A 461373-nucleotide genomic window follows, 5' to 3' on the forward strand; every position below is an offset into this window, starting at 1 on the left:
GATGAGGTGAAATCGACCAAATATGTGCTGAATTTTAAATAAAAAAGATAAAATGGCAACAAAGAAAGAAGTAAATGGTCCCAGCATGTTTGAGACCTTCCAGGAGTTTAAGGAGACGAAGAATATCGACCGCACCACACTGGTGAGCGTGCTCGAAGAGAGTTTCCGCAACGTGCTGGCCAAACTGTTCGGCAGCGACGAGAACTTCGACGTGATTGTGAACCCTGACAAGGGTGACTTCGAAATCCATCGCAACCGTGTGGTTGTTGAAGATGGTGAGGTGAAAGACGAGAATAAGGAAATCGCCCTGACCGAAGCTCAGAAGATTGAGCCCGACTATGAGGTGGGCGAAGAGGTATCGGAAGAGGTTGACTTTTCTAAGTTCGGCCGCCGTGCCATCCTGAACCTGCGTCAGACACTGGCTTCAAAAATCCTCGAACTCGACCACGATGCCCTCTATCAGAAATACAAGGATAAGGTGGGCACTATCGTTGCCGGTGAGGTGTACCAGGTGTGGAAGCGTGAAGTACTGCTGATGGACGATGAAGGCAACGAGCTTCACTTGCCCAAGCCCGAGCAGATTCCTGCCGACAGCTATCGCAAGGGTGAGACGGTTCGTGCCATCGTGAAAGAGGTGCAGAACGAGAACAACAACCCCCGCATCATCCTCTCTCGTACCAGTCCCGACTTCCTGCGCAGACTGCTGGAGGCTGAGGTGCCCGAGATCAACGATGGCCTGATTGCCATTCGCCGTGTGGCCCGTATGCCGGGTGAGCGCGCCAAGGTGGCTGTAGAGAGCTTTGACGACCGTATCGATCCCGTAGGCGCATGCGTAGGTGTAAAAGGTTCGCGCGTGCATGGCATCGTTCGTGAATTGCAGAATGAGAATATCGATGTGATTAACTTCTCTAACAATACCCAGCTGTTCATTCAGCGTGCCCTGTCGCCTGCTAAGGTGACCAGCATCACGCTCGATGAAGAGAACCACAAGGCAGAGGTATATCTGCAGCCTGAGGAGGTGAGTCTGGCTATTGGTAAGGGCGGTATCAATATCAAACTGGCTTCAATGCTGACCGAGCACACCATCGACGTGTTCCGTGTAGTGAGCGATGCCGAAGCCGACGATGAAGATATCTACCTCGACGAGTTTAGCGATGAAATCGACCAGTGGGTTATCGATAGCATCAAGGCCATCGGTCTGGATACTGCAAAGGCAGTTATCAACGCTCCTCGCGATATGCTCATTGAAAAGGCCGACCTTGAAGAGGAAACCGTTGACCACTTGCTCGAAGTTCTGAAAGCTGAGTTCGAGTAATCTTAGCCCCCTAAGTTAGGGGGTTGGGGGTCTGAACGAGCCAACCAGCCTATCTGTAGGGCATTTGCAGACGAAATTTTAACTTTAAACGGGGGCGTTCAGACCCCCACCCCCCTAGCTTAGGGGGCTTTCAAGAGATGGGAATAAGACTAAATAAAGTATTAACAGAATTGAATATAGGACTTCAAACGGCAGTTGATTTCCTGAAAAATAAGAAGAGTCTTGGCGAAATTCGCGACGACGCTACCCCAAATACCAAAATCACGGACGAACAGTACGAGGCTCTGGTAGGGCAGTTCAGTGGCGATAAGGCTGTAAAGACCCAGGCTGCAAACCTTTTCCCCAAAAAGGAAAAGAAGCGACCCGTGAACACGGATTCACAGTCTGAGGTGACCAAGACCAAGACCGAGGAGCGTGTACAACAGCCACGTCAGCAGTTTACTCCCCTTGGTAAGATTGATCTTGACAGCATCGCTAAGCCCAAACCAGCACCTGCTGAAAAGAAAACTGAGTCTCAATCCTTGTCAAAGGCTGCTGCCGAGAGCCCCGTTGAGGTGAAAGCTCAGGCTGAGGTGAAGCCCGAACCAAAGGCTGCTCCCGCAGAGAAGGTGCAGCCGGTGGTGAAGGAGGAACCCAAAGCCGAGGTGAAGAAAGCTGAACCTGTTAAGGAAACTCCTGTTGCTAAGAAAACGGAGGAAAAACCTGTAGAAAAGCCTGCTGCTCAGCCCGTTCAGAAAGTTGAGAAAGTAGTTGAGGTTGCTCCTGCTGAAGAGGATGCAACCGGTGACGGCCCGGAAATCTACACACTGAAGAGCGAGTCAAAACTGGCTCCAAAGGTGAACGTGCTGGGCAAGATAGACCTCTCAACCCTCAACCAGAGCACCCGTCCGAAGAAAAAGTCGAAAGAGGAAAAGCGCAAGCAGCGTGAGGAAAAGGCTGCTCAGCTGCGTGGCGGTGTTCCCGGACAAGGCGGCGAGAAGCGCAAGCGTGAAAGAATCCGCAATGGCAAGGTTGATATAGAAGAGGCTGCAAAACAGACTCAGAACCAGCAGGGCCAGGGAAAGAAAAAGAATAAGGGCGGCAATCAGAACTTCAGCGACCAGGGTCAGAACCAGCAGGGTGGCAAGAACAAGAAGAAGCAGAAGCAGCCCGTGAAGCCCATCGAGGCCAACGAAGAGGATGTAGCACGCCAGGTAAAAGAAACACTGGCCCGTCTTACTTCGAAGACCAACCAGAACAAGAAGGGCGCCAAATACCGTAAGGAAAAGCGTGATGCCGTTCAGGAGCGCATGAGCGAGGAAATGGCAGCAGAGGCAGCACAGAGCAAAGTGCTGAAACTGACTGAGTTCGTGACTGTTTCCGAGTTGGCTACGATGATGGACGTGCCCGTGGTAAAGGTCATCGGAACCTGTATGTCGGTAGGCATCATGGTGTCTATCAACCAGCGTCTGAATGCTGAGACCATCAATCTGGTAGCCGATGAGTTCGGCTTTACTACTGAATATGTATCTGCAGAAGTTCAGGAGGCCATCACCGAAGAGGCTGATGATGAGAACGATCTGATGAATCGCGCACCTATTGTTACCGTGATGGGTCACGTTGACCACGGTAAGACATCGCTGCTCGACTTTATCCGCAATACCAACGTGATTGCCGGTGAGGCCGGTGGTATTACCCAGCACATCGGTGCCTACAACGTGAAGTTGAAGGACGGTCGTCAGATCACCTTCCTCGACACCCCTGGTCACGAGGCATTTACTGCTATGCGTGCCCGTGGTGCTCAGGTGACCGATATCGCCATCATTATCATTGCTGCCGATGACTCGGTGATGCCTACCACCAAGGAGGCTATCGCCCATGCACAGGCTGCCAATGTGCCGATGGTGTTTGCTATCAACAAGATTGATAAGCCCGGTGCCAATCCCGATAAGATTCGTGAAGACCTGGCCAATATGAACCTGCTTGTAGAAGAGTGGGGCGGTAAGTACCAGTGTCAGGAAATATCAGCCAAGAAAGGCCTGGGCGTTGACGAACTGCTGGAAAAAGTGCTCCTGGAGGCTGAGATGCTCGATTTGAAGGCAAATCCGAATCGTAAGGCTACCGGTTCAATCATTGAAAGCTCGCTCGACAAGGGCCGTGGCTATGTATCGACCGTACTGGTGTCGAACGGTACACTGAAGGTGGGCGATGTGGTGATTGCCGGAACAGCTTGGGGTAAGATCAAGGCCATGTTCAACGAGCGTAATCAGCGCATTGAGAGTGCCGGTCCTGCCGAACCAGCTATTATCTTGGGTCTGAACGGTGCTCCTACTGCCGGTGATTCCTTCCATGTGATGGAGAGCGAGCAGGAAGCACGTGAAATAGCCAATAAGCGTATCCAGTTGCAGCGTGAGCAGAGTCTGCGCACAACCACCAAACTGGGTCTTGACGAACTGTCGCACCGTATCGCACTGGGTGAGTTCCACGAACTGAATATCATCGTGAAGGGTGATACCGACGGTTCTATCGAGGCACTCTCCGACTCGTTCATCAAACTGAGCACCGAGAAGGTACAGGTAAATGTGATTTCAAAGGCAGTGGGTCAGATTTCAGAGAACGATGTGATGCTGGCCAGCGCTTCTCAGGCTATCATCGTAGGCTTCCAGGTACGTCCAAGTGCCGATGCCCGTAGATTGGCCGAGCGTGAAGGCGTTGAAATCAACACCTACTCTATCATCTACGATGCTATTGACGAGGTGAAGAGCACCATGCAGGGCATGCTCGACAAGGTGAAGAAGGAAGTAGTGTCGGGTATGATTGAAGTGAAGCAGGTGTTCAAGATTTCCAAGGTGGGTACTGTGGCCGGTGGTCTGGTGACCGAAGGCAAGGTACACAGCAAGGACAAGGCTCGCGTGATTCGCGACGGTATTGTAGTTCACACCGCCAATATCGATGCCCTGAAGCGCTACAAGGACGATGCCAAGGAAGTGGCAACTGGCTTGGAGTGTGGTATCTCGCTGGTTAACTTCAACGACATTCAGGTGGGCGATATGATTGAAACGTTCACTGAGATCGAAGTAGAACAGAAACTGTAATATCTTTGCCCAATCGGTCAACGTATTTGCATACATTGGCTGATTGGGCATTCTCTATTTTTGAGAGACGATAATCCTGACCGTAAAACTATACACTTCGGAAGCGAAATTCTTAATACCGGAAAACGAACTATGACTAAAGCAAAGAAGAAAACAAAGATACATTCTTTTGCCAACCGCCTGTCCTGGTGGATGGCTTTCACCCTGTTGTTCAGCATGGGCTTTGTTTCCTATTGTGTCTACAAATTGGGGGCTGTTATAGTCGAAGAAGAGTTGGTGAGTCATAGTATTACCCTACGAGATCTGGAGGTTGAGAAAATTCGGCGCACTCTCTCCGATTTCTATGTAGGCGTCAGCAATCATGTGCCTGAGATAGAAGAAAGTCTGGATCGTCCAGATCGTCTTTTCAAACTTATGGAGCGTGTGATCAACGAGAATAAGGGCGTACGTAGTTGCGGTATGTGCTTCAAGGCCGACTACTACCCCCAGAAAGGCCGTTCTTTCTGTCCTTATGCCATGCGCACCGATGAGGGGCAGGTGAAGAGTTTTAATCTGAGTGCTGAACAGTATGACTATCTGGAAATGGAATGGTTTACGGAAGCATTGAAGAGCGATACTGGCTATTGGTCGAAACCGTTCCTCGATGGCTATGAGGCCGATGTGCCGTTGATCTCTTACCTCATTCCTATTCGCGACCGTCAGGGACAGACTGTCGCCGTGCTGGGTGCCGACCTTTCGTTGGAAGGGTTGAACCGCCGTGTAGAGGAAGTCAGCACAAAGGTACTGTTAAATCTTTTCGTGGATGACAATGAGGATGACAATGAGGATGACGATGAAAGAGATAAGCAAGATAAGAAACATTCGGGTAGTAAGTATGCTTATAGTTTCATCATTACTGAAGACGGTACCTATTTGGCTCATCCCAAAAAGGAGCGCATCTATCATCATAACTATTTTGAAGATGTCAAGTCGTCACCCGATACAATGGCCACCTTCATAGGCAAGAAGATGGTAAATGGCCAAAAAGGAAATACCTACGAAGATTTGGATGAAACCATCTATCTTGACGACAGCGACCATTCTTATTATGTGTTCTATGCGCCTATCAAGCACACGGGCTGGTCGCTCGCTGTAGTTCAGTCGTCAGAATTGATACAATATTTACCCATTGTGATAGGTGTTTTGTTCCTTTTGTTGATTTTCTTCGGACTTTTCGTTTTGAACCTGGTGAGTCGCATTGTGATAAAGCAAAGTGTCAAACCATTGAAACTGCTGGCCTATTCAGCCGAGGAAGTGGCAAAAGGCAATTTCAATACCCCTCTGCCAAAAATTCGCCATAAGGACGAGATATGGCTGTTGCGTAACTCTTTTGAGACCATGCAGCATTCATTGGCTTCGTATATCCGCGAACTGACGGATACCACTACTGCGAAAGTATCGATAGAGCGCGATCTGCAGATTGCCCATACCATTCAGATGGCCTTGCTTCCAAAGACCTTCCCGCCTTTCCCGGAACGCTCTGATATTGATGTCTATGGATTGGTTCGACCCGCCAAGGAGGTGGGGGGCGACCTTTTCGACTTCTTTATACGCGATGAGAAACTTTTCTTCTGTATTGGTGACGTGTCGGGAAAAGGCATACCTGCATCACTGTTCATGGCTATCACGCGTACGCTATTCAGAAATGTAGCCTCGCACGAGACAGAGCCCAACAAGATTGTTGCAGCCATCAACCGTTCTGTATCGGATGGCAATGGCGAAAACATGTTTGTCACACTCTTTGTCGGCGTGTTGAACCTGACCGATGGACACCTGCTCTATTGTAATGCCGGACATGATGCTCCCATGCTGGTAGATAAGGATGATATCACCTTCCTCCAGTGCGATGCCAACCTTCCTGTCGGTGTCTTTGACTCATCAGCCTACTCCTTGCAAGAGACCGTGCTGCAGGCCGATTCCACCATCTTCCTCTATACCGACGGACTGAACGAGGCAGAGAACAGTGCTCACATGCAGTTTGGACAGCAGCGTATGGTGACACTGGTGGAAACCTTGCAAAGTGAAGGAGCCGTGCATCCTGAAAAACTGGTTGAGCGTATGAGAAAGGCAGTAAAATCCTTTGTGGAGAATGCCGAACAAAGTGATGACTTGACCATGCTGGCCATTCAACGAAAGAAATAATGGAATTTGATTTAAATAAGACTTATGAATAAAACTTCTTTTTTTGCAGTAATGCTAATGCTTACTGTAACTTTCCTCTCGGGAAATACCTCTTGTAGTTCCTCTTCCTCTTCATCATCTGAGGTGGCCATGGAAACGGAAACCCTGCAATGCGAGGACTCTGCGGCCCATGCTTATCTGAGCATGAACATCCAACTGCCTTTAGCCAGCGACGAGGCATCCTCGGCCATCCGTCAGAAACTGTTGGAGGATATGGGCAATTATCTCACCCGTGTCACTTCCTATGAGAGCGGAGAGAACTTCCCAATGTACAATGGCGATGAGGCTGACTCGAAAGCTATTCTCGAATATTATAAAACCCAGCTTATCGAATTGTTCGGGCGTGAATCTCAGCAGGATGCCGACGAACGCGCTTCCTATCTGAAAGAGGATAGCACGCTCAGTGACGATGAACGCAGTAGCATACTAGCCGAGATGCCCAAATGGGAGTATAACTACCGCCTGGAAATGATTGCCGACACGATGAACTATGTGGTGTTCCTTTCTCAGGATTATATCTATATGGGAGGAGCCCATGGCGGAGTGAGCGGCAACGGTGCCCTGACCTTCGACAAGCAGACGGGGCAGTTCATCGAGCATTTAATTGATTCTACGGCTGTCGAGGCTCTTCAGCCTTTGCTGATAGAAGGATTGCAGCAGTATTATGCCGATTCCGAGGTGACCATGACCAAGGAAGAGTTGCTCGAACATCTGCTCATAGAGGGCGACCAGATTCCCCTTCCTGCCTACGAGCCTTATCCGTCCAAGGATGGACTCGTGTTCACCTATCAGCAGTACGAGATAGCCAGTTATGCCGAGGGCATGCCTTCGTTCGTCATCCCCTACGAGAAAATAGCTCCTTTTATGACTCCGGAAGCTAAAAAAGTTTGCGGCGTTAATACAAAGTAAGAAAACAATAGAATACTAAACACAACTTAAAAAGGCATGAAATAGATAGCATTTTCATGCCTTTTTTGTAACTTTGCAGCCAAATAACAAAGAAATGGCAGAAGACAACGAATTAGTGCGGCGCATTGCCGAACAGAAGTATGAGTTCGGCTTCACCACCGATGTCCATACAGAAGTAATCCCTGTTGGACTTAATGAAGATGTGGTGCGCCTCATTTCCCAGAAGAAGGGCGAACCGGAATGGATGCTGGAGTTCCGTTTGAAGGCATTTAATTATTGGAAGGAACAGACTGAACCCAAATGGGGACATGTGCACGTTCCGCCTATCGACTATCAGGCCATCAGCTACTATGCTGACCCGACAGCCAAGAAATCGAAAGACAGCAACTCTGGTTCTAAGATTGATCCTGAACTCGAGAAAACATTCGACAAACTGGGTATTCCCTTGGAAGAGCGTCTGGCGCTGAGTGGCAATACCGCCGTTGATGCTATTATGGACTCTGTCTCTGTGAAGACAACCTTTAAGGAGACGCTTCGCGAGAAAGGTGTTATTTTCTGTTCCATCGGTGATGCTATCAAAGAGCATCCTGAACTGGTGAAACAGTATCTCGGTTCTGTTGTTCCCTATAAAGACAATTATTTTGCAGCACTCAACTCAGCCGTCTTTTCGGATGGCTCATTTGTTTATATCCCCAAAGGCGTACGCTGTCCGATGGAGTTGAGCAGCTATTTCCGCATCAATGCACGTAATACCGGCCAGTTTGAACGTACACTCATCATTGCCGATGACGATTCGTATGTTTCCTATCTGGAAGGCTGTACGGCTCCTATGCGCGATGAGAACCAGTTGCATGCTGCTATTGTCGAAATCATTGTGAAGGACCGTGCCGAAGTGAAGTATTCTACCGTGCAGAACTGGTATCCTGGCGATGAGAACGGAAAAGGCGGTGTGCTGAACCTTGTGACCAAGCGAGGCGATTTGCGCGGTGTGGATTCCAAACTCTCTTGGACACAGGTAGAGACAGGCTCTGCCATCACATGGAAATATCCTTCTTGTATTCTTCGTGGCGACAACTCCACCGCTGAGTTCTATTCCGTAGCCGTTACCAACAACTATCAGGAGGCTGACACCGGCACGAAGATGATTCATATAGGAAGGAACACCAAGTCAACCATCATCTCGAAAGGTATCTCTGCCGGACATTCACAGAACAGCTATCGCGGACTGGTGCGCGCCGCTGCTACTGCCGAGAATGCCCGTAACTACTCTTCGTGCGACTCGCTGCTCTTAGGCAGTGACTGTGGTGCTCACACCTTCCCCTATATGGATGTGAAGAATCCCACAGCCATTTTCGAACACGAAGCCACTACCTCGAAAATTTCTGAAGACCAGCTGTTCTACTGCAACCAGCGTGGCATTCCCACCGAACAGGCGGTAGGCCTTATCGTTAATGGCTATGCCAAGGATGTGCTCAACAAGCTTCCCATGGAGTTTGCCGTTGAGGCCCGCAAACTGCTTAGTGTCTCACTGGAGGGAACAGTAGGATAAAAAGTGAATAGTTAATTGTTTATATCGAATATTATTTTCTACCGCATATGTTAGAAGTTAGAAATCTGCATGCCCGCATTGGTGATAAAGAGATTCTGCGCGGCATTAATCTCACAATTAAAGACGGCGAGACACATGCCATCATGGGTCCTAACGGCTCTGGTAAGTCAACACTCTCGGCTGTGCTCGTAGGCAACCCCCTCTATGAGGTAACCGAAGGTGAGGCTTTCTTCAATGGCAAGAACCTGCTGGAGATGAAGCCTGAAGACCGTGCTCATGAGGGACTCTTCCTCTCGTTCCAGTATCCTGTTGAGATTCCTGGTGTTCCGATGAGTCAGTTCCTCAAGGCTGCCGTCAATGAGAAGCGCAAATATCAGGGACTGCCTGAACTGAAGGCTAATGAGTTCCTGAAACTGATGCGTGACAAACAGAAAATCGTGCAGTTGGACAACAAACTGGCCAACCGTTCGGTGAACGAAGGCTTCAGTGGAGGTGAGAAAAAGCGCAACGAGATTTTCCAGATGGCCATGCTCGAGCCCAAGCTCTCTATCCTCGATGAGACCGACTCTGGTCTGGATGTAGATGCCATGCGTATTGTGGCTGAAGGCGTGAACATGCTGAAGACACCAGAGACTTCTACCATCGTGATCACCCACTACGACCGTTTGCTCGAGATGATTCGTCCCGACGTGGTGCACGTTCTCTACAAGGGTCAGATAGTAAAGACTGCCGGTCCTGAACTGGCTCAGGAGATTCAGGAACGTGGCTATGACTGGATTAAAAGCCCCCTAAGTTAGGGGGTTGGGGGTCTGAACGACATGCAGTATTGGGAATATGAACTATTCTAATCATCCAGTCACCAAGGATTTCCGTCAATATCTCCGCAAGAATAAGACCTCTGCAGAGCGAGTCCTATGGCATCATCTGCGTAATAAGCAACTTGACGGATATCGATTTCGGCAGCAGCATGGTTTTGGCCCCTATATATTAGATTTCTATTGCCCAAAGCTACGCTTGTGTATAGAATTGGATGGTGGAATACATGATGATTCAGAGCAAAAGAAGAAAGATGCAGACCGAACGACTTTTCTTAATGAAAATAGGATAGAGGTTGTTCGGTTCAGAAATGAAGAAGTAGAAGAGAACGTTGAATTAGTTTTGAATAGAATTAGAGAGTATATAAAGATGAAATACGCTTGTTCAGACCCCCAGCCCCCTAACTTAGGGGGCGAATGCGAACGTCAGTATATTGAACTCTATAGGCAGACGCGACAGATGATCTGCGACCATTCATCGGCCGTGATGAATGCACAGCGCGACGCTGCCTTTGAGCGTTTCGAAAAGAACGGCTTCCCAACCAAGAAGGTGGAGCGATATAAATACACGGATATTCAAAAGCTCATGGAGCCCGACTACGGACTGAACCTGAACCGACTGGATATCCCCGTCAATCCCTACGATGTGTTCAAGTGCGATGTGCCCAATCTGTCCACTGCACTCTACTTCGTGGTGAACGATGCTTTCTATGATAAACTGTTGCCAAAAGTCAACTTCCCAGAAGGCGTGGTGATAGGTTCTTTGTCAAAAAACGCCGATTTCATCGCTAAATATTACAACGAACTGGCAGGAAAAGAAGGCGATGCCATCACCGACCTGAACACCATGCTGGCACAGGACGGCCTGTTGGTTTATGTGCCAAAGAATGTTGTTCTTGACAAAGCCATACAGGTAATCAATATTCTGCGTAGTGATGTCGATCTGATGGTGAACCGCCGTGTGCTGATTGTGGCTGAGGAAGGTGCCGAAGTGAAACTCCTTTTCTGTGACCATACGGCCGACGAGCGAGCTTTCCTTGCTACCCAGGTCATTGAGGTGTTTGCCAAGGAAAATGCAAAGGTGGACCTCTACTGTATGGAAGAGACGCACGCCAAGAATGTCCGTTTGAGCAATGTCTATGTGCGTCAGGAACGCAGCAGTCGTGTAAAGCACAACGTCATCACTCTTCACAATGGTATCACACGCAACAAGCTCGACCTTGTGCTTGCCGGAGAGGGCGCTGAATGTGTGTGCAACGGTTGCGTGATAGCCGACAAGCAGCAGCATGTGGACAACAATACGCTCATAGTTCATGAAGTACCTCATTGCACGTCCAATGAACTTTATAAGTATGTGCTTGACGAACATTCCACAGGTGCCTTTGCAGGACGCGTCTATGTGGCTCATGGCGCACAGAAAACCTCTTCGCAGATGACCAATCAGAATCTCTGTGCCACCACCGATGCTCACATGTACACCCAGCCTATGCTCGAGATCTATGCCGACGATGTGAAGTGTGCCCACGGCTCTACCGTTGGTCAGCTGAACGATGCAGCCTTGTTCTATATGCGCCAGCGTGGTATTTCCGAGAAAGAGGCCCGTACCCTCCTTCAGGTGGCATTCATTCGTGAGGTAATCGATCAGATAGATCTTTCGCCCCTGTGCGATCGCCTGCACCATCTTATTGACAAGCGATTCCGTGGCGAACTATCCAAATGCACCGGTTGCAAGCTCTGTAAATAGTTTTGACCTCCTACGTATTACTGACGGTCAAGTATTTATTTTTCTATCAAGAATTTGAGAATTAGAGAATTCTTCTCGGCAATCACGACTTTAATGTATGAATTGATAAGAGTTATTTGATTGTTTTTGCCTTGCAAAAATTAATTCTCAAATTCTCTAATTCTTGATAAAAAACTCCTTTTGCTACTTAGTAACTTAGACAAATTTGGGAATGTGAAATGAATTAGTCATTCCGACTGTCGAACAAAACGGGTTGTACGTTCCTCGATGACACGCTTGTACGCACGTTTCATCTTCTCGTCCAAAAAGGAGAACTCTATCAGTGAGTATGTCGTCTGTGGAATCTCCATAAACATATCAAGCACGGCGGCAGCACGTTTCTCCGATACCCCGATTCTTTCTGCAAATCGTTCGAAGTCCAGCCTACAAGGATGACCAGTCCTGTCATACACATCACTCTTCTCAATATCTGGCGAGAGACCATCCGTCAATCCAAGGTCGCTACCACTTTGAATATGAATACAGGTATTGATAAGATCGTATGCTGGAGCCAGAAAATACTCACCGTTTCTGTTTATCAATGAGAAGTTTTTCATGTGGGCATCCTCGTTTCCAAACAGATAGTCAAACACCACCATCCGAAAAAACTGCTCCATCTGTGGCATCCACGCTGGCACAAACTGCCGGATGGCATCGGCTATCTGCACATAGCTTCCGTGGTATTTGAAATTACTGTCGCTACCTTCCTCCGACATTTGAAGAATGGTAGCGAAGTCCTCCTGCGAGCCATCTTTTACACCGTTTATCACGTCAAATCTCTTAGTGATATACACTGGTTGTCCGGTATTACTGAAACACAGACCATTGTTGGCAGTACGAATGCCGTAAACCTGAGACGCTATCTGCATGGTCAGATGTTCATTGGCAGGTATCTGCTTGCGGGTGGAAAGACTTAAGGTGAACGGTGCTGATTTTAAGATATAAGTAGCCTGTTCGCTTTCATGAGTCAGACGGATTTTGCCATTATCGATGGTGGCAGAGAATTTCTCCTGAGCACCAGAGATTGACATATTGTTCATATTATCCATCGCCTGCCGTTGGTCGTGCTCGTTCTCAAAATCGATATCAATAAAGGGCGAAACCATCACGCCGTCAAACAATTCTTTGATGGCTTGAGGTGAATAAGTGGTAAAGCCTGATCGCAATGTAGATGGGCAGACTTGTATTGTTTTCATTCTTCTGGTCTTTTAAGAACAAACTTACCGATAGCATCCATGCCGCAGATCATCTCCAGCATACCAAAGAAATCTTTTTCATCAACTTTTCTCGCTCTGCATAATGCCCTGCGGTTGGCTCCCTCTGGCAACATGTTGGTGAACACTGGGAAGATGCGCTCCGAGTGATATACTTTCTGACTTTTGGGTAGATTGACTGATACTGGAGGCGTACTGCTGTCGGCACGAAAAGCATCATCGTAGGTGAACTCATAATTACCCCTCGACAACTCAACGAGCTGTCCGGCATATACGTCACCATAATATACATTTACTTTTCTCATACTCTAAACTATTTAACGGTCTGTTTCACCTGCAGTACTATTTCTATACCCACCACATCAAGTATTTTTTGTAGTGTATGAAGGGATGGATTACCCACGCCTCGCTCCAAATCTTTGACCGTAGAAATGCCTACTCCAGAATAATCTGAGAGATCTTGTTGAGAGATTCCTAACAGGGCTCTACGCTCCTTAATCACAGTTCCTACATCCATTATAGTATGATTTTTCGTACTTTTGGCTCAAAGATAAGAAGAAAAACTGATGCTACAAGCTAAAAGTATGATTTTTCGTACTTCCTTAATTTATTTTAACTATAGATAGGAAGTTCGCTATTCACTAAGTTGGGCGCCTTTACTCACACACCGTATATATATATCCTTGCTCTAAGCACTCCACGGTGGTATAGCTTTTTCTGTCGGCCTCGGTCAGTACCTGTTTCATATTGTCGTTGATGCCCTCGCCAGTCAGTTTCAGTCGCGCCTCTTTCATGGTCCACAGTCGGGTAAACATCACTTCAGGCTGTGGGGCATTTGTTATTAGTGCCATTTCCTCATCGTTCATAGTATATCGGGCTACCGACTCACGATAACGGCCCACCGACTCCACATCAATGCCTACAGGCCTACGGCTCACCACACAGGCCACGGCCTCACGGCAATGACTCAGGTTGAAAAATATTTCAGGATGGCCCACGATTGAAGGTTTCCCATGTTCACCATATTCAAACAGGGGGTTCTCTTCCATTCCGAACTCCTCTTTCAATGCCCGTTTCAACAGCAGATAGGCCAGTACACAGGTGCGCTGTCCATGCTCATATTGAAAGCGTAAGGCCTGTTGGCGTCGCTGTTCGGAAATCTGCCCCAGCGCCGTATTCAGGTCGAAGTCATTGATATGAATGTCAATATAACCCCTCATCGTTACAATTATGTATGCAAAATTACATAAAATATTTGGTTCACCAGTAAAATACTGTGTTAATTGAAAGAAAACCAAAACAACGGCTCACCAGTAAATTCCAGTGTCATTGAAAGAAAACCAAGATAACCCATTTTATTTCACAAAAGGAAAAACCCGGACCTGCGGTCCTAAAAACCACCGTCTCAGGAAAAAATCTTTGCTGCTTTTTGACAGAAACTAATTAGGGTGAATTGGGGAAAATGATTTATTTTACACTTCGTCATCTGGTGTTTGTACCCAACTTAGTTTCTTTGACCATCGCCATACGGTTGTACGGGCAAGACCTGTGACACCCTGTATTTCAGACTTACTAAGTCCAATGCGCAGCAAATAGCATATATTCATCTGTTGTTCAGTGAAATTGCCCAATTCCACTACGAGTCTGTTCTTGAATGAAGGATAAAGTTCATCTACAGCTTTATATAGCAATTTCCAGTCATCACGTGTCATTTCCTTCTTTCCAATGATTGACTGTCTGATGATATAGATTACATCTTCCGCTTTTTCTTCTAATTCTGCTTTGTGAAGCAAATTGATAAGATTCTTATTAACTTTCGTACTCTCTATTATATCTTTATCTTTTTGTTCAAGATTTTCTCTAAGCAGCATTTCATTATCTTTCATTAGCTTCATCTCTTTTGACATGGCCATCTTTTCAAGTAGAAGACGGTTCTTTCTTTTAGTATAAATGATGTATCCAATAGCAATCGTTGTTATAATTACTATCGTGAAGATGAAAAGCAAATTCTTATATTTTTCTTGTTTCTCTTTAAGGTCTAGTTCTTTATTTCTGTCTAAATGGTATTGATATTTATTGTTTACTGTTGCTGCCATTATCTGTCGTTTTCCAAAGTCTATAGAGTCACTTAACTCCATATATTTAGATGCATAATAGTTGGCCTTGTTTACATCTCCAATCTTAGTGTAGATATTGAAGAGAATTTTCGCAGCATCATAAATATTTATCAGCTCATTATCCTCGTCTTCGTAGTCATATTCAAGAATTTGATTACAGCAAACTATAGCTGAATCGTTCATGCCTTGCAGCTCATAGTATTTAGCTAGTGCGAAATATGAGAAGACGTCATTGCTTTCAAAAAGGTTTTGCTCAATCAGTGAAAAACTTTTTTTTGCCTTCTGTAAATCTTCTAATTGAGAGTAGTTATAAAGTAAATTTATAAGGTAACCTTGATACTGCATTATGTCATTTGATTGTATGATTGTGTTTAATGCTGCGTCAAAAGCTTTTTTTGCTTGTTTAATACTGTCCGATGCATGGAAAGCACATCCGAGATGCATATATGGCAACACGCAGTCTCTCTTTAAACATTGACAAATTTCAAGTTCTTTCTTTGCCATTTTAATAGCTTCCTGAAAGTTCTGTACACGATATTGCAGATAGGTGAGATTGGAGTATGTATTGCGTAACATAACAGAGTCACATTCCGCATTATTGCCTGCATAGTTTAAAGAGATTAGAAAATATTCCAAGGCTCGAGGGGTATCATTCAAATCACGGTATATACTACCTGCATAATAATACACTTCTTGCATTTCAAGATTCGAACCTTCTTTTCTAAAGTATTCTATTAACTTTAAAATAGGCATGTCTGAAGAAGGCAAGATGTCTGCTTTATCGTTAAGCCTGATTTTTAGTAGGTCATATTTATGTTGGATATATGGGCTTTCATTCCTGATGTCAATTTCTAAGGAATCAAGCATGATTAGAGCTTTGTGAGGATCTTCATCTCCAGCAGTCTTTATCTGAGCCAACTTGTTTGAGATGTTCTCATCCGAACATGCGAATAATAGGCATATACTAATAGCGCACAAAACTTGAATAATGTATTTTCTCATGCTTTCTCTTTTTATGCTTGCAAAGATACTAATAATTATTCAAAAAATGATAATTATATTTCTTATTAATTTGTCGTGTTCCAATTTGTTTCATTTAAGTGTTTCATTTGTTGGTTAAAAACCTTCTTTGTTGTTTTATATATGTTTGATTTATAGTGAGATATGCGATAATAAACATTTTTAACAAACTAGTGAAACAACATGAAACATGAATTATTTCCTACAAACAACTATTCATTCTAACTTTGCACCCACATTATCTAAAATTATATCAGTTATGAACTACAACAATCGATTATTTACAATTTTATTTGTCTTACTTTTTCAAAGTTTGTCAATTTGGTCAACAGTAACTGCGTTGTTACCGGTTCCTCTTTATTATAAAAGTAAACCTGTAGTATCCAACTCAAAGTAATCAAATGCATCGGAAATATTCAGCATTTCTTGCAATTATCATATTTTTTTCTTTATTTTGCACCGACTTTCCAAATTGCTTGGAGAATCATAAACCTAAACTATAGTAAGTAATACGTTGAAAAGCGAATTATGAGTGCATCATAGTTGTTTTCTTCAACTTGCAATTAATCAGATGAACAAGATCGTTTTTATTTATATTGGACTTGCGATTACAACTCTATTTGGTTGTGATAGCAGGAAAATGACATCCCATTTAGAGGCTATCAGCAAGATTGCTGAGGATAATCCTGATTCTGCTTTAGTTCTGTTGGATAAATACGAACCCGAAAAGATAAATTGGAGTAAGGGTGACAGAATGTATTACGAACTTGTTAAGCTCAAAGTCCAAAATAAGTTAGATGTGGTGTTTACTACTGACACCATAATCAATAATATAGTTGATTACTTCAATAGTCACGGCACAGACAATGAGCGTATGCTGGCCTATTATCTTCAAGGAAGAGTTTTTGCAGATATGGGCGAAGCTCCTCAAGCTCTTCAGGCCTATTATGATGCCATTGGGTGTGCTGATACTACAAGCAGTGATTGTGACTATGATGTTTTAATACCTATCTATGGGCAAATGTCACGAATATTCCATCAACAGAATCTTCCTAATGATGAAATTTGGGCTTTGAAGCACTATGTTGAATATATTCGTATACATGATTGCTATAAAGAATATATAATAGCAAAGGGGCAGATGATTAGGCCTTACTATCTTCTTAATGAAAAAGATAGTATGCTCAGTATTATCAATGAAACATGTTCAGCACTTAAACAGCTGGGGGAGTACAAAGAAGCTGCAGATGCATTGGTTGTCTCAATATCTATATATTTAGAGCGTAATGACCTGGTTAAGGCCAAACATGCCATGAGTATATTCGAAAACGAGTCTGGCCTCTTTGACAAAAATGGTGATATTGCTAAGGGACGCGAATCTTATTATATTACTAAAGGTTGCTATTACTTAGCAATCAATAATGCTGATTCGGCAGAAATATATTTCCGGAAGGCCTTGAACTATGGTTATACTTCAGATGCTTACAAAGGGTTGTTGACAGTCTATCACCAGAGGATGAATGTAGATTCTATTATGCACTATTCTGTTCTAAAAGAGAAATCTTTGGACTCATTGCACAATAAAATGCAGACTTATGCAATCCATCAGATGTCAAAACTTTATAATTATAGTCGAATCCAAAAAGAGGCAGAACAAGAAAGAGAAAAGGCTCAAGACAGATTATTTCTACTGGTTCTAATCTCGTTTATGTCAATATTCTTGTTGATCGTAATAGTTTTCGTTGTTTGGCTGTATAGAGTGAACCAAAAAGAAAAGAAGAATAAAATAGCTGAACTTGAGGAAACTCTTAATATTTCAAAATCTCAAAGAAATACCATTCAGGAGGAATTAAAAATTCTGAAAGAGAAAAACTATGAAAGTATTATTGCTCTTAAAGAGAAACAAGAAATTGAGTTAACAAAACAAATACAGTCATTACAAGCAGAGAGCGTCAATAAAAGGAATGCCATTGATTCCAAGCATACAGACAATCCTGAGGCGTTTCTCAAAAGTTCCATTGCTCAACAGTTTGTTAGGAAAGCCACTGGCAAATCTAATGGATTTAATCCAACAGAGTCTGAATGGAACTTGTTAGTATCTCAGTTCAGTAAAGACTTGTCAGTCACCTACAAATCGTTTGGTAGAGGTAAGTCTTTGTCGCAGTTAGAACAGCGTGTATGCATTCTTTTGATTCTCAATATATCCGAAAAGATTATAGCGTTGATGTTAGAAACTCATGCTACAACAATATCGAATGCAAAGTCACGGGCTAATGAAAAGCTGTTCGGAGAAAAGAATGCTCATTTGCTTAAAAATAACCTGATTAATGGTTTTAATGCTCTTGACGAATTTTGACGAATAATTTGTGTAACCTGTTGTGCCTTAATTCTTTCTATTATTTGTAAGTAATCCTTTGACGAATTTTGACGAACTAATTATTCTTCATTATTTTGGGAGAATATGAATATCGAAATATCTTTGTAACAAAAACCAAATACCATTCAAAATGAAAAAAATACTTTTTGCTCTCAATCTCCCTATTGCTCCAATAAAATGACCTGACCGTCTGAACTAATTATGTCACACATTAAAAATAGAATTGTATTGCTTGTTCTTGTGTTCGTTGCTCACGGATTGCAAGCTCAGAAATTGTCGAGTATGCAAAAGATGTGGGAACATTGGACGCCGCATCCAATTAATAGTTTCTTTCGAATGGTCCCTGATACCACATCTGTATTTCCTAATACCGCTCTGTTTTTAACGAGAGGAAGGCAGAAAGGGGCTATACATACATCCTATCCTTTGTTTAGCCTCGGAAAAGATTCCTTGAGTGTGAAAGTGCAGATGAAGTATAGAGTGAAGAACTTGAGAAATCTTTTGTTGACGTTCCATACCATTGGTTACAAAGCTGAGGTGATGAAGGCTGATACGATTATATTGCCGCTTACCGAGGATTGGACTGAAAGAGAAGTACTATTGCCTATAAAGAGACTCTTTTCTTTGGAAATAGCCATTGAAGCTGAAGGGGACTCTGATAACGAGGTTGGAGAAGTATTTGTTGCAGATATAAATGTGTCTTCAGATGGATGCCCTCTTAATGGAAATGCTGATGACTATTCTGTTAAGCCCTTACCTTCATCTTGTGCAGAAAAGTGGGAAGATTTATTAGCTTCGCCTGTGTTGGACAAAAAAATCTTGGCTATTGGCGAAACAGTGCATGGTACTCAGACTTTTAATGACATGGCCTTTGAACTCATGAAAGAGCGCATCCTTCATCATAATTGCAAATTAATAGTCTTGGAACTGCCTCTTAGTCTTTCTTTGTATCTGAATAGATATGTTCAGAACGATTCTCGTTACACGCTTGATAATTATGTGACATTTTATGAACCCTTGACATCGATGAAATTTAGCCCGTTCCTTGAATGGCTAAAAGAGTACAACGCAAATCACAACAATGAGGTTTCATTGTTAGGATTTGATGGCGAAGCTTTTACCGACATGATTTGGAAAATGGCTATGTACGATTACTTGGAACCAGCTAATGCCGATGGCTCGTTAAGTCAACTATGCTATGATATAATGTTCAATAAAGATAAGGTTCAAGTGGATGACAGTTTGGTTAGTAGTTTATTTTCCGATAATGAAGCAAAATTCATTCAATGTAGTCTCAATAATATCCGTCAATATCAACAATCCAGATTAAAACTTGCTCATCGTGATGAAAAAATGTCAGAATTGATACAAGTGTTGACTGAATTATATCTAAAGCCGAATACCACTGCTACTATCTATGGCCATTTTATGCATACAAATTATATTGTAACATCGGTCGTTTCATCTATTCACAATAGTCCTTCTATGGGAAATTTTCTTAAACAGAAGTATAATAATGACTATTCGTGTGTAGCATTGTCTGCTATACGAGGTAGTGCATGGTTCGCTGATTTAAAGGGGAATACGTCTGTGCATGAGTTGCAAGAAGCACCTACGGAGAGTCTTGAATATATGGTATGCCGCCAGTCATCTGATTCTCTAATATATCTTGCAATGGACAACCTTGACGAAGAAGTATTTAAACAAAGATTTGTAGGCATAAATTATGTTCCAAATCAATTCATTTGGAATACTCCAAAAGCGTGGATGGATGGAATGATAATTTTAGGAAATGCAATCCCCATAAATAAAGACTGTGTCCAATTAACAGAGTTTGATAATATTTTAACTGAACGTTATCGAGATATACTGAAAAGGACAAAAAGTATGATGGTAAAATGAGATTTTTCCTTTTTCAACTCTAATTATGTGTACAAACGGATACCCCTCTGTTTACAGAATAAAATAATAACGAATTAGATAGACTATTATGAAGTTACTTTTAGGCATTTTATTATTTCAGTGCTCATTGTCAGTCAGTGCGCAGAACGATGTAATAAGACAATGGTCGTATGATATTAACACAGAAGAGGGCGCTCCCTGTTCTTATGATGCTAGTAGTAATAGATTGCTGCTTTCGGGCTTTGACGTGACTGACGACGGCTTCATCTATCTTGCTGGAGGAACGCCTCTTCGGCTTGCTTGTTTCGATGGTCCAAAAGTCGTGTTCAATAAGAAGATTGATGAAATAAACTCATCTTCGGTATTTCTGAAAGTGAGAGGTGATAGTGTCTATCTGTGGAATAATGAACATGCGAGCCTTGTAAGAGTTCACAAATCAGGTGAAGGACCTGTAGATAGAGTGCCTCTTTTGATGAGTGAGAATCAATCGGCAACACGAACAGCATTTGTTCCTACTGACTGCTATTTGGGCGATAATGATATTGTGTTGCTGAAGAGGCGCAACACAATCATAGTAAATGATTCTTATATCTTTCCTGGATTCGATATTATTCACATCGGCTATGATGGTCGTTTTATCAAGTGGAAATGGTTTGGGGACAATGAAAGTATTGTAGGTAACAGCATTTTTAATAATGACATCCTATACCAGTATCTTTATCCAACCAAGAATTATGATAAGAATGATTTTTCGGGGCATTATAAGGGCGAATGGAATGGGTATAGCATCTACTGGGGAAGCACATATAGCCTCAATAAAGCAGCATGGACCATTGTTTTTGCAAGCAGAGATGGTGTAAAGTCGTATGATATCCCATATCAAGGTACAGACGCGTATGGTGTTATTCCCATGCCGGTATTAACCCATCAAATAGATGATGAGACGATTTATACGGCTCCTTCTTATTGTATCCTTCGCGGAAACTATCTGTATCTACTTGGATATCGTGGCGAGAAACGCCAGGTCGTTGTTAGCAGAATAGACTTGCAGAAATCGATTGAAAAAATATAAGCCTATAATCAGTAAAACTCTAATTATTTAATTTTTAATCTATTAACGTTTATAAATATGAAACAGAAACATTTCTTATCAGTTTTGCTACTGATGATATCTTCAGTAACCTATGCTCAGGATGTAACATCAGATTTTCTGAAATCTGCTTCTTGGACTTGGGAACGGCTCGATCGTAAGTATGTTTTTACTGATGACAGTATATATATGTGCTCAAGATTGAAGAGCTATGGCACTACGTCTGAGCCCTATTATCTGTCGTCAAAACCGCAACTTGAATTCCGTGACGAACTGGTAGGAAAGAATAAGAAAGGAAAATATATCATTGTGAAATCCAATGAGACCACTCCTGGCATCACGCTATGCTTTAAGGTCTTGTCTGTTTTAGAGAATGGTATTACTCTACAGGAACGGAAACTTGACAATGAATATGACAGAATGGTTCTCACCAAGAATAACAGTGAGAAATATGACACACTGCGCCTTTCTTGTTCCTACAAGGAATTGGCGTATAAGCACGACAAGCAGAGCCAACAAGCATTTTTTAATGCGTTCCCGTCAACATGGTATGATTTTGAACGTACTTTTAACGGAGCCTTTTTTACAAACGATATGAGTGCCGAATATAAACAGGACCTATCTCATGACTTTGAAAAATATCTTGATGCTTTCGATAATCTCTCGGTCATCAATACTAAAGACTACTACAGCAAGCTCATTGACGTCACTATTGGTATGCCGCAATGCAGTACACCTGCTTCTGACAAATGGCAGGGAATAGTAGCTGCTAAGATTGCAACTAATAAGAAACTGGTTTCTAAGTTGCTGGATAAAAAAAGCAAATTCCATCAGACTCGATTTTGGCAGTTTGTACAGAGAAAAGATAAATGCTGTCAGAAAGGCGTTACTGCCAGAGGGGGACAAAATCGTATCAAGGAAATATGGAGACGTGGAATAATAGGTTATGATACTGAACGACTTTATCTTACAGACTCTGTATGCTATTATGTAACAGATTGCTCACTTGGTAGCTCAAAACTTAGATCGGCTGCTCCTTATCGGGTAACTGAAGAAGGTGACCTTGGCAATGATAATGCGATAGTCATGACTCGAGTTCAGAATGAAAAGTACGGAACACTACTCCAGTTAGAACAAATTCCAGGAGAGAAACTGGAAGGAAATGGTGAGGAGCTACCCGTATTCCAAAAGCGACAGTCTTCACTTGTTACAGACACTGCGCTCATGGTGGCATCCTACAGAGCGATGGTTCTGGGAAATATAGATCAGCGCGAGGCGCAACGTCTGTTCTTTGAGTCGTTCCCGTCAACATGGAGTGACTTTTATGCAGTAATGATATCAGATGAGGACGGCAATAAGGGTATGTATCGTCATGCCCCTGAATACATTGCTGCTTTTGAAAAGCTGGACTGTATTCATGCTCAAGACCTATTGAAGAAGATGGTCACAATCTCCATTAATGCCATTCCCCAGGACCCTATTTCCAAACAATGGCGTACGGTAGTAAGCAATCTCTCTGCTCGGTATCAGGATGAGTTGAATCGTGTGCTTCAGGAATTTGAGCCTTGGCAGCAAACCTCTTTCCGACAGTTCATAGAGAATTAAAACAACATGCATCGCAAGTCGGTCAACGACTTGCGATGCATGGTTTAAGAGACTTCCACTCAAAAAATGAGTGATTCCATCGGCTAAATACTTTCGGCAATGCTCTTCAGAACATAGTCAAGAATCTCTGGCGTGTGACAGGCACTGATGAAGTTGCCCTCAAACTGTGAGGGGCTAACATAGATGCCACAGCTGAGCATGTTGCGGAAGTAACGGGCAAAACGCTCTTGGTCGCTGCGCTTGGTGTCCTGGAAATTCTTCACAGAACAGTCCTCCTCAGATGAGCGGAAGAACAGGGTGAACATGGAACCGCAGTGGTTCAATGTGATGTTCTTACCGGCAATAATCTTCTCTAATTTCTCGATGAAATCATTGCTTTTCTTCTCTAAGTCCTCGTAGAAACCAGGCTGAGACAGTTGCGTGAGTGTTTCGATACCAGCTGCCATGGCAACAGGATTTCCGCTGAGTGTTCCTGCCTGATAAACGGGACCGTCGGGAGCCAGACATTTCATGATGTCTGCTCTTCCGCCAAAGGCTGCTGCAGGGAAACCGCCACCGGCAATCTTTCCTACGGTAGTCATGTCGGGCTTGATACCGAAACGCTGTTGGGCACCGCCACGAGAAAGACGGAAACCTGTGATCACCTCGTCAAAGATAAGGATGGCTCCATTCTGCTCTGTCACCTCTCTGGTAGCCTTGATAAATTCTTCCGTAGGTACTACCACACCCATATTGCAGGCCACGGGCTCAACAATCAGTGCTGCTACTTTCTGGCCGTTTTCATCGAAATATTTGCGCAGTGCAGCGGTATCGTTATAAGGTAATACCACCGTGTGCTTCACAAAGTCCTGAGGTACGCCCGCACTTGATGCATTCGAGATGTTGGCCACTCCCGAACCGGCTGCCACCAGCAGATGGTCGGCATGACCGTGATAGTTGCCTTCAAACTTCACTAAGATGTCACGACCGGTGAAGCCGCGAGCCACACGGATAGCTGACATTGTGGCCTCGGTGCCACTGTTCACAAAGCGCAGACGCTCCATGGAAGGGATGGCCTCGCGCACTTTCTCTGCCAGTGTGGTCTCTGCCAGTGTGGGGATTCCGTAACTGCTGCCACGGCCCACAGCTTCGATAGCGGCCTGACTTACACGCTCGTTGTTGTGACCCAGTATGAACACACCCCATGACATGCAGAAGTCAATGAACTTGTTGTCATCAATATCTGTGAAATAGGCTCCTTTGGCTTCTTTTACAAAGAGTGGAGTAGTGCCTACGCTCTTCAAAGCTCTCACGGGACTGTTCACTCCACCGGGTATCACTTTCTGCGCTTGCTCAAAGGCCTTGGCAGACAAAACTCTTTCGTTGATCATAATTGTCAATTCTCAATTCCCAATTCTCAATTGTCAATTGTCAATTCTCAATTGTCAATTCTCAATTATTTCCCCATTTCTGCATGTACTCCTTGGCATAGTACGAGATGATGTACTGTGCACCGGCACGCTTGATGGCGATGAGGCTTTCAAATACAACACGCTGCTCGTCGAGATAGCCCAGTTTGGCTGCTGCTTTCAGCATTGAGTACTCACCGCTCACCTGATAGGCCACCATGGGGATGTTGGGGAATTTCTCCACGCCACGGGCAATCATATCCAGATAGGGCATAGCAGGCTTCACCATGGTCCAGTCGGCACCCTCTTCAATATCAGCGGCAATCTCTTCTAGTCCCTGGTCGTGTGTGCGATAGTCCATCTGGTAGGTCTTGCGGTCGCCAAACGAAGGAGCTGAGTCGGCTGCATCGCGGAAAGGACCGTAGAAGGCAGAAGCATATTTTGCACTGTAGGCCAGAATCTTACACTTGTCGCGCAGTCCAGCTTCACGCAGACGCTTGTCGAGTGCTTCAATCTGTCCGTCCATCATGGCTGAAGGAGCCACAAAGTCGGCACCGGCCTTGGCATGAACGTATGCCATTTCGGCCAGCAGGGGCAGGGTAGAGTCGTTCTCTACATCGTGGTCGTGCAGCAAACCGCAGTGGCCATGACTGGTATATTCGCACAGACATACATCGGTGATAACGCAAACCTCGGGCTGAGCAGCCTTGATGGCCTTCACGGCACGACAAACAAGTGCGTCCTCAGCGTAGGCCAGTGAGCCACGCTCGTCTTTCTGACTGTCCTCAATCACACCGAAGAGCAGTACCTTGTCGATGCCCAGTGCATAGCACTCTTTCACATCTTCTACCAGTGTGTCGATAGAGAAACGGTAGATGCCGGGCATGGTGCTGATCTCGTCTTTCACGCCCTCACCCTCTACTACGAAGTAAGGATAGATAAAGTCCTTTACATTGACCGATACGTCGGCATATTTGTCGCGTGTGGCCTGATCCTTGCGGAATTCTCTGAAACGTTTCATAGTTGTTGATATTTAAATTTGTTGTTGTAAATGCTGTTGGGTAATAGGTCCTCTGCAGGTAAGTTTCTTATTGGTAGGAATGGCCCCGTACAGACGAATGAAATTGTCGATGGTGGAAGGCGAAGTGAATATAATTTCGTCGATTTCATCGAGATTTACCTTCTTTGGCTGCTCGGGCATTCTGTTCTCGTATGCAGTTACGCAAGTCACTTCAAATCCCGATTTCTGTAGTCCTTCCGGTATGATGCCCAGGGCGAGGTTGGAACGGGGAATGAGCACTCTTCCTTTCTGTTGGCGGGCAAACCAGTCTATCACACCATAACTGTTGTCTTGCTCCACCTGTTGTATAGTCTCAACTCCGGCTTTCTTCAGTGCTGTTGTGGTGGTTGATCCAATGGACACAACCTTCAGATGTTCGATGTGCTTCAGCTCCGTTGTCAGATATGGAAGAAAGTATTTCACTGCAAAACGACTGGTGAACAGCAGGTAGTCGAACTGCTCTATACTGCCAGCAGCCTGTTTCAAAGAACTGTCATCCTGAACAGGCTGAATCTCAATCAGTGGCGTGTGAACGTATGCTGGATTGGGACAGATGAGGCCGGTGTAGAGAGAGGGTTTCAAGTGAATATCTTCTTTAGGTCTTCCCTTCCTTTCCTTGCGGTGATGGCCAGACGGCCCTGCATGGGATGTGTCTCGAAAGGCAGCACTTCGGCAATCTCGTTCTCCATCCCTAAGCGCTTCAGGGCACAGGTAGCTACAATGGCGGCGTCGATACTTCCGTTGCGAACCTGCTGAACACGCTCTTCAATGCAGCCGCGGATGCCAACGATTTCCAAGTCGGGGCGTAGAGCCAGCAGTTCCTTACGTCGGAGTGGCGAACTGGTACCTATCTTGCTGCCTGCCGGCAGTTCTGCGAGTTTCATATTGTTGCGGCTCACCAGTGAGTCCGTCTTGTCAAAAGCCTCAAACATGGCAATCACCTCCAGTCCGCCGTTTAAATGCTCGGGAAGGTCTTTTGCTGAATGAATGGCTATGTCGGCATCGCCTTTCAGCAGTGCCAGATCAAGTTCGCGGGTGAACATATCGTCGGGAGCCTCGCCCTGCAGGAGTGAGATATCCATGTTCTTGTCGCCATACGATTTCACCACTTTTAATTTATAGGGAACCTCCGGGAATTTGCTCATTACCTCGTTGACCTGAATCTGTGAAAGACGGCTTCCGCGTGCTATGATGCGCAAGGTGTTATGACTACGGCGGCGCTCCATGATTTCACGAAGCAGTCCTATTTCCTCCTCAATCATCAGCTCAGCTTTCTCTACTTCCTCCTGTCGTACGGCAATATTGTCCTGTACCTTCTGTTCTACATCGTGAAGATTGTAGAGCTTGACGTTTTTCAACTCGTTCACCTCGGGGTCGATGTCTCGTGGGAAGGCCAGGTCGATGGCCAACAGCGGACGGGTTGGGTTCAGATCTTCTTTGAATACGATGGCATGAGGAGCCGATGTAGCACTAATCAGGATATCAGCTTCACGCAGGAAATCGCGCTTTTCATCGAGACGGAACACTTCTATTCCGTAAGGATCGGCCAGTTTGTGGGCTTTCTCTTCCGTACGGTTGGCCAGGAACACCACTTCGGCACCCTTGTTTTTCAGGAATTTGATGATGTCCTCCGTTAGCTTGTTCACACCGATAATGGCGATGTGCGCATTCTTCAGGTCGATGTTCTCACGCTCAATCATCTCGATGGCTGCCAGACTGTGACTGACGGCTCCTTGCGAGATCTGTGTCTCGGTGCGAACTCGCTTACCTATCTGAAGTGCACACTCAAAAAGCTTGTGCAGTCCGGCCGACAGTTTCTCACCACTGTTACGGGCTGCCATATAGGCCTCTTTCACCTGTCCTTGTACGGCACGCTCGCCTACGATGGCACTCTCCAGTCCGCAGACCACACGGAACAGATGGCGTGCCACTGAGTCGGGAATATCACCATCGCCGTAGTACAGCTCCACACGGTTGCAGGTCTGAAGGAATACCGACGGACCAACCTCACTGCGGTTCAGCTGTTTGAAATAGTCCTCGCGTTCGGTGAGCGATGTGTTCAGATGATTGATGGATTTATACTGTATCATTTTGTCCAGTTCGTTTCTTTTATCCTGTTTACAAAGTACTTTACGTTTTCAAAGGGAGTGTCGGCCAGTACGCCGTGTCCCAGGTTCACTATCCAATGACTATGCTGTTGGAAGAAAGGTTTGTAGCTTTCAATGGCCTGTTCTATCTCTTCCTTAGAGGCAAAAAGCAGATGAGGGTCGAAATTGCCTTGCAGTCCTACCTCGGGGTGAACCATCTTTCTGGCTTCAACAAGTGGTGTCTGCCAGTCAATGCTCACAAAGTCGCATACATCGGGCGTGATCAGTTGCAGTCCGCTGCCCAGTCCCTTTGGAAAGAATATCAATGGAATACCTGCTGAACGCACAGCATCGGTGATGCGGCATACGGCAGGCAGGAACACCTCTTTATATAGTTCTGTGGGAATCAGTCCGGCATGACTCTCAAACAATTGGAACGCATCGATGCCATGCTCAATCTGTTGAGTGGCATATTCTATGGACAGTTCCGTCACGGCATCTATCAGCTTCTCTGTCTCGGCACGGTGCTCATAGAAAAACTTCTTTGCCTCGGGGAAGGTGGCCTTCGAGCTGATGCCTTGTAGCATGTAGCAGAGGGTGGTGAGCGGTGCGCCGCAGAATCCGATCAAAGGCACATGACTCTGTTCTACGATGCAGTCGATGGCTTTATACACATGGTCCAACTTGTCGGCCTGAATGTTTAGGCGGTTCAGCGGCTGACTCGATTTTGCCAGTGGGTGAGGGAAGCGAGGACCTCTTTCGGTCCACTCCAACTGCATACCCATTGATACGGGAATGGTCAGGATATCGCTGAACAGAATGGCAGCATCTACTCCTAAGTCTTCTACCGGCAGTAAGGTTACCTTAGCAGCCAGTTCGGGCGTTGCCATCAGTTCGCTGAACGAATATTGTGCGCGCAGCTCCTGATAGCGTGGCAGCACACGGCCGGCTTGTCTCATCAGCCATACAGGAGGCCGTTGACAGGTTTTTCCCAACAGGGTATTCAAGAAAATATTCTCCATAGACGTTTCTTTATAAGCTGTTGGCAATCACTGTGGCTTGTTTGATGCGGTGGGCCATACCGATACCATCGCGCAGGTTTCCTGCAATAATCAGTCCTGGATAGTCTTTCTGAAGGCGTTCCACTTCGGCAAAACGCTCGCCTGATGAGAGTTCGTATTGTGGAATAGCATGTTCGTGACGGAAGATCTTGACTATGTCAGGTTTCGATGAAATGGGGAATTTCAGCATTTCGTGGAACTCCTTCACTGCCAGTTCTGTCAGTTCCTCGTCGCTCTTCTGTACCAGTTCGGCATTCTTTACGCCACCGATGAAATAGGTGAATAGCGCACCGCCTTCAGGTGCACGACCTGTAAAACAGGCCGATGGATACAGAATACCAAGTACCTTGCGCCGCTCGACCGTAGGAACCAGTCCGCCGAAAGCCTTGTAGTCGCCACCGAGCGCATCTTTCACGCCCAAGGCTATTTCCACTACAGGTGCATAGACCAGTGATGACAGTTTCTGCATGCGTTCCTTGGCAATAAACGGTAGCATATTAGGTAATGCATAAGCACCGCAGGTGGTCACCACTTTCGATGCCTCTAACGAAACCTTATCTCCGTTCTTGTCGGTATATGATACCTGCCATCTGCTTGCTAATGGTGTTACTACCACGTCCTTGGCATTAAGGATGATGTTCTCCTGTCCGATGTATTCAGTTTCTGCCTCTGTGATGCGACTCAGTCCACCAATGGCCGAGAATACTTTCTTGGTGGCCAGTCGGTCACGGTCGCTCTTTGGTAGCTTTGCTTTTGCGATGGAACCGCGAATAAAGCTGCCGTAGTTCTGCTCCAGATTGTAGAGCTTGGGTAGTGCAAAACGAGTAACCAGCGTATGAGGATTACCGGCATAGACACCCGAGAGGAACGGATCTACCGCATAGTCAACGAACGACTTTCCCAAACGGCGGGTGGCCAGTGAGGCTATCGACTCATTGGGGTCGGTGCCTTTCTTGCGCCAGGGCTCTCCCAGTATGCGTAGCTTGTCGCTGAATTTGAAAAGGGGAGTGGTGATGGCACTGATAAGTCCTGAAGGCAGTTCATGAAAGCGGTTGCCCTTCCATATCAGCCGGCGCTTAGAAGCATCTGGAGCCGTTTCCAGTTTGCATTTCCCGTTGGAAGTCTTCTCCAGTTCGGCCATCAGTTCGGCCACTTCAGGTTCAGAGACAACGCCCGTGTTGGGTCCGCTTTCAAAAGTGAACCCCTTTTCAGTGAAAGTCTTTATTTGTCCGCCTGTCTCACCTCGTTCTTCCACTACAGTCACCTTCAGTCCTTTGTGTTTCAGCCAGAAAGCAGTAGTCAAACCAGTGAGTCCGGCGCCAATGATTATTACGTCTGTTTTCATATTGGTTTTGAGAATGATTTCGTTGTATGTTCCATTAGCGGGTCTATGGCCGCCGCCACGTTCCTGACAAAAGGCATGCCTTCTGTTGTCATGGCGACGGATTGACCGTTGAGGCTGATGATGCCGTCAGCCTCGATATGAAGAAGTTTTGTGCGGTAGCGTTCCAGTGTATCCTCATCGAGCGTGACGTGGTAGTTACACATCAGCTGTTCGATGAAATCGCGTGTTTTTTGTTCTTCTGCCGTCAGCGTATATCCTTTCTTTACCGGCAGAACGCCGTTGTTGACCATGCTGATATATTCGTCTATGTCTTTCGTGTTCTGGGCATAGGCAGTTTCCAACTGACTGATGCCTGTTACGCCGAAGGCATATACTTGAGCAGTGGTTCGGCGGGTGCAATAGCCCTGGAAGTTACGGTGCAACTGTTTAGTGGTGACGGCCTGGTACAGTTCGTCGTCAGGACGAACAAAGTGGTCCATGCCGATACGCACATAGCCAGCATCGGTCAGCATCTGCTCGGCAGTGGTGAAGATGCGCTCTTTCTCTTCAGGAGTGGGCAGTCCTGCTTTTTCCAGTATCAACTGCTGCTTCTTCAGCCAGGGCACGTGGGCATAGCTGAACAGTACCAGTCGCTCGGGCTGGAGTGCAATGGCCCTTTCTATGTTATAGGCAAATTTCTCAGCCGTTTGTCCTGGCAAACCGTAAAGGAAGTCAAGATTGATTTTTATGCCACCGTTGCGCAGCAATGCGAAAATATCTTCAATAGGCTCCTGTGTGGGGCGACGGTTCACCGTATGCAGAACCTGCTCGTCGAAGTCCTGTATGCCGATGCTCATACGAGTGAAGCCGGCATCTACCAGTGCCTGCCAGTCGGCCAACGACAAATAGCCGGGATGGCATTCAATAGCTATCTCCGGACGCTCTATAGTCTGAAAATTGGAAAGAATATGGTCGTTGAACTCCTTGATGACGGCTGGTCGCATGGCTGTGGGACTACCACCTCCGAAATGAATCTGCGACACTTTGCGGTCTTTCTCCAACAGCGGAAAGACCAAGTCAATCTCTTGGTGTACTGCCTTCAGGTAATTGTCAACAACCTCTGTCGAGCGCATGGCATAGCTGTTGCAAGCACAGTAATGACACAGATGGCGACAGAAAGGCAAGTGAAAATAGAACGATAGATTGCGGTCGTTGGCAGCATTCGACTGTCGAATGGCATTCACCAGTTCCTCTTCCCCCATCTCGCGGAAATAATTTGCCGGGGGATAGCTGGTATAACGTGGAACGGGCACGTTGTATTTCTCAATAACTGACTGTTTCAAAATACCGGAATGTTTTAATTAAGTCCAATGTTTGGTTTACGTGTGCAAAGGTACTGTGATTCTCCTGTTCATACAATCCTCATTTATGTGGATTTTGTTTTAAAAGCGAGCTTTTCTTTTGTATTTCACTCGACTTTTCGTAACTTTGGCTATCGCCGAAGGTACCGTGTCTCGGCAAAAAAAGAAACGAGTTTCTTGTTTTTGCGCTCGACTTTTCGTAACTTTGCCCCCGATTATCTATTTAGGTTATAATAGTAATGTACGACGTAAAGAAAATTCGTGAAGACTTCCCCATTCTTTCTCGGGAAGTATATGGAAAGCCCTTGGTTTATTTGGATAATGCTGCCACCACACAGAAACCGCTCTGTGTGCTCGATGCTATGCGCGATGAATACCTGAATGTGAATGCCAATGTGCACCGTGGTGTTCATTACCTCTCACAGCAGGCCACTGATCTGCATGAGGCTGCACGTGAAAAGGTACGTGCTTTTATCAATGCCGAAAAAACGAGTGAGGTGATTTTCACCCGTGGCACCACCGAGAGCATCAACCTTGTGGCACAGTCGTTTTGCGAAGCCTTTATGAAGGAGGGTGACGAGGTGGTGGTCACCGATATGGAACACCATTCGAATATTGTTCCCTGGCAACTGCAGGCACAGAAACGCGGTATCGTAGTGCGTCATATGGCCATTAACGACCGCGGCGAACTGGCCGACTCCGTCGCAAGCTATCTGACCGAGCGTACCCGACTGGTGAGCATTGCCCATGTGAGCAATGTGCTGGGAACCGTCAATCCCGTGAAGGACATCATTGCTTTAGCTCACGAACGTGGTATCCCCGTTCTTGTGGATGGTGCTCAGAGTGCGCCCCACATGAAAATCGATGTGCAGGATCTTGACTGCGATTTCTTTGCTTTCAGTGGTCATAAGATGTATGGCCCCACCGGCATCGGGGTGCTCTATGGTAAGGAAAAATGGCTGGAGAAGATGCCTCCCTATCAGGGTGGTGGTGAGATGATTGACCAAGTGTCGTGGGAGAAGACCACCTTCGAGCAACTTCCGTTGAAGTTTGAAGCCGGAACACCCGACTATGTGGCTACTCACGGACTGGCCACTGCCATCGACTATCTGCAGTCAATAGGCATGGACCAGATACAGACCCACGAGCAGGAACTTACCCGTTACTGTATGGAACAGCTTCGCACCATCGAGGGTATGCGCTTCTTTGGCGAGGCCGAACAGAAAGATGCCGTTGTGTCGTTCCAAGTAGGCGATATCCACCATCTGGATATGGGTACCTTGCTCGACCGTCTTGGCATTGCCGTCCGTACCGGTCATCACTGTGCCCATCCGCTGATGACCCGCCTGGGTGTCACCGGTACCGTCAGAGCTTCCTTCGCCCTATATAATAATAAGGAGGAGATAGACATCCTTACGGAAGGTATTCGCAGGGTGAGCCGTATGTTCTGAACGGATTTCCGATATTCTGTATAGAGTAATCATTCTGTAGCCACTATAAATAGTATAATAATGAAAGAGAAACTGACTATTGTGAAAGTGGGTGGTGCCGTTGTTGAAGACGAGGCACAGCTCAAACAGTTGTTGACCGATTTTGCTGCCATCCAGGGCCGTAAGGTGCTGGTACATGGCGGAGGCCGAAGAGCCACACAGGTGGCTGCCCGTCTGGGTATTGAGTCACAGATGGTGGGCGGACGCCGCATCACCGACGAGCAGATGCTTGAAGTGGTGACGATGGTCTATGGCGGACTGGTAAACAAACATGTGGTGGCTATGCTACAGGCAGCTGGCGTGAGTGCCATCGGACTGACTGGTGCCGATGGTGATGTGATCCGTTCGCACCGCCGTCCTATTAAGGATGGGATAGACTACGGTTTTGTGGGCGATGTTGATAAGGTAGAGAACAAAACCCTTCAGCGACTCGTTGAAGGTGGTATGGTGCCGGTGCTGGCTCCACTCACCCACGACGGACAGGGAAATATGCTGAACACCAATGCCGATACCATTGCCAGCGAGGCTGCCAAGGCACTGGCCGAACTCTACGATGTGACCCTTATCTATTCGTTCGAGAAGAAAGGCGTGCTCAGTAATCCCGACGATGACGAGTCGGTAATCCCTACTATCACCCGTACTGATTTCGAACGCTACAAGGCCGATGGCACCATTTCGGGCGGTATGCTTCCGAAGATAGAGAATGCCCTTGCTGCAATAGAATCGGGAGTGAGTCGCGTTATAATAACTCTTGCCACTCAGATTGATGGCAATCACGGAACAGTGATTCATTAACTAAAATAAATTATAGCTATAATTCTCGCAATTATAGCTATAATTTTGTGGATTATAGCTATAATTTTATCAAGGCATTGAGCGGTTGTGTGCAAAAAAAACGTTCAATGTCTTGTTGTTTAATAAAAATTGCTTACCTTTGCACGCGATTTGCCAAAGTGGCTTATTAAGGGGTGCTGGTTCCGTTGAACTGGCTGAGATCATACCCTTCTAACCTGTTCGGGTAATGCCGGCGTAGGGATGGATAGTAAGGTCAAATCACAATTCTTTCGAATTAGTAGCCCCCTTTTTATATAGTTTAATTCTTTTATTAAAAGGGATGAAAAGATTGTTTTTTCTCTGTGCGCTGTTGAGCGCAATGACAGCCGAGGCTGTTGAAAATCATGATGCGAAGCTGACCGCAGCTCAGCCCGTTGACTCATTGCAATTGGTAGAACTTCAGGATGTTCAGGTACGTTCCACACGTGCTTCAAAGAAGACGCCAATGGCATTCTCCAATATGAACCGTGATCAGATTAAGCAGGTGAACTACGGTCAGGATATACCTTTTATCCTGTCAATGACCCCCAGCGTCATCACTACCAGCGATGCCGGCAACGGTATTGGCTATACCACCATGCGTGTGCGTGGTACCGCTCCCGAGCGTATGAACATCACCGCCAATGGCATTCCTATGAACGATGCCGAAAGCAATCAGGTGTTCTGGGTGAACATGGGCGATTTCGCCTCCAGCTTGCAGTCCTTGCAGCTTCAGCGTGGTGTAGGCTCTTCAACCAATGGTGCCGGTGCCTTCGGTGCCACCCTGAACATGCAGACTGAGAGTATCGGTCAGCCCTATGCTGCCGTCGATTTCAGCGGTGGCTCCTATTATACGAATAAGGAGACTGTGCGATTCTCAACCGGACTGCCCGATGAGGGGCACTGGGGCTTGCAGGGCCGCTTGTCGCACATTGGCTCTAAAGGCTATATAGACCGTGCCGAGACCCAGCTCTACAGCTATTTCCTGCAGTATGGCTATTTCGATGATGACCGTGCCGTGAAATTCATTACCTGGAACGGCGAAGAGCAGACCTATCATGCCTGGGACTTTGCCTCTCACTATGCACAGGATACTTATGGCCGCACCTACAATCCCTGTGGCTATATGTATGATGATGCCAACGGCAATCCCGTTTACTATAAGGACCAGACCGATAATTACCACCAGCAGAACTACCAGATTCTTTGGAACGAGCGCCTCTCGAATGTGCTCTCGCTCAATGCTGCCCTCCACTATACCCGTGGCGACGGCTATTATGAGCAGTTCAAAGGCAACAAGAAACTGGGCGACTACATGCCCCTTACCGCTGCCGAAAAAGGAATGAAGAGCGACCTGGTGCGCCAGAAGAAGATGGCCAATGATTTCTATGGTGCTATTGCCTCACTGGTCTATGACAACCGTAAGGGCCTCGACCTCACAGTGGGTGGCGGCTGGAACAAGTACGACGGCGACCACTTTGGCCGTGTCACCTATCTCTCCAATGCACCGGCCAGCTATTACGACGGTTTCGAATACTACCGTAACAACGCTCAGAAAACCGATGCCAACGTATATGGAAAGGTGAACTACGAGTTCCTTCGTGGCTTGAGCGCTTATGTTGACCTTCAGTACCGTCATGTAGGTCTGAAGATGCAGGAGCCAGGCGACTGGTACGGACTGAATGTTGATGGCAAGTATATCATCGACGAGAAATATGATTTCCTCAATCCAAAGTTCGGACTGAACTATCAGCTGTCGCCCGCTCATCGTCTCTATGCTTCTTATGCCATTGCTCATAAGGAGCCCGTGCGCAACAATTTCGAAAACAACTACAATGCCGGTTTGGAGAATCCCCGTGCCGAACGTCTCAACGACCTCGAAGTGGGCTATCAGCTCACCCTTCCCCGTTTCAGCGCTGGCGTGAATGCCTATTGGATGGACTATAAAGACCAGTTTGTACTCACCGGTGAGATTGATGCCATCGGCGAAGCCATCACCCGTAACCTGCCCAAGAGCTATCGCATGGGCGTAGAGGTGGAAGCCGCCTGGCAGCCTGTCGATTGGTTCCGTTGGGATGCCAATGCCACCTTCTCAAAGAACCGTGTGAAAGAGATTGCCGTTCTGCTCGACGACTATACCACCACGGTGACCCTCGACAGTGAAAAGCCATTGGCCTTCTCGCCCGATCTGATCTTCAACAATATCTTCACCCTCTCTTACAACGGATTCCGTGCTGCCCTGCAGAGTCAGTATGTGAGCGATCAGTACCTCACCAACACTGGCTTCAAGGAAATGCTCTGTCAGGATGCCGACGGCAATGACTGCTATGAGACCCTTTTGCTGAAGAAACATTTCACCACCAACATCGACCTCAGCTATACCTTTGCCCTGAAGGCACTGGCCCTGAAAGAGGCAACGGTGGGTGTGACTCTCTACAACGTGACCAGCGCCAAGTTTGACAACAACGGCTGGGCTGCTCCACAGTATCAGCAGGCTGCCGACGGAAGCGTGAAGGCTGTCAACACCTGGGGCGTGCGTGACGATGAGGCCGTAGGCTTTGCACCTTCAGCACCCTTCCACTTCCTTGCACATCTCTCTCTTAATTTTTAAATAGTGTGGGAGCGCCCTGATGATAGGGTGCCGCCCGCACCTCAGACTGCTTAATGAATATAGATTGGCTTGATTTGACGACCACGATACTCGGCCTGATTTACATCTGGCTCGAGTATCGTGCTCACATTGCACTCTGGGTGGTAGGCATAGTGATGCCGGCACTCGATGTTATTCTCTACTGGCAACACGGTCTCTATGGCGATGCCGGTATGGCCGTTTACTACACTCTGGCAGCCGTCTATGGACTGCTGTTCTGGAAATTCAAGAAAACAAAAAAACTGAAGCGTGAGCTTCCTATTATCTATATGCCGAAGAAATACTACCTGCGAGTGGCTGTATTCTTCTTCGTGGCTTGGGCGGCCACCTATTATATATTAATAAAGTGGACCAACTCAACGGTGCCCGTGCTCGATTCTTTTACCAATGCCCTCTCGTTTGTGGGACTATGGGCTTTGGCGCGTAAGTTCATCGAGCAGTGGTTCTTCTGGATGATTGTCGATGCCGTGTGCACCGTACTCTATATCCAGAAGGGCATTCCCTTCAAAGCAGGCCTCTACGGCCTTTATGTAGTCATAGCCGTGATGGGCTATTTAAAATGGAAAAGTATAATGATTAATCAGCCAAGAAATGAAATTTCCTGACATTCGTGAACAGTTTCCCTTTGATGCAGTGGTGTTGGCCAATGGCGAGCAGCCTGCACATGATGTACCTCTGAACATATTGCGCGAAGCCCCTTATGTGGTCTGTTGCGATGGTGCCATTCAGCACTGCGACTGGGCCGATGCCGTGGTGGGCGACTGCGACAGCATACCCTCGTGGGCGCGCGAGGAGTACGATATTATCTACCATGAAGAAGACGATCAGGAAGAGAACGACCTGACCAAGGCCACCCGCTTCTGCCTCTCCGAGGGATTCACCCGTTTGGTGTTCCTTGGCGCCACCGGAATGCGCGAAGACCATGCCATGGGCAACATATCGTTGCTCATGCGCTATGCACGCGAGCTGCAGGTGCAGGGCCTGATGGCCACCAACTACGGTTGGTTTGTGCCCGTGATTCACAGCGGCAGTGCCGATGATTCTTCAAAGGATGCACGGCCTGTCCCTGTGACTCATGAGTTTGCTTCTTTCCCTGGTCAGCAAGTCAGCATTTTCAATTTCGGTTGCACTCAGCTAAACACTGATGGCCTGCGCTATGATGGCTATCCCTTCGTCTCGCTGTGGCAGGGCACGCTCAACGAAGCCACCGCCGACAGTTTCCGCATCACGGCCGACGGCGATTTCCTCGTTTTCCGTACCTACGAAGGGAAATAGGAAAGTTACTTCGTTCCTTACTTTTAAATCAATAATTACACTCTTGCCTGATTACTTCAAATAAAACTTACTTCAATTTTCAGATAGTTTTAAGCAAAAAAAAGAGGTTGTGCATTTTGGAAATATTGGGAATAGTCGTTATCTTTGCAGAATCAATGTACGGCAGCATTAGTTTTACTGCTCTACTTTCTGTAATTATCGAATTAAATGAAGCCAACCATTGTCCTACTCCTTACCATGCTTCTGCTATTCTCTTGCAGAAATAGCAGCGACGACCAGCGAATGGAGCAGATTATCAACCAAGCCGACTCATTAAACAAGAACGGCCACCCCATGACCAGCGACTCACTGCTTGTCATGGCTTGTGAGTATTACGACCGTTTTGGCACCCCCAACGAACAACTGCGTGCCCACTATCTTTTAGGCTGCGTCTATCGTGACCGAGGCGAGGCTCCTCATGCAATAGACTGCTTCAAGGAGGCCATCAACAAGGCCGACACCACAGCAAGCGACTGCGATTTCCATATCATGGGCTGCGTGTATGGCCAAATGGCATACGTCTATCATCAACAGTTATTACTTTCCTATGAAATTGAAGCATACAAGTGTGCAGCACATTGTTTCATTCTTGCTAACGACCCAATACAATATGCTATCAGAAGCAAAGTTTTGATGGGTGATGCATACATCTTGCTGAACAAAAATGATAGTGCTGAAATGATAATCACAGATGCTGTCCGCCAGTTAGATGAGTCTGACGACCCGCAAGAAGCACTTATCGCATCAATGTCGTTAATGCATCTCTATTCAGATATCCCCGACAAAACAAATAAACTTAATGACTTAATTCATCAGTTTGACACTAAGAGCTCTCTATTTGACATTCATCATGACCTTCCTTCCGGACGGCGTCAGTTTTTCTATTATAAAGGAAAGTTTTTTGAAGCCGTACATGAATTGGACTCAGCAGAGTATTATTATCGGAAAGTATATTATTCAGGCATGCCTGAGGTAGCTAAAGTACCTATGTATCGAGGCCTCTTAAGTATTTCCCAAAAGCGTCATAATGCAGATTCCATTGCCAAATATGCTAAACTATATTGTCTTGCCAACGATTCTACATTAAACATTAAAGATAGAGAGACAACGGCTCGTATGGCAGCTTCTTACAACTATAGAGAGTATCAACGTCAGGCGCTCATCAATGAAGAAAAGGCCAGTAGGGCACAGCTACAGCTATTTGTGATTGTTATCGCTATTATTGTAGTAGCTGTAGTTGCTATATCATTATTACGCCGACAGAAAAGAAAAATTGAAAACCTCAGATATGAATATGCCAGTGTATCGGACGAGTATAGCCGGAACGTGCATAGACTTAAAAATCTGGAAGTAGCTCACAAAGCTGTCATTAAACAGCTACAAGGGGAATTTAATGCAGCTACGTCTGAACTCAATAAGCAAATTGAGGTTGAAAAAAGAGAACTAACAGAAGAAAATAATTTACTGAAGATAAGAATAAAGGAGTTAGGACATCTTCTGTCCCTGTCTTCAATTGTTAAGAATCGCCAGCAACTGTCAGAGACTCCAATAGTCAAAAGACTTACTGAACTTTGCGATGCACCATTACAATCATTAACTGAAAACGAGAAGAGCACCCTTCTGGCAACGATGAGCGACTATTATCCATCTCTCATTCATGATCTCCAGCAACCCGCAAATTCTGTTACATCCTTAGGCGTTTTTGTTTGCATTCTCGTGGCTTTGAACTATCGTTCTGGCGAAATTTCAAATATGCTTGGGGTGTCACCTCAACAAGTTGCAAATACCAAACAAGACTTAAATAAGTCACTTTTTCAAGTATCCACAGCGAGATCTCTCTATAAAAACCTAATACAGCGCTATGGCATAAATACTGGCATAAATGATTGATTTACAAAACGGTAACGTGATTATTAACATTGTTTTGTACTCAAAAGTGAAATCCAGTGAATTATTATTCACCTAATAATTTGGAGCGTATCTGTCATCGTCATATATTTGCAGTCGATAATTAATCATAAAACAGTAATCATATCATTAGTGTCCCGTTAAAATTGAAAAGACTCTCTGAGGTGGGAAATGTTCTGACAAGCAATGAACTCAAGCACATTTATGGAGGTACGACAGGAAGCTCTGAAGGATCAAAAGAATGTCGCTGCGAATGGAATGATGAAAAGAAAAAATGCGAGCCAAACAAGTCTTGTCCGTCTGGAGTTGAATGTTGGCATACAATGGAAGGAAGTCACAATATTTGCGCTACAAAATTTCCTTATAAATAAAGAATTATCATATGAGAAAGTTTCTAATACTTTTTTGTTTTATCTGTAATTATTCCATTGCCCAGGATGTTCACATCTTAGGCAATGGAATGAATCTGAAGAATGGAGAAAAAATAGTCTTGAAGCAATGGACTAAGGATGGTTGGAGTATAAAGGATAGTACAATCGTATTAAACTCGACGTTTCAATTTACCATTGCCGAACAATCATCGTTTGCTCTTATATCAAGTGAGAAATATGAGAGTGAAGTGTTCTTGCACGGAGACACAATCCGTCTATCCCTGGATTCTATACCTACAGTGAATGGAGACGAATTAGTACTTAATTACGCTACTATTTATCGTAATCTGCTCAAAAAAGAGCGCATAAAGAATATCGTTATCGATCGGTGCCATGATGTACTGGACTGTGAAGATCTTGAAAATCAGGTTTTCTGGGATACACAGCAAATGATTTGCTCTGAAATAAAAGATGAAATAAAGAACGACCTTGGACTTTCTTTGTTAAAGAGACACATAGAATGGATAGAAGCGGAAGACTTGATTGCTATATTGGAACATGCAGATTCTACGCGAAGTAGTTTTCCTCCCATTCCGCTTGACTATGATTTAGATTTTCATCTTTCGCAAACAGTAGCATCTATCAGAACAGATTCGGCGATATGTAATACTATAAGAAAGAAAATCATCCCATATCAAGAATTCCTTCAGTTCTTCGAGCAGCGACCATGGAAGCAATTGGAAGGAGCTGAACCTGTAGATCTACAGTTAGTAGATATGAACGGTGGCAAGCTAACCCTTTTGGACGTTTTAAGAAGAAGTGGAAAATCAACCTTTCTTTTAGAATTTTGGGCCTCATGGTGTGGGCCATGCCACCTGCAATTCGATATAATAGAAAAAGTACGCCAACAACATCCAGAAATCGAAGTTATAGGCATTTCACTTGACGACTATCAGCAAGTATGGATTGATGATATCAAGGAAAACGACCTGAAATGGTCGCAGTATCGTCTTCAGAATAAGGCTGATGTAAATAGTTCGTACAAAGTCTTTGGAATCCCCCATATTGTAATGATAGAAAACAATACCATTACATTTTCCGGACATGGCGAAATTCATTCAGAGATTTTGAAGAAAAAATGAAAACCGTTTATGCGTAATCTTGTGTTGGTCATAGTCCTCGTCTGTAACATTCTAAGTGTCTTTGCTCAAGGAAAAGAACATCCTGTACAGGGCTACGTGATAGACAACTTCACAGGTGAGAATATTCCTGATGTTACAGTAACATTGCTGACGGCCGACAGTACGGTCGTCAGCAATACAACCATATATAATGTTCCTGAAATGCCCGAATTCACAGGACGCTACAGCCTGAACATACCAGCAGTTGGAAAGTATATTTTGAAGGCAAGCTGTATAGGATACAAAACGACCTATATGAACATTGCTTTGCGCTCCAATCGTGAACATGCTATTCTTCCTAAACCCATCCGCATGGTGAAAGTTGTGACTGATTTGCCGGAAGTCGTTGTCAGACCAACAAAAATTAAAATGATATATAGCGGTGATACTATCATTTATAATGCTGATGCCTTCAAGGTTGCGGAAGGATCGATGTTAGATGCACTGATTGGACAATTGCCAGGAACACGTATTACAAAAGATGGACAAATAACTGTCAATGGCCAGTTTGTGGAAAGTTTACTGCTAAATGGACGGGATTTCTTTAATGGCAATCCGCGAATAGCCTTAGACAATTTGCCAGCTTATACCATAGGCAAGATAAAGGTGTATCACCAACGCGACGAGAAATCGCTCAACAGCAACAATGGAAAATCTCCTATGGTAATGGACGTACATCTGAAAAAAGAATATGCTACAGGATATCTGGGCAATGCAGAGGTTGGCACTGGAACGGAAAAGCGATATCAAGTGCGGGGCATTGGCATGAAGTTCAGCGATCTTTCACGCACGGTAGCTTTCACCAACATGAATAACCTTAATGATAACCGCCGTGCTGGATATGGCGGCGAATGGAATCCGTCAGATATGCCTGCAGGACAACAGACAGAGAAATCGGCAGGTATTAACTACATGTATTATCTTGACCGTGAATCGTCATTCCTTACAGAGAATACTTTCTCCCATAGCAATCACGACCTGCAGACTGAAAAATACATACAGACATTTCTGCCACAGCAGGAATCCGAAAACCGGAACAAGGATTTCGCCCTCAGCAAATACAACAATTGGAAAACCCACAACCAACTACGGTTGCGGAAAGAGTACTATTGGAGTGACAGTTATATAGATGCCTCCTATCAAGAAAAGCATGTCAATAATAATAACCAGACAGAGACTTGGTTTGACTCGTCTTTATTGAATCATCTGTATAATCTGCATAAAGCAGACAGCAAGACATTCTCATTGAACGGTAGCACCGGACATTATTTCCGTATCATTGCTGATATGTTGCGTTTAAATGCCACCATCGACTATCAACGCTCCCAGGACACGGCTTTCTCACTTTATGACTTGAGATATACCGAAGGAAATGCCCGCAGTGATTTTCGCAACACGTATCTTTCTACTCCCAATCATCGTTTCAATATGAGCCTGAAAGCCGGTTATGACTATTGCTGGGGAAAACAATCGATAACTCCGTCGTATCAATATGATTTTCAGTACGAAAAGACGGATAACAAGCAATACCGATTAGACAGGCTGCCTGTAGCGGATAGTACTGCATGGGACTTTCTTCCTTCTAACCTTGACGATCTGCAATCAGTAATTGATGATCACAATAGCTATCTTTACCGTGAGAAAACGGATAATCATACATTCGAACTGGGATATACAAACGTTATTGGCGGCTCAGGCCATCTGGTAATAAGCATCCCATTCAGATATGCTACGAAGGAGTTAAATGCATATCGTGTAAATGACTATCATGTAAACAGGAGAGCATTATTCACAGAACCAATGTTATCATTAAATCTGTATCCTCAAAACTTTTCTGCATCATTATGTCTCAAATATAGGCAGGAGATGCCGCGATTGACCGACATGTTCGATTATAAGGACGACAGCAACCCTTTAAGAATCAGATTGGGCAATCCGGACTTGCGCAATATTGGGCATTTCGATGCTGATGTCAGCGCTAAATATAATTGGGCAGACACACGGTATCTTTATGCAAAAGCGAATTATCACATCATCCGAAATGCTATTGCATATGGTGTTGAGCTCGACCCAAAAACAGGCGTTACCACAACTACTCCTGAGAATATAAATGGAAACTGGCATGTCAGTGGCGAGATGGGCTATTTCACAGAAATGGGTAAACGAAAACAGTTTACATTAGAGGAAGTCTTTAGACCTTCATTCAGGCATTGTGCCGATTTTACGGGCATCAACGGGGTTACAGGAAAAACGGAAAGAAAAGTAAGAATCTTGGCACTTAACAATGAATTAAAGCTGACTTATCATCCCAGCAAATCCCTTTCTATAGGAGCGAATACGAGAATTGACTGGAACCTGATTAACGACGACCAGACTACTCCTCAAAATATTAGTATTTTCGACTATAATTGTGGGATGAAAGCCACACTTGATCTGCCTTGGAAGATGCAACTCACCACCGACGTTAATGAATACCTGCACCGCGGCTATCAAACTTCGAGTATGAACACGAGTGAACTGATCTGGAATGCGAGTCTGACTAAAAGTGTGGCTAAAGGCAAACTCCTCTTTGCTTTCAAGGCTTTCGATATTCTCAAACAGCAGAGCATCCGTTCCTACGTGTTAAACGCAAAAGGACGCACGGAAACCTGGACCAATACAATTCCAAGATATTTCATGCTCAGTGCCTCATGGCGGTTCAACAAAAATCCGAAGAAAACAAGATGAATGCAGTCTGAAAGCAAATTATAACGTCCATCCTGTTCTATTTTCTAATGAGGTATTTGTAAGTGGTGTTCAGCGTGAAATACATGATGAGGCCGATGAAAACGCCGGCTATGGCATCGATGGCATAGTGGGCCTGAATATAGAAAGTGGCGAAGAACATCAGCACGCCGAAGGGTACGAGCGACCAGAAGAACAGACGGTTCTTGGTGGCCCACGCCTGACAGAGCAATACTACCATGATGCCTACATGACTGCTGGGGAAAGCGGCTGTGGGACGCTCGCCGGCCTCATGGGCAACAACCAATAGTTTATAAAAGATACCATCGGTGTAGCCCGGACTTGGCATGGCCTCGCTATGGGTTTCGAAATAGTGACCAATGTTAGGAAATATGCCTTGCGATATCTGGTCAACTCCGGCTGCCAGATAGTAGTATTGCGGTCCGGCAACGGGTAGGAAGATGAATATCACATAGAACAGGAAGAATGATGTGAGCATGACAAACGATGCTCGGGTGAAATCTTTGTAGCGCCAGAAGAAATAAAACAGCGGCACTATGATCATCAGCGGATAATAGCTCACATAGCCCAGCGTGAGCAGTTCGCTCACCACGGGACTGCTGAACTTCTGACTGAATAGCAGGGCGGGCTGAAAACCGAAGAACTGCTGTTCCCAAGTGGCAAACACATGGTCCAGATTGGGCAGCATGCGGTTGAACTCGTAGGTGTCGGGGTACCATGAGCCTAACAAGGCTACCTGACCCAGTACACGGAAAAGGATGGTGAGCCGGCAGGGCAGCATGCGGTAAACGCCCCACAGACCCAAGGTGATGGCAATGGACTGCACGCGCATCCATATCATGGACTCGGGATTCTGCAGTCGGGTATAGGTGAACAGCATCAGCACACCCGTGAGCAAGGCATACCCGATCATGACCCATTCAAAGGGGTACAGTCCTTTTTTTGTAGTTAAAGCCATCCGTTTTCTTTGTACCATTTAATAGTGAGGGGAACGCCCCTTTTAAGATTATATTCGGGATTGTAGCCCAGTTCTTGGCGGGCCGGTTCAATGTCGCAACGCCAGTTGCGCTGTTTCAGGATGTGATATTTGTCGTTGTTCAGGGCTGAGATCTTACCCGTTATGTGCCCAATCTTGTCGCCCACCCATGTCACGATGCGCAGTACCCAGATAGGTGCCGTGATGCGAATCCACCAGGGATTGCCCAACTCCTTACGAATCAGATTGCTGAATGTGGCCGACTGATAGACCTCGCCGTCGCTGAGGAAATAGCAGCGCCCGGTCTTTCCGTGGTCGCAGGCCAGGAATACCGCCTGTACCACATCCTGTACATAGACAAAGGTGATGTCCTGTTGGCGGTAGCCCACGGCAAAGTCGCTGTGCTGCTTGATACTCTTGGCCATCAGGAAATAGTCGCGCTCGCGAGGGCCATAGACTCCCGTGGGGCGTAGTATGACGTAAGGAAACACGTTATCGTTCATTCTCAGTTCCAACGACTCGTTCATCCAGCGCTCGGTTTCCAACTTACTCTTTCCGTAGTCGGTGTTGGGGTGTGGAGTGTCGGTTTCGCGTATCTCTTCATAGGGCTGCTTTTCACGGATGGCACCGAAAATGCTTAGCGAACTGAGATATACAAAACGTTTCAAAGGCATGTTCAGGGCTATCAGTGCACGCACCAGGTTTTTGGTTCCTTCGGTATTGATACGGTAGAAGTCGGCGGAGTTAAGGCATTTCGTTACGCCGGCAGCATGAACCACATAGTCGAACGTGTGGCCTTGCAACTGTTGTTCCAACTGCTGCTGACTGTCAAGGTTCAGTTCAATGAAATGGATGCGCTCGTCTTGCAGAAACTGTTTTGAACTGCTTCCACGCACGGCAGCCCATGTGTCCATACCCTGTCGAAGAGCTTCTTCAACAATGAACGAACCAATAAAACCGCTAGCTCCGGTGATTAATATTCTCATTGTCCAATAATGATAATAAAATTGCACTGCAAAGGTACAAATAGTCAAATAAATTTTGGCCATTATTTTTCAAATTTTGGCCAAAATTCAATGAATAATGGCCAAAATTTATTTGAGTGATATGATTTTTTGCTATCTTTGCAGCAATAACAACTCTTTAAATGAATAAATACTATGGGACGAAAAGGTGGAAAACGATTGAATAAAGCAATGGTTGCTGATGCCCTTCAGGCATTTTTTCAGGCTCACCCCAACGAGACATTCGCACTGAAACAGATCTTCAAAGCCCTCAGACTGGACACCCATCCAGCCAAGATGCTGGCCGTCGATGTGCTGGAAGAGATGACCTGGGACGACTACCTTATACAACCTGAGAGCAATGCCTACCGTCTGAACCTGAAGACACAGGTGCAGGAGGGCACTTTCGTGCGCAAAGCCAACGGCAAAAACTCGTTCCTGCCCGATGATGGTGGCAAGCCTATCTTTGTCAGCGAGCGCAACTCGATGTTTGCCATGGGTGGCGACCGTGTGCGTGTGGCCATGATGGCCCGTAGGCAGAACCATATCAGGGAGGCCATGGTCACGGAGATTTTGGAGCGCAAGCACGACCAGGCCGTGGGCATCCTGCAGGTAGAGAAAGATTTCGCCTTCCTTGTTACCGAAGGCAATATCTTTAATCACGATATACTCATTCCGAAAAAGAAACTGAAGGGCGGAAAGACCGGTCAGAAGGCGGTGGTGAAAATCACCCAGTGGCCCTCGAAAGACTCGAAGAACCTCATGGGCGAAGTGATCGATGTGTTGGGCAATCAGGGTGATAATAATGTTGAGATGCATGCCATCCTGGCCCAGTACGGACTGCCCTACAAGTATCCGAAGCGTGTGGAGGAGGCCGCCAACAAGCTTTCTGCCGAGATAACTCCCGAGGAGATAGCCCGTCGTGAGGATTTCCGTGATGTGCTCACCTTCACCATCGACCCGAAGGATGCCAAGGATTTCGACGATGCATTGTCGATAAGGGTAGCCCCGGCCTCCCATACTGCCTCCGAGGGGGCTCGCTATTACGAAGTTGGCGTTCACATTGCCGATGTGTCTCATTATGTGACAGAGGGAAGCATCATTGACCGTGAGGCTGAGCAGCGCGCCACGAGCGTCTATCTCGTTGACCGCACCATCCCCATGTTGCCCGAGCGGCTTTGCAACTTCATCTGCTCGTTGCGCCCCGATGAAGAGAAACTCGCCTATAGCGTCATCTTCATCATGGACGAAGAAGCCAATATCAAAGACTGGCACTTGGCTCATACCGTGATCAAGAGCGACAGAAGATTCTGCTATGAAGAGGTGCAGGAGATATTGACGGCCCCCGAAGTGGCTGCTAAAGATAGTCCAACTAAAGAAGCCCCCTCGGGGGCAGTAGAGGGGGCTCTTAGAGTTCTCGACCACATGGCGAAAGCCTTGCGCGAACGCCGTTTCAAGGGAGGTGCCGTGAAGTTTGACCGCGAGGAACTGCATTTCGATGTCGATGAGAGCGGAAAGCCCATACGCTGCTATTTCAAGAAATCGAACGATGCCACCCAGCTGGTGGAGGAATTCATGCTGCTGGCCAACCGTACCGTGGCAGAATTTATCGGAAAAGCTCAGAAAACTCCGAAATCTCAGAATAATCAGAAGTCTTCGCCAAAGGCCAAGACCTTCGTGTATCGTATTCACGACCAGCCCGACCCACAGAAACTGGAGTCGCTGCGGGCCGCTGTTGCACCATTCGGCTATAAGGTGAAAACCAGTGGCACGAAAGGCGCTATCTCGAAAAACCTGAACAAACTGATGGACGATGTGCAGGGACAGCGTGAGCAGAAACTGGTGGAGACTCTCGCCCTGCGTGCTATGATGAAGGCAAAATATTCTACCCATAATATCGGTCACTACGGACTGGCCTTCGACTATTACACCCACTTCACCTCACCCATCCGCCGCTATCCCGACACGATGGTGCACCGACTGCTCACCCGCTATCAGGAAGGCGGTCGATCGGTGAATCAGGAACACTACGAGGAACTGTGCGAACACTCCAGTCAGATGGAACAGACGGCTGCCAATGCCGAGCGCGACTCTATAAAATATAAAATGGTGGAGTTCATGGCCGACAAGGTGGGAGAGGAGTTTGATGCTCATATCTCAGGCATCCAGTCGTACGGCATCTACTGTGAAATAGACGAGAACCACTGCGAGGGACTGGTGGGCATGCACGACCTTGACGGCGACTACTATGACTTTGACGAGCGCAACTATTGCCTGGTGGGTCGTCGCCATCATCAGAAATATCAGTTGGGCGATGCCGTGCGCATCAAAGTGGCTCGCGCCAATATCGAGAAGCGCCAGCTCGACTTCGTACTGGCTGACTGAGAGCTGCTGACGGACAGCAACAGTATTCATCAGTTAAATATTAATTGAATATAGACAATTGTCGGAAAAAAGTAGTAACTTTGCACGCTCATTTTAAAAATAGGTAATTAGGAAAAAATTGTTGGATGAAGAAACTCTATATTGAAACCTACGGGTGCCAGATGAATGTGGCCGACTCGGAAGTGGTGGCATCAGTGATGCAGATGGCAGGCTATGAGACTTGTGAAAAGGCAGAAGAGGCCGATGCTGTGTTTTTGAATACCTGTTCGGTGCGCGATAATGCCGAACAGAAAATCTATCATCGTCTGGAAGCACTCAACGCCATGAGAAAGTCTAAGAAGCAGTTGATTGTCGGAGTACTTGGCTGTATGGCTGAGCGCGTGAAGGACGACCTGTTGGAAAATCATGGTGTTGACCTTGTGGCAGGCCCAGATGCCTACCTGTCGTTGCCCGATCTGACCGCTCAGGCCGAAATGGGGCATAAAGCCATCAATATCGAGCTTTCTACCAGCGAGACCTATAAGGATGTGGTGCCCCAGCGTATTGGCTTGGGCCATAAGATAGGTGGTTTCGTGAGCATCATGCGTGGCTGTAACAACTTCTGCCACTATTGCATTGTTCCTTATACCCGTGGTCGTGAGCGCAGTCGTGATGTGGAAAGCATCCTGCGTGAAGTGCGCGACTTGCGCGACCGTGGTTTCAAGGAGGTGACACTGCTGGGACAGAATGTAAATTCATATAAAGCCTCCTCCGAGGAAGGGGATATCCTATTCCATGAATTGTTGAGGAAAGTGGCCCGTGAGGCTCCAGAGATGCGCATCCGTTTCACCACCTCGCATCCGAAGGATATGAGCGATGATACCCTGCGTGTGATTGCCGAAGAGCCTAATGTGTGCAAACATATCCACCTGCCTGTGCAGAGCGGTAGCGACAGGATTTTGAAACTGATGAACCGTAAATATACCCGTGAGTGGTATATGGATCGTGTGGCTGCTATTCGTAGGATAATCCCCGACTGCGGTCTTTCTACCGATATCTTCGTGGGCTATCATGACGAGACGGAAGAGGACCATCAGTTGTCACTCTCGCTGATGCGTGAGGTGGGCTACGATTCGGCCTTCATGTTCAAATACTCTGAGCGTCCGGGAACCTATGCTTCGAAACATCTGCCTGATAATGTGGCTGAGGAAGAAAAGATTCGCCGACTGAACGAGCTTATTGCCCTGCAGACAGAAATCTCTGCCCAGCAGAACAAAAAGGATGAGGGCAAGGAGTTTGACGTACTGGTGGAGGGTTTCTCAAAGCGCAGTCGCAGTCAGCTTTGCGGTCGCACTGAACAGAACAAGATGGTGGTGTTCGACAAGGGCAACCATCATATTGGAGAGACCGTGCGCGTGCGCATTACGGGGAGCACGAGCGCGACGCTGTTTGGTGAGGAGGCTTGATGGGTTTTGATGGGCTTAGTGGGCTTTGATGGGTTTTGATGGGTCTGATGGGCTTAATGGGTTTAATAGGCTTTGGGGTGAGGAGCCTATTAGACCCATTAAGCCCATCAGACCCATCAGACCCATCAAAACCCATCTTCTATTAACTCATCGTAATTGACATCATTGCGGATTATTCTTTTGCGGTTCAAATCGTATTTGGGCGAAAGAATATTCCGCTTTTCTATATATTCGGGAGTACTGATTCCTCCTAAGTAAATGAGCAGGTGGGGCAGGTCGCAACTGAAGAAACGGCGGTCGGCACTGGTCTTTACGGCTTCTGCCACATCGGGATGATTCACACGGAACGAGTCGGTCATGAAAAACATAAACGGAATCTCATACTGATAGTGGGCCACTTCAGGATAGAGAGTACCCTCGTTGGTGCGCTCATACTGGTTGCGCCAGTCGTAGGCCTCTTCGCCATGATCGGAGAGATAGATGGCAATGGCATCTTTCTCACGCACCATATTGAACACAGAATCAACGATATAGTCGTTATAGTATGTGGCATTATCGTAGTGGGCAGCCGTCTGCTTGCCCAGTTCTCCTCCGTAGGGCGTCTTCTCATCCTCTGGATTGAAACGGGCAAACTCTGCAGGATATTTTTTGTCGTACTTCACATGCTGGCCCTCAAGGTGGACAATGAGCAGGGTAGGCTTAGCCGCGAGTTCGTCGGCAGAAGGAATCTGATCGATGAGCATGCCGTCATAGGTGAACACCGATGAGTTGCGACGCGAGAACTGCAGGTCTGACAGTTGGGCATGATTGAAAATAGTGCCTCCGGTGTAGTCCCACACGTTGGTCTGTTCCATCGCAAACTGATTGGTGTAGAAGTCAACCTCGTAGCCGGCTTTCTTGAAGATAGCGGGAAACAGCGTGTGCTGGGTCCAGTCGTCATTGCCTTCGTCATCCCAGGTGGAGAACATGTATTTGAAGGCGTTTGAAGTGAAATTGTAAGGAGTCACTGCATTGTTGTAAACAATCAGACTTCCCTCGTTGCGTTTCTTCAATAAACGTGGGGTAGTAGGCAGTTCGTAGCCATAGAGCTGAGAGTGATGCTTGTTGTAGGACTCGCCGATGACCAGTACGATGAGCGGACAGCGATAGCTGCAACTATCTACCTGAGTTGCTTCAACCGATTCGGCAAGCACGTCGAGTTCGGCCGATGAGGCCATGTTGTATGCCACTCCGTAGGCCAGACGCACGAAAGGAGTGTTGAGGTGTGGACGGTAGTGAGGGTCGTTGCAAACAGTGGTGCTGGCACTACTGAAACATTTGGTCAGTTTGTAATAGGCCGAAATCTGACGTATTCCTGACCACAGAATGAGAGCTGTTCCCAAACAGATAATGGCTCGCCTGCCAGTAAACTGACGTCGTGAAAGTTTTGAAAAGAGAAAAGATAGGGCGGCCATACCCATTGTGAGCATCACGGCATACCAGGTGCTCCACTGTGTGAGAGCGGCGTTGATGAACTCTGAACTCTCCTTGTTGTTGGTTTCGAACAACAGCAGAATGACGTAGATCGTGAAATTGGAGTGATAAAAGAAAATGGTGAAGAGTTCACTGAACAGAATCGTCGTAGCAACGATGGGAATGACAAATCCAAGCCGGACTTTCTTCAATGCGTAAGAAATCAGACATAACAGATAGCAGTCGAAGATGGGCAATAGGGTTGAAAGAAAAGCATCAGTACCTGTTCCCGTCAGATTGTCGGCAATCTTGATGGTATAGACCATCAGCAACAGGAAAAAGAATAAGGTGCGGCAGTGTGAGATGGGCTGAAAAACTAAAGATACAAATCGGTTGGCTCCCTTTAGAATTGCCGACCATCTATTATTTGTCATTTTCATGTTCAATGGAAAAAATAATTGTCTGTATTTGACGACAAAGTTATTAAAAAAATGTAACATGGGCGCAATGATTATACAATTTTTCCTATCTTTGCGGCCAAAAGGTACATTTTTGAACGAGATGAAGAGACACCTGTTGTTTTTACTGGGTATATTCGTGATGACGATGCTCGTTTTTGCGCTAGCAAAAGTGATATTCATGCTTTGCAACTTAGGAAGTCAGGATTTTGTTTTTGGCGATATGGTAAATGTTCTGACTCATGGGTTCTCGCTCGATTTTTCCACTTCTTTATATGTACTCTCCTTTCCACTGTTGGCTGTCATGGCATCGGTTTGGGTGAAACTGCCTAAGTGGGTGTGGAACATTTATTTCCTACTGATAGCCATCGCCATGTCGTTGGCTTTCGTGGCCGATGTGAGTCTGTACGAGTTCTGGCATTTCAAACTCGATGCATTCTGTTTGCAATATTTAGAGACGCCCACCGAAGCAATGGCCAGCGTGACCTGGAGCTATCTTATGGTAAGAGTGTTGGCGTTTCTGGTGGTGACAGGACTGATATTTGTTGCCTATCGCAGCGTAGTAAAAACATTTTTGACGGCAGACTCTCATCCAGTTTCTTCTCGTCCCTCTCTTACCGCACGAAGCATCGAATTCCTCCTATACTTTGTTCTTATCCCCTTCATTGTGATTGGTATTCGTGGCGGTCTTGGAGAATCGACCACTAACATAGGACAGGTCTATTACTCGGGAAATCAGTTTCTGAACCATGCAGCTGTGAACCCCGTGTTCAGTTTTCTGTCGTCGATAGGAAAGTCGGGTGACTATATCGTCAGTTATGAATATTTTGAGGTAGGGGAATGTCAGAAATTTACAGAAGGACTATACAATACGGAAAGTGTTGACCCCGATACACTTCTGAATACGAACCGGCCAAACATCGTTCTGATCGTGATGGAAAGCTGTGGCAGTCAGTTTACGAAGGTTGGCGGTCATCCTGAGATTATGCCCCGTCTGGATCAGTTGGCCGACGAAAGCGTGAACTTCACCGAGTGTTATGCCAATTCATGGCGCACCGACAAGGGGGTGGTGAGCATACTCAGCGGCTATCCGGCATTCCCTGTTACATCGGTTATGAAGATTCCAGAGAAAAGTCGTAAGTTGGCATCGATTGCCGCCTCGCTGAAAGATGAGGGCTATTCAACCAGTTTCTTGTATGGTGGCGATATTAACTTCACCAATATGCGAAGCTATGTGATAGGAACGGGATTCGACCAACTGACGTGGAAAGCTGACTATACCCGTGAAGAGCAGCAAACAGCCCAGTGGGGCGTGCGCGACGATCTGGTGTTTGCTTCACTGCTCAGTGAGATTAAGCAGGAACAGTCTTCTCACTGGATGAAAACCATGCTCACACTGAGTAGTCATGAGCCTTGGGATGTGCCGACAAAGGTGTTGGATGATGAGGTGTATAATGCCTTCAACTACCTGGATCAATGTATCGGTAGCTTTATAGACAGTCTGAAGCAGTTGCCCGTGTGGGATAATCTGCTTGTTGTCATTATGCCCGACCACGGTTTCCGCTATAAAGGAATTGATGAGACGACTCGGCTCTATAATCATATCCCAATGATATGGACAGGTGGCGCAATCCGTGAGCCACGAAAGATAGAAGCCGTTTGTAATCAGAGCGATTTGGCGGCAACCCTTTTTGGACAGCTTCAGATAGACCACAGCGCTTTCACCTTCAGTCGCGATGTGATGGGTAAACAATATCAACAGCCGTTTGCCTATCATACCTATAACAATGGTGTGACTATTATCGATTCATTCGGCTTTATGGCCTATGACCTCGATGTGAATCAAATCATTGCACAGGAAGGAGATAGCGTGGAAAACAAGTTGAAAAGGGCACGTGCCTTACTGCAAATAACCTCTGCTGATTTGATTGAGAAGTAAGCCTATGTAGTCTTGATGATGGCTGCCTTCACTTTCGGTAGAATCGGAAGAACCTCACCTAAAGAACCTGTTCAGTTCCCTGATGGCTTTATCAAAGTCTTTGGGCTTGATGTGATAGTTCTCAACTGGATTCAGTTGGGCATCGGTAACCTCTATGTAGCCGGCACCTTCTTTGGTGAGAATTGTATCGCCCTCTACAAGGAAAGCATAGCGCAGCTCATTGCCCACGAAGTGCCACAGACGGTTTGTGGAGTCGTTGAGCAAAAGCCCCGCAGAATAATCATCCAAAGGATTGGTAACCCCCAGGTAGTCGTGCATCAGCGTAGGCACAAAATCGTAGTGTGTGGTGCGGTGGGTATAGCGGTGAGCTATCGAATCGCCGGGAATATGTGCGATGAGCGGAACACCAATCTGATAGGTAGAGAAGTTGGAGTTATGCCCCCAGTAGTTCTTGTGGTTCTCATTATATTCCTGTGCATGGTCGCCGGTGATATAGATAAGCGTATTCTCATACATACCCTGCTGTTTGAGTTGACCAATCAGTTCGCCCACCATCTTGTCGGTCTGATAGGCGGAGTTGCGATACAGATTCCAGAATGGGGTAGGGTCCATATCGTTGTTTAGCACATCGAACTTTCCGTACTCCCATGAAGGTTGGAAACGAGTCAGTAATTCCTTTGGCAGACTATAGGCATGAAGCAAATCAAAGAAAATGAAGGCGAAGAATGGTTTCTCACCAGCTTTCAGATTTGGCAGGTCGGCAATCAAATCGTCTTTGATGCGCTGGTCACGTTCGTAGGCTGTATTTCCCTCAGTATCGGTGCGTAGGTTGGGAACGTGGCTGAACAGAATACGACGGAAGTCGGGCGCTTTCAGCGTGGCACTGGGATATGCCCGGAAATCGTAGCCGGCATCCAGTAGCTGATCGATGAGCACAGGGCTGGTGCGGTTGGCCTCAAACACACTATAGTAATAAGGCTGCACGCCCGTAAAGAGTCCGAACACTCCGTAGCGCGTACCGTTGCTGCAACTCACGTGGTTGTCAAACCATTGTTCTTCGTGTGCCAGTTGGTAGAGGTTGGGCATGCACTCAGGGGTGAGAGCTTGCTTGCTCCAGGAGTCAATCAGAATGAAGACAATGTTGGGCCGCTTGGCTAAAGCACTGTCAACAGTCAACTCATGAATAGGATAGCACAGATCGCCATCGCCAGCCAGATCTCCATCCACTTCGAGAACCGTTCGTGTAAAACCGAGGTCTTTCAGAAATCCAGTGGCAGACAGTGGGAAGTAGTAAGGCACCAAGCGAGCACTCTTCACGATAGTGGGCTTCAGAACAAAGGAACCATAAATATGAATGCCGTTGGCGGTGAACAGCATGGCCAGCAGCAGACAGGTACTCTTGATGAGTTGGGAGTTGACAATTTTTGAAGATAACTTTAAAGAAACGAACCAAAGAGCAATACTGATGGCTACGATACCTAAGAGCATGATTCCTTCGGTGAAATACAGCTTTGCATCGAAATCAAAAATATCGCCTGCACCGGGACCGGTCAGCAGGTTCATAATAAAACCGTTGATATGAAAACGATAGATGCGATATACCTGCATGTTGATAAACGCTGCTACTGCCAGCAAACTGACCGAGCCTACAAACAATGAGGCGGCAGTGCGGTGCAGGCGTAATAGGTGGAACGGCAGGTAGAACACCAACATGAACGCCAGTATGAAGAGTGCTGCATGCGAAAAGCACGATGTGACGAAGAATACCCAACCGATGAAATCCATCGACTGCACAATAGAATCGCCCCAGGCATAGCAGAGGAGGATAATGCCCAAAAAGAGGGTTGAAAAGAAGTGATAAAGAATAGCTGTTTTAAAACTTTTCATATTGCAAAGGTACGAATAATTCATAATTCATAATTCATAATTCATAATTATTTTTTACCTTTGCGGCATGAAAACGAAGATTCTGAACTATCTTAGACCCATTGGTTCGGTACTTTTCAACCTATTGCTGGCCTACGTTGTTTATTTTATAGCCCGTGTGGCTTTTTTGTTGGAGAACTGGAACCTTTTTGCTGAGAGTATAACCGCCAGCCACTTGTTAGAATTGTTTTCGGGTGGTGTGATGTTCGATACTACTGCTATCCTTTATACAAATGCACTTTGGATAGTGATGATACTCTTCCCCTTGCATCTGAAAGAGCGTCGCGCTTATCATACTGTTTGCCGATGGGTTTTTGTGGTTGTCAATGTATTGACGTTTGCACTCAACCTAGGCGATTCCGTCTATTTCCGCTACTCAATGCGCCGCACCACAACGACTATTTTCCAAGAGTTTGAAAACGAGAATAACCTGGGTGGTATCTTCTTGACTGAAGCCCTCTCACATTGGTATTTCTTCCTGTTGGCAGGACTGATAGGATGGGGACTGTGGAAGTTGTATGCGATGCCTATCACCGGTGCATCTGAAAAGAAAGGTGCCAGAACCGTTTATTCAGCATCTGTCAAGTACTATCTGACGATGACCGTTTCGCTGCTGGGTTTCGTTCCATTCTGCGTGGCCGGTATGCGTGGCGGTTGGACGCGCGATATTCGTCCCATTACCGTGTCGAATGCCAATAACTATTGTGACCGTCCTACAGAGACAGGCATCGTGCTGAACACACCGTTTGCATTGATTCGTACTATAGGAAAGAATCTTTACGTGGTGCCCGACTATTTCCAGACGGAAGAAGAAATGGTCAGCGTGTTCAATCCTATTCACCAGCCAATAGTTTCCGATTCTGTCAAAACTTTCAAAAACAAAAATGTAGTGGTGATTATCATAGAAAGTTTTGGCCGAGAGTATATTGGAGCCTACAATAAGCATATTCCCGGATACAAGGGCTATACACCGTTTACCGATTCGCTGATAGCCAATGGGGCCCTGACCTATCGCTATAGCTATTGCAATGGCAGAAAGTCTATCGATGGTATGCCTTCTATCCTGTCGTCTATTCCAATGTTTGTCGAGCCTTTCTTCTTATCACCCTATTCTGTGAATCATGTGTCTGGAATAGCCGATTGTTTGAATGGAAAAGGCTATGAGACAGCTTTCTTCCATGGCGCTGAGCGTGGCTCGATGGGCTTCTTAGCCTTTGCCCGTGCTACGAAATTTAAGGACTATTATGGTCGTGAAGACTATGTGGCTGATGGTCGTACGGGAGGCGATAAGGACTTTGACGGATGGTGGGGCATCTCGGATGAACCCTTTATGCAATACTACTGCATGAAGATGTCGGAGATGAAACAGCCTTTCATGACAGCACTCTTCACCCTGTCGAGCCATCATCCGTTCCGTGTGCCCGAGCCCTATAAGGATGTGTTCAAGGAAGAGAATCCTGATATGCCTGTCTATAAGGTGATTCGCTATACCGATATGGCACTGCAGCACTTCTTTGAGAGTGCAAAGAAACAACCTTGGTTCAAGAATACCATTTTTGCCATAACCAGCGATCATACCAATCAGACGTATTTCGAGGAGTATCGTACCGATCTTGGAGGCTTCTGCTCACCTGTGATATTCTATGATCCCAGTGGTGAGATGGGAAGTGGAATGGTGGACGCCATTGCTCAGCAGACCGATATTATGCCCACTATTCTCGAATATCTGGGCTATGACCAGCCTTATCTGACCTTTGGCATCGACTTGCTTCATACGCCTGCCGATGAAACATGGGCAGTAAACTATCTGAATGGTATCTATCAATATGTAAAATACGGGCATGTAATGCAATTTGATGGTGAGAAAGTGACGGGTCTCTATTCATTGGACGACCGTTTGATGAAGCATAACCTGATAGAAAATAATTCTCAACTCTCAACTCTCAATTTTCAATTGCAAGAAATGGAACTCGAGTTGAAAGCCATTATCCAGCAATACATGGAAAGAATTACCGAAAACAGGCTGATTCCAGATACCTCTGCTGAGAAAAAATGAAGAAAAGAAATGCCTCTAAGTTTTTTTTTATATCTTTGCAGGCAAATCCACAGACCTGAATTTGAAATAATCTGCATGATGTTATGAAAAAAGATGTTTTGAGTAAAGTTATACAACTAGGCTTCTTTATGGTAAAAGTATTGTCTTTACTGCCATTGAGAGTGCATTATCTTATTTCAGACATGATGTATTTTATCATTTATTATGGAGCGCATTATAGGCGCAAAGTGGTCCGTAATAACCTTACCTCAGCTTTCCCGGAAAAAGATATCAAGGAAATCAAAAAAATAGAGCGTCAGTTCTACCGTTGGTTCTGTGACTATATTGTTGAGACCTTCAAGATGGCTTCTATCAGCCGAGAGGAAATGGCTCGAAGAATGGTTTTCAAAGGAACAGAAGAAATTGAGAAATGCTGGGCAGAAGGACAGTCGTGTGGAGTGATGCTTGGTCACTATTGTAATTGGGAGTGGGTGAGTACCTTGCCCCTTGCCTTGTCGGAAAAAGGAATATGTGCCGAACTTTATCATCCGATAGAAAATCCTGAGACCAACCAGTTCTTCATTGAACTTCGCCAGCGTTTTGGCAGTGTATGTATTCCTATGGAGCGAGCTTTGCGCGATATAGTGAAATACAGACGGGAAGGGCGCCCCTTAGTAATTGGTTATATTGCCGACCAAAAGCCCAACTGGCGCAATATTCACCTGTGGATGAACTTCTTGAATCATAATACCCCAATGTTTACAGGTTCTGAGCGCATCATTAAGCGTACAGGACAGGCCTTCTTCTATGGAGATGTGCGTAGAGTAAAACGTGGTTATTATGAGTGCGAATTCAAACTGATTGATCGCCATCCGGATAATGTCCCCGACTATCAGCTTACCGAACGCTATATGCATGAACTGGAACAGACCATTCGTCGCGATCCTGCCCTTTGGCTGTGGAGTCACGACCGCTGGTCGCGTACCAAAGAAGAGTTTGACTACCGCTTCCGCGTGGAAGGGGAAAAGGTGTTTGAGAAAGTCACGGAGGAAGAGTATGCCCAGCATATGGGGTGGAGAAGCTATTGGAAACATTAATATCTGTTGAGAGAAATGGAAGAGCCCCGTCGCGTATTGTTCACAATGAGCCGCTTTCTAGATGGTGGTATTGATACAATCCTGATAGAGTATCTGCGGTGGTTTGCCGCTAATGAACAATATGAAGTAACCTTAGGCATCGCTATCTGTTTGGATGAATTGGAGGTTTACCGTAGTCAGTTGCCCGCTAATCTTAAAGTGGAATACTATGTTAAGAACCAGTGGTTGACCTACCTGTATAAAAAGCGAGTCAAGAAAACCATTTCTCCACTTGCCAAGGCTGTTGATGAGGTGTTCTTGGTACCCATACGCAAAAGGATGCTGAGCAAAAGACTCAAACAGAGTGCTCAAGAGCATGATGTACTTATCGACTTCGATTGCTGCTGCTATTCGCTGCTGAAGTCGGTGAAAATCAAGAAACTCGCTTTTTTCCATTTCAGTTTTGAGCATTTCGCTAAGCAAGACCGTCGGCGAATGAAACGCATTGGTAAGTATCTGGAAAACTATGACCATGTGGTACTGATTGCTAAAGGCATGAAGAAAGAAGCCGACAGAATGTTTCCTGCACAGACCAATAGATTTAAGGTTATCTACAATCCGAAGGATGAAGATACCGTTCTGCGCCTTGCTGCCGATACCCCCTCTGACGAAGCAATCAAACAGCCTTTTATTCTTGCCATTGAGCGCTTGACCACTCCAAAGGATATACCGACACTCTTGAAAGCGTTTCAGATACTCCGTGATAAGTATAATCATCAGGAGAAACTGTATATTATAGGAAAGGGAGAAGAGGAAAAAGCTCTTCGTAAAATGGCCGAAGAACTATGCATTGCCGATGATGTGTTGTTTCTCGGTTTCCAAGCCAATCCGTTACCGTGGCTGAAGGCCAGCAAGATGCTGGTGCATAGTTCGCGATTTGAAGGACTGCCTACAGTACTGCTTGAAGGTCTGTTCTTGAAAAAGCTGATGGTTGCGACAAATTGCCCGATAGGAACTGCTGAGGTTTTAGCCGATGGAAAGGCCGGATTGTTAGCTCCGGTAGGCAATGCTCGGGAATTGGCTGTTGCCATGCATCGAACCCTTTCTGATGCTGCATTGCAGAAAGAATTACTTGACTATGGACAGAGACAGAGAAAGTCGTTCTCTATGGATACCGCAGGGCACCAGTTGGAACAGCTTATAAAGGATGAGCCCTGTCCACGAATACTCTTTGTCATCAGTCGTTTTCTTGATGGAGGCATTGATTCCGTGTTAATAGACTATCTTCAGGCGTTGTCGGCCAGTGGAAAGTATCAGATTACACTGGCTATCGAGCAGGATATGGACAAACTTGAGGTGTTTTATGCTAATATTCCTAAGGAGATAGTTGTGTACCACATTGTGGAGAATAATTTCCTAATGAAATGGAGACGGCGTAAGATAACTCAGACAATACCATTGTCGAGGAAAATCTATGATGAGAGCGTGCTGGCTCCTATCCGACGTTTTATTATAAAGAGAAACTTAAAACGTCTGGCTGCCAAGAATGATGTGGTTATCGACTTTGACTGCTGTTCCTATTCATTGCTGGCTGGAACACATACGCCAAAGTTGGCCTGGTTCCATTTCAGTTTTGAAGAGATGATGCATACCAACAAACGGCGCATGATGAGAATAAGTCGCTATCTTTGTAATTACGAGAAAGTGGTGACTATCAGTAAGGCCATGTATGATGAAGGCAGAAGGTTGCTTCCGCATCTGACCAGTAAGTTATGTCTTATCTATAATGCCAAGGACCGAGAAGAACTCCTTGCACGTGCTGACGAGATTGTTGACAACGATCTGCTCAACCATCCATATATTCTGGCTGTAGAACGACTGGAAGAGAGTCAGAAAGACCTCTCTACATTGCTGCGCGCTTATCAGATTCTAAGACAACAATATCACCATACGGAACTTCTTTATCTGCTCGGAAAAGGACAGTCCGAACAGGAACTGAAAGAACTCGCCGAATCACTGGGCATAGCCAATGATGTAGTGTTCCTGGGATTCCATGAAAATCCATATCCGTGGATGAAGAATGCCCGTTTGTTAGCCCATAGTGCCAAGATGGAAGGTCTGCCCACGGTATTGTTGGAAGGACTTATGCTCAACAAGCTGATAGTCTCTACTGATTGCCCTACGGGACCAAGTGAGATTCTCAATAAGGGCAGGGCAGGGCTTCTTGTGCCTGTTGGCGATGCACAGGCAATGGCAGATGCTATTCATAGACTGTTGACAGATGAGGCTTTGCAGGAAAAGATCTTAGCGCAACTGAAGCAACACAGACGCCATTTTATGTACGAAGAAACCGAACGGTTGTTTGATGAATTGATATTTGAAGTATTGAAGAAATGAACGAACCCTTAGTCAGTGTCATAGTACCCAACTACAGCCATGCTCCCTATTTGCGTGAGCGTATAGACAGCATTCTGAATCAGACGTTTCAGGACTTTGAGTTGATATTGCTTGATGACTGTTCGCCCGACAATAGTCGTGAGATTATCAACAGCTACAAGGATAATCCCCACGTGAGTCATATTGTACTGAACGAGGAGAACACTGGTAATACTTTTGTCCAATGGGAAAGAGGAATTAAGCTGGCGCAGGGTAAGTATATCTGGATCGCTGAGAGCGACGATGTGGCAAAGCCTAATTTGTTGGAGACTCTTATAAATGAATTGCGAGCTACTCCTGGAGCTGTAGTTGCTTTCACCCATTCTCAGATGATTGATAGTAATAGTCAGCCAATGACTCTTACCTGGCATCCTAAGGGAAGCTCAGGTAAAGTAGAGGTGTATGGCGGACAATGGTTCTTGAGACATAAAATGCTTGTAAAAAACCATATTTATAATGCCAGTATGGTTGTATTCAAGAAATCTGCTTATTCTAAGATGCCGAATAAGTATCAGCAATATCGGTACTGTGGGGATTGGATGTTTTGGAACTATTTGTGTGCTCAAGGACAAGTGATTGAAGTTTGCAGACAGTTGAATTTATATCGTCAGCATGAGCGTAAGGTAACAGTGGATTCTCAAAAAGATGGCCGTAAGTGGCGTGATATTGCTGGTGTCCTTTTAGACCTGTCGGAAATGATGAAATTGAATAAATTCCAACGTCGCTGTTTACGAGGTAGATGGACCAAGCGTCTGAATAAGGAGGACAATAATCATGAATTAGATTGTCTGAGAACGGAATTTCGATTCCTTTTTGGTGGCACTGCTGTTGACATGACGCTATATGAAATAGGAAAGCTATTGGGATTCCTTAAAGCTATGTAAAACTCTTTCAAATTGTGCGCAGATACTATTTTTACTAAACGATATCACCATTTCAGAGGCATTGAGTCAATACTCTACTGAAATGGTGATAATGTTATATAGAACGAGCTGATTATTCTTTATAATACTTTATAAGAAGATTTGTTAAGTTATGCATTGAATATTTTTCTGCTGCTATGGTTGCACAGTGACATGCATCTTTATATATAGTATTCTTTTCAGAGTATTCTTTGATAGCCGAATCCAATGATTCAGGATCAGCTTCATTATTATTAATTGGAATAATAATACCAGCATTTCCGTCAGTGGTCTCTACCATATTTGGTATTTCGCCAATATTTGTGGCAATTACTGGCTTTCCAACTTGAAAGGCCTCAAGGATGCATAATGGAAAACTTTCTCCTGAGTAGGTGGATGGTAATAGGACAAAGTCGGCTGCGTTAAAGAATGATGTAACATCATTAGAATAACCAGCGAAATAAGCCCATTCATTTTTGTCTTTTTTCATAGATTCATATAGAGGACCATCGCCGATGAAAATGACACATATATCTTTGCCTGTAGCTTTTCGTGTCCTTTGAATAGACTCATAAGCTGATTTCCATCCTTTTTCTGGTAACGCACGACTAGCAATCGCTGCTATAATAGAATCATCCCTGAAACCACATTCCTTGATGATTTCCTTGCGTGTCTTCTCTATAGGAGTGCTTGGAACGGCATTGAATACCTTTTTGAACATATCTCTGTTAGCACCATATTCAACCATAATGGATAGATTCTTTTCAGCAATGTAAAGCCATTGGTGCACTTTTTTCAATAGCATAGGAATTTGCACCTTAAGATAGCGTTCAGGTATAGTTTCATACATGCCGTGTAAGGTAACGATTTGTTTGACATGGTCGGGCTTGTTCTCAGCAATTCCGCAATCGACACTTGCATGGTGGGTGTGTGCATATTCAATACCAAGCTCCTTGAAAAGATGCTTTATAATACTGAAATCCCATCCGATAGAAATAACAGGAATATCATTTCTCAGTTTCTTTCGGATAGCTTCATTGCGGGTAGTTCCACTACAGTCAATAAAAGTGATTGCTAAACCAGCTTCTTTCAAAGCATTGGCTTGGTCGATGGGCACTTTTTCTCCACCACCTGTTGAGAATGCATAACAACAGATGGCAAGATTTGGTAAGCGATTACTTTTTTCTTCGATTATTTCTTCATTACAAAATATTTGATTAAATATTTCATCGGAATAATCATTACGATTCTGTTTCCAAAAATTCCGTAGATGAGATACCATCCAATTGAGTCCTTCAGAATCGATATTATATAATTTTGCAAGGTATTTCCTAACAATCTGGTGCTCTTGATAGTACAAGTCTTTAGAATGTAATCCGACAGAAGTGTTCGACTGATGCTGACGATAATAGTTGGTGGTTTTTGTCGTATAATAGATATAACCGCCACGGATAAGATATAAATAGAATATCCAGTCGCCACATACCTTCATGTGGTTCCATTGATTATCGTTGAAAAGGGGAAAGTCTAAAGGACGACGGAAAATACAACTGCTGACATTTGGAATGATGTTCTTCTTCGAAAAGTAATTCTTTACGCATTCATGCGCGGAAATCTTATGAGAATGATCATATTTCTTGCCTCCAATGTCGTGAAGGTATTCTTCTATTGTCCATGTTTTAGTGTCATTCGTCATAAAATCAGTTCGCGAGAAAGAAAGCATCACTGATTCATCACTGAATTTAGGAAGCAATTTTTCTGTAAAATCCAAATCGCACCAATCGTCACTTTCGGCTATCCAAATGAAATCTCCTTTTGCTTCGCTAATACCTTTTTTCCATTGAGCAAAGGGAGAACCAGAGTTGGTCTCGTTTAGTATGAGTTTTGTTCTATCTGAATATTTTTCTGCATATTCTCTTAAGATAGTTACGCTATCATCGGTCGAAAGGTCATCAAGTAGGATAACTTCATAGTTTTTATAATTCTGATTGTAAATAGTGTCTAGTCTCTTCTGAAGGAAAGCTTGGTGGTTATAATTGGGGACGATGATGCTTAAGAATGGTTTCTTTTCTTCAAGCCATTTACTGTCCTTTTCTTCTTCAGTAATATGCGCAAAGATTTGATATCCCATTTTCTTTCCTTTTTTCAAATAGTGCACCAATGGGTTTATCATCTCTTCTTTAACTTCCGGATAAGTTTCTAAATATCGAGATGTCGAAAATTTCTCCGAAGGATCGTATCCTAATCTGTATCCATGTTTCAGGTAGTGGTTAATGGGCGATTTTACCTTCATGTCGTAAAGATATTTATCGGAGTACCATTTTTTGTCAAAAAGATGTGATGACTTTATTAAGAAGATTGTATGAACCTTCTCAACGGCATGTGATATGAATTTGGGTATAATTGTCATTTTTTTCTCGTTATTATATTATCAGAAATGTTTCTTTAATTTCTTGATTTTTTTACAAATGCTTAAAATTGGCTTGATTATAGCAATATCCTTTATTTCTTTTAGCTGCTGTTCTTGGTTAGCGCAGACTCTTAGGAGATGTTCAATGTCTAATTGGTGTAGTTGTACACAGTCAAAAAAGATATCACCTCTTATAGAGTATTTTCTATTGGAAGGATCTGTTCGCAAGAGATGAACAAGAGTGTAAAGTTCTTGTTTGTATTGAAGATATAGAATGTCATGCAGTCCGCTATTGTCATGGAGACTTTCATTCATTAGTAACTGCAAATTATCAATAATGGATAATTGGAAAAAACTCTCATCGTTTCGGCAAATACTATTGTTGCGTATTCTGTAATATAGCAGATATTTTGGAATAATGAATTCGTTTAATTGTTTAGATTTCATGATTTTTGCAAGATCGTACATGAACAGCATATCCTCGTTCACTCTTCCAACACGAAATCGCACGCTTTGGAATAAATCAGCTCGGTATAGTTTATTCCAAACTGGGTGTGGCGTTTCTTGAAGAATTTTATTCCTTCCAAAATCATCACCTTTGACAATGACATTGTTCGTAAAATCCCATTTCTTGTCCATGATATCAATTTTTCCATCGGTATCAGTATAAAAGAGACAGGAAGCGATACCAAGAGTGTCATCTTGTTTGATGATATCGTATAAAGTATGATACATCTCAGGTTCAATGTAGTCATCACTGTCTAAAAAAGCAAAATACTCTCCAGTTGCAACCTCCAATCCTGCATTTCTCGCATCACTTAAGCCTCCATTCTTTTTATGGATTACTTTAATCCTTGAGTCTTTTGTAGCCCATTCGTCACACATTTTTGGACAATGATCAGGAGAGCCATCATCTACAAGAATGACTTCAAGATCAGTATAGGTCTGATTAATAACAGAGGAAACGCACTGATCTAAGTACTCTTCAACTTTGTAAATTGGTATAATGACAGAAATCATGCTATATTTAATCTTAATATGGTTTGAATGAAGCCAAACTGTAGCGTTCTTTTCCAATCATGGTATATCTTTTCTTTGATACAGGTTATATCGCAAGTGTCTTGCAGCCATGTGTCATAAAAATGAGAATTCTTACCATAGCTATTGTCGAGAATAGTTATTTTCTTTCCTAATAATAGAGCTAAAATGGCGGCATGAAGTCTTGTTGTTATTATTTCGTTGTAAGAACTGATTTGCTTGATTCCTGTCTCAATCATGTATGGCAACAAAGTGTCTAAGGCATACTCATTAATTGAACTGTGAGGTGAGTTTCCCAAAATCATCTCGCGCAATCGCTCGGTAGTATCGTTTGGGTGTTCTATGATTTCCCAGTCTGAGATATCAGTGGAGACGGGCGTTGATTGGTTAATAATTGTATCTAATGTCTGTGATTGTTTGTATTCATCGTCAATCCTCTTGAAGATGAGCCTCTCTTTTGCTATTCCTACGCTCAATGAGTGTATGAAATCAAGGTCGCAATAGAATGCCATATCGGGAACAAGCATAATATTTCCCGAAAAGCGAAAACGTCGAAGGAAATCGTAGCTATAATAATCTCTGGCGCAAATGATTAAATGCTTATGCTTGCGCATAGATAATACATCCTTTCGAAGTAATGATGTATCCTTATAGAAGACAGTTTGAGGAAGGATAATGATTTTGTTGTCAGGATATTTTTCTATCACAGCAAGACGGAAGTCTTGGTTTGATCTGTATAGATTTCCAAAATTGCCTCCACCTTGCATGACAATAATAGTATCCTTTGGTATATCAATGAAATCGAATGTGGAGAAAGCTGCTCTGTGAAGACATTTGTATGGAAGTTCACTTAAAAAAGTTTCTGTTCCTTTCCAAATGAGTGCATCGCCAGGATTGATGTAAAATGGAAGCTCAATGAAAATATAGTCATTGTCAATGAGCGGTGAGATGCTTTCCTTTATTTTGTCTCGTAGCTCCTTTATTCTCACAATTTGTTCTGTCATGAATCTATCTGTATTTTAATTCTTTACTTTTATTAGCTGGTCGTAGTCAACTCCTTTATGTATTAAACGCTTACGTGAGCAATTATAATGGGGAGATAACAAGTCCTTGTCTTCATGATAATCTTTTATTCGGATACCGCCTAAATGAAAGAGTAGATTTGGTAGGTCGGTAAGTGTGAATGGTTTTGTTGATGAGGATTTTATTTCTTCAGCTATATCCTTATGCTTATCCTTGAAAGTATCAGTCATATAAAACATGAATGGGACTTCATATTGATAACGTGCAATTTCTGGCAGTATCTTTTCCTCGTCTGTTCGCATATATTTGTTTCGCCAATCAAAAAGCTCTTCTCCATGGTCGGAGAAATAAAGTGCTACCATGTCCAGCTTATTGAACATAGAGAAAAGAGAATCTACGACAAAATCATTATAGTATGTTGCATTCATGTAGTCTGCAGCTATTTTTCGTTCTTTAGGCCCTCCATATTTTGTATGTACCTGTTCTGGTTTAAAATGTTCGAAATCTTTTGGGTATCGCTCTGAATAGGGAACATGTTGTCCAAGTAAATGGACTAGTAACAAAGTCGGTTTTGAAATCAGAAGATCCATAGAGGGAATGTCACCTAATAATTCCAGATCATACTGATGCTCATGTTCGTTTCTTGAAGTGAATTGCAATTCTGAGAGCCGAAAATGATTGAATAACGTTCCTGCAAGAATGTTGTATTTATCTGTTGATTTAGATGTAAACTGATTTGTAATGAAGAATACATTATATCCAGCTTTTTTAAATACAGCACTGAAAAGTGTGTGATTAAACCAATAATCATTACAGGTATCATCCCAAGTGGAAAACATATGTCTAAATACAATATGTGTATGATTGAAGGGAGAAATGACATTATTGTATAGAATCAAGTTCTTGCTGTCAACTCTTTCTTGCAACCGTGGCGTGTTCATTACTTCACTTTTATTATAGAGGTAACTGTGATGCTTGCTATAGGATTCTCCAATAACAACTACAATGAGAGGGCACTTAAAAGAACAACTATCGACAACAGAGTTTTCGACCGATATATTTAATGTCTTTAATTCAGCTCCTGAAAGAACGCTATTATAAGCAATGCCATACAATATTCGATTTAAAGGGGTTGTAAGTTCTGGCATGTTTTCTTCTTCTTCACATTCTATACTATATTTGGCCTGAAAACAATTACTTACTTTTTTGTATGAATCATATTGTCTGATTCCTGACCACACTAAAAAAGGAAGAAAAACAAAAGCCCATAAAGACTTGTAAGGAAAACTTTTTTGGGAAGCTCTTGTAATTAGTAAAGAAAGAAATATGATGAAGAAAAAAATGGAGAAAGTTATAACAGATTCTGACGATAATAAGACAGATTGGATGAATTGTGGTCCCTCTCTTGTGTCTGTTTCCAAAATCAGTTGGATTGTATATCGATTGAATAGTGAATGATTAAAAAAGACGACAAAAGACTCAGAATAAAGTAATAAGGAAATAATTAAAATGGAAAGCCATCTCAATTTGAGAAAGCTTAATAGAAAAGCGCACAAACAGAATAGATAACAGTCAAAAATGGAAAGTAAGCATGTTGAAAAAATGCTGTTATCTATCCCATTTAAGTTGGCGATAATAGATATCGTTATACTCATCAGCCAAGAAAAAACAAATAGGAATTTATTTCTCTTGATAGGATATAAAATAACATTGACACCTTTGCCAATATAAGCCGTCATAAAGTCTATTGAAGTGAAGGCTTGTTTCATACTTTCTCTATTAATACTGCATGTCTTACAGTCTTTTGTAATAGTTGTTTCTTATTATGAGCTATGCTTATAATAACTTCCATTCATCTATACACCTTTTTTCAAGGTTGAAGTTGGCGCCAATCTTGAAGAGTTTACGTGAGTCTGCTGCGAAGGGAAGGGCGTATTCTTTCTCTTCGATCTGTTGAAGGGCAATGTCTGCAGACTGGTTGAGTTTGAACTCAAGAATGTAAATGTAGTCTTGGGTCTTGGTGACCATGTGGAAAGCAAGAGTGACTTGCCGAAGTGTCGGGGACGACTCAGAAAATAGTAGCGGCCCGTTGACGCCAACTTGTAAACCAGCGCAGTCTTGTCCACGTAGGCATAGCCGTCCATCCGCAGACTTTCGAAGTTTTGGATTCCGATAGGATATTTTACCAACTTCTGTTCCATAGGCAAAGAAAGATGGATAATGTAGGGCCTTTTTATATAGCAGTCTTATAACTGCTGCATGTCGTAGAGGCGCTTGTAGTAGCCGTTCTTCTCAATGAGTTCCTCGTGCTGACCGCGCTCCACAATCTCGCCTTCATAGAGTACGCAAATCTCATCGGCATTCTTGATGGTGGACAGACGGTGGGCAATAGCGATGGTGGTGCGGCTCTTCATCAGTCGCTCCAGGGCTTCCTGCACCAAGCGCTCACTCTCGGTATCAAGGGCTGAGGTGGCCTCGTCAAGAATAAGGATTGGGGGATTCTTCAAGATGGCGCGGGCTATTGAAACGCGCTGGCGCTGTCCGCCTGAGAGACGTCCACCACGGTCGCCAATCATTGTATCGTAGCCGTGCTCGCTCTCCATGATGAAATCGTGGGCATTGGCTATCTTGGCAGCCTCTATCACCTGCTCCTTCGTGGCATTGTCAACGCCGAAAGTAATGTTGTTATAGAAAGTGTCATTGAACAGAATAGCCTCCTGGTTCACATTGCCGATGAGTGAGCGTAGTTCTGAGATGCGCAGTCCCTTGATGTTATGGCCGTCAATGAGCACCTCGCCTTCCTTCACATCGTGATAACGGGGAATAAGGTCAACCAATGTGGATTTACCTGAGCCCGATTGACCCACCAGAGCGATGGTCTTGCCTTTAGGAACGGTGAGATTGATATGCTTCAATACGGGGCGCTCGTCAATATAGCTGAATGAGACGTTGCGCAGTTCTATTTCTTTTTCAAAAGCGGGTAGGGGTTGTGGATTCTCTGGTTCCTTGATGGGGTTGTCTGCTTTCAGGATAAAGTCGATACGGTCCATAGAAGCCAGGCCAAGGGGTATCTGATAAGTTGCCTTTGAGAGTTCTTTCAATGGGTTGATGACACTATAGAGAATCACCATGTAGAAAATAAAGGTAGAGGCGTCAATGAGGTTTGATTCGCTCAAGATGAGTGAACCGCCGAACCACAATACAATCACGATGATGATAGTGCCCAGGAACTCCGACATGGGGTGAGCAGCGTTCTGGCGGATAATCATGGAGTTCATTCCCTTGCGGAATTCGTTGTTGACAAATTCAAATCGCTTCTCCATCTTCTTCTCGGCTATGAAAGCCTTGATGATGCGTAGTCCGCCTAAGGTCTCGTCGAGCTGTGCGATGATGTCGCCCCACTGGCCTTGAACGGCAGCCGACTGGCTCTTCAATTTACGACTAACGATGCCCATAATCCATCCGGCAATAGGAGCAACGACCAGTACGAAGAGTGTCATCTGCCAACTGACGGTGAACAGGGTGAAGAAACATACCAGGATGGCTATTGGCTGGCGGATCAGCATGTCAATACTGCTTGTGATAGAACCTTCCACCACCTGTACATCGGCCGACATACGGGCTATGATGTCGCCCTTGCGCTCTTCTGAGAAGAAGCTAAGGGGAAGTCTAAGCACTTTCTCGTAAACCTGAATACGGATGTCGCGAACCACACCTGTACGCAGTGGTACCATCACCGATGATGAGGCGAAATAGCCGGCTGTTTTCAGGGCTGTCATCACAATCAGTGCCACACCCATGAACACCAGCGTGAGGAAAGCTCCATGATTGGCAATCAGCTCTTGAACGTATGCATAGCCGTTGTTAACAAGTACATCCTTGTTGATGTGGTGCCAATCCACAGGCTGATAGGTATATACAGCCTGGTCTATTTTGAAAAGAATGTTCAGAATAGGTATCAGGACAACAAACGAGAATACGTTAAGCCATTGCGATACAAAGTTCAGCACTACCGACCATACGAGAAACTTTCTGTAAGGCTTCAGGTAGCGCGACATTATGGAGAAAAACTGTTTCAGCATTATTGATATGTATTGATAATAGGTGCAAAGTTACGAATAATAATTGAATATTCAGTATTCAATAGTCTTTTTTGTCCTTTCTTCTAACAATTTGGCAACGATGACAAACTGGTAAACGGCATCGAGCAGGGCATGGATGAGACCTGCCTTTCCATCAAGAAAACCTCGTTTGATGAAATAAGACTTAACGAAACGGAATATCGGTCTTGCAAAGAGTTTCCCCACACCATAGTTCTTGTGCCTGCGGCGGGGCAACTCGTAATTAGAGTATGTGTCAGACTTCCTGATGATGTCGCTTACGGAGTCGTTGGCTAAATGGATGAAGGCCAGTTCTTTCTGATTCTTGGGTATGCGTACCACCCGGCCGTCAACCACTGGCGAGCAATGTATAACGGGCGGCCAATGGGTCTTTTCCTTTCGGAAGAAACGAAGTATGTAGTCGGGGTAGGCCGAGTGCAGGAACTGTCCCATGAAATAGTTCTTGCGTGGAATGGCAATACCGTCTGGGCAATCAGGTTTTGCTATTTCGCTATACAGATAGTCTTTCAGCTGAGGAGTAACCACTTCGTCGGCATCTACCACGAGCACCCATTCGCAACCTGCTTCATGAATGGCAAACTCGCGTGCCGGTTCTACAATGCTGTGCTGACCTTTTGGGAATGTGACAATACGACAGCCGTATTGCTGGGCGATGGCCCGTGTGTTGTCGGTACTCTCCATGTCGCAAACAAGAATCTCATCGAATTCCTTGACTGAATCGAGTACCTCTTTCAGGTGTTGTTCTGCATTGTAGGTGTTGATAACAACGGCAATCTGTCTGTCTTTATTCATAGGCGCAAAGATAGTAACTTTTTTCGATGAATTGTTATTTTTTGATAAGTATTTGGAAAAAACATCGTATCTTTGCGGCATGAAAGATAAAATCCAGTCTTTTTTTGCACGTCCGTTTTTTCGGGACTATCGTACTTTGCTCGGCCTTTGGCTTCTTCTGGCTGTGATTGCAGCCGTGATGAAGATGCATAGTCACAACAACTTCCTTATTTTTCGTGGCGTTTTCTGGCATACATGGCAACAGGTGTCGCTGTTTGCCGAATATCCGGCTGAGTATTGGGATGTCAATCACTATGGGCCATTGTTCTCTTTGGTTATTGCTCCTTTTGCTGTAGTTCCTGAGTGGCTAGGGCTGTTGCTGTGGTGCTTGATGTTGAGCCTGTTTCTCTATGTTGCCATTCGGCGTTCTTTACTGACCGACCATCAACAATTGTTTGTGCTTTGGTTTTGTGCTCATGAGCTGCTGACGGCTCTTTATATGCAACAGTTTAACATAGCTATCGCTGCTATCATCCTGTTGGCTTTCTTCTTGATAGAGAAAGAACGTGATGCCTCGGCAGCCTTTTTCATTGTACTTGGTACGCTGGTCAAACTCTATGGCGTTGTGGGCCTGGCCTTTTTCTTCTTCTCCAAGCACAAATTGCGTTTTGTCTTGTCACTGATAGGGTGGTCTGTGGTGCTGTTTGCTTTGCCGATGATCATAAGTGGCCCTGAGTATATTGTAGGACAGTATGCTGAGTGGATAGACTGTCTGGCAGGTAAGAATACTGAGAATCTTTTTGCTGACCATCAGAATATCTCACTCTTGGGAATGGTGCGCAAGATTTCGGGTGTGGCCACCTATAGCGACCTTTGGCTGATTGTGCCTGGCCTGTTGTTGTTTGGCTTGCCCTACCTTCGCTTCTCTCAGTATAAGTATATGGCCTTCCGTCAAACACTATTGGCTTCGGTGCTGATGTTTGTGCTGTTGTTCTCTACCGGTAGCGAGTCGAGCGGATATATCATTGCTCTGATAGGCGTAGTGGTCTGGTACACTTGTGTGCCTTGGAAACGAACGGGGTGGGATGTTGCTTTGCTGGTGTTTGCCTTTGTGCTGACCAGTCTTTCGCCCAGCGATCTCTTTCCGGCTTACCTGCGAAAGACCTTCGTTCAGCCCTATGCATTAAAGGCACTGCCCGTGGCCATTATCTGGTTCAAGCTGTGCTATGAGATGCTGCTGAACGACTATGCTCCAGCATCTACTGCTTGCGCACAAAAACAAACCGAAGAATCAGGAAATTGATGGGTACCACTACGATGAGTACCAATATACCGGCCAGTCGCTTTTCCATGCCGTAATAAAGGAAAAGATTCAGAATGCCGATTTCCAACAGATAGTTTACAATGTGGCTGGCCACAAAGCCAGCCGCATTCTTTTTTGACGGATGTTCTTTGAAAGTAAAGAATGTGGTCATGACATAGTTGACGCATAGCCCAACGCCATAGCCAACGGTGTAGGCAATCGTGGGCACCATCCATATCAGCGCTATCAGATAGGCGCCGTAGTGAATGAGCGTCGATAGCGATCCTGTGATGCCAAAGCGCACAATACGTCCCAGTTCTTTACTCCAGTTCTCTCTCATCTCTCATCTCTCAATTGTCAATTCTCAATTGTCAATTGTCAATTCTCAATTCTCAAATCACCTCCTTGATATTGTATAGCGGACGTCCTTTTACCTCAGAGTAGATTCTGCCTATATACACACCAACGGTGCCGATGCTGATGAGTATAAAACCGCCTACCAGCCAGATACTTAGAATGAGAGATGCCCATCCTGGTACTGCCGTTCCGGCAACGAGAGCATGAATTACGTAGATGCCTATGCAGAAGCTGATGAAGAGAAAGAACATGCCCATGTACACAATGAAATACAAGGGCTTGGTGGAGAACGATGTGATGCCGTTCAGTGCCAGTGTCAGCATCTTGCTGAGGGTGTATTTGCTCACTCCGGCTGTTCGCTCGCTGATCACGTCATCTACCTGTGCCGTCTGAAGTCCCAATAGTGGAATCAGTCCGCGAAGATAGAGGTTGCGTTCTCCGTATTGCGACAACAGGTCGAGAGCCCGTCGGCTCATCAGTCGGAAGTCGGCATGGTTCATGATGCTTTCCACGCCCATTGATGCCTGAAGCTTGTAGAAAGCTTCTGCCGATACACGCTTCAGCAGTGGGTCGGCCTTTCGTTGTACCTTCACGCCATACACTATCTCGCTACCCTCATCGAAGGCGTCAATCATTTTCTCGATAGCGTTTAGATCGTCCTGAAGGTCGGCATCGATGGTGATGACGGCATCGGCCCATTGGCGTGCAGTCATCATACCGGCCATGATGGCATTCTGATGGCCCACGTTGCGAGTGAGGTTGATGCCTCTCACAAATTTGTTCTTTGTATGTTGCTCCTCAATAATTTGCCAGGTGCGGTCGCGACTGCCGTCGTTGACGAACACCATCATCGAGTCGGCGCTGATTTTTCCTTTGGCTATCAGCTCGTTGAAAAGACTTGTCAGTCGGCCTACTGAGCTTTCTAAAACCAGTTCCTCGTTGTAGCAGGGTGAAACAGTGGCTAAACGTATCATGTAGTTGAATGTTTATGAATTGAACCGATTAGTATAGTCTGTATAGGTGATAAACTCATGTCCGCCTCGTTTCAGCATTTTGATGAGGCTGTCCAGTCGCTCCATCATCTGCCGTCCGCTGTGGTTCTTGATGATGAATGGCATCTTGAACTCAGGATGCTCCTTCAGGTCGTAGAACTCCCATGGGTGGAAGTAGGTGACGAAGTGACCGTCGTGGTTCAGTGTACGCTTCACCAGCATGTGGTAGAGCCACTGTGGCAGGTTGTGCAGGGCCAGCCAGAACAATGGGAAACGCACCCAAGGGGTTACCGAGGCGGGAATCTGCAGCACGCCGTCTTTCATGAACGGGCGTCGCGGACTCGTCAGGTGCATGTATCGGCCGGGGATGAAGGCGGGGTTCAGGGACGAGTTGTAGCGATAGCCGGCTTTGCGTATTTCCTCTTCTATGACGGGAAACATGCGTGGCTGCCGGTATCCATAGACGGTGATGCCTGTCACCTCCTCAACAATTTTCTTTGATTCAACGAAGTCGGTGCCCTTTGGCTGCCAGTGGTCAACGCCGTGACAGGCCACCTCGTGTCCTTCACGCATAATGCGCTGCATCACGTCTGGCGCCAGTCGGGCAAAGTTGCCTGTGCAGAAAAATGTGGCTTTCACGTTGTTTGCCTTCAGAACATCGAGAATACGGTTGGTGCCTTCACGCGATACGGCCATTCCTTCCTCAAGTGAGAAATCAACGCCATGTTCACGGGGCACGTCAAACTCTTCTGTGTCAAAACTCAGTAGAATCATCTTTTTTATTGTATTAACTGTGCGCAAAATTACTAATTTTTTCACAATAAGGAATCAATTCATCATTGATTATTGAAGATGAATGATATTTTTTTGTAACTTTGTGCCATGAAACAACCGATTATTGTTGGTTTGGATGCTAAACGCATTGTGCGCAACGGCACTGGATTGGGCAGTTACGGACGAACGTTGGTTACCGATTTGTCTGCTTTTGAACAACTCGACCTTCGCCTCTATGCGCCCGACAAGGGGCGTGACGACCTCCGTCTTCAGGTGCCTGAAAGTAACCGCCTGCATTTTGTCTATCCCGACAATAGCTGCATGCCCCAGGCTTTGAGTCTGGTGCCCTTGGCTGCTGTACGCAAGGCTTATTGGCGTTCGCGGGGCATCGTCAATCAATTGAAAGCCGATGGTATTCAAGTGTTTCATGGCCTTTCGGGTGAATTGCCCGTTGGTATTCGAAAGGCTGGTGTCAAGACCGTTGTCACTATTCACGATCTCATCTTTATGCGACATCCTGAATATTACAACTGGATTGATGTGCAAATCTACAAGCAGAAGTTTTTTCAGGCCCTTCGCGAGGCCGACCGTATCGTAGCCATCAGTGAATGCACCCGTCGCGATATCAGCGAGTTGGGCGGAATACCTACTGAACGTATCGACCTGATCTATCAGAGTTGTGCCACTCGTTTCAGTCGGGTTGACGATGCTGCTGAACTGGAGCGTGTGCGCAACAAGTATGAGCTGCCCGAGCGCTATGTGCTCAGTGTGGGCTCTATTGAAGAGCGTAAGAATACGATGCTGGCTGCGAAAGCCCTTCACTGGTTGCCCAGCGATGTGAGTCTGATACTGGTGGGGCGTCCCACCGACTATGCCCGTCAGATAGTCCGTCTGGCCCAGCGCGAGCACCTCACCCATCGTGTGACATTCCTTCATGGTGTGCCCGATGCCGATCTTCCAGCCATTTATTCTCAGGCCGAGGCTTTTGTCTATCCTTCCCGTTACGAGGGTTTTGGCATACCCATTATCGAAGCCATCCGCATGGGATTGCCCGTTGTGGCCTGCACTGGCTCGTGTCTGGAAGAGGCCGGCGGTCCGCATAGCCAGTATGTAGATCCCGACGATGCGGAAGGACTGGCCAACAGTCTTCTTCGTGTTCTTCGAGGAGCTGAGGAGCGAGAGATGCGTATTCAGCAGAGTTTTGAATATATATTGCGCTTCAAAAACACTAATGCTGCCTCTCAGTTTGCTGACCTCTACGCAGAATTATAGCTATAATTTTCGCAATTATAGCTAAAATTTTGGAAATTATAGCTATAATTCATAATAATGTTATTGCAGTAATAAAGTAATTTAATTTTTCTTGCAATATAATAATTATTCAATTAATTATCAGTACTTTTGTATCCGAAAACTAATAATGGATAATAAGTTTAATGGATGTAATTGTTAAGCAACATTTCGAAGGGGAGCGCCCCCTCTTCGAAAGTCACAATTTGAGATTGGAAGAAGTTACTATTGGTGAGGGCGAAAGTGCTATTAAAGAGTGTTCTAATATCGAAGCCGAGAACTGTCATCTGTGGGGAAAATATCCTTTCTGGCATGTTCATGGCTTTAAAATCAATAACTGTCAGTTTGATGCTGGTGCCCGTTCGGCTTTGTGGTACAGCGACAATATGGTGATGACCAACACCCGTATTGACGGACCGAAGATGTTCCGCGAGATGCACGACATGAAACTGGAGAACGTGGTTATCAACGATGCCGATGAAACCTTCTGGCGCTGCAGCAATATCGAGGCTAAGAATCTTGAGCTGCACGATGGAACCTATCCCTTTATGTTCTGTGAGAACGTGAAGATTGACGGCTTGAAGGCCGATTCAAAGTATGTGTTCCAGTACTGTAAGAATGTTGAGATTCGCAATGCCCATATCGTGACAAAGGACTCTTTCTGGGAGTGCGAGAATATTACCATCTACGATTCCTATCTGGATGGCGAGTATCTGGCCTGGCACTCAAAGAACGTGCGTCTGGTGAACTGCCGTCTGGCTGGCGAACAGTTGCTCTGCTATGCCGACAAGCTGGTGTTGGAGAACTGTACTTTCGATGAGGCTTGCGACCGTGTGTTCGAATATAGCGATGTGCAGGCCGACATCACTGGTCATATTGAGAATATCAAGAATCCTACCAGTGGTCATATTGTGGCCGACTCTATCGGTTCTGTCACCATCGACGAGAACATCAAGCAGCCTGCCAACTGCGTGATTGAAACAAGAAATTAAGGATGAAGTACGATTTTGACAGCTTAATAAACCGACGCGGCACAGGCTGCGTGAAGTGGGATGAAACAGACAAAGAGGATGTTATTCCCCTTTGGGTGGCCGATATGGACTTTTCCGTGGCTCCTGCCATTCAGAAGGCCGTGCAGCAGCGTGCTGCCCATCCGGTGTTTGGCTATACCCATGTACAGGACGATTACTACGAAGCCGTCATCTCATGGTTCAAACGGCGCCATCAGTGGGCCATCGAGCGCTCGTGGATCCTCTATACCACAGGTGTGGTGCCGGCCATGTCGGTAGCCGTGAAGGCTTTCACTATGCCTGGCGAAAAAGTGCTCATCCTGTCGCCCGACTACAACTGTTTCTTCTCCTCTATCCGCAACAACGGTTGTCAGGTGGCAGAGACTACACTATTGTGGAACGAAGGCCATCGTCGTTTCGAGGTGAACTGGGACGAGTTCGAGACCATCTGTTCCGACGAGAAAACCACCATGTTCCTGCTCTGTAATCCTCACAACCCGACAGGACGTGTGTGGACTCGTGAAGAGTTGCAGCGCATGTCTGATATCTGCAAGAAGCATCAGGTGACGTTGGTGAGCGATGAGATTCACTGCGAACTGGTGATGCCTGGTTTCACCTTCGTGCCTATGGGAACAGTCGATACCGATGCCGTGGTGCTGAACTCACCTTCTAAGTCGTTTAACATTGCCGGACTGATGATGGCCAACATCATCTGCCCCGACCCTGTAAAGCGCCGCCGCTTGGATCGTGCCATCAATATCAACGAGGTGTGCGATGTCAACGTGTTCGGTCCGGTGGCCGTAAAGGCAGCCTACAACGAGGGCGAACAGTGGCTCGACGAGCTGAACCAGTATCTGTCAAGAAACTATCACGCTCTCTGCAATTTTGTTGCAGAGCATATGCCTGCCCTTCGGGTGATGCCCCTTGAGGGAACCTATCTGGTGTGGGTTGACTGTCGTGCGCTCAACGAAGATGTTGACGCGCTCTGCGAGCGGCTGTTGCAGGAGGGCCGCGTGTGGGTAAATCCCGGCACGATGTATGGGTCCCGGTCGGGTCAGGGATACATTCGCATCAACATTGCCTGTCCGCGCGCCCAGCTTATGGAGGGACTGCGACGGATGGCCGGAGTCGTTTCTAAGTAAAGCTTCCAGGAAAAAAAAGTGATGTTGCCCAAGCACTGAGCAACATCACTTTTTTTGTATGTACTTATCGTACCGTTATGTCATCGTCTCCTGTTCATCACCTTGCGTCCGCCGATGATGTAGAGACCCTCGGGCAGTGAGCGCAGCTCTTCGCTGATGTTGGTCACACCGCGGCGCAACAGCTGTCCGCTGAGACTGAAGATAGCCGTGGACGGGGCGTGTTCCATTCGCAAGTCGCTGATGGCTGTCTCCACCTTACGGAACATGGCGGTATAGGTGCAGTCGGCTGTCACCACGACATCTATCTGCTGTGAGGTCACCGAATCGGCGTTCCATTTCCACTGCACGAACTCATAGCCGTCGTTGGCAATGGCCGTCAGACGCAGCGGTTTGCGATATTCATAGAAACCGGCGGCAGCTCCGCTGACGATGCCCTGCTCTTCGTCGTACACGATGTTCACCTCGTAGAGGCGCTTTGTGAAGTAGGCCCTCAGCGTCACGGCACGCTGCACGTCGTAGGCCAGCTCTTCGCCGGCTTCCTCTATGCGCTGTCCGTCGGCCTCCCAGTGGTCGAACTGATAGCCCTCGGCAGCGGCAGCCTTCAGCGTGAGCACACCGTAGGCATAGTCGCCGCTCTTATGGCTGACAGAGCCGGTGGAGTCGCCGGTGGCTACTTCAATCACCACGGGCAGCTGGGCGGTGATGTCCTCAGTCCATTCTATGTTGAGCGTGCCTTCGCCATAGCGTTTGTTGTTGGGCTTGGGCTCTTTGAACGATGCCCCGTCGATGAAGATGCTGTGCAGGCCGGGAATAGGCTCGAGCCGCGACATGTTGATGGTCCACACATTGGCAGGACCGCTGGCCGGCTCGATGTCGATCAGTTCGGCACTCTGCTGCTGGCCGCCCGCAAAGACAGGCACGCGGTTCACGTAGAGATACTGTATGTTGCGTGTGAACTCCACGACAGCCTTCACCACACGCTCGGTGGTTGTCTCTCCGGCATGCACCTCAGCACCGCTGGCCGTGTAGAGACGGCAGTTCATGGGATGCACAGCCTCACCGGGACGCTCAGCATAGACGATCGTATAGGTGGTCTGTCCGGCAGGCACCGAGTCGGCCAGGTGCAGGGTGTACTCACTGACGGAGGTGTAGTCGTTGAGCACCGTGTGGTCGGTCACCCACACGTTGGCACGGCTCATTACGGTATTTCCGCGCTTTGCCTCATGCAAGTTCATAAAACCATTTGTGAGGTCGCCCACCCGCAGATAAATCCAGCCGGCCTCCTCGCTGTTGACGGTCAGGGTGAACGTGCCGCCGGCTCCGCCCACAGACACATTCTCGCTGCCTATGACATGTAACGAGGTCTCTTCGCCATTGCCGAACAGCACGTTGTCGGGCAGCCGGTCTTCGTCTTCCTCGTCGTCGAGCAGGAACACCTCGGCCTGGCTCAGGTCTGAGAGTAACACCTCTTGGTCGGTAGCTTCGTCGTCGGCCTGTGTGCCGTCGGTTTCATACATGTTCTTCACGGCGCGATACAGCTTGTGAATGCCGGTCACGGTGTATTTCAGTTCGCCATCGGCCTGGGCCACTACCGATTGCGCGAGACTGTCGCTCTGTGCAAGATGACTGTCGCTCTGGCTTTGCATCACCCACCGGCCAATGGCCAATGCACCGGCTTTCAGAGTGTCGCTGCGAAGGCTGAGCAACTGCTCGTTGGTGCGCTGGCGGTCGATAGAGGCATGCAACATCTTCAGGGTGGCTGCCTCGCCACTCTTGTTGGTCACGACGGTAGGCTCGTCGCTGCTGATTTGCAGACTGCTGATATCGGTCTGCCCCTCATTGCGCACCAGCATCACGTGCTGTGCCGGAACGGCTGTCATGTGCTGTTCGGCTGTGGTGTCGTTGCCCAGGAAGTCGGACTGCAGCAGGTAGACGATGCTGGCTTCGCCTTTCTGGCTGACGGTAAGCGCAATCTGCGGCAGCATCACCGACAGCCCGAAGTTCTGGGCTGCGTCGGTATAGTTGAGGCGTCCGCCTATGTAATAGAGGTGCTTTCCGTCGGCAGTGACATGGTTGGTGGGGGTGAACATCAGACGTAGGAAGCCTTCGCTGCGGCCGGCCAGCGTGAACTGTCCGCTCTGACTGCCGAAGCCCTCAGCCTCTGTCTGCTCACAGCCGAAGAGGACGGTCATGTCTGTCTCGTAGTCGTCGCTTTCGTCACTCACCGTGTGGCTGAAGACGATGTTGCGCAAGGCTGCATCCTGGCCGTTGATGATGTGCAGGGTAGCGTAGAAGGGCTCACCTATGTTCACGCGGCTGATGTCGTCGAACTGCAACGTGACGCTCGAGTTCATCGTGGGCAGGGCCGTGCTGGCCGACGGACCTTCAGGCTCGGCCTCGTTCCGGCTGCCGTCATCAGTATTGTCTGGTGTGTCGTCGTCAGGTAACGTTGGCTGTCCGGGCTCCACCACCGGCGGCTGCGGCTGCTCGCTCGTCAGACATCCCACCAGCGACTGATAGTAGTCGCTCTCGGAGTAGTAGCTGCCACCGATACTGAAGCCATAGTACATCAGGATGGTAGCAATGGCGCGGCGTCTGCCCTGTTCGGGACCTTCGTAGTGTACGGGGACAACTACTTCTCCACCAGGAGCTATTGAGCCGATTGTGCCGACGGTAAACTTGGCGTTGGCCATCGGGGGGAACACGAGCGACACGTTCTCGGCTGTGAACGAGCCGAGGTTGGTGAGCACGAGGTCGAAGTCCTGTGTGCCGCACTCGAAACCGTTTTCAGGCAGTGTGGGAACGACGATGGCCTGCGGTGCCGTGCGGTCAATGTCGATCGTCGAAGTCATGGTGTATGTACCGTCGTTGGCCTGATTGGTCACAAAGTCGGTAACAACGGCCTGATAGGGCAGGAAGAACGACATGTGCTGTTCGTCGCCCGGTCCGATAACGAGGGTCTGACGGATGGTCTTGTGGCGCAGGGCAGAGACGGTGACATTATAGGTACCCTGCGTTATGCGGTCTGTCATCCAATGTCCGGTGCCGTCGGTAAGCCCCGTCATCACTTGTCGCCCGGTGCGCGTTTCGGTCACCGTGACCTGTGCTGCACTGACATGCTTGTACTCGCGGCGGGCTTTCACGAAGATGTCCTCTACGTTGACATCGAGTTTGGAATACTCGGTTCCCACAATCTTCACTTCAAGTTGTCCGCCTATGGCCTGTCCTGTTGCAGGATTCAGCGAGACATTGGCTTTGAAGGTCTCTCCGCTATGCATGCCAGGCTTGTGCTTCAGCTTGAAGTAGATATAGGCATAACCGCCGCCAGGAGCTATCGAAGCCATCGGTGAGGCCGTCTGACACTCCAGCCAGTCAAGGTCGGAAGGTACGATGAGGCTGATGTCGCCAGAGGCTTTCAGACCGTGGTTGGTCACCTTCACGGCAATGGAGCGCTCAGAGTCGAGCAACAGGGTCTGCTTCAGGTCGGAAGCAGTGAATGAGAGCTTGCTGTCGGTGGCACGGCAATAGTAGCGAACAGGCAGTTCGGCCACGGCACCCTCGGCACTGGTCACGGTGATGGTGATGGGGGCATACTGTCCGCTGGTCATGCTCTTCGTGCCGTTCACATGGTAGGAGAGCGTGGTGAATGCTCCCGGCTCCAGCGTTGTCTTTGAGAGCTGCAGCGTGTTCAGTTCGCAACCGAAAGGCAGGGCACTGTTGCTGATGGCCAGTCCAGTGACCGTCTTGCCGGAATGGTTGCGCAGGGTGATGACACCATCTTGCGGATAATTCTCGTCAATCGTCCACGTGGTCTTGTCGGCGGTGAGAGCCATGCTCCATACGTTCAGCTGCGCTGTCTTGTCGGCTTCGGTCTGGCCCAAGGCACGGGCTTTGACATTCACTATTCCACTGGCCGAGGAGCTGAGCACGGGATACACCGTGAAGTCGCCCGTCTGCTCGTCAACGAGGGCTGTAGCCGACTTGCTGCTCTGTCCGTTACCGCTCAGCGTGACACTCACATACTGGTTCTTGAGTCCGTTGGCCTGCTTCGTCGTCACACGTCCGCTCACCTTCACAGCCTCGCCGGGCAGGTACGACTCGCGTTCCACCTTCAGTTCAGCAACACTGAAAGGTGCGGCTATCGTCATTTTCGCTGGCGAAGTGCTCACGTTGTTGGCCGTGCTGTACTCATTCACTTTGTTGTCGCTGTTCACCCGGGCATAGAGCCAATAGGTGCCTACGACAGCGGGCATCGTGCCGGTGAACTGGAACGTCTTGCTCTCAGCAATGCCGAGAGGAGCGTTGGTATGCACCGAGAATAGCGGTGTGGTGCGGGTGTAGCTGTACAGCTGGTCGCTGGGTGCCAGGAAGAAGTCTATCTGCACGCCAGCCGGCAGTTCGGCAGTACCCACGTTCAGAATTTCAGGAGAGAAGGTTGCTTCCATGCCCGAATAGAGCTGCGTGCCGTCGTAGCCGGGAGCAGAGCAGGCAACATCGGGCAGTGTGCGGTCGGTGATGCGCACGCCCAGCTGTCCGGAGGCCAGTCCGGAGGCACTGGCATTGATGAAGAGCATGCGCTCATCGTCTTGCTGCTCATTGCGGTTCACCTGGACAGTGAAGTTGACCGAACGGCTGCCGGCAGGAATGGTTACTGTAGACGGAATCACCACGTCGGCGGCATTATCGGCTCTGAGGTTCACCGTCACGGCATTATTTGCCGTAGCCACATAACGGGTGAGGGTAGCGGTGAACGAGCTTCCCTCGGCGACGAGACTGCTGCGTGAGGTCACGGTGAGGTATGGCGACTCGTCGTCGGTCACCGTTAGCTGTGTCGTGGCAAAGGCACGGTCGCTGCCGGCGGCATGGGTGTTGGCCGAAGGCAGGTATAGGGCAGCAGACAGGCTATACTGTCGCTGGCCGTCGACGGCGCTGTTGTCAGTGACACCCACCTTTACCTCTTTCTCTGTTTCACCCTTTCTGAACTCCACCACTTTGTCGGCAAAATAGACATTCGACTCGCTGGCTGAACTGAGACGTACGCTGAGCATGCCGTCTTTGTCGGCACCGCGGTCGCGGCGGACGATGGCTGTGGCAGCCTGAGAACCGGCATTCTCGCAAACAATAGCAGGCGAGAGTGTCAGTGTGAGTGCGGGACGGTCATCGTCGTTGATGGAAACAGATGTCGAGGCCGACTGATAGTCGGTGGCCCAGGTGCTGAAACGGGCCGTCATGTCAGGCTGTGGCGTGTCGTCGTCGATAAGCGTCAGTGTAGCTGTTGCAGAGGCTTTCCCCTTCTCTATCGTCATCTTGATGGGGGCGGGCGTGAAGCGGGCGGCCTGCGAGCAGTTGATGTTCAGTTCCAGCGCTTCTGCCATTTCGCCGCCACGGGTAGCAGTGAGCACTAGTTGACGGTCCTTGCCTTCTGTCATCTGCTGCAGCGATGTCTTCAGCGTCAGCGGGTCGGTGTCGTTATCGGTACGTGTGACATGGATGGTCTGTGCGTTATAGCCGTTACTCTCGCCGATGATGAGATCGGCTTCGCGTGCTCTGACTATCTGGTCGTCGACGGCATAGATGCGCACGGTGGTGCCGGCAGCCTTTGCCGGTATGACGATCCATTGTGGTGTGGCAGGAGAGAGGATGGCATTGTTCATGGAGAGCAGTCCGCTGACAGAGCAGGTCAGGGGAAACTGTTCTTCGGTAGACCAGTCGCCTGAGCGCGACACCGTGAGCGTGATATAGTCACGGCTGGAATAATAGTAGCTATAGTAAGTGTATCCTTCGGTCACGTTCTGCTTGTTGACCGATGCGAAGAGTTTCTTTCCCACACTGACGGTCTGTTCAGAACGACGGCTGTTGTTGCCTTGGTCTACAAGCAGTTCGCCAGCCAGCGGGTCTGGAGTGACTTCTACATATACATACTGCTGTCCGTCGGCATGGGGCAATGTGGGGAGATAAGTAGTGAACTTACGCGTCACTTCGGCTCCGGCCTTCAGCGAGTCGCTGTGATAGGCGTTGCCAACAAAAGTGCGCACGCCTGTCAGTGCCGATTCCAGATAGACTTTCTCACTCCATCCGGCACGGGTGTTGCCGGTTCCGTCGTTTTTCACCGTGTAGATGCAGTTGAATGTACCGCCGGGCTGTACCTCGGTGACAGTGGGTGTCACTGATGACACGATGAGGTCGGGCAGGTCGGCACGGCTCACCACGAAGTGTCCCGTGGCTTTACCGCCGCCGGTGACAATGTTGTTGCCCTGACGGTCGGAAAGTACGATGTTGCTGAGATTGACGGCGTATGGTGTGGCCGTATTACCGTCGTCGTAGGTCTGCATGGGTATGCGGAGCAACAGTCCCGAGTTGCCGCGCAGACCATTGTTCTGCATAGACATGATGACGACCGTGAACTTTCGTCCCCCCTTGGCATTGACGGTCACTGAATGCTGGTTAGCGCGGTTGGTGAGAGTGGCCACACCATCGGCCGGCACGTTGAAAGGCAGCTCGATGTCGAACTGTGCTGCCACCACTTCCTGTGTGTTGTTCAGGTAGATGGGTACGCTCACCGTCTTGTTGATGCGGCCCTCGAAGTCGGGAATCGAGAGTTCGTTCACAGGCTCCTGTGCCTGCATGCTGCTTGTGAATACGGCAGCCACGGCGAAGAGCAGCAGCCGAAGGGCGTGCTGTCTCGCGCGTGTATATATATTATAATGTGTATTCATAACTGTCTGAGATTATCTTTTCATCAGTTTTACAATCTTACGAGCACCGTCGGCAGTGGTCATCTCAAGGAGATAGACACCGGGTGCTATGTTCACCGTGAGGGCAGTCTCTCCGCGAAGGGGCTGAGTGAGGACTGTGCTGTAGACCACTGCTCCGCCTGTCGAGGTGAGGCGTAGTGTCAGCCCTTCTGTCTGTCGGTTCGCTTTCACTATGAGTCGGTTGCCCTGGAAGCGTGCTGCCAGCGTGCCGTCCATGAGTTGTGCTATGCCTGTGGGCTCCTGTCCCACGGTGATGCTCATCTCTTCGGCAAGGCTGTCGGCAGCCTGCACGGCAACTACCTCTGCCTGTGCCGACAGTTTCAGCAGAGCGGTCACCTCTCCGGCAGGAATCATCTCTCCCGTGGGCGAGAAGATGACGTAGCGCGAGCCCTCCGCCGTGTTGCGGCCTATCATCTGGAACCGGCTGTGGTTGAGCAGCAGGCTTACTTGCGAGGTGTTCACCCCGCGCAGCTCCACGTCGATGGCACCCACCTCCACTGTCGATGCCAGCCTGAGCTGTCCGTCGGCAGCATAGAGCCATGCCTGCGTATCAGTGGCCTGTGCACGGTTCAGACTTCTGGCCCGGGTGTTCTGCTGATTGAGCACGATGTTCACCGTACAGACGATGTCCTGCACATTGATAACCTCGTCTGCGTAGGTGTTGGCAGCCGAGCGGTTGAAGGGCGATGCTGTTCCGAGAATACGATTCAGCGTGTGCTGCACGTCGAGCACGTCGGTGGCACCCGTCATATTGGCATCGCCTTCTACGTAGCGCACGTACATAGGTATGACACTGCCGTTGATGTTGAGAGAGCCACCGCTGATTTCAGCCAGATAGCGGGCATCCTGCACGTCGGTGTATTCGCTGCCGGACTTCCATGCAAAGCCGTACTGACTGGTGTAGTAGGCAAATGAGTTGTGATTGCTGGTGCTGTCGAGCAGATAGACCATAGGCGTGGAGCTGTGGTCCTTGTACTTATGGTTGTAGGTGAACAGCGATGGCAGTGCCAGCGTCTGATGATTGCTGATATAGAAACGGCGCGGCTGTTGCTGGGCCAGATAGGAATCTTTCAGCTCGCTGTTCGAGAAGCTCTTCTTGAACTGATACTGCAGGTCAATGGTCTGCAGGCTGCCGGGCAGTGTGTCAGATATTTCTGTCAGGCAGTTGTTGCTCATGTAGAGCGATTTCAGGCTGCTGCAGTAGCGCAGGAATGGCGAGAGGTCACCCTCAATGTTGTTTTGTGACAGGTTGAGATAGGTGAGGTAGGGGAGGTTCAGTTCCCAATCAGTATCGAGCTCACCTTTCAGGTTGTTGTTGTAGAGGTCGATGCTGGTCACGCGTCCGGCATCGTTGAACTCTACGCCGGGCATTTCCGCCTTGTTGCGGCCGTTGCTGGCGAAGGTCCACTTCTTCTGCGTCCACTCGTCGCCGCCCAGTCGGTTGTACATCGTCTTCAGTGCCAGCAGGTCGTTGGGCTCCACCTGGAAACCGTTGTACTTGTAGGTCTGGCCGTTGATGAGAATGGTGATATTCTCCGTCACGATATGGCTGAACATGGCCTGCACGGCCGCCACGATCTGCGGTATCTCATTCATGTGTGCCGCAAGGAAATCCATCGGCACGATGAAGTTGAACGTTGCCGACTCGGGAGCCTTCATGCTGATGTAGAAGTCGGTATTGAGTAAATACTGATAGAGGGCTTGGATGACGGCTACTGCCTGCTCTGAAATCTGCAGGTTATAGGTGGCGTCGGCCACGTTGACGTTCAGCCCTATGTCGAAGCCGCGCGTGCTCAGTGCACTGAGCAGTGTGCTGAGCATGTTGAACACGCCGCCAGCGGCATCTTCCTCCACGTCCGGGTCGAGGGTGATGTCGCCCGAGAGGATGCCGGCCGGAAGGATGACGGCCTGCTGATAGAGTGTAGACCAAATGCCATGCGACTGTGCACGGATGCAGAGCACGTGAGGTCCGTAAAGTCCCGCATAGTTGATGTCACAGTTGACAATGGCCGAATCGTTCACAGTCTGGAATGTGATAGGCGTGGCATTTCCTTTGCCCGGGTCTTCATCCCAGAAATACTCTATCCGCTCAATGTCACGTTGCCCGTCGGCAGCAGGACGATAAATATACTGGTAATGGATGGCACCGCGTGTAGTGCCCGTCTCGCTGTTCTCGCTGACGGCGCGCAGGGCCAGCACATTGATGCCATCATGCAGTTGCCCACGGTCGATGTCGAAGCTCACCTCATCACTTTCGGCACTCACGAAGACCCACTTGCCCTTGTTCAGACGATATTCCACTCCCGTGGTGTGGGCATCCTCGGCATGATAGCGATATACACTTCTCTGAACGGTCGGCGAGAATGCCACAGTGCCGTCCTCGCGAGTACTGATGAGTCGGATACCGATATTGTTCAGGCCATAGCGCAACTCAGAGGCAGGAATGTCGAAGTCGGTGTTGCCGTCCTCGTCAACCTTCAGTTGCACTGCCCTGGCTTTGCCTAAGCCAGAATCTGTGTTGACGAAGTACTCGGCATAAGCAAGTGTACGATTGTCTACTGTCTCTATAGTAAAATAGCCACGTTCAATACTTCCATTTTCGTCGATAAGTGCCTGATATTGATCTTTATATTGTTCAGGAACCAATAGTTTTACAGGTGATTCCTTTGTGCCTACTCCAAAGAATGTACTTCCCGAGAAAATAGAAGTATCGCCTTTGCACTCAATGCTTCTAAGCGCGGTGCAGCCATAGAAAACAGAAGAACCTATTTTTTTCAGACTGCGTGGCAAGACGACCGTACTCAGGCTCGTACAATTCTGAAAGACGCTGCCCTGAATGTAGGCGACACCTTCAGGTATGGTCACACTCTTCATGTTGGAGCAGTTCTGGAATGTCAGATCAAGAATCCACCGCGTACCATTCTTGATGGTATAGTGTGAATAGCTCTTATCTGTCACCTCGCTCAGAACTGAGCCTGCATATCTTATACCGTTTTCCACTGGTAGTCCGGTACAATTCTGAAAAGCATAGTACCCGATGGAAGTCAAGGAATTAGGTATAGATACCGCACTCAAGCCCGAACAGTTGGCAAACGAATAGTTGCCAATGTTCGTCACCCCCTCTGGGATGGTTAGTGAAGTGAACCCTTTTCCTCCGTAGAATGTGAATTGATTAATGGAAGTCACGTTTTCTGGAATGACTAAATCCTTTATTTCCGTATCATAGTCTGTATACAGGTGGCCAACTTTTGATAAGGGGTTATTGCTGCTGAAAGGAATGGCGCACCATGTTGACACATCAGGGATGATAATTTTCTGAAGATTATTGCTTTTGGTAAAAGCCGACGAAGCGATTTTGCGCACCGTGGAGGGAATGCTGACTGCCGTCAGTTCAGGATATCCGCTATAGTTGACGGCAGTAACAGTGTAGCTTTCTCCATCGTGTGTAACAGTCTCTGGAATTTGCCAAAAATCCATCTTTTCAGCTTCCTCATCGTAACCTATCAACGTGGCTGTCTTCGTGCCTTTGTCATAATAGTAGATGAGATTTCCTTCGTCGGCTGCTTCTGGAGTAATGGCTACGATTCGTGCTCTTTGTTCTTCATCCCATACATTATTAAGATAGGTATCGATGACCGATGAGAGCACATGCAGCGTGGCATTTGTGTTTTCAAAAAAAGAATAAAGGTCATCGATAATAGGCATGCTTAAGTAAGAATCTATGATTGGGATTTGTTCTGCATAAAGGTATATGTCCTTCAGTTGTGGACTATTTGTAGGGAATCCGCAAAGTACTGTGATGCTTGGCGGCAAAACAAGCAACTTTAGCTTGGGACAGCCAGAGAAGGTAGAACCATACAAAGTGGAAACATTACCAGGGATGTAGACATCGGTGAGATTTGCACAGTTGGCAAAAGCATTGGCTCCAATGCTCATAACCTCAGCAGGAATAACAAGGGAAGTTATACTGTTGCAGCCTTGGAATGCGGCTTGTCCGATAGACTTGATATCGTCTGGCATCACAGTGTTGTTGCAGCCCGCAAGAAGCGTTTTAGTGGATTTCTCGATAATGGCGTTGCAGTTGTTGGGAGAGTGATAGTACTCGTTGCCTTCATCGACAGTGATGCTTTCCAGATTGTAGCATCCGCCGAAAGCTGATACACCTATGGTTTTGACATTAGCCGGAATTGTAAGCTTCGTAAATCCTGTGCAACGGGCAAAGGCAGAATGAGATATTGTCTCCAGACTGTTCGGGAAGTTAATAGAAGTCAATCCTGTCCCGGAAAATGCATTGGCACCAATAGATGTCAGGGTGTTTGGGAGAAAGATTGAGTTTAAGCTTGAACAACCTTCAAAAGTGTAGGAACCGATTGTTTGTAATCCACTGTGCATAATAACGCTTTTCAGAGATGTGCATCCTTGAAATGTGTAATGGCCCAGATGAATAACACTACCAGGAATCTCAATAGAAGAAAGCTTGTCTAAGCCTTTAAAGGCATAGTTGGCTATTGATGTAACCCCTTCGAGAATCTTCGTGTTGTTGCATCCTTGAATCAGTTCATTCGTATCGCTGTTGATAATGGCGTTGCAATTGTTACGGGAGTCGTATTTGGGGTTATTGGCATCAACAGTTATTTCGTTCAGGGCTGAACAATCGGCAAATAGGCTTGTAGGAATTTCTTCAATGCTACTGGGGATGTGAATCTTGGTTAGACTCTTCATTCCCTGGAAGACATAAGATGAGTAGAATCCCTTTATGCCATTCGGAATGACAGTGTTGTTGCAGCCTTGAATGATCTTGTCGGTCGCTTTATCCACGATAGCGTTGCAATTATTCCTTGAGTCGTAATTAGGATTACTTGAATCGACAACAATACTTTTTAGGTTAGAACAATACCTATAAGTGTCATAATAATAATAAGTAATACCTGTGGGTATATAAACAGATTCCAGACTTGAGCAACCCTCAAAAGCACTACTTCCAAGTTTTTCCAAACCAGAAGGTAAAGGAGCAATTTTTAATTTTTTACATCCTTTAAAAGCGTCATAACCAATTTCCTTCAAACTTGATGGAAACGATATGCTTTCAAGGCTTGTGCATCCTTCAAAAGCGTGATATTCAATCAAAGTGAGAGCATTGGAAAGAGTGACAGATTTAAGGCTTGTGCAGCCTTCAAAACAACTTGAGCCTAATTTTGTGATCGTGTTAGGCATTTTGATGCTTGTCAGTTCAGTACAATTTTGGAATGCCCAACTATCAATAGCCATAACTGTGTAGGTGTTACCGTTAAAAGTCACTGAAGACGGAATAACGATATCGCCTGTGTATTTATTGTTTCTATCGTAGGTTACATGGGCGTAATTGATATACTGACCATTTAAATAATTATACAAATTGTAGTATATACCATCTATCTGTACCGCCCTCGCCGCTATGCTACACAGCGCGGCCATCAAGAGCAGCAGGCATTTGTATTTCAGATGTTTCATATCCGAGTCTATTATTTTGGTGAATAAGTCTTGTCTAAATGTCTAATAGTCTTATCTGACTGATAGCCTAAATGTCTGATAGTCTGCAATCTATTAGTCGGCAGGGACTTACTTATTCTGGTTCTTGATCACGAGATTGATGTGCAGCTTGCCGTCCTGGCCGGGCTGAGAGGGAACGCTGATGCTCTCGAAACGGGGGACGTAGAGGGGATAGCCGTTCTTCACGTAGGGATAGGCACCGCCAAAAGCACCTACGGAACCACCATCGCTGGCATAGGTCATCCATTCAGTGGGAAGAGCCTCTATATAATTGGCATCGCGTTCTCCGTTCTCGTTGAAAATGGTGGCTTGTTTAATGTCTGCCAGTATGTTGTTAGGATTAACATCTGAATTATTAATTTCTTTATTTGAAATGTTATGGGAAATTCTGTTTCCATTCTCAACAGAAGTGTTTGCTATATTGCTAACAGTATAATGGTCGCACACGATTATATTATTCGTTATGGTAGAGTTGAATACGCTTGATATGATGCTGGTATAGGCATCTCTAAAATAATATAGGGTGTTATGATCAATAAGGACATTATCAAAATTACTTATGAGATTGTAGAATGAAGGATTCTGGGCATAGAATATATTGCCAAGAATCTTCCATTCGTCGGCTCCATTGGCACCCTGCCCTTCGACATATCCATTGATAAAGCACGAGAAAATCGATGCATTGTCATTTTCGTATCCCTGTGATGCAGCAATATAGCCAGTCACGCGGCAGCGTTCTATCACGGCATCGTTTTCCCTTACCTCGATACTGCTGGTGTGCAGTCCGGTGAGCTTCACGTCGCTGGCTTCGATGAAGATGGTGTTCGAGAAGTAGGCTTCGTCGGCATCGTTCTCGCCGATGAAGTAGCCCGGACCTATGACGGTGACGGTCTTTGAGATGGTCTGCTGCGAGGAGATGGTGCAGCCCTTGTCCATGTAGAGGGTGTCGCCGTTGACGACGCGGCCGTCAGTCATTGCGGCGTTCAGGTCCTGAAAGTCGGCATTTGCACGCTTGTCATAGTTCACACGCCACGAATTGGCACTTGTCTCAATAGAATAAACGAGACTTAAGCAGCACAGAATGGCTGCAGTAATAGATTGGGTAGATGTCATGATATTTTAATTTTTAAGTTTTTTGTTTATCTTGTCCCAGAGTTTTTTGTAGTGCTCAAAAATAGTAAAAAACAATAAAACTTAGATGAATGTGTCAGAAAATTGTTCGATAATTAACCTTTATTAATCATTTTGTTGAACACTGTCCAACACATGACTTTATAACATATGACTTTATAGGGAGAGAGTTTGTTTGTGGTGAAAAATTGTGAGAGATAGGTGTATAAAAGATAGACATCGTTAACGTTTTCGTGGATTTTTGTTTTTATATTCTTTTGATGTTTATAGCATTTTGTGTACTTTTGCAGCTAAATACTAACACTAAGCTTTAATTGTTAAACTAACTTCAACAGAACGATGCAAGAATTTGAAATAAAAAGTCAATTGCCTGAGAATGCTTTCCGTGAATTGAACGAAGGCGAACAGTATGAACCGCTGATGTCGCCAAAGGGGGTATATCCTGAGGCAAACGCATGGTCGGTGACCATGGGTGTGCTGATGGCTGTGCTCTTCTCGGCTGCTGCCGCCTACTTAGGATTGAAAGTAGGACAGGTGTTTGAAGCAGCCATCCCCATTGCCATCATTGCTGTGGGACTCTCTACCCTGACCAAACGCTCGAAGGCACTGGGCGAAAACGTGATTATTCAGAGCATAGGTGCCTGTTCGGGGGCTGTGGTGGCCGGTGCCATCTTCACCCTGCCTGCCATCTATATTCTTCAGGCCAAGTATCCAGAGATGTCTGCCTCGTTCCTGCAGGTGTTTATGGCCTCGGCTTTAGGTGGCGTGTTGGGTATCCTCTTTCTGATTCCCTTCCGTAAATATTTTGTGAGCGAAATGCACGGCAAGTATCCCTTCCCCGAGGCAACAGCTACTACACAGGTGCTGGTGAGCGGTTCGAAAGGGGGCGATCAGGCCAAGCCATTGCTGTTGGCAGGACTGGTAGGCGGTATATATGACTTTATTGTGGCTACCTTCGGTTGGTGGAACGAGACGGTGACAAGTCGTATGATTGGCTGGGGCGAGGTGCTGGCCGACAAGACGAAACTGGTGTTTAAGTGTAACACCTCGGCAGCCGTGTTGGGTCTTGGCTATATCATCGGTCTGAAATATGCCATGTATATCTGTCTGGGCTCGGTGGCTGTATGGTGGCTCATTGTGCCTGGCATGGCTTTGATCTTCGGCGATCAGACCCTGACGCTGGGCGGCGTGGAAACTACAACTGCCGTGAATGCCATGTCGGCCGAGGAAATCTTTAAGACCTATGCCCGTAGTATCGGTATCGGTGGTATAGCGATGGCTGGTATCATTGGTATTATCCGTTCGTGGAGTATCATCAAGAATGCCGTGGGACTGGCTGCAAAGGAGATGAAAGGTGGAAAAAGCGCTGCAATGACATCAAAACGAACAGAACTTGACCTGTCGTTTAAGTTTATTGGCATTGCATCAATCACCGCTCTGGCTATCACCTTTGTGTTCTTCTGGCTGGGTGTGATGCACAACCTGCTGTTTGCCGTGGTGGCCATTCTGTTGGTTACGGTGATTGCGTTCCTCTTTACCACTGTGGCTGCCAATGCTATTGCTATTGTGGGCTCAAATCCTGTGTCGGGAATGACGCTGATGACCCTGATCCTGGCTTCGGTGGTGATGGCTGCCGTGGGTCTGAATGGCTCTGGCGGTATGCTGGCGGCACTGATTATGGGTGGCGTGGTGTGTACGGCTCTGTCGATGGCTGGTTGTTTTATCACCGACCTGAAAATAGGTTATTGGCTGGGTTCTACCCCCAGAAAACAACAGCAGTGGAAATTTCTGGGTACACTGGTGAGTGCCGCTACCGTGGGTGGAGTGATGATGCTGTTGAATAAAACCTATGGCTTTGACCCCAATCAGGAAGGACACCTCGTGGCACCACAGGCCAATGCTATGGCCGCTGTCATAGAACCGATGATGAATGGTGCCGGTGCTCCTTGGCTGCTCTATGGCATTGGTGCTTTGCTTGCCATTGTGCTCACATGGATGAAGATTCCTGCGCTGGCCTTTGCTCTGGGCATGTTCATTCCTCTGGACCTGAATATTCCCTTGCTGGTGGGCGGCGCCATCAACTGGTATGTCACTACCCGCTCAAAGAACAAGGCAGAGAATGATGCCCGTGGCGAGAAAGGTACACTGATAGCCTCTGGCTTCATTGCCGGTGGTGCCCTGATGGGTGTGGTGAGTGCGCTGCTGCGCTTCGGTGGCTATAATCCCATCGACGAGGCCTGGCTGGCCAATCCGTTATCGGAGGTGTGTGCGCTGGTGGCTTATATCCTGCTGATGGTTTACTTCGTGAAGGCTACGAAGGTAAGTAAAGGATAATAACCATTATCTTCGCTAAGCACAGCGCTTTTTTTACTCAGAAAATTATTTTAAGACTACTACTGCTATAATGAAAAAACATCTCTTATGGATGGCAATGGCTGCTCTGTCAACGACAGCCATTGCCCAACTTCCAACCCAGAATTTTAAAGGCCGTGGCATGTGGGCATCCATCAATATTAAGACGGATGCCTCGTTGGGCGAGTACAAGAATCACAACGACAAACTGCTCATCAGTTGGCGCATGCTGCCCACCGACACGTGGGACACTTCGTTCCTGGTTTACAGTCGTGCCGCCGACAAGTTCACGGGAAATATGTCGCGCAACACGGCGAAGCCGGTGAAGGATGCCACCTGTATTCAGATTACTGCGCCCACCATGAGTCGGGTATATTATCTGTTGGACGGCAACTACTTTGGTGACTCCAGTCCAAAACTTATCATATCCGATGAAGAGGAGAAAGTGGCCATACGCGAGGCTGCGCTCGATTCCCTGCTTGTTGACGAGAATTGGAATAGTAAGAAGTTGCCTTACGTGTCAATCCCCCTTCAGTCTACCGACGATGTATGTGATGTTGACGTGATAAAATATCAGGCCAACGACTGCACTGTGGCTGATTTGGATGGCGATGGAGTGATGGAGGTCATTGTGAAGCGTCTGCTTTCGGTCTATGATGCCAACGGCAATTGTATCAGCGACGGAACTGGAGCCGGAAGCAGCGACAGGCGGGCTCGTCACTGTGTGATATGGGATGCCTATAAACTTGATGGCACATTCCTGTGGCGTGTGAAGTCGGGACCGAACATCATTCTGGGCAACAGCTCTAATTTCGCTGTGGCCGATTTGGATGGCGATGGCTGCGCTGAGTTTGTTACCAAGACTGGTGAAGGAACGGTGTTCGGAGATGGTAAAGAAATAGGCGATACGAACAATGACGGCGTCACCGACTACCGCAGTCGCTGGCCCGGTCACTATACTGGCGATAGCAGCAATGGCTATGGCGGTCCGGAATTTTTCTCGGTTGTAGATGGACAGACGGGTAAAGAGCTGGCACGGGCCAACTTCATAGCCCGTGGCCCTGAAGGACAGACCGAGCAGCAATGGGTCAGCAACTACAAGACCAATAGCGAGTCGTGGGGCGATGATTATTGGAAGCGTGCCAACTCCCTGCGCCTGGGCGTAGCTTCATTCAAGGGCGACAGTACCATGCAGGTGTTCCTGGGACGTGGCGTCTATGGCCGTACCGTGGCAGAAGGATGGGAATATTCGCGTACTCCTGATGAAGAGAAAGGATTGGAAGGTTCGCTGACCCGTATGTGGAAGTTTGATACCAAGACAGCCGGCGGCACCAAGACCAATAAGGACGGTAAGGCAAATAGCGCCTATGCAGGACAGGGAAATCACTCGTTCAATGTGGCCGACCTTGATGGTGACGGCAGAGATGAAATAATGTATGGCTCGGCTGCCTTTGACGACGATGGTACCGGATTGTGGACTACCGGCCTCGGTCATGGCGATGCCAACCATGTGGGCCGATTCCTGTCAGACCGTGAAGGCTTGCAGGTGTATCACTGTCTGGAAAGCGGTGTGACCATGGTGGCGCTGCACGATGCCAAGGACGGAAAGTTAATCTGGAAAAAAGACGCCTCCAGCGCTAATGATATGGGACGTTGCATGGTAGCCGACATCGATCCGAATCATGATGGATATGAATTCTGGTATTATCAGGGCGACCTTTTCGATCAGGGCGGCAACAATACAGGAGTGAACATGAAAGGCAACGATGTGAGCTGTGCGGCAGGCATCTGGTTTGACGGTACACTCCTGCGTCAGGGCATCAACGAGAAAGGCGTGATTCATAGTTTCACTAATGGTCGCACATTCACCATGTACAGATACGACATGAGCATGAACAACGGTACTAAAGGTAACGTGGGATGGTATGGTGATTTCCTTGGCGACTGGCGCGAAGAGATTATACTGCCCGACCAGACCAAATTGAAAGACCTGAAGGTGTTCTCAACCTGGTATCCCACAGCCTATAAACTGCCCTACCTGATGTCAGACCACACCTATTTTATGCAGACCATTCATCAGCAGGTGGGGTACAACCAGCCCAACAATATCGGTGGCTATTATTTAGGGCATGGCATGGACTTTTCAGAAGTTCTCGTTCCTGCTGCTATTCAGGAAGTTAAGACAAAAGAAAACCGCATGACCAAGTTGCACGACGGGAAAATGCGTGATCTCAGTGGAAGAGTTGTAACTAATCCTGTATCAGGTGTTTACATCTGTGATGGAAGGAAAATTTTAGTGCGTTAAGAGCCTTTTTTCAATAAAAAAACAAAGAGCCGGAAAACTTATTTTTAAGGTAAGTTTTCCGACTTTTTTGTAACCTGTTGGTTGTTAGTGTTTTGACATTTCTTAACGAGAAAAAGCCAATAGAAGTTACATTGCAATTTAATAATAATTGCTATCTTTGTAAACATTTTTCTGAGAAACAATATTCAAAAAATTTTTTCAATTATGATACAGACTGTAGTAAAACGCGACGGTCGAATTGTGGGCTTTAACGAGCAGAAAGTGATGGCTGCTATCCGTAAAGCCATGATGACCACCGAAAAAGGTGAGGATGAGCGCTTGCTCAACCAAATCACCGATCATATTACCCAGAAAGGTCAGACACAGATGACTGTTGAGGCCATTCAGGATATGGTAGAGATGGAACTGATGAAGAGTGCACGCAAGGATGTGGCTCAGAAGTATATTGCCTATCGCAATCAGCGCTCAATAGCCCGTAAGGCTAAGACTCGCGAAATCTTCCTTGATATTGTCAATGTGAAGAACAACGACATCACTCGCGAGAATGCCAATATGAATGCCGATACTCCTGCCGGTATGATGATGAAGTTTGCTTCAGAGAGCACCAAGCCATTTGTTGACGACTATCTGCTGTCGCCCGAGGTTCGCGATGCTGTTGAGCACAACTATATGCACATTCACGACAAGGACTACTATCCCACTAAGTCGCTCACCTGTGTGCAGCATCCCTTGGACAATATCCTGAATTGCGGATTCATTGCCGGTCACGGTGCTTCGCGTCCTGCCAAGCGCATCGAAACCGCATCTGTTTTGGCTTGTATCTCGCTGGAATGTGCTCAAAACGAGATGCACGGCGGACAGGCTATTCCTGCTTTCGATTTCTATTTGGCTCCTTTCGTACGCCTGTCATATATTGAAGAGGTAAAATATCTGGAAGACCTTTACGGTGAAGACTTCTCTGAACTATACGACGAGCCCCTGATGGACTACCTGAAACAGCCACTCGACGGGTTGGAGGGTAAGGACCGTGTGCGCCAGCATGCCATCAACAAGACGGTGAGCCGTGTGCATCAGGCTATGGAGGCCTTCATTCACAATATGAATACCATCCACTCGCGTGGTGGCAACCAGGTGGTGTTCTCTTCTATCAACTACGGTACCGACACTTCTGCCGAGGGCCGTTGCATCATGCGCGAGATTCTGCTTTCTACCTATGAGGGCGTAGGCGGTGGCGAAACAGCCATCTTCCCTATTCAGATTTGGAAGAAAAAACGTGGTGTGAACTATCTGCCCGAGGATCGTAACTTCGACCTCTATCAGCTGGCTTGTAAGGTTACGGCCCGTCGCTTCTTCCCCAACTTCCTGAATCTCGATGCAACGTTCAATCAGAATGAAGAATGGAAGGCCGACGATCCCAAGCGCTATGTTCACGAGGTGGCAACAATGGGATGCCGCACCCGTGTGTTTGAGAATCGCTTTGGCATGAAGACCAGCATTGGACGTGGCAACCTCTCGTTCACAACCATCAACATTGTGAAACTGGCCATCGAGTGCATGGGTATTGAGGATAAGGAGCAGCGCATCGCTCAGTTCTTTGCCAAACTCGACAGTCAGCTTGAACTTGTTGCCCGTCAGCTCGACGAGCGCTTCCAGTTCCAGAAGACAGCTTTGGCCAAGCAGTTCCCATTGCTCATGAAGAGCCTGTGGATTGGTGCTGATAAGTTAGGTCCTAACGATACCATTGAGAGCGTAATCAACCAGGGCACTCTGGGCATTGGCTTCATCGGACTGGCTGAATGTCTTGTTGCCCTTATCGGTAAGCACCATGGTGAAAGTGAGGAGGCTCAGGAACTTGGCTTGAAGATTGTAACCTACATGCGCGACCGTGCCAATGAGTTCTGTGACCGTTATCATCACAACTATTCTGTACTGGCTACACCCGCTGAAGGACTTTCCGGTAAGTTCACCAAGAAAGACCGTAAGGAGTTTGGCGTCATCAAAGGTGTTACCGATCGCGACTATTACACAAACTCCAATCATGTGCCTGTTTACTATAAGTGCTCGGCCCGTCATAAGGCAGAAGTAGAGGCTCCCTATCATGATCTGACACGTGGGGGACATATCTTCTACGTGGAGATTGATGGTGATGCTACTCACAATCCACAGGTTATCATGAGCGTTGTCGATATGATGGACCGTCTGAATATGGGCTATGGTTCAGTGAACCACAACCGCAACCGCTGTATGGACTGCGGCTACGAAAATGCTCAGTCCGATTTGAAAGTTTGTCCGAAGTGCGGAAGCACAAACATCGACAAGTTGCAGCGCATCACCGGCTATCTTGTTGGAACCACCGACCGTTGGAACAGTGGTAAGCTGGCTGAGCTGAACGATCGCGTCACCCACATTGACGATGGTGAGAAGAGCTTGTTTTAATTCTTGATAGCGATATGAATCCGAGGGCGTATCACAGCGAAGTGGTACGCCCTCTTTTTGTAATACTTTAAGCACATTCCGTAAAATTATTGATGCAAATAGAAAAAAAAAGAATGTTGTAATAGCATTGATTTGACAATTATTTCCTATATTTGCAAAGTAGATACTCCTAAAACTATATAGATTTAATATAATGAATACCCAACTGAAATATGTAGGCTCCTGGCAGCATGGTTCTACTGTTTTGCAGAAGCTGGATGGGCCTATTGGTGATGGTGCGGTGTACTATCCTAATGGAGATCGCTTTAAAGGCTATTTTCACTTGAGCTATGCCCGTATTAACGGACCGGCACATGCTGCTAAGGGACGCTATGACTTTGCTGATGGCTCATACATTGAGCAAGCATGGATCCACACCTCAAAGGAGATGAACCCTGATTTCTGGGGCCTTCATGGCGTGTTCCGCATTCATCACCCCGACGGGCCTGACAGTATTGCCTTGTTCTGTCATGGTGGTCAGCGCTATGGCTTTGAATTGTTCTTGGACGAGAAAAATCCCCGAATCAAGGAATGGTATGCCGGCAAGGAGGTGGTGCGTGGCGATAGTGGTGAATCGGGGAAAGACCAGTTGGCTCTGGTGGACTTTCAGATTGATGAGACTGGTGGCACCAACTGTATGACACTCAAGCTAACGGTAAAGTTAGGCAATGACCTATATCGTGTTGAACAGATTGGCGGGCGTTACACCTTAAATAAGTACGACAATAATATCTACGAGCCCTATACGCATGTTGTCCTATGCCTTCCCAATGGTGACAGTTTGGAATACTATGGCGATGATGTGCGCAACTTCCAGCCCTACGACGGATATGTGACTGTTCACAATGCGCAGACGGGGATGTACCGTACTGAACAGTGGGAGAAAGGAAAACTGGTCGATGATCAGCAGTGGCGGCGCGACTATAATGCCTCCGTCAGTGTGATGTTGCCTGATCCTACAGGTGCTGAAGGTCAGTTGCAAGCCAATGTGTGGAAAGACAATTACATAGAGTACAGTCAAGGCGAATGGGTGTACACCGGTGAGGTGAAAGATAACCGTCCGGAGGGTAACGGCTTGCTGGTAGGTGATTACAGTCATGGCAACCGTCGCTACGAGGGTGATTTCCGTGAGGGAGTCTTTGTGAACAAGGATGTTTGCACAGAGAAAATCACCTTGCATGTCAAAAGTAGCGAAAACGGGCGATACAAAGAATATGATATGGAGGCAAAACTCGGAAAACTGGGTATTCAGGGCTTCTGGAACTATGAGATAACGAGCGTCAAGTCCGACTGTATCATCATTGAGTTCTACGAAGAGAAATACGAAGTGCGTCCCGACAAGCCCCTGCATCTCTATAAGGAGATAGAAGGCCGCGAGTGGAGTGACGGTTGTGTATATGACAGTGACGACTACACACTGGATTTAACATGGATCAGATAAACATAGAATGAGTTATGGCTAACAGAAAGCGTATTACAAATTCAAATATGGACCCCGACGGGTGGAACACCTGTGTTCTTGGCAGAAAATATTATGGCAATATCGACCCCAAAACCGAAATGCCCGATGGACTGGGTATCATGAAATTGAATTCTGACCATCTCTACGTGGGCGAGTTCCAGCAGGGCCGTCGCCATGGCCGTGGTTTCTTGCTTGGGTTGGAAGACCATTCTCATACCGAGCAATACTTTCAACGATATTCTTACGAGCAGGTGATGTCAACGGCCGAGTTCGACTCCTGCGGTCGTGTGGTTCATACTGGGCCAAGTGGTGAGTGGAAAACGGAGCTTGTGGAGGATTTCCGTTACGTGAAGGAACAGGACGGATTGTGGGAAAATGATGCTCTGGTAAGTGAGATTGACGATAGCATACTAAAGCAGCAGCCGTGGACCGACTATGAGCTTATAAGTAGTGGAATCGGTTATCACGATAAGGCTAAGATGGAATATACCTATCAGACGCCGCTGTCTTCGCTGGAACCAGGAGGCGTACTGAACGTGAATCGCTCTCCCTACTTCGTAACTTCCTATGGCGACGATGGTCTGTTGGTACTCACCAATTCAGATAAGCAGATGCCTTTCATCCTGAAAATGGATGGTAAGCCCTATTTCAGTTCTTTCATAAAGGATAATCATTTGCCTTGCCATTTCTTTGCTTTGAACAAGTTGGGCAACGACTACGTGCTTCGTCCAGAGCTCTGCGTTCCTCAGAAGAATAATACGGTTCTTCCGTCGCTCAAACCCTTCTGGAAAGAAGCCGGATGGACAGACCAGTCAGACGAGGAGCGGATACTTACTGTCAAACTGAAAGATCTTGATGAGGCGTTGAAGCATTGCAATCTCTGTCGCGATACGCTCACCGTGCTTTATCCCGACAAGTCCGACTACTGGTTCAAAAGCTCAGCCGAACTGATGTGGAATTTCGGTATCAAAGAAAAGGTGGAGAGCAACATCGAACGGCATGGAGGCTACATGATTGATGAGTGGCAGTTTGTAGATGAACGGCAATCGCCCATGGACCTGCGTTCAAAAGTGAAATTTACTCCTGAGTAGAAAGAAAAAGTAAGAGCGGTGACCTCATGGCCACCGCTCTTACTTTTGTTTAGTTTCTTCTTATTTCACTTCCCAGATATCGTTTGTTTCCAGGAGTTCCTCAAAATTATGGTATTTCTTCTGGGCAGATACCTCTTCCAACTGTGCATATACGGCCTCGTTGTAAGTGGGTGCCTCCACATCACGAATCACACCGAGAGCGATGGGGAATCCGTCGCCATTGCCCATGAGGGCCAGCTTCAGCTGCAGGGTGTTGTCCTCGCAGTGGGCATCGTGCACCAGAATGTCATCGATGGTGTAGCCATCCTTACCAATCTCTACCACCTTCAGACCGAAGCCCTGCTGTACCAGTCCGAACTCGTTGTTCTCGCCGAACACCAGTTTCTCACCGTGCTTCACGTAGATAGCATTCTTCTTACGACCCTCGTTGTTATATACCGCATCGTGGCAGTGGTCGTTGAAGATCACGCAGTTCTGCAACACCTCAGTCACCGAAGCACCTTTGTGCTCATAGGCGGCCTTCAGCACCTCTACACTGCCTTTGGCATCGGTAGCCACACAACGGGCAAAGAAATGACCGCGTGCACCGAAACACAGCTCAGCAGGACGGAACGGATCCTCAACCGTGCCGTAAGGGCTTGACTTCGACACGAAACCACGGGGTGAGGTGGGTGAGTACTGTCCTTTGGTGAGGCCATAAATGCGGTTGTTCAACAGGATCATGTTCAGGTCGATATTACGACGGTTGGCATGAATGAAGTGGTTACCACCGATAGCCAGTCCGTCGCCGTCGCCGCTCACCTGCCATACGGTCAGATTAGGATTAGCCACCTTTGCACCGGTAGCAATGGCGGCAGCACGTCCATGGATGGTGTTCATGCCATAGGTTGCCATGTAGTGGGGCAGACGGCTGGAACAGCCGATACCGCTGATTACGGCAACGTTCTCGGGGGCTACGCCAATCTCGGCCATAGCCTTATGAAGTGAGGCCAGGAAGAAGTGGTCGCCACAACCTGGGCACCAACGAGGCTGACCTTTCTTAAAATCAACAGCACTGTAATTACTCATAATACTTTATTTTTTTAAACAACGGATTTAACGGATTTGACGGATTATCTATCTTATAGGAAAACGTTCTTTTTCAAGAGATGACTGTCCAAAGTTGATAAGGAGTGATAGTTGATATCCGGCAATCTTTGCATAGTTAATGGCCTGTGACCGGTGTACGTCATCCAACTCCTTTACGGCTTTTAACTCCACAATAATTTTATCATAGCAAATAAAATCGGGAATAAATGTTCCTTGTAACACAACACCCTTGTAAACAGCATGAATTTCCTTTTCTCGGCTAAATGGTATTCCACGTTCGGCAAACTCAATAGCCAAGGCCTCTTGATATACTTTTTCAGTAAAGCCGGGCCCAAGGATGCTATGTACTTTCATTGCCGCTCCAATAATCTGATATGTTTCCTCTTCAAATCTCAGCATTATAGAATAATCCGTTTAATCCGTTCAATCCGTTGTTGTTTTAAATTATTTCTTGTTAATGATCTCAGTAAACGCATTGACGAGTTCCTCGACTACGAAGGGTTGGCCCTTCACCTGGTTGAACTGGTAGGGTACGAAGTTGTCGATCTTCATGCGCAGGTAGGCAGCCAGCTGACCCATGTTCTGTTCGGCCACTACCACTTTCTTGTACTTCTTCAGCACCTCGGCAGTGTTTTTAGGCAGCGGGTTCAGGTACTTGAAGTGAGCCTGTGCCACTTTGTGTCCCTGAGCGCGAAGCTCGTCCATGGCAGAGTGCAGGTGTCCGTAGGTAGAACCGAAGCCCACGATGAGCAGGTCGGCATCGTCCTTGTCGCCTTCCACCTCAAGGTCGGGTACCTGGATGTTAGCCACTTTCTGCTGGCGCAGACGGGTCATCAGGTCGTGGTTCTCAGGGTTGGTAGAGATAGCACCCGTCTCAGAGTCCTTCTCCAGTCCGCCGAGAATGTGGGTGAAGCCTTCACGACCGGGAACAGCCCAATAGCGGGTGCCGTTCTCAGCACGCATATAAGGTGTCCACTTGCCTTTCAGTTCCTCGGGCACGTATGGAGGATTGATGCTGTCGAGCTTGGCCATCTCGGGCAGTTTGAAGGCACCAGAGCCGTTGGCCACGTAGGCATCGGTGAGCAGCACAACGGGAGTCATGTGCTCAAGGGCTATCTTGGCAGCCTGGAAGGCGGCGTCGAAACAGTCGGCAGGACTGGTAGCAGCCAGCACGGGCATGGGGCTTTCACCGTTACGGCCGAAAAGCACCTGCAGCAAGTCGGTCTGTTCACTCTTGGTGGGCAGACCGGTGGCAGGACCGCCACGCTGCACGTCGAGTACCACCAGAGGCAGCTCCATGATCACGGCCAGGTTCATCACCTCACTCTTCAGACAAATGCCGGGGCCAGAGGTAGATGTTACGCCCAGTGCACCGGCAAACGAAGCTCCCAGGGCAGAGGCTGCACCCGAAATCTCGTCCTCGCACTGTACGGTGATAACACCCATCGACTTGTGCTTGGACAGTTCATGGAGCACGTCGGTGGCGGGAGTGATAGGATAAGAACCCAGGTAAAGTTTCAGTCCGGCCTTCTCGGCAGCAGCCATAAAGCCATAGGCAGTGGCCTTGTTGCCGGTGATGTCCATATAGCGTCCGGGCACCTTGTCTTTTGTTTCAATACGATACACGTTGATGGCTGATGAATGGGTGTTGTGACCGTAGTCCCAACCAGCCTGAATCACCTTGATGTTGGCCTCGGCAATAGCGGGTTTCTTGGCAAACTTCTCGCGCAGGAAATTAGCCACGAGGTTCAGGTCGCGGTCAAACAGCCAGCACACCAGACCCAGGGCAAACATGTTGCGGCATTTCAGCATGGCTTTGTTGTCCATGCCGCTGTCGGCCAGCGCATCCTTTACCATGGTGGTGAGCGGACATTGGATCACACGGTCGGGATCAATGTTCATCTCGCCCAGATAGTCCTCTGTCTTGAACTGTGCTTTCTCCAAATCCTTCGGACCGAACGAGTCGGTGTCGATGATGATGGTGGCACCTGGCTTGGCATAGCGATACTGAGTTTTCAGTGCAGCAGCGTTCATAGCCACCAGCACGTCGCACTTGTCGCCAGGGGTGTAAACCTTTCCTTCGCCAATGTGCACCTGAAAACCACTCACACCCGTCAGCGAACCTTGCGGGGCGCGAATATCAGCAGGATAGTCTGGGAATGTTGAGATACCGTTACCTACCGTAGCCGAGACGGTAGAAAAGATGTTTCCGGCCAGCTGCATGCCGTCACCGGAGTCTCCTGAAAAACGTACAACCACTTGGTCGAGGCTTTTCACTTCTAATTTTTCAGCCATTACAGTTAGTTATATATTTAAAACAATCGAAATTTCTGATTACGAGGTGCAAAGTTCGTAAACTTTGTTGAGATTACAAAACATTTTACAATAAAAAGCACAAAATACTTTCAAAATGTAAGCAAAATCAAGAAAAATACAAACATTTTGATGTTTTATGCGTAAAAAAGAAAAGTTTTTGCTATGAAAAAAACTATTTTTCTATGCGCTCTCACACTTCACCATGGGTGATAAGTCAAACAATACCACTTTGCCTGCCTTGAGCGATGCAGGTACATCCACAAGGCGCTGATTGCGCGAACCGCGGAAACAGAGCGACTCGTCGCGTTCTGCCTTGAGGAAAGGACCATCCACCAGCACGTCGATATACTCCAGCAGCGCCCGCTGGCGGGGATTGGTGATCAGCACTTCAAACGTGAAGCCCGTATAGCACCAAATATTCTTTGTGGTACGTTCCTTGATGGTGCGTGCCAGTTCGGCGAATCCCTCTGGCTGATACATCGGGTCACCGCCCGAGAAGGTCACATCGGCATAGGGATCGGCCTCGATGATTCGCATGATGTCTTCGGTAGTCATTGCATGACCGCCCTCAAAATCCCACGATTGCGGGTTATGACAGCCAGGACAGTTGTGGCGACAGCCGGCACAATAGATGGACGTGCGAAACCCGGGTCCATCTACCATAGTATCTTCCACTATGTCAAGTATCTGCAACATGCCTTTCCTTTTGCTTTAGAATATTTTTTTTTGACATGCAAAGTTACATTCTTTTTCCTTTCGTTTGTCTCTTTTCGTTGTTAATTAACGAACTTTTAAAACTTATCTTTTAGTTTTGCATATCCTCCTCCTTGAAAAAGCTGCGCGAAACGATTTGCTGCTGAGCAGCTGGGTGGACAGAAATTAGAATAATTATTATAATTAATCCAAGAAGATATTTTCGAACACGGATTTCAAGGATGAAACGGATTTTTTGAAAAGATTTTCTCTTTAGATTTTTCGTTCGATTTTAAGCGAAGCGCCCCAAAAAAATTGGTCGTCGTATCACTTCTCAAAGTCTGGTGAAAAATCTAAAAAGAAGATCTTTTCCGCTGTTTTACTGACGATTTTTTGTTTCTGATGGTATTTTAAAAAGTAAATAAATATACTGCTTGGGAATGCATATTTATAGCGTTAACCCTCGTGAGAATCGCATGGAATTCACCAACTCCTACTTCGGACTTATATATGCAAAATATGAGCAAGGTGGTTTTGAGATAGGAATAGCTACGTAATCTATTGATTATTAAATAGTTGTTGTGTGTTGGCTTTTTCGGTTGCGATCACCGTTCTATTGCATTGCGATCACCATTCTATTGCATTGTAACCACCATTCTATTGCATTGCAACCACCATTCTATTACATTGCAACTGCCATTCTATTGCATTGCAACTACCATTCAGTTAGGATGAAACCTCTAAACGGTTAGGATGAAACTTCTAAACAGTTAGGATGAAATCTAAAAATCTAACGGTGATTGACGAATTGGATTCTAAAAAGGTAGAGTGTGCTGGCAAATCAACACGATTATTTCATTATAAATGTGCTGTATAGCAGTTTTTCTACAATGAACAATCTTTTTTGAAGCCTCTCTCCGTTCTAGATTGCGTTTTTTTGTTGCACAAATTTCCGGGAGTAAAAGTGAATGGATATGCAAGAAAAAGCCCCACAAAAACTCTTGGTCGTCGTTCCACTCCTCAAAATCTACCGAAAAATCTAATAAGAAAATCTTTTCCAAAAATTATTTTATTTCCCAATGTCCAGTCTTGTTACTGCCTACACGGACTATAAGTCCCAATTCCTTCAGCTTGGATATATAAGTCTTGGTCTGGCGTTCCGATAGACCAACTTGTTCACTTATCTCGGCAACATTAAAACCACGATTGGCCATGATGACTTCAAGTACTGCAATAGCTTTTTCAGACAATTCCGGGTATTTATCGTGCAGCTTATCGTGCAGTTTATCGTGCAGTTTATCGTGCAATGGTACACCCTGATGTGACTTTAATGTTTTGTATATCTCATTCAGCATAAAGTCTATAAAAGGGCCAGACTGGCCAGCATCGCTACTGGCGGTAATAGCATCGTAGTATTGCTGCTGATTACTATAAACCATGTTCTCTACAGGCAGGTGTTCAAACAGCGGATGCAGCTTTCCCAATATGAGCGACTGCCATAATCTTCCTGTTCTACCATTACCATCAATAAACGGATGAATAAACTCAAACTCGTAGTGGAACACACAACTGCGAATCAGCAGATGGTCCTTTGAATGTTTCAACCAGTCAAAGAGATCCTTCATCAGCATAGGTACTTGATGAGCTGGTGGCGCTAAATGTACCAATCCTTTTTCACCATACACTCCAACGCCTCCACGTCGGTATTGACCAGCATCTTCCACCAGTGCCTGCATCATTACACTGTGTGCTTTCAGAAGGTCTTTTTCCTTAAACGCATCAAGTGTGGGGTACATCTCATAGGTCTTGATGGCATTCTTCACCTCCTGTATTTGACGAATAGGAGCCACGACATTCTTTCCGTCAATGATATCACGCACTGAGTCCTCGCTCAGAGTATTACCTTCTATGGCGAGAGACGAATGGATGGTCTTAATACGGTTGGCTTTTCTCAACCGCAGTCCGTCTTCCTGTTCCATGCGGATAGCATAGCGCTCAATCTGAGCAGAAATCTCAGCTATCAGGTTGATGGCATCTGAGCTAATAGTGAATGGTGGTATATACATATTATTATTCAAAAACTAGGCAGTCCGTTTGTCAGCCTCCGTTTCATGCTTTATGTCATTGTTATTGCTGCAAAGTTAGTAATTTGTTTTCAATTACATAGATAGATTTGAGAAATAAATAATATTTTGGGTCACCTGCAGACTCCTGTGTACTATTAACCAAACCCAGACAAAAAGAAAAACAGGAAAAAGATTTTAAAAACAGATTTTTCGGCAGATTTTAAGCGTAGCGCCCAAAAATTCTTGGTCGTCGTTTCACTCCTCAAAATCTACCGAAAAATCTAATAAGAAAATCTTTGCTGCTAAGCAGCTGGTCGGAAAGAAATTGGAATAATTAGAATAATTGATCCAAGAAGATATTATCGAACACGGATTTCACAGAACTGACGGATAATTTGTGTTCGAAATAATCCGTTCAATCCCTGAAATCCGTTGTCGTAAAAAAAGTTCCGTTCCTGATAGACGACGAGACGGACACCTTCTGGTTCTCGTTTGCCGTAGGCTCCATCGGCGGACTACTGTTCTCATTGGTGGGCTTGGTGTTTGTAACGCCTATATTCCTTATGCTCAGACCTTCACTCCCCTACAGTCCTCGTGTTCAGACCCCCAGCCCCCTAACTTAGGGGGCGAAGAAGACTTAGGAAACGATTATAGCTTCTCGCCGTAGCACAGGTCGCCGCAGTCGCCAAAGCCGGGGACAATATATTTATTCTCGTTCATGCCCGGATCAATAGCGGCACACCATATATGACTGTCATCGGGCACTGCCTTCTTCACCACGTCAATGCCCTCGGGAGTGGCTATCACGCAGCAGATATGAATATGCTTGGGCTTACCGGTCTTCTCTAATGCCTCTATGCTGGCAGCCATCGAACCGCCTGTGGCCAGCATGGGGTCAACAATGATCAATGTCTTGCCCTTTACCGAAGGCGATGCCATATACTCCGTGTGCACGCCCACCTCGGTATGTTCGCGGTTGGTGTACATGCGATAGGCCGACACAAAGGCATTCTCGGCCTTGTCGAACACATGCAGGAATCCCTGATGGAAGGGCAGTCCGGCGCGCAGCACCGTGGCAATGATCATGTCTTCTTTAGGCAAGTTGATGTCGAGCGTACCCAATGGGGTGGTTACCGTCTTAGGCTTGTACTCCAAAGTTTTTGACAGTTCATAGGCCATCATCTCACCGATGCGCTCAATGTTGTTGCGAAACAGTAGGCGGTTGCGTTGATGGTTCTTGTCGCGCAGTTCCGACATGTACTGATTGATCACGGTATTCTGTTCCGAGAAATTAATGATTTCCATAGTCTTCGTTTTTATTATTGTTGTTAGGATGTTCCTGTCGTGCCAGTCGCTGATAGGTGGAGGGCGTCATGCCCACAATGCTCTTGAACGTCTGGATAAAGTTGGTTTGCGACTTATAACCCACCGACTCTGCAATGGCCTGAATGGTCAGGTTGCCATAGTTCTCTTTGTCGGCCAGGCGTTTCGAGGCCAGCTGGATTCTGTATTTGTTGAGCAGGGCCTTGAAATTAAGATGGTAATGGTCGTTGATGACCCACGATACGTATTTTGCATTTGAATCGACCAAGGTACAAAGAGTTGAGAGGTCGAAGTCGGCATTGCAGATAGTATCGTCGTTGTTCATCACCTGCGTGATGGCCATAAGCAGTTGCTGGTGTTGCTCTGTGGGCAGGTGCTCGCCTTCTGTACCTTTGCAGGTTTCTTTATTCTGTCGGATAGATTCCTTGTTCTTCTCCACAAGCACCTCATAGGCTGCCCTGAGCGAGCGGTTGCGCCTCACCAGTATGATGGCCATGATGATGACAGCCACCAAGAGAACCACAATGATACCTATCACAAGCAGTTGCTGGGTGATTCGACCGTTGAGCAGTGATATCTGTTCGGCCTTCATCTCTTCCTCGAAAGTAGAAAGTCCTTCTTTGGCGCGGTTGAAGTCCTGAGTGTTGAACACCGACTCGTCCAGTTTTCGCATCTGTTCTTGGTAGTAGGCTGCCTGCTGCATTTTGCCCAGTCGTCTATATACATTGGCCAAATGCTCGTAGGCTCTTGAAGCTCCTTTCATATCGCCCACCTCGATCACCATTTCCAGCATCTCCCTGTAGAGTGACACCGTCAGCGAATCGTTGTCCATATTCTCGGCCGAACCGGCCATCTGTCCTATTTCAGACGCTTCATAGACCAGTCCCATGTTTTGCCGTTTTGCATATTCACGGGCCTGTTTGGCGAAATTGAAGGCTTGTTTCCATTGATGTTCGGCAGCCGCTATTTTTCCTCGGTTAGAGAGCAGAAAGAAATGCTGCCTCACGGAGTCCTTCATGGGGTGGCGTTCCTGCAGGGCGAGATAGTGTTTGGCCGAGTCAACACGTCCCAGCATACAGCTGGTCATGGTCAGGTTTGAGTAGCAGCGTGCCGTCATGTCGGCATCGTGCAGCCTTAGCGCCTGTTTCAGACAGAGCCGGAAATAGTGGTGCGCCCTGTCGTAGTCCTTAAACACGCCATAGATGCCGGCTATGTTGGCCAGTCCCGTCATATAGGTTACGGGATTTCCCTCTTTCTTTGCCTGCCGTAGTGTGCGGGTGGCATAGTCCAAGGCTTCAACCAGTCGGTCGTCCTGATAGCATTCTCGTGATAGCGCCAGCAGACTGTCGGCCGGAATATCTCCTGCCTCGGCCATTATCGGACATGCCCATAGCCATATAATGGAAAAGTATCGGAAAACGTCATATTTATTCATAACAATGGCCAAAATTACGAAAAATTCTGTGAATTCTTATTATTTTCTTATTAAATTCATGAAAAGTGAAATATTTTGTGGGCAAAAAACGATTATTTTTAAGGAAAATAGAATTACTTTTGCGCCGATTATTTTCAGTAGTATCGTTTTAAACAATTATTTACATTTATGGTAAAAAGACTCTACCTACTTTCACTCATGTGTCTTTTTGTGGTTATTGCTTCTGCGCAATCCTCTTCCACAATCGTTGCTAATCCTGCAGATGGCTCGACCGTTGAGTCTCTTTCGTCAGTAGTTCTCACTTTTCCCGATGCAAGTATGGTTGATGTCGGTTCAGCCACCAATGTAACCATCACCTCCGACAAGGGATATTCGGCAGGATGCTCATTAGAGTATGGTGATGCCGACAATCAGATGGTGGTGACGTTTACCGAAGTAACTGCCGAGGCAGTCTATACCATTTCTTTCCCCGCCAACGCATTAACAGCCGATAATATACCCGTAGAAGCTTTCAGTCTTACCTATCAGATTGGTGCACAGGTAGTCGAAGGACTTGTGCTCACTCCTGCTGCCGGCACCGTGACCTGGCTCAGCGATATCACCGTGACAGCTGCTGCAGCTCCTACAAAGAGCCTTTATTCTAATTATAATGCAGTGGAAAAGCCTTCGCTCAAAGGTCCTGATGGCAAGGAAGTCATTGTTGACGGCAATTCCGTTTACGATTCGTCACTGGGCTATAGCGTCTATCATTTCTCTCCCCGCCTGCTGATTACCACTCCGGGCGAATACACCCTTACCATTCCCGATGACTATTTCTATTATCAGGATGATAACTGGAACAATGTTTATCAGCCTGGCGTTACTGCCGTGTTCAATGTGACCGTAGGCCAGCCGGAAGTGTTCACCTCTGTACCCTCAAAGGATACACCCGTGAGTCAGTTCCAGAAACTCACCATCACCTTCCCCAATGCAACAACCGTTGTGGGTAATTCGTCTGCCAGCATCGTTCTGTATCAGAATGCCGAGACATGGAAGGGTAGTGGATCACTGAGTTATAACTTCACTTATGAGGGTAACACCATGACCTACAGCGTGTATTCGCCTATTATCGATGCCGGTCACTACACAATGAACTTCCCCGAAGGCTGTCTGCTGCTTGACGATCAGCCCAACGCTCCCTTCATGGTTGAATTTGATATTGTAGAGCCCGATCCTCTCAATATGGTGGTTACGCCTTCACAGGATGCCAGCGTAGAAGGTATTCTGAACAGCGCCGTCATCACCTTCCCTGATGATGAGAATGTGAGCTATAATCCCGGAACCATCTCGCTCTACCGTCTCAATGGCAGCAGTGAGCTGACGGTTGGTTCAGCCTATGGAGAGACCACAACCATTCGTCAGGACGATGGCAAGACCTTTAAGGTGAATTTCAACGGTATTGCCGTGGAGAACGGTACTTACAAGATTTATATTCCTAAGAATACCTTTGCTGCCGGTGGCCGCTATAATGCCGAAACCTCGCTGACCTTCAGCTATACAGCTCCAGAGCCTGCCACCTTTACCGTATCGCCTGTGGCTGGAAGCGAGCTCGACCGCATTCAGAATTTCAGTCTTACCTTTGCCGGCGATGAGGAGGTAACGGTCAATTCTTCTCTGAATGCTAATATCCTGCTCTACAAAGGCATTCCTCATAAGAATGAGTATGGCTATCTGACGGGTGGCACCCAGTTGAGCAGCGTGGCCCTGTCTGCTGTTCAGAAGACAGAAGGCAAGAAAGGTGAGTTCACCTTCTCGTTCCCCGTTCCCGGCATCGAGAAAGACGACTACGCACTGATAGTCCCTCCTGGCATCTTCCTGGTAGGCAACAAGACCTTCAATGCCACCGATACCATTGTTTATCAGGCAACAGGTAATGGTCTCGACAAAGTGGTTGCTGAGCCCAGCCAGCCTGTTCACTCACTGAAGAATATTTCGCTGACCTTTGTGAACGAGACTTCTGTGGTGTTCCAGACCTCATGGGCAAGTGTGACGCTGTATATGGTAAATCCCGATGCCAGCTACGATACCTACAAGGAGAGTATCAATGCCAATGAGACCACCTATGCCGGACTGGCCACTATCGATGCCAATCAGCCCAACAAGATCAACATGGAGCTGCTGAACGAATATACCGAAGAGGGTGAATACTATATTTCGCTGACCTCCTATTATCTGTTCATGAGCGATGGCGTAACCCCCAACACGGTCAACAAGTTCACCTTCAAAGTTGATCCTTCAGTGCCCACAGGCGTAGAGGAAGTGAAGAGCGGCATTGAGACAAACCAACGTGTCTATACCATCAACGGCATGGAGGTGAAGGAGATGAATCGTCCCGGTCTCTATATCAAGGGCGGAAAGAAAGTTATTAAGAGGTAATTGATTGAAACAGAGATAACAACAGAGTAAAATGAGACGTATTCTTTTTACTGCATTACTATCCGGAATGCTGTCGGCAGTCTATGCCGACGGCATTCTGTCGTCTATACAAAAAGTTCAGTTGCTGAACAAGCCGCGTAAGGTGGCCTACGACCGTACGATGAACAACGGACAACATCTGCGTATCTATAATATCCAGGATGGCGGATTCGTTATGACACAGGGGCAGCAGATCTTAGGCTATAGTGATACCGGCACATTCCGTCAGGAGGATGCTCCCCCTGCCTTGCTCGATCTGTTGCAGGCATTGCAAGACAACTCGTCGATAGTCACCGATGAGGCTCTCCAGCAGGAGTCCGCAACTTCGTTCAAGCCCTTGCTGGGCGATATAGCCTGGAATCAGGATTCACCCTATAACGACCTTTGTCCGCAATATGATATGGCCACGAAGTGTCCCACTGGATGTGTGGCCACGGCGATGGCTCAGCTGATGTATTACCACAAGTGGCCGGAACAGGGCAAGGGCCAGCACAGTTACCAGCCAGCCATCATGAGCGGCAACACTCTTGAGGCCGATTTCGCCTCTACCACCTATCAGTGGGAGGCCATGCTGCCCAACTATGCTTCGGCAACCATTCCTGCTGCAGGCTATACCATGGAGCAGTGCCGCTTGGCAGTAGCCACGCTGATGCTGCACTGCGGAATTGCTGTCGATATGTTCTACTATTCACAGAGTGGAGCCGTTGATTATGATGTTCCACCTGCCTTGATTTCCTATTTCCAATACGATCACAGCATGGCCTATCGCAAACGTGAACACTATAGCACGGCCGACTGGCTGCAGATTATCCGCAACGAGATAGCCGAAGGCCGACCCGTATTGGCTTACGGTCGTTCGGCAACAGGTGGTCATGCCTATGTGTTTGACGGTATGGACAGTCAGGGCTTCATTCATGTCAACTGGGGATGGGGCGGTATGAGCAATGGCTTTTTCCGTACCTCTGCCCTTACTCCTGCTTCTCAGGGAATAGACGGTAGCGATGGCGGCTTTAACTATTCGCAGAGTATCATCACGGGTATCCGTCCTTGTGATGGTGTTGAGCGCGATGAGCATGTGGAACTGACTTCCACCGAAGGACTGGTGGCCGGTAAGACCAAGATAGCCCAGAACAGTGCAGTGAACATTCGCCTCTCTGGAAAGGTGACGAATCACGGATGGCATGAGAGCACTTTCGACTATGCTCTGTTGCTGCTTGGCGAAGAGGGCGATACGGTGAGCATTATCCCTGGTCCTGCCAGTCAGACACTGGCAAAGGACGATACCGGTTATGCCCCATCCTTCGGCGTTGTCAATTTAGGAACTCTTCCTATAGGTCAATATACCCTGTATCCTGTTTGTCGAGTGACAGGCGGAAAAGATTGTTGGATTCGAATCCGCGACAGCTATATAGGTTATGTCAACCGACTGGATATTACGGCAACAGAAACTGAATTAATCTTCCATCAACCTGACTATTTTCAACTGAAAGCCACTGACCTGTCCTTGCCGAAACATATCTATAGTGGTGTGCCGGCCCTTATCTCAACTGTAGTGACCAACGAAGGCGATGTGGAATATCATGGCGAGGTAAAGGCACAATTGCGACAGGGTAGCAATATCGTTGGCTCAACCTCCAATTATATTGTTGATCTGCTGCCCGGCGAGTCAACACAGCTGAACTTTGTAGATAAGTTTGCTGTGCCGGCAGGAAGCTACACCCTCTGTCTGGTGGATGACGATGGCGTAGTCATCAGCTCGCGTATGGAAACGACCGTAGCCCCCAAACCATCAATGGGGCAGGTGGTGGCAGCAGATGCTATCACCATCGACAAAGCTGGTTTTGAAGAGTTCCAGGCAACGGCTACCGTTACCGTTGAGGATGGCTTCTTTGCAGGCTTACTCTATACCTTTATCTATACGAAAGAAGGACATAAGGAAGTGGGCTGCCTGTTCCCGGAATATGTGTCACTTGATGGTTCCGAGCAGAAAATAACCATGAGCGGAGCATTCGAGAATGGTCAGCCCGGTAAGTACTATCAGGCAGAACTGGCTGTCTATGACGGTTCATCCTATATTTTCCTGACGGGTGAACACGCCAAGAAAGAGTTCTTCTTTGATCCGAATCATTCTTTTACCGGCATCCGAACAGCCTCGTTTGCAGGAAAAGACTCACCTTCAGTGGCCTACGACCTGCAAGGACGTCCGACGGATAGCAATGCCTCGCGCGCTATTATAATAATAGGTGGAAAGAAAATCGTCAATTCAAAATAAAAAACTACATAACAACACAACAATGAAAAATCGTCTATTCAATTTTGCAGTGGCATGCCTGTTGGCATTGGGAGTGAATGCCCAGCCATTTCCTGTTCAGCAACCGGGAAAACTGCTGGCACTTCCCCAACTGCATCAGAACAGTTTAAATCAACCCGCTAAACGACTTGTTGCTGCGAAGCCCCATCAGCCACAGGTGACGCTGACCACACCCCTCTCTGCACAGAAGGCCTTGCGCCGTATTGCCGATGCCGATGCTTCCCTGTTTGAGGGTCGCACCGTCTATGGCGCTATGGTGAACAGCGACCGCTGGGCCAATATGGGCATCACCGAGGTGCCTTACGGCATCCATTCATTTAAGATGGGCAGCAGTGAGGCGCCCGTAGCTCATCTGACAGACATGATCTATAATTTCATGTCGGGAGCATGGGGACGCGACCGCCACTATGGTATTGTGCCCCTGAATGTGCTGGGCACGGTGAATGGTGCCCGTTATATCACCCTGAACACTCGCGACTGGGTAGAGGAGAAGAATGTGATGTGGAGCACTGAATACGGTACTTACTCACTCATAGCCTCTACCATGGCCTACGACCCTACAAGCGATGAATTCTACGGTTTTCAGTATAAAGAAGACCTTTCAGGACTGAACTGGGTGAAACTGAACCAGCAGACCGACCGCATGGAACAGGTGGCACAGTATCGTGGAAAAACGGCTGTGCTCACACTGGCTGCCACACCCGATGGTCAGATGTATTATATTGATGCCGATGGCGACCTCTATACTGTCAACAAGCAGAACGGTCGCGGTTCGCTGGTAGGAAACACCGGTGTGACGCCTTCCGCCTACAATCAGGCCATGGTCTTTGACGGCAAGACGGGAACCTTCCTGTGGGCTGCTCAGGGCAATGAGGGAAGTGTGCTCTACAGCGTTGATCCTGCAACGGCCGAGGCCAAGCGCGTGATGCGCTTCCAGCACAACGAGCAGTTTGTATCGCTCTATATCACCGATACCGAAGCACCTTCAGCTGCTCCTGCTGCTGTGGGCCGTCCGCAACTGAAGGCAGAAAGCAATGGCTCGCTGAAGGGTAAGATAACTTTCACAGTTCCCTCACGCACTTTTGGCGGCGAGACACTCTCAGGCAATGTGAATCTGAACGTATGGCTGGATGGCGAAAACCTGAAAGGCGAGGAAGTGGCTGCTGGCACCAGCATGACCATACCTGTTGAAACCACCGAAGGTAATCACTATATTGCTATTACCACCGACAACGGGGCCGGTTTCTCTCCCCTTCGCTATATCTATCAGTACATGGGCTACGACACGCCCGTGGCTGTGAGCAGTGTGACCTTTGAACTGCAGGACGACCTCAACGTGATCAGTTGGAAAGCCCCGACAACTGGTGTGAACGCAGGCTATATTGATGCCGCCGGCATGACCTACGACATTGTACGCATGCCCGACAGCGTGACAGTGGCCACCGGACTCACCACACTTTCCTACAGTGAGCCCACTCCCAATGCCATGCACTCATACAGTTATAGGGTGATAGCCAACAACCATGAGCATCGCTCACAATACACCGAGTCAAACCGCATACTCTGTGGCAAATCGTTTACCGTACCCTACAACCAACTGTTTGAAGATCCTACCACCCTGAAGGAATATTTCACAATAGTCGATAACGATGGCGACGGCAATACCTGGCGTCAGGGCTATACCACTGAGGTGCGCATGGACTATATGAAGCAGAACGATGCCGACGACTGGCTCATCTCGCCTCCTATCCAGATGGAGAAAGGCATGAAGTATCGTTTTGCCATGAACATGAAGATTTTTACCAAGAACTATCCAGAGGATTTTGAGATTTTGATAGGTACCGATGCCACTGATCTCTCAACGTTCAAACTGCTGAAGCGTGAAGAAGGATTCACCGAGATAGCCAGCGAGTATGCCGACTATACCACCGACTTCCTGGTGGACGAGTCGGCCGACTACCGTATGGCTGTGCGCTACTGCTCAAAGAAGAATTCGGCCGCCTCGCTGATGATGATTCATAACTTTGCCGTGACGGCCATCGGCAATTCGGGTGCTCCTGCACAGCCAGCCGACTTCACCATTACTCCCGATGCCGACGGTGCCTTGAAAACAACCGTCAGCATGAAGGCCCCTGCGCTGAACCTGATGGACGAGACCATCACCACACTGACCGCCATCAACCTCTATCGTGACGGCGGAACAGAGCCTATCCACACCTTCAACGCTCCTCAGCCTGGCGAACAACTGTCGTTCACCGACGAACAGGTGCCTTCAGTGGGCCTCCACACCTATAGCGCTGTGGCCTACAGCGAGGCTGGTACAGGCGAACCCGTGAGTGCCGAACAGTTCATCGGTATCTATACCGCTCCCTATTCTGAAGACTTTGAAGACCGCCGCTATGCCAACCTGTGGACCACTGAGGCCGATTTCACCGACGATAATAATGGATGGTATGGATGGAAGTGGACCGACAACGACAATACCTATGGTCGTTTCATGAGCCTTTACTACTATCTGATGAGCGATACGCCCACCACCATCTGGCTCTATTCACCCAAGTTGAAGATGGAGGACGATGCCGTATATACCATCAACTTTGATGCTCAGATGAACTACAGTGCCTATCCCGACATGACGTTCGACCTGTATCAGGGTACAGAAGCATCGGCCGACGGCATGAACACACTGGTAGCCAATCTGCCTTCAACCGACTATACGCTCACTACCAAGGAATTGCTGCTGGTGAACAATAAGGCTGGTAAGTACTATCTGGGCATCAAGGCTTATGGCGAGAAGAAAGCTGACTATTTCAATGTGAGTCTGGACAACTTCAAACTGACTTACCGCACATCGGCTTTTGCTCCTTATCAGATGACCAACTATACGGCTGTGGCCGATCCTACGGCCGAACTGAAGGCAACGCTCGCATTCGATGTTCCCGCTGTCAACTACTATCAGCAGGCCCTCGATGCCAGCAAGAACCTGACAGTGAAGATATACCGTGGACAGAATGCTACCATGCCTGTTGAAACGCTGAGCGTGAAGCCTGGCGAGCATGTTTCATGGACAGACGGACAGGCACTGCATGGACTGAACTATTACACTGTGACTTGCGAAAACGAGTTCGGACGTGGCGAAACACTGCGCGACACCATCTTCGTGGGGCGTGACGTGCCTGCTCTTGTAGAAAACTTCGTTGTTCGTGGCTCTGCCGACAACAAGGATGCTGTCATCACTTGGAACATCCCCTCTGAAGGTGCCAACGGCGGAGTGGTACTGAAGGATGAGACCACCTATAGCGTTTACGACTACAACCCTCAGACGGGCGAACTGAAACTGATAGCTGAAAAGATAAACACCACCAGTTATACCGTGGAACGCCCACAACAGACCGAACAGCAGATGTGCTACTATGCCGTGACTGCCTCGAATACTGAAGGCGAGGGCGCAGCCATTGCTGCAAGCATCGTGCTGGGCCAACTCTACAGTCTGCCTTTCAAAGAGTCATTTGCCGGTGGTACTATCTCTACCCAGCTGTGGCAGGCCATTCCTATGGTACAGGGTGCCACTTCGTGCGGACTTGACAATCCTAACGGCAGTTATAACCAATGCACAGCAGCACAGGACAACGACGGCGGATGCGTGTATTTCTATAACGGATACCAGTATGAGACACCCGCTGGCGCTCTGCTGGTGACACCGAAGGTGAAACTGTCGGCCTCTACAGGCAATGAACTGCATTTCTGGGCATACCACTTCAAAGAGGTCTATTCATCGCCTGCTTTCATCCAGGTGGCCATTTCCGGAAACGATTCTCAATTTGCCAATATCAGCAACGCTCAGTTCGAAATAGGCGAATCCATCGAAGCAGGATGGAAGGAACATGTGGTGAACTTAGACCGTTACCGCAATGCCGACTTTGTGAGTGTGGCACTGATGGGTATCACCAATGGCTATCAGGACGTGATCTATGCCGACAATATTTCTATCATCAATACCAGTGATACAGGTGTCAACGATGTGCGCTCGACAGGCAGCACCGCTGCACAGGATTGCTTCGACCTGCAAGGCCGTAAGGTTAATCCTGCGAAATATCATGGCGTAGTAGTAAGGAATGGTAAGAAGATGGTGCTGAGATAAACCATCGCTGATTAGTTCGTGTTTTTTGAATACCACCGCTTGGTCGCAGAATGGCCAAGCGGTGGTATTGTTTGTAAATATATGCATTTTCTGAGTGCATATTTATTACGTTAATACGCGTGAGAATCGCGTGGAATTCACCAACTCCTCCTTCGGACTTCTCTGTGCGAAATATGAGCAATTTCCGAGTGTGTTGCGATTCAGACGCAACACTTTGAATACCAGTCGTTTGCGAAATTGATGCTCAAAAAAGCGCCTTTTCATCGAAAAAAGCTCACGGATATTGGCTGCAATTGAACGGTAGTTATACCGCAACTGAATAAATTCAATACTGCAACCACCATTCTGTTATGTTGCAATTACCATTCAGTTATGTTGCAATTACCATTCAGTTGCAGTATAATATTTAAAGAATTGCGGTATAATACTCGTTCAGTTGCGATAAAACAGCCATTTTTGTAGTAAAGAAGGTAATTTTTCGTTGCCTCTCCGTTCTAGTTTGCGATTTTTGTTTGTCTTGATTTTCGAAAATTAGAGTGAATGGATATGCAAGAAATGGCTGATTTTTTAAAATATTTTTAATATTGAAGTACTGTTGCTGCTGCGAATTTTTTTATGAAATAGTCGGAATTTTGAAAAAATCTGTTCACAAAAAGGATAAAATCTGTTCAAAGTGATATTTTGTGAAAAAATAATCCTTAATTATTATATTTAATTCGAAATGTTTAGATATATTTGCAGAACTAAACTACTTTTTGTAATCTGACAAAGAGAGTAACTAATAATGATAATTATCTTTTTACTAATAACCAAAAATAACTAACAATTTTTTACGCTTATGAAAAAACGTGTGAAACTATTACTCGCCCTATTAGTCGCATGTGTGACTGGGGCTTTCGCTCAGTTTGACGCAGGCAAGACCTACGTGATTGCTAACAATAACGATGCTAACATGTTCATGCAGGACAATGGTACAGGTGGTGTTGCCCTTGGAGCGAAAAATGCCAATTCTTACTGGAAATTCGTAGCTACGGGAAACACCGATTGCTACTACATCCAGAATGCCAAAACAGGAAAGTACATCCAGGGATACGATGCCAAAGAGCAGGAAGTAGCCACGGGTGATACTGGCGTAGAGTATTATGTAAAGGCTGATGCCGATGGTTCTCTTAGCGGAAAATACCGTATGTCGTGCACTGCTAACAGTCCTCACGATTTCAGTAATAACACACTGGGCCTGAACTGGAAGGGGGGTAACAACACTGTTCAGAGTTTCACTTCTGTAGCTGGTGATAATGCCCGCTCAGCATGGACGGTTACTGAAGAGGCTATGCCAGAGCTCAGTTCTCCTTATACAGGTTCAACACCTGCTGAAGGCGACTTTTTCCTTTATAATGTGGAAACAGGTCTTTGGATTCAGAACAATGACAAGAATACTGGTGACTGGAATACCCGTGGTGCAACGGGCGACTACGGCTTTGCTTTTGGCGTCAGCTCAGTTGATAACGGTTGGCGTCTTGACCCTAAGTTTGGCCACAACCATAGCATGAACTCCAGCAATTTCTATCTTGACACCTCCGCTGAGCTGACCATCTGGAGCATTGTTCCAGTTGAAGTTGCAGGCGTAAGCAATGCCTATGCCATCAAAGCTGGAGGCCAAACGCTTAGTCTTGATAATAACAAGAATTTGGCTTGGAACACTGGAAAGTGTGATGTGTGGCAATTAGTGACCCGCGAAGAGCGCCTGGCCTATTTGAAAGCCAACGCTACTTCTGAGAATCCCATTGATGCAACATTCCTCATCATGGACCCCCGCTTCGCTAATGAAAACGAACGTGCCTCGGCATGGACCTGGAATCAGAACGGCGGAAACAGAGATGATGTGCGCTGGTATAGGAACCGTCGCTCGTATGCCATCTGGAACAGCAACAGCTTCTCTATCAGCCAGACTATTAACGATATTCCTAACGGCTACTATAAACTGAACGTTAAGGGCTATTATCGTGACGGCAACAAAGACCAGTGTGCTGAGCGTCGTACTAATAAAACAGAGCAACATATTGGTAAGTACTTCCTCAACAACGACAAGGCCGACTTGATGTCTATCCTCGATGGTGCCAGTTCCACCTGGGTGGATGGTCTTTTCTTCTATCCCGCTGCCAATGCTGATGCTCCTTATGGTCACTATCCTGACAATGCTGACGGTTTCAACCGCATTTTCCAGGATTATCCTAACAACTATATGAATGCCGGTTTAGTCTCTACTGTTACTACGAAATCAGCAAAGATCGGTCTTGAAAAACTGCAACAGAACAATGCAGACTGGATTGCATGGGACGAATTCTACTTGACCTATCTGGGACCTATCGACGTAACCGAATATGTAGAAGCTCTTAATACTGCCATCACAGCTGCGGAGAATACGGATGTGTCAAATACCACTAATGCATTAAAAACTGAACTGGCTAATTCGTTGGCTCTAGCAAAGGCAACCCTCTCCTCTGATGACACAGACAAGTTGTCTGAGGTTACCGCAGCACTGAATGCGGCTATTGATAAAGTTAAAGCTGTCAATATTACATTTCTGCGTCAGACAATTGCTTTGGCAAAGGCCGACGGAATTGACACCAGTGCAGCAGAGGACTTTGTGGAAAATGGTACTTCTGCATCAGAGATGGGCAATCTCCTTTCTGCTCTCCGCATAGCCCGCCGTGTGGCCAATGCCGAGAAGGATAACAACACTTATGCCGGCAATGTACCTGCAGCAGGCGACTTCTACCTGCTGAATGTAGGACAGAAACGTTTCCTCTGCGGTGGCGACGACTGGGGCGCACATGCTGCTCTTGGATTCCCCGGCATCGTAATCACACTGGAAGCCGATGGTGAAAATTTCCACATTAATACTCATCTGCCAAACGGTGGCACTAACGAATATCTGACTTATAACGGCTACTGCGACACAGGTAAAGGAGATACCTGGAAGCTCATTGCACAGGGCGATGGCAAGTATGTCATTGCACGCAGCAATAATGCTGCTGCCCTCTTAGGCTATAGCAACAATACCTACAACCGTCTGGATACTGACAAGAACGGTGCCGACAATCCCGACAACCAGTGGATTCTGGTGACCAAGGCGCAGCGTGACGCACTTTATGAAGCTGCTGCTCAGGTAACTGACCAGCCTGCAAAGGCTGTTGACGTGAGCTACCTGATCAAGTCACCAAACTTCAGCCAGCGCGAGGATGTCAGCGCATGGGCACTGAACAACACCTCTATCTGGGGACGTGGAGACAACCATCCTGACTTTGCCATCGAGGCCTTTAATCAGACCTCTGCCAGCGTAGAACAGACTGTCACAGGACTGAAGCCCGGTACCTATCGTCTGAAAGTTCAGGCTTTCTATCGCGATGGTAACTTTGACAAGCAGGCTGAGATTTTGAAAGGCGGCGGTGAGGCACGCCAGTTGGCAACCCTCTATGCCGGAACAAAGAGCGCACTGATTCAGAATGTATCAGGTGGTGCCGACAAGGCTCCTGGCATGGGTAGAAGTTCAAGCGTTGGCTATATGCCCGACGGTATTGATGATGCCTGTCTGTTCTTCCAGAGTGGTCTGTACTGGGCACAGCTGGACAACATCGTAGTGACCTCAACCAATCCGTCGATTACCTTCGGTGCCCGCAAGACAGAGCAAATCAATGGTGGTGACTGGTTCGTACTTGACAATTTCCGCTTGGAATACTTAGGCGCTTATGTTGACCTCTCGGAAGTGAAAGGTGCTTTGTCTGCAAAGATTACAGAGGCTAAATCAACAATGACTATCCCTGTAACCTTCTTGAGCAATGCCATCACTAATGCAGAAACAGCAATGGGCGAGTTGCAGGATGCCGACGTTATTGTGAATGCCAATATCGCCCTGACGAATGCCCTCAACAAGTACATTACTGCGAAGAACGATCTTATCATTCTCCAGCAGACCGTTGAGAAAGCCAATGCTGAGGAACTGGATGAGAATGCCGCACTGGCTACTGCAAAAAGTGTTGCTGATGCCGACCAGTTGGTTTCTGTAATAGAGCAGCAGTTGTATAATGTTCGTGCCGATCGTAAGATCAACGCACTCCGTACAGCCGATGTATATACTGGCGCTGCTCCTGCTGAAGGAAAGGTTTACCTATATAATATTGGTACTGGCATGTTCCTTGGCATGGGTTCTGACTGGAACACTCATGCAGCTGTTGACCAGGTGGGTATCGAAATCACTCTGGAGGCTGATGGCGATAACTTCAAACTGATCACTGCTTACGGTTCGTTCAATGATGGCGAATATGGACCATATGTTGATACAGGCACTAAGACTCCATACACATTTGTAGCTGTAGAAGGAAAAGCAAATGTTTATAACATCAAACAGGGCGACCTGCTGATGGGATGGAATCCGAATGCCGCTACCGGAGGTAGAAAGTATTGGAACAGCATCTCGAATGTTGCTGGTGCTTCGGCAACAGACGCCAACTACCAGTGGAAACTGATTACTGCTGACGAGCGCGAGGCACTGGAAGCTGCTGCTTCTGATGTTAATGCTGTGGATGTGTCTTACAAGATTTCTAACCCAAGTCTTGTTCGCAAGCCGGAATACGACATGTGGCAGAAGACAGCTGGTGCAAGAGTCAGTACGACAAACGATAATGATGGCAATCGTGCTGCTGACTATGGTTTTGAGTTCTTCGATACCAATAATTTCAGCTTCACACAGACTGTAACCGGTCTGAAGCCTGGTAACTATAGAGTAAGCGTTCAGGGCTTCTATCGCGATGGCGATGGCGGTTATCAGGCAGGCGTAGTAAACAATGGTGGCGATTTGCTGCAGAAAGCTTACCTCGTAGGTGGTGATGCACAGGCATTCTTACCCAACATTGCTTCTAAAATGGATGTGGTGCCCGGACTTACTGACATCCAGGCTACCGACAAGGGCGCATTCCCTAACTGGCCTAACTCTGCTATTGAGTACTTCCAGCATGGTGCATATTGGACAACGGTTAACGCCAAGGTAGGTGCTAATGGCGAACTGACTATCGGTGTGAAGAAAGACGAAAAGGCTAATGGTGGTGACTGGGTAGTACTTGACAACTTCCGTCTGGCATATCTGGGCGCTCCTTATGGAATTAACACCATGTCTATCATGGGCGATTTCACTGGCGGTTGGGATTTTGCTGACAATCAGCACATGACTCAGGATGCTAATGATCCATACATCTGGACATTGACAGTTGATAACTTCAAGCCAACTGAAACCAAATCGTATATTTATAAAGCTACAGCCAATGAAAGATGGGATGTATATGAATATCCTCAAGGTGAAGGTAAAAATCAAGACTGGTATTTTGGCTCTAATGAATATCCTATCAATCATTACTACACCCTGGTGTTCACAATGAATACTGCTACTCATACATTGACTCTGAATGTGACGATGAAGACAAATGTTGTGACAATCAATGAAGATGAGACATTTGTGCCTGAAGATAATGCCGGCGCAACGATCGTCCTGAACCGCACATTCAATACAAATGCTGAGGCTTGGAATACCTTCGTGGTTCCATTCAACATCTCGAACAGCGAGCTGAAACGCGCCTTTGGTGAGAAGGTGGCAGTGGCAGAATACTCTGAGAACAGTGATGATCCAGAAAATGTGACTGTTCACTTCGATACAATGGATGAACCCGCTGTGACAGCAAATGTTCCTGTACTGCTGAAGACGAATACCACTGCAAAAGAATTTGTATTTGAGGCTGATGTGGTAGCAGGAGATTCTGTCAAGGCTGGAAAGAACTTCGACCTCGTAGGTAGTTACGCTGGCTCGCTGACAATTGCTGAAGGCGATTACTTCCTGAATGATCATACGCTCTACAAGTCGGCAGGCGCAACCAAATTGAAGGGTACACGCGCTTATCTGAAGGCTAAGACGGCACAAGCAGCACGTATTGCCAATATCGTGTTCGACGAGGAGGAAGGTGTTGTGACCGGAATCACTGAGATTGCTACCGAGAAAGCTTCAGAGCGCATCTATAATTTGTCTGGACAGAAGGTGAACGCCATGCAGCGTAAAGGCATCTATATCAAGGACGGTAAAAAGGTGATGAAGTGATGCGTAAGTAGGTTATTAACAGTAAAAAATGAATGTTATGAAAAAGAAATATGTTGAAGCTCCGGCTATAAGTTATATGGAGTCTGACCTCGACTCTTTCATGAGTAATTCTATTACTGGTGTGGAAGGCGACGTCCAAATAGACGTAAACAACAATGGCGAAATACCCGGAACTGCCGACTCTCGTCGTAATAACTTGTGGGATGATGACTTTTAATTATAGATAAAGTATTTCATACCTTTTATAAATAAATGAAAACCCTCTTCCAAACTCTGATGGCTGGCATGCTGATGTGCATGTCAGCCGTCACTGTGACTTATGCCGACCAGACCGACTGGATGAAAGCAATTGACGGAAATGTGTATGTACGCCAGTTGTCTATTCCTGGTGCACACGATGCTGCATCTAACTCGCATGTGTCGCTAGCCACATTCAGTCAGACACAGTCAAAGTCGATTGCCCAGATGCTAACGGCTGGCGTGCGTTTCTTTGACCTTCGTCCCAAACCAAACAATGGCGATATGCCCCTGTATCATGGTATATCGTCAACAAACTATACACTGCGTAGTGCATTGACCGAGATAGGCGATTTCTTGGCCGAGCATTCCGATGAACTGGTGATAGTGATGGTGCGTGACGAGAGTGATGGGGGAGGGGCAGGAAACTTCTTTCCATATCTGAAAACCATTCTTACTGAATCGGGAAAAAGCTATTCAGGGAGGTTTGTGCGTTTTAAGGCTGCACTGAAACTCAGTGAATGTCGTGGAAAGATTCTCATGATCAGTAGGGAGAATCCTGGCAGCGATGCCACCTGTCCGATAGACTTCCTCTCTGGGAGCGGAGGATGGAACACTTACGACTTTGCCAACATGCGAGGTGCACGCATCAATGGGGTGTGGGTCTATGGTCAGGACTATTGGGAAATAGATAATCATGCCAACAAGCAGAAAGGCATCATCCGTATGCTGCAGTTCTCGCAAAGCGGACTGACACGCAGAAACGGGCATCATACCTGGGTGTTCAACAGTACATCGGGCTATAAAGGCTCTATCAGTACGGCGTCGGCCTATGCCGAGAATGCTGCCTATCAGAACTCACGGGTGGTGGAATATCTGAAGACTCATCATGGGCCTGTGGGCATCATGATGATGGACTATGCCGCCGACGATAATGGGAAATCGAAAGCCACCAAGGGACTGGCACTGACCCAAGCTCTGATAGACAACAATGCCTACATACAGTTGGAACCTAAGAATGATGACGTGGTGAAAACGGGTACAAAGGAGTTTGTTTCAACCCCAACTCGTGAGACCACACTTCGTGCGCCATCGGTGCCCCTGTTTGTGAGCGACCCCTATTTTCAAGTGTGGTCGAACGGCGATAACCTCAGTTCACAGAATACCACCCATCGTGATGGCGCAGCCAAACGGATGTATGCCTATCTGAGAGTGGATGGTAAGTGCTACAGACTGATGGGATTGGGCGACCAGCGCACCGTGTGGATGGGGCGAGATGCCACTTGCCGATATAAGAGTGCTTCCTCGGAAGACAAGAACTGGACAGCGATGGATTTTGATGACAGTCAATGGACTGAAGGAATAGGACCGTTTAACGGAGGCGATACCCACAACGGATGGACAGAATGGAGCAATGCCGGTCAGAACGATCTGTTTGTGCGCTATCATGTGCAGTTGAACGACTGGGAACTGTCCCAGCTCGATCATCTGCGGTTGCGCATTGCCTACGATCAGGACCCGGTGGTCTATATCAATGGCGTTCAGGCTTGGAGCGCCTCGGGATGGAAAGAGAACGGCAGCGATGTGAGCGATATTGAACTGGACTACGACGCATCGAACATGCTGGTGGAAGGCGATAATGTGATAGCCGTGAAAGTAGGCCGCGGTGGGGGCGGACAGTTCCTTACCTGTCAGTTGGAAGCTACCTTGCTGAACGGTCAGCCGCTGACGGCCACTCAGAGCGTAAAGCCCAAGGTGATGGCCTCGCAGACTTACTATCAGCTGAAAGCCGGTACGGTCAATGTGGATCTTACATTCACCAATCCGCAAAGGCTTGATAAACTGGATCTTTTATCTACACCCATAGACTATCTGTCGTATAAGGTAACTCCTACAGACGGGAAGAATCACAATGTTCAGTTCTATCTGATGCTGTCGCCTGAGTTCGTGGCTTCTAACAACGATTATGGCCGATACACCACTCAGATGGAGGCCGGCGGACTGAAAATGGTGCGCTGTGGGCATGATGTTCAGGAGATTGGTGCTTCATCAAGGGCCGATTGGGGCTACCTGTATGTTGTTGCCGAACCGACAAAGAATCAGGATGTGTGCTTCGGCTATGACGCTACTCGCTTCTTGGCAGACGGACGCATTCCAGGAAGACCGCTTACAGGTGCAAGGCATGAGCTGTTCTCGAACGGGAAGGTACATCCTTTTATCGTGTTCAAAGACGATTTAGGACGTGTGGAAGCGGGGAAGAGTCAGTATGGATTTGCTACGATAGGATATGATTACGACGGCAAGGCTGTTCATGATGCCGATGGCGGACAAGGCACTCTTCCGAATTACTATACCCGTCAAGGACTGTTTACGGAATTGTTGCGGAAGTATGTTGCTAACTATAGCACCATGATGGCATCGGCTCTTGAATGGGACGAGCGGGTGTTTGATGACGCTCTGGAAACAGGTGGAGAGAAATATGCTCAGTTGGCCTCGTTGGCCTATAGACAGACTGCTGCTGCCCATACGGTGGCAAAAGATAAAAATGGGGCACCGCTCGTCTATAATATGTCGGCAGGCTTCTGGCAGAAAATGCAGTCGGCCGATGTGATCTATGCAGTGGCACCACTGCTGTTGAGCTATGAGCCGGCGCTGGTGCTCAAGAATCTGTTGCCCACCATTCAGTACTATAATATACCTGAATGGACCTCTACATGGGCTGGCGAAGAGTGCGCTCCTCATACACTTGGTAATTATCCGTGGATAGGCTCGTCGGAGAGTAACGGCCGTCTGGAATCGAATGCCAACCTGTTGCTGGTAGCGGCTGTGGCTGCCTGTCTGGATGCCGACACGAAGTTCTTCATAGACCATTACACCACGTTGAAGTCATGGGCTGACAATACGCTCCTCTACTTGAATGGAACAAAGAGCATGACAAACGAATGGTCGTTGGACAGCGATGCCTTCGGAACCACGGGCGGTTCACTGAAACAGAGCCGTCATCTCAGTGCAAAAGCAATTCTTGCTATTGCCGGCATGGGGAGAATTGCTAAACTGGTGGGGAATACTACCGATGCTACCCGATATGCAACATTGGCTGCCAGCTATGCCGCAACGTGGAAGCAGAATAATCAGAATGGCAACCACTATGTTCAAGCCGATGATGTGGACTGGGGACAGAAATACGCATTGGTATATGACCAGTTGTTGGGAACGAATCTCTTTGCTGATGTGATTGATAAGGAATTGACTTACTATCAGTCGAAAATAGCTACTTACGGACTGCCTATCGATGGGCGTAGTAATATTGGTGCCTTAGGCGAGACACTGGCTTCTGCTGCAATGGGCAGTGAGACAGACTGGACGACAATGCTTACACCGGTATATAAGTATGTGAATACCACCTCGTTGCGCGTACCGTTGCGCACATCGTACAATACTTCCAGTGGTAGCAGTTGGGGAAATAGCGGCATTGACGATGGAAATACCCAAAAAGGTTCCCCCCTTGTCGGTTTACTATGGACGAAACAACTTAAAGGACTTGTTCCTGAAGTAGACACTGGCGTTTTCGAAATAACGGAATCTTCTGTAAGACAGCATGATACGGCCGTCTATGATCTGCAAGGAAGACGTGTAGCTGAAAAGAACTTGAAGAGCGGTCTCTATATTGTACAAGGAAAGAAACGGTGGGTCAAGTAGTTTTTGTAAAGCAGAAGTGACAAAAGTGTCTGAACACCATTCAGATAATATAACTTGGAACTAAAAAATATTAAAATAATGTGGAAAAGCGACTAACCGCTTCTTCCTAAGTACCAACTTTTTCGTAACTTTGCGCCGTTAAAAAGAAAATATCAACATTTTAAATCAAATAAAGCATATAAAAATGGCAAAGTTAGATTTGACAAAGTATGGTATCACTGGTTCTACCGTGATTGCCCACAATCCTTCGTATGAGACTCTGTTCGCAGAAGAGACAAAGGCTGAGCTGACTGGCTACGACAAGGGTCAGAACACTGAGCTGAACGCTGTAAACGTAATGACCGGTATCTACACTGGCCGTTCTCCTAAGGACAAGTACATCGTTTGCGACGAGCAGAGCAAGGATAAGGTATGGTGGACTTCTGAAGAGTACAAGAACGATAACCACCCCATGAGCGAGGAGGTTTGGGCCAAGGTTAAGGAAATCGCTATCAAGGAGCTCTGCAACAAGAACCTCTATGTTGTTGACGCTTTCTGCGGTGCTAACGAAGCTACTCGTCTGGCTGTTCGCTTCATCGTTGAAGTTGCATGGCAGGCTCACTTTGTTACCAACATGTTCATCCAGCCTACCGCTGAGGAACTGGAGAAGTTCGAACCTAACTTCGTAATCTATAACGCTTCTAAGGCTAAGGTTGAAAACTACAAGGAGCTGGGTCTGAACTCAGAGACTTGTGTTGCTTTCAACACCACAAGCCGCGAGCAGGTAATCATCAACACATGGTATGGTGGTGAGATGAAGAAGGGTATGTTCTCAATGCAGAACTACTATCTGCCTCTGCAGGGTATCGCTTCTATGCACTGCTCTGCTAACACCGACATGGAAGGTAAGAACACCGCTATCTTCTTCGGTCTGTCTGGTACAGGTAAGACCACTCTGTCAACCGATCCTAAGCGTCTGCTGATTGGTGACGACGAGCACGGATGGGATGACGAGGGCGTATTCAACCTCGAGGGTGGCTGCTATGCTAAGGTTATCAACCTGAGCAAGGAGAACGAGCCCGACATCTATGGCGCTATCAAGCGTAACGCTCTTCTGGAGAACGTAACAGTAGATAAGGATGGCAAGATTGACTTCGCTGATAAGAGCGTAACTGAGAACACTCGTGTATCTTATCCTATCAACCACATTGAGAAGATCGCTCAGAAGGTAAATGGTAAGAGTGCAGGTCCTGACGCTAAGAACGTTATCTTCCTGTCAGCTGACGCATTCGGCGTACTGCCCCCAGTATCTATCCTGACTCCTGAGCAGACCAAGTACTACTTCCTGTCTGGTTTCACAGCTAAGCTGGCTGGTACAGAGCGTGGTATCACTGAGCCTACTCCTACTTTCTCTGCTTGCTTCGGTCAGGCATTCCTCGAGCTGCACCCCACAAAGTACGCTGAGGAGCTGGTTAAGAAGATGGAGAAGAGCGGTGCTAAGGCTTACCTCGTAAACACTGGTTGGAACGGTACCGGCAAGCGTATCTCTATCCCCGATACACGTGGTATCATCGACGCTATCCTGGACGGAAGCATCCTGAAGGCTCCTACAAAGAAGGTTCCTTTCTTCGACTTCGAAGTTCCCACAGAGCTGCCTAACGTAAATCCTGCTATCCTGGATCCTCGCGACACTTACGCTACTGCTGCTGAGTGGGAGGAGAAGGCTAAGGATCTGGCTGCCCGTTTCATCAAGAACTTCAAGAAGTACGAGGGTAACGAGGCCGGTAAGGCTCTGGTCGCTGCAGGTCCAAAGCTGTAAAGCGAAGGACCGAAAGCAACGAGCATATTTTACTGGTCGCTGCAGGTCCAAAGCTGTAAAGCGAAGAACCGGAAGCAACTTCGCCCTGCAGGGGCAGGTTGCAGGTCCAAAGCTGTAAAAAAATAAGAGCTAAAGTTAATAGACTATAACGCTAAGTTGGCTATTCCGAGAGGGGTAGCCAACTTTTTTTGATGTATATCAACAATCATCGATTTAGTCCAATACATAAAATGTTAAAACCGCATTTTTTTGAGCTAAAAGCAGTACCTTTGCACCGTCAATCGTGAGATTGGTTCACATGTTATTCATTAGGTTAGTAGTTTAAAAGATTAAGGTAAAGATTATGTTATTAGATTTTCAAACTACGGCAATGTTGGTATCGGTAGCAGTGGTGACCATTTTAAGTGTCATTACTCTTAAAAATACCAACGTCCGTTAGGAAGGAGTGCGGGGTGAGTGATTCATACCGCACTCTTTTTTTATAAATAAATTTGCATTTTCACTCGCTTAATCGTACCTTTGCATTCAAATTATAATAAATAGGTATTAATATAGAAAATGGAACAGAAAAATTTTAAGCGTACTACTGTTACGTCGGCGCTACCTTATGCAAATGGTGGCGTACATATCGGACACTTGGCCGGTGTGTATGTACCTGCTGATATCTATGTGCGTTATCTTCGACTGAAGAAGCGTGAGGTGCTGTTTATCGGTGGTAGCGACGAGCACGGCGTGCCCATCACAGTACGTGCCCGTAAGGAGGGTATCACACCCCAGGATGTTGTAGATCGATATCATAAAATGATTAAGGATTCGTTCGAGGAGTTTGGAATCTCGTTCGATATCTATAGCCGTACTACTTCAGAAACACATCATAAGTTTGCTGCCGAATGGTTCAAGAAACTTTATGATGAGGGTAAACTTACTGAAGAGACCACGGAACAGCTCTACGATGAGGAGGCAAAGCAATTCCTGGCTGACCGCTATGTAACTGGTGAGTGCCCCCACTGTCATGCTCAGGGAGCCTATGGCGACCAGTGCGAGAAGTGCGGACGCGACCTTTCGCCCACAGAACTCATCAATCCTAAATCGACTATCTCAGGTTCTACCCCCGTTCTGAAGAAGACCAAGAACTGGTATCTGCCTCTGAACGAGTATCAGGACTGGTTGAAAAAGTGGATTCTGGAGGAGCACAAGGAGTGGCGCCCCAACGTATATGGTCAGTGTAAGAGCTGGCTTGATATGGATCTGCAGCCTCGTGCAATGACGCGCGACTTGGATTGGGGTATTCCTGTTCCTGTAAAGGATGCGGAAGGCAAAGTGCTCTATGTATGGTTTGATGCACCTATTGGCTATGTATCGAACACTAAGGAACTGTGTGAAAAAGAGCCTGAGAAGTGGGGCAACTGGGAAAAATGGTGGCAGGACGAGGATACTCGTCTGATTCACTTCATTGGTAAGGACAACATCGTGTTCCACTGCATCATCTTCCCTGTGATGATGAAGGCTCACGGCAAGTATATCATGCCTGACAACGTGCCTGCCAACGAGTTCCTGAACTTGGAGAACGATAAGATTTCTACCTCTCGCAACTGGGCTGTATGGCTCCATGAGTATCTGGTAGATATGCCTGGCAAGCAGGATGTGTTGCGCTATGTGTTGACTGCCAATGCACCAGAGACCAAAGACAACAACTTTACTTGGAAAGACTTCCAAGATCGCAATAACAACGAGTTGGTAGCTGTTTACGGCAACTTCGTAAACCGTGCTCTTCAGCTCACCAAGAAATATTGGAACGGCGTTGTTCCTGCCTGTGGTGAACTGCTGGATGTAGATAAGCAGGCCCTTGAGGAATTCAAGGATGTAAAGGCTAAGGTAGAAGCTTTGCTGGAGCAGTTCAAGTTCCGTGATGCTCAGTTCGAGGCTATGAACCTGGCTCGTATTGGAAACCGTTACATCACCGAGTGTGAGCCTTGGAAGGTTTGGAAGACTGATCCTAAGCGTTGCGAGACTATCCTGAATATCTGTTTGCAGTTGACAGCCAACCTCGCTATCGCCTTCGAACCATTCCTGCCATTCAGCAGCAAGAAACTGCGTGAGATGCTGAATATCGAGAGCTTCGAATGGGAACAGTTGGGTAGCACCGATCTTCTAGAGGCTGGACACCAGTTGGGCGAGCCTGCACTGCTGTTCGAGAAAATTGAGGACGAAGTGATTCAGAAGCAGCTCGACAAGCTGGAGGCTACCAAGAAAGCTAATGAGGCTGCCAGTTATAAGGCTGCTCCTATTAAGGAGAATGTTAGCTTTGAAGAGTTTGAGAAGCTTGATATCCGTGTTGGTCTGGTTAAAGCCTGTCAGCGTGTGCCAAAGTCAAAGAAACTGTTGCAGTTCACCATCGATGATGGTAGTGGTACCGACCGCACTATCTGCTCTGGCATTGCCGCTTTCTATGATAATCCCGAAGAACTTGTTGGCAAGCGTATCCTCTTTGTGGCCAACTTTGCTCCTCGTAAGATGATGGGTATTGAGAGTCAGGGCATGATTCTGAGTGCCGTTGATTTTGACGAGAGTCTTAGCGTGGTAACTACCACAAAGGATGTGAAGCCCGGTTCTCAGGTAGGCTAAAACAAATATGATGAAGCCCTCCTTTGAAGAACGGAGGGCTTCATTGTTAATAAGGCTTTCTTATAAGTCACTTTCATATTTCTAAGATACTAAGACCTTCTTTATCGTAAGATTTTCTTTATTGTAAGACCTTCTTTATAATAAAACTTTCTTTATAATACCCCTTTATTATATTCCAATATGGCAGAATCGCTAAAGGAGAAAACAGCCAAAGGCCTCTTTTGGGGTGGACTGAGCAATATTATCCAGCAACTGCTCAGTTTAGTTATTGGCGTTGTATTGGCACGTAAACTCACACAGGACGACTATGGAATGGTGGGTATGCTTGCCATTTTTTCTGCTACTGCTGCTGCTTTACATGAAGGAGGTTTTATTTCGGCCCTGTGTAGGAAGAAAGAAGTGACACATGAAGATTATAATGCGGTGTTTTGGACTTCTTCTCTTGTGAGTCTGTCACTCTATGTTATTCTCTTTTTCTGTGCCCCACTGATTGCCGATTTTTATCAAGTTCCAGAACTGATACCGTTGGCGAGGTTCATCTTCGTTGGTTTCTTCCTTTCCAGTCTTGGCGTGGCGCCAAGGGCTATTACGTTCCGTAAGATGATGGTTCGTGAGAACACGATAGTGTATATCACCGCTCAGGTGCTCTCTGGCATCGTGGGAATTACGATGGCCATCAAGGGATATGCCTATTGGGGTATCGCCACTCAGACGCTTGTCTATGTCTCTGTTATTTCGCTGTTGAACTTCTATTTTGCCAAATGGCATCCTACGTTTACCTTTAATTTTGCTCCCATCAGGGAACTGATTGGCTTTAGCAGTAAGTTGGTGTTGACGAATATTGTGAATGTGGTGAACAATAATCTGTTTGCGGTTGTATTGGGAAAACTCTATACCACCCATGTGGTGGGCAATTATACTCAAGCCAACAAATGGAACACGATGGGCTATTCTTTGGGTAGCAACATGATTATAGGTATTGCACAGCCCATATTTGCAAAGACCAATGACAATCCTGCCCGACAGAAACAGATATTCAGGAAAGTGTTGCGTTTTACAGCCTTTATCAGTTTCCCCTTTATGTTCGGCTTGTCGATTGTTTCTGAGGAGTTTATTGTCATACTGCTTACTGAAAAATGGCTTGAGAGTGCTCATTTGTTGCGTATCCTCTGTATTGCAGGCGCATTCATTCCTTTTTCAACCTTGTTTTCCAATCTGCTTATCAGCAAAGGGCGTTCTACTACTTATTTCTTCAGTACCTTGGCGCTTTGTATTGTTCAGTTGGGAGCAGCATGGTTCTCATCGCCACTTGGTATTACAGTGATGGTGTGGATTTATACTGCCGTCACCATCAGTTGGCTGTTTGTCTGGTTCTTCTTGGCAAGAAAAAATTTGGGAATAACAATCCTTGAAGTTGGTAAGGATGTTATTCCCTATTTCCTATTGGCAGGAGGCATTGCCCTTATGGCCTATGAATGGCTGATGGGCATTCCTAATATGTATCTGCGTTTCATTCTCAAGCTCTTTGTTGCAGGGAGCACTTATTGTTTAGCCCTTTGGCTGTTGAAGTCAACCATCTTCAAAGAGTCGATAGCCTTTCTTCTGAAGCGAGAATTGAATGCCTAAAAGGCGATGTCAGTCTTTTCGTAACTGGCTGAAAGACGATTGCCGTCCTTTTCGTTTATTTCTCCAGCATATTCAAGAACTGCTCGGCACACCACAGTTGCCATTTCTGGTTGCCTGTCAGCTGTTCCATCGGAATATCTTTGCGGAACTCTGCTCGTTTTGGGCCTTCCCAGTCTTTGAATATGGCATCTACAGGGCGGGGCATCGGAATCTTGAAAGGAATCTCCAGTTCAGGATATTTCATGGCATAGAGTCCGCGCACCAGGTATTTCGGTTCGCCATTGCGTACACGATGCATGTCGAGTGGCTCACTCATCACCAGTGATGCGTATGGATCATAATAAGGCATCCATGCTGCACCGAATGCATTCAGATAGGAACCAGAGCTTTCTACGGCAAATACCTCATCCATGAAGCGCATGAAGTCGATGGTGGTCTCTCCGGTGCGATAACGTTCATAGAGTTCCGACTGGTCAACAGGATTCGTGAGCACCAGTTTGGGATCAAGGAACGTATAGCGCTTTGCAAATCCGTCGAAGGTCCATTCAGGAGAAATCAGCTTGTCCATTCCGCCGAAAATTAAGTCAGAACTTTCTCCCACAATCATCAGCTGAACACCATCAGCTTTCGCCTGTATGGCAGCCTTGTATATCTGTGCCTCAATGGAATGAACGGGAGCATACTTATAGCGCATGACGATCGGTGTGAACTGCTTGAAGTCGTCCATTGTCACTTCAATAAAATGATGCTGCAGCTTCCACTTGGCGCAATACTTCTTTGCTCGCTCTATATCGGCATCGAACTCGCCCGATGCTGAAGTGAAAGTATAGGCGTGACTGCCTGGCTTCAGATAGGCGGCAAGGTTGGCACTGTCCATTCCGCCAGAAAGCAGAATGCCGATATTGTCATATTTGGCATAGAGTGCGTCAAACTGTCGTTGAATCTCCCGGTCGATATCTTCTGAAGTTTTTACTGGGATTCTTTCTTCATCTGGAATAGGAGCGTAGTTCTTGTGTTGAAAACCTTCACAGAAGTCCATTCCGTCTTTCCATATATAGCGAAATGCAATATATGAACTTAAACAAAAATCTTTGTTTACCATAGGTTTATGAAATTATTTTACATCAGTTAAGTCTTGGCCTCTTACTGCATTCAGAGCCTCATTAATCTTTGTAGAAGAAATGCCTTTAGTATAGGGGAAATATACGATTTGGATGCCTGCTTCTGCAAACTCCTTCTCATATTGTTGCCATTTCTCGGTGCCATACCAGTCGTCGCCAACAAAGAGGAACTTAGCCCCCAGTTTCTTGCAAGCCTCCAGTTTGTTCATGTCGTACTGAGGAACAGCAGCATCAACATATTTTATGCTGCGAACAATCTCAATGCGATCCTCAAAAGGAATCATGGATTTCTTGCCCTTGTATGCCACCAGTTCATCGACGGTAACTCCGACAACCAATTTGTCACACATGCCCTTGGCGTTTTTCAGCAAATTAAGATGTCCAATATGAAAGAGGTCGTAAACCCCTGTAGTATATCCGATAACCATATCCTTATATATAATTATGATGTGCAAAGGTATATCATTTTTGTGTTTTTTCAAAAGGAAAATATAATAAAGTCGCATTTTTTGTTTCGAGTAGATTTTTTTTGCTATCTTTGCAACAATATCTATTAAATAATTTGCGGTGAAGAGTTTCAGCATCATATCATTTTTGCGGGATACGAAAATTTTCAAGAGGTGTTTGTCTCTATTTATGTTCCCTTTCAGACTATTGCCTACCGACAACAACAAGATTGTCTTTTATTGCTACAATGGCAAAGGTTATGGAGACAATCCTAAATATATAGCAGAAGAAATTGTCAGGCAGAATCTTCCTTACAAGTTGAGATGGATTGTCAAAGGCACCGGCTTCGTATTTCCGCATGATATTTTGCCCGTAAGAATATGGACTTTACGTTATATCTATGAATTGGCCACAGCCAAAATCATCATTAGCAATGTAAAGAACTATCTCCCTTTTGTTAAGCGCAAAAATCAATATTTCATACAGACGTGGCATGGACCGCTTCCCTTCAAGTATATTGAGAAAGATGCAGTTGATTTGCTGTCGCCCAAGTATGTCAAGGAGTCACAGCAGAACTCTGCTATTACCGATGTCATTACCTCCTGCAATTCCATGCAGTCGGCTTTTTTCAGGAACTCTTTCTGGTATGATGGTGAGGTATTGGAGTGTGGAGCTCCCCGTTCCGATATCTTTTTCAGTGCGCCATCGGTGAAGGAAGAACTGAAGCATAAGATGGGAGTAGATAAAGGGCAGAAAATCATGCTGTATTGTCCTACGTTCCGTGACAATGGAAGTATCGATGCCTATAGTATCGATGCTCCCATGATACTTGACTGTCTGGAGAAAAAGACGGGTTGCCAGTGGGTGCTCTTTGTGCGTATGCATCCCAATGATATGAGAGGCATGGCGCGGTTCAGCTATGATGAGCATGTCGTCAATATGACTACTTACCCCGATATGCAGGAACTGCTCCTTGTTGCCGATGCCCAGATAACAGACTACTCATCGACCATTGCCGAGTTCCTGGTCATGCAGAAACCCGTATTCATCTTCGCCTCCGATCTCGACGAATACAGTCATAACTGCCGAGGCCTGTCAAAGAATTATTTTGATCTCCCACTCAAAATCAACAAGACCAACGATGAGTTGGTGCAGGCCATTTCGCAGTATGATGAAGCTGAGTACAAGAAATCGATAGCCCCCTATATGAAGCGATACAACAGCTTTGATGACGGTCATGCATCCGAGCGTGTGGTAGAGCGTATCAAGAGCGTTGTCAACGGAACATTCCAAAAGCCCGATAATCAATAATCATAGGCATGTCTCATTTCCTTTTCAGAATAGCCAGTAGATTTCAGCCTGTTGCAGGATTGTTGCAAGTCCGCAAGGAAAGACTGCTCGTCAGGTTGCTCAAGCGTCATCTGGCTTGGGCTGAGGCCGACTGGTCAAACTTGTATAGGAATCCTGATGTCAGGAAGAACAAGACCATCTGGGTGATGTGGACACAGGGACTGGATGCAGCCCCGGCTTTGGTGAAGAAGTGCTGCCAGTCTGTTGCGCCCTATCAAGGCGATTATGACGTAGTGGTACTGACGGGTGAGAATCTGTCGCAGTATGTACGCCTGCCTGAGCATATGGAGCAACTTTACCGTCAGAAGGAAATGGGCGAAGCATTGCATTCCGACCTGATACGTGCCTATCTGCTAACCCAATATGGTGGTATATGGCGCGATGCCACCTGCTATCAGTCAGCAGACTATCCCGACTATGTACTGAACAGTCCTTTCTTCATGTTCAGTAGCAATCTGCTGGGCGGACATCTGTCACCCATCGTCGGTTCCAGTTGGTTTATAAAGGCTGAGGCAGGTAATATCCTGTTGCAAAAAACATTCAATTACTTGTGTGAATATTTTAAGCAGAACAGTAAGCCCCACAACTATTATATCTTCCATCTTGTAATGACGATGCTGGTTCAGAATGACGAGGCTTGTCGGCAGTTGTGGCAGAAAATGCCCTATGTGTGCAATATGAACCCGCATGTGTTCTATTTCCAGTGGCACAAGCCCTATACTGCTCAGGGCTATGCCCATTTGCTCAATGCCTGTTTCATTCATAAGTTGTCATACAAATACGAACCCTCTCTCTTGCAGGAACCAGAGAATATGCTAAAACACTTTCTTATATCATGAAAATATCAATCGTTATTCCTGTCTATAATGTTGAGGCCTATATAGCCGATTGTCTTCAAAGCGTGTTCGCACAGACCTTTCAGGACCCCATGGAGTGCCTGTTGGTAGATGATTGCGGAACCGACCGTTCCATGCAGATTGTGCAGACCATGTTGGCCGACTATCACGGACCGATAGAGTTCCACATCTTGCATCATGAACAGAATCGCGGTCTTTCGGCGGCCCGCAACACCGGTATGGCAGCTGCCACAGGCGATTATGTATATTTCCTGGATAGTGACGATTATATAACGTCCGACTGTATCGAGCAGCTGGTAAAACCTTTATCTCAGAGTCAGTTAAAGTATGATGTAGTGGTGGGCAACTACGATCAGTTGGGCGAGCATCAGCAGCCCAAGCGTCCTTTGGTCAGGGAGTTCATCTTCAGACCTTCTGTCTTTCATTCTTATTTGGTTTGGAAGTGGTACACCATGGCATGGAACAAACTCTATCGGCTTGGCTATATCCGTGAAAAGAAACTGCAGTTCAAAGAAGGAATGATTCATGAAGATGAGTTGTGGAGTTTCCAAGTGGCATGTACGGCAAGCACCATTTATGTTATCCCTGTTGTAACCTACTTTTATCGTCTGCGTGGCGATAGTATTATCACGGGTACTTCATTGCAAAAGAAGATGGATGCCATGACGGTGGTTCTTCAGGAAATCTGGAATTATTCCTGCGAGATCAGACTTGTCCACAGTCCTGAGCTGTATGAGAAGATTCAGAGTCTTAGCATCAACAATCTGAAAATGTTGAGAGGTGATGCCTCCTTGTTCCGCGAGCAGTATCATAGGCAGCGCAAAATCATCCGTTACGGTTGGAGGGAGGTATTCATGTACAAGGAACTGAGCGTTTACCGCTTGATGCGCGACATCCATTGCCTCATGCCGGAATGGCTGGGCTGCAGATGGTTGGCTTTTTGCTTGAAGAAAAGATAAGAAAAGTTGAACGGTTTAGTGGCAATCTTATTTATAATACCCTTCAGCCTGTTTCTCAATGGCTGTCGGTACTAAACCGCTGATGCTTTCGCCTTTCTTGATTCGTTCGCGTATCATGGTGCTGCTGATGTCGAGCAGTTCGGCTTTCGCCACCTTTACGCTTTCCGGCAGTTGAGTCCGGTCTATCTCACTTTCACGACGGGGATAGATCACTATCTGATAATTCTTTATAATATCCTCCGAATGGTACCAACGTGGGAACAGTTGCCAGTTGTCACCGCCTATCAGTAGGGTGAAAGTATGTTGGGGGAAGTTCTCTTTCAGTTTTTGTAATGTGTTCCAAGTATAAGATGGTTTTGGCAACTGCAGTTCGTAGTCGCAGGCTATCAGTCCTTCCTCGTTTGCCAATGCCTTCTTGGTCATATCGAAGCGCAGATGGTCGTCAAGGAGGTCTGTACCTTTTTTCAACGGGTTTTGGGGAGAAACCATAAACCATATCTCGTCAAGCCCAGCTAACCGGAGCAGCTGTCTTGCCAACGAGATATGGCCTATGTGAATGGGGTTGAATGAACCACCGAAGAGACCGATAGACCTCTTCTTGTTTCTTTCTGGGAGGATGGTTGACAAAGCCCCGTTATTATTCATTCAGGAAATGTGCTATGAGCTGAAGTGTTTCCTGTTTTGCCTTCTCCAAATCGTCGTTCACCACAATGTGGTCAAACTGTGAGGCAAAGGTCATTTCATATTCAGCCTTGGCCAGTCGCTGTTCGATGGCCTCTGCACTGTCTGTAGCGCGTCCCACCAGACGGCGACGGAGTTCTTCAACAGATGGCGGCTGTATGAAAAGGCTTAGCGCTTTTTCGCCATAGAACTTCTTGATGTTTACACCACCTTTCACATCGACGTCGAACACAACGTTCTGTCCTGCTTCCAACTGGCGTTCAACCTGAGCTTTCAGCGTACCGTAGAAACGGTCCTGATAAACTTCTTCGTACTCCAGAAACTCATCGTTCTTAATTCTTTGGCGGAACTCTTCAGGCGTGAGGAAGAAATATTCCACGCCATTCTGCTCTGTGCCGCGGGGTGCACGCGAAGTGGCACTGATTGAGAAATAAAGTTTCAGTTCAGGGTGCTCTTTCATCAGCCATTGTACAATGGTTGACTTGCCGCTGCCGCTTGGTGCCGAGAATATAAGTAACTTCCCTTTCATTACATCACGTTTAATACCTGTTCCTTTATCTGTTCCAGTTCGTCCTTCATCTGAACCACGATGTTCTGCATCTCGGCCTGATTAGATTTCGAACCGGTAGTATTGATCTCACGACCCATTTCCTGAGCGATGAAACCGAGCTTTTTGCCCTGTCCGTGACCTTCAGCCATCGTTTCGCGGAAATACTTCAGATGGTTGGCCAGACGCTGTTTCTCCTCGCTGATGTCCAGTTTCTCAATGTAGTAGATAAGCTCCTGTTCCAAACGGTTTTTGTCGTATTCTACACCAGGAATCTGCTGCAGACTGTCGGTGATACGCTGACGTATTTTCTCTACGCGACTCTTTTCGTATGGCTCGATCTCTGCCATGAGACGCTCAATATTGTCAATTTTCTCGTTGAATTTCTTTTCCAGTGCAGCACCTTCCTGCTTGCGGAAGCCTACCAGGGCTGCAATGGCCTGCTCAACGGCTTTGTGAGCCTCTGCCCATTCTTCTTCGCTCAGCACTTCCTGTTCAGTTTTCGTCAGCACGTCTGGCATGCGTGTCAGTGTCTGAATCCAGTCGTTTGGTTCGGGAATGCCTGTACGTGAAGCAATCTCCTTCAACTGCTGGTAATAATTTTCCATTAAGGCAGCATTGATGGGAGTGGCGTCAACGCCCTGCTCCTTCTCAATCCATAGCGCGAAATCCACCTTTCCGCGTTCTACAGCCTGAGCAATCATCTGTCTGATTTCCATCTCTTTCTCACGATAGAGTGGGGCGATACGTGTCTGCAAGTCCAACTGTTTAGAGTTCAGAGACTTGATTTCAACATTGATTTTCTTGTCTTTGTAGGCTACGACAGCTTTGCCATAGCCGGTCATTGATTGTATCATAATTGTTGTAAATTACTATTTTCGTTGCAAAGGTACTATTAAGTGATTAAAAAGCCAAAATTATTTCATTCAAATTAGGAGTTTAAGTTTAATCGCGAGTCACTCGAACTGTTTTTATTCCTGTTTGGTGATACCGTGAAAATAAATTATAGCTATAATTTCGAGAATTATAGCTTAAATTCAGAAAATTATAGCTATAATTTATTTCAGTAGAATCACCATTGTCTTGTAAATGTGATTCCGTTGGTAGTCAATAGATATTCATTTAAATGACAAAAAAAGAGTAATTAACTGCGTCGTTTCATCGAAAATGATTAACTTTGCACATTATTATAATGTATTAATTATACTCACACAGATTATGTCTTGTATTTTGCATATTGAAACGAGCACTTCAGTGTGTTCGGTGGCAGTAAGCGAAGACTCTCATGTTATTTTCCATGACGAGGCCGGACTGGCTGGGAACGAGGGTGAAAATCAGGCAGGCAAAGGAAATGCTGCTGAACGCCTCGGTTCTATGGTCGATGCCGCCTTGTCGTTTACCGATAGCCATGCTATTCCCTTTGATGCCGTTGCAGTAAGTTGCGGACCAGGCAGTTATACTGGTTTGCGTATTGGCGTGTCGATGGCTAAAGGCTTGTGCTATGGCCGCGATTTGAAACTCATTTCAGTTCCCACACTCGAACTTCTTTGTGTGCCTGTGTTGCTGGCCGAGAAAGTGTTGGAAGGAAACGCACTGCTCTGTCCGATGCTCGATGCGCGCCGTATGGAGGTCTATGCCGGTTTGTACGACCGTGCGTTGCGCCCTGTACGCGAGATACGTGCCGATGTGGTAGATACCAACACCTATAAAGAGTGGCTCGACGAGCGTCCGGTCTATTTCTTTGGTAACGGCGCAAAGAAGTGCATGGAAACCATCAATCATCCGAATGCCCACTATATCGATGGCGTAGAGCCATTAGCAAAATGGATGCAGCCTCTGGCAGAGAAACGACTGCTTCAGGGACAAACAGAAGACGTGGCCTATTTTGAGCCCTTCTATCTGAAAGATTATGTGGCTAAGATGCCTAAAAAGCTTTTATAGAAATACGTATGAACATAAAAGGATTAGACTACAACACACAGCGCGAGACTCTGGTGATGCCGGAATACGGTCGTGAGATTCATAAAATGGTTGCACATGCCATTCAATTGCCCACGAAGGAAGAGCGGATGCGTTGTGCCCAGACCATCATTAAGCAGATGGAGAATAAAGTGCCTCAGATACGTGAGAATGCTGACTACAAGCAGACACTTTGGGATCATCTGTACTTGATGAGCGATAAGAAACTTGACATTGACTGGCCTTACGATTTGAGTAATGCTGAGAACATGCATGCCAAGCCCCAGCCTATGCAACATCCCCATACAACCATCCGTTTGCGCCATTATGGCCGGCTGGTTGAGGAAATGCTGAACAAGTTGAAAGAAATGCCTGAAGGACCAGAGCGCGACGAACTGGTGCGACTGACGGCCAATCAGATGAAACTTGACCTTATTCAGTGGGGACATGGATCTATTGACGACGAGAAAGTGATTGACGATATCGCACGTCTTACCGATGGCGTTATTCAGATAGATCCTCGTACATTCCGTTTTGCTCAGTTGACACAAGTGGCTGAGCCTTCCCAGAAGAAAAGTAAAAAACGTAAGTAAATGGCTGCATTTGTCATAGAAGGCGGTCATCCGCTCACAGGTGCCATACAGCCACAGGGCGCCAAAAACGAGGCCCTGCAGGTGATTTGTGCCACATTGCTTACCAGCGAACCGGTTACTATTCACAATATTCCCAATATCCGTGATGTAAACAACCTGATACAGTTGCTGAAGGATATTGGCGTGAAGGTGAATAAACAGGAGCATGCCAATTCGTTCGTCTTTCAGGCAGATAACCTGAATCTGGACTATCTGCAGAGCGATGAGTTTGTGAAAAAATGCTCAGAGCTGCGTGGCTCGGTCATGATGATTGGTCCGTTATTGGCTCGTTTCGGCAGTGCTGTGGTGGCAAAGCCTGGTGGCGACAAGATAGGTCGTCGCCGTTTGGATACCCACTTTCTTGGCTTCCAGAAATTAGGAGCGAAATTTGAGCAGATGGAAGGCCGTGATGTGTATGAGATTATCGCGTCACGCCTGAAAGGAACCTATATGTTGCTCGACGAGGCCTCGGTGACGGGTACAGCCAATATTGTGATGGCTGCCGTGATGGCTCGTGGAACCACCACTATTTATAATGCGGCCTGCGAACCCTACTTGCAACAGTTGTGCAAGATGCTCAACCGCATGGGTGCCCGTATCTCAGGAATCGCATCAAATCTGCTCACTATCGAGGGCGTCAGGGAACTGCACGGCACCAATCATACCATTCTTCCCGACATGATTGAGGTGGGCTCGTTTATCGGAATGGCTGCCATGTGCGGTGATGGTGTGCGCATCAAGGACGTGTCGCTGGAGAATCTTGGCATTATCCCCGATGCTTTCCGCCGAATGGGCATAAAAATAAAGGTTGAGGATGACGACCTTGTGATTCCCCGTCAGCGCCATTACGAGATTCAGTCGTTCATGGACGGCACTATCATGACACTGGCCGATGCTCCTTGGCCCGGTCTTACCCCCGACCTCCTTTCGGTATTGATTACTGTGGCCACACAGGCACGCGGGTCGGTACTGTTCCATCAGAAAATGTTCGAAAGCCGACTCTTCTTTGTTGATAAGCTTATTGATATGGGCGCACAGATTATTCTGTGTGATCCCCATCGCGCTGTTGTCGTGGGACATGACCGTAAGATACAACTGCGTGGCGGACGTATGTCAAGTCCTGATATCCGTGCAGGTATCGCTCTGCTGATAGCCGCTATGAGTGCCAAGGGTACAAGTAGGATTGACAATATTGAGCAGATTGACCGCGGCTATGAAGATATCGAAGGTCGTCTGAATGCCCTCGGAGCAAAGATTAAGAGAATTAACTAGCAAAAACTAGTATGACTAGTAAAACTAGTAAAACTAGTAAAACTAGTATAACTAGTAAGGCTAGTAAAACTGGAAGCAATGATTAAGGAAGAAGAAGTTTACAAGATAGGCCGTATCGGCAAGGCGCATGGCGTGAAAGGAGAAGTGTCCTTTCAGTTCGACGATGATGTTTTTGACCGCGTCGATGCCGACTATCTTGTACTGGATGTCGATGGAATACTCGTTCCGTTCTTCATGGAAGAGTACCGTTTCCGTAGTGATTCGGTTGCTTTGGTAAAGTTCTGCGATATTGATACACAGGATCGGGCTCGCGAACTGACCAACTGTGATGTTTACTTTCCCCGTAAGTTGACCGACGAAGATGTTCCACTTACTTTGAACAGTCTGGTAGGCTTTACCATAGCCGATGCCGCTACGGGCAAAGAGGTGGGAACGATTGCAGCCGTTGACGACTCGACAGCCAATGTTCTTTTTGAATTGGAGGACGGTATGCTGGTTCCTGCCAGCAACGACCTCGTTACAGATATTGACACAAAGAAACAGATAATAAAGATGACCCTTCCCGAAGGGTTGCTGAGTTTATGAAACGACAAATAGCTATTTTAGGTTCTACAGGCAGTATTGGCACACAGGCTCTTCAAGTCATTGAGGAACATAGTGACCTGTACGAAGTGTACTGTCTGACTGCAAACAATAAGATTGAACTTCTGGCCGAGCAGGCCCATAAATTCCACCCTGCAGCCATCGTTGTGGCCAACGAGCAGCGTTATGACGAGCTGAAAGCGTTGATGCAGGACATGCCTGAGGTGAAAGTATATGCCGGCGCACGTGCTCTCGACGAGATAGTAGAGGCTGGTCCTATCGATATGGTGCTCACGGCAATGGTGGGCTTTGCCGGACTGAATCCCACTATCCATGCCATCAAGGCCCACAAGACCATCTGTCTGGCCAATAAGGAAACACTGGTTGTTGCAGGCGAACTGATTTGTAAGCTGGCCATTGAGAACAAGGCGGCTATCCTGCCTGTTGACAGTGAACATTCGGCAATCTTCCAGAGTCTGGTGGGGGAAGACCAGAATCCAATCGACAAGATTCTGCTCACGGCTTCAGGTGGTCCTTTCCGTACGAAGTCGATGGAAGAGATAGCACATGTAACCAAGGCCGATGCTCTTCGTCATCCCACATGGGATATGGGAGCTAAGATTACCATCGATTCTGCTTCGATGATGAACAAGGGCTTTGAGGTGATTGAGGCAAAATGGCTCTTTGGCGTTGAAGCCAGTCAGATTCAGGTGCTTGTTCACCCACAGAGCATTGTGCATTCGGCCGTGCAGTTCATGGATGGAAGTGTGAAGGCACAGCTGGGCGTACCCGATATGCGCCTTCCAATCCAGTATGCCTTCTCGTTCCCCAACAGACTGCCACTTAGCGGTGAACGTCTTGACCTGTTCAAGGCACAGAAACTGGAGTTCTTTGAACCCGATTTGAACAAATTCCGTTGTCTGGCAATGGCTTATGAGGCTATCGCTCGTGGTGGCAATATGCCCTGTATTGTCAATGCTGCCAACGAGATAGTGAATCGTGCTTTTCTGGAAGACCGCTGCGGATTCCTGCAGATGGGCGATATCATTGCCGAGACAATGGCCAAGGCTACCTTCATTAAGACTCCCACGCTTGACGACTATATGCAGACCGATGCCGAGGCTCGCCGCATAGCCAGTGAGATGTTAGGTTAAACTCACCAATAAAATAATAATTAATAAATATATAATAAAATGACTGTTTTGATTCAGATTCTTCAATTCGTGCTGGCTTTGGCCCTGCTGGTCTTGCTGCATGAATTCGGACATTTCTTCTTCTCTAAGCTCTTTGGCGTAAGAGTAGAGAAGTTCTTCCTGTTCTTTGACCTCGGTATTGGTAAGTGGACGGGCAAACTGTTCAGCCATAAGCCAAAGAACAGTGATACGGAATACGGTATCGGATGGCTGCCATTAGGCGGTTACTGTAAGATAGCCGGTATGATTGACGAGAGTTTTGATACCGAGCAGATGAAACAACCCGAACAGCCTTGGGAGTTCCGTTCCAAGCCTGCATGGCAGCGACTGCTCATCATGATAGGCGGCGTATTGGTGAACTTCCTGTTGGCATTGTTCATCTATTCTATGATCATGTTCACTTGGGGCGAGAAATATGTAGCACTCCAGGACATGAGCGAGGGTATGTACTTCAATGATGAGGCTATTGAACTGGGTTTCCAGAATGGTGATATCCTGTTGAGTCATGATGGCATCGACTTCAAGGAGTTTGGTGCTGATATGTATCGTGATATCTCTGAAGCCCATGAGGTGACTGTACTTCGTGACGGTAAGAAGGTGAGCATCAGTCTGCCTGGCGACTTGAACCTCCTCAACATGCTGAAGAATGAACCGCGTTTCGTTACACCCTATATCCCTGCTGTTATAGATAGTGTGCTGCCCGCAACTCCTGCCTCTTTGGCTGGTCTTCAGAAAGGCGACCGTATCGTGGCCATTAATGATCATGAGGTGACCAGTTATAATGGATTCCTTTTTGAGATAGGCCGACTGCAGGACATGCTTTCAGCAGCCGTTACACCTGACGACAGCATGAAAGTGCGTACAACAACAATTGTATATACACGCGCTGAGGTTACTGACACGGCTTCCGTGGTGCTTACCGCTGATTTAAAACTGGGCTTCTCTCCCACAAATGTGCTGAGTCTTTATGAGCCCACGACTGTCAACTATAATTTCTTTGAGAGTTTCCCCGCTGGTATTAAGTACGGATGGAACGTGTTGGCAGGCTATGTGAGCGATATGAAATATGTGTTCACAAGCGATGGTGCCAAGTCGCTCGGCGGTTTCGGTACTATTGGTAGTCTGTTCCCCCCAATGTGGGACTGGTACGTGTTCTGGAAAATGACTGCTTTCCTCAGCATCATTCTCGCTTTCATGAACATCCTGCCTATTCCCGCTCTCGACGGCGGTCATGTCCTGTTCCTCCTTTATGAGATGATTACCCGCCGCAAGCCGTCAGAACAGTTCATGATTCGTGCTGAATATTTCGGCTTTGGCCTGATCATTCTGCTCATGGTCGTTGCCAACCTGAACGATGTGCTCAGGTGGATAGGAGTCATGTAGCAGGCAACGAGGCTGAATCATCCCAGCGTATGGCAGCATACTGGGAGCGTCTCCCTTTCCATACGTTGATGATTCCAATGATGCAGGCAATCGTGAAATAACATGAAATAACCTGAAGAACCGATGGGTGCAGGCCTTCAATACTGGCCAGCGGCCATCGGTTCATTTTTGTCAGTATGTCGTTCAATATGCCTACAGTACCGATCACCGCACTACTTAATGGCTGCCAGGGTACTATGAGCATGAACAGACTTCCATAGAGAATGATATAGGCCACGGGGAGTACGATGAGATTGGTAAGCAGGAAATAAGTAGAGAACCGGCCGAAATAGAATGCTATCAAGGGTGCTACTCCTATTTGGGCGGCTATGGACACACGAAACAGAGCACCAATCGTTTCTTTTGACTTTCTGAAAACTCTTTCTTTGAATCCCCATTCCGTTCTTTCTACCATGATTTCTTTTTCCCCTTTTAATAGCGGTGCTATTATCAGGATGCTCAGCACTGCCATGTAGGAGAGCTGGAAACCGACGTCGTAGAGTACGTGCGGGTTTATGCCAAGGGTGATGATGGCTGAAAGACAAAGCAGATTCAAAGATGCCTGTGTGCGGAATCCTACTGAGAATATGGCGAAGAGACTGATCATTAATGCGGCACGGACAATACTGGTGGAAAAACCAGTGAGCATGGCAAAGGACCAGATGGCAGTAACCAACAGCGATTGTGACCAGATACAATGTCGCCTCCTTCGGCTTAGGGTAAGCATTGACAATAGCATATAGAGAATGCCAAGGTGCATACCGCTCAATGCCAGGATGTGTGAGGCTCCCGTCACCGAGTAGGTGTTTCGGAGGTCTTTCGATAGGGAAGACTTGTCGCCAAGTGTCATCGCTGCCAGCACAGCATATTGGTCGTTGACAGCTCCTAATAAACGGTAGCGCTCTAATAGCTTGTGGCGGATGCGAAGACTCACAATGCGTGCACGGCTGAAGGCAGACAGCCCGTCTGTAGATACATTGGCACGTTGCCAATGGTGGGCACCTACATAGAACAAACCGGAAAACTCCTCGATTTCCATTTGTATGCCATCGCCTGGTTGCAGCTTCTCGCTACGCTCGTCTTTCGCAATATAGCATTTTATTTCCTGACCGTTCTCAGTCAGGATGATGTCGAAAGCAAAAGTCTTGGGCTTCTCTGATTTCTCGGAGGCAATGATGCCCGAACTTACCGCAGTGTTTGGAAAAAGTGCATCGGAATGGTTCTTGTGCTGATAGTAAATAGCATTGAAACATCCTGTGGTGATAGTGATGGTATAGAGTAAGGCTGATTGAGTTCTTGGGTACTTGTCGGCAACGATTGTGAAGAAGAGCAGGATAAAAAACAGAATAGGCCAGAGGAATAGCGGAAGGTGCTGAAGGGGTAATGAAAAACCTGCCATAATGCCAAGTATCAGACAAATGGCAATAGGCAGGAGTGGAGTATTTCTGATAAGAGAGATTCCCATTTCTACTCGGAGACAATCTGGAGCAGTTCGCTGAAGTGGCTGATTTCTGTTAAACCTTCGTGTTGGATTTTTTCTGCATGTTCCAGTTGCCAGGTAACATGGAAGGGGATATAAACAGCCCTACAACCGATAGCCAGTGCTGGCGCTATATCGCTCTTCATGGAATTGCCGATCATGGTTATCTGCTCAGGCTCGGTGCGCAAATGATGGCAGAGAGCAGTAAACTCACGTTCGGTCTTGTCGCTGGTTATCTCGACATGTTCAAAATACCGGCTCAGCCCAGAACGCTGCAACTTGTGCTCTTGGTCAAGCAGTTCTCCCTTGGTGAATACTGCCATGTGCCAGCCTTGCTGATGAAGCGTCTTCAAGGTGTCTTCTACCTCAGGGAGTGGGGTAGCAGGCAGTTCTTGCAGGGTGTAGCATTCCTGTTGGAGCCATGCCAGTTTGTGACCAGACAGTTCGTGGTTTGAAACACGTAAAGCGGTCTCTATCATGGAAAGGGTGAAAGCCTTTGTGCCGTATCCCAATAAAGGCATGTTCTTTTGCTCTGTGGCAAAGAGTTGCTTAGCAGCCGTATCACGATCTACCCAAGGCTCCAGTAGCGTGTAGAGTTCCTGCATCACTCGCTCAAAGTGACCTTGGCAGTCCCAAAGGGTGTCATCGGCATCGAAGATTAACCATTCTTTTTCTTTCATTTCAGTCTTGAAGGGTTAATCGGTTGTCTTCTGAGTCTTTGTGGCAACTACCGAGAGAAGCATAGAGAGCACAAGGATACCGAAGATGATGAGCAGGCTGAGTGCAGTGGGTACCTCAATATGAGGAATGTTGAGATTGAGGCCAACCCATTCTCCAATGCCATTGATATATTCGTTCATGGCCAGCAGCATCTTGATACCTACGAAGATGAGAATGATGCCTAGTCCGTATTTCAGGTATTTGAAATACTTGGCTACGGCAGCCAAGGCAAAATATAGCGCACGAAGACCAAGAATAGCAAAGATGTTGGAGGTGAGTACGATGAACGGATCGCGAGAAACAGAGAATACAGCGGGAATACTATCTACGGCAAAGGCTACGTCGGTGGTCTCGATGACTAAAAGTGTGATGAACAGGGGGGTAGCCAACCGCTTGCCGTTCTCAGCAATAAAGAACTTGTCGCCATGCATCTTGTCGGTGACAGGAAATAGCTTTTTGAACCATCTCACGATAATGTTTTTCGATGGGTCGGCAGCCTGCTCGTCATTATGGTTGAACATCTTTCCGCCTGTGTAGAGCAGGAACAGACCGAAAAGCCCCAATACCCATTCAAAACGTTCTACCATTGCGGCACCGGCAAAGATGAATATACTACGAAGAACCAAAGCGCCGAAAATGCCCCAGAACAACACTTCGTGCTGATATTTGCGTTCAACGCCAAAGAAGGAGAATAGCATTAGGAAAACAAAGAGGTTGTCCATAGATAAGGATTTCTCTATCAGATAGCCTGCTAAAAACTCCATTGCCTTTTCGTGAGCATCACCAGGATAGAAAAGGTATATGCCAGCACAAAAGACCATTGACACACCTATCCATACGGCGGTCATCTTCAATGCTTCTTTCACGCTCACCTCATGTTCGCCTTTCTTGCCGAACATCTTCAGGTCGGCAATGAGCATGATGAATACTAAAACATAAAATACAATCCATGCCCAAAGGGGCAGTCCCATTAAATCCATAATAGTTTTTTCTTTTTTACCGTTGCAAAGGTAAGGAATTTATGTGTAACATGGATGAATTTGAACATAAATTACTCCCATTTGCGCATAAAATTGTATATTTGCAAACTAAAAGCGTTTACTGAATAAAATGAACGATTTGATCATAACAAGTGCAAAGAATCCAAAGATAAAATATTTGCTGGAATTACAGCAGAAATCTTCAGAACGCCGCAAATCAGGCTTGTTTGTTGTGGAAGGCCGGCGCGAACTGGAACATTGCGTTTCAGCTGGATATATGGTGGAAAGCCTCTTTGTCAGTGAAGAGTTGAAAGCTGACGGTAGTGATATTCTTGCCATACAGGCATCCAATGGCGGGGCGTTAAACCGTACTTCGGTCTATACGCTTAGTGCTTCGGTTTATGAAAAGGTGGCCTATCGTGGTTCCACTGAAGGCGTTATTGCTATTGTAAAGGCAAAGAGTCACCGGCTGGAAGACCTACACTTAAAGGAAAATCCATTGATAGTAGTACTGGAAAGTGTTGAAAAACCAGGTAATTTAGGAGCTGTGTTGCGGTCGGCCGATGCTGCACAGGCCGATGCCGTTATTGTGTGCGATCCCCTTACCGATTTGTATAATCCCAATCTGATACGTTCGTCGATAGGCGCTATCTTTACAGTACCTACAGTTGCTTGTACATCGGAGGACTGTATTGCTTTCTTTAAGAAACATGATGTCCAAATTCTTACAGCACAGTTGCAGGATTCCTGCTTGTATTACGATACCCCTATGACGCAGGGAACGGCTATTGTAATGGGTACTGAATCAACAGGACTTACCGACCAGTGGAGAAAGGCCGCTACCGCCCATATCCGCATACCAATGCTCGGCAGGCTCGACTCACTGAATGTGTCGGTATCTGCTGCAATTCTACTTTTTGAGGCCGTGCGTCAGCGGCAATCGTAATTTATTCTAAAAAAATGCTTATCTGATATCATTTTATATTATAAATAAGGTGTAAAAGTCGCTTTTTTTTTGTAACTTTGCACCTTGAAACATAGTCTTGCTTGCAGTTGCAAGAACGATAATTGTACTATTTTAAAGAAAAATGGCAGAAGAACTGAACCAAACAGAAAACTATTCCGCGAGTAATATTCAAGTACTCGAGGGTTTGGAGGCCGTGCGCAAGCGCCCAGCTATGTACATCGGCGATATTAGTGAAAAAGGACTACATCACTTGGTGAATGAAACAGTCGATAACTCTATCGACGAAGCAATGGCGGGCTACTGTACTCACATTGAAGTAACAATCAATGAAGATAATTCTATCACCGTGCAGGATAACGGTCGTGGTATTCCTGTTGACGAGCACGAGAAGATGCATAAGTCGGCCCTTGAGGTGGTAATGACTGTGCTGCATGCCGGTGGTAAGTTCGATAAAGGCTCCTATAAAGTGTCTGGCGGTCTGCACGGTGTGGGTGTGAGCTGTGTGAATGCTCTTTCTACTCACATGATGTCGCAGGTGTTCCGTAACGGCCATATCTATCAGCAGGAATATGAAAAGGGAAAGCCCCTTTACGATGTGAAAATTGTTGGTGATACCGACAAGACCGGTACCCGGCAGCAGTTCTGGCCTGATGGTAGTATCTTTACAACGACTGAGTATAAGTATGATATTATTGCCAAGCGTATGCGCGAACTGGCATATCTGAATGCTGGTATCACCATTACACTGACCGACCTTCGTCCTGATGAGGAAGGAAATTTGCGTCAGCCTGAGGTGTTCCACGCTAAAGAAGGCCTGAAAGAGTTCGTGCGCTACGTGGACCGTCACCGTACTTCAATCATTGGCGATCCTATCTGTCTGAAAACAGAAAAGGATGGTGTGCCCATTGAAGTGGCTCTGCTCTATAATAGCGACTATTCTGAAAATATTCACTCTTACGTCAATAATATCAATACTATTGAGGGTGGTACTCACTTGACGGGTTTCCGCATTGCCTTGGCTCGTGCTTTGAAAAAGTATGCCGATGAAGACGATCAGTTGCGCAAGCAGATTGATAAGGCTAAGATTGAGGTGGCACAGGACGACTTCCGTGAAGGTCTGACTGCTATTATCTCAGTGAAAGTGGCTGAGCCTCAGTTTGAAGGACAGACCAAGACAAAGCTGGGTAATAGTGAGGTGAACGGTGCTGTTCAGAAAGCTGTGGGTGAGGCAATGACCAACTTCCTTGAGGAACACCCGAAAGAAGCACGCACTATCTGTGAGAAGGTGATTCTGGCCGCTACTGCACGTATTGCAGCCCGAAAGGCTCGTGAGAGTGTGCAGCGTAAGAATCCCATGACGGGTGGCGGACTACCCGGTAAACTGGCTGACTGTTCAAACCGCGATCCAAAGAGTTGTGAGATTTTCCTCGTCGAGGGTGACTCGGCAGGTGGTTCAGCCAAGCAGGGCCGTGACCGTCATTTCCAGGCAATTCTTCCTTTGCGCGGTAAGATTCTGAATGTTGAGAAAGTTCAGTGGCATCGTGTGTTTGAGGCCGAGTCTGTGATGAATATCATCCAGTCTATCGGTGTGCGTTTCGGTGTTGATGGTGAGGATTCTAAGGATGCAAATATTGATAAGCTTCGCTACGATAAGATTATCATCATGACCGATGCCGACGTCGATGGTTCTCACATCGACACACTGATTATGACGCTCTTCTATCGCTTTATGCCTCAGGTTATTCAGGGTGGTCACCTCTATATTGCTACTCCTCCTCTTTATAAGTGTACTTACAAGAAAAATTCAGAGTACTGCTATACCGATCAGCAGCGTCAGGCATTTATTGATAATTATGCTGCTGGCGATGAGCGTAATGTACATACACAGCGATACAAAGGTCTGGGTGAGATGAACCCCGAGCAGTTGTGGGAAACAACCATGAATCCCGAGAACCGCTTGCTGAAGCAGGTAACTATCGAGAATGCTGCTGAGGCCGATGAAATCTTCTCTATGCTGATGGGCGATGATGTGGAACCGCGTCGTGAGTTCATTGAGAAGAACGCTACCTACGCTAATATTGACGCGTAAAGAAGTATTTTATTGCGTTCGTAAAAGCATGTTATGGCTTCAATAGAACAAGCTATCTTCAGACGGTCGGAATTGTTGTTGGGAGGCGATGCCATGAGTCAGATGGCCGCCAAGCGGGTGATAATCTTTGGCGTGGGGGGCGTAGGCTCCTGGTGCGCTGAAAGTCTGATTCGTTCAGGTATTCGCCAGCTAACCATCGTCGATTCCGACCGTGTTTGTATCACAAATATCAACCGACAGCTGATGGCCACTACGAAAACGGTGGGCAAGGTGAAGGTTGAAGTACTTCGTGAGCGATTGCTCACGATCAATCCCCAAGCAGAAATTACAGCACTTCAGAAAATTTTCAATGAGGAAACGGCTGAGAGTTTTGATATAGGCAGTTACGACTATATCATTGATGCTATCGATTCGTTGAAAGACAAAGCGTTGCTCATTCTGATGGCTACTCAGACGAATGCTTGTTTCATTTCGTCAATGGGTGCTGCTTTGAAATTGGATCCCACTCGTATTAAGGTGGCAGAGTTCTGGAAAGTGAAGGGTGATCCTCTGGCGCGTGCACTTCGTAAGCGTTTCAAGCGTGACGGACAATATCCGAAACGTAAGTTTCAGTGTGTTTATTCTGATGAATTGTTGCAGAATAAAGGCGTGAATGCTACTTGCGGTACTGAACAGTGTATGTGTCCGAAGGCTCAGAACGGACCTGGCGACCCTTCACTGCTGAACCATGAGTGGTGCTCGTCGAAAGCACAGATAAACGGTACGTTGGCCCATATTACCGCCATCTTCGGTTTTATGCTAGCCGGTATTGTGGTACAGCATGCCATTGCCAATCCTGACGCTTAGTTTTTCATATAGTTTTTTCTGGTTATGAACGAGACGAAGAAAGGCTTTATTCAGCTTCATCTGAGTGTGATACTGGCAGGCTTTACCGGTTTGTTCGGAAAACTGATTACGCTCAACGAAGTCGATATCGTATGGTATCGTATGCTTTTCACCAGTCTTATTCTTTTCGTATTCACGGGACTGCCAAAGGTTAGTGGAAGAAAATTTCTTGAGTTAAGTGGCTGCGGCGCTTTGTTAGGACTTCACTGGATGCTTTTCTATGGTTCTATCAAGGCATCGAATGTGTCAATAGGTGTAGTATGTTTCTCCTTGATAGGCTTTTTTACCGCCATTTTCGAACCACTCATCTTGAAAAAGAGATTCTCTTGGCTTGAGATGTTGTTTTCTTTGATAACAGTAGTAGGTGTGCTATGCATTTTCTCGTTCGATGCCCGTTATCGCTATGGTATCATGATAGGCGTGGTCTCGTCGGCTGTATGTGCACTCTATGTGATTTACAATAAACGTGCATCGGTGGGCGTAAGGAGCCGCGACGTGCTTATGTCGCAGATGTCGGGTGGACTGATAGCTGTTTCTGCAATAATTCCTTTGTATTTGTCTTTCTTCCCCAGCAGTCAGCCCGTTGTCGTTATTCCAGAGGGGAGTAATATATGGTATATGCTTTGTCACGCCTTGTTCTGTACCGTGGGCATGTATCTTCTGCAGATTCAGGCATTGAAACGCCTTTCTGCCTTTACAGTGAATCTGACCTATAATCTGGAACCTTGCTATACCATTGTGCTCGCTTTCTTGATTTTTGGCGAAGGACGTGAACTGAATTTCTCATTCTATCTGGGCATTTCACTCATCATCCTCAGCGTGATGTTGCAAACCCTTCGTGTGGGAAAGCAGAAGTAATACGCCTTTTGTAGATAGATAATTATTCTTTATGGGGATGCATTTTCTATGCAGAATAGAAAATGTATATAGTATTCTTTTAGTTAGTAGTGGATTTTTCTGAATAATACCAATTGTTTGGTAGAAAATCCCAAAAGCAGTACCTTTGCAGTGGTATTAGTATTTAAATAACAGGATTAAAAATGAAGAAACAATCAACCGCTATCCATACCCCTTATGTTCGTCCGGATGCTTATGGCTCACTGGCTGTTCCTATTTATAATAATGTGGCATTTGAATTTCAGGATGCCGCCGAAATGGCCGATGCATTTTGCAATCGAATCAAGGCTCCCGACTATGCTCGTGTTGAGAATCCCACTGTGACAAATTTAGAGCAACGTGTGAAAGCACTCACTGGCGCTGAGCATGTGACGGCTTTCAATTCTGGTATGGCCGCAATCAGTAATACGCTGTTGGCTGTGGCAGAACAAGGAAAAAATATCGTGTCGTCCCATCATCTTTTTGGAAACACCCTTTCCCTGCTCACCACCACATTAAAAAGGTATGGTGTTGAGGCACGACTGCGTGATTTGATCAATCTTGATGCAGTCAGTGAGGCAATAGATGAAAACACCTGTGCTGTATTCCTTGAGGTGATAACCAATCCCCAAATGGAAGTGGCCGACCTCAAAGCGATTGCCGACATAGCGCATGAAAAGAGAGTACCCGTGATAGCCGACTCTACTGTGATTCCCTTTACAGAGACTAACTTGAAATCTTTGGGAGTAGATATTGAGGTGGTGTCAAGCACTAAATACCTTTCTGGTGGCGGCACCTCGTTGGGGGGACTTGTAATCGATTATGGCACCTTCCCTGACATCAACAATCGAGTGAAATATGAATTGCTTTTCAATTTAGGCGCTTATATGACTCCACAGGCAGCCTATATGCAGACACTCGGTCTTGAGACGCTCGATGTGCGATATCAGCGTCAGGCTGCAAATGCACTATGGGTGGCTCAGAAACTTGATAGGGTTGTGAAAGTCAACTATGTTGGTCTTCCTGACAATCCCTATTATGCCCTTGCCCAAAAGCAGTTTGGAACTACAGCGGGAGCTATGCTCACCATTGATCTTGAGTCTAAGGAGGCTTGCTATCGTTTTCTTAACCGTCTGCAGATGGTGCATCGCGCCACCAACCTTTTTGATAGTCGCACACTGGCCATTCATCCTGCTTCTACTATCTTTGGCAATTTTTCGGAAGAGCAGTTGAACAATATGGATGTACGCCAAACTACCATCCGCCTTTCCATTGGCTTAGAGGCTAAAGAAGATATCCTCGCTGATATTCTGCAAGCGCTGGGGAGAATTGACAATTAATAATTGATAATTGAGATGAGTGAACAATATAATTTTGACCGTATTATTGACCGTAGTGGTAGTGGCGACCTAAAGCATGAGGTGTTGCAGGAACGCTATGGTCGTGCCGACCTTTTGCCACTTTGGGTGGCCGATATGGATTTTGAAACTCCGCAATTCATTACCGATGCACTGCGCCGCCGGCTGGACCACTCCCTCTTTGGATATACGGTGGTACCAGAAGAACTGTGGACAACTGTCATCCAGTGGATTCAGGACCATCATCAGTGGCATGTAGAACGCCTTTGGCTTACCTATATTCCAGGCATCGTGAAAGGCATAGGCATGGCAGTCAATGTTTTTGTCAAGGAAGATGAGAAAGTGATAATTCAACCACCTGTCTATCACCCTTTCCGCCTTACTCCTCAAGGAAATGGTCGCAAGGTGGTGTATAATCCGCTGAAGGAAGTCAACGGCACCTACGAGATGGACTTCGAACAATTAGCCGAGATCGTTGATGATAAATGCAGGCTACTCATTCTTAGCAATCCCCACAATCCGGCAGGTATATGTTGGTCGAGGGAAACGCTTCAACGGTTGGCTCATTTCTGCTATGAGCACCATATCATCGTGATTAGTGACGAGATACACAGTGATATGGCTATCTTTGGTCACCACCATGTACCTTTTGCCTCTGTGAGCGATGAGGCCGCCCAAATCAGCATCACTTTTGGAGCCCCCTCCAAGACATTCAATATTGCAGGAATCGTGAGCAGTTATGCCATTGTGCCCAACAGCACTCTGCGACGCCGCTTCTATACATGGCTCGAAGCCAATGAGTTGAACGATCCGCCTCTCTTTGCCCCCATTGCCACTATTGCAGCCTTTCAGCAGGGCGAGGAGTGGCGCAGTCAGATGCTCCGTTATTTAGAAGAGAACATCCGTTTTGTGGAGAACTACTGTCATGAGTATTTGCCGCAGATTCATCCCTGGCGTCCTCAGGCCTCGTTTTTAGTGTGGTTGGATTGCCGGGCATTAGAATTAAATCATGACCAACTGATTGACCTCTTTGTGAATCGTGCCCGATTGGCTTTGAACGATGGAGCGATGTTCGGTACTGGTGGTGAAGGGTTTATGCGCCTCAACGTGGGTACTCCACGTGCAGTACTGGAAAAAGCCCTTTGTCAATTAAAAAACAGCCGATTGAATAAATAACACTTGCATTGTGAGAATATTTCCGAAAAAGTGACTATCTTTGCATAACCAATACAAAAGGAATATGAGTACATTTATTCTTGCCGACAATCAGGAACTCACGCGTTTTGCTTTAGAACGTCTGCTGGTTCGTGAGGAAGATAGCGATATTCGCCGTGTCAGCGATCGTGCCGGTTTGCTTCAGACATTAAAGGAAACCGATGGCGATTGCATCGTGATTTTAGACTACACCCTTTTCGATTTTGCTGATGAAGAGCAATTGCTGATTGTCAGCGACCGCTATAGTGACAGCCAATGGGTGCTCATTAGTGAAGACCTTACTGTCAACCTTCTGCGAAAGGTGATATATAGTTCCCATCAGTTCAGTATTGTTTTCAAAGATGCAACACTCGATGAAGTTCGTCAGGCTATTCATTCTGCTGTGCAACACCGGCGCTATCTCTGTCAGCGTGCCACCGAAATGGTACTCGCTCAACAGGAAACATCCCTTTCAGATCCGCTTACGGCAAGCGAGATAGAGATACTTCGCTGCATCGCACAGGGGAAAACGAGCAAGGTGATAGCTCAGGAACGTTTCTCGAGTATTCATACTATAAATACCCACAAGAAGAACATTTTCCGAAAACTGAGCGTGAATACAGCCCATGAGGCTATCAAGTATGCCCTTCGTGCAGGTATTGTCGATCCCTCCGAATTCTATATATAATAGAGGTGAAAAATGCCTCTTTTGGCCATTCTACCCATCATTAGGTATATGAAATGGCTCAAAAATGGGATTGTAGCAATCTGTTCTTCGCCGTACCTTTGCATCCGGTAATAAATTAAAAACGGATAATAGAATGGAAACGATGAACAGAAACCAAAAACAGATTGTATTTACAGTAGTCCTGCTCGTAGGTCTGCTGTTTGGACAGACAATCAATGCACAGCAGACAAATACAGTTACTCTACGCGTGCCAAATTTTGCACGTCCGTTAGTTGAAAAATGGGTAACTGAATATCAGAAGACTAATAACGAAGTTGATTTTCAATTTGTTTCAGGAAAAGCTCAGGACAACGATAACAGTATTACATTGACAACAGATGCAGAGGCTGTTCATGTAGCTCGCTTTGCCGTTTTGCCCGTAACGGCAAAAGGCTCCAAAGCGGAAGAGTTGACGGCTTCGCGCCGGCTGAATGCCACTAAACTGAAGAACCTATTCTTTCTTGACGACGAGGAAGAGGACGAACAGCCTAAGTCGGTCAAGCAATTACATATCCTCACAGGTAATAGTCAGCAATCTGCCTCACGCCTTTATGCCGCCCATTTCAATGAGGAGACGGTTAATTATAAAGGCAAGAAGATTTCTGGTGATGATTCTTTCCTGAACGTAGCCGTTAGTCGCGACCCTTTTGGCGTGACCATCAATTCACTTTCAAACATTTTTGATCTTCAGACGCGTCATGTGCGCCAGTCGTTGGCTGTTCTTCCACTTGATATAGACAAGGAAGGCCGTCAGGTTTTTGCCAATGGTAGCTTAGACGATTTGATTCGCCTGTTGGAACAGAATCGTTATGAAGAGATTCCTGTAGGCTATGTCAGTCTGAGTTATGATCAGACCAATGCGGTGTTGAGTGATTTTGTGCATTGGGTACTGACCGAAGGTACGCAATATGTTCACCATTACGGTCTTCTTGGCTTGCCTGAGAAAGATATGGCCATGAAAAGCAGGGACTAATTTTAGCCATTAGTTGATATTATTTGTTTGTTTTAGGTAAGGTGCGGGCAGATGAAAAAAGCCCGCTCCTTTAAGAAAACTTGTGTTTTATGGAAAAAAGATTGTTTTTACTTTTCACGATATTTGCAGCAGTTCTTACATGTTTTGCGCAGACCACTATTACAGGACGCATCACCGATGCCCGTACAGGTGAAAGTCTCATTGGTGCCTCTATCGTTCCAAAGGGTAGTAAGGAACTGGGCGCTGTGACAGATATTGACGGTAATTTCAAACTTGTTACTAAAACTGAATTGCCACTTACGCTAGTGGCACAGTTCGTGGGCTATCGTCCGTTGGAAGTCGATGTGTATGATGCTTCCGAACCAGTAGAGATTCAACTCACCGACAATAGTAATAAGCTGAACGAAGTAGTAATCCTTGGCTATGGCTCACAGAAGAGAACGCAACTCACAGGCAGCGTGACCACTGTCGGGGCGGAAATATTTTCTGTGTCGCAGGCTCCCACACTCGACGGCGCTTTAGGCGGACAGGTGGCTGGCTTGAATGTAACCGCTTCCAGCGGACAACCAGGTGCTGACAGTCAGATTCGCATTCGTGGCGGCAATTCAGTTACCGCTTCCAATGAGCCACTTTATGTGATTGACGGTTTTATCTATTTCAAAGATGCAAGCCTCTCCTCAACGGGTATTGGCGCTATCGAAAGTTCGTTGAACCCTTTGTCAACAATCAATCCTAATGATATTGAATCGGTTGAGGTGTTGAAAGATGTCTCTGCTACTGCTATCTACGGATCACGTGGAGCCAATGGCGTGATTATTGTAACTACTAAGCAAGGAAAGTTCGGCGATACAGATACACATGTGAGTTATAATTATAATATTGGTGTCAGCCATATTGCCAAGAAGCTTGATTTGATGAATGCCTCACAGTGGGCTCGTTATCAGAAAGACTATTGGAGCAATAAAGGGGGCTATACCGACCAACAGATCGCTCAGTTAGGCAATGGAACCGACTGGCAGGATGCTGTACTGCACGATGCCACACAGCAAAGTCATGAACTGAGTATTACAGGCGGTACAGAGAAAAGCCGTTATGCCTTTTCCGCCAATTATACAGATCAGGATGGTATTGTATTGAATTCTGGTTTTCAGCGTTATAACTTCCATACTAATGTGGAGTGGCAGCTGCAGAAGAATCTACACTTTGGTGTTAATGTTACCTATGGTCGCTCCAAGCAGAGCGGTTTGACCACCACCGAGGAGAAACGCTTCAACTCCTCCCCATTCTCGGCAGGAATCACCAACAGTTTCGTTTATGCACTACTGATGCCCCCTGTCGTCAGTGTTTATAATGATAACGGATCATACAATTTTAACAATCCCTATGAGTATGCCTATTTCGCTATTGGCGACCATTCTGCCAATCCTGTTTATGACTTGCGTGAGAGTGTGGCCGACAATATCAACAACTATTTGCTTTCAAGCACTTGGGCTACCTATCGCATTGGTGATCTGTTGCTGAAGGCATCGTTAGGTTTGAATAGTGAGAGACTCACCCAGGAATATTTCTCTGGTGCATACACCTCACTGGGTCTGGCCACAGAGGGCATCGGTGGCGTTGGCAATCGTCAAACTGAGATATGGCAGCAGGAATACACAGCCACCTATAGCAAGGATTTGAACGAAAATCATTTCTTGGAGGCACTGGCCGGATTTACTCGTCAGACCACCCGTTCTACCTTTAGCTCTATCCGCACCAATCATTTCACTAATGAGGCTTTGAAGCAGTATAATCTTGGCGATGGAGCCAATGTGTACACCCCTCAAACAGGTTTGACGGAGTCTGAACTGAACTCTATCATTGCCCGTGTGAACTATACATTGCTGAACAGATATAATGCTACCGTTACCTTCCGTGCCGACAATTCGAGCCGTTTCTCTGCAAACAACCGATGGGGGTATTTCCCCTCGGTTGGACTGTCATGGAACATTGATCGTGAAAGCTTCTTTGCTGCTTTGTCTAAGAGTGTTGACTATCTGAAACTGCGTGTCACTGGTGGCGTGGTCGGCAATCAGGAAATTCCTGATTATGCTTTCTCCACCAGCTATGCTACTGGCTCATATGCCGGCAGCAGTAGCTATGCTAAGGAGAATACAGCCAATAAGTCGTTGAAGTGGGAAACCACGGCTTCATATAATGTCGGCTTAGACTTAGGACTGTTCAAGAATCGTCTGAATGTGGTGCTTGATGCCTACTATAAGAAAACCAGCGACCTGTTGCTGGAGGTTCCCGTAGGCTTCTCGAGTGGTGTGAACAAGCAACTGCAGAATGTGGGTAATGTGGTGAACAAAGGTGTGGAACTCAGTCTGAATGCATCCTTGATTAACCGCCGCCGCATCCAGTGGAATGTCAATGCCAATATTGCTTATAATAAGAATGAGATTACTGATATGGGAACTACCGACAATGTGATTCAAGGTTCAGACAGCCAGCAGATTCTGCGCAAGGGCGAGGCACTGGGCTCATTCTACGGATTGCAGTTCCTAGGTATCGTTCAGCAGGATGAAGATGTGACGAAACTCCCCACTGTCAACGGAAATATTCCCAAGCCCGGTGATTTGAAATTTGCCGATACAAATGGTGATGGCCGTATCAATAGCTACGACCGTACAGTTTTGGGAAGTGTTCAGCCAAAGTTTGTGTATGGTCTCTCAACACAGTTCACCTATCGTGGTTTTGATTTGTCGGCATCTTTTGCCGGAAGCTATGGCAACAAACTCTATAATGCTTTAGGACGCCGACTGGAAGAAACGGGCGATTCCTATAATGTACTCACTACCGTTGCCGGGTCCTGGACACCTGAAAATGGCAGTCAGACATTGCCTCTGGCCTCTAAGACCCGTCCTTTCTCTTATATCGACAGCCGTTATGTGCAGGATGCTTCCTACCTGAAGTTGAAGAACCTTACCATTGGCTATCGCTTACAGTTGCCCAAAACATTCCCGGTAGGAGTACGCCTTTATGCATCTGCCACCAACCTGTTCACCATTACGCCTTACAAAGGCTATGATCCAGAAGTGAGCAGTGGAACAGACAGTGGCGCTTATCCCTCGGCACGCACATTCGCTTTTGGCGTGAACCTAACGTTGTAATTATTAACCAACACATATAACCCAATTATTAACAATTTAAAGGTAAAAAGGAGATTTGAAGTATGAGAAAAAATCAATTCTTCATTGCAGCCTTCGCTGCTGCAACATTGTTGACAGGATTTACTTCCTGTGGTGATGACAGTGCCGATGATGGCCAGAACGGCAATCAGATAGGCAATGGAAATGTGGCCACCGACGATGCAGGTGCTCTGTCATTGGTTAATGGCGTTTATAGTCATTGGCAGCCGCTGAGCTCGTCGTTCTCGTTCATCATCGAGCTGAATTCTAACAAACTCATTTCTTTTGAAGGTGAGGAAGGTGAGGCCGGTCCTGTGAACAGTCGTTTTGAACAAGTTCCCGATACCTGGTATCAGGTAAAGATTTTCAATCACCTGCTTTTAGGTATTGTTCAGGATAATGAGGCCATCGCTACAGTGACAAAATCGCTGGCTGAAGGAAAGGTTACCCAGGCTGGATATAATGCTGCCGTTGGTAAGGCAAAGTTCCTGCGTGCGCTGGCTTATCTGAAGTTGGTACAGTTATGGGGTGAGGTACCCCTGCTTACTGAGAATGGCGGCAGCAGCACCGAGCGTAAGGATATTGATACCGTCCTTGGTCAGGTGGTGAAGGACCTGACAGATGCTGAAAAACTCTTGCTCGACTATAATGGCGATCCCCGTGTTCCTTCTAAACAGGCAGCGCAGGCCTTGTTAGCACGTACCTATCTTGTATGGGGTGACAATCCTCTGTCGGCTGCTGAAGTAGAGCGCATTGCCAATTCACAGACTGATCCTGAGTTTACGAAGACCGACAGCCGTCTGGAAAAAGCTGTAGCATACGCCGACAAGGTGATTAAGAGTGGAAAACTGAAGCTGGCTTCTGACTACTCTAAACTTTTCGGACGCGACTATGAGAGCAATAAACTGGGCGACAATGAACACCTCTTCACCATTGCTCACGATGGCGATAAGGTCGATGCTCAGGGTAATCACCAGACTCACTGTTCATGGACATTCCCCTTCAAGAACGGTCAGTTCAATGCTGGCTTTGAGGACAATCACACTGAGGTGGCTGATGATGATCTGTATGACGATTGGAAAACTGAGCAGCCCAACGACAAGCGTCTGTTGAAGACTTATTTCGTTGAGGTGAAGAATCCTGCCGATGGCAATGTCTATACCTATCGTTCTCCTTTCTATACTCCTATCAATGGAAAAGGTGTAGATCAGAGCTATGAGAATGCAGAAAATCTTGAGATTACTCAGAACTCTATCGACCGTATCGAAATCCGCTATGCCGAAGTACTCCTCATCAAGGCTGAGGCTTTGGTACAGTTGGGCCGTAATGCAGAAGCTGCCGAACCTTTCAATCAGTTGCGCACCCGTGCAGGTATTGCAACCGTTGAGGCTCCTACCTTTGACCAAATCAAGCGTGAGTGGGACTACGAGTTCACTTACGAGCAGTTCTCGTTGCTGAACAGTCTGCGCTGGAAAGACCTGATTGCCTCTATCAATAAGGTAAAGAATTATACACACTATCAGGACGACTGGGCCAGCAAAAAGAACTATAACGACCGCCAGAAGGCTTTCTTTGAGAAAGTTCATAAACATCTGCGTGCCAAGGTCGAGAATGTTCGTGGCAAGCATTATCGTCAGCCCATTCCCACAGGCTTGTCTGGTGAGGATCTTGGAATTGCTCAGAACCCAGGCTATTAAAAAACAAACTAATAGTTGCTTATGAATAAGAAGCATTTTTCCATTTACGTGATGGCAGCACTCTTTGGTGCTGCTGTCACTTCCTGCAACTCCAATGATGATGCAGGCGTTGCAGAGATTGAAATTCCTGGCATAACCTTTGATGGCGATAAGGATTGCTGCTCTGCCGAAGAGGCACTGCAAGTGTTTAAGTTTGTGCAGACTGTGAAGATACTTCCTGAACTCTCAACCGTTGTTGACGATCAGTATAATGTCTTTGCGTATGCCAAAGGTGAGTTTCATACTGGCTATAACGAGCTCTTTTTCGTAGCGACAAAGAAGAAAAACGGCAACTACGTTAAGGATTTTACTGTTGAGAATCTGAACCCGCTGATGCTGATGACCAAGATGAATATGCAGCACAGTACTCCCGTTTTGGGTTCGGTGAATAGTTTCAACAATGACTACGAAGCCGTGAAGCGCACTTGGGTGTCGTTCTTGATGCCTTCCAGCGATGCCGGTTCCTGGACACTGTCCTACCGCGTGAAGATACTGGGAGCTGAAGGGACTGTTGCTGAAAAGGATATCAACGTTAGCGAACTGCCCGGCGGACAATCATGGTTGAAATCATTCAAAGTGGATAGCGATACTTACTATCTGACGTTGGTTTCACCCACCGATTGGAAAACGGGGTCTAATACGCTGAAGGCCTATGTGTCGAAAAAAGGCAGCGATGCTAAGAAAGCCTATCCTTTGGCAAACGAGTTGTTTACTATTGATATTGATCCCCGTATGCCTGATATGGGCAATCATACCTCGCCCAACAACACACCTTTGACTCGTCAGGGCGATGGAAGCTATCAGGGTACTATCAATCTCACCATGTCGGGTCTATGGCGCATACACCTCACTGTGAAGAATGCGCAAGGTCAAGTAGTGGCTGGTGGCGATAATCTCAGCAATGGCTTTAGTTCACTCTACTGGGATGTTACGTTTTAAAGAATAGAAACAGAATTAGCTTTGCACAGATAGTATGCTGCTATTGTTGTTGATGATAATGGGTTTTCAGGGTGACACAATTAGTACCTCGATGCAGAATTTGGACGAGGTGGTGGTGTCGGCCCGTGGTCAAGGAGGTCACCGTTCTGAAAAAGGACAGGTAGCCAGCATTGACGAGCACTTGAGCCAGTTGCGCAACGTGAGTTTAGTGCGTCGTGGCTCCTATGCCTGGGAGCCTGTAGTCAACAATATGCAGATGGAACGCCTCTCCACCACTATCGATGGCATGAAGATATTCTATGCCTGCACCGATAAGATGGACCCCGTCACATCTTATGTAGAGAGCGGCAATCTGCAGAGTATCAGTATGAACAGTGGGCTGGATGGCAATCCCCAGGCCACTGGTAATATAGGCGGAAGCCTTGACTTGCGATTAAAGAAGGTGGGGTTCGACAATGTCCCCTTCCAGATAGATGCTTCAGCAGGCCACGAGTTGAACGGACATCTGGCGGTATATGGTGCCGATGCTGCTGTATCCCGTAGTCGTTACTATGCAAATGTTGGCGCTTTCTATCGTCATGCCGACAACTATAAGGCTGGTGGGGGTGAGGAAATCTCATTCTCACAATTCCGTAAGGTGAACGCCTTTGCCAATATGGGCTGGCGTCTGGCTGCCCGCAGTGTGGTGGAAGGAACCTTTATTTTCGACCGGGCCACCGATGTAGGCTATCCCGCCCTTAATATGGACGTAGCCCTGGCTCAGGCTTTTATCAGTTCTCTGTCATACAAACATCTTTTCCAACAGGCTAGTTGGGAAACTAAGTTCTACTATAATCGTATCATACATGAGATGGACGATACCCACCGTCCTGATGTGGAGATACATATGGATATGCCAGGGCGTAGTTGGACCTCGGGGTGTTATAGTCTTTTTACTGTCACTTGCCTTCAGCATTCCCTACAGTTCAACTACGACCTCTTTTACAATCGTCGCTTTGCCGATATGACGATGTATCCAGGTGGAGCGGCTCCTATGTACATGGTTACATGGCCCGATGTGGGCACCTTCAACACAGGATTGGCCTTCAGCGATAATGTTCAGCTCGGTGAGCATCATTCGCTTCGCCTCTCTGCCAAGATGGCCTGGCAGCAACAGCATCTGAACAATGAGGAAGGCTATCATGCACTCCGTGTGTTCTTCCCTGCAATGAAAGATCGCTATCATCAGACAACAGGTCGGGTAGCTGCAAGCTATCAATATTCAACTCCCCATTCTCAATTCACCATTGGAGCAGGGTGGGGGTCTCGTGCTCCAACCATTACCGAGGCTTACGGCTATTATCTGAACAACACCTACGACCAGTACGACTATATGGGAAATCCAACGTTGAAAAACGAGTCGGCCATCGAACTTAACAGCACTGTCCGACTCTCAACTCCCGATTCTCGATTCTCCATTGCTCTTGAGTCCAATGCCTTCTTCTTCTCTAACTATATTATTGGACAATTCGAGCAGCGCCTTTCCCCTATGACAGTAGGTGCTGAAGGCGTGAAGGTGTATGCCAATTTGAGTCATGCCACAATAGCCAATGTTTCCTTGTCTGCACGTTGGATGCTTACCCGTCATCTGCGTTTGCACAACAAGGTGGGCTATGGCTTGGGTTATGATGCCGAAGGCGGCTCTTTACCCATGATTGCCCCTCTCACCTGGCAAAGCAGTGCTCAGTATGCCTGGCAGAATATTCTGTTTCATGCCAGTGTAAAAGGACATGCCCGTCAGAGTCGTTATGGTGATAAATATGGTGAGCTTCCTTCTGATTCCTGGGCTATTCTCAACTTGTCGGCCCAATACGCTATTTCCCACTATACATTCCGTTTAGGTGTCGAGAATTTGTTCGATAAGTATTATACAACTTATTCGGATTGGAAAAAGCTTCCACAGAAGGGACGCAATATCTATGCAAATATTACGTTTGATTTTTAACTTATGAAACAGATATATTTGTGGACTGGTGCCCTCTTGACAGGCGCTATTCTTGGATGGTTTCAGATTGAAAGTATTAATGCAGTGGCCAATGTGGTGGCTACTATCTACACTCGTTTGTTCCAACTGTTGGCTGTGCCCACTATCGTATTGGCCATTATCACTACCATGGCAACGTTTGGCACGAAATCATCAGGAAAACTGTTTGGACGCACGCTTGTCTATACACTGCTCACCACCTTTGCTGCTGCCGTTGTAGGCGCTTTCCTTTATGTGGTAATAGCCCCTGAGAATCTGCCGGTAGAAGCATTCGTAACCGATAATAGCTTTGAGGAGCCCACACACCAGTCCTATGTTGATCACTTGCTCAGCGTTGTTCCAAACAATATTGTCAAGCCTTTCCTGGAAGGCAATGTCCTTTCCCTGCTGCTGTTGGCTTTTGCCGTGGGCATAGGTCTCTCGAAACTTTCTGAGTCTGAGAACAAAGCGGTGGTGGTCAAAGGATTCCTGGGGTTGCAGGAACTCCTCTTCCTCCTCATCCGCGGACTTATCTGGACCCTTCCACTCGGTATCGTAGCTTTTGCTGCCCAGTTGTCGGCTCAGCTCACAGCCGGTGTGGCAGCTCAGTCCATAGGCAAGTATGTGCTGGTAGTGTTAGGAGGCAATGTCATACAGTTCTTTGTAGTACTCCCTCTGTTCCTGTTGGCTCGTGGCTTGAATCCCATCCGGGTGATGGGCAGTATGATGCCTGCCGTGCTGATGGCCCTGTTTACCAAGAGTAGTGCCGCCACCCTTCCTGTTACTATGGAGAGTGCCGAAAAACGATTGGGAGTCCGTGGTGAAGTTGCCCGTTTTGTGCTTCCTATCTGTACTACTATCAACATGAACGGTTGTGCAGCCTTTATCCTTGTCACTTCCCTTTTCGTGATGCAGCATTCGCCTACTTTGGCCATCACCGGCAATAGCCTTGTTTTTCCTTCCATTCTGTTATGGCTGCTCATCTCTGTATTCTCAGCCGTAGGCAATGCAGGTGTACCGATGGGATGCTTCTTCCTCACTCTTTCACTCATGTCGGGCATTGGTGCTCCCATTGCAGTGTTGGGTATCATTCTTCCCATCTACACTATTATAGACATGATTGAAACGGCCGAGAACGTATGGAGCGACTCCTGCGTCTGTGCTATGGTGAATAAATAGCCTCCCCCCCAACCCCTCTCCTACCTATATGTTTATGCCGTAGTCTGTTTCACTTCGCTCATCACGAAGGTGCTTTCAATGGAACTAAGGTCTTCTATCTCGCCCAGTTTGTTGAGCACAAACTCCTGGTAATGTTACTGATATTGACGGCAACTTCAAACTGGTTACCAAAACCGAATTGCCGCTCACGCTTGTGGCACAGTTTGTGGGCTATCGCTCATTAGAGGTTGATGTGTATGATGCTTCCGAACCGGTAGATATCCAGCTTGTAAATAGGCAAGACTTACCGCAGCATTTGAAAAAAAACAACTACTAACTAAACTAAATAACTTTTAAACTTTGCTCATTCATCAAACTTCGTCATCGTCCCAGACGTTGTAGGTGCGCGCGGCGGCATTGCTGGCATCGCCGTTGGTTTCGGGCGTGTCGAAGGTGACGGTGCGTCCCCTTGACGAGAGGTCCATCAAGGGTTCTGACTCTTCTAGAGCCATCTCTGTCTGCGGTTTCTGATATTGTTTTTTCATAATATCCTCCTTCCATGATTACTTTCTGATATACTTCTTGCCCTTGCTGACGACGATGCCCTTGCTGTCGCCGACTTTCCGTCCGTCGAGGGTGTAGATGCTTTCCGCAGACCGATGAGCGGGAGCAGTGAGGTCGATGCCCGTTGTCGTACCGTCGTAGAAGACGATGCGGGCATCAGCACTGGCAGGCACCTCGAAGTAGGCGCGCATGCCCTTCATGGTCTTGGTGGCATCGGCAGGAACGGCCAGGTTGCCATTGGTCTGCAGGAAGAGGTTGGTGCCGTCGGTCTTCAGCTCAACGGGGCTGTAGGTACCCGTGAACTTGTAGTCGCCGTTGCCCATGCTCTGCGCCTCGGTGTCGGTCATGGTGATGCCGCTGAGGGTGATGTAAGGACCGGTGGTCGTGGCAGGCTTGATGAGACAGGGCATGCCAGCCTCGATGGTGGTTGCCTCCTCGAAATACATCACGTTGCCCTCAACACTCTTCATCTTTGTGATCTTGGTATCGCTGCCGAAGGCTTCGGTCACCTGTGTGGCCGTCATCGAGAAGGGCACGCAGAACGTGTTCCAGTAGTCGGCCGACAGTGTGCGGTTCAGTTTCACGGTGATATCGCTGGCAGGTGCCACGCTGCAGGTTGTGTTCTCGTCGATGGTCTGGTCGGTGCCCAGATAGGTGAGGTGGAAGTTGTCGACCACTGTCCATTCGTTTGCCACGGCATCGCCTTCCTTGATGATGCCGAGCTTCAGAGTGCCGTCGGTCACCACGACCTCGATTTCCTCGTTCACATAGCCACAGTAGCGGTTGACTACCACCGATGCCAGCACAGCATCGTTATGAGGGGGGAAGGTGTATTCTCCTATATCGTAGGTCTTCTGGACGGTCAGGGGGTAGGTGCCGTCTTTAGGATTAGCAGTATGTCCCTGGCACATGGGCTCGTCGAAGGGCGACATGAGGGCTTTCTTCTCGTTGTTGGCAAAATAGAACACCCGCTGCTCATTTGAACCATTGTTTATTAAATCAGCCACAGCATCGTAGAATCCACCGAGGTAGAAGCCCTGGAGGTTGAAGTGGTAGATGCCGTTGGGCAGACCGGTGAGTTGGATGGAGAGTTCTTTCCCATCGGGAATGCCTTGACCTGGGTTTGGGTTCTGCATGATGCTGTTGCCCATACGCCAGGATTGACCATTCTCACCTTCACCTTTGAGCGTGAATTCGTCATTGATCCACTGAGCTGCGCGCTCGTTGTTTTTGGCAAAATCGGCATTAGGCACCAGCCAGGAGGCATCCTGTGGTGTGGTTCTTGAAGCATCGGCCACCATCTTTGCCAGTCGTTCCTCCTTGCTGACTATCTGCCATGTGTTCAGCGGCGTCGGTGTGCTGATGTTTGAGTTAGCGGGAAGTTCCAGATAGAAGCGCTGCCCGTTGTCTAAAGGTTGTGTAAAAAGATTGTTGGCTGAAAAGCTATGCGCATATTTCACGGCCCTCAGATAAGTGTTGCCACAGTGGATGGTGTAGCCATTGGAAACGGAGGCATCGCCAGCTTCGAATATCCATACCCTGTTAGCTGCCTTTTCACTGTCGAAATAGGTTTGGGGCTCGGAGTTCAGGGAGTTCTTGCCGAAGCTGCCGCCCAGGAAGTAACCTTCGCCGCTGGCCACCATATTAATATCAAGGCCACGTGTGCCCAGGTTGCCTAAGGGCTGGAAGAAGTTGCACTTGCTGTCGTTGTTCTGCAGCCATAGTCCGCTCTGCACATTGTAGAGATAGAAGACACCTTCCTGTGGTGTCGTACCGGTGTATGGCGATGTCTGAGCCGTCATACCCAGGGAGACCATCATCACTCCCGCTAATAAAATCATTTTCTTCATAAGCTTTTTTGTTTGTTAGTATAGTAATAATTCCTGCTGCAAATTTAGGTGATTTCACAGGGCTGTCATGGTAAATTTGTTTTTATTTTCAAGAAAATTGTTTCATTCTTCAGACCGTATGGGCAAAAGTCATTTTATGCCCACTTTTTTCCCTCCTGTGATATACAGGCTCCTGACTCCTTGAGGGCATTCATCGCCATGCCCACCTCATTGTCGAAGAGACGTATCTCGGCCAGATAGTCGCAGTAGTCGTGGCGCGTCTTGGCATTGTCCACACAGTTGGGCGGCAACACCAGTTTCGAGGGGTCGAACTCTGAGGCATCGCCGGCATCCCAGGGCATGTGGCTGTTGATACTACAGACGAAGAGGCAGAAGGGCTGGCTGCTGTCGCGCTTCATGAACTCCAGGATGCCCTCGGGCGTGGATTTCGCAGGATGCGAGGCTATGCAGCTGACGACAAAGCCAGGAATTTTCTCGAAGGCATAGACCCTCGGCTGCTTCACCAGATGGTCCTTGCCTGCCCTGCCGGTCTATATTGGTGGTATTGACATAGTCGCCCCCAAAGCAGGAGGGGTCAGAGTAGCCCATGTCGTCGATATTCATGATGATGATGTTGGGCCTCTGTGTCTGTGCCGCTCCCATCATAGGCATGAGAGTGCCGCCCCCGAGGAGTGAGAAGAGAGTCCTGTTTGTCATTACTTTAGCGTTTCTTGTTCGCGGTCGGGGTTGTAGTAGCCACTGACCTGCTGGAGGAACTGGCGCTTGAGCCGTCTGAGCAGGGCAGGCTTCTGGCGGGCGAGATCGGTATGCTGCGTGGGGTCGGCCAGCAGGTCGTAGAGGGCCCAGTCGCTGACCACACCCAGCTCGTTGCCCGTCTCGTTGGTCTCAGGGCCACGATAGGGCGGCACCAGTGCATACTGACGCCAGCGGTAGGCCAGTCGTCCGCTGGCTTCCACCACGAGGTCGTCGCGGTGCTTCATGCGCTGTCCGAGGAAGGTGTCGAGCATGTCCTTCGAGTCGAGCGAGTCGGGGACGGGCTGGTTGATAAGCTGTCCGAACGATGCCAGCAGGTCCTGCTGTGAGACGAGCACCGGACTGTTGACATGACGTGTGTGCCCTTTCCAATAGACGAAGAAAGGAACGCGTGTGCCGGCATCGAAGAGGCTGTACTTGCCCCCTCGCAGCGAGCCGTTGGGGTCGTGCATGAAACGGGTATCGCGCGAACCGTCCTCATAGCCGTCGTCGAGCACTGGTCCGTTGTCGGAGGTGAAGACGATGAGCGTATTATCCAGCAAATGGCTCTCTTCCAGCTTCTTGATAATCTGTCCCACGCACCAGTCGGCCTCGACCACCACGTCGCCTCGGGGACCGAGTTGCGTGGAGCCTGCAAAGCGTGGATCAGCCGTGCGGGGCACATGAGGCTGGTGCAGGCCGTAGTAGAGGAAGAAGGGCTCGTTCAGCCTGCTTACTGAGTCGATGAACCAGCAGGAACGGTCAAGGAAATACTGGGCCATCTCATCGTCCTTCCACCGTGCCCGCTCGCCCCCTTTCATATAGCCGATACGGGGAATGCCGTTGACGACGGTGTTCTGGTGACCGTGGCTCCACTGCATCTTCACCAGCTCGGGGTTGGTCAGCGCTGTGGGTTCGCCAGGGAAGGGCGTGTCGTAGTTCACGTAGATAGGGTCGTTGGCATCGCGTCCCACCACGTCGCCGTTCTCCACATAGACCGTCGGCACACGATCGACGGTGGCAGCGATGATGCACGAGTAGTCAAAACCTATCTCGCGTGCCCCCGGGGCTATGTGGCTGTTCCAGTCAATCTTGCCGATGCCCATGCCGAGGTGCCATTTGCCCACGGCAGCCGTGGCATAGCCTGCCTGTTGGAACATGCGGGGCATGGTGAACTGCTGGGGCGAGATGAGCAGCGGCGCATCGCCAGGCAGAATCTTCGCCTGTTCGTTCTTCCACGGATACATGCCCGTAAACAGGGCGTAGCGCGATGGTGTGGAGGTGGCCGAGGCGGCATGGCCGTCACTCAGACAGACACCCTCAGTGGCCAGGCGGTCGATGTTGGGTGTGTGGATGGTAGTGTTGCCATAGGCACTCACGTCGCCCCATCCCAGGTCGTCGGCCACGATGACGATGACGTTAGGTTTCTCCTGCTGTGCCAGTGCGGGCACTGCTGCCGCGAGTGTCGCCAGCACCGTTGTGGTGTTCTTTCTCATAGGCTTATTCTGTAGATGACGAATGCGTTGCCGGGCAGGGTAATCTTATCACCCTTGCTGACAGTAGTTGTCGTAGTGACTGTGCTGACAGCATCGGGAGTCAGCGGCGTCACCCGCTGGTCGGGTGTGGCAGTGAGGGTCAGAACTTCCGTCTGGCGATTCTTGAAGTTCTTGTCGGTTTTCAGTTCAAACGCCTGAGGCTGTTCGCTCAGATTGATGATCTTCACCACCATCTGCTTGCGCTGCAGGTCGCGACCTGCGGTGACGAAGAGCGTCTGCTCGCCCTCACTGTTGGCCACGTCGAATACCTGGTCCACGGGGTTGTCACGCAGCATCTTGCACAGATAGTAATTGAACGTGCGGGCGCTCACCGTGCTGCTGTTGAGTATTAGCGGCTGCATGTCGTTGTGGTCTATGGATTCCCAGTTGCGCATCAGTGGGCGGTCGGCCATGATGGGGTTCATGTTGCCGTTGCGCTCCAGTCCCATCTTGAAAATGCCCTCGGCCAGGATGCTGCCCGGGTAGCGGCCCGACGGTCCGCCCACGCCATTGCTCTGTATGCCCAGCTCACCGACGAAGATGTCAATGCCGCGCCGCTTGTATACATCGTACTTATGGAAATTTTTTACGGCCCATGGAATGTCCTTGTAGTAGTGCTCGTCATAGATTTCCACCTCGCTCCTGTCTATGAACTCATCCATGAAGCGCTCTTTCTCGCCATCGGTGCCCAGCGGGCTGTTGGCGATGAAGCGCAGCTGTGGATAGCGCTGCTTCACTGCCGAGTAGATCTGGTGGTACTTCTCGTAATAGACAGGACCGAAGTCCTCGTTGCCTATCTCGACATACTTCAGCGGGAAGGGTTCGGGATGTCCGTTCTTGGCGCGCTCGGCTCCCCATCGGCTGTCGACAGGCCCTATGGCATATTCGATGGCGTCGAGCAGGTCGTTGATATAATAGTTCACGTCGGTCTCCTTGTGGAAGAAATGATGCTGGTCGTCGCGGTGCACCCATTCCGTGCAGGCCATGCCCGTCGGGGTAACATACATGGCATCGCAGCCCATGTATTCGCACAGCTCGTAGAACTCATGGTAGCCCAGTCCGTCGGTACGGTAGTGAGGCTCCCACTTGCACCACTGTCCAGGCCTCTGGGTTATGTCGCCGATGGTCTTCTTCCAGTGGTACATCGTCTCCTCGTTAACGCCATGGACGATGCAGCCGCCAGGGAAGCGCAGGAAGTGGGGACGGTAGTCGATGAGGTTCTGCAGCACGTCGGCACGGAACACTGAGCGTCCGCCGTCGTAGGTGTCCGACGGGAACATCGACACCATGTCTAACTGGAAGCGTCCGCGCTGCGAGGGAACGATGGTGAGCATGCCGGCAGCAATGTTCTTTGTCGGCACGAGTTCACACTCGTATTTCGTCCATTGGCCCTTCCCGATGGTGAACGACTTAGCTTCCGACACGGCCCGTCCCTCCTCGTCGGAGAGTCGGAAGGCGACGGTACCCTCGTAGCTCTCGGTACGGGCATAGAACGACAGGCGGCAGGCCACGCCCTGCTTGAAAGCCATGCCGTTGTAGCCCCGGTTGTGGATGGCGGCACGCCCCAGGTCGTTACTGATGACGTTGACAGCCATCGAGTGCGGGTTCTGGTCGTTCAGCGGGTGTCGGTCGGTGCAGGTGATGCGTATGGGACTGTTGGACAGCGGTGTGGTAACCCATCCCACCAGCGGGTCTATCTGATAGACGCGCTTGTTGGGGTGCCCAGGATTGGGCACGTCCTTATACTGTCCGTTCTCGATGACAAGTCCTCCGGGGAGGTTGGCTTCCTCGAAACCACGGTTGCGTACCATCTCGGCATAGAGTCCGCCCTCGCCGATATTTCCTATCTCTTCGTAGTGCCAGCCATAGATCATGCGCGACACCTTCTTTGCCTTTGCCGTGGTGATGGTCACACTATGGTTCTGGGCCTGGATGCTAGTGGCCATCAGTGCTGTCAGCACTACGGCGGTAAAACATTTGTTTGTCTTCATATCATTTTTTTTTCGTTACTCTCTTATAGTCGATGGCGAAGCGTCCCTTCCTGAACTTCATAGGCACCACGCCCGGTCGGCATGTCTGTTTGTACTCCTTGGCCTGAGCGCCCCGTGGATTGAAGAAGATGGTGGCCCACCACTGCCCCTGCTTGTCGCGGAACAGGTTGTTGTGCCCGCCGCCGGTGATGGCGTTATAGCGGGGCCCGTATGGACCATAGATATTGTCGGCCGATGCGATGATGCAGTCGTAGCTGTAGCGGGTGCGGTTGTCATCTACTGCGGGGCAGTAGGTGGCCGTCCCGTCGTCGAGACGGTGCGACCATATAGCCTGCACCAGGTGATAGCGTCCCCCTTCCTTGCAGATGAAGGCCCCTTCGATGTATGGTTCAGGATGATAGGCTATCTCCTGCATCCTGCGCAGCGGTTCGTCCAGCCCCGACATGTCGGCTTTCATCCTGGCTATATAGTGGTTGTGGCCTATGAAATAGACCGTTCCGTCTTCATCTTCAAACAGCGAGCCGTCGATATTGTCGAACAGCGGTTCCTCCTCGTTGGCCTCGATGTTCACGTAGGGACCCTCGGGGCCGCCCGTCGTGCTCCTGAGCACAAACGAGCCCTTGCCGCCCGTCTTCGAATTGTTCATGCAGGCCACGATGAACCAGCACTTCTGACTTTTCAGGTAGTGCAGCTCGGGTGCCCACACAGCTCGGAAGCGGTTGTCCATCACGTCGCCGTTGAGCGAGCGCTTAGGGTAGCGTTCGTCCTCCCCAAACACCTTGGCTTCACGCTGCCAGGTGCCGTCGTCGTCGAGCGACCACACGCGGCCCAACGGTGTCCACTCCTTCATGTCCTTAGAGCGGAACACGTAGATGCCGTCGTTCCAGTCCCAGCAGTGCGTCTGACCGGGAAATACCCTTGTGGGGTCGGCAGTCGTGCCCGTCATGTAGTAGTAGCCGTCGGGGCCCAGCGTCATCCATGTGTCGCGCATCCAGTAGTCCATCACGGGCTCCGTGGCTAGTGGCAGGCGCGTATGGCGGTCGGCGGTGCGTGCCTGTCCGTAGGGGGCGTCGCCGATGGTCGGTGCCGAGGCCGCAGGCCATGCCATGAGCATGGCGGCCAGCATGCCAGTCTTGAAGAATAGCGTTGTCTTTTTGCTTGTCATTTTGTAATGTTTTTTTTCCCGTCAACGATGAATACCCCTTTTCTTTTCGCCGTACGCTGCCCTGCCAGATTGTAGGTCAGTGCCCTCTTGTGCCAGGTGGGGACAGTCATCACGCTCTCCACCTTCGTGGCATCGCCGACGACCACGCTGCCCTTGGCCGAACCACCGTCGGCAGCATAGGCAGTGATGGTAACTGCCCCTTCGGCATGGCGGGTGATGATGCCGTTGTCATCGACTGACAGCACGTCGGGGTTGCTGCTCACCCAGCTTAGCATCGTATTAGTGGCATCGGCAGGCAGGATGGTGGCCTTCAGCTGCTGGCTTTTGCCTACAGTGCACCCCGTCTCGGCTATGCTGATGCTTTCCACCCTGATACCCCCTGTCTGGTAGCAGAGTATGTTGTTGAAGTGAGCGGCCAGGCCCTTCGTTGCCAGTGCGGGCACCGACGGCTGCCAGTTGCCCTGTACCGTGGCCATGAGCTGGCCGTCAACCATGATCCTCACGCCGTCGCGCTCACGCCGTGCCCTCAGGTGATAGCCCGCCGCCATGTCTTCATGAACATAGATGCAGAACGGACGTGCATGCGTTCCCGACTTGGGCGTCAGGTAAAGTCTTACTGCCGAGGTCTTCACCGGTGCAAACGTGTAGGTGTTCATCACGCCCAGCTTCGGCTCGCCCTGCAGCGTTGCCTCCACTTGCTTCCACGAACTGCCTTCCCTTGCCATCACAAGCACTTTCGTGGGCAAGTCGAATGTCTGGTTCAGATAGGGATAGGGTCCTTCCAGCCACAGCACGTCGATGCCCGACACCTCCGTCTCGTTGCGCAGCTCGTAGATGTACGAGTTGGTGGGATAAGTCGATGATGGCGTGAACGAATACTGCCGCATGGTCTTATGGTTCAATGGAACCGTCTGCTGGCTGGTCACGATGCCCTGTTCGCACGATGTGATGTCCAGTGCCTTCTTGCCGTAATTGATGGTGGCACGCACATAGTTCTGTCCATCGGCATAGACAGGATAGAAACCTGCCTCGCCTGCCGTAGCCAGGCCGTCGGTAGTCATATAGGCAGAGAACTCATAGTTCCATGCTGGGTCGCCCTTCAGTGCGAGGGCCTCGACAGCTTCCGTCGACTGCTGCGACAGTCCGCCATCATCCACTGTCCACGTGCCACCCTGGGGCGTCCACCCCAGCACATGACTGTTCCATTCGTCCCAGCCCACGGTATATTGTATGGCATCAAAACTCACCGTCGGCGACGAAGCCACCAGTCCCACTGTTCCTGCGCCGCTGTGTCCTATCACGGCATCGCCGCCAATGGTCAGGTTGAACTCGTCGAGCATCACGTGAAGCCGGTCCACGTTCTTATATATGGTCAGTGTGTGCCATGGCTCGGCATAGCCGGCCACCAACGGGTGGTCTTCCAGGAAGCGGAACTTGGCGGGCAGGGGCTTCTCAGCCGTGGTGACTGTTCCATCTATGCTGTTGGTCAGTCGCCACTTGCCTTCACGTCCTATCTCCACGCGCACCCAGTTCTGTTCATCCTTATAGTAGGCATAGGCACCGCCCCAGTCGTTGCTGCCCTGCAGTCGCAGAGGCACTTCGAAGCGGTAGTTGGCCTCGGCGGGTTTTCGCAGCAGCAGCTCGCCGCCCGTGGCAGCCGTTGGTGCCATCACCTTCTCGGCAACTTTCCATTCCGATCCGCCCAGGAAACGGAACGGATAGTACAGCGCATAGTCGAGATAGTTGATAATGGTGGGCTGTGCCGGTGCAGGATGGTAGCCTGCCGACCCTTTCACTGTTGCCTCCACCACGGGTTCCTGGCCGTAGAAGTGTATGCGGTCGATACTCTGTTTCTGCTGCCCTTCGATATAAGACTTGTAAACCATCCACCGCTCAAAGCCGTTGGGGCCGGCAGTGAAGTTGGGCTGTGCCGGACCGATCATCACGGGATACATATCCTCGTCGCCCGTGTCGTAGAAGCCGAAGTCGATGAGCTGCTGGCTGGTATTCGATGTGTTGGAGCTCACTCCTGCCACTGCCACGATATTCTCTCCTGGCTTCAGCCACGACGGGTCTATCATACGTACGGAATAGGTATTGTTGGATGATGTCACCTTGAAGTCGTGACCGTTGATATAGAAGGTCGCCGTACCGTTCACCCAAAGTTTCATGCCCATGTGCGAGGGCACCTCATCGAGTGTGAACGTGCGCCGTATGTAGATATTGGTGGTCTTCCAGAAAGTCTTGCGGGCACGCACCCTGGCATTGGTCATCGTCGTTCCGGAAAACAAATCAAACTCCTGATAGCCGAAACCGCCCTGACCTTGCTTCCATGACGAGTCGTCATAGTCGGCGGATGTCCAGCTGCCCGAAGGCTGGCTCATGGTGTACCGTGCATCCCAACCGCCATGCTCGGCCGTAGGGGCGATGGGCTTATAGTCAATGAGCTGCTGTTCGGTGTTGCGGGTGATCACCGGATGTGGCAGCTTCTTCGAGTTGTTGAAGTTCATGGGCTGGTCGCTGATGGCGCACCCCACCTGGTACATGCCCGAGCGTGGTCCCATGCGGTTCACAGCATAGAATATATAGTATTTGTCATGGTAGCGCGCTAACTCCGGACCCTCGAAGTTGATATGATTCAGGCTGGTGGGGTGTCCGCGCTGGTGAGTCATCTGCACTCTGCCCTCGGTGATGTCCCAGCGCGAGAAAGGCGAGTTCATGCGGAAAGCCCACACCTCAGGCCCGTCAATATTGCTGGCAGCACGTGTCATGGGATGCGGGTCGGTAGGGTTGCGCTTCTTCACCCAGTATATCTCACCGTCTTCGTCCTGGAATACCTGCACATCAATGCCGTAGTCGTCGAAGGGCTCCGTCAGCGTCTGCTCTTTATAGTTGCCCTGCGGTTCGTCGCAGTAGCAATGGCCAATGCCGTTGAAGTAGCTGTGCCATACACCATTACGGTAGATCAGGTCGCCCGCCTGCACCTGTTTATAAGTATTTGCCTGCGTCCACTGCGGGTCGTTCAGCCATGTGGCACCGTCGGTGGTTACCGCTTTCACAGGATTGGACCACGACACCATGTCCTTTGATCTGGAGATGGTGCCCTTCGTCTCTTCACCCATGATATAGAAATAGCCACGATGACGTTCTACGCAGCCGTCACGCATGTTATGCACGGGATTGACAAAGCCCTGCTGGGCCGTCGCGGTCAGTATTGTCATGCCAGCCGCGACCACTGGCCAGATAATTGTTCGCAAGTTCATGGTGCTGATCCTTTTTAAAATACATTTCGCTTGCAAAGTTAGGATAATGATACCCTATACACAGGGTAAAAATGTTCTTAATACAGGGAATAATGTTAGGGAGTGGACAGAAACGCTACTTTTCGCCTATATCTTCATTTTTTTTCGCCTGTTGCTGGGCCACGAACTCGCGTGGAAGCTGTCCCGTCGACTTCTTGAAACACTTGGCAAAGTAGTTGGGGTCTGAGAATCCCGTGGCATAGGCAGTGTCGGTGGGCGTATGTCCTGCAAGGAGCATTTCCTTCGCCTTCCTGACACGCGTCTCACGGATATATTCGCCAATAGACATATTGATCAGACTCTTCAGCTTCACATGCAGCTTCGTACGGCTCACGCCCACCCCCATGCACACATCGTTCACACAGAAGTCGCTGTTACCGATATTCTCCTCAACGATACTGCGTATATCGCGCAGCAGCTTCTCGTCATAGCGGTTGTTGGCCATCACGCTGATGTCGAGTGTCGACGACTCGTTGAACAGTCGGCGGTTGTTGTCGCGCGTCTTCAGGGTGTTCTTCACCTGCAGCAGTAGGACGGCGGGGTCGAAAGGCTTCTCTATGTAGGCATCGGCCCCCAGCTCATAGCCTTCGCGTGTGGCCAGGGTGCCGCCCTTGGCCGTCAGCAGTATGACGGGGATGTGGGCCGTCAGTATATCGCTTTTTACGGCACGGCACAACTCTGTACCGCTGAGACGAGGCATCATCACATCACTGACGATGATATCCGGCAGATGAGCGGCCCTGATCTGGTCGAGAGCCTGCTGCCCGTCGTTGGCTGTGAACAACTGAAATTCCCCTTCAAAGATGCTGGTCAGGAACCGCAGCATGTCAGCGTTGTCCTCGACCAGGAGCACTGTGCTGAGTCCCTCATCAGTGTGCTGAGGCTCTACCTCGTCACCAGCCGTCGCTACCACAGTTTTCTCGTCATCAGCATTCTTCAGGGCTGAGGCAGCAGGTTGCATCTGTAACGTAGCGGTGAATACGGACCCTCGTCCAGGTTTCGATTCCACGTTTATCATACCTCCATGGGCTTCAACCAGACCTTTGGTTACGGCCAGGCCGACGCCCCATCCCTGTGACTTGTTGCCGTCGGCATTGGCCTGGTAGAATTTCTCGAAAATATGTGTCACGGTTTCCTCGTCCATACCTATGCCAGTATCGCTGACAGTGATACATAATTCGCCATGAGGACTCAGTGTGGCAGACAGCTCTACAGTACCGCCCTGTGGTGTGAACTTGAAGGCATTGGACAGCAGGTTGGCTACGATTTTCTCTACTGCCTCTGGCGAATAGGAACCTTCTGCCTCCCAATCCTCTATCTCAATGTTGTAAACCATATTTTTTTCGTCGGCCAGGGGTTGGAAACGGCCCGACACATCGTTGACAAGGGCAAGAGGATTGCCATACACCATCTTCAGCTGCTGATGGATGTCGCGCATGCCTCCTGCCTCAACCAGCTCGTCGAGCAGCGACTGCATGGTGCCGGCGCCTTTCAGAATGGTTTCAATGTTTTCCTTTGACTTGCCGCTTTTCACTTCATGGAGCAGTTTGCGTGCAGGGGCAATAATGAGCGAGAGGGGCGTCTTGAATTCGTGCGAGATATCAGTGAAGAAAGCCTGCTTCATCTGATCCAGCTTTTCCAGTTTTTCCTTTTCGATACGCATCTCATAGGCCATGCGCTTTTCATGCTGTCGGCGGCGATAGTGTCGGAAGAGCCACCAGAGAAAGGCACCGAGGAGGAGGGCGTATGCCGTGTAAGCCCACCATGTGGCATAGAACGGCGGACGAATGATGATGGTAATAGAGCGTATGTTACTATCAGAGAAGACGCCGCGTGTAGAAGAGGCGCGAACAGAAAAGACATAACGCCCCGAGGAGAGGTGCGAATAGTATAGCTTACGTTGTGTGCCTACATATTGCCATCCGCTGCCCAGACCTTCCATTTTCACTTCATAGACAATCCCTTGTGTATGAGCAGGCTGTATGGCAGCGAAGGCAATGCCGATGGTGGCGGCCTCGTCGTGACTGAGCGTGATGCCATCGAGTGCATCTATGTCGCATTCCTTGTCTGCGGACAGTGTCAGTGGCAGCAACTGTACTGGTGGAAAGGTAGGCTCTGATATCACCTGCTCTGGCCGGAAGGACACAAGTCCGTCGACCGTTCCGAACCAGAGTGTGCCCTGCGAGTCACATCGTGCGGAAGTGTAGTTGAAATGGCCTGTAGGCAAATCGACGCCTCCACTGAGCATGGTTGCCGTCATACTTTCAGGGTCGAGCCGATAGATGCTTTTCCCAGCCGTTATCCACAGGCTCCCGTCAGCCGACTCGGCCAGGCCGTAGATGCAAAGCTCGGTCAGCACGCCGCTGCGTATCATGGACTCAAAGTCAGCGTTCTCCTTTTTGAGAAAGAGTCCGCCGTTGTTGGTACCTACCCAGAGCTGTCCGCTACGTGTGACGAGAAGTGTGGTGATGTAGTCGTCGGTGATCTGTCCTGGGGCAGATCCTGCCTTGTAGTGGTGGGTTGTGCCTGTCGCCTTGTCGTAGCTGATAAGTCCGTTGTATCGGGTACCAACCCATACGATGCCGTCCTTGTCGCTTTCAAGGTGGAAGACAAAGGCATGGTCAAGGGGCTGTTTGTGTATAGGTTCTATTTGTTGCGATGCGTTATCGTAATGATAGAGTCCGTTGGTGGTCCCTATCCACAGGTCGCTGTCGCAATCGGTGCAGAGGGCAAAGATGTTGTTATCTGCCAGTGGTGAGTTGTGCCTGTCGTAGGTATAGGCATCATGGGTGTCAAGATTGTAGCGTGTCAGTCCGCCCATGAACGTTCCTATCCATAGGTTGCGGTGGTTGTCGATAATCAGCGAGTGGATGTTGTCCGACGACATGCCACTGATGTTGACGCGGCTGATTTTGTCGCTGGTGCGGTCCAGCAGGTTGAGTCCGCCATCCTCGGTGGCTATCCACAGCCGTTGGGGTGGTTCTTCGGCCATTTGTCTGACGGCTTTTCCTCCCAGCTGTCCAGGTTGGTTACCCGGAGCATAGTACTTGATGCGTGCCGATGCACTGCTATAAAGGTTTACGCCTCCGAAGTAGGTGCCTATCCACACGTTGTCATCGTTGTCGCACAGAATGGAGTAGACGGCGTTGTCGCTCAGCGAGAAGGGGTTGGCATAGTCTTGTCTGAGGGCCTCGGTATGTCCGTCGGGACTGATGATGACAAGGCCGCGCTCGGTGCCTACCCAGATGCGTCCCTGACGGTCGGCATCTATGGCACGCACTACATTGTTGGTCATGGGCGTACCTGTCTCGTAGTGGCTGACGGCTCCAGTGGCCTGGTCGTAGCTTATCAGGTCGCGTCCGTTCTTTCCTGCCCATATATGATCGTGGTCATCGCAGTAGAGTGCGGTGATGAAGTCCTTTTCCAGTCGTTCCTCGGCATTCCTGAGCGACACCTCGGTCAGCCGGCTCTTGCCTTGCGGCCTGTAGGCATGCAGTCCCTGGCGCCCCCCTACCCATAACAGTGCGTTGCGGTCGGCAGCCAGCACATTAGTTCCTTTGATGACTGTCTGCCCGTCGGGCATGGTGACTGCTACGAGCTGCTGTCGGCTGGTGTCGATGACGTAGAGTATTCCCGACGAGCAGTAGATATTGCCGTCGGCATGCTGAACGATGGAATGTACCTGTCCTGTCATGCCGCCATAGCGCAGGAAGTCGTTGCTTTCGGTACGGTAGCGGCACACGCCCTTGTCGGTGCCTATCCAGATGCGGCCCTGACGGTCCTGACAGAGTGAGCGGATGAAGTTGTCGGGCAGCGACGTGCTATCGTTGATGCTGCGCAGGAAAGGCTGAAAGTCGTAGCCGTTATACCGGTATAGTCCGTTGCGTGTACCAAGCCAGATGAGTCCGCGGTGGTCTTGCAGGATGCAGGTGATATGGCTTTGCAGCAGTCCGTTGCCCGTGGTGAGGCGGGTAAACTGTATGGGCGGGTTGTAGGTGTGCTGCACTGTGGGCTGTGCACCTATGTTCAGTGTGACAAAGGTGAGTAGCAATAGGATTATTCGCATAGAGCAATCGGTTTAGGAAGGGTTATGTCATTTAGTTCTTGGACTACAAAAATAGTCATGCCGAGTGACATAATACTGCAGCATGACCATTTTTTGTTGTTATTTAACAGATACCTCCACCACTACGTGACTCTCGCATCGACACTTTGGATGATCGGCCAACTGGTTGGTAAGGGTATAGACAACAGGCTGCGAGAAGTCTACCTCCGTGACGCCCGACTGCTGGATGACGCCCCCGATGCTGATGCTCTGTGCATCCGTCGAGCTGAAGACAGGCTTCAGGCGCGTTAGGTCTGTACCCGCAGGCATCACGATGCTGACGACGGTCTTGTCATAGTTGTATGCGCTGTAGGTCGTCGACCCCTCGACACCATCAATGCTGAACGTGGAGAACACGGGGTAGGCAATGGTGTAGACGGGATAGCTTCTGAGGGTGCCCGAAGCCGACGTGACGTCGATGGTGAGCTGGGACGTGAGGTCGTACTTTGTCTTGTCGGAATACGGTTCGCCACCAATGCTGACGGTGGCATTGGGCGACATGGTCTCGATGGCCAGCCGTTGTGCATTGGCTTTGACAGCGATGTCGCGGTTGTTGACCCTTACTTTCGTTGGCATGGCCACGAGCACATAGTCATCAGTGATGTCAGCGGCCATCTCCTTGTTGTACAGGTCTTTCTGCAGTATGACCGACCTGAGTTTGTTGTTGTCGTCGGTGACGGTGATGGTGACCTGTGCCACAGCCTTCTTGCCGTCACTGCCTTCCTTGTTGTAGTTGGAGGCTACGACGGTGGCAGTGTAGACACCAGGTTTCGTATAGGCATAGGTGGCTACGCCCTTGCTCATGACGAGTCCTGTGCTGCCTTGGTTGACCATGTTCCAGTCGTGGCCTTCATCACCGGGGAATACCACGGCCTGGCGTGCGTCGGTGCCGGTGAAGGTGAAGGTGACGGTCTCGTTGATGCCTGTGGCCGTGGTCGACACCTTGAAGTCGGCAGTGGGCATGGCTACCTGTTCGTCGGAGCTACAGGCTGCGCAGAGGAGTGTAGCGAGCGCCAAATATATGATAATAGAATATTTATTCATAGGAAACGATGATGTGTTAGAGTTAGTAACCAGGATTCTGACTGACGATGCCGTTGGTGACGTCGACCTCGTTCTGGGGGATGGGAAACAGTTCGTGTACGCCCTCGATATAGTTCTTGCCGCGTCCCCATACCTGCTCAGAGGCCAGGTTGTGTAGGATGGTGGCGGCACGTCCCTGGCGGACGATGTCGAAGTAGCGGTCCCACAGGTGGCAGAGCTCAATGCGCCGCTCGGTCCATATCTGTGAGCGCATCTCGAGATAGGTGCCGGCAGTGTAGAGTGTGGAGACGTTGGTAATCTCGTTGGCCACAGCCTTCACACGGTTGAGCTGGGTGAGCGACTCCTCGCGTCGTCCCACCTCGTTGAGTGCCTCGGCATACATCAGCACCACGTCGCTGTAGATGATGACGCGGCGGTTCTTGGCATTGTCGTTGCTGTCCAGCGGCCGTTCGTTCTTGGGGGTGTACCACTTCATGCAGCCATAGCGGGTGGCGGGCACCTCCAGACGCTCGTTGTCGAAGGTGGCACTGGCATGGAGCAGGATGATGACATCGCGGCGCGGATCGTTGGCCACGGCATTGCGAAAGGAGGTGGAGGCCCACAGACGGTTCCAGAACAGGTCGTTCATGATGCCCATGCCCTCGTTGTCGTCGTCGCTCTTGCCCGTGGCACTCTCCTTGAACACGATCTCGAAGACGGAGCGCGAGCAGAACTCGCCCATCTGGTAGTAGAGGTCGCGGTAGTGGAGCGTGGAGCCGTCGTAGCTGGACTTCGACACCAGCGAATAGATGTTGGCCAGGGCAGGCAGGGCGGTGTCCTCGGTGGTATAGACCTCTCCTGAGAGCAGTTTCTCGCGTGGCTTGAACCACAGTCGGCGCATCAGCTGGTCCCACGTCTCGTCGTACTGGTCGAGGTGCAGGATGTCACGGTAGGTGAGCGTCTGTCCGGTGATGAAGTAGTCGCCGAGCAGGGCTATCTCTTTCCACTTGTCGGAAAGCTTGCCTGGCGTAGCCTCGTACATGAGCACCTTCATGAGCAGGGCCACACAGGCTCCGCAGCCCACCTTGCCGCTGGAGGCATCGGTATATTTGGCGTCGAGCATGCAGGCAGCCTCGCGCAGATCGCGCTCTATGTAGGCATAGACCTCTTCCTTGCTGGAGCGGGGGATGGTCAGGCGGTTGATGTCCTCAGTCTCAGGACGGATGGGCACACCGCCGAAAGTGCGGACGAGCTCGAAATAGAAGTAGGCACGCAGGAACTTTGCCTGACCGAGGATGGCCCGCACCGTGGTGTAGTTGCTGGCATCGTCGCTGGAGAACTTCACACTGTTGATATGTGAGATGAGCTGGTTGGCACGGTTGATGCCACGATACATGATCTGATAGCGACGCAACAGCCAATCGTTGGAGGTGTCGAAGCGGAAGTTCACCAGTTCGGCTATCTGCGACGTGCCGTTCTCGTCGGTACCTACGACGTCGTCGCCGCAGGCCTCGCCGAAGATCCATGCGCAGTTGGTAAACTGGTTGCTCTGCAGCACGTCATAGACGGCATTGAGGCCCTCCTGCAACTCGTACTTCGTCTTGTAGAAGCTGTCGGGGGTAGAGGCTCCCTGCACCTCCTTCTCGAGGAAGTCGCTACAGGCGGTGAACAGCAGTGCAGCCACTACAATGTAAAAATTACAAAATATAAATGGTTTTATCCTTTTCATAATTGTCGAGTCATTTACATTATTGATTTTTAAAATTTTTACATTTCTCAGAACGTCAGGTTCAGACCGAAGGTGAAGTTGCGTGCCTGAGGATAGTTACCGTGATCGACTCCCATGTAGAGGTTGTTGGACTCCGAACCGCTGTTGCGGCCTACCTCGGGATCCAGTCCGTTGTACTTGGTGAAGGTCAGCAGGTTGTAGGCCGATATGTAGGCCTGCAGCCCCTGCAGATGGAGTTTGCTGACCAGATGCTGTGGTACGTTGTAGCTGAGTCGCACATCCTTCAGACGCATGTAGGAGCCGTTCTTGACATAGAAGTCGCTGGCACGGTAGTTCTTGGAGTTGTCGGCCTGGCGCAGGTCGGGCACGGAGGCCGTGGGGTTGGCGGGCCAGAAGGAGCGGTTGGCCTCGTAGTCGCCAGCCCAGTGGTTCTGTCGCAACTCGGTATAGACGTTGCCTGTGCCGTGATTGGAGTTGAGGTAGTACTCCATGACATTGAAGATGTCGTTGCCTACCTGTCCCTGTAGGAACACGGTGAGTTCCAAGTTCTTGTAGCCGAAGGTCATGGGCACGCCGAAGGTGAAGTCGGGATGGGGCGACCCCAGATAGGTACGGTCTTCGGAGTCAATCTTTCCGTCGTTGTTCAGGTCCTTGAAACGGAAGTCGCCGGGCTTGGTGACACCGTCGTTCTGGGCAGAATTCTGTATCTCGTCCATGGTCTGGAAGATGCCGTCGGTGACATAGCCGAAGAAGCAGGCGATAGGCCGGCCCACCTCGGTCTTGGTGACATAGTTCAGGATGCTGTTTTCATTGAGGTAGGCACCATAGACGGGCTCGTTGCCAGTGCCCAGGGAGACCACTTCGTTCTTATTGAACGAGATGTTGAAGCCTACCTCGTAACGGAAGTCCTTGCCCACCCGGTCTTTCCAGGCCATCTGAATCTCGAGTCCCTTGTTGTCCACTGAACCGGCATTGACCATAGGTGCCGTCACCAGGCCTGCGGCATTGGTGACAGGAACATTGAGCAGCATGTCGTCGGTGCGCTTGGTATAGAGCTCGAAGCTGGCTGTCAACCGGTTGTCGAGGAAGCCGAGGTCGAGACCGATGTTGTACGACTTGGTCTTCTCCCACTTGATATGGTCGTTGCCCATCGAGGTGGCAGCGACACCCGACTGGGTGACGTGGGCACCGGTGCCGTAGGAATAGTTCAGGTCGTTGTTCAGTATGGTGTAGCGGGCATAGTCGCCAATGCGGTTGTTACCCAGAATACCCCATCCGAGGCGCAGCTTACCGTTGCTGAGCCACTTGAGCGACTCCATGAAGGGCTCGTTGAAGAAGCGCCATCCTATGGATGCCGAGGGGAAATAGCCCCAGCGCTCGTTCTTGTGGAACTTCGACGAGGCGTCGGCACGGAAGTTGACCTGTAGCAGATAGGTGTCATTGAAGCTGTAGTTCACACGTCCCAGGAATCCCAGTGCCGACCACTCGGTGAGTCCTCCCGACGTGCGGTCGCCGAAGAATGCTGCCGAGAGGTAGCGCAGGTTCTCCTCGTTCGACGAGGTGCCCTGTTTCGAGGCCGAGATATTCTCAATGCTCTGCTGTTCGGCTGTCTGACCGGCAGTGATGCCGATATTGTGTGCTCCTGTCTTCATCTGGAATGTCAGCAGGTTGTTGACTTCCCACTTGTTGGTCTTCTTCGACACGCGATTCACCGATGTCATATCGTCGGGAATGACAAATTCCTCCTCCAGCTTGCCCACCTCGCCAAAGGCATAGGTGTTGTAGAAGTCGGCATAGTCGGAGAACTTGAACTGGTAGGTGAGGTACTTGTTGATGTTGGCCGTCAGGTCGATGTTGGCATCGATGCGGTTGGACTTGGCCTGGTTGTGGTTCCTGGCCAACTGTGCCAGCGGATGGTCCTCAGTCCAGTAGCCCTTGGTATTGTACGTGCAGACGAGGGGACTCTGGTTGAGGGCCCGCTTCAGCACCGAGTTCTGACCTTCGCTGATGAGCGAGCGGTCGTCGGAGGTGTAGAGCAGCGAAGTGCGCAGTGACAGCCAGCGCGTCAGCTTGTTGGTGAGGTTCAGACGGAGCGAGACACGCTCGTAGTCGGAGGTACGCACCACACCGTTCTCGCCGTAGTAGTTGCCGCTGACCATGAACTTGGTCTTGTCGGTACCACCGCTCACCGAGAGGTTGTACTGGTGTTTGAAGCCAGTGCGGGTGACGGCCTTCCACCAGCTGTCGGGGCTGTTGGCCGAGATGGAGTCGAGACGGTGCTTCTTGCCTTCGTCAAAATAATAGTTGCCCTCGGCGTCCTTGCTGTAGTAGAGCTGGCCGTCGGAGGAGTAGTTGCTGAGTCCGGTGTTGTAGTCGCGCATTAGTGCGAAGTCTTCCACACCCATCACCTTGATTTCTTTCCAAGGGTTAGATATGCCCCAGTAGGTGTCGAGGGTGATCTTCATCTTGCCCGACTGACCGCCCTTGGTGGTGATGAGCACCACACCGTTGGCACTTCGTGCACCATAGATGGAGCTGGAGGCAGCATCCTTCAATACCTCTACGTTCTGGATGTCGTAGGGGTTCAGGTGGTCGATGTTGTTCACGATGAATCCGTCGACGACGTACAGCGGGTCAGAGTCGTTGACAGTGCCTGTACCACGGATCTTGATGGTGGTACTGCCGCCAGGGGCACCGGTGTTGGTCATTACCTGCACGCCGGCAGCACGTCCTGCCAGGGCCTGCACGGTATTGGCAACGGGGGCTGCGGTGAGGTCCTTGGCACTGACCGAGGAGATGGCACCGGTGATGTCGCTCTTGCGCTGCACACCATAGCCGATGACCACCACGTCGGACAGCTCCCGCGATGTTTCCTTGAGGACAATACGCATGTTGGCCGAGGCCTTCACGCTCTGCGTGGCATAGCCCATATAGCTCACCTTCAGGGGTGTGCCAACACTGACGGCGATGGTGAACTCACCGTCAATGTTGGTAATGGCGCCAGTGTGACCTTTCTCGGTCATCACGGTGACACCCATTAGTGGCTCCTGTGTCGCCTCGTCGACGACGACACCTTTCAGGCCCTGTCCCATTGCTATTATGGCAATGCATAGCAATGAGCATAAGCTGAGAAGTCTTTTCATAACGTTATCTTAACGGTGATTTCACGTCTTGTCTGTGTAGCAACCTTGACGACATAGACACCATGAGTCATGCCGATGGTAGGAACGACGACCTCTGTGCCTACGTGCTTTACACGGGCAAGGGTACGGCCGGAGACATCACACAACTGATAGCCGTTGACACCCTCGGTGGTCTGAAGTGTCAGCGCACCGCTGCCACGCTTGACGGTGACGAGGGCCTTGCCGTTGTCCTTGACGGCCTGGATAGCCGTGGCATGACCATTATAGACGTTCGACATACCGTCGAAGTCGAGCTCCATGGAGGGCATATCCTTATCGGCATTGAAGCCAGGCTTGCGATAGTGGTACTTAAACAGGCGCGGATAGGCCACGGAGGTGAACACGAGGTCGTTGTTGAAGTTGCGCAACGTGTGCACGTAGTCGATGCCCTCGGCCAGATCCATCACCAGCACAGGCATCTCATCGGCTTTGTTGTCCAGACGGAACAGCTCCCAGGTCTGTGTACCGGCAGGTACTTGGTTCTGTCCGCGGAAATACATCGAACCGCCGCATACGGTGCCCTCCCACTGGGCGCCGGCACCCGTTCCGGGGTTCAGGTCGCTGTGCATGGCCGAGCCTTCGGGAGTACCGTCGGTATAGAAAATCTCCAGGCCACGGCAGAAGTCATAGGAGGTGTTTACTCCCCACTGGCCCTTACCCCATACATAGCCGTCGAAGACGCAGTAGGGGAACACGTCGGGCACACCACTATTGGTGCCGGTTTCGTTGGGCACCTTGTTGATGTCGAGCACCAGCGAGGTGCCTTCCTTGGTGCCGTCGGTACGAATCAGCTCTATACCATACGAGTTGTCGGGCGACATACCGCGGTAATAGACATAGTCGCCCATCACACAGGTGGTAAACGCACCGTCACCGTTCTTGATGCCATTGGCATTCTCGCCCTCGGTGAAGTCGCCTATCATGCGGGTGCCCTCGGGCGTGCCGTCAGAGTACCAGGGCTCCGAACCGTATTCTTCCGACACGGCCTTGAAGAAGAGCCACTTGTTGTTCACGTTCGTCATCCAGTCGAGCTGGGCACTGTTGGTCTTGCCCGTGTTCTCATCGACGACGGTCGTATTGATATCGCCCAGCATGATGGTGCCTGCCTCGGTGCCGTCGGTCACCCACAGCGTCTCGGTGAACTCACCGTCCTTCGTGTCGCCCTTGAAGAACACCTTGCGGCCTACGCGGCAGAAGTGGTACTGGTCGTTAGCCGTGTGCGTGCCAGGATATTTCACCCAGCAGTCCTTCAGCAGCTTAGTGCCCTCGGCGGTACCGTCACTTACCCACAGCCAGCGCTGTTCCTCGTCACCGTAGGTCATACTCTCGAAGTCGATGGCACCGAAGATGAACTGTGTCTCGTTCACCTGCGTGAAACCGGCAGGGTTGGAGTCGCCTATCTCGTTGATGTCCATCAGCATATAGGTGCCGGCCTCTGTGCCGTCCGATATCCACAGCTCACAACCGTCCTCGTCGTTGCCCGTGGCCTGGAACACCACTTTGTCGTTGAAACGGGTGATGTACTGCACGTTCGAGCTGACGGCGCCAGGGTAGATGTCTTTCACCATCTTCGTGCCGGCAGGCGTTCCGTCCGACACCCATAGTTCTTCGCCGTGAGTATCTTCCTTGGCAGTGAAGAATACCTTCCATCCAGCTTGTGCACTGCCGGAAATGACAATATTCTTCGACTTGTCAAAGGAACGGTCGGTCATTGTGGTTACTGTCACACCCTCAGGTGTAAGCATCTCCATGCCTTCAGGAAGTGTCTGGGCTTTCATGCCGGTACTGGCGGCAAGACCCATTGCTAAAAGTAGAAATGTCTTTCTCATAATAAAAATGTTTTTAGTTAATACTATACAGTTAGTCTGGTAATATTTCCTTCGCAGCCCCTTAGCCTAGGGGTCATTGGCTTTTCCGGTTCAAAGATAGGCATATTCTCTAGATGTCCTCAGCAATATTGTTCTGAAAAAAAGGAAAAACAGACCGAACTGAAAAACATTACTAATCCTTATAGTTAACGGGCAAAAAAAGTTCCCCTTTCCAGAGGAACTAACTTATTTTACAATGCAACCCTACGCCCCAACAGGTCATAAGTCCACCCATGCCAGCCTCACCCCCAACCCCTCTCCGATTGGAGAGGGGAGTGGGTACCTATATATACTTTCTATATATACTACCTATATGTTTATGCCGTAGTTCTGCTTCACTTCGCTCATCACGAAGGTGCTTTCAATGGAACTAAGGTCTTCTATCTCGCCCAGTTTGTTGAGCACAAATTCCTGGTAATGTTTCATGTCGCGTGCCCTTACCTTTAATAGGTAGTCGTAGGCACCGGAGGTGTTGTAACACTCAGTTACCTCGGGAATGCGCATGATGCGGTGAACAAACGAGTCGGCAATCTTGTGGTTGATCTGCTTCAGTTTCACTTTGCAGAACACCTGTAGGCCAAGGTTCAGCTTTTCGGCATCCAGAACGGCTACATACTTCTTGATATAGCCTTTCTTTTCGAGTCGTTTCTGACGTTCAAATACAGGAGTTGGGGTCAGATGAACGGCATCTGCCAACTCTTTTGTGGTCAATTTAGCGTTTTTTTGCAGTGTTCTGAGAATCTGCAGGTCTGTTTCGTCGAGTGTTTCAGCCATTTTGAAGAATGATTTTCTGTTAGAGGGTATAAAAAATGCTCTGAAAAGAGAATTGTTCTTTGATGAGTGCAAAGTTAGTGATATTTTCTGAATACAACAAGAAATTTGGTAGATAATTCTAAAGTCCTTAACTTTGCACCGTCAAAAGTTCCTTAAGCATAGGAACGACAGAGGTCTGAACAGGCGCAGGCCTTTAGAAATTGAGTAATAATTGTCTGGTACGCTTGTTCAGACCCCCATCCCTCTAACGTAGGGAGCAAAAATAAAGAAAGGAATACAATTATGGCACAGAAAAATTATCGTTTTGAGACTCTTCAACTTCATGTAGGTCAGGAACAGGCCGACCCCGCAACCGACGCACGTGCAGTGCCCATTTATCAAACTACTTCCTACGTGTTCCGTAATTCTCAGCATGCTGCCGACCGTTTTGGTCTGCGCGATGCAGGTAATATCTACGGTCGTCTGACCAACTCTACCCAGGGCGTGTTCGAGGATCGTGTGGCTGCTCTCGAAGGTGGCGTAGCCGGTCTGGCAGTGGCCAGCGGTGCGGCTGCTATCACCTATGCATTGCAGAATATTGCCCAGAATGGCGACCATATCGTGGCAGCCGACAATCTCTACGGTGGCAGCTACAACCTGATAACACACACACTGGCTACCCAGGGCATCACCAACACCATTATTAATATTAACGACCTAGATGCTCTGGAAGCAGCGATCCAACCCAACACAAAAGTTATATATGCCGAGACTTTCGGCAATCCCAACAGTGATGTATTGAACATCGAAGGCGTAGCCGAGGTGGCCCATCGTCACAACATCCCCTTCATTGTTGACAACACCTTCGGCACTCCCTACCTGATTCGTCCGTTGGAGCACGGAGCCGACATCGTGGTTCACTCGGCTACGAAATTCCTTGGCGGTCACGGAACCTCTCTGGGCGGTGTGATCGTTGATGGCGGTAAGTTTGACTGGAAGGCCAATGCCGACAAGTTCCCCACACTGGGCAAGCCCGATCCCTCTTATCATGGTATTGTCTTTGCCGATGCTGTGGGCGCAGCTGCCTACGTGACTCGTATCCGTGCCGTGATTCTGCGTGACACCGGTGCTGCCATCTCACCCTTCAACGCCTTCATCCTGCTGCAGGGTGTCGAGACCTTGAGTCTGCGTGTGGAGCGTCATGTGGAGAATGCGCTGAAGGTGGTTGACTTCCTGGCTAAACATCCGAAGGTGGCTGCCGTTCATCATCCTTCACTGGAGAGTCATCCTGACCATGCTCTCTACAAGAAGTACTATCCCAATGGTGGCGGTTCAATCTTCACCTTCGAAGTGAAGGGCGGACAGGAAGAGGCCTGGAAGTTCATCGATGCACTTCAGATCTTCTCGCTGTTGGCCAACGTGGCCGATGTGAAGAGTCTGGTGATCCATCCCTATACCACCACTCACTCACAGCTCTCGCCCGAAGAACTGGCAGAACAGCACATCACTCCTGCAACTATTCGTCTGAGCATCGGTACCGAGCATATCGACGACATCATCGAAGACTTGCAGCAGGCACTCAACCAAATCTGACCCTTAATCTCTTTTGACCGTAGTAAATAACAGATTTGTGCGATTGTAGTATCACAGGAATATGGTATTTTTCTCAGAAAAAGCCTGTTCCTGTGTTTGCTTTCGAAAAATATATGTAATTTTGCTTCCAGAATAAAACAGTAAAAAACTTTATAGACTATGGCAAAAATTGCAAAACAGCTGACCGAGCTCGTCGGCAACACTCCACTCTTAGAGCTCAACAAGTATTCAAAGGCAAAGGGACTGAACACCCCCGTTATTGCTAAGGTAGAATTCTTCAATCCTGGTGGCAGCGTAAAGGATCGTATAGCACTTGCTATGATTGAGGATGCAGAGAAGAAAGGTATTCTAAAGCCCGGTGCTACCATCATCGAGCCCACCAGCGGAAACACAGGCGTAGGACTGGCATTGGTATCGGCCGTGAAGGGTTATCACCTGATTCTCACCATGCCCGAGACCATGAGTGTTGAGCGTCGCAACTTGGTGAAAGCCTATGGCGCTGAGGTTCGCCTCACTCCTGGAAAAGACGGAATGCCCGGTGCTATCCGTGCTGCAGAGGAATTGCGCGACAGTATCCCCGGTTCTGTAATCCTGCAGCAGTTTGAGAATGGTGCCAACCCCGCCAAGCATTATGCCACAACAGGCCCAGAGATTTGGCGCGACACCGATGGTCAGGTAGATATCTTCATTGGTGGTGTGGGTACTGGCGGAACCATCTCAGGCACAGGTAAGTATTTGAAGGAACAGAATCCTAATGTGAAGATTATCGCTGTAGAGCCGAAGTCAAGCCCCGTGCTGAATGGTGGTCAGAGCGGTCCTCACAAGATTCAGGGTATCGGTGCCGGTTTTGTGCCCAAGACCTACGATGCCAACGTTATCGACGAGGTGTTCGATGTAGAGAACGACGATGCCATCCGTACCGGTCGCGAACTGGCTCAGCAGGAAGGTCTGCTCGTTGGTATCTCAGCAGGTGCTGCCGCTTTTGCTGCTGCCGAGGTGGCCAAGCGTCCGGAGAACAAGGGCAAGAAGATTGTAGTGTTACTGCCCGATACCGGCGAACGCTATCTTTCTACCGTGCTGTATGCATTTGAAGAGTATCCTCTTTAATCCATTTTAGTTTATCATCCATTATAACCGTTTTCAAATTTTGGCCAGAATTCTCGTAATTTTGGCCATTATTTTTTGAATTTTGGCCAAAATTTATTTTAGTATGATGATGATGAGGCCGCAATAGTTGAAAGACGGGTTTGCATAAACTGCACTTTTCTTTATCAATAGAAGAACAAAACTTGGCATTTTGCTCGTTTTTTCTTTCCTTTGCAAAAAATTATGGACATCACAAATACTATACTGACAATTACCGGCTCGGATGGAACGGGTGGATCGGGCATTCAGGCCGATATCCGTTTCATTGTGGAATTAGGTGGAGTGGCGGCTTCAGTCGTCACTTCTATCACGGTTCAGAATACGCTGGGTATTCAGGAGTTCTACGATCTGCCTGCCAGTGTGGTGCGCCAGCAGATAGAGGCCATCGTCAACGACCTGCAGCCAAAAGTGGTGAAGATAGGACTGGTGAGAAGAATCGATGTGGCCCAGGCCATCGTAGATGTGCTGCGCCAGTATCATCCTGAACAGGTGGTCTATGCGCCTGTGCTGCATTCCAGCAAGGGTGACCTGCTGGTGTCGGCAGAGACCTACGAAGCCATTCGCAACCTGTTGATGCCCCTCTGTACCATCGTTCTTGATCCTACCGACCATCAGTGGCACGGTTATGCCAATCAGCTGTCGTCGGCCGTTGCTGTTTTCCTGAGCAGGGGCGACTCCGTCGATGATGCCTTGTTGCATGCCCGGGCCCGTTTGAAGCAGTTGCCCGTTGGCTATGCCGATATGACAGGTCGCAGCAGTGAGCTGTACAATCAGTTTCTTGATGCCGTGGGGCGTTTCTTCCATCGGTATAGTGATGTGGCTTTCTATGCCGAACAGCTCAATGTGAGTCCCCGTTATCTGGGACAGGTAACGCGCAGCATTGGTGGCCGTTCGCCAAAGGCTATTATAGACGAGCGAATCACCACGGAGATAGTGACGCTGCTCACCACCACCGACAAACCGCTGAAGGAAATTGCCCGTTTGTTAGGCTTCTCCTCACAGGCCCATCTGTCCCGTTATTTCAAGAATCAAAAAGGCTTTTCGCCTTCCAACTATAAACTAAAGCATATAGGATGACTAATGTAAAAGAAACTGTTGTCGCTTCTCATGAGAACAGACAACAACTGAATCGCCAGTTGGCTCAGATGCTGAAAGGTGGCGTAATCATGGATGTGACAACTCCCGAACAGGCCCGTATAGCCGAAGAGGCTGGTGCCTGTGCTGTGATGGCATTGGAACGTATTCCTGCTGATATTCGTGCAGCAGGTGGTGTAAGTCGTATGAGCGATCCGAAGATGATTCGCGGTATTCAGGAGGCTGTGACTATTCCCGTGATGGCGAAATGCCGTATCGGTCACATTGCTGAGGCTCAGATTCTGCAGGCTATCGAAATAGACTATATTGACGAGAGTGAGGTACTTTCACCAGCCGACAATATCTATCATATCGACAAAACCAAGTTTGACGTGCCTTTCGTGTGCGGTGCCAAGAACTTGGGTGAGGCTCTGCGCCGTATTGCCGAGGGTGCCACAATGATTCGTACCAAGGGTGAGCCAGGTACTGGCGACGTGGTACAGGCTGTGAGTCACATGCGCATGATGCAGAGCGAGATTCGCCGACTGGTTAGTATGAGCGAGGACGAGCTCTTTGAGGCTGCCAAGCAGTTGCAGGCCCCTTACGAACTGGTGAAATTCGTTCATGAAAACGGTAAACTTCCTGTGGTGAACTTTGCTGCCGGTGGTGTGGCTACGCCTGCCGATGCTGCCCTGATGATGCAACTGGGTGCAGAAGGGGTGTTTGTGGGTAGTGGTATCTTCAAGAGTGGCAATCCCGCCAAGCGTGCCGCTGCTATTGTTCAGGCTGTGACTAACTATAAGGATGCCAAACTCCTGGCTGAACTGTCAGAAGACTTAGGCGAGGCGATGGTAGGAATCAACGAGCATGAGATAGAACTCCTGATGGCCGAACGAGGAAAGTGAGAGGTGAGAACTGAGAGTTGAGAACTGAGAGTTGAGAACTGAGAGTTGAGAGGTGAGAGGTGAGAATTGAGAGGTGAGAATTGAGAGGTGTAAAATGAAAGTTGCTGTATTGGCCCTACAAGGGGCATTTATTGAGCATGAGCAGGCATTGCAGAAACTCGGAGTAGAGACAGTCGAAATCCGTCAGCTAAGTGATTGGCTGTCATACTACTCCCTCCCCTCACAGGGGAGGGCTGGGGAAGGGTCCGTTTCTTTGATTCTCCCTGGCGGTGAGAGTACGGTGCAGATGCGCTTGCTCCGTCAGTTGGGACTTTTGGAACCCATCCGGCAAGCAATTATCGACGGACTGCCTGTCTTCGGTACCTGTGCCGGCATGATTCTGCTGTCAGAGAGTCATCTGGCCACAATGGACATCCGGGTGCGCCGCAATGCCTACGGCCGTCAGTTGGGCAGTTTCCATACAGTAGATAGGGTAGAGGGATTGGGCGATGATATTCCAATGACGTTTATCCGTGCACCCTATATAGAAGAGGTGCTCTCTGCCGATTGTCAGCCTATCGCCACTGTTGATGGACATATCGTAGCCGCCCTACAAGGTAATCAGTTGGCTACGGCTTTCCATCCGGAACTTGATGATGATTTAAGGTTCCATCAAATGTTCTTGGAGAGGGTACTTAAAAAAGGAGTTTAAGAGTCTAGATTACTAGTTTCACTAGTCTTACTAGTTTTCCTAGTTTTCACTAGTTCTTCTAAACTCCTAAACTCCTAAATATTACAGGAGGTTCATTGTATCGGTGGCAATCATCAGCTCTTCGTCGGTGGGTATAACAACAACCTTCACCTTAGAGTCGTCAGCAGAGATGATGGCCTCTTCGCCACGAACATTGTTCTTTGCATCGTCGAACTTCACACCGAGGAACTCCAGACCCTTGCATACCTCTGAGCGCATGCCAATCTGGTTCTCGCCTACACCGGCAGTGAACACAATCACATCGACACCACCCATAGCGGCTGCATAGGCACCGATGTATTTCTTAATGCGATAGAAATACATCTCCTGAGCCAGTACGGCACGAGGCTCGCCGGCCTTGGCTGCATTCTCAACATCGCGCATATCGCTCGAACCGCCAGTGATACCAGCCACACCGCTCTTCTTGTTCAACAGGTTGCTCATACCATCGGCATCCAGACCCAGCTTCTTCTCCAGGAAAGTAACGGCACCACCGTCGATATCGCCAGAGCGAGTACCCATCACAAGGCCCTCCAGTGGAGTAAGACCCATAGAGGTGTCGATGCACTTACCGTCCAGTACAGCAGCTACAGAACCGCCGTTACCAATGTGACAGGTAATCATCTTGGTACCCTCAGCCTTAATGCCGAGGAATTCGCAGGCACGTGCTGAAACATAACGATGACTGGTTCCGTGGAAACCGTAGCGACGAACACCGTACTTCTCGTACAGCTCGTAGGGAATGGCATACATATAAGCCTTGGCAGGCATGGTCTGATGGAAAGCAGTATCGAACACACCTACCTGGGGCAGACCGGGCATCAGTTCCTTCACAGCGTTCACACCCTTCAGGTTAGCGGGGTTGTGCAGTGGAGCCAGGTCAGAGCACTCTTCGAATGCCTTCAGTACCTCGTCGGTCAGCACCACGCTCTTGTTGAACTTCTCGCCGCCATGCACCATGCGGTGACCTACAGCATCAATCTCCTTCAAGTCTTTGATAACGCCAATCTCGGGATCGGTGAGCAGTGAGAAAATGAACTTCACACCCTCGGTATGCTCAGGAATGTCGTGCATAATCTGTTTTTTCTCGCCGTTAGCCAGTTTCACCTTAACGAAAGCATTGTCAAGGCCTACACGTTCAGCACCACCACTGGTCATCACACTCTTGTCGTCCATGTTGTACAGTGCGTACTTGATAGACGAAGAACCGCAATTTAATACTAATATCTTCATAATTATCGACCCCCTCCCAACCTCCCCCTGTATGGGGAGAAGTATTTATCAATAGGAGTTATAGGGGCATTCTTTAAATGATTATTCTAATTGTATCCACTCCCCTCCATACAGGGAGGGGTTGGGGGTGGGTCCTACTTCTTAGCGTCCATTGCCTGACAGGCGGTGATGGCTACGAGGTAGTAGATGTCCTCTACCGAGCAACCGCGGCTCAGGTCGTTTACAGGACGGGCGATACCCTGAAGGATGGGGCCGATAGCAGTAGCACCAGCCAGACGCTGCACCAGCTTATAGGCGATGTTGCCCACTTCCAGACAAGGGAATACCAATACGTTGGCCTTACCGGCGATGTCGCTGCCAGGAGCCTTCTTTGAACCAACAGCAGGAACAAGGGCTGCGTCAGCCTGCAGTTCACCGTCAATCTTCAAGCTGGGATCGAGTTCCTTAGCCAGTTTGGTTGCTTCTACCACCTTGTCAACAACCTCATGAGAAGCAGAACCCTTTGTTGAGAAGCTCAGCATAGCCACGCGGGGATCCTCAAAACCGGCTACGCTCTTGGCGGTCTGGGCTGTGCAAACAGCAATCTGAGACAGCTGGTTGGCATCAGGCATAGGAGTAACGGCCACGTCGCCCACTACCAGTACACCGTTTTCGCCGTACTCGGGTTTGTCGGTAATCATCAGCATAGCACCGCTCACGCAGGTGATGCCAGGAGCACATTTGATAATCTGAAGGGCGGGGCGCAGGGTCTCGCCAGTAGTAGAGAGAGCACCGGAAATCTGACCGTCGGCACCCTCGGTCTTGATAATCATACAACCCAGATAGAGAGGGTCTTTCACCAGTTCGCGAGCTTTCTCGATAGTCATGCCCTTTTTCTCGCGCAGTTTCTGCAACAGCTGAGCCAGTTCCTCACTCTTTTCGTAGTTCAGCGGGTCGATGAGAGTAGCCTTGTCGATGTGGGTGAGTCCCTTCTCTTTGGCAAGTGCATGTACTTTCTCAGGATTGCCGATAAGAATCAGGTCGGCAATGTCGTCGGCCAGTACACGGTCGGCGGCGCAAAGGGTGCGCTCCTCTTCTGCTTCGGGGAGCACGATGCGCTGTTTGTTGCTCTTAGCACGCGCAATAATCTGATCAATTAATCCCATAGTTGCTTTGTGTAATTTATAATGTTAGATGTGTATATTTGCTATTTTGAGGTTGCAAAATTAATAAAAAATACCCGAATAGAATTGAAACTAATGGGAAAATAATGTTATATTGCCACTTTTTCCAGTAAGATTAATCAGATTTTCTGAATGCTCAGTATGAACCCTACAGAGCAGTTTTGGCGTGGTGTTTCGGCAAGTTCGAGCATGCCTCCTTGCTGAATCATCATGCGGCGGCTGAGTGAAAGACCGATGCCGCTTCCGGTACGCTTGGTGGTGAAAAATGGTACGAAAAGGGCTTGTCGATTTTCGGCAGGGATGGGAAGACCGTCGTTGCCGATATAGAGTGAAATGAGCTTGTCGCTGGCCGAAGATTCTTTATTGTCAATCATCTCAATCGTGATGGCTTTGGCATTCGCTTCCATGGCATTCTTTGTCAGATTGATCAGCACCTGTCGAAGCATGCCTTTGTCGGCAGATACGTTGGGGATGTCTGAAATATCAATACTCCAAGATAGTTCAGGATAGGTGTGGCTCACATTGTCGAGCAAATCACGAAGGTCAACGGTTGTCAGTTTGGGCTTTTCCAGTTCCGACATTTTCCGGTAGTTGGAAATGAATTCGCTTAAATGTTTTGAGGTGTCGTTGATGGCCTTGATACCCTCTTCAAGGGCAGTGCCTTTCACATCGTTGCGACCGAGCAGCGACTGACTGATACTGGTAATGGGAGCAGTAGCGTTCATGATTTCGTGGGTGAGCACACGGGTGAGCCGTTCCCATGATTCCACCTCGTTCTGGTTCACTTGCTGACGTATGATATTGCCCAGTTGGTTCAGTGTCTGTTGCATGGCCCTTTCACCGGGAAGGAGATTGTTGGTGGGCAGTCGGAACGTAAAGTCCCGGTTGCGTATGGCTTCCTGCATCAGATGGGCGCGCAACTTGAGCTTGCGTTGATGACGCACAATGGCTCCCACCAACACAACAATCACTACCCCAACTATAATATACAGACTAATCATACCTCTCACCTCTCAGTTCTCAGTTCTCACCTCTCAATTCCTACAGCCGCTTCATCTTGTTGTACAGCGTCTGTCGTGTGATGCCCAGTAGCTCGGCTGCTTGAGTAAGATTGCCGTGACAATGGTCGATGGTGCGACGGATATGCTCTTTCTCCACCTCGTCAAGACTCACAATGTCCTGCTGTTTGTCGAGCACATCCTTCAGTTTGCGCACCAGTTCGTCGTTGTCCCACGGTTTGGTGATGAAATCGGCAGCGCCGTTTTTCAGTCCTTTCACGGCCAATGAAACATCGGCATAGGCTGTGAGCAATACTACGGGCGTTTGCGGATGCTGTTTCTGGATGGTTCGCAGCCAGAGCAAACCGTCCTGTCCGCTGTTCACGCCAAGGGTAAAGTTCATGTCGAGTAATACGATGTCAATCTGTTCCTGCGCCATTGTTTTCAGAATGTCGTCAGGTTTGTCGAGGGTCAGCACACGCTCGAAAGTGTCAGACAAAAGATAACGCATTGCTGTCAGAATAGAGGCGTTATCATCGACAATAAGAATGGTTCCATATCGGTTCATGCGGCAAAATTACAAAAAAGCGTCAAAATATCATACAACGGGGTGTCTAAAAATTAGACAATCTGCCTCTCATGAGTGTTGAAAGCTTGTGTTGAACGAAAGAAAGCCCTACTTTTGCAGTACAAAACTTGAATCATTATGGACAGAATCATAGAAAAGAAACATGGCTTCCAACTGAAAAAGCATGGCCCCTATGTGGGTGCCGGCTTCTTCGTATTGCTCTTGGCGTGGTGGATGCTCTTTGCCGACCATTCCTCTACCTTGAAGGTGAACCGCGATGAACTGACCGTCAGCAAAGTGAGTCATGCAGAGTTCAAGGACTATGTGCGCACCAACGGTCAGGTGATACCTATCCAGGTGGTTCAGGTGTCGCCCGAGGAAGGTGGTATTGTGGTAGAAAAAGTTGTTGAAGAGGGCGCAACGGTGAAAAAGGGCGATGTCATTATCCGTTTGAAGAATGCCAGCCTCGACCTCCAGATATTGAATGCTGAAGCCGAACTGGCCGAGAAGCAGAACCTGTTGCGCAACACTCAGGTAGCCATGCAGCAGGACCGTTTGAACAACCAGACCGAACAGGCCAATCTGGATATGGACACGCAGCGCAAGAAGCGCCTGTTCGAGCAGGATCAGGCACTCTACAATCAGGGGCTTATCAGTCGAGAAATCTATCTGCAGTCGCAGGAGGACTATCAGCTTTCGGCCAAGAAACGCTCACTGGTGAGCAAACGCCTGCAGCAGGACTCTATCTACCGATCGGTGCAGATGGATCAGATGGAGGACAACCTTGACAATATGCGCAAGAACGTGGTACTCGTTCGCCAGCGTAAGGAGAAACTGGAGGTGCGTTCGGCCATCGACGGCGAACTGGGACTGCTCAATGTAGAGCTGGGACAGAGTATCACGCCCGGGCAGATGATAGGACAGCTGAACGACCTGTCAGACTATAAAGTAGAGGCACAGATCGACGAGCATTATATTGACCGCGTAAAACCAGGACTGACGGCCACCTTCCAACGAGGCGACAAGAAATATCAGTTAAGAGTGAGAAAGGTTTATCCCGAAGTGCGTCAGGGACGTTTCCGTTGCGATTTCGTGTTCAAGGAAGAACGTCCTCAGCAGATACGCAGCGGCCAGACCTACTATATCGACCTTGAACTGGGCCAGTCCGAACAGGCAATACTCGTTCCTCGTGGCACCTTCTTCCAGACCACCGGCGGACAATGGATTTTTGTGCTCGACAAGAACGGTAAGAAAGCCTATCGACGCAGTATCCGCATAGGACGCCAGAACCCACAGTACTATGAGGTGCTGGAAGGACTGGAGCCCGGTGAAAGCGTTATCACCAGCGGATATGAGGCTTTTAAAGATAATGAAGTATTATTATTAAATTAGGGCGATAAACAATGCAAATTAGAAGACAATAGAATAACTGCTATTTTAAATTATAGCTATAATTTCCAAAATTTTAGCTATAATTCCGATAATTATAGCTATAATTCTAATCAGCATGAAAAGAATAAGTTTGCAATAAATAGAGTATTACGAATCAATAGAATAAGAATAAAAATGGAGATGAAGACATTCTGGTACATGGCGCGACGCTTTAAGGCAGCCACAGCATTGAACATTTTCGGACTGACCATAGCCTTTACTGTGTTCTACCTGTTGATGACACAGATAGATTACAGCCGTTCCTATAATTCTACCATTCCCGATGCCGAACGTGTGTTCCGCGTAGAAACAAAAATGGGGGTTGATTATCCTTGGGGCGATAACTGCTGCCGTCCTTTCTATACCTCGGTGGCCAGTCTGCCGCAGGTAGAGAGTATCTCGGAACTGTTCGGTTGGGATCAGGAACTGGAGTTTATTGTAGGCGAAGATGCGGTAAAGCATTCTTGTAAACCTGTCAATCTTACGCCCTTTGGTGCTATTGGTGCCCATTGTCTGGATGGAAAACTCAGTTGGGATTCCTATGATGATCATAGCGCTATTATTCCAGCCTCGCTGGCCATGAAACTCTTCGGGCGCGTAGATGTGGCCGGTGAATCGCTGTTCATGAAAACCGACTCGACAACCATCCGTGGTGTCTATGCCGATTTTCCCGTCAACTGCTCCATGAAGAACTTTGTGTATTTCTGCAGTTCAGAAAGTCTGGAAGAATTTAGCGAGTGGAGCTATATTGCCTTTGTAAAATTATCCCCAGGTATAGATGCTGATACTTTTATGAAGGATTTTCCCCAACTGATAAAAGAAATGTTGTGGAAACAGCAATGGGGTGGAATTCTCGCTGCTGGTGAAGCGAGTGCCGATCAGGAAACAGAAATGCGCAAGCAGTTCGACAGTCAGTTTGAAAGATACAGCTTCCGATTGAATCCCATACGTGAAGTCTATTTCTCAGGCGTTGCGAGCGACGATAAAGGCAATCCTTCCATGCTTCTCATTTTGGAACTGAGTTGTGTGCTGGTGCTAATCATTGCCATTGTGAACTTCCTGAACTTTACACTGGCCGAGAGTCCGATGCGCATTAAGAGCATCAATACGCGCCGTGTGCTAGGTGAGAGTATTGCTATTCTGCGTCTGAAGATTATTGCCGAGAGTGTGGTGACGTCACTCCTGGCGTGTGTATTTGCATTTATCATTTGTTGTGCCATAAAAACACAGGCGGCTGAATTGCTGTTGGGCTCGCTGGCCCTAAGCGATCATCCGTACATTATTATCTCTCTCTTGTTGTTGGCCGTACTGGTGGGTGTGGCGGCAGGAGCCTATCCGGCTTTCTTCGCCACATCCTTCCAGCCGGCATTAGCCCTCAAAGCCTCGTTCGGACTGACGCCCAAAGGAAAGAAGTTGCGTTCGGCCCTTGTAACCCTTCAGTTGGGCATTGCACTGCTGATGGTGACCTATATCTGTATTCTGCTGATGCAAAGCCGTTATATCTACAATAGCGACTATGGATTCGATAAAGACGAGGTGCTCTATGCTGGGCTTACCCAAGAACTGTGGAACAAGAAAACATCCATCCGTTCAGAGTTGCTGCAGTTGGGCGGTGTGGTCGATGTGAGCTATTCACGTTTTGTGCTGGGTGCACAGGATAAATATATGGGATGGGGACGTGGTGACAACGACCATCACATCACTTTCACCTGTATGCCAGTAGATTACCACTATTTGCGCACTATGGGCATCAAAGTGGTAGAAGGCCGCGACTTCAACGAACATGACGGCGACTGCTACATCATCAACGAAGCAGCACGCCGCCAGTGGCCTTGGGTGGAAATCAACAAGAATCTGTTGGCAGATGATTTTCCGGTAATTGGCGTGTGTGAGGATATCCGTTTCTTCTCCACGCGTAAGGATCGTGCCCAGGAACCGCTTGCCTTTATCATTTTCGGCGAACAGTTTAAAAACTGGGGCGATCAGTTGGGTATTGTCAATATTCGTGTAGCAGCAGGAGTAGATAAGGTGTCTATGCGCAAGCAAATCATTAAACTGCTGACACAAATGGGAGATGGAAAGCAAGTCGAGGCAAAATTCCTTGACCAGCAACTCGAACAACTGTATCAGGAAGAGTTCCGTTTCATTAGTCAGGTGGAGTGGTTCGCATTTATCTGTCTTGTCATCACCCTGATAGGCGTGTTCTGTCTTACGATGTTTGAAACAGAGTATCGTCGCAAGGAAATCGGTATTCGCAAGGTGATGGGGGCATCAACACAAGAGATTATCCGGATGTTCTGCATCCATTATGCCCGACTTCTGCTCATCGGTTTTGTTGTTGCAGCCCCTCTGGCCTGGTATCTCGGAAATGAGTGGTTAAAGAATTTTGCTGAGCGTACCCCTGTCTATTGGTGGCTCTTCCCCATTGTATTGCTCATGATAGGGCTGATCATCATGACTACCGTCATCATCCAGAGCTGGCGCACAGCTTCGGAGAATCCCGTTAACAGCATTAAAACTGAATAACCTTTTTGCAGAAAAGCTAAAGCGAATACCTTATGAAAAGCTATTTCCGATTTCTGTCGCGCAACAAACTCTACACATTAATCAATGTGGTAGGGCTTGTAGTGTCGCTGATGTTTGTCATCCTGTTGGGCGATTACACCTGGCGCCAGTATAGTATTGACTCGTGGCATGAGAATGCTGACCGTATCTACATCACGGGCAGTGAAGAAGATTTCTTTATGTGGCCGCAGGCAGCAGAGGAAATGAAGGCGATGTGTCCTGAAGTGGAACAGACGTGCTGCGTGATGAGTCAGCAGGGATGTATTAAATATGGTGAGCGCGAAACGAAAGGCAAGGAGGGTGACAACGGCATTATCATGCTGGCTGATTCGACATTCTTCCAGTTCTTCAGTTTTCCATTGGTGCAGGGCGACCCTCAGACCGTGCTCGATGCACCCGAAAAGTGTGTGATTACCGAGCGACTGGCCCGTGAGTTGTTTGGCGATAAGAACCCCATCGGTGAACAACTGCAGATTGTGGGCGAACGCCATGTACGCATGAACAACGAGGATCCTTACGACTCGACGCTGGTCTATACCGTCAGCGGTATTGCCCGCGACTTTGACCACACGGTGTTCCCCAACGAGACACAACTCATTGCCAGTATGAAGCGTTTCGGAGCGGTGATGGGTTATACGCTCACCAACGATGCCTTTGCCTATGGGCCTACTGGCGCCTGTAAGGCTTTCCTGATGCTGCACCCCGGCACATCACTTGACAGTAAGATAGAAACGATAGAAAAATACCTGACGGACAACTATATGCTGTGGAGTCGCATGGGTGAGCATCGATTTGCAGTGACACCCCTCACCGACATCATGTTTGCACCGCAGAACAACGGTTGGGGTATGCAAAAAGGCGACAAGACAAGGCTTCGTATTCTGCTGGCTGCCGTGCTGGCTATCCTGTTCTTTGCTATCAGCAATTATGTCAGCCTGACTGTTGCCAATACAGGCTTCCGTGCCAAGGAAATGGCTACGCGGCGACTTTTCGGTAGCAGTCAGATGGAGATTTCGCTGAAACTCGTCGTGGAGTCAACACTCATGGTGTTAGTCTGTTTCGCCATCGGATTGTGTCTGGCCATCTGCTTTCAGCCTGATGCTGCCGAACTGTTCAGGGGAAAGATAGATATTGTGAATGATATTCGCTGGAGCACCATCTGCGTCAGTCTTGGCTTTATCCTGTTGGTGGGTATTATCTCGGGCATCATGCCTTCGTTGCAGATAGCCCGTTTCCAACCCATCGACATCGTAAAAGGTAACTTTCGCTATCATTCCAAGATGGTGTTCAGCCGACTGTTTATCATTGTGCAAAATGTGGTGACCATGTCGATGCTCACCTCGGCCCTTGTCATCTGGCTACAGTTGCACCACCTTATCAATGCGCCATTAGGGTTCAATGCAGAGAATCTTTACTATGTCAATGCGCCAGAGGGAAAGAGCCAGACGGTGAGAAACCAGTTGGAGAAAATGCCGTTTGTTGAGGCTATTGGCGAGTATAGCGGCACTACTTTCTCCACCTACAGTAGCAGTATGCGCACCATTAATAATAGTGAAAAGATGGTTTCCCTCTATCTGACCGATATGGACTCGACGGCGCTCAAACTCTATGGTCTGGAAATACTCAAAGACAATGGTCTGACAAATGATGGCTATTATCTGAATGAAGAGGCTATGCGCTGTTTTGAATTTGATGATGACAAGCGTGAGATGATTTGGGGCAAGGGAGAGACAAAACCCATCAACGGCATTATCAAAGACTTTCACCATATCAATGTGTTGGAACCTTATAAACCTTTTGCTATCCGAATACAGGAGCATATAGAACGGTGCAACTTCCTCGTCAAGACCCGATCGACCTCTGGTCGCTTGCAAGGCATAAATGGTGACAAGCATGCTCTGACAGCCTTCAGACAGATGCTGAAAGAAATGAATGTACCTGAGGAAGAATTGCAATGGTATGTCTCTTGTATCGAAGATAATATTGCCGAGACTTTCGAAGATCAGCAGAACACGCTGAAGATTGTCTCGCTCTTCACCGTTATAGCCATCATTATTTCTGTGTTGGGGTATATCGGCATGTCGCTCTTCTTTATCCGTCAGCGACAGAAGGAGATAGCCATCCGTAAGGTGATGGGCTCTACCTCGCGCGAGGTGCTGTTGCTGATGCTGCGCACGTTCTCAATACCTCTACTTATATCGTTTGTCATCGCTGTGCCCATCTCGTGGTACATCATGCGCGACTGGCTCTCGAACTTCAGTTATCGCATCGCGCTCAGTCCCTGGATCTTCGCTGTAGCTGGGTTTATCTGCTTCATCATTTCCATGCTCACCGTCATCATCCAGAGCTGGCGCGCTGCTTCTGAGAATCCGATAAATAGTTTAAAGACTGAATGACAAATGATGAAGTGTAAATAAATCATACGCAAAACTGTATAATATTTAGACATACCGCCTTAGGGAGGTGCAAAAAGCTTGGAGACACATCAGTAAAAGAGTAAATTTGCATTGTCAAAACAATAATTCTTTAAAATTGTTCGATTATGAAAAAGGTATTTATTTCAATTCTGATGTGTGTAGCCGCCATGAGCGTAAAGGCACAAGTTCTCACCTCTGAAACAGTGAACAACGTTTATGAGGATGTTACTAATAAGACTGATGGCGATTTTGCCTACAATGCAGAATGGGCAGGAAAGGAAATCACCACCATGTATATCTACAAAAAGAATAATAGAAAGGGCAATATGACACTGACACCGCATGCCAAATATGAGTATAGCTATACTGCCGACGGCATCATGAGCAGTAAGGTTATCTATCGCTGGATAGAGGGACAGAACAAATGGATCTGCACCGCTCGCTATGACTATCAGCTGGATAATGGCACTTACAGCACAGAATACAGTCGGTACAACCATGCCAACAATTGTTTTGACCAGCCAGTGGACAAGATGATATACACACTGATGTCAGACGATAGCGTCAACTATGTGAGTCACTATCATCGCAACCAGCCTATGGCACGCTTCGAACTGGTCAGTGAGACAATTGTAACAGACATGCCCATGCTGTTTGTTGTGAAATAGACCAAATTAATCATGATGAATATTACTAAGACATTAAACAACCGTGGCCAGCACAACTGGATCAAGATTCTTTGTCTGGCTGTTGGTCTGGCCACGGGTATTGTATTAATAGGCAAGGCTGGTTTCGAACAGTCGTGGGATAGCTTCTTCCCATCGAGCGACCGCATCTTTATCGTTTACGAAGACGTGATTCGCGATGGCGAATACCAGCATTACTCACAGACACCAGGTGCTGTGGCACCAGCCTTTAAACGCTATTGCCCGCAGGTGGAGGCGGCCACACGCTATACGTCTTTCGCCTGGGATATGCCCATCGTGACAGACGATGATAAGCGTGTGCGTACTAACTTCTTCCTCGTGGATAGCTGCTTCTTCGATGTGTTTCCTTTCCGTGTGCTGGCAGGCAATGCCAGGATAATACTCAGCAAGGAGAATAGCTGCATGATTCCCTTCTCACTGGCAGAAAAACTGGCAGGTAGCACCAATCCCCTCGAAATAGTGGGCAAACAAGTGTTCTATAATAAACGTGGCGGTTTGGCATTTACTGTTGGAGGGGTGTATGAGGATATTCCTTTAAACTCCCGTTTACATGGCATACAGGTGATGGTGTCTATGCCTACCATTACTCAGATAACATGGGACGGACGTGAGAACTGGTTGGGCAACGACCGCTATTTCGGGTACGTACGCTTGGCTGAAGATATTACTCCTGACGACCTGAAACCTCAGATAGAGAAGATGAAAAAGGAAAACCTGCCTCAGGAAGAGCTGAAGAAGGCTGGCGTAGATATTGGTTTCTCTGTTGGTCCTTTGAGCGAGCATCATACGAATGATGATGCCACTCGCCGCATGACGTGGATTCTCTCTATTCTGGCAGCTGTGCTTATAGGCTGTGCTGTGATGAACTACCTGCTGTTGGTGATTGGCGGTGTAAGCCGCCGGGCTCGCGAGATGGCTGTGCATAAGTGCTATGGTGCTGAGGACCGCCATATCTATCTGAAGGTGATTGCTGAAAGTCTTGGTCATCTGTTGCTGGCGCTGGCATTTGCTGTTTTGCTGCTGGTGGCGTTTAAAGACACCATCGAAGAGTTGGTTGGTGCTCCACTCCTGGTATTATTACAGCTGGATAACAATGTGCTCATGATTTCGTTCACTTGCCTGATGGTGCTGGTAGTTACAGGGTTGGTACCTGGTTGGATCTACACCCATATCCCTGTGACGGCTGCCTTCAAGAACTACAGCCACACGCATCGCTTGTGGAAACTCTTGCTGCTGGGCTTGCAGTTCGCATCGGCCACCTTCCTCATCGTACTTCTGATGGTGGTAGGCCGACAGTATAAACTGATGGTGAACGATAATCCTGGCTATGATTATACCAATTTAGGAATGGTCGATATAGACGGTGTTTCGAAAGAGCAGCGCCAGCTGGCTTATGATGAGTTGAGCAAGCTGTCGTCGGTGGAAAGTATCACGATGTCGTATGTTAATCTGACCCAATATCAGAGTGGTGACAATATTTACCTGCCAGGTGACGACCGTGAGTATATGAATATCTCTGATTGGTACTATGTGGGTGATCACTTCTTCGATGTGATGCGCATTCCAGTCATTGCTGGTCGCACCTTTACAGAGCAAACCGACACGCTGCGCGAGGTGATGGTGAGTCGAAAGTTCGAAGAGAAGATGAAGCAATTGGCAGGCTGGGATCAGGCCGTCGGCAAGCAGATTATCTGCACCTCGTTCGATGGTCCTCACACCATTGTGGGTGTGTTTGAGAATGTTCGTGTGGGTAGCATTTCTGATCAAGACACGCGCCCTAGTGTGTGCTTCTATAGTCGTCATCCTAATCAGATGCACCATTTCACTATACGTTTCCGCTCGATGAACGGACTTGAGGCTGCTAATAAGAAACTCAGGGAGATTGTGACTGATAATCCCGACATAGAAATCGTGCCTTATAACCAGATGATTACCTCCCTTTATACCGATGCCCATCGTTTCCGTAGTACTGTGATGATTGGCGGCTTTGTGGCACTGGTCATTGCGCTGATCGGACTGATTGGCTACTTGACAGGTGAGATGGTCCGCAGACAGAAAGAGATCGCTATCCGAAAAGTGAACGGCGCCACTATCATTGATGTGCTGCAGCTGTTTATCCGCGATGTACTGCGCCTTGCACTGCCTGCAGTGGTTGTCGGTGTTGTCGGAGGCTGGCATGTATCGCGCCTGTGGCTGGAGCAGTTCAGTGAGAAGACTGAGCTGTCGCCGGTACTCTTTAGCCTCTGTGCCTTGGCAGTAGTGGTGGTTATCCTCTCGGTGGTTAGCCTGGGCTGCTATCGCGTGGCCAGCAGCAATCCTGTTGATTATCTAAAGAATGAATAAAAGACCCTCCCCTTGCCCCTCCCTAGAGGGCGGGGGAATGGTCAGCTTGCTAAACAGAACAATAATATAAACAATAAAAGAATGACCCTATAAGCCTACCAGCATAACTATTCACTCCCCTCCATTCAGGGAGGGGCTGGGGGTGGGTCCCTTGCTTATGATTAAACTTGAAAACATTCAGAAGGTGTTCCGTACTGAAGAGGTGGAGACCGTTGCATTGGGCGGTGTATCGCTCGAAGTGAAGAAAGGTGAGTTCGTGGCCATCATGGGTCCCTCGGGCTGTGGTAAGTCAACGCTGCTCAATATCTTAGGATTGCTCGACAATCCTACCAGTGGCACCTACCAGTTGGATGGTCAGGAAGTGGGACAACTGAAGGAAAGCCAGCGCACCAAAGTGCGTAAGGGGCAGATAGGCTTTGTGTTCCAGAGTTTCAACCTGATTGATGAATTGAATGTGGAGGAGAATGTGGAGTTGCCTTTGACCTATCTGGGCGTGCCCAAGAAAGAGCGTAAGGCGAGGGTAGAGGAGGTGCTGCGCCGCATGGCGATTTCGCATCGTGCCCACCACTTCCCCCAGCAGCTTTCGGGAGGTCAGCAGCAGCGTGTGGCCATTGCCCGTGCGGTGGTGATGAACCCCAAGCTGATTCTAGCCGACGAGCCCACTGGAAACCTTGACTCTAAGAACGGACTGGAGGTGATGCAGCTGCTTACCCAACTGAACCAGGAAGGGACAACCATTGTGATGGTAACCCACTCGGAACGCGATGCCGGATATGCACAAAGAATCGTTAATTTGTTTGACGGACAAGTGGTTGTGTAGAAAAAAATAGTTGAATTTCGTTTAACAAATACTAAATGGCTGAACTTCGGTTTGGCCATTTAGTGTAAAAAATATACCTTTGTACCCACTAAACTTAATCAACAGACTTACGGGTACAATGATCTTAACCAGACGTGCAATCCTTTTTTTCTTGCTGATGATGGTGTTTGTGCAGTTAAATGCTCAGATGCCTGATGGAAAATATTATCATCAGTTAGAAGAGTTCCCGTTTGTTTTTGTTACTGAAGATTCTATCTCATCTTTTGAAATTTCCGATTCTCTTTTTGATGCTTCGGCAAAAGGAATACGCTTTAAAGTGAACCGTACGGAGTTACTGTCTGACGATCCTTTCATTCCTTTGTATAAAGAAAAATTCGTTCCTTGGCTGAAAAATCAGAATCTGAAACTCCGCCAGGTGTATGTGAAAGGTGCTGCTTCGCCAGAAGGCCCGTACGACAATAACGTTCGATTGAGTCGTGAACGAACAAAGCGGCTGATTGATTTCCTGATTACTGAATCAGGGCAGACAATGGATAGTCAACAGCCTGTTGAAGCCAAGAGTATCACTGAGGACTACGGTCTGTTGGTGAAGAGAATGAAAGAGGCTAATGATCCTGACTATGACAGAGTGAACGAGGTTTGGCTGTCGTGCAATGGTGATGAGGCCTGTTGCAAGAAAAGGTTGATGGCGTTGGATCAGGGACGGTTGTGGCAGCGACTCCTGCAGGAGTATTACCCGGCACTCCGTCAGGCAAGGGTGGTCCTATGGTACACATTCTCTGTTCCACAGGCAGTTACTCCAGAGCCTGTTGACTCAGTCGTAATTGTAGGGGTTCCCGACTCTGTGTCTGTTACACCAGTAGTTACACAATATGAACGCCGGCATCTGATTGCCGCACGAACAAATCTTGTTCACGACCTGCTTTATGTACCGCAGTTTGGTTTTGCTTATGGCGGAAATATTCAATTGGAGTATTATCCGTTGCGAGGCCATTACACCTTGAATGCAGGCTTTACCTTTACCAACCATCGTCATTGGAGCGATAATAAGTTCTTCCAGTTGCGTGATGCGCAATTGGAAGTTCGTCGTTATTTCAAGGGTGGCGGTTCGTTCATCGGACCATATCTGGGTCTGTATGCCGAAGGAACCAAATACGGTATCGGTTTCAGTAAGTCGAAGGGCTGGGAAGGCGAAGGCGGTGGAGGTGGCCTCAGTGTAGGATATACCTGTGCACTGAATAGTAAGGGTAGCCTTCGATTGGAGTTAAGTGCCAGTCTGGGCTTGTTCTACACCCGTTACGATCCTTATGTGTATGGTAATCCGCTTTCAGGGTCGGAAGACGGTCTTTACTATTATGATTATTACGGTAATACTAGTGATTTCAAGGAACGTAATCACCAGTTTACATGGCTTGGCCCTACCAATGCAGGTATTCATATCACCTACGATATCGTTTACAGAAAGAAAAAGCCTGTGAATGCTCAGCAGCAGAAAGGAGGTGAGCGATGAATCGTTTACACCATATTATATATATAGTCATCGTGGCCTGTCTTTCTATTCAGATGGAGTCGTGCATAGAACCTCCCTTGCATCTGGCCGGTCAGGAAATGGAAATTGAGATTCCTGCCGTTGAGACAGAACTGAGTGTGGTATGGGATGTTACCGCTGACTGGGCTACCGACTGGTATTATGGTTGGGACGAGAAAGACGACTCTATTTGGGGACGTATTGGCTACAGTCATCCGCGCAGTTATCAGGTAAGAAGATACTATACCGGTGATGATCCTTCGGCACCTCACACCATGGTAGATGCTTTCTCTATCCGCAGCACCAGTTTCCGCCGTTTCTTCTCCTTCGGTTACTATGATATTCAGATTTGGAGTGATGTAGATTCAAAGGACGGTACTCAGGTGCTGGTAATCAATGAGAAACTGGACTCAGTGACCGCAACTACAACAGGAACACGTGGCATGTCGCGTTCGGTAAGCCGACTCGTAGGTTCGAAGGAAACAGAAGATACTACCTCAATTATCGGTCTTAGAAACCAGCCGGAGATTTTCTACGCCGCTTATCCGGAGGATATTTATATCTCGCATGATTTGAGCGATTATCAGTACGACCCTGTGGAGCACCTTTATATCAAAAAGATAGAAACCGAGTTGCGCCCATTGGTGTATATCTATCTGGTACAGATTGTGTTGCTCAACAATGACGGCCGTATTAAGGGTATCAACGGAAATGCCGCCATATCAGCCATGGCCAGTGGAACGAACGTGAATACCGGACATACCAATAATCAGCCCACAGTGATTTATTTCAACACCCGACTGAAACGTGATATGGTGGCAAAAGGAATGCCCTGTGATATTATTGGTGGAAAACTAACCACTTTCGGTCTCTGCGATATGGAGGCATACACACGTCAGGGTAGTATCTATCAGGGATCACGATCAGCACTGCACAATTATCTGTTCTTCGACCTCATATTCAGTAATGATGGGGTGAAGACCTACTCTATAGACGTTACCGACCAGTGTCAGCGACAGGCTCACGGAGGTGTACTCACAGTTTTTTTGGACTGTTCGCAGCTGGAGCCGCCATCGGATTCCGAAAACGGGACAGGCAGTTTGTTTGTGCCTACTGTTGAAGACTACGAGGACGTGTTCTGGGATATAGAACTATAGTCGCGGAAAGGAGACCATAACCCAATAAGAAGAGAGAAAAATCAATCATTTTTTATATCAACCCATTATGAAAACAAATTATTTGTTAGCAGTAGCTGTTGCAACAGTGTTGGGCAGCTGTAGTAGTGATGAACTGGTCAATGAGTCGGCCGCAAGTAAGTCTGACAAGGCCCCCATTGGCTTTAGCGTAGAGAAACAGAATATTACGCGCGCTACGAATCTTGAGACTGTAAACCACTTTAACTTCGGTGCATGGGCATGGAAAGTCAACGGAAAGAACAGCCTTGCTGATGCCGAAGTGATGAACAACTATCTGGTAGGTTACTCAGATGAAACCAACAAGAAGGGTTATGATCACAACGGCGCCACCACATGGGCTGGCACCGCTGGAACACTTATCGACCACACCTCTCCTTGGTTCTATGAAGGATTGGGTACAGCAGAGTACACAAGTCCTGCTTATGGCTATGCTGCAACGGCAACTGACTACATGTCAAACAATGCCAATCAGTATCTTCGTTACTGGGACTTGGCTTATGCTAACACCAACTTCTATTGCTATGCTCCTTACGTGAAGAACGCTGGAGATGACAAGAAGGTTACCTTCAATCACACTACTGGTGAGATGACTTTCGCTGCCAACACCATCCGTGATGGCTATGACGAGACCCTAAATTCTGCTTATGCAGCATTCGACCGCTCACTCTCTGAGTTTATGTATGCTGGTGTACAGGCAACAAATGCTGATCGCGAGGACGTTGTGGTTCCTTTCAAGCACATGGGTGCTCAGCTCTTTATCCGCTTCTATGAGGATATTCCTGGCTATAGGGTTGAGTTGATTGACCTGGGCGAAGATAATGGCAAGATGGCTTCTTCTGCTACTGGTGATTTGACAAAGGGTATTCAGGTAACACCTGCTAAGATTAATGGTACCAGCTATGAATTGGCTGAGTATAACACTACACAGGGAGCTACCGTTACATTCGATGCAAATGCAAATGCCACTTACACTCCATCATGGACTGGTAGCACAACAGCTAAGACCAACTTGATGTTCCAGATTCCTACTGAAGGTAAGACTACTTCAGCTGACGCTCCTGCAAATCTGGCTAATTACAATGGTCATAAGGTGATTAAGGAGGTTGTAACTACTGGTACTCAGGAGTATAGCTATTCTCCCACCATCTACTATGCAGTAGCCCAGCCTACTACAAGTGAGACTGGTCTGACCTTCCACGTGTCTTACCGCATCATTGCTGAGGACAACCAGGAGGTAATCACCGTTCACAATGCTACCGTACACGTTCCCTACAAGGATGCCTCTGACAAGTTTATCACTGTATGGCAGCCCAACGTGAAATATACCTATTCGTTCAAGATTACCAAGAACTCAACTGGTGATACTAATCCCGATGAGGAGATTAATCCTGTAGATCCTGAAGTGAGCACTAAGAAAGCACTGTATCCCATCGTCTTTGATGGCGCTACTATCGAGGATTACACTGAAGTGGAAAGCAATCCCACTGTTACAGACGGTACACAATACTAATAAACCATAATTATTCTCCGGGGCCTCGTGCCCCGGAGATATATACCATTAGATTCTTAACACTATGCGTATATTCCGTTACATTCTCTTGACTGTAACAACTGTGTTTGCTGCTTCTTGCTCTTCCGACGGCGTGTTGGAAGACGTCAATGTTGTGAACGATCATCTGCCAATGGTCTTTGGCACATCATCGTCGGCACCGGAGTCAGTTGTCACCAAAGGTTCTACTCCTTTGGAGGCAGACTTTCGTGTGAGCACCTGGAAAAATTTTGACAAGCAGGAACAGCTTACGGTGATGAGCGGATTCAAGGTAGATTACACCGCTTCTGCCGCACCCTATAAGTGGAACTACGTGGGTGTGAACGACCAGCCACAGCGCTACTGGGATCTTTCGGCTTTCCCTTATGAGTTCCGCGCCGTGTCGCCCTATATGGATGCTGCGTCTCTTGATGCTACGGGTATAAGTATAGATGTTCAGCTTCAGCCATTCAGGGCACAAACCCTTGTGGATGACGTGTATAATGTGGAGAGTAAAGAAGCTGAGCCTTGTCTGGTATCACATGTAAACCGGGTAAAAGAAGGTGATGACTATGTAGATCGTGATTGTATAAAGAAAGTTGAGATTAATGCCGATGCAAAGGCAAATGCAGTGCGTGAAGTGCATCTGCCCTTCCATCATCTGATTTCAAAAGTGGGATTCCGTATCTTTATTGATGACCCACAGCCTTCATCGCCCGACTATCAGGTGACGTTGAAGGATGTTCAAATCTCAATTGTCAATGACGGGAACAATTTCATTACGTCCAGTCAAACCTATACCGCTACCAATGCGCAAGGACTGGGCAAAGGCACTTTCTCTAACAATGCTACCGCTACTGGTGAATTTGTATTGCTGAGTCATGGCGAATATGCGGGCCTGAACCTGCGTGATAATCTGAACAGGGAAACGGCTTTCGACCTTTGTCCGTCTTATCTTCAGCAAATCCCACAGAAGAATCTCAGAATCCGTGTACAGATAACCATGCAGACCGACCATGTGGTGAATGGAACAGTGGACGAGTCGCATACTTTTGCCTACAACAGTCTGTTGACTATGGACAAGGAGAATGCAGCAGGCGAATACTTCGCATGGGAGCCTGAAAAGCGATATGTCTATTATCTGCACATACCCAATCTGCTTGGACACGATATATTCCTCGATACCTGCGAGATACTGTCGTGGGACGAGGTACAGACATCAGAAATACCTGTTGAATTATAAAAACAAAAAATAATTGTATAATGAAACGATTTTTTTACCGTACCCTGCCAGTCCTCGCACTCTGTGCACTGGCATCTTGCTCAGAGGACGCTTCTGAGTCAATAGTTTCAAATGTTAATAACGAAGTGATTGACGGCCGCGAACTGATCGCCCTTTCAGGTGATGACAATGCCGTCACTCGTGCAGCAGCTGGATTTACCGCTGACACTCGAGTAGAGATGCGTATTAAGGCTGAGGCTGCTGGCAGAAATCCTCGTTATACTGAGGCTGTTGCAACAGCAAAGGCTATCGAGAATGCTTCTGACCTGTCAAGTTTAGAATATATCTCTGGTAAGGAGCGTTATTGGGATGATGCTTTTGGTCGTGAGTCTAAGTTGACTATCTATGCTTTTGCTATTCCTGGCCAGACAAGTGCAGCACTTCCCCAATTGAGCAAAGAAGGTTTTACTGTTGTAGATGCAAATACCAATCCTAATTGGTCTAGAGGTGATGATTATACTACTGTAACATGGAGTGTAAACACGGAACAGACCGATGAGACGATGAAGACTGATAACCTTACTTATAGTAATAATATCAGTGAAAATGGTAAGGGCGGTCGTTATAGCAATGTGTATAACACTACCGAAAACAAATGGGATTCTAAAGATTTCGAGGATGGCCAACTGGTATGGGTTGCCAAAGAGGCAGGCTCAACTACCGGTAAGTTCGATAAAGGTCATTTGGTATTCAATCACGCTTTGGCTTGGATTGAGATTAATCTGAAAGAGGGAACAGGTTTTAATAACACTTCTAATGCTGACTTTAAGTGGTCAAAGAATAAAACCTTTGCGGGCGTTTCTCAGAATATCACTCTGAAAGGTTTCTACACCAGCGGCACTTTCGATGTAGCAAAAGGTGAATGGGTTAATGATGAAAATACGCAGTTGATTTCAAATGATATCACTCAGATGAACGAGACTACAAAATCAACTCCTGATGCTCAGACCACTCGTCAGCTCAATGCTTATGTGTTGCCTGGTAATAACCTTTTCACTACAGAGTCTAATGTTGTTGAATTTGAAATTGACAACGCTAAATATTATGTGACTGGCAAACAGATTGCAGAAGCCGTCCGTAAGTTCTACGAGAACGATCAAGAAAGCGCTTATAAGAATTTTACCATCATTGAAGCTGGTAAGCATTATGTTATTAACCTCTCTGTAGGTAAGAAGAGCATCGACCGAATCACCGCTGCTATTGTGGATTGGGAGGAAGTTAACTCTTCTGATGCAAAGGCTCAAAACACCTATCCTACATTTACCTTTGATGATCGTACTGCCAGACTTAATGAGAGCGGTGCAGCTAAGTTCAATATCTATCGTGCTGCCAAGACTGCTAATAACTATATCGATGGATTGACTGCGGCCAACTATGATTGGGCTAGTGGTTATACTACTGATGGCGCCGCCACCAAGGAATGGGATTCTGAAAATAATTTATGGAAAACCAACTGGTTCTGGGAGGATAATTTGACCTACTACCATTTCCGTGCTGCTGGCTATGATGAGAATACTACCGGTACGCCAAGCGTTACAATTGAAGCTAACACTGCAACTGGTGACTATTTTGAAATTAAAGCAGGCGAAATCAGCAAGACTGGCTCTGAGTATAAGGATTGGCTATGGGGTGCACCTTTCAAGGCTTCTACAGGCCTCTTGACTTATTCTTCTGAGTATGGCTTTGATAACACTTCTGGCGACAATCATCAGATTGCTCAAGCCATCGGTTCCACCACCAGCGATATTAATATGAAGCTGTTCCACATCACAAGCCAAATCAAGGTTAATGTGATTACTAAGGATGAAAAAGATGCCAGCCGTGTTATTCTGAAAAAAGATGATAAACTAACTAAAGTTGAGATTCTGAACTTCCTGCCCACGGGAACTGTGCTGATGGGTACTGGTCTTGTTTCTGCTACTGGCAATACAAGAACAACTGAAGTTGAGATGACTGCCGGAACATATACTGCAGGCACAAATACTGCAGGCGCTAAAGTTGAAGGATATACTTATGGTATGGTTCCTCAGGTGCTGAGTTGGACAGGTGGTACCATTGGTATTCGTATCACCACACCTGATAATAACCAGTATTTGGTGAAAGATTTGAGCGCTTGTACGGCTACAGTGGCAACCAACAGTCTGGCTAATCCTTATACAGAGAAGGATGATAAAGGGCATGATATCATCACTGCCTGGTATCCAGGTTTCCAATACACCTACAATATTACTGTCAAGAAGACTGGTATTGAGCGCATTACTGCCGCTGTTGTTGGTTGGGAAATCGTTGAGGGCACCGATATCGAAATCGACCTTGAAAACTAATATTGAAACCAGAAAAAGGAATAAATGCTAATTAAGGCGGATAAATATATAGCACTTACTCTGGGTTGCATGCTGACACTCTCGGCATGCAGCTCAGACGAGGAGCTTTCTATTCCCGACAATCAGAGCAAAACCACTATTGATCTGGCGGCTGGCATATCTGACGATGCTCCCAGTATCACTCGTGGAGTTACCCGTAGCGTCGTAACCACTGACAATACCGGTTCCAAGCCCCTTGAATTGGGTACCAGTATCTATATGGTACTGAAGAGCGAGGACAAAGAAAATACAATGGCCGCCCCGATGTTTACGCGAACCATCGCTTATGCTGAAGGCTCCACTTCAGGCAATAATAAACTGAAATTTAATACACAATATGGTCGTTTCTGGGAGGATAGCTATTCACGCAACTCGCAGTTGTCTGCCTATGCCATTTGTGTGCCAAATTATTATCTGGAGGCTTCAGTTCACGAGCAAGCAGTTAAGTCGGGTTGGGTGGATAATACCAAATGGGAGATCAACAACTCGGACAACTACGACAATACGTGGAACGAGACTAATGGCGCCACCACCATCGAATGGCCTCTACGAACAACTCCCGTCGCACAGCAAACCACAGATTTCGTTAGCAGTCAAGATATCTGTTTCAGTAACAATGTGTCGGCAGTTGGCGATGGTCGTGTGGCATTTGATGAGACTCACAAGAAATTTGGTAGTGGTCTGATGACTTTCTATCATGCACTAACTCGTGTCACCTTTAAAATTAAGAAAGGAGAAGGCTTTGAGAAAGATGAGAAGTTCGAATTCTCTGAAGCCGGTCAGAATATCGTGCTGAAGAAGTTCCTGGCCAATGGCACCTTTGATATTGAACAGGGCGAGTTCATTACCAGCTCTGAAGCAGACATCAATGAGTTGGCTGTGGCAGCTACTAAAACCACGGATGGTTATGAATATGTGCTGGACGGACTGATGCTGCCTGGTACAAATCTGATGGATATAGAGATAGGTACCGTAAGTTTCATCATCAACAATAACTTGTACCAGCTGACAAAGCAGACGTTGTACAATGCTTTGGTGAAAAAGGCAGAAGAAGAAGGTAAACCGCTTCGCCTGAATGAAGGTAAAATGTTAGCTGGCGTGCACTATGTGTTCACCATGACCGTGGGCAAAAAGAAGATGGATAGCTTTACCGCTGCTGTGGTTGACTGGGAAACGGTGAACGCCGACGTGGTGGAACCAAGCAATGCCCGCATCACTATGACGCTGCTCGATAAGGGTGTGCAGAAGAAAGGCGCTGCCGACTTCGACCTCTTCAGAGCAGGCAACTATAACGATGGGGCCATTGATGATGACTTCACCCGTTATGACTGGCAGACTGGATATACTCCTGTGGAGAACAAGGCTCAGCTCGTAGAGGCTATAGTTAATTCGGGCATCTATGCTGCCGAAGAGGCTCAGGATCCCCATACTGCCTGGTACTGGCCAGACAACAAGACGTTCTATCATTTCCGTACGGTGATGCCGAAGACGGATGATACGTGGAAGGTAGAGAGTGCAGGGAACAGTGATGACTATATCTCGCTGACAGCTGACTTTGCCGACAGCTATCGTGATGTGTGCTGGGGTGCTCCTTTTGAGACAACTTCAAGTAAGTTGACTTACGATAGCGACAGCAGAGGTTTCGACGGTAAAGGTTCAGGCCATCAGCTCTCCAAGGCTATTGGTCCTACGAAGAGTACGGTCAATATGATTATGTTCCACATGATGAGTGATGTAACCATTAATCTGACAACTACCGAAGGTGCCGATAAGGTGGACCTGACCAACGCTAAGATGGACCTGAACAACATTCATACCACTGGAAAGGTGCTGATGGGTAACGGACTTGTTATTGCCGACAATGGTACTGCAACCGTAAGCAACGAAAAGATGGCAGGCAGCAACGAGATCCCCTGGCACTATGGATTTGTGCCGCAGTCGCTGGAGAATGTTGAACTGACCATTACTACAGCAGATAACAACCTGTATATCGTCAACATGGAAGCCGTGCTGGCTGCTACGGTAGGAGATAATATCATCCAGAATCCTTACCCCAAGTCGGGCTCGAAATATGTCATCAATCGCTGGTTGCCCAACTATCAGTACACCTATACCTTCAAACTGACCAAGGCAGGCATCACCAAGATTACGGCCAGTCTGGCTGCCTGGGAGACAGTTGAAGCCGGTGACGACAATGTTCAAATCAGATAATGACGATGAGGCTTACACATAATCAGATATTGAAGATGAGGCTTACACATTATATATATATTATTCCTCTGGCTCTTCTTACTGCTTGTAGTAGCGAAGATGATCCCAACAACGGCGCCAATCACTCTTTAGGTGGACAGATAGAACTGTCGGCAGGACTTGTTGAAGGAACTCTTCAGGCGGAGACACGAGCTGCCGGTGAAACTTATCAGACTCTTAAGCCCAATACTGCTATTGCTTTGCAAGTGAGTGGTACATGGACAGGACATACTCCTGAGAATATAGTGAAAACCAGTATTGCCGAAGTGGAAGTCTCTACATCTACTGCCAATGATCTGGAGCTGAGTCCTGCTCTCTATTGGGATGATTACGGAATGGCAGATCCGGCAAACGCATCTTCAGGACGTACTCAAGGCTTGACTATCTATGGCGTTGCTGTGGATGGAGAGAAAATAGCTCCTACGGTTACTGACTGGACAGCACTCAGTTGGGACGTGAAGGCCGATCAAACAGCAGGATGGACTCATAACGACTTGCTGATATCGAACAATATTAAGGAAGGTACTACCGATGGCACTTATCTGTTTGATGAACGCACAGCTGGCAAGCAGCTTGCTTTCCGCCATGCTATGAGTAAAATAACGGTGAACTTGAAGGCTGGTGATGGATTCACTGGTGGTGAATTTGTTGCTAATCCTGTCGTTGAACTGACCAGTAATGAGGCAGGGGCAACCATCAACGATGAGTGGGCCTATACCAAAGGAACTGTAAATGTGACCAATGGCGTTGTGACTTTGGTTGACAAGGCCGTCATCACTATGTATCAGGCATCTGCTGCTACATCAGGCTATAATGTTACAAAAGAGGCATTGGTGATGCCCGGAAGTGAATTTAAGGCAGACGATGCTATCATAGCCCGTGTTCAGGCAGATGGCAATATCTATTATGTGACAGGCGAGAAGATTCGTACGGCTATAAATGCTACCAGCCATGCAACGGATGGAGCTTATATATTAGAGGCCGGAAAAAATTATATTATTAATGTAACTGTCAATAAGACAAGTATCTCTGTTACGGCTACTATTGTGAACTGGACAGATATTACAGCAGAGGAAGTTTCACCTGTCATCAATGTCTGGGCTGATTTCGGTAATAGCTCAAGTTCCTATGGTGATGATGCGTTCAGCTTCTATCGCAGTAATTCATTGGATGATGGGTATAGTAATGACTCGTCATTGGTTGAGAATGGTTTCTATAAGGAAGAAAGTGTGGTCAGTAAATCAGGCACCGATTGGACGATGACTCCTCGGTTGTTCTGGGCTCATCATAATATTCACTATCAGTTCCGTGGGGTATTGCCTCGTACAACCACCGATCCCGACAACCTAACAGCTCCTCATGTAGAGACGGCTATCCACAATGCGAAGAACTATCAGGTGATAAAAGTGCAGAATGTCGCTTATGCTGCAGGCTCCTTCCCCTCTGATTTGCAGATTGCCCGCCCCGAGATTGATGAGGATGCAACGTGCACCAATGATGAACCCGGTCACACAAGGACAAACCTTTTCAATGGTGGCATCTGTGCAACCGAGGGAAATGTAAACCTGAACTTCCGTTATATGATGGCCCAGGTAGAGGTGCACTTGTCAACGACAAATACCAGTAGCCAGGTCAATTTGGAAAATGCTGTCGTCGAAATTGTAAACGTCTATAATACCGGCGATGTGAAACTGGGTGACAGAGAAGTTATTCCCACAGGTTCTCTTTCTTCTTACACACTGGCTACTGTTAGTGGAGCCGGCAATGAGAACATGCGTCTAAGTGCAATTGTACCACAACAATTGACCTATACAGCAGCACAGGCTTCTACAAATGTCCGTTTCCGTATCACATTGGCTAATGGCGATGTGTATTATGCTGATGTGGCACCCATCAAAAAAACAGGTACTGCCGTTCTTGTGGCTCCTAACGGGAAATGGGAATCGGGTGTCCATTATGTGTATCATCTGAAACTCTCAAAAACAGAGATTACAGTATCGGCGACCTTGGATGACTGGTCCACGGTCAAAGCTGAAGAGGATGTGTGGTTCTAAGAGTATTATTTAAAAGATGACAAAGAAGATTATTTTATATATCGGTATTGCCTTGCTACTTTCAGGCTGCACAGCTGACGAGGAACAGACTGCTTTGCTGTCGGCTGAAGGTAAGACACCTTTGCAGATAGCTGCCAATCTTAGTAATGAGAAAGTCGTTACAAGAGCATCCGGCAGCAGTTTCGATGATACGGATGAACTCATGGTGTACATCCGTCATACTGTAGGTACCCAGAAAGGTAGTTATACGCCTGTATCGGCCGATCAGGCTCCTAAGCTTGTAACCTTTAAGGCTTCAGAATCGCCTGTGCTATATTGGGATGATTTCAGTAATTCAGCCTCTGCCAATACTGATTTGCGAACGGATGGACATGCTCTTCAAACCTATTATGGCTATTGTTATAATGGCGGAGTTCCCTCAGCAGCCTTGTCTGAAGAAACTGGTTCTTTGGAATGGACTATTGGTAACCAGACCAAAGCCGAGGACGTACAGCATGCCGATCTGTTGTGGTCGGCTGAACAGAAGGCTGTTCCTTATTCGCATGCTAAAGATCAGCTCGGTACGCTGAATGTCCCCTTTTCTCACGCTATGAGCGAAGTGACGGTGACGCTGAAAACCGATGATACCTTTAGCGGTAATCCGCAGTCTGCTACCGTCTTGACGCTAAAGGATATCAATACAATTGCCCAGGTGAACGCACCTGAAGGTGTTGTCAGCAGCGGTACTCCTGCCGATATCAGGATGTTTGCTGCCGCCTATGTTTCGGGGGATACCCGTAACTATACTGCTGTTATTACGCCTGGTACATCATTCACCTTAGGTAATGAATTGTTGAAAATCACCGATGTGGATGGCAATGACTATTCATTGAAAGTGACAGCCGATATGCTGAAGACAACTGCTTGGGCAGATGGCTATACCGACGATCAGAGTTCCATCGTTGCAAAGTCTGGCGTAAACTATCATCTGGATATAACCGTAAGCAAAACAGCTGTGACTGTTCAAGCCAGTTTGACTGACTGGGTTACGGTGAATGCCAACGGTGAGGGTGATATCATTTTCAATAATGATATTAAGGTGTTTACTGTTGAGGGAAATGGCATCGATTTTGAAGACGGAGCCTCGTTCCGTTTGTATTGGAAAGAATCTGCTGCTACGGCCAACTACAGTCTTGCCACCACCTCAACCTATGATGCTACAGAAAAGGTATGGAGCAATACTCCTGCTATCTGTTGGCCCAATGGAACAGACAAGTTCTTCTTCCGTGCGCTAGCCAATAATACAGGTACCGATGTGAACCAAGGCGAGGATGTGTTGTGGGGTACTACGGCCAAACATGCCTCATTAGAAGCTGGCGTGGCGATAGCTCCACGAACAGGCAATGTCCCAATGGCGTTTGAGCATGCGATGAGCAAGATTAAATTTGTTTTGGAAACAGCCACAGGCGAAGCTGCGGTCGATCTTACAAATGCAACTGTTTCCGTCAGCAACCTTTATACATCAGGAACTATCAGTATTGAAGATGGCAGCATTACAACTGCTATAGCGAAAGAGCCACTGGCAATTTCGAGCCTTTCAGAAAATACCGATGTCGTGGTGGTACCGCAGACCATAGACAATAATGCCATCGTGACCATTACGCTCAACGATGGAACTACCTATCGTTTGCAACTCAACTTGTGCAAGGATAGCGATAATGCTGTGATAGGCGAATGGAAACGTGGTGAACATTATACCTATACCATACATATTGAGAAAGAACAGGTTAGCTTCCGTGCCATGATTCTGGATTGGGAAGAAAAGACAGGTAGTGGTGAGGCAAACCTTGAATGGGACTAGGTGTAGATGAGAGATGAGAGGTGAGAGATGAGAGGTGAGAGATGAGAGTTGAGAGATGAGAGGCTTGGGTGTCCCGTTGGTAGCAAGCAACCATAGGTCGAGCGGCAACCACTGAATGGGAACTAACGGAACGATAGAAACTATAGGCACTATAAGTACTATAGTCACTATAAAAACTATAATAATTGAGAGTTGAAGAATTTAATTATCATATTACTCGGAATAGTTATGCTTGCGGGTTGTGCCGCCAGCGATGAGATGGCGGAGCCTGCCGATAGCGTGGTGGGTACACCTGTGCTGTTCACTTCCGGCAATGAGAACCTTGCGGTGACCAGGGCTACAATACCCTATATGGCACAAGGCAGTCGCTTTATCTGTTCAATGTACTATCACGCAAAGAATAACGATACCGATGATACCGATTTTGATGTTGTCGATCCGATAGAAGGCGGAACGATGACAACTGCTTCCCTGCAGATTAGTAACACTCTGGGCAATGCAAACTATCTTACTGGACAGTTCTATTGGCAGAATCGTTTAAACCACGCCTTCCTGGCTTTAGCTGACTATAACCGTCTCAATGAAACACCTGTAGTGAATGGCAAGAACGTCACTTACGATCTGGCGAGAGGCACACGACAGTCTATTAGTGAACAGCCCGATCCTATTCTTGCCCTTACTATTGCAAAACCTTCAGGTTCTACACAGGAAGGCAACCGTGTGCGCCTTTATTTCAAACATCAGTTTGCTTTGGTGCAGGTGAATGTAAAATCCTCTGAGGATAATTCGGCAGAGATTACAGCTGAACAGATAGAAAAAGTTGAACTCTTGGGCGTTTCCACAGAGGGCATTGTCAGCACCCACCTTCATCCCGACGGTACTGTAGATGCAACCAAAGCCAAGGATGTTGACCTTGACCAATATACCGATGAACAATTGGCAAACAATAAGTGGGGCACCTCTTTCTCACTCTTCGATATGGCAACGGGAATCAAGGATGAAGAAGGACATGATGAAGGCTATGCCGTAGGATTCCTGAAGTCATACAATGCTATTACGTTCGGTCACCTTTGGGCCATTCGCGTTACCTGGCATGAGGGAACAGCCGATGACCCAGGCGTTGTGCACGTCTCTACCTATGAAGTTCCTGAGACCAATGAAACGGATGTCCCTTTAAGAACATTGGCCAGCGGTATGAAATACGTGTATGATTTGGAAGTTCGTCGAGGCATCCTCGCTGTCATTCGTACGCAGGTGCTTGACTGGAAGCAGAAAGAAGAATTGGTCTATGGAACCGATGGAACAATCATGAATTAAGACAGTACTTGAATGAAGTCCACCTTATATTATATATTACATATTTCAATCTTCAGTATGGCAATATTGCTGACTGGTTGCGGTGAAGACCTGTCACCTTTGGCAGACAATGGTATTGATGCAGACGAACCAATTGCCTTTACTACCTATCTGCCGGCGAGTGTCATCACTCGTTCTACGGTTGAAGAAGATGCTTTCCGTCAGCGTATGGGCGCTTACAAGGCAGTAGTTGATGACTATCGTTTCTCAATAGAGATGTTTGAAGATGGCATTCCTGATGCAATAGGTAGCGGTGTTTATCAGCCGGGAGAAGAAAACGATGGCAATCTGCTTGCTACTGCGCCCCTCTATTGGCCTGGCAATACCCAAAAAGTTGGCTTCAAGGCTACAGCAGGAACAGTCTCTTTGGAGTCCGATCAGACAACAAAGGCAAAGCTCCTCTTGCAGGACCAGTTGTTGGGCTATGGCTTTATGTCTCTTTGGAATGAAAGTGCCAATGCCCCTGTTGATGATGAAGATGCGCTGAACTATCGTACTTTCAAAGAGTGGTATTCAGCCAATAAAGAATTAGGTATGGCACCATCTGGACAAGATGAAGTGAGCTATTACAAGCGTATTCCTCTTTTCCTGCGCCATCAGCGTGCTCTGGTCACCATTCGACTGAAAGCTGGTGAAGGCGTGAATCCAGAAGACCTGACTTTCGACAAGGCCAAGACGAATATCTCCACTAAGATATTCAGTTATGCTGAAGGAAAATATCAGGCGATAAAGCCTCTCGCAAACAAGACCTCTATCAGTTATGACCCTTCAGCAGATGAAGTGGAGACGACGGAATATACCGCAGTTGTCAATCCATACGATTATCGGGCAAAAGCTACAGCAGACACTATTGCCGAGATAAAACTTTCTGAGCAGCGATTTACATTCTTTGCCGGAAATGATGAAAACTTTGCTGACGATGACCACATGAAGGCTTATGACCTCCATGCCGGTCAGCATCTGGTCATCACCGTTATACTTGGTCGCGGTAGTCGTAAGGTGGTGATTACCTCTTATGTAGAGGACTGGACCGAAACGGTGACCACCTCTGTTGTTGATGACTACGGACAGGCTGGCGACCTGATTCAGATTACGAACCGGAAGGAACTCTATGATTTCCTGACCAGTAAGGAAAACAAGCAAGGCAATGTGGCTATTATTGTGCCGAATGCTATTGACTTAGAGAAGGATGGCGATGCCGTGGCCGAATGGACACCACAGCCTTTGAACTGTACCCTGAACATGGCGGGTGCTACTTTCCATACCAATCATCCAGTGTTCTCTACTATCAGTTCCTCAGGCACTATTGTGAATGGAACCATTACTGTGGGCAATACCCATGTGGCTTCGGCCATTGCCGAGACCAACCTTGGAAAGATTGAGCGTATTGATGTGTTCCCCCGTGATGCCGAGGGAAAAGCATCTACCGGTTATGCCACTCAGGCAGGATTGGTCGTTGTCAATTCCGGCACCATCACAGCTTGCTCTTCTGTTCTTCCTGTCCATGGCTCAACAGGTTTTGTAGGCGGTATTGCCTCACGTTCTATTTATGCTGAAAACGGTTCCGGCCCAATGCCAGTGATTGATGGATGTACCGTGAATGCCCGTGTTGACGGTAGCGATGGCGTGAAAGGTGGCGGCATTGTGGGTGAGGCCGTAGGTCGTGTAACGGGCAATACCTTCATTTATGGTATCACCGTCTCGCAGTCGGCCGCTGATTTCAAGAATATTGTTCAGTCGAAGGCTGGCGACAAGGATTTACGTGCTTACAACAATGCCTGGCCTACCAATGTTCCCAATGCTTTCGGTGAGGTGGAGAATCCGAATATGACAGTTGCCGCTGAACAGTACGATGGCGTGCTCGATCGTCAAAACGAACTGGAACTCCTACTTACCTCAGCCTACAACAGAACTGACAAGCACTATCGCTTGTCCGACAGTTTCAGTATGTTAGACTGGACCTATGGCAAAAGAACCGACATCCTCAACAGTTCCGATGCCCATGCCGACGGAAACGTCCTTTTTCATCTGGATGGCAACGACATGACAATTACTACCGATGGTATGCTTTTCAGTAATGTGATGGGAACGGTCAGAGATTTGACTGTACGCCTGAGCAGCGACCTGATTACCGAGTTTACTGATGGTACCGATGCCATTGCAGCCCTTGCCTATGCCGTGACAGGTTCCAATGCCAAGATCAGTAATATTAAGGTGAAGGCAGGCGCTCATCGTATTCAGGCATCCAATGCTGGTGGCATAGTGGTGTGGGCTTATGATGGAGCAACGGTCGAGGACTGCCAGTGCAAGGCCAATATTCAGATTTGGGTAAACGGTATCGGCGATGGTGCCCGCATCTATGCCGGTGGCATCGTAGCCTGTGCCGCCAAGGCTACCATCACCCGCTGTGTGTATTACAATGCCGATGCCACCCTCTTCCGCAATACCGACCCTCAGATAGTCAAGGGCACGCTGACCACTCCTGTTGCAGGTATCGATAGCAAGGGCATTTACTATGGCGGCATCCTTGGAGGTACCGCCGAAAAGGAGAGTGTTCATGAGAATCCCAACGTACTGATTACCGACTGTACCAGTTGGTTCATTACCTCAAAGAACTCAAAGAAAGGTTCTGTCGTGGGATATGCCCTCGATAAAGATGGCATTGCTGAAGGATGTCAAGGCAACTGGTGGCCGGGTGAGAGCGATGGGGTAGGCTCGTTCCCTGACGGTAAGTCGGTAGAACAACTCATTGGCCGTCGCAATGCTGTTGCTCCTATAGAAAATACGAACTATGACGATTAAGATGATGAAACGTAAACATACATTATTGATTGGCATTTATGTGGCGCTGCTGTTGACGGCTTGTCAGCAGACGGATGAGTCAGCGATTGCCGACGATAATACCAATCCCGTTATTCAGGTTGGTGGTCTCGATACAGATGAGTTGACGGTTCAGTCTGTCACCACGAGAGCTACTGCTATCATTGAAGATACAGTTACCAAAATCGATGCTGAAAGAATCTCCTGGCTAGTGAAACCGTTGAAGACTGGTTTGGATATTCACTACGGAATTGGTTCAAACTCATGTGTGGCAACCCTGAAACTGCTGTCTGACGCCAACGATGATATCAAGTATTCATCGGGCAATTTAGCCGAGTATTCTTTTCTGAGAAAAGATAATGACCTGGTTGCCCGTTGGTTTGACAATGGAGCCCATTCCTTCAGCGGCGTGTATGTACCTGATCGTCTGGTTACAGGTGCTGTTCCAACCAGCCTGACCACCGACCAGCATTTTGATAAGGGAGGTACCGACGAAACCCAATGGGGCAACTACACCCTTCTTGACCACTATCTGGCCATGCCGCCCAATCACACTATTCATGCCACTGTGGGCCGCATCAAACTGCCTTTCCGTCATCGCCTTGCACGTGTGTTGGCCTATATCCTGATTGATCCGATTATCGGTCGTGACGTGAAAATCGAAGGCTATGCCTTGGAAACTGATGGCAAGGACGACCCCACCACTTCAAAGATTCGTTTCTGTAATGTGAATGTCTTGTCTGGCGTAACCGATGATACTCCTCATTGGACTAAGGTGCGCAAGGCTATTCCTCATTTCGTGGGCGAGCGTGGCAGTTATGATGATTCGCAAAAGAAATCATTGGCCGATGAGTTCATTGGCTATTACGATACGCAGAAGAAGAAATATATCTATCCTACCGACAAAGAATGGGCAGATATTCACGAACTGACGTTCGATCCCACGACCAATCAGACTGCCGATGGCGCTTATGAGCGTACGGTCTATGGAAAAGTTCCTGTGTATGATTTGATTGTCCGTCCTACCTATACCTCGCTGGATAATGTGATGTACGATGAGGAAGGCTTTGCTAATGCCCAAACCAAGCAGAACCTTTATGTGGCAACCAATCAGATTGATTTCGACATCACCTTAGACAACGGTCTGAACTATACGAAGAAATTCACCTTCGACCTCGATGCCAACCACGAGACGGTGGTCTATCTGCGTATCTCCCGCGAGCGTGTCGATTACAACAATTCCGGTAGCGAACTCTGGATAGAGACCGTTGGTTCTGATAACTATTATGGTGTGAACAATCAGAACGGGAATACCCTCTCCATTGCTGGAAGCAGTTGGCAGCGTGCCTATACCAATAGTACTACCAACCATACTGTGACCGATGGACATCAGTATTTGCAGGACGAAGAAGATGATGCTCAGTATGTGTCAGACTCGAAATGGATAGAACTACTGCTGCAGGCATATGAGGGAGGTGAGCATCATGGTGACTATTTCATTCTGGATCATGATATTACCATCCCGTCCTCAATATTGCCCGATAATTTCGAGTTTACAGGCCATTTGGATGCGATGGACCATACCATTACAATTACTTCAACTGAAGGCGAACGAACATGGCTGTTCGATGGTCTGAACGGGACTTACCTTACACCACAGGAAAAAGATGCGAATGCAATATGGCAAGCCAATGTCCATAGCGAGGGCGGTCAATGGGTTCCCACATTGGGATGGCGTGCCGAACTGCTTAATATCAAATTGTCTGGCGGCTCCTTCTTCAAGTCTGGTGCCATTGTTTCCGGTTATGTGAACAACTGTTGGGAAGGTGACACCCCTGTTTCAAACATGCCCTCATTACCTGAATATGAATAGCGTATGAAAATCAATCGTTATATATATATAGTCCTTTCCATTCTTCTTGCCGGCTGTACTGAGGAGATGGAAGAACAATCGTTTCTCCATGGTGAACTGTTAGGTCAGGGAGTTAGTTTCAGTGCCTCGATGGCCGAACCTTTTGCCACTCGTGCCACTTATCGCCATGACGGCAGTTTCAACGAGGGCGATATCATGACCATCTACCGTCAGTATTCTCCCGATGCGGGTATTTCGTTTGACAGTAAGACTGAGGCTTATCGTGTATATTATCTGTTTTCCAAGTATGTGACAGGTACCAGCGTGGCACTCGATATCGACTGGAAACCGCAGGTGGGCGCAAAAGGCTCCAATGCTCCGGGAACAACTTTCGTGCAGACAGCAGCCGACTCGCTGACATGGGAGAACGGACGTACCGTTCGCTTCCGCTCGTGGTCACGCAGCAATCTCGCCGGTTGCATCAGCAGTAAGAAAAAAGGGTCGTACTATCCCGACTATTGCGTGTCGGAATGGGTCACGGTGTCAGGTCCTACGCTGGAAGTTCCATTGACCCTTCGTCATCAAGGCTGTCGTATCGGGTTCACGGCTAAGTCGGGAAACCAATTGGCCGGTGCCGAATTGTGTACTGACTATCATGACTATATGCGTCAGGACAATGCCGGTTCTACCGAGCGTGACGAGTCAACAGCCGAGCATGGAAAGACCGAAGCCGATGCCCAGGCCGAGGCCGATGCAGTAAAAGCTGTTTACGAGAAGATGTGCATGCCTTCGGGGGTCGATATTTACACCTCGCTGCTCCGAACCATGACAAAGACGCTTTATGACAATACCAATGATTTCTCTGATATTCCCTATAAGTCAACAGCCGATGGCATCGTTTCCTTTGGCACCAAGACCTCTGCCGAGATTCGTGACGATGTGCAGCGCCCTTTGTTTGCTGGCGTTGACGGACGTATGTATATGGTGACCATTCCCTATGACATGAGTACTGACGGCAATCAGGGAGAGACGCTTCGTCTGCCTGCCTGTACTCGATTCAGGGTTAAACTCTTTGACGTGAACGATGGCGACAAAGCCAATACCGACAATGTGGAGGCAACCTATCACATCTTTGCCCTCAGCGATATAAAGGATGAAAACGGCGACGAGATGTTTCCTGACGGTCTGGAACTGATTCCCGGCTATAGCTATCTGTTCAGCGTGGGCTACCGTTATGAGAGTTTTACCATCACGCCCGTGAACAACTTCTCTTGGGCACAGCAGGACCAGGAAACGGGTAACGGTAAAGATGAGGCTCAGCCCAAGACAGATTCTAAAAGTTACCAGTGGTGGAAGGACGCTATCAACGCTGCCATCCCCAAGGAGTTGAGCGATACTTATGATCCGGAGTTCCATATTAAGTCGCGTGAAGAGTTTCTGGAGTTCATCAAACTGGTGAATGGAACGGCCGTTGCCGATAGTGTGGTCTATAATCACTATTTCCCAGCTATTGCCGACCAGCCGGCCTATACGATGCCTGACACCCTTCGCGGACCATACAGTTTCTATGAAGAAGGACTGGACCGCCATTTTAAAGTGTATCTGGATTGCGACCTTGATTTCTTTGACTGGAAACTGACTGCCATCGGCAATGAGAGTCCTTCCGTGCGCTTAGGAACTCCCGGGGCCCATCCTTTTCGCGGTGAGTTCAACGGACAGATGCATACCCTGAAGAATGTGTATATGGATGGCGGCTATCTGTTCGGCCACTGTTACGATGCCACTATCAGTAACCTGAAGATTGAGACCACTCATGATTTTATGTTGCTCAATACGGCCGAGGCGAAAGATGCCAAGACAGGCTTTGGCGCCTTTATCATTGGCGTCTCAATCAAGGCGCCTTCATCCGGCAATCCTATTGCCCATACGCTTTCTGGCAACAGTTATGTGGTTGGTTGTATCTATGAAGGAAAGGCTGGTGGCGCTATGGTGGGCAAGGCCGACAATCTTACTATGTATGGCAATATGATGGCAGCATCGGGACTTGCCAGTGGAACGGGTGCCTTGTTGGGCAGCTATGCCGATCCTTCAGATGCTTTTCTTGCCTCACAGGGTGTGGGAGAACCCTTGAAATGGGGACGTTTCATGGTGAACTATTATGATGTGACCCTCTCGCCCGGTACACATGCTGTGAGTACTATTGTCGATAACTATCAGCAACAGGAATATATCCGCGGTGCAAAGTCGTATGTGCTGAAAGCCAAGAACGACAACCTGTTGGCTGACGATATGCCTTTCTCCAAGCTCACCACCGAGACCATGCGCCAGGGATTTTATGGTCTGGCTCCTTGGAAGGCTATAAACTATGCTATCTGGAAATACAACAGTTCCGACTTCGGTAAGAAATATCCTTGTGCCGGTCATTATGTGAACAATAATGTGGGCTATGCCCATACCTATCCGCAGTTGGTGAGTGGTGCACCTGCCGATGACGGCAACGCCAACGTGTTGGAACAGAATAATTGACCTCCCTTTAGTTCCCACGAGGAAAAAGAGTACCCCCCTTAGTTCCCACGATGGGGAAATTTTAGAATTTAAGTGATGAAGAGATATATTTTATTTCGTTTTTTGATTTCCATGTGTGCCATTTTCTTGATGGCTGCTTGTTCCTCGAGCGATGATGACGAACTTGCACAGCCCCGACAGGGCGTGCTACAGCTCACCACCTCAGTCAGCGATTTCGAGGGCATGCCTCTCACCCGTACCAATATTGCCGGCAATGCCTTTGCCGTGGGCGACCGTATGAAATTGAAGATTATCTGCCCTTTCAGCGACCACACAGAGTTCGGTGAGACTACCTATGGTCATAGTGCCGATGCCCTGTGGCTGATGAAATGGAATGGCACTGCTTGGACTCCCATCGTGGCCAGTGATCAGGTCGATGTGGAGGGACAGTATGCCTATACCGATGCTCCCAACCTGTTCAGTCAGTACGAGGCCCAGCAGACTCCCTATGTATATACCGCTTCTACATGGAGTGAAAATATTCTCTTCATTTCCAACGGTTCGATGTATTCGCAATATTCCTATGTGTTCCATGCCGACCAGACCGAGGAGAATGACTACCTGAGTTCTGATCTCCTTTGGGCGCAGAGCTATATGCAGACGGGCTCCTACAATGTACACCTGTCGTTCCAGCATGTGATGGCCTGTCTGAAGATTGCCATTCCTGAGAGTTTTTCCGCTTCGGCTGTTGTCACCTTGGAAGGAATGCCTGCTATCGACCAGCGTGAAGTGGTGGTTGGCGACTACTATGCCGGTAAGAGCAAAGTCAACTCCGGTTTCGGCTATCAGCAAAAGTGCAGTTGTGCGAAGGAGTACAACGGTCAGGTGCTGGGTGTTGCCATCAACGATGATGCACAGCGCAAGGCAATCGTCTATCCAATGACGGGAAATCCCAATCCAAATAGTCTCCCTGCAATTCCTAACGATGGTGTTTATACCGCCCATCGTGATGCGGCTTCTGGCTGCTACTATCTCATTGTACCTCCCTGTAAACTTTCTGAGAAAGCCCGTTTCTGGATCAGGGATGGAGAGAGACGTTACAGCTACGAACTGCAGACCTTAGAGTTCAAGCAAGGAGAACAGTATCCTGTAACCATTACATTAGCTACCGAATAGTCATGATCATAAAACAGATATATAAGTGCGTGGCCCTTCTGCTGGCCGTTGTTTTCACGGGATGCTCAGCCGATGATGAAACGGCAGGTTCCTTGTTGGACACTGCCGTTGAGTTGCAGGGCATTCAGGCCACTATCGATGACGGCACTTCCGGAAACATCACCCGTGGAACCGTCACCAAACTGGAAGAGTATATAGGTCGCAGCGCTTTTAAGGGTGGCGACAAGGCTGTATATACCGATATTCGTCGTACATTCAATCCGCTGCCCAGTTTCACCTATCCCGGCCTCGGCGGTTACGAAGGAATCATTTTCGTTGCAGGAAATGGAGGTGGCTGGACGCGTCAGGCTGGCGAAAACGAACCCGAGCGAGTGTATTGGAGCGATGCCGTCAGTCCTCATACGTTCATTGCCTATAGCACTCCCAATGTGGCCGACTTCGACTGGACTCCTTTTACGCCGATTGAAGGTGAGAAAGTCTATTACGCCGGTACGTTGGGAAATCCCTCAGACAATGGCGCTATCGTCTATTCCTCGTCTGAAGACCTGGAAAATGAAGACCTGCTCCTTTCCTATAGCACACAGGTAACGGCCGAACCTGGCGGTAGTGTGGCCCAGGTTAAGTTTACCCATGCTTTGAGCAATGTGCGCGTGGTGGTCGATATTGATGGTTTCTCGGCAGGTTCTAATGCTGTTGACAACCGTTCTGTGGTTTCCAACATGCGCTTGCTCCATCAGCCAACGAAATATGTCTGGAAACAGGCCAGTGCGGGGGTTCAGCCCGTTAACTACGGTGAGGATAATCCTCGTAAGGACCTTCTGCTTTGGACTCCCAATGCCGAAGGAAGCGGAACGGCACAATATAAGAAGTTCACCTTCTATGGCATCACTATCCCTCAGACCGCCGAATATATCAGTACCATTCCTGAAAGCGATGTGGAAGGCCGCACGGTACAACTTCGTTTTGATGTAACCTATCCCAATCCTTTGAATCCCAAGGAGAATGTTACCAAGACTTATACGGCATCGTTGACGGGCGTCTATTTCGAGGCAGGCTATAATACAACGATTAATATCTCGCTGAACCACCGCAACGAAGAGATGACCGTTGGCGCCGACTATGAAAACTGGCTGTTCGTTGCTACCCCCGAGGTAGGCGAACTGAAAAAAAATTCCACCTTTCTGCACGACACCGAGCGAAAGAATGTAACCATCCTTGGCGATGCCAATGCCACAATGGACGATGCTACCTGGCTCTATCGGTTGAATAATGTGGTGTATGATATCTATGGTCATAATGGTGAGACACCGAACACGGCCTATCAGATTAGTACGGCCTATCAGTTGCTGTCGTTTGCCTATGAGGTGAAGAACGGTCACGACTTTGCCGGAAAGTATGTGCGTCTGGATGCCGATATCACCCTGCAGCCCGAACATGACAGTCAGGTGCTCAGTTGGATAGGTATTGGCGATGCCACTCATCCGTTCAATGGCACTTTCCTGGGCGGCGAACGCTTTATCTATCGTTTGAAAGGAACGCCGCTTTTCGTTTCTCTCGGAGCCAATGCCAAGATAGAGCAATTGCAGGTGAATGCCGTCGTTCCAGAAAATTCTGCTGCCGCTGTCAGTGGTTCAGGCCTCTTTGCCAATAGCAATGCCGGACTCATCTGCGGTTCGAAGGTGGTGGGCGATGTGACGTTCAACAGTACTGTTGCTGGTGCCTTCGTGGGTGAGAATACGGGTGTCATCTTTGCCAGCTATCATATTGGCACTACCAAGAGTACAGCCGCTTCGGCCTCTGTCGGCGGACTGGTGGGCAGCAATAGTGGTACCATTGTCGGATGCTATCAGGCCGGCAAGGTTGTTGGTACAACCACAGGTGGCATTGCAGCCGTGAATACAGGGGTGATGGAATGTTCCTATGCTAATGTTTCCGACATGACGAAGGCTTCCTTCGTTGAAACTATCAATGCCGGAATAGCTGCATGGCGTGCCAGTCATCCTGAATATGACGACCACTCTTATGTTTACCAGCCTGCCAACTATCCCAAGTTGGCAGATTGAGTAAATGAATCTATATATGGCAAAAAAGTTCTTCCGTTCGCTAACAATTACTATTGAAATGTTTGGGAGATATTACAATTTTGCATATCTTTGCAAAGATTTTTAAACAAAACTAAACCAATATTACTCAAGCTCATGGAACAGCAGAAAGTTGATATGTTCATCATGATGAACAACAAGTATCTACCCGAGTCTCAGATTATGTATGTACGTGATCGTTTGCTTGCAGCAGATGACAGTAAGGAGTCAATGCTTCATGCCATTCAATTCAAGGACCCCACAATAGCTCTGGTCCTGAGTCTTCTGACAGGCAATTTAGGCGTAGATCGTTTCTATATCGGTGATACCGGATTGGGTATCGGCAAACTGCTAACCTGTGGCGGTTTGGGTATTTGGGTTCTTATAGACTGGTTCCTGATTATGGGAACCACCCGCGAGAAGAATTTTGAACGCCTGATGGCTTACCTCTAATGCACTTGAGCAGAGGACGTCTGTACACATTGCTATTGTTCCTGACTGCAAGCGGCTATCTTTGGTTGTTGGTCGGGAATGATAGTGGTAAGACCATAGGCTGGACCGGTTGCCTTATACGTTATATTTTTCATATACCATGTCCGTCGTGTGGAACCACTCGTTCTGTGCGTGAGATGTTTCGTGGTGAATGGCTGTCTGCCCTGTATTACAATCCTATAGGAGTACTGTTGGCGGTGCTGATGGTGGTGATACCCATATGGATTGTAGCCGATCTGCTCATGAACTCGTCGTCCTTTCTCCGTGCCTACCGCCAGACTGAGAAGATATTCCAGCGCAGGCTGTATGCCTTCATCGGTATTGTGGCTATATTGATTAATTGGATATGGAATTTTCAAAAATACCTCTGAACGATTCTTCTCAGCCCATAGAGGATGTTGTTCCTCTTGAGGATGAGAAGGAGCGCGCTTCCAACTGCTATGTCATGTCGCTGGTGGCCGTGATGGTAGGCTTGCCAATGCCCATCATTAACCTTCTGGCTACGGGCTTTTTCTATTTTGTGTCCAGAAAGAGTACCTTCTTTGTTCGTTGGAACTCCATGCAGGCGCTGGTCTCACAGGTGCCGTTGTTCGTCATGAACAACATCCTGTTCTGGTGGACCGTCAGGATATTGTTCTGTTTCACTGATCTTTCATCCGTGTATATTGCCTATTTCATCACCGTCAACCTCTATAATATCTATGATTTCATAGAGACAGTCCGCTCTGCGGTTGGCACTCGAAAGGGAAAAATACATCGTTGGTATCTTTATAGTACGATAACCGATAAAATATGTATGCGATGAAAAAGATACTTACAGAACTCCTTTTCTCCGTATTGCTGTTTCTGGGCATCTTCTATGCCACCTTGCAGGTAGATTGGATGAAACTGTTCAATCTTTCCCCTACCATAGTCGGGGATAAGTTAGCGGAATGGGTATGGGATTTGACCTACAATGATCTTCATGAGGTAAAGTCAGACGATGTGTGCCTGCCTATAGACACACTGGTCCGTGAAATGTGTCTGGCCAATGATATAGACACTGCCAGCGTCAATGTTCTGGTAAGCAGGAATAGTGATGTGAATGCCTTTGTAACTGTTGGCAGACATCTTGTTGTATATACGGGACTTATCGAGAAGATGGACAATGAGTCGCAGCTGTGTGCTGTTATTGGTCACGAACTGGCTCATCTTGAGTTGGGCCATGTTCAATCGGGCATACGTAGGCAGGCCGTTTTTCAGGCAATACTGATTCTTCTTACAGGCAACTCCAATGTTGACGGCCTGATAAAACTCACCAGCAGAATGCTGAGCAATACCATCAGCCGTGCCAAGGAAAACGATGCCGACGCACAGGGCGCCCGCTATCTCCATGCCATGCATCTTGACCCGATGGAGATGGCCAATTCTCTGGAGAAGCTTGAGAGCTATGGTGTACTCTCATATCTTTCTGACCATGCAGACAGCAAGGACCGTGCCGCACGTATCCGCAAAATGCAGTTCAAGTCAAACGGCCCGTTCCGTCAGATCCTGATGCCTGAAACCTGGAATACTCTTAAGTCGCATTGCGAATGAGTTCTTTTGTTCTGATTTTCGATCATTTTTTTCGAAAATTAAGACAAATAAAAATCTCAAACTAGAACGGGAAGTGGCTCTCACAAACCATAAAAGTGGTCTTGGAGCCACTTCTCGTACTGTTTTTGTGATGAAATTTTGGGTGATTATTGCTATTTTGGCGCATTTTTCATCGTTTTATTCTGTAGTTCTTTAAAAACTGTAATGCAACTGAATGAATACTATGATGCAATTGAACTTCAGTTGTTGTATAACTGTTATTCAGTTGCAGTATAACTGCAATTCAGTTGCGGTATAACTGTTATTCAGTTGCGGTATAATAGAACGTCTATTGCAAGCAATGGTTTAGGTGGGGAAAAAGTGATTTTTACAACTTGTTGATAATCAGACGTTTCGCGAAGTATGCTCAAAACTCTCATATTTTCGACCAACTTTGCGTTTGGTGAATTCCGTGCGAGTTTTGAGGGGAGTTCTACTTGTCAACAATCACGGTTGGCGTGTCGTGATAACGCCCTACCACAAGAACGTCTATCCCGGTTTTATAGCGATAAAAACCAGAGAGGGTGCTCACAATGAGTTCATAGCTTTTTCCAATCTCCACCTGATCGAGTGTGAGCAGATGATTGTCATTTGTCGAGTCTTTGGGCTTGAACTCATAGAAAATACTATCGGGTATGAGGACAGTCTGCGGGTCGTCGATGTTGAGCGCGGTAGTGAAGGCGCCTAGAGGCGAGCCAATACCCGTGAAGATGAAATGCACCTTGTTGCCGCAGTAAGTGCGCAGAAACTCAAAACTGGTGCTGAGGCTGTCAACATCATAGACCATGATACAATGCATGCGCGGCCAAAGCTGGGTGACCAATTCAGTGCCTACGTGGTGGCTCTCCATAATTTCGCGGATGGCACAGGCACGTTTCGGACTGGAGGGCACATAGACGTTTCCTTTCTCAATATCATCTGTGAGCTTGGGCCAGTGCTTCTCAATATAGCTCAGCATATCCAGCATATTGATATACTGATCGCAGAGCGTCAGCGAGATGTCCTGCTGATAGAGGGCAAAGAGGGCCTGAAGATAGAGCTTTTCCGGCTGTTCGGCTGATTTGATGATATCGATGGGGATCACATAGATTTGGTCGTTGTCAAACTCCCGTTTGGTGAGTAGTCGGCCAAGTATATTGCCAACAGTAATTCCCGAAGCCAGACGGTCTATATTGTTGTCTATCAGATTGAGCGTCATGCCATCGGTGAGGAAGCCATGGTGAGCGGCAATATAGAATCCTGAAGAAAAGCTGTAGTCGTAGCAAGACTGCAAACTCCATCTCGACATGGGAATCTTGCAGTGGTTGTGGCTCTCTGAAATATGTTCAGTATGATAAGTGGTCAATACATTTCGCTCGCCATTGACTACCCGGTCTATGTATGCGGCATAGTCGTCGAAGGTGCTGAGTGGCACGAAACTTCTGAATTCATCCATATTCCGGATGTTTTCAAAGCCGTGGTCATGGCCGTAAGCCGTTTTGGCGTTCTCTCGTATCAGCCTCATGACAAACTCTTCCTGAGTGCGCATCGGCTCATACGTGATGTCGTCCAAACGGTTTCTGATTCGCAGACCGTCAGCCCAGCGAGCTTCGTTGACTGTTTTGAGCAACTTATCGAACATATTATTGTATTGCTACTTTTGTTCCTGCATAGGCGTTGACATTGATGTTGTTGGTGTGTGGACCAATAACAGGCAACAGTCCCCAACTTCTGATGGTTTCTGCTGCCTGTTCAATGGCCTCCTGTGGCACCCAATAGGCGGGAGATACTAAAGCAACTTTTGCCCCCCTCTACCAAATAAGGTGGCCTTACAATCTTATTTACCAACTCAACACCTTTTGAAAATACCATTATTTATTATTTTTTTGATTTTGCTTTAGTAGAATGTTTTCATGTAGTTTGTTTTGTTCTTTTTGCAAAAGTAAAAATATTTTTAAGATTACGCACTATTTTATCTGTTAAATTTTTAATTTTTGTAAATTCTGAGACTGTTTTTGTAAATTCTGAGAGTATTTTTAATTCATAATGCATAATGCATAATTCATAATTCATAATTAGGCTGCGCCAAAAATGATTTTTGTAAGATTATATTTGTAGATTTTTCGTCAGATTTTAAGGAGTGAAACGACGACCAAGATATTGGGGCGCTTCGCTTAAAATCTGACGAAAAATCTGGTTTCAAAATCTTAGCTGCTACGCAGCGGTTTTTAGGACCATAGGTTCGGGTTTTTCATGAACCGCTATTGTTGCGATTGTTTTTTGGCCCATTCGGTAAATGATTGCCCTTTTAGATGCTTGAAAACGGATGCGAAAGTGCTATAGCTCTTGAATCCACAATCACTGGCCAGTTCTTGGGCAAGGATGGTGCGCCCTGCAGTAATGGCTTCTTGGTATGTTTTTATGCCATGTTCAATGCGCAGACTGTTGATATAGGCATTGTAGGTGGTGCCATGGTCAGAGAAATACTTGCTCAGATAGGTGCGGTTGGTGCCTAATGTGGATGCAAGCTGCTGTAATGTAAGATCGTGTTGAAGGAAAAACTTGGTGTTTTCGCACAGGTCGGTAAGCATCTTACCAATGTCTGTGTGAAGGCTGGTGTTAATGCCTGTTTCTTTTATTTCTTCCTCTTGTTCGCTTTTCTTAATCTCCAATATCTGCAAGGTCTCAACGCGCCAAAGAAGAAAAGCGATGATGACGATGGTGTTGATTTGTGACAGATATTCTCTCACCATGTCTCCAGGATTGGTGGTGTAGGCCTGATAAATGATGCATACAATAATCACGAACAGCAAACTCTGCCATACCTCCTTGTGCTCAAGGTCGGCAAAATTTTCGCGCAGCCAGCGACTGTAGTGATAAAGTGCGTAAATATAATATCCTATGAATACCAGAATAACGGCTCCCTGCCAATAATGAGTGAGGAAGAGTGAGCTGTCGTTGTGAGTAGAGATTCCTATGCAGGCAGCCGCAACGGTTGGAACTTGCACCAGAAACCAGGGCCATATTCGGCGGTCTCTGTCTTGCAACATGCGTAGCAGCATGGCCATTGCCAGTGGCACGAGGGTGATATGGTCAAGTGTTACGGCAATGATGTTGCGCACCAGGCGGTCTTCTGTCAGCCAATGGTTGCCGAACAGGAACCACCAAATGTGACTTAAAGCCGAGGCCATGAAGAAAGCCGACGTCCAATAGCGAAGGGCTTTAGGCGGAATGATGTCAGAGGCTATTCCATTGTTACGCCTAAGACAAAGGTAGAGACTTGCTATCAGTGCCAGCATGGCAACACCACCGTAAAGCATGAGGAAGATAATGTCTTGAATACTCTGTTCTGCGTACATTTGTTGATGTGGACTATTCGTTGTTAAGTAATTTTCAAGGCAAAGATAATGATTTTTTTTGAAAAAAAAGAGGATGTACGACACATCCTCTTAAATAATGATTTTTTTTGGTCGGGATGAGGCGAAAGTCATGGCAAACGGAAACTCCGATGTTACCGGCGTTTCAAGGGGCAAAAATGTGGAAACTTGAACAAAATTCGTCCGAGTTACGTCTGACTTGCTGAAGCCGTTCCCACTTGCATCCATCGCTATTTCAGAATTATTTGAATAAAATTTTAACTTTGTTTTAATATCGTAATAGTGTGTTTTATTATTGGTTTTGATTTTTCGAGATCATCTGCGACAGGGTAATTACTTCGTCATGTCGCTTTTTCCATTGTTGTATTTCAGCGTCTTTCATAGCAATGATCCTTTCTTTGTCAACAATCATCTCGTCTTTTAGCCGTATAATCTCGTGAAGGTGGTCTACTTTCATTGTAAGGTCATTGTTGATTGAACTATTTATAATATTGCTACTTCCCGATACGCCTTCTGTCTTTTGAACGGGCAATTCACCTGGTTCAAAATCCACGAAGAAATCTATAGACTTGCCTGTTTCCTTCATAAAACCGGTAAGCAGTTCTAAGGTAATGTTGTGACCGACTCTGAAGAACGGAGCGAGATTGTATTCGTCCGTACCGGCGTTCTTTCTGGGCTTTCTGTATTTAAGCATGGCCTTTGCCAACTCGGTATAAGCCCCTCTGCGATCTTTCAGGTAATCCCTCAGTCTTGTTCCATTGTATCTCATACGCTTAAAAGTTAAAAGTTGCAAAGAAACATAACAAAGTTACGTTAAAACATTGCTTTTATAAATTTAATCATTAATTTTGCGGCAAATTTAGTCATTAATTTTAATATTAACAAGGATTTTATGGAGAAAATGGACGAATTGGGAATTAATTCCTACTATGAAACATTGCCGCGTGGCGAGAAGGACAGCTTTGTTCGAGACGTGGCAGAAGCCATTGGCCAAAGCACGTCCAACGTGCGTCTGAAGATGAAGAACAGCCGATGGGGAAAGACAGAAGTTCCTATCATTGCAGAGATCATCGAAAAGAGGGAGGGCTGACTATGTGCATGAGGAAGATTGAGTTCTATGTATCGCCAGACGGCAAGGTGAAGGTTGACGAAGAGGGAACGCCCATCACCAAGGAATTCACCGAGTCTGAGCGCGAGTTGACCGAATATGTGGCCAACTTGATTAAGAACCAGTACCCGGAGGCATTCAATGCCCTGGCACTGGAGTACCGCGCATCAAAGCCTAACAAATCATTCTTCTTATACCTCATTGTCCATCGCTTTATACGCTGCAACTTCGGCAAGTTCGACGGGCTTACGTATGACATCGAGGGGAATGTGCTGCACATAGAGGACATTGCCTGTCCTTTGAAGTGGCGCAACGACTGTCCTCTCAAAGACATTGTCTGCAGGCCCAAGCCATTCGGTCTCACATCGAGAGAGGCAGAAGTGGCAAAACTATCCAGTACTGGCAGAACCTACGAGGAGATTTCAGAAGAACTGGGCATTACTCACTCTACCATCAAGAACACCATTCAAAAGATAAAGGAGAAGTTGCACCTGACATCTTCGAAGGATATTGCAAAACTCATAATTGCTACGCTATGAATGTTGGAGATCGAGTAATTGTAGACGCAGCCGTCACGGGTGACGGCATCCATCACAGCGGAGTCATTGAGGATATCTATGACTTTCTGAGAACATCGATTGTCGATGTACATTTTGACGAACCGACCCCGCGAGGGACGTGGGGCGCGACGGTGACGAATCTGGCACTTATAAGAAAGGAAAGTGTATGAGATACCTTGCAATAAAGATTCGTGGCCTAGTACACATTCTGAACGACCAAGACGAACTTGGCGGTATTATCGACCTCGGCATTGAGCACACGACGCTGGGCGAGGTGTGCGATGACAAAGAATACGGAGATAACTGTAACGCCGACTGCCCTCAGTTCTGCTCTGGCACTTGCCAGGCTACCCTCTTCAGGGATATTGATGGTAAACTTTGGCATGTCAAGACTAATAACTAAAAACAAAAGCAATATGGATAAGTGGTTCTTTATCGAAGTGCAGACATACAAGTCTGTCAACAATATGGGCAAGGAACTGGCTCAGTATGTCTACGACAAATACGACCAGGTCGTTGTACACGAGAATTGCATCAGCAGCATCAATGCGGACATCATAGAGAAGATGGAAGCGCTGGAAGCCAAATATCCCAAATGCAAGGCTTTCGCTCACGAGTGCCGGAAGTATAGCGACAAGTATGGGCAAGAGATATTTGACATATCGGCAAAACCAAGCAATGTTTACAATGACAATTATGTATTCATCCTTCGCACGACATACATACGGAAGATGAATCTGGAAACAACCCTTTCATTATAGTTCAGACTTATGAAAGTATACATCAGCGGAAAGATAGGTGAGGAGGTGCTCAGCGAAGCCACCCGCCAGAAGTTTGCCGAGGCGGAGCAGATGCTGAAGGCAAAGGGCTATGAGACGTTCAACCCGACCACGAGCGGTCTGGGAGGTTATGCAGAATACAATGTGAAGAACGCGATGTACAAGACATCGTTCTATCAGGAGATCCTGCTGTGCGACCTGGTGCAGCTGGCACAGTGCGATGCCATTTATATGCTGGCCGACTGGTCAGAGTCGAACGGTGCCAACGTTGAGTTGGACTTTGCCGTTGCCACAGGCAAGCAGCGGTTCTGGGAAGGCGAAGAGGACGCCAAGGTGTTCTGCGACGATGCCGGGAATTACACCGATGTATGGATGCCAATTGAGAGAGAGCCATGAAAGCAGAAGTTCCACTTTATGTAGTCACGGGAATACACCGTGGGGGGGGTAAAAGAGAAACACTCTCCCTGCCCTGCAGCCGACTCAAAGCCGTCGAGCTGAGAGACTGGACGCGCCGATTCCTCGGTGGCACCAAAATATATCGTGACATTCAAATCAGAGAAATATGCACATACAGAAATACGTAGTCACCGGCATCAGCCGCCTATCCGGTGAGCGAGTGGCAGTGACCGCACCCCACTCGCTCACCAAGACACAGGAGATGCGCGACAAAATGGCCGCCAGGCAACACAGCCGTTCAGCCTACAAGTGTCTAAAGATAGAACCGGCAGAAAAGGAGGGAAACTTATGGTAGCGTATTTTATAATCATGGCGCAATGACATATCTTTGCGCCAAGGAATCAATCTTACAGCTATGATCAAAGAGCATATCATCGAGAAACTGATAAGCCTGAACATCCAGGATGTTGTAGGCGACTATGTTCAGTTGAAGAAAGCGGGCGTCAACTGGAAAGGCCTTTGCCCCTTCCATGACGACAAGACACCGTCGTTCTATGTCAGCCCGTCGAAGAACATCTGCCACTGCTTTGTCTGTGGGCAAGGTGGCAATCCCATCAGTTTCGTCATGAAGAAAGAGAACTGCGACTTCCGGCAGGCCTGCAAGATATTGGGCGACAAGTACCACATACAGGTGGAGGAAGAACCGCAGCGGGAACAGACCAAGGAGGAACGGGAACTGCAGGCCAAGCGTGAGAGTGCCTTCGTCATCTACGACCATGTGCAGCGTCACTTCGTGGAGTGCATCCACGCCGACACGCCGGAAGCGAAAGCCACCTACGACTACGCTGTGAACCGCTGGGGAGCAGAGACCGTAGAGGAGATGGGTATCGGTTATGCACCGAAGGACTGGCAGGACATCATCACCTTTGCCAGGAAGGAAGGCCTGAGCATTCCTATTATGAAGGAACTGCGGCTGATCAGTACATCGGAGAAGGGCAACGATTACGGCTTCTACAACGACCGCCTGATGATTCCTATCAAGGACAAGTTCGGGCGTGTGATCAGTTACACCGCCCGCACCATGGACGAGCACAAGGAGAAAGGCACGAAGTACATGAATGGTGCCGAGAGTTTCTTCTTTACCAAGGGCAACCACCTCTTCGGACTCGACACCGCACAACGGGAAGGCGCCAGGCAGGAACTGTTCTACGTCGTGGAAGGAGCACCCGATGTCATCAAACTCCAGGAGATAGGCATCACCAACACTATCGCCGCCCTTGGCACGGCGTTCACCAAGGAGCAGTTCCAGCTGCTGAAGCGCTACCACTGCCAGCTCTGCTTCATCCCCGACCAGGACGGCCCCGGCATAGAGGCTGTGAAGAAGAACGGCCGCCTGGCCATGGAGGCAGGCTTCCGCGTCACGGTGAAGGAGATACCGCCCATCGAGGACGAGGACGGCACCAAGCACAAACAGGATGCCGACAGTTACTTCCACCGTCCAGACAAAGAACATAAGAACAGCGCCGAGGCACAGATGGCCTCACTCACCACCGAGGACTTCGTGATGTGGCTGGCACGCCACATCTATAATGAAGACCAGACCGACACGGCCAAGAGCGACAGCGTGAAGGAAATCTGCGACACGCTGATCCTGGAGCAGGACGACTTCACACGTGAGAGTCTGATAGAGGCACTGGCCAAGACATACGGACACAAGACGCTTTGGCGCAATGCGGTGAACGATGCCAAGCGCCGCCGCAATGAGGCCAAGGCCAAGAAGAGTTCGCAACGCTCAGGCATCGACCTCCGCAAATACGGGTTCTTCGAAGAGCACAACTGCTACTGGAGTACTGAGGACGGTAGCGAGAAGCAGTGGTCGAACTTCAAGATGAAGCCTCTCTTCCACATCATGGGCGTCGATGACTCTAAACGCCTGTACGAGATTACCAACATCGACGGTGTCACACGCACGCTGGAACTCAACGCCGATGAACTGGTAAACATGGCCAAGTTCCAGATAAAGGTGGAGAGTGCCGGCAACTTCCTCTGGCTGGCCAATATCGAGGAACTGAAGAAACTGAAGAAATACCTGTTCGACATCACAGGCACGGCCATCCGCATACGTCAGTACGGATGGCAGAAGCGAGGCTTCTGGGCCTTCGGCAACGGCTGCATCTTCGAGAACGGCTGGTACCCGGCCGACCACATGGGCATCGTACACTTGCACGATGCCGACCCCAAACTCGACAATTACTACCTGCAGGGTGCCTCCGACCTCTATGCCGAGGACACCAGCTACTTCGCCTTCGAACGGCAGTTCGTCATGCCTGAAGGCCATAGCAGCATCAGCCTGCACGACTTCGCCCTGATGATGGCCGACGTGTTCGGCAATAATGCAAAGGTGGCCGTCTGCTACCTGCTGGCCTCCATCTTCCGCGACATCATCACCGGCTACACCACCAACTTCCCACTCCTGAACCTCTTCGGCCCGAAGGGCAGCGGTAAGTCGGAACTGGGCATCACCCTCATGCGCTTTTTTACTATTGGCGACCGCCCCATCAACCTGCGCAACACCACCGCTCCCGGCCTGTCGCAGGCACTGGCTATGTCGGCCAACGGCATGGTGCACCTCGACGAGTATAAGGACTCGCTCGACATGCGCATCATCGAGATCATAAAGGGCGCCTACGACGGTGTGGGCCGCTCGCGTCTGGACATGGACCGCGGCAAGCAGGTGGAGAAGACACCCGTGGACTGCGGTGTCATCGTCAGTGGCCAGGAGATGCCCACGCTCGACATCGCCATGTTCTCGCGTATGATATACCTCACCCACGACACCACCGTCCACGACCGCGAGGCTAAGGACAAGTTCAACCGCCTGGCCGACATACGCAAGATGGGACTGCAGCACCTCACCAAGCAGATCCTCTCGCACCGGGCACTCTTCGAGAGTTCGTTCTACGACACCTACAACGAGGTGACCAATGAAGTCTACGACCTCATTGACGGCCAACAGGTCGAAGACCGTCTGTGGCGCAACTGGGTCATGCTGCTCGCCGCCTACAAGACGCTCTACCAGCAACTATCCCTGCCCTTCGACTACGAGGAACTGAAGGCCCTTTGTGTCGAAGGCATCAAGCGGCAGAACTCCGAGATCATCAGCAACAACGAACTGGGCAACCTTTGGAACGCCATGATGTATCTCTACCAGGAGGGCATGATCTTCAGCGACGGCGACTTCAAGGTGAAGTACGTCAAGGCACTGAAGACCGACCGCACCGAGCGTGAGTACCGTACAGAGACACCCATTCTCATGCTGCGCCTGAGCCATTTCATCGGCCAGTACATGAAGATGGCCAAGCAGCAGGGCGAGACCGTGATGTCGAAAGACTCCATCCGCTACTACCTCACCACCAGCGGTTCGTACTTAGGCATGAGGGCCTCCGAGCGGTGGAAGGTCTATCAGGACGGCAAGCCGAAGACCGAGGTGCGCGTGGACAAGGGCGGCCAGACACGCACCGCTGATGTCTGCATGTTCGACCGCTGCATGTGCTTCGACTACCTGGCATTGAAAGAGAAGTTCGATCTCAACCTGGAGTCGATGTCGGCAGAACGTGCCGACGAGATGGAACAGCAGATAGGCGATGCAGAGGCACGTCGCTTTGCCGACCGGCGCGAGCCGGATATGTTTACCGACAATAGTGGGGATAAGCCATTTTAGTCTTATTTATAGATTATAGCTGAAGATTTCTTTTCTGCAGGAGGCCTGGCGCGTGATGCGTCGGGCCTTTCGTTTGTCATCTTTTAATCACTAATTTAATAACAAGTCGCTTTCTCAGCCAAATTTTATGCGCGGGCGTGCGCGAGCGCGAGAAAAACGCTGCACACATATGCACACGACTGCACACATTTTTGCAAACGTCTGATTTTTAGGTATTTGCAATCCGCACACAAACGCGAGAGTTCGCACACACCCTGCACACATTTGCACACACTCTGCACACAACGCCCCGGTTTGCACACAAAAAGGCGCGTTTGCACACAAAATTTTCGATTTGCACACATTAGATTTAGAGGTAAAGTATTGATAATCAAACAAATAAATAAATGTGTGCAGTTGTGTGCAGTGTGTGCAGCCATTTTGGTATTCATGTGCGAGGAAATGTTCTTCCTGCATTAAAACTTAGTTGTACGCTCGTTATTGCAGGAAAAATGCTACCTTTGCATCAACAAAACCAAGCTACCTATGAGCAATATCCTCATCTATGTCAAACTTCCGCTCTACGAACGAGAGTGGTGCGAGCACCATTTTGGCAGGCCCTGCGAGTTTCCTGCCGCTACCAACCTAAACAATGTCATCCGTCATTTCTCCCGTCCTCGCCCTGCCGGTGTCGCCCCCGACACACAGCAGCCCGGCGAACTGGCCATCTGTCTCATGGGGAGCAAGTCGAAGAAGCCTGAGGTGTACAACTACATCTCTAAGCATGGCAAAGCCGCCATTGCTGAAGCTATTGACGACCTCTTCATCATGCATATGTGGGAAGAACTAACCGATATTGGCACCCGATCTGTGCAACTGTCGAAGCTGGTAATGGACTGGATGGAAGCCAACGGCATCTCCATGACAGGGAACAACTACGAAAACCTACGCATGAAGTTCCAGCGTATCAAGGATGCATATAAAAACAAGGCCGGAATAAACGTGTCTCGCGGCTACAAGCACGAAAACCCTTAGAAAAAGTTAAATTCTTTCGCGTTTCTATCCATAAAATCGAAGAAAAGTTTCAAACCTGTTCAACACCGTTCAACTATGTCAAACTTAGTTCATGTCAAAAAGATTGAAATTGCCGATGCTTGCAGCCTGGGAAGTATTCAGGTGCTCAGTGAAACGACATGCCGTTTCAAAAGCCAGCCCGTTTTTTCTGAAATCAACATCAAGGAACTCGTTGGTGTGGCCATTGAGGACAGCTACGAGAATAACCAGAAAGTCTATACGACAACGGCAACGTTCAATACCTGCGACAAAAAGCCGATAACTGTTCGGCAGGCATCCTTCCGCCTTACGTCTATTGACGGAAAACAGTATATGATAGGCACGGACTCCCGCCCGTACCCTATTATAAAAGAAAGGAATCAATTCCCAGAGAAACCAGGTGACAGCACATTGAAGACTGTCACCATCACCTGGAAGTCGTTACACCCCATGCTCCTTATTGTTGAATAAGGTATTTTCTTTCCTAAATCCGACTTTGTATCTTTGCGAAAAGTCTTTCACAAAGATATGAAATACGACTTCTACATTACCGGCACAATCGGCTTGGAGTACGACTGGTGGACAGGCCACCGTGGTACAACCGCCAATATGGTAAAGAACTTCCTGCGCGACCACAAGGATCAGGAGGTGACCATTGCCGTGTCTTCGTTTGGAGGATATATCGACGAAGGCCTGACCATCATGGAGTATATCAAGGCTCATGGCAAATGCAACATGGTCATCGTCGGCATGACGGCCAGCGCAGCCACTATCCTCTGCATGAAGGCCAAGAGTATCAAGATTGCACGTGGCTCAATGATGCTCATCCACAACTCTTCACAGATGATTGATGTGTGGACAAGTGCTAACAAAGAGCAGATAGACACTATCATCCAGCAGTTCCAGCACGAAAGGGAGCAGCTTGACACTATAGACAAGTGTTTGGCTGATATCTATGCTCAGAAAAACGGCAAGACTCTGGAAGAGAATCTTTCGATGATGGGCAGGGAAAAATGGCTCTCGGCTCAGGATGCCCTGGATTTCGGCCTGGTTGATTCTGTACTCGACGATGACGACAACGTCGTAAAGGCCAAAGCTGTCGTGAACGCCTATGCCTGCTTCACTGGAGCCAGTGAGCACTTTTGCCTGCCCGCCATGGAAAAGGCAGACAAGCCTAACCGCTCATTCTTTCAGCGCATGAAAGAAGCTCTGCAGAATGTTTCTGGCATTATGAACGATGCCGAACCTGATGAACCCAATTCACAAACTAATTCTATAACAGATATGAAGAAAATTGTTCTTAACCTCATCTGTGCTGTCCTGGCCATCAAGGACATCACTATCGGCGAGAAGGGCGAGGCCTCTATCACCGAAGACCAGCTTAACCGGCTGGAGAATGCTCTGAAGGAAAAGGATGACCGTATCTCTGCCCTGGAGACAGAGAAACAGACGGCCATCAATGACAAGCAGACTGCCGAAGAGGCCATGGCCGATGCCCAGCAGAAGCTCAACAAACTCCAGAAAGAGTTTGACGATTTCAAGGCTGAAGCCGGTGCCGACACTGGTAGCAAGCCCGCTGGCGATGAGGGCACTCACGCGCCTAAGACCGCCAAAGACATGTATAACGGCATCAAAACCCTCCTCTGATTATGGCACAGATTACAGACATGACCGTGGACGAGTTGGCAAGAGTCATCACTCCACAATTCCTCGAAGAGAGCGCCCAGCAGATCAGCCGCGAACTGCAGCAGATTCCTTTCCAAGTGTTCCAGGACCAGACGGCGAAGTATGTCACCGTACTTCCCGGAGTCCGCAATTCTATTACGTTCAACGAGCTGGAAGGTGACGCCGAGCTGGGGCCGTGGAAGTCGAGCCGCCGCGATGATGCTGACTATGCCATCAATGGCCGTACGCTCGAGGTGTTCCCCGGCAACTGCGCCAAGGACTTCGATCCCATGCCGCTGCTGCACTCCATCTGGGGTGAGAGCATCGCCGCCGGTGAGCGTATCTCGAAGGGTATGATTGCCCGTAAGCTGGTGACGCTCTTCGCTGCCAAGATTGGTATGCACATCGACGAAGTGGTGTTCGTCGGTGGCGTACGCAACAAGGCCGGTGACAAGACCGCAGACCTCTTTGACTCCTTCGATACCATTATCGGCAGGGAGATCAATGCCGGAAATATTGCCTCTGCAAAGGGCAATTACCTCCATTTGGGTGCTATCGACGAGACCAATGCCGTCGAGAAGCTGAAGGAATTCTGGCGTGCAGCCGACAAGATGCTGAGGAAGCAGGGCCGTCACGCATACATGTATATGTCGCAGGACATCTACGACTACTACTGCGATGACTACCAGGCACGCCACGGTGCATTGCCCTACAACACGTCGTATGACAAGGTGACGCTTGAAGGCTCCAAGGGCCGTTGTGAGTTCGCAGTGCTCGACAACATGGCCGGTTCGCAGTACCTGAAGATTACGGTGAAGCCGAATCTCCTGCTCGGTACCGACATCATGAACCAGCAGAACCATCCGTATATCGGCAGCTATTCGCCCTGGGCCTGCACCTTCTGCTATGCCGGCATCTACGGCGAGCAGATCCGCTCGCTCCGCAAGGAGAATCTGATGATTGGCGACCTGGGCGAGAACGACACGTATTACCCCGTTGTCGACACGACGGGCAAGAACCCCAAGGCAGAGGGCTGGTATGAGCTGAGCGGTTCGAGTTACGTGGCCACTAACGACACGGCTCCTGCCTCTGGCAAGACCTACTACATCAAGAACTGAAGGTTTAACCCATAAAGAATAGACTATTATGAGTTGCACAACGAAATCGCTCTATAAGAGCATCGAGGCATGCCCTGGCAAGAAAGTCATGCCGGGCATCCGCCGCCGTCTGTACTACAAGCACCGTCGCGCCATTGCGACCTTCCCCAAGCTGCCTGACGCTGACGATGAGAATGTGAACGATATGGCCCAACTCGCACAGTACCAGGGTGACTTCACTCTGGCAGCCGAGGAGTACTGGCAGTTTATCGACCTGAAGGATGAAGCCAGTAACGTCACCTTCGAGCCTGTAGGCGAAGATCCCTCACAACTGTATAGCAACCAGGCTAACGCTATCGTGGCCGGACAGGACGATGAGGTGAAGGGCTTTGCTCGCCAGGCCCTGAACGATGACATAGTGTATGTCTATCAGGATCGTTCCGGAAAGTTCTGTGTGTTGGGCAATGAGGCATTCAAATGCCACACCAAGCCAAGCGGTGACACTGCTGCCGAGGCAACAGGTGCCATCATCACTACCTTCGCCATTCAGGTGTATGATGAGTGTCCCGTGCCAACGTACACTGGTAAGCTCATGCTGTCGGCTACCACATACATCGACTGCGCCGATGGTGAGGAGAAGACTGTCACCAATCCTTGAAACCCGTAAGCGGGAATCTTTTTTTTTCATACGATAAATTAAAGTTGATTGAAAACCCGGGGCGGAATCAGGCGTGAGCCTCGTTCCGCCCCTTCTTAATTACAAACATCATGGACCAGATTCTTACAGCCAAAATATTCAATTTCCTCCAGCTGGAGAACCCGACGGAGACTCAGATCATCGAGGGGGCTACGCTGCTGCTGCAGTGCAACCCCAACCGCGAACGCGGCATCTATAATACGGCCATGCGACGGCCCAAGTCGACTTTGCCGTGGATCCGCACAGACCTGAAAAAGTATTACGACATCCGGAAGCGTGGGCTAACCACTCCCGAAGTCGAGAAGTTCAATAGTGAAACTATCAGCCGCGTAGAGCAGACGCTTTCCATGGTACCCAGTGGAGTAGCACAGGAGGGCGAAGACGCTCCTGTTGTTCCTGCTCTTGGTACACGAGGCATGCGCGAAGACCATGACCAGCTGCCCCCTGAGGTGCAGGCCATCTGGGAACGCAACGCTGAGCGGTGGAAGAAGATGGCACGTCTGCACTTCCAGCTGTCACAGATGATAGCCAAGCCAGACTATGCCCCTTGTGACGGCAACGAGTTGTGCTACCAGCTCCGCCAGGTTGATGACGAGCTGCGTAATGACTATGAAATTTACGACACCTACGACGTCGTAAATACCGTCGTAGGTAGTAACCCGGATTCTGCCGGTGACAAGGTGGATGTCTTCACCGATAATGTGAAGACCATCCAGAATGCACGAACGGCCATATCACGTGGCCTGGGCCGTAAGACACCGCACACCGCCGAGTCTCTTCAGAAGATCCAGGAGGCAGTCAACACCCTCTTTGCTCTGAAACAAACTATCAAGGCTGAAACGGTGGAGAAGCTGAAGGCCGTCGGTATCAGTATTCCTAAAACAGAAACTGATGCCGAAGGGTAAGGACATAACAAAACTGTTGCGCCCTGTCCGTGATGTGCCACTCCAGGCATATTTTGGACAGGGGCTGCACACCCTCGGATTGTTAGGCTGGCTATTGCCACAGACAGGGTCTGCGGATATATGGGTGAGCAGCTACAGCACCAGCGAGCCGTTCCTGAATGGCTTTTTCCTACTACGACAGAAAGGTTTGGTCAACCACTCTGCCATACTTCTCGACCAAAGGGCTGCACGCAAGACACTCCATCTGGAGAGTCTGCTGGATGCCGCCTTCGAGCGTATCTACCTGGGGCAGAACCATTCCAAGCTGCTGCTCCTGCAGACCCGCGACATGACTGTTTCGGTCATCACGTCGCAAAACCAAACATACGGCGCACGCGCCGAAAGCACCATCATCAGCACAGACCACGGGGTGTTTGACTGCCTCATGCGGCAGTTCCTGGACATCTGTGGGCAAGGTGCCGTAGAACTTGACCTGAAGAATGGAAAAGGAATTGTTACAGAAGATAGAGCCGCTGGCACACCTGCTGTTGACCCCTTCCCAGATTGGTGACCTCTTGGGACTGAGTGGTGAAGATGTAGCCGAGCTGCAGAACCCTTACAAGGAGGCAGGCAAAATGTACCGTCGCGTCCTCGCTGAACGGGCCCTTGAGCTGCATGAGAAGACGCTGCGTCTGGCTGACATCGGTTCACCGACAGCCATTGACGAGGCAAACCAGTGGCTAAGAACCGCACAAATAAGCATAGAATGAGATTCGACATCGACCTATATTCCGACAACCTCATGCTTCCAGAGGATGAACTGCGGGCCAAACAGGTGGCTCCTCAGGTCATCCGCCGTATTGTGCGACTGCGCGACATCTACAACTATATGTTGCGCAACCCGCTGAAGAAAGACCGCGAATACATAGACTACATACAAGCTTCATACGTCGATGCCGACGGCAAGCAGCTGTCGAAGCGAAAGGCCTATGAAGACATCGAGATCCTTCATGCCATTATCGGCAACTTGCAGCAATGCAGCAAAGAGTGGCACCGATGGCGCTTTAACAACATGATCATGGAGGGCTATGCCATCGCCCTACGTAAAGAGGATGCTGCAGCCATCGCCAAGCTGGCACAGCAGTATGGTAAGTACAACCAGCTCGACAAGAACGATGAGCGGGACAAGGGCTATGGCGAGATTCCCAGAATCGTGTTTACTTTCGACGTGTCGAAGATGGGCTTTCAGCCTATTGCCAACCTGCTGCACGTCATCGCCGAGCTGGAGGCGCACTTCACGCACTCCAGCTACAACCGTGTGGTGGAGGATGCCGACGTGGTGGAGCTGACGGATGCCGTGGCTGAGAAGGAGAAACAGGTGACCAAACAGATAGAAGCACATGACGACACAGGAACAATATCTTAACCCGGCACAGGCCTATATGTTGGCCCTGCTCACCAAGGACATGACCATGGTGGGCGGGCGTGGCATCGGCAAGGGCCTCATTGCCGCCTCGCTGCTGCGCCGCAACGTCGAGGGGATGCCGGGCAGCAACACGGCCCTGGTAGGCCCGAACAGCAAGCGCATGTGGACGAACATCATCCCGTCATGGGACACGCACCTGCGCCGCTGGGGGTTCGTTGAGAATGTTCACTATGCCTGGGGAAAGAAACCAGCGAAAGACTGGGGGTGGAAAGACCCCATCATCAAGCCGATGAACTGGGAAAACACATTGTCGTTCTGGAACGGCAGCTATGCCACAGTCATCAGCCAGGACCGCAAAGGCACCTCCAACTCGCAGAGCTTCGACTTCGTGCTGATTGACGAGGCAAAGTTCATCGACTTCGAGCAGCTGAAGGATGAAACCTACCCCGCCAACCGTGGTAACGGCAATGCATTCGGACATCTTTATTATCACCACGGCATCTGCAAGTTCTCCGACATGCCCACCACCAAGAAAGGCTCGTGGTTCCTGAATGACCGCGAGAAATGCGACCCGGAGAAGGTCAAGATGCTTGAAGGACTGATACTGGAACTGTCGCTGGTGAAGAAACGGCTGGCCGATATGGTGGCCGCCCATCAGCGGCCATCGTCTGCAGAGCTGCACTATCTGCGCCGACTGTCGCGCACGGTGAACATGCTGCGTGCCGAAACCTATCTCTATAAGGAGTTCTCGAGCATCCAGAATCTGGAGATCCTGGGCGAGGAGTTCATCCGCCAATGCTATCGCGACATGCCACCGGCCACGTTCCGCACCACCATCATGTGCCGACGCGTGGAACACAGCGAAGACAGCTTCTATAATGCCAAGACCGACCGTAACCTCTATACGGCTGTCGACAAGAACTACATCGACTCGCTGGGCTTCGACATGGACAAGCTGCGCCATGTGGACTGCCGCACAGATGCAGACATCATACCCACGGAACCACTCTGGGTGAGCATGGACGCCAATGCGAATATCAACTGGGCAGTCATCGGACAGCCAGGAGCCGATATGAAGCTGCGCATCCTGAAATCGTTTTTCGTGAAATATGAGCGGCGACTTCCGGAACTGGTTGATGACATCTGCCTGTATTATGGCCCGCTGAAACACAAGGAGGTGGTGTTCGCTTTTGATTCAACGTTTGTGGGCAACAACTATGGCGTTTCAAAGGCCGACTTCCACACCATCGTCACACAGCGCTTCATTGATCATGGGTGGGTGGTCCACGAAGTTTATATCGGCCAGCCCTGGCAGCACCCTGTGAAGCAGCAGCTCATCAACGGCATGTTCCTCGGCCAGCGCACTTACCGTATACTAATCAACGAGGAGAATAATCCGGATCTGCTGAACTCCATCGACTCGGCCATGACCATCAATGGTACCAACCTGAAGGACAAGAGCGGCGAGAAGAAGCCTGAGACAGAGGAAGACCCCTTGCAGGGGCGCACTGACGGCTCTGATGCGTTCGACACGCTGTGCATCGCTGTGGAGATTGGTAATGCTCCTGTCTATGGCGGCGGTGGGGGTGGCGGCATTATGTAGCAATCTTGTGTTTCATACAGATTTGTTTTAGGTTTTTAGTTAATGATTGGGCAGGTGGCCGCAGTGATGCGTCTGCCTGTTTCCATTTTCTGTAGGTACATGCCAACGTATTGTTATTGCGGTTCTTATTTACCTGATTGACTTTTATTTAGTATCGCGCCCACCGTGCCCCGCCCGCCCTGAGCCGCTCGCTTGGACGCTCGTGCCCGGGGACGGTGGGCGCTTCTATCTCTTCTATATTTGCAACTGTCAGGGCGGGCGTCTATTGGCTTATACCAGTGGACTTCAGTGGGTGATGGTCGCCCATGGGCGCGGGGCGTCTCGGCTTCAGGGTGGCATCGGTGAGACTAAAGAGGTGGGCTTTGACCGCAAACGGCTCTCTTTTGCCTCGGTTGAACCTACCATGATTATTCCATTTCTTGGCGGTGGCTGGCAAGGGCTGTGCAGAGCTGGATGTCTCGTGTGGGTCATGCCGTTGTTTATGGCTCCTTGTGCAATCCCCTTGCCGGGCTTCATCATTTTTACTTTGCAAAGTTAGCGCAGGCGGCATCCTGCAAGGTCGTGCTGCAGTTGGCTCGGAATTTTTTCAAGGAATTTGGGGTGCAGTGGCGCCGGAAACCAAATTCCCAAGGCTCAGGGCTTGAAAAATTTTCGGCCAAACCTTGCATTTGCATGCCTCCATACTGCTTCTCCTTATAAGCACGTAAAAATCGAAAAGCCCCAAGGGGCACAAGTTAAACCCTTTAAACAACTTACAGCAATGACCCACAACGTACAGACATCCATCTACACCCGCACACGCCTGTTTGCCAACCACTACTATCTGAATCTCTATCAGGCAGTCATCAACACCGAGGACGGCGAGAGCTACGAATATGAGGTAGAAGCCGACTCCTTCCACGAGGCCACCGAGAAAGCCGAGCAGTATGCCTACAGTCTGGGCGTGGACATCACCTACGTAGAAGTCTATCACATGGCATAAGTCATCAACATTGTATCACCCTATAACAACAGTCACAACTATGAAAGAGAAAATGATCATCGTCAATCAGGTTAAGTCGAACCGCTCAGAATTTATGGTTTGGCAGGTTGCAATCACCGGGGAACCATTCGCACAGTACTGCAAGAGCCCCCTTAAAGCCCTTCGATTCGCCTTCATGCTAAAAAAATCCAAGGGCGTGAAGATTGCAATGGAAAGTATTGCCACCCTCCAACAGGAAATCAGCCGCCAGAAAGAGGCAGAGCAAAAGAAAAGCGATGCAGAACATGTCGAACTCGAAGAGCTGTCTGCAACGGTGCGCCAGTTCAAGGAGCTGAAAGCCAAGCATCCCGACGCTCTTTTCCTATTCAGGGAAGATGACTTCTACACGGCCTATTCAGAGGATGCAGAGTGCATCAGCGAGCTCCTGGATATAGTCATCACCAGGAAAGGTAAGCGCAACACAGCCTCGTTTCCGAAGCATGCCCTCGATACCTATCTGCCGAAACTGGTCAAGGCTGGCAAACGAATCGCTATCTGTGACACTAACAATGAGGCTGCTGCGTAGGCGGCCTCTTTTCATTAACCCTATAAAAGAAAACGCCATGATGCAATTTGCCTTGTTCGATTACATTCCAAAGCGGAACCTGCGCCGTGCCTCATTTGAGCAGCAGGACATTAGCCGGATGATTCTCGGCTTCAAGGATGGCCGCAATGTCTACACACGATGGGCTGCGCATGAAGTCTGCCGGGCAATCAGGCTGATGGACCTTACTGACACAGTCCTGGTTTGTATTCCGGCAAGCACGATCTACAGCCATGTGCGGCGTTGGAAGCGGTTCGCTCAGTTGGTGTGCCGCCTGTCGGGCATGCAGAATGGTTTCGACCGCGTACAGGTCAGCGGTAGCCGCAAGCGGGCACACGTCACTGGCGAGTACGAGCTTTGCACCAACATCAAGCATTACGTTCATATCGACAATGACTTCTTCAGAGGTAAAAAGGTGTTAGTCATTGACGACATCTACACTACTGGACAGTCATCCAGGGCGTTCATCGGCGCAATGCAAGCTGCTGGTGCAGACGTGCAGATGGCACTGTTTCTGGCGAAGACAAAACTGTTCTGCAGGAGCAGATGACTACTTCGCTTATTCAGCGACCTGATGCTTATGGCCTCGCGGCCATCTTCTTGCCCACCCTCGACCCCCTGCGCACCTAAACGCTCATGCTTCGACACTGGCGGTAAGTCACCACCAGAGTCATTCGCGTTCTGCAAACAGGACGCCCACCATGCAGCCCACCCCCGCACGGCCTGCTCTCGCTCCTTTCCGTTGCACATGAGCCGAGGGAAGAGCCTTGGCGGCTGTCAGGTGGTGGTTCGGACGGGCGAGTACCTGACATTGGGAGGTCAGGCACACGTCCGCCACGTTCCGCACCCTACCACCGCGAAACACCGCCACTTGACAGCCAGGCACATCCCTCGGCTGATGCTCCACTACACTCCGCGGTTCCGGCTGTGCTGGGGTGGGCTGCATCGTGCCACCCTGTTTGTACGGCTGTTGCCGTGAAGGTGCTTGCCTGATTGTTTTCGCCTATTCGGCGACTCTGTGCTTATGCCCTTTACGGGCATCTCAGGCTTCTTCGCTTATTCAGCGACCTTATGCTTATGGCCTTGACGGCCATCTGTCGTTTCTGCTGAAAGAGGCTACGCCACATTCAGCAGAGTGGTTTGCAGAAGTGGGATAACAGGAAGCAGATAATGGGCAACTCTCTGGCTCTGGGGGAGCCGGCGTTTATGCTCATTATCTGCTTCCTGCCACCCCACACCTGCCTGTAACCGTCAACGGCTCTTCGGCTACTCGCCGACTATATGCTTATGGCCATAGCCATACACGTTTCAGCACGAAGTGGCCTAACATAGGCCACCTCTTGCTGACTTACAAGCAAGAATGACTCGTCATACTTGCACACGACCGCAAACGGCGTGCCAGCGGCACCCCCAGCCTTTGACTTGTTTGTTAATGGGTGTTAATACATATACCGCCCGTTTTCAAGGGGTGTAATTACATTTTGGGCGTAGGGCGGTGTCGGGGTCGGTTACGACAAACTACCTTGCTCGTCCAAGGTAGCGAAGACGTTCTGTTTGGGTATCAGCCTTTTACGAAAAATCGGTGTTCACAACTTTTTCAGGCTGATGGGAGTGTAATTGCACTGGCGAGCGGCTGCAGCTGTCGCTTTCTTGCTCTGGCAAGCGACCTTTTTGGTCGAGCGGCCGTTGTTTCGCTTGGCAGATTCGGGGAAAATGTGTACCTTTGCAGCGTAGTTTCCCTACTACGTTATATTTGAAAACCAAGAATACAGTCCCCTGCTTGCGAAAGTAGGGGATTTTTCATACCTTTGCAGCCACGTTTCATTTAAACCTGATATGATATGCTTTATGTAGGATTATTTTTAGTAGCAGCAATCGCTCTGATTGCAGGTATGTCAGCTATTGACGAAGCTTCAAAACAGCGTGAAGGAGCTAATAGTGGAACGGCTATGATTGTCGGTTTTTTCTTTAGCCCTCTGGCTGGGTTCCTCTACTGTCTCTGTTTCCCAGAGAAAAAAAAGAATGTTAAAGAAGAAAACAAATAGCTGATATGGATGGTGTCTTAGGCTTCCTTGGTATTGTATACCTATTCGGCATTTTCGTTGTGACGAATGCAGCAAGAGAACGGGATTGTGACATGTTGATGGTGGTGCTCGCCTCCATTATTTTGTCGCCCATTGGTGGTCTCTTGTATGTACTTTGCTTCCCTCCAAAACGGAGGTAAATGTCTCTTTCTTTCCAAATTTTGAGTCAAATTTGGGAAAAATGAGGTGGTTATTCAATTTTTCTGCTCGAAAATTTGAATAATCTAATTATTTGTTGTACCTTTGCTCCCGCTTAACAGACAGTGGTAGACCACTCGGCAGGGCGCACGTCAGACGCCTGAGCATCATGCTGGGGCATTTTTTTTGCCCATAGTGCATCCGTATAACGGCTGCCATCTCGTAGATAGAACTGCCCTCTGGGTGAGTCACTGTCTGTTAAGCAACGGGATGTGCAGCCGTTTCTCTGTATCTCCGTGCCGGCGAGGTTCACCGGCTGCTTAACAGACAGTGCAATATGCAACAGACAATTCAGATCGGGCAGGTTCAGCCCTCAGTTCTTTCCAGATGGGAAAGTACTGTAGAGAACTTGAAAGTGTGGTGGAGTGCCACCAGCAACTCATTTACGGCCCTCTGTGCCACTGACGAGGGCGAAGTGTTCACTCATGGCGACGTGGTGAAGGCTCACCTCGCGCTCACCGCAGTACTTATTTTAATAGGAATAGGAGGTGCGCTATGATGACCCGCGAACAGTACATTCTGCAGAAGCAGGAGATCGACGAGCAGATGAAGCAGACGCGCATCGCCGAGAGGAAAGAGACGGCAGCCGTCAACGACGACTACGAGCTGCGTATGCGCGACCTTGCCGATGCCTACCGCCGGCAGCGTCAGGCCCTCTTCGAGGAGCGCGACCAGAAGCGCACGGAGATTGAGAGCCGTTACAAGGACAAGCGCCGCGCCCTCTGGGTGAAGGACTGCGAGCTGGTGAGCCGGTGGCGCGCACAGTTGAACAATGGTGAAATTACCCCCCCCCACCACCAATGGAGGAGAGCGGCCTAACGAAGGAGGAACCGAGCAATGAGTAAGTTTATAGATACTTATGAGTATGCCGAGCGGCGCATCGCCCTGGAGCATGCCGTAGTGGAAACCTACGAACGGGAAGCCGAGGAACGTGAGGCCATCAACCAGGAGTTTGAGCAACTGATGCAGCGCCTGCGCGAGAACAGGATGCACCTTGAGCAACTGCACAAGAGCAAGGAGCAGGAGCGCAAGGACCTGCAGAAGGCCATCAAGAAACTGAATAAAGACTATGACGGAAAGGAGGAAGACGATGGACGACTATAAAAAGGCCGTGCTCGACATCTACTTCAAGGACCGCACCGACTCCGGGCGCTTCACCTCGCAGGACATCTGCGACAACCTGCGCGAGACGGTGACGCTCACGCCCGACGAGGTGACGGAGTACATGATGGGCAAGGGCTATGTGCTCGTGCGCTACGATGACCGTCTGGTGTGGATGGCCTTGTAGCAAGAGGTGAAAGCCTAGGAAACAATTTTTTTTATTCATCATTCCGGGGGTGGCTGCCTGCGAGGCTCGCCGCCCCCTTTTTCTGGGCTGTATTTTCACGCACACACCTATATAAGTACCTTTGCGAAAAAGAACATTCGCAATGGCCACACTCATATCACAACCTTCCCAGACCTGCTTCTCGTCGGTGGTCGAGGACATCGTCTTCAACACCGCATCGGAGAGCGGCATCCTCGTGCTCACCATCGTACAGGGTGGCAACCGCCAGATCGTCATAGAAGAGACGATGTACCCCAGCATCGACGGCAGCATCGTCATCAGCGACGTGAGTTCGCTGGTGGAGCCCTACGCCAAGGAGCACATGCAGGTCACGCTGGAGTGTACCTTCACCGACGATGCCGGGGCGGCAAGCATCACGCCCGTCACCGTGCTCTATGCTATGGCCGACGTGGGCACCACCGCCAGTGAGTTCATCGAGAACCACTTCCTCACCATCCTCGACGGAGAGAAGATCACGGCACCGGGACGCGAAGAGCGACTCTATGCCTATGGCACGTCAACGGTCACGGTGACGGCTGAGGTTGAGACGGCAGCAGGGGCGTTCACTACCATGATGGCAGAACTCAATGCCGGCAGCGTGGTGGGCAGTCTGGCGCAGTTCGTGGTGTCGCCCGACAACATCGCCGCACTCATAGGTCTCGCCGGTGGCCGCCTGCTGGGCTACACCGTAGAGGCAGGCAGCCGTAGGCAGCACTTCCGCTGCTTCGAAGACCAGGTGCCTCCGGCACCGTCGCTGCTCTTCGTCAACAGCTTCGGGTGCGAGGAGTTCATTCACTGCGTGGGTACGCACAAGAAAGCCTCGAAGTATGAGCGCAAGTCGGCCCGCATAAAAAGCCGCCTCAGGAACTACCGCGTGACGGAAGACCGCCAGTTTACGGCCAACACAGGCTGGCTCAACGAGGCTATGGCCGACTGGGCCGATGACCTGTTCCGCTCTGAGGAGGTCTACCTGTGGGTCGACGGGCAGCGTGGCCGCGAGGTGGTGGTGAGCGACTCGAAGAGCGAGATCACCAATGAGGATGACAACATGCCGGCCTTCGAGTTCACCTACTCCTACGCTCAGCGCATACACAACGTGATGCAGCCGGGGCGTGCCGGGCGCATCTTCGACAACACCTTTGACCATACGTTCAACTGATATGCAGAAGAAAGTGAAGTCGGCCATACATTTGAAGGAGGCACAGCTGTTCCTCGACGAGTGCCAGCGCACACACGAACTGGTGTGGGTGGTGGCACTGACCAAGGAAGGCGTGCTGCATCGCTACGACGGGTGGCAGGTGCTGAGCAGCTGGTGGCGGCGCGGCACCCACGACCTGCTGAACCCTAAGAACGGGCAGAAGCGCAAGGTGAGAGACGTACTGATTTTTGAGATAAACGGACATCCAGTATATATATGAAAGAGACCTATTTTTTTGACATTCCGCGTGCGGATAGCGTGGCCTCCAGCGCGATAACGTCTGGAGACGTGTACTCGTCGCCGGAGGCTGACGATACCATCTCCGTGAAAGCCGATGACGGCAATACCTACGAGGTGGTGGCCTGGGGCGCCGACAATCAGCTGCCATACGTACTGAAGGAAAAGGTAGAGAAGAATTCGGTGATGAGCCAGGACAAGTTCTTCAACGTGCTCACCTGCTATGGCCGTGGGCTGGAGTACATCGACCAGGCCACACGCAGCGAGAAGAACCCGCTCCCGACTAACGACAAAGAGGTCAGGAAATTCTTCGTGCGCAACAACATGAAGCGGTTCTTCGCCGAGCAGGTGACTGACTTGAAATATTATTTCTTCTGTGTCTGCGTGGTCATCTTGAACCGCGAGCGGACGAAGATCGTGCGCCTGGTGCATAAGGATGCCTGCCACATCCGCTTTCAGAAGGCTGACGAAATGGGACGTATCAAGCACGTGCTCTTTGCCGATTGGAAGGACAACGACAACCCTGAGCACGTTGAAGCCATCCCCTTGCTCGACGAGTATGACCCGCTGGGTGACCTGTCGGCACGTACCGGCAAGGAGAAGGACCCGCTGGGACAATTCAAGAAAGCGCCAGGCTCACACATGAAGTTCGCCATCGTCTGCAAGATGCCGACCGTGGGCAGCAGCTACTATCCCATACCCTATTATTCTGCCGTTTTACGTGATGGCTGGTATGACATCTACGGGCTGCTGACCGCTGCCAAGAAAGCGAAGATCAAAAATGGGCAGAATATCCGGTATCATGTGGAGATCAACACGAACTTCTGGGAGAGCCGTGCACGTGAAAAGGGCATCTCGCTAAACAAACCGGAGTTCCAGGCGATGAAGAACGAGTTCGTCGCCCAGCTGCGCGACTACCTTGGCGGCTCTGCCAACAGTGACAAGCTGATGTGGAGCGAGTTCAGCGCCTCGCTGGACGGAAAGAGTGAGCTGCACAACATCAAGGTGAACGTGGTGGATACCAGCAAGGCCGGCAATGAGTACAACGACGACGTGGCCGAGGTGAGCAACGTGCTGGCCTACTCAGACAACGTGCACCCGAACCTGGCAGGTGCCACGCCGGGCAAAAGCCAAATGAACAACTCTGGCAGCGACAAGCGCGAGCTGTTCACCCTGAAGCAGACCCTCGAGACCATGCCGCACGACATGATGATGACCGTGCACAACACCGTCATCTACTTCAACGGCTGGGAAGAGAAAGTCTATCCGGACGTGCCGATGATCATCCTGACCACGCTCGACCAGAATACCGATGCCAAACAAGTAACCACCAATAACGGACAGAAAGAAGATGGAAATACTGACGGTAATAACTAAGGAAGTCTTTGAGACGTATGTTCCTGCTGCCAAGATGCCGGAAAGGAACAGCAGTGTCTACAACCGGCTGCAACAGCAGTTCAAGGATTCCTACTCAATGATGATACGCACGCTGGTATCGCCCCAGTGCGAAGGAGTACTCGACACCAACGAGTGGCTCAGGACGCTGGCCGTCCCACTGGTGTGCGTCGATGCCTTCGTGCGCACCTGCCGCTCCCTCGACCTGGTTCTGACGGCCACCGGCTTCGGCATCGTCTCGACAGAGAGCACGGCACCGGCATCGAAGAGCCGCGTCGATGCGCTCGTTGAGCAGCTGAGCCTTCAGGAACTGGACCTGATAGACGAGATAATCCAGGGACTGATGAAGGTGGAAGGCTGGGGCCTGACAGAACAGGCACAGATGCGTGTGGCCACACTCTTCTACCGTCCGCAGCAGCTGAAGCACATGACAACGCTGAAGCTGACAACGGACAACTGGCAACTGGCATTGGGCCGTGCCACTACAGCCAGTGCATTGCTCCGGAATGAAATCAGCGACGAATACATGGATGAGCTGCTCGTGAAACTGCGCACGGCCACCATGGGGAATGCTGATATCATCGTCGCACAGAAATGCATAACATTCATGGCCGACTTCATCAGCATGTACGACCTCAACGGCGGCATACCCAACGAAGTGCTGCTGCGCCAGGTAGTACACCAATTAGAAAGCTACCGCGACAGCTACCCCACCTATACCGGCTCTACACTCTATGCCCGACGCCATGCAGAAAGATACCAGAACAAAAGAGAAGATCCTACATTCTTCTTTATGTAAGGAGATGCGCTTCACTGTACCCAAGGGGTGGAAGGAACTGACTCAGGAGCAGCTGCGCTATGTGCTGCGCCTGCTGTGGCTGTATAACGACCGTACCGACGGAATGGACCGCGCAAAAATGGCTGCCTTCGTACATTTCTGCGGCTTCGAGGTGGTGCGCCGCACCGACCAGGGATGGCTGTGCCGGCAGCGGAAGTCGGGCGACGCGTTCCTGCTCGACCCGGAACTGCTGCCGTCGCTGCTGGAGTCGGTGGAGTGGATTGCCGACACGGAGCAGATGAATGTGCGCATTGAGCAGGTGGGAGGATACAAGGCCGTGGACTTCGAGCTGCAGGAGCTGCCTTTCGGCAAGTACCTGGAGGCAGAGAACAATTTCCAGTCTTACCTGCAGTCGAAACAGGAAAATAGCCTCTCGGAACTGGCGAGAATCCTCTACCTCGTTCCTTATGGGAGCGATGGCCCCACATTTGGCGAGGAAGAACTTCTGGGTGCTTTCCTCTGGTTCAATGCCGCGAAACAGCTGTTGGGGCGCATGTTCCCTAACTTCCTGAAGCCTGCCTCCGGCGAGCAGGAGCCGGTAACGCAAGAGTCGCTCATCGAGGCCACGAGGGCACAGATACGCCTGCTGACCAAGGGCGACGTGACCAAACAGAAGTATATCCTGGAAGAAACAGACACCTGGACTGCCATGGCAGAACTGGACGCTCTGGCCAAGGAGGCAGAAGAAATAAAACGTAAGTATGGAAAATAACAGTTTTGACGCCATCGCCTATTTCTATGCGATGACTGAGCGTAACAAGCTGGCCAAGGAAAAGGGCTTCGTGCCGGTGACCATCAGCAATACAGACAACCTGGAGGGACTGATGGAAGAGTACCGCGACAACGACCGCTTCGTGGCCATCACCGACACGAACAGCGGCAACCTGGCCAGTGCCGACGGTGCCTACGGCTTCACGAAACGCAGGGCCTACACCGTGTTCATCCTCTCGGCCTACGAGTATGGCAACATGCAGGCCCGACAGCAGGAGTTGGAGCTGTGCCGCGAGCTGTTCCTGCAGTTCGTGTCGCGAATCCTGCGCGACAAGTATCTCTACGACGAGAAGCAGATGTACTTCGACACCCACGCCATCCCCAACCAGGAGCTGGGCCGCTACTACCTCTCTGGCATGGCCGGACTACACTTCACGCTTTATGTTCACGAACCGGTAGATTTACAGTATGAAGAGGATCAATGGAGCTAACATGCCCCAGACCGAGGAGGAGCTTCGGAAATGGGAGGATGAATGGAGCGACATGATGGTGACCATTTGGACGGAGAACATTGTGCGATTGGGTATCATCGACACAGGAAACTTGATGCGCTCGCTGACAGGCAATGTAATAAGAAATACCGACCAGAAGGAGATGGTCCACGAGTTCGCCCTATACGGCATCTACGTGGCCCGTGGTACCGGGCGGGGCTACACGCCTGGCAATCCCGGCGACCTGCCGTTCTTATCACAGTCGTACCGCATCGAACACGGACTTGACAAACCCAAGAAAGTGGGCCCGGCATGGGGCGGTCGCGTGGCCGGCGGCAAACCGCTCAGTAAAAAACGCAACTGGTTCCTCAGGAAATACCTGCGCTCCATGTATGTGCTGGCAGAGATGGAACGCAACGTCTATGGCGAGATGTTCATGGGTAACCTCTCCAACGTCATTGAGTCTATCTTCAGCAACGGCAGCAACGGTGGTCTGAAAGACCGCAATGGACGCGACATGAGTTATGTGCTGGCCAACTTCTGACAGGTATTTTCAACTTCCTTCCCGACAGGATAAATTTGCATAAAAACGGCAGCATGGCATACACGACAGACTATATGGAACGGTTCTTCGAGGGTATACGCGACGAGCATATAACCCACGCCAACACGGCAACCCGTGTGGGCACGGCCTTCCTCATGCTGCTGCGCTACCTGATGTCGCCCGACATCCCCTTCATTCGCAAGGATCAGGAAGACCGCACCGCCTTCCTGCTGCACCTGCTGGCAGGGGCCGTCATCGGCGAGAGCGGACAGATAAGACTCAACCCCGACGGCAGCATCACCTGCAGCAGCATCAACGTGCTGGGCAGTGCTGTCTTCAACGAACTGGTCTTTAATCATCAGAACGTATTAGAGGGCGACACCTATTTTACCGACCGTGGCATCATCGAGAACGTGGAGTTCCTGGGCAACCGGCAGTTCCGACTGACCCTGCGCAAGATGTATGACAACGACCGGGTGACATTCCACACCTACGACGTGCTGCGCTGCGCGATGAACAACCTCGACACGGCACGTACCTACAAGACTTCATGGATGCGCGTGGACAGCGTGGACCTCGATGCCAACACCGTAGACGTGACACTCTACGACAACGAGGACGTGCCGGGCGGCGTGAACTATGCGCCGGAGGCCACGGCAAGGATGATACGCTGGGGCAACCAGATAGACCCCGACCGCCAGCAGGTGTTCTTCATCTCGTCGGAGGACGGGCGGTTCCTGTTCCTCCAGGGCGTGACAAAGCCTATCCTTGACGATGGCAACTACTCGGCCTTCGTCGGCCTGCCACCCGACCTCGACTGTCTGAGGAACCTGCCCATCAACAAAAGGCAGCCGTATATCTATGCCCGTGGTCTGATAGTCCAGGACATCATCCGCGTGGACTACCAAGGCAATCCACAATATACGGCCCGCGACCGTGGACAGTGGGATGCCACGACGCAGTATCTCTACGGCTACGATGAAGAGGCACAAGGCTTCTTTGCCGACCGTGTGTGGTGGGGCGGCTGTCTGTGGCAGGCAGCGGTAGAGAATCCCACCGTGGGCAGGGAGCCACGCTACAACAATCCCGACTGGGCATGCCTGCTGGGCGGCAAGAATATGTCGCTGGAGATAGTGAGCACGGCGGGCGACCAATTCCCGGCAGGGAAGGCGTGGCAGACAACGCTCATCGCTTCGCTATGGAATGCGGAGATGCAGATCAGCGACACGGAGATAGGCTGGGACAATATCAGTTGGCAGCGCATCAGCCCGGACAGCGAGGGCGACACGGCATGGAACATCACCCACGCGCAGGGCACCTTGGGCTTCACGCTACCGCTCGACTCGACGGTGGACTATCCCGGAGCGTGGGAGGCAGGTGCTCAGGTGAGCTTCCGATGCGATGTCTTTCTGCCTGAGCAGAACGACACCTTCAGTGCCATGTATTCGATTCTAATGTAATATTGAGATATGAGGATAAAACAAAATCAAGGCCGCGTGGTGCATGCACCACTGAGTTTCATCTTCCAGATTGTGGAGATGGGCGGCTCGCTGCTGCAGAAATACGATGCGTCGTCGCAGTCGTTCATTCCGGACAGACGGCTGACTCCCTTCGTGCTGCAGCCGCAGTTGATCATCAGCGACCCCGACGGCACGGTGGCCACTGCCGACTATGTAACACAGATGGTCAACGTGACATGGACGCTGAAGCATATAGCCGGTGGTATCATTTCCATACTGCCTGCCACATCGGGCAGCACCACCTACTATGATGTTAATGCCGTGACCAAAAAGCTGACACTCTACCGTAACACCCTGCCTCAGGAAGTAGTGAAAATTGCCTTCCACGGTGAATACGTAGACAAACGACGCAACGAGGTGTTAAAGTTCGACTGGGAGAAAGACTGCGTGACGGAGACACAGACCGACTTGAACATTACCCTCGATGCCGGCAGGTGGCGCGGCATGGTGCGCCTGGTGCCGATGCGCCACTGGGGGCAGTTCGGCATTCCCGTGCAGCTGAAGAACGGTCCCGATGACATTCCCGATGCCAGGGCCTCGTACCAGTGGCAGTGGTGGAACCCCACGACCAGAGCCTTCAGCGAGGACTTCAGTGAGCAGGCCTGGCTGGTGAACGGTGAGCAGACGAAAGAGATCATCGTTGACCAAGAATTTATTCAGGATGTGACGCTGAGGGTGAAGGCCATCGCCTACGGCAATGCCAATACGGCCAAGTATTTCGTAACTCGCCTGAAGCGGTGGTACGGACAGTTCGACTACGACGTGGAGTTCCTGCGTGGCAAGTACATCTTCCATGACACGGCAACGGTGGTGCTCAACGCATGGGTGGCCAATGCCAGAGGCATCATCAGCAACCCCTGCAAGTACTTCGATATGGAACTCTTCTTTGCCTCCGGCGACGGCGAGTTCGAGAGCATTGGCTACGGGGAGGAAGCCATCGTCAACAAAGGAGGCCTGCAGAGCGGACAGCCGCAGGCGGGTATCCTCTGCCGCGAACTGAGTGCCTACCGTGCGCTCTGCGATGACAGCGGCAAGCCGGTGACGATGGACGATGGCACCGTGATATTCATTCAGATTCCTACAAAATCAAGAGAGGTATGAAAGCAATACAGTATTATGTGGTGAGTCACGACGATGCGCTGCGTCTGGGCGTGACGGGGTTCCGGCAGGGAACGGAGAAAGACGGATACCTGGTGCATTCAGGCGACTTCGCCTGTGCCACGGCAGACTTCCTGGAGCGGGCTATCCCCGTGAATGAAAAAGAAGCGTTGGATTTTATTAAAACACTGAAGAAATGAATAATAACGTATCGAAAATCAAGACCCTGTACGCCTATGAGGACGGCGACACCATCACACCGAGAATGGGTGTGCAGATAGCCACAGGCCACGGCCTGCAGCAGTTCTACGACGCTCAGACGAGAGTCGTGTCGAATACCAACTTCGGCAGTTTCCCGGCAACGCTCTTCCCACAGCCGTACTCCGGCAAGGCAGGTGCGGTGGTCGTACCTGCTGCCGGTGGCCAGTGGTACTTCAACAATATCGCCGACAACAACGGCATCCTCGATGCTGATGGTACGGTGAAGGCTGCCTTTGCCGATCGTTTCGAGCTAACTGAAGTGACTATGAACGGCAAGAATTTCCCCGGACTGAAGATAAAAGCCAACCTGGTAACACCTCAGAACGACATCACTACCGATATCTATATCTACTATCAGGGAACGTATGCAGGCAAACCGTTTGTCTGCGAGCAGATGATCCCTGTACAGCCGGTAGTCGGCAATGCCTACCAGCTGCTGATGTCGGTGACCGGTGCCGACGGTTCCGGCGACGAGGTAATCTCAGATGACCAGGAGTCGCTGACCTACACGGCCATGCTCCAGATGATGTCAACAGGTGCATCCATTAATGATGCCGTGATTACCTTTGAGCATTTCGGTGCCAACGGCTGGGAGGCTGTAGCCAACCAGACAGGCGTGACGGTCATCAACGGCAACAGCCTCACGCTCTACCAGGCTGCCGTGGACGGCTCGGAACTGTTCCGCGCCAAGGCAGTCTATCTCGGCAAGACGTACTATGCCACGATGAACCCCACCGACGAGCATGACCCTTACTACATCGTCGACGGATGCTCGATTGCCGGTGACACGGTGAAACCGGGGGAGGTCGTGACCTTCAACCCGAAGGTGTACAAACGCCATAACGGCGTGGGTGAGGAAGATGAGGACGTGACCACCTCTGAAGGGTGGACGTTCACCTACACTTTGGTGTCACAGAGAACAGGCGAGGTAATTACCGGCATCAACCAGACTGGTATCAACCATTCAACACTGACGCAGTATGGCGGCATCGCCACACGCATACAAGCAAGCAGACCGTAAGAAATGTTCCTTTCAAAGATAAAGAACCTGCTGCCCGCTCCAGAAGACGGCCTTTCGGAAGCGTCGGCAGTATTCTCACCGCCTGTCATCTGGGTGGAAGCTGATGAACACGGGGTCTGTACTGTTGACCAAACATGGAATGTTGATGCAACGATGATGCTCAACGGAGTGGATATTGGCAAGGGCGAAACTATTATTGTTTCTGCACCGTCAGGTGTCAATGCCTTTTTCTACAAGGGCACTATTGCCGTGATTGTCCAAGCCGCAACACCTGCTTATTCGTATGTGGGCGAGATAAAGGTGAGGATGACATCGACATATCAAGAAAAGCGGTATAGTGTGATCAAATCCATTCCTGTCCAAGACAAGAGAAAAGGTGCAGATGGCGATTCTATTCCAGGTGACGACGGGGTGTCCTACGAAATCGTTCCCAGCGAGAACATACTGATCGCTGACTACAACGGCAACGTCCAGACGGGCGCCATCACGACTGAAGTTTACAGAAGTGTCGGCAAGCAAAGGGCTTTACTGCCTCTTGGCAGCACACAGACGGATGGGCTGTACCACTGGATTCAGTACCGCAGGGATGATGGCCAATGGTATATGGCATCGATTGGAACGGTTGCTGCTGCCGCTGTAAGGTTGACGGTGAGCAAGCTGGAACTTCGTCTGGTCTGCTCGGCAACTTGGGGCAGCACCACACCGACAGTACTAAAGACTTACCCTGCTCTGAAGGTGGTGAAACACGGCACACCTGGTGGCACTGGTAAGACAGGGCCGTGGTGGATGCCGCAGGGGTCCTGGGACAGCACTGTGGCCTACGAGAGAACAGACGATGTGATTCCAGTAGTGGAACACAACGGCGAATACTGGTACATCGCAACACCCAATACTATTGTTGACGGAGTGGAACCGACGGCAGGCAGCACAGAATGGAAAAAGGCAGACCGCTTTCAGGTGGTGTTTATGGAAGCGCTCTTTGCAGCCTTCGCCAAACTGGGGGCTGCCATCATGAACGGCGACTGGATGATGTCGCAATATGGTACGCTCAACGGTGGAGTATCTAACAACTACCGGCTGTTCGATGCATCAGACCCGGAAGGGATGGTAGCAGGACACTTCTGTCCAAACTGGGCCGTAAACCTGCTCAACGGCAAGGGCTACATGAACGAGGCTGTGGTGAGGGGTGTACTGAAGGTGCGTGCTATCTATACCATCATAGGGTTACTGAAGACGGAGAACGGAGTACAGATGATCGACCTTGAGAGCAGTCCCGGCAATGCCTATGTCATTCCTGGGAATACGGCAGTATATCTGCCGGATCCAACGGAATACGAGGGTCTGACATTGACTATCCTTTTCAGGGCTGGTGGTATTCTTACCTGTAGCAGTGGCATATATACGGCTTACTACACAGGCACGACATCCGTGCAGGAGAACGGTATGTCGGTAACCGTATTCCATTCCACAGAGAGCCTTGCCGTGCTGACGATTCAGGCCATTAAGGCCTACGGTCCGAACAGCGAAGTCAGATGGGTGGTGGTAGGACAGCGGGGATTGCTGGGTATCAGGGCCTCGGTGTCGAGTACCGCAGACCAGTACCAACTGCTTCCGGATGGGCGACTGCTGATTTGATGTTTAACTCCAATATATTGCAATTATGGAAAAGACAAAAATGAAAGATCTTGAAGGCCTGAACGTAGGTGCGAACACCTATGTCGTGGGCTATGACACAAAGGCTGGGAAGACCGGCCTGATTGCCGTGTCGCAAATCAGCGGCAACCTCCCATGGTTCGGCCGCAAGTGGGCTAAGGGTAACTCGTCGCCCGTCGGCTCACCCGTCGGTGACTTCGACCTGGGACAGACTCTGGCCAAGCAACTGGGACTGGGTGGCTACCTCGTTACAGATGCCCACCAGCGCACGAAACTGTCACCAACGAACCACAACCTGCTCGAGAGCGGTGGTGCTGCCGACCTCACGGGTGGTGCCGGACACTACCAATGGGGCTGGAACGTGCCGTTCTACTACCAGGTCTATGACGACGACCACTATTTCTACGAGACGGTGTCGCTCGGTGGCCCGCGTCCGGGCTTCTGGAACTACTACATTCCTATCGGTAGCCGTTCCTGTGCCGGCTATGCTGCCATGGACCGCACCAACTCCAAACTGATGAGCGTAGTCAACGAGACGGCGCAGTTCCGCGGCGGCAACAACGACGCTTCGCTCGATGCTGCCTTCAACTCGCAGTTGTGCATGCCGGCCACGAACATGGCCATCACTGCCTTCCGCACGGCAGCGCGTAAGAACGGCACGCTGTGGTTTGCCAACGAGCGCGTCATGCAGTATATAACCGCTGCCCTAAAGCGCATCATCTTCGGCAACCGCAACATTCAGGCTGCGTTCAATGACACGCTGGATGCTAACGGACTGCGACAGGGTGGTACAGGATCAGGCATCGATATGCCTACTGCTTGGGAAAGCGCGTGGAAGTATTACCCCTACGTCAAATTGAACGTTGGCATTGACCAGGGCGACTTCACTGGCATCCTCAGCACAACAATCAACGACAATGGAACACAGAAGACCATTGGCAACATTCCTTCATTCTACGGACTGAAGAATGATTACAAGTATCTCACAGCAATGAGCGAGAACATGTTGCTTCAGTGCAATCCGGACAAATCGCAGACGCTCTATGTAAGCGACAACATTGACGGCTCACAGATGAACCTTTCAAGCGTCGCAGGTCTGACACAGATTGGCAAAGGGCCGGTCGCTTCATCTGCCGGATGGCTGCACGCGAAGGAATACACGCTGAAGAACCTGGCATTCTTCCCGAAGGAAGAGCTGGGCGGCAGCTCCAGCACATTCTACTGCGACGGCTATTACAATCCAGCCGCCACAAGCGGTTTGCGTGGTGCCGTATTGCTGGGCGATGCTAGCAGTGCTGGCAATGCGGGCTCGTTGTACCTCGGTGGTAGCCATGCCCCCTCGGGTGCCACTGCGGACTGGGCCGCGTTCCTCTGCGAATACGCAGAGGCGTTCACGACGCAACCAGTGTGGTGCGTGGAAAACTGAGCAGGCAAAGGGGGCGCAGCAAGCGCGGAGCGCAAAGAACACCAGCGCGATAGCGCCCCCGCCCGATAGGGCGGTCGATACCGCGAAGCCGGTCGATTAAAAAAAACAGGCAATAATTATTAAATTAATGATTAAATTCGCTCTTTGACTTGCTGAAACAAAATAAATGTAGTACCTTTGCACTCGCTTTCCAAAGCGAAAGCCGGTAGAACTCTCAAGCGCGGTTTGCGTGGTGCCAAATTGCTGGGCAATGCTAACAATGCTGACAATGCGGGCTCGTTGTACCTCAATGGTAACAATGCCCCCTCGGATGCCAATGCGAACTGGGCCGCGTTCCTCAACAAAGCCGAATATCCTGTATAAGGGAGTGAGCCGGACCCAATGGTCGAACATAGCTGAGATGATAGCGAGCCTCGTAGCCCCATGGGCGAGCGACATACCTGTCGGGAGGTATTTGCAGACTCCCACCAGAAACACACAAGACACCGCCAAGATCCCGCCAAGACACCTTATTTTGTAACCGCAAAGAACCCGTCCTATGCGTAGAATACGCGACAATGGGGAGAATGAGTCATTGGCCAATGCTTACAAGGCCTACGACAATTACTCCGACCAGAAGCATTCCCGTGACTACGTTCAGGCCTTCGATGCCGACCTGCAGCACAACCTCGAAGAGATTGTGAAACAGATTGCCGATGAATCCTGGCAGCCGAAAGGCTACAAGAAGAAGATCATCTTTGAGAGGAAACAAAGGCAACTGGCTAAGGCTCCCATCGAAGACCACGTGCTCGAGAGTGCGACAATACTGCCATACGAGAAAGCCATCTATGACTACTCGACGTGGAGAGCTCCAGCAGTAAAGCCTGGATTGGGGACACACGGCCTGTTTAGATTCCTTCGTAATGATTTGTACGCTCATACGCAGGAAGAAATGAGGTACTTTGTTCCCATCGATGCGCACCACTATTTTCCCTTGATGGACCACGCCATCCTGAAAGAAGAACTTGCAAGGTTGATAAAACCTGGCAAACTGCTTACTTTTTGTTATAAGGTGGTTGACAGCTATATCCAGGGAATCCCGCTTGGCATCAAAATAGCACAGCTCTTCGGACAGATTTATCTGGCGCGTTTCGACCGTCTGGCCATGCGTTTTTTTGACATTGGGAAAGATCCCGACAAGCTGGCGTACTGGACCCAAAGATATGTTACAGACAGAATTTGTACGGCAACGGAAGCTGATTACAAAGAACTCTGTCTAGGGCCAGGCTACCTATCACGAAAATTCCAGAATTATGTTGAAGACGGGGTGAGACATTACTTCCGGTTCGTCGATAATATCCTTTTCATACATGCCGATAAAACAGCTTTGCACATCATACTCGAACTGGCCATCATGCACCTGTCTCGCGACTGGCACGTGACAGTCAACAGAGACTATAACGTGAGGCAAGGATGGGAGGGCATCCGCATATGTGGAAACGTTTTCTTCCACGAGAAGGTGTCTACCAGCAAGCGCAACAAGAAAGAATTGGCAAAAAGGGTGTGCCGACTGAGGAAGAAGGGCTTTGACGAAGAGCAGATAAGGGTGAAACTGGCTTCTCGCTTCGGATATGTGAAACACGCAAACAGTATTCATTTATTTAAGACATTAGGTATGGAAAAATCCCTTGGTAAGATCATCAAGAACCGCCGTGTCAGACCACCGTTCCCAGGCATGACCGGCAACCAGAAAGTCAAATTCTCTTCCATTGTTAACATAAGTGAAAATGGGGGGGGGGTAAAATTAAAATTTTGCTAATTGACTACAAGGTAATGGACTCCAAAATCGACAAAGACACCGTTTTAGTACAGGTGGAGAACTCGGAGGGTGGACAGCAGATGGTAGAGAAAAGCAAACCGAACAAAGCCCTGGCGATACGCTTCAAGCGCATACTCAGGACTTCTGAGGTAGGTGGTGAGGAGATATACACCTTCGAGAAGAAGAAAGACGATGAAGGCAATCCTACAACGGAGGATGCCGAGTTCTACAGCTTTACAGGGTCGAAGATTCTCATCGACCAGGCCATCAATGATTTTACGATTGAAGACCTTCCATGTCCTACTGTCGTTCAGCAGTACAAGGCGAAGAACGGTCAGACATTCGTAAAATTCACATAATATGAACAGAACAGTCTATCAGGAGCGTCGCACGTATCAGAGATACGATGAAACGCACATCATCGGTTACCTCAATGAAGAGGAACTGGAGAACTACATCCCCAGTGACAACACTGGCAGTGAGGATGACGAGGAGCCGGAGCCGTGGCCCAAAGCCTACGCCTATACCGGCAGCGAGACCGACGGCGGCACCGTCATGGAGTGCTGCCGTCAGGATGACTACGGCGAGATTGCCAACGCCATCATCCGCACGCGCTATACGGAGAGTCAGGAACTGGCTATCCAGCGCCATGCCCTCAATGGCGATTACGAAGAGGCACCGCAGGAGTACGAACAGTACAACGCCTGGTGCCAGTATGCCGTGCAGACTGCCAAGATGTGGATAGCAGCACGTAACTAAGCAGATTCAAACCTGCCTAAAATATAAGCCTCGGTCGACGAATCGGCCGGGGCTTCTGTATTTTCACACCTGCGCTCCTGTGCGTACCTTTGCTGAAAACTTCAAAGTTACGCATTATGAAACAGAATACAAAGGACTGGATTCACTATGTGTCGGCCATCGTACTGATAGCGAGTGCCGTCACGCTGGCCTTCCTCTCGTTCCTGCTCACCAGGGACATCGGTGCCGGACCGCTGACCTACATCGGCGAGGCTCTTTCGGCTGCGCTGGGCATCTTCGGGTTCGGCATCTACATCGTCAACAAAATGGGGGATTTCAAGACGGAAATCCGCAATGAACTCTCCAGGATAAAAGACGAGGAAAGGAGGGGGAGAGATGGACAAGAATAGCGTGGTCACCATCTTAGGCACACCACACCGTCTGCGTGAGGCCGTCAAACAGTCGCCCGACGGCAGGCTGCACGAGTGCATCTATGGCCGAGAGATCGTAAAGGAGATAGCGGTAAAGCTGCAGGCGATGGGCTACCACGTCATGATTGACTTCGAACCACTAGACCTGCCACGCAACATGCAGTCGCAGAGTCCGAAGGTGGAGCGGCAGCGCGAGCTGGCGCTGCGCGTGAACTTCGTCAATGAGGTGTGCAGACAGGAGGGAGCGAAGAACGTTGTCTATGTCAGCATTCATGTCGATGCTTCGGGCGATGACGGGAAATGGCACGACCCCAACGGGTGGAGCGTGCGCGTCTCGACGAATGCTTCCATACAGAGCAAGCGGCTTGCCAACTGCCTCTTTGACGCTGCCAAGGCGCACGGCCTCAGGATGCGACAGCCCATGGCACAGCAGAAGTTCTGGCCACAGAACCTCTACGTGCTGAACAACACGCAGTGCCCGGCTGTCCTGACAGAGAATCTCTTCCAGGACAATCTGGACGACGTGGACTTCCTGCTGAGCGATGAAGGCCGTCACGTCATAGAGCGGCTGCATATTGAAGGTATCATCAAATACATTGAGAGCTTATGAAACAATGGCAAATCATCACTTTCTGGGTGGCATGGATGATAATCTTCCTAATGCTGTCTTCCTGCACCACTACACGCTATATAGAGGTGCCGAAAGTGAGAGAGGTGGTCGCCCATCAGCGTGACACACTCACGATGCGCGACTCTGTCTATGTGCATGACAGCATCATGGTTTCGCTCAAAGGCGACACCGTGATGGTGGAGAAGTTCAACATCGTCTATCGTGACCGCTGGCGCGAACGAGTGCGCATTGACTCGTTCATCCAGCACGATACCATCACCGTAATCAAGGAGGTGCAGAAACCTCCCAATGCCTGGCAGCAGACAAAGATGCGGTTTGGCAGCATACTGATTTGGATATTGATCGCCACAGTTTCTTTTGTTGTAACCAGAATACTCATAGTCCTGTGCAAGAGGGGTTGAAACTAAGGTTTCAGCCCCTTTAAATGTTAAAAATGCAACTATATAACAAAAAAGTTACTTAAAAATTTGGCCGTTTATAACTTTTTTGTTACTTTTGCATCGTCCAATAAGGACAAAGAGATCTTAAACATTATGAAAACATCCGAGTTATTAAACATCCTGAGAGACAACGACTGTTTCTTGGAAAAACACGGAGGTCGGCACGACAAATGGAGGAACCGCAAGACAGGCGAATTCGAATGGGTGCCGAGGCACGCTGCAGAAGTTCATAAGGGACTTGCGCAGAAAATCTTGAAAAAGTTGGTCGGGGAATAACCCCGGCCACTTTAAAAAGACCAAGGTGCCGTTTCACATGAGAGAGGTCTCTTTTTATCGAGAATCTAAAAAAAATGTCGATGATATGAAAAAGGTAATTGTAACAATCGCGCAGGCTGAAGACGGCACCTTCTGGTGTCATACTGAGCAAGACGTGTACGGTGGAGGTCTGAATGGAGCAGGTAGTACCGTAAAGGATGCAAAAGACGACTTGATGCTATGCTTGGAAGATGCAAAGGCAGACTTCGTTGAAAATGGCGGGAAACCTTACGAAGTGGAGTTTTGTTACCAGTACGACCTTCAATCGTTCTTCGAATATTTCTCTTTCCTGAACGTGACAGAGATAGCAAAACGTGCAGGCATCAATCCTTCTTTGATGCGACAGTATACTAGAGGCATCAAGAATGCCGGAGAAAAGACCTACAGCCGTCTGGCTGAATGTATGGGTAATATCACTAAGGAACTAAGTGCCGCATCCTTCCGTTAGGTGGTACCGGCAATGTTTTCAATAATATTAAGATCATTTCAATCCCCCCTGTGCGGGAGCATCGGGGGAGTTTTTAAAAAGAAAGGAGTATTGGCATGTTTATAATACTGATTTGGATACTCATTATTTGGTTCATCGTGGTCGCTATAGGAACGATGAGCGGTAACTGAGTGTATTTTCGTGAAAAATACCAAGGCGGTATATTTGCATAAAAAACAAATATACCGCTTTAATTATGGCATCACGTGAAGAGAAGTTTACTGCGACCATTGAAATCAACTCGCAACAGGCAAAGAGTCGGCTGAACGAGCTAAAGAAGGACGTGGATGACTTGAAGAAAGAGCAGAGAAAGGCCCTGGCCGAGAACACTACCGAAGGCAAGAAAAGAGCACAACAGCTTCAGAAGGAGATTGACCTGAAGAACAAACTGTACCGGCAGGAAGAGAAACACGTCATGGGACTCAACGCTGCCATGCAAAGCCTTTCAGGGAAGACATACAAAGACATGCAGCAGGAAGTGCGTGCCCTTAACAAACTGATGCGGGACGGGACTATTGAAAAGAATTCTGAAGAGTGGGCTGCACTGGCCGAACGCGTCAAGGCCGTCAAACGCGAGATGAAGGAATATGAGCAGGCTGTCACGGACATGCCGAGGAAACTCTCGCTATGGGAAAAAGCCACAAACTTCCTCAACAAGAACTGGGGAGCGCTGACACAAATCATCGGGGCGGCAACAGGCCTCTCGATGACCATCCGAAAGGTGACCTCTGACTACGCGGAAATGGAGCAGGAGATGGCAAACGTGCGCAAATACACGGGGCAGTCCATGGGGGAAGTGGAGCGCATGAACGAGGACTTCAAGAAAATGGACACGCGTACAAGCCGTGAACAGCTGAACCAACTGGCAGGCGCTGCGGGTCGTCTGGGTATCACATCGACGGAGGCTGTTGAGGAATTCGTCGATGCGGCGGACAAGATTGACGTGGCGCTTGGTGACGATCTCGGTGACGGCGCCGTCGACCAGATAGGCAAACTGGCCATGGCTTTCGGCGAGGACGAGCGTATGGGATTGCGCGGTGCCATGCTGGCCACTGGTTCTGCCATCAACGAGCTGGCACAGAACAGCAGTGCTCAGGCTGGTTATCTGGTCGATTTCACGGCTCGGGTGGCTGGATTCGGCAAGCAGCTGGGGCTTACGCAGGCGCAGATCATGGGATTCGGTGCCGTGATGGACGAGAACCTTCTTCGCGATGAGATGGCCAGCACTGCCTTCGGTAACATGCTTACCAAGATGCAGACTGACACGGCTAAGTTCGCGAAAATAGCGGGAAAAGACATTAAAGAATTTTCAGATCTCATTAAGAACGACGCTAACCAGGCCGTCTTGACGCTGGCAGAAAACTTGCGTAGGCAGGATTCACAGACAATGATGAAAATGCTTGACGACATGGGACTCGACGGAGCTCGCGCTGTCGGTGTGCTGTCTACACTCGCCGATAAAATAGATGATGTGCGCGACAGACAACGCATTGCCAATGACGCATATGCTGAGGGCACGAGTGTCATCAAAGAGTTCGGCATTCAGAACAATACCGTGCAGGCTGGCATTGACAAGGCTAAGAAGCGATTCTTGGACTTGTCAATAGAGCTGGGAGAAAAGTTGCTCCCGATAGTGAAATACACCATCAGCAGCACCTCACTGCTTATTAAAGGACTGAATGCACTGATGAATTTCGTGTCGAGGCATAAAATTCTGATTGTCGCCCTTTCGGCAGAAATCGCCATACTCAATGCCAAGCGGCTTTATGGTATAGGGCTTGCAAAAAAGGAGGTTCTTTGGAACAGCCGGGTAGCACAGTCCATAAAATCCATAGGTACGGCTATCAAAGCCAACCCATGGGGAATTGGAATCACGGCTATTACGGCATTCGTCGCACTCCTGGTGGAAGCCGCGTCGCGCACAGCGCAGAACACAAAAGAAGTGACAGCGCTCGTAAAAGCCCACAAGAAAGCTACGGAAGAATACGATACAGAGAGAAGCAAAATAGAAATGCTGAACAATCAGGTACACAACAACAGCCTATCATACGACAAGAGGAAAGAAGCCCTCGACGCTTTGAAGGAGATTGTACCTGACTATCTGGCTGACCTTGATAAAGAAAAAGGACTCATCAATGACAATACAGAAGCACTGACAGACTACCTTTCTCAATTAGAGAAAAGTATCAAGATGAAAGCTGCCCAGGAGGAACTGGAAGAGGCTTATAGAAAAAAACGTAGTTTGAAACGACAGGAAAAGAATCTCAACCAAGAACTTGGTGATGCAAACCTTAGCCTTGCCGCAGCTCAGTTCTCTGCTTCGACGCAGGCAAACAGGTTAGGCACTTCAGGTATGAGGAACCTTTCCAAGGGCATGGACTTGGCGACAAAAAATGCCCAAGCAAGAGTGAACAGTGTCAAAGGACAGTTGGATGACGTCCACAAACAACTTCAGCAGACAGAGGGCGATATAACAGAGCTTAATGATGAGATAACAACCACTTCTGCCGAACTAAGCAAGATGAAGAGAACAAAATCTGGAGGTGAAAGTGAAGAAGGAAATTCCGCAGGAGGATACAAAACTGAAGCTGAACTGAAAAAGGAAGAAGCGGAACGGAAAAAAAAGGATGCAGAAAAGAAAAAATACCTCAAAGACCAAGCAGACGCGGCCAAGGCTTCGCTGCAAGAGCAGCTCGCTTTTGAGATGCTGGCTTACCGCCAAGGCACCACAACCTACACCGACTACATGGAGAAGAAACACAACCTCACACAGAACTACTACGACCAGCTGAAACGTATCTATGGCGAGGATTCCAAAGAATACAAGAAAGCTCTCCTGCAGCAGGAACGCGACGAGTCGGAATACAACCAGTGGCGCATCAAACAGAAAGATGACCGGCTACTCCAGGATAAATATCTGAGAGACCACAACATCAGGATGCAGTATGCTCAGCAGGGTATCAGAGACGAAGAGGCGCTGAACGAGGCACTTCTTAGAAGTGATATTGCCTATCTGAAACAGAAGCAGAACCTGTACCAGAAAGGCTCTAAGGAATGGCTGGAGATTGAGCAGCAGATTCAGCAGAAGAACCGCCAGCACCAGTTTGAACTCGAGCAGAGCTGGATGCAGCGGCTTTCCCAGTACCGGCAGGAAGCCGGACTGATGGACTTCAACCGCCTGCAGGACATAGAACTGAAAGGCGTGGAGACCTTCTATGGCGCTCTTGTCAGGACAGGACGCATGACACAGGCCGAATATGACGCTATCGTTGAGCACATCAAGCGAAGGTATGCAGAACTGTCGGCCAGCCAGACTGCCGACAATAGTATTCAGGAGAAGGCCGCTGCTGCCCTCGACACGGCAGCAAAGAAAGCAGGAGTCGAACAGACGGCAGCACCCAGTGATGCTGCCACCGGCATCTTCAGTGTGAAGCAGGCCGTGAACCAGCAGAAACTCATTAACGAGCAACTGAAGCTGCTCTATGGTGAGGACTACGAGAATAACCGCGAGTACCAGGAGGCCAAGCGGCAGTTGGACGCCCAGACGATGCAGACCATCGTGGCAGGCTCACAGGCAGCCTATAGCACCATCAATTCTCTGATGTCTGCCGCATCGTCCTATGCTCAGGCCTGCAGCGATGCAGAGGTGGCCAGGATCAACAAGAACTACGAGGAGCAGATTGCTGCTGCAGGGAACAACTCAAAGAAACGTGCCAAGCTGGAGAAAGAGCGTGACAAGGAAATAGCCAAGGCAAAGACCGCTGCCAACGAGAAAGCCATGAAGATTGAGTTGGCTCAGGCTATTGCCCAGAGTGCACTCGGTGCCATCAGTGCCTACAGCAGCACGATGGCAGGTGCTCCTTATCCTGCCAACCTGGTACTGGCTCCTATCTCGGCGGCTATTGCGCTCGCTGCCGGTGCGTTGCAGATAGCCACCATCAAGAAGCAGCATGAGGCAGAGGCCCTCGGATATTACGAGGGTGGCTTCACCGGCGGATCACAATATAGGAAAGAGGCCGGCGTGGTACATGAAGGGGAGTTCGTAGCCAACCACCAGGCAGTGAACAACCGACAACTCATGCCAGTGTTCACGCTGCTCGATCAGGCGCAGCGCAACAACCGTGTCGGCTCTCTCCGGGCAGAAGACGTGACCAACGTGATGGGTGGCCCTGCTGCCGTCAATGTGGCGGCTCCCATCGTGAACGTGCAGAACGACAGCGAGGAACTGCGCGACGCTTTGGACGCTCATCGGGAGGCCACAGAGATGCTTATCCGCAGGATTGAGGAAGGCATTCCGGCATATTCCGTGATAGACGGCCCCGACGGGACATACCACAACCTGAAGAAATATGAACGACTTATTAGCAAGAAATAGCCATGACAGAAGTTTTCCTGAATAAACAAAGAGCCATACTCAAAGAGGACAGCAAACTGAAACTGACCATCGAGAACACCTTTTTTGAGGACTCCGGCAGTTACACGCTCGATGTCACGTTTCCGCTCGACATCGAGGAGAACCGTAAGGTGTTCGGCTCCATCAACCGCATCGAGGTGGCTAAGAGGTTTGTCACCTTCGATGCCACCATCCTCGTGGATTCAAAGATGGTGTTCAAGGGCACAGCCAAGATTACCAACATCAATGATAAGGAAGTCAAACTGCAGATGCTCTCAGGCAGAAGTCATGTGAAGTTCTGGACAAAGGCTGAGAAGATGTATATCGACAGGCTGCACTACGAGTACACGGACAGGAACAACACACTCGAAGGCTTCGTCCAGTACGAAAGTTTCTGGGGGTATCCCATCGTCAAGGCCGGATCATTCCCTGGCAAGAGAGGACAGTTCTGCTATGTCCCGATAAAGGATGTAAACGGGTCGAAACCAGGAGAAGGTAGCTATCAAGGATTGTGGAACGAACACAAACTGATGATATACGGCGATGACTTGATGGTTCTGTCTCAGGGTGGCACGTTTCCGGCTGGCTACACTGTCCAGTACTACATAGAGATCAGTAGACAGTGCATTTGTCCTAATCTGATGTTTGTAGCAAAGTGGATATTCGGCCATCTCGGATATACGGTGAGACGAAACGACCGGGACAATGATTTCGTAAACTCTATTTACATCGCCAATGCTACAAGGACTACAACACAGCCGCGCAACAACTCCAATAATAGTGCTGACGAAGATGCCATGGCCAAGGCGCTGCCGCACTGGACCGTCGAGGAATTCATCAAGCAGTTCCAGAATTTCCTCAACGTAAAGGTCATCTTTGACGACATCGAGAATGCTGTCGATATTGTCGACTCAGTTTACGATGAAGGTTCCATAGATATTACCAACCAGATTGAAGACGAATATGAGGTTGAACTTTTCGACGACGAAGACGCTAAGGAAATGCTGTACGACTCTAACCTGAGATACAAGAAAGGGGCTCTTGGAGGTGAATACAGATTAGACATGATTGACCAGGAGGTTCTTTCGCCATTTACGTTACTGAAGTTCCCGTCGAGTTCTGGAGTCTGGTCTTCTTTTGAATCAATGTCAGTTGAAGAAAGGAAGAAATATGTCTGGCAAGACAATCTGAATGGACGCCAGTATTGTGCGAACAGTGAAGGGAATATGGCGAGTATCAACGCGTTCGGCTGCCTTGTCAGGAATGAGAATAACCAGAACGATATTGAACTAAAGATATCACCCGTTTCAATTACAACAGAGATAAAGATGCCGGTGTTCGAGTTTGGCGGAGGGGGCGGCGCAAAATATCGCGGTGAAAAGAAAACCGAATGTAAACAGACTGTGTTGTGTCTTGAGAACCAATACGAAGCAGCAAGTAAGCCGACAGTTTGGGATGCCATAACTGGAGAAACGGAGTCTGAAGAAAAGAAAGAGGATATCATGCAGGTATTCTTCATGGATGGAAGGGAACATTCGACCGGCTTTTACGCAAGTAAGACACAATACCCTTTTACGGACTTTGTCCTTCAGGATGGGTATTATGGCATCAGCTACTCTTTCAGTCTGATAAGGAATCGCGCAGGATCAATAGGCTACTACCACAAACAGGCTGTCAAACAGAACCGCAACGCAGAGCACCGGTTCAAGTTCAGGGCGAAGACTATCCCTTCTGTTTATTCCATCTTCCTCGTCAGGAACAAACGCTATGCCTGCAAGAAAATGGAGGTGCAGTTCGACAATAAGGGCATGGACGAAAGTATCATGGGATACTTTGAGGAAATCTTCTGAATGCACACAAAAGATAATATTTGCACACGCTTTGCACTCAGGCGCACACCATACCAGCCCACCCTGAGCCGTCATGCCACCGCATTTTGCCCTGGTGGTGTGCGCCTGTGTGCAGCGTGTGCATCAGAATACACCCTTGTAGGATAGAATAAGTGGATTGGCCTCCTTGATGTCCAAGGGCGTATAAGTGTTGGTGATGAGCAGAGAAGAATGACGTGCCTGGTCCCTGACGCTGATGGGGTCGGTATTGGAGCGCAGCATATTGGTGATGCCGGTGTCCTTCAGACTGTAAAACTTGTATTCTGCAGGAAGCTTCAAGTCCTTGCGGACATGGTGGTTCCAGTAGTCACGGAACTGTTTTGAGTCACGCCACTCTTCACCAGGCTTGCACCTGTCACTGAAGAGGTAGTAGTGGCCGGGATAGTCAAAGATCTTCAGGTCGAGCATCAGCCTCACGATATGGTCTGGCAGTGTCAGCACGGCATCGTTGTGGTTCTTGGTCTGCTCTCCATGGAGGATGAGCGTCTTCTTCTCAATCTGGAAGTCGCGCAGCCTGAGAAGCGACATCTCATGCGGGCGCACGAACATATAATGTAAGATATAGCAGGCAAGTAAGAAATACTTGTTCTTCTTTTCTAGATAGGTCCGCACCTCTACCATGTGTTTGTCTGGTATCGTCGTGCGGTTCTTGCCCTGCTTGCGCTTGATGCGCTCCAGCCCCTCGGTAGGATCATCATGAACGTACCTCCTTGACTTCATCCATTTGAAGAAAGAATGAAGCCAAGACAGATAGTTATTATAGGTCAACGGCGCATTGTTGCGTTCGATGAGGATATAGTCCATGAACTTCGACATCACGAACTCGTCTATCTGGTAAGGATAGTAGATGTTGAACTTCTCTATACCATCCCAGTTCTCAAGTATGCTGAGTCGTGAGAGGTAGTCCCTCATCGTTTCTTCCCTGAAGGCTGAGTCGTTGTGCAGTTTCACAACGTACTGCCGGTAGAGCGTACACACCTCTTTCCATGTCGTGAACTGCGCCCCGGCCCTCAGTTCCACCCAAGGATTCCAGCCGCGAACGAGTTTCTGTGTCAGTTCCTCTACAAGTGTCCTGGCATACGAGTTCCTCGCCCGCTGGCTCTTCATGTGGTCGAGCATGATCTTCTTTCTCCGCATCTTGCCCTGAGCAGGGTCAAAAGCATAGAAGTCCACATAGTTTTCCTTGCCTTTGTGGATGACGGGCGGAGTCCATTCTTTCGTTTTATTGCTGCCCGAAGTTGAGTTATAACCAAAAATTTTTTTATCCATCACTCTAAAATTTTTCAGTGCGATGGATGCCGTTTTTGTCGCCGCGTGAAAAGATTGCGTCCGAGTTTCGTCCGACCTTCAGGTGGCGACCAAATGAAAAACCGCCTGTTTAAGGCGGTTTTCCTTGATTTTAGTCGGGATGAGGCGACTCGAACGCCCGACCCCTACGTCCCGAACGTAGTGCGCTACCAACTGCGCTACATCCCGAATGCCCGAAAGCGGATGCAAAGTTACTATATTTTTTCGAGAAAGAATAAGTTTTTAGTTAAAAATTTGCAGGATTCGCAAAAATGTACTACCTTTGCACCCGCAATAAACGATGGTGCCTTAGCTCAGTTGGTAGAGCATCGGACTGAAAATCCGTGTGTCCCCGGTTCGATTCCTGGAGGTACCACAAGAAACGCTCATTTGCCGAAAGGTGAATGAGCGTTTTCTGTTTGAAAAAAATGGAATGATGAGAATCTATGGCTCGTCAGGAAAGGCTGCATAGCTTCGTTCGTTTAGTAATTGTCGAGTACTTCTTTCAGTTTGTTCCTCTTTTTGGACGAGCCGCCTTTTTTGCCGATTAGCTGTAAGAGACCAAGAGGATTGAAACCTTGAAGCGTGGACCGTTGCAGTTGGGCATCGACACTGTTGGTTTTCATGTCGAATTCTATTTTCCTCTTCTTGCCCCACACCGTCACCTCGCCTATGTAGCCTTCCTTGGGAATGAGTTTGATGGTGTCGCCATTGTGGAAGTCGCCGGCATCGACTACGCGGCCAATGAAGGCTGGATGGGAAACGGTGAAACGCTGGAAGGTGTCTTTCAGACAGAATGTGCCGTCCCACTTGGTGAGGGTATCGACGCCCTCGGTGGTATAGATCACAGCATCGCGTATGGGGACACCGGTCTCCATATTTGCTACCACTGCCTCCAGTTGGGCTTGCGCAGAAAGGGCTGTAAGCAGCAAAAAGATTAATGCGATGGTCTGTTTCATGTTTGCAAATATAAGAGAGAAAAGAACTTACAGAAGAATGTTTTTTGTATTCTTAAGATGATTTCAAACTGGGAAAGCATGGTTTAGTTTAATTAAAATAAACTATGCGATACGTACTTATTGGCACGTATCGCATTGTATTGAACAGTCTGTATGATAAACTGTATGGGGGTTACAGCAGTTCAGGCAACTGGTGCAGTTTGGTGCTGTTGCTGCCTTTTACTAAGATGGTGTAGCCCTCGGGCAGTTCGTTCTGGAGGGCTTTCTTCACCTCTTCAACGTCATGGAACTTGCGGTAGTTGCAGTCGGTCTGGGCAAACTCATCGCCAACAAGCCATACAAGGTCGATGCCGCTCTGCTGGATGAGTTGCACGATGTGCTGATGCTCCTCCTGGCTGGTGGGGCCCAGTTCGCGCATATCGCCAAGGATGGCCATTTTCTTCTCGGCCTCGACGCGTTGGAAATTGTCGAGTGCTGCCTCCATGCTTGATGGATTGGCATTGTAGGCATCTACGATAAGACGGTTGTGAGCGGTTTCCAGCAGTTGTGAACGGCTATTGGTGGGATGGTAGTTCTCCAGTGCATGATCAATCTGTTTGCGATCCACATCGAAGTTGATACCTACGGCAATAGCCGCCAAGAGGTTGTCAATATTATAGGCTCCGATGAGTTGGGTCTGTACCTTATGCCATTTCTGTGATGCGCCGCTTTCTTGCAGTTCGGCTAAGGGCTTACGCCAGCGGAACTTCAATAGCGGGCTGTCGCTTGCAACCACCTCGCCACTGATGCAGATTTCCTGTTTTTCCGGGTCGGTAGAGTAGGGCGTGATCCACAATGGATCATCGTCCAGTATCTGGTCAACCAGATATTCATTGTCGGCATCGAGGAAAATAAGTCCGTCTTTCTGAGTGCGAAGGAAGTCGTATAGTTCACATTTCGTCTTGATAACTCCTTCAAACGAACCGAATCCCTGCAGATGGGCACGACCTACATTGGTGATGAGTCCGCAAGTAGGTTCGGCTGTTTCAGCCAGCGTCTTGATGTCGCCAGGATGACTGGCTCCCATCTCGATAATGGCTATCTCATGTTCCTTAGTAAGACGGAACAGCGTTTTGGGCACGCCTACGTCGTTATTGAAGTTGCCTTCTGTGGCCAGTACGTTGTACTTCTCGGAAAGGACGGCACGTATCAGTTCTTTTGTGGTGGTCTTGCCATTGGTGCCAGTGATGGCAATGACAGGAATATTGAACTGGCGGCGATGCTCGCGAGCAAGGTCTTTATAGGTTTGCAGACAGTCGTTGACGAGGATGAGGCGTTTTGATTTCTCTTGTGCTGCAGGATCTCCTGAAGCAGCCAGATTGTCAAGAACCGTTTTCTCGTCGATAATAGCATAGGCACATCCCTTGTCGAGAGCCTGAATAGCAAACTCGTTACCATTGAACGAAGTTCCCTTCAATGCCAGGAAAATACTATCCTTGGGACAGTCACGGCTGTCTGTGGTGATGCAAGGGTGCTCTTTGTAGAGTTGATATAGTTGTTGGATGTCCATTTAGGTGAACCTTTTCACTATTTAATTATTCACTAATCCCTATACGAAGCTGATGGGGCCTTGGAGGTCTGGAGTAGATGTTTCTACGCGTGTGGGCTCCTGAGGAGTAACGGGCTGGCCAATGCTCTCCAGAATTTCACGGGTACGCTTGTAGGTAGGGGTCTGCTCTACGGCTGAGATAATATCGTCGTTATCCAGATCTTCAGGGCGGAAGATATAGATGTTGGGACGGCGCTTATAGCGTTTTCCTGTTTCTGAATCGCCATAGAACTGTCCGCGACGCTCTTCACGCTTAGCTGCCTTCTCCTGTTCCTCAGCCAGTTTGTTGGCATCCTCACGGCTCAGTTTGGTGAGTCGTTCCTGCATACCGTCAACATTGCTCATTCCAAAGCCTGTAGCCAGAATAGTAACCTTTACCTTTTTGCCCAGTTCGGGATCGTTGGCCACACCCCATTTGATTTCGAAATCGCCAAACTTGGCCAGGAACTCATGCACATAGTTGATTTCGTCCATCATGAAGTTGTCCTTCGTATCTTTCTGATCGCAGAACGAGATGTTCAGCAGAATCTTCTTTGAGTTGAAGATGTCGTTGTCGTTGAGCAGTGGTGAGTTCAGTGCATCGTCGATAGCCTTCTTTACACGTTCCTCGCCTTCGCCATAGCCGGTTGACATGATGGCTACGCCACCGTTCTCGAGCACCGTCTTCACATCATTGAAGTCGAGGTTGATGATACCGTGAACAGTAATGATTTCGGCAATAGACTTGGCTGCTACCGAAAGCGTGTCGTCGGCCTTGCCAAAGGCAGCCATAAACGACAGATCGGGGTAGATGCTGCGGAGACGCTCGTTGTTGATGACGAGCAAGGCATCTACATGCTTGGACATTTCCTCTACGCCATCGAGGGCCTGATCAATCTTTCGATTGCCTTCGAAACGGAAAGGAATGGTGACAATACCCACGGTGAGAATGCCCATTTCCTTTGATACACGGGCAATGACAGGAGCTGCACCAGTACCAGTACCACCGCCCATGCCGGCAGTGATGAAAGCCATACGGGTACCATCGCTCAGCATGCGCTTGATGTCGTCAATACTCTCTTCAGCAGCTGCTTTAGCACGTGCAGGACGGTTGCCGGCACCAAGACCTTCATGGCCCAACTGGAGTTTGACAGGTACAGGCGAGTCGTTGAGTGCCTGATTGTCGGTGTTACAAACTACGAAGGTTACATCGTGAATACCTTCGCGATACATATGGTTCACTGCATTGCCGCCACCACCGCCTACACCGATGACCTTGATAATGCTATGTTTCTCCTCGGGAACGCCGAAGTCGAGAATATCGGGAGTTGAAATAATGTCTGACATAAGAATCAATTTACTGTTGTTCTACTTTGCTTTCTTAATAAAATATTAGCGTTTATTCATCGCTTACCATATCCTCGCCAAACTTTCTTGCTTTGCGAGCCAGTTTGTTCCACCAGCTGTTCTCACGCTTACGTTTGCGTTCTTCCTCCTGCTGTCTGCGCATCTCAGCCTCTTCCTCTTCTTGCTTGCGACGGGCTTCGGCCTCTTCCTCTTCACGCTTGCGACGAGCTTCTTCCTCGGCAAGTTTCTCTTCATATTCAGTGCGAATAACGCCAGTAGGTACCTCATGCCCAGCACGCGGTGTGCGGTCAGGTGTATCCCCAAATGTAGCAGTGTTATCTTCGAACAGACTTCTGTTAGGATCGATCTCAGGACCTGCACAGTTGATATAGCCTTTGGCCAACAATCCCAATGCGGTGTTCATCATTCCATTGTGAGCCTTGATGGGTTCGAGGCTGGAGTTGATGGTCATGTTTACGAACTTGGCAGTACGAATCTTTTCAATGCGGGTATGGATGCTGAAAGCCTTCTCAATATTCTTCATGTTTGCACCACCGCCGGTAAGGATGATACCGCCTAAGAGCTTGTCGTAATACTCATTGGGAATCTGTTCGCGTACGTTGAGCACAATCTCTTCCAGTCGGCCCTCAACAATATCAATGAACTTACGGCATTCCACTTGGCGCTCCTGGTCGATAGAGTATTTGAGCGTGTCGTCAATCTCGTTATTGTCAGTATAGGCCGAGGCATATTTCAGTTTCATCTTCTCGGCATCGCTGTCTTCCATCTGGAGTGAGGCAATATCTTTGGTGATATTGTTCGAGCCTAATGGAATGACAGCCAGATGACGGAGCACATTCTTGTAGAATACTGATACGGTAGTTGTGTCGGCACCGATATCTACCAATGCGCAGCCTGAGCGTTTTTCAGCTTCGGTGAGCACTGCATTGGCCAGTGCCAGAGGAGCCAGATACATCTCGACAACTTTGATACCAGCTGTTTCAAAGCACTTGTTTAGGTTTTGGAAGAACGACTTACGTTCCAGAATGTTCAGGTAGTTTCCTTCCAGATGTGAAGCACGGATGCCTACAGGGTCGAGCTGCATCTGAGTGTCAACCTTGTATTCCTGTTCGGCCACATCAAGAATCTTCTGGTCAGGGTAGTCCAGATTACGGTTGTTCTCCATCAGTTCAATCACCATTTCCTGTGTGATAATGGTATCGGCCGGCATTTCCTTGGTGACCACATTGCGCACACCGCGAATAGACTGTCCGCCTACACCTACGAATACTTGTGTGATGTGAGTCTTGAGAAGATTCTCCAACTTCTTAACGATGTTGGTGAGGCACTGTGCTGTCTTGTCAATGTTATAGACAACACCTTTTCTAATGAATGAAGACGAATCTTCAGAGGCCAGAGCCAGGACGCTAATACTGCCGTCGGGCTTTTTTTGACCAGCGATACCGGTCACCTTGGATGAACCGAGTTCGATAGCAACGATGAATTCTTTCTCTACCATATCTGTGCTTTTTTAACTTTGTTCTTTTTGCAAATAATTTGATTGTCAAATTCTACGCTGATGCGTGAGTAGCGGTTCCAACCGGCCTCATTCAGACCGTAGCGGTAGAATTTGCGTAACCGCTCAAGTTTAGTAGCCACTTTCGTGGGCTGTCCTAAATAGACAATATGTTCTCCCACGCGTGGCACTAATTCAACGGAATGGTCTTCAAGTATGTTGATTTGTTCAACTTGATTCCGCCAGAAATTGTCTTTCAGTATAGTGGCAGCTAATGGGGCCAACACTTTCGATGCATAGTGCTTGCTGATGTGACCTGTAGCAATAAGCAAATCGCAGGTGTAATTGCTGTGTGGCATCACCTCATGGTGACTGTCAACATAGTAGTCGTCTCCATTTTCGGCCATGACACGCACAATAGGGATGCGCTGCTTGATGTTGATGCACAGCACGCCGTCGAGGGCTTTATAGCACTCAGCATTCTCAATCAGATCGTTGCCCTGAAGAATCTCCTCTATCTGTCTGGTGTTGATGAGCTTCATGGGCTGTGACAGCAGTGAAAGCTTCGCCTGACCAAGTATCTTACGTACATCTTTCTCACTGAGGAACCCTTCTTCTGATTCCTTACAGATGTTGATATGGATGTCGGTACAGATGTCTTCTGCCTCGTCAGGCTTGATGAACGACATCATGACCAGCACCAGATAGACTCCGATGACCGTGTCGAGGGCAATGATGATTATTTTCTTCCAGTCCATAGCCGAAAAGATGTTATTATTTCTCGTTCAGAATCTTTGCCATTTGTGGCACCATATTGTCTAAATCGCCTGCACCCAATACGATGAGTACATCAAAAGAGCGTTCTTTCACTAAGTCAAGAACTTGGTCTTTGTTGATGAGCTGCTTCTTTACGCCGGGCTTCAGGTTGTCGTAGATAAGTTGTGAGCTGACTCCCTCTATAGGTTCTTCGCGTGCAGGATAGATATCGGTCAGGATCACTTCGTCAAGTTGGCTGAGCGCATCAGCAAAGTCAAGATAGAAATCACGAGTGCGAGTGTAGAGGTGAGGTTGGAAAATAGCTGTAATATGACGGTCCTTGTACAGTTCGCGGATGCTCTTGGCACTCTGATAGATTTCTTTTGGATGATGGGCGTAATCGCTTAGGAAAACTAACTTGTCGGACTTGATCTTAAAGTCAAATCGACGGTCAACACCGCCAAAAGTCTTCATTCCATAGCGGAGTTCATCGGCATTACAACCAGCCAGTTGTGCCATCGCCATTGCTGCAATACCATTCTCAATGTTAATGGGAATAGGCTGGCCCAGCTCAATATTCTTAATATTTTCGATGGGCGAGATGAAATCAAAGGTGATGGTACCATTTTCTATGCGGATGTTCTCAGCATGGAAGTCGCCTTCGTTGAGGCTATAGTCGTAACGCTTCACTCCATCCTGTATGTTCTCTTTCATCTCCAGATTGCGATGGATAATGAGTGCACCGCCAGGAAGAATGAGTTCTGAGTAGTGACGGAAACTATCCAAATAGGCTTCCTTTGTTCCATAGATGTCTAAGTGGTCAGGGTCTGTTGAAGTGATCACTGTCATCCAAGGTGAGAGCCAATGGAAAGAACGGTCAAACTCATCGGCTTCAATAACGACATAGTCCGATTGGCTCAAGATATAGTTCGTGCCATAGTTTTTGGAGATGCCGCCAAGGAATGCGTTGCAGTCCAGATGACTCTGATGCATAATGTGAGCACACATGGTCGATGTGGTGGTCTTTCCATGAGTGCCTGCCACGCAAAGACCTTTCATGTGGCGGGTCAGCGTGCCTAATACCTGAGCTCGTTTTTGAATTTCAAAAGCGTTCTCGCGGAAGTAGGTCAGTTCTGCATGATTATCAGGAATAGCAGGGGTATAAATTACCAAACAGGAATCTTTTTGTTTGCAGGCAAAAGGTATTTCATTCACATCTTCTTTATAGTGAATAAGCATGCCTTCCTTCTCCAGTCGTCGAGTCAGCTCACTGGGTGTTTTGTCATAGCCGGCAACGACCAGACCGCAATTGATGAAATAACGGGCGATGGCACTCATGCCAATACCACCGGCACCAATGAAATAGACTGATTTAATATCTTTTATTTCCATCTTCTTTTATGTTCTCTTGTAGCCCCAGTCTTTTTCAGTTTAGTGGGCTTGGGCAAGTTTTAATACTTCTTTTGCAATAACTTCTGCTGAGTTGGGTAATGCCATTCTAAGAACATTCTTGCTCAACAGTTCCAGTTTGAACGAATCTCTTACGGTGTTGATAGCCAAGCTGATCAGTTTCTCGGGTGCTTCGCTGTCCTTCACATATAGTGCTGCATCGCGGTTCACCAAAGCCATCGCATTCTTTGTTTGATGATCCTCTGCCACGTTCGGACTTGGTACAAGGATAACAGGCTTACCAATGAGACAGAACTCTGAGATACTGCTGGCACCGGCGCGACTGATGACTAAGTCGGCAGCTTTATAAGCAGCAGCCATGTCTGAGATGAAGTCTGTTACGATGAGATTCTTAGGACACCCTTTTGCTTTCAGTTCTTCAGCAATTTGGTTGCTATAGTACTTTCCCGTTTGCCAGATAAACTGTAAACCGGATTCGCTGATTTCTTTCAGATGTTGCAAAACACTCTCGTTGATGGTACGTGCTCCTAAGCTTCCTCCCACCAAGAGAATTGTCTTTTTCTCCGGATCAAGTCCGAATGTAGCTACAGCTTCTTCTCGGGTAATCTTTGATTCGAGCAGTGCCTGACGTACAGGATTTCCCGTCAGCATAATTTTCTCAGCAGGGAAGAAACGTTCCATTCCTTCATAGGCCACGCAGAATTTCTCTGCTTTATGAGCTAGACGCTTATTGGTTAGTCCAGCATAACTGTTCTGCTCTTGCACAAGACAAGGAATGTGCATGTCGTAAGCAGCCCCTAAAGTTGCACTGCTGGCATAACCGCCAACTCCTACAGCTACCTGAGGGCGGAACTCGCGCAAAATCTTTCTTGCCAGCCATTTACTGCGTAAATAGTCGATGGCCACACCGATATTGGCCGGTTTCCACAATGGGCGGAGCAGACCGCGTATGGGCAGACCTTTTATGTCATAGCCTGCAGCAGGGACACGCTGCATTTCCATGCGACCTTCTGCACCGACAAACAGTATCTTTGCATCGGGGCGTAGTGCTTTAATAGCGTTTGCTATTGATACGGCTGGGAAGATATGACCTCCGGTACCGCCTCCGCTGATGATGACTCTTAGTTCTTCCATATTATTCTTCATTATTATTAGCCGTGGCTGTGTCAACACGTTTAGCCGAGCGGCTGACGCTGAGGATGACACCAATATATGCGCAATTGATGATGGTAGATGTACCGCCTTTTGAGATGAGGGGCAATGGCTGACCTGTTACTGGCATCAGTTCGACTGCCACCATCATGTTGATTGTTGCCTGAATAACAAGCATCAAGGCAAGTCCCATCACAAGGAATGCAGGGAAGTTGTTCTCGCAGCGTCGGGCTATACGTGCTGTTCTGAACAGTAGTATGACATAGAGTAGAACTACTGCTACTGCTCCGATAATGCCCATTTCCTCAATGATGATGGCATAGATGAAATCGCTGAATGCCTGTGGCAGAAAGTCGCGCTCGGTAGAGTTGCCAGGTCCTTTGCCAATAATTCCTGATGAGGCAATAGCTATGTTGGCATGGCCTACCTGGAAGTTCTTGTCAATATCGTATTTGTCGGCAGGAACATCTTCACCACCAGAATGATTTAGAATACGGTTGCGCCATGTGGCAAAGCGGTGGAAAATACCTCCGCCCTTGATTTCGTCCATTTTACCTTGTGCTGCTGCCTGTTCGGTGGGCGGATTTTTTTCGTCTTCAACTTGTTCGATGGTGCCTAACGTAAGAACCAGCGTGAGGAATACTCCGATTACAATCACGCCTGCTCCCATCAGCTTGCCCAACTGCATGATGGGCACACGTCCAAGGAACATCATTAAAAAGATAACCATCGAAAGTAAAGCTGCAGTAGAAAGGTTTTCTATGCCAATCAGGAATACGGCCGGTAATACGATAAACATCACGTATTTCATGGCTTTCTCATCAGCACCTTTTCCGTCAGGGCGTTGCATGGCACTCAGTATCTGAGCTGTGGCCAATACCATCGTTCCTTTGGCAATCTCAGAGGGTTGGAAAGTAAATCCCGCCAATTTGATAACTCGGTTGGCGCCGTTGATGCTCTCTCCGCCTATTAGTACCCAGAGTAGGGTGGCAAAAGATATGAACAGCATGAGCGGCGTTACTATTTTGAAGTAGCGGCAGGGGATGTTGAGGGTGACGATGACAACGAATAGTCCGAACAGAATCATTCCTGAGTGGTAGATGAGCGGACTGAGGTAATTCTGCGATTTGTAAGTCAGTGTGCTGGAGGCTGAGAATACTTCTACTACACTGATCAGACAAAGAAACAGAAACACCATCCAGATGCCTTTATCGCCTTTGAATAGATTGCCTATTTTTTTGTTCATTGTTATGTATCTTTTACTTGTAGTACCAACTATACTGGTTGTACTAATTGATTCAGAGGTTTCTTACCAACTCTTTGAACTGTTCACCACGATCTTCCATGTTTTTGAAGAGGTCGAACGATGCACAGCAGGGTGATAGTAATACTGTTTCTCCCGGTTGAGCCAACTCGTAACAGGCTTCAACGCACTCTTTCATTGAATGGGTGTCACGAACGGGAATGCCCAACTGGTCGAAATTGTCATGCAGTTTCTTGTTGTCGGCACCTAAATACACAATTGCAGAGCATTTCTCCTTGATGAGTGGCTTGATGGGCTCGTAGTCATTACCTTTGTCCTTACCGCCCACAATGAGTACCACTTTTGTTTTCATGGAGTCGAGTGCATACCAGCAAGCATCTACATTCGTTGCCTTAGAATCGTTTACGTAGTTTACGCCACGAACGGTAGTCACTTTCTCTAATCTGTGTTCCACGCCAGGGAAATCGCTCAACGACTTGCGGATAATCTCTTTTTTGATACCGGCAATATCACCTGCGATACCAGCTGCAAGTGAGTTGTAGATGTTATGACGCCCGGTCAGACTCAGTTGCTCTTGCTCCATGTTGAATGGCTCGGGCTGCTCAATAACGTATTGTCCTTTTTCAATATAACCGATACTTCCCTTTTCGCGCAGTTCTGAGAAAGGATATTTGATAGATTGAATATCATATTTCTCCAACTCTTTCTTGATGATGGGATCATCGTTCCAGAAAATGAATGCATCATCCTTTGTCTGATTCTGCAGAATGCGCATCTTTGCATCCACATAGTTCTGCATCTCGAAATTGTAACGGTCCAGGTGGTCGGGAGTGATGTTCAGCAGAATGGCAATGTTGGCACGGAAGTCGTACATATTGTCCAGTTGGAACGAGCTCAACTCAATGATATAGTACTCATGTGGATCTTCAGCCACCTGCAAAGCGAGTGAATGGCCGATGTTTCCAGCCAGTCCGCAGTCGTAGCCAGCCTCTTTGAATATATGATAAATAAGACTTGTGGTTGTTGTCTTTCCGTTTGAACCAGTGATACAAATCATCTTTGAGTGAGTGTATCGACCGGCAAATTCTATTTCACTGATGATGTGAATACCCTTAGCGATGGCTTTCTGAACCATCGGAGCAGTATCGGGAATACCAGGACTCTTAATGATTTCATCGGCTACCAGGATCTTTTCTTCCGTATGCTGACCCTCTTCCCATGCTATCTGATGCTGGTCGAGCATCTCCTTGTAGCGTGAAGCAATCTTTGACATGTCTGATACAAACACGTCAAATCCCTCTTTCTTTGCCAGTACGGCAGCTCCTGCACCGCTTTCACCGGCTCCTAAAATGACAATCTTTTTCATCGCATCTTCAGTGTTATGATAGTTATTGCTGCTAATATAATGGTTGTAATCCAGAAACGGATTGTGATTTTCGATTCATGGAATGGGCGGTGAGGCCATCCTTTCAGAATATAGCTTGATGTCTGGTCAAGTTGTGAATCCAGTTTGCGGAAATTATCGTGAATAGGAGTTGCGCGGAATACACGTACGCGGCGTCCTTTTCTTTTCTGTATCTTGAACCATTGTGTCTGGATGATAACACTCAGGCTCTCAACAAAGAATATTCCGCAGAGAATGGGAAGAAGCAGTTCCTTGTGAATGATGACTGCACATACACCGATGATTCCGCCGATGGTCAGCGAACCGGTGTCGCCCATGAATATCTGTGCAGGGTAAGCATTGTACCATAGGAAACCGATCATGGCTCCAACAAATGCACAAAGGAATACAACGAGCTCCTCTGTGTGTGGAATATACATGATGTCAAAATAACTGGCATAACCTATATGTGAGGAAACATAGGCCAGTATGCCTAAGGCTACACCTATTATCGCTGAGTTGCCGGCACACATACCATCCATTCCATCATTCAGGTTTGCACCGTTCGACACGGCAGTCACTACGAGGATGGTCATTATCACAAAGAGAACCCATCCGGCAGCCACCTTGTATTTTCCACAGAACGACATGACTTCGGAATAGTTCAAGTTGTGATTCTTAATGAAAGGAATTGTGGTATGAAGCGATTTTACCGCATCTTTCTTATGCTTCACTACCACCTCCTGATTGTTCTGTACCACGTTTATGTTTTCGCGAACCACTACATCAGGGCTCAGCCATAGTGTGAGGCCAACGATGAAGCCGATACTTACCTGTCCTACAATCTTGTATTTTCCTTTCAGTCCTTCCTTGTCCTGACGGAAAATTTTAATATAGTCGTCGAGGAATCCTAAGAATCCCAGCCATACTGTAGTCACAATCATCAGTAAGAGATAGATGTTGCGCAGACGGCCAAATAATAGGATGGGAACCAAAAGAGATACTATGATGATGATGCCACCCATAGTGGGTACACCTTTCTTCTCTACTCCGAATGGGTCGATAGCAGGGTCACGCTCGGTTTCAAAAATCTTGCGACGTTTCATCCATTTGATGAAATACTCGCCAAACCAAGCCGAGATAAGCAGTGACAGGATGAGGGCTAACAGCGAACGGAACGAGATGTAGCTCCACATGTGAGAGCCCGGGATGTCAAATTGCTCTAAGAGTCTGAAGATATAGTATAACATAGGTATTTCTTATTTAAACAATTCTCTTACTACTTCGCGGTCGTCGAAATGGTGTTTCACACCTTTTATTTCCTGATAGTCCTCATGACCTTTTCCGGCAATAAGGATTACATCACCTTTCTGAGCCAGCATGCAGGCCGTTTTGATAGCTTCCTTACGGTCAACGATGCTGATTACTTTCTTCATCTGTTTCTGATCCAAACCGGCCAGCATATCGTTGATGATGTCTTGTGGCTCTTCAAAGCGAGGATTGTCGCTGGTGATGATTACACGGTCACTCTGTTTTACAGCCTCCTGAGCCATCAATGGGCGTTTTCCTTTATCGCGATTGCCTCCAGCACCACATACGGTGATCACCTTTCCTTCTTTTCCTTCCAGCACTTCGTGGATGGCTTTCAGCACATTGTCCAAAGCATCTGGTGTATGGGCATAGTCAACAATCGCTGTTACACCCTCCTCTGAACGGATAGGCTCGAGTCGGCCAGCCACACTCTTCAGCGTACTCATCACTACCAGTATGTCCTCTGGTTGTTTGCCCAACATGACGGCAGCACCGTAAACAGCCAACAAGTTGCTCACATTGAACTTTCCAATGAACTGTACACCCACCTCGTGACCATCAATTTCCAAATACATACCTTCGAAATGGCATTCCACGATGCGAGCCCTGAAATCGGCCATTGAACGGATGGAATAGGTCTTTACAGTAGCTTTGCTGTTTTGTACCATGTACATGCCGTTTTTGTCGTCGGCATTGGTGATGGCAAATGCATCTTTTGGAAGCATGTCGAAGAAAGCCTTCTTTGCATCGCGGTAGTTCTCTACCGTTTTGTGATAGTCAAGATGATCGCGTGTGAGATTGGTGAACAGCCCACCTGCAAATTTCAGTCCGCCGATGCGCTTTTGAGCAATGGCATGACTTGAGCACTCCATGAATGCGTATTCGCATCCTGCTTCCACCATTCGGCTGAGCAGTCTGTTCAGCTCAATTGGGTCGGGAGTGGTGTGGTCGGCAGGGATGGCCTCACCGTCAACATAGTTGCATACCGTAGAGAGTAGGCCACATTTGTGGCCCATCTTACGGAACATATTATATAATAAGGTGGCGATGGTTGTCTTTCCGTTGGTGCCAGTAACACCTACCAGCTTCAGTTTCTCTGAAGGCTTTCCGAAGAAAGTGGTGGCTACTTTTCCCACATTGTCTTCTGTAGAGTCAACCTGAACGAAGGTTACATTCTTTTGGTCTTTTGCATTCTGAGGAAGGTCTTCACACAGAATGGCAGCAGCTCCTAATTCGATAGCCTTGTCTATATATTTGTGTCCATCGGTCACAGTTCCTTTGATGGCCACAAACAAATGGCCGGCAGCAATGCGCCTTGAATCGATATTAACATCAGTAATATCGATGTCTGTGTTGCCGATGACGTTCAGCGTTTTGATGCTCTGTAGTAGTTCGCTCAGTCTCATAAGCTATATATATTTCTGTTATTGTAAAACTAATTCGCAGGTCATTCCCGCGTGGATGGGCATTCCGTATCCGATGCTTTGACTCTTTACCTGTCCTCTGCCTTTCAAGCGTACTTTCAGGCCGTTTGACTCAAGCAGATATACGGCATCGCGTGCTCCCATTCCAGTTACATCGGGCATACTCTGTTCTGGATGGGCTTCTTTGGTCAGTTTCACCGATTTCTCGGTGCTTGATGCTTTTCCCCAAATGGGGTTGCCCTTTGCATAATTTCCATTCCATCCGCCGTTGGTGCTCACATTCAACTGGTCCAGTACATAGTCTGCAGCCAATATGTTTCCTTTCTTAACTTCAGGAATCATGACGGATGAGGCATCGCGTGCGTCTTCAACGCGAAGTTTTAAGTATTGCGCCATCACACCTTCAGAAATCTGGTGGAATACTGCGCCTGCCATACCACCGCCTGATGCGGGCAGTCCTGGCTTTTCCAGACAGACGATACAAGTGTATTTGGGATTGTCGGCAGGGAAGAAACCTACAAACGACAACCAATACCACATGGTACCAGTCTTGTATCCGCCAACACCCTTAGACACCTGCGCTGTACCAGTCTTGCCTGCTACCTTGAACGAGCGTGATCCAGCCTTGCGGCCTAATCCTTGACTAACCACGTGTTCCAGTACAGTCTGCATGGTTTTAATTGCCTGTGGTTTGGCTATCTGCTGTTTGATGACTTCTGGCTGTGTCTGGTAGATCACCTCACCATCCTTGACAATCTGCTTGATGAAGCGTGGACGCATCATCTTGCCATCGTTGGCAATCGCATTATAGAAAGCCACTGTGTTGATTGGCGCAATCTGTGTCTCGTAGCCTATTGACATCCAGGGTAGGGTGGTCTTACTCCAATACTCGGCCTTGTTGGTAGTCTTGGTGTTTGGCATACGAATCCTTGGAGGCAGATAGCCTACCAGCGGCAGTTTCAAGTCCTCGTTGATGCCCACCCGATACAGTCCCTTTACATATTTCTCAGGGTGCTCGTGATAGAATTTGTCAATGACATAGCTCACACCGATGTTCGAGCTTACTTCCAATGTGCGGGCCACGTTGATGTCACCATATCCACCGCGGTACCAGTTATGGTCTTTCATGTTGCTTCCATGCATGTTCATGATACCATTGCCGGTATGAATCACATAGCTGGTATCAACCACTCCGTCGTCTAATGCTACCAGGAACGAGGCCGTCTTGAATACTGAACCCGGCTCGCAACGATGACTGATGGCTTGGTTTACTATCTCACGGTATTCGCCATCCTCACATTTTGTCATGTTGACAATAGCTTTTACATCGCCGGTCTTTACCTCCATCAGAATGGCTACGCCCATCGATGCGTTGTCTTTCTTCAATTCTTCTATCAGGGCGCGTTCGGCCAGGTCTTGCATGCCCACATCAATGGTAGTCACAATGTCGGCTCCGTCAATAGGAGGCGCTACAGTCACTTTTACGAATTTGTTGCGCACTTTCTGATGATGAGCAATACCATTTGTGCCACGCAGTATTGAGTCGAACGATAGTTCAAGACCGCATTTAGCCGAGTCTATAGCACCGAACATGGTACCTACTGTACGCTGAGCCAGTGAGCCAAACGGGTGGCGGCGGGCATTGAAGTTCTCGGTATGAAATCCGCCTTTGCCTGGTGAAAGACAGAAAATAGGAAGTTTCGACACCTCTTTATATGTTCCATAGTCTATACGGCGAGGCCAGATAGGCCAGTGGCGGGCACCTACGCTGCCGTCTTTCATCACCTTGCTACGGCCTTCAAGCAGGTTTTTCTTGAACTCTTCAGCAGTTCGGGTTGGGAATATCTCGTGCAGACTGCTGCAGATGGTGTCGATATTCTCTGCCCAGAGAGTGTCCAGCTTGTGTATAACGGCGGTGTCCAACGGCTGATTCTTCAATTTGCCAGGTTGGAAATCTATGAATATCTTATACTCGGGAATACTTGAAGCCATGAGCTGTCCGTCGCAACTGAGAATATTTCCACGGGTAGGCTTCTCGCTGATACTGTCGCGTTTCATCTTTGAAGCCACAACATCCCAGTAGTTCTTCTTTGCTGTCATAATGTAGCCGGCCTTCGCAATGATGACCATGCCCAGCAGTGTCAGGAATACTGCGACGCTCAGATAGCGTGGAATTACTTTTTTACTCTCAAACTTGCTCATAGTTTTTTCTTTTTCTCCCCTTTGTATTAGTACATATTTTTATTGCTCCGGTATATATATTTTGAAAGGTGGCTGATTGCTGCTGTGAAGCGTACTGTCCTGGTGGGCTCTCAGTACATTGAGTACATGGCTCTCACGACAGCGTTCTGTCAGACTGCTCGAGCTCGACAGAGCCTTGAACTTTGCATCTGTCAGCTGGTTTTCCAGTTGGGCAATATCAATCATGTCCTGTTGACATTGATAGCGGAAAGCTACATAGACGGTCAGAAAAAGGGCTATCAACAGACAGAGCCACACCTGTCGGCGCACCATATCGGCCGTAAGCAGATCGCCGCCTAAGATGGTTCGCAGTGACAGAGAACTGGCAGGAGCATCGTCGTCTTCCGTCACACTCTCTTTCAATTGTCGGAGTGTTGACATAGACTCTTGCTCTTTTGCATCAATCTCAACAATCTTCTGCTTGTCGTTTGGATCCTTTTCTTTCATTCTCTGATTTCGTTTTCTTAGTTCTTCTCAGCAATTCTCAATTTTGCACTGCGACTTCGTGGATTCTGTTCCAGTTCATCGGCAGAAGGAGTGATGACTTTCTCTATCATTTTGAGTGGTGCATTTACACGACCGAAGAAGTCCTGTTCTACTTTCCCCTCTGCATTGCCCGCTTTCATCATGTTTTTAACTATGCGGTCTTCTAGCGAATGATAGGTGATCACACTGAGTCGTCCTCCCTTTCCCAATAGTTCTTGCGCACTTGTCAGCATCTCTTTCAGGGCTTCCATTTCGTGGTTCACCTCTATGCGCATGGCCTGAAACAGTCGGGCGAGGTCTTTCTTCAATTGAGCATTGACAATTGATAATTGAGCATTCTCTTCTATTGCCTCCACTCCCAGAATCGTCAGCAAATCGCCCGTAGTCTCTATGCTTTTCTTGGCGCGGGCTTTCACGATGGTCTTGGCCAGCTTCCGTGCCTGTTTCAGTTCTCCATAGATGTACAGTATGTCGGCCAGTTGCTCTTCGCTGTAGTTGTTAAGAATTTCTGCTGCTGTAGTGCCGGCGCGCTGGTTCATGCGCATATCCAGTGGGGCGTCATATCTGAACGAGAATCCTCGCTCCTCGTCATCGAAATGATGACTAGAAACTCCCAGATCGGCCAGCAATCCGTCAATGTGATCAACCTTATAGTAGCGCATCCAGTTTTTGAGGTATCTGAAATTACTCCTTACGAAAGTGAACCTGTCGTCATTGACAATATTTTTCTCGGCATCTGCGTCCTGATCAAAGCTGAACAAATGGCCTTTTGGCCCCAATCGACGGAGAATCTCTTTCGAGTGTCCTCCACCGCCGAAAGTTACGTCCACATAAATACCGTTGGGCTGGATAGCCAGCCCATCGATACTCTCATGCAAAAGCACGGGAACATGATATGTTTCAGCAGTGATAATCATTGTCGTGCTTATATTGATTTGTTCATGATGACTTTTAGCTTCGCTGCAAATTCTTTTTGTGGCATGAATGGCTGTTCCGTCTTCTCAGATGCCCAGATCTCTATAGTGTCGTCCATGCCAATAAATCTTACCGACTGGTCTATTTCCGCTGCCTGTAGCAGTCTTTTTGAAATGAGAAATCGCCCGTTGCTGTCCAAAGTCAGTACCTCGGCCTCGGCCATAAATGCTCTGAGTACCATCTGTTCCTCTTCGTCCCATTCTGATACCTTTGCAGTAATCTCGTCCAGTCTCTTGTTCCATGCACTTTCGGGGTAGAGTACCAAACATTTTCCATGGACGTCTGTGCGCAGCACCAGCTGTTCCTCGCCGGCAGTCTGTAGCTGCTTGCGGAATGTGGCGGGCAGGAAAACGCGTCCTTTAGCGTCTGTTTTGGCTTCTACGTTACCTAAAAATCGCATGCGTAAATATTCAATTTTCTATTAATAGAACTATCGCTTGCAAAATTAATAATTTTTCCACCACTATCCCCCACAATTCCCCACATTTTTTTATATTTAACATTTTGTAAATATTTAACGTGGTGATGTCATGCTCGTTTTTTTTTGTTAGGAAAGTGGTTATGAAATGCTTTGTCGAACGTATTTTGCAGTTCAAAAGTGCTTGTTTTGAGATGTTAGTGTTGAAGAATTGCGTAGGTATCTGATTACTCTTGTGATAAATTATAGCTATAATTGTGAAGATTATAGCTAAAATTCCGAAAATTATAGCTATAATTTATTTTGCCTTTTAAGCAGTTGTCCGGTTGTTTCTATTCTGCTGGTCGGCAATAGAATAACTTTTTCGCTGAAGTTTGAACTTTTTTTAATCGGATAGTGTCGTTTTTTCTACAAAATTTGCTAAAAAACAATCGTGTTTGAAAGTTTTATAGTAATTTTGCAGAGATATTCACATAGAGAAAGCAAGTTGTAGCCAACTCATGAGCATTTTAACCGAGAAGACAATTGACATAGAAAATGTTCTGAAAAGCAAGATGGGGCCTAAGTCAAAGTGGGTGCCCGGTTTTGTTGTCGCCTGGTTGCGTCATATTATTCATGAGGATTGGCTGAACAAATTCCTTTGGGATGCTCGCGACCTTCAAGGAACTCCGTGGTTAGAGGCTTCGTTAGACTATCTGGGAACTAAGGTGATAGTTGAAGGTTTGGAGAATCTGCCCGACAAGAACGACGGTAAGTTATACACCTTTGTTTCCAACCATCCCATGGGTGGTATCGATGGAGTGGCCCTCGGTTCTGTAATAGGTAAGCACTATGACGACCGGTTTCGCTATCTTGTCAACGATTTGCTCATGAACTTGCCTGGTCTTGCTCCTCTCTGTATTCCCATTAACACCACCACGAAGAAAAGTCGTTCGTTCCCCCAGCTCATTGAAGCCGGATTTCAAGGCGATTATCACTTGCTGATGTTTCCGGCAGGCTTGTGTTCCCGTCGTCGAAAGGATGTGATATGTGACCTTCCGTGGAAAAAGACTTTCATCACCAAAAGCGTTGAGTGTCAGCGTGATGTGGTGCCCATCTTCTTCGGTGGCCGTAATAGTGATTTCTTCTATCGCCTGTCCAATTTCAGTGACCGTTATGTGAAGAAAATCAATATTGCCATGCTCTTCCTGGTTGATGAGATGTATAAGAATCGTGGCAACACTTTCCATGTGAAAATTGGAAAGCCCATTCCCTGGCAAACCTTCGATCAGTCGAAGACACCCCAGCAGTGGGCAGAGTATGTGAAAGAAAAAGTGTATTCGTTATAACAAAGACAATGGAACAACCCATCATTCAGCCCATCCCCGTTGAATTGCTCAAAAGTGAACTGACTCCTGAACGCCAGTTGCGTATGACCAATAAAAGTCACAACCAGATTTTTGTCATCACAGCCCATGAGGCACCCAATGTGATGCGTGAGATTGGTCGTTTGCGCGAAATCGCCTTCCGTGAAGCTGGTGGAGGCACCGGTAAGGAGTGCGACATCGACGAGTTCGATACTTGCGAGAATTGCTACAAGCAACTCATTGTGTGGAATCCCGAGGCTGAAGAGATTATAGGCGGTTATCGCTATCTGGAGGGCACGAAATGGCAACTCGATGAAAACGGACAACCTATTCTGGCCACCAGCCACATGTTCCATTTCTCAGAGAAGTTTCTGCGTGAATACATGCCATATACAATCGAGCTTGGACGTTCGTTTGTGTCTTTACCCTATCAGTCTTCCCGTATGGGAGCCAAGAGCCTTTTCGCTCTCGACAATCTTTGGGACGGTCTGGGTGCTCTGACTGTTATTATGCCAAACGTGAAATATTTCTTTGGCAAGATGACTATGTATCCCAGCTATATCCGTGAGGGACGCGACATGATTCTTTATTTCCTGAAGAAGCATTTCGATGACAAGGAAAACCTTGTCATTCCCATGCACCCCTTGAAGATAGAAACCGATGAGAATGAGTTGGCCAAGCTCTTTTGCGAGGATGATTTCCGTGAGGATTATCGCATTTTGAATCGCGAAGTGCGCCGTTTGGGCTACAATATTCCTCCTTTGGTGAATGCCTATATGAACCTGTCGCCCACCATGAAACTCTTTGGCACGGCCATCAACTATGGTTTTGGTGATGTTGAGGAAACAGGTATTCTCATAGCTATCGACGAGATTCTTGAAGACAAGCGTGTGCGCCACATTGATTCATTCATTAAGGAACATCCTGAGGCATTGAAGATTACCAGCGGAGCCAACAAGGTTATTTATCGCGATAATTATTGATAACGGCAGTTTCTTGCCAATAGAAAAATCAGCGAATATCGATGAAAACATCAATATTCGCTGATTTCTTTTTAGTCATAGTAATTACTCCTCATCCCAGAGGTCATTCCAACGTGAGCCGAAGCCTCCGTCAATAGTCTCATCTGTGGTGACGTTGACCTCCGGATTGTCAGTTTCATTAGACAGTCTTGAACCTGTCATCATCTCTTCTGGATCCATGGCGTCAAACGTCATGTCTGGAGTGATATATTTTTTCTTTTTCATACTCAACTTCATTTTAGTTTGATACTATTTACGAAAGGTCTTCTTGCCATTGTGAATGTAGAAGTTTCCTTTCTTCATGTTCACCACGCGCTGTCCGTTCATGTTGTAGATAGCATCGTTGTTGCTGTTCACCTCGCTAATGCCAAGATAGCTTACACCAGTGGGGATCTCCTCGTCAAAGATTGCGATACGAGCATCGTTCAAATTGCCGTCAAAGTAAGCACGGAAACCGTTGATGAAGGCTGTGCTTGAGCCGGCAGCAATCTTACCTTCGGCCGTAACACCCCACATGCCTTCCATGCCAGGGGCAGCGATAGGAGCGTATGTGCCCTTGAAACTGCAAGTTGACTTTGTAACCTCTGTGGCAGCGGCATCGCTCACTGTCTTATTGCTAAATGCGATAGGAGTATTGATAGCATCCTTTACATAGATAATGTAAGGAACGCCAGCCTCGATTGCATTAACCTTATTGAAGCTGAGGGTCAGATTGTTGTAGTCGGTGAACTCATAAACCTTAGCCTCTTCGCCGAAGGCGGCTGCAATGTCGTCGATGGCAAACGGTACGCAAATCGTGTTCCAACCGGCGTTGAAGGTTCGTGCCAGCTCTACCTTGCGGTTGTTGCCTGTAGAAGCAATGGTACCATCCTCCTCGTTGAGTACGATTACTGGAGCAGCAATAATATTCGCGCTTCTTGACAGACTATACTGCGTATCGCTCACATTCTCCTTGGCTTTGAACAAGATGGTAGTGTTCTCGCCATCGGTCAGTGTGCCATTCACGGTAATCTTCAGCGTGGTGCTCATCGTTGGCTCCAGATAAGCCATGTTGTCAGAGGTGAAGTTCATCGATTCATCATTGTAGCCTGTGAACTTCACAAGGTTGCCGTTAGTCAGCGACAGATCGGCAGACTTGTCCCAAACATTGTTCCAAGGATTCTCGTCGGTGCCTTCGGGATTGAAGCGGCAAATAACGAAGTTTGTCTTGCCCTGCAAGTCCACGCTCCAGAAACCTTCGTTGATGTTGGTGAACGTAGCCCAGATACCATCCTCGGCAGTGTTCCAGCACCATGCCTTCAGCATGCAGTCTGTGGCAATGTCGGTATCATTCGCCTTGGTGTTCATGTAGAGAATGTTGCTGGTAGCGGCACTCCAAGTAGCAGTGATCACATGCTCGGCATCGTTATAGTCGATAAGACTAACGCTCACCTCGTTGGCAGCCAGAGTCTTTGAACCAGTGTTCGTAACCTGCACATTGAATGTGGCGGTATAGTCATTGTTGTTATCGGCCTGAACGGCAGCTGCGTTTTCAAACTCTGTGATAGTCAGAGAGACAGTATGTGCCAGCGTGATATCCTTCTTGTCAGTGGTAAGAGCAATATCATTATTGAAGATGGTGGCCCATATCTTGAAGTCGCCTTCTTCGTTAGGCAAGTTTCCTGTCAGTGTGAATGTCTTGTTGGCGTCAACAGTCATTCCCTGCTCTGTCAGTTCTGCAACCATGATAGCATTCTCTTCGCCCTTCTGTATCCAAAGTTGGGCAGTGACGGTCTCATCGGCACGCAGTGAAACAGCGTTCACTGTAGCGGTATAAGAAGCACCAGGAATAGCAGTCTGCTCCATAGTGTTGCTAATCTCATACAGGTCATGCTCAGGCAGATCAACATTCTTCAGACCCTTCACGTCGTCAATAACAGCGTTTGCAGCCTCGAACTTCACGTAGTAGTAGCCATCGGTCAGAGCGTCGAGTGCCACATCGACATAGTCGGCTGTCAGCGTTACTTCTTTCTGCAGGGTCCACTCCTTACGGTCGGCAGAAGTGTAAACGTTCAGTGTCTTGCTCAGATAGTCATTAGAGTACTTAGCCTTGAAGGTCAGCACATTCTTACCTTCTGCAGCCTCAAGTTTCTTGGTAATCAGGTTCTTTGCGGTTCCCAGAGCAACAGAGGCAGTGTTGTTGCTGAAGGTCCATCCGCCGTTGTACCATCCCTCAGGACGGGCATTGGCAGTAAAGTCTTCGACGAAGGCTTCAGAATCAATGAGGTCAGCAGTGAAGTTCACAACGAAGTCGCCTACCCAGCTTTCAGAGCTGATGGTCATTGAACCAATCTTTTCTCCATAAGGCTCAGCATAAGCCATGGTCACTGTGATGTTGGCAGTCTCGCCGGCAGCAATCTCAACATTGGCGGGGGTAGCTGTGATGCCTTGGCCGGTGATGGTCGCATTCAGCGTAGCGTTACCGATGTTCTTCAGCGTGTAGATGACTTCCTTGTTGTTATTCAGGTTGCCCAGATTGTTGGTCTCGCCATTGACTACTGCAACGCCAGCCTCAGTAAGTGCCAGTGCAGGAGCTGTAGTCTTGGTGAAGCCCTCAATGTCGTCAATTATGATATTGTTAGCCAAGAACTCAACAATAACTGTTCCTGCTGGAATACCTGTAAGTTCTTTCTGTTCGAAAGAAGAGCCGTAATCACTACCGTAATTAGTGTATTCACTCCAGTTTGCTCCACCATCGGCTGAATAACGAACCTTCAGAGACTTGGTGCCATTGGCATTCTTCTTCACCTTGAAGGTCATTGTCTCATTCTCTGCTACTGTGAGCGGAGTAGTGATGAGAGTAGATGCAGTCGTGGTGCTGGTCTGAGCAGCGTAGCCAGAGGTGAATGCCCAGTCGTCACCAGATGTCCAACCCTCGGGCTTGCCGTCTGCGAAGTCAACATAGAGGTAGTTCTCATCTTTCACATTACCTGTGCAAGGAATGGTGAAGCTGGTAGCGTTGAGAGCATCGAAGGTCAGCACCACGTTGCCGCTCTTGTCACCAGAAGCTGCGGTGTTCATCGTCACAGTGAACTGCTCGGACTCGCCGGCAGCTACGTTCAGCAGAGTAGGATGATCGCCCCAAGAACTAGCCCAATACTTATTACCGTCATACAGATCGCCACTCAGATAGTAGCCTTCCTTGTTGAAATCTGTAATGTCGTTGCTCTGCTCGCCATTGCCGTTATTGATTACAATGCCTGTAGCGCCAGCAGGAACGATGATGACATACTGGTCTTCGTTATTGTTGTTCTTGCCATAATATGGAGCATCTACACCAGGCCATTCGGTAAGATTGCCCTCGCCATTCCATGCGTGAACCTTAACTTCGCTCCAACCCTTTGTGTTGGTGAACAGCATAGCGTTTCCTGTTGCAGTGAAACCGTCTTCAGCTGTAAGCGTAACCAGCAGATCGGCATTGCCACTGTTTGTTACGGTGTAGCTTTTCTGAGCAGTTTCACCAAACTTCACGCTACCGAAGTCCTGAGTAGTGCCGTCGGTATTGATAGCGAAATTAGCACCAGCCACTTCCTCGCCACCGTAGAACATACGGATGTTCGTCTGAGAGGCAAGAACGGCGATGTAGTAGTTTCCGGCTTCCACCTCATTAGGCAATGTTGCAGTGAATGTCTTCCAATTGGTGGGATCCTCACTAATTGTTGTGCCAAAGTCATCGCTGAAGGTTGTCCAGTTAGTGCCGTCAGCAGAATACTGTAGTACCATGTGCTGATAGCTTGTATTGCTGGTGCTATAGCCCTTAGCCTCAATGATAAACTTCTCTCCAGCAGCTACTTTGAGCATTGGGGTCTTTAGACGGGTCAGTGTACCTGAATCAATATACCATGCGGTAGTATAAGCACCATTGGTCTCGTTGTAATACCAAGTGCCATCGGCAGTCCAGCCAGCAGGCTTACTGCTAAATGTCTCGTAAACCTTGTCGTTATCACGAACAGTTCCGCTGACATTGATGGTGAAGGGTTCCAAACCGCTTTCGTTAGCAGGAGTAATGACAACAGCCTCGTCAGTGATGTCCTGTTCAGGCATTGTCACAGTGAAGGTAACACCTTCTGCAGTGGGAGTAACCTCTGTAGGACTAACGGTCAGGTTCTCACTGCTGATGGTTGCAACGTATGGTGTTGTAGCAGTGTTCTTCAGCGTGAAGGTGTGAGTAGCACCTGCTGTAGCCAGACCGAAATCAAACGATGCAGGCGACTCCGTCAACTCGTTTTCGCCGTCGAATACCTTTAGTTCAGAACCTAACTTCTCCTGATAGCCGATAGTAGTCTTGGGCTGGAACTTCTGTCTGCTTCCGTTGGGGCTATAATTAGACATGTATGAGCTGGAGTTATTGCCATAGAATGACACATTGTAATTAGAACCTGCCTTGTCTGTAGAGGTTTTATGGATTCCGACCAGCAGATTGCTACCATTATAATTATAGTCGGAAGTGAAAAGAATGGTCATCTTTCCACCAACAACAGCCAGTTTACCACTATAGACTGTAGTCCATGTTTCATTATCCCATGCATACATTGAACTGGGCATGGTTGCATCAGAGACTTCTTTCACGCAGATATCAAACTCGGCCTCAGCGTAGTCGTACTCAGAGGTGTTTGAGTAGAAGGTCAGTTTCTTGATGACCTTGTTCTGAACATCTGTCAGATTTGCAGCAGGGATTATGAACTGGCCACCCAGATTAGCGGCTGCAGAGAAATAACCGTAAACAGGTACATAACTGTTAGTGGTAGTTCCTTCATTTACAGTCAGATAGGTGTATGCCGACGGCGTGAACTCACAAACAGCACTCCAGTTACTAAAGTTCTCGCCATCCTTTTCACGCACGAATGCGTAATAGGTGGTTTCAGTTGTCAGTTCGCTGAAGTCATAAGTAGCAGTGTTCACCACGATACCAGTTCCAGCTTCGGTGGCAGGTATTTCGCCAGTGGTGTTGATGGCCACTTCCCAAGAAGTAGCGGCACCGGCCGTCCAAGTGAGAGTAGCAGAAGTCGTGGTCAGGTTGCTGATGGCAAGACCTGTAGGAGCAGGATAACGCTCTGTGGTTGTGAAGGTAGCCTTATCACTTACAGGGCTAACATCATTACCTTTCACCGCCTTAACATAAACGTCATAAGTGGTTTCTTGTGTAAGTCCTGTCAAAGTATAAGGATTCGTGGTTACGTTGTCAATTGTTGTTCCTTCAGATGCAGGGTCAAAGCCTGCAGCACCATAGATAACCTTCCATTCTGTCTCGTCGCTACCAGCAGTCCAAGCAAGAGTAGCACCTTGCCACGTTGGATTGCTTGCTGTCAGGGCTGTTGGTTTAGGACAAGCAGGAGCTTGTTCGACAACCACATTGTCAACATACCATGCATGGGCATTGTTACCTTCATACTTAAATGCAATATATACCGTCTGACCAGTGTAGGCTGCTAAGGAAATCTCCTTAGGCAGTGCAGTGGATGAAGACGAAGGCAATTCGCTCTTTTCGAATGTATAGAGTGTATTTGTGAAGTCAGCCGCTGCGGTGCCTGTTGTTGAAATGACAATAGAACTCTTGGCAGTAGTGCCATTATAGTCACTTACATAATTAAAATAGTTGTCAAAAACTAGCTGGGAGGCAACAGAAAGCTGCATGGGCGGCATAATAAGGTAGGTATCACCATAGTATCCGCTATAACCCATATTGCTGGAAATAGTCCAACCACTTCCGCCAGTCTTGTTCTCATTATTGATTGTCCAGCAATTTGGAAGGCTATTACCAGCGCTGAAGTCTTCGCTAAAAGAATGGTTGGCGTCAATAGTGATAGTGGCGCAGTCTGTAGTAAACGAATAGGCGTCACTCCAATCACTCTGGTCTTGTGCACTACAATATGTACGTACCTTAACCTGATATGCCGTAGCGGGCTCTAAGCCAGAAAGAGTATAGGATGTAGCATGAAGAATATCATTCACTAATGTCCAATCACCATCTGACGTCTTCTTATATTGAATCTGGAAATCGTCGGCAGTAGAAGTCCAGGACAAACCAACAGAAAAACTACTAATGTCTGTCGAGGTCAAACCTGTCGGTTTAATGCAAGTTGGAGGTGCAGAAAATGTAAAGTCATCAATATAAAGACGATACTGGTAGTTTGCATAGTAGTAAACTGCTATGTATTTGGTTCCTGCGGGGAAAGAGCCTTCGAAGGTTGACCACGACGTGCTTTTAGTGGATTGTTCTTCTCCCCAAGTGAAACTCTCTACATCAGCGTTTGAAGTTGAATATCCAACCTTAAATTTTTCACCACTTGAAGATGTTGATGATGAAGCGTATGCAAAGGTGACTTCCACACCAGTAGGAACGTTAAGTTCTGGCGAGATAAGATACTGGGCATTAGCACCATTTGTGTTGTATGAAGAAAAGCGGAAACCATAGCTGCCCGTTTTCTTGGCTGCACCTACAATTGTACATTCATTATTGTTATTTGTAAGCGAAGTTCCAAAATACTTTGACCATCCATCTGTTTCAAGGCTGTAGTCTTCAAACCCGTAGCTATACGGAAGAGCTTTACCATCAGCCCACGCGGAAGTCGTGCCGCCGAGGGTCATGAGAAATGCGAGGAGAGAGAGAAATAGCCATCTGCTCCGCCTCGTGTGATTAAAAGAATTTTTTTGTTTCATAATCAGTTTTTTGTTTGTTATATTAATTCTTTAAAATTGTCGTCTTTTTATCGGAATACACCGAGGCAACTTCGAACTTACTGCTTCATGATGCAGTAACTTGAAACGGTGAAGATAGTCCTAAGGACGAGTTAAGGAATACCAAAGGAACACCGAGAGTCAACTATGAAAGAGACCCTCGGTATTCCAAGATGTTTTTATTTCCTCAGATATTTCTTGCCGTTCTGGATGACAATGCCTTTGTAACTGGCATCGACTTTCTGTCCGCGGAGGTTGTATAAACTTCCCTTGCCCTTTGGAGATGGAGTGAGACTTTCTATTCCCGAAGGCTCGATGACAGGCTTCTCGTTCTTGTATATGACTACGTCAGAGAAGTATGCCCAAAGCGAGATGCTGGTGGTGGAGCCGTTGAGCAGCACGTGCTCGAAGTTGAAGAAGGCCTTATCGTCGTCGTTATAGAAGAACTGCATGTCTGCCAGGGTGTCGTTGGCACCGCCGCAGTAGTAGATGCTCTCACCCTGATACTGGCCTACATACTGGCCCATGGGGAAGATGTAATAGACAATGTCGTCCTGCTCGTAGCGGGTGCCATACATCCATGCTTTGCCATTGAAGGGGTTGGGGAAGTTGAAACCGACCTTATCGCCGTCGAACTCTACCTCTATATCCTCAGTGTCCTCTTCGCTCTGCTCGCCACCAGCACTATTATAGTGGAAGGTATAGCTGATGTGCCATGTTTCCTTAACAGCTGTAGAGGGTGCCAGGGCAAAACCGCAGAAGTTGTCAACGCCATTCTGGTATTTTGCCGTGAAGCGTAGGCGGTAAGTGCCTTCGACGGGAGCCGTAAACGACATTGCCTTAACGTACTTGTCGCCCTGTTGCTCGTCTGCAGCCTTGTAGTCGTAGAGGGTGGTCCATGTCTGATCGTCGGTGGTGTACTCCACCAGCAGCGACTCGTCGCTCCAGCGCAGATAGGCATCCCATGTCAGCACGTCGCCAGCCTTAGCCTGCAGACGTGGCGTGGTGAGTGTGCCGGCAGTATTGCTCTGAGGAGCCAATGCCATCGGCGTGGTGTTGTCATCAAAAGCAGCGCTGGTGCCAATAGTCCAACTGTTATTCGTCCAACCCTCGGGGAGCTGTCCTTCATTGAAGTCCTCTGTCCAAACATTGGGGTCCATCAAGATAGCAGAGGCGTTGATGGTGACATCAGCCAATCCCTCATTAGTGGGGTGAATGGTGATGGTTGCATTCTTCTCGCCATAGTTCTCGCTCATGACCAGCGCAACGTCGAACGTGGTGCTCTCGCCAGCGGCAAGGCTGAACTCGCCCTTGGAGACGGTAAACTGCGTTGCGTCAGACGAGGTGATGGTGCCTGTCAACGTGCCTGTACCTGCATTGGAGATGGTGTAGCTTTTGGCCTCGGGCTGTGCACTTACTTTGCCAAAGGCTGCATCGGTTGTCGGAGTGACCACGAGCGCGGGAGCATCGAGATTGAGGTTGAAGCCCTCGAAATTATCCAGGTCGTAGTCATCACTGGCAAAGCGGAACTGGTAGTTTCCAGCCTGCAGACCATCGATGGTGAAGGTGGCGAAGTCATCCATCTTGTTGATCCATCCGGTATTCTTGATTTCGGTGAAATCACCGCCGTCCTTGGAAGCTTCAATCTTCACCTTCACATTGTTCTTCGTGGCTTTATACTCGAAGGTCATCACCTCGCCGGTAGCCACCTTCAGAATGGGAGTGGTCAGATAACCGGAAGTGTAGAAGTCGTATTTGCTGTGAGCCACACCGTCAGCGAAGGTCCAGTTGGAGGCATCAGCCTTCCATCCGTTGGGCAGTGCATTGCCTGAGAAGTCCTCGCTCCACACGTTGGGATTGCGGACGTAGGCTGAAACGGCAATAGTAGCAGCGTCGCCGGCATTCGGTGTTACGGTAACGGTTGCCGTATGGCCGCCGTAGGCCTCAGCGTTATATGAATAGGAGATGGTAAACGTGCCACTCTGGCCTGCAGCTACAGAGAGATTGGCAGGGCTGACTGTAAACTCGTTGTTGTCAACGGCGATAGCAGCTTCCAGCACAGCATTGCCTGTATTGCTGACGGTGATTGTCTCAGAGACATCGGCAGTGACAGGACCAAAGTTGACAGTCGTGGTGCTGATACCCATTACAGGAGCAGGATCGGGCTGAGGATCGGGAGTGCCACCGCCACCTTCGCCACCATCAGCCTCCGTATAGGTCACGTCGTCAATAGCCGCATAGTTCAGCGCAATGGCCAGCTGAGTAGCTTTGGTCAGCGTGAAACTGAACTTGCTCCAGGTGGGAGTCGATGAGGAGCGCAGTGAGCCAGTGGTATAGAGTTGTTCGCCCAAACCAGAAGCTGTATATTCATAGACAATGACCTGGCTGGCGCTGTTTTTGTTGTAGGCGCGGGCATAGAACTCAACAGTGCCCTCGACTGCAGTCGTCACCAGATAGTTGGTATTGTCGGACTTGGACCAACTGAATACGCCATTGCCTGTGCGGGCACGATCATTTGCACACTGAGCGTCGCCCACTAAAGACCATCCCTCGGGTAATCCGCCGTTGAAATCGGCTGTTTTTGTTGCAGCACTGGCCATCAGACTGTCTCCGAAGAGTGCAGCCATGATGACCAGTAATAAGAATAGTGCAGTTTTAGATTTTCTCATTCTATAAACAATAAAGAATAGTAATTACAGTCTTACCTTCACCACCTTGTCGGCCACCTTAATAATATATAAGGTGTTAGACTTCAGGGCGACATCAGCCTGATGGCCTATCATGCGACGCGAATAAACGGTGCGACCGTCCATCGTGCAGATAGTTACCTGATCACCAGGAGTGGCATTGGTGATGTGGATGCCCTCAGCTGAACCTAGAATCTTTACGTTGGAAGGTGCAGCTGCAGGAACATCCTGTATAGCGGTAGATTCCTGTTCGAAGGTGACAATCAGACGGTTATACTGCACAGAAACGGCTGGAGTCTGCACGAAGTTGTCAGCATCGGGAGTGATTTCAGCACCATTGAAGGTAACACTATGAATCTTCCAGCCATCAGCAGGCTCTATAAAGTAAGAATACTGCTTGCCTTCCTCGATACGCTGCCAGATACTGCCATTGTCAGCATGCTGCAGAGCGATGTAGCAACCATCGGTTGGTGCCGCATTGTTGCTGAGGATGTCGATGTCAGCGCCGTCGCTGCAATCATCGTTTTCAACCCACAAGGTAGAGAAAATCCAGCGGTTAGGAATATTGGCAATACGGGTAGCCTCGCCAGTAGTGATATCGACCTCATAGAGAGAAGTATCAAACTTACCATTGGTGCGCCACTCCTTGTCGGGCAGCGGGCCCCATGAGCCATAGGCGTTGATGCCTTTGCCGCTGTTGTAATAGCCTACCCAGTACATCTTGTTGGGATTGCTCTTAGCGAAACAGGCAGCCTGACGGCGATACTGCGAGCTGTAACCGGTAGCGCCTACCAGCGGCTCATAGTCGGTGTACTTATCACCTGTCTCGGGATCAGTCTTCTCGACAGCCTTGGTTTTCATGAGACCAGTCGTCAGGTCGAACTCATAGAGTTGGGCACCCGTCAGTTTGTTGTTAATGTCACGCTGCTTGCCGTCGTCACCTGGTACGGCACTGCTGCCACCGCTGGTCAGTGCAAAAGCGCGTCCCTCGCTATTGATAGCGAAGGTGATGAAGTTATAGTAGTACAGACCCTTGGTGATGGGGGTTACCTTCATTGTGCTCAGATCGATTGTGCAGATGGCATAGCCAGCATCTCCATCGGTCATATCATCGTCCTGGTCGGTAAAATACTCGGGATCATCGGTAATCTCCTTGGGCAGTTGGTTGCCTGTCAGGTAGAACAGTCCGTAAACCTTACCATCTACAGGGTTGTAGGCCATGCCGGCAGACTCCAGACGATCGCTCTTGGAGCGAATCTCGTTGCTCAGCAGGTTACCGTTGTTGGCATCCCACTTGCAGACACGGAACAGTTCCTCGTCAACCGTCGATGACTCATCGCGGGAGAATACCGTTACCAGCTTACCATTGATATAGACAGCACCGGAATTGCCATACATCATATTGAAGTTACTAGCCCAAAGTGCTTTGTTGTTGTCAGTAAATTGGCCAGCACTATAAAAGTCGGCGATGTTGACGGCGGGGTCCTTGATAGGAGTAGAAAGTGCAGAACCATCCCATTTCATCGAATAAATACCTTGGTCAACGACGAAAATGGATTTCTGGACAGAGGCATTATAGCCTACATAAGTTGACGGCATCTGTTCACCATCATCATAACGGTTGTCATGGCCGATACCCTTCAAAACAACATTTTGGGCACTGAGTTGCAAGCTTGCTACCATCGTAGCAGCCAAAAAAAACAGCTTTGTTTTCATTTTTATACTAAAATTACGTTTTAAATTCTTATTTGTTAGTAATTTGGTCACAAAGGTAACAAACTATTTTCTGAAAACAGGTATAGGACGAACCGCCGTTCGTCCATATTTGTAAATTAGCACAAAAAACTCAGATTTTAACGAGATTTGGAAGCAGCAAGACGGATGTAATCAGACGGTGTTAGACCTGTTTCGCGCTTAAATGCATTGATAAAAGCCGTGCGCGATTTAAAGCCGGAGGCAGAGGCAATTGCCTCGATGGTAATGCTTCCGATACGCGCCGGGTCCTCCATCCACTGACAGGCTATGCGAACACGACGGCTACTCAACAGATTGCTGAATGTCATGCCATAGGTTTCGTTGATGACCTGCGATACGTAGGTGGTGTTCGAGCCTATTAGTTTGGCCAGTTGACTGGAGGTGAAGTCTTGCTGGCAGATGACATTAGGGTCGCTGAACACTTCCTGAATGCGGGCTATGAGTGTTTCTCGTTGGTCGTTATTCAAGTTGCTATGGCTGTATTTCTCGTTGATTCTCAGACTTTGCTGGTATTTTTCGAACAGACTCTTGTTTTTGGCTTGCAGTTCCCGATTGACTTTCCAAAGTTGAAAAGCCATCAGTATGGCAATAATCAGAAATACCAGTACTGTAATGATGGCATATTGCTGTATGCGCTGTGTCATCAACAGTGTCTGTGCTTTAGTTTCTTCCTTTCGCAACTCATAGATATAGTTGAGCTCGGCAATGTTGTTGAGGCGCTTCTGCCTGATTTCTTCCATCTTTTCCAGATAGAGAAGGTGGTAGTGCTGCTGCAATACGGTGTCGCCCATCGTTTTGTAGCAAAAGGAAAGATGTTTACAGATATCTGCACATTGGGTGAAGGCCTCTTCGTTTCGGGCCACTTGGTAGGCTTTCTCTAAATAGTGGGCTTCCTGCGGGTAGTCTTTCTCTAACTGATAGGTCTTGGCTATATTTTGATAGGTGGAAAGCGTGTCGCGTGATGGCTCCCAACGGGTGTTGATAACTTCCAACTGCTGGTTGAACTGCTGGCGGGCTTCATCGTATTTTTTTTGCTGCAGAAGTTCAATACCGCGGTATTGCAGTCTGACGTATTCCAGGTCGGGCGTGCTATCGGGTATCTCTTCAGAGAAAATAACGTCGTATTTCTTCAGGTCTAACTCGTAGTTTTGATTGGCAAGGTTGAAGAAGGCGGTTGTTAATAGTTCCCAATTTTTCGTTTCCACTGCCTTTTCAATACATTGGTCGAAGGTGTCAGTGGCCTGTTGCGAGAGTGGCAAAGACCCGTAGTGGATGCTGTAGTCGTTCAGCAGGTCGGACAGGTTTACAAGAATAACGGGGAGAAAATCATCGTAGTGATGCTGTTCACACAATTCATAAGCACGGGTGAACGCCTCGTAGGCCTGCGGGTAGTCGGAGTAGTTGTATTGATATACACATCCGCAATTGTTGAGTGCCCTGATGCTTTGCTGAATCTCCTCAGTATTGTTGCTGTGTTTATAGCGCTCGCTTACAATGGTGAAGCAAGCCAGTGCCTTGTTTGCCTTATGTCGTGAGAAATAGGTGCGTCCGCGATCCATCAATTGTTCGGAAGAGAGCTTCGACAGCGTGTCAAAATCCTCGATGGCATTTTGGGCTATTGAGACAGTAAAGCAAAAAGAAAGTATTGTAAAAAATAGATATCTAAGCATGTATTGTCTGTTTTCTTTGGCGTTTTTGCAAAGATACAATAAAAATGGGCGCATGCCTTTTCTGATTACATACTTTTAACACAAGTTAAGTAACGGCTCTCTAAAAAAATAACTACCTTTGCGTGTAATAAGAAATACACTGTCATGAATTTGAAAGAGTTTTTTGGTAAATTTGTTAGTCGCTATCTTTTGTGGAATCTGGCAGCTATGGTTTTCGTTGTGATAGCATTGTGTATTGGCGTGATGATTGGATTGTCAAAGTATACTCATCATGGCGAAAGCGTTGAGGTTCCCGATATGTATGGTCAAGACTTTGATGAAATGGAAGCACGGCTGGCTGAACAGAATCTTTATATAATAGCCAGCGATACGGGTTATAACAAAAAACTGGACGCAGGCGCTATCCTTATGCAGACCCCAGGCGCAGGAAGTAAAGTGAAGGCGGGGCGCACCATCTATGTAACCATCAATTCCACAAACACTCCTTCGGTTGCTATTCCTGATATTATTGATAACAGCAGTTTTCGTGAAGCCCAAGCCCGTCTGACGGCTGTTGGGTTCCTTTTATTGGAACCACAGCGTGTAAGTGGCGAGCGCGATTGGGTGTATGGCGTAAAATTAGGCAGTAGAAATCTGCAGGCTGGCGATATGGTTCCGGTAGAGTCTGCACTGACCCTTGTGATTGGAAGTGGTTCTATGGAGGAAGATAGCAATGATGCTATGCTCGATGTGCCCACTGACAATATGAGCGATGAAATTGACGATTTTGAAGTGGTCGAGTAATGACGAACGATGAAGTAATGAGCCTCATGGAGGACGATGATATAGAAGCATTGGATGCCGAAGCGCAGGAAGATGGTGATGGTCAGCTGTATGAACATTTCCGTCTGGAGGTGGATAAGGGACAGGTACCCTTGCGCATCGATAAATATCTGATGGAGCATATGCAGCATCAGACGCGCAACCGGATTCAGGCTGCAGCTGATGCAGGCTTTATACAGGTTTGCTCGGCTGATGATATGGCAAAAGGTCGTCCGGCCCGCCCGGTGAAGAGTAATTATAAAGTGCGCCCGGGCGATGTGGTTTTTCTGATGCTGGACCGTCCGCATTTCGATACAACCATCGAACCAGAAGATATTCCCCTTGATGTACGCTATGAGGACGACCACTTGATGGTTATCTATAAGCCTGCCGGTATGGTGGTTCATCCGGGATGTGGCAATTTCCATGGTACATTGGTTCATGCCATTGCCTGGCATTTACGCAACCTGCCCAGCTATGATCCCAACGACCCACAAGTGGGCCTGGTACATCGCATTGATAAAGATACAAGTGGACTGTTAGTAGTAGCAAAGACTCCTGAGGCAAAGACAAGTCTGGGAAAACAGTTCTTCAACCACGATACCCACCGAAGCTATGTGGCACTGGTTTGGGGAAACTTTGTTGAAGATGAAGGACGTATAGAAGGCAATATTGGCCGTGACGTTCGCGACCGTCTGCGTATGGATGTGTTTGCCCCCGATTCGGGCATTGGCAAACCTGCTGTTACCCATTATCGCGTATTGGAACGATATGGCTATACCACACTGGTGGAATGCCGTCTGGAGACTGGGCGTACTCATCAGATTCGTGCTCACATGAAACATATCGGGCATCCGCTCTTCTCAGATGAACGCTATGGCGGTTGCGAGATTCTTCGTGGTGAGCGCACAGCCAGTTACAAAGCCTATATACAAAACTGTTTCAAACTGTGTCCGCGTCAGGTGCTGCATGCCAAGACCCTTGGCTTCAGGCATCCTGCCACTGGTCAACAGATGGACTTCACCAGCGACCTGCCCGATGATATGCAGTTGCTGATAGATAAATGGAGAAATTATTTTAAAAATAAACTATGAAACAACAAAAAAGAACTATTGCTATCGTATGCGGTGGCGACTCTTCGGAGCACGATGTGTCAATGCGCTCCGCACAAGGACTTTTCTCTTTCTTCGACAAAGAACGTTACGATGTCTATATCGTCGATGTGAAAGGCACCGATTGGAAAGTTGAACTGCCTGACGGAACAACTTCACGCATCAACATGAACGACTTCTCATTCCAGGAAGAAGGAAAGACTAAATATTTCGACTATGCATATATCACCATTCATGGTACCCCTGGTGAGAACGGTATCATGCAGGGCTATTTCGACCTTATAGGTATGCCTTACTCTACCAGCAACGTACTTGTTGAGGCATTGACATTCAATAAGTTTGTGCTCAACCAATATTTGCGCTGCTATGGCGTGCGTGTAGCAGAGAGTGTGCTGGTGCGCCGTGGTCAGGAACATAGCATTAGTAAGAAGGATATCATCGACAAGGTAGGTATCCCCTGTTTCGTAAAGCCTGCCAACGACGGTTCATCTTTCGGCGTTTCGAAAGTGAAGAAGCCCGACCAGTTGGCTGCTGCTCTTCGTGTGGCCATGATGGAGAGTGATGAAGTGATGATTGAGTCGTTCCTGGAAGGTACAGAAATTTCTATCGGCTGCTACAAGACGAAGGACAAGTCGGTGGTGTTCCCTGCTACCGAGGTGGTTACTCAGAACGAGTTCTTTGACTATGACGCAAAGTACAACGGACAGGTTCAGGAAATTACCCCCGCCCGTTTGTCGGACGATGTTGCCAAGCGCGTGGCTGAACTCACCTCTGCCATCTACGATATTCTTCACTGCAACGGTATCATTCGCATAGACTATATCATCTCACCTGAAGGCGATATCACCCTTCTTGAAATCAATACCACACCCGGTATGACAGTCACCAGCTTCATCCCTCAGCAGGTGCGTGCCGCCGGATTGGAGATGAAGGATGTGCTTACAGATATTATCGAAAATCAATTTTAGGTAATTGATAATTGACAATTGATAATTGACAATTGATAATTGTGATTAGTTATGCTAAGACGTGATAATTCTTACAAGTATTATTAAAACAATGAAGCAGAAACGCAATCTTTAATTCTAAGTGTAGCAAATATGATCCAGCAGTCTAATCATAATTCTCAATTCGATGAGATTCGTCCTTACGAAGAGGGTGAGATGAAGGAGGCTTTTGAAGCCTTGATAGCCGACCGACAGTTCAGTGCTGTAATGAAAGGTTTTGCTCCCTGGCTACCGAAGTCGGTGCGAAATGGTCTGCTACGACTGTTGTTCTTGGGCGTGAAGACACCGCTCGATTTCCAGTTGCGCTTCATGAAACCCATCGTTAACTTCATCATCCGTAAGCATACCGATGGTTGCTCGTTTGATGACAGTGCACTGCGGTCTAAATTGAATGCTAAGTGTTCAGTTCTGAATCCAGACCTGCGCTACACCTTCGTCAGCAATCATCGTGACATCGTTCTCGATTCTGCTTTCCTTGACTTAAAATTGATTGAGAGCGGTCACCCCACTACCGTGGAGATAGGTATTGGCGACAACCTCCTTATTTATCCTTGGATCAAACGGCTGGTGCGCATGAACAAGGCTTTCACCGTGCGCCGTGGTCTCACTCCTAAGGAAATGCTGGCTTCCAGCGAACTGATGAGTCGCTATATCCATTATGCTGTAACGCAGAAAAAGGAGAATATCTGGATAGCCCAGCGAGAAGGACGTGCTAAGGATAGTGACGACCGTACACAGGAATCGGTACTGAAAATGCTCGCCATGGGAGGACCGGTGGTAGTGAACTCTTCACCCTTCACCCTTCACTCTTCACTGAAAGAGCTGAACATCGTTCCCCTCACCATCAGCTACGAGTTTGACCCTTGCGACTATCTGAAGGCGCAGGAGTTCCAGCAGAAACGTGACAACCCGGCGTTCAAGAAAAGCAAGCAGGACGATCTGGACAATATGCGGACGGGCATCTTCGGCTACAAAGGGCGGGTTCACTACCACTGCGGAACGCCTATCAATCAGTGGATTGATGAACTGAAAGAACTGCCGAAGAAAGAGTTCTTTACCGAATTGGCACAGCGCATGGACCGTGAGATACATGCCGGCTACCGTCTTTATCCCTGCAATTATATTGCCATAGATAAACTCGATGGCACAAACGAATACACCAGTTACTATACGGATGCCGATGTGGCTCGTTTCGAAAAGTATCTGAATGGGCAGTTGGCAAAGATTCATATTCCTAATAAGGATGAGGCCTTCCTGCGTGAACGTATCCTCACCATGTATGCCAACCCTGTGAGAAACTATTTGAAGGCCAAAGAAATGAATAATTAGAAGTAAGCATGAAAAAGATGAAGTTATTGCTTGCCGGTATGATACTGTTGTTCATGGTGGCATGCGAACAGGATACATATAATAAAGGTGAAGGAACTTTTTCCACTATCAGGGGCGAGTTTGTAGAGGCTCATGCCGGTGCTGATAAGAAGATTGACTATGTGGTGCTCGACAATGATGAACAGCTGAACGTGGTTAATCCCTTTGAGGTGTCGTGGGTGAAAAAGGCCGACTCTCTCTATCGTGCAGTATTCTATTTCAAGGAGCAGGGTGAGAAAATTACGGCTGTGAGCGTCTCGCCAGTTACTGTGGTACGCAATATGTTGCCTGCCGACAGCGTGAAGGATGAAATGAAGACCGATCCCTTGACGCTTGAAAGCTTGTGGGTAGGCAAAAACAAGCGTTACCTGAATGCTGGACTGATTCTGAAGACAGGCGAAACCATCAGTGAAAAAGATACTCACCGCATGGGACTCGTAGCCGACACACTCATTGCCCATACCAATGGCAAGAGGACACTCTGTCTGCGACTCTTCCACGATCAGGGCGGTGTACCCGAATACTACTCGCAGCGTGCGTTCTTCAGCGTTCCGCTTACCGACCTGACGGCCGATAGTATTCAGCTCACCATCAATACCTATGATGGTGTCATTACCAAATGTTTGTCAATAAAATGATTCTTTCTGAGATGAACGGCCTAGGCTGTTCATCTCTATTAGTAATATCCTTGTTCTTTCAGGTCCTTTGCCACTTGGCAAAGTTCATCGTACCACTCCTGTCCGAAACGACGCACTAATGGTCCTTCCAGAAAACGATAGACCGGTAGTCCCAATTCACGACCTTTCTTTACTGCATCCTTACACACTGACCATTTGTGGTAGTTCAGGGCAATAGTGCCGTCGCTGAACTGTTTTACACGAATGGGGTAGAGGGCACAGCTGATGGGCTTGACAAATTGAGAATTGATAATTGAAAATTGAGATTTCTTTCTTGCACATTTCTCAAGCGCGCAGAGGCAACAGTTGTGAATAGGCTGTCCGGTGTTGAAGTCGTTGATGTCGTCGTAATACGTGAACACACAGTCCTTACCGTTCACAATACTCGTCACCAGGTCGCCTTCCTCATCGGTATAGGCCACTCCCTGCTTGTCTATCACTGCCTGTGCTGATGCCGAAAGGTTGCTCCACACCTCGTCAACCATATTTTCTATTTCCATCACTTCGTCGAGGGTTACGGGTGCGCCGGCATCGCCTTCAACACAGCATTGGCCTTTGCAGGCGCTGAGGTCACAACAGAACTGTTCCGTCAGTATGTCCGACGAAATAAGAATATCGCCAATTTGAAGAATAGGAGGGAGAGACATAATAGTGTAGAGTTTAGAGTGTAGGGTGTAGGGTGTAGGGTGTAGAGTGTAGGGTGTGTAGAGTGTAGAGTTTAGAGTGTAGAGTTTGCTACCGCTCCGCAGGACAGTGGGAATTGAGAGTTGAGAGGTGAGAGGTGAGAGGTGGGAGGTGAGAGTTGAAATCTGCTACTCCTGCGGAGCGGTAGCAAACTCTAAGCTCTACACTCTACATTCTACACTCTACACTCTTACCATTCAATCGGGGTGAGACCTTGTTCTATTAAATAATTGTTTGCGCGCGAGAACTGATGCTGATCGAACCAGCCGCCACGGTTGGCACTTAATGGCGATGGGTGAACAGATTCGAGCACCAGATTGCGATTCTTGTCTATCATATATGCCTTACTGCGGGCATATCCGCCCCAAAGCATATACACCAGATGTTCGCGATTGGCTGCAAGGGCCTGAATAGCGGCATCGGTAAACTTCTGCCAGCCTAAGGCCGAGTGGCTGTTGGCCTGATGGGCACGGACGGTCAGAGTGGCATTCAGCAGCAGTACTCCCTGTTGGGCCCAACGGCTCAGGTCGCCATTCTCAGGAATGGGCGTGCCCAGGTCGTTGTTTATTTCCTTGAAGATATTCTGCAGGGAAGGGGGAAACTGTACACCCTCTTGCACCGAGAAGCTCAGTCCATGGGCTTGTCCTGGCTCATGATAGGGATCCTGACCGATAATCACTACCTTCACCTCGTTGAATGGACAGAGGTTGAATGCATTGAAAATCAGTTTTCCTGGTGGGTAGCATGCCCCTGCCGAATATTCACGGCGCACACTTTCCGTCAGTTGCTGGAAATAGGGCTTTTCAAATTCGCCTTGCAGATATTCCTTCCACGATGGCTCTATCTGTACGTTCATGCAGCTGTTTTTCTTATATTCTGAGTGCAAAGTTACGAATAATTCCCAATTTATTGCTATCTTTGCGCACAAAAACTGATCTTCCGATGGATACCATCAACGATTTCTTTCTTACACTAAGTTCTTTCCTTTGGGGGTGGCCGATGATTATTCTGCTGTTAGGCACCCACGTATTTCTTACCTTTCGTTTGCGTATTCCTCAGCGAAAACTGTTTACCGGTATTCTCTTGTCGGTGAAGAAAGACGACAAGGCACAGGGCGATGTGAGCCAGTTTGGTGCTTTGGCTACAGCGCTGGCGGCAACTATCGGTACCGGAAATATCGTTGGTGTTGCTACGGCTGTGGCACTGGGCGGACCGGGTGCGGTTCTTTGGTGCTGGCTCACGGGTATTTTCGGAATGTCAACAAAATATGCCGAAGGACTCCTGGCAGTGAAATATCGTGTGCGTGGAGAGGACGGCCGCACGTATGGCGGACCAATGTATGCCTTGGAACGCGGGCTCGGACTGAAATGGCTGGCTGTTCTTTTTGCTGTTTTCACCGGCTTGGCCTCGTTTGGTATCGGATGCACGGTACAGGCCAACTCTATTGCCTTACTGGCCAGTGAAACGTTTGGTATTCCCGAATGGATAGTAGGCATCTTCATTTGTGTACTTACAGCCTCGGTCATTCTGGGTGGTGTGAAAGCCATTGCCCGTGTGTGTACTGTGCTGGTGCCGTTCATGGCGCTGCTCTATATTGTAGGCTGTATAGTGATTCTCATCATGAACGGCAACTATGTGTGGCCAGCTTTGGAACTCATTGTGCGGTCGGCCTTCAATCCGTCGGCTGCTGGTGGCGGTTTTGTGGGTGCTACGGTGATGATGGCCGCACGTTATGGAATAGCCCGAGGCCTGTTCTCAAACGAGAGTGGCATGGGCTCGGCGCCTATCGTGGCGGCAGCTGCTCAAACCCGCAATCCTGTACGTCAGGCATTGGTGAGCAGTACAGGCACCTTTTGGGATACTGTAGTAATCTGTGCTCTTACAGGAATAGTGTTGGTGAGTAGTATTCTTGCTTATCCGGACATTACCTATGCCGATGGTGCTGCGCTTACTAAAGTGGCCTTCTCAAAGATTCCTTATGTAGGTGCGCCGTTGTTGGCTTTTGGTATTCTCACCTTTGCTTTCAGTACCATTCTTGGCTGGAGCTATTATGGCGAGAGTGCCGTCAACTATATTGAGGGGCGCCGCATCAACCGTTTCTATCGCATTCTTTATATTGTAGCTCTTTTCTTCGGCAGTATTATCAATCTTGACATTATTTGGAACATTGCCGACACCATGAATGCGCTGATGGCTATTCCAAACTTGGTGGCTCTTCTGCTCTTGAGTGGTGTGGCTGCCCGTGAAACGAAAAAATACCTTTGGGGCAACCGGTTGGATGAAGAAATGGAAGAAGAGCAACAATCATGATAGAACATTCTCGGGCTATTATCCACGCTGGAGTATATACAACACCCCGTGACAGTTCCCTCTTCTATGCTTCGAGCCATATCCGTAGCAGAGGATCGGATACGGAATATGTCTTTCCTTCCTCGGTAATGATATCAAAGTCGAGCAGACGTTTCGCTGCCGACTGCACAGCACTGGCAGATTTCAGGTGATGACGCTTGACAAATGCCGAAGATGTAATCTGCGATACCCTACCCTCTGTAGCAATCGCATAGAGCAACTCCTTCTGCTGCTCAGTGATGTAGGCAAGCAACTCCTGTAGTCGTTTTGCATTTTGCTGAATGAGCTGGTTAGAGAGCCGCTCCACGTCTGTTACCATACACGTTTCGCCTTCATCGGTCTCTGCATAGGCGTCATGGAAAAGTTTATGCGTGTACATGGTGATTCCCTCATATTTTTGATAGACCCATGTAATGGCTTCACTGTCGATGGCTTTACCGGCAGCACCAAAATGATGCACGACAAAGTCTGAATAAGCCTGTATCTCTATAGGCTCTAACTGTAGTAGCGTGGCACTTTGAAAGAACGGACGTTTGTCTGAGAAAAACATTTCGTTCATGATGCGCCGCTCAGAACCAGCAAAAACAAAATTGGTATTACGCAGTTTCTGTATGCGTCCCCTCAACAATGCCTCCATATTATAGCCCTGATATTTCAGTATTTGCTGAAACTCGTCAATAGCCACAATGCACGGGCGACCAGCATTTTCCAGATAGGAGAATATCTCGTCAAGCGTATATTCTGGTTTACTGATTTGTCCCAGCTTGACATCGAAAGTGGGCATCCCCGTCAACGGGTCGAATCCGAAACTGCCGCCCAAGGAGCGCAGACAGGAGGTGAAGAGCTTCATCAGTCGGTCACTACGCCTGGCCACTGCCTGGAATACGGCATTGCCCAACTCCATGACGAACTCCTGAAACGAGGTCGTATGAAGGACATCAATGGATATGGTAATATAATTTTCTTTTATCGGTGTTTGATTGAAACAATGATAAATAAGGCCCGTTTTTCCAACTCTTCGAGGCGATGTGAGTACGACATTCTCCTGATTGGTAATGCTCTTGACGAGAGACTGAACCTCTGAAACACGGTCACAAAACAGTTCGTCGGGTATGGCTGGAGTAAGCACGAAAGGATTTCTTTTCATGTTTGTTCGGTAACTCTATAGTGAAACATTAGTGCGTGCAAAGATATAAATTTTTCTTCAATTATGCAAATTAAATTATGCTGAAAGAATAATTTTGATAACATAATATGCATGAAACACAATAATGCCCCCTTATCTCTATTCATCATGTATAAAATGCATACAAAAATAGTGAGAGCGCAAGAAGGTCTTGTCTCTCACTATTATTTTATACTAAATTAAACGAGTTTAATCACAAATCAGGCACTCGCCGGTCATGTCCTTGGGCTGCTCCAGTCCCATGATGTGCAGGATAGAGGGAGCCACGTCGGCCAGACGACCGTCCTTCACAGTAGCCGAGTTGTTGTCGGTAACATAGATGAAGGGTACGGGGTTCAGTGAGTGAGCAGTGTTGGGGGTGCCGTCGGGGTTAATGGCGTTGTCGGCATTACCGTGGTCGGCAATGATGATAGCCTCATAGTCGTTGGCCTTGGCAGCCTCAATCACATCCTTCACACAGTTGTCAACAGCATGAACAGCCTTGGCAATAGCGTTGTAAACACCCGTGTGGCCCACCATATCGCCATTGGCGAAGTTCACCACGATGAAGTCGTACTGCTGAGTGCCGATGGCGGCAACCAGCTTGTCCTTCACCTCGTAGGCGCTCATCTCGGGCTTTAGGTCGTAGGTAGCCACCTTTGGAGAAGCAACGAGGATACGGTCTTCGTTCTCATAAGGAGCCTCGCGACCACCGTTGAAGAAGAAGGTAACGTGAGCATACTTCTCGGTCTCGGCAGTGTGCAGCTGCTTCTTACCCTGCTGTGAGAGGTATTCGCCCAGAGTGTTCTCTACATTCTCTTTGGGGAACAGAATGTGTACACCCTTGAAGTTGGCATCGTATGGAGTCATGCAGTAGTACTGCAGTCCGGGGATGGTCTTCATTCCCTGCTCGGGCATATCCTGCTGAGTGAGCACCACGGTGAGCTCCTTGGCGCGGTCGTTGCGGAAGTTGATGAAGATGACCACATCGCCCTCTTCGATACATCCGTTGACAGAAGCGTTGTGGATAGGCTTGATGAACTCGTCGGTCACGCCATCGGCGTAGCTCTCGTCCATAGCCTTTACCATATCGGTGGCCTGTTTGCCAGTGCCGTTTACTATCAGGTCGTAACCTTCCTTCACACGCTCCCAGCGCTTGTCACGGTCCATAGCGTAGAAACGGCCCACGATAGAAGCAATGGCTGCATCGTTCTCGGCACATACCTTAGTAACCTGCTCGATGAAGCCCTTACCAGAGTGGGGGTCGGTGTCGCGACCGTCCATGAAGCAGTGAACGAAAGTCTGGTTCTTCAAACCATACTGCTTGCCCACTTCGATAAGTTTGAACAAGTGGTCGAGGCTTGAGTGTACGCCGCCGTCAGAGCAGAGACCCATGAGGTGCAGCTTCTTGTTGTTCTCTTTGGCATAGGTGTAGGCAGCCTTTACCTGAGGATTTTCTACGATAGAGCCGTCCTTGCAGGCACGGTTGATCTTTACCAGATCCTGATAAACAATACGGCCGGCACCGATGTTCAGGTGGCCCACCTCAGAGTTACCCATCTGTCCGTCGGGCAGACCAACATCTTCGCCCGAAGCCTGGAGCTGTGAGTGTGCCGAAACGGCTGTCAGATAATCAAGATAAGGAGTAGGCGTATTGAAAATCACGTCGCCCTTGCCGTGCTGTCCGATTCCCCATCCGTCGAGAATCATCAGTAATGCTTTCTTTGCCATAATAATCTATATTAAATATATGTATATTCTCTTTCAGAGCGCAAAATTACTATTTTTCAATGAGATGGCAAAATAAAGTTTCTCTTTTGTGCTGAAATAATCGGGGCGGCCCCACTCGTTTTGAGTAGGCCGCCCCGGATCATGTATAGAGCGTGGAATTAGAATTCGTCGTCCCAAATGCTGCCGCGAGAGGCGGCGTCTGAACCATTGCCTTCACCCATGGTCTCTGGATTCAGGTCTGCGCTGTTACCATCTCCTACGATAGAGTTTGCAAGAAGCGTATCGATTGTCTCTTCCCCAACGAACACTGATTGAGGTTGGATATATAATTTCTTTTTCATAATTGTTCGAGTTTTTTGTTATTTCACAATTTTCTTTCCATTCACTACGTAGATGCCCTTGCCCATGTTCTCAACACGGCGTCCGTTCAGGTCGTAGATGATGCCTTCGTTCACCTTCATGGTCTTCTCGGAAATGCCAGTGGTGTCACCGTCAAAGTCGATGAAAGCGATACGGGCTTCAGGAACGTTTGCGGGAATGGTGAAGTAAGCGCGCAGGCCCTTGATGCCACCAGAGGTGAGTTTCTTCACCTTTCCGTCGGTAGCCAGATAAGCTACGGTTCCATCAGTAGCCAGAGACTTATTGTAGATTTGTGCAACAAACTTGTAGTCACCCTCGCCGACGGTCTGTCCGTCGATGCTCTCTACAACCACATTCTCAAATACAGGATTTGTCACGACGTTTTCAGGCTTCACCAGGTAGGGCTTGCCGGCTTCTAATGAAGAAGCCTCGGAGAAGCTGATCACGTTATTTTCAGCGCTCTTGAATTCCATTACTGTCCATCCCTCAGGAATTTCTGCATTGAAAGGAACAGAGAAGGTGTTCCAGTACAAGTTGCTCAGGGTACGGGTGAGGGTAACGTTGGCCAAAGGATCTGCAACAGCCTTTGACTCTGCAGCTTCATCTATAGTAATATCAGCAGCCTGGTTGTCTTTAACTAATGAAACGCCAGTCATCCAGGTATTACCATCATTTTCAAGATTTGCTACATAGTTACCAGCTGCGCCAGTCTTTATACGTATTGTTACAGTTTTCCAATTATCCTTAGATTTGTTATATCCTAAGTTAACTTTTGCCAATCCCTCTGAATTTTCATTGAGAATTGAAACGTTCATAGCATTGTTAGAATTAGCTTCATGAGAGCGGAAGGCCATTGTAAACTTATAGATTGTATTCTCGGCTAACGGCATAGTGTAGAATCCTGTGTCGCCATATTTCAGTGAACCAGGCTGGTTGTAGTATGCTGTAGCGTAGTCGCCTTCGAGGCCGGTCTGCTGCTGTCCCCATCCGTTAGTGCGTGTCCAGCCAGTCAAATTTTCAGCGAAGTTCCCGTTATAGATAGCGTCCACGTCACCATCGTTGGCTGTCCAGATTGCGTTGGTGAGTGAAGAGGTTACTTCTGCAATTGTAGTCCTTAAGTTGGTCTTTTGGGCTTCTTGGTCGATAGCTTTAGCGGCAGCAAGAGCCTCTATGGCAGCTACGTTGCTGTAGGGAGCGTACTGACCGTTCTCGAATCCAAGTTCTTTACCCTCTGCCGAAGTGATGGCATCATTCAAAGCATCGTAATCTTCAGAGGTAGAAGCGTATGCATCTGCATTGAATGAAAGCTGTACAAGGCGGAAATCGGAAACTGAGAACCATTCGTGAATTGGCTCTGCAGTTGCAGTCACCAAGATTGTGGCACCAGTTCCATCGGTTGTAAATTCAACGGAGGCATCGCCCCAACCACGGTCAAAGACATTACCCGTGCTTCCGACATGAGGAAGTTCAACACTTTTGCCACAGATAGACATTGTGAGACTCGTGTTTGTTGCGGAACGGCCTTTAGCTGTTAACAAATAGTTACCTGCGGGAAGCAGAATGTTTTGTTCCATTGTGGTAGTCCAAGATGTTCCCCCCCAGTTACCTCCATCAAAATACGAGTGTGTATTTGTTCCGTCAGCATCTGTCCAAGGCTCATTGTTGCGAGGATTGTTCTTATTGCCAGTCCAAGTCCATCCGTCATTGTTTCCTGGATTGTTGGCATTAGTTATGCTGCTGGTCATGTTGACTGCTCCATTGACTCCCTCTGCAAGAGCATGGCTCTCATAGTAAGCACGCAGAGCGGCTGTCTGGCTGGCAGTCTTTGTAGCTGCATCAGCTGCGCTTGTTGCAGTGACGTTAGCAGCAGGCTTCTTCTCAGCATCGGCGTATTTCAAAGTTCCTGTAGCGGTAATCATGTCGTTGATGCTAACCAATGCATTGTACGAAGAGGCAGCTGCAATTAAAGTAGTTGTAGCATTCTGAATAGCTTCGGCTGCAGCGTTATAACCATCAACAGTAGTTGGTTCGGCTTTGCCTAACTCTGAGTTGAGGGCGGTCAATTCTTCGCCAGTAACATTGGGATTGTTTGTCTTTGCCTCCCCGGCTGCTAAGACTGCATTGTCGTAAGCTTCTTTAGCACCAGCAAGGAAACTCTTGTAATTGAGCTTTAAATGGCTTGCATAAATAGCTGGAGTGTTATCAGCGCCTATATTGTTATTTCCTGTTCCATAACCAAGACTGATGGTAACAGGTGATGCTTCATTCAGAGTTACTGTAATGCTATGGTTAGTCCAACTGCTTTTTCCATTCATCCATTCTGTCTTAGTGTCAGTGTATCTCGTGTCACCTACTTGTACATAAAACAAGTTGTTGTAGGAAGCTTTGGTTGTTGCCCCATTCACATTTTCTACATCGAATGTAAAAGTATAAACACCAGCAGGCATTGGGTCTGTTGTTTGATTGAATGAAGCATAGTTAGTGCTCCAACGGCACTCAAAGCCAAATGCATATTCTGAAGTTAAATGTGTTTCATCTGCTGTAGGAGCTGCAAAACGAACCATTTGACTTCCGCCTATCTGATAAGATCCAAAATCTTTAAATTGCGAAGATACATAAGCTGTCCAGTCGCTTGTGGATGACATATCTGCGTTTGTCAAGAAAATTTCAGTTACGTCACCTGCTGCGGACATGGCCAATTCAGTTGCAGTATTTAATGTGGCAGCTGCGGCATTTACTTGATCTTGAGTAGCATTTTCATTATCAAATACAGTTTGAGCATCAGCGATTGCTGCTGCCAGCTCGCTGTTGTTCAAAGTCTCATTAGCTTTTGTTGCAGCGGTGATGGCTGTTTCAAGAACGTCTTTTACAACACTGGCTGTGAATTCTATTTTAACGCCGTCAATAAAGATATGGGGATTTGCACCTGAACCACTGCCTGTTGACTGATAGCCTACACGAATCTGACCAGGAGTGTCCTCAGTTAGTGTAAAGGTAACGGCTTGGTTGCTCCATTGCCCTACTGCCGGGTTGATAGCAACGGTACGGTTTGTACCACTGTTGGGGAAGAAACCTGTATAAGTGGTATTTGCCTGTGTACCGCTCTGATTGTAGATAGGAACAGTGATGGTATATTTACCTGCAGCAAGAGTAACATTCTGATAATAGTAACCACCGAGCCCCCAAACAGCAAAGAAACCTAAACAATTGCCTGTGGCTTCTCCTGATGGATTCGTGGCAGGTGCTGCTTTGTTGTTTCCTTGGAGCTGATAGCTAGATCCGTATGCAAACACAGCGCCACCCATACCTGAATTGGGATAGCTTTTATTAGAATTGTCACCATTTGTTACTACTGATGTCCAACCATCTACTGATTGAAAACCATAGGGCGTACCGTCCTTGCCATAACCTTTTAGATTAGAATTAATAGGAGTACTTTTTTCGAAATCTGCATTTGTCAGATACGTGCTCGTTACATCTGTCTGAGCCCACGTTTGACTTGCTCCTAGTAAGGCAAACGCCGTAATTAGTAGTTTAATTCTTTTCATAATGTTAATTGTTAGTTTATATAATGTTCGTTTATTTATTCATTCTCTTTCTTCTCTTTCAGTAGTTTCCAAACGGCTTTGACACCGTTGTGTAATGTTCACGCTAATCGCTTGATATATCTGAGATTAGTTCTTCTTGAGCTGTTTACGCTCACACTTTTAATTTACAAAAATAGAAAAAATAAAATTATGTTAATAGGAATATTAAGACTTGTTATAGAAAATCATACACTTTTTAATGTATTTAACGCAAGTGCAGCATTTGTATTCTTTGGCTTCAACCTTCAGTGGCTTCTTTCTTACCTAAAGAAAATACTCCGTACTTTCAGTATTATTTCTTGTCAGATTCTCCTTTTTTTCCATCTTTTTGCCTTTTGCTTTTTCCTTCTTTTTTTTCGAAAATCAAGACAAATAAAATTCTCAATCTAGAACAATCGCCCCTTGGTTTTGGCCCTCATTTATGTGCTCTCCCTCCATCGTTTGGAGAGAGAAATTACCGATTTTGCTGCTTTTTTCCTACTTTTTCATGGTAAAACGCATATTTTTGCGCATTTTCTCTTGATAGGATGGAATTGTTTTGATGTTGTGGTGAAGTAGCTCTTGTTTTTCACCATAACCGAACTTCCGCTATACTGCAACTGAATGGTAGTTATACTGCAACTGAATGGTAGTTGTTTTGTAACTGAATGGTAGTTGTTTTGTAACTGAATAGTAGTTGCATTGCAATTGAGCGGCAGTTGTAGTATAGCAGAAGTTCTTATGCGGGTGTATGTCAGAAGAATGTTGATATTGTTACAACTGTTTGATATTCAGAAGGTTCTGAAATTTGGTATAACTCGTCAAAACTCGCATATTTCGCCCCACTTTCCGTTTGGTGAATTTGGCGCGAGTTATGGGCCCGATTAAGCATGTAGAAAAGGGGTAAAATTGGTCTATTTTTTAACCATTATCTCAAAGGCTCAAAGTCCACCAGTAAAACCCTGTGACAACTTCGTCTTGTAAGTCGGAAATAAGCGATTGTCATTTTGTCTGTCTTTTCTGTCGTTTTGGCAGTCGAAATGCTGTGGGCATGCTTTTTGAACGCCTGTTAGCAGAATAAATCAAAAATAGAAAGGAGACGATTATGACGTTAGACAAGTTTACAATTAAAGCGCAGGAAACGGTGCAAGCCGCCGTGCAGACCGCACAACGAGGCGGACAGCAGACCATTGAGCCCGTACACCTGCTCGTAGGACTCTTGGACAAGGCTAAGGATGTAACCTCGTTCATCTTCCAGAAACTGGGGGTGAACCCTCAGCAGATACAGATGTTGGCCCAACAGGAACTGCAGCATTTGCCACGTGTGCAGGGTGGGGAGCCCTACCTGAGCAACGATACCAATAAGGTGCTGATGAAGGCTGAAGACCTGTCGAAGGAAATGGGCGACGAGTACGTATCGTGTGAGCCCATTCTGTTGGCTCTCCTCATGGTCAATACCACCGTGAGCCGTATTCTGAAGGATGCCGGGGCCACGGAGAAAGACATGCGGCAGGCCATTCTGGAACTGCGCCGCGGACAAAAGGTGCAGTCGCAGAGTGCCGACGACAACTATCAGTCGCTGGAGAAATATGCGAAGAACCTGGTGACCCTGGCACGTTCGGGCAAGCTGGACCCGGTGATAGGCCGTGACGAAGAGATTCGCCGCGTGTTACAGATTCTGTCGCGCCGTACTAAGAACAATCCTATATTGATAGGTGAGCCGGGTACGGGTAAGACGGCCATCGTGGAAGGACTGGCCGGACGTATAGTGCGCGGCGATGTGCCCGAGAACCTGAAAGACAAGCAGCTCTACTCGCTCGACATGGGTGCGCTGGTGGCTGGCGCTAAATATAAAGGTGAGTTTGAGGAGCGACTGAAGGGTGTCATCAATGAGGTGACGCAGTCCGACGGCCGCATCATCCTCTTCATCGACGAGATTCACACGCTGGTGGGTGCCGGCGGTGGTGAGGGTGCCATGGACGCTGCCAACATCCTGAAACCAGCGCTGGCCCGTGGCGAACTGAGGGCTATCGGTGCCACCACGCTCAACGAATATCAGAAATATTTTGAAAAGGACAAGGCCTTGGAACGCCGTTTCCAGACGGTGATGGTGGACGAGCCCGACGAGCTGTCGGCTATCTCTATTCTCCGTGGTCTGAAAGAGCGCTATGAGAACCATCATAAGGTGCGCATTCAGGACGATGCCTGTATAGCCGCCGTGCAACTCTCAGAACGCTATATCACGGAGCGATTCCTGCCCGACAAGGCTATCGACCTGATGGATGAGGCTGCCGCCAAACTGCGCATGGAGCGCGATTCGGTGCCCGAAGAGCTGGACGAAATTATGCGACGTAGGGCGCAGTTGGAGATTGAACGGTCGGCCATCTCAAGGGAGTTCTCCGATAATTCAGTAAATTCCGAGAACTCCGACAAACTCACCCAACTTGACAAGGAGATTGCCGAACTGAAAGAGCAGGAGACTCAGTTACGCGCCAAGTGGGAAGGTGAACGCCAGCTCATCAACAAGATTCAGCAAGACAAGCAGGAGATAGAAAACCTGAAACTGGAGGCTGAGCGTGCCGAGCGCGAAGGAGACTATGGTAGGGTGGCCGAGATTCGCTACTCTAAACTCAAGGCACTTGAGGATCATATTGCCCAGCAACTCTCAACTCTCAACTCTCAACTCTCAACTCGAATGGTGCGCGAAGAGGTCACTGCCGACGATATTGCCGAGGTGGTGAGCCGATGGACGGGCATCCCCGTGAACCGAATGATGCAGAGCGAGCGAGAGAAACTGCTGCACCTGGAGGACGAACTGCACAAGCGTGTGATAGGACAGAACGAGGCCATCACTGCCGTCTCGGATGCAGTGCGCCGTTCGCGTGCCGGACTGCAAGACCCCAAGCGACCTATTGCCTCGTTTATCTTTCTGGGCACCACCGGTGTGGGAAAGACAGAACTGGCCAAGGCACTGGCCGAATACCTGTTCAACGACGAGACGATGATGACGCGTATCGATATGTCGGAGTATCAGGAGAAGCATACCGTGAGCCGACTGATTGGTGCACCTCCAGGATATGTGGGCTATGATGAGGGCGGACAACTGACCGAGGCCGTGCGGCGTAAACCATATTCGGTGCTGCTGTTCGATGAGATTGAAAAGGCTCACCCCGATGTGTTCAATATCCTGTTGCAGGTGTTGGACGACGGTAGGTTGACCGACAACAAGGGGCGTACGGCCGACTTCAAGAACACCATCATCATCATGACCTCGAATGCCACACGCGAGCAGTTGCGAATGACCATGCGTCCGGAGTTCCTGAATCGTATAGACGAGATCATCACTTTCCAGCAACTCTCAGAGGACGAGATAGCTCAGGTGGTGCGCCTGCAACTCAACCGGGTTAAGCAGATGCTCGACGTACAGGGAGTCCGGCTCGATGCTACCGACCATGCCGTGAAATGGCTGGCCCATGAGGGCTACGACCCAGAGTTCGGTGCCCGTCCTGTGAAGCGCGCCATTCAGCAGTACGTGCTCAACGACCTGTCTAAGCGTCTGCTGGCCGACGAGATAGACCGCTCAAAGCCTATCATCATCGATGAGTTCGGCGAAGGCCTCGTATTTAGGAATAACTGATAAATGATTACTGATAAAAAATACCTGACTGGCATCGGCCAATCAGGTATTTTTTTTCGACCTGCACGGTCGAAATTGTTTAGGAATATTTTGTTATTCGGTATTTTTCATTACCTTTGCAATCACTATACTAGTGCACGAGAGTGGTCACTCCACTTTCATCTTCTTTTCTGTAAATAGTTATCTAATAGTTTTACTAATATTAATAAAGCAACTATGAAAAAGTTTATTTTGATGGCCTTGCTTGCCACCTTTGGCAGCGTGGCACACACCATGGCACAAGGCAACATTGTGAGATCAAAGAGCCGTTTGGTGGTGGTTCAAGAGAGAGAAAAAGGTCCGCGCACATTTATGTGGACTGCACGGTTAGGCGCCTCATTGGATAGCCACAACAGTAGTGATCTGGGCAGTGACCTCGGTTTCTACGGAGGTTTTGGCTTTACTCATTATGTAGGAGGTACTACGAGCGAAGGACTGTTCTGGGGTATTGAGGCACAGGGAATTTCGAATAATGCTGTGCTGAAACCAGCGTCTGACAAATCGAATTTCAACTTCGGTATCGTTGGTCAGCCGCGTATCGGCTATAAGTTCCCCGTCGGTGAGAAAATGGCGATAGCTCCTTATGTTGGAGGCTTTGTAGGAGTTATGTTGGAAGGTGATAGTCAGGAGTGGGATGGTCGTCCGTATGATAATGGCTCCTCTTATACATATTATACAAGGGTGAAATATAAGGCTGGTGAAGAAGTGGCCTATGGCGCTACCTTTGGTATCGACTTTTTCCTTACGAAGAGTTTCTTCCTGAATCTTGAGCTAAAGAAAAGCTTCGCCGAAGATGCTTATATAAGAGAAATGTATCCTTACAATAACAAGGAAACGTTCTCTCTGACAAAGTTGAATTTTGGTATTGGATTCCAATTCTAATAAATGAATAATTATTTTCAATTCTAACAAAAAAACAAACGCTTATGAAAAAGATTATGCTTACCGCTCTGTTTGGAGCAATGTTTGTGATGGGCGCTTCAGCCCAGAAAGTCAACCAAGTGCAGTATCAGGAGACAGAGGCCAACCTGTTGGGTGTAACGGCCAATGCTGCTGTGAGACCGTTGACCGTGGAGTTGAAAATTAAGAGTCAACAACGCGTAAGAGAGGTGGTGAAAATACCGCGTACTATTGCCCTCTTTGCCATGAAAGGCGATCCAGCTAACTGGCGCAGCTATGCTGTCTATGAGGTGTCGCGCCGTCAGAACTGCGATATGCTGGTAGCTGCTACGTTCAACATTAAATATGACGAGGTGGCCGGCGACAAGGAGGTAGAGGTAGAAGTGGTAGGCTATCCCGCTGACTTCGCCAACTGGAAGACAGCTACCGATGCAGACCTTGAATGGATTCGTAAGGGCGTCTATACGACATCTGATCGCACAGCCATTTCCGCTGCTGTAAGAACAGAGGTTGAAGACAACGTGAAGAAGCGTTAGGACTAACTCAACGTCCTGTAGTAAGTTATGACTATAAATAGATTGTAGGACGTTACGAATAGAGTAGGAGGAAAACAACTTGGTTTTCCTCCTACTTGTTTTTTATATGGATACCTATTCGGGCTTTGTTCTCTTTCGCATGGGGTACAGACGGACCTTGGACAAGGACGGTCGGATGGAGTATTTGGATATAAAAAACTTCTTTCCAATCAGTATGTGATTTATATACTTGTTTGGAAAGAAGTTCTATTGGTTTGAAATATATTTTAGTTGTATTTCAGAATCTGACCGGGACGCAGACGGACTGTCTTGCTGCCCGGTGCTTCATTCCTGTCAGAGTACACCATCGAAATAGGATAAGCTTATTTAGTAAATACATCAAATATGAAAAAAGCATTCATCGTGATAAAAAATAAAACCGCGAAACGAATGCCGAGAGAAAAACATCTGCTCCCATCTGCTTCCATCTGCTCACGTGACAACTTGTTGATATTCAGCGCGGTAACAGATGGATGCAGGTGAAGCAGATGTTTTGAAAACTTTTTGATAGGTGGATTCTAGACACTGGGAATCCGCCTTTCTCATCGTTTATATTAAATGATACTACGGTTTGTATTGAATGATACCGTCGTTTGTATTGAATGACGGTATGACTCATATCTAACGATGGTGTGATTTGTATCCTTGACTTAGACTTTAGAACTGGGGGCCATTCGTATTTCATCGAACTCACGTCAATTTATTTGGAAGGAATGAAATGTTTTTGTGTCTTTGCACTCGATTTTGCTTGAAAATCGAAAGTTAAATGACTAATGATGTAAAAGATTAAAAAGTTAATTTTCTGCAGAAGCGCGAAAATTAACTTTTTAATCATTTACATCATTTGAACATTCCAGTAAACATTCTTACTGCTTATTGCACATGGTGAATTATTTGACCACTTTCTTGTTTCCACTGCGGAGGTAGACACCCTTGCGTGAAGGCTGGACGCCTATCTTGCGGCCTTGCAGGTCGTACCATTCGCTGTGCTTAGCATCGCCCATGACAGGCAGGATGCCATTCGCTTTCTTTAGGTCGATGACGTATGGCTGCCAAGGCGTACCGACATTGGTGTCGCTGCTGTAGACGATGTTGTCGTCCAAGACGCGAATGTCTCCGTCGATAAAGGCTTGTATCTCCATCTTTTGCCCGCTGCCCTCACCAGCAATGACAAGATAATAGAGACCGCTGTCTGCCTTTGTGGCTGCGCGACATTCACCAGCGATGAAGGCGGCTACCTCGGCCGTATCGACCACTGCCTGCCCGTCAACGAGCTGAACCACTACAGTCATGTTGTCCGGATAGAGGTAGGGGTCAACGGGCGTAAAGACCGTGAGCGGTGCGCGACGCAGCAGGTGGCGCAGCGCCTTGCGGTTGGTGGTGCTGGTCTTGTCGGGATAGACAAACTGCTTCTCCACATCGCTACTGTTGTAGTACATGTAGCCCTTTCCGCTTTCCAGTGCCTTGAGGTTACCTTCCCAGCCTGTGCTTCCATAGATGGCGATACCCGTCTGCGACTTCACTTGGTCACCCCGCTTGGGGTTGGCACCGGCCAGTGCTTCGCGCAGCGTCATCGCCGAGGTGGGCAGATAGCCTATCCAGTTCCATCCCTTATGCAACACGATTGGGGTCTTGCTCAGGTCAACGGCCTGTCCCTTTACGGTCAGTCCGTCGGACAGATCGTAGCTGTAACTGAGCTGTTCGTTGAGCAGTACCTTATACATATTGCCTACTTCCACCTTCAACGGGCCGTACCATTCCACGCCGTTGCAGTAGGCATCGCTCGTGCGGCTCTTGATGATGGTGTTCCAGGTGGTGAGTTCGGGGAATACGGTCAGGGGGCGGGAGTCGGCAGGCGTCACGCTCAGCGACAGCCACGTCCACTTGCTCTGCAGCCAGAGTCTCTGTTCCATCATGTTGCTCTTCGTCCACTTGACGGGACGGTCGAAACTGCCGATGAGTTGGTCGGCATCAAACAGAATGCTGCTGACGGTGGTGCCATCGGTCAATGTGACGTTGGCATCCCTGTAGGCCACGCCCGTGGCTGCATCCCAGATGCGGAAGGTGAGCGACTTGTTGTAGTCGGTAGCGCCATTGCCGAAGATGGTCAGTGTGACAAAGGCTGCCCCGCGTGTCTGCTCAGGTGCTGCCACGCCGCGGCACTCCTCACCGACGAAGGCGGCTACGAGGCTCTCGCTGTTGCTCATCAGGATGCCGTCGAGATAGACCTGACCCACAATGTTCATCGTGTTCTCATACTTCGACGGGTCGACGCTCCAGCTGGGCCGCTCTTCGCGTACGTTCATCACCACACGCAGGGGTTCCATAATCTCGTAGTTGCCTTGCAGACCGATGGTGACATCATAGTCGCCTACGGCTGCCATCGGGTCAACGCGGAAGCGCAGGGTCTTCGTGCTGAGCGGTGCCACGTCGTCGGTGCGCTCACTGCCTTCCAGCGTAAGCCACTGCGGCAGGTTCATCAGCGTGTAGTATTCCGTCTGTCCGCCACGGTTCTCGATGTCGATGTCCAGCGTGTAGTCCGTACCGTATTTCTTGATGATGTTCACGGTGTCCTTCATCCACTTCAGCGTGTTGCGCTGCACGTAGGCCGTCCATCGGATGGGCTCCGACGCGTTGCCGTGCATGTCGTGGATTTTATCTACGGTGATGTTCAGGGTGGTGCCCTCAATATCGCGGGCGTTGATGCCGCTGCCCTCGGTCAGGTTGATAATGACCTTGCGCTCTGAGGCCACTGGCTTGGCAATGAGGCGGCTCTCCACCGGAGCGTTTTTCACCGGCGGTACATCCGTGTTAAACGAATAAACGCTTCCTTCAGGTATCGTCAGACCTTGGCTGACGGAGTTGCCAAGCGAACGGGGTGCCAGGTTCTCGAGCGTTTCCACCTTGGTGCTGACGCCATCCACCGTGCCTGCCTTCTCGAAGGGGTAGTAGGCTACCAGTCCGCGTGAATAGTGATCGGTGGTGTCGATACAGTTGTAGATATTGTTCAGCAGATGGCTCTCTGAGAGTGTGGCATGCCAGATGCGCACTTCATCGACCATGGCCGATGTGGCTCCCTTGGCCACGCTGAGCACAGCACCCTCTAACGACGGTATGTCGGCTTCGGCCATGACGGCCGTGCGCTGACCGTTGAAGTAGAACGAGGCCGACTGTCCGCGCACCACGTTCAGTGCCACATGGTTCCACTCCGTATCCCAGATAGCTTCGCTGTTGCCCACCAGGTGTTCCTTGTCGCCGTAGCGCAGCACCCAGTCGTAGTCATGGGTGAAGTAGAGCCCGATGCGTTGGTTCTGGTTCTGTCCCACTTCAAACACCGTAAGTTCCTGCTGATCTTTCGGTCGTTGCGATGAGTTGTACCACATCTCCAAAACGTAGCTATCGCCTGGTCGGGTATTGATCTGCGTGATATCGATGTCAGCTCCCTTTTCGTCTACCTTCAGGGCATAGTTCTTGTTGTCGCGGAACCAGTATCTGGCGGCGATGTCGTTAATATGGCGTGTGTCGCGAGCCACGGTGCCATGTCCCTCGTCCATGGGCCAATAGTTGGTCAGGCCATAGACGTAGTTGTCCTTCGACTGGTACTTCGTTGCTGCAGCCTCGACGGGGTCTCTGTAGATATTGAAGAGGCTCAGGTCGTGGATGGCACCGGTCATGTTGCCCATATAGAGACGGTTGTCGTTGGAATAGACGTGGCTCATTACGGCACCCTCGGTCACCTTCTGATTGGTAAATAGGCGTAGCGTGGTCTCGTCATACTGTGCCAGCGCCGAGAAAGCCATATCGGCAGCCTTATAGCTCAGCACCACGTAGGTCCATGTGTCCTTGGGAATGACGTCTTCCGACTTCATCTCCATGCCGGCGATGCCTGCCGAGATGTGGCCTTCACTATCCACACTCAGTCCAAGCTGTCCACTGCCTAACTGCAGGATAGTGCCAGCCATCTTCCATCTCATCCAGAAGTCGATGGAGAAGTCGCCATTGAGGAAGACCGGGTTCTCAGAAACCGAAGTGCCGCCTGCGGCTAACAGTTGCAGGGCCACGTCGTGCAGCACTTGCTGACTGTTCAGCTTGGCTGTGACAATGATGTTCTTGTCGGTGACATAGCCTGGCACGATATCCTCGTTGAACTCAATGGCAATATCGTCGCCGTAGCGAAGAATGCCATTGGCAGGTTGCGGCGTGGTGAGCTGACGTGGGGCCACATCATCCTTCACCACCTCAATCTCGTCGCTATACACGGTCACTGGCTCCTCGCCATACATCGTCGTGGTGTAGGCGCGGAAGGTGTAAGTGCCCTGTGGGTAGTCGTTGGCACTGCTCATGTTGTACGACAGGCGCAGGTTGCCAGTGGTGGGTAGCACTTGGTCGCCCTGTTTTGTCGAATCCTTCTTGTTGATATAGAACTGCAGTCCCGAAGGCTGTGTCCATGTGGTAGAGCCTTCGTAGCGGTATTCTACACCAAGCTTCTTCATACCCTTGAACTGGCGGTTGAAGTTGGTCAGCTTGATCTCCAGATTACCCTTGTTGCGCTGCATGTTCTCGATATTAAGCACGGGCTCGGTAATCACAAGGTCGATGGGGCTGGAGCTGGGTTTGAAGTGGGTGTGCAACATTACATAGTCGGCAATGACACCGGGCTGATAGTTCGAGGCAAGCACAATTTTCACGCTGTCGTAGTCGAGTACGCTCTGGTCGGTTTGGTTCACTGTGATTACTTTCTTCACGGTTTCGCCTTGAGGAATCAAAATGGTGTGTCCGTTGCCGAACGATACACCGTCGATACTCAACTTCAAGCCCTTCGTGTTGTCAGCATCCGGTATGATGAGCTGGAAGATGGGGTTGTAGTGCCGGTTTGTGTTACTCTTGTTGGAGAGGAACAGCGTGTATGTGCCCGCTTGTCCTGCAGGCACATCGGTCAGTGTGGCTTCTTTAGCGCTGTTCATACCGTCGACGCTGATGCGTATGTCGGGTTGCTCCATCTGCTCCGATCCATTGCTCAACACGTGCTGGCCCGGCTCGAACCATTTCGTGTATTCCTTACCCTCGTAGGGATTGTAGGTCTGACCGCCAAAAAGCGAGAATACATCACTATAGCCAGCCTGTCCCGAGGGGTATTTGTCGATAGAGAGGTCGGCATCGACGTTGCCATCGGAAAGCACATAATCCCACTCCATCACATTCTTATGGACTACACCGTCAATATCGCTTTGTTCGCGACCCACTTCATTGCTAAGGGTCGAAGATACTCCCCAGTGAACAAAGTTCTTGAAAGTATTTGCCCATGAGTTGTTAAGAATGGCGCTCATCGACCAAGTCGTTTGGCTCTTATGAACCTTGGTGGTGTCCTGGCTCACAGAGTAAGAGTAGGAAGAACCACCGTCGATTGAGAAGTTCTGCCAACCGTTCCAAGGCTGGGATTGGTTGGCTTCGCGGCTCTTCATGGCCATTACCTTGTTCTCCTCGTTGTCGCGGAGCACTTTAATCCAGCTATTGATCTGGTTCGTGCACCATTCCACGCTGTCGACCTCGTTCACATCAACCTCTTGGGGACTAACGGCTATGTAGTTCACGTTCTTCTGATACTCGGTGTTCTTGTCCTTTCCAACCCATGTCAGATAGACGGTTCGCTTGCCCGTGTTCACATAGCTCTGGGCAGCATTCTGGTCGGCCACTTCGGTGAGGTACGACAGGCGCTGGTCCTTCCACTTGGGAATCATCACGTTCTCCAGCTCGTAGGCACTGTAGTTGAATAGTGTTGTCACTTCCTGACCCAGCGACAGGGCATCCACCACATTGAGACCATACTTGCCCTCAAGGTCTTTGACAATGCAGAGGTTGCGGGTCTTTCCCAAGAGCAGGTTGGTGGCTGTTCCCACGAATACATCGCCAGCACTGCCCACATACTGCCATGCCGAACTGGTAGAGATGGCTTGGTTGTAGGTCGTTGTCCATGCTTTTTCATCGGAATCGCCAGTGCGCCAAGTGGCATGGGTACCAACATCCAGTTGGTCGTATACATTGTTCTGCTGTATGTACATAAAGCCCATTCCGGCACCCGCCGTTACAGAAGCTCCGAACAGATTCTTGCACAACAACTGATGATTGCCGATGGCCATGTCGGAACTCATCTCGGTAGTTCCGTTGACGACGGCGCGCTTTAGCGTGGTAGTCGACTTGGCCCCTGGCGGGTCGCGCAATACGAACTGCACCAGGTCAGGTCCCTGCGTCACGAAGTTGTCGCCTTCGGGCAGGTCGCCCAGTACCACAGCGTTCAGTGAGAACGGTTCGTAGGTACGGTCTTTACGTACCAAGAGTATGCTGAAGTTACGGCTGTAGGGAGAGATGATGTTGGGCATGCCTACGCCCCACTTGTAGGTGACGCGACCATTGGCGTCGAGCGTGACCTTGTTTGTCTCTATGTCGTATATCTGACTCACCTGATAACCGGTGGTCGAGTCTTCCACCAGATAGATGACTTTCTGGTTCTCGCCCATCTCGTTGGTCAGCGTAATTTCCTGATCATTCATCGGGATGATATCGTGCACGGGTTCCTGACCGTCGTAGTTGGTGTACTTCTCGTAGCCAAAGATTTCGTAGGTTACGGTCTTGCCCTTCTCGTAGAGCGGATAGCCCAACAGGTAGCTGATGCTGCCATCGCTGTCGTCTTGCTTCCAGATATCGCTGATAGTTGCCGTTTCAGGTGATTCGGCATCGCCGATCGGATAGTCTGTCAGCTCCTGTATGCCAAAGGCTCCCGTCGTGCCATTCATCTTGTCGATTACATCAATCTGGGGTGGGGCAAAGTAGGTGAACAGATGCTTGGTGTGATACTTGTAGGTGTCAGGGCCGAAAAGGAGTGTGGTATCCCTGTCTTCCGGCCGTATTTTGTCGGTGTACTCTTGTATGCCGTTGGTCAGATTGATTTCTGGCAGCGAGAGGAATTCCACGTTGGGGTTGTTGTCCACGCGCACGCTCTTCACCACATATCTCAACGGGGGTAACAGAGCCGAGAACTCACCGGTGAGCGAGTCGGTCCGTATATAGATATATTTAGCATCGTAGCTGGTGCCTGTCCATGAGCGACTGTTGATGCTTGTGGTGTCGCTGGCCCAGGTGCGCTCGCTGGTGGCATCGCTGATGTGGTCGTCTTGGCAGTTCAGCGAGAACGATGCATTATTCAGAGCTAACTGGATGGTGGCCATGCCTATGTTGTTCTTCGATGCAGCGAAGCCCACGACCAGTGTGTCATTGCGCTCACCACCGCCTACACGACCGGTGAAATTGACCAAGGTGATATCACTGAAGTCGTGTGACACGTGCCGGTCGAAGTTGAACGTGCCCTGTGTGGGGAAGCGGCCTCCGTCGGCCAGCGTATGGCCAGCCATCTTAGCCTCAACGAAGTGCTTGCCGATGGGTACTGACAGTTCGTAGTAGCCATCTTCATCGGTCTGCACACTCGCACCGTCCTTGCTCTGCAGAACACCATCAATATAGAGCTGAATACTGTCAGCAGGCACGTTGGTGCCAGCATAGTAGATATGGCCGCTCATCTTGAACGACGACACATCTTCGAAATTGGTGTTGTTGTGTACGAGCGAGTTGCTGTTAAAGAAGAGCAGTCTGCTGCTGGGATTGAATTCGTGGATGCCATGCAGGGGTACTACGGAGTAGGTGGTTCCCTCGCCACTGAACGGTATGCCCTGAATCTGGTAGTTTCCGTTGTCGTCGGTCTTGGCCTTCAGGGTGAGCACACCAGGCGTTACGGTTGAGGCCGTCGTGTTGCTGCCTACGCGACCATGGTGCTGGTGATAGGTGGTGCCGTAGCGCGAATAGTCGAAGAACTGTGTGCGCAAGCCTTCGTCAAAGGTCCAATAGGTCTCCAGGTTCTTCTCGTTGCCTACTAACAGGTGATCGTAGTTTTCCAGAATCTCATCCTCGTTGAGGCACTTCGTCCAGAGGCGGAACTCGTCTACCGAGCCTTTGAAATGACCCAGTTCAAACTGCGTGGAGGAGTTGAGCGTTGAGAATGGAGAGTTTGTAGTTGTCTGGGTCGCTTTCTTCACAATGGGATGGTTGTCAGCGTCCACGTTCACTACATAGCAGGTCAGCGTTGTGCCACTGCGGGTCAGCACCACATGGTTGTAGGCATTCGTTTGCAGCGTGATGCCATCGAAGGTCAGATTGTCGGTGCCATCGCTAAAATACAGCTGTCCGCTGACCGTCATGCCCAGTACGATGTTATTGCCGAAGTCTGCAATCCTGCTGTCGCTGAACGATTCAGGGAGTAACCACATCTGTACCGTGAAATCGTCCGAAGCGAACAGGCTGGCAGCGTAGGCGTCAGAAGGATATTGCCACGTTACCGAACCGTTTACGTCGGTAAAATACATAGAGTGGTACTGTCCCTGGTCGTCGTTGCCAGCATGGGTTCTCGTCATGATGACTTCCACACCTTGTACGGCTGTACCTGATGAACCGTAGGCGATACGGCCCGTCACAGTACCAGTGCTCTTGGCGAAACCAATGCTGGTTATTTCGTTGTTGATGATGGAGCCGTCGGAACACTTGTCCTCAACGGTCACGCGGTAGTCGTAGAAAACACCAGGCAGCGCCGTCTGGTCGTCGTAGGTAAGATAGTCATCGGTACTCGACATGCGGGCCAATACTGCCCAAGGCTCACCTTCCTGTTCTGCCTGCCGGCGTTCCACTATGTAAGTCTTGGTGAGCGTGGAACCCTGCTTGTTGACATGCCACGATAGCTTCACCATACCCTCGTATGCGCCTTTCGTAGCATCGAACTCATAGAACAGCGTGCCGTTGCCAATGGCCTTGGGGTTGATGTTCTCCGAGTTGAGTGTCGTGTTGCCGATGACTCCCTCTATGCGATAGGTTGACGGAGCGCAGGCGTTCAGCGGTTCTTCGGTATAGGGAACGCCCGTCTGTTCGTCAATTTTGTTCTGGCGGTTGGTGTGCTGGTCGGTGGTTCGGTGCTCCCAACGGAAAGAAGTCTGCATGTCGGAGGGCGTAAGGGTATAGATGGGGCTCTCCTCATCGCCCACGTAGATACGGAACTTGTTTCCAAAGCCCGCCACATAGCCGTCCGATGTCCAGACAAATATGATGCGGTCGTCCTGGCATTCTACTTCAAGGTTGTTGATAGGTACGGTGCGTACGGTGCTCACTGTCACCGTGGCTTTCGTGTCGTCGCGCTTGGTGTCTTCGTCCCAGAACTTCGACACATAATAGACATCATATACAGGCGATGACTCGTTAGTAAAGCTGCCATCAGCGTAGGTGTGTACGTTCTGCGGTAGCTTGGCAATCTTTTCGCCGTTGCGATAAACCACCCAATTATAGTCGGTATAGTTGCCGGGAATGGTGCCCACGCTCCACGTCAGGTTCACCTTCTTCTCGGCCTGATTGAACACACCTGTTAGGTCTTTTGCCTTCACGATGGGCGCGTCAATGGAGACTGTCGTACTCCTCGTTTCACTGTAGTCGGCAAAGTCGCCACCGTCAAGATAATACTCTATCTTGTAGTTGCCTACATCCTGACCCATGGGCTTGTCGGCCGTCCACGCACCGTTGTCCACTCTGAACTTGATAGTGCCCCAGTTCTTGTCTGATGCGGTCTTTTTCACCAGTTCCTGCTCCACGCCGTTGAACACAAGACCCGTGGCAAAGGTGGGATCTTCTCTCCACTCCAGCTTTTGCGTGGTGAAATGCTGCTGTATATAGATATAGTCGCCACCGGCGCTTTTGTTCACCTCGCACAGACCGCTGTATTTCGAATTGCGCCAAGAGATGGCTGCTGTCTGTGGGTTGTCGTCTTCGCCATCGCTGCTTGTTGAAAGGGCCGTGATGACACGCTTGGAGTCACCATAGGTTTGCAGGTTGTCGCGTTGGCGCGTGTAATAGAGGAAGATGTAGGCACCTCCTGCATCGCGGTTCAAGTCACCGTTATAGCCTGAGTTGGTGGGCACCCGATAGTAGGTGCGACCTTCAAAGGTGAAGGAGCTGACTTGCTTGTCCGATGCACAGATATCGGTAATGTAGCCCGTCTCTGGATTGATGGTGTTGCTGGTCTTGTAGGCAACATAGACGTCCCAGCCTCCAGCATTCCTGTTCAGGTCTTTGTCGACCACTATCCAACCCTGGTTCCTGTATTCACTCTTCAAAGAATTACCCCCGCCTTTTTTGGTTCCAATGGAGATAATTTCAGTGATATACTCGCCTGCCTGTGCGCTTGTCATTGTCGCAATGAGCATCAGCAGCATCACGACCAGCCGATGCCGGAGGAAATAATTCGTCTTCATATTGTTTTAGGTTTTTGGTTAACTTATTCTTTGTTCAGTTTCAGGTCTGTTGCGACCACATACTCGCCTTCTGGCAGATGAGCCTTGGCTGTGCCAGTAAAATAGTCGGTTCCATCGAAAACCCTGAAGTAGAACTGACGAGGCGTTGGGGCCTCTGGATTGGTGGGTACCATAGCAACATAGACTTCGGCACGGGCTTCGTCTAATTCCACGAGGAGCGGTGCGCTACCAGGAACAGCGGTAGCGTGGACATTCGATTGGTCTTTGTTGAGCAATACTGTAGCCGTCTGCGGATAGGTGCCTTTATAACCTCCATCACCGTCGATGTTGAAACTGATTTTGAGCGATTTGACGGGGATGGAGGCATTGGTGGCCTTGTCTTTAAATGAAAACTTACAGGCAGTGAGCAGGCTCTTCATCTTCGGCATAGTGGCAGAGGCTGTTGTTTCCGTGACAGAATTGACCGTTGCCACGCCATAGACATAATGGTACTTGCTTGCCAGAGTCTCAAGCGTACCGTCTTGTTCGCTGAGCGTAATGGTGTAAGTGTCCGTGATTTCTACAGCGGGGTAAACCACTGCCAGCTTGTGCCCAGGATTGCAGGTCACGCTGCCCACGAACGGTGAGATGGTAGCCGAGACGGTAGCCGTCAACGGACCGGTAGCGTTATAGTCAAAGTTCCGATACGTCAGTTTGTCATTTGCCGTCCATGAGGGCGCGAGCTCATCTAATTTATCCCCTGATGGGGTGAGCGTGGCGCGTGTTTCCGTTTGGGTAATGGTAAGTTGAAGCGTCCTTGGCGTACCAGTAGCAGGCTCGCTTTCAGAATCAGAAAAATCAGGATCGCTCTCAGAACCAGAACAAGCAGCCAGCGTCAAGGCCAGGCCACAGAATATATACTTTGAGATGGTCAGTAGTTTCATAATCGTTTCGTGTTATTAGGTTATTCTTTTTCATCGTCTTGTGTGAATCCTTCTCTGGAATTCTTTCCGTAGCCGGATATTTCACCGCTTATTGACAACAGAGGTGTCTGTTGCAATAATATGATGGCCTTTATTAAAGGCTTCTCGTAATCTTTACATTTCATAATCTTTGGTTTTTTATTGTTGTTATACTTCCCGCCAAATTCACGTTGACGTAGGTAATTCGTTTGCAAATATACGAAATTTTCGTGAGTACGTGTGATTTTGCAAATAAAAATAAGAAAGAAATGAAAAAACTGTCAAAAACATTAAATCAAAAACACGGATTGGCTTGTGTGTCCAATCCGTGTTTTACGTATGTTCTATGACTAAAAAAGTGTGTAATCTTAGTTGTACTTGAGAATCTGTCCGGGACGCAGACGGACTGTCTTGCTGATGCGGTTCAGACGGCAGATGGCGTTGACTGAAGTACCGTGCTTGCGAGCGATTGAAGAGAGCGTCTCACCTTTCTTAACCTTGTGGAAACGTGTGGTTCCTTCGCTTGCAACATCGCCACGAGACTTGCCCATGTTGGGGCTGTTCACATCGGCAGGATTGTAACCATACTGTCCGTTGGCACCACGAAGCTGGGTGGCCAGACGACCGTCAAACTCGTATGAGTCTTTATGGAATGTATAGAAATCGCTTACGATATCCTGATTGGCAAAGTCGAACATGATAGCCGGATTGAGAGCTACACCGCAGAGACGGGTTTCGAAATGAAGGTGTGAGCCTGTACTACGGCCTGTATTGCCACCCAGACCAATAGGTTCGCCGGCACGTACTTCCTGATCTTCTATAACCAGTTGCTTTGACAGGTGGCCATAAATGGTCTCCAAACCGTTGGGGTGACGAATCACTACGTATTTGCCGTAGCCTTTGCGTGCGCCCTCGTTTTTCACTACACGTACCTTACCGCTGAAAGCAGCACGAATGGTGTCACCAATATATACCTTGATGTCCAATCCCTTGTGCTGTCTGCGCCAACGTGGGCCGAAATTTGAAGTGATGACACGGCTGGGAGTAGGCATGCAGAAATCACGCAAGTCAATGCGGAATGAATCAGGAAGTGTTGTCTGACGATGTGCATAGGTGTTATCCCAGTCTTCATACAGTTCTTCTGCTGGTGAGTCGTATTCTTCTATTTCTACCAGGTGCTTCAGCATTTCGGCGTCAACAGCTTTCATCTTGCGATCGATGGGAGCTTGGTTGGCTAAAAGGTCTTGCGCCGAAACAGTAACGGCACTGAATGCAAAAAGGGAAAATATTACAAGTTTCTTTAATTTCATAAGATTTATAAATTGTTCGGTCGCGGTTACGTTTTTAATTAGTTCCTTCCTTTGACCCTTGCATACTATATAGGTAATGTATATGCAATTTTAAATAAGTCGTTGCAAATTTATGAATAATATCTTAGTAAAGAGCACTTTAGCTCTTTTATTTGTGGCTTTTTAACACTTAATTGTCCATTTTATAACAATTAAACGTCTATTTTTTCAGCTTGTTAAACAAAAAGTGGACTTGTCAAGCGACAAATCCACTTTGAATATTTATGGAATAAATTATCTTTTAAGCCTGTTTTTCGGAGTCCGATTACAGTTCAATCACCATCTTGCCAATTTCGTTTTCCGGATCAACGCTGAGCAGGATCTCGGCAAATTTCTTGGCGTTGTCTTTCTCGTCGAGAACGTTCAGGTGGTAGTTGATCATGTAACGGCATGCCTCGATGAGACGTGCATTGTCGGCCTTGTCTTTCTCAGACTTTGCATTGATGATGTTGGCCAGTTCTTCGTAGTAGGGTCTTGCCAGACCATTCTTTGAATCGGGGTCCATCATGGTGTTTACACGACCGCGCCAGAACAGTGAGTATTCCTTGGCATCGGCATTCTTCTCGGCCAGGTCGGCATAGATCTCGTCAGCCTTCTTCAGCTTCTCCATCTTGGCATCGCCTTCCAACTTGTCGGCATACTGTACATAGAGACGGCCCAGATCGGCATAGTCTGAGAGTGAAGCGTGAGAAACGGTCTTAAGGAACTGATCGTAATAAACGAGTGCGTTCTCATAGTCGTCCAATCCTTTGTAAGCATCGGCGAGGTCTTTGATGGCACCGGCTTTCTTGTCCTGTGAGTCGAACTCAAGGGTAAGCACCTTCTTATATACGTCAATAGCTTCCTCGTGACGCTTGGCACCATTGAGGGCTTTTGCATAAACACCGTAAATCTCTGGGTTCATCTTCACAGAGTCTGAGTGGTTCAGCATGCGGTCGGCATATTCCAGAGCCTTGTCGAAGTTCTTCAACTGTGTATAGTTGAACATACCCAACTGGTTGAAAGTGAACTTACGGGGAGAGTTCTTCAGACCGGCGTCAACCAACTGCTGGCTCTTGTCGTATTCGCCCAGCAGATAGTGTGCACGGGCAGCGCTCACGAAGTCGCGCTCTTCCAAAGTGCCAATAGGTACCTTTGCGTAGGCTTCAGCAGCGTTCTCAACTTTGTTGGCAAGGTCGTAGATACGGCCTTTCAGAAGGTCAACATATCCGTTTGCAGCAAGGTCGGGACGGTCGGTAGCCAGTTCGTCGAGTTTTGAGATGGCATCGTTCAGAGCAACGGCACGGTTGATGACAGCATACTTATAATAAGCATCAGCATCGGGCTGACCACCTTTCTGACGGGCAAAGTGGATGGCAGAGTTGTACATTGCTGATGCACGGCCACCGTCATCGGCCTTTGCATAAAGATCGCCTAACAGAACATAGCCAGCAGGGAAGTTTTTGGCAGTAGCATACTCAGCATAGATGCGGGCATTGGCGGTATCGGAAGCCTCGTAGTATGCACGGGCAATACCAACTACTACGTCCATGTTCTTCTTGTTGCTCTTGTAGATACTCTTAATCTGTTTCTCCGCATCGGCGGGCTTGTTCTTGAGGATCTCTTTAACGGCTTCAACGGGCGACTGCTCGTCCTGAGCCATCGCGGGTGCACTGAAGCTGAGCGTCAGAGCACCGAGGAATAAATATTTAATAGCGTTCATAATCGTGAAATTTATTAATTCAAACGTAATAATCTGTCATTTATTATGACGTAAAGTTCTTCTTGCGGTCAATTGCTATTTAACAACATTAACGTTTCTTACATTCATGTTGGCCATATAAGGCAGCAGACCGGCACTGAAAATTACTTTCTGGCCTTGAGGAAGACTACAGAAGTTGGCAAAGCCTGTGGGCACACCCTGACGAGGTTCAGTAGTGATGGCATAGATAGTGCGCACCAGTGGGTATGTGCCATCGTATAGATAGTACTGATAGGGGCGACGGCTGTTCTGTACAGTGGCAGAATCAAGCTTTGTCACCTTCATCACGGTGATATTCTTCTTGAATGTGATATTGGTTGTGTCACGTTTGTCGTTCAACCAGTTTGAACCGATAATGCCGAGTGCACCAGGCGTTTTCTCAACATAGTCGATCACCTCGCTGCTCTTGAGCACGGCTCCGATGTTACGTTCTGTATCACTATTAATAGGCTGACCGCCAAGGATAGAATCAACACAGAAACGAACGGTACTTGACTGAGGATTGTCAAAGACAACATCGATGTCGCCAAGTTTTGAGTGAGGATAGAGTTCTTTCCATTGGGTGATTTCGCCTTTCAGAATGCGGGCGAAATCTTTTACGGTAATGCAGGTGTCCTTGTTCTCGTTGTTCACGATGATGGCCAAACCGTCGTAGGCTATCGGCATCACTCGGGGAATGAACGAGCGGTCTTTCAGGTTCTGCATTTCTTTTTCTGTGAGACGACGGGTAGTGAATACTAGCCATGTCTCGTTCTTCATCAGTTTCTCAATAGCCTCCTGCTCACTGGTGTATAGTGCGTGCAGGGTGTCTTGCTTGAGCATCTGACGATTAAATACTTTTGTGTAGATTTCGAGTTCCTCATCCAGAATAGGGTGGAAACTCTCGTCGGCTGCGAAGAATGATGCTGCAGCCTCATAGTCATAGCCCAAATCATTTTTAGGCTTGTTCCCACAAGCGAGGAACAAGCCTAAAATAAGGGTTAATCCAACGAATTTGTTGAATTCAGATCGTTTCATACTTTACGGATTATTGTAGTTTGAAGGTTACAGGCACCGTGTACTTTACGCGTACTGCCGAACCGTTCTGCTTACCAGGAATCCACTTCGGCATCTGCTTCAGCACGCGGATGGCCTCCTTGTCGAGTGAGGGGTCGATAGAACGTGCAATCTTCACGTCGGTTACCGAACCGTCACGTTCAACCACGAAGGTAGCTACCACACGACCCTGAATACCGTTTTCCTCGGCTACTGCAGGGTATTTGATGTGATCGCTAATCCACTTCAATAGGGCTGCCTGACCACCGGGGAACTCAGGCATCTGCTCTACGACGTCGAAGACCTTCTGTTCTTCCACCTTGGGCTCGTCGGCAATGACTTCCTTAGCCTTCAATACCTCACCCTCGGCTTCGTCGTTACCTTTAACGTCGAATGTACCGATAGCGGTGTTGGTCTTGGCCAGATCGTCCTGTGACTTGATTTCGTCCTCGGGCTTCACTTCTTCGTCCTTCTTAATCTCAGGAGCAGTGAACTTCACAGAGCTCTTTACCTTTTCTACAACTTTCTGCTCAACTTCAACCTTGACGGGCTCCTTACGCTCAACCTTGGCTTCTTTCTTCTGTGCAATCTTTGACAACTCCACATCAGTCTCGATAGCTACATCCTGCTTCAAAGCATTCTGAATGGTGAGGTTCAGGAAAGCGATAATGAATATTGCAGCAATTGTCAAGATGACTACAACGAGTGCCTTGACATTGCGCTTGCCAGTCTCTTTACGCAGCTGATAAGCTCCGTAAGCCTGGTTTTTGCCTTCAAAGACAAGGTCAACCCATCCGTCATTTAAAAGATCTATTTTTGACATAGTTCTAAATCCTTTCTTTATTTGTTATCGCTAAATTTAATGCCTTTGAGTTCGAGCAGTTTCTCATCGTCCTCATTGACTTTATCGATAACGTACTTACCAATACTGCAAATCAACATTTCGTCAAGAGCTTGTACCATGTTGTTGTAGGTTGACACATCTGTGGGCTTGATGATGACTGTAAGAGTCTGCATACCCTTCTCGCCGAATTCGGCTACGAATTCATCTGACTTACCATTACGGATGTCAGAAAGCTGCTTCTCATAGTCTTCTTTGCTCATCTTGTCACCCATCTTCTCCTTCTTCTCATCGAGCTTTTTCTTGGCCATCATGACCTTGGCTACAGGTGAGAAACCGTCTTCAGTGATGTGCTCAATCAGCAACTTGCGAACACCATCCTTGCCCCAAGTAGTCTCCTTGATGCATTCAGGGTTCTCATAGTCGGGAAGACCCTCAACATAGTAAATCTTATCTTCAGCTCCAAGGAACAGGGTGATGGTGTACGAAGCCTTCGTCACCGACTTGTCTTCCTTGGACATATTCTCATCATTACTCGGCATTGTCAGCTGCATAGCCTGCGGCTTGCTTAGCGTAGTACAGAGCATGAAGAACGTAATCAGAAGCATCATCATGTCTACCATTGGCGTGAAGTTCACGCGGGTATCCATCTTTTTCTGCTTAGAACCACCTTTTTTTGCCATACTTTATTCCTCCGCTAATTTTTTAGTGTCAAGATTAGTGATGAGCTGGTAACGGTTCTCGTTCATATCCTGAAGCTCCGACATCATCTTCTTCACCACCGCATACGATGTGTTACCGTCGCACTTGATGGCCAGACGAAGGTCGGGGTTAGAATTGCGAGCCGCCTTAACCCATTCCTGGAATTCACTCATTCCGCCATTGATACTATCAAGGGGAATGCTCAACTTCTGGATCTCTTCGCCCATCTTCTCCTTTTCAAGGCTAAGATATGCGGGCAGAACGCTCAAGGGAGCACCAATCATGGCATCCTCCTTGAAGTTCTTGAGCTGAGCGGCAGTCAGACTTACGCCAAACTTGCCAGTCACCTCATCGAGCATGTCGTTCATTGTGTTGCGGTTCTCAGAGCCCACATAGATGTGTCCCTCTGGTGATACCAGAATGTTGAGTACATCGTTTTCGGGCACCTTAACCTGCGACACAGAGCCAGGCGTGTTGACTTTCACTGGTTCTGGCGTCAAGAATGTTGAGGTCAACATAAAGAAGCACAGGAGCAGTGTCATCACGTCCGACATAGGCGTCATGTCGATCCAGATGTCTTTCTTCTTAATTTGAATTTTACCCATTGATTAACTTTTTATGAATTAATTAATAAGGTAAAACGATTAAGCCTCGTTGTGGTTAGAATCGTAGGTAGCAGCGATAGTGAAACCAATCTCATCGAGAGCGTAGGTCAGCTTATCGATCTTGTTTGAGAAGAAGTTATAAACAACGGTAGCAACCCAAGAAGTCAAAATACCTGATGCGGTGTTCACAAGGGCCTCAGAAATACCTGCAGACAGAGCCATAGAGTCAGCACCACCACCAGCAGACAGAGCCTGGAATGATCCGATCATACCCATAACGGTACCGAACAGAGCGGTCAGAGTACCCAGAGATACGATAGTAGCAACCATAGGCATGTTCATCTGAAGGGTAGGCATCTCCAGCTGGATGGCCTCTTCGTGAGCCTGCTGAATCTTTGCTACTTTAGCAGCCTTCTTCAGTGAGCTGTCAGACTCAACGCTCTCATACATATTGATAGAAGCGAGTACTACGTTAGCTACTGAACCCTGCATCTTGTCGCAGAGAGCCTTTGCCTCAGTGAACTTCTGAGCCTTGATGAGTTCTTTTACCTGAGCGGTGAACTTAGCGAGGTTGAGCTTACCAGCGGCAGACTTGATAGCGAAGAAACGCTCTACACCCAGAGTGATAACGGTGAGCAACAGGGTGATGATGATAGATACAACGAAACCACCTTTATACACTGTACCATAGATGTCTGAGGGGTGTCCAGTCTTGTCACCACCAGCGAAGTGGCTGGGATCGCCAAGGAAGAATTCGTAGAAGCAGTAAGCGATAACGAAGCAAATAACGAGGATAATCCATGCGTCTTTTACGCCTCCGAAGCCCGACTTTTTAGCTGGGGCTGCAGCATTTGTTGTTGTTGCCATAACTTTTTTAATGTTTTGTTTTTAATTATAAATAAATATTAGTTGTAAAATTTCCAAATTGTTTTTAGGCAATAAGGCCAAAAAGCGATTAATAAAAATGCAACTTTTTGGCATATCACGGCAAAGGTAGTAAAATTAATGCGTACAACTATATTAATTAACTACTTTTAACGTGAGTCATATCCTAATTATTTGAGTTTAGCGAGTACCTCTGCAATGCGTCGCATAGCTTCACGGATGTTGTCGTCGCTGGTAGCATAACTCATGCGGAAACAGTTGGGATCGCCGAAAGCATCACCGCCTACAGTAGCCACATGGCCTTTCTCTAGCAGGTACATAGCAAAGTCGGTAGAGTTGTTGATGGTCGTCTCGCCATCGCTCTTTCCGAAGAAGCTGCTACACTTAGGGAACAGGTAGAATGCACCCTCGGGTACATTTACTTCCAAACCGGGGATTCCTTTAGCCAACTCTACGATGAGATTGCGGCGGCGTTCAAATGCCTGGCGCATCTGCTCAACGCATTCCTGACTCTGTGTATATGCAAACTCGGCAGCCTTTTGGCTCACTGAGCAAGGACCGCTGGTGTACTGGCCCTGAAGTTTGTTGCATCCTTTTACTATCCATTCGGGAGCGGCAATGTAGCCAATGCGCCATCCGGTCATGGCGTAAGCTTTTGATACACCATTTACGATGATGGTGCGTTCTTTCATGCCAGGGAACTGAGCTATTGATTCGTGATGACCAACGTAGTTGATGTGCTCATAAATCTCATCTGCGAGGACGAAGAGATCCTCATGTTTTAATATAATGTTCGCGAGTGCGCGCAGTTCCTCTTTATTATATACAGAACCTGTAGGATTGCTTGGAGAGCAGAGAATAATCAAACGGGTCTTTGGGGTGATGGCTGCCTCCAGCTGTTCGGCAGTCATCTTGAAGTTTTGTTCGAAGGTGGCCTCTACGAATACAGGCTCACCGCCTGCCAGTTTTGCCATCTGTGGGTAGCTTACCCAATAGGGAGCTGGGATGATTACTTCCTCGCCTGGATTTACCAATGACATCACCGTGTTGCAGACGCTTTGCTTTGCACCATTTGAAACGAGAATCTCGTTAATGCTATAGTCGAGATCGTTCTCGCGCTTCAACTTATCGACAATGGCGCGACGCAGTTCGGGATAACCGGGAACGGGAGAGTAGCGTGAGTAGTTCTCATCTACTGCGCGCTTGGCGGCTTCCTTAATGTGGTCGGGAGTGTTAAAGTCGGGTTCACCTACGCTTAAGTTGATTACATCGATACCCTGAGCTTTCATTTCAGAACTCTTTTGCGACATTGCCAGCGTTGCTGATGGGGCTAGACGCTGCAAACGATTTGAAAGTTGTGCCATACCTAAAAATGCATTTTTTAATTTCGAACGTGCAAAATTACTCATTTATTTTCTTTTTTGAGTCTAATAGTGCACTTTTTTACGCTTTTTTTGCCTATAATCTTTCAATTAGTAAAAGGTAATAGATAAATGTCTAAAACAAATTATAGCTATAATTGACAAAAAAATAGCTATAATTTTCGCAATTATAGCTATAATTTATTTTGATATGTATTTCCTTTTAGAGGTGTAGAATGTGTCCCATTCGCTCTTGCTTCGTCTTTAAGTAGCGAAGATTATATTGATTGGGAGTTACTTCGATGGGAACGTTTTCAATAATCTCCAGACCATAGCCTTCCAGGCCTACACGCTTTACGGGGTTGTTGGTCATGAGGCGCATTTTGTGAACACCGAGATGTCTCAGCATCTGTGCGCCGCAACCATAGTCGCGCTCATCAGCCTTGAAGCCCAAGCAGAGGTTTGCATCGACTGTGTCATAGCCCTCTTCCTGAAGTTTATAGGCAGCCAACTTGTTCATCAGACCGATACCGCGGCCTTCCTGCTGCATATATACGATGACGCCTTTGCCTTCCTTTTCAATCATTTCCATGGCTTTGTGCAATTGTTCACCGCAGTCGCAGCGCTTTGAACCAAGAATATCGCCAGTCATGCAGGAAGAATGCACGCGTACTAAAATAGGCTCGTCTTCCTTCCATTCACCTTTAATCAAGGCAAAATGCTCCTGTCCGTTTGATTTCTGCTTGAAAGGGATGATACGGAAATGACCGTGCTCTGTAGGCATGTCAACCTCAACACCCACCTCGATGAGCGATTCCTGTTTTAAGCGATAGGCAATCAGGTCGCGAATGGTGATGATTTTCAGTTGATGCTCTTGTGCAAAAGCCTGCAATTCAGGCATGCGAGCCATTGTACCGTCGTCGTTCATAATCTCCATCAGTGCACCGGCAGGGTAGAGCCCGGCCAGTTTGCACAGGTCAACGGCAGCTTCAGTATGGCCAGAACGGCGCAGCACACCATTGTCTTGCGCATAGAGAGGGTTGATATGTCCGGGGCGTCCGAAAGTCTGAGGGGTAGAAGTGGGGTCGGCCAAGGCCTGGATAGTGGCAGCGCGGTCATGTGCTGATACACCTGTGGTACAGCCTTCTAGTTTATCGACAGTTACTGTAAAAGGAGTGCCCAGTACAGATGTGTTCTCACTTACCTGACGGGGTAGGTCGAGTTCCTGTGCACGACTGATGGTGATAGGAGCGCAGAGTACGCCTCGTGCATATTTCAGCATGAAGTTCACCATCTCGGGAGTGATTTTCTCGGCGGCGCAAATCAGGTCGCCCTCATTCTCACGGTCTTCGTCGTCAACGACGATGACAAACTTACCATTGCGGAAATCGTCAATGGCGTCTTCTATTGTGTTTAATTGAAACTTTTGCATTCTCTTGTTAAGACTAATTATAACCTATTGCAATGTTTACTTATTGAGATTTCTTTTCCGATAGTTCAATTGCTGTTGGAATGATAATTGAAGAAGCTGCTTTGATGTCGCGCAAATCACGATACAGGCGCAGACGGTATCGAATCATTCTACAGTAGAAGAATATGCCGACAGGGAGTACTAAGCCTGTGATGACATTGAGCCATGCTCTCTCGAACGGCCGTGTATGAGCATGCGTGGCAAGAATCGGGTAGTTGTTTAATTCGTGCAGGATGGTTCTGTTGCGCGAATATCCCAAATCCTCAATGGCTTCTTCAAGTTCATCACTGATACGCTGAATTTCGTGGTCGTCGCCCGGACGGAAGAATACCTTGATGGGTGAGGGCCAGCGCAACAGTTTGTGCTCTTCTGAATAGGCCTCAATCTGGGCGTTGATGTTTTTCAGACGCTCAGCATCCAAGGCGTAGTCTGGATCGGAGACAATCACCTCCTTGCGGGTGATGTTTCGTTTCTGACGAAGTCCGAGCATGCGCATCATCAGCATACGATAGGCATCGATGTTGAAAACGGTAGAGTCTTTGTTGGCTTTGTAAGTAAAGAAGATGGCCAGTGGAGCCAGCACCATTGTCGAAATCCACTTGCCAAACCATACTGTCCATTCGTCGGCGCGAGCCATGCGCATACCTGAGTTCTCGAAGATATAGTAAACGATAAACACTAATACCGATACAATGACGGGTACACCCAGACCGCCTTTTCGAATGATGGCTCCCAGAGGAGCACCGATAAAGAAGAAGATGATACACGACAGTGATAGGGTAATCTTGGTGATTGCCTCCATCTTATGCATTCTCACGTCACGGTTCAGATAGTCGGAATAGTCGGTCTTCATGGCCAGGTCGTTGGTCACGCTCTTTGACTGGTTCACCGCTTCCTTGGCCACGCGCAGTTTCTTCTCACCACTCAACTTGGCATAGATAGAATCCACGTCTATGCCTTTGGCCAGTTGGGCTGCCACGCGGATAGAGTCGTCCTTGTTCACCTTAGGAATCATCAGCGTGTACTCGTAAGCGCTTCGGAAAGCCTGTTTGCCAACACTGTCGCACAACTGCTGTAAAGAGTCCAAGTCGTGAAGAATACGACTGTTGCTCTTTACCTTGGCACTATGGTTCAAGTCTGATACGTCGTCCATGTTGAAGCCACCGTCGTAATCGAGCAAAATGGTTTTGTGACTGAATGTCTCACGGCGATAAGGAATCTCGGCAGAACCGCCTACGTCCTGTGTGCGCATGTTTTCAAACCACTCACCGTTCCAGAGTGTCAGCAGTAAGTGTTTCTTCTCGGCTGTAGATTGAAGCATACCGGAGTCGGCCAGGATAATGGCCTGGTCTTCATAGCTGCCAGTACGGCGATAAATCATGATTCCGTAGAGGTGGCCGGATTCTAGATCTTTCTTTTGTACGTAGAGGTTTGTCTCCGGTAGTCCGTCGTAAAAGATGCCTTCTGGTATTTCCAGTTCAGGACTGGTTTGCTTCATGGCCAACAGCAATCGGCCGAAAGAACGGTTAGCTTCCGGTCCAATCACATCTTGGAAGAAATAAGACAATCCTGCAATGCATATCACTATGAAGATGAGTGATCGCATGGCCTGCATCAATGAAATACCTGCTGCTTTGATGGCTGTGAGCTCTGAACTCTCGCCAAGGTTTCCGAAAGCTATCAGTGAAGAAAGAAGGATAGCAAGTGGGAAAGCCTGTGGCATGAGCATCAATCCCATGTACCAGAAGAATTTTGCCAACACATCAATGGTAAGGCCTTTACCAATCAGTTCGTCAACATATCGCCACAAGAACTGCATCATCAGCACAAACTGGCAGATGAAAAATGTTCCCGCAAAAAGCAGTCCGAACTGCTTGGCTATGAATATGTCGAGTTTCTTGATACGCAGCATGCTAACCGCCATTCTTCTGATTCAGTCTGCAAAATTACGAAGAATTTGTTAGACTACGCCACCTTTTACATATTTTTATTGTTAGATAGTCTATTCCTTTGGTGTAAAATAATGATGCACAGGGATGGAATTGATGCCCTTGATACTTAGAATTTTAGTTCCTGCCCTCTGTAGAATTGTATGATGGCCATCTGATAGAGATGTTCATAGCGAGCTTGGGTTAGATCGCTTTCAGTTTTCAGGAAATTGTTCTTCGACTCGTTGAATTCAGTGATATTCGCCTTTCCCTGCTCATATTTTGCTGTCATTAGGCGGAATGCATCGGCAGCACTCTGACTGGCCTGTGTACAACTCTTCAGTTTCTGACGTGCGGCCACCGTATTATAGTAGGCCTGCTGAATCTCTTTGTAAAGTTGCTTCCGGGTGTTGTCAAGTGACAATTGCTGGTTCTGATAGTCAATACGGGCAGAACGGATGCTGTTGCGTGTCTGAAAACGGTTGAAGATGGGAATGCTCAGGTTGAATCCGATATATTGGCTGAAATTGTTTTTCATCTGAGTAGAGAACGGATCGGCCTTGAAACCGGAAGTCTTGTAATAGTTGCTCCCTAAGCCGGCGCTAAGGCTCAGTTGTGGATACAAATCGGCCTTAGCCAGCGAGATATTCTTGTCGGCCATCTTTACACGGATATTGTCGGCCTCTACTTCAGGACGGATAACGACTGCTTCAGCAAAAATAGCATCGGGAGAGGGTAGGACGTCGCCTTCTTTCAGTTCAGGCAGCAGGGGACGGAGTACGGCAAAATTGTCAGGACTTTCCAGTTCCAATAACTGTGACAGGGCCAAGATGGACAACTGAACATTGTTGTCGGCCTGGGTGGCAGTAAGAAGACTTTGTGCGAATGCTGATTTCTGTTGTGACAGTTCAGCCTCACTGGCTCTTCCTACTTCGAGCAGCGCCTTCAGACGTGCTACTTGGGCAGAGTCGATGGCAATCTGACGATGAGCCACATCGCTGATTTCCATGTTGTAGAGAATCTGAACATAGGCTTGAGCCACCGCCATGCGGATATCGTTCTTGGCCTTTTCCAGATCGGCCGTCGAAGCCTGTAGGTTCAGCCGGTTCAATGCAATGTTATTGGTGATGCGTAAGCCTGTGAACAATGGAACGCTGGTGCCCAGGGAGAACGAGGTGCTACTGGTGTTTGTATTGGTGTATGTGTTCTCTGAGGTCAGACCACGTCCGAAAGAGAAATTCTGGTTGGCCGAAGCATTCAGGTCTGGCAGTCGTTGACTTTTGGCTGTAGATAGCCGGATGTCATCTTGTTTTACTTTGTTCTCATACTGCTTGATGCTAATATTGTGGGCTACTGCATGGTCGATACACTGTGTGAGCGACCAGGGCTGCTGAGCCGAGGCAGATACGGAGGCAAGGATTGCGATAAGACCGCAATATATTGAACGTGAATTACTCATAGTTTTTATCGTTAAATGACTATTGGTTAATCGTTCTGATCGTCTGAAATGATTTGGGGACCGCGTACTTTGTCTTTGTCGTTGATACCTTTCTTAATTTCGATGTTGACACCATCGCTCAGACCTGTATCAACAGCACGACGCTCATATTGCTTCTCCTTGTCGGTTCCCTTTACGATGTTGACAAAAGTGCTGTCACCAACAAATTCAATAGCACTCTCAGGCAGAGTAAGTACTTGCTTGGCCTCGGCGAGCACAATCTCGGCGTTGGCAGAGAAACCGGCGCGAATGGCGTTTGTTCCGGAATAGGCCAATTGAGCAGACTCGCCAGAGTTTTTGTCTTTCAGTGAGGCGAGGTGAATAGCAGCCTTTATCTCAAACTGGTTGGCACCATTGCTCTGAGTTGCTTTAGGAGCAATATATTCAAGCGCAGCATCGAGGTTCATGTCTTGAAGGGCACCGATGGTGATTTTCATCGGAACACCGATGTTGAGTTGTCCTACTTCAGTTTCATCGATGTTGCCACGGAAAATGAGGTCCTGCATATTGGCCACCGTTGCAATAGTTGTACCATCGTTGAAGGTGTTGCTGTTGATAACAGAGTTGCCCACCTTTACAGGAATGTCCAGGATTACGCCACTGATGGTAGAGCGGATGAGTGTGGATGATGCCGAAGCGTTCGACTTAGAGATACCGTCGCGCACTACCTGCAGAGCATCATCGGCAGCAGCCTTCTCTTCACGTGCCTGTTTCAGTTGCTGGCGAGCTTTCTCAAACTCTTCATCGCTCACCAGTTTCTGTTCGTGCAGACTCTTGGTGCGTTTGAAATCAGTTTCCACTTGACTGAGGTTGATGTCAGACAAACGTACACGGCTTTCTGCACTCGACAACTGTCCCATATCAGGAATCACTTTTACACGTGCTATCACTTCACCGGCCTGAACTGTCTGACCAGGTTCTTTCATCAGCTCGGCAATAATACCGGAAATCTGTGGCTTGATACTCACTTCATTGCGAGGCTCAATGGTGCCGGTAATGATGGTTGTCTTTTGAATGTCCTTCTTTTCTGGCGTAAATTCAGAATAGACGATTTCTTTAGGCTGACTTTTCTGCCACAGGAAGAAAAAAGTGCCAATGAATACAATGGCTACGAGTGCAGCAATAATGAGTTTGAAGTATTTTTTCATTGTTCTATAGTTATTGTTTTTTTGTTACAAAAGTTATTCGTCGCGCATCGCATCGACAGGTTTGATGGTCATAGCTCTTGCTGCCGGTGGCAGACCAGCAAGTACGCCCATGGTAGCGATGACCAAGGCACAGAGAATGGCTGTCCAGAAATCCACTTGGAAGTGGGCCAGTAAGATACCGTCTTCGGTATTGCCTAATTCCAGCATCTGCAGAATGGATACAGCCATTAGGATTCCACTCATTCCAGCCACCATTGTAAGGACTATACTCTCGGCAATAATCTGTGAGAGAATCATTTTTGGCGTAGCACCGATGGCACGTCGAATGCCTATTTCGGTGGTGCGTTCACGTACGGTGACCATCATGATGTTGCTTACACCAATGGCGCCGGCCAGCAAAGTTCCCAGTCCGACAAGCCAAATCAGAAAGTTGACACCGCGGAACAGGGAGTCTTGTATCTGGAACAGGACTTCGGTGTTGAACACCATAATGCCGCGCTCGTCCTGTGGGTCGATGGTATGTGCGCGTCCTATAGTCTCTCGTATCTGTGGGGCAATGGACGACATCACCACGCCGGGCTTTCCCGTCACAGCAATCATATCGACACTCGTGCCACGGTTATACGCCTGTTGCATCAGTGTGATTGGTAATAGTAGGGTAGTGCCGGCTTCTGAACCGCCCATTGATACACCGCCAGATACGTTGTAATCGACGCCGACTATCTGATAGTAGATATCATCAACGCGGATGAATTTACCACAAGGATTTCCACCGCCAGGGAACAGGTCCTTATAAATTTTCTTGCCTATGACACATACTTTCCGGTGCTGAACTACATCCGTTTCATTCAAAAAACGACCATAGAATAATTTCGGACTGTTCACTTTCTGGTATTCGGACGATACGCCATTTACACCAACCGACGATTTGTGGTCGCCGTAATAAGCGGTTCCACCGTTACTGAAAAGAACAGGTGAAACAACGTCGAGACCGGGTATGCGGCTTTTCAGTCGTTCTACATCCTTGTATTCCATATTCCACCAGCGCCCTTTGCGAAAACCTTTGTAGGCCTTTGTGGTAGGCTGGGCCCAAATCATGGCAGAATTGGTGGCAAAACCATCAAAATTTCGGTTGAGCAGTTCTTTAAGTCCCTGCCCGCCACCAATGAGGGTTACAAGCATGAATACGCCCCAGAAGATGCCGAATCCCGTGAGGAACGAACGTGACTTGTTGCGAGTCAGCGTGTCGAGTATTTCGCGATATGTATCTAAATCTATTCTCATTTGTTTCGTTATTCAGCGCGTAGTGCTTCAATTGGACGTATTCGGGCGGCCTTCATGGCAGGGATGAGCCCTGCAAAGGTGCCGGCAATAATCATCACGAGTGTAGCCTCAATGCATACGTCAATGCCTACTGTCGGATCAACAAATACGGTAGCCTTGAACAGTCCGGCATCAACCTTTGTATTGCCTATCGTGGCGTTCATGTACTCATTGGCTGCAATGCCCAAAAGCATACCTATATAGCCAAAGATGGTAGTGATGATGATGCTCTCAATGATGATGAGCCGCAAAATGCTCCATGGCTTGGCACCGATAGCCTTACGGATGCCAAACTCATGAGTGCGCTCTTTTACGGCGATGAGCATGATGTTTGATACGCCGACAATGCCTGAGAGTAGGGTGAACAGACCTACAATCCAGAGTGCTGTACGGATGATGTTAATGCCATCCTGCATCTGCATGGACTGGGTGTATCGGTTCCAAATCCAGAAAGCATCTTCATCGTCTGGAGCAACCTGGTGGTTGGCGCCAATACGCCTTTTATAATCGCGTTCAAACTGTTCGTTTTGTTGTTGGGTGACGAGTCCGTGGAAAGTAAACTCAATGCGTCCTGCTTCGTCACCTTTGCCAAACATCTCCTTCAGTGTGGTGTATGGAACATAAAGGTTCGGGTCACCATTCTCATCCTGTTTGTAAATGCCAACAACGCGAAAAGCAAAATTATCCACTTTTACGTATTTGCCGATGAGAGTCTGGATTCTTGAATTTTGTAAAGTCTCCTGACTGCTGACGAGCTCCGCGGCCTGTTTGTTGCCTAACACAATGACTTTTCTTTTCTCCTGTAAGTCAATCTTGTTGATGAAGCGGCCATAGAGCATTTCTTTCTTTTCTATCAGTGTGTGGTTAGGATATACGCCATCCAGACCGTTAGAGATATATTGCTGCCCATACGAAATCGTCAAACCGTATTGCGACTGTATGGCGCCTACTTCATCTATGTTGTCGGTAAAATTACTCTCGGTGGTCGCTAAGTCGCGGTCTTTCAGTGGTACATAGCGTCCCTCTTTCAAACCTTGATACGGTTTGGTGGTCCAGCCATTGAACACCATCATGGAGTTAGACAGGAACCTGTTGGCATGACTCATCTGGGCATTGATGAGTCCGTTGCCAGCGCCCAATAGCACGATGAGCATAAAGATGCCCCATGCTACAGCAAATCCTGTAAGACCAGTACGCAACTTGTTGCGACGTGTCGTCTGCCAGATTTCACTCAATAACTCCATCTTTGATTCTGATAATTCGGTTGGTCTTTTCAGCCACAGAAGGGTCGTGGGTCACAATAACCTGTGTCATACCTTCCCGTTCGTTCAATTCTTTCAGTAGCTGCATCACTTCGATACCCGTTTTGGAATCGAGCGCACCGGTAGGTTCATCGGCCAGAATAATTCTGGGCTTTGTGATGAGTGCGCGTGCAATGGCTACACGTTGACGCTGACCGCCTGAAAGTTCGTTAGGATAGTGTGTAGCCCAGTCGAGCAATCCCAGTCGTTCCAGATATTCCATCGCCATCTGGTGGCGTTTCTTGCGTGAAACTCCTTGATAGAATAGTGGAAGCTCTACATTTTCGACTGCGGTTTTAAAAGAGATGAGATTGAACGACTGGAAGATGAAACCAATCATGTGGTTGCGGTATTCGGCGGCTTTCGTTTCGCTTAAGTTCTTGATTAATACATCAGCCAAACGATATTCCCCCTCGTCGTAGTTGTCAAGAATACCAAGTATATTCAGTAGGGTTGACTTGCCGGATCCACTGGCACCCATGATGCTGACAAACTCTCCCTCATTGATATCAAGGTCGATGCCTTTCAGCACATGCAGGGGTTGCGCTCCGAAATATGTCTTGTTGATGCCACGTAAATGAATCATGTTGGTGTTTGGTTAAGTTTTGCTGGCGCAAAGATAAACACACTGTGGCATTTCTACACAATTTCTGAGTGTAAATTATCAAAAATTGGGAAAGAACGTCTAATTATTTTACATTCATTAGTGGAAACATTATCGAATCACAAACTTCAGTGTCGCTGTTTCGCCCTTTTCGTTGACAACTTGGGCTATATAGCATCCTTCGCTCAAATGGTGACAGTTTGCTTCGGCTCGACCGCCTGTTAAGGCCATTTCAGCCCGTGATACCTGTTGCCCTGAAAGGGTGTAGATGGTCAAGTGCACTCGTTCTGCCTTGTTGCTTTTGACAATTAAGTGGTGGGCGGCAAAGCTAAGAGAAAGGTCTGATATGTCTGCTATAGCTGTACCCCCTCCAGTCAGAATGCTTTGGTCCACTGTCGTGAGGTAACTGGTGTAAAGATTTCTCTTGCCGATGGTGGGAATGTTCATCTTAAATACATTCTTAGTTCCGTCAGGATAGCGTCCTACTGTCTCGTCGTCTTCATGTTCTGTGTATGCCAGGGTATTACTCCACGACAAGTCTTTTGCTGTAATTGATACGGTACCGCCCTCGGCAGCCAGTTTGAATGAAGCGTGAAGTTGGGAAACAGGTTCCAGTTTGTCGCACCATACGATGAGATGTCCGTGTGGAGCAATGACGGTTGAACTTTCACTACTTCCTTTGCTGATCATGTATTTCTGATAGTTCTCCAGATTGTCGCTCAAGTACATACCTTCTATGTCAATGGCTTCGTCTGTCGTGTTGTACAGTTCAATCCAGTCGTTTCGCTTTAGATAGTCGTTCATATAGATGCTGTTTGAAGCACTCACCTCATTGACCACAATTGGAGTCTCATTGTCCTCGCGTTCAAAACAAGCAATTAATGTGACAGATTCCTGAGTGTTGTTCAGTTGGTATTTCGCGTTGTGCGAGTAATACCATCCAGGATTTTGGCTTGGTGCCCATCCCTTGAATCGATAACCGGCTGGTGCTTCAGTGCGGATAACGGTGGGAACAAATACGGTGCCTTTGAATTCGCCATAAGGAACCTCCTGGTCGTTCAGGAATATGGTGGCATGTTCAATATTGCTGCCTAAAGTCAGTTCGCAAGTGGCTGATGAGGCCAGCTGAAGCGGTTCGTAGTCTTTCATGTAGCCAGCCATCTTGCTTGGTCTTCCGTTCAGTCGGTTCTTGATTTCATTGAGTGAATTGTTGGGTGAGGCATTCTCCCATGTCATGGTGGTACGAACACGGTCTCCCAACTCTTCGAGTATCTTGTTGGCACGTTCCGATTCGAATACACTTCCGCCCATTAGCGACAAGGCGTCGATGAATCGCGTTCTGAAATTGGCATTCTTCAGCATGTTAAGAAAGAACGTACAGAATCTGATCTCGCCATATCGACGTTCGGCTGTGTCGTAGATGTAGTCGTAACGATGCCATTGCATTCCTTCAATCCACCTGAGCGGATTGCCATTCATGAACACCTCTCCCTCTTCATCGTATTCACGACCTTCAGTACCGAAGGCTGCATCAAGGTCGAAGAATGTAAAGCGATAGCGTCCTCCATTTGTCTTGCGATAGGCTTTTACGTTGTTGTCGGGCCAGTCCCATGAACTTAGGAACAACTCAGCTGCCATATAGTTGATATATTCGTCAATATCAAGGAGTGATTGAATCTCCTCATATGTCTCCTGCCGTGTACTTTCCTCCGACAGTTCATACAGGCGGTCTAAAACATCAGTTCTGCCAAGCATCATGTAGGCACCGCTGTCAGGACTCTGTTCGTAAACTTCCAACTCATCTTTGCTCAGGCCCCAGTTGGCATAGGCAAAGTCTTTGTTGTTCGGTTCACGGATATTGATAAGTCCTTTGTACTCGCCATTCAGATAGTGCACGGCGGGTTGGTATGACATCACGTCAAGGTCAATGCCCGAACGTTGGATGATTTCGTGCAAGGCAGCGTCCTTTATGCGGCTATTCGTGTCGTTGCCGCCATAGCGCACTTGAATGGTCTTGTTCTTGTTGAAGGGTTTTGCCTTGAAGAATGGGTAGTCAAAAGCATTGCGATTCTCGTAAACGCGGTCGGCCTTTAGCTTAAACGATTTGGGCGTATTGCTACGTGTCCATCCGCCTGAGATGGAGAAATCTACGTCTTGGTTTACGACAACCTGGTTTGTCTCGGGCAATACATAGTGGAAGTTTACCGGACGGTCCCAGTTCATGTTCCAGTTTACAGGGGTTGACTGTCCGTTGCCTGTACGACCATTAACGCCTCTTACATAGACACCGATACTGTCATCGTAAAGGAAACGTGGGTCGGTAGCGACCATGATCACGGGTAGCGTGTGGTCGTGTTCTTTCTTTATAAATGTGCGAGTAACAACCTCGCTGGGTAATTTACCGTCTTGGAATAGGCGTAAACGTATTGTGGTGTTTTTACTGATGCTAATGCCTTGATTCCCCTGCGTTACGCCATTGGTGAGCGTAGGCGTTGTACCGTCAGTGGTGTAGCGTAGTGTTGTGCCGGTAGGACGGGTGGGGTAGATGCGGAATGTTGTATCAAAGAAACCGCCCTGCTTGTTGACGACCGGTGGGTCTAATTGAACATTGGAATAGGTTGTGCTTTTGTTGTCTTTGCCAGGAGTGGGACTTGCTGTCCACGACCATTCTGAACCTCCATCTGTAGTTCGTGCAAATGAGCAGCGGCCAATGGCTGAAGGGTAGTTTTCAGAAAACAGTATCTCTCCTTGCTGGTTAGATAAAATCAGCGTTCCACCCTCACAATCCAATTTAAAAGGAGCCTGCATGGCATTAATGTCATCGCTGCCCATCCAAATCACACGGTGACCATGTGCAGGCAAATTGTCGTATGCATCTGGTAATCGCCATTTTTTTAGGTTGGCAGGATCGTCACTCAGATAGCATCCTCCTAAAGTTACTGGGGTGCTGGTCGTGTTGTAAACCTCTACCCAACTGTCGAAGTTCCAGGCTGGACTCATCATAACATCCACGTTGGCAGCCATTAACTCGTTCAGGCAGATACTTCCTGCGTCGGGAATGCGTATCTCGGCCTGTCGTTCAATTTTGAAATTGTCGAATATCATCCAGTTGTCGCTGCGTGCCTTCTCTTCATCGTTGTAGATGCCAAAAACTAAGATTCCATCGGTGATGTCGAACTCTATTACATTCTGATAAGCCCCCTCGCTGAATGCAATTTGAGCCGTTTCCATCGAATTTGGGAAGTAAATTTTGTTGTCGGGCGTGAAGGTTCGTCCGGCGTTGTAGTCAAAATGAAAACTGTATTCACTCTGTAAGGCAGTCTGCTTGCTGCCAGCAAAAAGGTAACCGCTGATTACTTCGGTACCATTGCTGTATCGTTTGTAGGCTTCATCATGCTTACGTGTGCGGTAAAAACCTTGGACGCTGATGCGGTAATGGCCATTAGGAACATTCTCTGAACGGTGTTCTAATCGCATGTATCCGTTCCACATTTCCATACACGAAAAGCTGATAGCGCCCATAGAGGATGCTTGTCCGCTGATTTCCCAATCGGAACGATCGGCCGTGTTGAACCCGGGATTCTTTAGGTGGTTGGTCGTCACATCTACCCATTTCGTTTCTGCCTGCGAAACAATGCTAAGACATGACACGAATAAAAGAGAAAGTATTCGGTTATAGGACGTCATAAGTTCAGATTGTTAGTTATTTTCTGTCTGCAAAGTTAAACAAAAGACTTTAAACACAATCGTTTATTTTTGTCTCAAAATTGAAATGACCCGATTTTGTCAAAAAATGACCAATATCTTTCATTTTGTCATTACTGTTGTCCAGCAAAACTGCTTTTATTGAAGTCCAATTGCATGTCTGTTGCCATTCGGTATTCATCCTGTCATTTAAAATTTTGGCCATTATTTTTTGAATTTTGGCCAAAATTTGAAAAATAATGGCCAAAATTTATTTTAGTCTTTATTCTCTTGTTTCTGAAGATTTCAAGAAATGCTCCCTAATGAAATGACTCCTATGCCCTCGTTTTTCCGTAACTTTGGAAGAATTCGCAGGATTTCTTTGTATAAAGGCAGTTGGGAATTGAGGAAAAACTGGGTTACGATTTGGCAACCGTACTCAATTCCACATTCTGCTATAAACTGCATTAAAGAACACCCGATGCTGAGCCACCAGCCGTTTTATGACTCATCATCGGGTGCAAAGGTAATCATTCTATTTCAATTACATTAGTTTTCTCAACTCCTCTGGTTCAGGAAGTATACCTTGGTATTCCTTGGGTAACTCTGAAGATGTGCGATAGGTGGCTACACCCATCGGCTTGTTTATGTCTCGGAATGCGAACTCCACCGTTTTTGAATCTCTGTCCTTACAAAGAATGATTCCGATGGAAGGATTCTCATGAGGTAGTTTCACATACTCGTCAAGTGCTGACAGATAGAAATTCAACTTCCCGGCATACTCTGGCTTGAACTCACCTCGCTTTAATTCGATCGCGATTAGTGCCTGAAGGCGGCGATTGAAGAACAACAAATCAATGAAATACTCTTTTTCGGATACAATAAGACGATACTGATTACCCATAAACGAGAAATCACTACCCAATGCCATGATGAAGTTCTTGATATTGTGAACAATCTGCTGCTCTATTACACGTTCATCCGTCTCGTCGGGATCCTCAATGTTCACAAAGTCGAGCAGATATTCGTCCTTGAACGAGCGTAATGCCTTACTGCGCAAATCCACATTTGCAATGGTTGTTGCAAAGTTATTAGGCATGTTGCCACGCTTTCCAAACAAATCGTCCTTCATATAATACTTCAACTTGTCGCCATTCCAAAATTCAGTGGCACAATTCACGATATAGAACAATCGTTGCTCTACGTCCTTCTTTTGGGCCAGTATCTCATAATGGTTCGTAAAACCTACGGCAAGAAAGGCTTCCAAGGTCTCTGGAGGTAATTCGTCCGTTGTCAATGGACGAATTTCGATATGTCCTTTGTCGCCTACAGGAATGATGCTGTTTTGTAAATCGTCCGCTGACAATGGACGATTCTCAAACATACTGCACCATGCCTCATAGAAGATACGCATACGTTTGATGCTGGTCTCAGAGAAACCCCTTAGTCCAGGCAGTTCCTGTTGCAGCAATTCTGAGATGGAACCAATAGCATTGCTGCCCCATCTTGCTGCTCTGCTTTGAACGGAAATATACCCACCAATAGCATAGTAAAGAGCCAACACTTCTTTGTTTACTAAGCGTGCTGCACGATAGCGACTTTCCAATATCGCCTCTTTGATAGCCTTTACAGCCTCAGCATATGCTGCTGTTATTTGTTTCTGTTCCATATCTCGTTTCGTTTGCAAAGTTAATAATTTTCTAAGACAATCAAAAATACTACTCCCTTAATTAAATTTGTTATTAGAAATATCCAAGTAATTGTGTTTCTGATTCTCCTATAGTTTGAGTATCAAGAATATTATTCAATTCTTTCTTAGAGAGTAAACATACGTTTCTAATACTTTCCATGGAAACACCTTTATATACTCTCTCAAACTCTCCTTTTACATAACCATGGAACTCTCCATCATCGATATCACCATCAATATCAAAATCTTCACCAATATCTCTCATTAATAATGTTTGTTCATAGTCCGTTTTTGTTATTACTATACATCCGCTGGGGAAAAGCTTAAGAGTATTGGCTTTAATTCTCCACTCTCTAAGCCACGTATAATCGCTAACTTTGGGCTTGTACTCTACGCAACGCCAATAAAGACATTGGGACAGTTTTCCAAAATCATCATTCGTCCCATAGATAACAGGTCTGCATCCTAAATCAAATAGAATGTCCTTTTTTATTCCTACTCCATATGGTGCAAACATCGGTTCTGGGTAACGATCAAAGATTTGAAACATGTTATATAAAGCAGTCAATGGCGCTTCTGTAAAACAAATATAACCATTCCTTTTTATATCTTTTAGCTCACCATCTGCAAGAATTCTCAATAAAGTCTCAAATGCTTTACTACCTCTTGTAAAATGAAAAAGATAATCAGAGATATCTTCCCTTGCTGCAAGTATGGCTTTCAATGTAGAGTTAACCATCTTATAATTCAAATAGTTTTGTCCATTATTCATAGCCTTGTACTCGTTTTGTCAAAACATAGCTATCATTATCTTTGTAGGGTTTATACTTTTCACATCGTACAGTTCCATTTATAAAAGGTCCTAATTCTTCTAAGCCACCAGCACTTATCACACACTCGCCCTGCTTGTTAATATAAAAATCTCCTCCAATACCTATTTCATGAACTAAAGCCAACCCTTCAGAAAAATCATTTGCCCAGTCAAATCGTGGTTTAATGATTAACTCCATTTTTTCATTTATATATCCATATTTTCCTCCAATACAGACACAAGCCATTCCTTCAGCAAATTGTCTGGCATGTCTTAACACAGGTGGACAAAGAATTTTTCCTTCAAGATCTTTATATCCAAACAATTTCCCTTCTTTAAAACATAATGGTGGCTCCAATTCTTTAATTTTCTTACAATAATCTATGTTATTACTATTTATTAATTTGATCTTGGCAATAGCTTTTTCCAATTCTATTTTATTGGGAAAAACACATGGAATTATTTCGTTCAAATATATATCGACACAGCCAAAACTTTGCCCCTTTTGGACTATTGCCACACCATTATCAAAATCGTAAGCCCAGTCATATTTTGAAGGTATTTCTATTTCTTTTAAACCATTTTTTACAAACACACACCCTTTAGTATTGATGTATCCAAAATCAACATCATATCGTACTTTTGCTCTTCCACATTCAAATTCATGGATTTCATTATATTTGCATTCTATTACTTCTACTCCATTTACATCGATAAAACCATATCCTCTGGATAAGTCATAGACAGGTAGTAGACCATCACGAAATGTATTTCCCATATGATTGTATTTCTTTCCATTTCTTGATAGTGAACTATCTAACCACCATCGATTATCCTTCATGCGAAAGCTATAAAATGTTCCATCAGCCTTCACTAATCCTATTGGAGAATCATCAGCATAATAGCTTTTTAAAACTCTAATCCATCCATTAACAATTTTTTTCATAAAATAATTACAATCCTCGTCATCCTCTTCCTTGTTTATTTCAAAAATGGAAAAAAGTTCTTTTTGGTTCCTTACGTCAATTAATTTGAGTCCATGATCCACTATGGCAATATTACCATCGCAATCATCTATATACATATAATGTGCAGGAATAAGTTCTTTTCCATCATAATCTAATAATCCACATTTGTGATTATCAATTACAAAAATATAATCTCCATCCATTTTTGCATCACAAATATATGTAAATTTTGGTTCATATAATATATTTCCATTTATATCACAGATGCCATACAGTTGATGTTTCCAATCTCCTCCATTAGAAACATGTTTGTAACATATAACAACATTACCAATCAAGCCACATAGTTGATATTGCGTCTCAATCACACTCCCGTCTTCCCAAATAATACTATTTGATTCTATTCTTATCTTTTTTTGTTCAGTTATTACATTGTCAAAATCATCATTGTTTTCAACAATAGGAATAGGAGGGAAAACGCTTGTGTTCACTTTTTCTGTTTTAAAATCCCTCTCATAGGGAAAAGCACTTTTCCTGATTTTAGCATCATAATCCATATCATAAGGGTATGTATGTCCTTCTGCATCAATCAATAATGTCTTTCCATTTTCTTTTGCAACAGCTAATTCACCTTGACTCCAAAGAAAAGCATCTAATTCCGGAATATATTTTGAAGTATATATCATTTCATAGTTTAGTATTTTCATAGAGCCTTTACCAGCATCATAAACAGCATAAGAGTTGACTCTTAAAGTTTCTCTCCACCTATATACTTCACGTATTTTGCTCAAAGTGAATATAAAAATATCTTTAGAATGACTAAAATTTAAAGAAACCATAGTTTTTGCGCTTTTAACTAACTATTATTATGTTTTTTCACCTTCTTATTTTGACGAAACCAATAACTCCCTCACATCCACATCAAGGTGGTGTGCAATCTCATAGAGTTCTTGCTCTGGCAAGCGGCAAAGCCGAGCGGTTTCACGGAGGGCTGCACCTTCTTGCTTTGGCAAGCGTCCCAGAGGGCCGAGCGGTTGGTCATCCAACGTGAAACAGTACTGATACTGTGGCTCATCTGCTCTGAGAGCCATGTGCCAGTCTTTTCTTTCTCAGCCAAAACAATCTTTAGCCTGTTATATTTGTGAATTCCCATTTGCTTTTAGTTATTCTTGCCCGACATTGAGTTTACTGTGCGCAAATATAATCAAAAATATTGTGTATACAATAATTCGTGAACTAAATTAAGAAAAAGAGCGGTCTTTTCTCTTGATATGGTATCATTTCGCATTAATTTCTGCTTGCAATTCCACAATGATGTTCTATAGAAGGGTGTAGCCTAATACGCACTTTTCTGTGGAGTGCCACACAAAGATGCTTGTCTGCTTTCTGATTGAGCAAGCTCGGCAGACATTAGGTTTTTGTTTCCTTGAATTGAGCGCAGTACCTACGAGGTAATCGGCTTGCCGCTTCGCTCGTCGAAGAACTGCTGACGAGCTTCAATAACTTTGTTACAAAGATGAAGGAGATGGCTAAATGAGGTTACGATTTGGCAACCTAACTCCTTCACCAATCCTCCCCAATTTGCGTTAAGTTCCAAATTGTACATCCTCATTCTTCCCCGTCTTGCCTTTTATTTACGAGCAATCTGCGTTAATCTTCCAAAATCCGTTGTTCTTTACAACCTTTTTTCGTAACTTTGCCACCAAATTATATAAATAGTCTGTAATTATGAGCAGAGTAACAATTAAGGACAAGACCTTCGAAACTTCAATGCCAGAGGCGCAGATTAAGTGGCGCGTAAAGCAATTGGCCCAGCAAATATCTTCTGAGTTAGAAGGAAAGAATCCCCTTTTTCTCGCAGTATTGAACGGCGCTTTTATTTTTGCAGCCGACTTAATGCGCGAGATGACTATCCCATGTGAAATATCGTTCGTGAAGTTGGCTTCCTATCAGGGAACAACCTCAACGGGAAAAATTAAGGAAGTGATGGGTATTAACGAGGACTTGTCTGGACGTACAGTTATCATTTTGGAGGATATCGTTGAAACAGGACTCACTATCAAGCAGATGATAGAGTCGCTGGGAACACGTAATCCTGCAGAAATCAAAGTGTGTACACTTTTCTTTAAGCCTGAGAAACTGAATGTGGATTTGAAGCTCGACTACGTGGCTTTTGAAATTCCCAATGACTTTATTCTCGGTTACGGTCTTGACTACGATCAGCAGGGTCGTGGACTGAAAGATCTTTACACACTCGTTTCAGAATAAATGAATAGAATACGGGATAACGTATAAATAGTAACAACCATATTAATAAAACAAAAACTAAAAGTACAATGAAGAATATTGTAATCTTCGGCGCTCCCGGCTCAGGAAAGGGCACACAGAGCGACAAACTCATTGAAAAGTACGGTTTGAATCATATCTCAACAGGCGATGTGCTTCGCGGTGAGATTAAAAAAGGAACAGAGCTGGGCAAGACAGCAGCTGCCTATATTGAAAAAGGTCAGCTGATTCCTGATGAACTGATGGTAAATATTCTCGCTTCTGTTTACGATAGCTTCGGACGTGAGAGCAAGGGAGTTATCTTTGACGGTTTCCCTCGCACTATTCCACAGGCAGAGGCCTTGAAGCAGATGCTCAACGAGCGTGGCGACAAGGTGGCCGCTATGATTGAACTTGACGTTCCCGAAGATGAACTGATGAAGCGCTTGATTCTGCGCGGACAGCAGAGCGGACGTGCCGATGACAATGAAGAGACCATTAAGAAGCGTCTCGTTGTCTATCACTCTCAGACCCTTCCCCTCATCGAGTGGTACAAGAAAGAAGGCGTGCACTTCCACATTGATGGCCTGGGTGAATTGGATAGAATCTTTGCTGATATTTGTAAAGTAGTTGATAATATCTAGTTCAACTAGTATTACTGGTAAATGTCGAATTAATGGAAAGTAACTTCGTAGACTACGTAAAAATTTATTGCCGCTCAGGTAAGGGCGGTAAGGGCAGTATGCATCTTCGCCATGTGAAATACAACCCGAATGGCGGTCCCGACGGTGGTGACGGCGGTAAGGGTGGTAGTATCATTCTACGTGGCAACCATAACTACTGGACATTGCTGCACCTGAAATACGAACGCCATATTTTTGCTGAACATGGTGGAAATGGCGGGCGCGACAAGTGTCATGGTACTGATGGAAAAGATGTGTATGTCGATGTACCGCCAGGCACTGTGGTGTATAATGCTGAAACGGGAAAGTTTGTCTGCGATGTTGCCTATGACGGACAAGAAGTTATGCTATTGAAAGGCGGTCGTGGCGGACTGGGTAATTTCCAGTTCCGCACGTCCACCAATCAGGCTCCACGCTATGCACAGCCGGGCGAGCCGATGCAGGAGATGACCATTATTCTGGAATTGAAACTCCTTGCCGATGTTGGTCTCGTGGGCTTCCCCAATGCTGGTAAGTCAACACTGGTGTCATCGCTGTCGAATGCCAAGCCAAAGATAGCCAACTATCCTTTTACCACAATGGAGCCTTCGTTGGGTATCGTAGGCTATCGTGACAATAAGTCTTTTGTGATGGCTGATATCCCCGGTATCATTGAAGGTGCTGCAGAGGGAAAAGGACTGGGGCTGCGCTTCCTGCGCCATATTGAACGCAACTCGTTGTTGCTCTTTATGGTGCCTGGTGATACGGATGATATCAAGCATGAGTATGAAGTCCTGTTGAATGAGTTGCGGCAGTTCAATCCTGAGATGCTTTCCAAACATCGTGTGCTGGCAGTTACGAAGTGTGACCTGCTCGACGAAGAGCTGATGGAAATGCTGAAGGAAACACTGCCCGATGACTTGCCTGTGGTGTTCATTTCGGCTGTTACCGGCTTTGGACTCGAGGAGTTGAAAGACGTACTATGGCGTGAGTTGAATGCTGAGAGCAACAAACTTCAGTCTATTACTGCTGAAGATACACTGGTTCACCGCGATAAGGATATGACCACTTTCGCTGCTGAGTTGGAAGACGAAGGCGAATTGGATGATATTGAATACCTCGACGACGATGAAATCGAGGATTTTGATGATGTTGAAGACCTCGAAGACTTTGAGTACGTTGAGGAATAGATGTCATCTGCTATATGGACTAAAAGTCCTTTTGGATGAAATTTAATTAGAAATTCTTAAAGATAAGATAACCGATGAGGCTGAAAGGAATACTGCTGTTTTGTGTCTGTGTTTACATAGCACTCGAAGCTTGCTCGCAAGGGAACTTCTCTACGAGCACGTATCCCTTTCCCATACCTGTAGAAGCGCCTCCTACAGTGACCATGCAGAAACTGGCTGAAGAACAGATAGACAGCTTGAAACGCATGAAAATGGATCCCTTTCATGGAGGGAAAAAACTTGTTGTTGACTTGTCGGAGATTTCTGATTCTGCCTGGTGCTATCCACTCTCGGGTGCAAAGGTGATTAGTCCGTATGGCGGACGAGGAAGGCGTGGTCACTCGGGCGTTGATATCAAAACGAAAGCCAACGATAAGATTTATGCTGTTTTTGATGGCTTGGTAACAATGTCACAGCCCTTTGCCGGCTATGGAAATTGTATTGTTCTCCGTCATGCAAACGGGATGGAAACCCTTTATAGCCATAATTCCAAGAACCTTGTCCGCGTTGGCGAACTGGTAAAGGCAGGACAAGTGATAGCTTTGACAGGCCGTACTGGTAGGGCTACCACTGAACATCTGCATTTTGAATTGCGTGTTGGCGGAAAACATTATAATCCGCAGTTGATTTTTGATCATCAGACCAAACAGCTGAAGCGTCATGTAATAACCTTTACTAAAGGTGGTGGCGCTAAGGTTGAATAGAAACGGGAAATTATAGCCTTTTTAAATTTAAAAAGTGTTTATTTGATACGATTATTTACCTTAAATAATGTCGTATCAGATTTTTTAATTAATTTTGCACCGTATTTTATAAACTAAACATTTTTTCTAAATCACTATGCAGAAAAGATTGCTTTTTCTGGTGTCCATGCTGTTAACGCTTTCGCTAACGGCAATGGCGCAAATCACAACTTCTAGTTTGGCAGGTAAGGTGACAATCGAGGAAACTTCCGAGGAAGTCATTGGTGCTACTGTGCAGGCAGTACATGAGCCATCAGGTACACGCTATGCTACAGTGACAAACTCTGCAGGACGTTTTACTATTCAAGGTATGCGTACTGGTGGCCCTTATGTGGTTACTATAAGCTACATTGGTTTCCAGTCGAAAACCTTCAAGAACATTGTGCTTCAGTTGGGTGAGACTTATCACCTTGATGCATGGCTGACTGAGGATGCTAATGAATTGGCAGAAATCGTTATCAGCGGAAAGGCAACAAAGTTCACCGGTGAAAAGACCGGTGCTTCAACCAACATCACTGCAGCACAGATTTCAGCTGTTCCTACAGTGACGAGGAGTCTTACCGACATTACCCGCCTTTCTCCTTATGGAGGCAATGGTATGAGCTTTGCTGGTTCTGACGGTCGTACAGCTAACTTCACGGTCGATGGAGCCAATTTTAATAACAACTTTGGTTTGAACGATAAGTTGCCTGGTGGTGGTAACCCTATCTCTCTTGATGCTATCGAGGAAGTACAGGTGGTTATCTCTCCCTATGATGTTCGTCAGACCAACTTCATTGGTGGTGGCGTTAACGCAATCACTAAGTCGGGTACCAACTTCTTCAAGGGAAGTGCCTATGTGTATCACCGCAATGAGAATATGCGTGGCGATGCTATTGAGCGCGAGCAGATCAGCGGTGCACGCGAGAAAGACCAGAATACCACTTATGGCTTTACTCTCGGCGGCCCGATTCTTAAGAACAAGCTGTTCTTCTTCGTGAATGGCGAAATGTCAAAGATTCCTACCATTGCCAACCGTTGGCGTGGTTCTGAGGACGGTAATGCTGATGCAGAAAATTATGTTTCTCGCACTAAGCTGAGCGACCTTCAGAAGGTTTCTGACTATATGGCTGCTCAATACGGTTACGACACAGGTAGCTATACCTCATTCCCTGCCGATGAAACCAACTATAAACTGTTGGCTCGTTTGGACTGGAATATCACCGATCAGCATCACTTGGCTTTGCGCTATAACTATACAAAGAACCGTTTGTGGAACTCTCCTAACGCCAGTTCAATGGATGGCGGTACTCGTATGAGTGGCGGTCGTACTTCACAGTACTCTATGTCGTTCGCCAATTCTATGTATGCTATGGACAACTTGGTTTACTCTTTCTCTGCCGACTTGAACAGCCGTTTCACTGAGAACCTGTCAAACCAGCTGCTGTTCACTTATTCAAAACTCGATGATATCCGTGATACTGACTCAAGCGAGTTCCCCTTCATCGATATCACCAAGGACGATAACAACTATATGGCATTGGGCTATGAGCTGTTTACCTACAACAACGCCGTTCACAACACTATTTGGAACGTGAAGGACGATGTGACCTACTACATGGGTAAGCACAAGATTATGGCTGGTGTAACTTACGAGCATCAGATGGCCGACAACCAGTACATGCGTAACGGTACCGGATACTATCGCTATGCTTGGAACGACGATCCCGCTACAATGTTCAATGCTGCTCCTGAAATTGTGTGTCTTACCTATGGTTATAACGGTGAGTCAAAACCCGCAGCACGTGTGCAGTTCAATAAGGCTGGTATCTATGCTCAAGACGATTGGAACATTACCGACAATCTGAAACTGACATTCGGTCTGCGTGTTGACGGTCTGTTCTTTGATAATGGTGACCTGATGACCAATCAGGCTATTTATGATCTTGACTATGACGGTCGTCATATCGACACTGGTAAATGGCCTTCAAACAGCTATACTTTCTCTCCTCGCGTTGGCTTTACCTACGATGTGTTTGGCGACAAGGTGCTGAAAGTACGTGGCGGTTCCGGCTTGTTCTCAGGTCGTCTGCCTCTGGTATTCTTTACCAACATGCCTACCAATGGCGGTATGGTACAATATCAGGCACAGATCAACGCTGCCAATGCAGCCAAGAAAGGATTTACTATGGATGAGTTCAGAGGTGGTCCTCTTGCAACAGCTGCTTTGAAGGAGAAACTCTTCTCTTTGGGCTATCCTACCACTATTGTTCCTGAAGATGGTACTGTTCCTTCTGCTGTGAATGGTGTTGATCCAGACTTCAAGATGCCTCAGGTGTGGAAGACCTCTTTGGCTATTGACTACCAGTTGCCTGTTAACTTCCCCATGTCTGTTACTGTTGAGGGAATCTTCAACAAGACTATTAATGATGTTTGCCTCTCTGACTGGAGCATTCCTTCTGTTGGCGGTTTCGCTCGTTTCAATGGCATTGACAATCGTCCTATCTATCCCGACGGCTATCGTACCGAGACAAAAGCCTTCATGCTTGAGAATACCAGCAAGGGCTATGGATGGTCAGCTAACGTAACTGTTACCGCACAGCCTGCTGAATGGATTTCACTGATGGCAGCCTATACTCACACCGTGAAAAAGGAAATCACTGGTATGCCCGGTTCAGCTGCTGAGTCTGCCTTTACCTATGTTCCTACCAGCGAAGGTCCTAACAACATCAAGTTGCACAACTCACAGTTCGTTACTCCCGACCGTCTGGTGGCTTCGGCTACATTCCACGATAAGAGCAACAACCACTATAGCCTTATTTATGAAGGCTGGCGCGGTGGCTACAACTACTCTTACATGATGGTTGACGATATGAACCACGATGGCTACAAGTATGATGCACTCTATATTCCTACCGATCAGGAGGTGGCAAACAACCAGTTCCGCTTCGTATCAGAGGATGATAAGACTCGCTTCATGGACTATGTTCATAATGATGACTACCTGAAGGATCATCAGGGTGAGTATGCTGAGGCTTACAGCGTTTACTCTCCTTGGGTTCACCGTCTGGACTTCAGCTACAAACACGACTTCAATCTGAAGGTGGGTAATACGCTGAACACCATCCAGTTGAGTTTCGATGTAAAGAATGTGCTCAATCTGTTCAACTCTGAATGGGGCGTGATGAAATTCCTGAATCCTGAGATTGGCACTGAGGCACGCATCCTTGAATGCAAAGGTACCGATAGCGAGGGATATCCCGTATTCGCTACTCCTGCCGCCATCAGCGGTGATACTGAGACATGGAAACTCAATCATGCTATTGGCCAGTGCTGGTATGCCAGCGTGGGTGTGAAGTACATGTTTGATGGTTCAAAATTGTTCAAATAATTAAAGAAAGGAGATAACAATGAAATTGAAATATATGTTCCTGTCGTTTGCAGCAGCTCTCACTCTGGTGAGCTGCTCTGACGACGATGATAAGACCTTCATGGATGAACTGCAAGTGTCACAGTCATATGTGACAATTGCTGCTGAAGGTGGTTCAACGAAGATTGTAATTGATGCCAATGCTGACTGGACCTTCGACTTCGATGTTGATGTTCAGACTGACTCGCTCAGTGACGAGAAGGGTGTTGTGAAATATAACGTACCCACTCCTCAGATGCAGACCAAGGATAATAACTGGGTGACGATTACTCCCAGCAGTGGTTCTGCCGGTAAGACCGAGGTGACTTTCAGTGCTGAAGCTGCTTCTGATTCTCGTGAAATTGCTATTCGTCTGAAGATTGGTAATAAATATCAGAACTTTATTGTTGCTCAGACTGCTTCGGCTTCAGAAACTCCTGTTGTTACTGTTAAGGATGTGTTGAATGGTGTGGACAGCAAGACCTATCGTGTGAAGGGTTCTGTATCTTCAATTGCCAGTACTGTATATGGTAACTGGTATCTGTCTGACGACGAGGGTAACAGTGTATATGTATATGGTACGCTCGATAAGAATGGCAACACCAAGAGCAATCCTCTCGACAATGCCACAAATGGATACAACATCGAATTGGGTGATGTGGTAACTATTGAAGGTCCTCGCACTACCTATGGTTCAACCATCGAGTTGGTTGATGTGAAGGTTATCAAGGTCGAGAAGGCACTGCTTAAGTCTGCATCAGCATCAAAGACTATTGAGAAAGCTGCTGGAACCTTCGACTTTGTTATTACCCAGAAAGGAGAGGGACTGCAATTCTCTACTGATTGCGACTGGCTTTCATTCGCTCATAATGGTTTCACCGTTGATGAGAAAGGTAATTATGTGTTCAGTGTCAAGGCTGAGGAAAACTCAACCGGAGCTACCCGTTCTGGCAATCTGATTTTTGAAAGCACCAAGGGCAGTGACAAAACACGTCTGATTATCCCTGTAAAGCAGTTGGATCTGGAACTTGACAATAGTGAGAACGCTTCTCTGAGTTCAATGGCTCAGAATATTGTCGGTGCCACTAAGAACGATCCTTATCGTTTCTACGTAGCTTTGAAGGATGCTAAGGTGACCTATAAGAGTGGTTCAAACACCTTTATCGAGGATGCTACCGGTGGCTTGTTAATCTATAATAGCTCTTTGAGCCTGAAGGTTGGCGATATTGTTAATGGTGGCGTTTATGGCAGCGGCTACGGATATAACGGTCTGCCTGAGGCTACCGAGTTCTTTACCGAGATGGCTACCGTGAAACATGGTGATGCTCCAGAGGCTACTGTCGTATCGCTGGCTGAGTTGGCTGCTAATTTCGATAAGTATGTAAGCCGTTTCATCCGTGTGAAGGACGTTACCGTTGAAGAGGATATCGATGTTATCTTTAGCAAGGTGAAGAATGCTGGTAAGGTGACAGACGGAACGAACACCTTCGCTTTGAACCATAAGTCAACTTCAAAATATGATGGTAAGAACATCTTCTTCTACCTGAATGTTAAGAAGGATGACAAGGTAAGCTTCGTTTGTGTTCCCTCAGTGAATAAGGACAAGAAACAGCTTGATATCTGGACTGCAGACTGGTTCAAATAATATGCAAATAATTAGCAGGTTTCAAAGGTTACTTTGGAGCCTGCTAACGATAATAATTTAGGCTCCAAACGATTGGTTTGGAGCCTAAATTGTTTTTACCCTGTAGATACTTGTTTTCTCGGTGGGTATATTGAAATGGAAAAAAGTCGTTGTTGAATTACTTCTTGTCGAACGTCAGTTGCATCTTAGCAATGAAGGCACCGTGCTTGCCGTTTTGGTTGACTGGAACAGGATGGCCGTCTAAATCGTTCACATATTCCAGCTTTTCTAAGTAGGTGTGTGAATGTCCGTCAAGCACCAAGTCAACACCGCGTGTCTCCTGAATCATTTTGTCGCAGGGAAATTCAGAGTTCTGCCAGCCTAAATGACTCAGGCAAATCACAAAATCGCATTTCTCTTTCTTTTTCAAAATGTCAATCATCTTCTGTGCACATTCACTGGGATTCAAATATTTTAGCGGTCCATAGTTCTTCGTACTTACCAGGCCTTCGAGGGGAGGGCAGAGAGCAAAGACTCCAATTTTGAGCCCTTGGCGTTTCAGAACAATGTATGGCTTTACAATCTTTGCCAGTTCAGTGTCTGCAAAATCGTAGTTTGAGCATACAATGGGAAAATTGGCCATGCGAAATAGTCGTACCATATTGTCCAGTCCGAAGTCGAACTCATGGTTGCCAATAGTGGCTGCATCATAGTGCATCTGGTTCATCAGTCCTACCTCGACATCGCCTTTGAACATTGTATAGTAGCTTGATCCCTGTGAGAAATCACCGCTGTCGAAGAGTAGCAAATCGGGTACTTTCTGCCGTTCTTCCTTTAGCATGGCAATACGGCGCAGATATCCGCCACGGTCAGCCAGGGTGGTATCAGCCAGATTGGCGTTCAAGGGCATGATGGTTGAGTGTGTGTCGTTAGAATGCAGAATGGTCAGTGTTTTCTGTGCCCAAAGTGTATTCGGGGTACCACACATCAGTCCCCACATAAGCGAAGAGTAGACAACTCCCCTTCTAAAACCTTTATGATATGCAAGTCTGAACATAATTCTCATTTTTCATTTTTCAATTTCAATTCTCAATACTTGACAACGATTCTTCCTTCTGTTTTCGAACTGACAGACTCGCCTTTAGCAGCCTTCATCTTGAAATAATTCATAAGGATGAATCGAGTGTTGTTCTTGCTTTCTTGCGGTGAAACCAGATTGGTGCCCTTTTTGAAAGCACTCATTCCGTCATTTCCCTGAGCCACATAGTCAATCGTAGCCACACGATATTCAGCTGTGGGGTCAATTTCTTTGCCGTTTAATTTGGCTGAAAGCAACTTTCCCTCTGTTGAAATCACCAGCTCGGTGCCGTGACTCACACCTTCGCCATAGCGTGCAGCTATCTGTCTGAATAGCTCAAGCAGATTCTCACCGGTCAGCGTAAGGAAGCATATCTTGTTCTCGAATGGAGCAATATTTACGATGTCACCATAGGTCACTTCTCCACGAATCAAGGCAGCACGGATTCCACCTATATTATATATACCTATGGCGGGATGTTCGTTATAATCCTTTGAAGCCCATATCAGAATGTCGGCCATCAGATTTGAAAGGTCACTTTCAGGGCGGTCGGCTTCCATGTTGTGGGCTGCTATACCCACAACCGGACCCATAACTGAATCTACTACATGTTTAAAGGGAGAAAGAAAAGCCGTAGCCTGCATATCGGGATTGGCATCAAAGCGCTTGTCTATTACGATGCGCTGATGACTTATGCTTGATAGTTGATAGTGTGAGCTACAAGCCGTTAGAAAAAATATAACTGTTACAGCAGCGCCTAGATAAGTATTTATTCTCATTTTGATTTGTATATTTCATGCAAAAGTACAAAAAAAATGTGTTTTAGGCAATATTTTTTGCTAATCACTTTTTGCTTTTCACTTTTTTTTGTACCTTTGCAGCCGCTTTCCGCGTAATCGCTGGCAGGAAGATAGGAGAGTTGCCTGTTATGTTGCGCTGGAACGATACAACAAATTTAATTACTTTAAGTACAATGAACTTAATTAAAGTTGCTGAAGAAGCATTTGCAACCGGCAAGCAGCACCCCAGTTTCAAAGCTGGTGACACTGTAACTGTCGCTTACAAAATTATCGAGGGTTCGAAAGAGCGTATCCAGCTCTATCGTGGCGTAGTTATCAAAATCGCTGGTCATGGCGAAAAGAAACGTTTCACCGTTCGTAAGATGTCAGGTACCGTGGGCGTAGAGCGTATCTTCCCCTTGGAGTCTCCCAACATCGATAGCATTGAGGTGAACAAGGTAGGTAAAGTTCGTCGCGCTAAGCTCTACTATCTGCGCAAGCTCACGGGTAAGGCTGCCCGTATCAAGGAGAAGCGTTCAGGTAATGTTGCTGCTGAATAATCCTCTGAGATTAAAGAATAGAAAAAAGGCGTTGTCCATGTGGCAACGCCTTTTTTCTGTTTCTTGATTTTGTTGCTTTAACAGAGGAAAATGATGCTTTATTCCCTGTAGTTCGTTCTCGCATCGGCATCGCCGTGGAGTGCTTCCTGAAATGTTTCCCAACTCTGGAATCCTGCCAGCATAGACAAACGGTCTAGTGTTTTCTTGTTGGGCTTGTGAAGTAATTCCTTCTCCACAGCTTCCATTAATTTCTTCAGTGCAAAATGTTTACGTTCCATTCCTGATTGTACTAAAACGAGTGCAAAGGTAATTAAAAAATATTTACTTAAAGCAGGAAGTCGATATTTTTATGTACCTTTGCAAGCGAAAAGATTTATCCCTTTATAGCACGATGAAAGAGTTAGCACTGAAGTACGGATGTAATCCGAATCAGAAACCTTCCCGAATCTTTATGAACGAGGGCGAGTTGCCCCTCGAAGTGTTGAACGGCCGTCCTGGCTACATTAATTTCCTGGATGCGCTGAATGCGTGGCAGTTGGTGCGCGAACTGAAGGAGGCTACGGGCCTGCCCGCAGCAGCATCGTTCAAACATGTAAGCCCTGCCGGTGCAGCTGTCGGTTTGCCTTTGAGCGACACATTGAAGCATATCTACTTTGTTGACGACATCAAAGGATTGGACGATTCACCTATCGCTTGTGCTTATGCTCGTGCCCGTGGTGCCGACCGTATGTCGAGCTATGGCGACTTTATCGCTCTGAGCGATACCTGTGATGAGACAACTGCATTGATCATCAAACGTGAGGTGAGCGATGGTGTCATTGCTCCTGACTATACTCCCGAGGCTCTTCAGATTTTGAAAGACAAGCGCAAGGGAACCTACAATGTAATCAAAATGAGTACCGATTATCGTCCTGAGCCTATCGAACGTAAGCAAGTGTATGGTATTACTTTCGAACAGGGCCGCAATGAAATTCGTTTGGACGATCCTGCACTCTTCGAGAATATCCCCACTCAAAACAAAACTTTCAGCGATGAGGCCCGCCGCGACCTGATGATTGCCTTGATCACACTGAAATACACACAGTCTAATTCTGTGTGCTATGTGAAGGATGGTCAAGCCATTGGTATTGGTGCCGGACAGCAGAGTCGTATTCACTGTACTCGCCTGGCTGGTCAGAAAGCCGATATCTGGTGGTTGCGTCAGCATCCGAAGGTAATGAATCTTCCATTTATTGACGGTATTCGCCGTGCTGACCGCGACAATACTATTGATGTTTACATCTCAGAGGATGAACATGATGATGTGTTGCGTGATGGCGCTTGGCAGCAGTTCTTTAAGACAAAGCCTGAAGTACTGACACGTGAGGAAAAGCTGGAGTGGATTGCCAAGAACACGAAAGTTTCTCTGGGCAGTGACGCTTTCTTCCCCTTTGGTGACAACATTGAGCGTGCCCATAAGAGTGGTGTTGAGTTCATTGCTCAGGCAGGTGGCTCTGTGCGTGATGATCATGTGATTATGACTTGCGACAAGTACGGCATTGCCATGACATTCACTGGCGTGCGCTTGTTCCATCATTAATAATAGAATTAAAAGACTCTCCCCCAACCCCTCCCTGTGAGGGAGGGGAGTGGTTAGTTTACTAATCATAAAAATAGATTATTATGGGTAGAGAGGACGATTTCCAGACAATTCTTGAGAATGGTATTAACTTCGGTCGCGGTGGGGAACGTAAGGACCCTAACGAAGGAAAAGTGAAAACCAAAGCCAAGAAAAAGAAATACATTACTGGTGCTCACGGCAGCGGTTCAGCCAAACAGAAGGCTAAGTATCGTGAACAGCGAGCCAATAGGCACAAATAATAAGAGAATTGAGAGTTGAGAATTGAGAGGTATGAATAGTTCTACTATGTGGACTTATCATTGTCATAAGTAATCATACCTCTCAGTTCTCAACTCTCAATTCTCAATTAATAATCAATAATCGAGGAATTAGCAAATGGGCAGTTGCAATATAAAGCGGCTGCCCGTTTTGTATGTCGGGTCGATACTGATATCACCTCCAAGCGACCTTGCCAGACGAATACTGATAGACAGGCCCAGTCCTACACCCTCTGAGAATTCGTCGAGTTTTACAAAATTGTCAAAAACACTCTTTTGCTTGTCTTCAGGTATGCCAATACCAGTGTCGGTAACACTAATTTCCAAAGTTGAATCGTGGCGCGAGGCATGAAGAATAACACTACCTTCTTTGGTAAACTTCTGCGCATTGTTGGTAATCTTGTTCAGAATCTGCAAAATCGTCTCTTCGTTGCTCTTAATAGTAAAGTCGTCACCAATCTCTGTAGTAAACACTATCTGCAGATTATTCTCATTATGCTCTTCGGCTTCTTTCTTGGCTTTTCTGCACACATCGTTGATGTTGACAGGGCTAAGATCGTTCAAATCGAGGGTGCCACTTTCACCGGCAGCCAGTTCCAGCAGTTCGTTGATGATGATAGTGATGGTTTCGGTATTCGAGGTGACACGTTTCTGCATATCGAGCTTCTCTTCGTCACTGAGTTCAAATTCTGGGTCGCAAAGTAATTGGGTAAAACCGTTGATCGCATTCAGGGGCGTTCTGATCTCATGACTCATGGAGCGTATGAAGTTTGTCTTCATCTGATTAGCGGAGTCAGCCTTTTCGAGAGCTATTCTCAGTTCGGCATTACGCTTCCATATTTTCTTCATCAGTCTGCGGCGCCCCATAATATATACAAAAATGTATAAAGCTGTAAGTCCAATAAACCAATTGGTAATTTTCTTGATGTAGCTGTCTTTTTCATAGCTTCCTTCCAAGCCGTGCAGACGGTAGATTACCAATTGCTTGTCAACATTCAGATGGCTGTTTTCGGTTAGTTTCAGCGCTGCGTCGAAATCACCGTTGAATCCTAATTTGGCTACTTCAATCAGTATGTCGTAACGAGTGTCCAACAGTTGCTGGCCAACCATTCTGTTCTCTTCAAGAACTTTGAATTCGTCTTTTACTCGCTTGTATTTCATAGCGGCAATGTCAAATTCATTCTTGTCGCCTATCATGAAATAAACATAAGCCATAATTCCCAAACTCATAGAGCGGTGTTCAAAACTGTTCAAACGCTCCGCCTCGTCAAGGGCACGCTTAGCCCATTCCAGAGATTTTGTGGGGTTTGAAAGGTGATTTACCTGGGCCAGACTCACATGAACGAGCATTGAGAACTTCGGATCGCGGTCGCCAGCCTCGGCCAGTGCTACTTGGTAAATGCTGTCGGCCTTCAAATTGCGCATAGACTTATAGATGTCGCCCATCAGTCCACTTACCAAATAGTGATATGTAGTGTCTCCCCTTGCGCTCATCATACTGTCCAAGTCCAGTGCAATTTTGTGAGCTCTGAATGTCAACAGATGGCTGGCATCATAGAAACCTTCGTTGGTCCTTATCTTATAATATAATGACATGGGCTGACTCTCAAGCAGATATTTCTCGTATTTCTCTGCATGTTCATGAAATTCGTCAGGAGCTCCATTCTCCATAAGGTAGAGGAAGGTGCGGAACATGTCTTTGTGCTCCCTGTCGAAACCCGACTTGGAGTAAGTACTTACCGATAGCAATAAAAGAATTGCTAATAGTAAGTTTTTAGTGATTAGGTTGTACTTAGTTTGCATTTCCGTTGCAAAATTATGAATTTTTTTTGATATAGAGCAAAAAAGTGATATAAAAACGTGTGATTGTATCAAAAATAGATTAACTTTGCCCTCAATTACTATTTGCTAAGACATAAATAATACTCATGGCTATGAAAAAATACCTCTTGACATTCATGTCCTTTTTTGTGGGGATGGCACTTTCGGCACAGTCGTTCTATATCTGTTCTGAAGGTAACACGCAGACCGCTTCCACCATGTCGTTTACCAACAATGGTCAGCTGATCAATGAGGTGTATTCGGTTTCTTCCATAGATAGCATTACGATGCATGTTCCCGATTTGCACTTTGTGGGTGGTGACATCTCTATGTTGACTCAATACGAGAAGCAGAAAGCAAAGTATAAGAATGCCTCGGGAGCCCAGATCACCGACCTTATCGCATTTCTGAAAGAGCAAGGGTGGAACTCATTGCGCCTTCGCCTGTTTGTTGACCCGTCGCAGGATGCCGACAAATGTGTTGTTCAGGACTTGGAGTATGTCAAGGCATTGGGACGTCGTATTAAGGAGGCAGGCATGCTGCTTGTTCTTGACTTCCACTATAGCGACACCTGGGCCGATCCTGCCAAGCAGTGGACGCCAGTTTCATGGCAGAGCTTGTCCAACGAACAGCTCTATACCAAAATCTATGAATATACTAAAGACTGTCTGGAACAAATGGTGGCAGCTGGTGCGGCACCTGACTTTATACAAACGGGAAATGAAATCTCTTATGGCATGCTTTGGGGAAAGAGCGGTTCAACGGGCTATCGCTGCTATTCAGGGAGTGAGTCCAACTGGCCACGCTTTACCACTCTGTTGAAAAATGCCGGAAAGGCCTGTCGCGAGGTGTGTCCGCAGGCAAAGATTATTCTTCATACAGAACGTGTACCCAAACCTGGCGTGTTGTTGAACTTCTATAATCAGATGAAGTCAAAAAAGGTGGATTATGATATCATCGGACTGTCCTACTATCCTTATTTCCACGGCAATATAGGCGTGCTTGAAACAGCAATCAGCCAATTGGAGGCTAATTTCAAGAACAAGCCCATTCAGATAGTTGAGTTTGGCTATACCTATAAATATGAGGTACCGGGTACCAGTTTCGACTATAGAGCAACCTATCCTTATTCCAATGAGGGACAACGCAAACTGACGGCCGATGTTATTACGATGCTGAAACGCCATAGTTCGGTCACCGGTTTGTATTGGTGGTACCCCGAGGCAAATGCTTATAACTGTACCGGCAATCTGAAAAACGATTGGTATAATGCCACCCTCTTTGATAATTCTACAGGAAAAGTATTGCCAGCTCTTTTCGAACTAAAGAATTTTAAGTAGAAATATCCAAAACAAATAGGAGCGACCAACCGGCCGCTCCTATTATTATTTATATGTAGATGATACTCTCTCGCGATTTATTGCACTAGTGTCTTTAACCTTATAGTCCACTTGAGGCATGCAGGCGTTCCATGTTTCCATCCCAAAGAGAACGCAAATCGTCAATTTCATCCTCCTGTGCATAATCAACTACATATAGACAGAGTTCGCCAGTCAGTTCACTCTGGCCGATACGCATCTCCCAGTATGCATCAGGATCTTCCTCTTCTACCCATTGAAAACGAATGCGTTTGTTCTTTTCGCATTCCAATATGTTTGCCTCTAATGTGTGATGATCAGCCCATGGTTGTCCCCATGTGAATGATATGATGCCATCTTCTTCAGTAACTTTGTCTGCCAGCCAACGTCCCAACCCGTGGTCGGTGCTGATGAGTTTCCATACAGTATCTAACTGCCCTGCTGACAGCGGATATTCTATGTCCAATCTTTGTTTTTTCATGTTGTCATGCTAAAAATATGATTAGTAGCTGCTGCAAAAGTACAAAAAAAACTTGATATTGGAAGAAAAATTGGAAAAATATTTTGCGGTTTCGAAACTAATTACTACCTTTGCACCCGCTTAACGGCCGCTGGACCATTTGTCGAATGCCGAATTAAGCAATGATGGCGGGATAGCTCAGCTGGTTAGAGCGCATGATTCATAATCATGAGGTCGCCGGTTCAATCCCGGCTCCCGCTACAAAGAGGCAACCAAATGGTTGCCTTTTTTGTTTTTCTCCGTTTACTTACTGGTTGAGTCTTGTCAAAGAAGAATAATACACTGGTTTCTTTCAGAACTTGATGACTTCGTTTTGCAAATCAATAGTTGTTTTTTTCTGATGGAATAGACGTTCTCTTCAATCTCTTTGGTAATGCCTTTAAAACAAATTATAGCTATAATTGCGAAAATTATAGCTAAAATTCGGGAAATTATAGCTATAATTCTTTTCAGCCGAATACCTGCTATTGTCTGATAGAAGTTCTATTCATGCGAAAATAAACGGCTATTGCAACGGTACTTATATTTAAATACCAAAAAAATAGGTGAAATAATCAAATAGTAATGTGGGCGAACCTCTGTTTTGTGTAATTTTGCAAGCATATTACTAATTTTATATAGCTAGAACCTAAAAGATGGAAAACAAGAATTGTTTTTTCGCTGTTGACCTTGGTGCCACAAGTGGCCGAACAATTATCGGTACCATAACAGACGGACACTTTGAACTGGAAGAGGTAACTCGCTTCCCCAATAATCTGATTGAACAGGGCGGACATTACTATTGGGATATTTACGCCCTCTATTTCGAAATAATCCGTGGACTGAAGGAAGTGGCCCATCGAGCTATCGAGATTACTTCTATAGGTATCGATACCTGGGGAGTGGACTTTGTGTTTGTTGGCGAAGATAATGCTATATTAAGGAACCCACGTGCATATCGCGATCCTATTACTTTCGATGCGATGGACGATTACCTGAAGCATGTTATCTCAAAGAAAGAGGTTTATGATGTGACAGGTATTCAGTTCATGAACTTCAACAGCATCTTCCAGCTCTACGCTATGAAGCGCGAGGGCAATTCGGCTTTCAAGGCTGCAAAGAAAATACTCTTCGTGCCCGATGCTCTTTCGTGGATGCTCACTGGCAATGAGGTGTGCGAATATACCATCGCTTCAACCTCACAGTTGCTCGACCCACGCACCAAGCAGCTGGACGAGCGCCTGTTGCAGTCGTTGGGACTTACCCGTTCTATGTTTGGAAAGATGGTTCAGCCAGGCACAATGATTGGCGTGCTCACCGACGAAGTCCAGCGACTCACCGGACTGGGCCCCGTGCCTGTGATAGCCGTTGCCGGTCATGATACAGGTTCTGCTGTGGCTGCTGTTCCGGCCAAGGACGAGAAGTTTGCCTATCTGTCGAGTGGTACATGGTCTCTCATGGGGATTGAAACGAACGATGCCATCATCAACGATCTTTCTTACGAGCGCAACTTCACCAATGAAGGCGGAATAGAGGGCACCACACGCTTCTTGAAAAATATCTGCGGCATGTGGCTTTATGAGCGTTGCCGCTTAGAGTGGCCCGAGGAAGTACGCAAACTTTCTCATCCCGAGCTGCAGGGACAAGCCATGAGCGTTGAGCCTTTCCGCTCGCTCATCAATCCCGACGATCCGATGTTTGCTGCTCCTGCTTCAATGATTGGAGCCATCAAGAAATACTGTCGCGATACCAACCAGTATGTGCCAGAGACCCCGGCAGAGATATGCCGCTGCATCTTCGACTCACTGGCTCTGCGCTATCGTCAGGTGTTCCAGTGGATGCAGGAGTTTGCTCCCTTCCGTCTCGACGTGCTGCATATCATTGGTGGCGGTTCGCTCAACAAATACCTGAACCAGTTCACTGCCAACTCTACCGGTGCCACCGTACTTGCCGGCCCGCAGGAAGGTACAGCCATCGGCAATATCCTGCTGCAAGCCAAGGCTGCCCGTCTGGTCAAGGATATCTGGGAAATGCGTGCCATCATTGCCAACAGCATTGAGCTCGTGAAGTATGAGCCACAGGACAAGGCTGTCTGGGATGCCGCTTTTGAACGCTACCTTAGCATCGTCAAATAATGTCCACCCGTTGCAGACAGTATGCGACCATCCTTTAACAAAAGAGAAATAACAACAAAAATAATATTCATCAATAATTAACGACTTAAAACGCATGAAAGCAAATTTGATTGAACAGGCATACGCCGTAGCTAAAGAGCGTTATGCAGCCATTGGTGTTGACACCGATGCAGTACTTGACCAGCTGCAGAAACAGCAGATTTCTCTGCACTGCTGGCAAACCGACGACGTGGTTGGTTTCGAGCGCAACGATGCATTGAGTGGTGGTATTCAGACCACTGGTAACTACCCCGGACGTGCACGCAACATTGACGAGGTTCGTCAGGACATTGAGTTCGTAAAGACTCTGCTGGGCGGTAACCACCGTTTGAACCTGCACGAAATCTATGGCGACTTCCAGGGCAAGTTCGTTGATCGCGACCAGGTAGAAGTAAAACACTTCCAGAGCTGGATTGACTGGGCTAAGGAGAACAACATGAAGCTCGACTTCAACTCAACCTCATTCTCACACCCCAAGAGTGGCGATCTGACACTGAGCAACCCCGACAAGTCTATCCGCGACTTCTGGATTGAACACACCAAGCGCTGCCGTCGCATTGCCGATGCTATGGGTAAGGCCCAGAATGATCCCTGTATCATGAACATCTGGGTGCATGACGGTTCAAAGGATATGCCCGTTCAGCGCAAGAAATACCGCGAAATTCTGGCTGCTTCACTCGATGAGATCATGGCCGAGAAGCTCGATGGCGTGAAGAACTGCTTTGAGGCTAAGCTGTTTGGCATTGGTCTGGAAAGCTACACCGTGGGCTCACACGACTTCTATACAGCCTACTGCGCTACCCGCAAGCAGATGTACACACTGGATACCGGTCACTACGAGCAGACCGAGAACGTTTCTGACTTCGTAAGCACCTTGCTGATGTACGTGCCCGAACTGATGCTGCACGTCAGCCGCCCCGTACGTTGGGACTCAGACCACGTAACCATCATGAACGACCAGACACTGGATCTGTTCAAGGAACTGGTACGCTGCGATGCCTTGGACCGCGCCCATGTCGGTCTCGACTACTTCGATGCTTCTATCAACCGCATTGGTGCCTACATCATTGGTACACGTGCCACACAGAAGTGCATCCTGCAGGCACTGCTCGAACCCAAAGAACAGTTGCGTAAGTACGAGGACAACGGTCAGTACTTTGAGCGTCTGGCTCTGATGGAAGAGGCCAAGTCTATGCCTTTCGGCGCTGTGTTCGACTATTTCAACCTGAAGAACAACGTGCCCGTAGGCGAGGAGTTCATCCAGTGCATCCAGCAGTATGAAAAGGATGTAACCAGCAAGCGATAAATAGTTATGAAATATTGATTGGGGAACGGCATTCTTCTGCTTTTGGGGGAATGCCGTTTTTTTACAATTCATAACAATTGTTTGGCAGTATGGTAAAAAGTCGCTACCTTTGCACATATACACAATACTTATGATAGACTTGATCAATCAACTGAACGATGCCCTATGGGGGTATGTGATTATTGCTGCATTGGTGGGATGTGGCTTGTGGTTTACAGTCCGCACTCGTTTCGTACAATTCCGCATGTTTGGCGAAATGTTGCGCTTGCTAACCGATTCGTCAGACCGACCAAAAGGGCATGAGAAGCACATATCTTCATTCCAGGCATTTGCAGTGTCACTCGCTTCACGCATTGGAACAGGCAATCTTGCCGGTGTGGCCACAGCAATAGCCGTTGGCGGACCTGGTGCTGTGTTCTGGATGTGGGTGATGGCTCTTGTGGGATCGGCCACAGCATTTGTCGAATCCATCTTAGGTCAGTTGTTCAAGCGTCATCATCAGGATTCGTTCATCGGTGGCCCGGCCTATTATATTCAGCAAGGTCTGCACAGCAAGTGGATGGCTTTCCTTTTTGCCGTGCTCATCACTGTGTCTTTTGGATTGGCCAACAACTCGGTTCAGGCAAATACTATCTGTGGAGCAATGCAGGGCGCCTTTGGTTTTGACCCAGTATTGGTGGGCTTGCTGTTGACTGCGCTGACACTGGTTATCGTGTTCGGCGGTATTCAGCGTATTGCCCGTGTCAGTTCGGTACTTGTGCCAGTGATGGCGGTGGGCTATTTCGTGTTGGCTCTGGTCGTCATCTTTATGAACCTTTCCTATATTCCCCATGTGTTCAAGGTGATTATTGAAAGCGCTTTCGGACTTAATCAGGCTATTGGCGGAACCGTCGGTGCCACTATTATGAATGGCGTGAAGCGCGGACTCTTCTCGAATGAGGCCGGCGAGGGCAGTGCGCCCAATGCTGCAGCCACAGCCGCAGTGAGCCATCCGGTGAAACAAGGACTGATTCAGGCACTTGGCGTTTTTACCGATACCTTGCTGGTATGTTCATGTACAGCGTTTATCATCCTGATTAGCGGTCTCTATGACCATCCGGAGCTGAATGGTATTGTTCTTACACAGAGGGCACTTCAGAGTGAGGTAGGGGCCTGGGGAGCCACCTTCGTTGCTGTGGCCATTTTCCTCTTTGCCTATAGTAGTATGATTGGCAATTACTACTATGGTGAGGCAAACATCCGCTTTATGACCAGCAATTCAAAGGCCGTTACGGTGTTCCGCATTTTCTCGGGCGGCGTGATGGTGATGTTTGGCGCTCTCGTTTCGCTCGATACCGTATGGAGCATCATAGACCTTTGCATGGCCTTGCTCACGGCTTGTAATCTCGTGGCTATTATACTTCTTGCCAAATATGTTTTCCGACTGTTGGACGATTACCGCCAACAGAAGCGTCAAGGCATCAAGGAACCTACGTTCCATCGATCACAACTGCCTGAACTTGACCTTGAGTGTTGGGACTGAAGTGGATAATTTTTTGTGCAAATATTTTGGTGGTAAATATATTTATTCGTATTTTTGTAATCAATAACTGAATCATTAAATCTATTATTATCCTTTTATATCATGGAAGTAATTATCGGACTTTTGATTATTGCTGTTGGCGCATTCTGCCAAAGCAGTTGCTATGTACCTATTAATAAAATAAAGAACTGGTCGTGGGAATCGTATTGGATTATCCAAGGTGTATTTGCCTGGTTGCTTCTGCCATTCCTTGGCGCACTGTTGGCTGTTCCTGATGGCGAGTCGTTGTTTGGATTATTCACTGAGGCTCCCTCGTTCAATGTGTTCATGACCATTCTCTTTGGTATCCTTTGGGGTGTGGGAGGTCTCACTTTCGGTCTTTCCATGCGCTATTTAGGTGTTGCCCTTGGTCAGTCGATTGCTTTGGGAACCTGTGCCGGACTTGGAACCATCATGGGCCCAGTGCTGTTGAATGTGTTTTTCCCTGAACTCAATGCACTCGATTCTCTTACCTTTGCTGTGATTACCGGCGTGGTTGTTACCTTGTTGGGTATTGCTATTATTGGTGTGGCAGGTGCCATGAAGTCGGCAGCCCTTTCTGAAGAGGAGAAACGTGAGGCGGTGAAGGACTTTAATTTCCCGAAAGGACTGGCAATTGCCTTGTTGGCCGGTTTCATGAGTGGTTGTTTCAATGTAGGTCTGGAATTTGGTAAGGATATCAATTTCGGTCAGCTTACCGATCCAATGTTCCGTACCCTGCCTGCTACACTGCTTGTTACTTTCGGTGGCTTCATGACCAATGCACTTTACTGCTTCTTTCAGAACGACAAGAACAATACCTGGGGTGACTACAAGAAAAAGTCGGTATGGTGCAACAACCTCCTGTTCTGTCTGCTTGCCGGTGCACTGTGGTACTCACAGTTCTTCGGATTGGCTCTTGGAAAGGGATTCCTGAAGGAAAGTCCTACACTCATAACCCTTTCGTTCTGTATCCTGATGGCGCTGAACGTTGTATTCTCCAATGTGTGGGGTATTATCCTTAAGGAGTGGAAAGGATGCTCGCCGAAGACCATTGCCGTGCTCATTCTTGGCATCATAGTCTTGGTTGTTTCGTGCTTCCTTCCACAGCTTATAGGATAGTGAGTGTGATAATTATTGTGTTTTAGTGATAAACCACCTTACGGTTGCCTGCAACGTAGATGGTGTGGGGAAGGGCAGAGTCGGGATCGACACGCTGCCCTTTCAAGTTGTACAGATATTCAACTGACGAAGTAGTCTGCTGACCGTCCTTGTAGGTGCGAGGAGCAGAAATGCCCGAAGGCTTCTCCATTGGGGTGACAGAGAAATTGTCGAATCGTATCACAGAGTTGTGGGTACGGAATCCTGCACGTCCGGTGATGAATGGTTTGGAATCCGTATAGACAATCACTGGTTTTTCCATATCGTCGAGATAGCATCGGATGGTAGCTCCCTCTACTTCGACTTTCATGTGATGAGGCTGGGTAGGCGACACATTCTTGTTGGCTGTAGCCAAGGTTTGCCATCCGTAATTGTGCTTGCCCAATGCTACCGATGTGGTACCGGCCATGAAGATGTAGCCCTGGAGGAAATCGGTGCCCAATACAGGATTGTCGTCAGCACCGCCAGTAGAAGCGTTCGTGGTGCGGAAAAGCAGTCCGCCATTCATGGATGTGCCTGTATAGATGACGTCACACTCTACAGTATAGTTCGTGAGGTGTATGTCATCGAACCCTCCCATCAGCATTTTACCATAGCCACCAGTTGACTCAAGTTGACCATCCGCAATGGTCCAGTAGCCTTCTTGGTATCCCCATTCGCTGTTGAATCCATTGTCAAAGTTGTCGGCCATGGCATGAGGACTGATCACGCCGCGTTTGAACAGGTATTCGCAGATGATGGGCTGTCCGTCAATCACTTCAAGTGTCAGTGTGTGCTTACCGCCAGGAAGTGTGATGTCGTAGATGGGCTCGCTGACTATTGACGAGTGTGTGGAGGGTAGTGTACGGCTTCCTGTTACGGCCTTTCCGTCTATGAATAGGCGAATATGGGCCTCGGTAGTCGATTTGTAGGTTAAACTGAGATGGTAGAGATTGTCTTTTTGAATGTTCACCTGATAATCCAGTTTGCTGCCGGCACCACATTTCATGCCATTGGTATTTCCCTTTCCAATAGAATAGGAAACGGCACGCACGTCGTCGCTCTTTTCTGTGCACATAGAGGCTGATATAATGCCAGGGATAGGAAGACTGACACCCAGTATGCCGCTGCCGTCAACGTAGGGGCTGATGGCAATATAGGAGAAGTCGGCTGTCGATGATTGGGTAGAATAACCCACTTTTCCTCCATGCATCTGTGTCGTAATCTGATATTTGCGCATGCCGTCAATGTACACTTTAGTAAACCGTCCGTTCTTCTCAATGCGGATGGCATGCCAGCACGATGGGTCGAAGTCTTTTGGAAGCGAAATGACACGATTGCTTTTCTCTGAACCATCTTCAACGACAACGACTTCCAATTTCTTTTCAGTAGTATTGATGCGAGCCTCAGCATAATTGTCGGCATCCAGATAGGAAAAGACAGCTCCGCAGTATCCGTTGCCGTCAGTTGCGCGTAAGGTAAATTCTGCAGTATATTCGTCGTAGGAATAGTCCCCGAAAATGGCTGTGCAGTGTCCGTTGCTATTGTCCTGACTCAGGTGATCATTGTCCATGATGTGCCAATTACCTCCGTTTGTCGTCCATTGGCTGCCCAACACGCTGCGTTCAAAATAGTCATTAAAAGCAACAAGAGGACGGTCTTGCTCCCAGTCGGTGGGACCCGTCATAATCAGTTTGTCGCCAGAGAAACCAATACGCTCAAAATTGAGCAGACGTCGGGCCTTGTTGTCCTGTAAGTTATGATAACAGAAGAAATAAGTGTCCAAGTCAGGACCGATGAAGGCTGTTCCGTGTCCCAGTGCTTTGTGGGTAGGCGTTTCCGTATCGATGAGAATGGGATTCTGGTCACTTTGAGGGCGGAATCCGCTAAGTGGGCCTCCATCGCTGATAGCATAGTCTATTCTGTAGCCATTGGTCCATACGTGGTTGCCTGTATAGAGGAGGTAATACAGATTATTGCGTTTGAACACACAAGGACCTTCTGTCCACTGTCCTGTGATGCAGCAGCCTAAGTCAACATCATTGCCAAAACTCAGATGTGTGGGCATGGTACATCCGCGAATACCTCCATTATTGGCATGGTAGAAATACCAGTTGCCATCATCATCAATAAACATAGATCCGTCAATGTCGCGTCCCAGGTTGCCAGTCTGATGAGTGAAAGGGCCAAGCGGACTGTCGCTGGTAAGAAGATAGTGGCCTCCACCGCGTGGTGAGGTACACATATAGAATTTCCCATTCCAATAAATTACCTCTGGGGCATAAGCCACAGCTGTTGTCTCGTCGGTGCAACAGATATAGGAAGAGGACCATTCCATCAAGTCTTTTGAACGCCAACAGTAGATGTTACGGTCGCCGGCACTCACATAGAGGTAGTAATAACCGCGATATTTCATGATGTAAGGATCGCCCAGGCTTCGGTCTTCCAATCCGGGAAGAACCATAGGGTTGATCCAACCTTCTGCTAGTGAAAAACAGACGTTATTGAACGTCAGAAGCAAGAACGCTATAATAAGTATTCTTTTCATTTTATTTATGGATTAAGGGGTTGTTGGCGTGTTTCTTATTTTTTGAGGTATTTCTTTCCGTCAGCAATGTAAATGCCTTTAACCTGTTTTGAATTGCTGAAGTTGCGGCCTGCCAGGTCATAGACTGTTTCGGCAGCGCCCAGACCCTCCACGGCGGAGGGTAGGGCGATAGCTGAAATCTTCAGATGGGTGGTAAAATGATAGGTACCAGAGCCCAGACGGAATATTTTGCAACCATCAGCATAGCCAATGTATTCTATGCCTTCAGACTCTTCAACAGCAATATTGTTCTCATAGACAGGAGTCTGTTCGTCGGCTACAGGCAACAGAAGCGTTGCAGTAGTGTTGGCAGGTATGGTACAGTCGTAAGTGAACTCGTCCTGTGATACAGACTGCCATGCAGAACGGATGTCACCATAATTGCTGTGGTGGTGGCCACGTGCACTGGTGATAAGTTGCTGTCCTTCGGGAAGGGTGGTACGACAGTCGGGCTTAGGCTGAAGAATGATGTGGTGGAAACCAGGATCCTGATCATCCCATTCAATACCGAGCATATAGCGATACATCCACTCGCCTACGGCACCATAGGCATAATGGTTGAACGAGTTCATGCCAGGATCGCCGAAACCGGTTTCGAGTGTATAGCTATTCCAACGCTCCCAGATAGTGGTAGCACCTTGGTCAATGCTATAGAGCCAAGAAGGACATTCGCGTTGGAGCAGCAGGTCGTAGGCCAGGTCAGTCATGCCGAAACGTGACAAGGTGGTGTTCAGAATCGCTGTTCCGGCAAATCCTGTGTTCAACTTATACTTGTTGCGAATGATAGCCTTGCTCAGACGGTCTTTGATGGTGTTAATCTCAGTATCGCCTTCCAGCATATTGTATTCAAGGGCCATGAGGAAAGCTGTCTGCGTGTTCTGGCGGATCGTAGGAGTGATATAGCGTGAACGGAACTCGCTCTTGATGTTTTGGTACAATTCCTCATACTGTTGAGCTTTCTGAGCATAGATGTCGTTAGGAGTCTGGCTTAATGCTTTCGACATTGTAGCCATGAGCTGCGCATCAAGACCGTAGTAGGCCACTGCAATGTAACGGGTGTCTGTATTTACAAACGACAGCCAGTCACCCCATGTGAGACCACCGCCATTGTACTTGTAGCCATCGAAAACCTGAGTAGAAAGATAATCCATGTAGCGGGTCATTGACTCGTAGTTTTCACGAAGTGCTTCAACGTTGCCAGTCATCATATAGATGTTGTACGGAACAAGGATACCGGCATCTGCCCATACGCACTGTCCGAAGGGAGTTCCCCAGTTTTCTGGTGCTACGCCAGGATATGCTCCTTCGTTGTTCTGACCATCGCGCATGTCTTGCATCCACTTGCGGTAGAATGATTCCATGTGAGCATTGAACATGCCTGTGCGTGAGAACACCTGAGTGTCGGCAGTCCATCCCAATCGCTCGTCGCGTTGAGGACAGTCGGTGGGAATACTGAGCAAGTTGCCTCGCTGTCCCCATGTGATGTTCGAGAACAGTTGGTTCACCATCTCATTGCTCGTCTCCAGCGATCCCAATTCATCGGTTGAAGAACTGATGGGTTGGGCTTCAATAGCCAGAATTTCAACATCATCGCCTGGAGTAATTTCGCAGTAGCGGAATCCGAAGAAAGTTGTTGATGGGTGGTACTGTTCGCCGTCTTCATCACCTCGCAGGGTGTAATAGAGAGATGCTTTGGCAGAGCGTAGGTTGGTAAGATAGGGCGTTCCACCAGGGCCGTCATTGCCACGACTGCGAGAACCATTGTCGTTAAGCATCTCTACAAAGCGCATCTTCAGTCGGTTGCCCGATTTTCCTTTAACCTTGAAGTTTACCCAGCCCACAATATTCTGTCCGAAGTCAAAGAGTACCGATTGGCCTTTCTTTACGGTGATAGGAGCAGGTCCCTGCTGAGTTGTGATGACATTGGCCATACCGAAGTCTGTTCCCGTTGGGGTGCTGCCTTCATAGATGGTAGCTGTCTTGACTTGTTTGAAATGCTCTGGCAGCAATAGTACATAACCGCCAGTGAAAGCGTTGATCTCGCCCTTGAAATCGGCGTTCTCGCTCACTGCATTCCAATGACTGTCATCATATTGGGCAGTGGTCCAAGGTTCTATAAGGCGTGCATCGTATATCTCGCCATCATAGATGTCGCCCAGTTTCATGGCACCATTCTTGGAAGAAAGCCATGAAAGGTCGCTCACTACCACATCCTGCGAACCGTCACTGTAAGTGATGAGTAGTTTTGCCAGGAATCCCAGTTCGGGCGAACCGTAGGCGCCATGCATCACAGCTCCTGCCCACCAACCGGTAGTGACGAGCGCGCAGAGCGCATTCTTGCCTTCACTCATCATAGAGGTGACGTCGTGAGTGCTGTAGAAAACACGTTTGCGGTAGTCGGTCCATCCTGGTTTCATCTCTTCATAAACAGTAGTTCCATCGGGCTGGAGGTGACCCACACGTTGGCCGTTCATAAAGAGATCATACACACCAAGTCCGCTGGTGAACAGAACGGCAGAAGCCACTTTCTTGTCGATATTGAATGTTTTGCGGAACATCGGCATTCCCTTTGTGCGTGTCTGCATCACTTTCCTTTCGGCATTGGGTGATTTTACATGACACATGCGACTACCTTCCAGTTCCTCAATGTTGGCGTCAAAGAAAAAGTCGGAAGAAAGGGCTTCGAAATCCTCAGAAAGAGTAATCGTAGGCTTTGCGTCCTTGTCATATTCGGTGACCACAATATTGTCGTAGTATGCTTCTTCGCCTGTATTGTTGTCAACACGCATGCCGATATCTCCTTTTACGGCAGAACCTGTGTTGTCGGTGTAGGTGTCAACCAGCATATCATCTATGTATGTATAGATTTGATTGCCTTCTACTTCAATTCGGTAGTGGCGTCTGTGGCCTACCAAATCCGACTTTTTAAACTGGGTGAACTGTGCATCGTTCCATGTCAGATTGCCATTGATATAGACGTGATGGCGTACGGCAGGATTGGCGTTGTCGTTGCAATTAATCTGCCACATGTGGTAAGTGTTAGCCGAAGTGTAGGCAAATATCATGGCAGCGGCCGATTTTACAAGATACATGTCGAAGTCAACAGCATAATGAATATTGCTGTCATCTGTCTGTTTCTGCCATACCAGTACATGGTTGTTCTTTGAACCTACGACACGTAGCTTTTCATTATTGGTAAGGGTACCGCCAGTGAAGCTGTTGCCTGATGAGAAATCTTCTGAGAAAAGTGGGGTGCCATCGGATTTGCTGACGCGGATGTCATCGTAAACACCAATCTCTTCTAGTCCGTCGCGTTCGCCATGGTCTTCGCGCATGCCTACACGACCAAACTTAAAGTTACCGGTTCGTTCATCGACTAATACATTATTTATATACGTACGTGCGCGTGAGGCACCTGTCACCTCTATTCGGAGGGTAAACTCGTCTGTATTGTTTAATGCCACCTTGCCACGAAGGTCAATATTGTCAAGGCAAGCAGGATTGCCATTTGCCCAAACATGTGGACGCAGACGCGGATAGTCGCCCTCAATGTTCAATTGCCAGAAGTAAAAGTTTGAGGCATCTTGCATGGCAAAACAAAGACCGGCAGCAGTATGCTCAATTTGAACTTTTCCTTCAACGATATAGTCGGTGATTTCTTCTGCAGCGTCTTGTGGACTGAGATCGGTGGCTTTTATCCATTTTGCTCCACTCCAGCCTGAAGCCAACAGACCGGTTTCAAAGAAGGCTGTCTCTGTAGAGGTGGCTTTCTGACCCTTGTTGTCATTTACTGTGACATGCCAATAATAACGGCTTGCAGGTTGTAATGAAAGAGCCGTTGTGACATTAGCCGACTGACTACTCTCAACAATTCCCGAGTCGTAGATGGGATTTGAACCATCGGCATCTTTAGAGACGACGAGCTGGTAGGATGTTTGTACTACTCCACGATCATCCGATTGAAGTTGCCAAGAAAACTGGGGTGTGAATGTGTCAATTCCGCTTGGATTGCGTAATGATTGAACACGAAGGTTATCGACAGTCAGTGCGAATGCTGAAAACCAGCAAACAGTTGCCAATAACAAAGAAATAAAGATTCTTTTGGTCATAATTGATAATTTTATAGTTAGGTAAATTTGTAATATTTGCCAGCAAAATTATGAATTTTACTTTTTGGAAAATGAAAATTTTGATTCAAGAAATAGCAAAATCTGGTAACAGGGGGATTATCCCCATTTTGTTACTATTCCATTTGATACGCGAACTTTGTTTTTTGAGAAATACTACCTATTTCTTGTTTGTTTGCGGGAAATTGGCTAATTTTGCAGGCAGAACGATTATGTCTTTTTCGTACTATGCCTACAAAGAGTTTTAGGTTTGCCATTTTCGGCAACGTTTATCAGCAACACAAGTCATTAGCCATTAAACAGCTTGTTGATTGTTTGCATCAGCACAATGCAGAGATTGTGATTGATGATGAGTATTATGACTTCTTATGTTGCAGTGAACTGATTTCATTGGATGAAGTTGAAACGTTTACTGGTTCAGACTTTGAAGCCGATTTTGCTGTTTCTATGGGCGGTGATGGAACATTACTGATGACTGCCAGTCGTGTGCGTGACAAACAGATTCCCATTGTAGGCGTCAATATGGGGCGACTCGGTTTCCTGGCAGATGTAAGTGCTGCCGATATAGAAGATACTGTGGATGCTCTCTATCGAGGCGACTATTCGGTTGAAGACCGTGCCCTGATTCATGTAGAAACAGATGGCGAACCCATTGAAGGTTACGATTGTGCATTGAATGATGTGTCGATTCTGAAACGTGACTCGGCATCGATGATTTCTATCCGTGCATCTATCGATGGTGAGTATCTGATCACTTATCAGGCTGATGGACTGATTGTTTCTACACCTACTGGTTCAACAGCCTATTCACTTTCCAATGGTGGCCCTATCACAGTTCCAGGAACGGGCGTACTGCTGCTTACAGCCGTTGCTCCCCATTCGCTGAATGTGCGTCCTATTGTATTGCCAGACTCAGCCGAGATTGAACTGACAGTGAGCAGTCGCAGCCATTCATTCCTGGTGGCCATAGACGGTCGTAGTGGTAAACTGCCTGAAGGCACAACACTTAGGTTGACGAAAGCACCTTACAAGGTGAAAGTGGTGAAAAGACGTGAAACAAGCTATTTCTCCATGTTGCGCGAAAAAATGATGTGGGGAGCTGATGTCAGATAGGTTGATTGTTGAATCATATAGTATTGAAAGTGAGCATACGTCATTATTTCCATATTCCAGAGAGTAAGTACTCGGCCATACAGATTTTGTGTTGGCTATGGCGAGTATGGAAAGGCAATCGCCTACAGGCTATACTCAATGCCACTATCGGACTGTTGGAAGTTGCTTTCAGTCTGGCTATGGTATGGGCCATGCAGCGGGCCATTGATCTGGCTTCCGCAGGTATTGGCCTTTCAGCAGGAGAAGAGAAAGCAAGCAGTGGCGAACTGATTGCTGCTGTAGGGCTGATGGCTGCCATTACGCTATGCGATTTTGCCTTGGGCATCTCTCGCGTATGGATTAAGAATATCTTAGGCATCAAGGCGCGTAACAATATGCAACAACTGATGCTGGCCAGACTGTTGCGCTCAGAATGGCGTGGGCGTGAGGCGATGCACTCAGGTGATGTTATCAACCGACTGGAAACTGATGTGAACCATGTGATTGATTTCCTCACCGAAACCTTACCTTCCACCCTTTCTACGCTGGCCATGTTTATTGGCGCTTTCTTCTATCTGATGCAGATGGACACCTGGTTGGCCATCATCACGGTTGGCATTCTGCCTGTGTTCGTCTTGGGAAGCAGGTTTTATGTTGCAAAGATGCGCCAGCTGAGTAGAAAGGTGCGCGAGAGTGATAGTTTTGTTCAGAGTCTGCTGACAGAAACCATGCAGCATCGTATGCTTGTCAAGACAATGGAGGCCGACGAACTGATGCTTGACAGACTTGAGGGAACCCAGTCGGTATTGAGAGAACGGGTAAAACAACGGACAATTTTCAGTGTTGCTTCTAATCTGTTTCTGAATACTGGCTTCTCTTTGGGTTATCTGATTGCTTTCCTTTGGGGATTGGTGCGCCTGAATAATGGTACCATAACCTTTGGTGCCATGACTGCCTTTCTGCAGTTAGTGTATCGTATTCAAGGCCCTGCACGCAATCTGACGAAATTGGCTCCCGCTTTTGTGAATGTCTTTACTTCTGCTGAACGTCTCATGGAGTTGGAAGAAATCCCAGAAGAGGAACAGGGAAAAGCAATCATGTTGCCATCGCCATGCGGTGTCCGTTTCCGAGATGTGAGCTACAGTTATATGCCTGGTAATAGGACCGTTGTTCAGCATGCCGATTATGATTTCAAACCAGGTTCGTGTACTGCTATTCTTGGTGAAACGGGATCGGGAAAAACAACACTCATCAGGTTACTGCTCAGTTTGATTCACCCTCAACAAGGCGCTATCAGTATTTATTCTGCCTCAGCCGTTGGCGAACAAATACTCTCACCCCTTCATCGGTGTAACTTTGTGTATGTGCCTCAAGGAAACACTTTGTTAAGTGGTACGCTGCGCGAAAACCTTTTGTTGGGTGCACCGCAGGCTACTGACGAACAAATGCGTGAAGCCCTGCAAATGGCCTGTGCTCAATTTGTTGACGAACTGCCTGATGGACTTGATACTGTGTTTGCTGAACAGGGTGGGGGACTCTCGGAAGGACAGGCTCAGCGTATTGCAATAGCCAGAGCACTGTTGCGTCCGGGAAGTATTATTCTGTTGGATGAGGCAACAAGTGCTCTCGACCCATTGACTGAACGACAGCTACTTGATAATATTCTGCGTGGACAAAAGAAAACCGTTATCTTTGTAACCCACCGTCATGCTGTGACCGAATATTGCGACCAAACCATCTTTGTGAAATAAATACTAAAACAAATTTTGGCCATTATTTTTTGAATTTTGGCCAAAATTCAAAAAATAATGGCCAAAATTTAAAATGATAGCTTTGCTGTAGATAAGCAAAAGCATAATTCTTGTCGTATAAAAAAAGCCCTGGCGCTTCACAGCGGCAGGACCTTTATTTATTAAATAGTAAGTAATAATGATTTTTTATATATGTGTATATAGTCAGTAGCTGTTTTTTAAAAAGATTTCCTATCTACGAGTGTCCGTATTATTATATATGTTTCAATTTGCTTTCAATTCTTTGACTTGCCTAAACCTTATCGAGGCAAGTTGAACGCACGTGTCATCTCTTTCATCTGTGCGTCACTCATACCTTCTGGTTCAAATCCCATGCACTTGGCATTGATATAGATCTTTGCACTCTTCGAAAGTACGTCAATTTGGTCGAAGGCATCCATCACATCCTTGCCCTTAGCAAAAACACCATGCTTCTCCCACATCACCACATCGTAGTCTTCCAACTCTTTGAGGGTTGCATTGGCTAATTCGTTTGAGCCTGGAAGGGTATAGGGAACAATGCCTAATCCTAACGGACAGAATGCTTTTGTTTCAGGAATCATTGACCAGAGTATCTTTGTCAGAACATCCTTGCCAAGGAACTCACGCTTGTGACTCATAGCAACCAACTCGATGGGATGGGTATGAACGGTAGCCTTATAGCCACTGCCTGTTTCAATCTGATGAGCATGTACTGTGAGGTGACTGGGAAGTTCGCTCGTAGGCATTACGGGATTGTCTGCAATCATTACATAACTTGCACAATCGTCAAGAATACGAATGATACTACCATTTTCCATTGGCCAGCGAGCTAAGTCGCGCATGCGTTTGCCTGTTCCCTTGCAATAGAAATAGCATCCCTTCAATGCGGGAAGCGTAACGCCAATCTGCTTTACTTCGCTGATAGCAGGCAATTTCCGAATCTCATCGTCAACGTACTCTGTAATGTTGACAGTGATATTGCCACCGTTACGCTCTGCCCAACCGTTTTGCCAAAGATAACCAGCTACTTCAGCTATTTTCTCTATCTCAGACTTTAGTGCGGGACGACCTTCTAAAATACTTTTCATTGTGTATTTCTATTTCTTTTTGCGCTGCAAAGTTAAACGTATTTTGGCATTCATATACGAATAATTTGATTTTTCGCCTCCAATTTATGATTTTTTAATTGATTTAAGTCAATTAGTTGAAAAAGCATTTATAATTATGTTTGCGTGGAGAAAATATATTGTAACTTTGCAGTCATGAATGAAGTAAAGTGGAGCGAAAATATTATTCTGGCCGATGCAGAATATATAGATAAGGTGGCTTTCGACCTGATAGTGAATTTTGAGCGCATGTTGGGACGACGCATCCCGCCGGCTGATATGGCCCGATGGTTAGATTGTGTTGCTTTAGATGGCGGAATGCGCGAACTTCCACAAGCTGATGGCTCCACAGAACGTGTAAATGAGGTTCTGGCCGTCTTTATTCATGACAAACGCCATAGCTGTTTACACAATTTCGCTCCGTCCAATTATTCGGAAGAGTTGAATGGTAAAGCTTTCAAGGATCATTTAGGCGAGTTTTCTATTAGCGCTTTGCCAGTAGAGGAAATGACCACGAAAGCTGATTTCTTTATTGATACCCTCCAATTGGTTTGTGCCCAGTCAGATGTGAAACGCGTGATGGTGGTCGTATCTGATGAGTTGTATGATCGTGTGCGTCAGGCATTGCGAAATGTTGATGACGAGAAACGAATCACGGTGTTTGGCATGCAGCCTCGTGAGGGCGGTAATTTCAGGCAGGAGATTCTGGGATATTCGTTGATGGCAGCTTTAGGCATCCGTTCAGAAGAAATATTGCAGAAGGCATAAAGTATGAAACCTGATAGATGATACGACCAAAATTATTCATTACATATATTAAAAATCTAAGGTAAAAAGAGAAAAAATGGCTACATTGACAATCTTTATTGTTGCGGTCTTCGTGATTGGCTATCTGTGTATAGCATTGGAGAGCGTTACCGAGATCAACAAGGCGGCAATAGCCCTGTTGATGTGTGTGGGGTGCTGGACACTTTTAATGGTGTCACCTGGTATGTATTATCCTGAGATAGCCTCAGGCGAGGTGGTTCATCATATCAGTGAAGTGATTGAACATCACCTGGGAGACGCTGCTGGTACGCTGTTCTTCTTGATGGGTGCGATGACCATTGTTGAGATTGTTGATTCTAATGGCGGCTTCAACTTCGTACGTGATACCTTAAAGACACGTTCAAAGCGGAAACTGCTGTGGCGTGTGGCTTTTATGACCTTCTTCCTTTCAGCCATTCTTGACAATCTGACCACTTCGATTGTGATGATTATGGTGCTTCGTAAATTGGTACAGAGCCGTGAGGAGCGTCTTATCTATGCTGCGCTGATTGTTATCTCTGCTAATTCTGGTGGTGCTTTCTCACCTATCGGTGATGTGACTACAATTATGCTATGGATTAAAGGCGTTATCACTACACAGGGCGTGTTAAGCGAGATTTTTGTTCCTTCACTTGTTTCAATGCTCGTTCCTGCCTTCATCCTTCAGTATTCGCTCAATGGAAAGTTCGATAAAGATCAGAATTTGCAGGTGGCTGAAGTAAGTGCTTTTACGAAGAAAGAGCGTAATATCATTTTCTGGTTGGGAGTAGGCGGTCTGATTTTTGTACCCATTTTCAAGACCATAACCCATTTACCTCCGTTTATGGGTATTCTTCTGGTTCTTGGTGTGCTATGGACAACTACCGAGATTTTCCATCATAATATTTCAGAAGAAGACACCATGGCCAAGCGCGTGAGCGACCTGCTGTCTAAAATAGACCTCTCAACCATTATGTTCTTCCTTGGCATCCTGATGGCTGTAGCCGTTCTGCAGGAAGTAGGAGTGTTGACAGCTATGGGTGAAGGACTGAATGAAGCGTTTGCCGGAAATTACTATTTGGTGAACGGCATTATCGGTATTCTTTCTTCTATCGTTGACAATGTGCCTTTGGTGGCAGGATGCATGGGCATGTATCCCGTGGCTGCTGAAGGAGCTATGGCTATTGATGGTATCTTCTGGCAGTTGTTGGCTTACTGTGCTGGTGTGGGTGGCTCAATGCTGATTATTGGCTCTGCTGCTGGTGTGGTTGTCATGGGATTGGAGAAGATTACCTTCGGCTGGTACATGAAGAAAATTACCTGGATTGCTTTCGTTGGCTATCTGGCAGGTATTGCCTGCTATTGGGTAGAGAGAGCAATTTTCTTCTAAATAAATTGAGAGGTGAGAATTGAGAGTTGAGAGGCTTTTTTAATTGAGAGTTGAGAGTTGAGAATTGAGAGGTATGATTAGTTTTGCTTCGAGTACTTACCATAGTCATAAGTAATCATACCTCTCAATTCTCACCTCTCAATTCTCACCTCTCAATTCTCAATTCTCAACTCTTACTGGTTCCTTAGTTCGCTTGGTCGTCGCCCGGTTTTAATTTTGAACTTAGCCGAGAAATAGTCTGGTGATTCAAAATTCAACTGGTAGGCAATTTCCTTAATACTCATATCAGTAGTGGTGAGCAGTTCCTTGGCACGCTGAAGGCGCAAGTCTTGCTGATAGACAGCAGGAGAGAATCCCGTATGTTCCTTGAATAGCTTGCGGAAGTTACTATAGCTAACGCCAAGTTCTTCAGCCACCTGTTGGATGGTGAGCGGACTCTCTAAGGCTTCGCGGATGCGCAAGCGGGCTCTGTTGATCATGTCCACATGTGCCTGGTTGCGTGACATTAGTTGAATGTTGCGTTCCAGTGAGTACATCATGCCAATCAGATGATTGACAATTCCCGCCATCAGTTGTTGAGAATAGGCGGCCTCTTGTAAAGCGGCCTCGTAAGCTTGTTTGTAGAGGGTAACAATACTATCGGAGAATCCAATATGGTAGATGGGCTTTTGTGGCGAAAGAAAGCCATGCGTCACACGGTCGTCCATGTTCTTGCCTTTAAATCCAATCCAATAACTCTTCCATCCCGTATTTTTTGATGGATGGTAAGTATGCCATTCGCCGGGGAAAAGAAGGTACATGTCTCCCTCATGGAGTTTGGTCTCTTTGGTCGATGCACTACGAAAAACACCTTCGCCTTCGGAAATGTAGAGTATTTGATACTCGTTTAGGCAACGGCCTTTTTCAATATCGAAGAAGTAACCATCTGCATGGCCTTTGGTGGGATAGGAATCACCAGGCTGAATCTCTTCATAGCCGATGGTAGTAACGGTTAGGCCCCAGAGCATGTCGCGCTCATTAGCCAACATATATTTACTTTTTTGAATAGACATGATGGTTTATTAATGGCTATTATGTTGTAATTATTCTATCATATATTACTTGTATCTTGGGCAACTAATTGGCTTGTTTCGCAGGGAATCCAAATCCAGAAAGTTGAACCATGACCTTCACCTTCACTAGTAACGCCAATGCGTCCGCCACAGCGGTCGGCAATACTCTTACAGATACTGAGCCCAAGACCAGTACCCTGTACGAAATCATTCAGTTTGACGAAACGGTCAAAGACTGCTTTTTGCTTGTCTTTGGGAATACCTGCTCCCGTGTCCTCACAGTACATGTAGATGCCTGTGGAGGTTTCTCCATTGTCGCTCCGCTTGTTCTCCTCGCAACGATAGCCCACCTTGATATGACCTTCGTGGGTATATTTCACTGCATTGGTGGTGAAATTGGTGATAACCTGTTGCAGGCGGCCTTTGTCCAGATGCGTGGGGAATGATTTATAGGGATTGTCAACGATGAACTCTACGCCTGGCTCTTGCACGCGTTGGGCAAGAGTCTGACAGATGTCATTGAAGGCAATGGCAAAGTCAACATCTTCGGCCTCAATAGACAGTGGCCCTTGATTCATGTTAGATGCCTCAATAATGTCATTAATCAGTCGGATGAGCATGTCGCAGTTGTTACGTATGATTCTCATGAATTCGCGACGTTCCTCAGTCGTGTCAATAACCTGCAGCAGGTCACTAAAACCTACGATGGCATTCAGAGGCGTACGTATTTCGTGAGTCATGTTGGCAAGGAACACACTCTTCAGCTTTCCGGAATCCTCCGCACGACTGGTTTCCTGACGCAATTTCTCCTGCGTCTCCATCAGTTCGGTGACGTCGCGGACTATTCCGAAATGTCCCGTTAATTGTCCTTTTTCATCGTGCATGGGAATACCGCTGATGGCAATCCATTGAGGGTCGGGGTTCACAGGCGATCTTCTGAAATGAAGGGTGATATTGAAGTTCTCATCAGTACCAACCATGTTTCCGAAAGTAGTCATTGCCAGTGCTCGCTGCTCTTCAAAGATATTATTGATAAACTCCTCGAAGGTCAGTGTGAACTCATTCTTCTGCAGCGTTCGCGAGAAGTGAAGTTTCTTTTCAGTGAGACTGGAATTCCATACCCACATATTACTGTTTTCCAACAGATATCTGAGCTCACGTTCATATTTTGTTCGCTTCTCATTGGAGACACGCAGTTCTTTTTCCTGATTGTATAGCTCCATATACATGGCACGTTCGGCAGTAATGTCGCGTGCAGTGACCACGTAATACAATAGCTCGCCATTTTCGTAGGTTGGAAGAATTCTAACCTCAATGTATCTGTCGATGCCAAGATCGGGATAATACATGTGTTGACAGGCATGCAGGTGGTGGGAACTTGACGGGTCGAAGTCGCCTTTGAAGAGTGGCGCGTCTTGAAGTCTTACGGTGTGGAAGAATGAGTCTTCGCTGGCCTCGTCATAGCCAGACAACTTTCGCATGTTGGCGTTCAGGGCAATGAGGCATCCATCCTTGTCGTAGAACGACATGGCTACGAGTGTCGTTTCGAAAATTTTCTGGAAACGGTTCGATAGCTCTCGTGCCTTTTCTTCCTCTTCATGCTCGTGAGTGACATCTTTCAGTGTGCTAACTATGTATCTTACTTGTCCAGAACTGTCTTTCTCGCTCAATAAGTGGCCGGTAATATATATCCAACGGGGTTCGTCGGGATTGTCCTGATAGAAAGACCTCCAGCGCATGTTCATTTCATAAGTCTTTAACTCTCCTTTCTTGATGAGGTTGATGTTTTTTAGAATCTCTTCTCTGTCGTCGGGATGGATATGATCTTTCAGCTGTTGGAAGTTGATACCTCCTTCTGGTAGCATGCTTCCATGTGTGTTTATAATCTTGTCATTTACCAAGTCGTATTCCATCACATCGTAGTCACTCTGCAACAGAGCCAGTTGCATCATGTGGTGCAATTCCTCCGTCTCTCTATTGGCATGATCTTCTTTTTTATGTAGCTTACGATTGATATAGACAAGACCAATCACGAAGAGTATAAGAAGGATGGTGCTGAACAATACGGTGTAGGGCAGATTGTTCTTGGCCTCTTCTGGATGAAACCATTTCTGCCTTAGTTGATACAGTTCACCATTCTGGTCCATACGAGCGTAGTAGTCATCAATGAGGTCGATAAGTTCTTTGTCATGGGCCACGAAATGAAATTCTCCAACAATGATGGATAGTGGACTGAGCACGATACTGTCTGTTAGTCCCAACTGATGAATACTCCATTTCAATGGCTCATCACCTCCTAACATATAGTATCGTTCACCGGAAGATACCATCCTGAATGCTTCTTTTGGCAAAACCGTCTCAAATGCACTGTCTGGTCTCAGTTCTTTCAATGTCTTGATACCCGCATGGTCATATTCTCCTACCACAAGCTTCTCGGCATTCTTCAGTTGACCTAATGTTTCAATAGGAGTAGCATTGATATTCGTTGCCACTTTCAAACGGTAATAGTCCAATATGGAGCGCGAGGTGTAGCAAGGCTGTTGATGAGGCACGAATACTGGGTCTATAATCAAGTCGGCTTCCCCTTTTTCAAACCAGTATGTGGCCTGATAGTTCTCTTTTGTCGTGAGGATGTACGGTATCTCCATCTTGTCAAGTATTGCTTTGATAAGCTCGTTCAGGAATCCGTCGGGTTCACCATCCTTGTTCAGAAACTCGTAAGGAGGGAAATCACGATTGGTCAGAACCACCAATGGCTTTTGCTCCGGATATCTGTCCCTTGGGTGTGCTTTCGTTTCAGTAGTTACCAAACATAGAAAACAGAGTAAGATGATACAGATATATATTCCTTGTACCTTGTTCTTTATAGGTGATAATTCTTTCATTCCGTTCTTACTGTTTAATAGTCATTTTTTCGATTGATGGCACTTGCTGTGGCAGGGATTGCAATCCATACCACAGTTCCTTTTCCTTCAGTCGAATTTATCTCTATAGTTCCTCCCATTTGTTCGGTAAGTTCCTTACAGATGGGCAGTCCTAATCCCGTACCTTTATGGTTGCCGCTTGTAAAACGTTCATATATTTGTGAGAGTAACTCCTCAGACATGCCTTTACCAGTATCCTCAATAGTGATAAAAAGCTTGCCGTTTATATAGTCATAACGAGCCAATACCATTCCCTGGTCTGTGTGTTGAACGGCATTTCTGACTATTTGTTCAATGACACGACCTATATTGGTATCGTCTATGTCAACAACCAGTTGATCGTATCGGTTTTCAACGATGTATTTTACTCCCTCTTTTTGATAGCCTGTCCATGCTGCCTCACAGTGATTGGCAAAAGAAAGTGAGAAATCCGTGGGCTGCTTGTTCATTTCAATCATGTGAGCATCCAGTCTTGACAGAAACAGAATGTCGTTGATGAGTTCAAGTAAGTGAGCTGAATTGTTTTTGATTTCTTCGATAAAGATGAGTTCGTCTTCAGGCGTGTGATCCTGTTCGAAAAGTTCTGAGAAACCTACAACAGCATTCAGTGGCGTGCGAATCTCATAGCTCATGTTGCGGAGGAAAGAGTTCTTCAGGTCTTCCACTTCTTGTGCGCGTACAGTCTCTTTCTGGAGCAAAACCTCGGTCGCTTTTATCTCGCTTAGATCACGGCACATGCCGAAATATCCGTTTACATTTCCTTCTGCATCGAATGTGGGCACAAAGCGGAACTGAAGGAACAGATTTTTGCCTTTTACCCGTAGTGTAGTCATGATGTCGGCGGTAATACTGTTCTTTGTGAGCTCATCCATACTGTTCAGTGCGCGCATGGCAGTTTTTTTTGACGTTTCATGAGCCAGTGTCATACAGCGCGATTGGGTCAATGTGTGTTGGATCACTTCCAGTCCTTTGAAAATGGTCAGTGTGTGGGTGCTTGGAGAATAGAATGCCATGCGCACACCGCCCACTCCCATCACATAGTTGATGTTTTGTGCATAGTCGGTCACTTTCTGTGTGGCCTGTTTTACTTCTGCAACACTCTTTTGAAGAGTACGGTAAGTACGGACGACCTCAGTCACATCCCTACCCGTACCGTAAGCGCATTGTAACGCTCCCTGCTCATCGTGTATGGGCACCAACTGGAGCTCGTAGAACATGGCATTTTCAGCTTTTGCAGTACACCCTGTTCCGTCAGGCTTCACGAATAAGGTAGAATAGAAGTAGTCAAATGAGTTATAGTCAAAATCCTTAATGTTCATAATCTGCTGCATGCTGATTTTGTTCTTGACCACTTCTTGCAGCGACATTCTGAAGGTTTTCTGTGCGCGCTCGTTCATGTCGGCGATATATCCGTCTTTATCGTAATATACCATATCGACTAATGCTGTATCGAATACAGAACGGTATCGGCTTAAACGCTCTAATGCTTCTTGCTGGCGTTTGCGCTCCTCGTAAACGTCTGAACAAACAGCAATTATAATGTGTGGTTTTCCGTGCTTTCTACGCAGAACAGACATGTTGATGACGTAGATACGGTCGCCTCCTTCGGGATTGCTTTCAGCAAAGGTGACGACTTCAAGTTGGAGGGTCTCTGCTTCTTCGTTTTCAAGCTTATCCAAACATTCCACTATGCGTCTCATGTTTTCTTCACCTACACGGTTGGTCATTGCACTGATAGGGTAACGCTGACTGGCAACACCGTCGTGGTCGAGCCAAGTGAATTTACGCGCTTTGATATCAAATAGCCAGATACTAAGTCCGCTGGTATGCATGATGAGGGCAAGTCTTCTCGTACGCTTTTTCCCTTCTTCAATAGCTCTCCGTTCCCTGTAAATGGCCCAAACAGCAAAGAAAACAAGCAGGATGACAAGGATGACGCTGATGTTCAGAATGTTCCATATCCATGATGGAATGTTCGTGTTCTGAGTTTCAGGATAGAACCATTTGTTTTGTAACGAAGACAACTCGTTTCTTGAGTCAATCTCGTTGTACACTGAGTCTATTTTGTTTAGCAGCCATCTGTCGTTTGACATAAAACGATATTCACCGTCTGTCATTTCTACAGGAGCTATGTTGAGATTCTCAATATGGTACATATGAAGCAAACTCTTCAGTGAGGCAGTGTTCCATAGAATCTGACCTTCTTCCGATTCCGATAGTTCAATGATAGCGTGCTTCATGTCGGTATGCGGAATGGCATTGTAGTGCCATCCGTTGCTTTCCATCAAATGATGACTGTAACTGCCTTCGTGTACGATGACCGTTTCATGACCTAAGTCGGAAAGTTTAAATATAGTTCGCTTTTCTTTTTTAGGCCATACTACGCTATGGGTAAACAAATGTACGAGAACTTTGCCGAATTTGGCATAAGGATTATGGAAATGCGCATCCATGCCAAGGCTGAGGTCTGCTTTGCCATCTTTTAGGTCGTTCAACACCTGACTGCGTTCTTTCAGTCTGATTACGTAAGGGATATTCAGCTTTTCCATGATAGCCCTAACCAAGTCAAGGTTGTAGCCCATCTCCTCGCCGTTGTCGTTGCGGAAAGCATAAGGCCACAAATCCAATGCGTCTTCAAATACCAGTGGATTTTCTTTGGTATATTCCCTTAGTGGATTTTCTTGATTTGTTGAGAAATCGTCTTGTGGTAGGGCAAATATTTGTACAGGCATGAATAACATGAACAGTACCGCAATTCCCATTGCATTTAATGATTGCCTCATTTCGTTTGTTATTGGTTAGTGCAGCAAAAGTACGAAAAAAGTATTAAATTGCAAAAGGATTCCTTTGTTTTTTGTTGTCGAACATTGTTTTTTGGTAAGAAATACTTAACTTTGCAGCAATTAACCCAACAATCATAAATTAAACATAACCCAAAACAATGAAGAAATTGTTCGTTTTAGCAGCATTCGCCTTGCTTGCTGTAGGCACTAATGCACAGGTGTATCAGAATCCGAACGCTCCCATCGAGGTACGCATTCAAGATGCACTCAGTAGGATGACTGTTCACGAGAAAGTGAATCTGTTGCATGGACAGAGTAAGTTCACCAGTGCCGGCGTGCCTCGTCTTGGTATTCGCCAGTTGAACATGGATGATGGCCCTCATGGTGTGCGTGAGGAGTTGGAATGGAATGCATGGAATGCCGCTCATTGGACCAATGACTCTATTGTGGCTTTCCCTTCTCTTACTTGCCTTGCAGCTACTTGGAACCGTGATTTGGCTACACTATACGGTCATTCTGTCAGTGAAGAGTTTGCCTATCGCGGAAAAGATCTTATGCTTGGCCCTGGTGTAAATATTCAGCGTACGCCTTTGAATGGACGTGCATTTGAATATATGGGTGAAGATCCTTATCTGGCTGGTGAAATGGTAGTACCTTTTATACAGGCCGTTCAGAAGAATGGTGTTGGTTGTTGCTTGAAACATTTCGTATTGAATGATCAAGAGACCGACCGCTTTAGCGTTAATGTAAATGTGTCGGAGCGAGCCATGCGCGAAATCTATCTCTATCCTTTCGAGCAAGCAGTAAAACGTGCTCGTGTATGGAGTATCATGGGTTCTTATAACCTCTGGCAGAATGTGCATTGTTGTCATAATGATGCTTTGTTGAATGGTATCCTGAAGAAAGAATGGCAGTGGGATGGTACATTAGTCAGTGATTGGGGAGGTACGCATAATACCATGCAGGCAGCTTTGGGCGGTCTTGATATTGAAATGGGTACAGACGGTGATGGCGTTACTCCTGCCAATGAGTTCGGATATGAAGATTTCTATTTAGCCGACAAATTTGAGAAGCTTGTAAAGGAAGGAAAAGTACCGATGTCAGTGCTTGATGAGAAGGCTTCGCGTGTGTTGCGTCTCATTTTCCGTACAGGAATGAATCCAAAGAAAGTAATTGGTAATCTATGTTCAGAAGAGCATTATGATGCCTGTCGCCAGATAGGCGAGGAGGGTATTGTGTTGCTGAAGAATGCTCCTGTTGGCAAGAAGAAAGAGTCTTCATTACTGCCTCTCAATCTGACTAAATATAAGACAATCCTTGTGGTGGGAGAGAATGCAACCCGTTCGTTGACAAAAGGTGGAGGCTCTTCAGAATTGAAGACACTGAAAGATGTTTCTCCTTTGGAAGGCTTACAGGCAAAAGCCAACGGTGTGAATATTCTTTACGCTCAAGGTTATGATTCAGGTCGTGCTCTATATGACAATGTGGATAAAGTAGAACTTTCAAAGAACGAACAGCTGAAGGCTGAGGCTATAGAGAAGGCCCGTCAGGCAGATCTGATTATCTTTGTGGGTGGCTTGAACAAGAATCATAAACAGGATTGTGAAAATGGCGACCGTGAAAGCTATGATCTCAGCTACGGCCAGAACGAGTTGATTGCTCAGTTGGCTCAGATTCAGAAAAATATTGTTGTTGTTACCTTTGGCGGAAATCCTTATGCCATGCCTTGGATTCAGCAGGTGCCCGCCCTTGTTCATTGCTGGTATTTAGGAAGTGAAGCAGGAAATGCACTCGCTGGCATACTGACTGGCGAAGTGAATCCCAGCGGAAAACTCCCTGTTACCTTCGCAAAGAACTATGAAGATTATCCTTATGTGAAGTTTGGTAAGGAAGCATATCCTGGAGTTAATCGTCAGGTCTATTACAAGGAAGACCTTTTTGTAGGCTATCGTGGTTTTGAGAAAGACAAGGTGCAACCTTTGTTCCCCTTCGGCTTCGGTCTTAGCTATACTACGTTCAAATATGGCAAGCCAACCGTTTCTCAAGAGGGAAAAGACTGGGTATTGACCGTTGATATAACCAATAATGGCAAGTGTGAAGGCAAGGAAACCGTTCAGTTGTATGTGGGTAATGAGAAATATGCCACATCAAAGAAAGAAATTACCCGTCCTGCCAAGGAACTGAAGGATTTCGTAAAACTCTCTCTGAAACCAGGCGAAACCAAACAGGCTGTTTTCAGAATCAATGCCAACAGTCTGCGTATTTGGGATGAGACTGCGCATGGATGGAAGACGGAATCAGGCAATTATAAACTCTATATCGGTTCGTCATCAGCTGATATAAAGGAAGTTGCCTCTCTGAAGATCTAATGCCGATTGGTTGAGATTCCTTAACTGGATGAATAAAAAAAACGAAGAGATTTCTTTTGATTCTCTTCGTTTTTTTGTTTTATTTGCTTGTGAATTTCTTCGTTTCTGTTCCTGCTTTTACGATGTAAGTTCCTTTTATCATGCCATCAAGTTTGATGCCTTTCTGAGCATCTTGCGCCTTGATGGAACGAATTACCTTACCACTTAAATCGTAAATGTTAATATAGTCACCCTTCAGATTGTCAACATAAAGTTTACCATCGCGTACTGTGAAGTTCGATTTCTCGTTATCCAATGTTGAGATGTTGGTAGGGTCGGCACTAAAAAACATCTTGGACAGAGTTTCTAGTGGCAACTTCTGTTCAGTACCGTTGGTCAGGTGAAGAATCATGTCGGTTTCATCAAAAGTAATCTTATTGATATTGCCGACTTCAAAGTGTGTTGCCTCGTTGGTTTGGACAATCGTCAGATATGCGTAGTCGTCTGCCAAAACCACGCTGCTAACCGTCAAGAGCAGACAAGTAATAAAGTTACGGAAAGTAATCATGTTTGTAGTCAATTTTATAAATAGTTTGTGCAAAGATAAAAAAGAGTAAGCTATTCCTGTCGCAATGACTTACTCTTTTTTGATTTTTTAATCTTTCTTGTGATGATTCCTTTTAATCTTTCTCATCGAATAATATTTGTCTTTTTCATCGAAAACTCTTTAATCCTTTTCGATACGTATTCGGGCATCAACGGCCACCACATTCTGACCGTCGGCCAACAGCGGGTTGATGTCCATTTCCTTTATTTCAGTGGCAAAGCGTAGTAGGGTAGAGAGGCGCACAATAATCTCGGCATATTTCTGCTCGTTGATTCCTTTCTGCCCGCGTGTGCCTTTCAGTATCTTATAGCCGCGGAGTGAGTGAATCATTGAATAGGCTTCGTTATAGCTAAGCGGTGCTAAGCCACTCGATACGTCCTTCAATACTTCTACAAAGATACCGCCCAGTCCGCATAGCACCACATGCCCGAAACGTTTCTCGTATTTAGCGCCAATGAAGAGCTCTGTACCACTGATCATTTTCTGAACCATGATGGCAGTTGCGTCAGGAATCTGCATCATTCGGTCGAACTCAAGTGCAAGGTGTTCAGCTGTGCGGATGTTCAGTGCCACACCGCCAACATCACTCTTGTGTACAGGTCCTACCACCTTGGCCACAACAGGATAGCCAACTTTTTGGGCAAAGGCTGTCAGTTCTTCTTTTGAGGTGCTTACAAGTTCCGGTACCATAGGAATGCCAGCACAGTCGAACAACTGACGCACCACTTCCGGACTAACGTATCCGTTCCTTTCTTCAAGAGAACTCGGAGATAGATTGCTGATAATTTCACGTATGCGAGGCACGTCAACTCCAAAGAGTTCTATCTCTGGCGGAGCAGGTGCCGGTGTCTTCATAATCTGTGTGAGGGCAGTTGCCAGTGTCACCTCATCACTGAAATTGACATGACCTTTCTTCAAGAATTCTTCTACCTCAGGACCAGCGGTATGCAAGCTTGGCAGAATAGGGAAAATAGGCTTCTTGCACTCCAGTATCTTCTTGTGCAATACGTCATAGGTTTCGTATAGCGTGACTAGTCCTGGCGTACCGAATATTACCATAATGGCATCAATCTCGTCGAATTTGTTTTCGCAATAATCAATTGCTATACCAAGCTGCTCGGGCGTTCCTGTAGCCAATATGTCGATAGGGTTGGCAACCGATGAACCAGGAAATAGTTGGGCTTTCAGCTCTTCGGCAGCAGGTCCTTCAATCTTAGGTACCAGAAGACCACCTTTCGACAATGCATCGGTGAGCATCACGCCCGGTCCGCCGGCATGGGTGACGATAGCAATTCTGAGTGAAGAGTGAAGAGTGAAAAGTGAAGAATTATTTGCAGAGCGAGTGGAAGCAGATTGTGTGGCTTCAGCTGTACGCTCCAAACTCTCAAAGATACAGCCTACAGTGGTCAACTCTTCACGCGAGAAACATCTTACGATGCCCGCTTTACGGAATAGGGCTTCTACTGCCGAATCGCTGCTGGCAATAGCACCTGTGTGACTCGAAGCTGCACGACTTCCACTCTCGCTCGACCCCGATTTGATGGCGGCAATCCTACAGCCCTTCCTTATTAGTGAACTGGCGTGGAATAGTAGTTTGTCGGGATTGGAGATGTTCTCAATATAGAGGAGCTTTATGTGCGAATCGTTTTCCGGGTCAAAGTGCTCGTCCATATATTGCAGCACGTCCTCAATGCCTATCTGCTTTCCATTACCAATAGACCACACGCTATTGAACTGCAAACCTTTGATAACCGCACTTTCCAGGATAAATACCGCCGTTGCACCCGAACCACTGATAAAATCTACACCTTTAGGATTCAGATGTGGAATCGGTTTCGTGAACACAGAATGATGGTGGCGTGTCAGCAGTCCGATGCAGTTCGGACCGATGAGCGAGGCTCCATATTGTTCGCAGATGTCCAGGATATTCTTCTCCAGTTTTCCACCGGCTTTCGTCTCTTCGCCAAATCCTGCTGAGATAATGATGAAAGCACGTGTTCCTTTCTGTGAGGCTAACGCTTTCACACTGTCAGGACACATCTTGGCCGGAATCACTAAAATGGCCAGTTCAGTAGGTGGCAGTTCCTCAATGGCATGAAACACTTTGATGCCCTGCACCTCGTCTTCTTTTGGGTTGACAATACGCAAGGTTCCATCGAAACCACCGTTTATCAGATTTCGCACAATAGCGCCTCCAGGCTTGTGCACATTGTTAGAGCCGCCTATGACGACAATGCTCTTCGGTTGTAATAGTTCTCGGTTAATCATGCGGCAAATATACAAAAAAACTTTTATACAATGACGAAAGAAAAAGAAAAAACACCGAATAACATGATTTTTTACAGAATAATTTACTGCGATAACGATTGATATAATCGTTAAACTTTCATATTTTCACCCCTATATACAGGCGAAATCAGAAAATATAACTATCTTTGCAAAAATAGGAAATTGTCGTATTTTTCTAAAAACCGAAACATCATGATGAAGAAAATCTTTTTAGCTTTGATTTTCCTGTCTGTATTTTCTACAGGAATAGTAAAAGCACAGTCATATAACTCTTTGTGGAATAAAGTTGAAGATGCCGAACGTCAGGATCTTCCCCAAACAGAACGTAAGGTGCTCGGCCAGTTGATTGCCAAGGCCGAACGTGAGGCTCAATATGGTCATCTGCTTAAAGCGTTGCTGAAAGACGGACAGGTTGCTGTGGCCGTGTCGCCCGACTCTCTGACTCCTTTCGTTGAGCGTCTTCAGCAGCGTGAACAAAAAGCAAAAACTATTCCCCTTCAGGCTGTCTATCAGGCTGTGTTGGGACATATCTATACCACACAGCCCACTTTAGGAGATAACAGTAAAAACATTGGCCGGTCCTATCAGCAAAAGGCAATGAGCCATCCGAAGGAACTTGCTGCTGTGAAAGCTGCCGACTATCAGCCGTTGTTAGTGAAAGGTTCCGATGGTTTCTATTATGGCGACAATCTGCTGAGTGCCATTGCTTACGAAACAGGACAGTTCAAGGCCCTTCATGCTTACTATCTTACCACCCCGAACCGTGTTGCGCAGTTGCTGTCGGGTATTGAATGGCTGAAGGCGGAAACTGATCGTTCTAAAATAATAATAACACATAAAAAAGATGTGGCTCGCTTCGACTCGCTGATGGTTCACTATGCTGATCTCCCCGAATGTGGTGAGGCTGCTATTGCGCGTTATAAAAAGTCAGAGGAATTGATTGGTATCACAGAGAAACAAATGATAGATTATATCGATGAGGCTTTGAAACGTTGGGGAACATGGAAACGTATGGATGTTCTTCGAAATGAAAAGGCCTTACTTACAATGCCTTTCTTTCATATAGCTTTCGACGAATTGTTGATGATACCCAGTCAAGAGAAGAAGATAGACCTTAAATTGCGCAATCTTCATTCTTTAACCATGAAGGTGTATCGTGTCAATGTCAGTGGCGATACATCACTTGACCCTTCAAACAAAAAAGACTATGAGCAATTGAAAAAGTTGCTTACGCCCATGCCTGAGGCTACCATTACCAAACAATTCTTACCCTATCTTCCTTATGAACAATTTAAGGATTCAATGTTCGTCAAAGGTCTGCCTGCAGGTGTCTATATGCTTGAGTTCAGTTCGCAACCTCAGACAGAAACGATACACACTCTTCTCTTTGTGAGTGATGTGCGCTTGCTACAGTACGACCTGCCCCGTGACAAGAAGCGCTTTGTTGTAGTTGATGCTACCACTGGTCAGCCCATGAAGGATGCTTCGATACGACTTTCTGTTCGCAAGAACGGCCTGAATGACAAGAAGGAGACCATCACACTGGCTACTGACAAAGAGGGTGAGTGTATTTTCGACTGTGGGAAAGATGTGATTACTTCTGTATATGCATTTACGGATACTGACGTGTATTCTCCTTCCACAGAGTCTCGCAGAACCTATCATTACTATAACAACAACCGCAATTTGAATCGCGTGTCTGTCTTTACCGATCGGGCTATCTATCGCCCAGGTCAGAAAGTACAAGTTGCAGCCATCCTCTATACTACCCGTCATGGAATTGAGCATGAGCCACAGACAGGGAAAAAAGTGGAAGTAAACTTGCGCGATGCCAATTATAAAGAAGTGGCTCATTGCGAACTGACCACTGATGAATACGGTTTGGTGAATACAGAATTTCTGTTACCCTCCAAAGGCCTTTCCGGAAGGTATTCTGTAACTGTTGATGGTCAGACTCACTATTTCAGCGTTGAAGAATATAAACGTCCTACCTTCCAGGTGGAGTTTCCAAAGATTGAACAGAACTATCGCGAAGGCGATACCCTTACTGTCCGAGCCTCAGCTATGAGCTATGCAGGAGTGCCTGTTCAAGGAGCCCGTGTGAAATACACCGTTGAACGGCGCGTGGCTTGGTGGTGGTTCAACTATTATCGTTACTGGGAACAGGCAGGAATAGGAGTTGGCTCCGATTCTGAGCAGTTGTTCCAAGGTGAGACTACGACCGACCGGAATGGCCATTTCGAAGTCTCTATGCCGATGGTAATGCCAAAGGGCGCTTCTCCTCAGTTCTACAATTTCGTGGTAACAGCCGATGTGACCGATGCTGCCGGCGAGAGTCACCAGGGTGAATTGTCGCTGCCTTTGGGAAATCGTCAGACGGTACTTACTGTTGATCTTGAAGAAAAGATTCTTATTGAAAAATCCGAGCCTATGAAATTCCATTGGCTCAATGCTGCCGGCAACGATGTGAATGCAGTGGTTCGCTATCAGATAGATGGCGGAAAATGGAAAGAAATTCAGAGCAATACATCAGTTGCCTTGCCACAGCTGAAGAGTGGACGCCACGAGCTGTTGGCTGTTTGTGGCACCGATTCGTTGAAACGTTCGTTTGTCGTGTTCTCGCTCGATGACACACGTCCGGCTGTTGAGACCGACAACTGGTTCTTCCTTTCAGCCAATCAGTTTGCTAATGATACCGATCCTGTCACCCTTCAGGTAGGCTCTTCTGCCGATATACATATTGTCTATACCATTCTGGCAGGCGATACCGTCATTGAACAAGGTTCCGTTAATCGTTCGGGTGAACTGCTGAATAGAAAGTTCGTCTATAAGGAAGAATATGGCAATGGCCTTACGCTAAGTTTTGCGTGGATACGCAATGGCAAGACTTATACATTCTCTGATGAGATACGTCGTCCTGTACCCAACAAGAATCTTTTATTGAAATGGGAGACTTTCCGCGACCGGCTCATCCCTGGTCAGCAGGAAGAGTGGACATTGACCATTCTTTCGCCCACAGGAGGCAAGATGGAGGGCGCTTCACTGATGGCAACCCTCTACGACAAGAGTCTCGATCAGTTGATGGGTCATCAATGGAAGTTTGATCCTCAAGTCTGGCTGCCATTAGCATACTCTTCGTGGATAAGTGGTCAGCGTTATGGTTTCTATAAATTTGCATCACGCCGTCTTGACCTGAAAGATGTTGAGCCTTTAAAGTTCTGGCAGTTCGACGCTGATGTGTTCCCCAATGTCCGTTCCAATGGTCGGATGAGATTGAGAGGTGCTAAGCCAATGATGATGAATGCACGCTCCAAGGCATCCGATGATATGTTAGAAGAAGTGGTAATAACAGGCTTTGGAGGGAAAAATACAGACGAACTGGCATCGTCAGATGCACCGATTGGATATTATAATGTTCAGGAAAACCTTAACACATCGAAGAAAGGAACTCAGCAGCTGCGCCAGAATTTGCAGGAAACAGCTTTCTTCTTCCCCAGTCTTATCTCTGATGCCGACGGTCGCGTATCGTTGAAGTTCACCCTGCCTGAGAGTCTTACCACTTGGCGCTTTATGGGACTTGCCCATACTAAGGACATGATGTATGGAATGCTTGATGGCGAGACCGTAGCTAAAAAGGATGTGATGATTCAGCCCAACGTGCCCCGTTTCCTGCGTCAGGGCGATGAGGCTGTGCTGACGGCACGTGTGTTTAACACCAGTGATGAGGTGATAGAAGGAACCGTTCGCCTCGAACTGCTGGATGCTGAACGCAATTTCGTTGTGTTCAGCAAACAAGTGAACTGTCTTCTCGAAGCCAACAATACGGTAGCTGTGAGCATTCCTGTTGAAGCGGATGTGCTGAACGGTCATACCCTTTTGATTTGCAAGATGATGGTGACAGGTGAAGATTTTAGTGATGGCGAACAACATTATCTTCCTGTATTGCCTAATCGTGAGCAGGTTACAGTTACCGTACCTTTCGTTCAGACAGAACCAGGTACAAAGACGATTACCCTTCCAGTCGTTCCTCAGCAAGAAAACGGAAAACTGACCGTTGAATACACCAACAATCCTGCTTGGCTGATGATTCAGTCGCTACCCTCACTGGCCCATCCTCACGACAACTGTGCCATCTGTCAGGCAGCCTCTCTCTATACCAACGGACTTGGCCGGTATATTGTTGACCAGAATCCTAGCATAAAGTCTGTCTTTGACACTTGGATGAATGAAGAGCAGCACTCACGGAGAAAGAATACTTCACTCTATTCTTCGCTCGAAAAGAATGACGAACTGAAAGACCTTTTGCTCAGTGAAACTCCTTGGGTGGCAGATGCCGACCGTGAGCGTGATCAGAAACAACGCCTCGTCGATTTCTTTGATGAGACCGTAATGAACGACCGCCTTGAGTCGGCTGTCAAACAATTGAAGGCTCTTCAGAATGCCGATGGCTCTTGGAGCTGGTGGAATGGTATGGAAGGTTCATACTATATGACCGTTGAGGTGAGTCAGATGCTGGTTCGCCTGCAGCAGATGACGGCCAGTCAGAATACTTCCGACTATCGGAAAGATGTGGCATTGATGCTCTCAAAAGCCTTCAATTATATGGACGGCAAAGTATATGAAATGGTGAAACAGATGAAGGAAGATGAGAAGAAAGGTCATAAGCAGGCCTTCCCCTCTCACAAGGCGCTTCAATACCTTTATATATATGCTATCGATGGACGGAAGCCTTCGGCCAATATGGCTTCTTCTCATTCCTATTTGAAGAACCTGCTGAAGAAAGAAGGGCGAAACCTCACCATCTACGACAAGGCCATGGCCAGCATCGTGCTCCAATCGCCGATGTTCCTCAAGAGTCTTCACGAGTGGAGTTCTTATAAGGAAGATGTGGGCCGATACTACGACACGCCACGTGCCCTCTATTCGTGGCGCGACTATCGTATTCCTACCCAAGTGGCAGTCATTGAGGCTTTCAAACGTCTGTTGCCCAGCGATACAAAATCCATTCGTCAGCTGCAGCAATGGCTGCTCCACGAGAAACGTGCCCAGGCTTGGGATACGCCCATCAATACTGTTGAGGCCATCTATGCTTTCTTTGATGGTCAGCAGGAAGTACTGGACAATCAGCCGCAGTCTGTATTGAAAATCGATGGAAAGCCTTTGGTGGGAAACCGCTCCAGTCAGTCGTCTTCGTCCATCGGCTATGTAAAGTCGTCAGTCCCTGTAGCAGCCGATGCTGAGGCCCCACAAGCACTTACCGTCGAGAAAACCTCTTCAGTAACCAGTTGGGGCGCTGTCTATATGCAGTACATGCAGGACGTGAAAGATATCGATGCTCAGGGTAGCGAACTCAGTGTGAACCGCCAACTGCTGGTAGAGAAAGACGGTCGCTTTGTACCACTGGAAGGTCGTGAGGCCGTACTCCGTGTGGGCAGTCGTATTCGTGTGCGCCTCACTATTGATGCTAAGCGCGACCTCGATTTTGTTGAGCTGATCGACAAGCGGGCTGCCTGTCTTGAACCCTTGAACCAACTCAGTGGTTATCACCACGGTGCCTATGTGTCGCCCAAGGACCATTCAACTCAGTATTTCTTCAATGTCATGGCCAAAGGACGCCGTGTCGTAGAGACAGAATACTATGTGGACCGTGTCGGCCGTTACGAAACAGGCGTGTGCACCGTTCAGTGTGCCTATGCGCCCGAATACCGTGCTACCACTCATTCAATGACCCTTATCGTGACTGAATAATATGCAGAAAAAGTTATTGTTTACCCTCTTACTCGCCCTTGGCATTTTAACAGCCCAGGCTCAGAAACTCGTTTGCGACCACCCCACGCTGAACTGTGGAAAGACCAGCTATATGGTGCCCATTACGGCCACCTTTGAACTGCAGAACAAGAGTTCCCGCCGTGTGTTTATTGAGGATGTGCACCCCGACTGCGGATGCACTAAAGTCAATGTATCGAAAGCCGAACTGGGAGGCGGCGAGAAATGTACCATCAAGCTGAGCTATGATGCCCGTATGCTGGGCCATTTTGAAAAAACGGCTGCCGTGACTTATCGTGGCAGGCAGGGCGAAGTGGCTGCTCCTGTCTTTCTGAAGATGAAAGGTGTGGTGCTCACCGAACTGACCGACTATAGCGGTACTTATCCCTATGCCATGGGCGACCTGCTGGCTGATAAGAACGTATTGGAGTTTGACGATGTGAACAAAGGCGACCATCCTCAGCAGATTATTAATGTGGTGAACAATGGCGACCGCCTTATGCAGCCCAACATCCAGCATCTGCCATCGTATTTGGAGGCTGAGTCGGTGCCCACTGAACTTCTGCCGGGAAAGAGCGGCAAAATCGTTCTTACCCTGAACTCAGAGTCAATCCACGATTTCGGTCTTACCCAGACTACGGTTCATCTGGCTAGTCAGTTGGGCGAGATAGTAAGCAGCGAGACCGAAGTGCCGGTATCGGTAGTGCTCTTACCCGACCTTACCAACTTTGAGGGTAAGAACAAGCAATATGCACCTAAGATGACCCTCTCGACCGATTCGCTGATATTAGGCCTTGTGGATGGAAAACTACGTAAGAAAGGCGAGTTGACAATTACTAATAGCGGTCGTATTGATCTCGATATCTCGTCTATCCAGATGTTTACCGGAGGCCTTCGGCTGACATTGGGTAAGCGCATCCTTCAGCCTGGTGAGCAGACCAAACTGAAGATCACGGCCAATCTTGCCCAATTGAAAAAGGCTCGCTCAAAACCCCGCGTGCTCATGATTACAAACGATCCCGATGCCTCGAAAGTGGTAATACCGATAATAGTGAAAAGTAAAAAGTGAAAAATTTCTTGCCGTGCAAGCGTCCAAAGGCCGAGCGGCTACCGCTTGACAGGTACTGAAGTGAAAAGTAAAAGCCTACGAATATGGAACATCCCGAGAATAGTGCAGAATTTGCAGGACTGCAAGTGAACAGCGGCGTTGAACAACAGTCCATCGTCAATCCCTACCTGCAGCGTAACCGTTTCAAACGTCGTGAACTGTCAGTGGGCGAAATGGTTGAAGGCATCCTCAAAGGCGATGTCACCATTCTCTCACAGGCTGTGACCCTCGTAGAGAGTGCCAATCCTGACCATTATCAGAAGGCACAGGAAGTGATAGACCGGTTGCTGCCTTATAGCGGAAACAGTATTCGTGTGGGTATCAGTGGCGTGCCTGGAGCAGGTAAGTCCACCAGTATCGATGAGTTTGGCATGCACATTCTGAAAGAGAAAGGCGGCAAGCTGGCTGTGCTTGCCATCGACCCTTCCAGTGAGCGTACCAAAGGCAGTATTTTAGGCGATAAGACACGCATGGAGAAACTTGCTCTTCACCCCGATTCCTTTATCCGTCCTAGTCCGTCTGCAGGTTCTTTGGGAGGTGTTGCCCGCAAAACCCGTGAGACCATTATCTTGTGTGAGGCTGCCGGTTACGACAAAATCTTTGTTGAAACCGTGGGCGTTGGTCAGAGTGAGACAGCCTGCCATTCTATGGTCGATTTCTTCTTGTTGATTCAGGTGGCAGGAACGGGCGATGAGCTGCAGGGCATCAAACGTGGCATCATGGAAATCAGCGATGGTATTGTCATCAACAAGTGCGATGGCGACAATGTGGACCGTTGCCACATGGCGGCTACCAATTTCCGTAATGCGCTCCATTTCTTCCCCAAACCCGAAAGCGGATGGCTGCCACGGGTGCTTTGCTATAGTGGTTTCTATGGCTTGGGAATCAAGGAAATTTGGGATATGATCTACGAGTATATTGGTTTTGTGAAGGACAATGGCTATTTCGACCTGCGCCGAAATGAACAGGCTAAGTATTGGATGTACGAGAGTATTAATGAACACCTGCGACTGAATTTCTACAACAATCCACTTATTCAGCAGCAACTCACCGAAGCAGAACGTACCGTTCTTTCCGGACAAAAAACCAGTTTCGTTGCCGCGCAGGACTTGCTTGACATGTACTTCAAGAACCTCTAATTCTGCATAAATATACTGTTCTCTTTTCGAAAATTAAGACAAATAAAAATTGCAAACTAGAACGGAGAGACAACGAAAATTTACCTTTTTTGTACTTGAACGGCCTTTATACCGCAATTTACTGCATCTTATACCGCAATCCTTTAAGTTTTATACCGCAACTTAATGGTAGTTGCAGTATAACTTAATGGTAGTTGCAGTATAGCTTTTATTCAGTTGAGGTATAACTACCGTTCAATTGCAGCCTTTATTCGGGGGGTATAAAGGAAAAATAAACGCCCTTTTTGAGTGATATAATCGTAAACAATTGGTGTTCAGTAAGTTGCGAATAATTCGCAACTTACACTACAATTGCTCATATTTCGCACAGAGAAGTCCAAAGTAGGAGTTGGTGAATTCCACGCGATTCTCACGCGTTTTAATGGAATAAATATACATCATAAAAATGTATGTATATTCTTTTTTGGGGGGCAGTCAGTTTTGTTGGGTGTTCTCTATCAGAAACCACTTCCCATCATGACAAGTGTAGAGCCGTTCACCTTTTTGCACCCGTCCAGTTGAACGGCGTAAATAGCCGCAGGCAGTGATGGAAGAGCTACGCTATAGTGAGTGTCACCTTGCGGTAGTTGGGTAGAGAACACTTCGTGACCATTAAGTGCGAACATTCGAACCTTGACAGGCTGTTCAGTTGGTTGCGACAGACTTATGAGTAGCTGCTTGTTGCGAAGAGCCACTTTGGCAGGAGTATGATAGTCGGCCACTTCATTGATACGGTCCACATGGAGAATGCTTAGTAGTCCGCTATATACGTCTATCTCGCCATAACCATACTCGTTGTTGGGGTAGGAAAGAGAAGGGTCTGGCTGGCGACATGTGCGGCTCAGCAGTTCTATTACATCCTCGGGAGTAAGATCCGGTTTGGCTTGCAGCCACAGCGCGATGGCTCCTGCTACGGCAGGACACGACATAGAGGTGCCCGAATTTGAGTTCCATGCATAGGTGCGCCCGTTGAAAGGAAACTCTGCTACATCCCATTTTATGTCGCCGGCATTAGGATGATTCTCTAAGTAGAAGCTGCTATAGGAGGAGATGATGTTATTGCCGGGAGCCACTACGTCGGGTTTTATTCGCCCGTCTGCCGTAGGACCTACCGACGAGAAGCCAATACGTCGTCCGTGTGGGCCCAGATGATAGGATTTCCATTGTCCATTAACATTCAGAATGCTGTCGCGATAGGAGGTGGCGCCAACGGAAATCACACGTGGAGCACTTGAAGGCGAATGAACGTTTCGTATCGTCTCACCGGCACAAAGCTGAGGATTCCTGTCGTTGGTTGTCAATACTACCGACCCGCGCCATAGTTCCACATCGGCATCGTTGCCCAACAGTTCGATGGAAAGAGGTGCATCGTAGCCTATTTTCTTGTTGGCATAGAACATGAGGTCGTAGCACACCTCCTTCGGATTATAGCACGATGGATAGGCTTGCACCTGCAGCGAGTCAAATGCGGAGAAGGATGGAAGCGATAGCAGCGAGTCTTTTGCTGCCCACACCTCAGTTGCGGGAACCGTCAGTGTGTCGTTTCGTTCTGCTCCATAAGCCACAAGGCGTATCTCAAAGGCATCGGCCGATTTTAATGTACAGTACATCCTTGACGAACCTAAAAGGAACGAACCCATCGATGCGGTGCCGCGTTCTTTTCTGAACCATGACTTCACATTTCCCTGATTGCCGGCGGCAGCCACAAGAATACGCCCTGGACCTACTAAACTGTCAAGCATCTCATAGTAGAGTTGGTCGTAGCCCCAGAAATCCTGACTGCTTCCTTCGCTGAACGATACCACACATGGCTTGTTGACACGCTTGGCGTAGTCGAAAAGGTATTTAAAGCCGAGGGCATCGGTGGCGAAAGTGAAACGGTCGTATAGGGCTGAGTCGATGAGTGCCGCATTGTCGCTCACAGCATTGGCAACAAGACAGATGTCGGCATTGGGAGCTAATCCCTGATAGGGGGAATCATAGCCGCTGCCGGCAGCAATGCCGACGGTATGAGTGCCATGCGCCTGGTCGAGTCCGTCGCGTGAATGGCCCAGCTCCAGCAAGGTTTCCTTTCCCACATAGTCGCGGCCTACCGGAAAACTGCTGCCTATGGTGTCGTTTGAGAGCATGTCCCAAAGACATTTGATGCGATAGTTGGACATACTGCGGTCGTAGAACGTAGGGTGGGTGAGGTCGAAACCGATATCCATCACTCCCACTACAACACCTTCGCCGGTGTAGGCTTGCGGAATGTTGTGCCCCTGATGAACAGGAACTGCGTTGATGCAATGAGAGACCGTGTCAAGTAGTATGTTTCCCATGGGGCGAGCTTCCATGCGCAACACACGCTTGTCGGCAGCCATTGCCGAAAGACTGTTGACAGGAATATTTGCCACATGGATATTGCCCACTTTGGCCAAACTGCGAGCACCATATTCCCCAAGCGTCGCATCGTCGGTGAGTCGGATGAATGCACAGACCATTCGCTGATTGGCCTGCCGGGCAAACTGTGGTGCCAACGCTTCTCTTGCTGGTTGTTCAGTTCTTGTCCGGTTGTCGGCAGCCATTTGGCGGAGCCACGGCGACAACTTACTCAAACCTGTTGTTTGGCCAGATGCACCAAGTGTACAGACGACCAATAATAATAAGGTGTATAGAACCCGCATCATAGGCATGGGTGAATATGGTGAAAAAAAAGAGAATAGAATCCTTTTAGTAGCTATAGTTCAAGAATGGCATCCCTGCACTGCTCCATCAGCCATTTTGGCGTAGAGGTGGCTCCGCAGATACCGACAGTTGATATGTTCTTGAGCCATTCGGGGTGAATTTCCTCAGGACCTTCAATCAGATGACTGTTCGGATTCACCCGCAAGCACTCGTTGAACAATACCTTTCCGTTTGAGCTCTTACGACCGCACACGAAAAGTATAAGGTCGTGACGAGCGGCAAACTGCGAGATGTTGGGCATACGATTGGCCACCTGTCGGCAAATGGTGTCGAAAGAACGGAACGTGGCCGTTGGGGCAATATGACTCTTTATGTAGTCGATAATACGGTGAAAACCGTCGAGCGACTTGGTTGTTTGCGAATACAGGTAGATATCGCGCGTGAAGTCGAGCGCTTTGACATCCTCAAACTCCTCCACAACAATAGCTTCGCCCTGCGTCTGTCCCACCAGTCCCAATACTTCGGCATGACCGTTCTTGCCGAAAATCACAATCTGGGTAGAACCTGCTGAGTGCTGTTCTGATTCCTGCTCGAACTGCATCTTAATGCGTTTCTGTAGTTGCAGTACCACCGGACAGGTTGCATCAATAATTTCGATATTGTTTTTCCGGGCCAGTTCATAAGTGGTAGGAGGTTCTCCATGGGCACGTAACAGCACTTTTGCGTCGTGCAACTGGGCCAGCTCGTCGTGATTAATGGTGATCAGTCCCATCTTGCGCAGTCGCTCGCACTCCATCCCGTTGTGCACAATATCGCCCAGGCAATAGAGTGTAGAGCCTTTTGCCAGTTCCTCTTCGGCCTTTTTGATGGCAGTGGTCACACCAAAGCAGAAACCACTGCCATTGTCTATTTCTATTTGCAGGTTGTTCATGTGCTCAAAGAGTAGTTGTGGCTTTCTTGAACTGTTCCATCAGCCATTGCTTCTGTTCAGCGATGGTCATGTGACTGTTGTCCAGTTCAAGTGCATCATCGGCTTTGCGCAGTGGCGATACCTCACGATGAGAGTCGATGTAGTCGCGTTCCTGAACATTCTTCAGAATATCATCGAAGTCAGCAGGCATACCCTTCTGCTGCAATTCGTCGAAACGGCGCTGTGCACGCACTTCGGCCGAGGCAGTAACGAATATTTTCAATTCTGCATCGGGAAAAACCACCGTGCCTATGTCGCGTCCATCCATTACCACGCCTTTGTCGCATCCCATCTTCTGTTGTTGGGCCACCAATGCCTGGCGAACAAAAGGAAGGGCGGCAATAGGACTTACATGATTTGAAACCTCAAGGGTGCGTATCTCTTTCTCCACACACTCACCGTTCAAATATGTATCGGGACGTCCGGTCTCGGCATTGAGCTTAAAAGAAATGTTGATTTGAGGCATATGCTGCTCCAGCAGGTCCACCTTGATGCTCCCGTCTTCATTAAATAACTGATGGCGCAAGGCATAGAGGGTCACACTGCGATACATGGCTCCGGTGTCAACATATATATAACCGACCTCACGGGCCAAATCCTTAGCCATTGTACTCTTTCCACACGATGAGAAGCCATCTATGGCAATTGTAATCTTTTTCATAGTGTATAACTGATATTTATTAAAAGCGATGAGGCGCTGACATGATACTTCGCATAGGCCACATGAAGTTTGAGACGTTCAAGCATCATTCCTCCGCCAAAAGAAAGACCGGCACCGTGGGCGCTTTCACCCTCACCATCGCTAATCTTCATTTCGGCAGCTCGCATGGCATTATAGCCGGCACCTACATAGAATTGTTGTCCAAGCATCAGTTCGCCACCTATCACAATATGGCGACCTATTCCGTATTCCCAGTCATTCAGACGTACTAAAGTAGCACTCAGGCGTAAAGGCGATCCGATAAGACGTTTGGTAATACCGAACTGCAGATCGAGAGGCATACGCTCAAATTCGTCATCATAGGCTTTCAGCTGTCCACCCAGGTTGCGGGCTACGGCCGAAAGGCTCCATTCGCTGTCGGCATCGTAATAGTTCAATCCGAGATCGACAAGTGCGGCCAGTGAATTATAGTTTCCCATATAGGAAGCTGCCAGACGTGCAGTAACACCACCGCTGAAACGGTCGGAAAGTCCATAACTGAATGTTCCCGCAACAGCCACATCACGGGCTTTGAAGGTTCCGGTCTGTTCGCCTACAGCATTCATCTCCTTCATTTCGCCATAGTCCATAAAGCGGCCACTCAATCCCCATGTGCCGCGGTCGCCTACTGCTTGAATATAGGCAGCACTCGCCGTTACCGTTCCCTGCATATAACTCATCATATTGAGATTTAATGTGCGATGGGAGGCAAACTGAATCAGTGCGGGGTTGTGGAAAATAAAGGAAGCATCGTCGTCGGTCAATGAAATATTGTCGCCACCCAGAGCCGCCACATGAGCACTCACGGGCAGACGCAAGAAATTGTAAGCCGTCTGTGTTTCCTGTGCATGAGCAAAGAAAACCATGAAACTTGCAAGAAGGGTATATACGACTTTTTTCATTTAAAAAACAAAAAACTGCGCAAAGTTAAAAAATAATTATGAATTAATTTGTACTTTTGTAGCCTGATTTCGTTATATTAACGGAAGATTCTCTATTTTATTATGGAAATCAAAAAGAGTGCGAACGCCGATTTGGAGAGAAAATGGTGGCTGCGGTTCCTGATAGGACTCGTCGTTTCGCTATTACTGTTCATCGTAGCACTCGAGTATCCTTTCTCGCTCGATGACCCGTTGGAAGATTTCGAAACTATGGATGAAATCACCGTTGAAGAGGAACTGGCCCCTTTGATGCGGCAAGAGAACGAAATTTCGCTGGCACCGAAAGCCGAGCCAGAGCCGTCGCAGAAACTGACCGTTGTTGACGAGGAAGAAAGTAAGGAAGAGATGATTGAACGACAGCCCGAGCAAACCATTGAAGGTGATTTGGCCGATGAACTGCCCGAGCCTGAGACAAACGATAAGAAAGGCGAAGATGTGCTAAGCTTCCGTGTGGTCGAAGACCTCCCGCAGCCTCCTGGCGGTTATCTGGAGTTCATGAAATGGCTCACTCGAAACCTCCGCTATCCGGTGGCTGCTGAAGAAAGAAAACTGCAAGGAAAGGTAGTGGCCGAGTTTATTGTAAACAAAGACGGTTCGGTGACCGATATAAATATTATTCAATCGCTCAATTCCTTTTGTGACCGCGAAGCCTTGCGAGTACTGCGCATGATGCCCCGTTGGACACCAGGCATACAGAACGATCAGCCCTGCCGTACCAAAGTGTGTATTCCCATCGTGTTTAAACTATAAAATGTTGCTTTATGTATTCATCAGAAGAAATATTGAAAAAGGTCAATGAGACCCTTGATAGTCTTTCCTACGAACGTCAGCCCAAGTCGCTCTATGAGCCTATACGCTATGTACTTGCATTGGGTGGAAAACGTATTCGACCGGTACTGATGTTGCTTGGCTATAACCTGTTTAAGGAGAATCCAGAGCAGATTATGATGCAGGCATTAGGACTGGAAACCTATCATAACTATACGCTTCTGCACGACGATTTAATGGATAATGCCGACTTGCGCCGTGGACATGAGACCGTGCACAAGCGATGGGATGCCAACAAGGCCATCCTTTCTGGCGATTCCATGCTGGTGTTGGCCTATCAGCGAGTGGCACAGTGTGATGCCAAATACCTGCCCGAGGTATTGAACCTATTTACTGAGACAGCTCTCGAAATAGGTGAAGGACAGGAGTATGATATGACCTTCGAAACTCGTAATGATGTGACTGAGGAAGAGTATATAGAGATGATACGCCTGAAGACCAGCGTACTGCTGGCATGCGCCATGAAAATGGGCGCTATATTGGCTGACGCTTCAGAAGAAGATGCCAAGAACCTCTATAAGTGCGGCGAACAGATGGGACTCGCTTTCCAACTTCAGGACGACTTGCTGGATGTCTATGGTGATTCGAAAGTGTTCGGAAAGGCTATAGGAGGCGATATCACCTCAAACAAGAAAACCTATATGCTCATTAATGCTGTGAATCGCGCTAACGAAACGCAGCGCAGTGAACTGATGCACTGGATTGAGGCACAGGAATTTGATCGTCAGGAGAAGATAACTGCTGTTACACGGCTGTATGATGAGATAGGTATCAAACAACTCTGTGAAGAAAAAATCAATTACTATTTCGCAGAGGCCCGCAAGTATTTGGACAAGGTGAATGTAGCCGATGAGCGTAAGGAAAACCTGCGCCGCTATATGAACCAGATGATGAATCGTGAAAAATAATCGGTAGAGAGTGGCATTTTTCGTTGATACCCACGCACATTTAGACGGCGAAGAGTTTAATAGCGACCTTATCGCAGTAATGACTCGTGCTCAGGAAGCTGGGGTAGGGGCCGTGTTCCTGCCGGCTATTGATGTGGCAACATCACTCAATATCCTTTCGCTCAGTAAAGCCCATCCCGACTATCTGTACCCCATGGCTGGTCTTCATCCGGAAGAGGTGAAAGCCGACTACAAAGAAGCATTGGCACAGATAAAAACCATAGTGTTCGATTCCCCTCAAAAGGATAAACTCATTGCCATTGGTGAGGTGGGATTAGACTATTATTGGAGTCGTGAGTTTGAGCACGAACAGTTGGCAGCTTTCGAGGAGCAGGTGAAATGGTCGGTTGAAACCCGTCTGCCCCTGATGATTCACTGTAGGAAAGCACAGAACGAAATGGTTCATCTGTTGAAACACTATGAGAAAGAACTGCCTGGTGGCGTGTTTCATTGCTTCACAGGTAATGAGAAGGAGGCCAAAGAACTGTTGCAGTTCGATAGATTTGTGCTTGGAGTTGGTGGTGTGCTGACTTTCAAAAAGTCGCATCTGCCTGAAGTGCTACCTGCTGCCGTACCTCTTGATCGAATAGTATTGGAGACAGATTCGCCCTATATGGCACCAGTGCCTCATCGTGGTGAACGCAACGAACCAGCTTTCGTGGCCCATGTGTTAGAGAAAATGGCCGAGAGCTATGGTATCACTACCGATGAGTTGGCAAGTAGAACCACCGCAAACGTAAACCGTGTGTTTGGTACTGCTTTAGGCATTTCTTTATGAAATATTTACAGCTATTTATTTGGCAACTTGATAGAAAAACATTACTTTTGCACTCGCTAATGCAAAACAATATCTAAGGAGAGGTGCTCGAGTGGTTGAAGAGGCACGCCTGGAAAGCGTGTAACCGGCAAAACCGGTTCGCAGGTTCGAATCCTGTTCTCTCCGCGAAAATGACTTAAAGGGAATCAATCAGGTTCCCTTTTTCTGTACCTGATTATCAATTATGTTAGGATTATGACAGCAATACAGTTGAATGCGGAATTGTACCGTGCTATGGGCGAAATCGCCGATGATAAGGTACTTTTGAAGAAGGTGCTTGATTTTGTGAGGTCGCTGACACCTGCTAAGAATGAGGCTGACGACGCCAAGACTGCCAAGCAGAAGGCATATGTAAAGGAATCGCTGACCCGTGCACTCAACGAGGTGGAGGCTGCTAAGCGTGAAGGGCGCAAGTTGAAGACTCTGGACGAGTTGATTGTGGAACTGGAAGAGGAAGAAGCTGCAGTATGAAAGTAACTATTTCCACAATCGACGAGTTTGACAAGTGTGTTCGCCGACTGTACTGGTAAGTGAAAGTAGCCCCTTCTCACTCATCATCCACACCATCAATCCCCCGCCCGGCTCCGTGCCGTGCGGGGGATTGATGTGTCTGTAGGGTTCTGGTCGCGGTCATTCTAGTCGAAGTCGTAGGGATTATCCGGATCGTTACCGCCCCATCTGTCGGGGGCACCGTCGGGACTGCCGCAGAGGATGTGGGTCTGCTGGATCTTGATGACCTTTATCGAAGGCTTCTCGTATATTTTCTTTTTCATTGCTTCGTGATGTTTTTAGGGTTCTACGGTGTATGTCTGCTGGCTGTTGGCCTTCAGGGTGACGGTCTGGCCGCCGAGGGTGAAGGTCATGGTCTCTGCCGATGGCATGAAGAGGTAGGGCGTGTGGGCCTGCAGGGTGCCGCCGATGCGGTTCACCTCCTGCATGACGACATCCCACTGCGCACCGCTCTTATCCACGCCGATGAAGCTGTAGAAGGTGCCGCCGCCGACTTTCGACACAGCAATGTCGAAGGGCAGCATGACGGTGGAGGCCTTGCCCGGGGTGAAGGTGCGCTGCATGGTGATGCTGTTTACGTCGATGTCGGCCGGGATGGTGATGTCGTGGGCCGCTGTGCCGTCACTCTCGCCGATGGTAAGACTGACATCGGTGGCTGGGGTGACGGTCACGGCGAGGCATCCGTAGTTGACGGTGGCGGCATTGATGGTGGCCGTGCCTGCCAAGGTGGAGGCGATGCCCGTGTGGTTCTGGTCGGCATCCACGCGGTAATAGACGTTGTAGGTGCCTACGGCGGTGGCGGTGGGCACGTCAGCACTCCACGTCGAGCCGCCGTCGATGGAGTACATCAGCGTGCCGCCCGTGGCCGAGCCTCCGCTGCAGAGGGGCTGCGCCGTGCCGTTGTAGTCGACGGTGGCCGGTGTCGGCGCGGTAGCGGTGGCAGCCACCTTGTTGATGGTGAAGTCGCGGCTGCACGTGCCGGTGTAGTATCCCTGTCCGGTCAGCGTCACGGTGGCGATGCCTGCATTGGTGTTGTTCTCGTAACTGACGGTGTAGTCGGTGTCTGCGGTCAGCGTCAGCGGAGTTATCGTGCCCGTGTTGAGCGTCACGCCGCTGATGGCAGGCTCGATGGCACTGCCCGTGTAGTCGTAACTGCCGGCAATGCCGCTGACGTCGGCTCCGCTGATGTCGAGCACGGGCTTCGTGTCGCTCAGCGTCACGTCAATCCTATAGACATACCAACTCTGGTTGCAACGCACGGAGCATGACGTCGTGTTGTTGGTGGCATCCTGTTCCCAGTTTTCGCCTGGATTAGTGCAATACACCTTGACATGGCTGATGTACTTGCCGGCGCTGAACGACAGGGTGAAGGGGTTCATGGGATAGAGCACGTATCTGTACCCGTCAGCGTATGCTTTTTCGTTGCTGGGCATCTCAACAACAGCGCCATAGCTCGAGGGGCTGTAGTCTATCGTCACCGCGATGCCGCCCGCCGTGGTGGTGGCGGTGGTGAACCAATCATTATTGTCAGCGTTCAGCTTGTAGTTCGTGCTGTTATAGACGAGATAGGAATTGTAATAATTGTTTTCGTATGCCTCACGGAACGTAAACGTGACGGTCTCGTCGGCCCATGCCGTGGCGTTGCCCACGAGCATGAGGGCCAGGATGATGATTTGTTTGATATGCTGTTTCATTGCTGTGTCCTCCTGTTATTTGATGATGACCTTTTTACCTTTATTGATATATATGCCGCGCTGCGTCGGCTCGCCCTGCAGTCGGCTTCCGTCGAGACTATACCATGCGTCGGTCGATTGTTCCATGTTCAATGTTCCATGTTCCATGTTGATGATTCCCGTTGTCTCGCCGTTGCTGCCCAGCAGTCTGACGCGCAGCGTCGCGGGCAGTTCTTCGCCGTCAGCGGCGCGGGTCGTCCGCCGTGCCGCAGCCTTCGGCGTACCGCCGGGAGCCACGAGATAGGCCCTCATCGGTTTTACGCGCACATAGCCACCCACCTGTACGAAGGTGCCCAGTTCGGTGCCTGTACCCGCCGTGCCCACGAAGCCGTAGTAGTAGGTATCGTCGGCCGTGAAGTTCTGCGTTTTATAGGTGCCTGCCAGCGTCCAGCCCGGCTCGATGACGCCCGCGAAGGCCACCACGTTGACAGCAGAGGCCGGCATGGTGAAGGTGTAGGTGCCGTTGCCCCCGTCGGTCAGGCTGACGGTCTGGCTGTTGGCGTCGGTGGCGGTGATGCTGCCCGTCAGCGTGTAGCCGCTCTTCAGTGTCAGCGTCACCGTCTGGCCCATCGTGGCGGTGGTGGCTGCGCTGCCGCCCACCGTTGCCTCAAGGCTTTCGGGCAGGTTGATGGCAAACGGTGTCAGCGTCCACTTGGCGTAGAGCGTCAGGTTTGCGGTCACTGCCGTTGCGAAGTCGTAGGCGTTGCCGTCCGTACAGTCAGCATCGGTGTACCATCCGCCGAAGGTGTAGCCCGTACGGGTGGGTTCCGTCGGCTCGGTGGCCGTGGCGTTGTTGTCGATGCTCTGTTGTGCCACTGCGCTGCCGCCCTGCGAGTTGAACGCGACGAACCATTCGCTGCCCTGCGGCACGATGCGCCTGTTGCTGTTGACGTTGCCGGTGGTGACCACCTGCTGGCGGTTGTCGTCGAACACGAAGTTGCCCAGCAGGTTCACCGTGCCGCCGAAGCTCATGGCGTAGATATTATCCGACGAGCGGCACCAGCTGAGGTTGACAGTGGCGCCATCGCCGCCGATGGCGTAGCCGTTCAGGTCGTACCAGGCGCTCACCCGTCCGCCATAGATGGTAACGGTGCTGTTGGGGCCGCCGATGACCCGCGATGCATCCCCATGACTGGTGGCATTGATTTCGCCACCGTGGATGGTGATGGTGCCGCCGCTGGCATACATTCCTGCACCTCCGATGGCCGAACCGTACTGGTCGGCAGAGTAGGCCGTGAGTGCGCCCGTGTTGCCGCTCTGCGAGTAGATGGTCAGCGAGTTGCCGCTGCGCACCTCGATGCCTCGGTTGGCAGTGAGCGTCACGCCGTCGCACAGCACCAGGCTGACGTCGCCGGTCACCGTGATGCGGCTGCCGACGGTCACGTCTTCCGTCACCACATACCAGCTGCCGTTCATGCTCGTAGTCGAAGCAGTGACGATGCTACCGTTGTCGTCGGTGGTGGTGGCGGTCTCAAGACTGCCGCTGTTGGTGTTGTACTTCTCAAACGTCAGCACTATGAAGTCGTGAGTCAGCGTGCCGCAGGCGGCATACGCTCCGCTGCCAGTCACGGTCATGGTATATAGACCCGGTGCGTTCACGACGGAGGCTGCTGCACCGTTGCAGGTGTAGGATACGCTGTAGTCCGTACCCGCTGTCAGTGTCTGGTTCATCGTCAGTCCGGTGATGGTGACGGTGGGGACTATCGCCCTTTCGCTGCCCGTATGCTGATACACCTCGCCGACTCCGCTCAGTGTGGCGCTGGTGAAGTTGAGCACGCGGAAGGCCTTGCTCTTGCTGCCTGTGTAGGCAGTGCCGCTGTGGGGACTGATGGTCACCACATAATCGCCCGCAGCCTGCACCTGGTCAACGGGCGTTCCGTTCAGCGTGTAGGCGATGTCGTAGTCGGTGCCGGCGGTCAGCGCACTGCCCATTAGCGCCACGGCGAGTGTGCTGAGACTGATGGGCGAACCCGTATAGATGTAGTCGTCGCTGACACCCGTGATTTCGGCATTGGCAAGGTCGTTAGACATCTGCGCAAAGGTGGCGCTGACGGTGACGTTCTTGGCGGGCATCGTGAAGGTGTAGGTGCCGTTACCCGTATTCGTGACGGTCACCACTCCGTTGTCAGCATCCCTTACGCTGACGCTCTCCACGCCATAGCCGGCAATGGGCGTGGCAGTGATGGTCACGGTCTTGTTGGCAGCTGAATTTCTCTTGTCCGTTGTCACACTGCCGTTCTCCGTTTCAGAAATATCTATTGCCCTGCTGCCTGCGGGAACGATGGTCTTGCCTGCCAGATTGCCTGTGGTGGCCTCGGTCTCCGTACCACGGATCCAGAAACTCTTTCCGAGAGTGACGGTCCCCCTGGTCTTATTGGTATAGAATTCGTCGGCATCGCTTGTCCAGCTGATATTGATGCTGCCGCTCTTTGTATCTACTCCATAATAAGAATTGCTGCCACTAAATCTTCCTACGCCGCCCTTAAAGGTGAAGCTGCCATCAGTTGAGCGGAAACCGTCTCCAGTGTTGCTATCGCCTTTGGCATTGACTATACCGCCGTACATGTAGAAATGCTTGCACCAGATAGCACGTTTAAAACTTCCAGAAGCGGAAATGTTGAGAGTGCCGCTGCCCTGCTCCTGCCCGTAGATGTATAAGCTCTGGTTAGGATCGTAGATGGCATGGTCATTATGTGTGACCGTCATCGTCGCGCCGTCGGCAAGAATCAGGTGTGTTTCGCCCGTAAGTGAAATTCGCCCGTTGTAGCTGACATCCCCGGTCACGACATACCAGCCGGAGAGCGAGGTGGGCTTGTTCCCGCTGTTGATGACGGTGACGTCGGCATAGGGCTTGCTCTTTAGCACACCCTCCTCGTAGTACTTCCACCCGTCGCTCACGGTGAAGGTGAACGACTGCGAGCCGCTGTAGTCGCCCGTGCCAGTGATGGTCAGTGTGTAGTCGCCCTCCTGCTGCACGGTGCCGGGGGTGATGGTCTCGGTATAGTGCGTCCCTTTCGTTAGCACCGTTCCGTCCGCTGCCGTCACGGTGTAATCGATGGCGATTTCATAGCCGGTGTAGGGGTAGTAGTTATTGATGCCGCTGACGGTGGCATTAGAGAGGCTTTTTGCATCCATGTCAGGAACAACGTTTTCGTCGCTGACCTTCCAGCCGGAGCCGAGCAGGGCCTGGAGGGCGATGCCCGTGGCGGTAGTTGCAGTACCCTGCTTGGCTATTGAGCCGTAACTCTTGCTGCCATCGTAGTAGCAGTTGGTCAATGTCGAACTGCCGTTGCGGTTGAACAGGGCACTGCCATCGGTCTGGCTGATGGCCATTGTTCCCGCCATCAGGCAGTTGGTGAACGTCAGCGAACCGTTGCGCCAGCCTACGAAGCCGCCGCAGTTGTTGGTACTCCCGCCCGAGATGCTGCCGTCGAACAGGCAGTTGGTGACGGTGAGCGTACACCCGCTTTCTTCAACAGCCACAAATCCGGCGTGTGTGCCGTCGCCGCTGATGCTGGTATTGATGACCACGCTGCTCTGGCAGCTCTGGATGGTGCAGTTGCCATAGCTGTGGGCAGCGATACCGGCAGCGTACTTATAGCCGGTGCTGATGGTTCCCGCCACTTTCAGGCACTTGAACGTCGCTCCGTCGATGTAGCCGAACGGGGCGCAACCGTCAGCTGTTGCTGTGGCATTGAACGTCAGCGTATGTCCGCCGCCGTAGAACGTCCCGCTGAACTTGTTCGTACTTGTGCCCGCTATCGTCGAAACGGTGATGTCTGCGCCGAGCGTCACGGTCTGTCCGCTGTACGACGTGCCGCTGTTGACGGCATTTGCGAACGAATCCCAGTCAGCTGCCGAGCTGATGGTGACGTCCTCTGCCCACGCCGTCGAGACGGTGAGCACGGCGAGGAGCAGCGTGGTGGCTGCCCTCGCGGAGTGGTTGATGATGTGAATGAAGTGTTTCATTGTTGTGATTTTGATATTTGTTGTTATACTTTGTTTTATTTCTTATCTTTTTAAGCCGCTTCGTCCTTGTCGAGGTGGAAGCCGTATTCGTAGATGTTGTAGAAGATGGCGATGAGCACGCCCAGGCCTGCCATCATCAGAAGGGTGAAGGGCCATACAGGCAGAAATCCGAAATGCCAGTGGAGCAGACAGCCGGCTCCTACGACAGCCAGGCCGAGGGCCACGAGCAGGCGGCAGCGGCGGTAACGGGGATAGAAGGCGTAGTAGCTGAAGCCGCGCAACAGGACGAGACCCATGGCGAGACAGAGGATGCCGCTCACGAGGAGGGCGGTCTGGTAGATTTGTTGTTCCATACTGTTTTATAGTTTGGTTTATGGGTACAAAAATATATATTCTGCTCGACCAAAGGAGTGTCAATTGCGCGAATGGTGTGTCAATTTCGGTAGGAAGGTGTGTCAATTTCGCGAATTGACACACTTTTTTGTCCGTATTTGTAGAAAAATGCGTAACTTTGCTGCGTATTTCCTTAACCAGTAATATTTCCAGACGAGATATGAATCTGATGCAGTTTACAGCCGTTGTGCTGATGATAGGATTGACGTTTAAGCTTCTGGTGCTGCCCCGACGGGTGGAGGAGAACAGCGTGACGGGCGCGAGCCGCTGGCTGATGCTCGGCGGTACGGTGTTATTAGGCCTTCAGTTCTTCCTACAGTTGGTGCTGGGTCTGCGTGAGAAAGGCGTGACGCAGGCCGTGATGCTCAATCTCGGGGTGTTTACGCTGGTGTCGTGGCTGCTGTCGCTGGCCGTGCTCCGACTGCTGACGCAGGGACGCTTGAACCTGCTGGACAAGTGGCTGGGCGGCGGTGTATGGCTGACAGAGCTGGTGCTGATATTCGCCACGGCCATGACTGGCGGGCAGACGCTGCTGAGCGACACGCCGAGGCTGCAACTGGCCGAGCAGGCGGGCAGCGTGCTCTACTTCGCCATGCAGTGCTACTACGGCTGTAGGAACGTCGTGTTGCTGCGCCGCCTGCGCCAGAGCTTAGACGACTACTACGACAACGACCTGAGCCTGCGGCTCGCATGGATGCAGGTGAGCATCACCGTGCTGGCCGCGCTGGCGCTGTTCGTGCCCGCCATGATCTTCGTGCCCGGCCGGTGGCTGATGGCATTCGCCGTGGTGTTCCTCTACGGCACGTGGTATTTCGTGGACAGTTTCTGTGACTATGTGAAGAGCAGCATGCCACGAAAGGTGCAGGAAGCGGAGAAAAAATCCACCCCCCCCACCGATCCCTCTCCTAAGGAGAGAGAAGTAGATAGTTCTTCTGAGGCTACTGCTACGGCCGTCGCCCGATGGACCCGGCAGGGCGGCTACAGGAAGAACGGACTGAAGAAATCTGTCGTGGCAGAGCAGATGGGTGTGTCGGAGAACCAGCTGACGCTCTGGCTGCGCCTGCACGACACGAAGTTTGCCGACTGGCTGTCAGACCTTCGTGTGGAGGAGGCCAAGCGCATCATCAGGCTGCACCCCGACTGGACCAACGAGGCCATCGCCGCCCACTGCGGCTTTGCCGACCGCCCCGACCTGCAGAAGAAGTTCAAGAAATATACCGGCATGACCCCCATGCAGTATGCCGAGCAGTAAATATGTTTTGGGTTTAACGATTTTAGTTGCCAAACAGTTTGAGGACGAGCCATGTGCCAAAGACTTGTAGCAACAGGCCGGGCCAGCCGATGGTGTATGGTGTCAATACTGAACGGAATAAACCTTATTGAAATAAAGGAATACTATATATGAGTAAGGATTTGACAACAACAAGAAAAGGGCTTGTACAAACCGAGGATTCGGAATATGTGAGACTCGTCTCACTTATTTCGGGTGTGTGGGATAAGGCCAGAGAAAAGGCTGCTCTTGCCGTGAACACAGAGCTGCTTGATGCAAGCTGGGAAACAGGAAGATACATCGTGGAATACGAACAGCATGGTAATGTAAAAGCAGAATACGGAAAACAGCTTCTGACAAACCTGTCAAAAGACCTGACCAAACTTCGCGGAAAGGGCTATTCCAGATCCAATCTATTCAACATGAGGCTCTTCTATGTGCGATTCCCAAAAATCCAGACAGTGTCTGGACAATTGACATGGAGCCATTATTTAGAGTTGTTGAAGTGTGACCAACTCGTCACTATTCCAGCGCCTTGCATTGAGTACGGACAAAGAGGGTGTTTTGGCTCTCGCAAACGAGGGACATCAAGTGCAAATAGCCTCGGATATTATTCGCGACCCGTTTGTGCTGGAGTTTACTGGTCTTCCCCGACAGAAACGCTACAAGGAAAAGGATCTGGAAGATAGGCTGTTAGAACTACAGTGATGGGTGTTCGCAGACTACCCCCATACTCTAAGCCGCTTCTAGGCTTACTCGTGAATATGCTTGCAGTATGGGAAGAGCGAGGGAGAAGCGATGTAAGATGGATGATGTAGGAAATGTATCACATTATAGACAGTTTGGATATGGCTGATGTCGTATTGCTGTGCAATAGTCCTAACATGGGGCGGTTGATGACTATCTGCAGCTGTGTGAAGAGAAAGGCATAGCACCGAGGAAACCCTACACGGGCGTTCTTAATGTGCGTTTGCCCCCAGAGATTCACAGTGGTGTAGCCATGGCAGCCAGCAAGGAGGGCATTACCATCAATGCTTTCATCAAGAATGCTGTTGCCAGAGCATTGGGCATAGTGCTCTGAAGATATCTGCAGAAAAGTTTGGCGATATCATAATTATTGCTTACTTTTGCAGACGGATTTGATTAGATAATCGTTAGAGTTGATGAACAATACGACGTAAGATAATTCTTTCAGAGTGTTGGTTCTCAACAAGTTAAGCGGATAGAAAGAGAAATGGAACGAGATTCTGTTCTCTCCGCATTTTTTTATTACTACCTTCTTAAAATAGTAAGTATTATTACAATTTTCTAAAACTTATGAATACAACTGTTTCTAATTACCAATCAATTAAGCTTCTTTTAGGTGTTGTTAATACCAAAAGAATTGCTGTCTCAGTTCTTTCACTCCTTTTCGCTCTCTCAGGCTCTGCCCAGCTCTATTTAAGGGGAAATATAGCTCCTCAGGGTGGTGTGGAGATTACAAATTTGGAAGGAAATATCTATTCGGGCGAAGTAACGCTTGATGATAAGAACGTGTTTCTGTTCAGTGATAAGTACGTTTATTTCGAAATTCCAAGCGAGAACTATCGTTCCGGAAATATCCGTATCAATGGAGGCACCTATTCAGTAACCTTTAATAAGCAGACCAAAGCCTGGACATTCTCGGCTCCTGTTGATGAATATCGTATTTCAGCATTCGGCTCGTCAGTATGCAACGGGCAGGGCGCTACCGGCAACAAAGGTTATGCCTATCTCTATGGAGAGTTGATGAAAGAACGTTATGCAAATGAGGTTTCTGTCAACCCTTTCTATACATCAGGCATTGCTATCGGCGGTAATACCACTAACGACCTGCTGAACAGATATGATGAAATGACACGCAATTATTCGCGCTATGTCATTATTGGGCTGTCGATGGGTAATGAGGGAATCCATGAGTCAACCAACAAACAGAATGTGCTGAACCAGTTCTCTACCAATATGCAGACCATCATCCGCAAAATCAAGAATGATGGCAAGATACCCGTGGTGATGAACAATTACACACGTGCTGACTTTACCCTTGAGGATTATGACTATATCAAGAAAATGAACCTGCAGATTCACGGATGGGATGTGGCATCCGTGAACACCCTTGGAGCCATTGACGATGGAACCGGTAAGTGGGCGTCAGGCTATCAGGCCGATAATGGACACCCCACCACTGGCGGTCATAAGGAATTTTTCTATGCTATGACTCCTTCGCTTTTTGATGCACTGGCCAGCGGTAAGGCTCAGCCTGTGCGCAATACTGCGAAGAGTATGACTTTGGAAAACGGCTCTCAGATAAAGTTCCGTGGCGAAGACGTTGTACATCCTTTTACTATTAGCGTTAGGGTGAAAGGTGCTGCTGCCGGCCGACTGTTCACCTATATGATGACTTCAGGAACTCGTGAGGGTAAGGTGACTGTTGATGCCGAAGGACATGTTGTCTATACGACTCCTACCAACAAAACGCTCACTACAACAGGAACCCTTGATGACAATAAGTGGCACATTGTTACCTTGACTCATTATTATGCTCAGGGACGCACCCTGCTCTATCTGGATAATGAGTCTGCTGGTGAACTCCGTGAGCGTGTCAGCTCAATTGCCGATGTGCTGATAGGCGATGAAGAGAAATCCGTAACTCGCCAGTTGAGCGAGCTGTTCTTCTGGCGTGCTGCAATCTCTCCTGATGAGGTGGCTGCAATGGTAAACGGCAAATTGTTGAAGTCGAGTCTGGAAATCTATGTGCCAACAGAGTCTGCAGAAGCATTGGATAACTTAGCAATGAGCACCAATACCGTTCAGTATGTTGATGCTACTACTTCGGTTTCATTGCCTAAAGCGGTAAAACCACTTCAATCGTCCAATACCTATGACCTTCAAGGAAGACTCGCATTGGCAGGTCAGAAAGGAATCCTAATAGAGAATGGCCGCAAGGTGATGAGATAAATGGAATTCAATAAAGAACAACTGGAAGTAATACAATCGGATGGGGGCTATCACTTAGTGTTAGCCCCTCCTGGTTGTGGTAAGACAGCTGTTCTGGCTGAACGCATTGTGTGGGCCTATCGGCAGGGTGTTCCTTTCAGTTCGATGGCATGTCTCACTTTCACTAACAGAGCCTCCCGTGGCATGCGTGACCGTATCTGGCAGCGCTTGCCAAATGCTGAAGGTCTTGATCTCCTTTTCGTAGGCAATGTTCATCGTTTCTGTTCACAGTTCCTCTACCGTAACGGTGTGGTGGCAGAGCAGACCACGGTAATTGATACGGATACCGTTTTTAGTATCATAGCCGATATCCTTGGAGAAGATGAACTGGTGGTGCTGGGTGACAATAAGCATCGGCAGCGCTACTCTCAACTGATGAACCTTCAGCATCTGATGCATCAGTGTGAGCATCATTATGAAGGGACATTGATGGTTCATCGTGATGCCTTGCCTCCTTTGCAGTTGAAAGAACTCTGTGTGGCTTTCAAATTGGAATACAATCAGCAGTCGGCCATAGAACTGTATCGCCATGCTGATTTCTATCTGAGTCAGGATGTAATTCTCAGTCGTGAGGCACGAGAGATACTGAAAGCCCTTGAAACCGCACGTCAGTATGAGCAGTATAAGAAGAAAAACGACCTGCTCGACTTTGAGGATCTGTTGCTTAATACCTATGAGTTCCTATGTGACAGCGCTCCGGATTCTCCCTATCGTAACAGCTACACTTGGCTGCAGATAGATGAAGTGCAGGATTTGAATCCCCTGCAGTTGGCCATCATCGATTTGTTCACTGCCCCCCATGCAACGGTGGTCTATCTGGGTGATGCCCAACAGGCAATCTTCTCATTCATGGGCGCGAAAACCAACACGCTGGAAATGCTGCGTGAGCGTTGTGGCGAAGGACAGTTTCATAATTTCTTTCAGAACTATCGTTCGCCGAAGTATCTCCTTGATGTATTTAATGAATACGGACAGAAACAACTGAACATCAGCGCCGACTTGTTGCCAACTACAACCAATCTTCAGGAGAAACACCGTGGTGACCTGGTGCTTGCCGATAGCGACACCAATATTGACGAGGTGAACCTTGTGGCACGTATGGTACGCAGACTGTATGAGGCCTATTCTGAGGAAACGACAGCCGTTGTGGTGACTTTCAATAGTGATGCCGATGAGGTGAGCGCAGCATTACCCGATATACCGCATTTCAAAGTTTCGGGTACCGATCTTTTCTCCACTCCCGATGTTCGATTGTTGTTGGCACATCTCTCCGTGGTGGCTATGGAACAGAACTTTATTGCCTGGTCTATCCTGTTCCGCGGACTTCGTGTGTATAGCTCGCAGTCGGCCGCCCGACAGTTTGCACGCGCCTTAATGGATAAAGCTATCTCGCCGGTTGATTTGCTTACCTATGATGATTCTACCTATGTGGCCGAATTTGTAAAGGCCTATGGGCAGAGCGACTTTGTGGTGTTCGATACGGAGACCACGGGTCTTAGTGTGTTCGATGATGATGTGGTGCAGATAGCGGCTGTAAGAGTGAGGGACGGTAAGGTGGTTGATGAGTTGAATCTCTTCATAGAGACATCACGCCCTATCCCTGAAATGCTGGGCGAGGTACCCAATCCGCTTATTGAGGAGTATGCCCATCAACCGCATCTGGCACCCGATGAGGCTTTCAGACAGTTTGTGGAGTTTGCCCGTGATGCTGAGATATTGGGGCATAATGCCACCTACGACTATCAGATAATGGAGCATAATATGCAGCGCTATGCTCCGTCACTCTCCATGAAACGACTGTGGTCCCGCTATTTTGATTCACTGAAACTGATACGTTTGCTTAAACCCCGTTTGCGGAGCTATAAGTTGAAGTCATTGTTGGAAACACTTGGACTTGAGGGACAGAACTCTCATCTGGCCAATGATGATATTATGGCAACGCTCAGTCTGGTGAACTTCTGCTATGATGAGGCATGCCCCTTGATTGACGAGCAGTTGAAGTTTCTTGGCAGTCATCGTCATCCAATTGATAATTTCCGCAGAGTCTATCAACATCTTTATCTTTCAACGGTTGAACAACTCTATCAGCAACAGGAAGGTCCTCTGCTTTCGATGGCCTTACAACAGGCATACCATGTACTCCGGGAAGAACAAAGGGTAGGGGATATCCCCAAGTTGAACTATATATTAAGGTATATTGAGATAGATATGCTGACCCCACAGAGCGGACACTCTCTGGCTGAGCAGTTGTCAGCCCATATGGCCGACCTTAGTACGCTGAAAGAGGCCGACCTGTGTGGTTCTTCCAGTATCACCGACCGTGTGTTTATCTCTACTGTCCATAAAGCCAAAGGTCTTGAGTTTGACAATGTGATAGTGTTTGATGCCGTTGATGGCAAATATCCCAGTACCTATGGGGATGAAAATGAAGAGGCACGCAAGTTCTATGTAGCGATCTCGCGTGCCCGTCAACGTTTGGTGATTACTTTTTGTCACAATGCCGTTACGCCATGGGGACGGTGGTACACCAAGCAACTCACTCCCTTTATGGACTCCATTAAAAAGTTCTTTTAGTGGTTTGTTGGCATTATCTCAAAAATTCTTTTAGTGGACTGTTGACATTACCTCAAAGCCCTCATAGCGTTGAGAACAGCCAACAGCATAACACCTACATCGGCAAAAACTGCCATCCACATAGTACTTAAACCTATGGCTGCAAGGATGAGCACAGCTACCTTGATACCAATGGCCAACCACACATTCTGACGGGCAATGGTCAGCGTGCGCCGGGCAATGCTGATAGCCAAAGCAATCTTTGAGGGATGGTCATCCATCAGAACAACATCGGCAGCCTCGATAGCAGCATCACTGCCCAGTCCACCCATGGCAATGCCAACATCGGCACGAGCCAGCACAGGAGCATCGTTGATGCCATCGCCCACAAATGCCAGTCGGGTGCGACTGATGCTGGATCTCGTTTCTTCCAACAGACGCTCTACATGAGTCACCTTGTCGGCAGGCAGCAGTTCGGCATGCCATTCACTGAGTTCCAGTTTTGATGCTACATCGGCCCCCACTTCGCGGCGGTCTCCGGTGAGCATCACCGTGCGGCTGATGCCCAAAGCCTTCAATTGGCGGATGGCCTCGGCACTGTCATCCTTCAGCTTGTCGTTGATGACGATGTGACCGGCATACACACCGTTGATAGCTACATGGATGATGGTTCCTGTGTGGTGGCAATCGTGCCATTTCGCACCAATGGCATCCATCATCTTAATATTTCCCACGCACACCAGCTTGTCGCCCACCTGTGCACGAATGCCCTGTCCGGCTATTTCCTCAATGTTCTCGATACGGCAACCATCGGTAGCCTCGTCAGGGAAGGCATCGCGAAGGGCAGCGCCAATAGGGTGGGTAGAGAAATGCTCCACATGAGCAGCAAGGTGAAGCAGTTGATGCTCGTCGCAGGCATCAGGATGAACGGCCGTCACGCTGAACTGACCGTGGGTAAGCGTACCGGTCTTGTCGAAGACCACAGTGCCCACCTCTGCCAATACGTCCATATAGCTGGCACCTTTGATGAGGATGCCCTTGCGAGAGGCTCCGCCGATGCCGCCAAAGAAGGTGAGTGGAATACTGATCACCAGTGCACAAGGACAGCTGACCACCAAGAAGGTGAGGGCACGGTAGAGCCAGGTGGTGAATGATGTGCCAAAGGGTAAGCCGTAGAACAGGGTACTTACTGCAGGTGGTACCAATGCCAATACTACGGCAGCCAACACTACGATAGGAGTATAGATGCGGGCAAAGCGACTGATGAAGGCCTCGCTCTTTGATTTGCTTTCGGTGGCATTCTCTACAAGATTGATAATCTTTGAAACGGTGCTCTCGCCAAAGTCTTTTGTTGTGCGAACATATAGAACCCCGGAAAGATTCACACACCCAGAGATTACCTCGTCTTCCTCGGCCACTTCGCGAGGAAGAGACTCGCCTGTCAGTGCTACTGTGTTCAAGGCGGACTGCCCTTTCGTGATGACACCGTCAAGAGGAATCTTCTCGCCTGGACGAACCATGATTGTAGAACCGACGACCACCGTTTCAGGAGCCTTGTCAGTAATGCTCTCGCAGTTGGATTCATCCACCACGTGTGCCACGTCGGGGCGAATGTTCATCAGGTGGGCGATGCTTGCCCGGCTCTTTCCTTCGGCATAACCTTCGAACAGTTCGCCCACTTGAAAAAACAGCATGACGAAGACTGCCTCGGGGAATTCCGTCTCGGCGCCAGGCAGAAAACCTATGCAGAGTGCGCCCAGTGTGGCGATAGTCATGAGAAAATGCTCGTTGAAAGCATCGCCCTCCATAATACCTTCGAAAGCTTCTTTCAGCGTTTCATGGCCAACGGTCAGATAAGGAATAAGGTAGATGAGCAATAGTTGCCATGTAGGCAGTGCCCAATTCTTTTCGATGAGCACAGCGCTAATCAGTAATGCGCTACCTAAGAGAATCTGAAAGAGTTTTCCCCTTCCGCCTTCCTCATGTTCATGGTGATGTACATGCTCGTGGTGATGCTCATGTTCGTGGTGATGCTCATGTTCGTGGTGATGTACATGCTCGTGGTGATGTTCATGTTCGTGGCAGTTACAATGATGATGTCCCATAGTTCTTTTTCTTATGCTAAATTTATTTTTCTGGGTGCAAAATTAGCATAAAAAGAATGCAACCAAGTTGCAAATGCCAATAAATGTGCATTATTTGCAACCTGGTTGCATAAAAAAGGCAATCAACGTTTAACTGTCTTATTTCTTACAGCAATCACTTTTCTGTTTCTCGCAACAACTGCTTTCCTTCTTCTCGCAGCATTTACTCTGTTTCTTTTCGCAGCAATTGCTTTTCTGCTTTTCGCAGCAACCGAGAGCTTTCTGAATGTCTGCCTCGATGTCGCTCATCTTGGCAGTGGGCTCATAGCGTTTGAGAACCTTCCCGTCGCGTGCCACAAGGAATTTGGTGAAGTTCCACTTGATGCTGGGCGACTGGTCATAGTTGGGATCCTGTTTGCGGAAGTTATCGTCGAGCAGTTTTCCCAGCGGATCGTTAAGGTCGAAACCTGCAAACCCTTTCTGTGACTTCAGGTAAGTGAACAGTGGTGACTCAGCATTGCCGTTCACGTCGATCTTGTCGAACTGACGGAACTGAATGTTGAAGTTGGCAGTGCAGAACTCGTGAATTTCCTCTATTGATCCAGGAGCCTGTTGGCCAAACTGGTTGCAGGGGAAGTCCAGAATCTCAAAGCCCTTTGCCGAGAATTTCTCGTAGATAGACTCCAGTTCCTTGTACTGAGGTGTAAAACCGCACTTTGTGGCCGTGTTTACAATCAGCAGAACCTTGCCTTTGTACTCGTTGAGTTGAACGTTGTTGCCACCATCGTCCTTCACCGTGATGTTGTAAATGTCTTGCGCTGAGGCTGTCAGCAAGCTCATGATGCTCATGAGTCCTATCAATAATCGTTTCATGTTGGTTTTGTTTTTTTTATTTTCGTTTTTGTTTCCGTCTTTATTTTCGTTTTGTCTTCGTTTTTTCTTATTTCTTTAGACTGTCAATTAAAGTGTCTAGTTCTTTTGAAAGATTCTCGTAGTCGCTAAGCATCAGTGGACACGATTTGAGTTGTTCGCCCATGCCGGCAGGAATCTTCTCATAGGCCTTCTCTTCCATCGCCTTTCCAGCCTTGGTGAGCGATACTATCTGTTGGCGCTTGTCCTTCTCGCCTCTGCAGCGTGCCACCAGTCCCTGTTTCTCCATTCGCTGCAGCAGTGGGGTCACGGTGTTGGTTTCCAGCAGCAGTCGGTGGGCTATGTCATTCACCGGCTGTTGGTCTTTTTCCCAAAGAACCATCAATACGAGGTATTGCGGATAGGTGAGTCCCAGTTCGCTGAACATTGGTGTATAGGCTTGAGTGATGAGTCGAGCTGCTGTGTACAGACGAAAGCAGACCTGACGGTCGAGTCTTAATTCTTCGTGCATTTCTTTTCTTTTATATTATATAATGTGTGTGATAATAGAATACTTGCCAGTTTTCTATTTTTTATAGCATTTCTTGAATATACTTCTCTATCTTTGCCGGAGTTGTGGTAGGCGAGAATCGCTTGATGGTCTCGCCATCTCTGGAAATGAGGAACTTGGTGAAGTTCCACTTGATTCTCGAGCCGAAGAAACCCCTTGTGCGGCTCTTCAGGTATTTGAAGATTGGGTCGGCATCGTCGCCATTCACGTTGATTTTGCTCATGATCTGGAAGGTGACGCCATAGTTGCGCTTGCAGAATCCTTCAATCTCGCTGATAGTGCCGGGGTCTTGCGACAGGAACTGGTTGCAGGGAAAACCTATGACCACCAGCCCCTGGTCTTTGTATTTCTGGTTCAGGGCTTCAAGACCTTCAAACTGAGGAGTGAAGCCACACTTGCTGGCTGTGTTGACAATCAGAAGCACCTTTCCCTCAAACTGGGCAAAGTCCAATACCTCATTTTTAGCTGTCAGTGCTTTGAAATCATAAATCTTTTCCATCATAGTCTTGTCCTTTAGAGATTGCAAAGTTATGGAAAATATTTTGTATCGCAAGCGATTGAAGTAGAATATTAAGGTTGTTTAACTTTGAATCGCAAGCGATACATCCCCTTTTCTTAGTATGCTGTATGTGTATTATTTGCTTAGTTGCTGTATGAAGAATCATTGTTTTAAGGTATTGCGCAAGTTGGCCATTGTCAGTACCTTTGCACCGTTTTTCAGGAAATACAATCAATTAAGCATAATGGAAATAAACAGATTAATTTGTTTTTGTGTTCTCGGCAGCAGTCTGACTGGCTATGCACAGAACATGGACTCACTTTCTTACGGCAATCAGCAACTGCATGAAGTCCAGGTGGTGGCCAAGTCCAAGGCCCGCCAACTGCAGCAGCAGGCCTATGCCCTTTCAGTGGTTGACCTGGCAAAGGT

Annotated in this window: 333 protein-coding genes, 4 tRNA genes, 2 pseudogenes and 1 riboswitch (2 of these 340 running past the window's edge); of the genes and pseudogenes, 194 read left to right on the forward strand and 145 right to left on the reverse strand. The window is 48.0% G+C overall.

Translation table 11 applies throughout. The features are described from left to right. The 9 genes and pseudogenes from rimP to sufD all read left to right on the forward strand — a co-directional run. Positions 1–42, forward strand: partial view of a ribosome assembly cofactor RimP gene (rimP, locus tag L6475_RS01035; RefSeq protein WP_237821647.1) — the 3' portion only. 423 nt of this gene lie to the left of the window's left edge; the window shows 42 of its 465 coding nt (coding positions 424–465); its start codon lies beyond the left edge, outside the window; its stop codon occupies positions 40–42. A gap of 10 nt (positions 43–52) precedes the next feature. Then, positions 53–1315 carry a transcription termination factor NusA gene (gene nusA, locus L6475_RS01040; protein ID WP_237821649.1) on the forward strand — a complete coding sequence of 421 codons (1263 nt, stop codon included), beginning with the start codon at positions 53–55 and terminating at the stop codon, positions 1313–1315. Positions 1316–1452: 137 nt separating this feature from the next. Beyond that, the gene (infB, locus tag L6475_RS01045; RefSeq protein WP_237821651.1) at positions 1453–4389 is read left to right on the forward strand and encodes a translation initiation factor IF-2; all 2937 of its coding nucleotides are present in this window, start codon (positions 1453–1455) and stop codon (positions 4387–4389) included. 132 nt (positions 4390–4521) lie between these two features. Next, positions 4522–6570 (forward strand): SpoIIE family protein phosphatase, encoded by a 2049-nt coding sequence (locus L6475_RS01050; RefSeq protein ID WP_237821653.1) that lies wholly within the window; start codon positions 4522–4524, stop codon positions 6568–6570. Between the two features lie 24 nt (positions 6571–6594). Further along, the gene (locus L6475_RS01055; protein WP_237821655.1) at positions 6595–7518 is read left to right on the forward strand and encodes an RsiV family protein; all 924 of its coding nucleotides are present in this window, start codon (positions 6595–6597) and stop codon (positions 7516–7518) included. 94 nt (positions 7519–7612) lie between these two features. Further along, a complete protein-coding gene (sufB, locus tag L6475_RS01060; protein WP_237821657.1) occupies positions 7613–9067 on the forward strand; it encodes a Fe-S cluster assembly protein SufB in 1455 nt (484 codons plus the stop codon). 47 nt (positions 9068–9114) lie between these two features. Then, positions 9115–9864, forward strand: coding sequence for a Fe-S cluster assembly ATPase SufC (sufC, locus tag L6475_RS01065; protein WP_237821659.1), 750 nt, complete (start codon positions 9115–9117; stop codon positions 9862–9864). A gap of 37 nt (positions 9865–9901) precedes the next feature. After that, positions 9902–10237, forward strand: a pseudogene (locus L6475_RS01070) (endonuclease domain-containing protein); the annotation flags it as partial. Positions 10238–10252: 15 nt separating this feature from the next. Continuing rightward, positions 10253–11626 carry a Fe-S cluster assembly protein SufD gene (gene sufD, locus L6475_RS01075; RefSeq protein WP_237823954.1) on the forward strand — a complete coding sequence of 458 codons (1374 nt, stop codon included), beginning with the start codon at positions 10253–10255 and terminating at the stop codon, positions 11624–11626. 227 nt (positions 11627–11853) lie between these two features. On the opposite strand, the gene L6475_RS01080 is transcribed toward sufD, so the two are convergent. The 5 genes from L6475_RS01080 to L6475_RS01100 all read right to left on the reverse strand — a co-directional run bounded on the left by L6475_RS01080 (position 11854) and on the right by L6475_RS01100 (position 15914). Beyond that, complete coding sequence (locus tag L6475_RS01080; protein WP_237821660.1) at positions 11854–12861, reverse strand: HipA domain-containing protein; 1008 nt, start codon at positions 12859–12861, stop codon at positions 11854–11856. After that, positions 12858–13184, reverse strand: a complete 327-nt coding sequence (locus tag L6475_RS01085) for a HipA N-terminal domain-containing protein (RefSeq protein WP_237821662.1) — start codon at positions 13182–13184, stop codon at positions 12858–12860. Before L6475_RS01085 ends, L6475_RS01080 begins: the two co-directional genes overlap by 4 nt. Before the next feature lie 8 nt (positions 13185–13192). Continuing rightward, positions 13193–13396, reverse strand: a complete 204-nt coding sequence (locus tag L6475_RS01090; RefSeq protein WP_237821664.1) for a helix-turn-helix domain-containing protein — start codon at positions 13394–13396, stop codon at positions 13193–13195. Positions 13397–13535: 139 nt separating this feature from the next. Continuing rightward, entirely contained in the window at positions 13536–14099 is a 564-nt protein-coding gene (locus tag L6475_RS01095; RefSeq protein ID WP_237821665.1) for a 4'-phosphopantetheinyl transferase superfamily protein, read from the reverse strand. 252 nt (positions 14100–14351) lie between these two features. Then, positions 14352–15914: a tetratricopeptide repeat protein gene (locus L6475_RS01100; protein WP_237821667.1), complete on the reverse strand. Its 1563-nt coding sequence runs from the start codon at positions 15912–15914 to the stop codon at positions 14352–14354. A gap of 673 nt (positions 15915–16587) precedes the next feature. On the opposite strand from L6475_RS01100, the gene L6475_RS01105 reads away from it, so the two are divergent. The 4 genes from L6475_RS01105 (at position 16588) to L6475_RS01120 (ending at position 22990) form a co-directional block, all read left to right on the forward strand. Continuing rightward, the gene (locus L6475_RS01105; RefSeq protein WP_237821669.1) at positions 16588–18372 is read left to right on the forward strand and encodes a hypothetical protein; all 1785 of its coding nucleotides are present in this window, start codon (positions 16588–16590) and stop codon (positions 18370–18372) included. Positions 18373–18594: 222 nt separating this feature from the next. Continuing rightward, positions 18595–20295 carry an erythromycin esterase family protein gene (locus tag L6475_RS01110; RefSeq protein WP_237821671.1) on the forward strand — a complete coding sequence of 567 codons (1701 nt, stop codon included), beginning with the start codon at positions 18595–18597 and terminating at the stop codon, positions 20293–20295. A gap of 88 nt (positions 20296–20383) precedes the next feature. Beyond that, entirely contained in the window at positions 20384–21367 is a 984-nt protein-coding gene (locus L6475_RS01115; RefSeq protein WP_237821673.1) for a hypothetical protein, read from the forward strand. Between the two features lie 57 nt (positions 21368–21424). Beyond that, positions 21425–22990 (forward strand): hypothetical protein, encoded by a 1566-nt coding sequence (locus L6475_RS01120; protein ID WP_237821674.1) that lies wholly within the window; start codon positions 21425–21427, stop codon positions 22988–22990. A gap of 83 nt (positions 22991–23073) precedes the next feature. On the opposite strand, the gene hemL is transcribed toward L6475_RS01120, so the two are convergent. From hemL to hemN, 7 genes are all read right to left on the reverse strand, one after another. Then, on the reverse strand, positions 23074–24360 hold the full coding sequence (hemL, locus tag L6475_RS01125) for a glutamate-1-semialdehyde 2,1-aminomutase (protein WP_237821677.1): 1287 nt from the start codon (positions 24358–24360) through the stop codon (positions 23074–23076). A 61-nt stretch (positions 24361–24421) separates the two neighbouring features. Further along, positions 24422–25399, reverse strand: coding sequence for a porphobilinogen synthase (gene hemB, locus L6475_RS01130; RefSeq protein ID WP_237821679.1), 978 nt, complete (start codon positions 25397–25399; stop codon positions 24422–24424). Positions 25400–25411: 12 nt separating this feature from the next. Next, positions 25412–26020 carry a uroporphyrinogen-III synthase gene (locus L6475_RS01135; RefSeq protein ID WP_237821681.1) on the reverse strand — a complete coding sequence of 203 codons (609 nt, stop codon included), beginning with the start codon at positions 26018–26020 and terminating at the stop codon, positions 25412–25414. Then, positions 26017–27528 carry a glutamyl-tRNA reductase gene (hemA, locus tag L6475_RS01140; protein WP_237821683.1) on the reverse strand — a complete coding sequence of 504 codons (1512 nt, stop codon included), beginning with the start codon at positions 27526–27528 and terminating at the stop codon, positions 26017–26019. Before hemA ends, L6475_RS01135 begins: the two co-directional genes overlap by 4 nt. After that, on the reverse strand, positions 27525–28547 hold the full coding sequence (gene hemE, locus L6475_RS01145) for a uroporphyrinogen decarboxylase (RefSeq protein WP_237821685.1): 1023 nt from the start codon (positions 28545–28547) through the stop codon (positions 27525–27527). The genes hemA and hemE overlap by 4 nt, the downstream gene beginning before the upstream one ends. A gap of 10 nt (positions 28548–28557) precedes the next feature. Then, entirely contained in the window at positions 28558–29931 is a 1374-nt protein-coding gene (gene hemG / locus L6475_RS01150; RefSeq protein WP_237821687.1) for a protoporphyrinogen oxidase, read from the reverse strand. Further along, the gene (gene hemN, locus L6475_RS01155) at positions 29928–31253 is read right to left on the reverse strand and encodes an oxygen-independent coproporphyrinogen III oxidase (protein ID WP_237821689.1); all 1326 of its coding nucleotides are present in this window, start codon (positions 31251–31253) and stop codon (positions 29928–29930) included. Before hemN ends, hemG begins: the two co-directional genes overlap by 4 nt. A gap of 257 nt (positions 31254–31510) precedes the next feature. Here hemN and L6475_RS01160 point away from each other — a divergent pair, with 257 nt between their 5' ends. The 9 genes from L6475_RS01160 to L6475_RS01200 all read left to right on the forward strand — a co-directional run bounded on the left by L6475_RS01160 (position 31511) and on the right by L6475_RS01200 (position 43725). Then, complete coding sequence (locus L6475_RS01160) at positions 31511–32722, forward strand: aminotransferase class V-fold PLP-dependent enzyme (RefSeq protein WP_237821691.1); 1212 nt, start codon at positions 31511–31513, stop codon at positions 32720–32722. Positions 32723–32782: 60 nt separating this feature from the next. Further along, positions 32783–33556, forward strand: a complete 774-nt coding sequence (argB, locus tag L6475_RS01165; protein ID WP_237821693.1) for an acetylglutamate kinase — start codon at positions 32783–32785, stop codon at positions 33554–33556. Positions 33557–33715: 159 nt separating this feature from the next. Continuing rightward, a riboswitch (TPP riboswitch) is annotated at positions 33716–33815 on the forward strand. Positions 33816–33875: 60 nt separating this feature from the next. After that, positions 33876–36185, forward strand: coding sequence for a TonB-dependent receptor (locus tag L6475_RS01170; protein ID WP_237821695.1), 2310 nt, complete (start codon positions 33876–33878; stop codon positions 36183–36185). A gap of 53 nt (positions 36186–36238) precedes the next feature. Continuing rightward, positions 36239–36829: a nicotinamide riboside transporter PnuC gene (gene pnuC, locus L6475_RS01175; protein WP_237821697.1), complete on the forward strand. Its 591-nt coding sequence runs from the start codon at positions 36239–36241 to the stop codon at positions 36827–36829. After that, the gene (locus L6475_RS01180; RefSeq protein ID WP_237821699.1) at positions 36816–37499 is read left to right on the forward strand and encodes a thiamine diphosphokinase; all 684 of its coding nucleotides are present in this window, start codon (positions 36816–36818) and stop codon (positions 37497–37499) included. The genes pnuC and L6475_RS01180 overlap by 14 nt, the downstream gene beginning before the upstream one ends. A 282-nt stretch (positions 37500–37781) precedes the next feature. Further along, entirely contained in the window at positions 37782–39428 is a 1647-nt protein-coding gene (locus L6475_RS01185; protein WP_237821701.1) for a hypothetical protein, read from the forward strand. Between the two features lie 204 nt (positions 39429–39632). Then, complete coding sequence (locus L6475_RS01190) at positions 39633–39866, forward strand: hypothetical protein (RefSeq protein ID WP_237821703.1); 234 nt, start codon at positions 39633–39635, stop codon at positions 39864–39866. 40 nt (positions 39867–39906) lie between these two features. After that, positions 39907–40959: a TlpA disulfide reductase family protein gene (locus L6475_RS01195; protein ID WP_237821705.1), complete on the forward strand. Its 1053-nt coding sequence runs from the start codon at positions 39907–39909 to the stop codon at positions 40957–40959. 9 nt (positions 40960–40968) lie between these two features. Next, positions 40969–43725 (forward strand): outer membrane beta-barrel protein, encoded by a 2757-nt coding sequence (locus tag L6475_RS01200; RefSeq protein ID WP_237821707.1) that lies wholly within the window; start codon positions 40969–40971, stop codon positions 43723–43725. A 37-nt stretch (positions 43726–43762) separates the two neighbouring features. Here the strand turns inward: L6475_RS01200 and L6475_RS01205 are convergent, their stop codons facing one another. Together L6475_RS01205 and L6475_RS01210 are read right to left on the reverse strand one after the other, a co-directional pair. Then, complete coding sequence (locus L6475_RS01205; protein ID WP_237821709.1) at positions 43763–44701, reverse strand: phosphatase PAP2 family protein; 939 nt, start codon at positions 44699–44701, stop codon at positions 43763–43765. Continuing rightward, positions 44692–45705, reverse strand: a complete 1014-nt coding sequence (locus tag L6475_RS01210) for an NAD(P)-dependent oxidoreductase (RefSeq protein WP_237821711.1) — start codon at positions 45703–45705, stop codon at positions 44692–44694. Before L6475_RS01210 ends, L6475_RS01205 begins: the two co-directional genes overlap by 10 nt. Before the next feature lie 174 nt (positions 45706–45879). Between L6475_RS01210 and rnr the strand changes: the two genes are divergently transcribed. Beyond that, positions 45880–48108 (forward strand): ribonuclease R, encoded by a 2229-nt coding sequence (gene rnr, locus L6475_RS01215; protein ID WP_237821713.1) that lies wholly within the window; start codon positions 45880–45882, stop codon positions 48106–48108. Positions 48109–48233: 125 nt separating this feature from the next. Next, entirely contained in the window at positions 48234–49553 is a 1320-nt protein-coding gene (gene miaB / locus L6475_RS01220) for a tRNA (N6-isopentenyl adenosine(37)-C2)-methylthiotransferase MiaB (RefSeq protein ID WP_237821715.1), read from the forward strand. A gap of 125 nt (positions 49554–49678) precedes the next feature. Here miaB and L6475_RS01225 read toward each other — a convergent pair whose 3' ends face one another. Next, complete coding sequence (locus L6475_RS01225) at positions 49679–51439, reverse strand: phosphoethanolamine transferase (protein ID WP_237821717.1); 1761 nt, start codon at positions 51437–51439, stop codon at positions 49679–49681. 127 nt (positions 51440–51566) lie between these two features. On the opposite strand from L6475_RS01225, the gene L6475_RS01230 reads away from it, so the two are divergent. After that, a complete protein-coding gene (locus tag L6475_RS01230) occupies positions 51567–53402 on the forward strand; it encodes an LTA synthase family protein (RefSeq protein ID WP_237821719.1) in 1836 nt (611 codons plus the stop codon). Between the two features lie 54 nt (positions 53403–53456). Here the strand turns inward: L6475_RS01230 and L6475_RS01235 are convergent, their stop codons facing one another. Continuing rightward, the gene (locus L6475_RS01235) at positions 53457–55289 is read right to left on the reverse strand and encodes a sulfatase-like hydrolase/transferase (protein ID WP_237821721.1); all 1833 of its coding nucleotides are present in this window, start codon (positions 55287–55289) and stop codon (positions 53457–53459) included. Positions 55290–55356: 67 nt separating this feature from the next. Between L6475_RS01235 and L6475_RS01240 the strand changes: the two genes are divergently transcribed. The 4 genes from L6475_RS01240 (at position 55357) to L6475_RS01255 (ending at position 61759) form a co-directional block, all read left to right on the forward strand. Then, complete coding sequence (locus tag L6475_RS01240; RefSeq protein WP_237821723.1) at positions 55357–57384, forward strand: LTA synthase family protein; 2028 nt, start codon at positions 55357–55359, stop codon at positions 57382–57384. An 83-nt stretch (positions 57385–57467) separates the two neighbouring features. After that, positions 57468–58460 (forward strand): lysophospholipid acyltransferase family protein, encoded by a 993-nt coding sequence (locus L6475_RS01245; protein WP_237821725.1) that lies wholly within the window; start codon positions 57468–57470, stop codon positions 58458–58460. A 15-nt stretch (positions 58461–58475) separates the two neighbouring features. Then, the gene (locus L6475_RS01250) at positions 58476–60836 is read left to right on the forward strand and encodes a glycosyltransferase (protein WP_237821728.1); all 2361 of its coding nucleotides are present in this window, start codon (positions 58476–58478) and stop codon (positions 60834–60836) included. After that, positions 60833–61759, forward strand: coding sequence for a glycosyltransferase family A protein (locus L6475_RS01255; RefSeq protein ID WP_237821729.1), 927 nt, complete (start codon positions 60833–60835; stop codon positions 61757–61759). The genes L6475_RS01250 and L6475_RS01255 overlap by 4 nt, the downstream gene beginning before the upstream one ends. 112 nt (positions 61760–61871) lie before the next feature. Here the strand turns inward: L6475_RS01255 and L6475_RS01260 are convergent, their stop codons facing one another. The 8 genes and pseudogenes from L6475_RS01260 to L6475_RS01295 all read right to left on the reverse strand — a co-directional run bounded on the left by L6475_RS01260 (position 61872) and on the right by L6475_RS01295 (position 71161). After that, the gene (locus L6475_RS01260; RefSeq protein ID WP_237821731.1) at positions 61872–64070 is read right to left on the reverse strand and encodes a glycosyltransferase; all 2199 of its coding nucleotides are present in this window, start codon (positions 64068–64070) and stop codon (positions 61872–61874) included. A gap of 138 nt (positions 64071–64208) precedes the next feature. After that, entirely contained in the window at positions 64209–65207 is a 999-nt protein-coding gene (locus tag L6475_RS01265; protein ID WP_237821733.1) for a glycosyltransferase, read from the reverse strand. Next, a complete protein-coding gene (locus L6475_RS01270) occupies positions 65204–66229 on the reverse strand; it encodes a polysaccharide pyruvyl transferase family protein (protein ID WP_237821735.1) in 1026 nt (341 codons plus the stop codon). The genes L6475_RS01265 and L6475_RS01270 overlap by 4 nt, the downstream gene beginning before the upstream one ends. Positions 66230–66244: 15 nt before the next feature. Further along, positions 66245–68017, reverse strand: coding sequence for a phosphoethanolamine transferase (locus L6475_RS01275; protein ID WP_237821736.1), 1773 nt, complete (start codon positions 68015–68017; stop codon positions 66245–66247). Between the two features lie 67 nt (positions 68018–68084). Further along, on the reverse strand, positions 68085–68276 hold the full coding sequence (locus tag L6475_RS01280) for a PD-(D/E)XK nuclease domain-containing protein (protein ID WP_237821738.1): 192 nt from the start codon (positions 68274–68276) through the stop codon (positions 68085–68087). Beyond that, a pseudogene (locus tag L6475_RS01285) lies at positions 68275–68449 on the reverse strand (AAA family ATPase); the annotation flags it as partial. The pseudogene L6475_RS01285 and the gene L6475_RS01280, both read right to left, overlap by 2 nt. Positions 68450–68494: 45 nt before the next feature. Next, entirely contained in the window at positions 68495–70330 is a 1836-nt protein-coding gene (locus L6475_RS01290) for an ABC transporter ATP-binding protein (protein WP_237821740.1), read from the reverse strand. 51 nt (positions 70331–70381) lie between these two features. Beyond that, positions 70382–71161 (reverse strand): glycosyltransferase family 2 protein, encoded by a 780-nt coding sequence (locus L6475_RS01295; protein ID WP_237821743.1) that lies wholly within the window; start codon positions 71159–71161, stop codon positions 70382–70384. Positions 71162–71240: 79 nt separating this feature from the next. On the opposite strand from L6475_RS01295, the gene L6475_RS01300 reads away from it, so the two are divergent. After that, a complete protein-coding gene (locus L6475_RS01300; protein WP_237821744.1) occupies positions 71241–72443 on the forward strand; it encodes a glycosyltransferase family 87 protein in 1203 nt (400 codons plus the stop codon). Here L6475_RS01300 and L6475_RS01305 read toward each other — a convergent pair. From L6475_RS01305 to L6475_RS01315, 3 genes are read right to left on the reverse strand one after another with little or no spacing between them, the layout of a single operon-like run. Next, the gene (locus L6475_RS01305; RefSeq protein WP_237821746.1) at positions 72400–72783 is read right to left on the reverse strand and encodes a GtrA family protein; all 384 of its coding nucleotides are present in this window, start codon (positions 72781–72783) and stop codon (positions 72400–72402) included. The genes L6475_RS01300 and L6475_RS01305 overlap by 44 nt on opposite strands. 52 nt (positions 72784–72835) lie before the next feature. Next, the gene (locus L6475_RS01310) at positions 72836–73774 is read right to left on the reverse strand and encodes a glycosyltransferase family 2 protein (RefSeq protein ID WP_237821748.1); all 939 of its coding nucleotides are present in this window, start codon (positions 73772–73774) and stop codon (positions 72836–72838) included. A gap of 12 nt (positions 73775–73786) precedes the next feature. Beyond that, positions 73787–74575, reverse strand: a complete 789-nt coding sequence (locus L6475_RS01315) for a polysaccharide deacetylase family protein (protein ID WP_255777740.1) — start codon at positions 74573–74575, stop codon at positions 73787–73789. 99 nt (positions 74576–74674) lie between these two features. On the opposite strand from L6475_RS01315, the gene L6475_RS01320 reads away from it, so the two are divergent. The 3 genes from L6475_RS01320 (at position 74675) to L6475_RS01330 (ending at position 78008) form a co-directional block, all read left to right on the forward strand. Beyond that, a complete protein-coding gene (locus L6475_RS01320) occupies positions 74675–75838 on the forward strand; it encodes a glycosyltransferase family 1 protein (protein ID WP_237821752.1) in 1164 nt (387 codons plus the stop codon). Positions 75839–76002: 164 nt separating this feature from the next. After that, a complete protein-coding gene (locus tag L6475_RS01325) occupies positions 76003–76848 on the forward strand; it encodes a DUF3737 family protein (protein WP_237821754.1) in 846 nt (281 codons plus the stop codon). Positions 76849–76850: 2 nt separating this feature from the next. Then, a complete protein-coding gene (locus L6475_RS01330; protein WP_237821756.1) occupies positions 76851–78008 on the forward strand; it encodes a MalY/PatB family protein in 1158 nt (385 codons plus the stop codon). Between the two features lie 80 nt (positions 78009–78088). Here L6475_RS01330 and L6475_RS01335 read toward each other — a convergent pair whose 3' ends face one another. From L6475_RS01335 to L6475_RS01345, 3 genes are all read right to left on the reverse strand, one after another. After that, positions 78089–84724, reverse strand: coding sequence for a carboxypeptidase-like regulatory domain-containing protein (locus L6475_RS01335; protein ID WP_237821758.1), 6636 nt, complete (start codon positions 84722–84724; stop codon positions 78089–78091). 12 nt (positions 84725–84736) lie between these two features. Continuing rightward, positions 84737–90253, reverse strand: coding sequence for a leucine-rich repeat domain-containing protein (locus tag L6475_RS01340; protein ID WP_237821760.1), 5517 nt, complete (start codon positions 90251–90253; stop codon positions 84737–84739). A 108-nt stretch (positions 90254–90361) separates the two neighbouring features. Next, on the reverse strand, positions 90362–91405 hold the full coding sequence (locus tag L6475_RS01345) for a hypothetical protein (protein ID WP_237821762.1): 1044 nt from the start codon (positions 91403–91405) through the stop codon (positions 90362–90364). A 357-nt stretch (positions 91406–91762) separates the two neighbouring features. On the opposite strand from L6475_RS01345, the gene L6475_RS01350 reads away from it, so the two are divergent. The 5 genes from L6475_RS01350 (at position 91763) to L6475_RS01370 (ending at position 101108) form a co-directional block, all read left to right on the forward strand. Then, on the forward strand, positions 91763–93757 hold the full coding sequence (locus tag L6475_RS01350; protein ID WP_237821764.1) for an OPT family oligopeptide transporter: 1995 nt from the start codon (positions 91763–91765) through the stop codon (positions 93755–93757). Positions 93758–93827: 70 nt separating this feature from the next. Then, on the forward strand, positions 93828–96080 hold the full coding sequence (locus tag L6475_RS01355) for a hypothetical protein (protein WP_237821766.1): 2253 nt from the start codon (positions 93828–93830) through the stop codon (positions 96078–96080). 204 nt (positions 96081–96284) lie between these two features. Next, a complete protein-coding gene (locus tag L6475_RS01360) occupies positions 96285–98516 on the forward strand; it encodes an anaerobic ribonucleoside triphosphate reductase (protein WP_237821768.1) in 2232 nt (743 codons plus the stop codon). Between the two features lie 193 nt (positions 98517–98709). After that, positions 98710–99996 (forward strand): hypothetical protein, encoded by a 1287-nt coding sequence (locus L6475_RS01365; protein ID WP_237821770.1) that lies wholly within the window; start codon positions 98710–98712, stop codon positions 99994–99996. A gap of 14 nt (positions 99997–100010) precedes the next feature. Then, on the forward strand, positions 100011–101108 hold the full coding sequence (locus tag L6475_RS01370; protein ID WP_237821773.1) for a hypothetical protein: 1098 nt from the start codon (positions 100011–100013) through the stop codon (positions 101106–101108). A gap of 60 nt (positions 101109–101168) precedes the next feature. On the opposite strand, the gene L6475_RS01375 is transcribed toward L6475_RS01370, so the two are convergent. The 7 genes from L6475_RS01375 to L6475_RS01405 form a co-directional block, all read right to left on the reverse strand. Then, positions 101169–102176, reverse strand: a complete 1008-nt coding sequence (locus tag L6475_RS01375; RefSeq protein ID WP_237821775.1) for a 2-oxoacid:ferredoxin oxidoreductase subunit beta — start codon at positions 102174–102176, stop codon at positions 101169–101171. A gap of 48 nt (positions 102177–102224) precedes the next feature. Next, positions 102225–102596, reverse strand: coding sequence for a GxxExxY protein (locus L6475_RS01380; RefSeq protein WP_237821777.1), 372 nt, complete (start codon positions 102594–102596; stop codon positions 102225–102227). Between the two features lie 45 nt (positions 102597–102641). Further along, positions 102642–104492 carry a 2-oxoacid:acceptor oxidoreductase subunit alpha gene (locus L6475_RS01385; protein WP_237821778.1) on the reverse strand — a complete coding sequence of 617 codons (1851 nt, stop codon included), beginning with the start codon at positions 104490–104492 and terminating at the stop codon, positions 102642–102644. 201 nt (positions 104493–104693) lie between these two features. Beyond that, positions 104694–105209, reverse strand: a complete 516-nt coding sequence (gene nrdG / locus L6475_RS01390) for an anaerobic ribonucleoside-triphosphate reductase activating protein (protein WP_237821780.1) — start codon at positions 105207–105209, stop codon at positions 104694–104696. Between the two features lie 1061 nt (positions 105210–106270). Beyond that, entirely contained in the window at positions 106271–107272 is a 1002-nt protein-coding gene (locus L6475_RS01395; RefSeq protein ID WP_237821782.1) for a Fic family protein, read from the reverse strand. A 648-nt stretch (positions 107273–107920) separates the two neighbouring features. Continuing rightward, the gene (upp, locus tag L6475_RS01400) at positions 107921–108577 is read right to left on the reverse strand and encodes a uracil phosphoribosyltransferase (protein ID WP_237821784.1); all 657 of its coding nucleotides are present in this window, start codon (positions 108575–108577) and stop codon (positions 107921–107923) included. Then, on the reverse strand, positions 108564–109970 hold the full coding sequence (locus tag L6475_RS01405) for a helix-turn-helix transcriptional regulator (RefSeq protein WP_237821785.1): 1407 nt from the start codon (positions 109968–109970) through the stop codon (positions 108564–108566). Before L6475_RS01405 ends, upp begins: the two co-directional genes overlap by 14 nt. A 228-nt stretch (positions 109971–110198) precedes the next feature. On the opposite strand from L6475_RS01405, the gene L6475_RS01410 reads away from it, so the two are divergent. From L6475_RS01410 to L6475_RS01450, 9 genes are all read left to right on the forward strand, one after another. Beyond that, positions 110199–112445 carry a hypothetical protein gene (locus tag L6475_RS01410; RefSeq protein ID WP_237821787.1) on the forward strand — a complete coding sequence of 749 codons (2247 nt, stop codon included), beginning with the start codon at positions 110199–110201 and terminating at the stop codon, positions 112443–112445. Positions 112446–112476: 31 nt separating this feature from the next. Beyond that, complete coding sequence (locus L6475_RS01415; RefSeq protein ID WP_237821789.1) at positions 112477–114756, forward strand: C10 family peptidase; 2280 nt, start codon at positions 112477–112479, stop codon at positions 114754–114756. 22 nt (positions 114757–114778) lie between these two features. Continuing rightward, positions 114779–118936, forward strand: a complete 4158-nt coding sequence (locus L6475_RS01420; protein WP_237821790.1) for a choice-of-anchor J domain-containing protein — start codon at positions 114779–114781, stop codon at positions 118934–118936. Positions 118937–119774: 838 nt separating this feature from the next. Next, positions 119775–125078, forward strand: coding sequence for a hypothetical protein (locus L6475_RS01425; RefSeq protein WP_237821791.1), 5304 nt, complete (start codon positions 119775–119777; stop codon positions 125076–125078). A gap of 37 nt (positions 125079–125115) precedes the next feature. Continuing rightward, positions 125116–125295 (forward strand): hypothetical protein, encoded by a 180-nt coding sequence (locus L6475_RS01430; protein ID WP_237821793.1) that lies wholly within the window; start codon positions 125116–125118, stop codon positions 125293–125295. A gap of 35 nt (positions 125296–125330) precedes the next feature. After that, entirely contained in the window at positions 125331–129014 is a 3684-nt protein-coding gene (locus tag L6475_RS01435; protein WP_237821794.1) for a phosphatidylinositol-specific phospholipase C domain-containing protein, read from the forward strand. A 184-nt stretch (positions 129015–129198) separates the two neighbouring features. Continuing rightward, positions 129199–130812, forward strand: a complete 1614-nt coding sequence (gene pckA, locus L6475_RS01440; RefSeq protein ID WP_237821796.1) for a phosphoenolpyruvate carboxykinase (ATP) — start codon at positions 129199–129201, stop codon at positions 130810–130812. A gap of 558 nt (positions 130813–131370) precedes the next feature. After that, positions 131371–133437, forward strand: a complete 2067-nt coding sequence (gene metG / locus L6475_RS01445; protein ID WP_237821798.1) for a methionine--tRNA ligase — start codon at positions 131371–131373, stop codon at positions 133435–133437. Positions 133438–133617: 180 nt separating this feature from the next. Next, entirely contained in the window at positions 133618–135063 is a 1446-nt protein-coding gene (locus L6475_RS01450) for a lipopolysaccharide biosynthesis protein (RefSeq protein WP_237821799.1), read from the forward strand. A 55-nt stretch (positions 135064–135118) separates the two neighbouring features. On the opposite strand, the gene L6475_RS01455 is transcribed toward L6475_RS01450, so the two are convergent. Further along, a complete protein-coding gene (locus L6475_RS01455) occupies positions 135119–136102 on the reverse strand; it encodes an asparagine synthase C-terminal domain-containing protein (protein WP_237821801.1) in 984 nt (327 codons plus the stop codon). A 75-nt stretch (positions 136103–136177) separates the two neighbouring features. Beyond that, positions 136178–136612, reverse strand: coding sequence for an adenylyltransferase/cytidyltransferase family protein (locus L6475_RS01460; RefSeq protein WP_237821803.1), 435 nt, complete (start codon positions 136610–136612; stop codon positions 136178–136180). Positions 136613–136820: 208 nt separating this feature from the next. Between L6475_RS01460 and L6475_RS01465 the strand changes: the two genes are divergently transcribed. From L6475_RS01465 to L6475_RS01475, 3 genes are read left to right on the forward strand one after another with little or no spacing between them, the layout of a single operon-like run. Beyond that, the gene (locus L6475_RS01465; protein WP_237821805.1) at positions 136821–137942 is read left to right on the forward strand and encodes a CDP-glycerol glycerophosphotransferase family protein; all 1122 of its coding nucleotides are present in this window, start codon (positions 136821–136823) and stop codon (positions 137940–137942) included. 8 nt (positions 137943–137950) lie between these two features. After that, complete coding sequence (locus tag L6475_RS01470; RefSeq protein WP_237821807.1) at positions 137951–138820, forward strand: capsular polysaccharide synthesis protein; 870 nt, start codon at positions 137951–137953, stop codon at positions 138818–138820. After that, a complete protein-coding gene (locus tag L6475_RS01475; RefSeq protein ID WP_237821809.1) occupies positions 138817–139797 on the forward strand; it encodes a glycosyltransferase family 2 protein in 981 nt (326 codons plus the stop codon). Before L6475_RS01470 ends, L6475_RS01475 begins: the two co-directional genes overlap by 4 nt. 27 nt (positions 139798–139824) lie before the next feature. Here the strand turns inward: L6475_RS01475 and nadD are convergent, their stop codons facing one another. From nadD to L6475_RS01490, 3 genes are read right to left on the reverse strand one after another with little or no spacing between them, the layout of a single operon-like run. After that, a complete protein-coding gene (nadD, locus tag L6475_RS01480; RefSeq protein WP_237821811.1) occupies positions 139825–140442 on the reverse strand; it encodes a nicotinate (nicotinamide) nucleotide adenylyltransferase in 618 nt (205 codons plus the stop codon). Beyond that, positions 140435–141007: a guanylate kinase gene (gmk, locus tag L6475_RS01485; protein ID WP_237821814.1), complete on the reverse strand. Its 573-nt coding sequence runs from the start codon at positions 141005–141007 to the stop codon at positions 140435–140437. Before gmk ends, nadD begins: the two co-directional genes overlap by 8 nt. Beyond that, on the reverse strand, positions 141007–141882 hold the full coding sequence (locus tag L6475_RS01490; RefSeq protein WP_237821815.1) for a YicC/YloC family endoribonuclease: 876 nt from the start codon (positions 141880–141882) through the stop codon (positions 141007–141009). Before L6475_RS01490 ends, gmk begins: the two co-directional genes overlap by 1 nt. Positions 141883–142243: 361 nt before the next feature. On the opposite strand from L6475_RS01490, the gene tsaB reads away from it, so the two are divergent. The 6 genes from tsaB (at position 142244) to rseP (ending at position 148046) form a co-directional block, all read left to right on the forward strand. After that, a complete protein-coding gene (gene tsaB / locus L6475_RS01495) occupies positions 142244–142966 on the forward strand; it encodes a tRNA (adenosine(37)-N6)-threonylcarbamoyltransferase complex dimerization subunit type 1 TsaB (protein ID WP_237821817.1) in 723 nt (240 codons plus the stop codon). Positions 142967–142974: 8 nt separating this feature from the next. Next, a complete protein-coding gene (locus tag L6475_RS01500; protein ID WP_237821819.1) occupies positions 142975–143577 on the forward strand; it encodes a DUF4290 domain-containing protein in 603 nt (200 codons plus the stop codon). Next, complete coding sequence (gene murA, locus L6475_RS01505) at positions 143578–144888, forward strand: UDP-N-acetylglucosamine 1-carboxyvinyltransferase (RefSeq protein ID WP_237821821.1); 1311 nt, start codon at positions 143578–143580, stop codon at positions 144886–144888. Positions 144889–144966: 78 nt separating this feature from the next. Then, a complete protein-coding gene (gene rimM, locus L6475_RS01510) occupies positions 144967–145473 on the forward strand; it encodes a ribosome maturation factor RimM (RefSeq protein WP_237821823.1) in 507 nt (168 codons plus the stop codon). Next, positions 145470–146624, forward strand: a complete 1155-nt coding sequence (locus L6475_RS01515; protein WP_237821825.1) for a 1-deoxy-D-xylulose-5-phosphate reductoisomerase — start codon at positions 145470–145472, stop codon at positions 146622–146624. Before rimM ends, L6475_RS01515 begins: the two co-directional genes overlap by 4 nt. 39 nt (positions 146625–146663) lie before the next feature. Beyond that, positions 146664–148046 carry an RIP metalloprotease RseP gene (gene rseP, locus L6475_RS01520; RefSeq protein WP_237821827.1) on the forward strand — a complete coding sequence of 461 codons (1383 nt, stop codon included), beginning with the start codon at positions 146664–146666 and terminating at the stop codon, positions 148044–148046. Here rseP and L6475_RS01525 read toward each other — a convergent pair. From L6475_RS01525 to L6475_RS01535, 3 genes are read right to left on the reverse strand one after another with little or no spacing between them, the layout of a single operon-like run. Next, entirely contained in the window at positions 148039–149550 is a 1512-nt protein-coding gene (locus tag L6475_RS01525) for a ComEC/Rec2 family competence protein (protein WP_237821829.1), read from the reverse strand. The genes rseP and L6475_RS01525 overlap by 8 nt on opposite strands. Positions 149551–149552: 2 nt before the next feature. Continuing rightward, complete coding sequence (locus tag L6475_RS01530) at positions 149553–150245, reverse strand: HAD family hydrolase (protein WP_237821831.1); 693 nt, start codon at positions 150243–150245, stop codon at positions 149553–149555. A 15-nt stretch (positions 150246–150260) separates the two neighbouring features. Next, complete coding sequence (locus tag L6475_RS01535) at positions 150261–151265, reverse strand: TerC family protein (RefSeq protein WP_237821833.1); 1005 nt, start codon at positions 151263–151265, stop codon at positions 150261–150263. A 130-nt stretch (positions 151266–151395) separates the two neighbouring features. Between L6475_RS01535 and L6475_RS01540 the strand changes: the two genes are divergently transcribed. From L6475_RS01540 to L6475_RS14525, 14 genes are all read left to right on the forward strand, one after another. Next, complete coding sequence (locus L6475_RS01540) at positions 151396–152211, forward strand: RNA methyltransferase (protein ID WP_237821835.1); 816 nt, start codon at positions 151396–151398, stop codon at positions 152209–152211. Positions 152212–152353: 142 nt separating this feature from the next. Then, positions 152354–154321: a DNA topoisomerase (ATP-hydrolyzing) subunit B gene (gene gyrB, locus L6475_RS01545; RefSeq protein ID WP_237821837.1), complete on the forward strand. Its 1968-nt coding sequence runs from the start codon at positions 152354–152356 to the stop codon at positions 154319–154321. A gap of 33 nt (positions 154322–154354) precedes the next feature. Then, positions 154355–155167 carry a ThiF family adenylyltransferase gene (locus L6475_RS01550; RefSeq protein WP_237821839.1) on the forward strand — a complete coding sequence of 271 codons (813 nt, stop codon included), beginning with the start codon at positions 154355–154357 and terminating at the stop codon, positions 155165–155167. A 24-nt stretch (positions 155168–155191) separates the two neighbouring features. Then, complete coding sequence (locus L6475_RS01555) at positions 155192–156064, forward strand: DMT family transporter (protein ID WP_237821841.1); 873 nt, start codon at positions 155192–155194, stop codon at positions 156062–156064. A gap of 182 nt (positions 156065–156246) precedes the next feature. Beyond that, on the forward strand, positions 156247–157422 hold the full coding sequence (locus L6475_RS01560; protein ID WP_237821843.1) for a PLP-dependent aspartate aminotransferase family protein: 1176 nt from the start codon (positions 156247–156249) through the stop codon (positions 157420–157422). A 15-nt stretch (positions 157423–157437) separates the two neighbouring features. Then, positions 157438–158616, forward strand: a complete 1179-nt coding sequence (locus L6475_RS01565; RefSeq protein WP_237821845.1) for a MalY/PatB family protein — start codon at positions 157438–157440, stop codon at positions 158614–158616. 64 nt (positions 158617–158680) lie between these two features. Then, on the forward strand, positions 158681–159322 hold the full coding sequence (locus tag L6475_RS01570) for a response regulator transcription factor (RefSeq protein WP_237821848.1): 642 nt from the start codon (positions 158681–158683) through the stop codon (positions 159320–159322). 142 nt (positions 159323–159464) lie between these two features. Beyond that, the gene (locus tag L6475_RS01575; RefSeq protein ID WP_237821850.1) at positions 159465–160334 is read left to right on the forward strand and encodes a hypothetical protein; all 870 of its coding nucleotides are present in this window, start codon (positions 159465–159467) and stop codon (positions 160332–160334) included. Between the two features lie 89 nt (positions 160335–160423). Then, positions 160424–163486 (forward strand): TonB-dependent receptor, encoded by a 3063-nt coding sequence (locus tag L6475_RS01580; protein ID WP_237821852.1) that lies wholly within the window; start codon positions 160424–160426, stop codon positions 163484–163486. A 62-nt stretch (positions 163487–163548) separates the two neighbouring features. Beyond that, positions 163549–165201, forward strand: a complete 1653-nt coding sequence (locus L6475_RS01585; RefSeq protein ID WP_237821854.1) for a RagB/SusD family nutrient uptake outer membrane protein — start codon at positions 163549–163551, stop codon at positions 165199–165201. Between the two features lie 21 nt (positions 165202–165222). After that, a complete protein-coding gene (locus L6475_RS01590; RefSeq protein ID WP_237821856.1) occupies positions 165223–166179 on the forward strand; it encodes a FixH family protein in 957 nt (318 codons plus the stop codon). Between the two features lie 91 nt (positions 166180–166270). Then, on the forward strand, positions 166271–168163 hold the full coding sequence (locus L6475_RS01595; protein WP_237821858.1) for a hypothetical protein: 1893 nt from the start codon (positions 166271–166273) through the stop codon (positions 168161–168163). 3 nt (positions 168164–168166) lie between these two features. After that, the gene (locus tag L6475_RS01600) at positions 168167–169360 is read left to right on the forward strand and encodes a dicarboxylate/amino acid:cation symporter (RefSeq protein ID WP_237821860.1); all 1194 of its coding nucleotides are present in this window, start codon (positions 168167–168169) and stop codon (positions 169358–169360) included. Positions 169361–169538: 178 nt separating this feature from the next. Continuing rightward, the gene (locus L6475_RS14525; protein ID WP_370641625.1) at positions 169539–169676 is read left to right on the forward strand and encodes a hypothetical protein; all 138 of its coding nucleotides are present in this window, start codon (positions 169539–169541) and stop codon (positions 169674–169676) included. Positions 169677–169710: 34 nt separating this feature from the next. Here L6475_RS14525 and L6475_RS01610 read toward each other — a convergent pair whose 3' ends face one another. The 14 genes from L6475_RS01610 to L6475_RS01675 form a co-directional block, all read right to left on the reverse strand. Beyond that, on the reverse strand, positions 169711–169884 hold the full coding sequence (locus tag L6475_RS01610) for a hypothetical protein (RefSeq protein WP_237821862.1): 174 nt from the start codon (positions 169882–169884) through the stop codon (positions 169711–169713). An 18-nt stretch (positions 169885–169902) separates the two neighbouring features. Next, positions 169903–171753: a hypothetical protein gene (locus L6475_RS01615; RefSeq protein WP_237821865.1), complete on the reverse strand. Its 1851-nt coding sequence runs from the start codon at positions 171751–171753 to the stop codon at positions 169903–169905. Between the two features lie 134 nt (positions 171754–171887). Beyond that, a complete protein-coding gene (locus L6475_RS01620; protein ID WP_237821866.1) occupies positions 171888–172151 on the reverse strand; it encodes a hypothetical protein in 264 nt (87 codons plus the stop codon). Continuing rightward, positions 172108–172449 (reverse strand): hypothetical protein, encoded by a 342-nt coding sequence (locus tag L6475_RS01625; protein WP_237821868.1) that lies wholly within the window; start codon positions 172447–172449, stop codon positions 172108–172110. The genes L6475_RS01620 and L6475_RS01625 overlap by 44 nt, the downstream gene beginning before the upstream one ends. Further along, entirely contained in the window at positions 172449–173981 is a 1533-nt protein-coding gene (locus tag L6475_RS01630) for a sulfatase-like hydrolase/transferase (protein ID WP_237821870.1), read from the reverse strand. Before L6475_RS01630 ends, L6475_RS01625 begins: the two co-directional genes overlap by 1 nt. Continuing rightward, positions 173978–176011, reverse strand: a complete 2034-nt coding sequence (locus tag L6475_RS01635; RefSeq protein ID WP_237821872.1) for an alpha-L-arabinofuranosidase C-terminal domain-containing protein — start codon at positions 176009–176011, stop codon at positions 173978–173980. The genes L6475_RS01630 and L6475_RS01635 overlap by 4 nt, the downstream gene beginning before the upstream one ends. 1 nt (position 176012) lies before the next feature. Further along, a complete protein-coding gene (locus L6475_RS01640; protein WP_370641626.1) occupies positions 176013–177176 on the reverse strand; it encodes a family 43 glycosylhydrolase in 1164 nt (387 codons plus the stop codon). Next, positions 177173–180397: a family 43 glycosylhydrolase gene (locus L6475_RS01645; RefSeq protein ID WP_237821874.1), complete on the reverse strand. Its 3225-nt coding sequence runs from the start codon at positions 180395–180397 to the stop codon at positions 177173–177175. The genes L6475_RS01640 and L6475_RS01645 overlap by 4 nt, the downstream gene beginning before the upstream one ends. 157 nt (positions 180398–180554) lie before the next feature. After that, positions 180555–184544: a two-component regulator propeller domain-containing protein gene (locus tag L6475_RS01650; protein ID WP_237821876.1), complete on the reverse strand. Its 3990-nt coding sequence runs from the start codon at positions 184542–184544 to the stop codon at positions 180555–180557. 99 nt (positions 184545–184643) lie between these two features. Further along, entirely contained in the window at positions 184644–185627 is a 984-nt protein-coding gene (locus L6475_RS01655) for a PKD domain-containing protein (RefSeq protein WP_237821878.1), read from the reverse strand. A gap of 22 nt (positions 185628–185649) precedes the next feature. After that, positions 185650–187335, reverse strand: a complete 1686-nt coding sequence (locus L6475_RS01660; protein ID WP_237821881.1) for a RagB/SusD family nutrient uptake outer membrane protein — start codon at positions 187333–187335, stop codon at positions 185650–185652. 47 nt (positions 187336–187382) lie between these two features. Then, entirely contained in the window at positions 187383–190478 is a 3096-nt protein-coding gene (locus L6475_RS01665; RefSeq protein WP_237821883.1) for a TonB-dependent receptor, read from the reverse strand. Beyond that, positions 190475–192346, reverse strand: coding sequence for an ELWxxDGT repeat protein (locus tag L6475_RS01670; RefSeq protein ID WP_237821885.1), 1872 nt, complete (start codon positions 192344–192346; stop codon positions 190475–190477). The genes L6475_RS01665 and L6475_RS01670 overlap by 4 nt, the downstream gene beginning before the upstream one ends. Before the next feature lie 348 nt (positions 192347–192694). Further along, positions 192695–193159 carry an Lrp/AsnC family transcriptional regulator gene (locus tag L6475_RS01675; RefSeq protein WP_237821888.1) on the reverse strand — a complete coding sequence of 155 codons (465 nt, stop codon included), beginning with the start codon at positions 193157–193159 and terminating at the stop codon, positions 192695–192697. A 282-nt stretch (positions 193160–193441) separates the two neighbouring features. On the opposite strand from L6475_RS01675, the gene L6475_RS01680 reads away from it, so the two are divergent. From L6475_RS01680 to pdxT, 5 genes are all read left to right on the forward strand, one after another. Next, positions 193442–194731 (forward strand): O-acetylhomoserine aminocarboxypropyltransferase/cysteine synthase family protein, encoded by a 1290-nt coding sequence (locus L6475_RS01680; RefSeq protein WP_237821890.1) that lies wholly within the window; start codon positions 193442–193444, stop codon positions 194729–194731. 159 nt (positions 194732–194890) lie between these two features. After that, positions 194891–195838, forward strand: a complete 948-nt coding sequence (gene cysK / locus L6475_RS01685) for a cysteine synthase A (protein WP_237821892.1) — start codon at positions 194891–194893, stop codon at positions 195836–195838. Positions 195839–196060: 222 nt separating this feature from the next. Next, positions 196061–196954 (forward strand): bifunctional hydroxymethylpyrimidine kinase/phosphomethylpyrimidine kinase, encoded by an 894-nt coding sequence (locus L6475_RS01690; RefSeq protein ID WP_237821894.1) that lies wholly within the window; start codon positions 196061–196063, stop codon positions 196952–196954. Next, positions 196951–197856: a pyridoxal 5'-phosphate synthase lyase subunit PdxS gene (pdxS, locus tag L6475_RS01695; RefSeq protein ID WP_237821896.1), complete on the forward strand. Its 906-nt coding sequence runs from the start codon at positions 196951–196953 to the stop codon at positions 197854–197856. The genes L6475_RS01690 and pdxS overlap by 4 nt, the downstream gene beginning before the upstream one ends. Positions 197857–197950: 94 nt before the next feature. Continuing rightward, positions 197951–198547 carry a pyridoxal 5'-phosphate synthase glutaminase subunit PdxT gene (pdxT, locus tag L6475_RS01700; protein WP_237821898.1) on the forward strand — a complete coding sequence of 199 codons (597 nt, stop codon included), beginning with the start codon at positions 197951–197953 and terminating at the stop codon, positions 198545–198547. 81 nt (positions 198548–198628) lie between these two features. Here pdxT and L6475_RS01705 read toward each other — a convergent pair whose 3' ends face one another. The 4 genes from L6475_RS01705 to L6475_RS01720 all read right to left on the reverse strand — a co-directional run bounded on the left by L6475_RS01705 (position 198629) and on the right by L6475_RS01720 (position 202548). After that, positions 198629–199819 (reverse strand): acetate kinase, encoded by a 1191-nt coding sequence (locus L6475_RS01705; RefSeq protein WP_237821900.1) that lies wholly within the window; start codon positions 199817–199819, stop codon positions 198629–198631. Between the two features lie 134 nt (positions 199820–199953). Beyond that, on the reverse strand, positions 199954–200964 hold the full coding sequence (pta, locus tag L6475_RS01710) for a phosphate acetyltransferase (protein WP_237821902.1): 1011 nt from the start codon (positions 200962–200964) through the stop codon (positions 199954–199956). Positions 200965–201101: 137 nt separating this feature from the next. Then, positions 201102–201983 (reverse strand): PAS domain-containing sensor histidine kinase, encoded by an 882-nt coding sequence (locus L6475_RS01715; protein ID WP_237821904.1) that lies wholly within the window; start codon positions 201981–201983, stop codon positions 201102–201104. A gap of 40 nt (positions 201984–202023) precedes the next feature. After that, positions 202024–202548, reverse strand: a complete 525-nt coding sequence (locus L6475_RS01720; protein WP_237821906.1) for a response regulator — start codon at positions 202546–202548, stop codon at positions 202024–202026. Between the two features lie 138 nt (positions 202549–202686). On the opposite strand from L6475_RS01720, the gene L6475_RS01725 reads away from it, so the two are divergent. From L6475_RS01725 to L6475_RS01840, 24 genes are all read left to right on the forward strand, one after another. Further along, on the forward strand, positions 202687–203940 hold the full coding sequence (locus L6475_RS01725) for an efflux RND transporter periplasmic adaptor subunit (RefSeq protein ID WP_237821908.1): 1254 nt from the start codon (positions 202687–202689) through the stop codon (positions 203938–203940). 174 nt (positions 203941–204114) lie between these two features. After that, positions 204115–206505, forward strand: coding sequence for an FtsX-like permease family protein (locus tag L6475_RS01730; RefSeq protein ID WP_237821910.1), 2391 nt, complete (start codon positions 204115–204117; stop codon positions 206503–206505). 32 nt (positions 206506–206537) lie between these two features. Then, positions 206538–208940: an ABC transporter permease gene (locus tag L6475_RS01735; protein WP_237821912.1), complete on the forward strand. Its 2403-nt coding sequence runs from the start codon at positions 206538–206540 to the stop codon at positions 208938–208940. A 146-nt stretch (positions 208941–209086) separates the two neighbouring features. Beyond that, on the forward strand, positions 209087–209629 hold the full coding sequence (locus L6475_RS01740; protein WP_237821914.1) for a DUF3836 domain-containing protein: 543 nt from the start codon (positions 209087–209089) through the stop codon (positions 209627–209629). Between the two features lie 12 nt (positions 209630–209641). Next, a complete protein-coding gene (locus tag L6475_RS01745) occupies positions 209642–212011 on the forward strand; it encodes an ABC transporter permease (protein WP_237821915.1) in 2370 nt (789 codons plus the stop codon). A 157-nt stretch (positions 212012–212168) separates the two neighbouring features. After that, a complete protein-coding gene (locus L6475_RS01750) occupies positions 212169–212831 on the forward strand; it encodes an ABC transporter ATP-binding protein (protein ID WP_237821917.1) in 663 nt (220 codons plus the stop codon). A gap of 118 nt (positions 212832–212949) precedes the next feature. Further along, positions 212950–214341, forward strand: a complete 1392-nt coding sequence (locus L6475_RS01755) for a DUF3575 domain-containing protein (protein ID WP_237821919.1) — start codon at positions 212950–212952, stop codon at positions 214339–214341. Then, positions 214338–215516 (forward strand): hypothetical protein, encoded by a 1179-nt coding sequence (locus L6475_RS01760; protein WP_237821921.1) that lies wholly within the window; start codon positions 214338–214340, stop codon positions 215514–215516. Before L6475_RS01755 ends, L6475_RS01760 begins: the two co-directional genes overlap by 4 nt. A 67-nt stretch (positions 215517–215583) precedes the next feature. Further along, the gene (locus L6475_RS01765; protein ID WP_237821923.1) at positions 215584–217065 is read left to right on the forward strand and encodes a fimbrillin family protein; all 1482 of its coding nucleotides are present in this window, start codon (positions 215584–215586) and stop codon (positions 217063–217065) included. A 64-nt stretch (positions 217066–217129) separates the two neighbouring features. Then, the gene (locus L6475_RS01770; RefSeq protein ID WP_237821925.1) at positions 217130–218326 is read left to right on the forward strand and encodes a fimbrillin family protein; all 1197 of its coding nucleotides are present in this window, start codon (positions 217130–217132) and stop codon (positions 218324–218326) included. A 20-nt stretch (positions 218327–218346) separates the two neighbouring features. Next, positions 218347–220689 (forward strand): fimbrillin family protein, encoded by a 2343-nt coding sequence (locus L6475_RS01775; protein ID WP_237821927.1) that lies wholly within the window; start codon positions 218347–218349, stop codon positions 220687–220689. A gap of 24 nt (positions 220690–220713) precedes the next feature. Then, entirely contained in the window at positions 220714–222939 is a 2226-nt protein-coding gene (locus L6475_RS01780; RefSeq protein ID WP_237821929.1) for a fimbrillin family protein, read from the forward strand. 5 nt (positions 222940–222944) lie between these two features. Further along, entirely contained in the window at positions 222945–225032 is a 2088-nt protein-coding gene (locus L6475_RS01785; RefSeq protein WP_237821931.1) for a fimbrillin family protein, read from the forward strand. A gap of 16 nt (positions 225033–225048) precedes the next feature. Beyond that, positions 225049–226872: a fimbrillin family protein gene (locus tag L6475_RS01790; RefSeq protein ID WP_237821933.1), complete on the forward strand. Its 1824-nt coding sequence runs from the start codon at positions 225049–225051 to the stop codon at positions 226870–226872. A 228-nt stretch (positions 226873–227100) separates the two neighbouring features. Then, positions 227101–228189, forward strand: coding sequence for a fimbrillin family protein (locus L6475_RS01795; RefSeq protein WP_237821935.1), 1089 nt, complete (start codon positions 227101–227103; stop codon positions 228187–228189). A 57-nt stretch (positions 228190–228246) separates the two neighbouring features. After that, entirely contained in the window at positions 228247–231030 is a 2784-nt protein-coding gene (locus L6475_RS01800) for a fimbrillin family protein (protein WP_237821937.1), read from the forward strand. 1 nt (position 231031) lies between these two features. Continuing rightward, entirely contained in the window at positions 231032–232921 is a 1890-nt protein-coding gene (locus L6475_RS01805) for a hypothetical protein (RefSeq protein WP_237821939.1), read from the forward strand. Positions 232922–232924: 3 nt separating this feature from the next. After that, complete coding sequence (locus L6475_RS01810; RefSeq protein WP_237821941.1) at positions 232925–235426, forward strand: hypothetical protein; 2502 nt, start codon at positions 232925–232927, stop codon at positions 235424–235426. Between the two features lie 75 nt (positions 235427–235501). After that, positions 235502–236581: a fimbrillin family protein gene (locus L6475_RS01815; RefSeq protein WP_237821943.1), complete on the forward strand. Its 1080-nt coding sequence runs from the start codon at positions 235502–235504 to the stop codon at positions 236579–236581. Positions 236582–236583: 2 nt separating this feature from the next. Next, complete coding sequence (locus L6475_RS01820; RefSeq protein ID WP_237821945.1) at positions 236584–238644, forward strand: fimbrillin family protein; 2061 nt, start codon at positions 236584–236586, stop codon at positions 238642–238644. A 135-nt stretch (positions 238645–238779) separates the two neighbouring features. Continuing rightward, entirely contained in the window at positions 238780–239115 is a 336-nt protein-coding gene (locus L6475_RS01825) for a TM2 domain-containing protein (protein ID WP_237821948.1), read from the forward strand. Between the two features lie 5 nt (positions 239116–239120). Then, positions 239121–239525: a DUF2752 domain-containing protein gene (locus tag L6475_RS01830; protein ID WP_237821950.1), complete on the forward strand. Its 405-nt coding sequence runs from the start codon at positions 239121–239123 to the stop codon at positions 239523–239525. After that, positions 239501–239959, forward strand: coding sequence for a hypothetical protein (locus L6475_RS01835; protein ID WP_237821952.1), 459 nt, complete (start codon positions 239501–239503; stop codon positions 239957–239959). The genes L6475_RS01830 and L6475_RS01835 overlap by 25 nt, the downstream gene beginning before the upstream one ends. Further along, positions 239956–240729, forward strand: coding sequence for a M48 family metallopeptidase (locus L6475_RS01840; RefSeq protein WP_237821954.1), 774 nt, complete (start codon positions 239956–239958; stop codon positions 240727–240729). Before L6475_RS01835 ends, L6475_RS01840 begins: the two co-directional genes overlap by 4 nt. A 472-nt stretch (positions 240730–241201) precedes the next feature. Here the strand turns inward: L6475_RS01840 and L6475_RS01845 are convergent, their stop codons facing one another. The 3 genes from L6475_RS01845 to L6475_RS01855 all read right to left on the reverse strand — a co-directional run bounded on the left by L6475_RS01845 (position 241202) and on the right by L6475_RS01855 (position 244893). Next, positions 241202–242389, reverse strand: a complete 1188-nt coding sequence (locus tag L6475_RS01845) for a GH3 auxin-responsive promoter family protein (protein WP_237821956.1) — start codon at positions 242387–242389, stop codon at positions 241202–241204. A gap of 619 nt (positions 242390–243008) precedes the next feature. After that, positions 243009–244106: an AraC family transcriptional regulator gene (locus L6475_RS01850; RefSeq protein ID WP_237821958.1), complete on the reverse strand. Its 1098-nt coding sequence runs from the start codon at positions 244104–244106 to the stop codon at positions 243009–243011. A 310-nt stretch (positions 244107–244416) separates the two neighbouring features. Continuing rightward, positions 244417–244893 carry a hypothetical protein gene (locus L6475_RS01855; protein WP_237821960.1) on the reverse strand — a complete coding sequence of 159 codons (477 nt, stop codon included), beginning with the start codon at positions 244891–244893 and terminating at the stop codon, positions 244417–244419. Positions 244894–245025: 132 nt separating this feature from the next. On the opposite strand from L6475_RS01855, the gene L6475_RS01860 reads away from it, so the two are divergent. From L6475_RS01860 to L6475_RS01955, 20 genes are all read left to right on the forward strand, one after another. Beyond that, positions 245026–245214, forward strand: a complete 189-nt coding sequence (locus L6475_RS01860) for a hypothetical protein (protein WP_237821962.1) — start codon at positions 245026–245028, stop codon at positions 245212–245214. Between the two features lie 8 nt (positions 245215–245222). Beyond that, positions 245223–245771, forward strand: coding sequence for a helix-turn-helix transcriptional regulator (locus tag L6475_RS01865; protein ID WP_237821964.1), 549 nt, complete (start codon positions 245223–245225; stop codon positions 245769–245771). A 187-nt stretch (positions 245772–245958) separates the two neighbouring features. Beyond that, entirely contained in the window at positions 245959–246195 is a 237-nt protein-coding gene (locus tag L6475_RS01870) for a hypothetical protein (protein ID WP_237821966.1), read from the forward strand. A 13-nt stretch (positions 246196–246208) separates the two neighbouring features. Then, positions 246209–246553: a hypothetical protein gene (locus L6475_RS01875; RefSeq protein WP_237821968.1), complete on the forward strand. Its 345-nt coding sequence runs from the start codon at positions 246209–246211 to the stop codon at positions 246551–246553. Positions 246554–246562: 9 nt separating this feature from the next. Next, a complete protein-coding gene (locus L6475_RS01880; protein WP_237821970.1) occupies positions 246563–246967 on the forward strand; it encodes a DUF4406 domain-containing protein in 405 nt (134 codons plus the stop codon). A gap of 166 nt (positions 246968–247133) precedes the next feature. Next, positions 247134–247322: a hypothetical protein gene (locus tag L6475_RS01885; protein ID WP_237821972.1), complete on the forward strand. Its 189-nt coding sequence runs from the start codon at positions 247134–247136 to the stop codon at positions 247320–247322. Positions 247323–247382: 60 nt separating this feature from the next. Further along, positions 247383–250688 carry a DNA primase gene (gene dnaG, locus L6475_RS01890; protein WP_237821974.1) on the forward strand — a complete coding sequence of 1102 codons (3306 nt, stop codon included), beginning with the start codon at positions 247383–247385 and terminating at the stop codon, positions 250686–250688. 525 nt (positions 250689–251213) lie between these two features. Further along, positions 251214–251702: a hypothetical protein gene (locus L6475_RS01895; RefSeq protein ID WP_237821976.1), complete on the forward strand. Its 489-nt coding sequence runs from the start codon at positions 251214–251216 to the stop codon at positions 251700–251702. Between the two features lie 75 nt (positions 251703–251777). Next, on the forward strand, positions 251778–252191 hold the full coding sequence (locus L6475_RS01900) for a hypothetical protein (RefSeq protein WP_237821978.1): 414 nt from the start codon (positions 251778–251780) through the stop codon (positions 252189–252191). 57 nt (positions 252192–252248) lie between these two features. Continuing rightward, positions 252249–253367 carry an ATP-dependent Clp protease proteolytic subunit gene (locus L6475_RS01905; RefSeq protein WP_237821980.1) on the forward strand — a complete coding sequence of 373 codons (1119 nt, stop codon included), beginning with the start codon at positions 252249–252251 and terminating at the stop codon, positions 253365–253367. A 308-nt stretch (positions 253368–253675) separates the two neighbouring features. Continuing rightward, positions 253676–254503 (forward strand): hypothetical protein, encoded by an 828-nt coding sequence (locus L6475_RS01910; RefSeq protein WP_237821982.1) that lies wholly within the window; start codon positions 253676–253678, stop codon positions 254501–254503. A gap of 28 nt (positions 254504–254531) precedes the next feature. Further along, positions 254532–255140 (forward strand): hypothetical protein, encoded by a 609-nt coding sequence (locus L6475_RS01915; RefSeq protein ID WP_237821984.1) that lies wholly within the window; start codon positions 254532–254534, stop codon positions 255138–255140. A 110-nt stretch (positions 255141–255250) separates the two neighbouring features. Continuing rightward, a complete protein-coding gene (locus L6475_RS01920) occupies positions 255251–256084 on the forward strand; it encodes a hypothetical protein (protein WP_237821985.1) in 834 nt (277 codons plus the stop codon). After that, complete coding sequence (locus L6475_RS01925; protein ID WP_237821988.1) at positions 256071–256634, forward strand: C4-dicarboxylate ABC transporter; 564 nt, start codon at positions 256071–256073, stop codon at positions 256632–256634. Before L6475_RS01920 ends, L6475_RS01925 begins: the two co-directional genes overlap by 14 nt. Beyond that, entirely contained in the window at positions 256576–256833 is a 258-nt protein-coding gene (locus tag L6475_RS01930; RefSeq protein WP_237821990.1) for a hypothetical protein, read from the forward strand. Before L6475_RS01925 ends, L6475_RS01930 begins: the two co-directional genes overlap by 59 nt. Further along, positions 256830–257489, forward strand: coding sequence for a hypothetical protein (locus tag L6475_RS01935; RefSeq protein WP_237821992.1), 660 nt, complete (start codon positions 256830–256832; stop codon positions 257487–257489). The genes L6475_RS01930 and L6475_RS01935 overlap by 4 nt, the downstream gene beginning before the upstream one ends. After that, positions 257464–259092, forward strand: coding sequence for a hypothetical protein (locus L6475_RS01940; RefSeq protein WP_237821994.1), 1629 nt, complete (start codon positions 257464–257466; stop codon positions 259090–259092). Before L6475_RS01935 ends, L6475_RS01940 begins: the two co-directional genes overlap by 26 nt. A 760-nt stretch (positions 259093–259852) precedes the next feature. Then, on the forward strand, positions 259853–260074 hold the full coding sequence (locus tag L6475_RS01945) for a hypothetical protein (RefSeq protein ID WP_237821996.1): 222 nt from the start codon (positions 259853–259855) through the stop codon (positions 260072–260074). Between the two features lie 301 nt (positions 260075–260375). Next, positions 260376–260639 carry a hypothetical protein gene (locus L6475_RS14530; protein ID WP_370641670.1) on the forward strand — a complete coding sequence of 88 codons (264 nt, stop codon included), beginning with the start codon at positions 260376–260378 and terminating at the stop codon, positions 260637–260639. A gap of 37 nt (positions 260640–260676) precedes the next feature. Next, on the forward strand, positions 260677–261207 hold the full coding sequence (locus L6475_RS01955; RefSeq protein ID WP_237821999.1) for a phosphoribosyltransferase: 531 nt from the start codon (positions 260677–260679) through the stop codon (positions 261205–261207). 120 nt (positions 261208–261327) lie between these two features. Here L6475_RS01955 and L6475_RS01960 read toward each other — a convergent pair whose 3' ends face one another. Then, positions 261328–261486, reverse strand: a complete 159-nt coding sequence (locus L6475_RS01960) for a hypothetical protein (protein WP_237822001.1) — start codon at positions 261484–261486, stop codon at positions 261328–261330. A gap of 1012 nt (positions 261487–262498) precedes the next feature. On the opposite strand from L6475_RS01960, the gene L6475_RS01965 reads away from it, so the two are divergent. The 12 genes from L6475_RS01965 to L6475_RS02020 all read left to right on the forward strand — a co-directional run bounded on the left by L6475_RS01965 (position 262499) and on the right by L6475_RS02020 (position 269680). Continuing rightward, entirely contained in the window at positions 262499–262702 is a 204-nt protein-coding gene (locus L6475_RS01965; RefSeq protein WP_237822003.1) for a hypothetical protein, read from the forward strand. Between the two features lie 514 nt (positions 262703–263216). Beyond that, positions 263217–263438 (forward strand): hypothetical protein, encoded by a 222-nt coding sequence (locus L6475_RS01970; RefSeq protein WP_237822005.1) that lies wholly within the window; start codon positions 263217–263219, stop codon positions 263436–263438. Then, the gene (locus tag L6475_RS01975; RefSeq protein WP_237822007.1) at positions 263435–263758 is read left to right on the forward strand and encodes a hypothetical protein; all 324 of its coding nucleotides are present in this window, start codon (positions 263435–263437) and stop codon (positions 263756–263758) included. The genes L6475_RS01970 and L6475_RS01975 overlap by 4 nt, the downstream gene beginning before the upstream one ends. 18 nt (positions 263759–263776) lie before the next feature. Further along, the gene (locus tag L6475_RS01980; protein WP_237822009.1) at positions 263777–264043 is read left to right on the forward strand and encodes a hypothetical protein; all 267 of its coding nucleotides are present in this window, start codon (positions 263777–263779) and stop codon (positions 264041–264043) included. Next, the gene (locus L6475_RS01985; RefSeq protein WP_237822011.1) at positions 264030–264227 is read left to right on the forward strand and encodes a hypothetical protein; all 198 of its coding nucleotides are present in this window, start codon (positions 264030–264032) and stop codon (positions 264225–264227) included. The genes L6475_RS01980 and L6475_RS01985 overlap by 14 nt, the downstream gene beginning before the upstream one ends. Before the next feature lie 142 nt (positions 264228–264369). After that, complete coding sequence (locus L6475_RS01990; RefSeq protein ID WP_237822013.1) at positions 264370–265425, forward strand: hypothetical protein; 1056 nt, start codon at positions 264370–264372, stop codon at positions 265423–265425. Position 265426: 1 nt separating this feature from the next. Then, entirely contained in the window at positions 265427–265684 is a 258-nt protein-coding gene (locus L6475_RS01995; protein ID WP_237822016.1) for a maintenance system killer protein, read from the forward strand. Further along, positions 265681–267078: a hypothetical protein gene (locus L6475_RS02000; protein WP_237822018.1), complete on the forward strand. Its 1398-nt coding sequence runs from the start codon at positions 265681–265683 to the stop codon at positions 267076–267078. The genes L6475_RS01995 and L6475_RS02000 overlap by 4 nt, the downstream gene beginning before the upstream one ends. Beyond that, complete coding sequence (locus L6475_RS02005) at positions 267053–267895, forward strand: DUF6712 family protein (protein ID WP_237822020.1); 843 nt, start codon at positions 267053–267055, stop codon at positions 267893–267895. The genes L6475_RS02000 and L6475_RS02005 overlap by 26 nt, the downstream gene beginning before the upstream one ends. 4 nt (positions 267896–267899) lie before the next feature. Next, positions 267900–268646 (forward strand): hypothetical protein, encoded by a 747-nt coding sequence (locus tag L6475_RS02010; protein WP_237822022.1) that lies wholly within the window; start codon positions 267900–267902, stop codon positions 268644–268646. Beyond that, a complete protein-coding gene (locus L6475_RS02015) occupies positions 268636–269136 on the forward strand; it encodes a hypothetical protein (protein WP_237822024.1) in 501 nt (166 codons plus the stop codon). Before L6475_RS02010 ends, L6475_RS02015 begins: the two co-directional genes overlap by 11 nt. Beyond that, the gene (locus tag L6475_RS02020) at positions 269114–269680 is read left to right on the forward strand and encodes a hypothetical protein (protein ID WP_237822026.1); all 567 of its coding nucleotides are present in this window, start codon (positions 269114–269116) and stop codon (positions 269678–269680) included. The genes L6475_RS02015 and L6475_RS02020 overlap by 23 nt, the downstream gene beginning before the upstream one ends. Here the strand turns inward: L6475_RS02020 and L6475_RS02025 are convergent. Then, a complete protein-coding gene (locus L6475_RS02025; RefSeq protein WP_237822028.1) occupies positions 269659–270039 on the reverse strand; it encodes a hypothetical protein in 381 nt (126 codons plus the stop codon). The genes L6475_RS02020 and L6475_RS02025 overlap by 22 nt on opposite strands. Before the next feature lie 393 nt (positions 270040–270432). On the opposite strand from L6475_RS02025, the gene L6475_RS02030 reads away from it, so the two are divergent. The 17 genes from L6475_RS02030 (at position 270433) to L6475_RS02105 (ending at position 287742) form a co-directional block, all read left to right on the forward strand. After that, entirely contained in the window at positions 270433–271140 is a 708-nt protein-coding gene (locus L6475_RS02030; protein WP_237822030.1) for a hypothetical protein, read from the forward strand. A 9-nt stretch (positions 271141–271149) separates the two neighbouring features. Continuing rightward, complete coding sequence (locus L6475_RS02035; protein WP_237822032.1) at positions 271150–272301, forward strand: hypothetical protein; 1152 nt, start codon at positions 271150–271152, stop codon at positions 272299–272301. Further along, on the forward strand, positions 272298–272498 hold the full coding sequence (locus L6475_RS02040) for a hypothetical protein (protein ID WP_237822034.1): 201 nt from the start codon (positions 272298–272300) through the stop codon (positions 272496–272498). The genes L6475_RS02035 and L6475_RS02040 overlap by 4 nt, the downstream gene beginning before the upstream one ends. Then, on the forward strand, positions 272495–273580 hold the full coding sequence (locus L6475_RS02045; protein WP_237822036.1) for a hypothetical protein: 1086 nt from the start codon (positions 272495–272497) through the stop codon (positions 273578–273580). Before L6475_RS02040 ends, L6475_RS02045 begins: the two co-directional genes overlap by 4 nt. Before the next feature lie 3 nt (positions 273581–273583). Continuing rightward, entirely contained in the window at positions 273584–275215 is a 1632-nt protein-coding gene (locus L6475_RS02050) for a hypothetical protein (protein ID WP_237822037.1), read from the forward strand. Positions 275216–275240: 25 nt separating this feature from the next. Beyond that, positions 275241–276659: a hypothetical protein gene (locus L6475_RS02055; RefSeq protein WP_237822038.1), complete on the forward strand. Its 1419-nt coding sequence runs from the start codon at positions 275241–275243 to the stop codon at positions 276657–276659. Positions 276660–276836: 177 nt separating this feature from the next. Next, the gene (locus tag L6475_RS02060) at positions 276837–277022 is read left to right on the forward strand and encodes a hypothetical protein (RefSeq protein WP_237822040.1); all 186 of its coding nucleotides are present in this window, start codon (positions 276837–276839) and stop codon (positions 277020–277022) included. A 175-nt stretch (positions 277023–277197) separates the two neighbouring features. Further along, on the forward strand, positions 277198–278457 hold the full coding sequence (locus L6475_RS02065; protein ID WP_237822042.1) for a hypothetical protein: 1260 nt from the start codon (positions 277198–277200) through the stop codon (positions 278455–278457). A gap of 14 nt (positions 278458–278471) precedes the next feature. Further along, positions 278472–278816, forward strand: coding sequence for a hypothetical protein (locus tag L6475_RS02070; RefSeq protein ID WP_237822044.1), 345 nt, complete (start codon positions 278472–278474; stop codon positions 278814–278816). A 1-nt stretch (position 278817) separates the two neighbouring features. Beyond that, positions 278818–279216: a hypothetical protein gene (locus L6475_RS02075; protein ID WP_237822045.1), complete on the forward strand. Its 399-nt coding sequence runs from the start codon at positions 278818–278820 to the stop codon at positions 279214–279216. An 89-nt stretch (positions 279217–279305) separates the two neighbouring features. After that, on the forward strand, positions 279306–279605 hold the full coding sequence (locus L6475_RS02080) for a hypothetical protein (protein WP_237822048.1): 300 nt from the start codon (positions 279306–279308) through the stop codon (positions 279603–279605). Then, complete coding sequence (locus L6475_RS02085; RefSeq protein ID WP_237822050.1) at positions 279592–280236, forward strand: N-acetylmuramoyl-L-alanine amidase; 645 nt, start codon at positions 279592–279594, stop codon at positions 280234–280236. Before L6475_RS02080 ends, L6475_RS02085 begins: the two co-directional genes overlap by 14 nt. Continuing rightward, positions 280233–280658: a hypothetical protein gene (locus L6475_RS02090; RefSeq protein ID WP_237822052.1), complete on the forward strand. Its 426-nt coding sequence runs from the start codon at positions 280233–280235 to the stop codon at positions 280656–280658. Before L6475_RS02085 ends, L6475_RS02090 begins: the two co-directional genes overlap by 4 nt. 132 nt (positions 280659–280790) lie before the next feature. Next, positions 280791–280973 (forward strand): type II toxin-antitoxin system HicA family toxin, encoded by a 183-nt coding sequence (locus L6475_RS14535; RefSeq protein ID WP_370641627.1) that lies wholly within the window; start codon positions 280791–280793, stop codon positions 280971–280973. Positions 280974–281058: 85 nt separating this feature from the next. After that, a complete protein-coding gene (locus L6475_RS02095) occupies positions 281059–281460 on the forward strand; it encodes a pilus assembly protein HicB (RefSeq protein ID WP_237822055.1) in 402 nt (133 codons plus the stop codon). 235 nt (positions 281461–281695) lie between these two features. Further along, on the forward strand, positions 281696–285874 hold the full coding sequence (locus L6475_RS02100) for a phage tail tape measure protein (protein ID WP_237822057.1): 4179 nt from the start codon (positions 281696–281698) through the stop codon (positions 285872–285874). Positions 285875–285876: 2 nt separating this feature from the next. Beyond that, complete coding sequence (locus tag L6475_RS02105; RefSeq protein ID WP_237822059.1) at positions 285877–287742, forward strand: hypothetical protein; 1866 nt, start codon at positions 285877–285879, stop codon at positions 287740–287742. 123 nt (positions 287743–287865) lie between these two features. Here the strand turns inward: L6475_RS02105 and L6475_RS02110 are convergent, their stop codons facing one another. Together L6475_RS02110 and L6475_RS02115 are read right to left on the reverse strand one after the other, a co-directional pair. Then, positions 287866–289050 (reverse strand): site-specific integrase, encoded by a 1185-nt coding sequence (locus L6475_RS02110; RefSeq protein ID WP_237822061.1) that lies wholly within the window; start codon positions 289048–289050, stop codon positions 287866–287868. A gap of 134 nt (positions 289051–289184) precedes the next feature. Then, positions 289185–289257: transfer RNA gene (locus tag L6475_RS02115), tRNA-Pro, on the reverse strand. Positions 289258–289371: 114 nt separating this feature from the next. Between L6475_RS02115 and L6475_RS02120 the strand changes: the two genes are divergently transcribed. Next, positions 289372–289444 (forward strand) — tRNA-Phe (locus tag L6475_RS02120). Positions 289445–289550: 106 nt separating this feature from the next. Here the strand turns inward: L6475_RS02120 and L6475_RS02125 are convergent. From L6475_RS02125 to L6475_RS02195, 15 genes are all read right to left on the reverse strand, one after another. Further along, complete coding sequence (locus tag L6475_RS02125) at positions 289551–290027, reverse strand: hypothetical protein (protein ID WP_237822062.1); 477 nt, start codon at positions 290025–290027, stop codon at positions 289551–289553. 172 nt (positions 290028–290199) lie between these two features. Next, entirely contained in the window at positions 290200–291576 is a 1377-nt protein-coding gene (murF, locus tag L6475_RS02130; RefSeq protein WP_237822064.1) for a UDP-N-acetylmuramoyl-tripeptide--D-alanyl-D-alanine ligase, read from the reverse strand. A 39-nt stretch (positions 291577–291615) separates the two neighbouring features. Next, positions 291616–292941 carry a cell division protein FtsZ gene (ftsZ, locus tag L6475_RS02135; protein WP_237822066.1) on the reverse strand — a complete coding sequence of 442 codons (1326 nt, stop codon included), beginning with the start codon at positions 292939–292941 and terminating at the stop codon, positions 291616–291618. Positions 292942–292993: 52 nt separating this feature from the next. Continuing rightward, on the reverse strand, positions 292994–294460 hold the full coding sequence (gene ftsA / locus L6475_RS02140) for a cell division protein FtsA (protein ID WP_237822068.1): 1467 nt from the start codon (positions 294458–294460) through the stop codon (positions 292994–292996). Next, entirely contained in the window at positions 294454–295215 is a 762-nt protein-coding gene (locus L6475_RS02145) for a cell division protein FtsQ/DivIB (protein ID WP_237822069.1), read from the reverse strand. The genes ftsA and L6475_RS02145 overlap by 7 nt, the downstream gene beginning before the upstream one ends. 16 nt (positions 295216–295231) lie before the next feature. Continuing rightward, positions 295232–296605: a UDP-N-acetylmuramate--L-alanine ligase gene (murC, locus tag L6475_RS02150; protein WP_237822071.1), complete on the reverse strand. Its 1374-nt coding sequence runs from the start codon at positions 296603–296605 to the stop codon at positions 295232–295234. Between the two features lie 39 nt (positions 296606–296644). After that, entirely contained in the window at positions 296645–297757 is a 1113-nt protein-coding gene (murG, locus tag L6475_RS02155) for an undecaprenyldiphospho-muramoylpentapeptide beta-N-acetylglucosaminyltransferase (protein ID WP_237822073.1), read from the reverse strand. Position 297758: 1 nt separating this feature from the next. Beyond that, positions 297759–299021 carry an FtsW/RodA/SpoVE family cell cycle protein gene (locus L6475_RS02160; RefSeq protein WP_237822075.1) on the reverse strand — a complete coding sequence of 421 codons (1263 nt, stop codon included), beginning with the start codon at positions 299019–299021 and terminating at the stop codon, positions 297759–297761. A 52-nt stretch (positions 299022–299073) separates the two neighbouring features. Beyond that, a complete protein-coding gene (gene murD, locus L6475_RS02165) occupies positions 299074–300405 on the reverse strand; it encodes a UDP-N-acetylmuramoyl-L-alanine--D-glutamate ligase (protein WP_237822078.1) in 1332 nt (443 codons plus the stop codon). Beyond that, positions 300402–301673 (reverse strand): phospho-N-acetylmuramoyl-pentapeptide-transferase, encoded by a 1272-nt coding sequence (locus L6475_RS02170; protein WP_237822080.1) that lies wholly within the window; start codon positions 301671–301673, stop codon positions 300402–300404. Before L6475_RS02170 ends, murD begins: the two co-directional genes overlap by 4 nt. A gap of 9 nt (positions 301674–301682) precedes the next feature. Next, entirely contained in the window at positions 301683–303140 is a 1458-nt protein-coding gene (locus L6475_RS02175; RefSeq protein WP_237822082.1) for a UDP-N-acetylmuramoyl-L-alanyl-D-glutamate--2,6-diaminopimelate ligase, read from the reverse strand. Positions 303141–303158: 18 nt separating this feature from the next. Next, on the reverse strand, positions 303159–305360 hold the full coding sequence (locus L6475_RS02180) for a penicillin-binding protein (protein ID WP_237822083.1): 2202 nt from the start codon (positions 305358–305360) through the stop codon (positions 303159–303161). 39 nt (positions 305361–305399) lie between these two features. Then, positions 305400–305846: an FtsL-like putative cell division protein gene (locus L6475_RS02185; RefSeq protein ID WP_237822085.1), complete on the reverse strand. Its 447-nt coding sequence runs from the start codon at positions 305844–305846 to the stop codon at positions 305400–305402. Positions 305847–305863: 17 nt separating this feature from the next. Then, positions 305864–306802: a 16S rRNA (cytosine(1402)-N(4))-methyltransferase RsmH gene (gene rsmH, locus L6475_RS02190; RefSeq protein ID WP_237822087.1), complete on the reverse strand. Its 939-nt coding sequence runs from the start codon at positions 306800–306802 to the stop codon at positions 305864–305866. 8 nt (positions 306803–306810) lie between these two features. Then, entirely contained in the window at positions 306811–307260 is a 450-nt protein-coding gene (locus L6475_RS02195; protein ID WP_237822089.1) for a division/cell wall cluster transcriptional repressor MraZ, read from the reverse strand. Between the two features lie 518 nt (positions 307261–307778). On the opposite strand from L6475_RS02195, the gene L6475_RS02200 reads away from it, so the two are divergent. Together L6475_RS02200 and L6475_RS02205 are read left to right on the forward strand one after the other, a co-directional pair. Beyond that, complete coding sequence (locus tag L6475_RS02200; protein WP_237822091.1) at positions 307779–308606, forward strand: 1-acyl-sn-glycerol-3-phosphate acyltransferase; 828 nt, start codon at positions 307779–307781, stop codon at positions 308604–308606. An 8-nt stretch (positions 308607–308614) separates the two neighbouring features. Then, on the forward strand, positions 308615–309607 hold the full coding sequence (locus tag L6475_RS02205; protein WP_237822093.1) for a GNAT family N-acetyltransferase: 993 nt from the start codon (positions 308615–308617) through the stop codon (positions 309605–309607). An 84-nt stretch (positions 309608–309691) separates the two neighbouring features. Here L6475_RS02205 and L6475_RS02210 read toward each other — a convergent pair whose 3' ends face one another. The 5 genes from L6475_RS02210 to L6475_RS02230 form a co-directional block, all read right to left on the reverse strand. Beyond that, complete coding sequence (locus L6475_RS02210; protein ID WP_237822095.1) at positions 309692–309871, reverse strand: hypothetical protein; 180 nt, start codon at positions 309869–309871, stop codon at positions 309692–309694. 24 nt (positions 309872–309895) lie between these two features. Beyond that, a complete protein-coding gene (locus tag L6475_RS02215; RefSeq protein WP_237822097.1) occupies positions 309896–316345 on the reverse strand; it encodes a choice-of-anchor J domain-containing protein in 6450 nt (2149 codons plus the stop codon). A 197-nt stretch (positions 316346–316542) separates the two neighbouring features. Then, positions 316543–319032: a choice-of-anchor D domain-containing protein gene (locus L6475_RS02220; RefSeq protein WP_237822099.1), complete on the reverse strand. Its 2490-nt coding sequence runs from the start codon at positions 319030–319032 to the stop codon at positions 316543–316545. A gap of 24 nt (positions 319033–319056) precedes the next feature. Then, positions 319057–320766: an oligogalacturonate lyase family protein gene (locus tag L6475_RS02225; RefSeq protein WP_237822101.1), complete on the reverse strand. Its 1710-nt coding sequence runs from the start codon at positions 320764–320766 to the stop codon at positions 319057–319059. Between the two features lie 137 nt (positions 320767–320903). Continuing rightward, positions 320904–322475: a helix-turn-helix domain-containing protein gene (locus L6475_RS02230; RefSeq protein WP_237822103.1), complete on the reverse strand. Its 1572-nt coding sequence runs from the start codon at positions 322473–322475 to the stop codon at positions 320904–320906. Positions 322476–322619: 144 nt separating this feature from the next. On the opposite strand from L6475_RS02230, the gene L6475_RS02235 reads away from it, so the two are divergent. The 5 genes from L6475_RS02235 (at position 322620) to L6475_RS02255 (ending at position 327401) form a co-directional block, all read left to right on the forward strand. Then, positions 322620–323258, forward strand: a complete 639-nt coding sequence (locus L6475_RS02235; RefSeq protein ID WP_237822105.1) for a PASTA domain-containing protein — start codon at positions 322620–322622, stop codon at positions 323256–323258. Then, positions 323258–324370 (forward strand): RluA family pseudouridine synthase, encoded by a 1113-nt coding sequence (locus tag L6475_RS02240; RefSeq protein ID WP_237822107.1) that lies wholly within the window; start codon positions 323258–323260, stop codon positions 324368–324370. Before L6475_RS02235 ends, L6475_RS02240 begins: the two co-directional genes overlap by 1 nt. Continuing rightward, positions 324367–325356 carry a D-alanine--D-alanine ligase gene (locus L6475_RS02245; protein ID WP_237822109.1) on the forward strand — a complete coding sequence of 330 codons (990 nt, stop codon included), beginning with the start codon at positions 324367–324369 and terminating at the stop codon, positions 325354–325356. Before L6475_RS02240 ends, L6475_RS02245 begins: the two co-directional genes overlap by 4 nt. A 132-nt stretch (positions 325357–325488) precedes the next feature. After that, positions 325489–326724, forward strand: coding sequence for an acyltransferase (locus tag L6475_RS02250; protein WP_237822111.1), 1236 nt, complete (start codon positions 325489–325491; stop codon positions 326722–326724). A gap of 8 nt (positions 326725–326732) precedes the next feature. Next, positions 326733–327401, forward strand: a complete 669-nt coding sequence (locus tag L6475_RS02255) for a NigD-like C-terminal domain-containing protein (RefSeq protein WP_237822113.1) — start codon at positions 326733–326735, stop codon at positions 327399–327401. 38 nt (positions 327402–327439) lie between these two features. Here L6475_RS02255 and L6475_RS02260 read toward each other — a convergent pair whose 3' ends face one another. Both L6475_RS02260 and L6475_RS02265 read right to left on the reverse strand, forming a co-directional pair. Continuing rightward, the gene (locus tag L6475_RS02260) at positions 327440–328087 is read right to left on the reverse strand and encodes a DUF3109 family protein (protein ID WP_237822115.1); all 648 of its coding nucleotides are present in this window, start codon (positions 328085–328087) and stop codon (positions 327440–327442) included. A gap of 227 nt (positions 328088–328314) precedes the next feature. Then, positions 328315–328980, reverse strand: coding sequence for a uracil-DNA glycosylase (locus tag L6475_RS02265; RefSeq protein WP_237822117.1), 666 nt, complete (start codon positions 328978–328980; stop codon positions 328315–328317). A gap of 86 nt (positions 328981–329066) precedes the next feature. Between L6475_RS02265 and L6475_RS02270 the strand changes: the two genes are divergently transcribed. Beyond that, on the forward strand, positions 329067–330434 hold the full coding sequence (locus L6475_RS02270; protein WP_237822119.1) for a sodium:alanine symporter family protein: 1368 nt from the start codon (positions 329067–329069) through the stop codon (positions 330432–330434). A 64-nt stretch (positions 330435–330498) separates the two neighbouring features. On the opposite strand, the gene L6475_RS02275 is transcribed toward L6475_RS02270, so the two are convergent. The 4 genes from L6475_RS02275 to L6475_RS02290 all read right to left on the reverse strand — a co-directional run bounded on the left by L6475_RS02275 (position 330499) and on the right by L6475_RS02290 (position 337277). Continuing rightward, positions 330499–331620, reverse strand: a complete 1122-nt coding sequence (locus L6475_RS02275) for an ATP-binding protein (RefSeq protein WP_237822121.1) — start codon at positions 331618–331620, stop codon at positions 330499–330501. Between the two features lie 228 nt (positions 331621–331848). Beyond that, positions 331849–333369 (reverse strand): 2,3-bisphosphoglycerate-independent phosphoglycerate mutase, encoded by a 1521-nt coding sequence (gene gpmI, locus L6475_RS02280; protein ID WP_237822122.1) that lies wholly within the window; start codon positions 333367–333369, stop codon positions 331849–331851. A 158-nt stretch (positions 333370–333527) separates the two neighbouring features. Beyond that, positions 333528–333710 carry a hypothetical protein gene (locus tag L6475_RS02285; protein ID WP_237822125.1) on the reverse strand — a complete coding sequence of 61 codons (183 nt, stop codon included), beginning with the start codon at positions 333708–333710 and terminating at the stop codon, positions 333528–333530. Positions 333711–333728: 18 nt separating this feature from the next. Continuing rightward, a complete protein-coding gene (locus tag L6475_RS02290) occupies positions 333729–337277 on the reverse strand; it encodes a hypothetical protein (RefSeq protein WP_237822127.1) in 3549 nt (1182 codons plus the stop codon). A 1123-nt stretch (positions 337278–338400) separates the two neighbouring features. On the opposite strand from L6475_RS02290, the gene clpB reads away from it, so the two are divergent. The 3 genes from clpB to L6475_RS02305 all read left to right on the forward strand — a co-directional run bounded on the left by clpB (position 338401) and on the right by L6475_RS02305 (position 342407). Then, positions 338401–340932 (forward strand): ATP-dependent chaperone ClpB, encoded by a 2532-nt coding sequence (clpB, locus tag L6475_RS02295; RefSeq protein WP_237822129.1) that lies wholly within the window; start codon positions 338401–338403, stop codon positions 340930–340932. Positions 340933–341148: 216 nt separating this feature from the next. Continuing rightward, positions 341149–341853, forward strand: coding sequence for a hypothetical protein (locus L6475_RS02300; RefSeq protein WP_237822131.1), 705 nt, complete (start codon positions 341149–341151; stop codon positions 341851–341853). A gap of 44 nt (positions 341854–341897) precedes the next feature. After that, positions 341898–342407 (forward strand): hypothetical protein, encoded by a 510-nt coding sequence (locus L6475_RS02305; protein ID WP_237822133.1) that lies wholly within the window; start codon positions 341898–341900, stop codon positions 342405–342407. 929 nt (positions 342408–343336) lie between these two features. Here L6475_RS02305 and L6475_RS02310 read toward each other — a convergent pair. The 24 genes from L6475_RS02310 to L6475_RS02425 all read right to left on the reverse strand — a co-directional run bounded on the left by L6475_RS02310 (position 343337) and on the right by L6475_RS02425 (position 380281). After that, positions 343337–352783 (reverse strand): LamG domain-containing protein, encoded by a 9447-nt coding sequence (locus tag L6475_RS02310; RefSeq protein ID WP_237822136.1) that lies wholly within the window; start codon positions 352781–352783, stop codon positions 343337–343339. Positions 352784–352806: 23 nt separating this feature from the next. After that, positions 352807–353706, reverse strand: a complete 900-nt coding sequence (locus L6475_RS02315) for a hypothetical protein (RefSeq protein ID WP_237822138.1) — start codon at positions 353704–353706, stop codon at positions 352807–352809. A 20-nt stretch (positions 353707–353726) separates the two neighbouring features. Continuing rightward, a complete protein-coding gene (locus L6475_RS02320; protein ID WP_237822139.1) occupies positions 353727–353870 on the reverse strand; it encodes a hypothetical protein in 144 nt (47 codons plus the stop codon). Positions 353871–354092: 222 nt separating this feature from the next. Beyond that, positions 354093–355043, reverse strand: a complete 951-nt coding sequence (locus L6475_RS02325) for a peptidoglycan DD-metalloendopeptidase family protein (protein ID WP_370641671.1) — start codon at positions 355041–355043, stop codon at positions 354093–354095. A gap of 295 nt (positions 355044–355338) precedes the next feature. Beyond that, positions 355339–356775, reverse strand: a complete 1437-nt coding sequence (locus L6475_RS02330) for a lipopolysaccharide assembly protein LapB (protein WP_237822144.1) — start codon at positions 356773–356775, stop codon at positions 355339–355341. A gap of 75 nt (positions 356776–356850) precedes the next feature. After that, the gene (locus L6475_RS02335) at positions 356851–357831 is read right to left on the reverse strand and encodes a PstS family phosphate ABC transporter substrate-binding protein (RefSeq protein WP_237822146.1); all 981 of its coding nucleotides are present in this window, start codon (positions 357829–357831) and stop codon (positions 356851–356853) included. 10 nt (positions 357832–357841) lie between these two features. Next, entirely contained in the window at positions 357842–358672 is an 831-nt protein-coding gene (locus L6475_RS02340) for an energy transducer TonB (RefSeq protein ID WP_237822148.1), read from the reverse strand. Positions 358673–358689: 17 nt separating this feature from the next. Next, positions 358690–359373, reverse strand: a complete 684-nt coding sequence (locus L6475_RS02345; RefSeq protein WP_237822150.1) for a biopolymer transporter ExbD — start codon at positions 359371–359373, stop codon at positions 358690–358692. Between the two features lie 3 nt (positions 359374–359376). Next, positions 359377–359997 (reverse strand): biopolymer transporter ExbD, encoded by a 621-nt coding sequence (locus L6475_RS02350; protein ID WP_237822152.1) that lies wholly within the window; start codon positions 359995–359997, stop codon positions 359377–359379. A 39-nt stretch (positions 359998–360036) separates the two neighbouring features. Beyond that, positions 360037–360864 carry a MotA/TolQ/ExbB proton channel family protein gene (locus tag L6475_RS02355; protein WP_237822154.1) on the reverse strand — a complete coding sequence of 276 codons (828 nt, stop codon included), beginning with the start codon at positions 360862–360864 and terminating at the stop codon, positions 360037–360039. Between the two features lie 188 nt (positions 360865–361052). Continuing rightward, positions 361053–362246: a pyridoxal phosphate-dependent aminotransferase gene (locus L6475_RS02360; protein ID WP_237822156.1), complete on the reverse strand. Its 1194-nt coding sequence runs from the start codon at positions 362244–362246 to the stop codon at positions 361053–361055. Between the two features lie 220 nt (positions 362247–362466). Then, on the reverse strand, positions 362467–363675 hold the full coding sequence (locus L6475_RS02365) for a bifunctional 3,4-dihydroxy-2-butanone-4-phosphate synthase/GTP cyclohydrolase II (protein ID WP_237822159.1): 1209 nt from the start codon (positions 363673–363675) through the stop codon (positions 362467–362469). Positions 363676–363715: 40 nt separating this feature from the next. Next, on the reverse strand, positions 363716–365626 hold the full coding sequence (locus L6475_RS02370) for an LptF/LptG family permease (RefSeq protein WP_237823959.1): 1911 nt from the start codon (positions 365624–365626) through the stop codon (positions 363716–363718). A 146-nt stretch (positions 365627–365772) separates the two neighbouring features. Beyond that, positions 365773–367101, reverse strand: coding sequence for a TolC family protein (locus L6475_RS02375; protein ID WP_237822161.1), 1329 nt, complete (start codon positions 367099–367101; stop codon positions 365773–365775). Positions 367102–367127: 26 nt separating this feature from the next. Then, positions 367128–368288 (reverse strand): efflux RND transporter periplasmic adaptor subunit, encoded by a 1161-nt coding sequence (locus L6475_RS02380; protein WP_237822163.1) that lies wholly within the window; start codon positions 368286–368288, stop codon positions 367128–367130. Between the two features lie 33 nt (positions 368289–368321). Continuing rightward, positions 368322–369572 carry an ABC transporter permease gene (locus L6475_RS02385; RefSeq protein WP_237822165.1) on the reverse strand — a complete coding sequence of 417 codons (1251 nt, stop codon included), beginning with the start codon at positions 369570–369572 and terminating at the stop codon, positions 368322–368324. An 8-nt stretch (positions 369573–369580) separates the two neighbouring features. Continuing rightward, entirely contained in the window at positions 369581–370855 is a 1275-nt protein-coding gene (locus L6475_RS02390) for an ABC transporter permease (RefSeq protein ID WP_237822167.1), read from the reverse strand. Continuing rightward, positions 370839–371498 (reverse strand): ABC transporter ATP-binding protein, encoded by a 660-nt coding sequence (locus L6475_RS02395; protein WP_237822169.1) that lies wholly within the window; start codon positions 371496–371498, stop codon positions 370839–370841. Before L6475_RS02395 ends, L6475_RS02390 begins: the two co-directional genes overlap by 17 nt. 129 nt (positions 371499–371627) lie before the next feature. Continuing rightward, positions 371628–375203 (reverse strand): CotH kinase family protein, encoded by a 3576-nt coding sequence (locus L6475_RS02400; protein ID WP_237822171.1) that lies wholly within the window; start codon positions 375201–375203, stop codon positions 371628–371630. Positions 375204–375744: 541 nt separating this feature from the next. Then, the gene (locus L6475_RS02405) at positions 375745–376869 is read right to left on the reverse strand and encodes a YhcG family protein (protein ID WP_237822173.1); all 1125 of its coding nucleotides are present in this window, start codon (positions 376867–376869) and stop codon (positions 375745–375747) included. A 73-nt stretch (positions 376870–376942) separates the two neighbouring features. After that, complete coding sequence (locus L6475_RS02410) at positions 376943–377662, reverse strand: hypothetical protein (protein ID WP_237822175.1); 720 nt, start codon at positions 377660–377662, stop codon at positions 376943–376945. Continuing rightward, positions 377655–379508 (reverse strand): WG repeat-containing protein, encoded by a 1854-nt coding sequence (locus L6475_RS02415; protein WP_237822177.1) that lies wholly within the window; start codon positions 379506–379508, stop codon positions 377655–377657. Before L6475_RS02415 ends, L6475_RS02410 begins: the two co-directional genes overlap by 8 nt. 71 nt (positions 379509–379579) lie before the next feature. After that, on the reverse strand, positions 379580–379822 hold the full coding sequence (locus L6475_RS02420) for a hypothetical protein (RefSeq protein WP_237822180.1): 243 nt from the start codon (positions 379820–379822) through the stop codon (positions 379580–379582). Positions 379823–380113: 291 nt separating this feature from the next. Beyond that, positions 380114–380281 (reverse strand): hypothetical protein, encoded by a 168-nt coding sequence (locus L6475_RS02425; RefSeq protein ID WP_237822182.1) that lies wholly within the window; start codon positions 380279–380281, stop codon positions 380114–380116. 116 nt (positions 380282–380397) lie between these two features. On the opposite strand from L6475_RS02425, the gene hpt reads away from it, so the two are divergent. From hpt to L6475_RS02455, 6 genes are all read left to right on the forward strand, one after another. Next, positions 380398–380937 carry a hypoxanthine phosphoribosyltransferase gene (gene hpt / locus L6475_RS02430; protein ID WP_237822183.1) on the forward strand — a complete coding sequence of 180 codons (540 nt, stop codon included), beginning with the start codon at positions 380398–380400 and terminating at the stop codon, positions 380935–380937. A 68-nt stretch (positions 380938–381005) separates the two neighbouring features. Then, the gene (locus L6475_RS02435; protein ID WP_237822185.1) at positions 381006–381578 is read left to right on the forward strand and encodes an adenylate kinase; all 573 of its coding nucleotides are present in this window, start codon (positions 381006–381008) and stop codon (positions 381576–381578) included. Positions 381579–381610: 32 nt separating this feature from the next. Beyond that, positions 381611–382786 carry a GTPase ObgE gene (obgE, locus tag L6475_RS02440; RefSeq protein ID WP_237822187.1) on the forward strand — a complete coding sequence of 392 codons (1176 nt, stop codon included), beginning with the start codon at positions 381611–381613 and terminating at the stop codon, positions 382784–382786. A 74-nt stretch (positions 382787–382860) separates the two neighbouring features. Continuing rightward, positions 382861–383529, forward strand: coding sequence for a M23 family metallopeptidase (locus L6475_RS02445; RefSeq protein ID WP_237822189.1), 669 nt, complete (start codon positions 382861–382863; stop codon positions 383527–383529). A gap of 136 nt (positions 383530–383665) precedes the next feature. Next, a complete protein-coding gene (locus tag L6475_RS02450) occupies positions 383666–386938 on the forward strand; it encodes a TonB-dependent receptor (protein ID WP_237822191.1) in 3273 nt (1090 codons plus the stop codon). Between the two features lie 19 nt (positions 386939–386957). Continuing rightward, positions 386958–388601 (forward strand): BACON domain-containing protein, encoded by a 1644-nt coding sequence (locus tag L6475_RS02455; RefSeq protein ID WP_237822193.1) that lies wholly within the window; start codon positions 386958–386960, stop codon positions 388599–388601. Positions 388602–388758: 157 nt separating this feature from the next. Here the strand turns inward: L6475_RS02455 and L6475_RS02460 are convergent, their stop codons facing one another. Beyond that, a complete protein-coding gene (locus tag L6475_RS02460) occupies positions 388759–389580 on the reverse strand; it encodes a bifunctional UDP-sugar hydrolase/5'-nucleotidase (protein ID WP_237823962.1) in 822 nt (273 codons plus the stop codon). An 89-nt stretch (positions 389581–389669) separates the two neighbouring features. Then, positions 389670–390437, reverse strand: coding sequence for a 5'-nucleotidase C-terminal domain-containing protein (locus L6475_RS02465; RefSeq protein ID WP_237822195.1), 768 nt, complete (start codon positions 390435–390437; stop codon positions 389670–389672). A gap of 194 nt (positions 390438–390631) precedes the next feature. Between L6475_RS02465 and rplS the strand changes: the two genes are divergently transcribed. Then, entirely contained in the window at positions 390632–390997 is a 366-nt protein-coding gene (gene rplS / locus L6475_RS02470; RefSeq protein WP_237822197.1) for a 50S ribosomal protein L19, read from the forward strand. A 98-nt stretch (positions 390998–391095) separates the two neighbouring features. On the opposite strand, the gene L6475_RS02475 is transcribed toward rplS, so the two are convergent. Continuing rightward, positions 391096–391275 (reverse strand): hypothetical protein, encoded by a 180-nt coding sequence (locus L6475_RS02475; RefSeq protein WP_237822199.1) that lies wholly within the window; start codon positions 391273–391275, stop codon positions 391096–391098. Between the two features lie 113 nt (positions 391276–391388). Between L6475_RS02475 and L6475_RS02480 the strand changes: the two genes are divergently transcribed. After that, a complete protein-coding gene (locus L6475_RS02480; protein ID WP_237822201.1) occupies positions 391389–392576 on the forward strand; it encodes a phosphoribosylaminoimidazolecarboxamide formyltransferase in 1188 nt (395 codons plus the stop codon). Positions 392577–392659: 83 nt separating this feature from the next. Then, on the forward strand, positions 392660–392857 hold the full coding sequence (locus tag L6475_RS02485; protein ID WP_237822203.1) for a hypothetical protein: 198 nt from the start codon (positions 392660–392662) through the stop codon (positions 392855–392857). Positions 392858–392986: 129 nt separating this feature from the next. Here the strand turns inward: L6475_RS02485 and L6475_RS02490 are convergent, their stop codons facing one another. Continuing rightward, positions 392987–394678: a sensor histidine kinase KdpD gene (locus L6475_RS02490; RefSeq protein WP_237822205.1), complete on the reverse strand. Its 1692-nt coding sequence runs from the start codon at positions 394676–394678 to the stop codon at positions 392987–392989. Between the two features lie 131 nt (positions 394679–394809). On the opposite strand from L6475_RS02490, the gene L6475_RS02495 reads away from it, so the two are divergent. After that, a complete protein-coding gene (locus L6475_RS02495; protein WP_237822207.1) occupies positions 394810–396036 on the forward strand; it encodes a glycosyl hydrolase 53 family protein in 1227 nt (408 codons plus the stop codon). A gap of 100 nt (positions 396037–396136) precedes the next feature. On the opposite strand, the gene L6475_RS02500 is transcribed toward L6475_RS02495, so the two are convergent. Continuing rightward, positions 396137–396535: an START-like domain-containing protein gene (locus L6475_RS02500; protein ID WP_237822208.1), complete on the reverse strand. Its 399-nt coding sequence runs from the start codon at positions 396533–396535 to the stop codon at positions 396137–396139. Positions 396536–396701: 166 nt separating this feature from the next. Here L6475_RS02500 and L6475_RS02505 point away from each other — a divergent pair. From L6475_RS02505 to L6475_RS02525, 5 genes are all read left to right on the forward strand, one after another. Continuing rightward, positions 396702–396775 (forward strand) — tRNA-Met (locus tag L6475_RS02505). Between the two features lie 434 nt (positions 396776–397209). Then, positions 397210–398688: a rhamnulokinase family protein gene (locus tag L6475_RS02510; protein ID WP_237822210.1), complete on the forward strand. Its 1479-nt coding sequence runs from the start codon at positions 397210–397212 to the stop codon at positions 398686–398688. Between the two features lie 94 nt (positions 398689–398782). Then, positions 398783–400033: an L-rhamnose isomerase gene (locus tag L6475_RS02515; protein ID WP_237822213.1), complete on the forward strand. Its 1251-nt coding sequence runs from the start codon at positions 398783–398785 to the stop codon at positions 400031–400033. A 130-nt stretch (positions 400034–400163) separates the two neighbouring features. After that, positions 400164–401555 carry a sodium:alanine symporter family protein gene (locus L6475_RS02520; RefSeq protein WP_237822215.1) on the forward strand — a complete coding sequence of 464 codons (1392 nt, stop codon included), beginning with the start codon at positions 400164–400166 and terminating at the stop codon, positions 401553–401555. A gap of 102 nt (positions 401556–401657) precedes the next feature. Then, the gene (locus tag L6475_RS02525) at positions 401658–402695 is read left to right on the forward strand and encodes an L-rhamnose/proton symporter RhaT (protein ID WP_237822218.1); all 1038 of its coding nucleotides are present in this window, start codon (positions 401658–401660) and stop codon (positions 402693–402695) included. A gap of 22 nt (positions 402696–402717) precedes the next feature. Here L6475_RS02525 and L6475_RS02530 read toward each other — a convergent pair whose 3' ends face one another. Both L6475_RS02530 and L6475_RS02535 read right to left on the reverse strand, forming a co-directional pair. Further along, positions 402718–405261, reverse strand: a complete 2544-nt coding sequence (locus tag L6475_RS02530; protein WP_237822220.1) for a family 43 glycosylhydrolase — start codon at positions 405259–405261, stop codon at positions 402718–402720. A gap of 35 nt (positions 405262–405296) precedes the next feature. Beyond that, positions 405297–409409, reverse strand: coding sequence for an alpha-L-rhamnosidase (locus L6475_RS02535; RefSeq protein WP_237822221.1), 4113 nt, complete (start codon positions 409407–409409; stop codon positions 405297–405299). Between the two features lie 246 nt (positions 409410–409655). Here L6475_RS02535 and L6475_RS02540 point away from each other — a divergent pair, with 246 nt between their 5' ends. Continuing rightward, entirely contained in the window at positions 409656–410540 is an 885-nt protein-coding gene (locus L6475_RS02540; RefSeq protein WP_237822223.1) for an NAD kinase, read from the forward strand. Positions 410541–410569: 29 nt separating this feature from the next. Further along, positions 410570–412270, forward strand: a complete 1701-nt coding sequence (locus L6475_RS02545; protein ID WP_237823965.1) for an ABC transporter ATP-binding protein — start codon at positions 410570–410572, stop codon at positions 412268–412270. Between the two features lie 299 nt (positions 412271–412569). Here the strand turns inward: L6475_RS02545 and rhaD are convergent, their stop codons facing one another. Next, positions 412570–413379 carry a rhamnulose-1-phosphate aldolase gene (gene rhaD, locus L6475_RS02550; RefSeq protein WP_237822225.1) on the reverse strand — a complete coding sequence of 270 codons (810 nt, stop codon included), beginning with the start codon at positions 413377–413379 and terminating at the stop codon, positions 412570–412572. Positions 413380–413553: 174 nt separating this feature from the next. Here rhaD and L6475_RS02555 point away from each other — a divergent pair, with 174 nt between their 5' ends. After that, positions 413554–414165, forward strand: a complete 612-nt coding sequence (locus L6475_RS02555) for a DUF6621 family protein (RefSeq protein ID WP_237822227.1) — start codon at positions 413554–413556, stop codon at positions 414163–414165. A gap of 76 nt (positions 414166–414241) precedes the next feature. Next, entirely contained in the window at positions 414242–415573 is a 1332-nt protein-coding gene (nhaD, locus tag L6475_RS02560; protein ID WP_237822228.1) for a sodium:proton antiporter NhaD, read from the forward strand. 173 nt (positions 415574–415746) lie between these two features. On the opposite strand, the gene L6475_RS02565 is transcribed toward nhaD, so the two are convergent. From L6475_RS02565 to L6475_RS02575, 3 genes are read right to left on the reverse strand one after another with little or no spacing between them, the layout of a single operon-like run. Beyond that, positions 415747–416619, reverse strand: a complete 873-nt coding sequence (locus L6475_RS02565; protein WP_237823968.1) for an AraC family transcriptional regulator — start codon at positions 416617–416619, stop codon at positions 415747–415749. A 44-nt stretch (positions 416620–416663) separates the two neighbouring features. Beyond that, positions 416664–419510 carry an ATP-binding protein gene (locus L6475_RS02570; protein ID WP_237822230.1) on the reverse strand — a complete coding sequence of 949 codons (2847 nt, stop codon included), beginning with the start codon at positions 419508–419510 and terminating at the stop codon, positions 416664–416666. A 14-nt stretch (positions 419511–419524) separates the two neighbouring features. Further along, positions 419525–422332 carry an ATP-binding protein gene (locus L6475_RS02575; protein ID WP_237822232.1) on the reverse strand — a complete coding sequence of 936 codons (2808 nt, stop codon included), beginning with the start codon at positions 422330–422332 and terminating at the stop codon, positions 419525–419527. 158 nt (positions 422333–422490) lie between these two features. Here L6475_RS02575 and L6475_RS02580 point away from each other — a divergent pair, with 158 nt between their 5' ends. Then, positions 422491–424701: a beta-glucosidase gene (locus tag L6475_RS02580; RefSeq protein ID WP_237822234.1), complete on the forward strand. Its 2211-nt coding sequence runs from the start codon at positions 422491–422493 to the stop codon at positions 424699–424701. Positions 424702–424780: 79 nt separating this feature from the next. On the opposite strand, the gene L6475_RS02585 is transcribed toward L6475_RS02580, so the two are convergent. Together L6475_RS02585 and L6475_RS02590 are read right to left on the reverse strand one after the other, a co-directional pair. Then, positions 424781–425248 carry a T9SS type A sorting domain-containing protein gene (locus tag L6475_RS02585; protein WP_237822236.1) on the reverse strand — a complete coding sequence of 156 codons (468 nt, stop codon included), beginning with the start codon at positions 425246–425248 and terminating at the stop codon, positions 424781–424783. A gap of 159 nt (positions 425249–425407) precedes the next feature. Next, entirely contained in the window at positions 425408–427555 is a 2148-nt protein-coding gene (locus tag L6475_RS02590; protein WP_237822238.1) for an acetate--CoA ligase family protein, read from the reverse strand. 213 nt (positions 427556–427768) lie between these two features. On the opposite strand from L6475_RS02590, the gene L6475_RS02595 reads away from it, so the two are divergent. The 3 genes from L6475_RS02595 (at position 427769) to meaB (ending at position 435589) form a co-directional block, all read left to right on the forward strand. Next, positions 427769–433324 (forward strand): alpha-2-macroglobulin family protein, encoded by a 5556-nt coding sequence (locus L6475_RS02595; RefSeq protein WP_237822240.1) that lies wholly within the window; start codon positions 427769–427771, stop codon positions 433322–433324. Position 433325: 1 nt separating this feature from the next. After that, positions 433326–434411 carry a DUF1573 domain-containing protein gene (locus L6475_RS02600; RefSeq protein ID WP_237822242.1) on the forward strand — a complete coding sequence of 362 codons (1086 nt, stop codon included), beginning with the start codon at positions 433326–433328 and terminating at the stop codon, positions 434409–434411. 83 nt (positions 434412–434494) lie between these two features. Continuing rightward, positions 434495–435589, forward strand: coding sequence for a methylmalonyl Co-A mutase-associated GTPase MeaB (meaB, locus tag L6475_RS02605; protein WP_237822245.1), 1095 nt, complete (start codon positions 434495–434497; stop codon positions 435587–435589). Between the two features lie 497 nt (positions 435590–436086). Here the strand turns inward: meaB and L6475_RS02610 are convergent, their stop codons facing one another. The 4 genes from L6475_RS02610 to porQ form a co-directional block, all read right to left on the reverse strand. Further along, positions 436087–438225, reverse strand: coding sequence for a S8 family serine peptidase (locus L6475_RS02610; RefSeq protein WP_237822247.1), 2139 nt, complete (start codon positions 438223–438225; stop codon positions 436087–436089). 122 nt (positions 438226–438347) lie between these two features. Further along, positions 438348–439226, reverse strand: coding sequence for a 4-hydroxy-3-methylbut-2-enyl diphosphate reductase (locus tag L6475_RS02615; RefSeq protein ID WP_237822249.1), 879 nt, complete (start codon positions 439224–439226; stop codon positions 438348–438350). A gap of 4 nt (positions 439227–439230) precedes the next feature. Then, complete coding sequence (gene cmk / locus L6475_RS02620) at positions 439231–439926, reverse strand: (d)CMP kinase (protein ID WP_237822251.1); 696 nt, start codon at positions 439924–439926, stop codon at positions 439231–439233. Further along, positions 439923–440867, reverse strand: a complete 945-nt coding sequence (gene porQ / locus L6475_RS02625) for a type IX secretion system protein PorQ (protein ID WP_237822253.1) — start codon at positions 440865–440867, stop codon at positions 439923–439925. Before porQ ends, cmk begins: the two co-directional genes overlap by 4 nt. Positions 440868–440969: 102 nt before the next feature. Between porQ and L6475_RS02630 the strand changes: the two genes are divergently transcribed. From L6475_RS02630 to L6475_RS02650, 5 genes are all read left to right on the forward strand, one after another. Continuing rightward, positions 440970–441656 (forward strand): energy transducer TonB, encoded by a 687-nt coding sequence (locus tag L6475_RS02630; RefSeq protein WP_237822255.1) that lies wholly within the window; start codon positions 440970–440972, stop codon positions 441654–441656. 11 nt (positions 441657–441667) lie between these two features. Next, complete coding sequence (locus L6475_RS02635) at positions 441668–442642, forward strand: polyprenyl synthetase family protein (protein WP_237822257.1); 975 nt, start codon at positions 441668–441670, stop codon at positions 442640–442642. Between the two features lie 10 nt (positions 442643–442652). After that, positions 442653–443459: a TatD family hydrolase gene (locus L6475_RS02640; protein WP_237822259.1), complete on the forward strand. Its 807-nt coding sequence runs from the start codon at positions 442653–442655 to the stop codon at positions 443457–443459. 77 nt (positions 443460–443536) lie between these two features. Further along, positions 443537–443624 (forward strand) — tRNA-Ser (locus tag L6475_RS02645). A gap of 69 nt (positions 443625–443693) precedes the next feature. Continuing rightward, on the forward strand, positions 443694–443969 hold the full coding sequence (locus tag L6475_RS02650; RefSeq protein WP_237822261.1) for a hypothetical protein: 276 nt from the start codon (positions 443694–443696) through the stop codon (positions 443967–443969). A 164-nt stretch (positions 443970–444133) separates the two neighbouring features. Here L6475_RS02650 and L6475_RS02655 read toward each other — a convergent pair whose 3' ends face one another. Genes L6475_RS02655 through L6475_RS02675 form a run of 4 tightly spaced genes read right to left on the reverse strand, consistent with a single transcriptional unit; the run spans position 444134 to position 450063 of the window. Continuing rightward, positions 444134–444271 carry a hypothetical protein gene (locus tag L6475_RS02655; protein WP_237822263.1) on the reverse strand — a complete coding sequence of 46 codons (138 nt, stop codon included), beginning with the start codon at positions 444269–444271 and terminating at the stop codon, positions 444134–444136. Between the two features lie 15 nt (positions 444272–444286). Further along, positions 444287–445702, reverse strand: coding sequence for a hypothetical protein (locus L6475_RS02660; RefSeq protein ID WP_237822264.1), 1416 nt, complete (start codon positions 445700–445702; stop codon positions 444287–444289). A 15-nt stretch (positions 445703–445717) separates the two neighbouring features. Continuing rightward, a complete protein-coding gene (locus L6475_RS14500) occupies positions 445718–449710 on the reverse strand; it encodes an InlB B-repeat-containing protein (protein ID WP_305079893.1) in 3993 nt (1330 codons plus the stop codon). 50 nt (positions 449711–449760) lie between these two features. After that, positions 449761–450063, reverse strand: a complete 303-nt coding sequence (locus tag L6475_RS02675; RefSeq protein WP_237822266.1) for a hypothetical protein — start codon at positions 450061–450063, stop codon at positions 449761–449763. A gap of 200 nt (positions 450064–450263) precedes the next feature. Here L6475_RS02675 and L6475_RS02680 point away from each other — a divergent pair, with 200 nt between their 5' ends. From L6475_RS02680 to L6475_RS02700, 5 genes are all read left to right on the forward strand, one after another. Continuing rightward, positions 450264–451355, forward strand: coding sequence for a helix-turn-helix transcriptional regulator (locus tag L6475_RS02680; RefSeq protein WP_237822268.1), 1092 nt, complete (start codon positions 450264–450266; stop codon positions 451353–451355). 209 nt (positions 451356–451564) lie between these two features. Further along, positions 451565–452062 carry a DUF1016 N-terminal domain-containing protein gene (locus L6475_RS02685; RefSeq protein ID WP_237822270.1) on the forward strand — a complete coding sequence of 166 codons (498 nt, stop codon included), beginning with the start codon at positions 451565–451567 and terminating at the stop codon, positions 452060–452062. A 221-nt stretch (positions 452063–452283) separates the two neighbouring features. Beyond that, positions 452284–452454, forward strand: a complete 171-nt coding sequence (locus L6475_RS02690; protein ID WP_255777745.1) for a toxin-antitoxin system HicB family antitoxin — start codon at positions 452284–452286, stop codon at positions 452452–452454. A 236-nt stretch (positions 452455–452690) separates the two neighbouring features. After that, on the forward strand, positions 452691–454349 hold the full coding sequence (locus L6475_RS02695; RefSeq protein ID WP_237822272.1) for an SGNH/GDSL hydrolase family protein: 1659 nt from the start codon (positions 452691–452693) through the stop codon (positions 454347–454349). Further along, positions 454350–456962, forward strand: coding sequence for a 3'-5' exonuclease (locus tag L6475_RS02700; RefSeq protein WP_237822274.1), 2613 nt, complete (start codon positions 454350–454352; stop codon positions 456960–456962). Positions 456963–457009: 47 nt separating this feature from the next. Here L6475_RS02700 and L6475_RS02705 read toward each other — a convergent pair whose 3' ends face one another. The 4 genes from L6475_RS02705 to L6475_RS02720 all read right to left on the reverse strand — a co-directional run bounded on the left by L6475_RS02705 (position 457010) and on the right by L6475_RS02720 (position 460944). After that, positions 457010–459046 (reverse strand): heavy metal translocating P-type ATPase, encoded by a 2037-nt coding sequence (locus L6475_RS02705; protein ID WP_237822276.1) that lies wholly within the window; start codon positions 459044–459046, stop codon positions 457010–457012. 138 nt (positions 459047–459184) lie between these two features. Continuing rightward, positions 459185–459898, reverse strand: coding sequence for a glutathione peroxidase (locus L6475_RS02710; protein ID WP_237822278.1), 714 nt, complete (start codon positions 459896–459898; stop codon positions 459185–459187). A gap of 67 nt (positions 459899–459965) precedes the next feature. Continuing rightward, positions 459966–460406 carry a MarR family winged helix-turn-helix transcriptional regulator gene (locus L6475_RS02715; protein ID WP_237822279.1) on the reverse strand — a complete coding sequence of 147 codons (441 nt, stop codon included), beginning with the start codon at positions 460404–460406 and terminating at the stop codon, positions 459966–459968. Between the two features lie 61 nt (positions 460407–460467). Further along, complete coding sequence (locus tag L6475_RS02720; RefSeq protein WP_237823972.1) at positions 460468–460944, reverse strand: glutathione peroxidase; 477 nt, start codon at positions 460942–460944, stop codon at positions 460468–460470. Positions 460945–461188: 244 nt separating this feature from the next. On the opposite strand from L6475_RS02720, the gene L6475_RS02725 reads away from it, so the two are divergent. Beyond that, positions 461189–461373, forward strand: partial view of a TonB-dependent receptor domain-containing protein gene (locus tag L6475_RS02725; RefSeq protein WP_237822280.1) — the 5' end (the start) only. The gene runs 1981 nt beyond the window's last position; only the first 185 of its 2166 coding nucleotides appear in the window; its start codon is at positions 461189–461191; the stop codon falls past the right edge of the window.

The sequence above is a fragment of the Prevotella sp. E9-3 genome (genome assembly GCF_022024015.1).
GTDB lineage: Bacteria > Bacteroidota > Bacteroidia > Bacteroidales > Bacteroidaceae > Prevotella.

Excerpts from the sequence above, each read along its gene's own strand:
- L6475_RS02085 (WP_237822050.1), top strand. The coding sequence starts at position 279,592 with ATGGACAAGAATAGCGTGGTCACCATCTTAGGCACACCACACCGTCTG.
- L6475_RS01565 (WP_237821845.1), top strand. The coding sequence starts at position 157,438 with ATGAGTGAACAATATAATTTTGACCGTATTATTGACCGTAGTGGTAGT.
- L6475_RS01595 (WP_237821858.1), top strand. The coding sequence starts at position 166,271 with ATGCAGAATTTGGACGAGGTGGTGGTGTCGGCCCGTGGTCAAGGAGGT.
- L6475_RS01995 (WP_237822016.1), top strand. The coding sequence starts at position 265,427 with ATGCAGAAGAAAGTGAAGTCGGCCATACATTTGAAGGAGGCACAGCTG.
- pdxS (WP_237821896.1), top strand. The coding sequence starts at position 196,951 with ATGACTAATGTAAAAGAAACTGTTGTCGCTTCTCATGAGAACAGACAA.
- L6475_RS02225 (WP_237822101.1), bottom strand. The coding sequence starts at position 320,766 with ATGAAAACAAAGCTGTTTTTTTTGGCTGCTACGATGGTAGCAAGCTTG.
- L6475_RS01815 (WP_237821943.1), top strand. The coding sequence starts at position 235,502 with ATGAAGAGATATATTTTATTTCGTTTTTTGATTTCCATGTGTGCCATT.
- L6475_RS01770 (WP_237821925.1), top strand. The coding sequence starts at position 217,130 with ATGCGTATATTCCGTTACATTCTCTTGACTGTAACAACTGTGTTTGCT.
- L6475_RS02345 (WP_237822150.1), bottom strand. The coding sequence starts at position 359,373 with ATGGCAAAAAAAGGTGGTTCTAAGCAGAAAAAGATGGATACCCGCGTG.
- nadD (WP_237821811.1), bottom strand. The coding sequence starts at position 140,442 with ATGAATAATAACGGGGCTTTGTCAACCATCCTCCCAGAAAGAAACAAG.
- L6475_RS01585 (WP_237821854.1), top strand. The coding sequence starts at position 163,549 with ATGAGAAAAAATCAATTCTTCATTGCAGCCTTCGCTGCTGCAACATTG.
- L6475_RS01370 (WP_237821773.1), top strand. The coding sequence starts at position 100,011 with ATGGCTAACAGAAAGCGTATTACAAATTCAAATATGGACCCCGACGGG.
- L6475_RS01570 (WP_237821848.1), top strand. The coding sequence starts at position 158,681 with ATGAGTACATTTATTCTTGCCGACAATCAGGAACTCACGCGTTTTGCT.
- L6475_RS01670 (WP_237821885.1), bottom strand. The coding sequence starts at position 192,346 with ATGAGAAAGACATTTCTACTTTTAGCAATGGGTCTTGCCGCCAGTACC.
- L6475_RS02630 (WP_237822255.1), top strand. The coding sequence starts at position 440,970 with ATGGAAATCAAAAAGAGTGCGAACGCCGATTTGGAGAGAAAATGGTGG.
- L6475_RS02385 (WP_237822165.1), bottom strand. The coding sequence starts at position 369,572 with ATGAGAATAGATTTAGATACATATCGCGAAATACTCGACACGCTGACT.
- L6475_RS02110 (WP_237822061.1), bottom strand. The coding sequence starts at position 289,050 with ATGGATAAAAAAATTTTTGGTTATAACTCAACTTCGGGCAGCAATAAA.
- L6475_RS01720 (WP_237821906.1), bottom strand. The coding sequence starts at position 202,548 with ATGAACCGATATGGAACCATTCTTATTGTCGATGATAACGCCTCTATT.
- L6475_RS02595 (WP_237822240.1), top strand. The coding sequence starts at position 427,769 with ATGATGAAGAAAATCTTTTTAGCTTTGATTTTCCTGTCTGTATTTTCT.
- L6475_RS02335 (WP_237822146.1), bottom strand. The coding sequence starts at position 357,831 with ATGAAACGATCTGAATTCAACAAATTCGTTGGATTAACCCTTATTTTA.
- L6475_RS01185 (WP_237821701.1), top strand. The coding sequence starts at position 37,782 with ATGGAGCAGATTATCAACCAAGCCGACTCATTAAACAAGAACGGCCAC.
- hemA (WP_237821683.1), bottom strand. The coding sequence starts at position 27,528 with ATGATACAGTATAAATCCATCAATCATCTGAACACATCGCTCACCGAA.
- L6475_RS02040 (WP_237822034.1), top strand. The coding sequence starts at position 272,298 with ATGAAAGCAATACAGTATTATGTGGTGAGTCACGACGATGCGCTGCGT.
- murC (WP_237822071.1), bottom strand. The coding sequence starts at position 296,605 with ATGGAAATAAAAGATATTAAATCAGTCTATTTCATTGGTGCCGGTGGT.
- gpmI (WP_237822122.1), bottom strand. The coding sequence starts at position 333,369 with ATGGCAAAGAAAGCATTACTGATGATTCTCGACGGATGGGGAATCGGA.
- meaB (WP_237822245.1), top strand. The coding sequence starts at position 434,495 with ATGGAACATCCCGAGAATAGTGCAGAATTTGCAGGACTGCAAGTGAAC.
- L6475_RS01525 (WP_237821829.1), bottom strand. The coding sequence starts at position 149,550 with ATGGGAATCTCTCTTATCAGAAATACTCCACTCCTGCCTATTGCCATT.
- pnuC (WP_237821697.1), top strand. The coding sequence starts at position 36,239 with ATGAATATAGATTGGCTTGATTTGACGACCACGATACTCGGCCTGATT.
- rhaD (WP_237822225.1), bottom strand. The coding sequence starts at position 413,379 with ATGAAAAGTATTTTAGAAGGTCGTCCCGCACTAAAGTCTGAGATAGAG.
- L6475_RS02010 (WP_237822022.1), top strand. The coding sequence starts at position 267,900 with ATGCGCTTCACTGTACCCAAGGGGTGGAAGGAACTGACTCAGGAGCAG.
- L6475_RS01560 (WP_237821843.1), top strand. The coding sequence starts at position 156,247 with ATGAAGAAACAATCAACCGCTATCCATACCCCTTATGTTCGTCCGGAT.
- L6475_RS01415 (WP_237821789.1), top strand. The coding sequence starts at position 112,477 with ATGAGACGTATTCTTTTTACTGCATTACTATCCGGAATGCTGTCGGCA.
- L6475_RS01730 (WP_237821910.1), top strand. The coding sequence starts at position 204,115 with ATGGAGATGAAGACATTCTGGTACATGGCGCGACGCTTTAAGGCAGCC.
- L6475_RS01055 (WP_237821655.1), top strand. The coding sequence starts at position 6,595 with ATGAATAAAACTTCTTTTTTTGCAGTAATGCTAATGCTTACTGTAACT.
- L6475_RS02600 (WP_237822242.1), top strand. The coding sequence starts at position 433,326 with ATGCAGAAAAAGTTATTGTTTACCCTCTTACTCGCCCTTGGCATTTTA.
- L6475_RS01295 (WP_237821743.1), bottom strand. The coding sequence starts at position 71,161 with ATGAATAAAGACAGACAGATTGCCGTTGTTATCAACACCTACAATGCA.
- L6475_RS01450 (WP_237821799.1), top strand. The coding sequence starts at position 133,618 with ATGGCAGAATCGCTAAAGGAGAAAACAGCCAAAGGCCTCTTTTGGGGT.
- L6475_RS01160 (WP_237821691.1), top strand. The coding sequence starts at position 31,511 with ATGTACGACGTAAAGAAAATTCGTGAAGACTTCCCCATTCTTTCTCGG.
- L6475_RS01180 (WP_237821699.1), top strand. The coding sequence starts at position 36,816 with ATGAAATTTCCTGACATTCGTGAACAGTTTCCCTTTGATGCAGTGGTG.
- nhaD (WP_237822228.1), top strand. The coding sequence starts at position 414,242 with ATGGCTACATTGACAATCTTTATTGTTGCGGTCTTCGTGATTGGCTAT.
- L6475_RS01865 (WP_237821964.1), top strand. The coding sequence starts at position 245,223 with ATGAGGAAGATTGAGTTCTATGTATCGCCAGACGGCAAGGTGAAGGTT.
- L6475_RS01795 (WP_237821935.1), top strand. The coding sequence starts at position 227,101 with ATGCTTGCGGGTTGTGCCGCCAGCGATGAGATGGCGGAGCCTGCCGAT.
- L6475_RS02455 (WP_237822193.1), top strand. The coding sequence starts at position 386,958 with ATGAAATTGAAATATATGTTCCTGTCGTTTGCAGCAGCTCTCACTCTG.
- L6475_RS02370 (WP_237823959.1), bottom strand. The coding sequence starts at position 365,626 with ATGCTGCGTATCAAGAAACTCGACATATTCATAGCCAAGCAGTTCGGA.
- L6475_RS01715 (WP_237821904.1), bottom strand. The coding sequence starts at position 201,983 with ATGATTAGTCTGTATATTATAGTTGGGGTAGTGATTGTTGTGTTGGTG.
- L6475_RS01380 (WP_237821777.1), bottom strand. The coding sequence starts at position 102,596 with ATGCTGAGATTTGAAGAGGAAACATATCAGATTATTGGAGCGGCAATG.
- L6475_RS02330 (WP_237822144.1), bottom strand. The coding sequence starts at position 356,775 with ATGAACGCTATTAAATATTTATTCCTCGGTGCTCTGACGCTCAGCTTC.
- L6475_RS02575 (WP_237822232.1), bottom strand. The coding sequence starts at position 422,332 with ATGAGGCAATCATTAAATGCAATGGGAATTGCGGTACTGTTCATGTTA.
- L6475_RS02355 (WP_237822154.1), bottom strand. The coding sequence starts at position 360,864 with ATGGCAACAACAACAAATGCTGCAGCCCCAGCTAAAAAGTCGGGCTTC.
- L6475_RS01280 (WP_237821738.1), bottom strand. The coding sequence starts at position 68,276 with ATGGTCACCAAGACCCAAGACTACATTTACATTCTTGAGTTCAAACTC.
- L6475_RS01755 (WP_237821919.1), top strand. The coding sequence starts at position 212,950 with ATGATCTTAACCAGACGTGCAATCCTTTTTTTCTTGCTGATGATGGTG.
- L6475_RS02530 (WP_237822220.1), bottom strand. The coding sequence starts at position 405,261 with ATGAAAAGAATACTTATTATAGCGTTCTTGCTTCTGACGTTCAATAAC.
- L6475_RS02290 (WP_237822127.1), bottom strand. The coding sequence starts at position 337,277 with ATGAAAAGAATTAAACTACTAATTACGGCGTTTGCCTTACTAGGAGCA.
- L6475_RS02275 (WP_237822121.1), bottom strand. The coding sequence starts at position 331,620 with ATGAAAAGAAATCCTTTCGTGCTTACTCCAGCCATACCCGACGAACTG.
- L6475_RS01805 (WP_237821939.1), top strand. The coding sequence starts at position 231,032 with ATGATGAAACGTAAACATACATTATTGATTGGCATTTATGTGGCGCTG.
- L6475_RS02495 (WP_237822207.1), top strand. The coding sequence starts at position 394,810 with ATGAAAAAATACCTCTTGACATTCATGTCCTTTTTTGTGGGGATGGCA.
- L6475_RS02025 (WP_237822028.1), bottom strand. The coding sequence starts at position 270,039 with ATGATTAAAGACCAGTTCGTTGAAGACAGCACTGCCCAGCACGTTGAT.
- hemE (WP_237821685.1), bottom strand. The coding sequence starts at position 28,547 with ATGGAGAATATTTTCTTGAATACCCTGTTGGGAAAAACCTGTCAACGG.
- L6475_RS02055 (WP_237822038.1), top strand. The coding sequence starts at position 275,241 with ATGGAAAAGACAAAAATGAAAGATCTTGAAGGCCTGAACGTAGGTGCG.
- L6475_RS01270 (WP_237821735.1), bottom strand. The coding sequence starts at position 66,229 with ATGACAGAACAAATTGTGAGAATAAAGGAGCTACGAGACAAAATAAAG.
- L6475_RS01620 (WP_237821866.1), bottom strand. The coding sequence starts at position 172,151 with ATGAAGCGCGACAGCAGCCAGCCCTTCTGCCTCTTCGTCTGTAGTATC.
- rsmH (WP_237822087.1), bottom strand. The coding sequence starts at position 306,802 with ATGATTATCACTGCTGAAACATATCATGTTCCCGTGCTTTTGCATGAG.
- L6475_RS01490 (WP_237821815.1), bottom strand. The coding sequence starts at position 141,882 with ATGATACAATCAATGACCGGCTATGGCAAAGCTGTCGTAGCCTACAAA.
- L6475_RS01470 (WP_237821807.1), top strand. The coding sequence starts at position 137,951 with ATGTCTCATTTCCTTTTCAGAATAGCCAGTAGATTTCAGCCTGTTGCA.
- nrdG (WP_237821780.1), bottom strand. The coding sequence starts at position 105,209 with ATGTTGCAGATACTTGACATAGTGGAAGATACTATGGTAGATGGACCC.
- L6475_RS02285 (WP_237822125.1), bottom strand. The coding sequence starts at position 333,710 with ATGAAAAAGAAATTATATATCCAACCTCAATCAGTGTTCGTTGGGGAA.
- nusA (WP_237821649.1), top strand. The coding sequence starts at position 53 with ATGGCAACAAAGAAAGAAGTAAATGGTCCCAGCATGTTTGAGACCTTC.
- L6475_RS02465 (WP_237822195.1), bottom strand. The coding sequence starts at position 390,437 with ATGAGAATAAATACTTATCTAGGCGCTGCTGTAACAGTTATATTTTTT.
- hemB (WP_237821679.1), bottom strand. The coding sequence starts at position 25,399 with ATGAAACGTTTCAGAGAATTCCGCAAGGATCAGGCCACACGCGACAAA.
- L6475_RS02420 (WP_237822180.1), bottom strand. The coding sequence starts at position 379,822 with ATGGGAATTCACAAATATAACAGGCTAAAGATTGTTTTGGCTGAGAAA.
- L6475_RS02410 (WP_237822175.1), bottom strand. The coding sequence starts at position 377,662 with ATGAATAATGGACAAAACTATTTGAATTATAAGATGGTTAACTCTACA.
- L6475_RS02230 (WP_237822103.1), bottom strand. The coding sequence starts at position 322,475 with ATGCTTAGATATCTATTTTTTACAATACTTTCTTTTTGCTTTACTGTC.
- L6475_RS02045 (WP_237822036.1), top strand. The coding sequence starts at position 272,495 with ATGAATAATAACGTATCGAAAATCAAGACCCTGTACGCCTATGAGGAC.
- L6475_RS01650 (WP_237821876.1), bottom strand. The coding sequence starts at position 184,544 with ATGCGAATAATCCTATTGCTACTCACCTTTGTCACACTGAACATAGGT.
- L6475_RS01945 (WP_237821996.1), top strand. The coding sequence starts at position 259,853 with ATGACCCACAACGTACAGACATCCATCTACACCCGCACACGCCTGTTT.
- L6475_RS01355 (WP_237821766.1), top strand. The coding sequence starts at position 93,828 with ATGAAAAAACATCTCTTATGGATGGCAATGGCTGCTCTGTCAACGACA.
- L6475_RS02075 (WP_237822045.1), top strand. The coding sequence starts at position 278,818 with ATGAACAGAACAGTCTATCAGGAGCGTCGCACGTATCAGAGATACGAT.
- L6475_RS02360 (WP_237822156.1), bottom strand. The coding sequence starts at position 362,246 with ATGGCACAACTTTCAAATCGTTTGCAGCGTCTAGCCCCATCAGCAACG.
- L6475_RS01920 (WP_237821985.1), top strand. The coding sequence starts at position 255,251 with ATGGACCAGATTCTTACAGCCAAAATATTCAATTTCCTCCAGCTGGAG.
- L6475_RS01435 (WP_237821794.1), top strand. The coding sequence starts at position 125,331 with ATGAAAACCCTCTTCCAAACTCTGATGGCTGGCATGCTGATGTGCATG.
- L6475_RS14535 (WP_370641627.1), top strand. The coding sequence starts at position 280,791 with ATGAAAACATCCGAGTTATTAAACATCCTGAGAGACAACGACTGTTTC.
- hemG (WP_237821687.1), bottom strand. The coding sequence starts at position 29,931 with ATGAAAACAGACGTAATAATCATTGGCGCCGGACTCACTGGTTTGACT.
- L6475_RS01460 (WP_237821803.1), bottom strand. The coding sequence starts at position 136,612 with ATGGTTATCGGATATACTACAGGGGTTTACGACCTCTTTCATATTGGA.
- L6475_RS01275 (WP_237821736.1), bottom strand. The coding sequence starts at position 68,017 with ATGAAACAAGCCTTCACTTCAATAGACTTTATGACGGCTTATATTGGC.
- L6475_RS01640 (WP_370641626.1), bottom strand. The coding sequence starts at position 177,176 with ATGACAAGCAAAAAGACAACGCTATTCTTCAAGACTGGCATGCTGGCC.
- L6475_RS01360 (WP_237821768.1), top strand. The coding sequence starts at position 96,285 with ATGATACAGACTGTAGTAAAACGCGACGGTCGAATTGTGGGCTTTAAC.
- L6475_RS01290 (WP_237821740.1), bottom strand. The coding sequence starts at position 70,330 with ATGCTGAAACAGTTTTTCTCCATAATGTCGCGCTACCTGAAGCCTTAC.
- L6475_RS01465 (WP_237821805.1), top strand. The coding sequence starts at position 136,821 with ATGTTCCCTTTCAGACTATTGCCTACCGACAACAACAAGATTGTCTTT.
- L6475_RS01875 (WP_237821968.1), top strand. The coding sequence starts at position 246,209 with ATGGATAAGTGGTTCTTTATCGAAGTGCAGACATACAAGTCTGTCAAC.
- L6475_RS02070 (WP_237822044.1), top strand. The coding sequence starts at position 278,472 with ATGGACTCCAAAATCGACAAAGACACCGTTTTAGTACAGGTGGAGAAC.
- murA (WP_237821821.1), top strand. The coding sequence starts at position 143,578 with ATGGCTGCATTTGTCATAGAAGGCGGTCATCCGCTCACAGGTGCCATA.
- L6475_RS01880 (WP_237821970.1), top strand. The coding sequence starts at position 246,563 with ATGAAAGTATACATCAGCGGAAAGATAGGTGAGGAGGTGCTCAGCGAA.
- L6475_RS01840 (WP_237821954.1), top strand. The coding sequence starts at position 239,956 with ATGAAAAAGATACTTACAGAACTCCTTTTCTCCGTATTGCTGTTTCTG.
- L6475_RS01750 (WP_237821917.1), top strand. The coding sequence starts at position 212,169 with ATGATTAAACTTGAAAACATTCAGAAGGTGTTCCGTACTGAAGAGGTG.
- L6475_RS02265 (WP_237822117.1), bottom strand. The coding sequence starts at position 328,980 with ATGAACGTACAGATAGAGCCATCGTGGAAGGAATATCTGCAAGGCGAA.
- L6475_RS01660 (WP_237821881.1), bottom strand. The coding sequence starts at position 187,335 with ATGAAAAGGATAAAACCATTTATATTTTGTAATTTTTACATTGTAGTG.
- L6475_RS01425 (WP_237821791.1), top strand. The coding sequence starts at position 119,775 with ATGAAAAAACGTGTGAAACTATTACTCGCCCTATTAGTCGCATGTGTG.
- L6475_RS02320 (WP_237822139.1), bottom strand. The coding sequence starts at position 353,870 with ATGAAATGTAAAGATTACGAGAAGCCTTTAATAAAGGCCATCATATTA.
- pckA (WP_237821796.1), top strand. The coding sequence starts at position 129,199 with ATGGCAAAGTTAGATTTGACAAAGTATGGTATCACTGGTTCTACCGTG.
- L6475_RS01410 (WP_237821787.1), top strand. The coding sequence starts at position 110,199 with ATGGTAAAAAGACTCTACCTACTTTCACTCATGTGTCTTTTTGTGGTT.
- gyrB (WP_237821837.1), top strand. The coding sequence starts at position 152,354 with ATGGCAGAAGAACTGAACCAAACAGAAAACTATTCCGCGAGTAATATT.
- L6475_RS02415 (WP_237822177.1), bottom strand. The coding sequence starts at position 379,508 with ATGGTTTCTTTAAATTTTAGTCATTCTAAAGATATTTTTATATTCACT.
- L6475_RS02450 (WP_237822191.1), top strand. The coding sequence starts at position 383,666 with ATGCAGAAAAGATTGCTTTTTCTGGTGTCCATGCTGTTAACGCTTTCG.
- L6475_RS01260 (WP_237821731.1), bottom strand. The coding sequence starts at position 64,070 with ATGAAGGTAAAATCGCCCATTAACCACTACCTGAAACATGGATACAGA.
- L6475_RS01405 (WP_237821785.1), bottom strand. The coding sequence starts at position 109,970 with ATGGCCGAGGCAGGAGATATTCCGGCCGACAGTCTGCTGGCGCTATCA.
- hemL (WP_237821677.1), bottom strand. The coding sequence starts at position 24,360 with ATGATCAACGAAAGAGTTTTGTCTGCCAAGGCCTTTGAGCAAGCGCAG.
- sufC (WP_237821659.1), top strand. The coding sequence starts at position 9,115 with ATGTTAGAAGTTAGAAATCTGCATGCCCGCATTGGTGATAAAGAGATT.
- L6475_RS01735 (WP_237821912.1), top strand. The coding sequence starts at position 206,538 with ATGAAAAGCTATTTCCGATTTCTGTCGCGCAACAAACTCTACACATTA.
- L6475_RS01740 (WP_237821914.1), top strand. The coding sequence starts at position 209,087 with ATGAAAAAGGTATTTATTTCAATTCTGATGTGTGTAGCCGCCATGAGC.
- L6475_RS02365 (WP_237822159.1), bottom strand. The coding sequence starts at position 363,675 with ATGCAAAAGTTTCAATTAAACACAATAGAAGACGCCATTGACGATTTC.
- L6475_RS01170 (WP_237821695.1), top strand. The coding sequence starts at position 33,876 with ATGAAAAGATTGTTTTTTCTCTGTGCGCTGTTGAGCGCAATGACAGCC.
- L6475_RS01760 (WP_237821921.1), top strand. The coding sequence starts at position 214,338 with ATGAATCGTTTACACCATATTATATATATAGTCATCGTGGCCTGTCTT.
- L6475_RS01365 (WP_237821770.1), top strand. The coding sequence starts at position 98,710 with ATGAATACCCAACTGAAATATGTAGGCTCCTGGCAGCATGGTTCTACT.
- L6475_RS01580 (WP_237821852.1), top strand. The coding sequence starts at position 160,424 with ATGGAAAAAAGATTGTTTTTACTTTTCACGATATTTGCAGCAGTTCTT.
- L6475_RS01600 (WP_237821860.1), top strand. The coding sequence starts at position 168,167 with ATGAAACAGATATATTTGTGGACTGGTGCCCTCTTGACAGGCGCTATT.
- L6475_RS02050 (WP_237822037.1), top strand. The coding sequence starts at position 273,584 with ATGTTCCTTTCAAAGATAAAGAACCTGCTGCCCGCTCCAGAAGACGGC.
- argB (WP_237821693.1), top strand. The coding sequence starts at position 32,783 with ATGAAAGAGAAACTGACTATTGTGAAAGTGGGTGGTGCCGTTGTTGAA.
- L6475_RS01690 (WP_237821894.1), top strand. The coding sequence starts at position 196,061 with ATGGACATCACAAATACTATACTGACAATTACCGGCTCGGATGGAACG.
- L6475_RS02700 (WP_237822274.1), top strand. The coding sequence starts at position 454,350 with ATGGAATTCAATAAAGAACAACTGGAAGTAATACAATCGGATGGGGGC.
- L6475_RS01085 (WP_237821662.1), bottom strand. The coding sequence starts at position 13,184 with ATGAGAAAAGTAAATGTATATTATGGTGACGTATATGCCGGACAGCTC.
- L6475_RS01985 (WP_237822011.1), top strand. The coding sequence starts at position 264,030 with ATGGACGACTATAAAAAGGCCGTGCTCGACATCTACTTCAAGGACCGC.
- L6475_RS02200 (WP_237822091.1), top strand. The coding sequence starts at position 307,779 with ATGAGCATTTTAACCGAGAAGACAATTGACATAGAAAATGTTCTGAAA.
- sufB (WP_237821657.1), top strand. The coding sequence starts at position 7,613 with ATGGCAGAAGACAACGAATTAGTGCGGCGCATTGCCGAACAGAAGTAT.
- L6475_RS01430 (WP_237821793.1), top strand. The coding sequence starts at position 125,116 with ATGAAAAAGAAATATGTTGAAGCTCCGGCTATAAGTTATATGGAGTCT.
- L6475_RS01455 (WP_237821801.1), bottom strand. The coding sequence starts at position 136,102 with ATGGACTTCTGTGAAGGTTTTCAACACAAGAACTACGCTCCTATTCCA.
- L6475_RS02315 (WP_237822138.1), bottom strand. The coding sequence starts at position 353,706 with ATGAAACTACTGACCATCTCAAAGTATATATTCTGTGGCCTGGCCTTG.
- L6475_RS02710 (WP_237822278.1), bottom strand. The coding sequence starts at position 459,898 with ATGAAACGATTATTGATAGGACTCATGAGCATCATGAGCTTGCTGACA.
- L6475_RS02680 (WP_237822268.1), top strand. The coding sequence starts at position 450,264 with ATGAATCTGATGCAGTTTACAGCCGTTGTGCTGATGATAGGATTGACG.
- L6475_RS01235 (WP_237821721.1), bottom strand. The coding sequence starts at position 55,289 with ATGAAAAGTTTTAAAACAGCTATTCTTTATCACTTCTTTTCAACCCTC.
- L6475_RS02425 (WP_237822182.1), bottom strand. The coding sequence starts at position 380,281 with ATGAGGATGTACAATTTGGAACTTAACGCAAATTGGGGAGGATTGGTG.
- gmk (WP_237821814.1), bottom strand. The coding sequence starts at position 141,007 with ATGAAAGGGAAGTTACTTATATTCTCGGCACCAAGCGGCAGCGGCAAG.
- L6475_RS02170 (WP_237822080.1), bottom strand. The coding sequence starts at position 301,673 with ATGTTATACTATATCTTCAGACTCTTAGAGCAATTTGACATCCCGGGC.
- L6475_RS02400 (WP_237822171.1), bottom strand. The coding sequence starts at position 375,203 with ATGACGTCCTATAACCGAATACTTTCTCTTTTATTCGTGTCATGTCTT.
- L6475_RS02215 (WP_237822097.1), bottom strand. The coding sequence starts at position 316,345 with ATGAAACAAAAAAATTCTTTTAATCACACGAGGCGGAGCAGATGGCTA.
- L6475_RS02095 (WP_237822055.1), top strand. The coding sequence starts at position 281,059 with ATGAAAAAGGTAATTGTAACAATCGCGCAGGCTGAAGACGGCACCTTC.
- L6475_RS01870 (WP_237821966.1), top strand. The coding sequence starts at position 245,959 with ATGAGATACCTTGCAATAAAGATTCGTGGCCTAGTACACATTCTGAAC.
- pta (WP_237821902.1), bottom strand. The coding sequence starts at position 200,964 with ATGGGATTAATTGATCAGATTATTGCGCGTGCTAAGAGCAACAAACAG.
- L6475_RS02540 (WP_237822223.1), top strand. The coding sequence starts at position 409,656 with ATGCCTACAAAGAGTTTTAGGTTTGCCATTTTCGGCAACGTTTATCAG.
- L6475_RS02160 (WP_237822075.1), bottom strand. The coding sequence starts at position 299,021 with ATGAACAAAAAAATAGGCAATCTATTCAAAGGCGATAAAGGCATCTGG.
- L6475_RS01765 (WP_237821923.1), top strand. The coding sequence starts at position 215,584 with ATGAAAACAAATTATTTGTTAGCAGTAGCTGTTGCAACAGTGTTGGGC.
- L6475_RS02535 (WP_237822221.1), bottom strand. The coding sequence starts at position 409,409 with ATGACCAAAAGAATCTTTATTTCTTTGTTATTGGCAACTGTTTGCTGG.
- L6475_RS01645 (WP_237821874.1), bottom strand. The coding sequence starts at position 180,397 with ATGACAATACTGACCGCGACGGCCCAGCAGGGCTTTGTCAATCCCGTG.
- L6475_RS02015 (WP_237822024.1), top strand. The coding sequence starts at position 268,636 with ATGGAAAATAACAGTTTTGACGCCATCGCCTATTTCTATGCGATGACT.
- L6475_RS02500 (WP_237822208.1), bottom strand. The coding sequence starts at position 396,535 with ATGAAAAAACAAAGATTGGACATAGAATATCCGCTGTCAGCAGGGCAG.
- L6475_RS02220 (WP_237822099.1), bottom strand. The coding sequence starts at position 319,032 with ATGAGAAAATCTAAAACTGCACTATTCTTATTACTGGTCATCATGGCT.
- rimM (WP_237821823.1), top strand. The coding sequence starts at position 144,967 with ATGATTAAGGAAGAAGAAGTTTACAAGATAGGCCGTATCGGCAAGGCG.
- rseP (WP_237821827.1), top strand. The coding sequence starts at position 146,664 with ATGACTGTTTTGATTCAGATTCTTCAATTCGTGCTGGCTTTGGCCCTG.
- L6475_RS01250 (WP_237821728.1), top strand. The coding sequence starts at position 58,476 with ATGGAAGAGCCCCGTCGCGTATTGTTCACAATGAGCCGCTTTCTAGAT.
- L6475_RS01340 (WP_237821760.1), bottom strand. The coding sequence starts at position 90,253 with ATGAAACATCTGAAATACAAATGCCTGCTGCTCTTGATGGCCGCGCTG.
- L6475_RS01240 (WP_237821723.1), top strand. The coding sequence starts at position 55,357 with ATGAAAACGAAGATTCTGAACTATCTTAGACCCATTGGTTCGGTACTT.
- ftsA (WP_237822068.1), bottom strand. The coding sequence starts at position 294,460 with ATGGTAGAGAAAGAATTCATCGTTGCTATCGAACTCGGTTCATCCAAG.
- L6475_RS01775 (WP_237821927.1), top strand. The coding sequence starts at position 218,347 with ATGAAACGATTTTTTTACCGTACCCTGCCAGTCCTCGCACTCTGTGCA.
- L6475_RS01395 (WP_237821782.1), bottom strand. The coding sequence starts at position 107,272 with ATGTATATACCACCATTCACTATTAGCTCAGATGCCATCAACCTGATA.
- L6475_RS02485 (WP_237822203.1), top strand. The coding sequence starts at position 392,660 with ATGGGTAGAGAGGACGATTTCCAGACAATTCTTGAGAATGGTATTAAC.
- L6475_RS02650 (WP_237822261.1), top strand. The coding sequence starts at position 443,694 with ATGACAGCAATACAGTTGAATGCGGAATTGTACCGTGCTATGGGCGAA.
- L6475_RS02580 (WP_237822234.1), top strand. The coding sequence starts at position 422,491 with ATGAAGAAATTGTTCGTTTTAGCAGCATTCGCCTTGCTTGCTGTAGGC.
- L6475_RS02615 (WP_237822249.1), bottom strand. The coding sequence starts at position 439,226 with ATGAACAACCTGCAAATAGAAATAGACAATGGCAGTGGTTTCTGCTTT.
- L6475_RS02250 (WP_237822111.1), top strand. The coding sequence starts at position 325,489 with ATGATCCAGCAGTCTAATCATAATTCTCAATTCGATGAGATTCGTCCT.
- L6475_RS02340 (WP_237822148.1), bottom strand. The coding sequence starts at position 358,672 with ATGTCAAAAATAGATCTTTTAAATGACGGATGGGTTGACCTTGTCTTT.
- L6475_RS02145 (WP_237822069.1), bottom strand. The coding sequence starts at position 295,215 with ATGGACTGGAAGAAAATAATCATCATTGCCCTCGACACGGTCATCGGA.
- L6475_RS01590 (WP_237821856.1), top strand. The coding sequence starts at position 165,223 with ATGAATAAGAAGCATTTTTCCATTTACGTGATGGCAGCACTCTTTGGT.
- L6475_RS01530 (WP_237821831.1), bottom strand. The coding sequence starts at position 150,245 with ATGAAAGAAAAAGAATGGTTAATCTTCGATGCCGATGACACCCTTTGG.
- L6475_RS01225 (WP_237821717.1), bottom strand. The coding sequence starts at position 51,439 with ATGACAAATAATAGATGGTCGGCAATTCTAAAGGGAGCCAACCGATTT.
- L6475_RS02555 (WP_237822227.1), top strand. The coding sequence starts at position 413,554 with ATGAATGAAGTAAAGTGGAGCGAAAATATTATTCTGGCCGATGCAGAA.
- L6475_RS01625 (WP_237821868.1), bottom strand. The coding sequence starts at position 172,449 with ATGACAAACAGGACTCTCTTCTCACTCCTCGGGGGCGGCACTCTCATG.
- upp (WP_237821784.1), bottom strand. The coding sequence starts at position 108,577 with ATGGAAATCATTAATTTCTCGGAACAGAATACCGTGATCAATCAGTAC.
- pdxT (WP_237821898.1), top strand. The coding sequence starts at position 197,951 with ATGAAAGTTGCTGTATTGGCCCTACAAGGGGCATTTATTGAGCATGAG.
- L6475_RS01790 (WP_237821933.1), top strand. The coding sequence starts at position 225,049 with ATGACAAAGAAGATTATTTTATATATCGGTATTGCCTTGCTACTTTCA.
- L6475_RS02570 (WP_237822230.1), bottom strand. The coding sequence starts at position 419,510 with ATGAAAGAATTATCACCTATAAAGAACAAGGTACAAGGAATATATATC.
- L6475_RS02100 (WP_237822057.1), top strand. The coding sequence starts at position 281,696 with ATGGCATCACGTGAAGAGAAGTTTACTGCGACCATTGAAATCAACTCG.
- dnaG (WP_237821974.1), top strand. The coding sequence starts at position 247,383 with ATGATCAAAGAGCATATCATCGAGAAACTGATAAGCCTGAACATCCAG.
- L6475_RS01615 (WP_237821865.1), bottom strand. The coding sequence starts at position 171,753 with ATGAAGAAAATGATTTTATTAGCGGGAGTGATGATGGTCTCCCTGGGT.
- L6475_RS02310 (WP_237822136.1), bottom strand. The coding sequence starts at position 352,783 with ATGAAGACGAATTATTTCCTCCGGCATCGGCTGGTCGTGATGCTGCTG.
- L6475_RS01885 (WP_237821972.1), top strand. The coding sequence starts at position 247,134 with ATGCACATACAGAAATACGTAGTCACCGGCATCAGCCGCCTATCCGGT.
- L6475_RS01305 (WP_237821746.1), bottom strand. The coding sequence starts at position 72,783 with ATGAGAGAGAACTGGAGTAAAGAACTGGGACGTATTGTGCGCTTTGGC.
- L6475_RS02435 (WP_237822185.1), top strand. The coding sequence starts at position 381,006 with ATGAAGAATATTGTAATCTTCGGCGCTCCCGGCTCAGGAAAGGGCACA.
- L6475_RS02720 (WP_237823972.1), bottom strand. The coding sequence starts at position 460,944 with ATGGAAAAGATTTATGATTTCAAAGCACTGACAGCTAAAAATGAGGTA.
- L6475_RS01050 (WP_237821653.1), top strand. The coding sequence starts at position 4,522 with ATGACTAAAGCAAAGAAGAAAACAAAGATACATTCTTTTGCCAACCGC.
- L6475_RS01325 (WP_237821754.1), top strand. The coding sequence starts at position 76,003 with ATGGATGTAATTGTTAAGCAACATTTCGAAGGGGAGCGCCCCCTCTTC.
- sufD (WP_237823954.1), top strand. The coding sequence starts at position 10,253 with ATGAAATACGCTTGTTCAGACCCCCAGCCCCCTAACTTAGGGGGCGAA.
- L6475_RS02445 (WP_237822189.1), top strand. The coding sequence starts at position 382,861 with ATGAGGCTGAAAGGAATACTGCTGTTTTGTGTCTGTGTTTACATAGCA.
- murG (WP_237822073.1), bottom strand. The coding sequence starts at position 297,757 with ATGGAAGAACTAAGAGTCATCATCAGCGGAGGCGGTACCGGAGGTCAT.
- L6475_RS02590 (WP_237822238.1), bottom strand. The coding sequence starts at position 427,555 with ATGATTAACCGAGAACTATTACAACCGAAGAGCATTGTCGTCATAGGC.
- L6475_RS02305 (WP_237822133.1), top strand. The coding sequence starts at position 341,898 with ATGAAAAAGATTATGCTTACCGCTCTGTTTGGAGCAATGTTTGTGATG.
- L6475_RS01375 (WP_237821775.1), bottom strand. The coding sequence starts at position 102,176 with ATGAGTAATTACAGTGCTGTTGATTTTAAGAAAGGTCAGCCTCGTTGG.
- L6475_RS01705 (WP_237821900.1), bottom strand. The coding sequence starts at position 199,819 with ATGAAGATATTAGTATTAAATTGCGGTTCTTCGTCTATCAAGTACGCA.
- L6475_RS01635 (WP_237821872.1), bottom strand. The coding sequence starts at position 176,011 with ATGAAGACAAACAAATGTTTTACCGCCGTAGTGCTGACAGCACTGATG.
- L6475_RS01500 (WP_237821819.1), top strand. The coding sequence starts at position 142,975 with ATGAACATAAAAGGATTAGACTACAACACACAGCGCGAGACTCTGGTG.
- metG (WP_237821798.1), top strand. The coding sequence starts at position 131,371 with ATGGAACAGAAAAATTTTAAGCGTACTACTGTTACGTCGGCGCTACCT.
- L6475_RS02520 (WP_237822215.1), top strand. The coding sequence starts at position 400,164 with ATGATAGACTTGATCAATCAACTGAACGATGCCCTATGGGGGTATGTG.
- ftsZ (WP_237822066.1), bottom strand. The coding sequence starts at position 292,941 with ATGTCAGACATTATTTCAACTCCCGATATTCTCGACTTCGGCGTTCCC.
- L6475_RS01110 (WP_237821671.1), top strand. The coding sequence starts at position 18,595 with ATGTCACACATTAAAAATAGAATTGTATTGCTTGTTCTTGTGTTCGTT.
- L6475_RS01680 (WP_237821890.1), top strand. The coding sequence starts at position 193,442 with ATGGCACAGAAAAATTATCGTTTTGAGACTCTTCAACTTCATGTAGGT.
- L6475_RS01855 (WP_237821960.1), bottom strand. The coding sequence starts at position 244,893 with ATGAGATACAATGGAACAAGACTGAGGGATTACCTGAAAGATCGCAGA.
- L6475_RS01330 (WP_237821756.1), top strand. The coding sequence starts at position 76,851 with ATGAAGTACGATTTTGACAGCTTAATAAACCGACGCGGCACAGGCTGC.
- L6475_RS01095 (WP_237821665.1), bottom strand. The coding sequence starts at position 14,099 with ATGAGGGGTTATATTGACATTCATATCAATGACTTCGACCTGAATACG.
- L6475_RS01475 (WP_237821809.1), top strand. The coding sequence starts at position 138,817 with ATGAAAATATCAATCGTTATTCCTGTCTATAATGTTGAGGCCTATATA.
- L6475_RS02180 (WP_237822083.1), bottom strand. The coding sequence starts at position 305,360 with ATGAGCAAGTTTGAGAGTAAAAAAGTAATTCCACGCTATCTGAGCGTC.
- L6475_RS01535 (WP_237821833.1), bottom strand. The coding sequence starts at position 151,265 with ATGGATTTAATGGGACTGCCCCTTTGGGCATGGATTGTATTTTATGTT.
- L6475_RS02175 (WP_237822082.1), bottom strand. The coding sequence starts at position 303,140 with ATGAGACTGAGCGAACTACTACAGAGCATCAAAACGCTGAACGTCATC.
- L6475_RS02525 (WP_237822218.1), top strand. The coding sequence starts at position 401,658 with ATGGAAGTAATTATCGGACTTTTGATTATTGCTGTTGGCGCATTCTGC.
- tsaB (WP_237821817.1), top strand. The coding sequence starts at position 142,244 with ATGTCTTGTATTTTGCATATTGAAACGAGCACTTCAGTGTGTTCGGTG.
- L6475_RS01785 (WP_237821931.1), top strand. The coding sequence starts at position 222,945 with ATGAGGCTTACACATAATCAGATATTGAAGATGAGGCTTACACATTAT.
- L6475_RS01550 (WP_237821839.1), top strand. The coding sequence starts at position 154,355 with ATGGCTTCAATAGAACAAGCTATCTTCAGACGGTCGGAATTGTTGTTG.
- L6475_RS01200 (WP_237821707.1), top strand. The coding sequence starts at position 40,969 with ATGCGTAATCTTGTGTTGGTCATAGTCCTCGTCTGTAACATTCTAAGT.
- L6475_RS01980 (WP_237822009.1), top strand. The coding sequence starts at position 263,777 with ATGAGTAAGTTTATAGATACTTATGAGTATGCCGAGCGGCGCATCGCC.
- L6475_RS01745 (WP_237821915.1), top strand. The coding sequence starts at position 209,642 with ATGATGAATATTACTAAGACATTAAACAACCGTGGCCAGCACAACTGG.
- cysK (WP_237821892.1), top strand. The coding sequence starts at position 194,891 with ATGGCAAAAATTGCAAAACAGCTGACCGAGCTCGTCGGCAACACTCCA.
- L6475_RS02460 (WP_237823962.1), bottom strand. The coding sequence starts at position 389,580 with ATGTGGGGACTGATGTGTGGTACCCCGAATACACTTTGGGCACAGAAA.
- L6475_RS02195 (WP_237822089.1), bottom strand. The coding sequence starts at position 307,260 with ATGCGATTTTTAGGTAACGTAGAAGCCAAAACAGACGCTAAAGGACGC.
- L6475_RS01860 (WP_237821962.1), top strand. The coding sequence starts at position 245,026 with ATGGACGAATTGGGAATTAATTCCTACTATGAAACATTGCCGCGTGGC.
- L6475_RS02065 (WP_237822042.1), top strand. The coding sequence starts at position 277,198 with ATGCGTAGAATACGCGACAATGGGGAGAATGAGTCATTGGCCAATGCT.
- L6475_RS02300 (WP_237822131.1), top strand. The coding sequence starts at position 341,149 with ATGAAAAAGTTTATTTTGATGGCCTTGCTTGCCACCTTTGGCAGCGTG.
- hpt (WP_237822183.1), top strand. The coding sequence starts at position 380,398 with ATGAGCAGAGTAACAATTAAGGACAAGACCTTCGAAACTTCAATGCCA.
- L6475_RS01675 (WP_237821888.1), bottom strand. The coding sequence starts at position 193,159 with ATGGCTGAAACACTCGACGAAACAGACCTGCAGATTCTCAGAACACTG.
- murF (WP_237822064.1), bottom strand. The coding sequence starts at position 291,576 with ATGGACATCCAACAACTATATCAACTCTACAAAGAGCACCCTTGCATC.
- L6475_RS01905 (WP_237821980.1), top strand. The coding sequence starts at position 252,249 with ATGAAATACGACTTCTACATTACCGGCACAATCGGCTTGGAGTACGAC.
- L6475_RS01800 (WP_237821937.1), top strand. The coding sequence starts at position 228,247 with ATGGCAATATTGCTGACTGGTTGCGGTGAAGACCTGTCACCTTTGGCA.
- L6475_RS01665 (WP_237821883.1), bottom strand. The coding sequence starts at position 190,478 with ATGAAAAGACTTCTCAGCTTATGCTCATTGCTATGCATTGCCATAATA.
- L6475_RS02475 (WP_237822199.1), bottom strand. The coding sequence starts at position 391,275 with ATGGAACGTAAACATTTTGCACTGAAGAAATTAATGGAAGCTGTGGAG.
- L6475_RS02205 (WP_237822093.1), top strand. The coding sequence starts at position 308,615 with ATGGAACAACCCATCATTCAGCCCATCCCCGTTGAATTGCTCAAAAGT.
- L6475_RS01345 (WP_237821762.1), bottom strand. The coding sequence starts at position 91,405 with ATGACATCTACCCAATCTATTACTGCAGCCATTCTGTGCTGCTTAAGT.
- cmk (WP_237822251.1), bottom strand. The coding sequence starts at position 439,926 with ATGAAAAAGATTACAATTGCCATAGATGGCTTCTCATCGTGTGGAAAG.
- L6475_RS01555 (WP_237821841.1), top strand. The coding sequence starts at position 155,192 with ATGAACGAGACGAAGAAAGGCTTTATTCAGCTTCATCTGAGTGTGATA.
- L6475_RS01925 (WP_237821988.1), top strand. The coding sequence starts at position 256,071 with ATGCCGAAGGGTAAGGACATAACAAAACTGTTGCGCCCTGTCCGTGAT.
- L6475_RS02480 (WP_237822201.1), top strand. The coding sequence starts at position 391,389 with ATGAAAGAGTTAGCACTGAAGTACGGATGTAATCCGAATCAGAAACCT.
- L6475_RS02020 (WP_237822026.1), top strand. The coding sequence starts at position 269,114 with ATGAAGAGGATCAATGGAGCTAACATGCCCCAGACCGAGGAGGAGCTT.
- L6475_RS02245 (WP_237822109.1), top strand. The coding sequence starts at position 324,367 with ATGAAACAACAAAAAAGAACTATTGCTATCGTATGCGGTGGCGACTCT.
- L6475_RS01965 (WP_237822003.1), top strand. The coding sequence starts at position 262,499 with ATGCTTTATGTAGGATTATTTTTAGTAGCAGCAATCGCTCTGATTGCA.
- L6475_RS02515 (WP_237822213.1), top strand. The coding sequence starts at position 398,783 with ATGAAAGCAAATTTGATTGAACAGGCATACGCCGTAGCTAAAGAGCGT.
- L6475_RS01310 (WP_237821748.1), bottom strand. The coding sequence starts at position 73,774 with ATGATACGTTTAGCCACTGTTTCACCCTGCTACAACGAGGAACTGGTT.
- obgE (WP_237822187.1), top strand. The coding sequence starts at position 381,611 with ATGGAAAGTAACTTCGTAGACTACGTAAAAATTTATTGCCGCTCAGGT.
- L6475_RS01350 (WP_237821764.1), top strand. The coding sequence starts at position 91,763 with ATGCAAGAATTTGAAATAAAAAGTCAATTGCCTGAGAATGCTTTCCGT.
- L6475_RS01940 (WP_237821994.1), top strand. The coding sequence starts at position 257,464 with ATGACGACACAGGAACAATATCTTAACCCGGCACAGGCCTATATGTTG.
- L6475_RS02635 (WP_237822257.1), top strand. The coding sequence starts at position 441,668 with ATGTATTCATCAGAAGAAATATTGAAAAAGGTCAATGAGACCCTTGAT.
- L6475_RS01975 (WP_237822007.1), top strand. The coding sequence starts at position 263,435 with ATGATGACCCGCGAACAGTACATTCTGCAGAAGCAGGAGATCGACGAG.
- L6475_RS01205 (WP_237821709.1), bottom strand. The coding sequence starts at position 44,701 with ATGGCTTTAACTACAAAAAAAGGACTGTACCCCTTTGAATGGGTCATG.
- L6475_RS01420 (WP_237821790.1), top strand. The coding sequence starts at position 114,779 with ATGAAAAATCGTCTATTCAATTTTGCAGTGGCATGCCTGTTGGCATTG.
- L6475_RS02105 (WP_237822059.1), top strand. The coding sequence starts at position 285,877 with ATGACAGAAGTTTTCCTGAATAAACAAAGAGCCATACTCAAAGAGGAC.
- L6475_RS02395 (WP_237822169.1), bottom strand. The coding sequence starts at position 371,498 with ATGATTCATTTACGTGGCATCAACAAGACATATTTCGGAGCGCAACCC.
- L6475_RS01335 (WP_237821758.1), bottom strand. The coding sequence starts at position 84,724 with ATGAATACACATTATAATATATATACACGCGCGAGACAGCACGCCCTT.
- L6475_RS01955 (WP_237821999.1), top strand. The coding sequence starts at position 260,677 with ATGATGCAATTTGCCTTGTTCGATTACATTCCAAAGCGGAACCTGCGC.
- L6475_RS02235 (WP_237822105.1), top strand. The coding sequence starts at position 322,620 with ATGAATTTGAAAGAGTTTTTTGGTAAATTTGTTAGTCGCTATCTTTTG.
- L6475_RS01115 (WP_237821673.1), top strand. The coding sequence starts at position 20,384 with ATGAAGTTACTTTTAGGCATTTTATTATTTCAGTGCTCATTGTCAGTC.
- L6475_RS02510 (WP_237822210.1), top strand. The coding sequence starts at position 397,210 with ATGGAAAACAAGAATTGTTTTTTCGCTGTTGACCTTGGTGCCACAAGT.
- L6475_RS01090 (WP_237821664.1), bottom strand. The coding sequence starts at position 13,396 with ATGGATGTAGGAACTGTGATTAAGGAGCGTAGAGCCCTGTTAGGAATC.
- L6475_RS02655 (WP_237822263.1), bottom strand. The coding sequence starts at position 444,271 with ATGAAAAAGAAAATATACGAGAAGCCTTCGATAAAGGTCATCAAGATC.
- murD (WP_237822078.1), bottom strand. The coding sequence starts at position 300,405 with ATGAAAAAGATTGTCATTTTAGGAGCCGGTGAAAGCGGTGCAGGAGCT.
- L6475_RS01630 (WP_237821870.1), bottom strand. The coding sequence starts at position 173,981 with ATGAGAAAGAACACCACAACGGTGCTGGCGACACTCGCGGCAGCAGTG.
- L6475_RS01190 (WP_237821703.1), top strand. The coding sequence starts at position 39,633 with ATGAACTCAAGCACATTTATGGAGGTACGACAGGAAGCTCTGAAGGAT.
- miaB (WP_237821715.1), top strand. The coding sequence starts at position 48,234 with ATGAAGAAACTCTATATTGAAACCTACGGGTGCCAGATGAATGTGGCC.
- L6475_RS02660 (WP_237822264.1), bottom strand. The coding sequence starts at position 445,702 with ATGAAACAGCATATCAAACAAATCATCATCCTGGCCCTCATGCTCGTG.
- L6475_RS02260 (WP_237822115.1), bottom strand. The coding sequence starts at position 328,087 with ATGTCTCTCCCTCCTATTCTTCAAATTGGCGATATTCTTATTTCGTCG.
- L6475_RS01825 (WP_237821948.1), top strand. The coding sequence starts at position 238,780 with ATGGAACAGCAGAAAGTTGATATGTTCATCATGATGAACAACAAGTAT.
- L6475_RS02090 (WP_237822052.1), top strand. The coding sequence starts at position 280,233 with ATGAAACAATGGCAAATCATCACTTTCTGGGTGGCATGGATGATAATC.
- L6475_RS02210 (WP_237822095.1), bottom strand. The coding sequence starts at position 309,871 with ATGAAAAAGAAAAAATATATCACTCCAGACATGACGTTTGACGCCATG.
- L6475_RS01245 (WP_237821725.1), top strand. The coding sequence starts at position 57,468 with ATGAAAAAAGATGTTTTGAGTAAAGTTATACAACTAGGCTTCTTTATG.
- L6475_RS01210 (WP_237821711.1), bottom strand. The coding sequence starts at position 45,705 with ATGAGAATATTAATCACCGGAGCTAGCGGTTTTATTGGTTCGTTCATT.
- L6475_RS01120 (WP_237821674.1), top strand. The coding sequence starts at position 21,425 with ATGAAACAGAAACATTTCTTATCAGTTTTGCTACTGATGATATCTTCA.
- rplS (WP_237822197.1), top strand. The coding sequence starts at position 390,632 with ATGAACTTAATTAAAGTTGCTGAAGAAGCATTTGCAACCGGCAAGCAG.
- L6475_RS01300 (WP_237821744.1), top strand. The coding sequence starts at position 71,241 with ATGAAAGATAAAATCCAGTCTTTTTTTGCACGTCCGTTTTTTCGGGAC.
- L6475_RS01105 (WP_237821669.1), top strand. The coding sequence starts at position 16,588 with ATGAACAAGATCGTTTTTATTTATATTGGACTTGCGATTACAACTCTA.
- L6475_RS01725 (WP_237821908.1), top strand. The coding sequence starts at position 202,687 with ATGGACAGAATCATAGAAAAGAAACATGGCTTCCAACTGAAAAAGCAT.
- L6475_RS02000 (WP_237822018.1), top strand. The coding sequence starts at position 265,681 with ATGAAAGAGACCTATTTTTTTGACATTCCGCGTGCGGATAGCGTGGCC.
- L6475_RS01575 (WP_237821850.1), top strand. The coding sequence starts at position 159,465 with ATGAACAGAAACCAAAAACAGATTGTATTTACAGTAGTCCTGCTCGTA.
- L6475_RS01655 (WP_237821878.1), bottom strand. The coding sequence starts at position 185,627 with ATGAATAAATATTCTATTATCATATATTTGGCGCTCGCTACACTCCTC.
- L6475_RS02390 (WP_237822167.1), bottom strand. The coding sequence starts at position 370,855 with ATGGAGTTATTGAGTGAAATCTGGCAGACGACACGTCGCAACAAGTTG.
- porQ (WP_237822253.1), bottom strand. The coding sequence starts at position 440,867 with ATGAAAAAAGTCGTATATACCCTTCTTGCAAGTTTCATGGTTTTCTTT.
- L6475_RS01265 (WP_237821733.1), bottom strand. The coding sequence starts at position 65,207 with ATGATTTCTGTCATTATACCAATTTACAAAGTTGAAGAGTACTTAGAT.
- L6475_RS01910 (WP_237821982.1), top strand. The coding sequence starts at position 253,676 with ATGCCGCTGCTGCACTCCATCTGGGGTGAGAGCATCGCCGCCGGTGAG.
- L6475_RS02375 (WP_237822161.1), bottom strand. The coding sequence starts at position 367,101 with ATGAGTAATTCACGTTCAATATATTGCGGTCTTATCGCAATCCTTGCC.
- L6475_RS01780 (WP_237821929.1), top strand. The coding sequence starts at position 220,714 with ATGCTAATTAAGGCGGATAAATATATAGCACTTACTCTGGGTTGCATG.
- L6475_RS02005 (WP_237822020.1), top strand. The coding sequence starts at position 267,053 with ATGGAAATACTGACGGTAATAACTAAGGAAGTCTTTGAGACGTATGTT.
- L6475_RS01540 (WP_237821835.1), top strand. The coding sequence starts at position 151,396 with ATGAACGATTTGATCATAACAAGTGCAAAGAATCCAAAGATAAAATAT.
- L6475_RS02240 (WP_237822107.1), top strand. The coding sequence starts at position 323,258 with ATGACGAACGATGAAGTAATGAGCCTCATGGAGGACGATGATATAGAA.
- L6475_RS01900 (WP_237821978.1), top strand. The coding sequence starts at position 251,778 with ATGTCAAACTTAGTTCATGTCAAAAAGATTGAAATTGCCGATGCTTGC.
- L6475_RS01195 (WP_237821705.1), top strand. The coding sequence starts at position 39,907 with ATGAATCTGAAGAATGGAGAAAAAATAGTCTTGAAGCAATGGACTAAG.
- L6475_RS02695 (WP_237822272.1), top strand. The coding sequence starts at position 452,691 with ATGAATACAACTGTTTCTAATTACCAATCAATTAAGCTTCTTTTAGGT.
- L6475_RS01835 (WP_237821952.1), top strand. The coding sequence starts at position 239,501 with ATGGAATTTTCAAAAATACCTCTGAACGATTCTTCTCAGCCCATAGAG.
- L6475_RS02705 (WP_237822276.1), bottom strand. The coding sequence starts at position 459,046 with ATGGGACATCATCATTGTAACTGCCACGAACATGAACATCACCACGAG.
- infB (WP_237821651.1), top strand. The coding sequence starts at position 1,453 with ATGGGAATAAGACTAAATAAAGTATTAACAGAATTGAATATAGGACTT.
- L6475_RS02380 (WP_237822163.1), bottom strand. The coding sequence starts at position 368,288 with ATGAAAAAATACTTCAAACTCATTATTGCTGCACTCGTAGCCATTGTA.
- L6475_RS02185 (WP_237822085.1), bottom strand. The coding sequence starts at position 305,846 with ATGAAAGAAAAGGATCCAAACGACAAGCAGAAGATTGTTGAGATTGAT.
- L6475_RS01845 (WP_237821956.1), bottom strand. The coding sequence starts at position 242,389 with ATGTTCGATAAGTTGCTCAAAACAGTCAACGAAGCTCGCTGGGCTGAC.
- L6475_RS01820 (WP_237821945.1), top strand. The coding sequence starts at position 236,584 with ATGATCATAAAACAGATATATAAGTGCGTGGCCCTTCTGCTGGCCGTT.
- L6475_RS01515 (WP_237821825.1), top strand. The coding sequence starts at position 145,470 with ATGAAACGACAAATAGCTATTTTAGGTTCTACAGGCAGTATTGGCACA.
- L6475_RS01230 (WP_237821719.1), top strand. The coding sequence starts at position 51,567 with ATGAAGAGACACCTGTTGTTTTTACTGGGTATATTCGTGATGACGATG.
- clpB (WP_237822129.1), top strand. The coding sequence starts at position 338,401 with ATGACGTTAGACAAGTTTACAATTAAAGCGCAGGAAACGGTGCAAGCC.
- L6475_RS01385 (WP_237821778.1), bottom strand. The coding sequence starts at position 104,492 with ATGGCTGAAAAATTAGAAGTGAAAAGCCTCGACCAAGTGGTTGTACGT.
- rnr (WP_237821713.1), top strand. The coding sequence starts at position 45,880 with ATGGGACGAAAAGGTGGAAAACGATTGAATAAAGCAATGGTTGCTGAT.
- L6475_RS02715 (WP_237822279.1), bottom strand. The coding sequence starts at position 460,406 with ATGCACGAAGAATTAAGACTCGACCGTCAGGTCTGCTTTCGTCTGTAC.
- L6475_RS02350 (WP_237822152.1), bottom strand. The coding sequence starts at position 359,997 with ATGGGTAAAATTCAAATTAAGAAGAAAGACATCTGGATCGACATGACG.
- L6475_RS14500 (WP_305079893.1), bottom strand. The coding sequence starts at position 449,710 with ATGAAACACTTCATTCACATCATCAACCACTCCGCGAGGGCAGCCACC.
- L6475_RS02255 (WP_237822113.1), top strand. The coding sequence starts at position 326,733 with ATGAAAAAGATGAAGTTATTGCTTGCCGGTATGATACTGTTGTTCATG.
- L6475_RS02270 (WP_237822119.1), top strand. The coding sequence starts at position 329,067 with ATGGATACCATCAACGATTTCTTTCTTACACTAAGTTCTTTCCTTTGG.
- L6475_RS01990 (WP_237822013.1), top strand. The coding sequence starts at position 264,370 with ATGGCCACACTCATATCACAACCTTCCCAGACCTGCTTCTCGTCGGTG.
- L6475_RS01850 (WP_237821958.1), bottom strand. The coding sequence starts at position 244,106 with ATGTACGCAGAACAGAGTATTCAAGACATTATCTTCCTCATGCTTTAC.
- L6475_RS01810 (WP_237821941.1), top strand. The coding sequence starts at position 232,925 with ATGAAAATCAATCGTTATATATATATAGTCCTTTCCATTCTTCTTGCC.
- L6475_RS02490 (WP_237822205.1), bottom strand. The coding sequence starts at position 394,678 with ATGCAAACTAAGTACAACCTAATCACTAAAAACTTACTATTAGCAATT.
- L6475_RS01935 (WP_237821992.1), top strand. The coding sequence starts at position 256,830 with ATGAGATTCGACATCGACCTATATTCCGACAACCTCATGCTTCCAGAG.
- L6475_RS01255 (WP_237821729.1), top strand. The coding sequence starts at position 60,833 with ATGAACGAACCCTTAGTCAGTGTCATAGTACCCAACTACAGCCATGCT.
- L6475_RS01610 (WP_237821862.1), bottom strand. The coding sequence starts at position 169,884 with ATGAAAAAACAATATCAGAAACCGCAGACAGAGATGGCTCTAGAAGAG.
- L6475_RS02675 (WP_237822266.1), bottom strand. The coding sequence starts at position 450,063 with ATGGAACAACAAATCTACCAGACCGCCCTCCTCGTGAGCGGCATCCTC.
- L6475_RS01970 (WP_237822005.1), top strand. The coding sequence starts at position 263,217 with ATGCAACAGACAATTCAGATCGGGCAGGTTCAGCCCTCAGTTCTTTCC.
- L6475_RS01320 (WP_237821752.1), top strand. The coding sequence starts at position 74,675 with ATGAAACAACCGATTATTGTTGGTTTGGATGCTAAACGCATTGTGCGC.
- L6475_RS02035 (WP_237822032.1), top strand. The coding sequence starts at position 271,150 with ATGAGGATAAAACAAAATCAAGGCCGCGTGGTGCATGCACCACTGAGT.
- L6475_RS01895 (WP_237821976.1), top strand. The coding sequence starts at position 251,214 with ATGAGCAATATCCTCATCTATGTCAAACTTCCGCTCTACGAACGAGAG.
- L6475_RS01080 (WP_237821660.1), bottom strand. The coding sequence starts at position 12,861 with ATGAAAACAATACAAGTCTGCCCATCTACATTGCGATCAGGCTTTACC.
- L6475_RS02405 (WP_237822173.1), bottom strand. The coding sequence starts at position 376,869 with ATGGAACAGAAACAAATAACAGCAGCATATGCTGAGGCTGTAAAGGCT.
- L6475_RS02125 (WP_237822062.1), bottom strand. The coding sequence starts at position 290,027 with ATGAAACAGACCATCGCATTAATCTTTTTGCTGCTTACAGCCCTTTCT.
- L6475_RS01915 (WP_237821984.1), top strand. The coding sequence starts at position 254,532 with ATGAGTTGCACAACGAAATCGCTCTATAAGAGCATCGAGGCATGCCCT.
- L6475_RS02585 (WP_237822236.1), bottom strand. The coding sequence starts at position 425,248 with ATGATTACTTTCCGTAACTTTATTACTTGTCTGCTCTTGACGGTTAGC.